Annotated in this window: 408 protein-coding genes, 2 tRNA genes, 1 other RNA gene and 2 riboswitches (1 of these 413 only partly in view); of the genes, 164 read left to right on the forward strand and 247 right to left on the reverse strand. The window is 32.3% G+C overall.

The features are described 5' to 3' along the window. Nucleotides 1–865, forward strand: partial view of an APC family permease gene (locus tag ACT53I_RS03755; protein ID WP_476078488.1) — the 3' portion only. It extends 548 nt beyond the left edge of the window; only the last 865 of its 1,413 coding nucleotides appear in the window; the start codon falls outside the window, past its left edge; the stop codon is at nt 863–865. 61 nt (nt 866–926) lie between these two features. On the opposite strand, the gene ACT53I_RS03760 is transcribed toward ACT53I_RS03755, so the two are convergent. From ACT53I_RS03760 to ACT53I_RS03775, 4 genes are all read right to left on the reverse strand, one after another. After that, the gene (locus tag ACT53I_RS03760; protein WP_476078489.1) at nt 927–1,466 is read right to left on the reverse strand and encodes a hypothetical protein; all 540 of its coding nucleotides are present in this window, start codon (nt 1,464–1,466) and stop codon (nt 927–929) included. Between the two features lie 7 nt (nt 1,467–1,473). Continuing rightward, a complete protein-coding gene (locus ACT53I_RS03765; RefSeq protein ID WP_476078490.1) occupies nt 1,474–1,869 on the reverse strand; it encodes a hypothetical protein in 396 nt (131 codons plus the stop codon). An 88-nt stretch (nt 1,870–1,957) separates the two neighbouring features. Further along, a complete protein-coding gene (locus tag ACT53I_RS03770; RefSeq protein ID WP_476078491.1) occupies nt 1,958–2,314 on the reverse strand; it encodes a helix-turn-helix domain-containing protein in 357 nt (118 codons plus the stop codon). A gap of 6 nt (nt 2,315–2,320) precedes the next feature. Then, nucleotides 2,321–2,614: a type II toxin-antitoxin system HigB family toxin gene (locus tag ACT53I_RS03775; RefSeq protein ID WP_476078492.1), complete on the reverse strand. Its 294-nt coding sequence runs from the start codon at nt 2,612–2,614 to the stop codon at nt 2,321–2,323. 155 nt (nt 2,615–2,769) lie between these two features. Here ACT53I_RS03775 and ACT53I_RS03780 point away from each other — a divergent pair, with 155 nt between their 5' ends. Next, entirely contained in the window at nt 2,770–3,696 is a 927-nt protein-coding gene (locus ACT53I_RS03780) for a cation diffusion facilitator family transporter (protein ID WP_476078493.1), read from the forward strand. A gap of 157 nt (nt 3,697–3,853) precedes the next feature. Here the strand turns inward: ACT53I_RS03780 and ACT53I_RS03785 are convergent, their stop codons facing one another. The 3 genes from ACT53I_RS03785 to ACT53I_RS03795 are packed head-to-tail and all read right to left on the reverse strand — an operon-like array spanning nt 3,854 to nt 6,724. Beyond that, nucleotides 3,854–5,260: an NAD(P)(+) transhydrogenase (Re/Si-specific) subunit beta gene (locus ACT53I_RS03785; RefSeq protein WP_476078494.1), complete on the reverse strand. Its 1,407-nt coding sequence runs from the start codon at nt 5,258–5,260 to the stop codon at nt 3,854–3,856. Nucleotides 5,261–5,266: 6 nt separating this feature from the next. Then, complete coding sequence (locus tag ACT53I_RS03790; protein WP_213189056.1) at nt 5,267–5,575, reverse strand: NAD(P) transhydrogenase subunit alpha part 2; 309 nt, start codon at nt 5,573–5,575, stop codon at nt 5,267–5,269. Between the two features lie 12 nt (nt 5,576–5,587). Next, the gene (locus ACT53I_RS03795) at nt 5,588–6,724 is read right to left on the reverse strand and encodes a Re/Si-specific NAD(P)(+) transhydrogenase subunit alpha (RefSeq protein WP_476078495.1); all 1,137 of its coding nucleotides are present in this window, start codon (nt 6,722–6,724) and stop codon (nt 5,588–5,590) included. A gap of 211 nt (nt 6,725–6,935) precedes the next feature. On the opposite strand from ACT53I_RS03795, the gene ACT53I_RS03800 reads away from it, so the two are divergent. From ACT53I_RS03800 to ACT53I_RS03815, 4 genes are all read left to right on the forward strand, one after another. Continuing rightward, nucleotides 6,936–7,775, forward strand: a complete 840-nt coding sequence (locus ACT53I_RS03800; RefSeq protein ID WP_476078496.1) for a 1,4-dihydroxy-2-naphthoyl-CoA synthase — start codon at nt 6,936–6,938, stop codon at nt 7,773–7,775. Nucleotides 7,776–7,858: 83 nt separating this feature from the next. Then, entirely contained in the window at nt 7,859–8,788 is a 930-nt protein-coding gene (menA, locus tag ACT53I_RS03805; protein WP_476078497.1) for a 1,4-dihydroxy-2-naphthoate octaprenyltransferase, read from the forward strand. Nucleotides 8,789–8,808: 20 nt separating this feature from the next. Continuing rightward, a complete protein-coding gene (locus ACT53I_RS03810) occupies nt 8,809–9,702 on the forward strand; it encodes a hypothetical protein (protein ID WP_476078498.1) in 894 nt (297 codons plus the stop codon). A 7-nt stretch (nt 9,703–9,709) separates the two neighbouring features. Next, the gene (locus ACT53I_RS03815; protein ID WP_476078499.1) at nt 9,710–10,390 is read left to right on the forward strand and encodes a metal-dependent hydrolase; all 681 of its coding nucleotides are present in this window, start codon (nt 9,710–9,712) and stop codon (nt 10,388–10,390) included. A gap of 32 nt (nt 10,391–10,422) precedes the next feature. On the opposite strand, the gene ffs is transcribed toward ACT53I_RS03815, so the two are convergent. After that, an RNA gene (gene ffs, locus ACT53I_RS03820) (signal recognition particle sRNA small type) lies at nt 10,423–10,520 on the reverse strand. Nucleotides 10,521–10,593: 73 nt separating this feature from the next. On the opposite strand from ffs, the gene ACT53I_RS03825 reads away from it, so the two are divergent. The 10 genes from ACT53I_RS03825 (at nt 10,594) to ACT53I_RS03870 (ending at nt 19,343) form a co-directional block, all read left to right on the forward strand. After that, nucleotides 10,594–11,172: a DUF4199 domain-containing protein gene (locus tag ACT53I_RS03825; protein ID WP_476078501.1), complete on the forward strand. Its 579-nt coding sequence runs from the start codon at nt 10,594–10,596 to the stop codon at nt 11,170–11,172. Further along, on the forward strand, nt 11,172–11,717 hold the full coding sequence (locus ACT53I_RS03830; protein WP_476078502.1) for a hypothetical protein: 546 nt from the start codon (nt 11,172–11,174) through the stop codon (nt 11,715–11,717). Before ACT53I_RS03825 ends, ACT53I_RS03830 begins: the two co-directional genes overlap by 1 nt. Before the next feature lie 6 nt (nt 11,718–11,723). Continuing rightward, nucleotides 11,724–12,677, forward strand: a complete 954-nt coding sequence (locus ACT53I_RS03835) for a glycosyltransferase family 2 protein (protein WP_476078503.1) — start codon at nt 11,724–11,726, stop codon at nt 12,675–12,677. A gap of 178 nt (nt 12,678–12,855) precedes the next feature. After that, nucleotides 12,856–13,569, forward strand: coding sequence for a GIN domain-containing protein (locus ACT53I_RS03840; RefSeq protein WP_476078504.1), 714 nt, complete (start codon nt 12,856–12,858; stop codon nt 13,567–13,569). Nucleotides 13,570–13,576: 7 nt separating this feature from the next. Then, a complete protein-coding gene (locus tag ACT53I_RS03845; RefSeq protein ID WP_476078505.1) occupies nt 13,577–13,969 on the forward strand; it encodes a hypothetical protein in 393 nt (130 codons plus the stop codon). A 12-nt stretch (nt 13,970–13,981) separates the two neighbouring features. Continuing rightward, on the forward strand, nt 13,982–15,694 hold the full coding sequence (locus tag ACT53I_RS03850) for a phospho-sugar mutase (RefSeq protein ID WP_476078506.1): 1,713 nt from the start codon (nt 13,982–13,984) through the stop codon (nt 15,692–15,694). Nucleotides 15,695–15,818: 124 nt separating this feature from the next. After that, nucleotides 15,819–17,072: a pyridoxal phosphate-dependent aminotransferase gene (locus ACT53I_RS03855; protein WP_476078508.1), complete on the forward strand. Its 1,254-nt coding sequence runs from the start codon at nt 15,819–15,821 to the stop codon at nt 17,070–17,072. A gap of 97 nt (nt 17,073–17,169) precedes the next feature. Continuing rightward, nucleotides 17,170–17,952 (forward strand): 3-deoxy-manno-octulosonate cytidylyltransferase, encoded by a 783-nt coding sequence (gene kdsB / locus ACT53I_RS03860; protein WP_476078509.1) that lies wholly within the window; start codon nt 17,170–17,172, stop codon nt 17,950–17,952. 100 nt (nt 17,953–18,052) lie between these two features. Continuing rightward, a complete protein-coding gene (locus ACT53I_RS03865) occupies nt 18,053–18,715 on the forward strand; it encodes an outer membrane lipoprotein-sorting protein (RefSeq protein ID WP_476078510.1) in 663 nt (220 codons plus the stop codon). A gap of 91 nt (nt 18,716–18,806) precedes the next feature. Beyond that, nucleotides 18,807–19,343 (forward strand): glutathione peroxidase, encoded by a 537-nt coding sequence (locus ACT53I_RS03870; RefSeq protein ID WP_476078511.1) that lies wholly within the window; start codon nt 18,807–18,809, stop codon nt 19,341–19,343. Nucleotides 19,344–19,473: 130 nt separating this feature from the next. On the opposite strand, the gene ACT53I_RS03875 is transcribed toward ACT53I_RS03870, so the two are convergent. Next, nucleotides 19,474–20,130: an NAD(P)H-binding protein gene (locus ACT53I_RS03875; RefSeq protein ID WP_476078512.1), complete on the reverse strand. Its 657-nt coding sequence runs from the start codon at nt 20,128–20,130 to the stop codon at nt 19,474–19,476. A gap of 135 nt (nt 20,131–20,265) precedes the next feature. Here ACT53I_RS03875 and ACT53I_RS03880 point away from each other — a divergent pair, with 135 nt between their 5' ends. Both ACT53I_RS03880 and ACT53I_RS03885 read left to right on the forward strand, forming a co-directional pair. Then, a complete protein-coding gene (locus ACT53I_RS03880; protein WP_374450570.1) occupies nt 20,266–20,616 on the forward strand; it encodes an MmcQ/YjbR family DNA-binding protein in 351 nt (116 codons plus the stop codon). A 1-nt stretch (nt 20,617) separates the two neighbouring features. After that, on the forward strand, nt 20,618–24,358 hold the full coding sequence (locus ACT53I_RS03885; protein WP_476078513.1) for a tetratricopeptide repeat protein: 3,741 nt from the start codon (nt 20,618–20,620) through the stop codon (nt 24,356–24,358). Between the two features lie 33 nt (nt 24,359–24,391). Here the strand turns inward: ACT53I_RS03885 and ACT53I_RS03890 are convergent, their stop codons facing one another. Then, the gene (locus ACT53I_RS03890; RefSeq protein ID WP_424306754.1) at nt 24,392–25,150 is read right to left on the reverse strand and encodes a TerC family protein; all 759 of its coding nucleotides are present in this window, start codon (nt 25,148–25,150) and stop codon (nt 24,392–24,394) included. Nucleotides 25,151–25,238: 88 nt separating this feature from the next. Beyond that, complete coding sequence (locus ACT53I_RS03895) at nt 25,239–26,165, reverse strand: bifunctional riboflavin kinase/FAD synthetase (RefSeq protein WP_476078514.1); 927 nt, start codon at nt 26,163–26,165, stop codon at nt 25,239–25,241. Nucleotides 26,166–26,269: 104 nt separating this feature from the next. Here ACT53I_RS03895 and atpD point away from each other — a divergent pair, with 104 nt between their 5' ends. Then, on the forward strand, nt 26,270–27,778 hold the full coding sequence (atpD, locus tag ACT53I_RS03900) for a F0F1 ATP synthase subunit beta (protein WP_104792801.1): 1,509 nt from the start codon (nt 26,270–26,272) through the stop codon (nt 27,776–27,778). An 85-nt stretch (nt 27,779–27,863) separates the two neighbouring features. Beyond that, on the forward strand, nt 27,864–28,148 hold the full coding sequence (locus ACT53I_RS03905; RefSeq protein WP_104792726.1) for a FoF1 ATP synthase subunit delta/epsilon: 285 nt from the start codon (nt 27,864–27,866) through the stop codon (nt 28,146–28,148). A gap of 52 nt (nt 28,149–28,200) precedes the next feature. On the opposite strand, the gene ACT53I_RS03910 is transcribed toward ACT53I_RS03905, so the two are convergent. From ACT53I_RS03910 to ACT53I_RS03925, 4 genes are all read right to left on the reverse strand, one after another. Beyond that, nucleotides 28,201–30,390 carry a B12-binding domain-containing radical SAM protein gene (locus tag ACT53I_RS03910; protein ID WP_476078515.1) on the reverse strand — a complete coding sequence of 730 codons (2,190 nt, stop codon included), beginning with the start codon at nt 30,388–30,390 and terminating at the stop codon, nt 28,201–28,203. Nucleotides 30,391–30,485: 95 nt separating this feature from the next. After that, nucleotides 30,486–30,896 (reverse strand): nucleoside diphosphate kinase regulator, encoded by a 411-nt coding sequence (gene rnk / locus ACT53I_RS03915; protein ID WP_213195889.1) that lies wholly within the window; start codon nt 30,894–30,896, stop codon nt 30,486–30,488. A gap of 66 nt (nt 30,897–30,962) precedes the next feature. Continuing rightward, on the reverse strand, nt 30,963–32,237 hold the full coding sequence (locus tag ACT53I_RS03920) for an aminotransferase class I/II-fold pyridoxal phosphate-dependent enzyme (protein WP_461376125.1): 1,275 nt from the start codon (nt 32,235–32,237) through the stop codon (nt 30,963–30,965). 74 nt (nt 32,238–32,311) lie between these two features. Beyond that, complete coding sequence (locus tag ACT53I_RS03925; RefSeq protein WP_476079374.1) at nt 32,312–33,349, reverse strand: PLP-dependent cysteine synthase family protein; 1,038 nt, start codon at nt 33,347–33,349, stop codon at nt 32,312–32,314. A gap of 271 nt (nt 33,350–33,620) precedes the next feature. Here ACT53I_RS03925 and ACT53I_RS03930 point away from each other — a divergent pair, with 271 nt between their 5' ends. From ACT53I_RS03930 to ACT53I_RS03975, 10 genes are all read left to right on the forward strand, one after another. Further along, complete coding sequence (locus tag ACT53I_RS03930) at nt 33,621–37,106, forward strand: glycosyltransferase family 117 protein (RefSeq protein ID WP_476078516.1); 3,486 nt, start codon at nt 33,621–33,623, stop codon at nt 37,104–37,106. Nucleotides 37,107–37,232: 126 nt separating this feature from the next. Then, nucleotides 37,233–38,723, forward strand: a complete 1,491-nt coding sequence (locus ACT53I_RS03935) for a hypothetical protein (RefSeq protein WP_476078517.1) — start codon at nt 37,233–37,235, stop codon at nt 38,721–38,723. Nucleotides 38,724–38,754: 31 nt separating this feature from the next. Beyond that, complete coding sequence (locus ACT53I_RS03940) at nt 38,755–39,288, forward strand: DUF1697 domain-containing protein (RefSeq protein WP_476078518.1); 534 nt, start codon at nt 38,755–38,757, stop codon at nt 39,286–39,288. A 64-nt stretch (nt 39,289–39,352) separates the two neighbouring features. Next, nucleotides 39,353–41,344, forward strand: a complete 1,992-nt coding sequence (locus ACT53I_RS03945; RefSeq protein WP_476078519.1) for a S9 family peptidase — start codon at nt 39,353–39,355, stop codon at nt 41,342–41,344. Between the two features lie 65 nt (nt 41,345–41,409). Continuing rightward, nucleotides 41,410–41,901 (forward strand): DNA-deoxyinosine glycosylase, encoded by a 492-nt coding sequence (locus tag ACT53I_RS03950; protein WP_476078520.1) that lies wholly within the window; start codon nt 41,410–41,412, stop codon nt 41,899–41,901. Beyond that, nucleotides 41,898–42,530, forward strand: coding sequence for a hypothetical protein (locus tag ACT53I_RS03955; RefSeq protein WP_476078521.1), 633 nt, complete (start codon nt 41,898–41,900; stop codon nt 42,528–42,530). Before ACT53I_RS03950 ends, ACT53I_RS03955 begins: the two co-directional genes overlap by 4 nt. A gap of 96 nt (nt 42,531–42,626) precedes the next feature. Next, the gene (gene queA, locus ACT53I_RS03960) at nt 42,627–43,676 is read left to right on the forward strand and encodes a tRNA preQ1(34) S-adenosylmethionine ribosyltransferase-isomerase QueA (protein ID WP_069799285.1); all 1,050 of its coding nucleotides are present in this window, start codon (nt 42,627–42,629) and stop codon (nt 43,674–43,676) included. Nucleotides 43,677–43,768: 92 nt separating this feature from the next. Further along, complete coding sequence (gene rlmN / locus ACT53I_RS03965; protein WP_476078522.1) at nt 43,769–44,803, forward strand: dual-specificity RNA methyltransferase RlmN; 1,035 nt, start codon at nt 43,769–43,771, stop codon at nt 44,801–44,803. A 178-nt stretch (nt 44,804–44,981) separates the two neighbouring features. Further along, on the forward strand, nt 44,982–45,839 hold the full coding sequence (locus ACT53I_RS03970; protein ID WP_476078523.1) for a hypothetical protein: 858 nt from the start codon (nt 44,982–44,984) through the stop codon (nt 45,837–45,839). A gap of 97 nt (nt 45,840–45,936) precedes the next feature. Beyond that, nucleotides 45,937–46,914 (forward strand): polyprenyl synthetase family protein, encoded by a 978-nt coding sequence (locus tag ACT53I_RS03975; RefSeq protein WP_476078524.1) that lies wholly within the window; start codon nt 45,937–45,939, stop codon nt 46,912–46,914. On the opposite strand, the gene ACT53I_RS03980 is transcribed toward ACT53I_RS03975, so the two are convergent. The 4 genes from ACT53I_RS03980 to ACT53I_RS03995 all read right to left on the reverse strand — a co-directional run bounded on the left by ACT53I_RS03980 (nt 46,895) and on the right by ACT53I_RS03995 (nt 54,656). After that, on the reverse strand, nt 46,895–48,589 hold the full coding sequence (locus ACT53I_RS03980) for a helix-turn-helix domain-containing protein (protein ID WP_476078525.1): 1,695 nt from the start codon (nt 48,587–48,589) through the stop codon (nt 46,895–46,897). The genes ACT53I_RS03975 and ACT53I_RS03980 overlap by 20 nt on opposite strands. Before the next feature lie 346 nt (nt 48,590–48,935). Then, entirely contained in the window at nt 48,936–50,288 is a 1,353-nt protein-coding gene (locus ACT53I_RS03985; protein WP_476078526.1) for a helix-turn-helix domain-containing protein, read from the reverse strand. A gap of 637 nt (nt 50,289–50,925) precedes the next feature. Then, nucleotides 50,926–52,533, reverse strand: a complete 1,608-nt coding sequence (locus ACT53I_RS03990; RefSeq protein WP_476078528.1) for a helix-turn-helix domain-containing protein — start codon at nt 52,531–52,533, stop codon at nt 50,926–50,928. Nucleotides 52,534–52,907: 374 nt separating this feature from the next. Beyond that, nucleotides 52,908–54,656, reverse strand: a complete 1,749-nt coding sequence (locus tag ACT53I_RS03995) for a hypothetical protein (protein WP_476078529.1) — start codon at nt 54,654–54,656, stop codon at nt 52,908–52,910. Between the two features lie 220 nt (nt 54,657–54,876). Between ACT53I_RS03995 and ACT53I_RS04000 the strand changes: the two genes are divergently transcribed. The 8 genes from ACT53I_RS04000 (at nt 54,877) to ACT53I_RS04035 (ending at nt 64,125) form a co-directional block, all read left to right on the forward strand. Continuing rightward, a complete protein-coding gene (locus ACT53I_RS04000; protein ID WP_104792739.1) occupies nt 54,877–55,122 on the forward strand; it encodes a hypothetical protein in 246 nt (81 codons plus the stop codon). A gap of 340 nt (nt 55,123–55,462) precedes the next feature. After that, nucleotides 55,463–55,684 carry a hypothetical protein gene (locus ACT53I_RS04005; RefSeq protein ID WP_104792740.1) on the forward strand — a complete coding sequence of 74 codons (222 nt, stop codon included), beginning with the start codon at nt 55,463–55,465 and terminating at the stop codon, nt 55,682–55,684. Nucleotides 55,685–55,958: 274 nt separating this feature from the next. Then, complete coding sequence (locus tag ACT53I_RS04010; RefSeq protein WP_476078530.1) at nt 55,959–58,388, forward strand: alpha-ketoacid dehydrogenase subunit alpha/beta; 2,430 nt, start codon at nt 55,959–55,961, stop codon at nt 58,386–58,388. A gap of 3 nt (nt 58,389–58,391) precedes the next feature. Then, entirely contained in the window at nt 58,392–58,628 is a 237-nt protein-coding gene (locus ACT53I_RS04015) for a hypothetical protein (RefSeq protein WP_476078531.1), read from the forward strand. A 114-nt stretch (nt 58,629–58,742) separates the two neighbouring features. Further along, complete coding sequence (locus ACT53I_RS04020) at nt 58,743–59,264, forward strand: RNA polymerase sigma factor (RefSeq protein WP_371486642.1); 522 nt, start codon at nt 58,743–58,745, stop codon at nt 59,262–59,264. 20 nt (nt 59,265–59,284) lie between these two features. After that, nucleotides 59,285–61,687, forward strand: coding sequence for a vWA domain-containing protein (locus ACT53I_RS04025; RefSeq protein WP_476078532.1), 2,403 nt, complete (start codon nt 59,285–59,287; stop codon nt 61,685–61,687). A 203-nt stretch (nt 61,688–61,890) separates the two neighbouring features. Next, entirely contained in the window at nt 61,891–63,279 is a 1,389-nt protein-coding gene (gene lpdA / locus ACT53I_RS04030; protein ID WP_274779298.1) for a dihydrolipoyl dehydrogenase, read from the forward strand. A gap of 78 nt (nt 63,280–63,357) precedes the next feature. Next, nucleotides 63,358–64,125, forward strand: coding sequence for a patatin-like phospholipase family protein (locus ACT53I_RS04035; RefSeq protein WP_476078533.1), 768 nt, complete (start codon nt 63,358–63,360; stop codon nt 64,123–64,125). 6 nt (nt 64,126–64,131) lie between these two features. Here ACT53I_RS04035 and ACT53I_RS04040 read toward each other — a convergent pair whose 3' ends face one another. From ACT53I_RS04040 to ACT53I_RS04065, 6 genes are all read right to left on the reverse strand, one after another. Further along, a complete protein-coding gene (locus ACT53I_RS04040) occupies nt 64,132–64,485 on the reverse strand; it encodes a diacylglycerol kinase (RefSeq protein ID WP_476078534.1) in 354 nt (117 codons plus the stop codon). Continuing rightward, a complete protein-coding gene (locus ACT53I_RS04045; protein WP_476078535.1) occupies nt 64,485–65,849 on the reverse strand; it encodes a M20/M25/M40 family metallo-hydrolase in 1,365 nt (454 codons plus the stop codon). The genes ACT53I_RS04040 and ACT53I_RS04045 overlap by 1 nt, the downstream gene beginning before the upstream one ends. 59 nt (nt 65,850–65,908) lie before the next feature. Then, nucleotides 65,909–67,159 (reverse strand): DUF1015 domain-containing protein, encoded by a 1,251-nt coding sequence (locus ACT53I_RS04050; protein WP_213189096.1) that lies wholly within the window; start codon nt 67,157–67,159, stop codon nt 65,909–65,911. A gap of 74 nt (nt 67,160–67,233) precedes the next feature. Further along, nucleotides 67,234–68,193 carry a D-2-hydroxyacid dehydrogenase gene (locus ACT53I_RS04055; RefSeq protein ID WP_476078536.1) on the reverse strand — a complete coding sequence of 320 codons (960 nt, stop codon included), beginning with the start codon at nt 68,191–68,193 and terminating at the stop codon, nt 67,234–67,236. A 15-nt stretch (nt 68,194–68,208) separates the two neighbouring features. After that, a complete protein-coding gene (gene serC, locus ACT53I_RS04060; RefSeq protein ID WP_476078537.1) occupies nt 68,209–69,264 on the reverse strand; it encodes a 3-phosphoserine/phosphohydroxythreonine transaminase in 1,056 nt (351 codons plus the stop codon). A gap of 79 nt (nt 69,265–69,343) precedes the next feature. Continuing rightward, nucleotides 69,344–69,694, reverse strand: a complete 351-nt coding sequence (locus ACT53I_RS04065; RefSeq protein WP_069799317.1) for a 4Fe-4S dicluster domain-containing protein — start codon at nt 69,692–69,694, stop codon at nt 69,344–69,346. Nucleotides 69,695–69,830: 136 nt separating this feature from the next. Here ACT53I_RS04065 and ACT53I_RS04070 point away from each other — a divergent pair, with 136 nt between their 5' ends. Together ACT53I_RS04070 and ACT53I_RS04075 are read left to right on the forward strand one after the other, a co-directional pair. Continuing rightward, nucleotides 69,831–70,868, forward strand: a complete 1,038-nt coding sequence (locus ACT53I_RS04070; RefSeq protein WP_476078538.1) for an acyl-CoA reductase — start codon at nt 69,831–69,833, stop codon at nt 70,866–70,868. A gap of 47 nt (nt 70,869–70,915) precedes the next feature. After that, nucleotides 70,916–71,605, forward strand: a complete 690-nt coding sequence (locus ACT53I_RS04075; protein WP_476078539.1) for a Bax inhibitor-1/YccA family protein — start codon at nt 70,916–70,918, stop codon at nt 71,603–71,605. A gap of 37 nt (nt 71,606–71,642) precedes the next feature. Here ACT53I_RS04075 and ACT53I_RS04080 read toward each other — a convergent pair whose 3' ends face one another. Then, entirely contained in the window at nt 71,643–71,957 is a 315-nt protein-coding gene (locus ACT53I_RS04080) for a DUF4286 family protein (protein WP_424306728.1), read from the reverse strand. A gap of 41 nt (nt 71,958–71,998) precedes the next feature. Between ACT53I_RS04080 and ACT53I_RS04085 the strand changes: the two genes are divergently transcribed. From ACT53I_RS04085 to ACT53I_RS04095, 3 genes are all read left to right on the forward strand, one after another. After that, entirely contained in the window at nt 71,999–72,370 is a 372-nt protein-coding gene (locus ACT53I_RS04085) for a DMT family protein (RefSeq protein WP_476078540.1), read from the forward strand. A gap of 153 nt (nt 72,371–72,523) precedes the next feature. Further along, on the forward strand, nt 72,524–75,085 hold the full coding sequence (gene gyrA, locus ACT53I_RS04090; RefSeq protein ID WP_476078541.1) for a DNA gyrase subunit A: 2,562 nt from the start codon (nt 72,524–72,526) through the stop codon (nt 75,083–75,085). A gap of 58 nt (nt 75,086–75,143) precedes the next feature. After that, nucleotides 75,144–76,532: a hypothetical protein gene (locus tag ACT53I_RS04095; RefSeq protein WP_476078542.1), complete on the forward strand. Its 1,389-nt coding sequence runs from the start codon at nt 75,144–75,146 to the stop codon at nt 76,530–76,532. Between the two features lie 46 nt (nt 76,533–76,578). Here the strand turns inward: ACT53I_RS04095 and ACT53I_RS04100 are convergent, their stop codons facing one another. Further along, complete coding sequence (locus ACT53I_RS04100; RefSeq protein ID WP_476079375.1) at nt 76,579–77,229, reverse strand: metal-dependent transcriptional regulator; 651 nt, start codon at nt 77,227–77,229, stop codon at nt 76,579–76,581. A 226-nt stretch (nt 77,230–77,455) separates the two neighbouring features. Between ACT53I_RS04100 and ACT53I_RS04105 the strand changes: the two genes are divergently transcribed. Beyond that, nucleotides 77,456–77,875, forward strand: a complete 420-nt coding sequence (locus ACT53I_RS04105; protein ID WP_069797495.1) for a nucleoside-diphosphate kinase — start codon at nt 77,456–77,458, stop codon at nt 77,873–77,875. An 81-nt stretch (nt 77,876–77,956) separates the two neighbouring features. On the opposite strand, the gene rpe is transcribed toward ACT53I_RS04105, so the two are convergent. Together rpe and ACT53I_RS04115 are read right to left on the reverse strand one after the other, a co-directional pair. After that, nucleotides 77,957–78,607 (reverse strand): ribulose-phosphate 3-epimerase, encoded by a 651-nt coding sequence (rpe, locus tag ACT53I_RS04110; RefSeq protein WP_476078543.1) that lies wholly within the window; start codon nt 78,605–78,607, stop codon nt 77,957–77,959. A gap of 108 nt (nt 78,608–78,715) precedes the next feature. Next, nucleotides 78,716–79,582, reverse strand: a complete 867-nt coding sequence (locus ACT53I_RS04115) for a sigma-70 family RNA polymerase sigma factor (RefSeq protein ID WP_069797503.1) — start codon at nt 79,580–79,582, stop codon at nt 78,716–78,718. Nucleotides 79,583–79,873: 291 nt separating this feature from the next. Between ACT53I_RS04115 and ACT53I_RS04120 the strand changes: the two genes are divergently transcribed. From ACT53I_RS04120 to ACT53I_RS04130, 3 genes are read left to right on the forward strand one after another with little or no spacing between them, the layout of a single operon-like run. Then, nucleotides 79,874–80,911, forward strand: a complete 1,038-nt coding sequence (locus ACT53I_RS04120; protein ID WP_476078544.1) for a threonine aldolase family protein — start codon at nt 79,874–79,876, stop codon at nt 80,909–80,911. After that, nucleotides 80,908–81,576, forward strand: a complete 669-nt coding sequence (locus ACT53I_RS04125) for a hypothetical protein (protein ID WP_476078545.1) — start codon at nt 80,908–80,910, stop codon at nt 81,574–81,576. Before ACT53I_RS04120 ends, ACT53I_RS04125 begins: the two co-directional genes overlap by 4 nt. Before the next feature lie 3 nt (nt 81,577–81,579). Next, nucleotides 81,580–82,920, forward strand: coding sequence for a M28 family metallopeptidase (locus tag ACT53I_RS04130; protein ID WP_476078546.1), 1,341 nt, complete (start codon nt 81,580–81,582; stop codon nt 82,918–82,920). Between the two features lie 42 nt (nt 82,921–82,962). Here ACT53I_RS04130 and ACT53I_RS04135 read toward each other — a convergent pair whose 3' ends face one another. From ACT53I_RS04135 to ACT53I_RS04145, 3 genes are all read right to left on the reverse strand, one after another. Then, a complete protein-coding gene (locus ACT53I_RS04135) occupies nt 82,963–85,914 on the reverse strand; it encodes a VPS10 domain-containing protein (protein ID WP_476078547.1) in 2,952 nt (983 codons plus the stop codon). 212 nt (nt 85,915–86,126) lie between these two features. Continuing rightward, nucleotides 86,127–86,936 carry an enoyl-ACP reductase FabI gene (locus ACT53I_RS04140; protein WP_104792764.1) on the reverse strand — a complete coding sequence of 270 codons (810 nt, stop codon included), beginning with the start codon at nt 86,934–86,936 and terminating at the stop codon, nt 86,127–86,129. 92 nt (nt 86,937–87,028) lie between these two features. After that, nucleotides 87,029–87,307, reverse strand: coding sequence for a hypothetical protein (locus ACT53I_RS04145; protein WP_476078548.1), 279 nt, complete (start codon nt 87,305–87,307; stop codon nt 87,029–87,031). A 306-nt stretch (nt 87,308–87,613) separates the two neighbouring features. On the opposite strand from ACT53I_RS04145, the gene ACT53I_RS04150 reads away from it, so the two are divergent. Next, nucleotides 87,614–88,168 carry a DNA-3-methyladenine glycosylase I gene (locus tag ACT53I_RS04150; protein WP_476078549.1) on the forward strand — a complete coding sequence of 185 codons (555 nt, stop codon included), beginning with the start codon at nt 87,614–87,616 and terminating at the stop codon, nt 88,166–88,168. Between the two features lie 117 nt (nt 88,169–88,285). Further along, nucleotides 88,286–89,629, forward strand: coding sequence for a tetratricopeptide repeat protein (locus ACT53I_RS04155; protein ID WP_476078550.1), 1,344 nt, complete (start codon nt 88,286–88,288; stop codon nt 89,627–89,629). A gap of 180 nt (nt 89,630–89,809) precedes the next feature. On the opposite strand, the gene ACT53I_RS04160 is transcribed toward ACT53I_RS04155, so the two are convergent. Further along, the gene (locus ACT53I_RS04160) at nt 89,810–90,664 is read right to left on the reverse strand and encodes a nucleoside phosphorylase (RefSeq protein ID WP_476078551.1); all 855 of its coding nucleotides are present in this window, start codon (nt 90,662–90,664) and stop codon (nt 89,810–89,812) included. A 20-nt stretch (nt 90,665–90,684) separates the two neighbouring features. After that, on the reverse strand, nt 90,685–91,008 hold the full coding sequence (locus tag ACT53I_RS04165) for a translation initiation factor (protein WP_069797522.1): 324 nt from the start codon (nt 91,006–91,008) through the stop codon (nt 90,685–90,687). 160 nt (nt 91,009–91,168) lie between these two features. On the opposite strand from ACT53I_RS04165, the gene gpmI reads away from it, so the two are divergent. The 13 genes from gpmI (at nt 91,169) to ACT53I_RS04230 (ending at nt 106,872) form a co-directional block, all read left to right on the forward strand. Then, nucleotides 91,169–92,698 (forward strand): 2,3-bisphosphoglycerate-independent phosphoglycerate mutase, encoded by a 1,530-nt coding sequence (gene gpmI / locus ACT53I_RS04170; RefSeq protein ID WP_374449870.1) that lies wholly within the window; start codon nt 91,169–91,171, stop codon nt 92,696–92,698. Nucleotides 92,699–92,750: 52 nt separating this feature from the next. Then, nucleotides 92,751–95,450, forward strand: coding sequence for a sensor histidine kinase (locus ACT53I_RS04175; protein WP_476078552.1), 2,700 nt, complete (start codon nt 92,751–92,753; stop codon nt 95,448–95,450). A gap of 66 nt (nt 95,451–95,516) precedes the next feature. Continuing rightward, the gene (locus ACT53I_RS04180; protein WP_476078553.1) at nt 95,517–96,182 is read left to right on the forward strand and encodes a response regulator transcription factor; all 666 of its coding nucleotides are present in this window, start codon (nt 95,517–95,519) and stop codon (nt 96,180–96,182) included. A 68-nt stretch (nt 96,183–96,250) separates the two neighbouring features. After that, nucleotides 96,251–96,682 carry a BT0820 family HAD-type phosphatase gene (locus ACT53I_RS04185; RefSeq protein ID WP_069799079.1) on the forward strand — a complete coding sequence of 144 codons (432 nt, stop codon included), beginning with the start codon at nt 96,251–96,253 and terminating at the stop codon, nt 96,680–96,682. Nucleotides 96,683–96,717: 35 nt separating this feature from the next. Beyond that, complete coding sequence (map, locus tag ACT53I_RS04190; RefSeq protein ID WP_069799075.1) at nt 96,718–97,527, forward strand: type I methionyl aminopeptidase; 810 nt, start codon at nt 96,718–96,720, stop codon at nt 97,525–97,527. Between the two features lie 113 nt (nt 97,528–97,640). Then, nucleotides 97,641–98,405: a class I SAM-dependent methyltransferase gene (locus ACT53I_RS04195; RefSeq protein ID WP_476078554.1), complete on the forward strand. Its 765-nt coding sequence runs from the start codon at nt 97,641–97,643 to the stop codon at nt 98,403–98,405. A gap of 190 nt (nt 98,406–98,595) precedes the next feature. After that, nucleotides 98,596–99,471, forward strand: coding sequence for a GTPase Era (gene era, locus ACT53I_RS04200; RefSeq protein ID WP_476078555.1), 876 nt, complete (start codon nt 98,596–98,598; stop codon nt 99,469–99,471). 99 nt (nt 99,472–99,570) lie between these two features. After that, a complete protein-coding gene (locus tag ACT53I_RS04205; protein ID WP_476078556.1) occupies nt 99,571–99,981 on the forward strand; it encodes a DoxX family protein in 411 nt (136 codons plus the stop codon). A 266-nt stretch (nt 99,982–100,247) separates the two neighbouring features. After that, on the forward strand, nt 100,248–102,650 hold the full coding sequence (locus ACT53I_RS04210; RefSeq protein ID WP_476078557.1) for an alpha/beta hydrolase family protein: 2,403 nt from the start codon (nt 100,248–100,250) through the stop codon (nt 102,648–102,650). Nucleotides 102,651–102,764: 114 nt separating this feature from the next. Next, a complete protein-coding gene (locus tag ACT53I_RS04215) occupies nt 102,765–103,352 on the forward strand; it encodes an alpha-ketoglutarate-dependent dioxygenase AlkB family protein (protein WP_476078558.1) in 588 nt (195 codons plus the stop codon). 175 nt (nt 103,353–103,527) lie between these two features. Next, entirely contained in the window at nt 103,528–104,019 is a 492-nt protein-coding gene (locus tag ACT53I_RS04220) for a hypothetical protein (RefSeq protein WP_476078559.1), read from the forward strand. Nucleotides 104,020–104,161: 142 nt separating this feature from the next. Next, entirely contained in the window at nt 104,162–105,343 is a 1,182-nt protein-coding gene (locus tag ACT53I_RS04225; RefSeq protein WP_476078560.1) for an acyl-CoA dehydrogenase family protein, read from the forward strand. Nucleotides 105,344–105,612: 269 nt separating this feature from the next. Continuing rightward, nucleotides 105,613–106,872, forward strand: a complete 1,260-nt coding sequence (locus ACT53I_RS04230) for a dihydrolipoamide acetyltransferase family protein (RefSeq protein WP_476078561.1) — start codon at nt 105,613–105,615, stop codon at nt 106,870–106,872. Between the two features lie 33 nt (nt 106,873–106,905). Here the strand turns inward: ACT53I_RS04230 and ACT53I_RS04235 are convergent, their stop codons facing one another. The 4 genes from ACT53I_RS04235 to rsmG form a co-directional block, all read right to left on the reverse strand. Continuing rightward, on the reverse strand, nt 106,906–109,602 hold the full coding sequence (locus ACT53I_RS04235; protein WP_476078562.1) for a PD-(D/E)XK nuclease family protein: 2,697 nt from the start codon (nt 109,600–109,602) through the stop codon (nt 106,906–106,908). Then, entirely contained in the window at nt 109,602–110,018 is a 417-nt protein-coding gene (locus ACT53I_RS04240; RefSeq protein ID WP_476078563.1) for a DUF922 domain-containing protein, read from the reverse strand. Before ACT53I_RS04240 ends, ACT53I_RS04235 begins: the two co-directional genes overlap by 1 nt. 121 nt (nt 110,019–110,139) lie before the next feature. Further along, nucleotides 110,140–110,556 (reverse strand): hypothetical protein, encoded by a 417-nt coding sequence (locus ACT53I_RS04245; RefSeq protein ID WP_476078564.1) that lies wholly within the window; start codon nt 110,554–110,556, stop codon nt 110,140–110,142. 12 nt (nt 110,557–110,568) lie between these two features. Continuing rightward, nucleotides 110,569–111,204, reverse strand: coding sequence for a 16S rRNA (guanine(527)-N(7))-methyltransferase RsmG (gene rsmG, locus ACT53I_RS04250; protein WP_104794067.1), 636 nt, complete (start codon nt 111,202–111,204; stop codon nt 110,569–110,571). 94 nt (nt 111,205–111,298) lie between these two features. Between rsmG and ACT53I_RS04255 the strand changes: the two genes are divergently transcribed. The 3 genes from ACT53I_RS04255 to ACT53I_RS04265 all read left to right on the forward strand — a co-directional run bounded on the left by ACT53I_RS04255 (nt 111,299) and on the right by ACT53I_RS04265 (nt 113,840). Continuing rightward, entirely contained in the window at nt 111,299–112,498 is a 1,200-nt protein-coding gene (locus ACT53I_RS04255; protein ID WP_476078565.1) for a pyridoxal phosphate-dependent aminotransferase, read from the forward strand. Between the two features lie 157 nt (nt 112,499–112,655). Further along, the gene (locus ACT53I_RS04260; protein WP_213195948.1) at nt 112,656–113,288 is read left to right on the forward strand and encodes a peroxiredoxin; all 633 of its coding nucleotides are present in this window, start codon (nt 112,656–112,658) and stop codon (nt 113,286–113,288) included. An 81-nt stretch (nt 113,289–113,369) separates the two neighbouring features. Continuing rightward, nucleotides 113,370–113,840 carry a methylglyoxal synthase gene (locus ACT53I_RS04265; RefSeq protein ID WP_104794106.1) on the forward strand — a complete coding sequence of 157 codons (471 nt, stop codon included), beginning with the start codon at nt 113,370–113,372 and terminating at the stop codon, nt 113,838–113,840. 49 nt (nt 113,841–113,889) lie between these two features. On the opposite strand, the gene ACT53I_RS04270 is transcribed toward ACT53I_RS04265, so the two are convergent. The 18 genes from ACT53I_RS04270 to ACT53I_RS04355 all read right to left on the reverse strand — a co-directional run bounded on the left by ACT53I_RS04270 (nt 113,890) and on the right by ACT53I_RS04355 (nt 132,504). Next, nucleotides 113,890–114,261, reverse strand: coding sequence for a hypothetical protein (locus ACT53I_RS04270; protein WP_371461098.1), 372 nt, complete (start codon nt 114,259–114,261; stop codon nt 113,890–113,892). An 82-nt stretch (nt 114,262–114,343) separates the two neighbouring features. Next, nucleotides 114,344–114,835, reverse strand: coding sequence for an N-acetyltransferase family protein (locus tag ACT53I_RS04275; protein ID WP_476078566.1), 492 nt, complete (start codon nt 114,833–114,835; stop codon nt 114,344–114,346). An 18-nt stretch (nt 114,836–114,853) separates the two neighbouring features. Continuing rightward, nucleotides 114,854–115,930 carry a rhomboid family intramembrane serine protease gene (locus tag ACT53I_RS04280; RefSeq protein ID WP_476078567.1) on the reverse strand — a complete coding sequence of 359 codons (1,077 nt, stop codon included), beginning with the start codon at nt 115,928–115,930 and terminating at the stop codon, nt 114,854–114,856. Between the two features lie 22 nt (nt 115,931–115,952). Next, the gene (gene uvrA / locus ACT53I_RS04285) at nt 115,953–118,784 is read right to left on the reverse strand and encodes an excinuclease ABC subunit UvrA (protein ID WP_476078568.1); all 2,832 of its coding nucleotides are present in this window, start codon (nt 118,782–118,784) and stop codon (nt 115,953–115,955) included. A gap of 136 nt (nt 118,785–118,920) precedes the next feature. Next, nucleotides 118,921–120,444: an MFS transporter gene (locus ACT53I_RS04290; protein ID WP_476078569.1), complete on the reverse strand. Its 1,524-nt coding sequence runs from the start codon at nt 120,442–120,444 to the stop codon at nt 118,921–118,923. 108 nt (nt 120,445–120,552) lie between these two features. Beyond that, nucleotides 120,553–121,731, reverse strand: coding sequence for an acetyl-CoA C-acyltransferase (locus ACT53I_RS04295; protein ID WP_476078570.1), 1,179 nt, complete (start codon nt 121,729–121,731; stop codon nt 120,553–120,555). Nucleotides 121,732–121,834: 103 nt separating this feature from the next. Further along, nucleotides 121,835–123,208 (reverse strand): nucleoside permease, encoded by a 1,374-nt coding sequence (locus ACT53I_RS04300; protein ID WP_476078571.1) that lies wholly within the window; start codon nt 123,206–123,208, stop codon nt 121,835–121,837. 79 nt (nt 123,209–123,287) lie between these two features. Next, nucleotides 123,288–123,887: a bifunctional nuclease family protein gene (locus tag ACT53I_RS04305; protein ID WP_476078572.1), complete on the reverse strand. Its 600-nt coding sequence runs from the start codon at nt 123,885–123,887 to the stop codon at nt 123,288–123,290. 227 nt (nt 123,888–124,114) lie between these two features. Then, nucleotides 124,115–125,062, reverse strand: coding sequence for an electron transfer flavoprotein subunit alpha/FixB family protein (locus ACT53I_RS04310; RefSeq protein WP_476078573.1), 948 nt, complete (start codon nt 125,060–125,062; stop codon nt 124,115–124,117). Between the two features lie 85 nt (nt 125,063–125,147). Continuing rightward, nucleotides 125,148–125,894, reverse strand: a complete 747-nt coding sequence (locus ACT53I_RS04315; RefSeq protein ID WP_476078574.1) for an electron transfer flavoprotein subunit beta/FixA family protein — start codon at nt 125,892–125,894, stop codon at nt 125,148–125,150. Between the two features lie 365 nt (nt 125,895–126,259). Continuing rightward, nucleotides 126,260–127,642, reverse strand: a complete 1,383-nt coding sequence (locus ACT53I_RS04320) for a dipeptidase (protein ID WP_476078575.1) — start codon at nt 127,640–127,642, stop codon at nt 126,260–126,262. A gap of 72 nt (nt 127,643–127,714) precedes the next feature. Further along, complete coding sequence (locus tag ACT53I_RS04325; protein ID WP_424305512.1) at nt 127,715–127,933, reverse strand: hypothetical protein; 219 nt, start codon at nt 127,931–127,933, stop codon at nt 127,715–127,717. Nucleotides 127,934–128,010: 77 nt separating this feature from the next. Beyond that, entirely contained in the window at nt 128,011–129,159 is a 1,149-nt protein-coding gene (locus tag ACT53I_RS04330) for a THUMP-like domain-containing protein (RefSeq protein WP_476078576.1), read from the reverse strand. Nucleotides 129,160–129,162: 3 nt separating this feature from the next. Further along, the gene (locus ACT53I_RS04335; protein ID WP_476078577.1) at nt 129,163–129,591 is read right to left on the reverse strand and encodes a hypothetical protein; all 429 of its coding nucleotides are present in this window, start codon (nt 129,589–129,591) and stop codon (nt 129,163–129,165) included. Between the two features lies 1 nt (nt 129,592). Beyond that, entirely contained in the window at nt 129,593–130,750 is a 1,158-nt protein-coding gene (locus tag ACT53I_RS04340) for a methylmalonyl-CoA mutase family protein (protein WP_476078578.1), read from the reverse strand. A 63-nt stretch (nt 130,751–130,813) separates the two neighbouring features. Then, nucleotides 130,814–131,173 carry an FtsB family cell division protein gene (locus ACT53I_RS04345; protein ID WP_069798999.1) on the reverse strand — a complete coding sequence of 120 codons (360 nt, stop codon included), beginning with the start codon at nt 131,171–131,173 and terminating at the stop codon, nt 130,814–130,816. Beyond that, a complete protein-coding gene (gene udk, locus ACT53I_RS04350; protein WP_213189146.1) occupies nt 131,173–131,790 on the reverse strand; it encodes a uridine kinase in 618 nt (205 codons plus the stop codon). Before udk ends, ACT53I_RS04345 begins: the two co-directional genes overlap by 1 nt. A 78-nt stretch (nt 131,791–131,868) precedes the next feature. Next, nucleotides 131,869–132,504, reverse strand: a complete 636-nt coding sequence (locus tag ACT53I_RS04355; RefSeq protein WP_165785761.1) for a SanA/YdcF family protein — start codon at nt 132,502–132,504, stop codon at nt 131,869–131,871. 117 nt (nt 132,505–132,621) lie between these two features. Here ACT53I_RS04355 and ACT53I_RS04360 point away from each other — a divergent pair, with 117 nt between their 5' ends. The 11 genes from ACT53I_RS04360 (at nt 132,622) to ACT53I_RS04410 (ending at nt 144,920) form a co-directional block, all read left to right on the forward strand. Then, nucleotides 132,622–133,176 (forward strand): TlpA family protein disulfide reductase, encoded by a 555-nt coding sequence (locus ACT53I_RS04360; protein ID WP_476078579.1) that lies wholly within the window; start codon nt 132,622–132,624, stop codon nt 133,174–133,176. Between the two features lie 137 nt (nt 133,177–133,313). After that, nucleotides 133,314–134,285 (forward strand): iron chelate uptake ABC transporter family permease subunit, encoded by a 972-nt coding sequence (locus ACT53I_RS04365; RefSeq protein ID WP_476078580.1) that lies wholly within the window; start codon nt 133,314–133,316, stop codon nt 134,283–134,285. A 35-nt stretch (nt 134,286–134,320) separates the two neighbouring features. Continuing rightward, nucleotides 134,321–134,653, forward strand: a complete 333-nt coding sequence (locus ACT53I_RS04370; protein ID WP_213189149.1) for a hypothetical protein — start codon at nt 134,321–134,323, stop codon at nt 134,651–134,653. Between the two features lie 31 nt (nt 134,654–134,684). Continuing rightward, nucleotides 134,685–135,608, forward strand: a complete 924-nt coding sequence (locus tag ACT53I_RS04375; RefSeq protein WP_476078581.1) for an ABC transporter ATP-binding protein — start codon at nt 134,685–134,687, stop codon at nt 135,606–135,608. Between the two features lie 165 nt (nt 135,609–135,773). After that, nucleotides 135,774–136,226, forward strand: a complete 453-nt coding sequence (locus ACT53I_RS04380; protein WP_069798987.1) for a MarR family winged helix-turn-helix transcriptional regulator — start codon at nt 135,774–135,776, stop codon at nt 136,224–136,226. 13 nt (nt 136,227–136,239) lie between these two features. Next, nucleotides 136,240–138,633 (forward strand): 3-hydroxyacyl-CoA dehydrogenase/enoyl-CoA hydratase family protein, encoded by a 2,394-nt coding sequence (locus tag ACT53I_RS04385; RefSeq protein ID WP_476078582.1) that lies wholly within the window; start codon nt 136,240–136,242, stop codon nt 138,631–138,633. Between the two features lie 28 nt (nt 138,634–138,661). Further along, nucleotides 138,662–139,024 carry a four helix bundle protein gene (locus ACT53I_RS04390; protein ID WP_213195970.1) on the forward strand — a complete coding sequence of 121 codons (363 nt, stop codon included), beginning with the start codon at nt 138,662–138,664 and terminating at the stop codon, nt 139,022–139,024. 43 nt (nt 139,025–139,067) lie between these two features. Then, a complete protein-coding gene (locus ACT53I_RS04395; RefSeq protein WP_476078583.1) occupies nt 139,068–140,246 on the forward strand; it encodes a thiolase family protein in 1,179 nt (392 codons plus the stop codon). A 120-nt stretch (nt 140,247–140,366) separates the two neighbouring features. After that, nucleotides 140,367–142,142: an acyl-CoA dehydrogenase family protein gene (locus ACT53I_RS04400; RefSeq protein WP_476078584.1), complete on the forward strand. Its 1,776-nt coding sequence runs from the start codon at nt 140,367–140,369 to the stop codon at nt 142,140–142,142. Between the two features lie 88 nt (nt 142,143–142,230). Beyond that, complete coding sequence (locus ACT53I_RS04405; protein ID WP_476078585.1) at nt 142,231–143,007, forward strand: hypothetical protein; 777 nt, start codon at nt 142,231–142,233, stop codon at nt 143,005–143,007. 50 nt (nt 143,008–143,057) lie between these two features. After that, nucleotides 143,058–144,920, forward strand: coding sequence for a prolipoprotein diacylglyceryl transferase family protein (locus tag ACT53I_RS04410; RefSeq protein WP_476078586.1), 1,863 nt, complete (start codon nt 143,058–143,060; stop codon nt 144,918–144,920). A 39-nt stretch (nt 144,921–144,959) separates the two neighbouring features. Here the strand turns inward: ACT53I_RS04410 and ACT53I_RS04415 are convergent, their stop codons facing one another. Then, nucleotides 144,960–145,904, reverse strand: coding sequence for an AraC family transcriptional regulator (locus ACT53I_RS04415; RefSeq protein ID WP_104794048.1), 945 nt, complete (start codon nt 145,902–145,904; stop codon nt 144,960–144,962). Between the two features lie 195 nt (nt 145,905–146,099). Between ACT53I_RS04415 and ACT53I_RS04420 the strand changes: the two genes are divergently transcribed. The 3 genes from ACT53I_RS04420 (at nt 146,100) to ACT53I_RS04430 (ending at nt 150,995) form a co-directional block, all read left to right on the forward strand. Beyond that, a complete protein-coding gene (locus ACT53I_RS04420; RefSeq protein WP_371486750.1) occupies nt 146,100–147,605 on the forward strand; it encodes an aldehyde dehydrogenase family protein in 1,506 nt (501 codons plus the stop codon). A gap of 76 nt (nt 147,606–147,681) precedes the next feature. Further along, on the forward strand, nt 147,682–148,056 hold the full coding sequence (locus tag ACT53I_RS04425; RefSeq protein WP_476078587.1) for a DUF779 domain-containing protein: 375 nt from the start codon (nt 147,682–147,684) through the stop codon (nt 148,054–148,056). An 890-nt stretch (nt 148,057–148,946) separates the two neighbouring features. Beyond that, entirely contained in the window at nt 148,947–150,995 is a 2,049-nt protein-coding gene (locus tag ACT53I_RS04430) for a M48 family metallopeptidase (protein ID WP_476078588.1), read from the forward strand. 2 nt (nt 150,996–150,997) lie between these two features. On the opposite strand, the gene rluF is transcribed toward ACT53I_RS04430, so the two are convergent. The 6 genes from rluF to ACT53I_RS04460 form a co-directional block, all read right to left on the reverse strand. After that, nucleotides 150,998–151,717: a 23S rRNA pseudouridine(2604) synthase RluF gene (rluF, locus tag ACT53I_RS04435; RefSeq protein ID WP_476078589.1), complete on the reverse strand. Its 720-nt coding sequence runs from the start codon at nt 151,715–151,717 to the stop codon at nt 150,998–151,000. Nucleotides 151,718–151,730: 13 nt separating this feature from the next. Continuing rightward, nucleotides 151,731–152,285 carry a hypothetical protein gene (locus ACT53I_RS04440; RefSeq protein ID WP_476078590.1) on the reverse strand — a complete coding sequence of 185 codons (555 nt, stop codon included), beginning with the start codon at nt 152,283–152,285 and terminating at the stop codon, nt 151,731–151,733. 2 nt (nt 152,286–152,287) lie between these two features. Further along, nucleotides 152,288–152,986 carry a tRNA pseudouridine(55) synthase TruB gene (gene truB / locus ACT53I_RS04445; RefSeq protein WP_461376756.1) on the reverse strand — a complete coding sequence of 233 codons (699 nt, stop codon included), beginning with the start codon at nt 152,984–152,986 and terminating at the stop codon, nt 152,288–152,290. A 21-nt stretch (nt 152,987–153,007) separates the two neighbouring features. Continuing rightward, nucleotides 153,008–153,823, reverse strand: coding sequence for an undecaprenyl-diphosphate phosphatase (locus tag ACT53I_RS04450; protein ID WP_476078591.1), 816 nt, complete (start codon nt 153,821–153,823; stop codon nt 153,008–153,010). 78 nt (nt 153,824–153,901) lie between these two features. After that, complete coding sequence (locus tag ACT53I_RS04455; RefSeq protein ID WP_104794040.1) at nt 153,902–154,177, reverse strand: DUF3098 domain-containing protein; 276 nt, start codon at nt 154,175–154,177, stop codon at nt 153,902–153,904. A gap of 12 nt (nt 154,178–154,189) precedes the next feature. After that, entirely contained in the window at nt 154,190–155,089 is a 900-nt protein-coding gene (locus ACT53I_RS04460) for a cell division protein FtsX (RefSeq protein WP_476078592.1), read from the reverse strand. An 89-nt stretch (nt 155,090–155,178) separates the two neighbouring features. On the opposite strand from ACT53I_RS04460, the gene rsmA reads away from it, so the two are divergent. Next, on the forward strand, nt 155,179–155,952 hold the full coding sequence (gene rsmA / locus ACT53I_RS04465; RefSeq protein ID WP_476078593.1) for a 16S rRNA (adenine(1518)-N(6)/adenine(1519)-N(6))-dimethyltransferase RsmA: 774 nt from the start codon (nt 155,179–155,181) through the stop codon (nt 155,950–155,952). Here the strand turns inward: rsmA and ACT53I_RS04470 are convergent. After that, nucleotides 155,949–156,476 (reverse strand): coiled-coil domain-containing protein, encoded by a 528-nt coding sequence (locus ACT53I_RS04470; RefSeq protein WP_476078594.1) that lies wholly within the window; start codon nt 156,474–156,476, stop codon nt 155,949–155,951. The genes rsmA and ACT53I_RS04470 overlap by 4 nt on opposite strands. A 133-nt stretch (nt 156,477–156,609) precedes the next feature. Between ACT53I_RS04470 and mgtE the strand changes: the two genes are divergently transcribed. Next, complete coding sequence (gene mgtE / locus ACT53I_RS04475; protein WP_371461142.1) at nt 156,610–157,959, forward strand: magnesium transporter; 1,350 nt, start codon at nt 156,610–156,612, stop codon at nt 157,957–157,959. Between the two features lie 9 nt (nt 157,960–157,968). Here mgtE and ACT53I_RS04480 read toward each other — a convergent pair whose 3' ends face one another. The 4 genes from ACT53I_RS04480 to ACT53I_RS04495 form a co-directional block, all read right to left on the reverse strand. Then, the gene (locus ACT53I_RS04480) at nt 157,969–158,736 is read right to left on the reverse strand and encodes a TIGR02757 family protein (protein ID WP_476078595.1); all 768 of its coding nucleotides are present in this window, start codon (nt 158,734–158,736) and stop codon (nt 157,969–157,971) included. A 334-nt stretch (nt 158,737–159,070) separates the two neighbouring features. Beyond that, entirely contained in the window at nt 159,071–159,985 is a 915-nt protein-coding gene (locus ACT53I_RS04485; RefSeq protein ID WP_476078597.1) for a ribonuclease Z, read from the reverse strand. 132 nt (nt 159,986–160,117) lie between these two features. Next, nucleotides 160,118–160,687, reverse strand: a complete 570-nt coding sequence (rdgB, locus tag ACT53I_RS04490; protein WP_476078599.1) for an RdgB/HAM1 family non-canonical purine NTP pyrophosphatase — start codon at nt 160,685–160,687, stop codon at nt 160,118–160,120. A 46-nt stretch (nt 160,688–160,733) separates the two neighbouring features. After that, the gene (locus ACT53I_RS04495) at nt 160,734–161,564 is read right to left on the reverse strand and encodes a lysostaphin resistance A-like protein (protein ID WP_476078601.1); all 831 of its coding nucleotides are present in this window, start codon (nt 161,562–161,564) and stop codon (nt 160,734–160,736) included. A 377-nt stretch (nt 161,565–161,941) separates the two neighbouring features. Between ACT53I_RS04495 and ACT53I_RS04500 the strand changes: the two genes are divergently transcribed. The 3 genes from ACT53I_RS04500 to ACT53I_RS04510 all read left to right on the forward strand — a co-directional run bounded on the left by ACT53I_RS04500 (nt 161,942) and on the right by ACT53I_RS04510 (nt 165,507). Continuing rightward, nucleotides 161,942–163,537, forward strand: a complete 1,596-nt coding sequence (locus ACT53I_RS04500) for a peptide chain release factor 3 (protein ID WP_213195988.1) — start codon at nt 161,942–161,944, stop codon at nt 163,535–163,537. 120 nt (nt 163,538–163,657) lie between these two features. Continuing rightward, nucleotides 163,658–164,164 carry a hypothetical protein gene (locus tag ACT53I_RS04505; protein ID WP_476078605.1) on the forward strand — a complete coding sequence of 169 codons (507 nt, stop codon included), beginning with the start codon at nt 163,658–163,660 and terminating at the stop codon, nt 164,162–164,164. Between the two features lie 173 nt (nt 164,165–164,337). Beyond that, nucleotides 164,338–165,507, forward strand: a complete 1,170-nt coding sequence (locus tag ACT53I_RS04510) for a DUF4349 domain-containing protein (protein WP_476078608.1) — start codon at nt 164,338–164,340, stop codon at nt 165,505–165,507. Between the two features lie 51 nt (nt 165,508–165,558). Here ACT53I_RS04510 and ACT53I_RS04515 read toward each other — a convergent pair whose 3' ends face one another. From ACT53I_RS04515 to ACT53I_RS04525, 3 genes are all read right to left on the reverse strand, one after another. Next, nucleotides 165,559–166,296, reverse strand: coding sequence for an energy transducer TonB (locus ACT53I_RS04515; RefSeq protein WP_476078612.1), 738 nt, complete (start codon nt 166,294–166,296; stop codon nt 165,559–165,561). Between the two features lie 19 nt (nt 166,297–166,315). Next, on the reverse strand, nt 166,316–167,383 hold the full coding sequence (locus ACT53I_RS04520) for a DUF2891 domain-containing protein (RefSeq protein WP_476078615.1): 1,068 nt from the start codon (nt 167,381–167,383) through the stop codon (nt 166,316–166,318). 90 nt (nt 167,384–167,473) lie between these two features. Then, the gene (locus ACT53I_RS04525; protein WP_476078617.1) at nt 167,474–168,616 is read right to left on the reverse strand and encodes an acyl-CoA dehydrogenase; all 1,143 of its coding nucleotides are present in this window, start codon (nt 168,614–168,616) and stop codon (nt 167,474–167,476) included. A 122-nt stretch (nt 168,617–168,738) separates the two neighbouring features. On the opposite strand from ACT53I_RS04525, the gene ACT53I_RS04530 reads away from it, so the two are divergent. Next, entirely contained in the window at nt 168,739–170,511 is a 1,773-nt protein-coding gene (locus ACT53I_RS04530) for an AMP-dependent synthetase/ligase (RefSeq protein ID WP_476078620.1), read from the forward strand. 35 nt (nt 170,512–170,546) lie between these two features. Here ACT53I_RS04530 and ACT53I_RS04535 read toward each other — a convergent pair whose 3' ends face one another. From ACT53I_RS04535 to ACT53I_RS04655, 25 genes are all read right to left on the reverse strand, one after another. Further along, complete coding sequence (locus tag ACT53I_RS04535) at nt 170,547–170,990, reverse strand: DUF2147 domain-containing protein (protein ID WP_371461155.1); 444 nt, start codon at nt 170,988–170,990, stop codon at nt 170,547–170,549. Nucleotides 170,991–171,154: 164 nt separating this feature from the next. Then, nucleotides 171,155–171,499, reverse strand: a complete 345-nt coding sequence (locus ACT53I_RS04540; RefSeq protein WP_104794027.1) for a phage holin family protein — start codon at nt 171,497–171,499, stop codon at nt 171,155–171,157. Nucleotides 171,500–171,527: 28 nt separating this feature from the next. Beyond that, nucleotides 171,528–171,920: a hypothetical protein gene (locus ACT53I_RS04545; RefSeq protein WP_476078624.1), complete on the reverse strand. Its 393-nt coding sequence runs from the start codon at nt 171,918–171,920 to the stop codon at nt 171,528–171,530. A 12-nt stretch (nt 171,921–171,932) separates the two neighbouring features. Then, nucleotides 171,933–172,397 carry a hypothetical protein gene (locus tag ACT53I_RS04550; protein WP_476078627.1) on the reverse strand — a complete coding sequence of 155 codons (465 nt, stop codon included), beginning with the start codon at nt 172,395–172,397 and terminating at the stop codon, nt 171,933–171,935. Between the two features lie 190 nt (nt 172,398–172,587). Next, on the reverse strand, nt 172,588–173,730 hold the full coding sequence (locus ACT53I_RS04555) for a T9SS type A sorting domain-containing protein (protein ID WP_476078629.1): 1,143 nt from the start codon (nt 173,728–173,730) through the stop codon (nt 172,588–172,590). A 502-nt stretch (nt 173,731–174,232) separates the two neighbouring features. Continuing rightward, a complete protein-coding gene (locus tag ACT53I_RS04560) occupies nt 174,233–176,935 on the reverse strand; it encodes a helix-turn-helix and ligand-binding sensor domain-containing protein (protein WP_476078632.1) in 2,703 nt (900 codons plus the stop codon). Nucleotides 176,936–177,020: 85 nt separating this feature from the next. Continuing rightward, entirely contained in the window at nt 177,021–177,857 is an 837-nt protein-coding gene (locus ACT53I_RS04565; RefSeq protein ID WP_476078635.1) for a T9SS type A sorting domain-containing protein, read from the reverse strand. 30 nt (nt 177,858–177,887) lie between these two features. After that, nucleotides 177,888–178,733, reverse strand: coding sequence for a glycoside hydrolase family 16 protein (locus ACT53I_RS04570; RefSeq protein WP_476078638.1), 846 nt, complete (start codon nt 178,731–178,733; stop codon nt 177,888–177,890). 29 nt (nt 178,734–178,762) lie between these two features. Then, nucleotides 178,763–180,646 carry an Ig-like domain-containing protein gene (locus ACT53I_RS04575; protein ID WP_476078641.1) on the reverse strand — a complete coding sequence of 628 codons (1,884 nt, stop codon included), beginning with the start codon at nt 180,644–180,646 and terminating at the stop codon, nt 178,763–178,765. Between the two features lie 10 nt (nt 180,647–180,656). After that, the gene (locus tag ACT53I_RS04580) at nt 180,657–183,785 is read right to left on the reverse strand and encodes a glycoside hydrolase family 2 TIM barrel-domain containing protein (protein ID WP_476078644.1); all 3,129 of its coding nucleotides are present in this window, start codon (nt 183,783–183,785) and stop codon (nt 180,657–180,659) included. A gap of 850 nt (nt 183,786–184,635) precedes the next feature. Continuing rightward, nucleotides 184,636–185,436 (reverse strand): helix-turn-helix domain-containing protein, encoded by an 801-nt coding sequence (locus ACT53I_RS04585; protein ID WP_476078646.1) that lies wholly within the window; start codon nt 185,434–185,436, stop codon nt 184,636–184,638. A 141-nt stretch (nt 185,437–185,577) separates the two neighbouring features. Further along, nucleotides 185,578–186,306 carry a helix-turn-helix domain-containing protein gene (locus tag ACT53I_RS04590; protein WP_476078648.1) on the reverse strand — a complete coding sequence of 243 codons (729 nt, stop codon included), beginning with the start codon at nt 186,304–186,306 and terminating at the stop codon, nt 185,578–185,580. A gap of 1,225 nt (nt 186,307–187,531) precedes the next feature. Further along, nucleotides 187,532–188,329 (reverse strand): helix-turn-helix domain-containing protein, encoded by a 798-nt coding sequence (locus ACT53I_RS04595; protein WP_476078650.1) that lies wholly within the window; start codon nt 188,327–188,329, stop codon nt 187,532–187,534. 434 nt (nt 188,330–188,763) lie between these two features. Further along, nucleotides 188,764–190,149, reverse strand: coding sequence for a tRNA uridine-5-carboxymethylaminomethyl(34) synthesis GTPase MnmE (mnmE, locus tag ACT53I_RS04600; RefSeq protein WP_476078652.1), 1,386 nt, complete (start codon nt 190,147–190,149; stop codon nt 188,764–188,766). 76 nt (nt 190,150–190,225) lie between these two features. After that, the gene (locus tag ACT53I_RS04605) at nt 190,226–191,335 is read right to left on the reverse strand and encodes an acyltransferase family protein (protein ID WP_476078655.1); all 1,110 of its coding nucleotides are present in this window, start codon (nt 191,333–191,335) and stop codon (nt 190,226–190,228) included. 375 nt (nt 191,336–191,710) lie between these two features. Next, nucleotides 191,711–193,894: an alpha-N-acetylglucosaminidase gene (locus ACT53I_RS04610; RefSeq protein WP_476078657.1), complete on the reverse strand. Its 2,184-nt coding sequence runs from the start codon at nt 193,892–193,894 to the stop codon at nt 191,711–191,713. 153 nt (nt 193,895–194,047) lie between these two features. After that, complete coding sequence (locus ACT53I_RS04615) at nt 194,048–194,956, reverse strand: L,D-transpeptidase (RefSeq protein WP_476078658.1); 909 nt, start codon at nt 194,954–194,956, stop codon at nt 194,048–194,050. 253 nt (nt 194,957–195,209) lie between these two features. Continuing rightward, nucleotides 195,210–195,500 carry a GIY-YIG nuclease family protein gene (locus tag ACT53I_RS04620; protein WP_476078659.1) on the reverse strand — a complete coding sequence of 97 codons (291 nt, stop codon included), beginning with the start codon at nt 195,498–195,500 and terminating at the stop codon, nt 195,210–195,212. 701 nt (nt 195,501–196,201) lie between these two features. After that, nucleotides 196,202–197,947: a GmrSD restriction endonuclease domain-containing protein gene (locus tag ACT53I_RS04625; protein ID WP_476078660.1), complete on the reverse strand. Its 1,746-nt coding sequence runs from the start codon at nt 197,945–197,947 to the stop codon at nt 196,202–196,204. 5 nt (nt 197,948–197,952) lie between these two features. After that, complete coding sequence (locus ACT53I_RS04630; RefSeq protein ID WP_476078661.1) at nt 197,953–198,885, reverse strand: GIY-YIG nuclease family protein; 933 nt, start codon at nt 198,883–198,885, stop codon at nt 197,953–197,955. 5 nt (nt 198,886–198,890) lie between these two features. Continuing rightward, nucleotides 198,891–199,535: a hypothetical protein gene (locus ACT53I_RS04635; RefSeq protein WP_476078662.1), complete on the reverse strand. Its 645-nt coding sequence runs from the start codon at nt 199,533–199,535 to the stop codon at nt 198,891–198,893. A gap of 1 nt (nt 199,536) precedes the next feature. Further along, the gene (locus ACT53I_RS04640; RefSeq protein ID WP_476078663.1) at nt 199,537–201,480 is read right to left on the reverse strand and encodes an AAA family ATPase; all 1,944 of its coding nucleotides are present in this window, start codon (nt 201,478–201,480) and stop codon (nt 199,537–199,539) included. Next, nucleotides 201,477–204,890 carry an Eco57I restriction-modification methylase domain-containing protein gene (locus ACT53I_RS04645; RefSeq protein ID WP_476078664.1) on the reverse strand — a complete coding sequence of 1,138 codons (3,414 nt, stop codon included), beginning with the start codon at nt 204,888–204,890 and terminating at the stop codon, nt 201,477–201,479. Before ACT53I_RS04645 ends, ACT53I_RS04640 begins: the two co-directional genes overlap by 4 nt. After that, nucleotides 204,890–205,948, reverse strand: a complete 1,059-nt coding sequence (locus ACT53I_RS04650) for a PDDEXK nuclease domain-containing protein (protein ID WP_476078665.1) — start codon at nt 205,946–205,948, stop codon at nt 204,890–204,892. Before ACT53I_RS04650 ends, ACT53I_RS04645 begins: the two co-directional genes overlap by 1 nt. Continuing rightward, the gene (locus ACT53I_RS04655) at nt 205,941–209,135 is read right to left on the reverse strand and encodes a helicase-related protein (protein ID WP_476078666.1); all 3,195 of its coding nucleotides are present in this window, start codon (nt 209,133–209,135) and stop codon (nt 205,941–205,943) included. The genes ACT53I_RS04650 and ACT53I_RS04655 overlap by 8 nt, the downstream gene beginning before the upstream one ends. Before the next feature lie 539 nt (nt 209,136–209,674). On the opposite strand from ACT53I_RS04655, the gene uraH reads away from it, so the two are divergent. After that, complete coding sequence (gene uraH / locus ACT53I_RS04660; protein WP_476078667.1) at nt 209,675–210,085, forward strand: hydroxyisourate hydrolase; 411 nt, start codon at nt 209,675–209,677, stop codon at nt 210,083–210,085. 666 nt (nt 210,086–210,751) lie between these two features. On the opposite strand, the gene ACT53I_RS04665 is transcribed toward uraH, so the two are convergent. Then, on the reverse strand, nt 210,752–212,071 hold the full coding sequence (locus ACT53I_RS04665; protein ID WP_476078668.1) for a Na+/H+ antiporter NhaC family protein: 1,320 nt from the start codon (nt 212,069–212,071) through the stop codon (nt 210,752–210,754). 36 nt (nt 212,072–212,107) lie between these two features. After that, a riboswitch (SAM-I-IV-variant riboswitch) is annotated at nt 212,108–212,205 on the reverse strand. Nucleotides 212,206–213,809: 1,604 nt separating this feature from the next. Between ACT53I_RS04665 and ACT53I_RS04670 the strand changes: the two genes are divergently transcribed. The 3 genes from ACT53I_RS04670 to ACT53I_RS04680 are packed head-to-tail and all read left to right on the forward strand — an operon-like array spanning nt 213,810 to nt 215,699. Beyond that, nucleotides 213,810–214,283 (forward strand): Dps family protein, encoded by a 474-nt coding sequence (locus tag ACT53I_RS04670; protein ID WP_476078669.1) that lies wholly within the window; start codon nt 213,810–213,812, stop codon nt 214,281–214,283. A 16-nt stretch (nt 214,284–214,299) separates the two neighbouring features. Further along, entirely contained in the window at nt 214,300–214,464 is a 165-nt protein-coding gene (locus tag ACT53I_RS04675) for a phosphatidate cytidylyltransferase (RefSeq protein ID WP_476078670.1), read from the forward strand. Between the two features lie 32 nt (nt 214,465–214,496). Continuing rightward, nucleotides 214,497–215,699: an NAD(P)/FAD-dependent oxidoreductase gene (locus tag ACT53I_RS04680; protein ID WP_476078671.1), complete on the forward strand. Its 1,203-nt coding sequence runs from the start codon at nt 214,497–214,499 to the stop codon at nt 215,697–215,699. Between the two features lie 115 nt (nt 215,700–215,814). On the opposite strand, the gene ACT53I_RS04685 is transcribed toward ACT53I_RS04680, so the two are convergent. Then, nucleotides 215,815–216,345 carry a lipocalin family protein gene (locus ACT53I_RS04685; RefSeq protein ID WP_476078672.1) on the reverse strand — a complete coding sequence of 177 codons (531 nt, stop codon included), beginning with the start codon at nt 216,343–216,345 and terminating at the stop codon, nt 215,815–215,817. Nucleotides 216,346–216,560: 215 nt separating this feature from the next. Here ACT53I_RS04685 and pruA point away from each other — a divergent pair, with 215 nt between their 5' ends. After that, a complete protein-coding gene (gene pruA, locus ACT53I_RS04690) occupies nt 216,561–218,186 on the forward strand; it encodes an L-glutamate gamma-semialdehyde dehydrogenase (RefSeq protein ID WP_476078673.1) in 1,626 nt (541 codons plus the stop codon). A 246-nt stretch (nt 218,187–218,432) separates the two neighbouring features. On the opposite strand, the gene ACT53I_RS04695 is transcribed toward pruA, so the two are convergent. After that, on the reverse strand, nt 218,433–219,701 hold the full coding sequence (locus tag ACT53I_RS04695) for an OmpP1/FadL family transporter (RefSeq protein WP_476078674.1): 1,269 nt from the start codon (nt 219,699–219,701) through the stop codon (nt 218,433–218,435). A gap of 249 nt (nt 219,702–219,950) precedes the next feature. Beyond that, nucleotides 219,951–220,751: a class I SAM-dependent methyltransferase gene (locus tag ACT53I_RS04700; RefSeq protein WP_476078675.1), complete on the reverse strand. Its 801-nt coding sequence runs from the start codon at nt 220,749–220,751 to the stop codon at nt 219,951–219,953. A gap of 144 nt (nt 220,752–220,895) precedes the next feature. On the opposite strand from ACT53I_RS04700, the gene ACT53I_RS04705 reads away from it, so the two are divergent. After that, nucleotides 220,896–221,177, forward strand: a complete 282-nt coding sequence (locus tag ACT53I_RS04705) for a YtxH domain-containing protein (protein WP_476078676.1) — start codon at nt 220,896–220,898, stop codon at nt 221,175–221,177. Nucleotides 221,178–221,207: 30 nt separating this feature from the next. On the opposite strand, the gene hisS is transcribed toward ACT53I_RS04705, so the two are convergent. The 3 genes from hisS to ACT53I_RS04720 all read right to left on the reverse strand — a co-directional run bounded on the left by hisS (nt 221,208) and on the right by ACT53I_RS04720 (nt 223,793). Next, complete coding sequence (gene hisS / locus ACT53I_RS04710; protein WP_476078677.1) at nt 221,208–222,551, reverse strand: histidine--tRNA ligase; 1,344 nt, start codon at nt 222,549–222,551, stop codon at nt 221,208–221,210. Between the two features lie 109 nt (nt 222,552–222,660). After that, nucleotides 222,661–223,146 (reverse strand): GNAT family N-acetyltransferase, encoded by a 486-nt coding sequence (locus ACT53I_RS04715; protein ID WP_476078678.1) that lies wholly within the window; start codon nt 223,144–223,146, stop codon nt 222,661–222,663. A gap of 317 nt (nt 223,147–223,463) precedes the next feature. After that, nucleotides 223,464–223,793 carry a single-stranded DNA-binding protein gene (locus ACT53I_RS04720; RefSeq protein WP_104793665.1) on the reverse strand — a complete coding sequence of 110 codons (330 nt, stop codon included), beginning with the start codon at nt 223,791–223,793 and terminating at the stop codon, nt 223,464–223,466. Between the two features lie 240 nt (nt 223,794–224,033). Here ACT53I_RS04720 and ACT53I_RS04725 point away from each other — a divergent pair, with 240 nt between their 5' ends. The 6 genes from ACT53I_RS04725 to ACT53I_RS04750 all read left to right on the forward strand — a co-directional run bounded on the left by ACT53I_RS04725 (nt 224,034) and on the right by ACT53I_RS04750 (nt 231,375). Continuing rightward, nucleotides 224,034–224,831, forward strand: coding sequence for a hypothetical protein (locus tag ACT53I_RS04725; RefSeq protein WP_371461229.1), 798 nt, complete (start codon nt 224,034–224,036; stop codon nt 224,829–224,831). Nucleotides 224,832–224,970: 139 nt separating this feature from the next. Continuing rightward, nucleotides 224,971–225,468 carry a hypothetical protein gene (locus tag ACT53I_RS04730; protein ID WP_476078679.1) on the forward strand — a complete coding sequence of 166 codons (498 nt, stop codon included), beginning with the start codon at nt 224,971–224,973 and terminating at the stop codon, nt 225,466–225,468. Between the two features lie 27 nt (nt 225,469–225,495). After that, nucleotides 225,496–225,846, forward strand: a complete 351-nt coding sequence (locus ACT53I_RS04735) for a hypothetical protein (protein ID WP_476078680.1) — start codon at nt 225,496–225,498, stop codon at nt 225,844–225,846. Nucleotides 225,847–225,911: 65 nt separating this feature from the next. Then, nucleotides 225,912–226,472: an NfeD family protein gene (locus ACT53I_RS04740; protein ID WP_476078681.1), complete on the forward strand. Its 561-nt coding sequence runs from the start codon at nt 225,912–225,914 to the stop codon at nt 226,470–226,472. 24 nt (nt 226,473–226,496) lie between these two features. Continuing rightward, nucleotides 226,497–228,032 (forward strand): flotillin family protein, encoded by a 1,536-nt coding sequence (locus ACT53I_RS04745; RefSeq protein WP_371461232.1) that lies wholly within the window; start codon nt 226,497–226,499, stop codon nt 228,030–228,032. A 136-nt stretch (nt 228,033–228,168) separates the two neighbouring features. After that, nucleotides 228,169–231,375 carry a T9SS type B sorting domain-containing protein gene (locus ACT53I_RS04750; RefSeq protein WP_476078682.1) on the forward strand — a complete coding sequence of 1,069 codons (3,207 nt, stop codon included), beginning with the start codon at nt 228,169–228,171 and terminating at the stop codon, nt 231,373–231,375. 30 nt (nt 231,376–231,405) lie between these two features. On the opposite strand, the gene ACT53I_RS04755 is transcribed toward ACT53I_RS04750, so the two are convergent. The 8 genes from ACT53I_RS04755 to recQ all read right to left on the reverse strand — a co-directional run bounded on the left by ACT53I_RS04755 (nt 231,406) and on the right by recQ (nt 239,573). Next, complete coding sequence (locus ACT53I_RS04755) at nt 231,406–232,242, reverse strand: CvfB family protein (RefSeq protein ID WP_476078683.1); 837 nt, start codon at nt 232,240–232,242, stop codon at nt 231,406–231,408. Nucleotides 232,243–232,283: 41 nt separating this feature from the next. Then, entirely contained in the window at nt 232,284–232,718 is a 435-nt protein-coding gene (locus tag ACT53I_RS04760) for a VOC family protein (RefSeq protein ID WP_476078684.1), read from the reverse strand. 3 nt (nt 232,719–232,721) lie between these two features. Continuing rightward, nucleotides 232,722–233,270, reverse strand: coding sequence for a hypothetical protein (locus ACT53I_RS04765; RefSeq protein WP_476078685.1), 549 nt, complete (start codon nt 233,268–233,270; stop codon nt 232,722–232,724). Between the two features lie 66 nt (nt 233,271–233,336). Then, complete coding sequence (locus tag ACT53I_RS04770) at nt 233,337–233,816, reverse strand: hypothetical protein (RefSeq protein WP_476078686.1); 480 nt, start codon at nt 233,814–233,816, stop codon at nt 233,337–233,339. A 302-nt stretch (nt 233,817–234,118) separates the two neighbouring features. Next, a complete protein-coding gene (lpdA, locus tag ACT53I_RS04775) occupies nt 234,119–235,522 on the reverse strand; it encodes a dihydrolipoyl dehydrogenase (protein WP_476078687.1) in 1,404 nt (467 codons plus the stop codon). 214 nt (nt 235,523–235,736) lie between these two features. Then, nucleotides 235,737–236,822, reverse strand: coding sequence for a glycosyltransferase (locus tag ACT53I_RS04780; protein ID WP_476078688.1), 1,086 nt, complete (start codon nt 236,820–236,822; stop codon nt 235,737–235,739). Then, a complete protein-coding gene (locus ACT53I_RS04785) occupies nt 236,822–237,364 on the reverse strand; it encodes a hypothetical protein (protein WP_476078689.1) in 543 nt (180 codons plus the stop codon). The genes ACT53I_RS04780 and ACT53I_RS04785 overlap by 1 nt, the downstream gene beginning before the upstream one ends. A 7-nt stretch (nt 237,365–237,371) precedes the next feature. After that, nucleotides 237,372–239,573 (reverse strand): DNA helicase RecQ, encoded by a 2,202-nt coding sequence (recQ, locus tag ACT53I_RS04790; RefSeq protein WP_476078690.1) that lies wholly within the window; start codon nt 239,571–239,573, stop codon nt 237,372–237,374. A gap of 134 nt (nt 239,574–239,707) precedes the next feature. On the opposite strand from recQ, the gene ACT53I_RS04795 reads away from it, so the two are divergent. The 4 genes from ACT53I_RS04795 to ACT53I_RS04810 all read left to right on the forward strand — a co-directional run bounded on the left by ACT53I_RS04795 (nt 239,708) and on the right by ACT53I_RS04810 (nt 243,461). Then, nucleotides 239,708–240,667, forward strand: coding sequence for a KpsF/GutQ family sugar-phosphate isomerase (locus tag ACT53I_RS04795; protein WP_476078691.1), 960 nt, complete (start codon nt 239,708–239,710; stop codon nt 240,665–240,667). Nucleotides 240,668–240,970: 303 nt separating this feature from the next. Further along, nucleotides 240,971–241,243 (forward strand): YcxB family protein, encoded by a 273-nt coding sequence (locus ACT53I_RS04800; protein ID WP_476078692.1) that lies wholly within the window; start codon nt 240,971–240,973, stop codon nt 241,241–241,243. Nucleotides 241,244–241,261: 18 nt separating this feature from the next. Further along, nucleotides 241,262–242,092 (forward strand): twin-arginine translocase subunit TatC, encoded by an 831-nt coding sequence (tatC, locus tag ACT53I_RS04805; RefSeq protein ID WP_476078693.1) that lies wholly within the window; start codon nt 241,262–241,264, stop codon nt 242,090–242,092. A 16-nt stretch (nt 242,093–242,108) separates the two neighbouring features. Beyond that, a complete protein-coding gene (locus tag ACT53I_RS04810) occupies nt 242,109–243,461 on the forward strand; it encodes an MATE family efflux transporter (protein ID WP_476078694.1) in 1,353 nt (450 codons plus the stop codon). 49 nt (nt 243,462–243,510) lie between these two features. Here the strand turns inward: ACT53I_RS04810 and ACT53I_RS04815 are convergent, their stop codons facing one another. From ACT53I_RS04815 to ACT53I_RS04840, 6 genes are all read right to left on the reverse strand, one after another. Further along, nucleotides 243,511–244,011, reverse strand: coding sequence for a hypothetical protein (locus tag ACT53I_RS04815; RefSeq protein ID WP_476078695.1), 501 nt, complete (start codon nt 244,009–244,011; stop codon nt 243,511–243,513). A 100-nt stretch (nt 244,012–244,111) separates the two neighbouring features. After that, complete coding sequence (locus ACT53I_RS04820; RefSeq protein WP_476079376.1) at nt 244,112–246,250, reverse strand: TonB-dependent receptor plug domain-containing protein; 2,139 nt, start codon at nt 246,248–246,250, stop codon at nt 244,112–244,114. A 396-nt stretch (nt 246,251–246,646) separates the two neighbouring features. Then, on the reverse strand, nt 246,647–247,459 hold the full coding sequence (kdsA, locus tag ACT53I_RS04825) for a 3-deoxy-8-phosphooctulonate synthase (RefSeq protein ID WP_104793681.1): 813 nt from the start codon (nt 247,457–247,459) through the stop codon (nt 246,647–246,649). 14 nt (nt 247,460–247,473) lie between these two features. Next, nucleotides 247,474–247,953, reverse strand: a complete 480-nt coding sequence (locus ACT53I_RS04830; RefSeq protein ID WP_476078696.1) for a PH domain-containing protein — start codon at nt 247,951–247,953, stop codon at nt 247,474–247,476. Between the two features lie 69 nt (nt 247,954–248,022). After that, complete coding sequence (locus tag ACT53I_RS04835; RefSeq protein WP_476078697.1) at nt 248,023–248,802, reverse strand: zinc ribbon domain-containing protein; 780 nt, start codon at nt 248,800–248,802, stop codon at nt 248,023–248,025. 3 nt (nt 248,803–248,805) lie between these two features. Then, the gene (locus ACT53I_RS04840; RefSeq protein WP_476078698.1) at nt 248,806–249,903 is read right to left on the reverse strand and encodes a Nif3-like dinuclear metal center hexameric protein; all 1,098 of its coding nucleotides are present in this window, start codon (nt 249,901–249,903) and stop codon (nt 248,806–248,808) included. Between the two features lie 150 nt (nt 249,904–250,053). Between ACT53I_RS04840 and ACT53I_RS04845 the strand changes: the two genes are divergently transcribed. Then, nucleotides 250,054–250,890: an ion transporter gene (locus ACT53I_RS04845; RefSeq protein ID WP_476078699.1), complete on the forward strand. Its 837-nt coding sequence runs from the start codon at nt 250,054–250,056 to the stop codon at nt 250,888–250,890. A 5-nt stretch (nt 250,891–250,895) separates the two neighbouring features. On the opposite strand, the gene ACT53I_RS04850 is transcribed toward ACT53I_RS04845, so the two are convergent. The 5 genes from ACT53I_RS04850 to ACT53I_RS04870 form a co-directional block, all read right to left on the reverse strand. After that, nucleotides 250,896–251,348: an RES family NAD+ phosphorylase gene (locus ACT53I_RS04850; RefSeq protein ID WP_424306780.1), complete on the reverse strand. Its 453-nt coding sequence runs from the start codon at nt 251,346–251,348 to the stop codon at nt 250,896–250,898. A gap of 13 nt (nt 251,349–251,361) precedes the next feature. Continuing rightward, nucleotides 251,362–251,841, reverse strand: a complete 480-nt coding sequence (gene parS, locus ACT53I_RS04855) for a type II RES/Xre toxin-antitoxin system antitoxin (RefSeq protein ID WP_213189248.1) — start codon at nt 251,839–251,841, stop codon at nt 251,362–251,364. A 139-nt stretch (nt 251,842–251,980) separates the two neighbouring features. After that, nucleotides 251,981–252,988: a peptidylprolyl isomerase gene (locus tag ACT53I_RS04860; protein ID WP_476079377.1), complete on the reverse strand. Its 1,008-nt coding sequence runs from the start codon at nt 252,986–252,988 to the stop codon at nt 251,981–251,983. A 78-nt stretch (nt 252,989–253,066) separates the two neighbouring features. Continuing rightward, nucleotides 253,067–253,576, reverse strand: coding sequence for an FKBP-type peptidyl-prolyl cis-trans isomerase (locus ACT53I_RS04865; RefSeq protein ID WP_476078700.1), 510 nt, complete (start codon nt 253,574–253,576; stop codon nt 253,067–253,069). Nucleotides 253,577–253,666: 90 nt separating this feature from the next. Further along, nucleotides 253,667–254,740 (reverse strand): branched-chain amino acid aminotransferase, encoded by a 1,074-nt coding sequence (locus ACT53I_RS04870; protein WP_476078701.1) that lies wholly within the window; start codon nt 254,738–254,740, stop codon nt 253,667–253,669. Between the two features lie 84 nt (nt 254,741–254,824). On the opposite strand from ACT53I_RS04870, the gene mnmC2 reads away from it, so the two are divergent. Then, nucleotides 254,825–255,508: a tRNA (5-methylaminomethyl-2-thiouridine)(34)-methyltransferase MnmC2 gene (gene mnmC2, locus ACT53I_RS04875; protein ID WP_476079378.1), complete on the forward strand. Its 684-nt coding sequence runs from the start codon at nt 254,825–254,827 to the stop codon at nt 255,506–255,508. A 35-nt stretch (nt 255,509–255,543) separates the two neighbouring features. Then, nucleotides 255,544–255,960 carry an NUDIX hydrolase gene (locus tag ACT53I_RS04880; protein WP_476078702.1) on the forward strand — a complete coding sequence of 139 codons (417 nt, stop codon included), beginning with the start codon at nt 255,544–255,546 and terminating at the stop codon, nt 255,958–255,960. On the opposite strand, the gene ACT53I_RS04885 is transcribed toward ACT53I_RS04880, so the two are convergent. Both ACT53I_RS04885 and ACT53I_RS04890 read right to left on the reverse strand, forming a co-directional pair. Next, nucleotides 255,952–256,743: a S1/P1 nuclease gene (locus ACT53I_RS04885; protein ID WP_476078703.1), complete on the reverse strand. Its 792-nt coding sequence runs from the start codon at nt 256,741–256,743 to the stop codon at nt 255,952–255,954. The two genes, ACT53I_RS04880 and ACT53I_RS04885, sit on opposite strands and share 9 nt — an antisense overlap. A gap of 1 nt (nt 256,744) precedes the next feature. Further along, nucleotides 256,745–257,455 (reverse strand): DUF4294 domain-containing protein, encoded by a 711-nt coding sequence (locus ACT53I_RS04890; protein ID WP_476078704.1) that lies wholly within the window; start codon nt 257,453–257,455, stop codon nt 256,745–256,747. Nucleotides 257,456–257,510: 55 nt separating this feature from the next. Between ACT53I_RS04890 and ACT53I_RS04895 the strand changes: the two genes are divergently transcribed. From ACT53I_RS04895 to ACT53I_RS04910, 4 genes are all read left to right on the forward strand, one after another. Beyond that, nucleotides 257,511–258,587, forward strand: coding sequence for a M28 family peptidase (locus ACT53I_RS04895; protein WP_476078705.1), 1,077 nt, complete (start codon nt 257,511–257,513; stop codon nt 258,585–258,587). A gap of 103 nt (nt 258,588–258,690) precedes the next feature. Further along, nucleotides 258,691–259,392: a CoA transferase subunit A gene (locus tag ACT53I_RS04900; protein WP_213189257.1), complete on the forward strand. Its 702-nt coding sequence runs from the start codon at nt 258,691–258,693 to the stop codon at nt 259,390–259,392. A 35-nt stretch (nt 259,393–259,427) separates the two neighbouring features. Further along, nucleotides 259,428–259,781, forward strand: a complete 354-nt coding sequence (locus tag ACT53I_RS04905; protein WP_476079379.1) for a four helix bundle protein — start codon at nt 259,428–259,430, stop codon at nt 259,779–259,781. 48 nt (nt 259,782–259,829) lie between these two features. After that, a complete protein-coding gene (locus ACT53I_RS04910; RefSeq protein ID WP_476078706.1) occupies nt 259,830–260,486 on the forward strand; it encodes a 3-oxoacid CoA-transferase subunit B in 657 nt (218 codons plus the stop codon). Nucleotides 260,487–260,529: 43 nt separating this feature from the next. On the opposite strand, the gene ACT53I_RS04915 is transcribed toward ACT53I_RS04910, so the two are convergent. The 5 genes from ACT53I_RS04915 to ACT53I_RS04935 form a co-directional block, all read right to left on the reverse strand. Further along, nucleotides 260,530–260,793, reverse strand: coding sequence for a GNAT family N-acetyltransferase (locus tag ACT53I_RS04915; protein WP_476078707.1), 264 nt, complete (start codon nt 260,791–260,793; stop codon nt 260,530–260,532). A 27-nt stretch (nt 260,794–260,820) separates the two neighbouring features. Then, nucleotides 260,821–261,399 carry a Crp/Fnr family transcriptional regulator gene (locus ACT53I_RS04920; RefSeq protein WP_104793699.1) on the reverse strand — a complete coding sequence of 193 codons (579 nt, stop codon included), beginning with the start codon at nt 261,397–261,399 and terminating at the stop codon, nt 260,821–260,823. A gap of 11 nt (nt 261,400–261,410) precedes the next feature. Then, entirely contained in the window at nt 261,411–261,797 is a 387-nt protein-coding gene (ytxJ, locus tag ACT53I_RS04925) for a bacillithiol system redox-active protein YtxJ (RefSeq protein ID WP_374450583.1), read from the reverse strand. After that, nucleotides 261,794–262,252, reverse strand: a complete 459-nt coding sequence (locus tag ACT53I_RS04930; protein WP_476078708.1) for a DUF1569 domain-containing protein — start codon at nt 262,250–262,252, stop codon at nt 261,794–261,796. Before ACT53I_RS04930 ends, ytxJ begins: the two co-directional genes overlap by 4 nt. A 63-nt stretch (nt 262,253–262,315) precedes the next feature. Continuing rightward, nucleotides 262,316–263,308, reverse strand: a complete 993-nt coding sequence (locus ACT53I_RS04935; protein WP_213189263.1) for a pseudouridine synthase — start codon at nt 263,306–263,308, stop codon at nt 262,316–262,318. Between the two features lie 127 nt (nt 263,309–263,435). Between ACT53I_RS04935 and ACT53I_RS04940 the strand changes: the two genes are divergently transcribed. Continuing rightward, nucleotides 263,436–264,446, forward strand: a complete 1,011-nt coding sequence (locus ACT53I_RS04940) for an aldose epimerase family protein (RefSeq protein WP_476078709.1) — start codon at nt 263,436–263,438, stop codon at nt 264,444–264,446. 33 nt (nt 264,447–264,479) lie between these two features. Here ACT53I_RS04940 and ACT53I_RS04945 read toward each other — a convergent pair whose 3' ends face one another. From ACT53I_RS04945 to pdhA, 16 genes are all read right to left on the reverse strand, one after another. Then, nucleotides 264,480–265,373 (reverse strand): UbiA family prenyltransferase, encoded by an 894-nt coding sequence (locus ACT53I_RS04945; protein WP_476078710.1) that lies wholly within the window; start codon nt 265,371–265,373, stop codon nt 264,480–264,482. A 70-nt stretch (nt 265,374–265,443) separates the two neighbouring features. After that, a complete protein-coding gene (locus tag ACT53I_RS04950; RefSeq protein ID WP_476078711.1) occupies nt 265,444–266,370 on the reverse strand; it encodes a mevalonate kinase family protein in 927 nt (308 codons plus the stop codon). Between the two features lie 435 nt (nt 266,371–266,805). Beyond that, nucleotides 266,806–267,732, reverse strand: a complete 927-nt coding sequence (gene rsgA, locus ACT53I_RS04955; protein WP_476078712.1) for a ribosome small subunit-dependent GTPase A — start codon at nt 267,730–267,732, stop codon at nt 266,806–266,808. 72 nt (nt 267,733–267,804) lie between these two features. Further along, the gene (locus tag ACT53I_RS04960; protein ID WP_476078713.1) at nt 267,805–268,884 is read right to left on the reverse strand and encodes a chorismate mutase; all 1,080 of its coding nucleotides are present in this window, start codon (nt 268,882–268,884) and stop codon (nt 267,805–267,807) included. 110 nt (nt 268,885–268,994) lie between these two features. After that, nucleotides 268,995–270,404, reverse strand: a complete 1,410-nt coding sequence (locus tag ACT53I_RS04965; protein ID WP_476078714.1) for a chloride channel protein — start codon at nt 270,402–270,404, stop codon at nt 268,995–268,997. Nucleotides 270,405–270,439: 35 nt separating this feature from the next. Further along, complete coding sequence (locus ACT53I_RS04970) at nt 270,440–271,714, reverse strand: TIGR00341 family protein (protein ID WP_476078715.1); 1,275 nt, start codon at nt 271,712–271,714, stop codon at nt 270,440–270,442. A gap of 12 nt (nt 271,715–271,726) precedes the next feature. Then, nucleotides 271,727–271,960: a hypothetical protein gene (locus ACT53I_RS04975; protein ID WP_083250160.1), complete on the reverse strand. Its 234-nt coding sequence runs from the start codon at nt 271,958–271,960 to the stop codon at nt 271,727–271,729. A 371-nt stretch (nt 271,961–272,331) separates the two neighbouring features. Next, nucleotides 272,332–273,417: a DNA polymerase III subunit gamma/tau gene (gene dnaX, locus ACT53I_RS04980; protein WP_069798392.1), complete on the reverse strand. Its 1,086-nt coding sequence runs from the start codon at nt 273,415–273,417 to the stop codon at nt 272,332–272,334. 93 nt (nt 273,418–273,510) lie between these two features. Beyond that, nucleotides 273,511–275,784: a sodium-translocating pyrophosphatase gene (locus ACT53I_RS04985; protein ID WP_476078716.1), complete on the reverse strand. Its 2,274-nt coding sequence runs from the start codon at nt 275,782–275,784 to the stop codon at nt 273,511–273,513. A gap of 178 nt (nt 275,785–275,962) precedes the next feature. Beyond that, a complete protein-coding gene (locus tag ACT53I_RS04990; protein ID WP_069798390.1) occupies nt 275,963–276,580 on the reverse strand; it encodes an inorganic pyrophosphatase in 618 nt (205 codons plus the stop codon). 29 nt (nt 276,581–276,609) lie between these two features. Then, nucleotides 276,610–277,119 carry a DUF7935 family protein gene (locus tag ACT53I_RS04995; protein ID WP_371461286.1) on the reverse strand — a complete coding sequence of 170 codons (510 nt, stop codon included), beginning with the start codon at nt 277,117–277,119 and terminating at the stop codon, nt 276,610–276,612. 38 nt (nt 277,120–277,157) lie between these two features. Continuing rightward, nucleotides 277,158–278,051 carry a hypothetical protein gene (locus ACT53I_RS05000; RefSeq protein WP_476078717.1) on the reverse strand — a complete coding sequence of 298 codons (894 nt, stop codon included), beginning with the start codon at nt 278,049–278,051 and terminating at the stop codon, nt 277,158–277,160. Beyond that, nucleotides 278,048–278,725: a RadC family protein gene (gene radC, locus ACT53I_RS05005; protein ID WP_476078718.1), complete on the reverse strand. Its 678-nt coding sequence runs from the start codon at nt 278,723–278,725 to the stop codon at nt 278,048–278,050. The genes ACT53I_RS05000 and radC overlap by 4 nt, the downstream gene beginning before the upstream one ends. 50 nt (nt 278,726–278,775) lie before the next feature. Continuing rightward, complete coding sequence (locus ACT53I_RS05010) at nt 278,776–279,441, reverse strand: ABC transporter ATP-binding protein (protein WP_371486878.1); 666 nt, start codon at nt 279,439–279,441, stop codon at nt 278,776–278,778. Between the two features lie 384 nt (nt 279,442–279,825). After that, the gene (locus tag ACT53I_RS05015; protein ID WP_476078719.1) at nt 279,826–281,439 is read right to left on the reverse strand and encodes a 2-oxo acid dehydrogenase subunit E2; all 1,614 of its coding nucleotides are present in this window, start codon (nt 281,437–281,439) and stop codon (nt 279,826–279,828) included. A gap of 96 nt (nt 281,440–281,535) precedes the next feature. Continuing rightward, nucleotides 281,536–282,537 carry a pyruvate dehydrogenase (acetyl-transferring) E1 component subunit alpha gene (gene pdhA / locus ACT53I_RS05020; RefSeq protein ID WP_104793718.1) on the reverse strand — a complete coding sequence of 334 codons (1,002 nt, stop codon included), beginning with the start codon at nt 282,535–282,537 and terminating at the stop codon, nt 281,536–281,538. A gap of 174 nt (nt 282,538–282,711) precedes the next feature. Here pdhA and ACT53I_RS05025 point away from each other — a divergent pair, with 174 nt between their 5' ends. From ACT53I_RS05025 to ACT53I_RS05035, 3 genes are all read left to right on the forward strand, one after another. Further along, nucleotides 282,712–283,320 (forward strand): phosphatase PAP2 family protein, encoded by a 609-nt coding sequence (locus ACT53I_RS05025; RefSeq protein WP_476078720.1) that lies wholly within the window; start codon nt 282,712–282,714, stop codon nt 283,318–283,320. Between the two features lie 41 nt (nt 283,321–283,361). After that, nucleotides 283,362–283,745, forward strand: coding sequence for a BlaI/MecI/CopY family transcriptional regulator (locus tag ACT53I_RS05030; RefSeq protein ID WP_476078721.1), 384 nt, complete (start codon nt 283,362–283,364; stop codon nt 283,743–283,745). Between the two features lie 77 nt (nt 283,746–283,822). Beyond that, nucleotides 283,823–285,622 carry a DUF4153 domain-containing protein gene (locus ACT53I_RS05035; protein ID WP_476078722.1) on the forward strand — a complete coding sequence of 600 codons (1,800 nt, stop codon included), beginning with the start codon at nt 283,823–283,825 and terminating at the stop codon, nt 285,620–285,622. Nucleotides 285,623–285,693: 71 nt separating this feature from the next. On the opposite strand, the gene ACT53I_RS05040 is transcribed toward ACT53I_RS05035, so the two are convergent. Next, on the reverse strand, nt 285,694–286,041 hold the full coding sequence (locus tag ACT53I_RS05040; protein ID WP_069798372.1) for an RNA recognition motif domain-containing protein: 348 nt from the start codon (nt 286,039–286,041) through the stop codon (nt 285,694–285,696). A 321-nt stretch (nt 286,042–286,362) separates the two neighbouring features. Next, nucleotides 286,363–287,229: an aldo/keto reductase gene (locus ACT53I_RS05045; RefSeq protein WP_476078723.1), complete on the reverse strand. Its 867-nt coding sequence runs from the start codon at nt 287,227–287,229 to the stop codon at nt 286,363–286,365. A 63-nt stretch (nt 287,230–287,292) separates the two neighbouring features. On the opposite strand from ACT53I_RS05045, the gene ACT53I_RS05050 reads away from it, so the two are divergent. The 5 genes from ACT53I_RS05050 (at nt 287,293) to ACT53I_RS05070 (ending at nt 293,156) form a co-directional block, all read left to right on the forward strand. Beyond that, complete coding sequence (locus ACT53I_RS05050) at nt 287,293–287,856, forward strand: AraC family transcriptional regulator (RefSeq protein ID WP_476078724.1); 564 nt, start codon at nt 287,293–287,295, stop codon at nt 287,854–287,856. 109 nt (nt 287,857–287,965) lie between these two features. Further along, the gene (locus tag ACT53I_RS05055; protein WP_476078725.1) at nt 287,966–290,539 is read left to right on the forward strand and encodes a heavy metal translocating P-type ATPase; all 2,574 of its coding nucleotides are present in this window, start codon (nt 287,966–287,968) and stop codon (nt 290,537–290,539) included. A gap of 49 nt (nt 290,540–290,588) precedes the next feature. Then, entirely contained in the window at nt 290,589–292,148 is a 1,560-nt protein-coding gene (locus ACT53I_RS05060; protein ID WP_476078726.1) for an amidase, read from the forward strand. Between the two features lie 4 nt (nt 292,149–292,152). Further along, entirely contained in the window at nt 292,153–292,476 is a 324-nt protein-coding gene (locus ACT53I_RS05065) for a hypothetical protein (RefSeq protein ID WP_476078727.1), read from the forward strand. Further along, entirely contained in the window at nt 292,476–293,156 is a 681-nt protein-coding gene (locus ACT53I_RS05070) for an SIR2 family NAD-dependent protein deacylase (RefSeq protein WP_476078728.1), read from the forward strand. Before ACT53I_RS05065 ends, ACT53I_RS05070 begins: the two co-directional genes overlap by 1 nt. Here the strand turns inward: ACT53I_RS05070 and ACT53I_RS05075 are convergent. The 6 genes from ACT53I_RS05075 to ACT53I_RS05100 form a co-directional block, all read right to left on the reverse strand. Next, nucleotides 293,148–293,375, reverse strand: coding sequence for a hypothetical protein (locus ACT53I_RS05075; protein WP_476078729.1), 228 nt, complete (start codon nt 293,373–293,375; stop codon nt 293,148–293,150). The two genes, ACT53I_RS05070 and ACT53I_RS05075, sit on opposite strands and share 9 nt — an antisense overlap. Nucleotides 293,376–293,667: 292 nt before the next feature. Next, nucleotides 293,668–294,699, reverse strand: a complete 1,032-nt coding sequence (arsB, locus tag ACT53I_RS05080) for an ACR3 family arsenite efflux transporter (protein WP_476078730.1) — start codon at nt 294,697–294,699, stop codon at nt 293,668–293,670. Between the two features lie 20 nt (nt 294,700–294,719). Beyond that, complete coding sequence (locus ACT53I_RS05085; RefSeq protein ID WP_476078731.1) at nt 294,720–295,334, reverse strand: arsenate-mycothiol transferase ArsC; 615 nt, start codon at nt 295,332–295,334, stop codon at nt 294,720–294,722. Between the two features lie 25 nt (nt 295,335–295,359). Continuing rightward, nucleotides 295,360–295,977 carry a class I SAM-dependent methyltransferase gene (locus ACT53I_RS05090; protein WP_476078732.1) on the reverse strand — a complete coding sequence of 206 codons (618 nt, stop codon included), beginning with the start codon at nt 295,975–295,977 and terminating at the stop codon, nt 295,360–295,362. Between the two features lie 12 nt (nt 295,978–295,989). Then, nucleotides 295,990–296,829 (reverse strand): arsenite methyltransferase, encoded by an 840-nt coding sequence (locus tag ACT53I_RS05095; RefSeq protein ID WP_476078733.1) that lies wholly within the window; start codon nt 296,827–296,829, stop codon nt 295,990–295,992. Between the two features lie 187 nt (nt 296,830–297,016). Further along, nucleotides 297,017–297,346, reverse strand: a complete 330-nt coding sequence (locus ACT53I_RS05100; protein ID WP_409622223.1) for an ArsR/SmtB family transcription factor — start codon at nt 297,344–297,346, stop codon at nt 297,017–297,019. A gap of 88 nt (nt 297,347–297,434) precedes the next feature. On the opposite strand from ACT53I_RS05100, the gene ACT53I_RS05105 reads away from it, so the two are divergent. The 4 genes from ACT53I_RS05105 (at nt 297,435) to ACT53I_RS05120 (ending at nt 301,607) form a co-directional block, all read left to right on the forward strand. Next, nucleotides 297,435–298,088 (forward strand): YggS family pyridoxal phosphate-dependent enzyme, encoded by a 654-nt coding sequence (locus ACT53I_RS05105; protein WP_476078734.1) that lies wholly within the window; start codon nt 297,435–297,437, stop codon nt 298,086–298,088. A gap of 77 nt (nt 298,089–298,165) precedes the next feature. Then, nucleotides 298,166–299,350, forward strand: coding sequence for a sigma-54-dependent transcriptional regulator (locus tag ACT53I_RS05110; RefSeq protein WP_069798348.1), 1,185 nt, complete (start codon nt 298,166–298,168; stop codon nt 299,348–299,350). Nucleotides 299,351–299,474: 124 nt separating this feature from the next. Continuing rightward, nucleotides 299,475–301,085 (forward strand): M1 family metallopeptidase, encoded by a 1,611-nt coding sequence (locus ACT53I_RS05115; protein WP_476078735.1) that lies wholly within the window; start codon nt 299,475–299,477, stop codon nt 301,083–301,085. A gap of 21 nt (nt 301,086–301,106) precedes the next feature. Further along, on the forward strand, nt 301,107–301,607 hold the full coding sequence (locus ACT53I_RS05120; protein WP_476078736.1) for a hypothetical protein: 501 nt from the start codon (nt 301,107–301,109) through the stop codon (nt 301,605–301,607). Between the two features lie 127 nt (nt 301,608–301,734). Here the strand turns inward: ACT53I_RS05120 and ACT53I_RS05125 are convergent, their stop codons facing one another. Next, a complete protein-coding gene (locus tag ACT53I_RS05125; protein ID WP_476078737.1) occupies nt 301,735–302,886 on the reverse strand; it encodes a sensor histidine kinase in 1,152 nt (383 codons plus the stop codon). A 31-nt stretch (nt 302,887–302,917) separates the two neighbouring features. Continuing rightward, the gene (dacB, locus tag ACT53I_RS05130) at nt 302,918–304,267 is read right to left on the reverse strand and encodes a D-alanyl-D-alanine carboxypeptidase/D-alanyl-D-alanine endopeptidase (RefSeq protein ID WP_476078738.1); all 1,350 of its coding nucleotides are present in this window, start codon (nt 304,265–304,267) and stop codon (nt 302,918–302,920) included. A gap of 241 nt (nt 304,268–304,508) precedes the next feature. On the opposite strand from dacB, the gene ACT53I_RS05135 reads away from it, so the two are divergent. The 3 genes from ACT53I_RS05135 to nhaA all read left to right on the forward strand — a co-directional run bounded on the left by ACT53I_RS05135 (nt 304,509) and on the right by nhaA (nt 308,459). Next, nucleotides 304,509–304,949 (forward strand): hypothetical protein, encoded by a 441-nt coding sequence (locus ACT53I_RS05135; protein WP_476078739.1) that lies wholly within the window; start codon nt 304,509–304,511, stop codon nt 304,947–304,949. Between the two features lie 130 nt (nt 304,950–305,079). Then, nucleotides 305,080–307,284: a RelA/SpoT family protein gene (locus ACT53I_RS05140; RefSeq protein ID WP_104793742.1), complete on the forward strand. Its 2,205-nt coding sequence runs from the start codon at nt 305,080–305,082 to the stop codon at nt 307,282–307,284. 2 nt (nt 307,285–307,286) lie between these two features. Next, nucleotides 307,287–308,459, forward strand: a complete 1,173-nt coding sequence (gene nhaA, locus ACT53I_RS05145; RefSeq protein WP_476078740.1) for a Na+/H+ antiporter NhaA — start codon at nt 307,287–307,289, stop codon at nt 308,457–308,459. A 42-nt stretch (nt 308,460–308,501) separates the two neighbouring features. On the opposite strand, the gene namA is transcribed toward nhaA, so the two are convergent. Then, nucleotides 308,502–309,554: an NADPH dehydrogenase NamA gene (namA, locus tag ACT53I_RS05150; protein WP_476078741.1), complete on the reverse strand. Its 1,053-nt coding sequence runs from the start codon at nt 309,552–309,554 to the stop codon at nt 308,502–308,504. A 108-nt stretch (nt 309,555–309,662) separates the two neighbouring features. Here namA and cdd point away from each other — a divergent pair, with 108 nt between their 5' ends. Both cdd and ACT53I_RS05160 read left to right on the forward strand, forming a co-directional pair. Continuing rightward, the gene (gene cdd / locus ACT53I_RS05155; protein ID WP_069798332.1) at nt 309,663–310,142 is read left to right on the forward strand and encodes a cytidine deaminase; all 480 of its coding nucleotides are present in this window, start codon (nt 309,663–309,665) and stop codon (nt 310,140–310,142) included. A gap of 82 nt (nt 310,143–310,224) precedes the next feature. Continuing rightward, nucleotides 310,225–310,431: riboswitch (cobalamin riboswitch) on the forward strand. 115 nt (nt 310,432–310,546) lie between these two features. Beyond that, the gene (locus ACT53I_RS05160; RefSeq protein ID WP_476078742.1) at nt 310,547–312,463 is read left to right on the forward strand and encodes a TonB-dependent receptor; all 1,917 of its coding nucleotides are present in this window, start codon (nt 310,547–310,549) and stop codon (nt 312,461–312,463) included. A gap of 61 nt (nt 312,464–312,524) precedes the next feature. Here ACT53I_RS05160 and ACT53I_RS05165 read toward each other — a convergent pair whose 3' ends face one another. After that, nucleotides 312,525–313,469, reverse strand: coding sequence for a YihY/virulence factor BrkB family protein (locus ACT53I_RS05165; RefSeq protein ID WP_476079380.1), 945 nt, complete (start codon nt 313,467–313,469; stop codon nt 312,525–312,527). A gap of 93 nt (nt 313,470–313,562) precedes the next feature. Here ACT53I_RS05165 and rlmH point away from each other — a divergent pair, with 93 nt between their 5' ends. After that, nucleotides 313,563–314,036, forward strand: a complete 474-nt coding sequence (gene rlmH, locus ACT53I_RS05170; protein ID WP_476078743.1) for a 23S rRNA (pseudouridine(1915)-N(3))-methyltransferase RlmH — start codon at nt 313,563–313,565, stop codon at nt 314,034–314,036. A 9-nt stretch (nt 314,037–314,045) separates the two neighbouring features. On the opposite strand, the gene ACT53I_RS05175 is transcribed toward rlmH, so the two are convergent. From ACT53I_RS05175 to ACT53I_RS05210, 8 genes are all read right to left on the reverse strand, one after another. After that, nucleotides 314,046–314,621 (reverse strand): phosphatase PAP2 family protein, encoded by a 576-nt coding sequence (locus tag ACT53I_RS05175; protein ID WP_476078744.1) that lies wholly within the window; start codon nt 314,619–314,621, stop codon nt 314,046–314,048. Then, nucleotides 314,621–314,980, reverse strand: a complete 360-nt coding sequence (locus ACT53I_RS05180) for a Sec-independent protein translocase subunit TatA/TatB (protein ID WP_069798325.1) — start codon at nt 314,978–314,980, stop codon at nt 314,621–314,623. The genes ACT53I_RS05175 and ACT53I_RS05180 overlap by 1 nt, the downstream gene beginning before the upstream one ends. 32 nt (nt 314,981–315,012) lie before the next feature. Further along, on the reverse strand, nt 315,013–316,260 hold the full coding sequence (locus tag ACT53I_RS05185) for a TCR/Tet family MFS transporter (RefSeq protein WP_476078745.1): 1,248 nt from the start codon (nt 316,258–316,260) through the stop codon (nt 315,013–315,015). A 100-nt stretch (nt 316,261–316,360) separates the two neighbouring features. Continuing rightward, nucleotides 316,361–319,252, reverse strand: a complete 2,892-nt coding sequence (secD, locus tag ACT53I_RS05190) for a protein translocase subunit SecD (RefSeq protein WP_476078746.1) — start codon at nt 319,250–319,252, stop codon at nt 316,361–316,363. A 163-nt stretch (nt 319,253–319,415) separates the two neighbouring features. Then, on the reverse strand, nt 319,416–319,850 hold the full coding sequence (locus ACT53I_RS05195; RefSeq protein WP_476078747.1) for a hypothetical protein: 435 nt from the start codon (nt 319,848–319,850) through the stop codon (nt 319,416–319,418). A gap of 51 nt (nt 319,851–319,901) precedes the next feature. Next, nucleotides 319,902–321,260, reverse strand: a complete 1,359-nt coding sequence (hemN, locus tag ACT53I_RS05200; protein WP_476078748.1) for an oxygen-independent coproporphyrinogen III oxidase — start codon at nt 321,258–321,260, stop codon at nt 319,902–319,904. 142 nt (nt 321,261–321,402) lie between these two features. After that, nucleotides 321,403–322,419, reverse strand: a complete 1,017-nt coding sequence (locus ACT53I_RS05205) for a WD40/YVTN/BNR-like repeat-containing protein (protein ID WP_476078749.1) — start codon at nt 322,417–322,419, stop codon at nt 321,403–321,405. Between the two features lie 54 nt (nt 322,420–322,473). Beyond that, the gene (locus ACT53I_RS05210) at nt 322,474–324,015 is read right to left on the reverse strand and encodes an APC family permease (RefSeq protein ID WP_476078750.1); all 1,542 of its coding nucleotides are present in this window, start codon (nt 324,013–324,015) and stop codon (nt 322,474–322,476) included. A gap of 208 nt (nt 324,016–324,223) precedes the next feature. On the opposite strand from ACT53I_RS05210, the gene pnuC reads away from it, so the two are divergent. From pnuC to ACT53I_RS05230, 4 genes are all read left to right on the forward strand, one after another. Then, nucleotides 324,224–324,886 (forward strand): nicotinamide riboside transporter PnuC, encoded by a 663-nt coding sequence (gene pnuC, locus ACT53I_RS05215; protein WP_476078751.1) that lies wholly within the window; start codon nt 324,224–324,226, stop codon nt 324,884–324,886. A 60-nt stretch (nt 324,887–324,946) separates the two neighbouring features. Continuing rightward, nucleotides 324,947–325,732, forward strand: coding sequence for a diaminopimelate epimerase (gene dapF / locus ACT53I_RS05220; RefSeq protein WP_476078752.1), 786 nt, complete (start codon nt 324,947–324,949; stop codon nt 325,730–325,732). Nucleotides 325,733–325,771: 39 nt separating this feature from the next. Further along, nucleotides 325,772–326,809: an endolytic transglycosylase MltG gene (gene mltG, locus ACT53I_RS05225; RefSeq protein WP_476078753.1), complete on the forward strand. Its 1,038-nt coding sequence runs from the start codon at nt 325,772–325,774 to the stop codon at nt 326,807–326,809. Between the two features lie 139 nt (nt 326,810–326,948). After that, nucleotides 326,949–329,474, forward strand: a complete 2,526-nt coding sequence (locus ACT53I_RS05230; protein ID WP_476078754.1) for a TonB-dependent receptor domain-containing protein — start codon at nt 326,949–326,951, stop codon at nt 329,472–329,474. Between the two features lie 36 nt (nt 329,475–329,510). Here the strand turns inward: ACT53I_RS05230 and ACT53I_RS05235 are convergent, their stop codons facing one another. The 5 genes from ACT53I_RS05235 to ACT53I_RS05255 are packed head-to-tail and all read right to left on the reverse strand — an operon-like array spanning nt 329,511 to nt 333,893. After that, the gene (locus ACT53I_RS05235; protein WP_069798309.1) at nt 329,511–329,948 is read right to left on the reverse strand and encodes an adenylyltransferase/cytidyltransferase family protein; all 438 of its coding nucleotides are present in this window, start codon (nt 329,946–329,948) and stop codon (nt 329,511–329,513) included. Nucleotides 329,949–329,980: 32 nt separating this feature from the next. Then, a complete protein-coding gene (locus ACT53I_RS05240) occupies nt 329,981–331,129 on the reverse strand; it encodes a hypothetical protein (RefSeq protein ID WP_476078755.1) in 1,149 nt (382 codons plus the stop codon). A gap of 6 nt (nt 331,130–331,135) precedes the next feature. Continuing rightward, a complete protein-coding gene (gene galE, locus ACT53I_RS05245; protein ID WP_476078756.1) occupies nt 331,136–332,155 on the reverse strand; it encodes a UDP-glucose 4-epimerase GalE in 1,020 nt (339 codons plus the stop codon). A gap of 9 nt (nt 332,156–332,164) precedes the next feature. Further along, nucleotides 332,165–332,767: a hypothetical protein gene (locus tag ACT53I_RS05250; protein WP_476078757.1), complete on the reverse strand. Its 603-nt coding sequence runs from the start codon at nt 332,765–332,767 to the stop codon at nt 332,165–332,167. Nucleotide 332,768: 1 nt separating this feature from the next. Then, nucleotides 332,769–333,893, reverse strand: a complete 1,125-nt coding sequence (locus tag ACT53I_RS05255) for a DegT/DnrJ/EryC1/StrS family aminotransferase (RefSeq protein WP_476078758.1) — start codon at nt 333,891–333,893, stop codon at nt 332,769–332,771. A 122-nt stretch (nt 333,894–334,015) separates the two neighbouring features. Between ACT53I_RS05255 and ACT53I_RS05260 the strand changes: the two genes are divergently transcribed. Together ACT53I_RS05260 and ACT53I_RS05265 are read left to right on the forward strand one after the other, a co-directional pair. Further along, on the forward strand, nt 334,016–335,824 hold the full coding sequence (locus ACT53I_RS05260; protein ID WP_476078759.1) for a S8 family peptidase: 1,809 nt from the start codon (nt 334,016–334,018) through the stop codon (nt 335,822–335,824). 216 nt (nt 335,825–336,040) lie between these two features. Then, entirely contained in the window at nt 336,041–337,741 is a 1,701-nt protein-coding gene (locus ACT53I_RS05265) for a S8 family serine peptidase (protein WP_476078760.1), read from the forward strand. Between the two features lie 76 nt (nt 337,742–337,817). Here ACT53I_RS05265 and ACT53I_RS05270 read toward each other — a convergent pair whose 3' ends face one another. Next, complete coding sequence (locus ACT53I_RS05270; RefSeq protein ID WP_476078761.1) at nt 337,818–340,364, reverse strand: phosphoenolpyruvate carboxylase; 2,547 nt, start codon at nt 340,362–340,364, stop codon at nt 337,818–337,820. Between the two features lie 124 nt (nt 340,365–340,488). Between ACT53I_RS05270 and ACT53I_RS05275 the strand changes: the two genes are divergently transcribed. From ACT53I_RS05275 to ACT53I_RS05295, 5 genes are all read left to right on the forward strand, one after another. After that, nucleotides 340,489–341,652 (forward strand): iron-containing alcohol dehydrogenase, encoded by a 1,164-nt coding sequence (locus ACT53I_RS05275; RefSeq protein ID WP_476078762.1) that lies wholly within the window; start codon nt 340,489–340,491, stop codon nt 341,650–341,652. A gap of 129 nt (nt 341,653–341,781) precedes the next feature. Then, entirely contained in the window at nt 341,782–342,471 is a 690-nt protein-coding gene (locus ACT53I_RS05280) for a T9SS type A sorting domain-containing protein (protein WP_476078763.1), read from the forward strand. 73 nt (nt 342,472–342,544) lie between these two features. Further along, nucleotides 342,545–343,915 carry an aminotransferase class V-fold PLP-dependent enzyme gene (locus tag ACT53I_RS05285; protein ID WP_476078764.1) on the forward strand — a complete coding sequence of 457 codons (1,371 nt, stop codon included), beginning with the start codon at nt 342,545–342,547 and terminating at the stop codon, nt 343,913–343,915. Between the two features lie 45 nt (nt 343,916–343,960). Next, a complete protein-coding gene (locus ACT53I_RS05290) occupies nt 343,961–344,620 on the forward strand; it encodes a GDSL-type esterase/lipase family protein (protein ID WP_476078765.1) in 660 nt (219 codons plus the stop codon). A gap of 21 nt (nt 344,621–344,641) precedes the next feature. After that, nucleotides 344,642–345,601, forward strand: coding sequence for a tetratricopeptide repeat protein (locus tag ACT53I_RS05295; RefSeq protein ID WP_476078766.1), 960 nt, complete (start codon nt 344,642–344,644; stop codon nt 345,599–345,601). 33 nt (nt 345,602–345,634) lie between these two features. Here the strand turns inward: ACT53I_RS05295 and ACT53I_RS05300 are convergent, their stop codons facing one another. The 16 genes from ACT53I_RS05300 to ACT53I_RS05375 all read right to left on the reverse strand — a co-directional run bounded on the left by ACT53I_RS05300 (nt 345,635) and on the right by ACT53I_RS05375 (nt 368,847). After that, nucleotides 345,635–346,987, reverse strand: a complete 1,353-nt coding sequence (locus tag ACT53I_RS05300; protein ID WP_476078767.1) for a DEAD/DEAH box helicase — start codon at nt 346,985–346,987, stop codon at nt 345,635–345,637. A gap of 30 nt (nt 346,988–347,017) precedes the next feature. Then, on the reverse strand, nt 347,018–348,151 hold the full coding sequence (locus ACT53I_RS05305; RefSeq protein WP_476078768.1) for a porin: 1,134 nt from the start codon (nt 348,149–348,151) through the stop codon (nt 347,018–347,020). Nucleotides 348,152–348,260: 109 nt separating this feature from the next. Further along, entirely contained in the window at nt 348,261–348,767 is a 507-nt protein-coding gene (locus ACT53I_RS05310; RefSeq protein WP_476078769.1) for a hypothetical protein, read from the reverse strand. A gap of 67 nt (nt 348,768–348,834) precedes the next feature. Continuing rightward, entirely contained in the window at nt 348,835–350,364 is a 1,530-nt protein-coding gene (gene guaA, locus ACT53I_RS05315) for a glutamine-hydrolyzing GMP synthase (protein ID WP_476078770.1), read from the reverse strand. 218 nt (nt 350,365–350,582) lie between these two features. Continuing rightward, nucleotides 350,583–351,821 carry a phosphoribosylamine--glycine ligase gene (gene purD / locus ACT53I_RS05320; RefSeq protein ID WP_374451102.1) on the reverse strand — a complete coding sequence of 413 codons (1,239 nt, stop codon included), beginning with the start codon at nt 351,819–351,821 and terminating at the stop codon, nt 350,583–350,585. A gap of 195 nt (nt 351,822–352,016) precedes the next feature. Beyond that, a complete protein-coding gene (purH, locus tag ACT53I_RS05325) occupies nt 352,017–353,531 on the reverse strand; it encodes a bifunctional phosphoribosylaminoimidazolecarboxamide formyltransferase/IMP cyclohydrolase (protein ID WP_476078771.1) in 1,515 nt (504 codons plus the stop codon). A 64-nt stretch (nt 353,532–353,595) separates the two neighbouring features. After that, nucleotides 353,596–354,168, reverse strand: a complete 573-nt coding sequence (gene purN, locus ACT53I_RS05330; RefSeq protein WP_476078772.1) for a phosphoribosylglycinamide formyltransferase — start codon at nt 354,166–354,168, stop codon at nt 353,596–353,598. Between the two features lie 69 nt (nt 354,169–354,237). Then, nucleotides 354,238–355,227 (reverse strand): phosphoribosylformylglycinamidine cyclo-ligase, encoded by a 990-nt coding sequence (gene purM / locus ACT53I_RS05335; RefSeq protein ID WP_476078773.1) that lies wholly within the window; start codon nt 355,225–355,227, stop codon nt 354,238–354,240. Nucleotides 355,228–355,552: 325 nt separating this feature from the next. Next, nucleotides 355,553–356,275, reverse strand: coding sequence for a pirin family protein (locus tag ACT53I_RS05340; RefSeq protein ID WP_476078774.1), 723 nt, complete (start codon nt 356,273–356,275; stop codon nt 355,553–355,555). A gap of 123 nt (nt 356,276–356,398) precedes the next feature. Continuing rightward, nucleotides 356,399–357,721 (reverse strand): MFS transporter, encoded by a 1,323-nt coding sequence (locus ACT53I_RS05345; protein WP_104793774.1) that lies wholly within the window; start codon nt 357,719–357,721, stop codon nt 356,399–356,401. A 31-nt stretch (nt 357,722–357,752) separates the two neighbouring features. Continuing rightward, a complete protein-coding gene (locus ACT53I_RS05350) occupies nt 357,753–359,597 on the reverse strand; it encodes a glycoside hydrolase family 13 protein (RefSeq protein ID WP_476078775.1) in 1,845 nt (614 codons plus the stop codon). 6 nt (nt 359,598–359,603) lie between these two features. Next, nucleotides 359,604–361,766: a glycoside hydrolase family 97 protein gene (locus ACT53I_RS05355; RefSeq protein WP_476078776.1), complete on the reverse strand. Its 2,163-nt coding sequence runs from the start codon at nt 361,764–361,766 to the stop codon at nt 359,604–359,606. Nucleotides 361,767–361,943: 177 nt separating this feature from the next. Continuing rightward, nucleotides 361,944–363,335: a SusE domain-containing protein gene (locus ACT53I_RS05360; protein ID WP_476078777.1), complete on the reverse strand. Its 1,392-nt coding sequence runs from the start codon at nt 363,333–363,335 to the stop codon at nt 361,944–361,946. A gap of 32 nt (nt 363,336–363,367) precedes the next feature. Continuing rightward, nucleotides 363,368–364,492, reverse strand: a complete 1,125-nt coding sequence (locus tag ACT53I_RS05365; protein WP_476078778.1) for a SusE domain-containing protein — start codon at nt 364,490–364,492, stop codon at nt 363,368–363,370. Nucleotides 364,493–364,512: 20 nt separating this feature from the next. Beyond that, nucleotides 364,513–366,114: a RagB/SusD family nutrient uptake outer membrane protein gene (locus tag ACT53I_RS05370; protein ID WP_476078779.1), complete on the reverse strand. Its 1,602-nt coding sequence runs from the start codon at nt 366,112–366,114 to the stop codon at nt 364,513–364,515. A 12-nt stretch (nt 366,115–366,126) separates the two neighbouring features. Beyond that, nucleotides 366,127–368,847 carry a SusC/RagA family TonB-linked outer membrane protein gene (locus ACT53I_RS05375; protein WP_476078780.1) on the reverse strand — a complete coding sequence of 907 codons (2,721 nt, stop codon included), beginning with the start codon at nt 368,845–368,847 and terminating at the stop codon, nt 366,127–366,129. 362 nt (nt 368,848–369,209) lie between these two features. Between ACT53I_RS05375 and metG the strand changes: the two genes are divergently transcribed. Then, nucleotides 369,210–371,243, forward strand: coding sequence for a methionine--tRNA ligase (metG, locus tag ACT53I_RS05380; protein WP_476078781.1), 2,034 nt, complete (start codon nt 369,210–369,212; stop codon nt 371,241–371,243). Nucleotides 371,244–371,292: 49 nt separating this feature from the next. Here the strand turns inward: metG and ACT53I_RS05385 are convergent, their stop codons facing one another. Then, nucleotides 371,293–371,667: a hypothetical protein gene (locus tag ACT53I_RS05385; protein WP_374449760.1), complete on the reverse strand. Its 375-nt coding sequence runs from the start codon at nt 371,665–371,667 to the stop codon at nt 371,293–371,295. Between the two features lie 101 nt (nt 371,668–371,768). Between ACT53I_RS05385 and ACT53I_RS05390 the strand changes: the two genes are divergently transcribed. Beyond that, complete coding sequence (locus ACT53I_RS05390) at nt 371,769–372,359, forward strand: hypothetical protein (RefSeq protein WP_476078782.1); 591 nt, start codon at nt 371,769–371,771, stop codon at nt 372,357–372,359. Between the two features lie 3 nt (nt 372,360–372,362). Here the strand turns inward: ACT53I_RS05390 and ACT53I_RS05395 are convergent, their stop codons facing one another. Beyond that, entirely contained in the window at nt 372,363–373,067 is a 705-nt protein-coding gene (locus ACT53I_RS05395) for a class I SAM-dependent methyltransferase (protein WP_476078783.1), read from the reverse strand. A 97-nt stretch (nt 373,068–373,164) separates the two neighbouring features. Here ACT53I_RS05395 and ACT53I_RS05400 point away from each other — a divergent pair, with 97 nt between their 5' ends. The 4 genes from ACT53I_RS05400 (at nt 373,165) to ACT53I_RS05415 (ending at nt 375,824) form a co-directional block, all read left to right on the forward strand. Further along, nucleotides 373,165–373,638 (forward strand): Mpo1 family 2-hydroxy fatty acid dioxygenase, encoded by a 474-nt coding sequence (locus ACT53I_RS05400; protein WP_476078784.1) that lies wholly within the window; start codon nt 373,165–373,167, stop codon nt 373,636–373,638. A 107-nt stretch (nt 373,639–373,745) separates the two neighbouring features. Next, nucleotides 373,746–374,636, forward strand: coding sequence for a DUF4349 domain-containing protein (locus tag ACT53I_RS05405; RefSeq protein WP_476078785.1), 891 nt, complete (start codon nt 373,746–373,748; stop codon nt 374,634–374,636). Between the two features lie 87 nt (nt 374,637–374,723). Further along, complete coding sequence (locus ACT53I_RS05410) at nt 374,724–375,119, forward strand: hypothetical protein (protein ID WP_476078786.1); 396 nt, start codon at nt 374,724–374,726, stop codon at nt 375,117–375,119. 123 nt (nt 375,120–375,242) lie between these two features. Beyond that, a complete protein-coding gene (locus ACT53I_RS05415) occupies nt 375,243–375,824 on the forward strand; it encodes a hypothetical protein (protein WP_476078787.1) in 582 nt (193 codons plus the stop codon). A gap of 3 nt (nt 375,825–375,827) precedes the next feature. On the opposite strand, the gene ACT53I_RS05420 is transcribed toward ACT53I_RS05415, so the two are convergent. The 3 genes from ACT53I_RS05420 to dnaA form a co-directional block, all read right to left on the reverse strand. Further along, nucleotides 375,828–376,526, reverse strand: coding sequence for an SAM-dependent methyltransferase (locus ACT53I_RS05420; RefSeq protein WP_476078788.1), 699 nt, complete (start codon nt 376,524–376,526; stop codon nt 375,828–375,830). A gap of 49 nt (nt 376,527–376,575) precedes the next feature. After that, nucleotides 376,576–377,034 carry a low molecular weight protein-tyrosine-phosphatase gene (locus ACT53I_RS05425; protein WP_476078789.1) on the reverse strand — a complete coding sequence of 153 codons (459 nt, stop codon included), beginning with the start codon at nt 377,032–377,034 and terminating at the stop codon, nt 376,576–376,578. A 97-nt stretch (nt 377,035–377,131) separates the two neighbouring features. Continuing rightward, a complete protein-coding gene (gene dnaA / locus ACT53I_RS05430; RefSeq protein WP_476078790.1) occupies nt 377,132–378,583 on the reverse strand; it encodes a chromosomal replication initiator protein DnaA in 1,452 nt (483 codons plus the stop codon). Between the two features lie 137 nt (nt 378,584–378,720). Between dnaA and ACT53I_RS05435 the strand changes: the two genes are divergently transcribed. Continuing rightward, nucleotides 378,721–379,131 (forward strand): acyl-CoA thioesterase, encoded by a 411-nt coding sequence (locus ACT53I_RS05435; RefSeq protein WP_476078791.1) that lies wholly within the window; start codon nt 378,721–378,723, stop codon nt 379,129–379,131. 78 nt (nt 379,132–379,209) lie between these two features. Here ACT53I_RS05435 and pepE read toward each other — a convergent pair whose 3' ends face one another. Further along, a complete protein-coding gene (pepE, locus tag ACT53I_RS05440) occupies nt 379,210–379,902 on the reverse strand; it encodes a dipeptidase PepE (RefSeq protein ID WP_476078792.1) in 693 nt (230 codons plus the stop codon). A 257-nt stretch (nt 379,903–380,159) separates the two neighbouring features. On the opposite strand from pepE, the gene fsa reads away from it, so the two are divergent. After that, nucleotides 380,160–380,813 carry a fructose-6-phosphate aldolase gene (fsa, locus tag ACT53I_RS05445; protein WP_069798232.1) on the forward strand — a complete coding sequence of 218 codons (654 nt, stop codon included), beginning with the start codon at nt 380,160–380,162 and terminating at the stop codon, nt 380,811–380,813. A gap of 63 nt (nt 380,814–380,876) precedes the next feature. Here fsa and ACT53I_RS05450 read toward each other — a convergent pair whose 3' ends face one another. From ACT53I_RS05450 to ACT53I_RS05465, 4 genes are all read right to left on the reverse strand, one after another. Beyond that, nucleotides 380,877–381,737 (reverse strand): GLPGLI family protein, encoded by an 861-nt coding sequence (locus ACT53I_RS05450; RefSeq protein WP_476078793.1) that lies wholly within the window; start codon nt 381,735–381,737, stop codon nt 380,877–380,879. 59 nt (nt 381,738–381,796) lie between these two features. Beyond that, nucleotides 381,797–383,644, reverse strand: coding sequence for a M56 family metallopeptidase (locus ACT53I_RS05455; protein ID WP_476078794.1), 1,848 nt, complete (start codon nt 383,642–383,644; stop codon nt 381,797–381,799). A gap of 66 nt (nt 383,645–383,710) precedes the next feature. After that, the gene (locus ACT53I_RS05460; RefSeq protein WP_069798227.1) at nt 383,711–384,070 is read right to left on the reverse strand and encodes a BlaI/MecI/CopY family transcriptional regulator; all 360 of its coding nucleotides are present in this window, start codon (nt 384,068–384,070) and stop codon (nt 383,711–383,713) included. Nucleotides 384,071–384,249: 179 nt separating this feature from the next. Beyond that, nucleotides 384,250–385,662, reverse strand: a complete 1,413-nt coding sequence (locus ACT53I_RS05465; RefSeq protein ID WP_476078795.1) for a CotH kinase family protein — start codon at nt 385,660–385,662, stop codon at nt 384,250–384,252. A 222-nt stretch (nt 385,663–385,884) separates the two neighbouring features. Between ACT53I_RS05465 and ACT53I_RS05470 the strand changes: the two genes are divergently transcribed. The 8 genes from ACT53I_RS05470 (at nt 385,885) to pdeM (ending at nt 394,212) form a co-directional block, all read left to right on the forward strand. Further along, nucleotides 385,885–385,957 (forward strand) — tRNA-Met (locus ACT53I_RS05470). Between the two features lie 60 nt (nt 385,958–386,017). After that, nucleotides 386,018–386,629 carry an L-threonylcarbamoyladenylate synthase gene (locus ACT53I_RS05475; protein ID WP_069798222.1) on the forward strand — a complete coding sequence of 204 codons (612 nt, stop codon included), beginning with the start codon at nt 386,018–386,020 and terminating at the stop codon, nt 386,627–386,629. 244 nt (nt 386,630–386,873) lie between these two features. Continuing rightward, nucleotides 386,874–387,635, forward strand: a complete 762-nt coding sequence (gene yaaA / locus ACT53I_RS05480; protein WP_476078796.1) for a peroxide stress protein YaaA — start codon at nt 386,874–386,876, stop codon at nt 387,633–387,635. Nucleotides 387,636–387,736: 101 nt separating this feature from the next. After that, nucleotides 387,737–388,327 carry a YciE/YciF ferroxidase family protein gene (locus ACT53I_RS05485; protein WP_476078797.1) on the forward strand — a complete coding sequence of 197 codons (591 nt, stop codon included), beginning with the start codon at nt 387,737–387,739 and terminating at the stop codon, nt 388,325–388,327. 63 nt (nt 388,328–388,390) lie between these two features. Beyond that, a complete protein-coding gene (locus tag ACT53I_RS05490; protein ID WP_476078798.1) occupies nt 388,391–389,428 on the forward strand; it encodes a ligase-associated DNA damage response exonuclease in 1,038 nt (345 codons plus the stop codon). Between the two features lie 3 nt (nt 389,429–389,431). Continuing rightward, nucleotides 389,432–391,027, forward strand: coding sequence for an ATP-dependent DNA ligase (locus ACT53I_RS05495; RefSeq protein ID WP_476078799.1), 1,596 nt, complete (start codon nt 389,432–389,434; stop codon nt 391,025–391,027). 47 nt (nt 391,028–391,074) lie between these two features. Beyond that, on the forward strand, nt 391,075–393,552 hold the full coding sequence (locus ACT53I_RS05500) for a ligase-associated DNA damage response DEXH box helicase (RefSeq protein WP_476078800.1): 2,478 nt from the start codon (nt 391,075–391,077) through the stop codon (nt 393,550–393,552). A 21-nt stretch (nt 393,553–393,573) separates the two neighbouring features. Beyond that, nucleotides 393,574–394,212 (forward strand): ligase-associated DNA damage response endonuclease PdeM, encoded by a 639-nt coding sequence (pdeM, locus tag ACT53I_RS05505; protein ID WP_476078801.1) that lies wholly within the window; start codon nt 393,574–393,576, stop codon nt 394,210–394,212. Between the two features lie 47 nt (nt 394,213–394,259). Here pdeM and ACT53I_RS05510 read toward each other — a convergent pair whose 3' ends face one another. The 3 genes from ACT53I_RS05510 to ACT53I_RS05520 are packed head-to-tail and all read right to left on the reverse strand — an operon-like array spanning nt 394,260 to nt 395,764. Continuing rightward, entirely contained in the window at nt 394,260–394,766 is a 507-nt protein-coding gene (locus ACT53I_RS05510; protein WP_476078802.1) for a pyridoxamine 5'-phosphate oxidase family protein, read from the reverse strand. A 42-nt stretch (nt 394,767–394,808) separates the two neighbouring features. After that, nucleotides 394,809–395,366, reverse strand: a complete 558-nt coding sequence (locus ACT53I_RS05515) for a hypothetical protein (protein ID WP_476078803.1) — start codon at nt 395,364–395,366, stop codon at nt 394,809–394,811. A 23-nt stretch (nt 395,367–395,389) separates the two neighbouring features. After that, the gene (locus ACT53I_RS05520) at nt 395,390–395,764 is read right to left on the reverse strand and encodes a SpoIIAA family protein (protein ID WP_476078804.1); all 375 of its coding nucleotides are present in this window, start codon (nt 395,762–395,764) and stop codon (nt 395,390–395,392) included. Between the two features lie 84 nt (nt 395,765–395,848). Here ACT53I_RS05520 and prmC point away from each other — a divergent pair, with 84 nt between their 5' ends. Then, nucleotides 395,849–396,661, forward strand: coding sequence for a peptide chain release factor N(5)-glutamine methyltransferase (gene prmC / locus ACT53I_RS05525; protein WP_476078805.1), 813 nt, complete (start codon nt 395,849–395,851; stop codon nt 396,659–396,661). 100 nt (nt 396,662–396,761) lie between these two features. Here prmC and ACT53I_RS05530 read toward each other — a convergent pair whose 3' ends face one another. From ACT53I_RS05530 to ACT53I_RS05545, 4 genes are read right to left on the reverse strand one after another with little or no spacing between them, the layout of a single operon-like run. Beyond that, on the reverse strand, nt 396,762–397,403 hold the full coding sequence (locus tag ACT53I_RS05530; protein WP_476078806.1) for a rhomboid family intramembrane serine protease: 642 nt from the start codon (nt 397,401–397,403) through the stop codon (nt 396,762–396,764). A gap of 10 nt (nt 397,404–397,413) precedes the next feature. Next, nucleotides 397,414–400,017 (reverse strand): DNA gyrase/topoisomerase IV subunit A, encoded by a 2,604-nt coding sequence (locus tag ACT53I_RS05535; RefSeq protein ID WP_476078807.1) that lies wholly within the window; start codon nt 400,015–400,017, stop codon nt 397,414–397,416. Between the two features lie 2 nt (nt 400,018–400,019). Next, nucleotides 400,020–400,520, reverse strand: a complete 501-nt coding sequence (locus tag ACT53I_RS05540) for a hypothetical protein (protein WP_476078808.1) — start codon at nt 400,518–400,520, stop codon at nt 400,020–400,022. 24 nt (nt 400,521–400,544) lie between these two features. Beyond that, entirely contained in the window at nt 400,545–402,425 is a 1,881-nt protein-coding gene (locus ACT53I_RS05545; protein WP_069798198.1) for a DNA topoisomerase IV subunit B, read from the reverse strand. A 172-nt stretch (nt 402,426–402,597) separates the two neighbouring features. Between ACT53I_RS05545 and ACT53I_RS05550 the strand changes: the two genes are divergently transcribed. Continuing rightward, a complete protein-coding gene (locus tag ACT53I_RS05550) occupies nt 402,598–403,302 on the forward strand; it encodes a DsbA family oxidoreductase (RefSeq protein WP_476078809.1) in 705 nt (234 codons plus the stop codon). A gap of 53 nt (nt 403,303–403,355) precedes the next feature. Here ACT53I_RS05550 and ACT53I_RS05555 read toward each other — a convergent pair whose 3' ends face one another. The 15 genes from ACT53I_RS05555 to ACT53I_RS05625 form a co-directional block, all read right to left on the reverse strand. Continuing rightward, complete coding sequence (locus ACT53I_RS05555) at nt 403,356–404,144, reverse strand: TIGR00266 family protein (protein WP_476078810.1); 789 nt, start codon at nt 404,142–404,144, stop codon at nt 403,356–403,358. 110 nt (nt 404,145–404,254) lie between these two features. Then, nucleotides 404,255–405,010, reverse strand: coding sequence for an SDR family NAD(P)-dependent oxidoreductase (locus ACT53I_RS05560; protein WP_476078811.1), 756 nt, complete (start codon nt 405,008–405,010; stop codon nt 404,255–404,257). Nucleotides 405,011–405,184: 174 nt separating this feature from the next. Continuing rightward, entirely contained in the window at nt 405,185–406,276 is a 1,092-nt protein-coding gene (gene ychF / locus ACT53I_RS05565; protein WP_476078812.1) for a redox-regulated ATPase YchF, read from the reverse strand. Between the two features lie 34 nt (nt 406,277–406,310). Next, a complete protein-coding gene (gene typA / locus ACT53I_RS05570; protein WP_104793812.1) occupies nt 406,311–408,113 on the reverse strand; it encodes a translational GTPase TypA in 1,803 nt (600 codons plus the stop codon). An 860-nt stretch (nt 408,114–408,973) separates the two neighbouring features. Continuing rightward, a complete protein-coding gene (locus ACT53I_RS05575; protein ID WP_476078813.1) occupies nt 408,974–410,761 on the reverse strand; it encodes an endonuclease in 1,788 nt (595 codons plus the stop codon). Between the two features lie 5 nt (nt 410,762–410,766). Continuing rightward, the gene (locus ACT53I_RS05580; RefSeq protein WP_476078814.1) at nt 410,767–411,297 is read right to left on the reverse strand and encodes a tRNA methyl transferase PRC-barrel domain-containing protein; all 531 of its coding nucleotides are present in this window, start codon (nt 411,295–411,297) and stop codon (nt 410,767–410,769) included. A gap of 264 nt (nt 411,298–411,561) precedes the next feature. Then, entirely contained in the window at nt 411,562–412,242 is a 681-nt protein-coding gene (locus tag ACT53I_RS05585) for a type 1 glutamine amidotransferase domain-containing protein (RefSeq protein ID WP_476078815.1), read from the reverse strand. A 203-nt stretch (nt 412,243–412,445) separates the two neighbouring features. Further along, nucleotides 412,446–413,009, reverse strand: coding sequence for a Crp/Fnr family transcriptional regulator (locus ACT53I_RS05590; protein WP_476078816.1), 564 nt, complete (start codon nt 413,007–413,009; stop codon nt 412,446–412,448). A gap of 113 nt (nt 413,010–413,122) precedes the next feature. Further along, nucleotides 413,123–413,836, reverse strand: a complete 714-nt coding sequence (locus tag ACT53I_RS05595) for a 3-ketoacyl-ACP reductase (RefSeq protein ID WP_476078817.1) — start codon at nt 413,834–413,836, stop codon at nt 413,123–413,125. 181 nt (nt 413,837–414,017) lie between these two features. Continuing rightward, nucleotides 414,018–414,482 carry a hypothetical protein gene (locus ACT53I_RS05600; protein ID WP_476078818.1) on the reverse strand — a complete coding sequence of 155 codons (465 nt, stop codon included), beginning with the start codon at nt 414,480–414,482 and terminating at the stop codon, nt 414,018–414,020. A 242-nt stretch (nt 414,483–414,724) separates the two neighbouring features. Continuing rightward, the gene (locus tag ACT53I_RS05605; RefSeq protein WP_104792636.1) at nt 414,725–415,819 is read right to left on the reverse strand and encodes a 6-phosphofructokinase; all 1,095 of its coding nucleotides are present in this window, start codon (nt 415,817–415,819) and stop codon (nt 414,725–414,727) included. Nucleotides 415,820–416,156: 337 nt separating this feature from the next. Further along, the gene (locus ACT53I_RS05610) at nt 416,157–416,774 is read right to left on the reverse strand and encodes a hypothetical protein (RefSeq protein ID WP_476078819.1); all 618 of its coding nucleotides are present in this window, start codon (nt 416,772–416,774) and stop codon (nt 416,157–416,159) included. Nucleotides 416,775–417,260: 486 nt separating this feature from the next. Next, entirely contained in the window at nt 417,261–417,893 is a 633-nt protein-coding gene (locus ACT53I_RS05615) for a hypothetical protein (protein ID WP_476078820.1), read from the reverse strand. A gap of 2 nt (nt 417,894–417,895) precedes the next feature. Next, entirely contained in the window at nt 417,896–418,156 is a 261-nt protein-coding gene (locus ACT53I_RS05620; protein WP_476078821.1) for a hypothetical protein, read from the reverse strand. Between the two features lie 13 nt (nt 418,157–418,169). Then, nucleotides 418,170–418,526: a hypothetical protein gene (locus ACT53I_RS05625; protein ID WP_476078822.1), complete on the reverse strand. Its 357-nt coding sequence runs from the start codon at nt 418,524–418,526 to the stop codon at nt 418,170–418,172. Between the two features lie 524 nt (nt 418,527–419,050). On the opposite strand from ACT53I_RS05625, the gene ACT53I_RS05630 reads away from it, so the two are divergent. Continuing rightward, nucleotides 419,051–421,174, forward strand: a complete 2,124-nt coding sequence (locus tag ACT53I_RS05630) for a Tex family protein (protein WP_476078823.1) — start codon at nt 419,051–419,053, stop codon at nt 421,172–421,174. 212 nt (nt 421,175–421,386) lie between these two features. On the opposite strand, the gene ACT53I_RS05635 is transcribed toward ACT53I_RS05630, so the two are convergent. The 5 genes from ACT53I_RS05635 to ACT53I_RS05655 form a co-directional block, all read right to left on the reverse strand. Continuing rightward, nucleotides 421,387–421,623 carry an HP1242/YdcH family protein gene (locus ACT53I_RS05635; protein WP_069798662.1) on the reverse strand — a complete coding sequence of 79 codons (237 nt, stop codon included), beginning with the start codon at nt 421,621–421,623 and terminating at the stop codon, nt 421,387–421,389. 157 nt (nt 421,624–421,780) lie between these two features. Beyond that, on the reverse strand, nt 421,781–421,942 hold the full coding sequence (locus ACT53I_RS05640; RefSeq protein ID WP_476078824.1) for a hypothetical protein: 162 nt from the start codon (nt 421,940–421,942) through the stop codon (nt 421,781–421,783). A gap of 112 nt (nt 421,943–422,054) precedes the next feature. Further along, nucleotides 422,055–422,126, reverse strand: a tRNA-Arg gene (locus tag ACT53I_RS05645). Between the two features lie 50 nt (nt 422,127–422,176). Continuing rightward, a complete protein-coding gene (locus tag ACT53I_RS05650; RefSeq protein WP_476078825.1) occupies nt 422,177–423,937 on the reverse strand; it encodes a TonB-dependent receptor in 1,761 nt (586 codons plus the stop codon). A 236-nt stretch (nt 423,938–424,173) separates the two neighbouring features. Then, on the reverse strand, nt 424,174–427,128 hold the full coding sequence (locus ACT53I_RS05655) for a tetratricopeptide repeat protein (RefSeq protein WP_476078826.1): 2,955 nt from the start codon (nt 427,126–427,128) through the stop codon (nt 424,174–424,176). A 184-nt stretch (nt 427,129–427,312) separates the two neighbouring features. Here ACT53I_RS05655 and ACT53I_RS05660 point away from each other — a divergent pair, with 184 nt between their 5' ends. Then, nucleotides 427,313–428,989 (forward strand): APC family permease, encoded by a 1,677-nt coding sequence (locus tag ACT53I_RS05660; RefSeq protein WP_476078827.1) that lies wholly within the window; start codon nt 427,313–427,315, stop codon nt 428,987–428,989. Between the two features lie 45 nt (nt 428,990–429,034). Here the strand turns inward: ACT53I_RS05660 and ACT53I_RS05665 are convergent, their stop codons facing one another. The 4 genes from ACT53I_RS05665 to dgt all read right to left on the reverse strand — a co-directional run bounded on the left by ACT53I_RS05665 (nt 429,035) and on the right by dgt (nt 432,499). Beyond that, nucleotides 429,035–429,502, reverse strand: coding sequence for a PEGA domain-containing protein (locus ACT53I_RS05665; protein ID WP_476078828.1), 468 nt, complete (start codon nt 429,500–429,502; stop codon nt 429,035–429,037). Between the two features lie 25 nt (nt 429,503–429,527). Continuing rightward, nucleotides 429,528–429,917, reverse strand: a complete 390-nt coding sequence (locus ACT53I_RS05670) for a hypothetical protein (RefSeq protein ID WP_476078829.1) — start codon at nt 429,915–429,917, stop codon at nt 429,528–429,530. 105 nt (nt 429,918–430,022) lie between these two features. Beyond that, the gene (locus ACT53I_RS05675) at nt 430,023–430,955 is read right to left on the reverse strand and encodes an SPFH domain-containing protein (protein ID WP_104792629.1); all 933 of its coding nucleotides are present in this window, start codon (nt 430,953–430,955) and stop codon (nt 430,023–430,025) included. A gap of 185 nt (nt 430,956–431,140) precedes the next feature. Beyond that, complete coding sequence (gene dgt, locus ACT53I_RS05680; RefSeq protein ID WP_409619380.1) at nt 431,141–432,499, reverse strand: dGTP triphosphohydrolase; 1,359 nt, start codon at nt 432,497–432,499, stop codon at nt 431,141–431,143. Between the two features lie 48 nt (nt 432,500–432,547). Here dgt and ACT53I_RS05685 point away from each other — a divergent pair, with 48 nt between their 5' ends. The 3 genes from ACT53I_RS05685 to ACT53I_RS05695 all read left to right on the forward strand — a co-directional run bounded on the left by ACT53I_RS05685 (nt 432,548) and on the right by ACT53I_RS05695 (nt 435,015). Then, entirely contained in the window at nt 432,548–433,642 is a 1,095-nt protein-coding gene (locus tag ACT53I_RS05685) for a hypothetical protein (RefSeq protein WP_476078830.1), read from the forward strand. A gap of 32 nt (nt 433,643–433,674) precedes the next feature. Continuing rightward, nucleotides 433,675–434,370 carry a DUF1003 domain-containing protein gene (locus ACT53I_RS05690; protein ID WP_476078831.1) on the forward strand — a complete coding sequence of 232 codons (696 nt, stop codon included), beginning with the start codon at nt 433,675–433,677 and terminating at the stop codon, nt 434,368–434,370. Between the two features lie 117 nt (nt 434,371–434,487). After that, complete coding sequence (locus ACT53I_RS05695) at nt 434,488–435,015, forward strand: Lrp/AsnC family transcriptional regulator (protein WP_069796819.1); 528 nt, start codon at nt 434,488–434,490, stop codon at nt 435,013–435,015. A gap of 45 nt (nt 435,016–435,060) precedes the next feature. On the opposite strand, the gene argH is transcribed toward ACT53I_RS05695, so the two are convergent. The 10 genes from argH to ACT53I_RS05745 all read right to left on the reverse strand — a co-directional run bounded on the left by argH (nt 435,061) and on the right by ACT53I_RS05745 (nt 447,143). Beyond that, nucleotides 435,061–436,371, reverse strand: a complete 1,311-nt coding sequence (gene argH, locus ACT53I_RS05700; protein WP_476078832.1) for an argininosuccinate lyase — start codon at nt 436,369–436,371, stop codon at nt 435,061–435,063. A 1-nt stretch (nt 436,372) separates the two neighbouring features. Further along, nucleotides 436,373–437,455, reverse strand: coding sequence for a M20 family metallo-hydrolase (locus ACT53I_RS05705; protein WP_476078833.1), 1,083 nt, complete (start codon nt 437,453–437,455; stop codon nt 436,373–436,375). Continuing rightward, complete coding sequence (gene argB, locus ACT53I_RS05710; RefSeq protein WP_476078834.1) at nt 437,433–438,233, reverse strand: acetylglutamate kinase; 801 nt, start codon at nt 438,231–438,233, stop codon at nt 437,433–437,435. Before argB ends, ACT53I_RS05705 begins: the two co-directional genes overlap by 23 nt. Nucleotides 438,234–438,266: 33 nt before the next feature. Further along, nucleotides 438,267–439,208 carry a Rossmann-fold NAD(P)-binding domain-containing protein gene (locus tag ACT53I_RS05715; RefSeq protein ID WP_476078835.1) on the reverse strand — a complete coding sequence of 314 codons (942 nt, stop codon included), beginning with the start codon at nt 439,206–439,208 and terminating at the stop codon, nt 438,267–438,269. A gap of 112 nt (nt 439,209–439,320) precedes the next feature. Continuing rightward, a complete protein-coding gene (locus ACT53I_RS05720) occupies nt 439,321–440,457 on the reverse strand; it encodes an aspartate aminotransferase family protein (RefSeq protein WP_476078836.1) in 1,137 nt (378 codons plus the stop codon). A gap of 111 nt (nt 440,458–440,568) precedes the next feature. Continuing rightward, the gene (gene argC, locus ACT53I_RS05725) at nt 440,569–441,528 is read right to left on the reverse strand and encodes an N-acetyl-gamma-glutamyl-phosphate reductase (RefSeq protein ID WP_476078837.1); all 960 of its coding nucleotides are present in this window, start codon (nt 441,526–441,528) and stop codon (nt 440,569–440,571) included. Next, a complete protein-coding gene (gene argG / locus ACT53I_RS05730) occupies nt 441,521–442,717 on the reverse strand; it encodes an argininosuccinate synthase (protein ID WP_476078838.1) in 1,197 nt (398 codons plus the stop codon). The genes argC and argG overlap by 8 nt, the downstream gene beginning before the upstream one ends. Before the next feature lie 5 nt (nt 442,718–442,722). After that, nucleotides 442,723–443,298 carry a GNAT family N-acetyltransferase gene (locus tag ACT53I_RS05735; protein WP_274779031.1) on the reverse strand — a complete coding sequence of 192 codons (576 nt, stop codon included), beginning with the start codon at nt 443,296–443,298 and terminating at the stop codon, nt 442,723–442,725. A 254-nt stretch (nt 443,299–443,552) separates the two neighbouring features. After that, nucleotides 443,553–446,411: an aminomethyl-transferring glycine dehydrogenase gene (gcvP, locus tag ACT53I_RS05740; RefSeq protein WP_476078839.1), complete on the reverse strand. Its 2,859-nt coding sequence runs from the start codon at nt 446,409–446,411 to the stop codon at nt 443,553–443,555. A gap of 90 nt (nt 446,412–446,501) precedes the next feature. Further along, nucleotides 446,502–447,143, reverse strand: coding sequence for a J domain-containing protein (locus ACT53I_RS05745; RefSeq protein ID WP_476078840.1), 642 nt, complete (start codon nt 447,141–447,143; stop codon nt 446,502–446,504). A gap of 73 nt (nt 447,144–447,216) precedes the next feature. Here ACT53I_RS05745 and ACT53I_RS05750 point away from each other — a divergent pair, with 73 nt between their 5' ends. After that, nucleotides 447,217–447,921: a hypothetical protein gene (locus tag ACT53I_RS05750; RefSeq protein WP_476078841.1), complete on the forward strand. Its 705-nt coding sequence runs from the start codon at nt 447,217–447,219 to the stop codon at nt 447,919–447,921. Nucleotides 447,922–447,936: 15 nt separating this feature from the next. On the opposite strand, the gene ACT53I_RS05755 is transcribed toward ACT53I_RS05750, so the two are convergent. The 3 genes from ACT53I_RS05755 to tpx all read right to left on the reverse strand — a co-directional run bounded on the left by ACT53I_RS05755 (nt 447,937) and on the right by tpx (nt 449,453). Continuing rightward, a complete protein-coding gene (locus tag ACT53I_RS05755; RefSeq protein WP_476078842.1) occupies nt 447,937–448,353 on the reverse strand; it encodes an SRPBCC domain-containing protein in 417 nt (138 codons plus the stop codon). A gap of 75 nt (nt 448,354–448,428) precedes the next feature. Beyond that, on the reverse strand, nt 448,429–448,881 hold the full coding sequence (locus ACT53I_RS05760; RefSeq protein WP_476078843.1) for a nuclear transport factor 2 family protein: 453 nt from the start codon (nt 448,879–448,881) through the stop codon (nt 448,429–448,431). Nucleotides 448,882–448,955: 74 nt separating this feature from the next. Then, nucleotides 448,956–449,453: a thiol peroxidase gene (gene tpx, locus ACT53I_RS05765; RefSeq protein WP_371486998.1), complete on the reverse strand. Its 498-nt coding sequence runs from the start codon at nt 449,451–449,453 to the stop codon at nt 448,956–448,958. A gap of 147 nt (nt 449,454–449,600) precedes the next feature. Between tpx and ACT53I_RS05770 the strand changes: the two genes are divergently transcribed. Further along, complete coding sequence (locus tag ACT53I_RS05770; RefSeq protein WP_476078844.1) at nt 449,601–451,820, forward strand: NADP-dependent isocitrate dehydrogenase; 2,220 nt, start codon at nt 449,601–449,603, stop codon at nt 451,818–451,820. A 62-nt stretch (nt 451,821–451,882) separates the two neighbouring features. Here the strand turns inward: ACT53I_RS05770 and ACT53I_RS05775 are convergent, their stop codons facing one another. The 4 genes from ACT53I_RS05775 to katG form a co-directional block, all read right to left on the reverse strand. Beyond that, nucleotides 451,883–452,383, reverse strand: coding sequence for a hypothetical protein (locus ACT53I_RS05775; protein WP_476078845.1), 501 nt, complete (start codon nt 452,381–452,383; stop codon nt 451,883–451,885). A gap of 1 nt (nt 452,384) precedes the next feature. Further along, a complete protein-coding gene (locus tag ACT53I_RS05780; protein WP_476078846.1) occupies nt 452,385–453,008 on the reverse strand; it encodes a hypothetical protein in 624 nt (207 codons plus the stop codon). Next, on the reverse strand, nt 452,998–453,498 hold the full coding sequence (locus ACT53I_RS05785) for an RNA polymerase sigma factor (protein ID WP_069796848.1): 501 nt from the start codon (nt 453,496–453,498) through the stop codon (nt 452,998–453,000). Before ACT53I_RS05785 ends, ACT53I_RS05780 begins: the two co-directional genes overlap by 11 nt. Before the next feature lie 129 nt (nt 453,499–453,627). Continuing rightward, nucleotides 453,628–455,802: a catalase/peroxidase HPI gene (katG, locus tag ACT53I_RS05790; protein ID WP_476079381.1), complete on the reverse strand. Its 2,175-nt coding sequence runs from the start codon at nt 455,800–455,802 to the stop codon at nt 453,628–453,630. A 290-nt stretch (nt 455,803–456,092) separates the two neighbouring features. Between katG and ACT53I_RS05795 the strand changes: the two genes are divergently transcribed. Continuing rightward, complete coding sequence (locus tag ACT53I_RS05795; RefSeq protein ID WP_476078847.1) at nt 456,093–457,631, forward strand: S41 family peptidase; 1,539 nt, start codon at nt 456,093–456,095, stop codon at nt 457,629–457,631. Between the two features lie 20 nt (nt 457,632–457,651). Here the strand turns inward: ACT53I_RS05795 and ACT53I_RS05800 are convergent, their stop codons facing one another. Together ACT53I_RS05800 and ACT53I_RS05805 are read right to left on the reverse strand one after the other, a co-directional pair. After that, complete coding sequence (locus tag ACT53I_RS05800) at nt 457,652–460,042, reverse strand: TonB-dependent receptor (RefSeq protein WP_476078848.1); 2,391 nt, start codon at nt 460,040–460,042, stop codon at nt 457,652–457,654. Between the two features lie 120 nt (nt 460,043–460,162). Then, complete coding sequence (locus ACT53I_RS05805) at nt 460,163–461,056, reverse strand: fasciclin domain-containing protein (protein ID WP_476078849.1); 894 nt, start codon at nt 461,054–461,056, stop codon at nt 460,163–460,165. Between the last annotated feature and the right edge of the window lie 317 nt (nt 461,057–461,373).

The raw sequence follows: 461,373 nt of genomic DNA on the forward strand, positions 1-461,373 counted from the left end.
AAAAGAATCTTTTTGGAACGGAAATATGAATTTTGGTTGGGATTCTTTTAATAATTTGGTCAAAGATGACAAAGGAAATTACTTGAAACTCGGTTGGGAATCTATTTCTGGAGCTACGCTTTTCGGAGGAATTGCTGCAGCAATGGTTGGTTCGGTTTTTAGTTCTGTAGCTTGGGAAAACGTGACTTTCGTTTCTGGTGAAATCGAAAATCCGCAAAAAAATGTAGTAAAAGCGATGGTTTTAGGTACGATTTCTGTGATGGTTTTGTATTTGTTGGTGAATTTCGTTTATCTGAATGCTTTAGACAGAGATTCCATCGCATTTGCAGCGAATGATAGAGTAGCAGTTGCCGCTTCGGAAAAGATGTTCGGAAGTGTAGGAACGATTATTATGGCGGTTCTCGTGATGATTTCGACTTTTGGTTGTGTGAACGGAATTGTTTTGGCGGGAGCTAGAGTTTTTCAAACGATGGCAAAAGACGGACTTTTCTTAAAATCTGCTATCGAAAATAATAAAAATGGTGTTCCCGAAAAATCTCTTTGGATGCAGGGAATTTGGGCTTCACTTCTCGCTTTGAGCGGACAATACGGCGATTTATTAGATATGATTTCTTTTGTGATTGTGTTGTTTTACATGATTACCGTTTTTGGCGTGATTTATATGAGAATTAAACAACCGAATGCGGAAAGAAGCTACAAAACGTGGTTATATCCAGTTACTCCAATCATTTATTTGCTAATTGGAGCAGCATTTTGTGTACTTTTATTCATTTACAAACCGAATTACACTTGGCCAGGATTATTGCTTATTTTAATTGGTTTACCAGTGTATTACGTGATTAATAAAAGGAATTCTGAGAAGTAAATAAGAAATTAATTTTTAAAAATAAAACCCTCTTTAGAAATAATTCTGAAGAGGGTTTTATTTATTTACAAGTATAATTTTTTTCGGTTTGTTTTTTTACTTGATAAATATATTGGGTATTTTCATCAATGTCTTTCATTGGCAATGATTTAAGAAGAGTTTTATTCTTATAAATTTCTTTTTTATTGGTTTTGTAATCTAAAACAAAAACAGAATCACTTTCTATATTTTCCCAATTTCTACCTGCTTTGTTTCCGTTTTGTTCAAAAATCGTTTTACGGACAATTATTTTAGAAATTGAATCATTTTCAAATTCTACAAGATTTTCAGTATCTGAAAGTTCACCATTACTTCTTAAAATCAAATGTTTAAGTTTGCAATTAACAAAATATGATTCTTGTGGACTTAAACCATCATATTGATAATCAAATTTATCTGACTTTGATTTTAGAATTGAAGTGAGGAACTTAAATTTTAATTCTTTAAAGGTTTCTTCTTGATTTATATTTTCACTGATGCATTTTATTAGTAGATAACAAGTACATACTGCAATAATTAAAATAGGAACAAAGGTTTTTAGTTTATGGATAATTGTTTGCATTATTAAATTATTTCAAAATTTTAGAACACTCACAAGGAAATGGGGAACCCTCAAAATTTATAGTATCTAATTTAATAATAGTAGTTTTATTATTTCTTAATAAAATTAAATCTGTAGATTTTTTAGACTTTGAAACAATATCTCCCTTTTCAAATGTATTTTCCCATGAATTAAGTAATGGAAGGCAAGTCTTTGAAAATCTTAAGTAAGGATTCATATGATTAGATGAATCACTAATTATTCCTAAATATTTTTCATTATTCATTTCTAGTGGCAAATAATGCTCAAGGAATAATTCTTTGTAAGTTTTAAAGAAGTCAGACCATTTAGAATTATGATTGTAAATGAAAAATAACACTAAAAATATTATTAAAGAAAAAATAAGTTTAAATTTTGAGTTCATTTAAAGAATAATTTTCTCAAATATCATATATAAATTCCAATAAAACAAATGTTAATTACTCAAAAAAATTCCCGAAATTTGACAAAAATCAATACGCTTGTATCAAAACTTCAGTAGGAATATTAAGTCTATCATGCAAGTTTCTTATCATTTCTAAAGAAAGTTTTCTTTTTTTATTTAGAATTTCACTTGCTCTGCTTTTAAGACCTATTACTTTCGCTAAATCATTTTGAGAATAATCTAATTGTTCCATTCTAAATTTTATGGCTTCAATTGGGTCTGGTAAATCAATAGGGAAGTATTCATTTTCATAAGTTTCTATTAAAATTCCTAGAATTTCAAGTTCATCACCTTCTTTAGTTCCTTTTTTGGCATCAAAAATTTCCTCAAGTCTTTCTAATGCTTGTTGATAATCTTGTTCTGTTTTTATAGGTTTAATTTTCATTTTTTCTTAAATTTTGTTAGCATCAATTTCGTCATAATCACTGTGAGTTCCAATAAATCTTATCCAAACCATTTGATAATCATAATTTATTCTCACAATTAATCTATAATTATTTCCCTTAATGTTAAAGCAAATCCTATTATCATTAAGAATACTTGCGCTAGGATATTCTAGTTTTATTTCATTTGGGATTTTCCATTCTGCTTTACTTGTTTCTTTGTACCAAGCTTTCAATTGTTGCTCACAATCAGAATGTTTTTCCCAAAATTCTCGTAATATTTTTTTTGCTATGATTCTCACTCAATTAACTTTAAGCAAAAATAATACAAATTTCCCAAATTGGGAATTTTTTTTCCAATTAATTTAGTATTGAACAATACCTTTGTTATCAAATATAAACAACCAATACCAAATTTTCTCAAAAAAATTCCCGAAATTTGACTAAAATATCTTTCATGTCGCATTCTCACGATCACGGTCATAGTCACGTTCCAGCGCTAGATTTAAACTCTAAAAAACTAAGAAACGCTTTTTACATTGGGATTTTCCTTAATTCAGCTTTTGTGATTATAGAAGCGGGAGTTGGTTGGTCTCAGAATTCATTGGCTTTGCTTTCAGATGCAGGACATAATCTCAGTGATGTGGTGAGCTTGATTTTGGCACTCATTGCCTTTAAATTAATGTATTCAAAGGCTACACAATCTTATACTTACGGTTACAAAAAAGTGACTGTTTTGGTGGCTTTACTCAATGCTTTAATCCTTTTTGCAGCAGTTGGCGGAATTATTTTCGAAGCGGTTTTTAGATTTTACAATCCTCAACCTTTGCAAGGAAAAGTAATGGCAATTGTGGCTTTTATTGGGATTATCATCAATGCGTTGACTGCTTATTTTTTCATGAAAGATAAAGACAAAGACCTCAATATTAAAGGCGCTTATTTACACATGGCTGCAGATGCTTTGGTGAGTTTGGGTGTGGTAATTGCAGGAGTGGTGATTATTTATACAGACTGGTTTTGGCTGGATGCGGTGATGAGTATTATTATTGCTTTGGTGATTCTCTACGGAACGTGGAGTTTGTTTACCCAAAGTCTTAAATTGGCTCTAGATGGAGTTCCAGAAGGCGTAGATTTCAATAAATTAAAAGAAGAAATTCTAGCAATTGACGGAGTGAAAGATTTTAAACATCTTCATATTTGGGCATTGAGTACGACTGAAAATGCATTAACTGCTCATCTTCAGGTTGAAAAATCACTTTCTCACAATGAAATTGAAAAGTTGAAAGATAAAGTGAAGCATGAATTAGAGCATTACAATGTACATCATACAACACTTGAAATTTACTTTAATGATAGGGAATTTAAGGAAGAAGAAATGCTTTAAAAGTTATCAATTATGTGTTTTGAGTTATGAGTTGAAGTTTTGATTTTAATCATAAAAAAATCCTGTTCAGATTCTGAACAGGATTTTTGTTTTTATAGTTTATAAAAATTGAAGATTTTCCTTCCTTTAGGATTTGAGGAAAAGAAAATCTAAAATTTTACAGATTTTTAATCTCAGAGATTAAATCTTGCAAAACTTTTTTCGCATCTCCGAAAAGCATTGAAGTTTTTGGTCTGTAGAACAATTCGTTTTCAATTCCTGCGTAACCAGGTTTCATACTACGTTTGTTTACGATAACGTTTTTAGCCAATTCAACTTCTAAAATAGGCATTCCGTAAATAGGAGAGGAAGTGTCTTCTTTAGCAGCAGGGTTTACTACGTCATTTGCTCCTAGAATTAACACTACATCTGCAGTTGAAAATTCTTCATTCGCTTGTTCCATTTCCATTAATTTTTCATACGGAACATCGGTTTCTGCCAAAAGTACGTTCATGTGTCCCGGCATCCTACCAGCAACTGGGTGTATCGCGTAGAAAACATCTACACCTTTGCTTTCTAATAATTTTTCTAATTCATGACAAGCATGTTGAGCTTGAGCTACTGCTAAACCATAACCAGGAACAATCATTACTTTGCTAGCGTATGTCATTAAAACTGCTGTATCGCTTAACGTGATTTCTTTAACAGTTCCACCAGAAGGAGAAGTTCCGCCAGAAGATTTTGCGCCACCTCCAAATGAACCAATCAATACGTTTAATAAAGAACGATTCATGGCGTTACACATTAAGATGGTTAATAAAGTTCCTGCTGCTCCTACAAGGATACCACCAGTTAACATTACTTTGTTGTCGTATAAAAATCCTCCACAAGCTGCAGCAACCCCTGTAAATGAGTTCAATAGTGAAATAACTACAGGCATATCTGCGCCACCAATTGGGAATACAAAAAGTAATCCGTAAAGCGTAGATAATCCAAAAATGACATAGAATAAATAAGCATTTTCTGGACTGAAAGTCATTACCAAATATACTGATAATCCTAAAATAGCCAATAAAATAGCGATATTCACGAATTGTTGACCAGGAAAAGCAAAATCTTTTTTAATGTTTCCATTCAGTTTTCCCCAAGCAATCATACTTCCTGCAAATGATACAGAACCGATAATTAATCCTAGAAGAATTATGGAAAGTATTCCTAAGTTTACTTCTCCACTAGTATTGTGTGCTAAGTGATTGAATTCAACCAAAGAAATTAAAGCTGCACAAGCGCCTCCCATTCCGTTGAAAAGGCTCACCATTTGTGGCATTGCCGTCATTTTTACTTTTTTGGCAGCTAGCGCTCCCACGATTGTTCCGATAAGGATTCCGCCAAAAATCCAACCGTAATTTCCTAATTTTTGACCTTCTTCATCTTGATAAAGAAAAATAGTTCCTAAAATGGCTACTACCATTCCTGCTGCTGCTAATAAATTTCCTTTTCTAGCAGTAGCTGGATTCGAGAGCATTTTTAACCCTAAAATAAAGGTCACTGAACCGATGAGGTATAATATTGTAAGTAGTCCCATGATTTTCTATTTTTTCTTTTTACTAAACATTTCCAGCATTCGGTCTGTTACTACAAAACCTCCTACCACATTAAGCGTTCCTAAAATCACTCCTAGAAAACCTAAAATTAATGCCAAATAATTGTCTGGTTCTGCTTTTCCCATAACAATAATAGCCCCAATAATCACTACTCCGTGAATTGCATTTGCGCCACTCATTAGAGGAGTGTGTAGTACACTAGGTACATGACCTATCACTTCAATTCCTACAAAAATCATCAGAATTACAATGTAGATGATTTGTTGGTATTGAGAAATCCACTCTATAATATTCATAAAAATTTTGTTTTAGTTATTCATTGAAGGAGAGAGGATAGATTTTACTCTATCGTTAATAATTTCGCCATTGTGTGTGATACAAGCACCTTTTACCAAATCGTCTTCCCAATTGAGGTTAAGGTTTGCTTCTTTGTCAATGATGAGTTGTAAGAAATTCACAATATTTTTTCCGTACAATTTGCTTGCATCTGAAGGCATGGTAGATTGTAGAGAAGAATTTCCTATAATAGAAACACCGTTATAATTTACCGTTTCGTTATTTTTAGTAAATGGAGTATTACCACCAGTAGAAGAAGCTAAATCTATAATTACAGAGCCATTTCTCATAGAATTGAGCATTTCTTCGGTAATTAAAATCGGAGCTTTTTTACCAGGGATTTGTGCTGTAGTGATAATGATATCAGATTTTGCAACACTTTCAGCGATGCGTTGTTGTTGCTTTTGTTTGTATTCTTCGGTTTGTTCTACTGCATAACCACCAGCTGTACTGGCATCTGCAGCGCCTTCCACTTCTACAAATTTAGCACCAAGACTCATTACTTCTTCTTTTACCGCAGGTCTAGTATCGAAAACTTCTACTACAGCACCTAATCTTTTTGCGGTAGCAATGGCTTGTAACCCAGCAACTCCAGCTCCTAAAATAAGCATTTTAGCGGGAGCAATGCTTCCTGCAGCGGTCATAAACATTGGGAAATATCTTCCGTAAGAATTAGCAGCGAGTAAAACTGCTTTGTAACCTGCAATATTGGCTTGAGAACTTAATACGTCCATTGCTTGTGCTCTAGTTGTTCTAGGAAGCATATCCAAAGAAAAAGTAGTGATTTTTCTTTCAATCGATTTAATAACGTTTTCTCCGTTAGCAAGGGGTTGATAAACTCCCAAAAGAATTTTAGAATGAACTTTGGCAAAATCCTCATTTTCAATAGGATGAATAGACAATAAAATGTCTGCTTGTTCTAATACTTCGGCTCTAGATTTAATTTCTGCGCCTACTTTTTCATATTCTTGGTTATTATTAAAGGATTTATCACCTGCACCAGATTCTACAACTATTTTATTTCCTTTTTTAATGAGTGCTGCTACAGATTCTGCAAGTAAAGAAACTCTTGTTTCGAAAGAAGGTTCTTTTAATACACCTATAATCATTTTATTAATTTTAAATATTTTCAAATATAAACCAATTTTTTGACAGTTGAAAATGATTTATTTCATGTATAAGTTATTATTGTGAATGAATAGTATTAAAAATTATTAAATTCATAATCATTATGTAACATATATCACATTAATATTTCTAAATTTTTATTCTGCACCTTTTTTTCAAAAATAGTATCTTTACCAGCAAATTTTTTGAAATATGAATATAGATTGGAAAACGGCTAAAGAATACGAAGATATCACGTACAAAAAGTGCAATGGAGTAGCGAGAATCGCTATCAACAGACCGGAAGTTAGAAATGCTTTTCGTCCTAAAACCACTTCAGAATTGTATGATGCTTTTTATGATGCTTATGAAGATTCTAGCATTGGAGTAGTTTTATTAACAGGAGAAGGTCCAAGTCCTAAAGATGGCGGTCATGCTTTCTGTAGTGGTGGCGACCAAAAAGCTCGTGGTCATCAAGGTTATGTAGGTGATGATGGAAGACATCGTCTTAATATTTTAGAAGTTCAAAGATTAATTCGTTTTATGCCAAAAGTAGTGATTGCTGTGGTAAACGGTTGGGCAGTTGGCGGTGGCCATTCTCTTCATGTGGTTTGTGATTTGACTTTGGCAAGTGAAGAACATGCAATTTTCAAACAAACCGATGCAGATGTTACTAGTTTTGATGGTGGTTACGGTTCGGCATATTTAGCAAAAATGGTAGGTCAGAAAAAAGCCAGAGAAATTTTCTTTTTAGGAAGAAATTATTCTGCGAAAGAAGCCGAAGATATGGGAATGGTAAATGCGGTAATTCCTCACGCTGAGTTAGATGAAACTTCTTATCAATGGGCTCAAGAAATCTTAGCAAAATCGCCAACATCTATCAGAATGCTGAAATTTGCGATGAATTTAACGGATGACGGAATGGTTGGCCAACAAGTTTTCGCGGGTGAAGCAACTAGATTAGCATACATGACTGAAGAAGCTAAGGAAGGCAGAAACGCATTTTTAGAAAAACGTAAACCAGATTTCGGAGATAATCAGTGGATTTCATAATTTGGTTGACGGTTGTTAGTTGATAGTTGTCAGTTTTCTGAAATTATTTGCTAACAACCAACAACCAACAACTAACAACTAAAATGATTGATTGGATAAAAGCAGCTCGTCTGCGTACTTTACCGCTTTCTATGAGCGGAATTATTATGGGTTCTTTCATTGCAAGATGGAAACTCCTAGAACAAGGAAAAACTTGGGATTGGCAAATTTTTGCTTTGGCACTTTTGGTGACTTTGCTCTATCAAGTTTTGTCAAATTTTGCCAATGATTATGGTGATGGCGTAAAAGGAACCGACCAAAATAGAATAGGAGAGGCAGAACAACGTGCGGTAGCTTCTGGTAAAATTTCTGCAAAACAAATGAGAAACGCTATGTTTTTGTTTGCTTTTTTATCATTGGTGGCGACTTTAGTTTTGTTGTACAAAGCATTTTTCCCTGATTTTATTAATGAATTTTACACTTTTATAGGACTAGGAGTTGCGTGTATTTTGGCGGCAATTGGTTACACTGTAGGTAAAAAACCTTATGGATACCTTGGTTTAGGAGATATCATGGTTTTTATCTTTTTCGGGTTGGTTTCTGTGTGCGGAAGCTATTTTCTGTTTACTAAAACTTTTGATTGGGATATGCTTTTGCCTGCTTCTGCAATAGGTTTGTTGAGTGCAGCTGTTCTTAATCTCAATAATATGAGAGACATTGAAAACGATGAAAAATCTGGCAAAAAAACGCTTGCATTAAGATTAGGTTTTAAAAATGCAATGATTTATGAAATGGTTATTTTGATGCTTCCACCGATTTTGGTTTTGATTTACATGATGATAAATGGTTTACAAGAACAAGGAAAATATTACGCTTTTATTTTCTTCATTACCGTATTTCCTTTAACTGCTTTGCGTAGAAAAATGATGGAAGTAAAAGAACCAAAAGAATTAGACCCATTCTTAAAACAAGTGGGAATCATTACCTTATTAATGAGCGTTTTAGTGGCTTTTGGATTGAATTATTTTAGATAAAAAATCATGAAAATAAAATTATGTCAAAATTACTTTGCCCAAATTGTAAATCTGAAAACTTATCAGCTAATAAAAAAGGATTTAGTGGAAAAAAGGCATTTGCTGGTGCTTTATTATTTGGAGGAATAGGAATTCTCGCTGGTACTATTGGTAGTAATAAAATTATAATTACTTGTTTAAATTGTGGTAATGAATTTGGAATTGGAGAAGGATATGAAGATATTAAAGTTAAAAATGATTTTTCTAATAATAATGAATCTCTACAAGTTACTTTAAATAATAAGCTTCATAATATAAATGATTTAATTGATGAAATTATTTTAATGTCAAATACATCCTTATCTTATGGATTGCTTGAAAATAATAAAATAAAAATTTATAATAAAATCGAAGATATTCAGTATTATTTAAAAAGTATTGAGGATAAAAATTTTGCAAATAGTATAAAGCAAAAAGTTAATGATTTTTTAAATGAAAATTCTTTAGTTGAAAATTCTTTAGTTGAATTATATTCTGAATCTGAAAATTTAAGGAATGAACATAAGGAAAAGAGCAAAATTTTTGTACCTAAAATACCTGATTATTCAGCTGAAAATATAGTTTTGCCTATAATTCCAATATTTATAGGCTTTATAATATTGTTTATTTCAGTATCAAAATTTAATATTTTGTTTACAGTTATTTCAATTCTATTATTAGCATTAGGTGTTTTTTTATTTATAGGTTACAATGAAAATAGGAAAACAAATTTAGAATTAAAAAATAAATATAATGTTGAATTATCTGAATATAATAAAAAAAAGGAAGATTTAGACAAATTCGAAAATGATATTTTAATTCCAAAAATTGAATATCTTTTAGTTCAAAATCCAGAATTTTTCAAATATAAATTTGAACTAGACAAATATCTATAACTGTAAAATGAAAATAAAATTCCTCGGACAAAACTGTTTTTTGTTCACTTATAATGGTAAAAACATCCTTTCTGACCCTTTTTATAATTTTCAGAAAGAGCAAACAGGATTTGATATTTCTGCACAAAAAATTGATTATGTGCTCATTACTCACGCTCATGGCGATCATGTTGCAGATGTAAGAGAAGTATTGCAACATCATCCAGATGCTACGGTAATTGGCCAACCAGAAATTTGTGGTTATTTCAATCATCCTAATTCTATTGACATTAACTACGGAGGTTCTGCTAAGTTGGATGACCTGAAGATTTCTATGGTTCCTGCGCATCATACTTCTAGTTTTCCAGATGGAACTTATGGCGGTCAACCTTGCGGTTATATGTTCAGATTTCAGGGTAAAAACTTGTATTTTGCAGGAGATACAGGTGTAATGGCAGATATGGAGTTGTTTCCAAGACTTTTCGGGGAAATTACAGCAGCTATTCTTCCAATTGGTTCACATTATACCATGTGTGCAAGAAAAGCGAGTTTTGCAGCAGCAGAATTATTGAAAACCAAAAGAGTGATTGGTTGTCATTTTGATACTTTCGAGCCGATAAAAATTAATCACGATTCAGCAAAACAATTGTTTGCAGAGAGAAATATTGAGTTTTCGATTCCAGAATTGGGAGAAGAATTTGAAGTATAATTTTCTGAAAAATTTCAAAAAAAGACATAAAAAAATGGCAAGCTACCTAAATCACACCGCTACGACCGATTACCTTTGCTGCGTTCCCACCCTGGAGGATTCTCAGGAGCTGGTTGTTTAGGACTTGCCGGTGCAAAAATACTGAATTAATTTAAAATTCAAAATCTAATCTCGTATTTTCGAGAAAAAATTTTAAAAATAAAATGAGTAAAAACGTTTATACATTTGGTTTTCTGATATTTATCGCGACCATGTTAGTGTTCTTTGGAGTGTATTTTTTTGGTTATAATACCAATTATTTTAACACAAGTATGCTTCTTAATGCATTTTTAATGCCTGCGCTTTATACTTTAGGTGCTTATTTTTCGGTGACAACTTACAAAAAAGAAGTAAAAGAAATAGGTTTTAGAGATGCTTTTGGTAGAGCTTTTAAGCCCATGTTTATTGGTGGTTTTCTTTCCATGTTCAGCATTTTTGCCTTTCTGAATTATGTAGATACAGATGCTAAAGATTTACTGAATCACCAATATGTAGAGCGTCAAAAAACAGAGCTTGACAATGAATATAACAAGGCAAAGCAAATTTTAGCTAAAAAAGAAGACAAAGAAGAACTGGACAAAAAATATCAAGAAAGATTGCAAAGTTTTGCACCAGAATTGGTAAAAGATAAAGATATGTTTACCTTCAGAAACTTCACGTATTTTTTTGCTGCAGTTTTGGTATTTTATACCATTCTTTCTACATTCTTCGGAACTTTCTTTAGAAATAAAACATTCGAATAATGAGCTTAAAAACTACTGTTTCCAGAAATTTGACGGGGAAAAAAGTTCTTACTTTTTTCGTGTTGTCAAGTGTGGTTTATTTTGCCATGATTTTTTTTACGATTCCAAAATTGACTGATTTTGCGAATGGTTTACAGATTTTTGACATGAAACCAAATGGTTACAGTTTTACTTATGCCAAAGAACTTTTAGGAAATCTAGGGAAGAGTGGCAGAAATTTTTATCTGTTTCGTCAGTTGCCATTAGATTTAGTATATCCTCTCTTGTTTATGATCAGTAATATTCTGATTTTGAGTTTCTTTCTTAAGAAAATTGGCAAATTAGAATCTTGGTTTCTTTTGGTTTTATTCCCTGTAATTGCTGGAGTTTTCGATTATTTAGAAAATTTCGGTCTTATTTATTTACTCACTTCTTATCCTAAAATCTCTGAAATAGGCGTGAGAATAATCAGCACATTTACTGTAATAAAAAGTCTATTTACAAGCTTATATTTTGTAATTTTGCTGTTCGTTTTAGCGATATTAATTTTCAAAAAAATAAAATAATTTTTAATGAATCTATCCGTTGTAGTTCCTTTATTAAACGAAGAAGAATCTTTGCACGAGCTTTATGCAAGAATAAATAAAGTGTGCCAAGAAAACCAATTGTCTTACGAAATTTGGTTCGTAGATGATGGAAGTACAGATTCTTCGTGGCAAATTATAGAAAATTTATCCAAAGAAAATCATCATGTTCACGGCATTAAATTTTCTAGAAACTATGGGAAATCTCAAGCATTACATGCCGCTTTTGAGAAAGTTCAAGGCGATGTAGTGATTACAATGGATGCAGATTTACAAGATTTTCCAGAAGAAATTCCAGAATTATACAGTAAAATTGTAGACGAAAAATACGACTTGGTTTCTGGTTGGAAGAAAAAACGTTTTGACAATGTGATGACTAAAAATCTTCCGTCAAAATTGTTCAATTCTGCGGCAAGAAATCTCTCTGGAGTTGAATTACACGATTTTAACTGTGGTTTGAAAGCATACAGAAAACAAGTGGTAAAATCGGTAGATGTTTACGGAGATTTACACCGATGGATTCCTGTTTTGGCTGCAAATGCGGGTTTCAAAAAAATTACCGAAAAACCAGTTCAACATCAAGCAAGACCTTACGGAACTTCTAAATTCGGGACAGAAAGATTTATTCGTGGATTTTTAGATTTAATTACGCTTTGGTTCGTAAGCAAATTCGGAGGAAGACCAATGCACTTCTTCGGAGCGGTAGGAACTTTAATGTTTATTTTCGGGTTTTTATCTGCATTTTGGTTGGGTGCAACAAAATTAATTGATGTATATTACTTCCACGTTTATGGAAATCTCATCGCCGAAAATCCTTGGTTTTACATCGCTTTAACCATGATGATTATGGGAACATTGCTTTTTGTAGCTGGATTTTTAGGAGAACTCATTATCAGACAAAGTAGAGGTCATAAGAATTACCATATTGAAGAGGTAATTTAATTTGAAAGTGTGCTAATTTGAAAATTTGAAAATGAAAAGTTCCGTAGGAATGAAACGTTTGTAGAAATAATAAAATAAATAGCAGAGTTCCGTAGGAACGATAGATATTATAACGTTGGAATTTATTCCAACGAAAAAATGAAAAATAGAATCATTCCGTAGAAACGCAATGTAAAAAATGAAAAATATAACAAAACTTTTCCTTTACCTAAACCTTTGCCTTACTCTTTTGGCTTGCTCTAAAATTTCTCCAAAAGGGGAAATAGAAGTGAAAGATGTAACCGTAGAAAATTTCACTAAATTGAATCTTAAAGGAGATTTCAAAGTGTTTTTTGCGAAAGGAAATCAGAATTTGGTAAGTGTAGAAACGTATCCTAATGTTTACAAAAATCTAGATATAGAAGTAGAAAACGGAATTTTAACCATCGAAGAAAATCGAAAAACAGACCAAGTAGATTTTTACAATATCACTATTTTCGGTAAAAACGATTTAAATGAGGTTTCACTTTCTGATAAAGTAGAAATGAATGTTTCTGGACAAGTAAAAACACCAGAATTTTCACTTCATTTAAAAGGAAATTCTAAATTTATGGGAGCGGTAATTGCTCCGAAAAGCAAAATAGAAATGGCAGAGAAATCTAATGCCAATATTCTAGGAGAAACTAAAAACTTGAATTTAAAATTAGCAGATTCTGCAAGTATAATGGCGCCGTATTTTTATGTAGAAAATTTAGAAATTCTTAGTAAAAATGGAGCTTCTGCAGGATTAAACATAGACCAAGAAATGATAGGAACTCTAGAAAATACCTCAAAACTCATTTTCTACGGAGAACCGCTTAATAAATTAACAAAAAAAGACAAAGCAGTCATTGAAAATAGGAAATTGAAGTAAATTATTGATGAAACCTAAATTTAGAAGTGGTACAACAAAAGCAATTAAAGAATTAGCAGAAGAATTAAATCTGCCTTTTGATGAATGGATGCAAGATTGGCCATTTGAAGTAGTTAATCCTTCTGATATTGATAAATATATCAATCACTATAAATTATTGAATGATGATGATAAAAAATTTGTCTTGTTAGATGGAATAATTCAATCTGTTGAAGAGCAATCAAATGAAGAATTATTTCAAAAATATTTAAAAATTGTAAGACAAATCCTTGAAAAAGACTATGATATATATGAATATCAAATCTATTATTGGGCTTGTTTGGAAAACGATAAAAATGAAATTGACGATTGTTGGAAAGTTACACCAATGATGAGAGATTTAATTAATGCAAAAAAATAAAAATAAAAATATATGACAACTTTGGAAAAAGCAAAACTTTGGTTATCAGATACTTTTGATGCAGAAACCAGAGCAACAGTTCAGAATTGGATTGATACCAATTCTCCAGAATTAGAAGACAGTTTTTACAGAGAATTAGAATTCGGGACTGGCGGAATGAGAGGAATTATGGGAGTAGGAACCAATCGTCTCAATAAATATACATTGGGTCAAGCTACACAAGGTTTGGCAAATTATCTTCATCAGCAATTTCCGGGCGAAGAAATAAAAGTAGCGATTGCTTATGACGTAAGAAATAATTCTAAAGAGTTCGGAAAAATGTGTGCAGATGTTCTTACTGCAAACGGAATTAAAGTGTTGCTTTTCAAAGAACACAGACCAACTCCAGAACTTTCTTTCACGGTTCGTGATAAAAAATGTAATGCGGGAATCGTTTTGACGGCTTCTCACAATCCACCAGAATACAACGGTTACAAAGTATATTGGAATGATGGAGCACAAGTAGTTCCACCAAATGATGAAAATATCATCAAAGAAGTTTACGCTACAAAATTCGACGAAATTAAATTCAACGGAAGTGATGATTTAATCGAATGGATTGGCGAAGAACAAGATGATGTGTACATCGATACTTGTATGGAAAATTCATTGTACCAAAATATTGGAAGAGATAATGTAAACATCGTTTTCACTTCTATTCACGGTACTACTTATACTACGATTCCTAAAGCTTTAGCAAAAGCAGGTTTCACCAAAGTAGATTTGGTAAAAGAACAAATGATTCCTTCTGGAAATTTTCCAACGGTAGAATCTCCGAATCCTGAAGAACCTGCAGCATTAACAATGGCAGTAGATTTAGCAAATATTACCAATGGCGATATCGTTATCGGTTGTGATCCAGATGGTGACAGATTAGGAATTGCGGTTAGAAATCTAGATGGCGAAATTCAGTTATTGAATGGTAACCAAACCAATATGATTTTGACCTATTACATTCTTGACCAATGGAAAAAAGCAGGTAAAATTACAGGAAAAGAGTTCATCGGTTCTACGATTGTAACTTCTGACTGTTTCTTTGATGTAGCTGAAAAATTCGGAGTAGATTGCAAAGTAGGATTGACTGGTTTCAAATGGATTGGTAAAATGATTCGTGATGTAGAAGGACAAGAAAAATTCATTTGCGGTGGCGAAGAATCTTTCGGATTTATGACAGGAGATTTCGTAAGAGATAAAGACAGTTGTGGCTCTATTTTATTGGCTTGTGAAATTGCAGCTGTTTGCAAAGCACAAGGAAAAACCATGTATCAGTACATGATTGATATCTACAAAGAAATTGGTATGTATCAAGAAGGTTTGGTAAACGTGGTAAGAAAAGGAAGAACTGGTGCCGAAGAAATTGCTCAAATGATGGTAGATTTCAGAGAAAATCCTGTAAAAGAATTGGCAGGTTCTAAAGTTTTGGAAGTAAAAGATTTCCAAGAACAAACCAGCTTAAATGTGATTACTGGTGAGAAAAAAGTAATGAACGAAATCCCGAAATCTAATGTGTTAATCTATTACACAGAAGACGGAACTAAAGTTTGCATTCGTCCTTCTGGAACAGAGCCGAAAATTAAATTCTATTTTTCTGTGAAAGATAAAATTGAAAACGAAGCAGATTTCAAAGCTAAACAAGCTTCTCTGGAACAAAAAATCAATGAAGTAAAAAAAGATTTAAAACTATAAATATTTTAATCTAATGTTTTTAAGTTCACAGAAGTTTAACAAATCTTTAGGTTTTTAATCTTTTGTGAACTTTTTTATTTTATTTAAATTTGAAAAATCATTAACAACAAAATCTTAATAAAAAGTGGTTTCAAAACTCGCTCAAAACCTTATCGGTTCAGAAATTATTAAAATCGGTAATCAAGTAAACGAACTCAAAGCTCAAGGAGCTGAAATTGCCAACCTCACCATCGGTGATTTAGATTCTAACATTTATCCTATTCCTGCAGAATTAAAACAAAATATTCAGAAAGCTTACGCAGATAATTTAACCAATTATCCTCCTGCAAATGGTTTGCTTTCATTAAGAAAAGCAGTAGCAAAAGACATTAAATCTCGTTGGGATTTAGATTATTCTCCAGAAGATATTTTGGTTTCTGGTGGTTCTCGTCCTTTGATTTACGCTACTTTTAAAACTATTGTAGACGAAGGCGACAAAGTAGTTTATGCCGTTCCTTCTTGGAATAATAACCACTACGCTTACTTAACTTCAGCCAATGCAGTAGAACTAGAAGTTACTCCAGAAGATAATTTTTTGCCGACAGCAGATGTAATTACCCCACATTTAGAAGGTGCAGTTTTATTGGCGCTTTGTTCTCCGCTTAACCCAACAGGAACCATGTTTACCAAAGAACAACTTTCAGAAATTTGTGAAGCGGTAATTGCAGAAAATAAAAAAAGAGGAGAAGGCGAAAAGCCACTTTACTTAATGTACGACCAAATTTATGCAATGCTTACGTTTGGTGATTCAGAACATTTTAATCCAGTTTCTCTCTATCCAGAACTTAGAGATTACACTATTTATATCGATGGAACTTCTAAATGTTTTGCAGCAACTGGAGTTAGAGTAGGATGGAGTTTCGGACCAACTAAAGTGATTGATAGAATGAAAGCGCTATTAACACATGTTGGAGCTTGGGCGCCGAAACCAGAACAACAAGCAGTAGCTGAGTTTTTAGATAATACACCAGCTGTAAACGAATTTGTGAATGATTTCAAAGGTAAAATTGCACACAGTTTAGAAGTTTTACATGCTGGAATTCAAGAAATGAAATCTAAAAATTTCGCGGTAGATAGCATTAAACCAATGGGTGCTTTGTATTTGACCATTAAATTGGATTATGTAGGAAAAACCACTGAAGACGGAAAGGTTTTGAAAGATTCTACCGATTTAGTTTTCTATTTAATCGAAAATGCAGGAGTAGCATTAGTGCCATTTTCAGCATTTGGAAATTCTAGAGAAATGCCTTGGTTTAGAGCATCAGTTGGCGCTTGTTCAGTAGAAGATTTACAAAAAATGTTCCCGAAACTTGAAAATGCTTTAGCTAAATTAAAATAAATTTATCTCTCGCAGATTGAGCAAATTTAGAGGATTTTGATCTGCTAAATCAGCTCAATCAGCGAGATTTTTTTAAATAAAATTATCAAAGTCAATAATGAATAATCTCGGAACCAGAAACTCGAAATTCGAAACGCTTAAAATTATCGCTGTCATACCAGCTCGTTATGCTGCAAGTAGATTTCCCGGGAAATTAATGCAGATTTTAGGCAACAAAACCGTAATTGCTACCACTTATCAAAATGTGGTGGAAACTCAGCTATTTGATGAGGTTTTCGTGGCGACTGATTCAGAAATTATCTTTGAAGAAATCACCAAAATCGGTGGAAAAGCAGTAATGACAGGTGAACACGAAACAGGAAGCGACAGAATAGCAGAAGCGGTTCAAAATATTGATTGCGATATTGTGATTAATGTTCAAGGAGATGAACCTTTCCTGAAAACAGAGCCTTTGAAACAACTGATTCAAGTTTTTAAAAATGATGTTGACAAAGAAATTTCATTGGCTTCGCTTAAAATCAGGTTAAAGGAAAAGGAAGAAATCGAAAATCCGAATAATGTAAAAGTTATTACAAATTTACAGAATTTTGCGATGTATTTCAGTCGTTCTGTAATTCCTTATCCTAGAGAAACCTCTGTAGAACACTTGTATTACAAGCATATTGGTGTTTATGCATTCAGGAAAGAAGCATTGTTGAAATTTGCTGATTTGGCGATGACTCCACTTGAAATTTCAGAAAAAATAGAAGCGATTCGTTATCTGGAAAACGGAATGAAAATCAAAATGATAGAAACAGATTTCATTGGGGTAGGAATAGATGTTCCCGAAGATTTAGAAAAAGCGAAAGCTATTCTGAATAATGAAACGAAAGCGTCATAAAAAAGTTATGCTGTTGATATAAATATTTCAAAAAAAAGGGTGTTGAAAATTGGAACTTAACACAAAAACTTTATATTTGAAACTTCGTAAAAAAGATTGAATGAAAAAGATACTATTAGTCGCAACAATTCTAGTAACCACCATATTTTCGGCGCAAACTGCTAAACAAATTATTGATAAAAATATTGAGTTAACAGGAGGCTTAACCAACTGGAAACTGCTGAATTCTATTATTCTACAAGGAAAAGTAATTCTAGGCGTAAATGATGAATATCCTATGAGAATTTATCAACAAAGACCTAATCTTACCAAAACCGTAGTATTCATAGGGAATAAAGAAAATGTAATCGAAGGTTATGATGGTAAAAATGGTTACGCTATGAATTACGTGGTGAATAAACTTCAGGTTCAAAAAAATTACGTTCCAGAAAGCTTTGACACAGATTTCATCGATTACGAAAACAAAGGTTTTACCGCTCAAGTTCTAGGGAAAGAAAAAGTGGGAGAAAGAGATTGTTATAAGGTAGAACTCACCAAAAATGTGAATAAAACTGTTTATTATTTTGATGTTCAGAACTATTTATTGCTGAAAGAAGAAAAGAAAGACGAAACGTTGGTGTATTCTGATTTCAAAAAAGTGAATAATTTGGTAATGCCTTTTAGAATAGAAGCAACTACGCCTAAAAAAGAAGGAGATTACGTGATGATTCTCTATAAAATTGAAGTCAACAAAGCATTTCCAGCCAATACTTTTAAGTTCTAATAAAACTTTACGATAAAAAATTTCTATGACTGCAATTTCTATGGATTTTGCAGTTTTTTTATCCCTAAATTTGAAATCAAATAAAATCAAAATGAAAAAAATATTATTTATTCTTATGGCATTTTTTGGACTTTTTTCTTCGCAGGCGCAACAAGCAAAATCCATTCATTCTTTTAAAGTGAAAGCTTTAGACGGTAAAACCATTGATTTTTCTAAGTTTAAAGGCAAGAAGATTCTAATTGTAAATACAGCGTCAGAATGTGGTTTTACGCCACAATATGAAGGTTTACAGAAGTTATACGAAACGTACAAAGACCAATTGGTGATTGTAGGTTTTCCTGCAAACAATTTTGGTGGACAAGAACCTGGAAGCAATGAAGCAATTGGTGCTTTTTGCAAAAAAAATTACGGAGTTACTTTTCCGATGGCGGCTAAAGTTTCTGTGAAAGGAAAAGATATTGCTCCCATTTTTAAATTTTTAACAGACAAAAAACTAAACGGAGTAAAAAGTACTACCATTCTTTGGAACTTCGAGAAATTTTTGCTTAACGAAAAAGGCGAGTTAATCGATACTTTTGTAAGTACTACGAAACCTACTTCTGAATCTATTACGAAATATTTTAAATAAAGAATCAAGAATAAAGGCAAAAGATAAAAGTTAACCGCAAAGTAATTTTTGCGGTTTTTTATTTTAAATCTGCATAATCAGCGAAATCTGTGGGAAATAGATAATAAAATTTGTGTATTCGCGGCAATTATTATTCTTTTCCTTTCTCTGCAAAACTGAAAATACTGCCTAATTTTATTTTAGAATATCCGTAAGATTTTATTTTAGATGAATTCACCAAAGCTTGTGCTAAAATGTCTGTTGGCAATGGTTTTTGAGATTCTAAAACGCCAAATTTATTGGCAAATTTTATAATTCTAGCGCCTAAAACTTCACCAGTTCTGTCGGTGTTTTTTCGATCGAGCATTCCGGGTTGGAAAATGGTAATTTTATTAAAATGAAGTTTTTTTACTTCTTCTTCTAATTCGCCCTTCATTCTAGAGTAGAAAATTTTAGAATTAGGATTGGCTCCATAAGCAGAAACCAAAACGAAATCTTCCACGCCATTTTCTTTGGCAGTTTTGGCAAATTGCAATTGATAATCAAAATCTACTTTTCTCTGTGCTTCCTTGCTTCCTGCATCTTTCAAGGTAGTTCCGAGGCAAGAAAAAGCGACATCACCTTTTACCAAATCTTTCCATTCTTCTGGCTTTTCGAAATTTACTACATGAAATTTCACTTTCTCAGAGTTAGATTCTACAGGTTTTCTTACAAAAGCATGAATTTCTTCGAAATCTTTGTCTTGACTTAGTTTTTGAACCAAATCTTTTCCTGTAGCGCCAGTTGCTCCTATAATTAAAGCCTTCATAACAAAATTTTTAAAGGGATTGATAAAGTGATAAATATTACTTTAAAATTAAGAAAAAATTGAATATGATTTAGTATTTTTGTTAAAACTAATAACAACATTGTCACTTATTATTCCCAATCATGATTTACGCTAATGGAAGCTGAAGAAATCCGTAATTATTGTCTCAACAAAAAAGGAGTTACGGAAGGTTTTCCGTTTGATGAAACTACTTTAGTCTTTAAAGTAGGTGGTAAAATGTTTCTATTAATGGCTTTAGAAAAGCAACCATTGGTCTTTTCGGCAAAAAACACTGCAGATTATAACGAAGAACTCCGAGAGCAATATTACCAAATTTCTGGAGCTTATCACATGAATAAAACACATTGGAATTCTATAATTTGTGAAGGATTGAAGCCGGAATTCATTAAAAAACTCATTGATGATTCTTATCAATTGGTGTATGAAAGTTTAACGAAGAAAATAAAATTAGAAATTAATAAATAACATGAGAAAACTATTACTAACCATTTTTACATTCTCCTTTATTTTATTGTACTCTCAGAATGAGAATTATAATAAAGTTTGGGATTTATTACTCAAAAACAAAAGAACTGAAGCTAGAAATCTTTATGAAAAATCTTTAGCTCACTTAAAAACCAAAGAATTAGATGCTTTATACTTAGATGCCATTATTAATTTAGAAGAAGGAAAACTTAATTATGATGATGAGTTTGTGAAAAATTTCATCGCTATTTCTCCCAATGAAAACTATTTTAGAGCTTTGTTTTATATGCCTTTTATGATGAATAGAATTGCTCAGAATGGTATAGATGATAATTTTTATAAGAAGATAGATTTATTAAGCAAGAGCAAATTTGGGAATGATTTCAGTGTTATTTATTATAAATATTATGCTGATAAATTAAGAAGAGAGAATGTTTCTGCAAAAGATAACTTGCAGAAAATAGGTGCTGTGAATAAATGGCAATTCTGCGGAGTTTTTGAAAATCTTAATGGGAGTGGTCTAGATATAGAATATGAACCAGAAACCTATGCTAAAAATGATAAAAAATTCAATGCCAATAGTAATGGAATGGTTCATTGGTATAATGCAAAAGACGAAGATGAAGATATTATTCATTTCTATGCAAATGAAAATGAATATGGAGAAGGAATAATGTATGCACAAACTTTTATAGAATCTCCAGAAGATAGAACAGTCTTGCTAGAACTGGGTTCTTCTTCAGAATTTAAAGCATTTTTAAATGATGTAGAAATTGTAAGAAGTTCTGATGAATATATTAATGAAATAGGAAACTACCTTGTAAAAGTGAAGCTTTCTAAAGGGATGAATAGGCTTTTACTGAAGTCTGAACTTAATAATTCTACGGCTATTTTTGCTTTGTTTTCAGATGAACAGAAGAATAGATTTACAGATTTAAAATATTATAACACTTACCAAAATTATCAACCAAAAACGCTTCAAGAAGTAAATCCAGAAGCGAAAAACTTTCCTTATCAAGATTTTCTAGCTCAAAAAATAAAGGAAAATCCTTCTCTTATTTCGCATCAGATTATGTTGGCTTATGCCGATATTATGTTTAATAAAAATGAAAAGAGCAGAATTTTATTAGAAGAATTATCTAAAAAATATCCTAATTCATCTTTACTTGGATTTATATGGATTGGTTATTATAACAATATTGCAGATAATCAAAAAGCATTAGAAATTATAAAAAATATAGAAATTAATGATCCTGATTATTACTACAACGTAATTTCTAAAGCTTCTGATAAAGATTTTTTACAGACTGGTAGTATGGATGAACTTCAAAAACTGGTTGAAAAATCTAAAAAGACAAAGGCTACAGCATTTACAGATTTACTAGAAATGATGATAGAAGTAAGAAAATCTAATATTTCTGAAATCATCACTATTTTAGATAAACTCATTGCAGATTCGTATAACAACGAGAAGTATTTAAAAGGATTTGCTCAGATTTATGATGTTCAAAAATCGAATGGTAACGGAGCAATTCAAAGATTGGAAAAAGCATTGGAAAAAAGAGATAATTATGAGTTGTTGCTTACATTGGTAGATTATTATATAGATGCAAAACGCGATGAAGATGCTAAAAAAATCCTTAAAAAATTGTCTGAAGCTTATCCGTTCATTAACCTCTATCGAGAAAAATATGCAGAAATTCTCATCAAAGAGAAAAAGTATGAAGAAGCAATGGTTGAAATCAATCGTAACTTAGATAATTTCCCATTTTCTTACAACAATCTTTCTACGAAAGGAGTTTTGTTTGGTAATTTAAATAACAAAGAAGAAGCGGCTAATTATTATAAAAAATCGCTTTCATATAACTCTGGAAATGATAAAGTAAATCAATATTTAGAAGACTTAACCAAGAAAATAAATGATATTGATAGAGTTGCCGTAAAAGATTTATATGCATTAGCAAAACAGAGAAGAAATACTACACACAAAGGAGATTTAGGCGTAACTACGTTATTAGATGAATATATTGTAAATGTATTAGAAGAAGGGGGACTCAAAAAAAGAAGCTCTTACATCTACGAAATTACTTCTGAAGCGGGAATAGAAGAATTAAAAGAATATTCTGTAAATGGAGTAGTGAAAAAAGCAGAAATTGTAAAACCTAATGGTTCTATAGTTCCAGCAGAAGAAAATTACGGAAATATAGTCTTTACAAATTTAGCGGTAGGAGATGTTATTATCTTACAATATGATGTAACCGAAAGAGAAACAGGTAGATTTTATAAAGATTTTAATGAAGCTTCTTATTTTAATGGATATTATCCTGTAGTAGAATCTACTTTTACGGTAATTTCTCCAGAGAATTTAAAATACAATATAGTCTATAATAATGGTAACGTACCATTTACAAGTAAGAAAATTGAGAAAAAAACTTATACAACTTGGACCTTAAAAAATCTTCCTCAATTGTCTAAAGAAGAAAGTTTTTCAAAACAATATGCAGATATTGCGACTTCTGTAAATGTAGGAACTCTTAATTCTTGGAAAGAAATTGCCAATTGGTACTCAGATTTAGTGAAGAAAGTAACTAATCCAGATAAAATTACGATTGATACCTTTAATAAAATATTTCCAAAAGGAACCAGCGGTTTCACGCAATATGAAATTGCTCAACAAATCTATGACTACATAGAAAAAAATGTAAATTACAGTTCAGTAAACTTTAGACAAAGTGGTTATATTCCACAGAGACCATCTAAAACATTGGTAACTAAACTAGGTGATTGCAAAGATCTTTCTACTTTATTTATGGTTTTGGCTCAACAAGCGAAAATTTCTGCAAATCTCGTTTTAGTCTCTACGAATGATAATGCTAAAAACTATTTAACAATTCCTAATATTGGCTTTAACCACTGTATTGTAAAAGCTAATTTAGACGGAAAAGAGTATTTTCTGGAAATGACAGATAAATTTTTGCCATTCAATTCTATTTCAAATACCAATATCAGAGCAAAAGCTTTAGTTATCGGGAAAGATAAATCAGAAAATGAAAACTCAGTAATTATAGATTTACCTTACCAAAATAACTTAGAGAACAAAATAGCCATCAAAACTGAGGTAAATATCACTGAAGATAAGAAAATAATTACCGCAGAATATCAGAATTTTGGTGGGCAAAAAGCATATTACAACGATTTGTTTTCTGAGAGTTATTCAGATGATGATAGAAAAAGTAGAGTAGAAGAAGATTTAGGTAGCGTTTTAGACAAAGTGATTTCTGCACAATCTATAAAACTTGTGAGTGGAAAAGATTTGTCTTCTAATCCTTTAGTCTACGAAGTTAAATTTAACATAAACGAAAAACCACAAACGGTAGGAAGTCTTAAGCTTACTCAAATTCCTATTCTGATAAAGCCTTACACTAAAAATCTTATCGCTTTAGAAAATAGAAAGTCTGAGATTGATTATGTTCAATATGAAAATATCAACCAATATGCTGAAGAAATTATAATTAATATTCCAGCTAATTCTAAGTTTACAGAAATACCAGAAAACAAAGAATTAACCTACAAAAAACATAAATATTCTATTAAATATGAATTAATAAGTCCTAATAAACTGAAAATTACAAAATTGGCAAATCCTTCTTGGGAGAATGTGAGTGTTTCAGAATATCCAGAATTTAAAAAATTCGCAAGCGAAGTTATTCAAGCAGAAGAACAAATCATTGCTTACAAATAATAGAAAAGGCTGTCAAATTTTGACAGCCTTTTTTTATAAAACATCTTTATCAAGATGCTGTTCTTCTTCTTTGTAATGTTCGTGAAGATGTACAGGTTCAGATTTTTTGGTCGTTTTCATTTGAATAATATCTACCAAAAGCGAAAATGCCATCGCGAAATAAATATAACCTTTCGGAATTTCTTTGCCAAAACCTTCCACGATTAGTGAGAAACCAATCAAAAGCAAGAATGAAAGTGCTAAAATTTTAAAAGCAGGGTGTTTATTTACAAAATTGCTGATAGGTTCTGCTGCAAATAGCATGATAATCACTGTAACAATTACCGCTACATACATTACCCAAACTTCTTTTACCATTCCTACTGCGGTAATAATGGAATCAATAGAGAACACCAAATCCATTAGTAAAATTTGGAATATCACTTGTCCGAAACTCGTTACAATCATGGTTTTAGTTACATCCCCATCTTCGCCTTCCATTTTATGATAAATTTCGGCGGTACTTTTGTAAAGTAGGAATAAACCTCCGAGAATTAAAATCAAATCTTTACCTGAGATTCCCGTTTCGAAAACGGTAAATAAATCTTGGTCTAGTTTCATAATTTGACTAATCAAAAGTAATAAACCAAGTCTCATCACTCCGGCAAGAATAAGCCCGATTCTTCTGGCTTTTTTCTGTTGGTTTACAGGTAATTTATTCGCCAAAATAGAAATGAAAATAACATTGTCTATTCCTAGAACGGTTTCTAGTGCGATTAGAGTAAGTAAAGAAATAATAATTTCTGCTTCCATAGTTTTATTTTATGATTTTCACAAAACTATAGAAACTTATGAATCTAATTTTATAAAATCTGATTGAAAATTTATATGATTCTAACTCTTAACTAAAGTTAAAATTTTCGGTCAAAACCTTGTCTTCATCTAATCTTTCGATGAGTTTTTCTAGCGATTCGAATTTAATTTCTTCGTGTAGAAAATCTCTGAATTTTACAGTGATAACTTCGCCATAAATATCTTGATTGAAGTCTAAAATGTACACTTCTGCAGTCAATTTATCACCATTTACAGTAGGATTAGTACCAATGCTCATCATGCCTTTGTAAAATTGGTCTTTCACAAAAACTTCTACAATGTAAGCCCCTTTTTTAGGCAAGAGTTTCAGTTCGTCTATTTCTAGATTTGCAGTAGGGTAACCAATTGTTCTTCCCAATTTTTTCCCATCAATTACTTTTCCAGAAAGAGAGTAGGAATAACCCAGCATTTTATTGGCGCCCACGATGTTTCCGTTTCCTAAGCAATTTCTGATTTTAGTAGAACTGATATTGAAATCATCTTCATTTTTGATGGCTTGTAATTGCTCTACAGTAAAATCTAATTCGGAAGAAAGCTTTTTAAGCAGTTCGAAATTTCCAGATTTATTTTTCCCGAAAACGTGGTCGTGACCTATGATAATGTGTTTTACATTCAGTTTTTTGATGAGAATTTCACGGATAAATTCTTCGCCAGTTAAGTTTCTGAAATGTTCATCAAATTTTTGTAAAAATAAAATGTCAATTCCAGCCTTTTCTAGTAAAAAAAGTTTCTCTTCTAAAGTGTTGAGCAGTTTAAGGTCATCATTTGGGTTGAAAATTTTCCTAGGATGAGGCCAAAAGGTGAGCAAAGAAGTCTCTAAATTATTTTTTTTTGCCTTGTCTTTCAATTGATTGATGATGGAAATATGACCGAGATGAACTCCGTCAAACATTCCTAAAGAAAGAACTTTAGGAGATTTTTCGTGATAAAAATTTAAATCTTCAATGAGTTTCAAAACCGCTTACATTTTCTGTGTGCAAAGATGAAAAAAAATATTGATTTTTGATTATGTATTTTGAAGAGAATCACTATATTTGCACCACAAGAAAAAATAAAGCAATGGCAAACCAAATTAAAGGGAAAATTTCACAAATTATCGGTCCAGTTATAGACGTTCTTTTTCAAGAAGTAGAAGAATTACCAAAAATTTATGATGCTCTTGAAATTAAAAAATCAAACGGAGAAACTGTTGTATTAGAAGTAGAACAACACATTGGTGAAGATATGGTAAGATGTATCTCAATGGACGCTACTGACGGTTTACAAAGAGGGCAAGAAGTTGTAGGAACAGGAAACCAAATTACCATGCCTACAGGTGATGGTGTAAACGGAAGACTTTTTAACGTAGTAGGTAATGCAATTGACGGACTTCCTAATTTATCTAAAGATGGCGGTTTGCCAATCCACAGAGAAGCTCCTCATTTCGATCAGCTTTCTACTTCGGCTGAAGTTTTATTTACTGGTATCAAAGTAATCGACCTTATCGAACCTTATGCAAAAGGTGGTAAGATTGGTTTATTCGGTGGTGCTGGTGTAGGAAAAACAGTATTAATTCAAGAATTAATCAACAATATTGCTAAAGGACACGGTGGTTTATCTGTGTTCGCTGGTGTAGGTGAAAGAACAAGAGAAGGAAACGACCTTCTTAGAGAGATGTTAGAATCTGGTATCATCAAATATGGTGAAGGTTTCATGCACTCTATGGAAGAAGGTGGATGGGATTTATCTAAAGTAGATTTAGAAGAAATGAAAGATTCTAAATGTACCTTCGTTTTCGGACAAATGAACGAACCTCCTGGTGCAAGAGCTAGAGTAGCACTTTCTGGTCTTACTGTTGCTGAATATTTCAGAGATGGTGGTGAATCTGGTCAAGGTAGAGACGTATTATTCTTCGTAGATAATATCTTTAGATTTACTCAAGCGGGTTCTGAGGTATCTGCACTTTTAGGACGTATGCCTTCTGCAGTAGGTTACCAGCCAACTCTTGCTTCTGAAATGGGAGCAATGCAAGAAAGAATTACTTCTACTAAAAACGGTTCTATTACTTCTGTACAAGCAATCTACGTTCCTGCGGATGACTTAACTGACCCGGCTCCAGCAACTACTTTTGCTCACTTAGATGCAACTACCGTATTAGATAGAAAAATTGCTTCATTAGGTATTTATCCAGCAGTAGATCCACTAGCTTCTACTTCTAGAATCTTAACTCCAGAAATTTTAGGAGCAGATCATTATAATACAGCTCAGAGAGTAAAAGAAATTCTTCAAAGATATAAAGCGCTTCAAGATATCATCGCAATCCTTGGTATGGAAGAACTTTCAGAAGAAGATAAATTAGTAGTATATAGAGCTAGAAAAGTACAGAGATTCTTATCTCAACCTTTCCACGTTGCAGAGCAATTTACAGGTCTTAAAGGAGCTTTAGTAGATATCAAAGATACTATCAAAGGTTTCAACATGATCATCGATGGTGAGTTGGATCACTTACCAGAAGCAGCTTTCAACTTGAAAGGAACTATCGAAGAAGCTATCGAAGCAGGTCAAAAAATGCTTGCTGAAAACGCTTAATAAATTTTAAATGTTAAATTTTAGATTTTAGATTTGATTTCAATAATTTAAAATTTAAAATCTATAATCTATAATTTGAAAAGAAATGAATATTAAAATATTAACTCCGGAATTTGTAGTTTTTGATGGCGAAGTAGATTCAGTTCTTCTTCCTGGAAAAAATGGTGATTTCCATATCATGAAAAACCACGCCGCTATTGTTTCTTCTTTAGTGAATGGTAAAGTAAGAGTTTTCACGAATGAAATTCAGAATGAAAATTTTGCAAAATTCTTTACCAAAGAAAACGAAAAGAACAGTGTTTTTTCTTATTCCATCAACAGTGGTGTAGTAGAATTTAGTAATGATAAAGGAATAATCCTTTGTGATTAAAATTCTTCACAATAAATTAAAAACTCGAGCAATTTTGCTCGAGTTTTTTGTTTTATAAGGCTAAGATGACTCCGTTTTCTTTTAAAATTTGCATCGGTTTAGAATACCAAAACAATTCGAAATCATCAAAATCTAATTCATATTTGGCTTTTAACTGATTGAATGTTATGTTTTTATGAGCATGAATAGAAATTTCATCAATGATTTCAAGAAGCCAAACTGCTTTTTCTTTTTCTAAATTGATACTAAAAACATTGGTCTTTTCATGGAAGGTAAGTGTTGCCATTTCCCAAGAATTTCCTTTCTTTGATTTCGTGAAAAACTCTACCAAAGGTTTCGCTCCTGACCAAACAATTTTAGCATTTGGTTTGGTGTTAAAGTGATGTTCTTCTAAAAGACAATCGTGAATATAATTAGGATGAATAGTGGTTTTTGGAATTTTAAATTCAAACCATTCTTGCAGCGGATTTTCAAAACAAATTCCGTGCATATAATTGAACAGCGATTTTTTGAGTCCGAAACTGAATTTACTGTGGTCAATTCCGGTTTTATCTTGAAATTCTACATCGTTATTGGCAAAAGTAATCTCTTTCAAATGAGGAACTACCCCAAATTCTTCAGGGTTTTTCCCAACAGGAGAATGTGCGGTCATGGCAAATTGATGCCAAAATCCACTTTGTAAAATCCCCATTTCAAACATTTGACGAACCATTTCCAAAGAATCGATGGTTTCTTGTTCGGTTTGAGTAGGATAGCCGTACATTAAATAGGAGTGAACCATAATTCCTGCTTCGGTAAAATTTCTGGTGACTTTGGCAACTTGAGAAACCGAAACTCCTTTGTTGATGAGTTTCAATAATCTGTCAGATGCTACTTCTAAACCGCCAGAAACCGCTACACAACCCGAAAGTTTCAATAAAAAGCATAAATCTCTGGTAAAGTTCTTTTCAAATCGAATATTTGTCCACCAAGTTACCACGAGTTTTCTTCTCAAAATTTCAAGAGCCACTTCTCGCATTAAAGCTGGTGGTGCTGCTTCATCTACAAAGTGGAAACCGTTTTCTCCTGTTTTTTCAATGAGTTCTTCAATTCTGTCTACCAAAATTTTAGCAGCAATAGGCTCATAAATTTTGATATAATCTAGTGATATGTCGCAAAAAGTACATTTTCCCCAATAGCAACCATGAGCCATTGTGAGTTTATTCCATCTTCCATCGCTCCACAAACTATGCATAGGATTCGCGATTTCTATTACAGAAATGTATTGGTCTAAAGGTAAATCTGTGTAATCTGGAGTTCCGATTTCGACTTGCTTATAATCGTGTCTTTCTGAATTGTTTTTATAAACAACTTCTCCATTTTCTAAGAGGAAGGTTCGCTTGAATAAAGATTCTTCACTCTGCTCAGAATGACAGACATTTTCAAAAAGTAATTCTATCGGAAGTTCACCATCGTCTAATGTGATGAAATCAAAAAATTCAAAAACTCTTTTGTCTTTTAAATCTCGGAGTTCTGTATTGGCAAAACCTCCACCAAAAGCCGTTTTAATATTTGGATAATGATTTTTAATGTATTGAGCGCATCTAAATGCTGAATACAAATTACCAGGAAACGGAACGGAAAAACAAACCAGTTTCGGCTGAGTTTCGAGAAGTTTTTTATTTAAAATTTCAAGTGTAAAGTTATCTACGAAAGTTTTGTCTGATTGGAGTTTTTGATATAACTCGTCAAATGAATTAGCGCTTCTTCCTAGTCGTTCTGCGTATCTGCTAAATCCAAAATTTTCATCAATATTTTCTATGATGTAATCTGATAAATCTTCTAAGTAAAGGGTAGTGAGGTGCTTTGCTTTGTCTTGTAATCCCATGTTTCCAAAAGCGTATTCCATATCATCTAACTGATAAAATCTGGAAGCTTCTGGCAAGAAATTCATACTGCAAATTTGTCTTGCAAGTGTTGGTTTTTTGTTTTGAAGAAAAGCAATAACTTCATCTATGGTTTTGATATATTCTTCTCTTAAGGCATAAATTCTTTGAGTATTTTCAGATAAATTTTCAGGCTTTACGTTAAAAATTTGGGTTACTCCTTTTTTGGAAAAAATTTCTAAGATGACTTCAATTCCCAAATCGATTTGATAGCTAGAAATATTTTTGGTATTGAGAAATCCTTTCAAGTACGCAGTTGCAGGATACGGCGTATTGAGTTGGGTAAATGGAGGAGTGATGAGCAGTAAATCTTTCAAAAAATGAATTTTTGCAAAGGTATGATTTTCCTATAGATTTTTGGAATAAAAAAATCCGTCAGAAGAGTTTCTCACGGATTATAATTCATTGAATTTTATAAATCAAAATCTCCAGCTGCTTCTGGCTGATAAATAAGATCTACAATTTTTATTTTGGTCATTCCGCCAGGAACAATCCATTCTATTTCGTCACCGATTTTGTAACCGATTAATGCTGTAGCAATAGGTGAAAAAATGGAGATTTTATTTTCTTTTAGATTGGCATCTTGTGGATATACAATTTTAAAGGATTGCTCTTTTTGAGTGTTTTCAAAAAAAAGTTTTACTTCAGAATTCATAGTGACTACATCCTTATCAATCTTTTCTGAAGGTACAATTTCTGCTTTACTTAGCTCAGACAAAAGCTTTTCGGCCTCATTGCTGTTAATGGTTTTAGAATTTTTAGCATCAGTGATGGCTTTGTAAATTCTAGTGTAATCATTCTTAGTTAAAGTTACTTTTTTCATAATATTTATGCATTAAAAAAACCGTTTGGAGTTCCAAACGGTTTCAATTTTTTATTTTAATAAAAATTAAAGCGGTTTAAAACTCAAATTTTGTTCTTCTAATAATTTTTCAGCTTGTTGCTTGTAAACACCATTCACTAATTTATCGTGAATAGCTTCAAAAGCAGCAAGAGTTTCATTGATTTCAGCATCTGTGTGAGAAGCTGTAGGAATTAATCTTAGAAGAATGCTTCCTTTTGGAATTACTGGATATACTACTACAGAAGTGAATATTCCAAAATTTTCTCTTAAATCTTTAACTAGAAGAGTAGCTTCTACTGGTGTTCCTTGCATGAAAACAGGAGTAACACAAGTGTTAGAATTTCCAAGGTTGAAACCTCTGTCTAATAATCCTTTTTGGAGTTTTTCTACATTTTCCCAAAGTTTAGCTTTGATTTCTGGTCTGGTTCTTAAAAGTTCTAATCTTTTTAAACCTCCAATTACCATTGGCATCGTCAATGATTTTGCGAAAATTTGTGAACGAAGATTGAATTTTAAGTATCTGATGATTTCTTTGTTTCCAGCGATAAATGCACCGAAACCAGCCATAGATTTAGCAAAAGTAGAGAAGTACACATCAATTTGGTCTTGACAACCTTGCTCTTCTCCAGCTCCAGCTCCAGTTTTCCCTAAAGTACCGAAACCATGAGCATCATCTACTAATAAACGGAAACTGTATTGTTTTTTGAACTCAGCAATTTCTTTAAGCTTTCCTTGTTGACCAGTCATCCCGAAAACTCCTTCAGTGATTACTAAAATACCTCCGCCGTTTTCTTCTGCAACTTTAGTCGCTCTTTTGATATTTTTCTCGAAGCTATCCATGTCGTTATGACGGAACATGAAGCTTTTTCCCATGTGAAGACGAACTCCATCTACAATACAAGCGTGAGAATTAGAATCATAAACAATTACATCATGTCTAGAAACCAATGCATCAATCGTAGATAGCATTCCTTGGTAACCGAAATTCAATAAATAAGCAGATTCTTTGCCTACGAAATCAGCTAATTCTCTTTCTAATTGTAAGTGTTGTTCTGTTTCACCAGACATTGCTCTAGCTCCCATAGGATAGAACATACCATATTCAGCAGCTGCTTTAGCATCAGCTTCTAGAACTTCTGGGTGATTACAGAGTCCTAAATAATCATTTGCACTCCAAAAAATTACTTCTTTTCCTTGGAACTTCATTCTAGGGCCAATTGGACCTTCTAATCTTGGGAAAATGAAATAACCTTCACCATAATCTGCAAATTGACCTAGAGGACCAGGATTTTCTTTAATTCTTTCAAAAATATCTTTCATTTCGATGATATTGTAGATTTGTATTTTAAATTTTAAAAAAATCAGATGCCAAGAAGGACATCTGAATTCTATTTTTATTTAATGTATTCTGTTTTAAAAACTTCTTCGTAATTATGGACACAATTATTGATGAATCCTTGTTCTTCCATCCATTTATCACTGTATACTTTGGTAATGTATCTAGAACCGTGGTCAGGGAAAATAAGGACTACTAAATCGTTTTCTGAGAAAGGATTTGCATTTGCATATTGTCTAAGTGCTTGTAAAACAGCTCCAGTAGTATAACCGCCCATAATCGCTTCTTTAAGAGCAATTTCTCTAGTACAATAAGCACTCATTTCATCATTTACTCTCACAAAATGATCTATTCTATCAAAAAGTAAAGCGGATGGAATAAGGTTTTTTCCTAAACCTTCAATTTGGTATGAATGAATTTCAGAAGGGTCTATTTCACCTGTTTCGTGATAGGTTTTTAGGATAGAACCATCTGCATCTACACCAATAACTTTAATATAAGGATTTTTTTCTTTTAAAAATTTAGCAGAACCAGAAAGTGTTCCACCAGTTCCTGTACAAGCAAAAAGATGAGTGATTTTTCCTTCTGTCTGTTCCCAAATTTCTGGACCAGTAGAAGAATAATGTGCGTCTATATTCAGCTCGTTAAAATATTGATTGATGTAAATAGAATTAGGTGTTTCTGCTGCAATTCTTTTCGCTACTTCATAATAAGAACGAGGATCGTCTGCAGGAACAGAAGCAGGACAAACGTATACAGTAGCACCCAAAGCTTTAAGATAAGCAATTTTTTCTGGCTTGGTTTTATCACTTACAGAAAGAATACATTTATATCCTTTTATAATACTTACCATAGCGATAGAAAAGCCCGTATTTCCAGAAGTGGTTTCTACGATAGTAGCACCAGGAGTTAAAAGACCTTTTCTTTCGGCAGCTTCTATAATATGAAGCGCGATTCTATCTTTAGTAGAATGCCCCGGATTAAAAGATTCTATTTTAGCATAAACTTTTGCTGGAATATCCTTAGTTACTTCATTAAGTTTCACCATTGGAGTATTACCAATTAACCCGAGAATATTATCAAAAACGTTCGTCATTTTCTTCATTTTTCTCTAAAAAACCGATTGCAAAAATAAGAAAAAAATCAAATAAATTTATCATTTTGTCCTAACATTTTGAACGGAAAGCAAATAGAAATGATTTTTTTCATGTTTTTTGTTCAATTCTTTACCAAATTTTAAGCCAAACAAATGTTTAAATTTATTTTTTCATTTTTTTTCTTAAAATATTCTTAATAAATCTATGTTTTAGAAAATATCAGAATAAAAAAACTTAATTTCGCAACATTGTAAATTTTTAAAAATTTCTATGAAGAATTGGACTTTCAAAAAATGGAACACCATTTTAGGTTGGGTGGTTTTTGCAATCGCATTTTTCACCTATTTATCTACTATTGAACCTAATTTTAGTTTTTGGGATTGTGGAGAATACATTTCATCTGCTGTAAAATTAGAAGTTACGCACGCTCCTGGTGCTGCTCTATTCCAGTTAATGGGTGCTGTTGCAGCTATTTTTGGCTTCGGAGATGGTTCTAAATATTCTGTAATTATTAATGCTATGTCTGCACTATTCAGTGCATTCACCATACTGTTTTTATTTTGGACGATTACTCATTTTGTAAGAAGGCTTTTGAATAAAGACTTCGAAGACGTAACTGTTTCAGACGAGATTGCAATTCTTTTTGCTGGTGTCATAGGTGCTTTAGCTTTTACTTTTTCAGATACCTTTTGGTTTTCTGCGGTAGAAGGAGAGGTTTATTCTATGTCATCTATGTTTATTGCACTTTTGGTTTGGCTCATTACCAAATGGGAAAACGAGTATCATGACAGTGATAATGAACGTTGGCTCATTCTAATTTTCTTCATTACAGGTCTTTCTGTGGGAGTTCACATGATGGTGATGTTAGCCGTTCCAGCCGTTTGTTTGGTTTATTACGCTAGAAATTATGAATTTACTTGGAAGAGTTTTATCATCGCTAATTTGGTTACACTTTTCATTTTAGCAGTAGTTTTCAAAGGAATTTTCCCAATTATCATGAGTCTTTTCGGTAAATCAGAAATTTTCTTTGTTAATGGGTTAGGTTTACCTTTCCATTCAGGAACGATTGCAGCATTTATCATTTTGTTTGCTTTAATGTATTTAGGAATTTCTTATGCTAGAAAATCTAAAAGCAAATTATATCAAACTATTGCACTGTCAGTAATCTACATGATTATTGGTTTTTCTTGTTGGTTAGTCATTCCGATTAGAGCGAATGCAAATCCGCCGATGAACCTTAATGATCCAAATAACGCCATCGGAATGCTAGATTATTACAATCGTGAGCAATACGGAGATTGGCCAACTTCTTATGGACAAAACTATACCGCATATTTAGATAATTATGGAATTGAAAAAAATGATGATGGTAGTTATAAAACGCAAAAAACAGGTGATGTATACGAAAAAAATGAAAAAACCGGTCGTTATGATATTGTAGGAGAGCGTTTCAATTACGTTTATTCTAAAGAACATGTAAGCATTATGCCGAGAATGTTCAATGAAGATGAAACCGTGATGAGCAATTACATTTCTATGTATGGAGCGCCAGATTTTGAATTCAATTATGACAATCAAGATATTGCAGATAATCCTCAAGCTAAAGAAGTTTTTGACCAATTAAGACAAAAATTTGAAGACGGAAACATCACGCTTGATGATTACAAACAAGCCAGAGAATATGATTTAATCAAGGTTCATAGACCTACATTAGCACAAAATCTCACGTATTTTGTAGAATTTCAAATAGGATATTATTTTGTAAGGTATCTCATGTGGAATTTTGTAGGAAGACAGAACGATTTAGAAGGTCACATGGAAAATACCAATGGAAACTGGGTTTCTGGTATTCCTGCAATTGATGAAATGCAATGGGGAAGTCAAAAAGATATGCCTGCAAAATTCAAAAATGAAAGTACAGTTTATTTCTTCTTTTTACCACTGATTTTAGGACTTTTGGGAGCGTTTTTCCAGTTCAATAAAGATTTTGGAAGATTTTGGGCAATTCTTTCTTTATTTGTGTTAACCAGTTTTGGAATTATTTTCTACACTGGTGTAAAACCTTTTGAACCAAGAGAAAGAGATTACGCAATGGTAGGAAGTTTCTACGCCTTTGCAATTTGGATTGGTTTCGGAGCTGCAGCTATTCTTTGGTATTTACAAGAAAAAATTAAATCAAATGCAGCTACTTGGATTACTGGTGTCGTTCTTTTAGGAGTTCCATTGATGATGGGCTTCCAGAATTATAATTCTCACGATAGAAGTGAGCGTTATGCGGCTTATGATTTTGCTTATTCTTCATTAAAATCCCTTCCAAAAGATGATATTTTCTTCGTTTATGGTGATAATGATACGTATCCAATTTGGGGATTACAAGAAACGGAGCAATTCAGAGATGATGTAAAAGTGGTGAATTTCACGCTTCTAGGAACACCTTGGAATATAGACCAAGTAAAACGCAGAACATACAATTCAATGCCAGTTCCGTCAGTTCTTACGCACGAAGAATACAGAGATGGAACCAATGATCAAGTAGTTTTACTTTCTGCAGAAGATTGGAAAAATTTTATTCAGAATAATGTAGATGCAGGAGTTCCAGAGAGTTTATTTGAGCCTTACAAAAAATATATGGTTCAAGATTCTATGAACATCAAAGACGCCGTAAATTTCTTAAGAAAAAGAAGTTCAGAAAAAGATGAAATTTTAAAATTACTTTTTGGAGAAGATAAATATGAGCGTTTTAATTTCTTGCCTGTTTCTAGATTTGTTTTGCCTGTAAATAAAGCAAATGCCGTGAAATCTGGAATCATTTCTGCTAAAGATTTACCAAATACAGTAGACCAAATTACCATAGATTACAGAAGAGGAAATATGTTCAAATCCAATTATATTTTAATGGATATTTTGGCGAATTTCGATTGGAAACGTCCTATCAATTTCTCAGTGGGTGGAATTTATGATGACGAAAACATTTTCTATCTGAAAGATTATCTTCAATTTGATGGATTCACTTACAGATTGGTTCCTATTAAAACAGAAGAAAGAGAAGATGGCGAAATGGGAAGAGTAGATGCTGAAGATTTATATAAAATTGTCAAAAATTACAAATGGGGCAATTTCAAAAATCTAAATGTTCACATGGACGAAACGTGTACACAGAACATCGTAAGTTACAGAAGTTCTGCAAGTAGAGCCGCAGAAGCATTGACTTTAGAAGGTAAAAAAGCAAAAGCTATCGAAGTTTTAGATTTAGCGAGCAGAGAAATTCCTTCTACCAAATATAATGACCCTCGTTCTTTAAGCGCAATGGTTTATGGATATATTGTTGCAGGTCAAGAACAAAAAGGATTACAATTGGCAGAGCAATTAAAAAGAGATATTTTCGAAGAATATGACTATTATTTGTCGCTTTCTAAATATGAACAGAAATATGTGAAAAAACAGATGAATGCTCAACCTATCTTGTATTCATTGGTAACAGGAGCAGTTTCTGATGCGTATAAGAAAATCGGTCAAAAAGATAATGGTTACAATTACTTGTTAAAATCCATCGAACCGATTGATAAGAGATTTAAAAATTTCATCAGTGATTTACAGATGGCAGGAAAAGAAAAAGCCTTCAACGAAGCTGAGAAAGTACAAAAAATCACACCGTTTTATTCTTATTTGTTCGAAGTGATGAAACCTTATGATTCTACTTATCCAAAAGAAAAAGAAGCAGAAATCACCAGACAAATGATGAAAGCTACGAACTAGTTTTTCAATTAAAATTCAATATAAAATCCGTTAGAAATTTTCTGACGGATTTTTTTATGACTGAAAGTCTAAAATCTTTGACAGCGAATTTTTTAAAACTATATTTGTAAAAATTTACACGAAAAAATGTCTGAAACTTTACAGAAGTACGCAAAATTTCCTCTTTTGGCAGTAGTTTTTACCGTTTTGGTAAAACTTCTTTTTTTGCTCACGCATCATATTCAGGAAGATGCTTTTATCACTTGGAGAGTAGCGCAAAACTTATTGGATTACGGTGTTATTGGTTTCAATGGAGAAACTAAAATTTCTGCTTCTACTACGCATTTGTATGTGTTTGTTTCTTATGTTTTTAACTTGGTTTTTGGCAAAGAAAACTTCATTTATCCATTATTGATTTTCAATTCATTATTGTTTACGATTGGGAGCTACTTTCTTTCAAAATTAATCCTCGAAAATCCTGTACATCAAGCAATTTTTATTTTTTTATTTGGCATTTTGCCACCATCTATTAAAATTTCAATTCTAGGTATGGAATATGGACTTTTATTCTTTCTAGAAATGGCTTTGTTGTATTTCGGTTTCAAACAGAATAAAATCTGGGCGCAAATTCTTTTCCCCATTCTCATTCTTTTCACCAGAATAGATACGGTGATTTTCTTAGGTGTCGTCTTTTTGGTCGATATTATTTGGAATAAAAAAAATCGTTGGTTCTACATTTTAGGTGGAATGTTAGGAGTTGCCGTTTTGATGAGTTTTAACTGGTTTTACTTCGGTGAATTGGTAAATAATACCATTGTTGCCAAAAGTGTGACGTACGCTAAAAACATGAGTTTAGGTCTTCAGTGGAAATATTTCCTAATGAATTATGGTAATTTCTGGGGAATGCTGAAACTTCCTGGAGATTTTAATCCTTTCACGATTTTAGTTTTATTTTTCGAGCTTTTAGCGTTTTTATACATCATTTCGAAGAGAGAAAGCAAAAACCTTTTCATCTGGATTATTTTCCTTTTTAGCTGGACAAAACAATTGATTTTTATTTCTCAAAGAAGTTATTTTGATTGGTATTATTGGGTTCCACAGATTTTGCTTTTTGCAGTGATTTTGGTATTTGTTTTAGAACAAAAAACATATAAATTTTGGTGGATTTTTCTGCTTTTTATTTTTTATATTTTACCGATGGCAGCTTTTCAAACGGTTCATTCTATCGCCACAGGAAACGGAGAATGGAATTACAGAAGAAGCATTGGTATGTTTCTAAAAGATTATGAGAAGGATAAAAATCAATACATTTTGTTGGAACCAGCAGGTTATATTCCATATTTTTCAGGTTTAAAAGCAATAGACGAAGTAGGTTTGGTGGATAAAGAAATTCAAACCGAAATCAAAAAAGACAAAGCCAATTATTGGAAAAACACCGTCGAAAAAAGGAAACCAAAGTATTTATTGGCTCCGAAAAATTTATTTGAAGGAAAAGATGGTGGTTTTTATCAAGAAAATTATCGATTGTTGAAGGAATTTAGAATTAAAAATCACTTAAATTCTGACAATAAAATTTTGGAAAAAATATACAGATTAAAACCTTCTGGAACGGATTATAATCTCTACAAAAGAAAATAATTAACCTTAAACTTTGTCTTTGCCTTAACCTATGAAATACTGTGCTTTTTTACGCGGCGTAAACGTAAACGGAACTGCAATGAAAATGGCAGAAGTCTGTGATGTTTTCAAAAAAGCAGGAATGAAAGACGTTTCTAGCGTTTTGGCAACAGGAAATATTTTATTTGAATCTGATGAAGCTCCAGAAAATTTAAAACAGAAATTAGAAAAAGCACTTTCCGAGCATTTTCATTACGAAGCATTTTTGTTTTTAAAAACTGATGAAGAAGTAAAGCGAATTTTAGAAAATTCTCCTTTTGAGAAAAATGAAAATCTTCATATTTACAGTTTTATTTGTAATTCGGGAGACGAAAATCTTTTGATGCAAGAATTTCTAAAAACCAATCATCAAGAGCATGAAGAAGCCAAATTAATCAACGGTAATTTTTATTGGAAAATTCCTAAAGGAAATACGCTTGACTGTGAGTTTGGTAAGATTTTGGGAAAGAAATCTTTTAAAAACATTCTAACCAGCCGAAATATCAACACCATCGAAAAAATTGTCAATAAATTTTTCATCCTTTAAGAATGAGGCAAAGAAAATTTATCCATAAATTTAAGTAATTTTAGACCGCTAAAATCATTATAAAATGAAACTAAAACATACAATTATCGCTCTAGCAGCACCTTTCCTTATGAAAGCACAACAGGTGATGACGCCAGAAATTCTCTGGACGCTTAATAAATTCTCGGTTACTGCAGTAGAACCGTCTCAATCTGGGCTATTTTACAGCGTAGGAAAAGTAGATTTGAAAACCGAAAAGACCAACAAAGAACACTTTTACTACGATTTGTCAAAAAATCAAACTTCTAAAGTTGATTTTGGTAAAAAATCTTTAATTCAATGGGACAAAAACGGAATTTACGCTTCAGAAGGCGATAAAATCTATATTTCTAAAGACAGAGGATTAACTTGGACTGAATTTTATACCATTGGTGATGCAGACAATATTATCATTTCTCCAGATGGTAAAAAAATCGCTTTTAGTAAGTCGGTTCACGTAGAAAATTTGTTGGGAAAAGACAAATATTCTGACCTTCCTAAAACGACAGCTCAAATTTATACAGACCTTAATCACAGGCATTGGGATGCTTGGAACGAAGGAAAATACAACCACGTTTTCGTTGCCAATGTAGGTGAAGATGTTGCGAAAGCTAAAGATTTATTAGAAAATTTACCTTTTGATTCTCCTCAAAAACCTCATGGTGGAAGCGAAGATTTCGTTTGGAGTTCAGATTCTTCTAAAGTTTTATACGTTTGCAAGAAAAAGTCGGGCAAAGATTATGCAACCAGCACTAATACAGATATTTACGCCTATGATTTAGCTTCTGGTAAAACAGAAAATTGGACAGAAGGAATGATGGGTTATGATGTAAATCCTAAGTTTTCTCCAGATGGAAAGTCTTTGCTTTGGCAATCTATGGCGAGAGATGGTTATGAAGCAGATAAAAATGACATTGTAGTGATGGATTTGGCTTCTAAAAAAATCACAAATCTTACTAAATCTTGGGACGAAAGTGTAGTGGGAGATATAGCATGGAGTCCAGATTCTAAAAATATTTATTTTTCTACTGCTTACAGAGGTGTAAAACAGCTTTTCCACATCGGTTTAGATGGGAAAGTGAAGCAAATTTCTGGGGGTAATTTTGATGTGAATGAAATCATTGCCTTCCAAAGCGGAAACGTTTTGGTAACCAGAACAGATATTAACCATAATGCAGATTTATTTAAAGTTAATGTTAAAGACGGAAGTATGATACAGCTAACTTCTGTAAATGAAAATACTTACGCTAAATTATCTCAAGGAAAATCTGAACTGAAAATGGTAAAAACTTCTGATGGAAAAGAAATGGGTGTTTGGTTCCATTATCCACCGAATTTTGATCCAAATAAGAAATATCCTACACTTTTATATTGTCAAGGAGGTCCACAATCTGCTTTAACTCAGTTTTTCTCTACTCGTTGGAATTTCGCTTTGATGGCTGCAAATGATTACATCGTAGTTGCACCAAACAGAAGAGGAATGCCAGGTTGGGGAACCAAATGGAACGAAGATATTTCTAAAGATTGGGGAGGACAACCAATTAGAGATTATTTAGCAGCGGCAGATTTTGCAAAAACTTTACCTTATGTAGATGGTGATAGAATGGCTGCAGTAGGAGCTAGTTACGGCGGTTACAGCGTTTTCATGTTGGCTGGAGTTCACGAAAATAGATTCAAAACGTTCATTGCTCATGACGGATTGTTTGATATGAAATCTTGGTACGGAACGACCGAAGAATTATGGTTTGCGAATTGGGATTTAGGTTCACCTTGGGAAAAACCTTTACCAAAAGCGTATACCGATTTTAACCCAATCAATTTTGTAGACCAATGGAATAAACCAATTATGGTGATTCAAGGAGGACTGGATTTCCGAGTAGGTTATGAACAAGGTCAGGAAGCTTTTCAAGCAGCAAAAATGAAAGGTCTGAAAACCAAATTCCTTTATTTCCCTAATGAAAACCACTGGGTTTTACATCCTCAAAACGGTCTAGTTTGGCAAAGAGAATTTTTCGATTGGTTGAAAGAAACTTTGTAGAAATTTTAAATTAAAAAATTAAGAATTAATATTAAATTGCGGTAGATTTCTATCGCAATTTTTTTATGCAAAAAATATCTTCATTTCCTCCAATCATCAATAATGAATCAAAAATTCTGATTTTAGGCTCTATTCCGGGAGTTAAATCTTTGGAAATGCAACAATATTACGCACATCCTCAAAACAAATTCTGGAAAATTATCTTTGAACTATTCAATGAAAAATTTACCACAGATTATGACGAAAGAATTAAAATTTTAGAAAAATACCATGTCGCACTTTGGGATGTAATAGACACTTGCGAAAGAAAAGGAAGTTTAGATTCTGAAATCCGAAATGAAGAAGCCAATAAAATAGGAGAGTTGCTACACAATTATCTAAACATAAAAGCTATTTTCTGTAACGGACAAAAATCCTATAAAAATTTAATGAAAATTTTACCGAAAGATTTTCATCTGCCAATTATTGTTTTACCTTCTACAAGTCCTGCTCATGCAAGTTTGAGGTATGAAGAAAAATTATTATCTTGGCAGAAAATTAAAAACTATTTACCATGAAAAAACTATTAACCTCTCTCGTTTTACTATTTTCTTTATTTGTTTTTTCTCAAGAGTATCAATTTGATAAAAAATGTGTTAGTAATTCCATTAGAATTAGTCCAAAAATTGGAAATAAAAATTCATGGAAAAGTTACATTTATTTTAATTCTAGCAACAATAATTATTATATGACTCAAAGAAATGATGATTCTTATTACTATATAACGGATAATTCTTTAAAAGAGGTTATTGCTTTACAATGTATAAACAGTGAAAAACCATATTATTCTTATTTAGATAAGAAAACTTTTGATTACACTTATAGTGAAAAAGAAATTGGAAAAATAATAATCAAAGAATTAGCAGAAGATGAGTTCCTAGTTCAATGTTTTGTAAATGATGATTCTAAAAAAACAAATTTAGAAGTGAAATTTAAATTATATAAATCAAAAACTCCAATGATTGAAATTAGGTTTATGGATTTAGGTCAAATTATTCATAAAAAAATATACGATTCTTTAAAGGAAAGATTAAATGGAAATAATTTTTGGATTTTATATGCTGAAGTAGATTACAGAAATGGATATAAATTTCTATATGAATTTGATAACTGTGAAGAAAAAGCGCTTAATCTGAAATTTAACTAGTATTTTTTCAAAATACTTCCCAAAACACTTGACAACCCCTGTTTTCATATCGTATATTTGCAGGCTTAAAAAATTTAAATAAAATCCGTAAATTTTATGAAAACATCTGATTTCAATTTTCACTTGCCAGAACATTTGTTGGCAGAACACCCTTCAGAACACAGAGACGAAGCAAGATTAATGGTTCTTGACAGAAAGACACAAACCATTGAACATAAACTATTTAAAGACGTAATCGATTATTTTAACGAAGACGATTTATTTATCTTTAACAATACCAAAGTTTTCCCAGCTAGACTATACGGAAATAAAGAAAAAACTGGTGCTAAAATCGAAGTTTTCTTATTAAGAGAACTTGATAAAGAAACCAGAGTTTGGGACGTATTAGTAGATCCAGCTCGTAAAATTAGAATTGGAAACAAACTTTTCTTTACAGAAGATGAATCTTTGGTTGCAGAAGTAATAGACAATACTACTTCTAGAGGTAGAACTTTAAGATTTTTATTTGATGGTTCTTATGAAGAATTCCGTGCTAAATTAAAAGAATTGGGAGAAACTCCACTTCCTAAATACATCAAAAGAGAAGTAGAACCAGAAGATGCAGAACGTTACCAAACTATTTATGCTAAAATAGAAGGTGCAGTAGCTGCTCCAACTGCAGGTTTACACTTTTCTAAGCACTTAATGAAGCGTTTAGAAATCAAAGGAATTAACTTTGCAGAAGTTACACTTCACGTAGGTTTAGGAACATTTAACCCAATTGAAGTAGAGGATCTTTCTAAGCACAAAATGGAGTGTGAAGAAGCAATTATCGACGAAAAAACTGCTGATATTATCAACAAGGCAGCTGATGAAAATAGAAGAATTTGTGCTGTAGGAACTACTACAATGAGAGCATTAGAAACTTCTGTTTCTTCTAACAAAAAGATTTCTGCTTACCAAGGTTGGACCAATAAATTCATTTATCCACCTTATGATTTTGGGGTAGCAAACGCTATGATTACCAATTTCCACACGCCGAAATCTACATTAATTATGATGATTGCAGCTTTTGCAGGAACAGATTTTATCATGCACGCTTATGAAGAAGCCGTGAAAAATGAATATAAATTCTATTCTTACGGAGACGCAATGTTGATTCTGTAGAAATTATAAATTATAGATTTTAAATTTTAGATTAATTATGTAGTCCGCTATATTTTTAATCTAAAATTTATCATTTAAAATCTAAAATTATTTTGAAAGACATCAGAACATTAAGTTTAGAACAACTCAAAGAATATTTTGTCACTCTTGGCGAAAAACCTTTTCGTGCGAAACAGGTTTATGATTGGTTATGGTCTAAAAATCTACATTCCATAGATGAAATGACCAACCTTTCTAAAGAGTTGAGAGAAAAAATTTCTCAAGAATTCACCATTAATCCTATTTCTGTAGATTTATTGCAAAAATCTAAAGACGGAACCATCAAAAATGGAGTAAAACTTCATGATGGACTTTTGGTAGAATCTGTTCTCATTCCTACAGAATCTAGAACTACTGCTTGTGTTTCTTCGCAGGTAGGTTGTAGTCTGAACTGTGAATTTTGTGCAACAGCAAAACTCAAAAGAATGAGAAACCTAGAAGTTGCTGAAATTGTAGACCAAGTTGCTTTGATTGATAAGCAGAGCAAACTATATTTTGACAGACCTTTGTCAAATATCGTTTTTATGGGAATGGGAGAGCCTATGATGAACTATAAAAACGTAGTAGATGCTATCAGAAAAATCACTCAAGAAGACGGTTTGGGAATGTCTGCACGAAGAATTACCGTTTCTACATCTGGAATTCCAAAAATGATAAAAATGCTTGCTGATGAAAATTTGAAAGTCAAATTAGCGCTTTCATTACACTCTGCAATTGAACACAAAAGAAACGAAATAATGCCCTTTTCCACAAAATTTCCGTTAACAGAAATTATGGAAGCGATGCAATATTGGTATGATAAAACTGGAAGCAGAATCACCTTTGAATATTGTGTTTGGAAAGGAATTAATGATGGTGACGAAGATATAAAAGCCTTGATTAAATATTGTAAACAAGTTCCTTGTAAAGTGAATTTGATTCAATATAACCCAATTGGCGAAGGGAAATTTGACCATAGAAGTGTAGAAGCCGAAGAAAAATATGTTCGTGAATTAGAAAAAGCGGGAATTACAGCTTTGGTGAGAAGAAGTAGAGGTGGAGACATCGATGCAGCTTGTGGACAATTGGCCAACAAAAATTCTGGATAATAATTTGATGTTTTAATTAAATTTCAAGTCTAGTATCTCGCAGATTAAGCAAATTTTGCTGATTTTCTATTGTTTTAATCTGCCAAATCAGCGAGAATAATTATAAAAAATCTTTTAAAATAAAAATAATAAAGTTTTAAGATTTTATTTTTTAAGCGGTAGCAATTTAATTTATTTTATGAAAAAGTTGTTGTTTTTTCTTTCTTTTCTAATTTCACTTCATTCTTTTTCTCAAAAAACAGAAAAGTTAGCTCTTAGGAAATACAAAATTGCCACTTTATCAGATTCTTTGAAAGAAACATCTGGTCTTACTTTTCTTAAAGATAAACTCTACACCTTAAATGATGGCGGCAATACCAATGAGATTTTTGAAATTGATAAAAATTCGGGTAAAATTTTATCAAAACTGAAAATCAATTTTCCGAATAAAGATTGGGAAGCGATGACCAGTGATGGTGAAAATTTTTATATAGGAGATTTTGGCAATAATGCAGGAAATCGAAGAGATTTAGCCATTTATAAAGTTGATTTTCAAGGAAGTTATTCTAAAAATTCTTTTAATTATTCTGCACAAGACGATTTTTCTACGCGATATCTTTCTCATAATTATGATGCAGAAGCCATGATTTTTCGCAATGAAAAAATTAATGTTTTTTCTAAAGAATGGAGTTCTAAAAATATTTCTCATTATATTGTTGATGTACAAAATTCAGAAAATCAATCACTTGTAAGTTTGGAGTCTTTTCATGCAGGATTTGTCATTACAGATGCTGCTTATTTTGAAGGAAAACTTTATGTGGTAGGTTATACTAGAAAAGCGAAAGTGTATATGATGATTTTTCAGGAGAATTCTGAAGGATTATTTTTATCTAAACCATTGAAAAAGTATAAGTTAGGTTCTTTTCTTTCGGTAGGTCAAGTAGAAGGAATTACAGTGAACCAAGATGGAATTTACATTTCTAATGAAGATTTCTCTAAGTTTATTTTCAGTGTAAAACAGCGTTTGTATTTTATTCCTTTTGAAAAATTAAAATAATTTTTTTATTGCATTCAACGGATTATGTAAGTATAGTTTTAATTAATTATATTTGTATGATTTTATAATTATTGTCAATAATCATTCCATTTATAGCGTGTCAAACATCGTAGAAGAAATCAAGAAGCCGATTAACGAAGAAATGAAACTTTTTGAACAAAAGTTTTATGAATCTATGCAAAGCAGAGTTCCTTTGCTTGATAAAGTTACTCGTTTTATTGTAACCACCAAAGGAAAGCAAATGCGACCTATGTTTGTATTTCTTACCGCTCAATTGGTAGGAAATGTAAATGAAAAAACATTTCGCGGCGCTTCTATGATTGAATTGATTCACACTGCTACTTTGGTTCATGATGACGTAGTAGACGAAAGTTTTAAACGTCGTAATTTCTTTTCTATCAATGCTTTATGGAAAAATAAAATCGCAGTTTTAGTAGGTGATTATTTGCTTTCTAAATCGGTTTTACTTTCTACTGATAATAAAGATTTTGATTTATTGGCTGTTATTTCAAGAACCATCAGAGAAATGTCTGAAGGTGAGTTGCTTCAATTAGAAAAAGCTAGAAAATTAGATATTACTGAAGACGTTTATTATGAAATTATTCGTCAAAAAACGGCTACACTTATTGCAGCTTGTTGCGAAGTAGGTGTTTTGTCTAATGGAGCTGATGAGGTTTTAGCCAAAAAAATGCAAGATTTCGGTACTTATACAGGAATGGCGTTCCAAATCAAAGATGATTTGTTTGATTATCTTTCTAAAAATATTATTGGAAAACCAGTTGGAATTGACATTAAAGAACAAAAGATGACTTTGCCGCTTATTCATACTCTGAAAACGGCGAATGAAGCGGATAGAAAGTACTATTTCAATACTATTAAAAGGTATAATAACGATCAAAAACGCGTAAAAGAGCTGATAGAATTTGTGAAAAAATCTGGAGGACTGGATTACGCATTTGGTGTGATGAAAGATTTTCAGCAAAAAGCAAAAAATATTCTTTCAGAATTCCCTGATTCTGACGCGAAACATTCTCTTAATTTGATGCTTGATTACGTTATAGAGAGGAAGTTTTAATATTTTCCTTCATCATTTTAATGAAGTATGAAGGTTTAATCTCAAATTTTCTCTGGAAATTATCAGAAAATGCTTCTGCATTCGTAAATCCTGCAATATTTGCCAATTCTTTGATGTCTTTATTCAAGTATTTATGTTCTGTTTTGAGCAAATCTACAATATATTCTAACCTTAAGTCATTGAGATAATTGCTGAAATTTTTCTCTTTATAAACATTAATGATTTTGGAAAGATAAGTTGGATTGGTTCCCAATTTTTCACTGATTAATTTTTGAGTGATTTTATAATCCAGAAATTGTTGTTCCTTTTCGAAAATTTCTAGCTGTTCTAGTATGTATGTAATGGTTGATTCACTAAGTCCCGTGATTTTTGGAATTACAGTTTTATTCTCTTCAACAATTGTAACTGGGATTTTCTCTATTTCTGTATTTTGTGAAAGAATCTGTTTAAACCTTTCTTTATATCTCCTTTGAATCTGAAAATATTTATAAGTAGAAAAAGAAATAATCAGTATACTTAATATAATAATGAAAAGCGTGAGGTATTGATGAACTTTTAAGTTGGTTTCAATACTGTTTTTCTCGTCAATCAATTTTTTTGTATCATATTCTTTATGAATTTTTGCAAAAAGATATTTGTAGTTCTTTTCGTAAGATTTATCCAAAGACATTAATTTGTTAATGTATTCGAGTTGCTTATCTGTGTTATTTTTAGAAGCGTAGTATTCTATAAGTAATTCGTAAGCAGGTCTATATTGAGGATCTTGATTTTTATCTTTGTAATATTCTTTATCAAGTTTTTTAAAATATTTTACAGCTTCTTTTTTATTTCCTAATTTCCAATAAGACATTCCTATGTAAAAAATTTCAGTGTAGTGAGACCAATTGTCTTGGTATAAATGCTGTGCTTTTTTAAGTTTATTAATTGCTAATGAATAATTTTTAAGATAATAAGCATCAGTTCCTTCGGAAGATAGAAAATAAGGGATGTAATGTTCTAATTTATTTTTATCGCAAAAGTTTATCGCTTCTTTTATTAGAGATAGATTTTCTTTTTGTTTGTTTAGTTTAGAATTAGTATCAATGTAATTCATCATTGAAAAAATATACATTTGAATATAATCTTTTCCATACTCCTTAATTTTTGTATTTTTTTTGAAAAATGAAACACATTCTTTTAAAATATTGTTAGCATCTTTTATCTGACCAAGATAGATTTTGTTTTGTGCGATATAATATTTAGACTTAAAAATATAATAATGATCGTTAGAACTCAAAGCGTATTTATGAGCAGTTAAAACATCATCTAGTGATTTTATATATTCAGAATTATCCATAGAAATAATTCCTCTATTCAGATAACTAATCGCCAGAAATTTTGGAGCATTTAATTTTTTACTAATAATTAATGCACTATCAGCATATTTTAAATTTTCAGGAAAAATAGAGTAAACACTTGCAATTTTATATGAATTAATAATAGCTTCATCATTTTGACCTTTTTTTGCGATGTTAATATAATTGTAAATTAATTTCCATCTCTCTACTTTAGAGATTTTATGATTAATTATAGTTTCCTCTAACTTATTATAATCAACTGAAGTCTGTGAAAATATATATAATGGTATAAAAAGAAGTGTAACGATGATTAAAATTCTTTTTTTTAAAAAAATCATTTTTTGTTGTTTGATATTTGGCGTTAATTTTATAATTAATTGATTATTAATTATTTATATATTGTTATTAGTTTGAATTGGGTTAATACAATGATAAAACAAAAAATTGGAATAAGAAATATGATATTTTTTCAAAAAATCCCGGTTGATTTTTATGAATTCCGAGTTCACTTTTTAGTAAGGGAATAATGGAAAGTGTAGTTTTGCTTCATCTTATAAAACACAATAAAAAAGGGGTAAGATTTAATAACCAAACAAAAAAAACAATACTATTTAGAATAGTAAAGTTCTTCTTCAAAGGGAGCTTCAACATGAAAATGTTGAAGTTTTTTTATTTAGATGTTTTTTAAGAATGAGTTTTAATATTTTCCTTCATCATTTTAATGAAGTACGAAGGTTTAATCTCAAATTTTCTCTGGAAATTATCAGAAAATGCTTCTGCATTCGTAAATCCTGCAATATTTGCCAGTTCTTTGATTTCTCTATTCAAGTATTTATGTTCTGTTTTGAGCAATTCTACAATATATTCTAGCCTTAAGTCATTGAGATAATTACTAAAATTTTTCTCTTTATAAACATTTATGATTTTCGAAAGATAAGTAGGATTGGTTCCCAGTTTTTCACTGAGAAGCTTTTGAGTGATTTTAGAATCTAGAAATTGTTGTTCTTTTTCGAAAATATCTAGCTGTTCTAGAATATATGAAACAGTGGATTCACTAAGCCCCTGAGTTTTTGGAGTTATTGTTTTATCCTCTTCAATAAATTTAACTGGTATTTTCTCGATTTCTGTATTTTTTGAGATGATTTGTTCAAAACGTTCTTTATATCTCCTTTGCATTTGGAAATATTTATAAGTAAAAAACGAAATAAAAACAATGCTGATAATGATTACAAAAAGCGTGAGGTATTGATGAACTTTTAAGCTATTTTCAATACTATTTTTCTCGTCAATCAATTTTTGAGAATCATATTCTTTATGAATTTTGGCAAAAAGATACTTATAGTTCTTTTCGTAAGATTTATCCAAAGACATTAATTTATTAATGTATTCGAGTTGTTTATCTGTGTTATTTTTAGAAGCGTAGTATTCTATAAGTAATTCATAGGCAGGTCTATATTGAGGATTTCTATTTACTCCTATATAATATTCTTTGTCTAATTTCTCGAAATATTTTACAGCTTCATTTTTGTTTCCTAATTTCCAATAAGACAAGCCTATGTAGAAAATTTCTGTGTAGTGAGGCCATTGGTCATTATAAGAATCTAAAGATTTTTGTAAATATTTAATCGCTGAATTAAAGTTATTATGGTAATATGCTTCTGTTCCCAAAGATGAAACAAAATAAGGATAATATTCTTTTAAATTATTCTTTTTAATATAATAGAAAGCTTCATTTAATAGAGAAACGTTTTCTTTGTGATTTTTAATTTTACTGTTAGAGTCAATTAATGACAAAATAGAATACATGTAGAATAATTCATTATCAACCCCCAATTTATTTTCTTTTAGATTTGATCTAAAGTATTTTACACAAGATTTTAATTCTTTATTAGCTTCTGAATTTAAGCCTAAATAAATTTTATTTTGAGCGATAAAATATTTTGATTTATTTATTAAGTATTGATCTCCAATTTTAGATGCTACCGTATTTGCTTTAATGATATATTTTAAAGCTTCCTTATGCATAAAATTATCCATAAGTGTGTAGGATCTATTTATTAACGATTCTGTAATTAGTTTGTGATCTTTGTTTTTTTGAGCTATAAATAAAATACTATCTGAATATTTTAAATTTTCAGGATAAAATGAGTAACCAGATGCATATCTATATGCGTAGATTAACGCTTCAGAATTCTTTTCATCTTTTGATTTTTTTATGTATTGATTTATATATACCCACAGTTCTTCCTTTTTGTTATAAGAACTATCAATTTTTTTTTCTAATTCTAAAAAAGATAAATCTTCTAATTTTTTTTCTTGAGCATTTATTGAGATTTGGGAAAAAAACAGAACTGCAAAAAATAAGTTTTTGATTATTAGATAGTTATTGATTTTTGTTTTCACTTTTCACTTTTCTACAATGATAAAACAAAAAATTGGAATAAGAAATATGATATTTTTTCAAAAAATCCCGGTTGATTTTTATGAATTCCGAGTTCACTTTTTAGTAAGGGAATAATGGAAAGTGTAGTTTTGCTTCATCTTATAAAACACAATAAAAAAGGGGTAAGATTTAATAACCAAACAAAAAAACAATACTATTTAGAATAGTAAAGTTCTTCTTCAAAGGGAGCTTCAACATGAAAATGTTGAAGTTTTTTTATTTAGATGTTTTTTAAGAATGAGTTTTAATATTTTCCTTCATCATTTTAATGAAGTACGAAGGTTTAATCTCAAATTTTCTCTGGAAATTATCAGAAAATGCTTCTGCATTCGTAAATCCTGCAATATTTGCCAGTTCTTTGATTTCTCTATTCAAGTATTTATGTTCTGTTTTGAGCAATTCTACAATATATTCTAGCCTTAAGTCATTGAGATAATTACTAAAATTTTTCTCTTTATAAACATTAATAATTTTCGAAAGGTAAGTTGGATTGGTTCCCAGTTTTTCACTGAGCAGTTTTTGAGTGATTTTAGAATCTAGAAATTGTTGTTCTTTTTCGAAAATATCTAACTGTTTTAGAATATATGTGACTGTGGATTCACTAAGTCCAGCGATTTTAGGAGTTACAGTTTTATACTCATCAACAATTGTAACTGGGATTTTCTCGATTTCTTTATTTTTTGATATGATTTGTTCAAAACGTTCTTTATATCTCCTTTGCATTTGGAAATATTTATAAGTAGAAAACGAAATAAAAACAATGCTGATAATGATTACCAAAAGCGTGAGGTATTGATGAACTTTTAAGCTGTTTTCAATACTATTTTTCTCGTCAATCAATTTTTGAGAATCATATTCTTTATGAATTTTGGCAAAAAGATATTTGTAGTTCTTTTCGTAAGATTTATCCAAAGACATTAATTTATTAATGTATTCGAGTTGTTTGTTGGTATTGTTTTTAGAAGCGTAGTATTCTATAAGTAATTCATAGGCAGGTCTGAACTGAGGATCTTGATTTTTGTCTTTGTAATATTCTTTGTCTAATTTTTCGAAATATTTTACAGCCTCTTTTTTATTTCCAAGTTTCCAATAAGACATTCCTAAGTAGAAAATATCTGTATAATGAGGCCAACTATCTTGGTATAAAGTTTGAGCCTTCTTCAATTTTTCTATAGCCAAAAAATAATTTTTAAGAAAATAAGCATTGGTTCCTTCGCAAGAAATAAAATATGCATAATAAAAATTAGAATTGTTTTCTTTAATATATTGAAAAGCTTTTTTTAATAATATTTTATTATCAGAAAATTGATTTAATTTTGAGTTTATGTCAATCAAACTGATTAAAGAGTACATAAACATCATTTCATAATTTTTTCCGTATGTCTGCGATTTATCAAGATTTACAGAAAAGAAATTTACACATTTTTCATATTCCTTTTTGGCATCAAATAATCGACCTAAATACAAATAATTTTGAGCAATAGAATAAATTGTTTGATATTTTAAATAATTATCATTTGTTTTTTCTGCAATTCTGTTAGCAAGCATTAGATAATTAGAAGCTTTATCGTGTTCATTTTTTGCAATAAGTAGACTAGATTTATTGATGTAAGCTTCAGTTAATATAGAATTGTCATTTTTTTTTTTAGCAACTAATATGGCACTATCGGAATATTTGATTTTATATTTTTCAGAAGGATTTTGGCTTGCATATCTATAGGCATAGACTAATGCTTTTAAATTATTTTCTTTCTTGGATTTTTTGATATAAAATTGAATTAATGGCGATGCATTAGCATTGTTATAAACTAAACTATCAATTTTATGTTCTAATTGCAAAAAAGATAAATTTTCTATTTTTTTTTCTTGAGCGTTTGTTAGCATTTGAAGAAATAATAGAACTATAAAAGCTAAGTTTTTGATTATTAGGTGGTTATTGGTTTTTGCTTTCAATTTTTGCTTTTATACAATTATAAAACAAAAAACTGAAATAAGAAATATGATATTTTTTCAAAAAATCCCGGTTGATTTTTATGAATTCCGAGTTCACTTTTTAGTAAGAAATTAATGAAAAGAGTAGTTTTGCTTCATCTTATAGAAACACAATAAAAAGGGGTAAGATTTAATAACCAAACAAAAAAAACAATACTATTTAGAATAGTAAAGTTCTTCTTCAAAAAACTTCAACATGTAAATGTTGAAGTTTTTGTTTTTTAAGCGTTATCTTTAATATTTTCTTTCATCATCTTAATAAAGTAAGAAGGTTTAATCTCAAATTTTCTTTGGAAATTATCAGAAAAGTTTACCGCATTCGTGAAACCAGCCAGAGATGCTAAATTTTTGATATCATAGTTTAAATAGGTAGCATCGTTTTTCAGTAGTTCTATAATGTAGTCGATTCTTAGATCATTAATATAATAGTTAAAATTCTTTCCTTTGTACACATTAATGATTTTAGAAAGATAAGGAATATTGGTGTTAAATTCTTCACTTAAAAGTCTCAATGACATCTGATTATCAGTAAACTTAAGTTCTTCTTCGAATTTTTCTAGTTGTTGCAAAATATTTTGAACTAAAATAGGATTAAGTCCAGGTATTTTGTTGTAAAACTCCAGTTCAGAAGAATTTTTCGGAGCAGTAATTTTTATTTTGTCGGTTATACTAAGCGTTTTTAAGTCTAGTTTTTCTTCTTTTAATTCTACTTCTGCAAGTATTTCTTTTTTCTCTAAGATAGGTTTCTGCGAGATGATTTCTTCAAATTTTTCTTTATATTTTTTTTGTAAAGAATTATAGCGATTCCAATAAAATAATGATGCAAGAATGGTTATTAATAATATTAAACTAATTATAGTTCTTTGATTTTTTAGAGAACTTTCAATTTTGTTCTTTTCATTTATGAGTTTATGAGTATCATATTCTTTGTTAATTTTAGAGAATAAGTACTTATAATTTTTCTCATAATTTTTATCAAGAGACATTAAAGTATTAATATATTTTAATTGCTTATCTCTATTACCAATAGAGTCATTATACTTTATTAATAGTTCATATGCTGGTCTAAATTCAGGATTTAATTTTTTTGATTTGTCATATTCTTTATCTATTTCCTCAAAATATTTAACTGCTACATCTCTTTTCCCAAGTTTCCAATTGGAAAGGCCAATGTAAAAAATATCAGTAATGTGCGGCCATTGATCATTATATAATCTAATAGCATCAGAAAGTTTTTTTATAGCTGACTTATAATTTTTTAAAAAATAATCATCTACGCCATCACAAGAAATAAAATATGGTTTATATATATTTAAGTCATTATTATCAATGTAGCTGTAAGCTTCATTTAGAAATGGTTTATTTTGAGAGTGTTTTCCTATTTTAGTATTAGTATCTAAAATGCTCATAAGGCTATAAAGATAATATTTTTCATTATCCTCACCTAAAGATGATTTATTTACATTTTCTCTGAAATATGAGATACATTGTAATAATTCTTCATTTGCATCTTCATATAATCCAAGATAAATTTTGTTTTGAGCAATAAAATATTTTGTCTTATTAGTGATATATGGATTTTTTAAATCTAATGAATATTTATTAGCTGTAAGTATATTATCTAATGCGAGCTTATACAAAGAAGCATCCATTAAAACAACTCCTTTATTCAAATAAGCATCTGTTATTAGATTTTTATTATTAGAAATTTTACTGGTAATTAAAGCACTATCTGTGTATTGAAAATTCTGAGGACTGCTAAAAATTTTACTGGCATAACGATATGCATAAAATAATGCTTCATTATTTTTATCTTTTTTTGATTTTTTTATGTAAAATTTGACAAGCTTAATCCCTTCATTATGGTTTATATCATATAAACTATCAATTTTTTTCTCAATTTTTACATAATTTAAATACTCAATATTATTATTTTGAGAGAAAAAAATATTTGAAATAAGTAGAATCAAAAAAAACAATATTTTTATGCTAAAGTGCTGATTCATTTTGATTAATAACAGAATTCTTTATTTATTTTAATTTAATAATAAATTATTTTTACAATAATACTGTTATTTTTTCTAAAACAAAACAGTTTTTTTATAAAACAACACTTATATTTTATGAAATGACAGTTGAAAAATTTGTTTGTAGCTGTTGTTTCATGATACATTTGTAAAAAAATTAGTTATGAAAAAAATTATTCTTTTATCCGTTAGTGCGTTAAGTGTTTTATTTGTATCATGTAGACAAAATGAAGATATTCTAAGTAATGAAGATATTCAAACTCTTAATATAATACAAAAGAATAGAGATTTAAGAGAATTAAATAATAAAAATAAAAAAGATACTATTTCAATAAAAACTCAAGTTTTAAGAACTGATTCTCTTTCAACTGTTTTATCATTTGATGAAATTGTAAAGCCACCAAGATAATTTATATAAATCTAATAAAAAAGTAAAATAAAATTTTTTTTCATCGTTTGTGTTTTCTCTTTTCGCTGTTTGTTCTCAGAACAGCGAAAGAGATTTTTGAAGAATTTTTTATTTAAATTTTTTGAAAGATTTAAAAATAATATTAATAAAAAGTAAAATAAAATTTTTTTTCATCGTTTGTGTTTTCTCCTTTCGCTATTTGTTCTCAGAATAGCGAAGGAGATTTTTAAAAGAAAATTTTAAAATACAAATTAAAGAAATATCTAAGATGTACTTTGTTATATTCATAACCATATTTTAATCTTAGAAATTTAAAATATTAATTTAAAAATTTACTGTTATGAAAAAATTTACACCAATATTGTTAGCATTGGCTTCAATCGCAGTATTATCATTTAAACAATCAAATAGTTCAGGGAAATCTGATGATGTTTTGAGTAAAAATGACATTGAGATTTTAGAAATTATACAAAATAAAAGAAAATTAAGAAATAGTAACGAAAATAAGACTACAGTAGTTTTACATAATGAAGAAGAAGCATTAAGATTTCTTAATAAGTAATATTCAGTTAAAATAAATCTAATAAAAGTAAAATAAAATTTTTTTTCATCGTTTGTGTTTTCTCCTTTCGCTGCTTGTTCTCAGAGCAGCGAAGGAGATTTTTTAAAGACATCATCACAATTATTCATACATTCATATTAATTAAGTTGAGCTTAACACAGTATTTCACTTGAAATATTGTGTTTTGTTTTGTAATTGAAAAATAATCAAAAAAATCAATTTATTTTATCAATTCCATAATTTTATTATCTTTGTAAAAATCCTTATCCAAGATATGCAAACTACTTACATTGAAACACAAACAGTTTCTTTTCAAGATTTTAAAAATCAAATATTAGCAGACTATAAACTAGGTAGAATTTCTCGTGAAATGTCTTACATGGCAAGGAGAGAAGTTTTAACAGGTAAAGCTAAGTTCGGGATTGTAGGTGATGGTAAAGAACTACCACAATTAGCCATGGCAAAAGTTTTTAGAAATGGAGATTTTAGAAGTGGTTATTATAGAGACCAAACTTTCGCTTTAGCAGTTGGTGCTTTGTCTGTAGAGAGTTTCTTTGCGCAGTTGTATGCAGATACTTCTGTAGAAAGAGAACCTGCTTCTGCTGGTAGACAAATGAATGGTCACTTTGCAACACGCAGTTTAAATGAAGATGGAACTTGGAAAGATTTAACTCAAATTAAAAATATATCATCAGATATTTCGCCAACTGCAGGACAAATGCCTAGACTTCTAGGTTTGGCTCAAGCTTCTAAGGTTTACAAATCAGTTAAGTTTCACGGTTCAGAGAAATTCAGCAATAATGGAAACGAGGTTGCTTTCGGAACCATCGGTGATGCGTCTTCTGCAGAAGGCCATTTCTGGGAAACTTTGAACGCTGCTTGTGCTTTACAAGTTCCTATGATTTTATCAATTTGGGATGATGGTTACGGAATTTCTGTTCCTACTCATGACCAAAGAGCAAAAGAAGACATGGCAGAAATGCTTTCTGGTTTTCAAAGAAAAGAAGGAAAAACAGAAGGTTGCGAAATTATTCAAGTAAAAGCTTGGGATTATCCTGCACTTCTAGACGCTTATGCTAGAGCCGAACATTTTGCAAGAACAGAATCTGTTCCTGTGGTAATTCACGTGACAGAAGTAACTCAACCACAAGGTCACTCTACATCTGGTTCTCACGAAAGATATAAATCTGAAGATAGATTGAGATGGGAAGCAGATTTCGACGGCTTAGAAAAATTTAAAGAATGGATTCTTAATTATTCTATTGAATTAGAAGGAAAAGAAGAAATTTTAGCTACAGTAGAAGAACTTGAAAATATAGAAAAAGAAGCGAAAAAGATAGCAAAAGACGGTCAGAAAAAAGCTTGGGAAAATTATAGAAATTCTATAGAAATTCTTAAAAATGAAGTACTTCCATTAGTAGAGAATCTAAAATCTCAGAATAGCGAAGTAGAAGTAGAAATGCAAAAATTCGGGGCATTGATTTCTTATGCTAAAAAGGATGTATTCAGTTTGATGAGAAAAGTTTTGCTTTTGACTAGAACTCATCAATCTACTGAAAGACAATGGCTTGCTTCTAAATTTGAACAACTTTTAGCGCAAGAAAAAGATAATTATTCTTCACACCTGTATTCAGAATCTGAATGGAAATCAACCAATGTAAAAGAAGTAAAACCAATTTACTCAGAAAATTCTGAAATGGTAGATGGAAGAGTAGTGGTAAGAAATAATTTTGATAAAATCTTTGAAAAATATCCTGAAACGTTGGTTTTCGGAGAAGATGCAGGGAATATTGGTGATGTAAACCAAGGTTTAGAGGGACTTCAAGAAAAATATGGCAAAGTAAGAGTAGCAGATACTGGTATTAGAGAAGCTACAATTTTGGGACAAGGAATTGGTATGGCGATGCGTGGACTTCGTCCGATTGCAGAAATTCAGTATTTAGACTATATTTTATATTGTTTACAAGGAATTAGTGATGATTTGGCAACACTTCATTACAGAACAAAAGGTGGACAAAAAGCACCAGTTATCATCAGAACTCGTGGTCATAGATTAGAAGGAATTTGGCATTCTGGTTCACCAATGGCTGGGATTATTAACCTAGTAAAAGGTGTTAATGTTTTGGTTCCTAGAAATTTGACTAAAGCAGCAGGTTTTTATAACACGTTGCTTCAGAGTGATGAACCAGCAATTATTGTAGAAACGCTCAATGGTTATAGATTAAAAGAAAAACAACCAGATAATTTAGGTGAGTTCACTGTTCCAGTTGGTAAAATAGAAGTAACTAAAGAAGGAAAAGATGTTACTTTAGTAACTTACGGTTCTACTTGGAGATTGGTAATGGAAGCTGCCGAAGAATTAGAAAAATTAGGAATTTCTGCGGAAGTAATTGATATTCAGTCTCTAATTCCATTTGATATTTCACATGAAATTGCAGAAAGCGTAAAGAAAACCAATCGTTTAGTAATTATAGACGAAGACGTAGAAGGCGGAACTTCTGCATTTATTCTTCAGCAAATTGTAGAAAAACAAAAAGCATTCAGATATTTGGATTCGGCTCCGTTAACGATTGCAGCAAATGATCATAGACCAGCTTATGCAAGTGATGGAGATTATTTCTCAAAACCTTCTGTAGATGATATGGTAGAGAAAATATATGCAGTTTTTCATGAAGCGAACCCTTCTCAATTTCCAAAAATTTAAAAAATGAAAATTTTATTTTTTATTATAACAGCTTTTACTCTTTCGAGTTGTGCTGTGGCAAAAATCCAAGATTGCCCAGAAGAAAAATTCATCAATAAAATGCCCAAAGTGATTGATGGAAACTCACAAACGCATAATGAATATTATATTTACAAAGGAGAAAGAAGAGAAATCAAGGAATTTGATGCCACCTGGATAGAGAAAAACTGCCCGAATATAAAAGTACAAGAAGTTTATTAAAAAACTAAAAATACTATGCCTTGCTAAAAATTAGCAAGGTTTTTTTTATAAATTTATTCTGATTTTCCAACCTATTTCTTAAAAGTTTCATCTATACTTTTAAATATCATTATTATGAACCAGGAATTACTCATTAAGTGCAAAAACAAAGACAGAAATGCTCAAAGGCAAGTTTATGCACAAAATGCAGGAAAATTATTTACCTTATGCAAAAGATATTTAAAAAATGATGAAGATGCTGAAGAAATTTTGGCAGATACCTTTTTTATTATTTTTACCAAGATTGATCAATTAAAAGATTCTGATTTTTTTGAAGCTTGGGCAAGAAAGATTGCGGTAAATAATTGTTTGCAATTGTTAAGAAAGAAAGACAAGTTAAAAATTTCTATAGAAGAAACTTTTATAGAGAAAACATTATCAACAGAAGCGAATAATTTTTCCTTTGAAAAAGATTTACTGTCTTTACTGCATTATTTGCCAGAAGGCTGTAGAACGATTTTTAATTTGTTTGTGATAGAGGGTTACCCTCATAAAGAAATTGCAGAAATGCTTTCTATTTCTGAAGGAACTTCTAAATCACAAGTGAATTTTGCAAGAAAAAAATTGCAAGAAATGTTACAATTTCAAAACATTTAATTTCAAAAAAATCTTAAAAAATGGAAAATTTTAATAAAAATATAGACGATTTATTCAATAGCGAAAGCAAAAAAGCTGAAGAGAATACTAATTTCCCCGGATTTGAAAAAGTTTGGGACAAAGTAGAACAAAAACTAGAAAAAAAAGAAAAGAAAAGAATCCTTCCGATTTGGTTTCCTTCCGGAATTGCGGCTACTTTAGTAATAGGATTGGGTGTTTTGTATTTGTACAATCAAAAAGAAGATTTGCCAGTAAAACCAGTTATTGCGCAACAAGAAACTTCACCTGAAAGTTCTGCGAAATCCAATATTATTAATAAACCACAGTCAGATGTACATAAGTTAGATGAAGAAATTCAAGAGCGAATTAAGAAAAATCCTATAGTTACTAAAGAAATTTTAGCTTATCAAAATACTTCAAATTCAGATAATACTGTAGAAATTATTCAGAATATTGTTCCAGAGAAGATGAAAACGGTTGATTTAGAATATATGAAAAATAGCAAGTATACAACTGATGAATACTATTTAAAAAAAATAGAAACTCCCGCAGTTTCTGCTATACCATTTCAAAATCAAGAAAATAGTTTGTCAAGAGCTAAAACTAAAAATATAAATGAATTGGTTGTTACAGCAATGGGAATTAAAAGAAAAGAACAATCTTTGGGATATGCTTCTGAAATAAATGTCGCTTCTCAACTTCAAGGCAAAGTTGCTGGGTTACAAATTTCTATTAACGCACCTAATATTCCAAATAAAAGTATTGTAATTAGAGGAGTACGTTCTATAGAATCATCATCTAAACCACTTTATGTAATAGATGGAACACCTTATGAAAATGTAGATTTACAAAAAATTTCATCAGACAAAATCAAATCCGTTAATATTCTGAAAGACAATGCTGCAACTTCTCTTTACGGAAGTAGAGGTTTAAATGGGGTCGTTGTAATAGATACTAAAGGTTTGTCGGATAAGGATATTAAAACGATTACAAGTTTTAGTCCTCAAAATAATAATGAGTCTTATGATTCTTGGGAAGAAAATCCATTTGAATTATCTACAAGTCAACCGCTGTCTACTTTTTCTATTGATGTAGATAATGCAGCATATTCTAATATTAGAAGAATGATAAACAATGGACAGATAGTAGATAAAAATGCAGTGAGAATTGAAGAAATGATTAATTATTTCAAATATAATTATCCGCAACCTTCAGTAAATGAGCCATTTTCTATTCATTCTGAATACAATGATTGCGCTTGGAATCCTCAACATAAAATTCTAAAAATTGGTTTACAAGGGAAAACTTTGGTAGAAAAAAACTTACCAAGTTCTAATTTGGTTTTTTTGATAGATATTTCTGGTTCTATGAATGCCGCCAATAAATTACCATTATTAAAGTCATCTTTTAAAGTTTTATTAGAAAGACTTCGTCCTCAAGATAAAGTAGCCATTGTTACTTATGCAGGAAACGCAGGAATTGCCCTGGAACCAACATCGGCTTCACAAAAAGAAAAAATTATGACCGCCCTAGAAAATCTACAATCTGGTGGAAGTACAGCTGGTGCAGAAGGTATAATTACAGCCTATAAATTAGCAGAAGAAAATTTTGTGAAAAATGGAAACAATCGAGTAATTCTCGCAACTGATGGCGATTTTAATGTAGGCGTTTCTAATAATGAAGATTTGAAAGCAATGATTGAAAATAAAAGAAAATCTGGTGTTTTCTTGACTTGTCTTGGTTTTGGAATGGGAAATTACAAAGACAATCGCTTAGAAATGTTGGCAGATAAAGGAAACGGAAATTATGCATATATTGATAATATTCAAGAGGCAAATAAATTTTTAGGAAAAGAATTTGCGGGGAGTATGTATGCAATTGCAAAAGATGTTAAAATTCAAATTGAATTTAATCCGAAATTAGTAAAAGCTTATAGATTAATTGGTTATGAAAGTAGAAAACTGAAAACAGAAGACTTCATAAATGATAAAATAGATGCCGGAGAATTAGGAATCGGGCATACGGTAACCGCTTTGTACGAAATTATTCCTGCAAATTCAACCTCTGAATTTTTACCAAAAGGAAGCGATTTAAAATATACTGAAGTAAAAACAAAAGACAATCTAGGAAGTGAATTGGCAACTATAAAATTCAGATATAAAAAGCCAAATGAAGAAGAGAGTAAAGAATTAATTCAAACAGTTTCTAATTCTCAAAAAGAGATTAATTCTGCTTCTTTAGATTTTAGATTTGCTAATGCAGTAGCTTGGTTTGGTTTGGTTCTGAGAGATTCTCAATACATTTCTAATAAAAATTTAGAGGATATTATCAACTTGGCAAAACAAGGGAAATCTAGTGATGAAGATGGTTACAGAGCAGAATTTATAAGATTGATGGAGAGTTACAAATCCATAAAAAATTAATATTACAAACTGGAGTAGAAATACTTCAGTTTTTTTTGGAATTATGATGTTGCTAAATCTATTGCTTTTTATGAAAGGTAGATTTCAGAATAGATTTTTTATAAAAAAGAGCTAAACTTTTGTTTTAAAAAATCATATTTATATCATAGTAAAACCCGAATTTTCTGAAAAATTCCGTAAATTCGCAAAAATTTAATCTCGAAATGAATTACGATATTATTGTTATAGGTTCTGGACCTGGTGGTTACGTAACCGCAATTAGAGCATCACAATTAGGTTTTAAAACTGCTATCATAGAAAAAGAAAATCTAGGTGGTATTTGTTTAAACTGGGGGTGTATTCCTACCAAAGCATTACTTAAATCTGCTCAAGTTTTTAACTATATAAAACACGCCGAAGATTACGGTCTTAATAAAGTAGAGGGAAGTTTTGATTTTCCTAATGTAATTGCTAGAAGTAGAGGAGTTGCTACTAAAATGAGTGGCGGAATTTCTTTCTTGATGAAGAAGAATAAAATTGACGTTATCATGGGAACTGCCAAAGTACAAAAAGGCAAAAAAGTTTCGGTAACAGACAAAGAAGGAAAAGTTACAGAATACGCTGCTAATCATATTATCATAGCTACTGGAGCTCGTTCTAGAGAATTACCAAATCTTCCACAAGATGGAGTAAAAGTAATTGGTTACAGACAAGCTTTGTCATTGCCTACTCAACCTAAATCTATGATTGTAGTAGGTTCTGGAGCAATCGGAGTAGAGTTCGCAGATTTTTATAATACAATGGGAACTAAAGTGACAATTGTAGAATTCATGCCAAATATCGTTCCTGTAGAAGATGAAGAAATTTCTAAACACTTAGAAAAATCTCTTAAAAAATCTGGAATTGATATCATGACCAATGCATCTGTAGAATCTGTAGATACTTCTGGAAACGGTGTTAAAGCCAATGTGAAAACCAAAGATGGAAACATTACATTAGAAGCAGATATTCTACTTTCAGCGGTGGGTATTGCTGCAAATATTGAAAATATTGGTTTAGAAGAAGTAGGAATTGCTACAGACAAGGGTAGAGTTTTGGTAAATGAATGGTACCAAACTTCTGTTCCTGGTTATTATGCAATTGGTGACATTATTCCTACTCAAGCTTTGGCTCACGTAGCTTCAGCAGAAGGAATTACTTGTGTAGAGAAAATCAAAGGAATGCACGTAGAAACAATTGACTACGGAAACATTCCAGGTTGTACTTACTGTCATCCAGAAATTGCATCTGTTGGTTTAACTGAAAAACAAGCTAAAGAAAAAGGATACGAAATTAAAGTTGGTAAATTCCCGCTTTCAGCATCTGGTAAAGCTACCGCAAATGGTAATACAGATGGTTTCATCAAAGTAATTTTTGATGCAAAATACGGAGAATGGTTAGGTTGCCACATGATTGGAGACGGTGTTACAGATATGGTAGCAGAAGCGGTGGTTGCTAGAAAATTAGAAACTACTGGTCACGAAATCATCAAATCTATTCACCCACATCCAACTGTTTCTGAGGCAATTATGGAAGCTGTAGCTGCTGCTTACGGAGAAGTGATTCACATTTAATATTTATGTAATAAATACAAAAAAACCACAGTTTTTGCTGTGGTTTTTTTAATTTTAACAAATGAAACTAATAATAATATGAAGAAAGAAATCGGGTTAGTACTTTCAGGTGGTGGAACTAAAGGAATTGCCGAAGCTGGTGCATTGAAATTTTTAGAAGAAAAAAATATTTTTCCAGAAGTCATTGCAGGAACGAGTGCTGGTGCAATTGTAGGAGGATTATATACTTTCGGGAAGTCTCCTGATGAGATTTTAGATTTTTTTAAATCGGTTTATTTTTTCAATTGGAAACATTTTACGCTTACTAAACCAGGATTTATCAATTCTGAAGTTTTTAGATTGTACTTGAAACCCATTATTGGAGAAATTAAAATTAAAGATTTAAAATTAGAATTGCTTATTACAGCGACTGATTTGGTTCAAGGCGTTACGCACGTTTTTGATGGAGACACTTATTTGCTTGATGCGATTATAGCTTCATGTTCGGTTCCTGGTTTGACCAGTCCGTTCCAAAAAGATGAAATGTTGTTGAGTGATGGCGGAATTTTGAATAATTTTCCTTCAAATCTCATCAGAGAGAAATGTGAAAAACTAATTGGAGTATATGTTTCGCCACTACAAGATATTGAAGGCAAACAGCTAAACAGCATCAAAGCTGTTTCTACCAGAGCTTATGAATTGCTGAGCCATAGTGTAGAAAATTATAAATTCAAAGATTGTGATTGGTTTATCTCTCCCAAAGAATTATCCAATTATGGAATGTTCGAGAGCAATAAAGCCCGAATGGACGAAATCTATAAGCTAGGTTATGACGAAGCCGTAAAAACTTTCCCCGAAAATTTTTAAAATTTTCTAAAAAACATATTTCGAATAGACTAAAACTCCTGTAATTAAGGAAAGTAGAGTAGCTGTTACTACACTTGCTGCTGCTAAATCTTTGATTAAGCCTATTTTTTCATTGAAATGTGGTTCTATGAAATCACAAATTTTTTCAATAGCTGTATTGATGATTTCCGCAATGAGGACTAAAAAACAAACGATAAAAATTAAAACAGTATCTGTAGAATTTAATTGAAAATAAACAATTAAAAATAAATTAATAACAAGTGCTAAAACTTCTAACTGAAAATTTCTTTCGGTTTTTAGCATCCAAAAAAGTCCTTTGAAAGCATAATAAACACTTTTGTAAAACGGAGGTCTTTTCATTACCAATTTTTATCAACCATGTAAATAAGTTGTGTCATAACCACAGTTCCCAATAATAATTCTCTGCGATTTACTTTTTCGAAAGTGTCTTCTGGAGTATGATGAATGTTAAAATATCTTTGTGAATCTGTTACCAATCCAGATGCAGGAATTTTAAGTTCTCTCAATGGCTCTATGTCTACGCCAGAATGGTCTCCTGCAAATTCATAAATTCCGTATGGGTTAAAAAGTTTTTCCCAAGATTTCATAGATTTGGCTTTGTCAGGATGCATTCCTAAGCTAAAACTTCTCGGTGTAAAACCTCCACTGTCACTTTCTAGAGCAAAAACGTGCGGTTCTTCAGATTTTTTTACCGTTTCCATATAAGTTCTTCCACCTCTTACGCCATTTTCTTCATTGGCAAAACAAACAACTCTTATGGTATGATTATTTTTGAGTTTTAAATTTTTGAAAGTTCTTAGAACTTCTATACTTTGTACAATTCCAGCACCATCATCATGAGCGCCTTCACCTACATCCCAAGAATCAAGATGTGCGCCAACTACAATTACTTTTTCGTCTGATTTTCCTTTGATTTCGCCAATGACAGATTTGGTCATCATTTGACCATTCATTCCACAATTAGAATTGAGAACGGCTTGAACTTTTTGTTTTTTGAGTAAAATTTCTTCTAAATAATCCGCAGATTCTGCACCGATAGCTACAGCAGGAATTTTAGGAATTCCGTCTTCGTAACGAGTAGAACCAGTATGAGGAACATCGTCAAAAGAAGAAGTAAGTGAACGAATAATTACCGCTTTTCCGCCTTTTTTTGCTACTTCAGATGGAGTAACTCTTCTGTATTTTCCAGCGTCTCCATAAGCTTGTCCAGTTACCACAAACTCTTGTTTAAAGGCATAGTTGAAAAACACAATTTTATCTTTTACAGCATAATCTGGTAATTTTTCGAAATCTTCTAAAGTTTTTACTAAAATTACTTCTCCTTCTAAATCTTTACCTTTGGTTCCTTCAGAATTGCCTAAGGAAAGCATCTTTACTTCTTTCCATTTTCCGTGATTCACTTTTAATTTTAAAGATTCATCACCGCGAGTCCATACGTTTACCATTACAGGTTGAAACCAAACTTGGTCTGCACCAGCTTCTAGCAGTTTTTTCATCGCCCAGTCTGCAGATTTTTCGTAATTACTGCTTCCGGATAATCTGCTGCCAATGTCTTTGGTCAATTCTCTAAGGTCTTCATAAGATTTACCATTGACCAAAATTTCGTCTGAAATTTTCTTGAATTGAAGAGAATCTTGCTTGAAATTTTGAGACCAAAAAAATCCGCCCAAAAAGAGCGGAAGTATATAAAGTAGTTTCTTCATGTTGTGATTTCTTTTTGGAAATCTAAAAGTACTATTTTTTTGTAATAAATCAAGAAAAATTACCAATCCATGTCGTACATTAACAGTGCAGTAACCAATTTTGGCTCTATGTAAGTACATTTTGGAGGCATTTGTAAATTCTGATTTGCTAGTTTGGTAATATCATTAAAACTTACTGGGAACAATCCAAAGCCAACGGAATAATCGCCAGAATCTACTTGTTCTTTAAGCTTGATGATGCCTTCAATATTAGAATTTCCTTTTACAAAATTCATTTTGCTGTTTTCTTCTTCCTCATAATCATTAATTCCGAGAATAGGTTTAAAAATGTATTTGTCTAATAAATGATGGTCTACATTGTCTAATCCTTGGTCTAAATCTCTGAGATTATGTTTTACGTGCAGTGAATAAAATTTACCGCCTAAATACATAGAAATGTGGAATTTCTGTGAAGGATAGTAAGCGTTTTCACCTTTTTCGTGGATTAGGAAGTTCTCTGATACTTTTTGTAAAAATTCTTCTTCAGAATTTCCGTTTAAATCTTTTACAACTCTGTTATAGTCATTAATTTTAATCGATTGACTAGAAACAATAAAACTGAAAACAAAATTATAAGGTTCATTGCCATTATGTCTTTTGTTTTTTTCTTTGTGTTTTTGAGCGTATAATGCTGCAGACGCAATTCTGTGGTGACCATCTGCTACATAAAAAGAATCAATTTGGTCTATTACTTCTTTAAATTGCTGAAGTTTTAGACGATTGTCTATTCTCCATACTTTATGTCTTACTCCAGTTTCGTCTGTATGATTAATGATGGGAACGTTTTTTTCTTCGTGATTCATCAGTAATTCTATTTTAGAATTAGCTTGATAGGTAAGAAGAACTGGTTCTGCTTGAAGTGAAACTTTCTCTAAGAAATGAGCTAGTTTTTCTTTTTTATAAGTAAGGGTAGATTCATGTTTTTTAATTTTTCCGTTCCAGAAATCTTCCACACTTGTCAATCCTAATAATCCTCTGAAAACAGATTTATTGGGTAAAATTTGTTCATACAAATAATAAGAAGAGCTGTCTTGAAGAAGTTTATTGTCGCCCAACATTTCTTCGTAATTGCTTCTTACTTTTCGTAGATTTCTATCAACATCTTTCGATTTGCTGCATACATATGGTTTAATCATCTGTATGTAAGAAGAGTCTTCCGTCGCTTTTTTATTGATTTCTTCCTGCGTAAAATTATCCAAAGGATGAGTTGGGAATTTATCAATATAATCAGGGTGCGGTCTAACTCCTCTAAATGGTTTAAAAACTGGCATGTTCTACGTTTAATTAATTTGAGGTTTTATATAGTTTAATTTTTTAAATTTTGCGAATATAATAAATTTTTAAATTATATAAGTTTTTGTAAGTCAATAATTTGTTGTGCTAATTCTGTTCCTATTCTTTCTTGGGCTTCTAAAGTGCTTCCACCAACATGCGGAGAAAGCGAAAGCGAAGGATTCATCAGAATCTGAATTTCCGGTTTTGGTTCGGTTTCGAAAACATCTAGAGCAGCTCCCGCTACTTTTTTATTTTCTATATAATCAATGAGTGTTACTTCATTGATTACACCACCTTTTGCAGTATTTACAATGAAAACGCCATCTTTCATCATTTCAAATTCTGGCGTATCTATTATATATTCATTAGTTTCTGAAGTATTAATGCTGATGAAATCTAGCTCTCTTAGAAACGCTTCCATATCATTGGTAGAAGTGAATTCAAAATCAATAGTTCTTCCGTCAAAAAATTCTAAAGAAATGGTATCTGTTTTAGGTTTTCTGGTGTAGAAAATAATTTTCATTCCAAGACCTATTCCTATTTTGGCAACTTCTTTTCCGATGTTACCAAAACCAATAATTCCTAGCGTTTTGCCTGAAAGTTCTGTTGCTTTTTCGTAAGATTTTTTGAGAAACGCAAATTTAGAATCACCTTCTAAAGGCATATTTCTATTAGAATCGTGCAAAAATCTAATCAAAGTCAGAAAATGTGCAAAAACTAATTCGGCTACAGATTTAGCAAAAGCGTTTGGAGTATTAATGACATGAATTCCTTTAGATTTGGCGTATTCTACATCTATATTATCCATTGATTCGCCACCTTTTCCTACAATTTTCAAACTCGGACAAGCATCTATAAGTTCTTTAGTTACTTGTGTAGCGTTTTTAACCAATAAAACTTCAACTTGATTTTCATTGATAAAAGGAATGAGGTGTTCCTGAGAAACTCTGTTGTCAAGAAGATTTAATCCAGCTTCTTTTAAAACTTCTTCTCCAGAATTTGAAATACCGTCGTTTGCTAAAATTTTCATATTTTTCTTTAGATTTTAAATAGATTTCATAACATCTACCAAAACCTGTACGCTTTCTATTGGTAATGCATTGTAAAGACTTGCTCTGTAACCACCTAAACTTCTGTGTCCGTTTAATCCATTGATTCCAGCAGCTTTCCAAGCGTTGTCAAAAGCTTCTTTTTTAGATTCGTCTGTAATTTTGAATGAAACATTCATTAAACTTCTATCTTCTGGAACGCAGAAACATTCAAATAATTGATTTCTGTCTATTTCATCATAAAGAAGTTTCGCTTTAGCAATATTTCTTTCTTCTGCAGCAGCTATTCCGCCATTGTTTTCTAACCATTGTAGGGTAATTAGTGAAGCATATACTGCAAAAACTGGTGGCGTATTAAACATAGATTCTTTCGCTACATGTTGAGCGTAATCTAAGTATGAAGGAATAACTCTGCCTGATTTTCCTAGAATTTCTTTTTTTACCACCACTAGAGTAGTTCCAGCTGGTCCCATATTTTTTTGAGCACCTGCATAGATTAGGTCAAATTTAGAATAATCAATCACTCTAGAGAAAATATCCGAACTCATGTCAGAAACCATTAACGTATTGGCTTTTGGAAAATCTTTGATTTGAGTTCCATAGATGGTATTGTTAGAAGTGCAGTGGAAATAATCATATTCTGCACCTACTTCTTCAATTTTTGGAATGTAAGAATAATTTTCTTCCTTAGAAGAACCGATTATATCTACTGTTCCTAATTTTTTGGCTTCTTTAATTGCATTGGCAGCCCAGTTCCCAGAATCTAAATAAGCAGCTTTTCCGTTTTCTTTCATCAAGTTAAATGGAACCATCGCAAATTGTAAACTTGCGCCTCCACCTAAAAATAATACTTCGTAGTCATCATTAAGATTCATTAATCTTTTTACGATGGCTCTGGCTTCATCCATTACTGCGATAAAGTCTTTGCTACGGTGAGATATTTCTAAAATTGAAAGTCCCATTCCGTTAAAGTCTAAAATAGCTTCTGCTGATTTTTGGAAAACTTCTTGAGGGAGAATGCAGGGGCCTGCACTGAAATTATGTTTTTTCATATTTTTATTGAGAATGATAGTAATTTTATTGAAACAAAAAATCCCGCTCATGCAGAATGAAGCGGGATTTTTTTAATTTTTATTCGCCGTGTAAAAATGCTTTTTTACCTAAAAGTTCTGCGTCCGTTTCTACATGGTTGTCATCTGGAACACAACAGTCTACCGGACAAACCGCTGCGCATTGTGGTTCTTCGTGGAAACCTTTACATTCGGTGCACTTATCTGGAACAATGTAGTAAACATCATCACTTACAGGTCTTTGAGGCGCATTAGCATCCATTGTTAAACCTGATTTCAAAGTTACGGTTCCTTTTAAACTGGTTCCGTCTGAAGCTTTCCAGTCTACAGCTCCTTCATAAATCGCGTTATTAGGGCATTCTGGTTCGCAAGCTCCACAATTAATACATTCGTCTGTTATTATAATAGCCATTGCTAGGTATTTTTTTTAAATTTGCACAAAATTAGTAAATTTCAGTTGATTTGGAAAAGTTTTGCATGGTAAAACTTATCTTTTTTGAGGTAATTTTTAATAATAAGTGCAAAAATAATAGGATTAAATAAATAAAATGAAACAAGATCTCAAAATACAGGGTTTAAGTAAATTAGGACATTATCTTCAACAGTTTTTACAAAAATCAGAAATTGATTATACTCATGATGAGCAAGAACTAGCCGCATTAATGAGACGAAGCGAGGTAGAAAACCCTTGGTTTACTCAAGAAAACATAAGGTTTTGTTTTAAAAATTGGGCAGATATTTTAACCGAAGAAAATATAAAAAATTGGCTTGCAGAATATCAGGTTTCTCAAATATCTAAAAAAGTAGGATTGATTTTGGCGGGAAATATTCCTTTGGTAGGCTTTCATGACGTGATGTGTGTGATTCTAAGTAATCATATTCCGTTGATTAAACTTTCTTCTAAAGATAGGCTTCTTTTGCCTTTCTTTTTGAAAAAATGGGGTGAATTTTCTGAGTGGAATTTAGAATTTCAAATCGTAGAAAGATTGACGGAATATGATGCGGTAATTGCTACAGGAAGTAATAATACGGCGAGATATTTAGAATATTATTTTAAAGATGCTTTGTCTATTATTAGAAAAAACAGAACTTCCGTAGCGGTAATTAAAGGAGATGAAACTGATGAAGAATTGCAATTATTGGCAGAAGATATTTTCAGATATTTTGGTTTAGGTTGTAGAAATGTAACGAGACTTCTTATCCCGAAAGATTATGAATTAAGCAGACTTTTTGAAAACTTTTTAGGTTTCAAAGACGTAATTAATCATCATAAATATGCCAATAACTATGATTATAACAAAGCAATTTATCTCTTGAATCTAGAAAATTTTTGGGATAATAATTTTGTGATGCTCAAAGAAGATAATGCGCTATTTTCGCCGCTTTCTGTGCTTAATTTCAGCAGATACGAAAGTGTAGAAGAAGTTCACGCTTTTCTCGTGGAAAATGAATCAAATATTCAGTGTGTGGTAGCAAAACCAGAATTGGGGATAGAAAATTCTGTAAACTTTGGAGATGCTCAAAATCCTAGTCTCAATACTTATGCAGATAATATTGATACGATGGCTTTTTTAAGTGTGGTATAAATATTTTTTCTATTTTTAACAATTAAAATTTTTAAAAACAAATATCTATGGAAATTCAAACTACATTAGTTTCTCAAGCTACTGATATTGAGAAAGGAGAATTCTACAAAAAAACGTATTTACATGTTGCTTTTGCACTTTTAGCATTTGCGTTGGTAGAATACATTTTATTATTCAACATTCCAGAAGAGTATATCATTGCGATGGTTTCTCAAAAATTTGCTTGGTTATTCATTTTGGGGTTATTTTGGTTAGGTTCTACATTAGCGAATAAATGGACGCTTTCTCAAAGTAAAAATGTTCAGTATTTAGGCTTAGCTTTTTATGTTTTACTAGAAGCGATTATCTTTTTGCCTATGATTTATTTGGCTGTAGTGTACACAGAAAGTATAGAGGTTTTAAAACAAGCTGCGCTCCTTACTTTAGCTTTATTTGGAGGCTTAACAGCTGTTGCTTTTTTAAGCAATAAGGATTTTTCTTTCCTGAAAAATGTTATTGTAATAGGAGGTTTTGTTTCTCTAGGATTAATCGTAATTGCAATCCTTTTTGGATTTAATTTAGGATTATGGTTTTCACTAGGAATGGTTTTATTGGCTTCGGCAAGTATTTTATACGAAACACAGAAATTAAAAGATGTTTATTCTCCTAATCAATATGTAGGAGCGTCACTACAATTATTTGCTTCAATCATGCTTCTTTTCTGGTATATTTTAAGAATTCTATCAAGTAGAAAATAAACCAATTTAAAATAAAATTAAAAAAAATCCAGATTATTTAAAATCTGGATTTTTTTTCGTTTAATTCTGTTTTGAAAATCATCACGCTTTCCCCGAATTTTCGAGCGATTATTTCAGAAAGATTGTAGAGTTCAGTTTCTGTGAATTCTTGTCTTTTTTCATCACTTTCGAAGATGAGAAGGAGGTTAGTGTTCTTGCCTTCGGTAAGCATTTCGGTATTTACTTCAGAAAGAATGTATTTTTCTACGTCTATAAAGTTTTCAACTAAAGTCATCAATTCATTCTCTAAATACTGTTCCCAAGTCTGCAATTGGCTTTCTACAGTATGGAATGTTATGCTTAAAATGCTCATTTTTCTTATTTTTGGAAATTATTTTGCAAAAATACTCAAAAATGACAAAAGGAATTCTCACCGTTCTACTTTTATTGATTTCTAATATTTTCATGACGTTTGCGTGGTATGGTCATCTCAAATTTCAAGAATGGGGTTGGATGAAAAAATCTGTACTTTGGTCAGTTATTTTGATTAGTTGGGGTTTTGCCTTGTTTGAGTACATCTTTCAAGTCCCAGCTAATAGATTGGGTTTTAGAGAAAATGGTGGTCCTTTTACCTTGTTTCAGTTGAAAATTATACAAGAAGTAGTTACGCTGGTTGTTTTTACCGTATTTGCAGTGTTTTTCTTTAAAAATGAATCGTTTAAATGGAATCATTTAGCGGCTTTTATCTGTTTGGTTTTGGCGGTTTATTTTGTTTTCAAAAAATGATAAATATTAGCTTATTTGTGGATAACAAATTGTGAATTTCCGTCAATTTTTTCGGCATTTTTTCGTATATTCGTGCGTTATTTAAAATTGAAAAATTTAGAAATCAGTTTATTTTGTTATAAGCTTGATTTTCAAATAATTAAAAAATAAAGTATGCATAAAGAAGGAGAAAGACTAATTCCTATCAACATCGTTGATGAAATGAAATCCTCTTACATTGATTACTCAATGTCGGTAATTGTTTCCAGAGCGTTACCAGATGTAAGAGACGGCTTAAAACCTGTTCACAGAAGAGTTTTATACGGGATGTATGGTTTGGGCGTTTTTTCGAACAGAAAATATTTAAAATCTGCAAGAATTGTAGGGGATGTTTTAGGTAAATATCACCCTCATGGAGATTCTTCAGTTTATGATGCGATGGTGAGAATGGCGCAACCATGGAGTTTGCGTTATCCGCAAGTAGATGGTCAAGGTAACTTCGGTTCTATGGACGGAGATCCACCAGCTGCAATGCGTTACACCGAAGCGAGATTAAAGAAAATTTCAGACGAAATTCTTTCTGATTTAGATAAAGAAACGGTAGATTTTCAGAATAACTTTGATGATTCATTAACTGAGCCAAAAGTTCTTCCTACCAAAATTCCTAATCTTTTAGTAAACGGAACTTCGGGGATTGCTGTAGGTATGGCTACCAATATGGCGCCACACAATTTATCTGAAGCTGTAGATGCAATTTGCGCTTACATTGATAATAAAGAAATCACTATTGATGAATTGATGAAGCATATTATTGCTCCAGATTTTCCAACAGGTGGTATTATTTATGGCTATGAAGGAGTAAGAGATGCTTTCCATACAGGAAGAGGAAGAATTGTGCTTCGAGCTAAAGTAAGTTTTGAGGAAATAGGCAATAGAAATGCCATCATCGTTACCGAAATCCCTTACCAAGTGAATAAAGCAGAGATGATTGCCAGAACTGCAGAATTGGTAAAAGATGAAAAAATTCCTGGAATTTATGAAATCAGAGATGAGTCTGACAGAAATGGTCTTAGAGTAGTTTATGAATTGAAGAACGATGCGATTCCAAATGTTGTTCTTAACTTATTGTATAAATACACTTCGCTTCAGACTTCTTTCTCTGTTAATAATATCGCTTTAGTTCATGGTAGACCAGAACAATTAAATCTAAAAGATATTATTCATCATTTTGTAGACCACCGTCACGAAGTGATTGTGAGAAGAACGGAATATGAACTTAGAAAAGCAAAAGAAAGAGCGCATATTTTAGAAGGTTTTATGAAGGTAATTGGTTCGCAAGAATCTCTTGATAAAGCCATCGCGATTATTCGTCATTCTGCAAATCCACAAGAAGCGAAAGAAGGATTAATTGCAGAATTTGAACTTTCAGAAATTCAAGCTCAAGCGATTCTAGATTTACGTCTAGCTCGTTTAACAGGAATGGAGCTTGATAAAATTAGAGCTGAATATGAAGAAATTATGGCTTTAATAAAAGATTTGGAAGATATCTTGACTAATGAACCAAGAAGATACCAAATCATCAAAGATGAATTGCTGGAAATTAAAGAAAAATACGGTGACGAAAGACGTTCAGAAATAGATTATTCAGGTGGAGAAATGTCTATCGAAGACTTAATTCCAGACGAAAAAGTAGTTCTTACAATTTCTCACGCTGGTTATATTAAGAGAACACCACTTTCTGAATATAAAGTTCAAAGTAGAGGTGGAGTTGGTAACAAAGCTGCTACCACTAGAGATGCAGATTTCTTAGAATACATTGTTTCGGCGACGAATCACCAATACATGATGTTCTTCACCGAAAAAGGAAAATGTTTCTGGTTAAGAGTTTTCGAAATTCCTGAAGGTTCTAAAACAGCGAAAGGAAGAGCAGTTCAGAACTTAATTAACATAGAACCAGATGATAAAATCAGAGCATACATCAGAACCAATGATCTAAAAGATGTAGATTATGTAAATTCTATGTATGTAGTAATGGTGACTAAAAATGGTATCATCAAGAAAACTTCTCTTGAGCAATATTCTAGACCTAGAGTAAATGGTATTAACGCTATTGAAATTAGAGAAGATGACCAATTATTAGAAGCTAAATTAACTACAGGAACTTCTGAAATCATGATTGCGACTAAAGATGGTAAATGTATCAGATTCCCAGAAGAGAAAGTAAGAGCAGTTGGTAGAAGTTCTATTGGAGTGCGTGGTGTAGATTTATCTGATGGAGATGAAGTAATTGGCATGATTGTGGTAAATGATATCGAGAATGAAACGGTATTGGTCGTTTCGGAGAAAGGATATGGTAAACGTACCGCAGTAGAAGATTATAGAATTACCAATAGAGGTGGAAAAGGAGTAATCACGCTTAATATTACTGAAAAAACAGGAAATCTTATTGCGATTCAGTCGGTTACAGATGAAGATGGTTTGATGATTATCAATAAATCTGGAGTTGCCATCAGAATGGGAATGGACGACCTAAGAGTAATGGGTAGAAATACTCAAGGAGTAAGAATGATTAATTTGAAAAATAATGACGAGATTGCTGCTGTAGCAAAAGTAATGATGGACAAAGAAGTAGAAGAAGAAACTGAAGAGACAGTAGAGAATAACGACGAAGAAACTCAGAATCAAGCTCCTCTAGAATCTCAAGAAGATACATTAAATAAGAACGAAGAAGAATAGTATTATATTGAGGACAAGCCATAAACTTGTCCTTTTTTAAAAATTTAATTTTTACATTATGAAAAAAATAATTTTAAGTGCAGCAGTTATTGCCTTTGGTTTTTCATTTGGACAAAAAAAAGAAATTTCAGCTGCTTTCAAAGCAATCGAAGCAAATGATACTGCTACAGCAAATACACAGATTGGTGCTGCAGATGCAATTTTAGGTGGTAAAACTTACCTTTTAGAGCCTACCATTTTAGAACAATATTATTATGCTAAAGGTCTTGGACTTTTAAATACAGGTAAAGTTTCTGAAGGTGCAGAAGTATTAGCGAATATCACTGCACTTGGAAAATCTAAAATTTATGTAGGTAAGAACGCAGAGAAACAAAAAGTGTATTACGTAGGTAAGCAAGCTGCGGATGCATCTGGAGTGGCTAATCTTAAAGAAGAAACTTACGCACCTACACTAGTAGGAAATCTTGGAGCAAAGATTAATCCGCTTTTGACTAAAGCTAATGAAGAAGCTATGGCTGCTTATAATGCGAAAAACCATGAAGTAGCAGGAAAAAAATTCTTAGAAGTAAATAATTTATTAGCTGCAGCAGGTAGTGAAGATAAACTATATAAATATTATGCAGGTGTATCTTATGCTCAAGGTCAAAAAAATGTAGAAGCTGCTAAGGTTTATAATGAGTTAATTAATGAAGGTTATACTGGTGTAAAAACTGAATATAAAGCAAAAAATAAGAAAACAGGAGCAGTAGAAAATCTTGATAAAAACTCTTTTGAGCTTTATAAAAAAATGGGTGCTACTGGCGATTATACTGATTTCAAAACAGAAAACACTCCAAGTGTTGAACAAGAATTATATGAAACAGCGGTTGCTTTAGAAATTGAAAATCAAAATTATGATTCTGCTTTAGCATTAATTGATAAAGGATTAGCCAAATTTCCAAAAAGTAGTAAATTAACAGAACAACAAGGTACGGTTTACTACAAATCAGGGAAAATGGATCAGTTCATGGCTAATCTAAAAGATCAAGTTACTAAAAATCCTAACGATAAAGTTTCTTGGTATAATTTAGGAGTTTTAGCAAGTAAAGATCCAAGCAAATTAGCTGAAGCCGAAGGTTATTTCAAAAAATCTTTAGAAATTGACCCTAACTATGTAGAAGCTCTACAAGGTATGGTATTCAATATCTATGTAAATGGAGATGATAAAGCAATAGAAGCAATTGATGCAGCTAGAAAAGCAAAAAAAATGGATGTATTCAATAAATTATTAGGTGAAAGAAGAGCTAAATTAAGCAAGGCTATTCCTTATGCAGAGAAAATTTATTCTCTTAACCCTAAAGATGTAGAAATTGTATCTTTATTAAAAGGTTTATATCAAACTTCACATAATGATGCTAAATTCCAAGAAATGAAAGCAGTAGAAGCTGCTCTAAAAGCTGGAAAATAATTGATATTTCAATACATAAAAATAAAATCCCGAAGAAATTCGGGATTTATTTTTTTACCAATAGTTTCTCACAAACCATTTTGCTGAGAACTTCTGTTCTATCTGAAAAATCTATCTGCATAGAACCATCAAATTTCTCTATATTTTTAATTAAAATTTCTGCACCTAAAGCTAAATTTCTCTGGTTGAGGTAATTCAGAAAATCATCTGTAGAAATAGTCACAGAAGTAAGAATTACTGTTTCATTTATTTTACACTCACTTAGTTTTTTAAGATTTTGAGTGATAATGATACCGTCTTTGTCTGGAATAGGTTCACCATGAGGATCTACTTTTGGAAAATTGAGGATTTCATCCATCTTGTCAAAAAAATCTTCAGAGTGTACATGTTCTAATTGTTCTGCAATTTCGTGCACATTTTCCCAACCGAATCCCATTTTTTCAACCAAAAACATTTCTGTTAATCGATGTTTTCTTACCACTATAGCCGCTTCTTTTCTTCCCAATTCTGTTACTCTTATTGGTTTATAGGTCTCGTAGATTACCCAATTTTTGTCTGCAAACTTTTTCATCATGCTGTTTACAGAAGGCATTTTGATTTGTAAAAATTTGCTTAATTCATTTACAGTAACCTGATTTTCAGAATCTAATAGATGGAAAATGGCTTTTAAATAGTTTTCTTCGGTAAGGGAATTCATGTTGTTAGATGTAATATTTTTCAAATCTAACATTTTATTTTTACATAAAAAAACCTCCAATTGCTTGGAGGTAAAAACTAATAACCATGAAAACTCAAATTAAACATGAGAATCGTTATTAATATTGCAAATAACGTGCCAAAAGAAAATGGCTCTCTTTGAAATAAGTTTCCTTTGCAAAAGTACAAAAAAATCTTACATTTGCAAAAAATATTTTAAAAAAATTATGTCAGGTAACATTACATTTACAATGATTAAGCCAGATGCGGTTGCAGATGGGCACATTGGAGCAATTTTAGGGAAAATTGCAGAAGCTGGATTTACATTCAAAGCATTAAAATTAACTCAATTAACAGTTGCAGATGCTAAAAAATTCTATGAAGTACATGCAGAAAGACCTTTCTACGGAGAATTAGTAGAATTTATGTCTTCTGGACCAATCGTAGCTGCGGTTTTAGAAAAAGAAAATGCAGTAGAAGATTTCAGAAAACTAATCGGTGCTACCAATCCTGCAGACGCGGCAGAAGGAACCATTAGAAAGATGTTTGCAAGAAGCGTAGGCGAAAATGCAGTTCATGGTTCAGATTCTGATGAAAATGCTCTAATTGAAGCGCAATTCCATTTTTCTGGAAGAGAAATTTTCTAATCAAATATTTTTACCCAAAATTTATAAAAAAAGTTCGAGAATTTTCTCGAACTTTTTATTTTTATATCTCTTTAAGTAATTTTAAACTTTTAACAGTTCAATTGTTCTTTCTGGATTTTCACTGGCGAAAATAGCATTTCCCGCTACCAGAACATCTGCGCCAGCTTCGAAGAGTTTTGGAGCGTTTTCGGTATTTACACCGCCGTCTATTTCGATGAGCGCTGTAGAATTATTCTCCAGAATCAATTCTTTGGTTTCTCTGATTTTTTTGTAGGTGTTTTCTATAAATTTTTGTCCACCAAAACCAGGATTTACGCTCATCAATAAAACCAAATCTACTTCGGTAATAATATCTTCTAATACCCAAACTGGAGTAGAAGGATTAAGTACTACACCAGCTTTTGCACCTTTGTCTTGAATGAAATTAATGGTTCTGTGAAGATGTGTACACGCTTCATAATGTACAGAAACTAAGTCTGCGCCGTAATTGATAAATTCTTCTACATATTTTTCAGGCTCTACAATCATAAGATGCACATCAACAAATTTTTTGGCGTGTTCTTGAATCGCTTTCATCACTGGGAAGCCAAAAGAAATATTAGGGACGAATCTTCCATCCATTACATCTACGTGAAACCAATCTGCTTGACTGTGGTTGATCATTTCTATATCACGCTGTAAATTCCCAAAATCTGCAGATAAAACTGAAGGTGCAATAAGTTTTGTTTTCATTTTATTTTTTACTTCTTTCGTTTAGATTTTTAAAGTATTGATATAAAAAAAGATAGCGAATTGCTATCTTTTTTGCGTTTTGCTGATAGCTGAATGCTTACAGCTTTATTATTTTCCTAAATAAGACTTCAAGATTTTGCTTCTAGAGTTGTGTTTCAATCTCTTAATTGCTTTTTCTTTAATCTGTCTTACTCTTTCTCTCGTTAAGTCGAAAGTTTCACCTATTTCTTCTAGAGTCATTGGATGTTTTCCGTTGAGGCCGAAATATAATCTTACCAAATCTGCTTCTCTTGGAGTAAGCGTTTGTAAAGCTCTTTCAATCTCTATTTGTAGAGATTCTAGCATTAAGTCTTTATCAGGACTTGGAGATTCACCAGAACGTAAAACGTCATATAAGTTAGAATCTTCTCCTTCTACTAATGGTGCGTCCATAGAAAGGTGACGACCAGAGTTTTTCATAGATTCTTTAATATCTTCTTCGCTCATGTCTAGAACTTCTGCCAATTCTTCTGGTGAAGGTGGTCTTTCGTTTTCTTGTTCTAAGTGTGCGTAAGCTTTGTTGATTTTATTGATTGAACCAATTTTGTTCAAAGGTAATCTTACAATTCTAGATTGCTCTGCAAGAGCTTGTAAGATAGATTGTCTAATCCACCAAACTGCATAAGAAATAAATTTGAAACCTCTGGTTTCGTCATATCTTTTAGCAGCTTTCATTAGGCCAAGGTTTCCTTCGTTAATAAGGTCAGGAAGAGATAATCCTTGGTTTTGATATTGTTTTGATACAGACACCACGAAACGCAAGTTGGCTTTAATCAACTTTTCTAGAGCAGCTCTGTCTCCGTTACGGATTCTTTGAGCGAGTTCTACTTCTTCGTCTGCTGTGATGAGTTCTACTTTACCAATTTCTTGCAAATATTTGTCAAGGGAAGCGGTTTCTCTATTGGTAACCTGTTTTGTAATTTTTAACTGTCTCATATCTTATTATACGTTCATTATAACGAAAAGGTTACACACTTTATTGAAAATAATGAAAAAACAGCTAAATTTTATAGAAAAAGCCAATAATTCGGGCGCCATTTCCAGCTTTCGCCAGTCGCTATCTCAAAAGCCAATCCTAATTCCCATATTTTTTGAGATGAGCTCCAACAATGGCTCAATCTGGGGCGCAGTTTCCGTATTTTAACACATTCTGAAATAAATATAATTTTTCTTATATTTTTATGTGATATTTCATATTTTTTCCTTAATAATATTTAATTTAGTCCTATGAAATATTCTTTTAAAAACGACTATTCAGAAGGTTGTCATCCCAGCATTTTAGAAGCGTTACTGCGTACCAATTCCTCTCAACAAAATGGTTATGGTTTAGATGATTATTGCGCAGAAGCAGAAAAACTCATTCTTCAAAAAGCAAATGCTCCTCATTCCAAAGTTCATTTTGTAAGTGGAGGAACTCAAGCCAATTTATTGGTGATTTCAGCAATTCTAAGACCTCACGAAAGTGTGGTTTCTGCAACTACTGGTCATATTTTTACCAATGAAGCAGGTGCGATAGAAGCAACTGGTCACAAAGTTCATGGGGTAGAAACTCCCGATGGAAAACTGAAACCAGAAGATATTCAGAAAGTGTTAGATGTTCATACCAATGTTCCTCATCAATTAAAACAAAAGTTGGTTTATATTTCTAATTCTACCGAAATTGGAACGATTTATACCAAAAAAGAACTGGAAGATTTATCAAATTTTTGCAAAGAAAAAAATCTATATTTATTTATGGATGGTGCCAGATTAGGACACGCTTTAACGGCAGTAAGCAATGATGTAACGTTAGAAGATGTAGCGAAGTTTACAGATGTTTTTTATCTTGGCGGAACCAAAAACGGAGCTTTATTAGGTGAAGCAATCATTATAAACAGACAAAGTCTGCAAGAAGAATTCGGGTTTCATATCAAGCAAAAAGGTGCAATGCTCGCGAAAGGAAGATTACTCGGAATTCAGTTTCAAGAGTTGATGAAAGACGATTTATATTGGGATTTAGCGAAACATGCCAATCAACAAGCCATGAAAATCAAGCAAACTTTCAAAGAAATAGGTTGTGAATTTTTAGCGGAAACAGATACCAATCAGATTTTCCCAATTTTAGAAAATTCTCAAATTGAAAAACTTTCAGAGCAGTTTGATTTTTATGTTTGGAAGAGAATAGATGCACAAAAATCAGCCATTAGAATAATTACTTCTTGGGCTACAGAAACCGAAGTGGTAGAACGTTTTTGTCAAGAAATAATTAAATTGAAATCAATATGAAAAAAATATATTATTTGTTTATCCTTTACTGTAATTTGGGTCTTGCTCAAGAAATGAAAGATGTAGACAAACTTACAAAAGATGTTTGTAATTCTATTATCAATAGTAGAGAGAAAGACGATTCTATCAAGTTTCAATATGCTTTTTATGAAAATTTTATCCTTTTTAAAGAAAAATTCAAATTATCAGAGTTAAATGATGATTTAGCTCAAAAAATTGATATTAGACTTCAAAAAAATTGTGATTGGTATCAAAAATATTTATCCAAATTATCGGGGTATTATGATAAGAGTGATTGGAAAATATTAGACCAAAAACCCGAAATTAAAGCAACAGCTAATGAATGTAAAGATTTTTTCAAAAAACATTCAAAGTTTTATTATTTTGAATCTGAAGGAGATAAAACTTTAGTGGATGTTTCAAATAACTTTTGGACTGATAAATTTACAGATGGCACCTACTCAAAACTAAGCTTTAAATTAAAAGATTGTCATTTTGAATTGCAATTTTTAGAAAGTAATAATGAGGCTCGAAGTGTATTTAGTTCAAAAGGTGATATTTATTATTATGACATTATAAATATTGAAAATCAAGTATTAACAGTGATTGGATATCAAAAAAATTCTTCAAAATATTATCAATTTAAATTGTACTCAATAGATTAACAAATGAAAAAACTTATACTTTCAATTTTTTTAATTCCTGCTGTATTTTCTGCGCAACAAACTGTTTCCAGAGATGCAGAAATTGCGAATTATGTGTCTCAAGTAAGCGCAGATTCTTTAAAATCTCATATCAATAAATTGGTGAGTTTTGGTACTCGTCATACGATGAGTTCTACGACTGATGCCAAAAAAGGAATCGGTGCTGCTAGAAATTGGGTGCTTTCTAAATTTAAAAATTATGCTGAAAACTCTGATGGAAGAATGGAAGTTTTTCTACAAAATCAAACCATTCAACCTGATGGAAAACGAATCAATCAGCCAACAGATTTAGGAAACGCTATTGCTATTTTGCGTGGAACTGATCCTAATGATAAAAGAATTTTTATGATTGGCGGACATCTTGATTCCAGAGTTTCTGATGTGATGAATAACAAAGATTTCGCACCTGGAGCAAATGACGACGGAAGCGGAGTAGGTGCTGTAATAGAATCTGCCAGAATTTTGAGCCAATCAAAATTTCCTGCAACTATAGTTTTTGTGGCGTTTTCTGGCGAAGAACAAGGTTTGTTAGGTGCTAAAATGCTTGCAGAAAAGGCAAAAAATGAAAATTGGCAATTAGAAGCTTTGCTTAATAATGATATGGTAGGTAATAATCTTTCCAGTGAAACCAATTTAATTAATGCCAACCAGTTAAGAGTTTTTTCTGAAGGTTTACCACAATTTGATTTGGATAAAAAAGCGCAAAATATTAGAAATTTAGGCTTAGAAAATGATGGAGAAGCAAGACAATTGGCAAGATACATCAAAGAAATTGGAGAGCGTTATGTGGACAATTTAGAAGTTAAATTAATCTATAGAAACGACAGATTTCTTCGTGGCGGCGATCATACTTCATTTGTGAATCAAGGTTTTTCAGCGGTAAGATTGACTGAATTCAATGAAAATTACGACCATCAACATCAAGATATTAGAAAAGAAAATGGTAAGCAATTTGGAGATTTACCAGAATTTATGGATTTTGAATACTTCAAGAAAAATGTTGGGGTAAATGTTGCTGTTTTGGCAAATTTGGCAAAATCTCCTTCAAAACCAGAAAATGTGAAGATGGATGTAAAAGAATTGACCAATTTCACGACCATTCATTGGGAAAAACCAAAAAATGGAGAAGTTGCAGGTTACTATGTTCTCATGCGTGAAACCGATTCTTCTACTTGGCAAAAGAAATTTTTCACCAAAGAAAATTCTATAAAACTGCCTTATTCTAAAGATAATTATTTCTTTGCAGTACAAGCGGTAAACAGTTCAGGAAACGAAAGTCTCATCGTAATTCCAAGTGTAAAATAATAGAAAAGTCCCGAAATTTTCGGGACTTTTTTGTTTTTAAAATCATAATTGTTTTTTGAAGCCCACTTCTTTTCTCCATTTTTTAAATTCTCCCGGAGACATTGTTCCTTGCGGAACTTCGGTTACTCTTTTGCTTTTAGATTTAGGTCTTTCTTTCACTTCCAGCGTTTTCTTTTCGGTAACTCCATTAATGGAAATTTCTACCATATATTTCCCTGGAGTAATATAAACATGGCCATCATCTGCTTTTTTAGACTTCTCTGCAGCATTGATCGTTAAATCATAATCAACAATGTTAAAGCCTTTATCAGCGGTTTGATGAATGGTTTTTACCGTTTCATTTTGTGCATTAATAATTCTAATGACAGCGTTTCCAGGATTTTTAGTGTAAAATTCTATAGGGAAATTTTGTTTGTCAATTTCTGTGAAATTATTGTAAGATTTGCCCCAATTTTCTTTGAAATTAATGCTTTCTACATCATAAACGATTAATTCTTTAGCTAAATTTTCAGCCGTCATTTTTTGTAATTTCTTCACATCGGCAATATAAATTGAACGACCATGAGTTGCTACAATCAATTCATTATCTCTGTGATGAACTTTCAAATCGTGAATAGCTACATTCGGAAGTGTAGCATTATTGGCAGACATAAACGTTTTTCCTCGGTCAAGTGAAATGTACAATCCATTGTCCGTTCCTACATACAAAAGATTTTCGTTGTTATGGTCTTCTCTTATAACGTTGATGGGTTCTAAAGGTAAATCTTCGCCAATTTTTATCCAAGTTTTCCCGAAATCATCAGAACTGTAAAGCAGAGCACGGAAATCATCTTCTCGGTAGGCATTTAAGCTTAAATAAACTCTAGATTCCGAGAAAGAAGAAGGTTGCACCATAGAAACCCAAAATCCAGAAAAATCGCCTATTTTTTGCCAAGAATTTCCACCGTCTTTGCTTACATTCACCAATCCATCATCACTTCCTGTGTAAATTAAACCAAATTTTTTCGGACTTTCTTCTATTGTTGAAAGGGTAGAATATGGCACGTTCTCTTGTTTGGTATTTCTGGTTAAATCTCCAGAGATTTTTTGCCAAGTTTCGCCTTTGTCCATACTTCTGTAAACGCTTTGTGCACCAAAATAAACAATATCTTGATTATGACGAGAAATCTGGAAAGGTGCTTCCCAATTAAAACGAAGTGGGTTTTCACCAATTTCTCTTGGAACTTCTAGATATTTTCTTTCATTGGTTTTTCTGTTAATTCTAAAATAATTCCCAAACTGAAAACCAGTGTATAAAGTTGCATTATCTCTGAAATCTACACGAACTTGCATTCCGTCTCCTCCTAGAAGAAATTTGAAATTATCGCCGTTATCAAATTTTCCTTTTTTATAATCAAATTTGTTGTTTGAAGGTCCAAACCAAACGCCGTTATCTTGCATTCCTCCATAAACATTGTAAGGTTTTTCTAAATCATAATCCACCGAATAAAACTGTGAAACTGGCAATGAATTGCAATGAATGTAAGAATTTCCATTGTCGTAAGAAATATTGATTCCGCCATCATTTCCATTGATGAAATGATTGTCATTTTTTGGGTTAAACCAAATAGAATGGTGGTCTGCGTGAACATTTGGAGAATCTATCGATTTGAAAGATTTTCCACCATTTTCTGAAACCAAAATCGGAACTCCAGCAATAATTACTTTATTTGGATTGGTAGGCGAAACCCAAATTTGCCCAAAATAATAACCGTAAGTGTAATATAAACCGTCTAGATTTTTTTCGTTGGTTTTTTTCCAAGATTTTCCGGCATCATCAGAACGATAAACTTCTGCACCTTCAATTTCTATGTTGAATAAATCATCATTTCCATTGTGTGTATAGTTGAAAATATCTTTTACCGTGATTTTATTTTCTCTGAGCGATTTTTTAAGGTTTTCTGAAGTGTATCTTTCAGGGAAACGTTCTCCATCAAGGTATTCATTAACCGTTTTATCATCTAAAGCCAAGAATTCTTCTTTGGTGATTTTTTGCATTTTGGCTTTGTCCAAAGATTTTTCTGTTTTTTCTTCTTTTGTAGTTGAAGCAGGTCTTGTTTTTTGATTATCAACAATTGCGTAAATAATATTTGGATTTTTTGGGAAAATCGAAAGTCCTATTCTGCCTACGTTTTCGTCTGCTGGAAATCCAGAATCTTTGGTTGAAATTTTTTGCCAAGATTCACCACCATCATTGGATTTGAAAATTCCAGATGAAGCGCCACTTTCTACAAATTTCCACGCTTTACGTTCTTTATACCAAAGTGTTGCATAAACTTCTTTTGGATTTTGAGGATTTATGGCTAAATCAATTGCTCCAGAATTTTGGTCAGCCGAAAGCGTTTTTTTCCAAGTTTTACCACCATCATTAGTTTTGAAAACGCCTCTTTCTGCATTTGGTGAATATAAATGACCAACTGCTGCAACCCAAATTTCATTATTGTTTTCTGGATTTACTACAATTCTTCCAATGTGATGCGTATCTTTTAAGCCTAAGTTTTGCCAAGTTTTTCCTTGGTTTGTACTTTTATAAATTCCCATTCCTGCATAAGAAGAACGAGAAGAATTGCTTTCGCCAGTTCCTATGAATATGGTTTTGGTTTTCCAATCTACATAAATGTCACCTATTGTCATTACGGCTTCTTTGTCGAAAATAGGAGTGAAAGTGGTTCCGTTGTTATTGGTGTACCACAATCCACCAGAAGCATAAGCCACATAAAATTCTGCAGGATTTTCTGGATTCGCATCTATATCTGTAACTCTACCACTCATGGTAGTAGGACCTACATTTCTGAATTCTAAATTTTTGAGAATAGAATTTTCTTCTAATTTTTTTCTTTGTTCGTAACCTTTCCAGCGTTCTTCTGCCGAAGTAGGATTGAGCTTAAGGTTTTGCGCATGATGAAAAGAAAATGCTAAAATAGCGGTAGAAAGTAGAATTTTGCGGTAATTCATTGTAGAGAAGTTTTTTCCAAATATAACTAATTTTTCTTATCTGCGTTCACCGCGCTAACGATGGAAGCGGCATCCTTTTTTAAATTTTAGCTTCGGAAAATAAGTTTGGAGAAAATTTAAAAAAGATATAGCGGACAGCGTGTTAAAGCGCCATAAAAAAATCCATTCAACAAAGCGCTGAATGGATTTTGTATTTTGAAATGTTAGAGATCTTACTCTCCGTTGTATTTATCTACTACTTTTTGAGAAACTCCAGTGTTGCTGAAACCACCATCATTAAATAGATTTTGCATGGTTACCTTTCTGGTAAGATCTGAGAACATGGCTACACAATAATTAGCACAATCTAGTGCTGTAGCGTTTCCTAGAGGAGACATATCTTCTGCAAATCCCATAAATCCGCCAAAACCTTTTACACCAGAACCTGCTGTAGTTACGGTAGGAGATTGAGAAATGGTATTCACTCTTACTTTTTTCTCTCCCCAATAATAACCGAAAGATCTTGCGATAGATTCTAGGTAAGATTTGTTATCTCCCATATCGTTGTAATCTGGGAAAGTTCTTTGAGCAGCGATATAAGTTAGCGCAAGGATAGAACCCCATTCATTCATACAATCTTTTTCCCAAGCGGTTTTCATTACTTTGTGGAAAGAAACTGCAGAAACATCCCAACCTTTTTCTAACCAATCATAGTTGATATCTGTATAATGCTTGCCTTTTCTTACGTTTACAGACATTCCGATAGAGTGAAGGATGAAATCTATTTTACCAAATTTAGCGATAGCTGCATCAAAAAGTTTTCCTAAATCTTCCATAGAAGTAGCATCTGCGCCAATTACTTCTGAATTAGTTTTTTGTGCTAAAGCATCTATTTCGCCCATTCTCATTGCTATAGGAGCGTTTGAAAGGATAAATTCTGCACCTTCTTCATGACAACGTTCTGCTACTTTCCAAGCGATAGATTGATCATTAAGCGCACCGAAAATAATTCCTTTTTTACCTTTAAGTAATCCGTACATAATAATTTATTTTAGGCAAATTTATAAAAATATTACTTATAGCATAAAAGAATCCCGAAAAATTCGGGATTCTAAATCAAAATGATGAATAAAAATTAATGGGTTCTGTCTCTGTATTCGTCTTTTACATCGTCTATCATGTCTTCGGTTTTATCCTTAACGTTTTCAGCGACATCTTTGGTTTTCTCCCAAATGTCATTGGCAACATCTTTGGTTTTTTCCCAAGCATTTTCTGCAGTATCTTTTACATCATCTGCAAAATTTTCTGCTCTTTCTGACATGTTTTCTGCTGTATTTTCTACAGAGTTTACTGTTTTGTCTCTAGCTTCGTCTAATCTATCAGAAGCATTGTCTAATGGTTTGTTCGTGTCCATAATAATATATTTTGATTGGTTAGTAAAGCAAATGTAGAATTATTAAACACGGCAGTTCTTACAGAATTATGAAGAATTGTTACATCGTTAAAAATAAAGAACCTCTGAATTTCTTCGAGGTTCTTTGCAACAAAAATTTGATTTTTTATGAATAACTATTATTAGGAAGGTTGTATCTTTACCTAGATTTTGTGAATTTTCACATAACAAATTTACTCACTAATTTCACAAGATTTTGTTAATCAATTGATAAAATTTTATTAAATTTTTTAACGTAAAATATTAATTATCAATACTATCTATAATATGGAAGTAGTAAGATGCGCATGGTGCGAAAAAGACGATTTATACCGAAATTACCATGATCAAGAATGGGGAAAACCTATTTATGATGATGAAACAATTTTTGAATTTCTGATTTTAGAAAGTTTTCAGGCTGGCTTAAGTTGGTACACCATTTTATCTAAAAGAGAAAACTTCAGAGCAGCTTTTGATGATTTTGATTATCAAAAAATTGCTCAATATTCTGAGGAGAAAGTAGAAGAACTCATCCGAAATGCTGGAATTATAAGAAATAGACTGAAAATTCTCGCCACGATTAATAATGCTCAAAAATTTATGGAAGTTCAAAAGGAATTTGGTTCTTTCAGTAAATATATTTGGGGTTTTGTGAATCATGAACCGATTATCAATCGTCCTAAAACCTTGAAAGAAGTACCCGCAACTACCGAAATTTCTGATGCTCTTGCCAAAGACTTAAAGAGACGGGGTTTTAAATTTATGGGTTCTACCGTAGTTTATGCACACATGCAAGCCACAGGAATGGTAAATGATCACGTAGAAGACTGTTTTGTAAAGTAAAAAATCTAAATAAATCTAATGAAAGGCTATTTTTTAATTTTTTTATTCTTTTTTTCATTTTCTTTTGGGCAAAATTCTAACGATTTGGTATTGAAAATCAAAGAGAACCAAAAGTTGATGAAAAGCGAAATGGAACGAGGTTTCCAAGAACTGAAGACGCTGGAAAAAACTGCGATTTTACAGCAAAATGCTGATGCACAATTAGAAGTTCTAAACAATAAAGCATTTTATTATTTTACAAAAGCTGAGTACAACAAAGCTTATAAAATTGCTAAAGAACTAGAAGAAAAAGCTACTGCTGCTAAAAATATAAGACTGATTGCTATTGCTAAAAATAGATTAGGAGTTACCCTAAATTTTTTACAAGTACATGATGAATCGGAAAAGAAACTGAAAGAAGCAGAACAATTTATTGATGATAATGAGTTTCCAGATAAGAATTTGATTAGAGCCAATAATTATCAGTTTCAATCTGATTTATATACCCATATTTCAAAGCATGATAAAGCTGTAGCTTATATTAAAAAAACAATTCCCGAGTATGAAAAAATTAAAAATCCTGAAGAAAGAAAAAATCAACTTGCGAAAGGTAACGGAAACATTGGCTTGAAATTCCTTTCTGTAGATTTAGATTCTGCTGCTCATTATTTCAAGAAATCATTAGAAATTCAAGATAAAATAGAGGCTAAAAATTTCAATGTGGCTAATTATACAGGTTTAGGAGAAGTCTATAACCGAAAAAAAGAGCACGAAAAAGCGGTGGTGTATCTTAAAAAAGCAGAAGAGCTTAATGAAAAAGTACAAGATGGTTTTTACATGACTTCTATCTATGAACTTTTACAAGATTCTTATAAAAATCTAGGCAATGAGAAGGAATATGAGAAATATAAACTTCGCTATCTAGAAAATTTAAAGATAGAAAATGAAGAAAAATTAAGTGGCGTAAAAACTTTTGTAAACGAAGTAAAAGCACAATCTGAAGAAGCCATAAAAGAAAACAGAAATAAAACCTTTTTAATCATCGTCATAGGAATGGTGGCTTTATCTTTTTTGATTTTCATTTTTTACTCCTTGAAAAAAATGAATAGAAAGAAAAGAGAGAAAAGAATTATAGAACTAAAATTAGAAGAAAAGAAAAAAAAGATAGAAAATTTAGAAAATAAAATAAGTGATTTGCACTCAGAAGTAATAGAATTGGCTCAACAAAACAGTCCTAATTTTTACTCCAGATTTTTGGATTTATATCCAGAATTTGAAAAAAATATTTTAGAGCTTAATCCTAAAATTTCTATCTCTGAAATTCAATTTTGTGCATTATTAAAACTCAATTTTTCTTCTAAAGACATAGCGAATTACACCTTTACATCAATTCGAACAGTACAAAATAAGAAGTATAGAATTAGAAATAAGTTTAATATTCCTAAGGAAGTAGATACTTATGTGTTTTTTAATAACCTGTAAATCAGTGTATTATAAAGTAGAGTAGGTGATGAGTATCTTAAATTTTGTATGAGAGGATTAAAAAAACAATCTTTGCAGATATATTTAAGGGCTATATTTTACTAAATACTAAAAACACAAATGAAAAAAAACCAGCTAATTTTTAGCTGGTTTTTTATTTATAAAGTAAGAGATTCTTAATTATTTGATAACTCTTTCTAATACCCATTCAATCATATTTTTTTCTGATTGATGATGATCAGCAGAAAACTCTCCACGTCTTCTATTCGCAATAACGTTATTAATGGTAACTGCTTTGTGTCCTAAAAGTTTAGACAAACCATAAATCGCAGAAGTTTCCATTTCGAAATTGGTAACGCCTAATTCATTAAGTGTTTCTAAAAATTGATCATCCACAGCTTTTAGACGCAATTGTCTTCCTTGTGGCGCATAGAAACCAGGGAAAGTAGCAGTATTTCCTACGTATTTAGCATCTTTGAAATAATCATATTGAGATTCTGTCCATTCAGAAAAATAAAGCATTGGTTTAATTCTTTCGTATGGGAATTTTTCCATGAAATTTCTAGAAAATTCATTTTCGAACTCATAATCTTGGTAAAAATGCATTAAACCATCTAAACCAACTACGTTTTGAGAAACCAACATGTTATCTACTTCCACATCAGGATTTACAGAACCACAAGTTCCGAGTCTGAATAATTGAAGCGCAGTATGTTCTGATTTGAATTCTTTTTCTTTTAAATCAATATTCACCAAAGCATCTAGTTCGTTCATCACGATATCGATGTTTTCTGTACCGATTCCGGTAGACATTACCGTAATTCTTTCTCCTCTTAAAGTTCCAGTATGCGTGTAGAATTCTCTTTTATTTTTTTGAATTTCAATGGTATCAAAATATTGAGAAACTTTTGGCACTCTGTCTGGATCGCCTACTAATAGAATTTTCTCTGCAATATCTTCTGGTTGAAGATTAAGGTGATAAACGCTTCCGTCTGGATTTAAAACCAATTCTGAAGCAGCTAATTTATTCAACATAATTTTTAATTTTTTAATTATTATCCTCCAACTCTTTTGGTTTTATAGCCCATATCTTGAAGAATTTTCATGATTTTATCACGATTATCTCCTTGAATCACGATGATTCCGTCTTTCTCTGAGCCACCAATTCCTAGAGTGGTTTTTATTTTTTTAGAAATTTGTTTCAGTTCTTCTTCTGTTCCTTCGAAACCTTCTATTAAAGTAACAGGTTTACCATTTCTTCCTTTTTTTTCGAATTTACAGATAAGAGGATTCTTCTGCTCAAATTTTTCTTCTGGCATTTCAAAATCTTGTTCCTCGTGTTCAGGGAAAAGGTTTTTTAATTGGTCTCTTAAATCCATATTACTGTTTTCAAAAAAAGGAGTGTAAAGTTACAAATTAACTGATAACAGAAAAATTAATCTTTAAAAATATTTTAATTACTGATAAATATCGCCTTTAAAAAGAATTATTCTATGCCTAGAAATTTCGTAAATTTGCATCATTAAAAAAAATACTAAAATGGCTAAAAAAGCAATACTTGCCATTCTTGATGGATGGGGTTTAGGAACGGATAATAAAGTGTCTGCAATTTACCAAGCAAACACACCTTTTATAGATTCTTGTTATACAAAATTTCCACATACCACGCTAGAAGCTTCTGGACTTGCAGTAGGTTTACCAGCAGGACAAATGGGAAATTCTGAAGTAGGACACATGAATTTAGGAGCAGGAAGAGTAGTTTACCAAAATTTGGTAAAACTGAATATGGCGGTAGAAAAAAATACTCTAGGATTAGAGCCAGGAATTCAAATGGCTTTCGAATATGCTAAATTAAATCATAAAAAAGTACATTTTATCGGTTTAGTTTCAGATGGTGGAGTTCACTCTCATATCAATCACTTGAAAGGTTTATTAACTGCTGCTCAAGAATTTGGATTGACAGAAAATGTTTACGTACACGCATTTACAGACGGTAGAGACTGTGATCCTATGTCTGGAAAAGGTTTCATAGAAGATTTACAAAATCACATGAAAATCTCTACAGGGAAATTAGCAACCGTAGTAGGAAGATATTTCGCAATGGATAGAGATAAGAGATGGGAGCGTGTGAAATTAGCTTATGATGCAATGGTAAATGGAGTAGGAGAAATCACCAAAAATCCTGTAGAAGCGATTGAAAAATCTTATGCAGAAGGTGTTACTGATGAGTTTTTAAAACCAATTATCGTTTCAGAAAATAATAATCTTCCTACTGCTAAAATTGAGGAAAATGATGTAGTTTTCTGCTTCAATTTCAGAACAGACAGAGGTAGAGAAATTACAGAAGTGCTTTCTCAACAAGACTTCCCTGATTTTGGAATGAAAAAATTGAATCTTTACTATGTGACTTTAACCAATTATGACGAAAGTTTCCAAAATGTAAAAGTTATCTTTGATGAAGAAGTTTTACAGGAAACAATGGGCGAAGTTCTAGAAAGAGCAGGTAGAACTCAAATCAGAATTGCTGAAACAGAAAAATATCCTCACGTTACTTTCTTCTTTTCTGGAGGTAGAGAAAAAGAATATGTAGGAGAGAGAAGATTGCTTTGTCCGAGTCCAAAAGATGTTGCAACCTATGATTTAAAACCAGAAATGTCTGCTTTTGATATCAGAGATGCTATTTTACCAGAATTAGAAAAAGAATCTGCAGATTTCATTTGTTTAAATTTTGCTAATGCAGATATGGTAGGTCATACTGGAGTTTTCGAAGCGGCAGTAAAAGCTTGTGAAGCGGTAGACAAATGTATAGAAGCAGTAGCGACTACAGCTTATGAACATGGTTATGCTGTTTTCATTTTGGCAGACCACGGAAATTCTGATTACATGATTAATCCTGATGGAAGTCCTAACACGCAACACTCTACTAATCTAGTTCCACTAATTGTAATGGATAAAGACCAAACATGGAATTTAAAACCAGGAAAATTAGGAGATGTAGCGCCATCTATTTTAAAAGTAATGGGCGTAGAAATTCCAGAAATTATGACAGGAGAAGTTTTAGTCTCTTAAAAATTTCAAATTTTTAAAATAATTTATTAACTTTAGCCAACTAATAATCATTATGTTGGCTAATTTTTTTTATAAGTACTTATATTCCAAAAACAAAAAAGTAGTTGGCCTATTTTTTATTGTTCTCTCTTCTTTTCTTTTTTCTCAAGAGGCTTCTATTATAGAAAATATTACCGAGACAGAAGGTCTGCCTAGCAATTATGTTTTTAATGCCAATGAAGACCAAAATGGAGTGATTTGGTTAGGAACAGATAAAGGTCTTGCTACTTATCAAGATGGAGAATGGATTACGCTAGATGTAGATAATGGAATGCCTGGAAACTATATTAATAAAGCGATTTCAGATAAAAAAAATGGATTGTTGATTTATCTTTCAGAAAGAGGATTATATTATTTTGACACCAATAAAAGAAGGATTACAGTAAAATATCCAAGTTTAGGTAATTTGATATTGAGGGATTTCAAAATTTCTAATTATAACAGCAATTATATCTTAATTAATGGAGTTAATCCTAAAACAAATCAGGAGAAGTTTTATGCTATTGATATCAGTAATGTTAAGACATTAATTCCTTTGTACATTGAACAAAATAGTATTTTTCTTCGAGGAAAGAATTCAAAAATCAAACTGGCTGACCGAGATTTTTTATTACAAAATGATAAAATAGTCCTCAATCGTTTTATTTTAGAAAAAATAGAAAATACCATTTTTATAAAGCAAAATGGTAAAATCATAGATACGCTTTCCGAAAAAAATGGACTGGGAAATAACAGTATTAATCATATCTTAAAAACTTCTAAGAATGATGTGATTATTTCTACACTGGGAGGTGGTATTTCTATCATTCGTAATAACAACCCGAAAATAACTTTCAATCATAAGAGTATAAATGCGAGACAGATTTTGACTTTTGATAATAAACAATATATTCTCGCAGATGGTTTTTTATACATTATTCAAGGTGACAAGATACTGTCAAAAATTTTTCTTAGAAAAGATGCGCTTACTTTCCATTTAGATGGTGATTTTCTTTATTTAGGTTCGTTTGCTGGATTAGAAACCTATAAAATGAATGGAAATCAATTGCAATTCATAAATTTATTTCCTTTTACTGCTGGCGTTTCTAAGATTTTAAAATTCAACAGTCAGATTATTTTCACCACTTATGGAGGCGGTTTTTTTGTAAAGAATGGAAATTCCGTGACTAAATATCAAAATAAACCTTTTAATAATATTGAGAATCTTTTTAAAATTAAACAAGGTTATGGCATGGTTTCTTATGAATCTGGTCTTTCTATCCTCGATGAAAAGCTTAATTTTATAAGTCATATCAATAAAAAAAATGGGTTACACAGTAATTTTGTAACTACCGTTTTTGCAGATACAGATACTGTCTATATTGGTGCTAGAAAAGGAATTGCACAATGGTATAACAATAAAATAATCAAAACTTTTAAAGCAGAAGAAGGATTTAGTGGGAATCTTACACGATTGATTTTTAGAGATGTTAAAAATAGAATTTGGGTGTTGACTGATAAAGATTTATTGTTGAAAACCAAAAATATTTTAAAACCTATAGGTTCTATTAGAATTTTAGATAATAATGAAGATTTGATTTTAAAAGGAGATTATTCAGCTTCTAATCATAAACTTACGGTAGTTTCTAAAAATAAAATTACAGTCATTGATTTAGATAAAATTGTAACGAATACCATGGTGAAATCCACCGAAATTTCAAAAATTCTTCATGATGGCGAAGAAATAAATGTTAAAGACAATATCTATTTTGAAGACCATAACCGTGATATACAATTTGTATTTTCCTCAGTTGATAAAAATTTATTGGGAAAAACTACTTTATTCTACAAAATTAATGATGATGCTTGGAAACCCTTTAAAGAACCAAGAACACTTAAGTTCTCTCACATCGATCAAGGAAAATATTCCTTACAAATAAAATCTGTAAATGAAGATGGCTATGAAAAAGTGATGCCAAATAAAATAGAATTTACCGTTTTAGGACCTTTCTACATAAGATGGTGGTTTGTAGTAATTTCTCTTCTAGTTTTCGGGTTATTTCTTTATAATTATATAAATGAAATTAATAAGAAAAAGTACATCAAGAGATTAAATCAACTCAGAGTTAAACATCAATTAGAAAACGAAAGAAAAAGAATCAGCAGAGATTTACATGATAATATAGGTGCGTATGTAACCAGTTTAATTTCTAAAATTGATAAACTGAAAACTTCTATAAACGAAAATTCATATAACAATAAAGAAATTAGTTGTGAAGATGTAAGACTAGATGCAGAACATATTTTAGCACTTCTTAGACAAACCATTTGGATTTTAGGAAATAAAGACACCAATATTATTGCATTATATGATAATTTTAAAAGTTATGCGCGTAAATTTTTACAAACAAATGAAATCAAAATAATTTTCGAAGAAGAAATAGAAAATAATAGAAAATTTGATGCAACTACAGGAAGCGGAATTTTTAGAATTATGCAAGAAGCACTACAAAATATTTATAAACATTCAAATGCTGCGAAAGTAGAAGTAAATGTAATCTCTAAAAATAAAATTATCATTTATATCAAAGATAACGGTCGTGGATTTAATCCTGATAATCTTAGAGAAGGTAATGGGTTAATTAATATGAAAGAAAGAGCAAGAGAACTAGGATTCAAGCTCAATATTTATTCAGATTCATCTGGTACTACCATAGAACTTTACGAGATGTAAAATACGTAATTTGTAGTATTGATTTTAAAACACAAAAAAAATATATTGTAAAACCATTAAAAAGCCATGATAAAAGTAGCAATAGTAGATGATAATCAGATTAATAGAATTACGATTAAAGAAAAGTTAGCGCCCTATCAAGACGTGCTTTTAGTATTCGAAGCCACAAATGGTGAAGATTTTTTTGATAAATTAGAAAGTCTTCCCAAAGAAGAGCATCCTCAAGTGGTATTGATGGATTTAGAAATGCCTATTCTCGATGGAATTGTCACCATTGCTTCTGCGTCTATTAAATTTCCAGAAATTAAATACATTGTGTTAACGATTTATGAAGATGATGATAAAATTTTCGAAGCCATTAAAGCTGGAGCAAGTGGTTATTTGCTTAAGGAAGATAAAGCTATAAACATAGTAGAAGCCATGAAAAATGTGGTTCAGTTTGATGGTATTCCTATGAGTCCTGCCATTGCAAGAAGAGCAATGGATTTGTTAAGAGATACGCCAAAACCTACTGCAAGTATGCAGAATGCAATTATAGACCATCAATTAAGCGACCGAGAAATGGAAATTCTAAGAGAAGTGGTAAAAGGGTATAATCATCACGAAATTGCAGATAAATTATTCATAAGTCCTAATACCGTGAGAACTCATGTGAATAATATCTACAAAAAACTCCATCTCAACTCCCGAAGTCAAGTCATGAATCTGGCTTATAAAAATAAATGGATTTAATATTTCTAAAAGGCTTATTTTATTAGCCTTTTTTTATTTCTTATATTTGCAAAAACTAAATCAGTACAATGTTAAGTAATAAAAAACTCGCTATAGATTTTGATGGAACCATTGTAGAAGATGCTTATCCATCCATTGGAAAACCAAAAATTTTCGCTTTTGAAACCCTAAAAAAATTACAATCTGAAGGATATCGATTAATTCTTTGGACTTATAGACACGGGAAATCTCTAGAAGAAGCGGTAGAATTTTGTAGAAAAAATGGAGTAGAATTCTACGCCGTAAACTCTAGTTTCGAAGGTGAAATCTTTGATGATGAAACTCAATCCAGAAAAATAGACGCAGATTTATTTATAGATGATAGAAATTTAGGCGGTTTTCCTGGTTGGGGAGAAATCTATAACATCATCACCGAAAGAATAGAATTCAGAGTAGAAGGAGGCGAAGTTTTAGCTTATTCTAAAATGAAAAAAGAAAAGAAAAGAGGTTTATTTTGGTAAAAAAAGCTAAAATCTCTAATTTCAAATTTTAAAAAATGATTATACTTAAAACAATAGAAGAACTCCGTTTAATGCGCGAAAGTGCTCAACTCGTTTCTAAAACTTTAGGAATGATTGCAGCAGAAATTAAACCAGGAGTTACCACATTACATTTGGATAAATTAGCTCATGATTTTATCAAAGATCATGGTGGCGAACCTGCATTTTTAGGAATGTATGGTTTCCCCAATTCCTTATGTATCTCTCCCAATGAAGAGGTAGTTCATGGGATACCAAAAGATATTCCACTAGAAGAAGGAGACATTCTTTCTGTAGATTGTGGTGTTTATATGAATGGTTTTTATGGAGACCACGCTTATTCGTTCGAAGTGGGAGAAGTAGCACCAGAAACCAAAAAATTACTTCAAGTAACCAAAGAATCCCTTTATAAAGGAATAGAACAATGCGTTCGCGGAAAAAGAATAGGAGATATTTCAAACGCTATTCAAACGCACTGCGAAAAACATGGTTACGGAGTGGTAAGAGAATTGGTAGGTCACGGTTTGGGAAGAACCATGCACGAAGATCCTCAAGTTCCTAATTACGGAAGAAAAGGCAGCGGAAAAGTCATCAAAGATGGTCTAGTTGTCGCTATAGAACCTATGGTTAATCTGGGAACACATCAGGTAAAATTCCACAAAGATGGATGGACGGTGACTTCATTAGACAAAACACCTTCTGCACATTTTGAACATGATGTTGCAGTGATTAATGGAAAGCCAGTTTTACTTTCTACCTTCAAATATATTTACGAAGCATTAGGAATTACCAGTAATGAAGAAGAACCATTTACTATGGATTTTTAGAAAATATGAATATCAATTAAAACGGGCTTTTGTCCGTTTTTTTTATGAATAGATACTCCAAAATTTATTTTAAAAAATGAAAAATATTTTTTTAAATTTGAATTAGAAATTATATGAAGAAACTCGCATCATTTTTACTGAATAAAATTCCAAGACCTATGCTTATTAATCTAAGCATTTTTCTTCGCCCTTTAATCTATCTTTTTTTCAAAGGAAATAAATTCACCGATCCGATTGACGGGAAATCCTACCGTAAATTTTTACCTTATGGTTACGGAAAACAACGTGAAAATGCACTTTCTCCCGGAACTTTGAGTTTAGAGCGTCATCGTCAAATGTGGTTGTATCTAAAAAATGAAACCGATTTTTTCACTAAAAATTATAAAGTGCTTCACATTGCTCCAGAGCAAGAATTCTTGAGAAAATTCAAGAAAATGAAGAATTTAGAATACACTTCTGCAGATTTGTTTTCGCCGATTGTAGATGTAAAAGCAGACATTCTAGATTTGCCCTTTGAAGATGAAAGTTTTGATGTCATTTTCTGTAATCACGTCTTAGAACATATTATAGATGACAAAAAAGCGATGAGCGAACTTTATAGGGTGATGAAAAAAGGAGGGTGGGGAATTTTGCAAGTTCCCATGAAAAACTCTCTAGAGAAAACTTACGAAGATTTTACCATTACAGACCCAAAAGAAAGACAAAAACATTTTGGGCAATATGACCATGTTCGTTGGTATGGAATGGATTATTTCGAAAGGTTAAAATTCGTAGGTTTCGAAGTAGAAACTAATTTTTATTCTCAAAAATTTCCTGAACAAGAACAAAAAAAATTCGGACTAAACGTAACCGAAATTTTACCTGTGGTAAGAAAGTAATTTTAAATTCTTATAAATTGTACAACTTTCGAAATTTTTAAAATAATTCTCGTTCCGTAGGAACGCAATGTTTCAAAGATTCTTTCGCAATGACAATTTTTTCGTTTTAATTATTTCCCAATTCTATTTTCCTTACCTTTGCAAAAAAGAAATTTTAAATCTTTTAATCCTTTAATTTTAAGTAAAACAAATGCACAAAGCAGGATTTGTAAACATAGTCGGGAAACCAAACGCAGGAAAATCTACATTGCTCAATCAATTGATGGGCGAAAAATTAGCGATTGTGACCCAAAAAGCACAGACAACAAGACACCGTATTTTCGGAATTTATAATGAAGAAGACCTACAAATCGTATTTTCTGATACTCCAGGAGTTCTAGAACCTAAATACGAATTGCAGGAAAAAATGATGGATTTTGTAAAAGATTCTTTACAAGATGCAGACGTTTTCTTGTTCATCGTAGATGTTAATGATAAAGAAGAACCGAATGAATTTTTGGTAGATAAACTGAACAAAATTCCAGTTCCAGTTCTTATTTTACTCAATAAGATAGATGCGTCTAACCAAGAAGCGATGCTCGAAAAAGTGGAGTACTGGCATAATAAAATTGAAAAAGCAGAAATTTTACCGATTTCAGCGTTAGAAGGTTTTAATACCGATTTAATTTTGCCAAAATTAAAAGCTTTATTGCCCGAAAATCCGCCTTACTACGACAAAGACCAATACACAGATAAATCTGAACGATTCTTCGTAAACGAAAATATCAGAGAGAAAATTTTATTGAATTACGATAAAGAAATTCCATATTCTGTAGAAGTGGTAACAGAAATGTTCAAAGAAAAAGAAGGAATTATCTTTATAGACTCTATTATTTACGTTGAAAGAGACACCCAAAAAGGAATTCTCATCGGTCACAAAGGTGAAGCCATCAAAAAAGTGGGAACCGAAGCCAGAATAGATTTGGAGAAATTCTTTTCTAAGAAAATTCACCTTAATCTTTTTGTAAAAGTCAAAAAAGACTGGCGTAAAAACGAAAGGGACCTTAAGAATTTCGGCTACAGATAAAATAAAAACTCAATCATTTTGGTTGAGTTTTTTTATGATAAAAAGTCATATCATCTCAAATTTATTTTTTATTTTTGGTAGTCTAAAAATAAAGAGAAAATGAAGAATCTGAATACAACGGGTTATAACAAAACCTTGTTAGATTGGGCGTTATTAGCCATTAGAATTTTTGTAGGATTGGGAATGCTTACTCATGGATTTCCGAAGCTCATGCAACTTCTCGGAGGAAGTCATGATTTCATTAATTTCTTCGGAATCGGCAGCAAAACATCCCTCGTTTTAGCAGTTCTTGCAGAAGTTCTTTGTTCACTTTTCTTAATTTTAGGACTTTTCACCAGATTCGTTTCTATTCCTCTCATTATCACGATGTTAGTAGCTATTTTCATCGTTCATGGAAACGATCCTTTTGCCAAACAAGAAATGGCATTGCTCTATTTATTCCACTACATTTTAATATTTGTAGCAGGTCCCGGAAGTATTTCCATCGACAGAATGATCAATCGAAAATAAATTCAAAGGCGCTTCTAGCGTCTTTTTTGTTCCTCTCTTTTAGAGTGTGGAATTCAGATTTTCTGAATGACGGGATGTTTTTTGGCGCTTTAACACGCTGTCCGCTATATCTTTTTCTTTCCAAAGCATTTTCCAAATCTAAAGAAAAAGGATGCCGCTTCCATCGTTAGCGCAAATGCAGAAATCTTCAGAAATTTCAGGAAAAATTGTAACTTTCCCTTCAATAAAACCACTAATCAAAAAATCGTAAATCAAAAATTTAAAATATGAGATCTATCAAAATTTCTGTTTTATTTCTCGCTTTATCCATTTGTGGATTTTCGCAAGAAAATTTAACCTACCAAAAACCTTCTGCTGAAATTCTTCAACTCGCTGATTTCCAAAGAACACCTTCTGTTTCTATGAACAGCAAAAAAGACTGGATGGTTTTTTCTTACAGACCTACTTATAAAACGTTAGACGACCTTAACCAAGAAGAAATGAAATTGGCAGGTTTACGTGTAAATCCTGTAACCAATATTTCGAGTTCTGTTACGTATATTAGTAATTTAAAAGTTAGAAAATTCAACGAAAAGCAAGAAACACAAGTAATTGGATTGCCTCAAAATCCTAAAATTACCAATCTTTCTTGGTCTCCAGACGAAAAGAAACTAGCATTTACCAATACTACAGAAAAAGGAGTAGAACTTTGGATTTTAGATTTAGAAACCAGAACAGCTAAGAAAATTTCAAGTGATAATCTTAATGCCAATTTAGGTTCTCCGTTTGTTTGGCTGAAAAATTCTCAGGAATTAATCGTAAGAAAACTTCCTGCAAACAGGCCAGCTCTTTTAAATGAAAAGAAAAATCTTCCAACTGGACCAATTGTTTCTAATGCAGATGGAAAAGTTTCACAAAACAGAACATATCAAGATTTATTAAAAAATCCTATGGATGAAGCCAATTTTGAGACTTTAACCAGAGCAGAATTGGTAAAAATGAATCTTGATGGAGCAGAAACTCCTTATAAATCTGCTGATATTTATGCAGGAATCCAACTTTCGCCAGACGGAAATTATGTAATGATTTCTACCATTAAAAAACCATTTTCTTACATCGTTCCGCTTTCTAGATTCCCGATGACTGCTCAAGTTTTTGATTTACAAGGGAATTTAGTGAAAACAGTAAATGACGTTCCATTGAATGAAATTATGCCAAAAGGATTTTCATCAGTTAGAACAGGAAAAAGAAATATGTCTTGGAGAGCAGACAAACCTGCAAGTTTATATTTTGTAGAAGCTCTAGATGGTGGAGACCAAAGCAAAAAAGCAGAATTCAGAGATGAAATTTTTACTTGGGATGCACCTTTTTCTGCAGAACCAAAATCTTTGATGAAAACCAAACAAAGATTTGCAGGAATTCAATTCGGGAATGAAGAAAACGCTGTAGTAATGGATTCTTGGTATGACACGCGTTCACAAAAAACGTATTTCCTAAATCCAAAAACAGGAGAAAATAAAGAAATTGCCGAAAGAAATTATCAAGATGTTTATGCAGATCCAGGAAATTTCCAAACCGATAAAAATGAATTCGGACAATATGTAATTTCAATCAAAAACGGAAAAGCACATTTAATTGGTGATGGTTTTACCAAGGAAGGTCAGTTTCCTTTCATTGATGAATTTGATTTTAAAAACTTCCAAACCAAAAGATTATACACTTCTAAAACACCCAATGTAAAAGAAGATATTATTGACATTATTGATGCGAATAAAGGAACGGTTTTAGTAACACAACAGTCTAAAAATCAGTACCCTAATTATTTTGTGAGAAATATTAAAAACAACAAAGCAGAAGCTGTAACTCAGTTTGCAAATCCTTTTGCTAGCATTTCTAATATTCATAAAGAAGTCATCAAATACAAAAGAAACGATGGAGTAGAACTGAAAGGAACGCTTTATTTACCAGCAAATTATGATTTCAAAAAGAAACCAAAATTACCACTTTTAGTTTGGGCTTATCCAGAAGAATTTAAAGATAAAGCAACTGCTGGACAAAACACTGCTAATCCAAATGAATTTACCTTCCCAAGTTATGGTTCGTTTATTTATTGGGTAACCAAAGGTTATGCGGTTTTAGATGATGCGAGTTTTCCAATTATTGGTGAAGGAACCACAGAACCGAATGATACCTTTATTCCGCAATTGGTTGCCAATGGAAAAGCAGCGATTGATGCAGTGGATCAGTTAGGTTATATCGACAGAAATAGAGTAGCAGTGGGTGGACATTCTTATGGAGCGTTTATGACGGCTAATTTATTGACGCACTCTAATGATTTTGCATGCGGAATTGCTAGAAGTGGCGCTTATAACAGAACTTTAACGCCATTTGGTTTCCAAAGTGAACAGCGTAATTATTGGGATGTTCCTGAAATATACAACGGAATGTCGCCATTTATGAACGCTAATAAAATGAAAAAACCAATGCTTTTAGTTCATGGTGAAGCAGATAACAATCCGGGTACATTTACATTGCAAACAGAGCGTTATTTCCAAGCATTGAAAAACTTGGGAGCACCTGTAAGAATGGTGATTTTACCAAAAGAAGCTCACGGTTATGTTGCTAAGGAAAACATTTTACATTTGCTTTGGGAACAAGACCAATTCTTGGAAAAATGTTTAAAAAAATAAATTTTAAAAGACGCTGAAAAGCGTCTTTTTTATTTTTAAATAATTCTGAATGGGATAAAATTTGTAATTTTAAAAAAGTCTAGAATCTCACTTCTGCAATCTAATATCTAAGAAATGAATAATCTTTTACCAAAAGACGGCACTTTACATTATTATGGAAAAATTTTCACGGAAGAACAAAGTGAAATATATTATGTTAAATTGCTCAATGAAATAAATTGGCAACATGATGTAGTCAAAATTTTTGGAAAAGAGATTATCACCAAAAGAAAAGTTGCTTTTTTAGGAGATGAAGGAATTTCTTATAAATATTCGGGTAAAAATAAAATCGCTGAGAATTGGCTAAAATTTATTTTAGAAATAAAATCTACGGTGGAACAAATCTCAGGCGAAAAATTTAATGCGTGTTTATTGAACTATTATCACAATGGCTCAGAAGCGATGAGTTGGCATTCTGATAATGAAAAAGAAATTTTGAAACATTCTGCAATTGCGTCTGTAAGTTTCGGAGCGGAAAGAAAATTTGGTTTCAAACATAATTTTAGCAAAGAAGAAATTTTTCTAATGCTTGAGAATGGTTCATTACTCATCATGAAAGATGAAACTCAAATCTATTGGAAACATAAGCTTTATACGAATGCTAAAATCACCGAGCCAAGAATTAATTTGACATTCAGAACAATTGTAAACAACAAAACATAATATTTTAATTAATTCCTATAATTTATATTATGTTAAATTGTATTTTTTACGACTTAAATTAATTTATAGTTTCCTAACCTTATCATTTCTTTCACTCCGTTGAAAGTTTATAATCTTTGATGAGAATTCTATAAAGTTGTAAATCGTTTATCGCCATAATTTTACAAGAAAAATTATGAAAAATTTTGTAATTATTCTTTTGATAAGCATTTCTTTTGTCTCTTGTAACAAAAAAGAAACATCTTCATATACCATAATTCCTGAAGATACCATTCACCAGAATTATCCAGATACTTTTGAGCCGAAAAAAGATACTTTGCAATTTTGTTATCTTTCTGTGGTAGGCAAAGATTCTTTGCACCTTTCTTACACTCTTTATCCTACAGATTCTGTAAAAGGAAAAATGAGTTACGATAATTTTGAAAAAGATGGTTCTACTGGAAAAGTGTATGGTATAAAATCTGGTGATACCTTAAAATTAACTTACGACATGTTTTCTGAAGGAATGCATTCGTTAATAGATGTTCGCTTTTTGACCAAAGACAATAAACTTTACGAAGGAATTACTGCTTTGAAACAAAAGAACGATTCTACCATGATTATTGTGAATGATAAAAGTGTAGATTTTAAATCTGGAAGAGTTTTATCGCCTGTTAAATGTAAATAATGTTAGTAATTTTTCATGCTATTCTACTCTATTTTAGATTAAATTTTTAATTTTTTCTCTACAAATAGTTGCAGTTTACTTTTTCTATTGGGTATTTTGATACTATGCGAAATCCTCGTATTTTTAGCAAAATTTAAACGCAATGTCATACTATCCTTTAAATAGCATTCCAGATTATTATGGAATTGATGATTTACTTACAGAAGAACATATATTAATCAGAAACTCTGTAAGAGATTGGGTTCAGTCATTTATTATGCCTCAAATTGATGATGCAGCGCAACATCATAAAGACATTCCTAATTTGATGAAAGAATTAGGAGCAATTGGTGCTCTTGGTCCTTATATTCCAGAAGAATATGGAGGGGCAGGTTTAGACCAAATTTCTTACGGATTAATTATGCAAGAGTTAGAACGTGGAGATTCTGCAGTTCGTTCTGCTGCTTCTGTACAGAGTTCTTTGGTAATGTTTCCTATTTTTGAGTTTGGTTCAGAGGAACAAAAACGTAAATATCTTCCAAAATTAGCTTCTGGTGAATTTATCGGTGCATTTGGTTTAACAGAGCCTAATCACGGTTCTAATCCAGGAGGAATGGAAACGCATTACAAAGATATGGGCGATCATTATTTGTTAAATGGTGCTAAAATGTGGATTACCAATGCTCCACTTTGTGATATTGCTGTAGTTTGGGCAAAAGGTGAAGACGGAAAAGTTCGCGGAATGATTGTAGAACGTGGTTACGAAGGTTTTACCACTCCAGAAACTACCAATAAATGGAGTTTGAGAGCTTCTAAAACGGGTGAATTGGTTTTTAATAACGTAAAAGTTCCTAAAGAAAATCTTTTACCAAATGTAGAAGGTTTAAAAGGTCCTCTTTCTTGTTTAAATTCAGCACGTTACGGAATTTCTTGGGGTGTAATTGGTGCTGCAATAGATTGCTATTGTACTGCTGTTCAGTATTCTAAAGAAAGAACACAGTTCGGAAAACCGATCGCAAGTTTCCAACTTCAACAGAAAAAATTAGCCGAATTTTTAACTGAAATTACAAAAGCGCAATTGCTTTGCTGGAGATTAGGAATCTTAAAAAATGACCACAAAGCTACTCCTGCTCAAATTTCTATGGCTAAGAGAAACAACGTGAGAATGGCTATTAACATAGCAAGAGAATCTCGTCAAATTCTTGGAGGAATGGGAATTATGGGAGAATTCCCAATGATGCGTCACGCTGCCAACTTAGAATCTGTAATCACATACGAAGGAACTGAAGACGTTCACTTGCTCATCACAGGTCTTGATATTACAGGAATTAACGCATTTTCATAAAAATTATACTTTGTCAAAGTTTTTAAATCTTTGACAAAGTTTTTTTTTGATTTTGGCGTGCCTTTTTTCCACCGCTATTGCCATGCAAAAAAGTCGCGCTTTCCGTTCCAATCTTTTATTTTTCCAGTCTTCGACTCCGCTCAGACTGACAAAATAAAAGGATTTCCACTGCAATCGCTCACGCGAAAACTTTTGATAAGTTTACGCCTTTGCGGACTTAAAAACATAAAGAATTTTAAAAATTTCTTTGCGCTCTTTGCGTGTAAATTATGAAAACCATCAACATACCATTACCTAAAATAGGAGAATCTACTACCGAAGCCAAAATCGTAGAATGGCTCAAAAAACCTGGAGATTTCATCAAACGAGATGAACTTTTTGCAGTGATAGGAACAGATAAAGTAGATTCTGAAATCTTCTCAGAATACGAAGGAACGCTCAAAGAAATTCTTGTAAAAGAAGGCGAAGAAGTTTCTGTAGGAACTCCTATTTGCACCATGGAAGTGGATGATGCTGTTTCTGAAACCGTCACACTGAGCGCGAAACATAGTGAAGCAGTCGAAGTGTCTAATAAAGATTTTTCGACTCCATTACATTCCGCTCAAAATGACAAAACTCAACTCACAGCTCGAAACTCGGAGCTCGTATCTTTTCTTTCACCTGTTGTAAGAAAAATGGCTGCAGAAAACGGATTGAGTTTAGAAGATTTGCAGAAAATCAATGGAACTGGAGAAAACGGAAGAATCAGAAAACAAGATGTTGAAAATTTCTTAAAACCAAGAAAACAAAGCTCTTCTACTCCATTTGTTGAAGAAAAACTTCAACTCAAAGTAGAACTCGGCGAAACTTTAGAGCCACTTTCTAAAATGCGTAAACTCATCGCCGAAAATATGGAAAAATCTTGGCGAAGCATTCCTCATGTTACTACTTTTATGGATGCAAATGTGACGAAATTAGTCGCTTATCGTGAAGAAAATAAAGAGAAATTTCTACAAGAAAATGCGGTAAAACTCACTTATACACATTTGATAATGAAAGCAGTGATAGATGCAATTAAGGTCTATCCTACTCTAAATTCTTGGTTTAATAATGAAGAATTGTTAGAAAAGAAAACCATCAATTTAGGTTTTGCAGCAGCACTTCCAGATGGTAATCTCATCGTTCCGAATATAAAAAATGCACAGAATTTATCGGTTGTAGAAATTGCTCAACAAGTTTCTGAAATCGGAACAAGAGCTAAAAATGGAAAACTGAAACCAGACGATATTCAAGATACTACTTTCACAGTTTCTAATACGGGAATGTTCGGTTCAGAAAGTGGAACGCCTATTATTTCCAGACCGCAAGTTGCAGTTCTGGCTTTAGGAAATATTTTGAGAAAATCTTGGATTGTTGATGAAAACGGCGAAGAAAAAATATTGCCTCAATCGGTGATGACGCTGTCTTTAAGTTATGACCACAGAATTGTAGATGGCGCTCTTGCCTCGAAATTCTTGACGGAGATTAAAAAAAATATGGAGCGTTATTAAACGCTCCTTTTTATTCGTTGATTATATTTTTTATCAATTCCAACTTTCGTGAACTTTTTCTGTAAATGGAATTTCTGGATTCAGGATTTCTAGAATTAAATTTTTCACAGAAACTAAAGAATCTTCAAAATTACCTTCGGTAAATTCTACTTTTTGTACGCCGTTATTCACCTCTGCAAAACTCCAAATTCCTGTTTCTATTTCACGATTTTTAAACTCATCTATTTGAGAAATACAATATTGATACATGCACAATTGCATCGCTTGTTTGTATTTGTCATCAAAGAAAAGATTTTCAATTTTGTCTTCTTTTGCTTTGATTTTCAGGTTCTTAGGCTTTGCAGTTTTATAATCTATAATTCTTAAAGTTCCATTCAGAATATCAATTCTATCAATAAATCCGTAGAAAATCACCTCATTATTTTCATCAATTTTAAAAGGAATATTTTCGATTTTTCTTTCTAAAGCTACAATTTCCAAAGAATTTCCGTTTTTTACCAACTCTAAATCATAATTCAAAACAGATTCTACTACTCTTTTGGCAATTTGTTTGTGAACGAAGTTCATTCCTTTTTCGTAGAATTCTGTTTGATGTTTGAGTCTTTCAATGGCTTTTTCAATTGATTCATCTACTTGTTGAAGTAAATTTTCTAAATCATTAACTTTTAATATTTTACCGATTATTTTTTCGTATAAATATTCTAAAGCATTATGAACTAAAGTCCCATAATTACGTTGAGAAAGTTCTTCTTCAATTTCTGTTGTTTCTCTGGTATTGAGAATTTTATCCAAATAAAAATCAATAGGATTATAAAGATAGGTTACCAAATGTGATGGTGAAACTTTTTGCTTCCATTCTTCTAATTTTTCAAGAACTGAAGGCGTTTTTTCAATCGTAATGGGTTCTTGATTAATCGGTTCAGATGTGTTTTCGATGATGATATGCTCTATTTTATGCTGAGATTCCATTTCAATTTGGGTAATGAATCTCGTTTTTTCGCCTGTATTTACGCCAGAACCGAGAGCATTGTAAAGCAAATATATATTCTTGGCATTCTGTAAAAATCGGTAAAAGTGATAGGCATAAATTCCATCATTTTCTAAGAAAGTATGCAAATTAAACTGCTTTCTTACATCAAACGGAAGATAGGTGTTTTGAGAATTTCCAAGAGGTAATTTTCCTTCATTGGCAGAAAGAAGAATGATATTTTCAAAATTCAACAATCGTGTTTCCAAAAGTCCCATCAATTGTAAACCTTCTAAAGGTTCTCCCACAAAATCTATTGATTCAGAGTTAATGAGTTGATTAATCAACACTTCCAATGTTTCGATTTTTACTTGATATTGATATGGAGAAAGTTGATTCTTGATGATGATGAAACTCTTCTCAAAATGAGAAATGTTTTCATATTGCACATTGTCTATTTCATTGTATTTTAAATCTTTACAAAATTGAATTAAAGTATTAAGTAAAGTTTCAGCGTCTTGTTTTTCAAACAAATTATAGAAAGAAAGTCCGTTCAATAATTCACTTAATTGCTTTTTAGAAATATAAACAATGTTTCTTTCTTCTAAGGTTGCAACGAAGTTTTTGATGATATTTTCGTCTTTAAAATTCTTTGGAAGTTCATCTAAAATCGGTAAAATATCATTGTAATAATATGAAGAAGCGTTTTTTTCTAATTGTTTATGAAGATGAAACAGTTTTTTCATCGCATTTGAAAATGCCAAATTTTTCAACGGAAAGCCCATTGTAATGTTCAGTTTTTCAACAGATGCGAGAGAATCTAACGTTGCAGGAAGCAAATTTTCATCCAATAAAACTACCGCAGTATTTTGATAATCAGAATTTTCTGTGCGTATTTCTGAAAGAATTTCTGGCAAAACTTTGGTTTGAGCAATATTTCCTGAAACTTCGTAAACTTTTATATTTTTTGGTTCAATGAATTCATTTTCAATCCAGTTGAAATCTCTAGAATCATTGAATTCTTTCCAAGTTTTGTATTCGCGGAGAAATTTCCCTGCTTCTTGTCTTTCGTCATGGAAATAGTATTCATCTGCATGAAAGAAAATATCTGCTTTGTCCCATTGTAAAAGCGTTCTGACTAATTTTTCTTCAACGGGAGTAAAAGCGTTAAACCCAATAAAAATGGCTCTAAGATTGAAAATTTTACAATAATTTTCTAAATTTTCTTTGGTGTAAAGATGAATCATTCCCGAAGTAGCCAATTGCTGTTCCTCTAATTTTTCTTGTAAAAAAGGAAGAAAAGCATTCATTTTTCTCCAAAAATTGAGATTTCTCTTTTTAGCACCTTCTTCATCACCCAGATTTTCGCCCCAGTTTTTGATGCGTTCTTCAGCGAGCATCCATTCCAGAATTTCTTTATCATTTCCATGGAATTTCAGCATATCATCCCAATCTTTTTGCAGTGTTGGGAACCATTTTAAAAATGTGGCAAGATCTTCATCTTGATAAAGTTGAGTATAGGTTTGATAAGCAAAAAGCCAAAGTGCAATGCCTTTGATCTCTTGTTTTTGACTGATGGAATGTACCAATTCATCAATCGTAAAAAACTCTGGAAGAATCCCATTATAGTTTTTTTCTTTTAAAATTTCTTTAATAAAAACTACGGGTCTTTTTCCTGGAATTATAAATGAAAAACCCGATAAATCCGAAGATTTTTCGAGTATTTCTGATATGACTTTTTGTAAAAATTTTTGGTTTAGCATTAGTTTTTATAGCGTTCTAGTTTTTTGAGTTGAGCTTTAATTTCTGCTTCCAGCTCATTTTGTTTTTCTGCATTGGTTCCTCGTTTGGTAATATTATCATAATAGTTTTGATAATCGAGAAATTCACCATACATCACTTGATAAATCAACTTAAATTTCAATTGGTAATCTTTCTCCGTTTTTACATTTTCTAGAAATTCTTTTCTCAGTTTTCTAGCGTAAATTTCGGCTATATCAAAATGACCTTGTTCATGATTAATATTGAGATTTTTGGTCTTAATAGGATGCTTCCAAGATTTGCTAGGGTCAAAAGTAGCATCTATTCTCACCTTCATTTTATTATTGGCTTTGTCTTTAAAAGCGGTGTAACTTAGTCCACAAGAAGAATAACTGACAATGGTGCTGTCACTTTTCATTTTGTTTTCTGGTGATTTAAAAAGGCTCCAATTAAGTTTTGTTCCTTCTTTCCAGACTAATTTTTGAGAAAAAACAGTTAAAAAACAAAACAATAAAATAAGGCTAAAAATCTTCTTCATACTACTCTACTACAATTGTTTTCTCAATCCAAATGTTTTGATTGCTGCTGTCTTTTCCGTTCCAAAATTTGAAAGTGTAAATACCTTTTTCTTCTGGTCTAAAGTTGAAACCATTTACTCCAACTCTTGTTGCTTGAGTACAAGTTCCGTTAATCGTGTAAGAATAAGCCACCACATTTCTTTCTAAACCGTTTCTGATATAATCATATCCAAAAAAATCATCACAAGCACTTGGATAAGTAGAATACGTTTTGATTGTTTGAATGGTGAAAACATCCATCGTGTCTTGGGCAATTTTCACGCTGTCTATTTTGATGGCTTCAACATTTTGAATTTCATCTTCGTCATTTCTATCACAAGAAACAGCGAAAAATCCAGCTAATAAAGTGATTACACTGAGGTTAAAAATTTTCTTCATTGATTTTAGTTTTTATGAATTAAAATTTCCTTTGGATAAATATACTACTTTTTTAGTGTCAAAAAACTCTTCTTCGAATTGGTCTTTCAGATGGTAAATTTCACATTTTATTCCAGCGAGTTCTTCTCCTAAATCACCACCTTTTAGGTATAAAACGCCATTGTGTTTTGGGTTAAATTGTTCTTTTTCGAATTTTCCTTTTAACCAACGCAAGAAAACAGGCATTTGTGTAACTGCTCTGCTCACTACAAAATGGAATTTGTCTTTTATTTTTTCGGCTCTTTCGTGATAGGCTTTTACATTTTTTAAACCAAGACTTTCTGCTACTGCATTCACTACCGTAATTTTTTTGCCAATGGAATCTACCAAAGTAAATTCTACATTTGGAAACAAAATCGCCAAAGGAATTCCCGGGAAACCACCACCAGTTCCTATGTCTAGAACTTTGGTTCCATCTGCAAATTCCATGATTTTTGCAATTCCCAATGAATGGAGAACATGTCTTTCGTAGAATTCATCAATATCTTTTCTCGAAATCACGTTAATTTTTTCGTTCCAGTCTTTATAAAGTGTTTCAAGTTGTTGGAACTGAGATTTTTGTTGGTCTGTTAAATTTGGGAAATATTTTAAAATAATTTCTGAAGACATATGCGTTCTAATATTTCAACAAAAATAAAGAATTTATCGCGGAAATCTTTCGGAATTTATACTTTAAAATTTATCTTTGCTAAAAATCGTAAAAATGAATAAACTGTCAGATAGATTAAACAGATTAAGTTATTCTCAAACTTTCGTAATGAGCAATAAAGCCCGTGAAATGAAAGCTGCGGGAATAGATGTGATTTCGTTAACTCTTGGTGAGCCAGATTTTGATGTTCCTGCGAATATCAAACAAGCTGCTTTTGATGCTATTAATCAAAATTTCTCTCATTATTCGCCTGTTCCAGGATTTTTAGAGTTGAGACAAGCGATTGCTAAAAAGCTGAAAAGAGATAATCATCTGGATTATAAACCGACTCAAATATGTGTTTCAAACGGTGCAAAACAGTCTATTCTTAATGTTTTAGCAGCAGTAGTAAATGATGGTGACGAGGTGATTTTACCAGCTCCTTATTGGGTTTCTTACGACGAAATGGTGAAAATGATGGGCGGAACTTCTGTTTTTATAGAAACGAATATTGACACAGAGTTTAAAATGACGGCTGAACAACTAGAAGCTGCGATTACTCCAAAAACGAAAGTAATTCTTTACAGTTCGCCTTGTAATCCTTCTGGTAGTTATTATACGAAAGACGAATTAGAAAAAATAGCTAATGTAGTGGCGAAATATCCTTATGTAACGATTATTTCTGATGAAATCTACGAATACATCAATTACGATGGAAAACACACTTCTATTGCAGAATTTCCACAAGTTTATGAACAAACTGCAGTAATCAACGGTATGTCTAAAGCTTTTGCAATGACCGGTTGGAGAATTGGTTATAGCGCTTGTCCAGAATGGTTAGCCAAAGCTTGTGATAAAGTTCAAGGACAAATGACTTCTGGCGCGAATACAGTTGCGCAAAGAGCTTCGATTATAGGTTTAGAAACAGATCCGAGTGAATATTATTTTATGGTAGAAAGTTTTGAAAAACGAAGAAATTTGGTTTTTGAATTGATAAAAGATATTCCAGGATTTAAAGTTAATTTGCCAAAAGCAGCATTCTACTTCTTCCCAGATATTTCTTATTACATCGGTAAAACAATTGACGGTGTTCTCATCAATAATTCTGATGATTTTGCGATGTTTTTATTAGAAAAATCGCATGTAGCTTGTGTAGGAGGCGTAAGTTTTGGTGATGCTAATTGTATTAGATTCTCTTATGCGGCTTCTGAAGAAGAATTAAAAGAAGCGATGAGTAGAATTAAAAATGTTTTAACAGAAGCAGAAATTCATTAACAAATTTTTAAAAATATCTTTAAAATCTTCAGTCAAAAGCTGAAGATTTTTTGCTTTTTAAGAGTCATAGAAAAAAATTATCGGTTTCTCATTTTAAAAATTTTAAAATTGATTAATTTTGCAGTCTGAAAATATAATAGTAAAAAACAACAAAAAAATGGCATTAGTAGGAAGAAAATTTCCAAATGTAACGGTAGACGCAATCTCTAAATCAGGAGAAAATTTAAGAATTAACGTTTTAGAAGAAGCAGTAAAAAATCAATCAAAAGTTCTATTATTTTGGTATCCAAAAGACTTTACTTTTGTTTGTCCAACAGAATTACATGCTTTTCAAGCTGCTTTAGAAGAATTTAAAAACAGAAACACCATGGTTATTGGTGCTTCTTGTGACACAAACGAGGTACACTTCGCATGGTTATCTACTCCAAAAAATATGGGAGGAATCGAAGGAGTGACTTATCCACTTTTAGCTGATACGCACAGACAATTGGCTAATATTTTAGGAATTGTAGACCAAGATTTCGAATATGATGAAGAAGGAAACGAAACTTTTTCTGGGTCTAACGTAACGTACAGAGCAACTTATTTAATTGATGAAGAAGGAAAAGTTTTCCACGAAAGCGTAAATGATATGCCTCTTGGAAGAAACGTAGCTGAATATTTAAGATTAATTGATGCTTACACTCACGTTCAAAAATACGGAGAAGTTTGTCCAGCAAACTGGCAAGAAGGTAAAGCAGCAATGAATGCTACTAGAACTGCAACTGCAGAATATCTTAGCCAAAACTAAAATATTAAAATACAATTAATACCAAAGCAGAACATTTTGTTCTGCTTTTTTTGTAAATTTACTTGTTCAAAAATGAATGAAATGACTAAAAATGTAAGGTTGCTTTCTCCTCAAAAAACAATAGCGCTTATTGCTCACGACCATAAAAAAGATGAATTACTTGAATGGGTAAAAAAACATAGTGAAGTGATTCAACAACATCAATTAATTGCTACAGGAACCACGGGAAAATTGATAGAAAATGAATTGGGCGTTCCTGTTCACAGAGTAATGAGTGGCCCACTTGGTGGAGATCAACAACTCGGTGCAATGATTGCCGAAGGAAAAATAGATATCGTTATTTTCTTTTGGGATCCTATGGAAGCGCAGCCTCATGATCCAGATGTGAAGGCATTTTTAAGAATTTGTGCCGTTTGGAATATTATCGTAGCATGTGATGCCTCTACCGCAGATTTTATTCTAACTTCGCCTTTCATGCATACAGAATATGCTGTGGAAACTCCTGATTATAAAGTATATTTAAATAGAAATATAGAAAAAGGAATTTCATAAAAAAAGCCCGAAAATTCGGGCTCTCATTATCAATATTTAATCTCTGTTTTTATCGGTGATTCTTTTTGTGCTTCATTTTTCTTTTTTTCCCGTGTTCATCATAGTAATAACGATCATTTTTTTGTTGACCAGGCGCGAAAACTTTAGCAGATTTGGTTCCATAGACTTTCTTCATTTGACCAGGAGGTAAATTTTGCGGTCTGTCATCTACGATGATTACCGTAGAAGAACCGCTTCTAATTAAAACACCATTTCGGTAAACATCACCATTAGGTGCTCTATAAATTTCGCCTTGTCTGTAAATTCTACCATCTGGAGCTCTATAAACTCTTCCATTATCTCCGTAAACATTACTAGAACCACAAGAAACTACAGTTATCGTGAGTGCTAAAGCACCGAATATTTTAAATATATTTTTCATTTTTTTAAGATTTTGGGGTTGATACTTTCTATAAAACAAAAGCTTTGCCAAAATCTTATTTCTTAAGAAAACTTTAACGTTTTTAGAATTTATGAGTTCTTCTTTCTAAAAGAATTACATCTCTCCAAACACCGTTCATTTCAGCGATTTTTTCTCTTCTTCCAATGATTCTGAAGCCTAATTTTTCGTGAATTTTAATGCTCGCTACATTTTCTGGAAAAATCCCAGATTGTAAAGTCCAAAAATGATGTTCCTCAGTTTCTTCTATTAATTTATGGAGTAACATTTCGCCGAAACCTTTTCCATGAACTGAATTATCGAGATAAATACTTACTTCGGCAACACCTTTGAAGCATGCTCTTGCAGAAACCGGTTGAATGGCAGCCCAACCTTGTACTACTCCATTTTCGTCTTCTAGAATCAATCTACAAACTTTGAAATATTTATTGTCCCAAGTTTCCCAACTTGGAACTTCTTTGTCAAAAGTAGCATTGCCGCCATCAATTCCCTGTTTGAAAATTTCTAAAACTCTCGTTCCATCATCTGGAAGCATTTCACGGATTTGGTAGTTCATATTCTTTTGAGTATTGTTTTAAAATTTAATTTTTGAAAGAGATTTTTTAATTTTATGTTCTATTTCGTCTTTATTATCAATGGTTGTGGCAATAAGCGCTCCAGCTATAAAACCTCCAAAATTAGCGGCATTATTTATAAATTCATAACCCGCAATTCCCAAAACAGCTACATATAAACTTCCATTAACTAAGTCTTTAATGATATTGGTAGGAATCACTTCTTTATGTTTGAAAACAATAACGATTAAAAATCCCAAAATCCCTAAAACAGAACTAGAAGCACCATAGGAAATCTCTTTCGGAAGGATAATAACACTTGATAAACCTCCTACAATTCCTGTAATTGCGAAGATGAGAATAAATAATGATAGGTTATAAAACTGAAGAAATATTCTAGATAAAAAATACAATGCGCCAAATATTACACTGATATGCAGTATGTTATAATGTACAAAAAGGTAAGTTAGCAACCTTTCATATTCTCCCAAATCTAATCTGCTTTTTATGAGTGCAAATTCATTCACAAAATTAAATTGAGTGGATTTACCCAATGTTAGAATTTCTTGGAAGCCAAAACTCAATGCTAGAATGGTTGGAATTAAATATGCAAAGAATTTTGTATTAGATTTTTGTAACCAAAAGCTAAAAATAGAATTTTCAATAAATTTTTGATGTTTTTGGGAACTGACATCAGTAAGATTTTTATATTCAAAAAACATTTCGGTAATTGGGAAAACTCCTCCAATAATGATGAATAATTTTAGCTCTTTAAAATCAATTTCTTTAACAAAATAATGATAAACCAAAGAGCCTATTAAAATAACAATAAACCATAAAAATGAATTCTTAAATTTTTTCTTTTCGGTACTGTTAATAATCTCGTGATGCTTTTTTTCGGAGCCAAAAAGCTTGAAATTTTCGTCTTCTTTGAACTTGATGTATAAAATTTCTTTTAAATCGGTATCACTAATGTAGGTCATTAAATCATCTTCAGTAGAAAAGAACATTGGCGTTCTGAATTCATGTAAAAAGATGCCGTAATCATCTTTAATTTCAAATTTTTTGTTTTGTAAAAATTCTGTCCAAACGCTCATTATGGTTATTAGTTTTTAGTTATTATTCCATTTCCTTTTTTAAAAATTTAGCAGTCAAAGATTTTTTTGATTTTATCAATTCTTCAGGAGTTCCCGTTGCGATGATTTCGCCACCGTGTTTTCCACCTTCTGGACCGATGTCTATAATGTGGTCTGCTAATTTTATTACGTCTAAATTATGTTCAATAATAATAAAAGAATTGCCTAATTCTACCAACTGATTGATGGCTTCCATCAAGATTTTTACATCTTCAAAGTGCAAACCTGTTGTAGGTTCATCCAGAATATAAAGCGTGTTTCCTGTTTGTTTTTTGGCAAGTTCTGTTGCTAGTTTTATACGTTGAGCTTCTCCTCCACTTAATGTGGTAGATTGTTGCCCAAGTGTTATATATCCCAAACCAACGTCTTGGAGAGTTTTCACTTTTGCATAAATTTTAGGAATCGGTTGGAAGAAATCTACCGCTTCATCTATCGTCATTTCCAACACATCAGAAATCGATTTTCCTTTGTAGCGAACTTCCAAAGTTTCTCTGTTGAAGCGTTTTCCGTTGCAGGTTTCGCAATGCACGTAAACATCTGGTAAAAAGTTCATTTCAATCACTTTTAAACCACCACCTTGACACGTTTCGCATCTTCCACCTTTTACATTGAAAGAGAATCTTCCCGCCTTGTAACCACGGATTTTAGATTCTGGCAATTCTGCAAAAAGATTTCTAATATCGGTGAACATTCCAGTGTAAGTTGCAGGATTAGAACGTGGTGTTCTTCCAATAGGAGTTTGGTCTACATCTACAATTTTGTCGATATTTTCGATGCCTTCGAATTTTTTATAAGGCAAAGGCTCTTGAACCGCTCTGTAAAAATGTTTGTTGAGAATTGGATAAAGCGTTCCATTAATCAAAGAAGATTTTCCACTTCCTGAAATTCCTGTTACCACCACTAATTTTCCTAAAGGAACTTCTAGGTTTACGTTTTTCAGGTTATTTCCTGTTGCGCCTTTTAGTTTTAGAAATTTTCCGTTTCCTTTTCTTCTTTCTTTAGGGATTTCTATGCTTCTTTTGCCCGTGAGATAATCTGCGGTGATTGTATTGGCTTTGATTAAATCTTTAGGTTTTCCTTGCCAAAGAATTTCGCCACCGTGTTTTCCAGCTCTAGGACCGATATCGAGAACGTAATCGGCTTCTAGAATCATGTCTTTATCATGTTCTACCACGAGAACAGAATTCCCAATATCACGAAGATTTTTCAATGAATTGATGAGTCTTTCGTTGTCTCTTTGGTGTAAACCAATGCTCGGTTCATCTAAAATATACAATACATTTACGAGTTGAGAACCAATTTGTGTAGCCAATCTAATTCTCTGAGATTCGCCACCAGAAAGCGTTCTAGAACTTCTACTCAAGCTTAAATAATCTAAACCAACGTCTAATAAAAACTGCAATCTGGTTTCTATTTCTTTTAGAATTTCGTTTGCAATAATTTTATTTTTTTCGCTGAATTTTTCTTCAACTTCTTGAATCCAATCTTTTAAATCCAATAAACTCAAAGCATTGATTTCCGCAATGTTTTTTCCATCAATTTTAAAAGCCAAACTGCTTTTTTGAAGTCTTGCTCCGTTGCATTCTGGACAAGTTTCCTCGGTGGTAAATTGTCTTTCAAGCACTACTGCATCGTAGTTTTCTTTATCTTCAATCACTTGACTCAGGTAAGGAACCAACCCTTCAAAATTGATTTTTATTTTCTTAGAAATTCCAGCGTATTTTAAATCTGCAGTGAATTCTTTTTGGCAACCGTAGTAAATATAATCTACCGCTTCGCGAGGAATTTCATTGAAAGAAGTATTTAGACCTAGCCCGAAAATTTCTAAAATATTTTTAATTTGAGTGAGAAGCCATTTGTTTCCTTTCAAAACTTCTAGAGGTAATAAAGCGCCTTGATTGATAGAAAAATTAGGATTTTCTACCAAAAATTCTTCATTGATTTTTTTGATGGTTCCGAGACCTTTACAAGTTGGGCAACTTCCCTTTGGTGAGTTGAAAGAAAACGTGTTTGGCTCTGGAATAGGCAAAGCATTTCCGCTGTGTGCATCCATCAAATTTTTAGAAAAATATTGATAATCTGCAGCGCCTAACTTCTGAACCATAACTACTCCTTCTCCCATTTGCAAAGCGGTTTTCAGAGATTTTGCCATTCTGCTTTCCGTGGCATTTTCGCCGATAATCCATCGGTCTATTACCACTTCTATATCGTGAGTTTTGTAACGGTCAAGCTTTAAATCATATTCTATATCTTGTAATTCTCCATCAATTCTTGCTTGAGAATATCCTTTTTTCGCCAATTGGACAAAAAGTTCGTGATAATGCCCTTTTCTAGAACGAATAACGGGTGCTAAAAGCAAAACTTTTTCGCCTTTATAATTTTCTTTGATGGTTTCTAGAATTTGTTCTTCTGTGTAGCTTACCATTTTTTGACCAGTTTCCAAAGAATATGCATCTGAAACTCTAGCGAAAAGCAAACGCAGAAAGTCATACAATTCTGTAACGGTTCCTACCGTAGAACGTGGATTTTTATTGGTAGTCTTTTGTTCGATGGCAATTACAGGAGAAAGTCCTTCGATTTTATCCACATCTGGACGCTCTAAACCGCCCAAAAACTGACGAGCATATGCAGAGAAAGTTTCGATATAACGTCTTTGTCCTTCTGCAAAAATGGTATCAAATGCCAAAGAAGATTTCCCAGAACCAGAAAGTCCCGTAATGGTAACCAGTTCATTTCTAGGGATTTTAACATTGATGTTTTTTAGATTGTGTTCTCTAGCTCCGTATATTTCGATGTATTCTTTTTCTGTACTCATAATGTCAATCTCGTCAAAAAAATCAAGACTTACAAAAATACGGAATTATTCTCTGAAAAAGTTTATCAATTGTAAGATTTACTTACAAAAAAAGAACCTCAAATTTGAGGTTCTTGTGAATATATTATCTAAAGATTTACAAAGTTTCTTTTTCTGATATTTTGTTGAATTTCAAAAATCTAATGAAGAACAATCCTAATGCAAAGAAAACCGACATAGAAAGTGCAGCAAATCTCATTCCTGAAGTAGTAGGCAATTGGAATGAAGTTTCTTGTAAGAAGAACAATCTAATTGCATCATAATTGTCAATTAATAGTGCAAAAATGAAGGTTCCTAAGATAATCGCAATTTTTTCTAGCACATCATAAAAGCTGAAATATGTAGTGTTATCCATAGAATCTTTTGGTAAAAGTCTACTGTAGGTAGAACGAGACATCGACTGAATTCCGCCCATTACCAAACCGATGATGGCTGCAATTCCGTAAAATTGATATTCTACATTTGGATTTTCTTTTTTGAGGAAATAAGCAGAAAGACAAGCAAAAATCCATAAAATAATAGTAATGCTAATCACATTTTTATTGCCTATTCTTTTGGATAATCTTGAGAAGAAAATTGCACCAATAATCGCTTCAATTTGAATCAATAATAAGGTCATAATCAGTTTTCCTTGGTCAAGGTTGATTTCGCTCTTTCCGAATAATGTAGCCATTAAGAAAATGGTCTGCATTCCAACACTATAAAAGAAGAAACTTGCTAAAAAATACTTAAGATTAGCGGTTCTAAATAATTGTGAACCAACTTTATATAATTCTCTAAAACTTTCTTTTACGATTTCAATGTAGAAGATAATGTTGTCTTTTAAAACTTCTACAAAGCCACCATTTGATTTATGACTTTTGAAAATATTTTTTAAATTTAGCAATACTAAATCTTTTGGTAATTGGTCTTTAACTTCACCAAATTGAGGTAAATGTTTGAAGGTGTATTGAGAGAATCCAAACCACCAAGCTCCCGTGAATAAGAATGAAATTCTAGTGTATAAAAGTGCTTCTTTTGGAGTGTCTGCAAAAAACATAATCAATGCCAAACAAATCACCACTAAAATTACGGAGCCAATGTAACCATAAACGTAACCTTTTGCAGAAAGTGCATCTTGCTTATCTGGCGTAGCGATATCTGGCAAAAAGGAATTGTAGAAAACCAAACTTCCCCAGAAACCTACACTCGCAGTAATACTGAATAGCAATCCTAAGAAAACGTTATTCATATTGGTAAACATCGCCAATCCCATACAAGAAGTTGCTCCTAAATAAGCGAAAAATTGCAAGAAAGACTTTTTATTTCCAATGGTGTCTGCTAAAGAGGATAAAATAGGCGAAAGAATTACTACAATCAAAAACGAAATCGTTAGAGAATAGCCATAAACTGCATCTGGTTGATAATCTTTTCCGAAAATATTAATCATATTTCTCACTGGAATTTTTATCCATTTTCCTGTTTCGGTTACGTACTCGCTTTTTTCGTAAGCAGTAGTAATAATAGAATAGTAAATAGGAAAAATGGTAGAGGTAATTACCAGTGAATAAACAGAATTCGCCCAATCGTAGAAAGCCCAAGCTTTCATAATTTTAGGGTTGTTTTTGATATTTTGTTTCATAGTTTTTTTCCGTAAAAGGGAATTATTACACAAAAATAAAAAAACCATTAAGAAATTGACTAAAAAATCAATAAATCTTAATGGTTAATCATTTGTAAAATAAGAAAATTATAAATTCTCAATCACAATTGCAGAAGCACCACCACCTCCATTACAGATTGCAGCAGCACCATATTTACCATTGTTTTGTTTTAAAACATTAATAAGTGTAACGATAATTCTAGCGCCAGAACTACCTAGTGGATGTCCTAATGAAACAGCTCCACCATTAACATTTACCTTAGATTCGTCTAAACCTAAAATTTTATTGTTAGCTAAACCAACTACAGAGAAAGCTTCATTAAACTCAAAGAAATCAATGTCAGAAACTTCTAAACCAGCTTTTTTAAGAGCAATTGGCAATGCTTTTGAAGGTGCAGTAGTAAACCATTCTGGTTCGTGTGCAGCATCTGCATAAGACACAATTTTTGCCAAAGGTTTTAAGCCCAATTCTTCCATTTTTTCTTTTGACATTAAAACCAATGCAGAAGCACCGTCATTTAGTGTAGAAGCATTAGCAGCAGTTACTGTTCCATTTTCTTTCTGGAAAACAGTAGGTAAAGTTCCAATTCTATCAAAATTTACATTTTTATATTCTTCGTCTTCTGCAAACATAATCGGTTCTCCTTTTCTCTGCGGAATTTCTACAGGTACGATTTCTTCTTTAAATTTACCAGAAGCCCAAGCTTCTGCACTTCTTTTATACGATTGAATCGCGAAGTTGTCTTGGTCTTCTCTTGAGAATTCATATTTTGCAGCACATTTTTCTGCACAAACTCCCATGTGAACCTTGTTGTAAACATCTGTTAAGCCATCAACTAACATTCCGTCTTGCATTTTTACATCTCCTAATTTTACAGCATTTCTTGCGCTGTAATAATGCGGAACTTGGCTCATGTTTTCCATTCCGCCAGCTACGATTACGTCTTGGTCACCAGATTTAATAGATTGTGAAGCCATCATTACGGCTTTCATCCCAGAAGCACATACTTTATTGATTGTAGTAGAAGGCGTTTCGTTTGATAAACCAGCGCCTAATGCAGCTTGACGAGCAGGAGCTTGTCCTTCTCCAGCTTGTAAAACATTACCCATATAAACTTCTTGAACGTGTTTTGCGTCAAGATTAATTTTGTCTAACGCTCCTTTGATAGCAATTGAACCTAATTTAGGAGCAGGAATGCTAGATAAACTTCCTAGAAAACTTCCCATAGGTGTTCTTGCTGCTGAAACGATAAATACTTCTTTCATGATATTTAATAGAGATTTAAATTTTAAAATTCTTTTCGCCAAAGTACAAAAAAAAACACACTTTTTAAAAAGTGTGTTTTACGTTTATAATCAATGATTTAGATTAATGAGATACGTTTCCTATTGCTTCTGGATTGTGCTTGTGTTTAAACATCAAAGCGAAAAGTACAGCAATCACTAAAGCATAAGCAGCAAAAGCTAACCAAATATGTGGCCAATCTTTCATAGCAATTTCTTTAGTTAAAGTACCGTTTACAATAGAAGAACCTTGTTTCCCTATGAATTCTACAAATTTAGAATTATCTACTGTAGTATCTAAAAATCCAGCTAAAGAATCTGCAGTAGAGAATTTATGAGTAAAGAATTTATCAATCGCCCAACCTGCAGAAACGCTTCCGATAATCGCTCCGAAACCATTGGTCATCATCATAAATAAACCTTGAGCTGAAGAACGAATTTTAGAGTTGGTATTGGTTTCTACGAAAAGTGAGCCAGAAATATTGAAGAAATCAAACGCCATTCCGTAGATAATACATGATAAAATAATCATCCAAAGTCCTGAAGTAGGATTACCAAAACTGAATAAACCAAATCTTAATACCCAGGCAAACATACTCATTAACATTACGTTTTTAATTCCGTATTTTCTTAAAAAGAAAGGAATAGCAAGGATGAATAAAGTTTCAGAAACTTGAGAAATAGACATGATAATGGTAGAATATTTCACTACGAATGAATCAGCATATTTTGGAAAATTCTCGAATTCACTTAAAAATACATCTCCATAAGCATTGGTTAACTGTAAAGCGCCTCCTAAAAACATTGAGAAAATGAAGAAAAGAGCCATTTTATAGTTTCCAAAAAGTTTGAATGCATTTAGACCTAAAACTTCTACTAATGAAGAGTCTTTAGAAATTAATTTTTGAGGTTTACAAGCAGGTAATGCAAATGAATATAAGCCAAGTAAAACTGCTACTGCACCTGCAATGTAAAATTGAAATTCTGAAGCTTTATTTCCAGATAAATTAGTAATCCACATCGCTACGATGAAGCCAATTGTTCCCCAAACTCTAATCGGTGGAAAATCTTTTACCACGTCATAATTATTGCTTTTAAGTAAAGTATAAGAAATAGAGTTGGCTAGTGCAATTGTAGGCATGTAAAATACCATCGCAAGAAGCATCACTGCAAAAAATGTATCTGGTGTAGTTACTTGAGGTAAATAAAATAGAACCACAGCGTATAAAATGTGCAGAATTCCATAAATTCTCTCAGCATTAATCCATCTATCTGCGATAATTCCTACTAAAGTAGGCATGAATACAGAAGCAATTCCCATAGTGCTAAAAACAGCGCCAAACTTTGTTCCATCCCATTGTTTGGTTCCAAACCAATAATTAGCGATGGTGATTAGCCAAGCTCCCCAAACAAAAAATTGTAGAAAACTGAGCAGTGTCAATCTAAATTTAATATTCATAAGTAGTAATTTTTTCTTTTACGGTATTTTAGACCGTTGAGTGTTTTCAGAGTTTATTATTTAATTTTAATTTTTAGCGCTAGTCAATTTTTTTATTTCGTCTTTTGAGTTCTTCTTGGATTTCCATAGCGGTATCGTAATCTTCTTCTTTCACTGCATCTTCTAATAAAATTTGTAATTCTTCTGTGCTGAGTTTTCTGAGGTCAGAAGTTTCACTTTCTGAAGCAGTTTCAGGTTCGGGCAATTCATTGTTATTGTCAATTTCTAGAAGAATTCCAGCTTCGTTCAATACTTGTTCTGTAGTATAGATTGGAGCATCAAAACGTACTGCCATTGCTACAGCATCAGAAGTTCTGGCATCTAAAATAAGTTCTTCTCCGTTTTCTGTATTTTTAAAATTGATATTAGAGAAGAAAACACCGTCAATAATTTGATAAATAATTACCGATTCTAGCGTGTAATGAGTAGAATTTACAAATTTGGTAAATAAATCATGCGTGAGTGGACGAGGTGGTCTCAAGTCTTTTTCTAAACCTAAAGAAATAGATTGAGCCTCAAAATTACCAATTACTACAGGTAGTTTTACGCCAGTTTCTTCATGTTCCAGAAGCAATGCATAAGCTCCAGATTGAGTTTGGCTATAAGATATTCCGCGTATGATTAGTTGTTTATAATCCATGAATACAAATATACTTTAATTTTTAAAATTTAACATTTGATATTTAAAATTTTATCACTGCCTTCAGATGATTTATTTCACAAGTTTTGATGATAAAATTGATTTTGCTTTTTATATAATGAGAAATTCAATTATTCTTCAAAAGAAATAAAAAATTTTGGCTTCTGCAACGACAAAAAAATCCGAGATAAAAATCTCGGATTGATATTTTTAAAAAGGATGATATTTTAGTGTCCTTTTAATGCTTTAATTTTTTCTGTAAGCGCAGGAATAATTTGGAAAGCATCTCCTACTACTCCATAATCAGCAGATTTAAAGAATGGTGCTTCTGCATCATTATTAATCACTACGATGGTTTTAGAAGAGTTTACACCAGCCAAATGCTGAATAGCGCCAGAAATTCCTACCGCTACATATAAATTAGGAGCGATGGCTTTACCTGTTTGTCCTACGTGTTCTGAGTGAGATCTCCAACCGATATCAGAAACTGGTTTAGAACAAGCAGTAGCTGCACCTAAAACATTAGCTAAATCTTCGATCATTCCCCAGTTTTCAGGACCTTTCATCCCTCTACCTGCAGAAACTACTACTTCAGCTTCTTTAAGATCTAATTTTCCTGAAGATTTTTCTTGGTTCACTACTGTAAGACCTTCTGCAGAAACAGAAACTTCTTTTACTTCTTCAGAACCTGCAACTGGATTTTCTTTTACTCCAAAAGAGTTTTGAGAAACAGTAACCACTACATTTTCGCCATGAGCTTTAGCATCCATAAAAGCTTTACCAGAGAAAGACTTTCTCTTCGCTTCGAATGGAGAAACGGCAACTGGAGCAGAAACTACATTGGTTAATAATGAAGCGTTTTTAATCACAGCAAGCATAGGAGCTACAGAACTAGCATCTGTAGAATGCGGGAAAACTACCACTCCATCTACTACAGTAGCAAGAGCTTCTGCATAAGCTTTTGGGTTGAAACTTTTAAGTGCGTCACTTTTTAGAGTAACCACTTTAGAAGCTCCGTATTTGTAAAGAACATCTGCAGCATCTGTAGGATTAATGCTTACCGCTACTACATCAGTTCCAGACATATCTGCAACTGTTTTTGCGTAAGAAACAGCTTCTAGAGCCGCTTTTTTATATGCTCCTGAAATATTTTCGGTATATACAAAAATTGACATAATTTAAAAAGATTTGAGATTTGAGATTTAAGATTTGAGATTTTTTGAATTTCAAATTTCAAATTTCAAATGGATTAATAATTTGTTAAATAACTTTTGCTTCTTCGTGAAGTAATCTTACCAATTCATCTAGATTATCCGCAGAAACTAGTTTTACTTGAGCTCTTGCCGGAACAGCATCAAAAGATACTGCACTTACTTTAACATCTGTTTCAGTTGGTTCTTTTACTGTTAAAGGTTTAGTTCTTGCAGACATAATTCCTCTCATGTTAGGAATGATAAGGTCTTTTTCTTCTACCATACCTTTTTGACCAGCGATTACAGCAGGAAGTTTAACAGATAAAGTTTCTTTTCCTCCTTCAATTTCTCTTACTGCAGTAGCTTCTGCACCGTTTACTTCTAAACCTACGCAAGCGTTTACGAAAGGTCTATTAAGTAATTGAGCTATCATTGCTGGAACTGCAGCACCATTATAATCAATAGATTCTTTACCGCAAAGTACCAAGTCATAACCACCTTCTTCTACAATTTTTGCCAATTCTTTAGCTACGGTAATGCTGTCTTGTGGTTCAGCGTTTACTCTTATTGCGTCATTTGCACCAATAGCAAGAGCTTTTCTCATTACAGCTTCAGTAGCAACGTCACCTACAGTAGCGATGGTCACTGTAGCGCCTTGAGATTCTTGTAATTTTACAGCTTTTGTAAGAGCAAATTCGTCGTAAGGATTAATTACCCACTGAATTCCGTTTTTGTCAAAAGCAGATTTATCTGCAGTAAAGTTAATTTTAGAAGTAGTATCTGGAACACTACTAATACAAACTAATATTTTCATATGTAGATTTTTATTGTTTTTTTAAAGGTCATATGCAATCGCTCATTTATCATTAGTATTGTTGTTTGCTAATCACGGCGATTTCATAAGGCTCAATTTTTCTTATTTGAATGTTTGCTAATTTAAATAAAAAAATATTATGCATGCATAATACTCTAAAATTATTTATATTCATTGCATAAATATACGATAATTGCCTGAAACAAAGGAAATTTTGAGATTTTATTTCGGAAATAATTTTTGAAATCATTAAAAATTACCACAAATTAATGTTTTTTTCTTTCCCAAAAATGTGGAGTTAATTCTCAATTTTTAACCAGAAATAAAAAATCCTCAATCTTTTCGACTGAGGATTAACTTAAAATTTATTGTTGAGTATAAAATTCAAAGAAATATGGAATACTTTCTATTCCTTTGTAGAAATTATACAATCCGTAGTGCTCATTTGGCGAGTGAATCGCATCAGAATCTAAACCGAAGCCCATTAAAACTGATTTAGCTCCCAAAATTTTCTCAAAAAGAGAAGTAATAGGAATACTTCCGCCACTTCTATATGGCAAAACTTCTTTACCAAAGGCTTTTTCCATAGCTTTTTTAGCCGCTTGGAATTCTTTGGTATTGCTTTGTAAAACATAAGGCATTCCACCGTGATGTGGCGTAACTTTTACCTTAACAGAAGCTGGAGCTATTTTTTCAAAATATTTGGTGAACTTTTCAGTAATTTCTTCGTCTGTTTGATAAGGAACCAATCTCATAGAAATTTTAGCAAATGCTTTACTAGGAATCACGGTTTTAGCACCTTCACCTGTATATCCTCCCCAAATTCCGTTTACATCAAGAGTTGGTCTGATAGAAGTTCTTTCTAAGGTAGTATAACCAGTTTCTCCTTCTACTCCGCTTAAACCAATTGATTTTTTGAATTCTTCTGGGTTGTCTTTTAATTTATTCATTTCTGCTCTGTCTTCCGCAGAAACGATTTCTACATTATCATAAAAACCATCAATGGTAATTCTTCCTTCTTCATCATGAAGTTTAGCAATCATTTCTGCTAAAACATTAATTGGATTAGGAACAGCGCCACCATATAATCCTGAGTGTAAATCTCTGTTCGGACCTTCTAATTCTACTTCCATATAACTTAAACCTCTAAGACCAGTAGTCACCGTTGGTTGTTCGTTAGAATAAATATGCGTGTCTGAGATTAAGATAACATCACAAGAAAGTTTTTCTTTATTTTCTTCTAAAAATCCAGCTAAACTTACAGAACCTACTTCTTCTTCTCCTTCAATAATGAACTTAATATTACAAGGTAGAGAATTGGTTTTCATCATGGCTTCAAAAGCTTTTACGTGCATGAAGAATTGGCCTTTATCATCCGCACTTCCTCTTGCAAAAATCGCACCTTCTGGATGAAGTTCTGTCTTTTTAACCACAGGTTCAAATGGTCCGCTTTCCCACAATTCTAATGGATCTGCAGGTTGAACATCATAGTGACCATAAACTAAAACGGTTGGTAATTCTGGATTGATGATTTTTTCACCATAAACCACAGGATAACCTTTGGTTTCGCAGATTTCTACTTGATCTGCTCCTGCATTGGCAAGGTGTTTTGCCACAGCATCAGCACAATTGAGCACATCTTGATTGTAAGCTGGGTCTGCAGAAATAGAAGCAATCTTCAATAATTCTATCAATTCGTCTAGAAAACGTTGCTTGTTTTGTTGGATATAACTTTGTGTGTCCGACATTGTTTTAAAATTTTAGTAAATATAAAAAATGTCTCGCAATCGCAAGACATGTATTTTGTATGAGAAAATATCTTATTTTTTTGCAGTGCTATCTACTTTAACTTCTGCAGCAGCTGGTTGTTCTACAGTAGCAGAGTCTGTTTTTTCTTTATAAGTAGGCGCTTCAGCATTTTCATCGTCATATCTTACTACATCTTCAGTTTTTTTCAAAACTCCCTTGTTTCCTCCTTCAGGTAAACCACAAGAAACTAAAAAAGACGCTGCAGCTACAGCAAATACTAATTTTTTCATATCTAAATTATTACGTTTATAAATTTTTCCAAAAGTAAGAAATATTGAGTTTACCACAAAAAAAACTTAAAATTTTCTTAATCAAGAAGTTTTCCTACCAAGAAATGATTTCCAGAAAGAGATTTTACCGCGATAAGATATTGGTTTCCGCCGTCTTTTATTTTGTATTTTTTCTTGATTTCTTCAGGTTTTAAAGGAAAATTTTTGGTGATGATATTAAATTGTTCACCTTTTTTAATTGCTTTTGAATTGATTTCTTCTGTCTCAAAAATTCTTCCTGGGAAATGTTCTATTTTTTCTTCTGAAGTATAAATGTGTGTGTTTTGATTTAATTTTTTCAAACCAAATTTCTCTGAGACTAAATTAAAAGCTCCAGATTTTAATACAGAATTATTTGGAATGTAAATGTATTTTTTAGGAATTGAAAATTCTGATTGACAGTATTTTTCATCATCTAAATTAAAGTGAAATTCAGGTTCTGTAGATTGTAAATTTATGCAATAAATTTCTGGTCTATTTTCTGTTTTCTTGAGATAAACCAAAACTTCTTTTACTTCATTTTTAACTGCAATAATCCAGATTTTATGAATATTTTTGAGCGAAGAAACCAAATGCTGAATATCAATCAGTGGAGAAAGTTTTATTAAAATTTCAGTTGAAATGTCACTTAATTGCTCTTGAATTTCAATAATATTAGGCGACAAATCCTCCAAAAGAAATACTTTTCTGTTATGGTTATCTCTTCTTGCAGGATCTAGATAAATTAAATCGAATTTTTCTTTATTGTTTGTGAGAAAATCTTCTAATTTTTGGTTGATGAAATTCGCTTTTCTTCCGAGAACTTCCCAATTGTGTTTTACAATGTCCAAAAGCTCTGTATTCTGCTCTATCAAAGTAATTTCTTCAAAATTTTGAGAAAGAAAATAAGCGTCAATTCCAAAGCCACAAGTTAAATCAATGAATTTTTTTCCTTTAAAAAACTGTTTTTTAAAGTCTGCGGTGTCTTGTGATGAAGCCTGTTCTAGATTAAGATTTGGCGGAAAAATAATGTTTTCTTGATTCAAAAAAGGAAACTTTTTCTCTGCTACTTTTCTGCCTTTAATCTGCTGAACCAATTCTTGTATAGAAACCTCCGGAAATGGAGATTTTTTCAATAACAAAGAATGCAAATCCGAATTTAGATTTGCATTGATATATTTTTGTATTTCTTTTGTTAATAGTTTCACAGATTAAATATTTTCTGCAATCCATATAAACTCTTTATTATTATAAGGATTCCATTCATTTAGAGATTTTCCTAACTTATTTAATGAAGCAGGCTTTGTTTTAATTACAAATTCTGAATTTTCAACATCTGCAAACTCTTTATTATTTGAAATTTTAATATGAATTGCGGAATTACCGTTTGCTTCATAACACAAAACTTTAAATAAAAAATGATAAGCCCAAGTTTTTGAATCCTCTCCAATTTCAAAAATTATTTCATCAGAAATTGATTTTGGAAAATCAATCAATTTATTACTGAAGTCATTAAAAACATCAGAATAACCATAAAATTCAGAAATTATAGAACAATTATGATTAGATATTTCTATTTTAAATTTATAGAAATCATCTTCATCGTCATGAAGAGGAAATATTCTTATTTTCTGTTCCATTTTACTCAAACATTTCAGCCCATCTTACTGGTTTTATTTCCTGAGCGTTATAAAGTTGTTCTACAGATTTAGTTTTTTCTAGTTTTGGATAAAGATTTACACCAATGAGTTTTATTTTACCTTCTTCTACCCAATTTTGTTCTGCAATTGCCTGTTGATAGATCATTTCAGCAATTTTTCCAGATTTTAGATTTTCTACAAAACCACCAGAATTTTCGATTTCTAAGAATAATTTCCAAGCGTTTTCTGCGAATTGATGGGTAATTTCTTCAATATAATAACTTCCGTTGGCAGCATCGTCAAATACATTAATAATGCTTTCGTATGCCAAAACAATTTGTTGTTTAAATGAAATTTCCTCTGAAAGTGAATTAGAATTTTGCACTTTAAAATCATTGCTATAAACCGCATCAGAACCAGCAATCATGGCTGCAGATAGTTCTAATGTAGAACGAATAAGGTTATTTTCTTCGTCGTTTTTAGCTTTATTTCTTAGAGAAGTTTCTGTGAAAATATAAGGAATGCTGTCTAGTCCGAATTCTTTAGAAAGTTGATTGAAAAGGATTTTAAATGCTCTGATTTTTGCAATTTCAAAGAAATAATTCCCGCCTACTGCAAATTTGAAAACTAATTTTTCTAAAATTTCACCCCCGAAAACTTCTGCCAAGTCTTTTGCTTTTGCAAGTGCTAAAGCCAATTGTTGTGTAATAGAAGCTCCAGCATTTTGGTATAAAGTAGTATCTACGGCAATATTTCTTTTGAAATTTTTAGACAATAATTCTTCCGCTAATTGCGTGTTAATTTCTTGATTTTCAAAAACATTTATCAAAGAAATATATTGATTATCATCTGCAAGAGAAATGTGTCCTGCCAAATCTTTATTGGCCACGAAAAGCGTTTTTTCGGTCAAATGTTCTACATTATGCTCAAGTAAAAACGCATAAGCATGTTCTTCTAAATTATCTTGATATTTAGCAACCAAATGCGTAGATTCTTCTACTTTTGGCAGGTTTTTTAAGACAAAATCAGTGTCGGCATAATAAGGTTTTACAGAAATGCCTTCCAAGTTTTCTTTGGTAAGAACAGCATAAATATCTTCTGTTTTCAATTGTTTTTTGACCAGATTTTCCCAATCCTGAAGTGTAACTTGAGCAAACATAATGTATGGTTTTTTGTTTTATGTTCAAATGTTTTTCGACATTCGAAATTCAAGATAATTTATTTATTCTTCTTCTTTTTGCTTAATGGCAGAACTGTCTACCACGAGAATGAAAATTTCTTCATTTTTCTTTTTCATAAAATAATTTTCTCGCGCAAACTTTTCTTTTTCTGCTTTGTTATTCATGAGCTTTTTGTAGAAAGCATCATTTTTATGATATTCTGACTTGTAATACGAGAGTTGTTCTTCGTATTTGTCTATTTCTTTGTTTAAATCTTTGATGACTAACCAAGATGTGGAATCAAAAAAAATCATCCATACCAAAAAAAGAAAAATGGTAATAAAATATTTATTGAGAAGGTATTTCTGCACGAAACGCCAACTCGGAGATTTTTTCTGAATATCTTTAATTAGTTCCTTCATTAATAGGCTTTTTTAAGAGAATTGTTAATGACTGTAGAAAGAAAATCAATAGCTACAGAATTTTTTCTCATGTTAGGAACAATAAGGTCTGCTTCGTTTTTAGAAGGTTCTATAAACTCTTGGTGCATTGGTTTTAGCGTAGTTTGATAACGGTGAAGAACTTCGTGTAAATCTCTGCCGCGTTCTTGTGTATCACGTTTGATTCTTCTGATTAATCTTTCGTCTGAATCTGCATGTACGAATACTTTAAGGTCAAATTCCTTTAAAAGTTCCTGATTGGTCAAAACCAGAATTCCTTCTACAATTAAAACGTTTTTAGGCTCTACAGTTACGTGATCTCCAGTTCTAGAATGCGTAACGAAAGAATACAAAGGCTGTTCTATGTTTTCTCCTCTTTTAAGTGCTTTTACATGTTTTACCAATAATTCAAAATCTATTGATTTTGGGTGGTCATAATTTAGCGCTTCTCTTTCTGAGAGCGATAATTGGTGATTATCATGGTAATAATTGTCTTGAGAAAGTACATTTACACCTTCTGCATTCAATTGTTGCAAAATATTATTCACTACGGTGGTTTTACCAGAACCAGTTCCACCTGCAATACCTATTACTAACATTAAAAATATATTTTTTACAAATTTAGCTAAATTCCTAAATAATTGGTTGATTGATGCGTTCTTTTTTGGTCTGAAACCCTATTTTTTCAGATGTTCTTCTTCATTTGAAATTCCAAAAATATAATATACTACAGCTTGTACTCTTGCGAGAAATTCTCTAAAGTGATTTCTGTAATAACTCTGATATTTAGTAACGTCTTGGGCATCAAATCCTAATGCGTTCATACCAATGTTTCTTGCAAAAAATAAAGCTCTAAGGTTATGAAATCCTTGTGAAACAATGATTACGTTTTTTTGTTGGTATTCATTTTTGCATCTGAGAATGCTTTCGCGGGTATTAAAACCTTTTGGGTCTTCTAGAATAATGTTTTCGGGAACTCCACCTTGATAAATCAAGAAATTTTTCATGGCTTTTGGTTCGTTATAGCCTTTACTTTTTTCGCCACTTACAATGATTTTTTTGATTTTTCCATGATGATAAAGTAGCGCAGTAGCATCCATTCTAGAAATAAAATAAGGATTGGCATTTCCTGCCATCGTTTTGGGAGAAGTTCCTAAAACCAAAGCTACTTCTCTTGGCGGAATTTTAGAAATTTTAGTATACGTTCTTCCTTCGGTGAGAGAAAATACCCAGAAGTTTGCCAATATCATCAGCAAAAATCCTATTTCTATCAACAAGAAAAATTTTTTAAATATGTCTAAAAGGATTCTCAATAAAATAATTCTAAATTCGTTGGTAACAAATATATCAAAAGAAGCATTTTGATTTTATTATATTTGTAAAATCGACTCAATAATCAATTCCATAACAAAAATAAACAATTAATATTTATGAAAAAATTAATCTTTTCCACACTTATATTAACCGCACTATTTTCTTGTAAAAAGAACGAAGCTCCAGATCAATTAACAGAAGAAACAACCACTGAAACAGTAGATAGCTCAGCTGTAACTCCTGCTAATGCTTTGCCTGAAGTAAATCAAGAGCAATTAAAAGCAATGGTTGCCCCACAAAAAAATGACACCATTTATGTAACCAATTTCTTTGCAACTTGGTGTGGACCTTGTATGAAAGAGATTCCGCATTTCAAAGAAAAAATGGAAGAACTAAAAGGAAAACCAGTGAAATTTACTTTTGTAAGTGTAGATGCTAAAGAAGATTGGAACACCGCTGTAAGTGATTTTGCAGATGAATATGATATCAGAAAAAATGTAGTTCTTTTTGATGCCTCTATGATTGCACCAGATTATTTCACGACTATTACCAAGACTTGGGACGGTGGTTCTATTCCTTTTACCGTGATTAAAAAAGGGGATAAAGAAATAGAAACAGTAGGAATGATGAGCAAAGAAGATTTAGATGCAAAACTAAATTCTTTTAAATAAAATATTTCTCTCGCAGATGGGGCTGATTAAGCAGATGAATAGACTCAAAAAAATCTGCAAAATTTGCAAAATCAGCGAGAGTTTTCTTTTTCATAGATTTTTTTAAATTAAATTTGTGAAGTTTTTAAATAAAATCTGTGAACAATAAAACCTTCCAAACCATTCTTATTTTCCTATTTTCATTGGTGGTGATTACGATTCTCATCAATTTAAATATAGGCTTTATAAAACTAGGTTTCGTAGATTTTATTGACGCTAATGCTCAGAACTCACAAATTGCAGAACTCAGAATGAATCGTGTTTTAGCAATGTTTCTAGCGGGCGTTTCTATTCCTACTTCTGGTTTTCTTTTGCAAGAATATTTTCAAAATCCTTTAGCTGGACCTTCCGTATTAGGAATTACTTCAGTGGCGAGTTTAAGCGTAGCTTTTTATATCTTCTTTTCTCAAGATTTTACTTTACCAGAATTTTTGCAAAATGGTTTCATCAGTATTTCCGCCATTCTTGGAAGTCTTTTGTTAATGACCATTTTACTCGTTTTTTCTAGAAAATTTCAAGATAAATCATATTTGATTATTTTTGGCTTCTTGGTTTCTGCTTTAGCAGGAGCAGTAGTTTCTATTCTACAGTTATATGCAGAAAATCAAAGTCTGAAAAACTATATTTTATGGAGTTTTGGTGCGAATAATCAAGTGACCAGAAATCAACTTTGGGTGCTATTCATTGTTGTATTAATTGGATTGTTTTTAAGTTTCAAAAGCATAAAACCGCTCATCGGGAATAGTTTAGGAAATCAATATGCTAAAAGTTTGGGTGTAAATTTAGAGCAACTGAAATATTTTGTCATCATTGCTTCTTCCCTACTTTCTGCATCTGTTACGGCGTTTTTAGGGCCAATTTTGTTTATAGGAATCGTAGTTCCTCATTTTAGCAGAATGATTTATTCGCCAGCGAAATTGTGGCAACAGTGGATTTTGAACATGATTCTGGGAGTTTTTATTATGGAGTTTTTCTCTATTATTTCAGAGATTTCTCAATTCCCAATTAATGTTATTACGAGTTTATTTGGAGTTCCAGTTATTCTGATGATGATTTTGAAGAAAAAATAAATGAATAATTTTCCCGCAGATTTCGCAGATTTTATATGAATAAAAATATATCTTTAAAAAAAATAATTATTGCAAATATCTCATTATTTATAATAAGTTTTTTGTTGATGAAATTTTCAGATTTTTATAGGTTAAATAAAGAATGTCATTGGATTTATCAATATGCTCATATTTGGTGGATGTTTTTTGCCCTTCCTATTTCTATGATTTCATCATTAATTTTACCTATTTTATATTTTAAAAAATTTGGTTTAAATGTTTTATGGATTTTATTGGGTATAACACCTATTATATTATTTATCACTATACCTTATCAAATTGAAAGAATACATTCTGTTCTTAAAAATATTTGGACAGTAATCAACTAATAATTTGCGAAATCTGAGGGAAACAAAAATTATGTTTTTACAAATAAAAAATACAACAATTGGTTACCAAAAACCTCTTATTTCAGAGGTTAATGCGTCATTGGATTACGGTGATGTTTGTTTGCTGATTGGTAATAACGGCGTTGGTAAAACCACACTGATTAAAAGTATTCTTCATCAAATTTCCACATTAAATGGTGAGATTTTGATACATCAAAAAAATATAGAAAAACTTACAGATAAAGAAATTGCAGAACAAATAGCAGTGGTTTTTGCGAAGTCTCAAATTCCCACAAATTACACCACAGAAGATTTAATTTCACTTGGAAAATTCATTCATTTGCCTTTTTATTATCAGTTAGAAAATGAAGATGTAGAACATGTTAACAGCATTATTTCTCAGTTAAAGCTAGAAGAATATAGAAATATTCAGTTGCAGAAATTGTCAGACGGCAATCTTCAAAAAGCCTTTATTGGAAGAGCTTTAGCACAGAATTCTCCTATGATTATTTTAGATGAACCTACAACTCATTTAGACGAAGAAAATAAAATCATCATCTTAAAATTGTTGAGAGATTTGGCTAAAAACCACAATAAAATCATTCTTTTTTCTTCTCACGATTGGCGATTGGCTAAAGAATTTGCTGATAAAATTTGGTTTATTAATGACCAAAATCTCCAAGAAGGTTTGGCGGAAGACATTCTCTTGAAGAATGATTTATTGACCAATCCTCGACTTTTTACCATCAATCAAGACTTTGTTTCACCTGAAATTATAGCTCCATTTTTAGAAAAAGAAATGTTGTACTCTGCTTTGCAAAAAAACTTTAAAAGAGACCTTTCTGGTTTTAAAATAGAATTTCAGGGTGCATTTTGGGAGATTTTTTACCAAAATAATAGGTTTTCTTGTCAATCTATTGACGAAATACTGTTATCAATTAGAAATTGCTTATAATCAGCGTTTTTCGTTTGAAATTTCTCATTTTCTATTTAGCTCTATTATTCTTTACATAATAAATAATTGTCACATAATCAATAAGTTATCCGTTTGTAATAAAAAATACTATGCACGCATAGTATTTTTTTTATATTTGCTATGCACGCATAACATTTTTTAAAAATGGAAACTAAGACTAAAGAGAAAGTAGAAAATGTAGACTTAATGCTTAAATCAGTTTGGTTGGCAGTGAGTAAAATGTACTCCGAACAAGCTTCTATGCATAATTCTACGGCTGTACAAGCTTTAACGCTACTTAAAATCGATCCTAAAGAAGGAACAAGAAGTACCAATCTTGGTCCTAAAATGGCTATTGAACCCACTTCTTTGACGAGAATAATTAAGCTTTTAGAAGATAATGGTTATATCTACAAAGAAAAAACAACTTCTGATAAAAGAGAAGTAATTATTAAACTTACAGACAAAGGACTTAAATCTAGAAACCTTTCAAAAGAGGTAGTAGTAGGATTTAATAAAAAAGTGGTAGAAAAAATAGACCCAGAGAAATTCGCTGTTTTCAAAGAAGTCATGGGAGACATTTTGAAAATTGCTAATGATATGAACAATAAAAAATAAACCTATATTTATAATGAAAAGACGAATTAAACACGTTACAGTTCTTGGTTCAGGAATTATGGGAAGCGGAATTGCTGCGCACTTTGCAAACATTGGCGTAGAAGTTCTCCTTCTTGATATTGTTCCGTTTGAATTAACAGAAGCTGAACAGAAAAAAGGTCTTACCAAAGAAGACAAAGCAGTACGAAACAGAATTGCTACAGAAAGTTTGGCAAAATTAGTAAAAGCCAGTCCTGCTCTACTTTATAAAAAGGAGTTTGCAGAAAGAATCTCTGTAGGAAATTTTGATGACGATTTGCAGAAAATCAAAAATACAGATTGGATTATCGAGGTGGTAGTAGAAAGATTAGACATTAAAAAGTCTGTTTACGAAAAAATCGAACAATTCCGTAAACCTGGAACTTTGGTGTCTTCTAATACTTCTGGTATTCCAATTAATATGTTGGTAGAAGGAAGAAGTGATGATTTCAAAAAATATTTTGCAGGAACGCACTTCTTTAACCCGGTAAGATATTTACCGCTTTTAGAAATTATTCCTACCAATGACACCGATGCTGAAATCGTGAAATTCTACATGGAATATGGCGCTAAATTCTTAGGAAAAACTACTGTTTTAGCAAAAGATACTCCTGCCTTCATCGCGAACAGAATTGGAGTTTTCTCGATGATGAATTTACTTCACAATGTAAAATCTATTGGTCTTAATGTAACTGAAGTTGATAAATTAACAGGTCCAGTAATTGGTCGTCCAAAATCTGCAACTTTCAGAACTGCAGACGTTGTAGGTTTAGATACTTTGGTTCACGTGGCAAACGGAGTTCACGCTTCTGGTGTAGAAGATGAACAGTTCAAAGGAACTTTTGTTCTTCCAGATTACATCAATATGATGATGGAAAACAAATGGTTAGGTTCTAAAGCAGAACAGGGTTTCTATAAAAAAGTGAAAAATGCTGATGGAAAATCAGAAATTCACGGTCTTAATTTAGATTCTTATCAATACGAAAATCAAGGAAAAGCAAATTTTGCAACGCTTGAACTCACTAAAAATATTGATAAGCCAATTGATAGATTCAAAGTTTTAATTGGTGGAAAAGATAAAGCAGGAGAATTATACAGAAAATCTTTAGGAGCACTTTTCGCTTATGTTTCTCACAAAATTCCTGAAATTTCAGACGAGCTTTATAAAGTAGACGATGCTATGAAAGCTGGTTTCGGTTGGGAAAATGGTCCTTTCGAAATTTGGGATGCTGTAGGTGTTCAAAAAGGTATTGAATTGGCTACAGAAGCAGGTTTCACAGTTTCAGAATGGGTAAAATCAGTAGAATCTTTCTACAAAGTAAATGAAGAAGGTCAAAGCATATTCTTCGACAAAAATTCTGGAAATTACAATAATATTCCTGGTCAAGAAGCTTTCATTATTCTTGATAATATCAGAAAAAATAAAACATTGTGGAGCAATTCTGGTTCTGCAATCCAAGATTTAGGAGACGGAATCATCAACTTCGAGATTCGTTCAAAAATGAATTCTCTAGGTGGTGAAGTTCTAGATGGTTTAAACAGAGCTATTGATTTAGCAGAAAAAGAATACGATGGTTTAGTAATCGGAAATCAAGGTGCTAATTTCTCTGTGGGAGCTAATTTAGCGATGATTCTAATGATGGCAATCGAACAAGATTGGGATGATCTGAACATGGCAATTGCTTACTTCCAAAAATCGATGATGAGAGTTCGCTACTCTTCTGTTCCTGTTGTGGTTGCTCCTCATGGATTAACTTTGGGTGGTGGTTGCGAAATGACCATGCATGCTGATAAAGTAGTTGCTGCTGCAGAAACTTACATCGGTTTAGTAGAAACTGGAGTTGGTGTAATTCCTGGAGGTGGTGGTACTAAAGAATTTGCTTTGAGAACTTCTAAAGAATTCGCGGCTGATGACGTGAAAAACAACAGAATGCGTGAAGCTTTCATGAATATCGCAATGGGTAAAGTAGCAACATCTGCTCACGAAGCTTATGATATGGGTATTCTACAGAATCACAAAGATATTGTTGTAGTAAACAAAAACCGTCAAATTGCTGAAGCGAAGAAAGTAGCTAAACTAATGGCAGAACAAGGTTATACTCAACCAATTCAGCAAAAAGTAAAAGTTCTTGGTCAAGGCGCATTAGGTATGTTCTATGTAGGAACTGACCAAATGGTAACTGGAAATTTCATTTCTGAACACGATAAAAAAATTGCAGATAAATTGGCTTATGTAATGGTAGGAGGTAATCTTTCTGAGCCAACTGTAGTTACAGAACAATATTTATTGAATCTTGAAAGAGAAGCTTTCTTACAATTATGTGGTGAAAGAAAAACACTAGAGAGAATTCAGTATATGTTACAAAAAGGTAAACCGCTTCGTAACTAGAGGTTAGAATTTAGATATTAGAATTTAGATGAAAGCACATCGTTTACAAGATTTACAAATTTGGAAAAGATCTATGAGTCTAGTTAAAGAAATTTATCTCATTACTCAAGATTTACCTTCTGAAGAAAAATTTGGTTTGATAAGTCAAATCAGAAGATGTGCAGTATCTATTCCTTCTAATATCGCTGAAGGAGCTGGCAGAAATAATGTTAATGAATTTATTCAATTTTTAGGAATTGCTTCAGGTTCTGCATATGAATTAGAGACTCAATTAATTCTATTGTTTGAATTAAATTTTAAAACAGAAAAAGAAATTTCTGCCCTATTAAACGAACTTTCTGAAATACAGAAGATGATTTATTCTTTTAAAACAAAATTAAAAAACGGTTAGTTGTTTTTCTAACTTCTAACCTCTAATTTCTAAAATCTAAATTATGAAACAAGCATATATAGTAGCAGGTTACAGAACAGCAGTGGGTAAAGCTCCGAAAGGAAGTTTAAGATTTACCAGACCAGATGTAATGGCTGCAAAAGTGATAGAGAAATTGATGGCAGATTTGCCACAATTAGATAAAGATAGAATCGACGATTTAATCGTTGGTAATGCAATGCCAGAAGCAGAACAAGGCTTAAACGTTGCTCGTTTAATTTCTTTAATGGGGTTAAATACCGATAAAGTTCCAGGAGTTACCGTAAACAGATATTGTGCATCTGGTTCTGAAGCGATTGCGATTGCTTCTGCTAAAATTCAAGCAGGAATGGCTGATTGTATTATTGCAGGAGGTGCAGAAAGTATGTCTTTCATTCCAATGGGCGGTTATAAACCAGTTCCAGAAAGTCATTACGCAAAATCTAACCCAGATTATTATTGGGGAATGGGTTATACTGCAGAAGAAGTAGCTAAGCAATATAAAATTACAAGAGAAGAACAAGACCAATTTGCTTTTGAATCTCATCAAAAAGCTTTGAAAGCTATTGCTGAAGGAAAATTTGCAAAACAAATCGTTCCAATTCCTGTAGAATATAATTTCTTAGATGAAAACCAAAAAGTTCAAACCAAAAAATTTGATTTCTCAGTAGACGAAGGTCCTAGAGCAGACACTTCTGTTGAAGGTTTGGCAAAATTAAGACCAGTTTTTGCAGCTGGAGGTTCAGTTACCGCAGGAAACTCTTCTCAAATGTCTGATGGTGCTGCTTTCGTAGTAGTAATGTCTGAAGAAATGGTAAAAGAATTAAACCTTGAGCCAATTGCAAGATTAGTTTCTTATGCAGCTGTTGGTTTAGAGCCAAGAATTATGGGAGTTGGCCCAATCTACGCCATTCCAAAAGCGTTAAAACAAGCAGGGCTTTCTCTTCAAGATATTGGTTTAATTGAATTGAACGAAGCCTTTGCTTCTCAGTCAGTTGCGATTAAAAAAGAATTGGATTTAAACCCAGAAATTTTAAATGTAAATGGTGGAGCTATCGCTCTTGGTCACCCTCTAGGTTGTACAGGAACTAAATTGACGGTTCAACTTCTTGACGAAATGAAATTAAGAGGCGTGAAATACGGAATGGTTTCTATGTGTGTAGGAACAGGACAAGGCGCAGCTTCTGTAATCGAACTTCTTTAAATCGTAGAAAGTACAATGTACGATGTACAATGTATCTTTTAAAATTTCAAAAAAATAAATTAACCAAATGTACTTTGTACTTTATACATTTTACATTATACAGAATAAAAAAATAATAATATGAGCACATTAAAAGGAGGAGAATTCCTAATAAAAGAAATAGAAGCTAAGAATATCTTCACGATGGAAGATTTTTCTGAGGAACAAAAAATGCTTCGCGACTCTGCAAGAGAATTTATTGACAAAGTTGTAGTTCCTAACAAAGAGCGTTTCGAGAAAAAAGACTACGCATTTACTGAAGAGTGTATGAAACAAATCGGTGAAATGGGATTCTTAGGAATCGCAGTTCCTGAAAATTACGGAGGTCTTGGTCTTGGTTTTGTATCTACTATGATTTCTTGTGATTACCTATCTGGTGCAACTGGTTCATTGGCAACTGCTTATGGAGCACACACTGGTATCGGTACCCTTCCTATTCTATTATACGGAACTGAAGAACAAAAACAAAAATATTTACCAGATTTAGCAGCTGGAACTAAATTCGGAGCATATTGTTTAACTGAGCCTGATGCTGGTTCTGATGCAAACTCTGGAAAAACAAGAGCTAAATTGTCTGAAGATGGTAAACATTACATCATCAACGGACAAAAAATGTGGATTTCTAACGCAGGTTTCGCAGATACATTCACATTCTTTGCTAAAATAGATGATGACAAGAATATCACTGGTTTCGTAGTAAACAGAAGTGAACTAGAAAATCCTGAAAGCCTTACTTTCGGCGAAGAAGAGCATAAACTAGGAATTAGAGCTTCTTCTACTCGTCAGGTTTTCTTCAATGATATGAAAGTTCCTGTAGAATGTCTTCTTGGTGAAAGAAACAATGGTTTCAAAATCGCTTTAAATGCATTAAACGTAGGTAGAATTAAATTGGCTGCTGCTTGTTTAGATGCACAGAGAAGAATTTTCAACCTTTCTGTAAACTATGCAAACGAAAGAAAACAGTTCAATACTCCAATTTCTACTTTTGGAGCAATTAGAAAAAAATTAGCGGAAATGGCTACTGCTACTTTCGTTTCAGAAGCTGGTTCTTATAGAGCGGCTCAAGATATTCAAGATAAAATTGATGCTTTAGTTGCAGGTGGAATGTCTCACCAAGAAGCAGAATTAAAAGGTGTGGAAGAATTCGCGGTAGAATGTTCTATCCTAAAAGTTTATGTTTCAGACATCGCTCAAAAAGCAGCAGATGAAGGAATTCAGATTTTTGGAGGTATGGGATTCTCTGAAGATACACCAATGGAAGCAGCTTGGAGAGATGCTAGAATTTCTAGAATTTATGAAGGAACAAACGAAATCAACAGACTTCTTTCTGTAGGAATGTTGGTGAAGAGAGCTTTCAAAGGCGAAATTGATTTAATGTCTCCTGCAATGGCAGTTGGTAAAGAATTAATGGGAATTCCTTCTTTCGAAACGCCTGATTATTCAGAATTTATGTCAGAAGAAAAAGCAATCATCGCTAACCTTAAGAAAGTTTTCTTAATGGTTTCTGGTGCTGCACTTCAGAAATACATGATGGAGATTGAAAAACAACAACACTTGTTAATCAATGCTTCAGAAATTTTAAACCAAATTTACATGGCAGAATCTGCAATTCTAAGAGTGGAGAAAAACTTCGGTCCAGATTCTATAGAAGCAGCAATGGCTCAATTGAACCTTTACAAAGCGGTAGAAGCTGTAATTGCAGCTGCTAAAGAAGGAATTGTTTCTTTCGCTGATGGAGATGAGCAAAGAATGATGCTTTCTGGTTTAAGAAGATTTACAAAATACACCAATCAGCCAAACGTAATCGCGTTAACTGAGAAAATTGCTAAGCATTTTGTAGAGAAAAATTCTTACTAAAATTTGTTAATTCAACTATACTTAAAAACCGCTTCAAATTTTTGAGGCGGTTTTTTGTTTAACCAGAAGAAATTAAATAAATTTGATAATGTTTAAAATCAAAAAACATTATTTTGACGGAATAGATAAAAACGGAAATGCTATTATTATTTATGCCGCCGAAATGTCTTTTTTAGGATTAAAAATTCCTTATTCTTCTTATATTACATCTAATTCAAAAGGTATTTTTGAAAAAGCGTTTCTTAAGAAAGGTCAATTAATTAATCAGTCCAAATTAACTTTTCTCTTGAATGATAGTTCTCAAATTTTTGGAAATTGGGAGAAAATAGATGAAGGATTTTCTGAAAATTTACATGAAATAAACGGTAAAATGCTTATTTGGAATTGCCATCATCCAAAAGCTAATTTTGAGGTAAGGTGTGAAGAATTTTTCTTTTCTGGATTAGGATATGCAGAAACTTTAGACCTAAATTTCGCTCCTTGGAAATTGCCTATTTCAGAATTAAAATGGGGTAGATTTTTATCTGAAAACAATACTATTGTTTGGATAGAATGGCTAGGAAAGAAACCATTGAAAAAAGTATATTGGAACGGTAAACTACAAGAAAATGCAGAAATTACAGAGTTGGGAATTACATTTGAGAACCAAGAAACTAAGCTCATATTTGAAAATCCACAAATTATAAAAGATGAACCATTGCTGAAAATTGCCAATCGTTTTCCTTTTTTAAAAATATTTTTCAGTAAACAATTTTTACAAACACAAGAGACCAAATATAAATCAAAATCAATTTTTCTTCACCATAATGAAAAAGAATTGGGCTGGTCTCTATACGAAACAGTACTATGGAAAAGTTCAAATTAATTATTTCAAAAATTATTTATGGAAGTGTGTTTTGCTTACTACTTCCCTATTTGTTAATTTTTTGGGCCAAATCTACTTCAAAATTCATTACCCTTCCCACTCCAGATTTAGGTAGTTTTAGTCTAATTATTATTGCTTTAGGTTTTATTATGATTGTTATGGCAATGTACAATCTTTGGAAAAAAGGCAAAGGTTTACCTATGAATGCTTATCCTCCAGAAAACTACGTAAAAAGTGGACTGTATTATTTTTTTCATCATCCTATTTATGTAGGTGCAGTAATTTTTTCAATAGGAATTTCTCTGTTTTTTAAATCTTCATCAGGTTTATGGTTAATCTCTCCTATTTTTATCTTACTGATATTGGCTTATGTTATAGGATTTGAAAATGAAATTATTTCCAAAGCTTTTAACCATCAAACCCATCATACATTTTTTGATTTTCCACAAAATAATGTTGAAAGATTATCCATTAAAAATAAATTACTCATTTATGTTTGGGTGTATTTTCCTTGGTTTTTGATCTATGAGATTTTTATTTTTTTAGGAGTTCCTAAAGATGCTGTTTCTACAGAAATTATTTTAGATAAATACATTTCATTAGTAGATTTTACAGTTATTTTTTATGTATTGGTTTATCCTCTTTCTCTTTTAATTCCTTTTATTCTGAAAACTAATAAAGAGGCAAGAGAATTTATTTTTGACATTATTGGAGGAATGATTTTAATATTTTTCTGCTATTTGGTTTTTCCATTTATAGTGAATTATGAAACAATCAGTCAAGATAATTTATTTTTAAAAGCAATTGCTTTAGGAAGAGAAACAGATGGACAAACGGCGGCATTACCTTCATTTCATGTGTTTTGGGCTTTGATAATTTATAAATATTTTAGTAAAATTTTTCCGAAAAGTAAAATTTTATTCTTCCTAATTTCAATTTTAATTATCATCAGTTGTCTCACCACAAAAAACCACACCATTTTAGATGTTTTATTCGGAATCATAGCTTATTTTGTCGTAATTAATCGCGAATTAATCTATTTAAAATCAATTCAATTTTGTGAAAAAATATCAAACAGTTGGCAAGAATGGCGTTTCGGAAAAATAAGAATCATCAACCATGGTTTTTATGCAGCAATTGGTGGTTTTTTTGGCTTTGTAATTATGGGTTATTTTTTGCCTAATCAGCTTTATATTATCTATATCATTGGCATTGCTGGTTTTGTAGGAGCTGGACTTTGGGCACAGTTTGTAGAAGGCTCTCCCATGTTATTGAGACCTTTTGGCTATTATGGAAGTGTTTTAGGAATTGCATTGACTTTATTGTCAATCATTATTTTTACAGATTTAAATTTCTGGTTTCTTTTAGGAATTTCATGTTTAGCAGCATGTATCATTCAGTTTTTTGGTAGATTTAGATGTTTGGTACAAGGATGTTGTCATGGTAAACCTACAGATAAAGTTTTGGGAATTAAATTTTGCCATCCTAAATCCAGAGTAAATAAAATAGCGCATTGGAAAGGAAAAAATCTTTATCCTACTCAATTTTACTCTATTGTTTCGAATTTTCTTACATTTTTAATACTCTTAAGATTTTATCATTTAGAAATGCCAGCTTCTTTTATTGGTGGGATGTATTTTATTTTAAATGGTATTTTCAGATTTGTTGAAGAATCTCTTAGAGGTGAGCCACAAACTCCTTATTTTATGGGAATGAGAGTATATCAGTGGTTAGCAATTTTGTCTATTCTTATGGGAATTGCTTTCACTTGTGTAAATGCAGGTAAACTACCAACTGGAACTCTCGATTTTCATTTATTTTTCAATGCATTTTTATACAGTTTGTTGGTGCTTTTTGCTTATGGAATTGATTTTCCAGAAAGTAATGTAAGATTTTCAAGACTTACTCAATAATAAAACCGCTTCAAAATTCTGAAGCGGTTTTTTGTTTATTTAAGAAACGATTTTATATTCTGAAAATAAATTTCGTTGATAATTTTTCGGAGTAATACCTTCAAAAGTTTTAAAGGTTTTGATGAGATGATTGGTATCAGAAAAACCAGTCGCAAAAGCTACTTCTTTAATGCTTTGGTTTTCTTTGAGCAATTCTTTAGCACGTTTTATTCTTTGCTGAAGAATATATTCATTGGGTGATGTTCCGAGCTCGTATTTAAAAAGTTTAAAGAAATTAGATTTACTTACGAAAGCCAATTTTGCCAAATGTTCAATACTTAATTTTTGATGCAGATTGTTTTTAATATAATCTATGATAAAAGCCAGTCTGTTTGAAGTTTTCAGTGTTTTGTAATCGTTTTCAATGAGTTTTCCTGCTTGAGTTTGCATGAGTCTTACCAATAATTCTTTCAACGCCAAATCTGCCATAATATCCTTATTCATGTTATCTTCCATGGCAATTCTCATGAGATTATTAGTTGCAGAAGCCAGCGGTAAACTGTTAAACAGATAAAATTCTTCGCTAGAAATTCTCCAGCAAGTGCTTTCATCTACTTTCATTAATTTGGTATTGAGATAATGCAAAGATTCTTCTACAAAATCTGGACTGAAACTTAATGCAATACATTGCGAAGGAGTTTCGTCTGCCTCTGGAAAATCGATGACCATTGTTTCACCGGGAGAAACTAAAACCGTTTCACCAGGAAAATAATCAAAATACTCAGATTTATTTTCCAATTTCATGTGCTTTTTTCCTCGTAACATCGCTGTAAAAGTCAAATCATTAAACTTTAGTTTAACATCTTCTGTCTTCTTGTGTGTTTCGTATAAAGAAAATTCACAATTATTTAAAGTAAATGTTGTCTTGTTTTCTATTATATTTTGTAATTGCTCATGTCCCGTTAATTCAGGCGTATAGAGCAAATGTTTGTCTTCTCGTATCATAAACTATGAATGATATTTTTGATAAAATAATCAATTTGCCTAAATATATAATAATTTTTCAATCAAACAAGATTTATATTAAAGTATTATAATCAATATTTTCAAAACACTATTATACTATTATTTGAGACGATTTTACCATGACATTTGTCATGTTTAAGATAATTTGGCTGAAAATTAAAAATTTAACAAATTATGTCAACACACATCAATCGTCCGGTTTTAAAAGAAAAATACGACAATTACATTAATGGTAAATGGACTGCTCCTTCTACAGGACAGTATTTCGAAGTGCTTTCTCCACTTGATGGAAAAGTTATGGCAAAAGCTGCACATTCTGCAAAACAAGACATAGAAATGGCTGTAGATGCTGCATCTGAAGCTTTCAAAACATGGAGCGAAACTTCTGCTACAGAACGCAGCATTATTTTGAATAAAATTGCTGATAGAATTGAGGAAAATCTACCCTATATCGCTGCAGTAGAAACTGTAGATAATGGTAAAGCCATTAGAGAAACGATGGCTGCAGATTTACCTTTGGCTGTGGACCATTTCAGATATTTTGCTAGTGTAATAAGAGCTGAAGAAGGTTCTATTTCTGAATTAGACAAAGACACCGTTTCTATTATCGTACACGAACCTATCGGTGTAATTGCACAAATTATTCCTTGGAACTTCCCTATTCTAATGGCAGTTTGGAAACTGGCTCCTGCTCTAGCTGCAGGAAACTGTGTAGTTCTGAAACCAGCAGAAAGTACGCCTGTTTCTATAATGGTTTTAATGGAGCTAATTGAAGATTTACTTCCTGCAGGTGTTGTGAATATTGTCAATGGTTTCGGCGCAGAGTTAGGAAGAACTTTAGTGACCAATCCAAAAGTGGCAAAAGCAGCGTTTACAGGTTCTACAGCTACAGGTAGAATGGTAATGCAATATGCTACAGAAAATATTATTCCTGTGACTTTAGAATTGGGAGGTAAGTCTCCAAACATCTTCTTCCCTTCTGTGATGGATGCAGATGACGAATTTTTTGACAAAGCCATTGAAGGAGCGGTATTATTTGCTCTAAATCAAGGGGAAATCTGTACTTGTCCTTCTAGATTATTGGTTCATGAATCAATTGCAGACAAATTCTTAGAAAGAGTGGTAGAAAGAACAAAAGCCATCAAAACAGGAAATCCACTTGACCCAACAGTAATGATGGGAGCTCAAGCTTCACAAATTCAGAAAGATAAAATCCTTTCTTACATAAAATTAGGCAAAGAAGAAGGTGCAGAATTGCTTTGCGGTGGAGAAGTAAATCATTTGGGTGGAGATTTAGAAGGTGGATATTACATTCAGCCAACGATTTTCAAAGGGCATAACAAGATGAGAATCTTCCAAGAAGAGATTTTCGGGCCAGTTTTAGCGGTAACTACTTTTAAATCTACAGAAGAAGCGATAGAAATTGCAAACGATACCATGTATGGTTTAGGAGCGGGAGTTTGGACCAGAGATGCACATGAATTATACAGAGTTCCTAGAGCGATAAAAGCTGGTAGAGTTTGGGTGAACCAATATCACGCATATCCAGCTGGTGCACCTTTTGGTGGTTACAAACAATCTGGTATTGGTAGAGAAAACCACAAAATGATGCTTGACCATTACAGACAATCAAAAAACATGTTGATTTCTTATAACAAAAATAAACTAGGATTTTTCTAGTTCACTTGTGTTTTAAATTAAAAGGAATGTTGTTCATCAGCATTCCTTTTTTTAATTTTATTAAAAATTTTTAGAAATGGTAAAAAGATTAGACGTAACAGAAAAAGCGTTGGAAGTCATTAAAACGCTAAAAGAAAAACACGGTGATTTAATGTTTTACCAAGCTGGGGGTTGCTGCGAAGGAACCCAACCTCAATGTTTTGAAAAAGGAGGTTTCTACGTAAGAACCAATGATGCTATGATTGGTTTGGTAGATGGTTATGAATTTTGGATTGATAGAGATTTATTTGAATACTGGAAATTTTCGCATTTCACACTAGATGTTACAGACGGTTTCGGACCAGGCGGTTTTTCTCTGGAAACACCATTAGGAAAGACTTTTGAAATTATTTACAGACTTTTTACTGATGAAGAATTAAAAGATTTAGAGCCTGTAAAAAGAATGGAATAATCAGGTAATTGATAACTTTTCAACCTATTGAAAATCAAAAACTAATACATTTTTATGAGGCTTCCTAAATGCTCATTCTGTGAATAAAATTATAAAGCCTCATCAATAAAGACTTTTAGAGAAAAATGATTGTGCATAAATTATATCTAAAAGTGAATAAAGAGAAAGCAAAATAGTCTATAAAAAGTAAATTTCTGTACTACCTTTACATCAACAAACAAGTCAAACTTTTAGGTAGAAAAATGAGAGTTGTGGAGTTTCTTCATACTCGATTTAGAAACCGAAAAAAGAAACAGGGTTTAATTTATTTGAGTAACTTTCAAGATGGTCTCACAACGATTTTGAAGTGAAAAGGTAAAAAAGATTTTGAATCTTCAAAGCAAGACTTAAACAGTCAACTTAGACTATGGTGTTTTCCAGAAGAATACGAAAGTGTTTGATAAGAAAATAATTTAATCCAAATTCAAGTTGATAAAATTGCCCGAGCAATGGAATATGTTTTAATGAAAAATGGCAAAATTTTTAGAAATATCTGCGGATAGAATTTAAAAAGATGCAATTAAACATTTTTCGGGAGTTGAAGCAATAAAGATTGCAGAGGCAATGTTTCCAGACTGATGACAGAAACGACAATGCTTTGAGAAAAGCAAAGAAGTTTTGCCATCAGTCTTTTTTATTTTCCACTTTTTTATTATTTTTACTCTGTAAAACAATAACCATGAGATCTTAGAAATTCTCCTTTCTTATTTTTAAGATTTCTTAAAAATTTTTAAAAATGGGAAATACCACATAATTCCTCAGAGTACTCTACTCTTTTTTCAAAAAAATCTTTTCTAGAATTTGATTTTATGTTCCTTTAGTAAAAAAACAAAAAAATAATCATTAAACCAATGTCTAAAAAAACATTACCTCCTATCTCTTCGGAGTATAAAAAACAAGTAGCCAAGGCTATTCTCTACATCATTTTATTCTTTTTAGTTTATTTAGTATTAATCACTTTGGCACTAATATTAGTCGCTGCTATTGGCTATTTAGTATTTGAAATCATTGCAAATTTTAGATTCAATTATTTGGTTATTTTGCTTTCTGGTGGTCTAATAGGAATGGCGGTTTTTATATTGATTTTCTTGGTTAAATTTATTTTTAATTTTCAGAAAAATGATACCAGCGCATTTATCGAAATCAAGAGAAATCAAGAACCTGAACTTTTCAAATTAATAGATGAAGTGGTACAAGAAGTAGGAACAGATCAACCTAAAAAGCTGTTTTTATCTAATGATGTGAATGCTTTTGTAAACTACAACTCTCCTTTTTGGAGCATGTTTTTCCCAGTAAGAAAAAATCTTACTATAGGAATGGGTTTAATCAATACCACAACAGTAAGTGAATTAAAAGCGATTCTTGCACACGAATTTGGACATTTTTCTCAAAAAAGCATGAAGGTGGGAAGTTATGTAAATCAAGCCAATAAAATGATTTATGACATGCTGTACAATAACAAAGGCTTTGCCGATTCTATGGAAAGTTTTGCGAGTACTCATGCTATAATTGCACTTTTTACAAGATTGGCAGCTTGGATTATTGAAGGAATACAATGGGTTCTTACTAAGTTTTATGATTTTTTATATCTGAAACACATGTCGCTAAGCAGACAGATGGAATTTAATGCAGATGCAATCGCTACGTATGTGGTAGGTGCCGATGTTAAAACTTCTGCTCTTCTAAGATTAGACCTTTCAGAATCGGCGCTTTCTAATGCGATGAATTTTTACCTTGACAAAAATGTAAAAGCCGACACCAAAAATATCTATCAAAATCAGACTACCTTGTTGCATTATTTTGCTCAAGAAAATAACCATGAAATTAAAAATGATTTGCCGTATATCAATATAAATGAAATAGAAAGGTATAATAAATCTAAGCTTCAAATTGAAGATCAATGGGCTTCTCACCCAACCATAAAACAAAGAATTGAAGCCATCAAAAAACTCAATATTCCTTCTGAAAAGGTAGACAATAGGATTTCTAAAAACATTTTGAAGCATTTTGATAAATACGCAGAAAAATTTACCAATAAACTCTTCGAGTATAATATGCTTACGCATACAGAAGAATTTCTTTCCGAGGAAGAATTCAGAGAGCAATATAAAAACATCGTGAATGAAAAGTCCTTCCATAAGATTTTTAATTCTTATTATGATTTTAAAAATCCAATTTTCGAAAATATTGAAAATGAAACTTCTACTGTAGATGAGGTCATAGCTCAAGATTTTTTCTCAGACGAAAAAGTAAGCCTTGTCTTTGAAAAAAATGCATTAGAAAACGATGCTAAAGTCTTAGAAATGATTCAAAATGGAACGTATAAATTGAAAACCTTTGATTATGACGGTGCAAAATTCACCACAAGTCAAACACCAAAAGTCCTGAAAATTCTAAAACAAAGAGAAGAACAAGTTGACCAAAAAATCAAAGAAAATGATGATGCTATTTTAAAGTATCTTTTGTATAAAGCTTCGCTTGAACAAAAAGAAAAGTTTTCTGAATTGGCAAGCCGTTTTACACAAACAGATAAAGATTTTGATGAGTATTACAATGCGTTTCAAGAGTTTGTTCCATATATCAATTTCATGTCTCAAAGGCTTGATTTCGAAACGATTATGAGAAACAGAAACATTATGGTTTCTAAAGAAAAGATTTTCAAAAAGAAAGTTACAGAGCTTTTATCTTCTACTTTTGCCATGTATATGGAAGAAGAAGACCAAGAATTACTAAGAGAATATGTGGATGCAGATTTTATCTACTTCGAACACAATAAGTATAACGATTCAGAAATACAAATTTTAGATAAAGCTCTAGGAAAATACCAAGAAACGATGAGCAAATCTTATTTTAAATTGAAAAAAGAATTATTAGAACTTATGGTAGAAATTTTGGAATAATTTTAATCAAAAGTCTTACTTGAATCTTGGAGAAGTTGAGCCAGTTCTTTCATTTCAGCATCGGTTAAATCTCTCCATTTTCCTATGGGCAAATCCAGTTTGATGTTCATGATTCTAATGCGCTTCAGTTTTTTTACTTCGTAACCTAGATATTCGCACATTCTACGAATTTGGCGGTTTAAACCTTGTGTAAGTACAATTCTAAATTGCAAAGTATCGATTTGTTCTACTTCACATTTTTTGGTTACGGTATCTAAAATCGGAACACCATTGCGCATTTTTTCTAGAAATTTGGGTGTAATGGGTTTGTCTACACGTACAATGTATTCTTTTTCGTGGTTGTTTCTGGCGCGTAAAATTTTATTCACAATATCACCGTCAGAAGTCAATAAAATAAGACCTTCACTAGGTTTATCAAGTCTACCGATGGGGAAAATTCTTTTCGGGTGATTGATGTAATCTACGATGTTATTTTTCTCACGTTTGGTATCTGTGGTGCAAACAATTCCGATGGGTTTATTAAATGCGATATAAACGTGTTTTTCTTCTGTTTTTTTGATGTTTTTGCCATCTACGCAAATTTCATCAGCATCAGAAACTTTAGTTCCTAATTCTGGCTTTTTGCCATTGATGGTAATTCTTCCTTGTTCCAAAAGTTTATCGGCTTCTCTTCTCGAACAAAAACCTACTTCTGATAAATATTTATTGATGCGCGTTTCCACAAATTTTAATTTTTTATTCTTCTCTCACTTTACTGGAGTGAAAAGTAATTCCAAGATTTAACCCAATATAAAAGTTACTCTTTAGTCCATCTCCGAAATTCATGCTGTGATTTTCCAGAAAAAAGGAGTAATAATAATTCATTCTCACATTAATTGGATTTTGGTCACCAATCCCTAAAGTATATACTCTGGCTTTTCTCACATCACTTTTAGTAAGCGCAAATCCAGCATTGAGATAAATATATCCAGAATCTGCGGCATTGTCTAAATAAATTTTTGGCTGAACCAAAAAATACAAATTATGGATATTATCATAAATGTAATTGTATCGAAAACCAGCGCCTAAACCTATTTTATGAATCGGTTGAAAACCAATAACAGAAGTGATTCCAGCATTGGCATTAAAATCTACATTGTTATCTTCATTCACGATATCTGCAACTGCTTTTGCTAATCCATAGGCAACTTGCGCATCTGTACTCCAATAAATTCCTTGATTAAGATTTCCTTTTTGCTGTGAATATCCTAAAAAACTAATAAAAATGAATAAAAAGTAATAGTTTTTCATGGTTAGAAATTTTCAAATCTAAACTCATTTTCCAAAATTTCTGCATGTGCATTTTCTACATGGTACTCTCCTATTTTGGTTCTTCTGAGTTGAGTAAGATAAGCACCAACTCCTAAACTTTGACCAATATCGTGAGCCAAACTTCTGATGTACGTTCCTTTGCTGCAACCTACGGTAAAAGTAACAAAAGGAAGATGAATTTCGATGTTATTGAGATAATGAATGGTCGTTTTTCTAGATTTCATTTCTACTTCTTGACCAGCTCTTGCTAAATCATAAGCGCGGTTTCCATCTATTTTTATCGCTGAAAAAACAGGCGGTTTTTGCTCAATTTCTCCTACAAATTTTGCCAAAGTTTCTTGGATGAAATCTTCTGTAATGTGTGAATAATCAGTGTGAAGGATTTCTGGTTTTTCGGTATCATAAGATTCGGTTTGTACGCCAATTTTTATTTCGGCGATGTATTCTTTTGGCGCATCTTGAATTTCTGGAATTTTCTTGGTGAATTTTCCGGTGCAGACAATCAATAAGCCAGTTGCTCTAGGATCAAGCGTTCCAGCATGACCAATTTTAAATTTTTTAGGAAGATGGAACTCTCTTTTGAGTTTGTACTTCAATTTATTAACAGCCTGAAAACTGGTCCAATCCAAAGGCTTGTCCACCAAAAGTACTTGTCCGTTTAAAAAATCTTCTGCGTTCAATGTAAAAAGTATAAAATGAAATTATTTCACCCAACCAAAATAAATCAACAATAAAATCCCTGCAATAATTCTATACCAACCCCAAGGTTTGAAGCCGTATTTGGTCAAAACACCAATGAAAAACTTAATCGCAATAACTGCTACTACAAATGCTACCAAATTCCCCACGAAAAAACTCATCGTGTTTTCTGGAGTCGCAAAAATCATTTCGTAACCTTTTTGTTCAACTCCATTGTGATTCCAATCTTTTACAAAAATTGAATAAAAAGTAACCGCTAACATAGTAGGAACTGCCAAAAAGAATGAAAACTCTGCAGCTGCTTTTCTGGTAAGGTTTTGTTGCATTCCACCAATAATAGAAGCCGCACTTCTACTCGTTCCTGGCATCATCGCAAGACATTGCCAAAAACCAATCGTTAATGCTTTTTTGAAAGTAATATCTTTTTCATCATCTATCGTATGTTTGGTGAAAATTTGGTCGATAAAAAGTAAAATGACACCACCTACAATCAAAACAACTGCGATAGGAATTGGTTTTTCTAATATCGTTTCTATTTTATCATCAAATAATTTTCCTAGAACCAAAGCTGGTAAAACGGCAACTGCCAATTTTAAATAGAATTTAATGTTTTTAAAATCAAAAAATTTCTTCCAATACAAAAAGACTACCGCCAAAATAGCTCCAAACTGAATAGAAACTTGAAACATTTTAACAAATTCATCTTCTTGAATTCCAAAAAATGAACTCGTGAAAATCATGTGTGCCGTAGAAGAAACGGGTAAATATTCGGTAAGTCCTTCTATGATTGCAATAATAATTGCTCTGATTAAATCCATAAACTGTATTGTGATAAAAAAATTAAAAGATTCAAATACCAATTCAAATCTTTTAATTCTTTAGTTTTTAAAATGTTTTTATTTGTTTCTTTTAAGAATCGCGAAAACCTGAACTACAAATCCGGCAATCACCAATAACGGCGCTATTCTGATTCTTCTGATGGAAAAAATGTCTTCATTCCAAGCATTAGGATCTAGTTTTCCGTCGACTGTATTAGCATCTGGACCGAGCATTAAAAGAAATCCTGCTAAAATTAAAGCCAATCCCACCAACATGAGTTGGTAGTTTTTTTTGCCAAAATAAAAAGGATTGTGCTGGGATTCAGACTTTTCTATAGTTTGTTTTTTAGACATTTTTAAAATTTTCTATGAGTAATATAAATCATCTACGCTAGATGCTAAGAATCTCCAAGTTGCAAAAACTGTACTGATGACGGTAATAAGAATTCCCACTCCAAATACGATTGCAACTAACCAAATGTATTGGTTAGTGTCTTGTACAAATGGAGTCCCTATTTCGCTGGTAAAGAAATACCAACCTGTAAATAAAGCTGTTAAGCCAATAATAGCACCGATAATTCCTAAAATCACCGCTTCTTTTACAAATGGTTTTAAAATGAATCTGCGTTTTGCACCTACCAATTGCATAGTCTTGATAATGAAACGTTTAGAGAATATTTTTAAACGGATAGAGTTGTTAATCAACACCATTGCTACGATTAAGAATAAGATAGAAAATGCTAAAATCCAAGTCAAAATTCTATTGAGGTTATTGTAAACTTCAATCGTTAATTTACTATCGTTTTTCACTTCTTTCACGCCTTCTACTTCATTCAGTTTTTTTACAACTTCATTTATTTTTGCAGGATCTACGTATTCTGGTTTTAAAGTAACTTCTACAGATGGAGGGAAAATATCTCCTTCAAAAAGAGCATCTGTTTCTATACCCAATTGTTTTTTGGCAAGTTCAGTGGCTTCTTGCTTAGAAATAAATTTAGCTTTTTTCACAAAAGGCTGCAATTTTATTCTTTCGTAAGTTAATTTTTGCAACTGCTCTGCTTTCGCAGAATCTCTAGGGTCTATATAATCATCAAAATAAGCTTCTACCACCAATTGCTCTTTGATATAATCCGAATATTTTTGAGCATTTATCAATATCAACCCAAAAAGTCCTACTAAAAATAATACCAATGCAATACTAATGGATACGGTAATGTTGCTAGAACGGAGCCTTTTCTTGTTTAAATCTTCTGCTAATTTTGCCATCAATAAAAAATTTTCTGCTAAAATAGAAAAAAAACTCCGAAATTTGCCCCTGAACAAACACAAAACTGTGTTAAAAAATCTTAAAAATTTTGAACGTAAAAGCAAAAAAACATCTTGGTCAGCATTTTTTAACTGATGAAAATATTGCCAAAAAAATTGTAGAAGGTCTTGACTTTCAACCATATCAATATGTATTAGAAGTAGGTCCGGGAACTGGTGTTTTAACCAAATATCTCCTCGAAAAACCTACGGAAACTTACGTTGCAGAAATAGACACAGAATCCATAGAATACCTAAAATTACATTATCAAAAACTTGAAAATAAACATTTTACAGGTGATTTTCTCAAAATTAATTTAAGTGATATTTTCTCTGGAGAAGTAGCGGTAATTGGCAATTTTCCTTACAATATTTCTTCTCAGATTCTTTTTAAGATTATAGAAAATTATCAACAGATTCCAGAAATGGTAGGAATGTTCCAAAAAGAAGTGGCAGAACGTACAGCTTCAGTTCCCAGAACCAAAGATTATGGCATTTTGTCGGTATTGGTTCAAGCGTATTATGATGTAAAATATCTCTTTACCGTTCACGAAAATGTTTTTAATCCACCTCCAAAAGTAAAATCTGGAGTCATCAAACTCACCAGAAACAGAAAAGAAGGTTTAGAAGGCAATGAAATTCTTTTCAAACAAATTGTAAAAACGGGTTTTGGCCAAAGAAGAAAAAAACTGAGCAATGCACTGAAATCTCTAGATATTCCAGAAGTGTTAAAATCTCATGCTTTCATGGATAAACGTGCTGAAGAACTGAGTGTAGAAGATTTTATCAACTTTACTCAAGAATGGAAAGCTGCAAAAAATTAATTAAAATCTTTCTGTATCAAATCTTCTAATTTCGCTTGTAAATCGTGAATTTTCGCTTTTAATTCCTTGATTTCTTGCTTGTTATTAGAAACATTGCTCTTGAGAATTACTTTTTGAGCTTTTTCTTTGTGTTCATCTTCGTCTTCATCATCAGCAATTTCGTCTATGTCTTCTTGAATTTCGTCAATATCTTCCTGAATTTCATCGATGTCTTCTTGGATTTCATCAATGTCTTCCTGAATTTCGTTTACATCTTCCTTAATCACTTCTATGTGTTTATTACTTTTGTTGACAGACATTTGAATGAAAATCGACAAGTAAATCGCTTCCAAAGAAACAATGGTTGTGAGAACCAAAAGCATTTCTTCGAATTCTACTACTTTAAATAGTGGAAGTAAAAAACTGGTGATAAATAGCAAAGTGTGAAAGACCAATGAAGCGGTAGAACCAATCCAACTGATAACGCGGTCTGCCATTTTATCGAGTAACGTATTATTTTCTGTTTTAAGTTCTCTAAACTTCATTTTGCTTAATTTTTTGACAAAATTACGATTAAAAATCGACTAAAATTTGACTTTAATGATTATTAATGCGAATTTTTGAACTCTTATTTTGTATTTTTGCAAAAATTCTAACTTTTTATCCCAATTAATTTCTGTGATTGAAGAGCAAAAAATATCTCACACCTTACAGTTTCTCATCGAGGAAAGAAATGTAAAAGCTGTTTCTGAAGCCATTTCGGAAGTGGAAGCGGTAGATATTGCCAATATTTTTGAAATTCTAGAAGAAGAAGATCAAAAATTTCTTTACGAAATTATGGATAATGAGCGCTCTGCAGAAGTACTACTCTACATAGACGAAGACGAGCGTAAAAAATTCCTAAAAAACTTCTCTACCAAAGAAATTGCAGATAATATCATCAACGAAATTGATTCCGATGACGCGGCAGATATTATCGCGGAATTACCTGAATATCAACAAGATGAAATTATTCAGCACTTAAATGACGAGGAGCACGCACAGAATATTGTAGAACTTTTGCGTTATGATGAAGATGTTGCAGGTGGTTTAATGGCAACCGAATTGGTAAAAGTTAATCAAAATCTTTCTATCATTTCTGCGGTCAAAGAGATGCGTAAACAAGCCGAAGAAATGGAAGAAGTCTACTCTATTTATGTAGTAGATGATTCCGAAAAGTTACTCGGTTTGTTAAGTCTCAAAAAATTATTAACTACTTCATCTTCTACTCGAGTTTCAGATGTTTATAACTCTAAAATTCAATATGTTAAAGATACAGAATCTGCTGAAGAAGTAGCGCGTTTCATGCAAAAATATGACTTGTTCGAAGTTCCTGTTGTAGATAAATTAGGAAAATTAGTCGGAAGAATTACCGTGGATGATGTTATCGACTTTATTACCGAAGAAGCAGAAAAAGATTACCAGTTAGCATCGGGGATATCTCAAGATGTTGACTCTAGTGATACCATTTTTCATTTAACCAAAGCGAGATTACCTTGGCTATTCATTGGAATGGTAGGTGGTTTAATTGGTTCTAGAGTGTTGCAAAGCAATCAAAATGCGATGCATGACATTCCTGCATTGATGTTTTTCGTTCCGCTGATTGCGGCAACAGCTGGAAATATTGGAGTACAAGCTTCGGCGATTATCGTGCAAGGTTTAGCGAATAACACTTTAGGGAAAGATACTTTTAAAACTTTATTCAAAGAAGTAAGCGTTTCTGCAGCTTCAGGAATGATACTTTCTTTAATTATTTTTGGATTCAATTTATTGATTAACCATAATGATTTGATGGTTTCTGTGACCATTTCTATTTCTCTTTTAGCAGTAATTATGGTAGCGGCGATTATTGGAACCATTGTTCCTATTGTTCTGGAGAAAAATAAAATAGACCCCGCAATTGCTACAGGTCCGTTTATCACCACTTCTAATGATATTTTAGGAGTTTTAATCTACTTTGCCATCGCAAAAGCACTCCTCCACATTTAGGAATATTTTCTATAATAATTCTTTAGAAACACCAATCCCAAAAAGCGCATAATCGTATACAGCAGGATCTTCTGGATTGTATTTTCTGATGATTTGGTCGAGTTCTTCTACGGCTTTCCAATCGTTTTGAGTTCTGGTGAGAATTCCTAATTTTCTGGAAATATTCGCAGTGTGAACATCTAATGGAATAGACAAATATTGCGGAGAAAGGTTTTTCCAAATGCCAAAATCTACCCCTTTTTTATCTTGACGAACCATCCATCGCAGAAACATGACCAATCTTTTTGAAGCAGAATTTTTATAAGGCGAACTCACATGTTTATGGCTTCTATGCGGAATTTCTCCTAAAAAACGAGTTCTAAATCTTTCGATAGCGTGATAATAATTTTCTTCGTGTTCTTTTAAAAGAAATAAGTTTTCTAAACTTTCAAATTCAGTGTAAACACTTTTTAAATTCAATGTAAACTGCTCGAAATCTTCTGCTGAGAAAGTTCTGTGAACGGCTTTATTTTCTAGTTTTTTGAAATCTTTTTGGGAAGCATTCATCACAAAATCATAAGGAGAATTCCCCATATATTTGATGATTTTTTGAGCCGAAGTAATGATAGATTTTCTATTTCCCCAAGCTATAGTCGCTGCAAAAAACGCCGAAATTTCTATGTCTTGCTTCAAAGAAAACAGATGTGGAATTGAAATAGGATCTAATTCAATAAAATCTGTATGATTGTACTGTTCGGCTTTTTGGTTCAAAAAATCGAAGATTTCTTGTTCGTTCATTGATGACGATTATATAAACTAAATTTAAAATTATATTTCAGTAACAATATCAAAAATTATAAACACTAATTGTGTGAAAATCCAAAAAACTCCCACATAAAAAGCAGATTTAGGAGAAAAATTCATTTTCTTAAATTCATTGTTATGATTTATATAAACTAATGTTAAAAATAGAACTAAAACATTATAAAGAATATGTAAAAAATTTACAATCAAATGATTTTTTAAGATATTATAAAAAAATGAATCAAAATAATAAGTAAATAATAATAAAACAATTACTAAAATATCAATTCTTTTATATCTGTTAATTAAATCTTTCATTTGAAAAATCTTAAATTTTCACAGGTTCTAACTGTTGCGGAAGATGAGTTTCAGGGAAAATTTCACAGGCTTCATTGAGAAAAACCGACAAATCATGGTAGCGATTAGAAAAATGACCTAAAATTAATTTTTTAACATTGGCTTTTCTGGCAATTTTTGCAGCTTCTAGAGCAGTAGTATGACCTGTGTAATCTGCCATTTTCTTTAAATCATGTAAAAAAGTAGCTTCGTGATACAAGACGTCTACATTTTTAATAATCGGGATAATGCTTTCTAAATATCGAGTATCACTGCAAAAAGCATAAGAAACAGAAGGTTCTGCAGGTTTCGTTAAATTTTCATTTTTGAGAATATAACCATCGCTCAACTGAATATCTTTGCCACGTTTTAAATTGTGATAATCACAGATTTCAATTTCAGGATATTTAGAAACTTCCTGCATGTTTAGGTGTCTTTCTTTTGGTTTTTCCTTAAAAAGATATCCGTTACAGTAAATTCTATGGTCTAATGGAATCGTGAAAACCTCTACTCGATTGTCCTCGAAAACTTTTTCTGATTTTTTAGAAGAAAGTTCATGGAAAACCACCTCAAAACCTTGGTGCGTTTCGGTAATTCTAAAAATGGTTTCCATCATTTCTTTGATTCCTTTTGGACCGTACACATAAAGTGGAGTTTCTCTACCCAAAAGTCTAAAACTAGAAATCAATCCTGGTAAACCAAAAACATGGTCGCCATGAAGATGCGAGATAAAAATGTGATTAATTTTAGAAAATTTGGCTTTAGCTTTTCTCAATTGAACTTGTGTTCCTTCACCACAATCGATGAGGAAACAACGCTCTTCCATTTCTAGAAATTGCGCAGTAGGTGCAGATTTCACAGTAGGAATTGCTGAGTTATAGCCGAGAATTGTTAAATAGGTGCTCAAAATGCTTAAATGATGATTTTTAGAGGTTTAAAGTCTGCAAATTTCGTGAAAATTATTCTAATATCAAAAGTAGAAAACTATTTATTAATCTCTGAAATCTCTGGAATGCGTGGGATATTTTTTATAAAAAAATTATTTTTCTAAAAATGCAAGAAATTTATCTAAAGCATTTTTGCGGTGACTCATCGCATTTTTTTGTTCCGCAGGCATATCTGCAAAAGAAATTTCATGATTTTTGGGAATGAAAATCGGGTCATAACCGAAACCTTTGTTTCCACTTCTTTCGGTGCTTAAATCACCATAAACTCTACCTTCAAAGTATTCTGCTCCATGTTCATTGTACAAGCATAAAACGGTGATGAAATAAGCTTCTCTATCATTTTTGTCTATCATTTCTTCTAAAACTTTGGCTATATTTTTATCAAAATCATGATTCCCGGCGTAACGAGCAGAATAAATTCCAGGTCTTCCATCAAGTGCAGGAACCACTAATCCAGAATCGTCTCCTAAACTGGGTTTTCCAGTTTTTTCGAAGCAGAATTTGGCTTTAATCAAAGCGTTTTCGTGGAAAGAATTTCCGTCTTCTATTATTTCGTCATGAATATGATAATCAGTAAGTGAAGTAATGTGGTATTTTTCGCCTAAAATCTGTTGAATTTCTTCTTTCTTGTGTAAGTTGTGCGTGGCAACGAGGATTTCCATTATGTAATATTAAATATAAGATTTATAATTTTTAAATTTTTAGCGCTTATTCTCTGTAATAAATTCTATTTCGGTACATGAATAAATAGTAAAAAATTGCAAAAATGATGATTCCAGCCAACAAAACTACATACTCTGGGATGTTTAAAAGTTCTGAAAAGCTTTCTGTGTAGAAAAATTTCATCATCACTACTACAATAGTATTATTGAAAAAATGCAAGAAAATAGACATGAGAAGTGATTTGGTTTTAAAATAAACCACTCCTAAAACAATGCCTAAAAGAAAAGCACCCATAAATTGCCAAGGATTGAAATGTACAATTCCAAAAACCAATGCCGAAATAATAATCGCATTTCTAGGTTTTACACCCTTATTAATCAATCCTTTTTGAATAATTCCTCTAAATAAAATTTCTTCAATAATGGGAGCAAAAAAACTAACTAATAGAAATAAAGTGAAGGTGTCATCTGAAATAGAATTCATCTGTTCAGAATAAATCTGATATAAATCTCCAAAAATAGGTCCAGCAGTGGGAATTAATGAAGTACTATATTCTCCAATCAAAATCATTCCAAACATCATAGGAAAAATCAATAGGTAAACATGAAAAGGTCTAGTTTGCATATTGAAGTTAAGCACTTTTTTTTCTTTTTTCATGACAAAAAAATCAAAAGCCCAAATAACAGGTAAAAAAGTAGAGAGATAACTCAAAATATTAAATCCATCAGTATATCTGAGGTCTGTATGAAAATATTTAAACGAAATATAAACAGCTAAACCAACCATTGATGAAGAGAAAATAAGAGCTATAATCATCACTATTGCTCCGTAACCGTCTAAAATATAATTTCTGTATTTTGTATTGTCTATACTCATAAATGATGATAAGTTGATGGGGGTTCAAAAAAAAATCTAAAGAAAAATTTCTAAAAACTTATTTTGTTCAAAGATAGAAAAATGAGGGAAGCTACAAGTAGGAAGCTGAATGTTTTTTGAGCCTTTGCTTGGAAATACATCTATCATTTGTTTTACAAAAGAATTTTTAACGCAAAGACGCAATATTTATATTAAAAAATAGAAAGAAAATAAGACGCAAGAAAATCAAAGATTTTCAAAACAAATAAAGACGAAGTCTTTTCGCGTCTTAAAAACATAATCAATTCATAAATATATTTTGCGCCTTTGCGTGGAAATAAACCAATATTTTCAAATCTCAATAAAAATCACGATTTTTGCAACTTCAAAATTTAGAAATGAGTTTATTACAAGAAATATCAAAACGTAAAACTTTCGGGATTATCTCTCACCCAGATGCTGGAAAAACTACTTTGACGGAGAAATTACTTCTTTTCGGGGGAGCAATTCAGGAAGCAGGTGCTGTAAAATCGAATAAAATTAAAAAAGGAGCAACTTCCGACTTTATGGAAATCGAAAGACAAAGAGGGATTTCTGTGGCGACTTCGGTTTTAGCATTTGAATACAAAGGAAAGAAAATCAACATTCTCGATACGCCTGGTCACAAAGATTTTGCGGAAGATACGTATAGAACACTTACTGCGGTAGATTCTGTAATTGTAGTAATAGACGTTGCAAAAGGTGTGGAAGAGCAAACTGAAAAATTGGTAGAAGTTTGTAGAATGCGTAAAATCCCAATGTTGGTCTTCATCAATAAATTAGACCGTGAAGGAAAAGATGCATTTGATTTGCTGGATGAAGTAGAGCAAAAATTAGGTTTAAAAGTAGTTCCACTTTCGCTTCCTATTGGCATGGGAAGTGATTTCCAAGGAATTTATAATATTTGGGAGAAAAACATTCAGTTATTTTTAGAAGAAAAGAAACAGAAAGTTGGCGAAACCATCGTTATCAATGATATCAATGACAGTTCGGTAGATGAAATCATCGGTGAAAAAGCTGCTGCTACTTTAAGAGATGAACTAGAACTTATAGAATCAGTTTATCCAGAATTCGATAGAGAACAATATCTTACTGGTGAACAACAACCCGTGTTTTTTGGTTCTGCGTTGAATAATTTTGGGGTAAGAGAATTGTTGGATGCTTTTGTAGAAATTGCACCAATGCCTCAACCCAAAGAATCTGACCTTAGATTGGTAAAACCAGAAGAGAAAAATTTTACAGGATTTGTCTTTAAAATTCACGCCAATATGGATCCAAAACACCGTGATAGATTGGCTTTCGTGAAAATTGTTTCGGGAACTTTTAAGAGAAATGAAAACTATCTTCTAGTAAGAGAAGGTAAAAAAATGAAGTTTTCTTCGCCGAATGCTTTCTTTGCAGACAAAAAAGAAGTGGTAGACGAAAGTTTCCCTGGAGATATTGTAGGTTTACACGATACTGGAAGTTTCAGAATTGGAGATACTTTAACTGCTGGAGAAAAATTACAGTTCAAAGGCATTCCGAGTTTCTCACCAGAACATTTCCGTTATATCAATAATGATGATCCATTAAAAGCAAAACAATTGGCGAAAGGTATTGACCAATTAATGGATGAAGGTGTGGCGCAATTATTTACGCTAGAAATGAACGGCAGAAAAATTATTGGAACTGTTGGTGCGCTTCAGTACGAAGTTATTCAATACAGGTTGGAGCATGAATATGGCGCAAAATGTACGTATGAACCGATTGGAATTCATAAAGCGTGTTGGATAGAAGCCGACGAAAAATCAGAAGAATTCAAAGAATTTGCAAGATTAAAACAGCGTTTTATGGCAAGAGATAATCATGGTCAGTTGGTATTTTTAGCAGATTCTGCTTTCACGATTCACATGACTCAAGAAAAATTCCCGAATGTGAAATTACACTTCATCAGTGAATGGAATCACGCAAAATAATTATTCTCTTTAGAATGATAAGAAATAATACATGATAAAAATCTTCAAGGAAACTTGGAGATTTTTTTTGTAAAATCCCAATTTATATTATCTTTACGGCCGTAATTAAAATCAATAATCATGAAAAAACTAATTTCCCTTTCAGTGCTATTATTAGCATTTTCTTTTGTGTTCATTTCTTGTAGTAGAGACGATGATGAAGGATCTTCTTCTTCCAATTACATTCAGGTAGATAATGGTAGTAAACTTGCTGTTTCTAGTGCTGCTGTAATGGGTTTCAAAGCAACTGATGCTTCAGAAGAGAATTTTTACACCATTACGCTCATTAACACTGCGGGAACTTCAACGAAAATGGCATCTTTAGCCATTTATTTCCCTTACAATCAGTCTATGGATGGTACTTATACCTTAACAAGTACTTCTAGAAAATTAGATGATTGGTTAAGCAGTTATGCTGAAACTACAGGTTCTGCTATGCAAAGTTATAACGACTTAACACAAGGAACATGTACTGTGAAAAGAAATTCTACAGATAATTTTACTGTAAGTTTTTCTTTTAAAACAGCTTCTGGCAAAACCGTAAATGGTGAATTCAGTGGTAAAGCTTCTGTTCAAGAAAGTAACTAAAAGTACACTTCTCAATACAAGTCCTCAGAATTTTTCTGAGGATTTTTTTTGTAAAAATTTTGCAAATTATTTTACAATTCATTGATTTTCAAAATTTTAATACAAATACGATTTTTTACCTATTTTTAGGGAACATTTTTTGTATTAAGTTTGGCATCAACAAAACTATTAAAATGAAGAAAACAATTTTTAGTCTTTTTACCGCTACTCTATTATTGGTGGCTTGTAATAAAACCGATATTCAACAAACAGCTGATTCCTTTAAAACAGCAGATAGCCTTTTTAACCAAGCAAAAGAAAGCTACCAAACCATCGATTCTATTTCTAAAATTGTAAATGATTCTAACAGTACGGTAGGAAAAGTTATCCTTCCAGAAATCAATAAGCATAAAGAAATTATAGAAGACGCGATTAAAAAGGGAAACGTAAACATTGATTCCCTCAACAGGGAATTTAAAAAATTAGATAACAAAAGCCAACAAGCACAAGACATTAGAAAAGCGATTGATTCGGCTAATAATGCCATAAAAAGCGGTGACAATGCTGCTGTAGTCATTGCTGAAACTGCCAATAAAATTTTGAAGCAAACTTCTAAAAATAATTCGCAAACCCAACCAGAACAAGAGGTTCAAAATCAAAATCAAGTTCAGAATCAACCTATTCCTCAGCGTGAACTCTACCCTATTGCGAAAACTACGAGATTGCAAGTTTCGGTAGAAGATTTGGCTGCCGCAAAAGCACTGTTAAATCAAGAACTAAGCACTTATAATGCAGATATTATCACAGAAAATTATACCGAAAACGAAGGAATTGCCAAACAATATTTGACCGTAAAAGTACCATTGAGTAATTTTAATGAATTGGTGAATAAAATGAGCAGTCTGGGAAATGTAGAATCTAAAAATACAGAAGTTCAAGGCAATGATTATGTAGGAAGCCAAATGTGCGATGTGGAACTCACTTTGGTAGACAATACTCCAGAAACCAATAATGCAGAGGATTTAAACATTCTGAATGATGAACAAAAAGATGAAACTTTCGGAGATAAATCTTCTAATGCATTTATGAAAGGATTTGCAGTTTTGGGTGGATTATTTTTAGCGCTAATTCCGTTTTGGCCAATATTTTTAATCGGCGGAATTGTTTGGTATTTCGTGGCAAAAAGAAATAAGAAAAAACGCGAAGAAGAATTCCAAAGACAATTGGCATTAGAAAGAGAAAAAATAAAAGCGACGGAAGGATTAAAACCATCAGCAGAAGAAACTCCTCACAATGCAGAACCAACCAATACTGAGGAAAATAAAAACGATGACGATATTTCTAAATACATGCCGAAAGAGTAATGAGATTAAGATATAGAAAAAAGGCTGTTCATTTTTTGAACAGCCTTTTTATTATTTTTCATAGAAAGATGTTGAAAAATTTAGAGGTATAGTAATTCTAGATTTTACAGGAACGCCATCTAATATAGCTGGATTCCAATTTCCTTTTGTTCTATTGATGGAGCGAACAATATCTTTGTTAAATGATTCATTATCTATTTTGGGTGAAACAATAGGATTAATAATTTCACCATTTTCATCAACGACAAATTCTAAAAAAAGGTTTCCATTAACATGATAATCGTTAAAAATAGACATGAAATTATCATGAATATCCTTGTCCATCACTTTTTTTCCACCTTTATAAGTAATAGGAATATAAAGTTTTTCAGGAATGTAATTTTCTGTGTATTTATCTAGCAAATGATTGGGAACAAAAAATAATCTAACAATTGAATCAAAATTTTGATCTTTTATTTTTGCAGGAATCCATTTGTTACTAAGTTTCAGTTCTCTCAAAACATCTAAAGTAAAATCGTACGCACATTTATTTTTATTGATGTTGACAGAGTCAAAATCGGTGATAAATTTTATTTTGGCTTCCTTGGTCAATAATAATTTCGCTTGATAAATTTCTTTTTTACCACAAGAAGAAAGTTTTTTCTCAGAAGCAATGGTGTTGATATCCTTGTATAATTCTTGTAATCCACCTTTGTAAAATTCTTGATTTTTTGGAAACTCATCTAGAATTTGAGCATTTAAAAAGGCTGTAAAAAATAAAAAAAGAGAGAATAGTTTTTTTGTTTTCATAGTTATCATATAGTTTTTATTATTTATTACTCAAAGCATACACCGCAAAACTTGCTAACCAATGGTCGCCGCCATAATTTCCTTTAAAAACCAAAGGTAAAGCATTTTCTAAAAATTTAGAAGAAGTTTCCTCGAAATGTTTTTTGTGTCGGTGATTTTTTGGTAAAACTTGAGCAATATTTTTCATACACCAACTTCTAGTAAAACTTAAACCAACCAAGTGAACTGTTTGGTAATCATTAATATCCGAAATTACAGGAATCTGTGAAATATTCTCAATACTTCTCTTTTCGTAGAATTTATTAAACCATTTTACATATTCATCTTGCGGAAGAATTCTGGTCATCAAATCAGCAATTTCTAAACTTGGCGAGAAGAAATCACTTCCGTCTGGTTCTAAATAAGCAGGCGTTTTTTCGTCTTTTAGATAGAAATATTTTGCTTTTTCGATGAGTTGGTTTTCAAAATCTTTTTCGCCAACCGTTCTAGCCCAATCTATGGCAAAACTTAGTGCAAATGCAGTGTTGGGATGAACTCCTGTTCTATTGGGATACGTTTGTTTGGGTAAATATTCTTTCCACAATTTTACGATTTCATCGGTGAGCGGTTTTAAATTTTGATGCCAAATTTTCGCTTGTGGATTTTCCCAACTCGCCAATTCTGCATCTAATTGAAGCAACCAAGCCCAACCGTAAGTTCTCTCAAAACCTTTTGCCACTTGATATTTATTGAAATATTCTGCTTCGGTTTTTATTTTTTCGGCTTGAAAAGAACCATCCAAAATTTTAATAATCTCTTCTTTATTTTTGATAAAAGGTTTGTCTTTAAGCAATTTTACAAGCATCCAATGTCCATGAACCGAAGAATGCCAGTCAAAACAGCCATAAAAGCTAGGATGCAATTCTTTGGGAGTCAGTTTTACATCCATTTCATTATTGATGACATGTGCGGTTTTATTGGGGTATTCTTGATTGATGCAATGTACTGGTTTTTCAGATAATTGAAATGCGATTTCATCAGTAAGCGTAGGAACTTGCGCTGAAAAATTCAAGGAAAACAAAACGACTAAAAGACTTAATTTTTTCATTGAATAAATGTATAAAAATTTGATAAATAGGAAAACAAAAAGTCGAACAATTCCTTGTCCGACTTTCATATTTTAAAAAGAATTTGCCAATTATTTCTTAGCAATACTTCTAGAAATTACAATTTTCTGAATTTCTGAAGTTCCTTCGTAAATCTGAGTGATTTTAGCATCACGCATCATTCTTTCTACGTGATATTCTTTTACATAACCGTAACCACCGTGAATTTGAACGGCTTCAACAGTAGTATCCATCGCTACTTGAGAAGCGTATAGTTTTGCCATTGCTCCAGATTCTGAAATATCTAGACCTGCATCTTTTTCAGCAGCAGCTTTGTAGCAAAGCATTCTTGCCGCCATAATATTTACATGCATATCTGCTAATTTGAAAGCAATTGCTTGGTGATTGATGATTTCTGTACCGAAAGCTTTTCTTTCTTTAGCGTATTTAAGTGCCAATTCATAAGCTCCAGAAGCAATACCTAAAGCTTGAGAAGCGATACCAATTCTACCACCATTTAGAACTGCCATTGCGAAATTGAAACCAAATCCATCTTCACCAATTCTATTTTCCTTAGGAACTTTTACGTCGGTAAACATTAATGAATGCGTATCAGAACCTCTGATTCCTAATTTTTCTTCTTTTTTACCAATTGCGAAACCTTCCCATCCTTTTTCTACGATGAAAGCATTGATTCCTTTGTGTTTTTTCTCTACATCCGTTTGTGCAATCACAATGTAATATTGAGCATTTCCACCATTGGTAATCCAGTTTTTAGTACCGTTTAATAGATAGTGGTCTCCCATATCAATCGCAGTCGTTTTTTGAGAAGTAGCATCAGAACCTGCTTCTGGCTCAGAAAGTGCAAATGCACCGATTACTTCACCTTTTGCTAAAGGAACTAAATACTTTTGTTTTTGTTCTTCAGAAGCGAATTTTTCTAGACCAGCACAAACCAAAGAATTGTTTACTGACATTACTACAGCTGCAGAAGCGTCTACTTTTGCAATTTCTTCCATTGCCAAAACATAAGAAACGCTATCCATTCCTGCTCCACCGTATTTTGGGTCTACCATCATTCCTAGAAATCCTAGTTCTCCCATTTTCTTTACTTGTTCATAAGGAAACTTCTGGTGTTCGTCTCTTTCTATTACGCCAGGCAAAAGTTCAGTCTGCGCGAAATCTCTCGCTGCTTGCTGAATCATCAGTTGTTCTTCTGTTAAATTAAAATCCATTTTTTGTATTAAAATTAATTGCCGTAAATATACATTTTTTAGGTATTTCAACGAAAATTGATATTAACTATTTGTTAATTAAGAAAAAGTATTATTTTTACAAAAATCAAAAACCGTAAAGTATGTCAGTTACAAGATTGTTTGACTTTGCTCATCATGCGCTATACAAATTCCCGAAAGAGGATGCTTTGGTGACCAAATATAATGGAGTTTGGACAAAAACTTCTACAAAAGAATATGTGAATCAAGGAAATAAAATTTCCAGAGGACTGTTAAAATTAGGGATTAAACCGGGAGATAAAATCGGGCTAATTTCTACGAATAACCGCACAGAATGGCACATTATGGATTTGGGAATTTTGCAAATTGGTGCAATAGACGTTCCGGTATATCCTACTATTTCTATTGAAGATTATATTTACATCTTTAATAATGCGGAAATAAAATACGTTTTTGTTTCAGATAAAGATTTGTACGAAAAATTACTTCAAGTAAAACCTCAAGTAGAAAGTTTGAAAGGAATTTTTACTTTTGATGACATTCCTGGAGCTGCAAACTGGAAGGAAGTACTCGATTTGGGAGAAAATGATGACAATCAACAAGAAGTAGAAGACATTGCTAAAACCATTCAACCAGATGATTTAGCAACTTTAATTTACACTTCTGGAACTACAGGTAGACCAAAAGGTGTAATGCTTACACACAGAAACATTGTAGCAAATGTGTTGGCTTCTGATCACAGAATTCCTAGAAATTGGAAATTAGAATACACAGAAACTAAAGTATTAAGCTTTTTACCTATCTGTCATATTTTTGAGAGAATGATTTCTTATCTATTTATGTACAACGGTTTTTCGATTCACTTTGCAGAAAGTATTGATAAAATTGGGGATAACGTAAAAGAAGTGAAACCTCATTACATGACGGTAGTACCAAGATTGGTAGAAAAAGTATATGATAAAATTGTAGACAAAGGAGCTGCAGCTGGTGGTTTAAAAACCAAAATTTTCTATTGGGCATTGTCATTGCTTGAAAATTATGACATGAAGAAGCCTAAATCTCTAAAACACAGAATTGCAGATAAATTGGTATTCTCTAAATGGAGAGAAGGTTTAGGTGGCAATATGATTACTTTAGTAAGTGGTTCTGCTGCCCTATCTACCAAACTGAACAGAAGTTTCCACGGTGCTGGAATTCCTATTTTAGAAGGATATGGGCTTACAGAAACTTCACCAGTAATTGCGGTAAACTCTTTCGAAAGAGTGAAAATAGGAACTGTAGGTCATGTTTTAGATAATTTAGATGTAAAAATCCAAGCAGATGGAGAAATCACCGTAAAAGGACCTTCTGTTTTCCAAGGATATTATAAAGACGAAGAAAAAACCAAAGAAGCATTTACAGAAGATGGTTACTTCATGACGGGAGACATCGGTCATATAGACGAAGAAGGTTTCTTACACATTACAGACCGTAAAAAAGAAATGTTCAAAACTTCTGGTGGTAAATATGTTGCGCCTCAGGTTTTAGAAAATTTAGCGAAAGGTTCTAAATTTATCGAACAAATTATGGTAGTAGGTGACGGCGAAAAAATGCCGTGTGCTTTAGTACAACCAGACTATGCATTTGCAAAACTTTGGGCAGAGAGAAAACATCTTAAAATAGGCAAAAATCCAGAAGAAATGGCGAATTCTCCTGAGCTAAAAGCAAGAATTATGAAAGATATTAATTTGTTGAATGCTACTTTAGGAAAATGGGAGCAAATTAAGAAAATAGAGCTTACTCCTACGCTTTGGACGATTGAAGATGGTTTACTTACTCCAACGATGAAATTAAAACGTAAAGCAGTAAAAGAAAAATTCTTTAATCTTTACGAAAAATTATACGACAGAGCATAAATCAAAAAAGACCTCCCATTTTAGGAGGTCTTTTTTTAGGCTACTTTTTTAAAAGATATAGATTTTCCTATCCATTCTACCTTCCAGAAACCGCGAACTTTTAAGATTCCATTTTGAAGCAACTTGGCACAAGAACTCCAATATCTTCCACTAGAAGCGTCATAAATTTTCCCATTAACCCATTCTTTTTTCTGAGCATCATAGCGCAATCCATCTAAAATTTCCATGCCTAGAATTTTTCTATTTCTCAATGCAGGATTGGGATTATTCGTGTCCAAAGATAAATGCATGGGCGTTTTGCTTTCGCTTAAAAGATGATTAAACCAAAGAACTTTGGCTTTAAATTGATTATTGACTTTATATACTTCTACTTTTACACTATTATCTGTGCTCATCCAAGTTCCCAAAAGATCATCAGGATTGGTAGCACTTAATTTTCCGAAAATAAGAAATAATAAAATAAAAAATATTCTGTTCATGGCTTTACATTTTAAAAGGGTTAATAGATTGTTTTTAATTTTTTGTAAAGATGTAAAAGCCAGAGATAAAATGTTTTACAGAATTATGAAGAGGATTTTCAAAATTTTTAGACAAAAAAAACCTCAATTTCTTGAGGCTTGGATGATATCTAAGTGAAATAAATTTATTCTTTGCTGATGAAAATGCTTTCTAAAACAGAAGTGATAATGGATAAAGCCACACTGAAAATAAGTGCCCACCAGAATCCATCTATCTGAATGCCGTCTGTAAAACGGTCTGCCAATAATATTATAATCGCATTGATAACCAAAGCAAATAATCCTAAAGTTAAAAGCGTAATCGGAAAAGAAAATAAATGCAAAATAGGTTTTACAAATAAATTCAAAAGTCCTAATACAATAGCAAAAATAATCGCTGCAGAGAAAGTAGTAACGTGTACTCCACTGAGAACATTGGGCAATAAATAAGCCACAACAGCGGTAATGATAAGTTTAATAATAGTGTTCATAATTTGGTATTTATAAGAGTAAATTTAGTTATTTTTTTGAAATTTTGCGATTTATTTTTACTTCTTTTATTTCAGAAATAAGCCATTCTTCTAATAAAATAATGAAGTGATTTCTCACCAAAACCATTTTGCAGATATAAATCATCGCTCCGAAAACCAACGCGAGAATAAGTGATAGCCATCCCAAACTCGTAGAAATATTCCAGCGCTGTTCATCAGTAAGCACAAGATGTAATTTTTGGGCTACTGTATCTAAAAATATTTTATAATGAAGCAAACTTTCGAGCAAAAGTCCAATTCCCAAGAGTAAAAAGACCAGTGCAAACAGCCAAGATATTCCCCAAACAATGAAGATAAAATAAGTGTTTCCAGAAACAGAAGGTTGCTGGTCTAAAATGCTTTGTAGTTGTTTGATTTTCATATATTTTGAAAATTAACGGTATTTAAATAAGATAGGCGTGTTTTTTGGAACGTCAAACTCATAGAGTTCTTGGGTTTTTGCATTGTAAAATAACCATTGAAAAGTTTTCATATTGGTTTTTCCCATCGTAAAAAGGCCAATTTGGGTATAAAGTACGCCTTCCCAATCGGTTTCTTCTACAGAATAGCCCAGCTTCGCTTCAGGATTTTTAAGTTGAAATTGTACACCAGTTTGGTTATTTTTATCCAGATAATATTCTACCAATTTAGCAATTCTTTTTTGGTAAGCATCACTATATACAGCGCGGTCTCGCTTCATTTTAAAGAGTTGTTTATCAAAAACGGTATAACTCAAAACCTGACCATTTTTTTGGAGAATAGTATCTGTTTTAATGCTTTCTGATGCTTTTTCAGAGGATTTATTTTGGCAAGAAACCAAAAATGAAATGAGGATTAAAAAAGATAAAAAGGCTTTCATTTTTTCTTTTAAAGGTAAGGAATTTTTTGAAGTATAAAATTAAATTTCTTCTATTCAATTTTAATTTATCATTAAAGCAAATATTAATATTAAATACATAAAATGTTTATTTCTCATCAATTAGCTTAGAGAAACAAATAATTTATGACATAAAAAAGTCTCTCATCATGATGAAAGACTTTTTTGTGATTTACTTTTTAATGAATTTCGTAACCTTATCTTTTACTTTTATAAAATAAATTCCCGGCGGTAAAAATTCTACGTTGAGATTCTCATTATTATCTATTTTTCTTTGTAAAATGAGTTTGCCGTTGGTATCCAGAATTTGAACATTTGACTTTTGTTGAAGTCCAGAAATTTTTACAAAAGAATGAACAGGATTTGGATAAACGATAAAATCGTTAGTTTTATTTACATCTATAGATTTTAAAGATCCGGTAAGAACAAAAGACTTTACATCTCCATATTCTACCATGCCACAATCCCAATTATCGGCATATGCTCTATAATAAATAGTACTTCCTACAGGAATTCCATCAAAATTTACAGTACTACTAAAATTTCCAGTTGTTGTTGAACTAACTGAATAGTTATCTGGAGTTGTACCATAATCAAATATAGGGGTGCTATTCACATTAGACCATACAATACCCCATTCTCCATAATAAGTATCACTTTCAGTGAGATTTCCTCCCAATACTGCACTATTAGATGTTATAACAGTGGGATTAGCAGTAGAGATATTCGTAGGACTATTATTGAGAGCAGTTCCTACTATAATATTATCAATCCACCATTCTAATGTAGCTTTATAACTTATTTGCACGCTTGTTACAGTAAACCCATCATTAGGAATGCTCCATGTATAAGATGATGTAGTATAAGAACCTCCTTGTATAGCAGTAGCATCTGTGTAACTAGCTACAGAAGTACAACCGTTAGAAGCATTCATGGTAAAGAAGGGTGGCAAAGAGTAAAATGCAGCATAAGAATTCATACTATTATGTTTAACCCATAATCCATAAAATTGAAAAGGTTGACCATCTGTTCTTGTTAAAGTAAAGGTGTCACCACCAGCCGTATCTTTTTTTAAGCATTTGGTATTGGATACTCCACCTGTGCTAGGATTGGTGAGATTACCATTAATCCCTCCTTGAATTTTATATTCTACACCGCCTACTGTAAATTTTGCTTCATCAAAATTACTACTTCCAGAGGATTTATAAATCGTTAATCCCGAAGAAAAGTCATAGGTACTTTGTGAGTAAGCATTTAATGTGAAAGCGAATAAGAAAAAAAATGTTGTTTTGAATAAAAAGGTAAATTTTTGCATGTATAATTGTTTTTATAGTTTAATATTACTTGAATAAAAGCAAGTCATTTCTATCAATTACTTTCTGCTAAAAAATATTAAGAAAATAACTTTTTCAAATGTTTTTTATACAAACTTAAAAAGCTTTTTTCTCTATTAAAAAAATTACAAAATCATAATTCCGAAAAAGAAAGGATTTTTTCTGAAAATGAGTAGTAGATTTTAAAGATACATCATCATTTATCACTATGAATTTATGCATTCAAAGTGATTTTCTAGTTTTGAGAGAACTCAATAAATAAATGATTAGTACAGTATGATGAGAGTTTGAAAAATATTTTTAACTCTCATAATCAGATTGTTACGGTAATTAAGTATGCCAGAAATATTTTATAAATACTTATAAATGAAATGATATGAGAATATACATGTTTTCCTAAAATGGTTGTAATTCGGAATTTTACAATTGAATATTCCTCATATAAAAATTATGTAGCAAGTTGGAGTTTTTAATGGATAAGAATTATTCAACCGAATTCAAAAATTCATACAAATCTTCGTCTGGTGATAAGTTCAATTTTTTTCTTAATCTAGAGCGACTCACATTAATACTCGATGGAAGAACCTGAAAAATATCTGCCATTTCCTTAGAATTAAGGCCTATTTTAAGATATGCACACAATCTCAGGTCATAGATAGAAAGATTGGGAAATCTTTTCTTCATGGCTTTGAAAAACTCTTGATGCAATTCATCCATCTGAATTTCAAAGGTATGATCTTCGGTTTCTAGATAACTTTGAACCATTCTTCGGATTTCACCTAATTTTAATTTAAGAATATTAGGATTACTTTCTGCTTCACTTATTTTTTCATTAATGGTTTGCAGAATTCTATTTTTGTCATCGTCATCTTTTGCTTTGGTAGCGAGTTCTATGGTCTTATTTTTAATTTCTTCCTTGAGTTTATTTTGCTCTAATTCCAGTTGCTTTTGTTTTTCTAAAAGCATTTCTTGACGGTGTTTTTCTGCTTGTTCTTCTAATGCTTTTTTCTCTTTTTCTAAAAATATTTTTTTCTGTTTTGACAATCTTTTGTAGTGAATTTTCTTTAGAATAACATAAATGGAATAGAATAAAAGAAAATAGAAAAGGTAACTCCAGTAAGTTCTGTACCAAGGTGCATTGATGGTAAACGAAAAACTTTTTACAGAAGAAATTTGCTCACCTTTTTTAGCTTTTACAAATAAAATATAACTTCCTTCTCTCAATCCTAAAAATTCGATTTCGTTTTGTTCGCTAAAATTGCTCCAATCGTCAGAAAACCCCTTTAAATAATACTGATATTGCACTGCCGCTTCGTGAGGATGTACAAAAGAAAATTTCACATTGTTAAAACGAAATGGCATCTCAGAACCATTGAATAAATCTCTAGTTTCTTGGTTGTTAAAAGCTTGACTTTTTCTGAAAAGCAACTCTGAATAAAAAGGATAATTTTGTTTTTGTTTTATGGTCTTTTCAAGGGCAAAACCATTATGGATAGAGTAAAAACCGTATTCTGAATTAAGTGCAATAGGAAGATAAAATCCCGTAAATCTATTGTTAATATTTTTCAGAAAAACTTGTTTTTTGATCAAGTCAAACTCATGAGTGGTATTGTTATATAAATATTCTGATTTATTGGTGAGAATGTGAATTCCCAAATAATCTTTAAAAAGATAAGGAAAATATCCTTTAAATATTTTAGGATTAATAATGGTTTTGCTGATAGGATTAAATTGGGCATCCATCACAAATCGTATAAAACCATAATTAGGAATATTCACCCAAAGTGTACGATTGTTTTCCTTCACAATTTGATTAATGGCGCCAAGAATTACCTTCATTTTTTTGACGAATTTCCAAGAGTTGCCTTCTTTTTTGAAAATAGAAATTCCGTTGTAATTTCCAGTAAGTAAAATATCATCACTATAAGACAAAATGCTCATAACGCCTGGCTCATTGTAGATATTTCTCAGTTGACCATTTTCTATTTCAAATAAACCGCTATCGTGTCCGCAGAGAATGGTATTGCCTACTTTTTGCAAAGTCCAAACTTGTCCTTCTGCTCCATTGATAATGTGGAAAGGATTGGCGTCTTTGCTATTATCCATTGCGTTCCAAGAAGCACTATAAAGTCCTTGATTTGTGCCTAAATAAAAAGAATCCCCTTCTAAAGCAGCGGTGTAACCTGTTCCGAAATTGGTATTAGTGTTATAAAAGTAGGTTACATTGTTTTTAATATCAGAATAAGACAAACCATAATCTAATCCCATCCATATTTTTCCATTTTTTTGATAATGCAAACTGAGAATGGTATTATTGGGCATTCCTTTATTTTTATTGAGATGCTGAATGATTTTTCCTTGATGGTCAGTAATATATAAACCATTGAGAATCGTACCAAAAGCCCAATATTTTTCGTCAAAATAGGTAAAACTAAAAACCTTATTTTTGATAATTTCTGAACTGATTTCTAGAGTAACGGTTTGTAATTTTCCGTTTTGGAAGGTGTAAATTCCAGAACTTCTCGTCACGATAATAATGGTACCGTTTTGCTCAATATAAATCCCTGAAATTTCTAAATTTTTATCATTTGGATAAGAAAACAAGAGCTCCAATTGGTTATTCACATATTCATAAAGACCTTTTTTCTCATCGGCTAAAAATATTCTGCCTTTTACTTGAAAACTGTCAAAAAAACGGACAGGAGCAGGAATTTTAGTAATTTTCTTGTTAGAATATTGATATAAATTCTGGTGAGAAACAAAAATAATTTGATTCTGATAAGCATAGGTTCCCCAGAACTCTTCATTTACGCCACCGATTTTTCTGTTATAAGGATAAAGCGACTCATAATCAAATTTTTGGAATTTATTTTTTCTCCAAATCCCAAAATCCATATCTGCACCGGTATAAATAGTAGAATCATTGGCTAAAAAAAGCGAACGAGTGTATCCTTTGTAATCCCGGAAACGGTTCCATTTTTTACCGTCAAATTCTAATAATCCGTTTTCAGAAGCCATGTAAACGAGACCATTCTGCGCGGACTTTATTTCCCAGATTTTACCGTGATTTCCATAGTCTTCGGGAAGGTAATTTTTAATAAAAGGAATCCCTTTTTCTGCAATGACTTGTGCCTCAGAAAAAATAGAAATAAGAAATAAAAAATATGTGAAGTATCTTGTAAACATGTAATATTCCAAAGTTACAATTTTAAATAAAAAAAAACGCTCGTTTTTACAAACGAGCGAAAAAAAATATATTTGAAAATGAAACTTACTTTACAATAAGTTTGCGAGTAAGTGTTTCTCCGTTTTCTGTAGTTAATTTGATAATGTAAATTCCTTTAGACAAGCCTGAAGTATTAATACTTGAAGCTTTAGAAGAAGTCATAATTTGTCCATTCATGTTATAAATGGCTAGATTTTTAACTTTTGCATTTACAGTTACCTCTTGTCCTGCTGTTACTAAATTAGGATAAATTTCTATAGATTTTTTACTAGCAGATGTTGTAGAAAGATTTGCAGGTGAAATAACGATGCTTCCGTTTGTAGTTTCATTGGCAGGATTAGCATTAAGTCCTCTTACTGTAAAACCTACCTGAATAAGCAATCCTGTAGCTAAACTTGTACTAGGTGCATTGATAGAGAATACGCCACTGCTTGGTATAGTCACAAAATTATTATATACTGTAGCATATCCATTGTTAGGATCTAGAGCTTTAATAAAAGCAACTGCGGTGTATTGGCTACTAAGATTATTAGAAGTCACGTTTCCGGTAAAAGTTAGATTTTGACCATTATAGGTACTTCCTGGTTCATAATAAGTAGTGGCTTCTAAAATTTTATTGCCATTACCTGAACCATCAGACCAATAAGGATCTGCAGCATTATAGGTGTTGTAATTTGGTTTTAAGGTAATGGAATTATTAACCGTATTGATTTCGGTTTTTAAATCTGAAACTGCCCAAGAAGAGCCCCACTGATAATTGTTAGAGGTGTCAAAAACATTCACATAGCCTATCCAGCCAAATGAAGTATTAGCGTTAATCGTATTTTGTGAATAAAACAAAATACTTACTAAAACTGCGATTAAAGAATAGAATTTTTTCATAACTGAAAATTTTGGTTATTATTAATAAATTTATTTAGCCTTGTATACGCGTATATAATCGATGTACATATTCTGTGGAAAAGAAGTTCCATCGGTTGGAAAACCTACGAAATTTCCTCCTACTGCTACATTAAGGATTAAGAAAAAAGGATGATTATAGACCCATTCTCCTGTAACATCTTTTGGAGTAACTCTCTGGTAAAGAAATCCATCTACAAAAAAGTCGATTTGGTTTTCTTTCCATTCTATACCAAATACATGAAAATCTTGGTCAAATCTAGAATTTTGCAAACCATAAGATTTGGTTTTGGCAGCTCCACCAGAATAGCCAGGTCCATGTAATGTTCCATAAACCACATTCGGAATATGACCTTTGAGTTCCATAATGTCTATTTCTCCAGATTGAGGCCAACCAACGGTGCCAATATCATCTCCGAGCATCCAAAATGCTGGCCAAATTCCAGGTCCATAAGGTGTTTTAATTCTGGCTTCTATTTTACCATAGGTCTGAGAAAATAAACCTTGAGTTTTAATTCTTGCAGAAGTAAAAGCAGAACCAGAATAATTTTCTTTTTTTGCGGTAATGACTAGGTTTCCTGTTCCATCAAGTTTTACATTATCAGTTCTTTTGGTATAATATTCTAATTCTTGATTTCCCCAGCCATTGGCTCCTGTCCCGATGTCATAAGTCCATTTAGCAGCGTCTGGTAAAGTCCCTGCACTACCTTCGAATTCGTCGCTCCATACAAGTTCCCAATTTCGGGTAGGTAAAGTTTGTACAGCTTCTTCTTCACAACTCATCAGTGGCAGTAAAAAAAGTCCCAAACTACTGGTAAGAATTACTTTTTGAATATTTTTGGTTTCGAAAAATTTCATAAACTTTAATTTAAAAATTAGGAATCATTTTAATTGTGGAAATAAATATTGTCAAAGAAAATATCTCCGTTTCCATCTACTTTAAACTGAATAAGATTATTAAGCGCTACAGGTGAAAAGGCTGACAATGGAATATCAATGCTTTTCCAACCATTATTGTTAGTTCCCATTCCTGTTGGAACTGACAGAAAATACGCTTTTTCTACAGGTCCTGGACTGATTAAATAAAAATTAAGGGCAGTAGAATTTGATGAGTAATAATCAATGTGTAAATATCCATAAGTAGAGACATTCAGATTACTACCAAACTGCGTTCCTTGATAGTTGAGTCCTGCATATTTTAGAGTATTATTGCTAGATATAGATACTTGGGAAACTTGGGTAGCTTGTCCCCAATTCGGATTAAAATTAGTGCCTGCTACATTGGTATAAGCATCACTAAAGATAGACAATACACCAGAAGCGGCATGAGTAGGTGTTGGAGCAGCTACAGTAGGCGTTGCAGGAATAATGCTTCCGTCATTGTAAAAATAAATATTATCTGCATAGAATCCAGAAATATTCGTTCCTACAAAAATTACTTGACCAATATGCGCTTTAGAAGTAAGTCCAGCAAAAGCAGTTAGTGGAATATTAAGACTCACCCATTTTTGTCCTTGTAAAGTAGGAGCTGTAATAGTTGTTTCGCCGGTTTTGTCATCGTTTCCTCCATAAATTCCATTGGCACCGAAATCTAAAACTTGTATTTTAAAATTAGCTCCAGCTGGCATTGCATTGGGCAAATAAATATCTAAATGAAGATGAGACATAGAGGTTGCATTCACCGGTGGTGAACTCATTTGAATGCCTACAAAGTTGAAATTAGTATAATTTAATACATGGTCACCTTCTACTTCAAAATCTGAAGAGAGAGTTGTTTGATATGGTGCCCAATAACCATTATAATAATCTACAGGAACATTAGAATATTTGTCACTAAACAAAGAAATAACTTTAGAAGCATCTTGGGTTGGAGTTGGAGCATGAGTATAGGCACCACTAGAATTGATGATAAGACTTCCTTTGGCAACATTATTTCCCAAAGAAGCGGTAATAGTAGAACTTCCTGCTGCTATGGTATTCACATTACCTACTCCATCTACAGTGGCTACACTAGGATTAGAGCTAGTAAAATTGAAATAATAAGGCGTAAGGTTAACTGCTTGTGTAGTTCCATTAGGCATACTAAACTGAGCAGTTAAACCATCTAATACATTTTTTACGCCTACAAATGAAGTCACCGTTTTGTTTTCTCCATTTAAAACTGCTGCAGATTGATAAGAAATAGTTCCTATTTTTTCAAACTTTACTTCGTCAATCCAAAAAGTGTAACCTTTATTGTTTTCTGGTCCTTCGGAATAGAAGAACATTCCTCTTTCCATTTTTAGTTTCGCAGCATCTGGAATAGGAATAATAACTTTCTTCCAATTCGTGTTCACGGCAACTCCAGAAAGCGAAACTTGATATTTATTTTCGCCTAAATCATTACCAAAACCTAAAACGTCTATATTAGCAGATTGAGTGGCTTTAACCCAAAATGTTAAGGCATTGTAATCGGATAAATCTCTTCCTACAGAAGTGAAAAAAGTTCCACCAGCATAAGCTCCTTCTGGACTTCCATAATCAGGAACAGCAATTTTCATAGAGGTAGTCCCAGAATATTTTACTTGAGTATCTACATCAAAAGCTTTTACATCTGAACCACCAAATGCGGCATAGTTAAGTCCTGCACTAAAAGTGTCTAAGAAAACATCTGGATTTTTAGAATAACTAGCAGGTTCTAGGTCATTGAGATCTCTTTGACAGCCCAATGTAAGGAGCAAAGAAATTCCTAAAAATGGTTTAATGAATGTATGTGTAAATATATTTTTCATTTTGATAAAATTATTTGCCTATGTTGATTTGAATATACGTTCTGATTTCCCACTCGTTTCCATTCGGGAAGCCTATTGCAGTAGGATCTGCTACCCAATTTCCAGCGGCATCTATGGTATAAGTAGGTGCATATCTAGGAGAATATTGGTCTAAAGTTCTATAAGTTCCACGAACCCCAATTCTAGTTCCCGGCAAAATCCACCATTCTGGTTTTCCGATTTCAAAAGATAAATCACCGATTAATTGCATTGGGAAAGTTAAGTTGTAATCTCTATGATAATCGTAAGGTCCCCAATCATTGAATTTAATAGCAGAAATAAATTTCACTTTTTTGTAAATCGTTCTTAGGTCTAGTCCTACTCTTTCTACAGTTCTAGTATCACTACCATTGGCTTGAGCAGTTCCTCCATAAATATTGGCAATAATTCCAAAATCATTATTTAGTTTAGAAACGATTCTCGTGTTTACTTCCCAAAGGTCTTTTGCTGGAGCAGCACCAGGGAAAGCAAAAGTGGTTCTGCCGTCTGGTAAAATTCCGATAGCAGCGTCTTGTGTAGTTGGTAAATGTCTGTAAACAAATCCTGCACTGATGGCAAATTTGGCATCTTCGGTTTTATCACTGTCCCAACTGTACATCCAAGTGGCTGGTGTAGGATCATACGTGAATAAAATTTCTCCTGCAGTTTGTTCTCTGTTGGCTCTTACTACAAATGGATCTTCTAAAATATTTCTAGGTCTTCCTGGAGCTGGAGCGCCAAAAGGAACGGGTCCTTCGATAGGTTTTTGCCATAAGAAATTAGGCGCAATCTGTAAATTTCCTATATTGAAAGTAAAACCAGTCAAGAAATTATATTGGTTACCACTTCCACTGTCTTTTAATCTCCAACCGGTGAACGTTTGAGTATTATCTGCTCCACCATTAGCAACCAATCCCATTGCTGCACCTTGTGCATACCAATTAAATCTTCCGCCTGCATAAGTAAATTTTACTTTTCCTCCCCAATTGTCTTGGCCGTTAATTTGGTCTTGATAAACGTTTCCATCTCTGTAAATTTGGAAGGTTCTACCGTTTAAAGGTTGACCAGCCCAAATTCCACCTAAATCAATGCCCAATTTTCCAAATTTTCTTTGAACGGCAAGCGTTGCTCTTCTCGTTTGTGGTTGTGGAATGGCAAATGAACTCTGTGTAGTTCCTCTTTGGTCCAAATCTTCATGGAAAACTCCCGTTAAATCAAATTTTCCTACTTTTCTGGAATATTTAACCAAAACGGCTGGGTTTGCGCCCCACCATAATTCTGGACCGAAAGCGATTTTTAATCCATTGATGGCTTTTTTACCTGCAAATTCAAATCCGAAAGGTGCTTCACCGTTATAAATATCAATATTAGGTCCGTAATTGGCTTCTGGATACAATCCAAAAATATCACCTTCATAACCCCAATGATAATGTCCTGTTCTGTAGAATCCGTCTAAGTCAAACCATTTATGATTCCAATGATAACTCGCACTGTAAATTTGTACGCGGTTCAGATCTTTCATTTGAGTAGTTGTACCATCTGCATTTAGAACTTCTACGCTTCTACCTCTGTTTTCATAAAAGATTTGGTCAATAGGATTTTCGGCTACATTTCCTAAAATATTTACATTCACATTGGTTCTCATATTAGAAGTAGGATTCGCTTCTACACCAATGTAATACGATTGAGTATGGTCAAATCCTTGTTGAGTTGGGTAAGAATTATACCCATCTGTTTTATCTTTTGGAGTGGTGATAAGACTACCACCTGTATTATACGTGTTAAAATCTGCTCTTAAATTGCTTATTTTCAGCTTATCACTGCTTTCTGCTTTTAAGGCTGCTTGGTCACCTCTAGCTCTAAGTTGCGCATCTGCAATATTAATTTGGTTAAAATGGTTTTTAACGGTGTTAGAATTCACCAATGATGAGCTGTCATAAGGATTAAATTGATGAGCTTGTTTCAAAGCGTAATATGCAGAACGTGGAAATTCTTGATACAATCCATTAGCATCTGGAGTTCCTTTTGCACTGATACCAAACCATTCTTCGTTCATATTATTCTCGCCTTTTGCATAATCTTTTATGTAACCACCGTTACTCCAAGAAGCATTAGCATCATGAACTTCTAAATTTTCATTTTGTTTGTATTTCCACCATCCATCACTGAACTGAAAAGTAAAACCGCCAATACTGTTACCAGCTTTTCCCATTCCTGCTGCATTTTCATAAATTTCTTGCCAGTTTCCTAGTAAATAATAAGTTTGGGCATCTTGATCTTCTTTACCCGTAAGTTCATTGAAAGCATCGGCTCCAAATTCTGTAAATAGTAATGGTTTTCCGAATTCATTTTTAACACGTAAAAACGCATCTCCGAAAGAAACGCCTCTGTACATATTGGTTCCATAGATGTCTATATCTTTACATTCTTTAGCAATAATGTCTAGAAATAATAAATCACCATTACACATGGCTATAGGATGGTTTTGGTCTACTGATTTCATTTCTAGAGCAGCTTCGTTAAAGAGTTTATACATGGCTTCTGCTCTATGCGTAGATTTTCTTTCGGCTACAGGAATATTTTCTGTTTCTGCACCGTCCCAAAACAAACCATAATTATTCTCATTTCCTAAAAGATAAAGAAGCAATCCTGGTGTGTTTTTGTATTGTTGAGTAAGTTGTTTTACTTCTTTGAGGAGTAACGCTCTGGTAGCGGGATTGGCGTAATCTGTATTCGGAATCCAAGTTCCATTTACGGTAAGTCCATATCTGCCAAAAGAATGATTAAGCATCGTATAGATTCCGTAATTTTCATAAATGTAGGTAATCCATTTGGCTGGAATGCCAGTGTAAACTCTGATGGCATTTACACCCATGTTTTTGAGAAGTGACATTTGACTGTCGAGAGCTGTTTTAATGAAATCATCTTTTTGATTCCACAGTAAATAGTTATAGTTGGTTCCTATAGGATAATAATCCCAATTCATACCATTAATCATCAATGGTTTTCCGTCAACTAAAAGTTTTTGACCATCTGCTTGATTCTCAATTTTTACATTCGCACTTTGGGAATACAACAATTGAATCATCAAACAAATAAAAACTAATGCAATTTTTTTCATAGTAAATAGCTTATTTTACCTATAATCTGAATTGAAAATATTCTTCAATTTTTCTTCAGATAAAATTAAACTTTAAGTAAGATATAGTTAAAGTTTAGCTATATATACATTTGCTATACAAAACAAAAAATTCCATCAACTCTTTGATTATCAGTTAATAAAAATAAATAAGGTTGATATTTGTGCTTTGTTGAGATAAAGTTTCAGCCCATAAAAATATGGCTTCTGTTTGATGCATGAGTGATTTTTATAATCGTGAAAGACCGAAAAATCGTGTTAATGGATATAAAAATACAAATGGAACTTTAGAAGTTGAGTAAAAAAGGATGATAAAAAGAATATAGAGAATGAAAAAATACAATTTGATTTTTTCTTAGAATAAAAAAAAGCCCTGCCTCTAAGGCTAAAAACACAAATGAAAATAATTTAACAATGAGAGGCTGTAGAATAAGACTGGGTCCGTTTTATTAAAAATCGCTCTATACAAATGAAGGTATATTACTCTAATTATTAATGCTTACTCTACTGGGCTATTTGGTTGGTCTCCCTAAATTAAACAAACACAAACGATGAAAAAAAATTAATGTTGGGAGTATAGGTAAAAAATGAATTATTACTAAATTCTTTTTAAAGAACATCTGCTCTAAATAATTATTCTTACCTAATATTTTTAAAAAATTATTTTATTTTTTCTAAAAATGTTTTCTGATAGTTTTACAGTTGATGACCTTCGAACTATCTGAGAACAAATTTAGGACAAGAAAGTACGATGTAAAAGTAAAGGGTTAGTAGAATTCTGAAATCGGCATTTGTTTTTCGGAATTGTAGTGAAAAATTTTAGTAATTTTCCTTATTTATTGAGACTTTTGATATAATCTGAAGGCGTTTGCTTCATAATTTCAAAAAATGATTTGGTAAATGAAGCGGGAGAAGAATAGCCACATAAGTCAGAAAGATGACTGATTTTGTATTTAGAAAATTCATCTTGAGTTGACAATTTTTCTACAATATAATTAATCCTTAACTGATTGATATAATTGCTGAAATTTTCGGCTTTATTTTTTTTGATAACAATAGAAAGATACTTCACATTTGTATTGAGTTCAGTGGCTATTTTGCCAAGAGTAATATTCTTTTGTAGAAAAATAAGGTTACTTTCTAAATTTTCTAAACCATCTAAAATATATTTTTCTGTAGTATCATTAATGGTATCATTAGCCAAAGTCTTAGAGATAGCTTGTTCTTTTTTTTCTACAATAATCTGGTTGTATTCTGATAATAAACGAGGATTTCTATTTCTCTTTAAATTTTTAAATATACCCCAATATAAATAATAAACGAAAACGTAGATAATAATATTTAAATAAATACTATTCCTTTTGATATTGGTTTCTATTCTTTTAAAGTCCCTTTCATAATCATATTCCTCAGATATACTGACTTTTTGAGCGGTTTTTGTAAAGGTTTTAGGAGAACGTAATAATGATATTTTTCTTCCTACTATCCTAACTGGAAGAACAAGTAAGTACTGAGATTTTGTATAAAGGTTGTTTTCTGAATCAAACGAAAAATGATGACGAACTTCTTTACTGAAATGATGAAAGTTATTATTATGAAAGTAAGTATTCCAAGAACTATAATTTTCACTCATAAAAAAAGGGAAGATTAGAAAAATAATCTTTTTTAAAATAGAATGATATAGATAATTATTTAACATAATCTATTATTATGTGGCAAATATAATTTTTTAGAACTAAACTCACGTTATAACATTTTAACTTTTTTTTACATTCTAATCATGTGAAATATCTTTAATATATTCTGATGGCGTTTGTCTCATGATTTCAAAAAAATACCGGGTAAAAGCTGCAGGAGAAGAATACCCACATAAATCAGAGAGATAACTGATTTTGTATTTAGAGAATTCCTCATCATATTTGAGCTTATCTACAATATATTGAATTCTCAAGCCATTAAGGTATTGATTAAAGTTTTCTGCCTTATGTTTTTTGATGACAATAGATAAATACCTCACATTGGTATTGAGTTCTGTAGCCAATTTTCCTAGGGTGATGCTTTTTTGGAGAAAAGAATACTTGTTTTCAAATTTCTTTAAACCTTCTAAGATAAATTTCTCTGTAAACTCATTGATGGTTTCTGCATTTACATTTTGGTGAGTTGAAGCCTCTTTTTTATCTAAAATAGATTCATCTAAACTGCTTCTTGGTCTGTCTTTTTGAGACCTTCTGTTCTTTGCTAGAAAATCGAAATAGAGATAATATACAATCAAATAAATAAATACACTCAGAAATACATTATTTTTTCTAGAGTAAAACTCTATCTTTCTAATATGACTTTTTAAATCTTCTGCATCAATTTGATAATCTTTGTTTACAGCAGTAGAATCTTGTGAAGTTTGGAAGGAAATAAAATTTACGTAAGAATTTTGATGGATTTTTGAATCAATAAATGGGTGGTCAATATTACTATGATGGAGAGGTAAAATGAATAAAATAATCATTTTTTTTAATACCTCTAAAAAATAATAGCTTACCATAATATTTTGAAATTCTCTATCAAATTTAACTTTTAAATGTGTAAAAAAATCTATTTTTTACATTTATTTTTTAAATAATGATAAATATTATGTTGTTTTACAAAGACTTTGATAGAGATAACGGTTATTGTTTTAATTTATGTAAATTTTCAGACCAATATTTTTATAGGGTAACATGATCTATTTTGATGTACTCCTATTACTCTCCAGCCTTAAAAATAAGAACTGGAGAAGTAATTGTTATTTACGATTGTGAATTAAAAAAGTCCAAAGTCAAATATGAAGTTTAAAAGTTCGTAAATAACAGTAGGATATTATATAAAAAAACCTTAATCTAAAAATGTCCTCCCCCTAAAAACACAAACACAAATGATGAAAAATTATAATTTCTTTCATAGGGAGAGAGACTAAAGAGTTTAATAAAAAATAAAAAATAGTCTAATATTGAACTTCTACTCTATTTTATTAAACATTTATTTTATTAAATTTTAATAATTATCTGTTTCTTTCTCTCTTTAAGAAAATGATCATAATGATTAAAAATATGATAGAAATAATAAGAAAATATAAAGCAACATAAAAATCTTCCGATGCATTGTAGATTATAGAATTACTTGAATCTATATTGTCATTCATGAAAGGATCTGAAAAAATTTTACCAGAAAACATTATAAGAAATTATTAGTCTAAATTTAAATATCCATTTATTAAAAAAATTAAAAAGCCCACCTCTAAGCTATCATTATAAATAATAAACGAAGAGGTTTTTAGAGTAAGATTTAGTTTTAATTAAAGTTGTTTTCTCAATTATAAATTTTACTATTCTTGTTGTTATGACTTACTCCTATTGGGCTGTAGATAATACTCCCCATTGCATCCTAAAAACACAAATGATAAAAAAAAACAGAATTTGATGGTAGGGAGCTTGGGTAAAAAAAAATTATAAAATAAATCTAAAATTAAAGAACGTCTATTCTCTATAACCATAATTTTTACCCATCATTTTTACTTAATAGATTAGATTCAAGATTAAATTTCAAATCAATAGAATTAACTCTACTTTATCAATGTATTTAATCTTATTATTACTATAAATTTAGTGAATAAAAAAAACACAATCCAACGGAAGTAAAAGTAAAATTCTGAATAAGAATGTAATTTTTCAGAATTATAATAAATTTTAAGTGATTTATTTATTAAGCGATTTTATGAATTCAGAAGGAGTCTGTCCTGTAATCTCAATAAAAGACTTAGTAAATGCAGCTGGTGAAGAATAGCCACACAAATCTGAGAGGTAACTTATTTTATATTTTAAAAAATCTTCATTATGAGTTAATTTTTCTACGATATACTTAATTCTTAATTTATTAATGTATTGATTAAAATTTTCTGCTTTATGTTTTTTAATAACTATTGATAAATATTTTACGTTGGTATTTAATTCTGTTGCCAACTTACCCAATGTAATACTTTTCTGAAGATAGGCGTACTGGTCTTCAAACTTGGATAATCCGCTCAATATTATTTTTTCTGTACTTTCATTAATATATTCAATAGGAGTATTATTCTTGAAAGCTAATTTTTCTTTTTTCTTGATAATATATTGGGTTATAGGAATTAAAGATCTTCTGGTATATGACCTTTTAATTTTTTGGATGAAATTCCAATAAAAATAATAGATAAAAAAGTATAAGAGAATGTTTAAGTAAATGTTATTTCTTCTTGAGCTATTTTCTATGCTATTAAATTTATGACTCAATCTTTGCTCTAGACTACTTATCGTTCTCTCGTAAACATAATATTGTTCTTGTACTGATTTAAATAATAAAGGAGAATTTGTGATGAGGTTAAATTGATGCGGAATTAAAATATTTAATTTTTCTGGGGAAATATAGCTGTTTCCTATAGATTGTAAACTAATAAAATTAATAAAATCGTTTCTATCGATGCTCCAACTAGTTAAGATGTTTGATTCTCTAAAATTCATAAAATGTATTTCTAAAGAAAGCGTTGAAAAGGTCAGGAAAACGAAAACAAGTATTTTTTTCAGTAAACAAATTACACAGCAATTTAACATAATAATCCAAAATTATGCGGCAAATATAATTTTTTAGAGTTTTTTTTTATTTATACTTTGTTAATAGAAGCAGGATTTATGCTTATTTTTCTAATTTCCAGATATTTATAGATTTGTTAAATTCGGAATTTTACAATAATTTTAGTTTTTCTATACTGATAAAAAGGACAAATAACCTTCTTTTTCAAGAAAAAAAATTTGCAAAAAGAGATAAAAAGAGTCTTTCAATCTTTCAGTTGCAGATTTTGCAGATTTAAAATCCATAGTGATTAATTCTACTAAATCAAAACAAGTAAATTTTCACTCCATCACTTCATAACCTCGTCACCTCATAACTATATAACCTACTTCCCGATACAAAACTTACTGAAGATATTCCCCAATACTTCGTCATTGGTAAATTCTCCAGAGATTTCACCCAGATGTTCCAGAGCATTTCTGAGTTCATAGGCTAATAATTCAGTAGAAATTTGATGGGTAATGGCTTCTTTTACTTTATAAACCGCGTCAATAGATTTTTGAAGAGATTCGTAGTGTCTTTGGTTGGTAATCACCACGTTGCTTTCAGATTTTAGGTGTTCTACATAGGTAGAAAGTTCATCTTTTAAATCCTGAAGATGAATATTTTCCTTTGCCGAAATTTTCAACAACTCATGCGCAGGAATTTCAGATTGAAGGGTTTTGGCAATAGCTTCTGCTTTTTGCTCGGCCTGTTCTACTTCATCAATTTTGGTAAGACAAATAATGATTTTCAAATCTTCTCTTGCCAATTCTTGAAGCATGGCAAGGTCGTCTTTTAAATCGGTAGTCGCAACATCAATCAGATATACTAAAACATCAGCTTGAGCCACTTTTTCTTTGGCTTTTACGACGCCTATCGCTTCTATAGCATCTTCTGTTTCACGCAAACCTGCGGTATCAATGAGTCTAAAGGCATTTCCTTTGATGTGCAACACTTCTTCTATCGTATCACGCGTAGTTCCAGCAATATCAGAAACGATGGCTCTTTCTTCTTTTAAAAGGGCATTCAGTAAAGTAGATTTTCCAGCATTTGGTTTTCCGATGATGGCTACTGCAACTCCACTTTTAATGGCATTTCCGTATTGGAAACTGTCAATCAAAGATTTCAGTTTGGTTTCTATTTTTTGAAGCAGTTGTACCAAAGCAGTTCTATCTGCAAATTCCACATCTTCCTCAGCAAAATCCAATTCTAATTCAATGAGTGAAACAAAATTGAGCAAATCATTTCTCAAAACAGAAATCTCCTGAGAAATGCCACCTTTCAACTGTTGAAGAGCTACTTTTCTGGAAGCTTCATTCTCCGAAGCAATAAGGTCGGCAATAGATTCGGCTTGACTGAGGTCTATTCTACCGTTCATAAATGCACGCATGGTAAACTCCCCTGCTTTTGCCATTCTAGCTCCATTTTTAATCAAGACTTCTAAAATTCTTTTGCCAATATGTGGAGAACCATGGAAAGAAATTTCCACAGAATTTTCGGTGGTGAAAGATTTGGGAGCCAGAAAGATAGAAACCATTACTTCATCGATGACTTCATCTCCATCTTTAATGAAACCATAATGTACAGTATGAGATTTCTGTTGGGTAAGTGCTTTTCCGTCAAAGCATTTTTCACAGATTTCTATGGCTTGTTCTCCAGAAACTCTAATAATTCCTATCGCTCCAATTCCATTGGCAGTGGCGAGTGCACAAATAGTGTCTTGATTCATGCCACAAAGGTAGTAAAACTTAAAATGCTTTCAAAAAAAGCCTAAAAAGCTTCTTTCTATCTATTAAAAAGACATTTTAAATCTTAATATAAATTTTCTTTCGGTCTAGAATATAACCTACACTCCAACACAAAAGCATGTACACAAAAGAGAATAAAAACGCCCCAAAATAAGCTCCAAAAGGGGTAAATAAGTTCTCATAAATCCAAGTATAAGAAACTTGTCCTGCTATAGGAATTCTCCACATGAGCGGAACGATGAGCTCGGAAAGCAAATAAATCGCCAAGGTATTTTTGCCAAAGACTTCAAAGAAATAAACGCCTTTTTTCTGTTGAAGAAAATCAGTGTAATAAATAATCAAAGGCAAAATAGAAATCGACAAACCGATGGTGAGCAATACGTAAGAACTCGTCCATAGTTTTTTGTTTATAGCGAAGCCATAATTCCAAAGAAAACCACCTGCAATCAATATAAACCCAACCAAAAGCAATTGGGCAATACCTTCATAACTTCTGCCTTTTTCTTGAATAAATTTACCCGCGAAATAACCTGCAAATACATTTACCAAACCTGGGAAAGTGCTCAAAAATCCTTCTGGGTCAAAGGCAAAACCTTCGCCATGATAGAGATGACTTTCGCCAAACAATTGTAAATCCAAGTCCAGAACAGGATTGTGTTGCATATCATAAGGTCCATATCCTATAAAAATAAACCAATACGCCAACAAAATAAAGGCACTGAGATACAAAGAAAACTTTGGTTTGAAATAATACAAGACCAAAGAAGCCATACCATAGCATAGTGCAATTCTCTGCAATACCCCTAGAAATCGAGTCTCTACAAAAGGAAAACTTTTGAGATTAAAATCTGCATCTACATTGTAAAACGGAAACCAATACATGAGATACCCTAATAAAAAGATAATAAATGTTCTTTTGAAAATCTTCGTCAAGACTTGTTGTTGAGCCATTTTTTTCCACTTATCCATTACAAAACTCATAGAGTTTCCTACGGCAAAAAGAAAGGCCGGGAAAACCAAATCTGTAGGCGTAAAACCATTCCACTGCGCATGAAGCAATGGCGCAAAAGTAGTTCCCCAGTTCCCTGAAGTATTCACGATAATCATAAAACACACCGTCATCCCACGGAAGACATCTAAGGCTAAAGAACGATTACTCAACTGCATAATTTTATTTTTTTATATAGGTTTTAGGTATTTTTGGTGATTAGTAATTTGTAATTGGTATTTAGTATTTCATATCTCATACTTCATACTTCATACTTCATATTTCATATTTAGTTTGAGGTAATTGGTATTTAGTATTTAGTATTTAGTATTTAGTAATTGGTATTAGGTAAGAATGATTAGTTTTTTACAATTTCACAACTTTACAACTTTACGTTTTTACAACTCTCCAACATTAACTTATCTTCAAATTTTCAAACTCTCCCATTCTCCCACTCTCCAACTCTACAACTCTACAACTCTACAATTTCACAACTTCACAACTCTACGACTTAACAACTTTACAACCTCACCATTATCTCATTATCAAATTACCTAATTATCTAATTCTAAACGATACTTCCCCCACAATCTCTTAGAAATTTCCAGCGTATTTCCCTTTGGTGTTGATGGATAAGGATTTTGTGCTTCTGACCAATCCCATGAAAATTGATTCACTCTTTCTAAAATCAATTTTTCATCTGCATTTCTGCCCTGTTCTACAGCAAGAATCGCCTCGTCTATAAAGATTTTCCAGCGACCGCCATAATAATCTTTCATCAAACCAGCAATGGAACGATTGGCGTAATCATTAAGATCTCTACCTTTTTCTCCCCAAACGCTGATGATTTTACGGGCATCTCTTTCATAGTAGGCTTTTTCTTGTTCTATATCGGTCATGGCTCTAGCATCGGCAATCCATTTTCCTACTAAATAATTAGGATTTGAAGCGAGAAGTTCATCAATGTCATCAATAATTTGAAGCATTTCGGCTCCTGTTTTTTTCATTTTAGCGACGTCTTGTTGGCGATATGCTTGCGTAAATTGGTCTCTGACTTGATAAAAGTAATTGCCCAAAACTTGTTTGCCAACTGCAGTCAAATCGTCTCTGTATTCATAAGTATTGGCTTCTGCGGCAATCAAATGCTTCCAAGCGGCAGCAAGGTCGCGGTTATCATAAGCAATCTCTGGATTTACCGTCCAATTATAAGCTTTTTCAAAGACAGGTTTTGAATGCGTTAAATCGCCTTTTCCTACATCAGAATTTTGGACATATATTTTCTCCGAAAGGATTTCCCAAGCTTTTTCAGCATCTGCATTTTCTTTTCCTACTCTGCTTTTGGCATAGGTTTTTACAAAATCTTTCATGCGATGACCTTTTTTCCAAACTTTATCCAAGATAAATTCATACATCACCGGATTATCTCCAAAGCCTTCCAATGTTGCACCAATTCCCCAAAGATTTTTGCCTCCATTCTGCAATACATGTTCTATTTTTTCATCGGCATCTTTTAGATTTCCATGCAGGGTGGTATTTCCCCCGAAATTTCCTAGGTAAGACCAAATGTAAGGCTGACCGAAAAAAGAATCGGTGCGTTTCCAAACTTCGGTATGGTCACAGAAATAATCCAGCATCATCAATTGATCTTGTGGAACGGCTTGCAAATAAGCTTTAATGCGTTCATTCGTCCATTTATTTTGCATGTAATAGAAAATCCAACCCATCTGCAACCATTTCGCTTTCGGGTCTACATGAGTGAGAGATTCATAAATATGTTGAGAAACTTTCGCCAAATATTCAGGTTCCCAACTCGGTGGCGTAACTTCATTAAAGGGGTCTATGCCGTAAATATGGTCGGTACCAAATTCCTTGGTTTGCTCTTTCAAAAAGGCTTCTTGAATTTGTAGAAATAAAGGGTCAAAAGAATCTAAAAAGTAACTTTGATATTCTTCACTGAAGTTTCCCCATTCTCCAAGGGAAGTGATTTTGGCATGAGGATATTTTTTTAACAATGCTTTAGGAACATGTCCCGCAAAAGCAGGCAATACAGGTTTCATGTTGAAAGTTCTCGCTCTTGCTAAAATTTTCTTTTGTAATTCGGCTTGACCATCAATCCAAGACATCGGAAGAGGACCTTCCCAATGATCGATATTCGCCATTCTGTGCCAAGGCAAATAAGCAGGGCCGGTAAAGAAACTTCTGATTTCTTCATCGCTTAAACCAAACTGTTTCCACACTTGGAGCCAAATTTTTTCTTGCCCCGTAATCGCCAAAGGAAGATTCACGCCATTCAGCGCCATCCAATCGATAAAACGCTCCCAATCATGCCATTTCCACCAAGGCATGGTATACCCGAAAGTACAGTAATTCAAGAAAAAACGATGTGGAACTCTTGCCTCATTGCGTATTTTTCCTTTAAAAACAGGCATTTTTGCTGGAACTTTCACCACATTATCTGCATACCAAGACACCGAAACATGACCATACGTTTTGAGGTATTCATTAAAACCTACCGCCATTGCATTGGCATTATTGGCAGAAATATGCAGTTTCCCTTTCTTGAATTCCAGCTCGTAATAATCTGGGGAAGTCTTACTTTTTTCTTGATGAAAGACTATTTTTTCGGCATAAGCAGGAGCAATTCTCTGCACCAAACCTTTAGCCGCAGCAACATCAGAAGATTGAGCCAGTACAAACAGAGAGAAAAACGTAAAGAATAGTGCGTTCAGTTTTGCCATAGTCTACAATTAGGAGGATAAAGATAAAAAATTATTGTCTCAAAAAGATAATTTGTAAAAGAAGATTTTTATCATCCCGATTTCAACCACTTACTGCACTTTTCTGATGCTGCATGAAATGCTTTTAATGCTTAACATTGATAATGCAAATGACTATGGAACGTGTTCTAGATATTGCCTTTTAATGTTTTGTTGTTTCAATATTTCAGAGATAAACGGTTGTATTTCATGGTTGATTTGATCCTCTGTATAATCATTGGCATGAGGAGATTTGATGAGCTGTAACCAAGGTTTTTTATTGAATACCGGCGGTCCAAAAATAATCACAGGTGTACCTTTAGCCAAGGCTATAGTCCCTTTTTTGTTCAGAATCCATTGTTCTGCCCAAGTGTACATAAAGTAGGCATCTTCCTCCAACAAACGAACACAAGAGTGTGAAGCATGATGCCCCGGCAAATCATACTGATGCCAACCAATGCCCAAATAATTATACAAATTAAAGTTCCATCTCAATTTCCAATCAGAATTCACGGTACTGATGGCGATTTCCTTCTTCCAATTGGTAAAGGTGAGCCCCATTTTGGTAGGTGTTGCTTGTTTGCCCATACTGGTAGGTCCCCATTTGATGAGATTCCCGTTTTCATACAAGGCATAGGCATGAATGGCATAACTGAACATCGCCAACTTCTGAATGTTTCTAGCCGCAGAAATATTTTTAGGAAACGGACTGTACACCTTAAAATCTTTTTCCATAATGTCTGGAACCACTAAGGTATCAGCTCTCCATTTGTTTTTATAGTCTAGTCGATTGATGGCTAAAATAGCATGCAACTCTTCTTGAGAATACTTTTTCTCTAAAGCGTTAAAGTCTTTATTTTTATTTTTAACCACAAAAGCATGATACTTTATTTCTTTTTTCACCACCGTATCTTTTTGGACGGTATCTGCTTTCTGTTGCTGCTGAGTGGTATTATAATGCACCTCCTCTGCTCCAGCACTTTTATTGCACTGAACCAACAAGAACACACCGATAAGATAGATAAAGCTTCTAAAACAATTCATGCCATTAAGATTAAAGACCAATATAGTTTTTATTTTACTGAACACCTAAATTTACGAAAGAAATAGCAGATTTCAAGTATTTGTAGGAAAGATTTTTCATTGTGGTTGCTTCGACTCCGCTCAGCCACACTGTTATTTATTACGCTGGTGATTTCGACAAGCTCAATCACCGTGTTACTTTCGGTGCCTGAGCTTGTCGAAGGCACGTTCTCAATCATACTCCCGGTGCCTGAGCTTGTCGAAGGCACATTTTTCAATCCTTATCTTTATAATTTTTTGATAATAAAGGCAAATCGTTTGCTCTGTTCTCCATCAAAGCCTCTTTCTTTCTCCTGCTCCAACCCTGAACCTGCTTTTCTCGATAAAAAGCATCATCTATTCTGTCAAATTCTTCGTAATACGCCAATCGTACAGGCAACCTTTTTCGGGTGTGGTTAGCTCCTTCACCCGACTGATGTTGTTGCAGTCTTAGCTCTAAATCTGTAGTACTCCCAGTATAATAAGAACCATCTGCACATTCTAAAATATACATATATCCTTTCATGGTTTTTAGTTTTTTTTATTGCGTGGCTTCGACAGGCTCAGCCACCGTGTTATATTATTACGCTTGTGTTTTCGACTCCGCTCAATCACCGGTGTTATATTTATTGCTACTCTCGGTGCCTGAGCCTGTCGAAGGCACATTCTTATTCCTTATCCCTGTGATTTCGGCTCCGCTCAATCACCGTATTATATTTACTACTAATCCCGGTGCCTGAGCCTGTCGAAGGCACATTCTCACTCATCATCTCTGTGATTTCTACTCCGCTCAATCACCGTTTTATTTATTACTACTCTCGGTGCCTGAGCCTGTCGAAGGCACATTCTCACTCATACTCCCGGTGATTTCGGCTCCGCTCAATAACCGTGTTATATTTACTACTACTTCCGGTGCCTGAGCCTGTCGAAGGCACATTCTTATTCTCATCCCTGTGATTTCGGATCCGCTCAATCACCGCGTTATATTTACTACTACTTCCGGTGCCTGAGCCTGTCGAAGGCACATTCTTATTCTCATCCCTGTGATTTCGGCTCCGCTCAATCACCGTGTTATATTTACTACTACTCCCGGTGCCTGAGCCTGTCGAAGGCACATTCTTATTCTCATCCCTGTGATTTCGGATCCGCTCAATCACCGTGTTATATTTACTACTACTCCCGGTGCCTGAGCCTGTCGAAGGCACTTTGTTTTAGAGTTATTCAAAATCATAATTTCTCAAAAGCTTTCTGAACTACTTTTGCAATTCTTTTTCTTCTTTCCATAAGAAAATCTTGGTAATTCATTTCCTCCCAATTTTCTGGTAAGGCATGCCAATAATACATTTTTTGCCAGACATCATCATCAAATCTAATTTTGTAATAAGGAAGATATACTTTTGGCTCTTTATCACTGATTGCAATATTATCACTCCATTCTACTAAGGCAAAGTTTGCAATTTGATTAACATCTCTTTGCTCAGTAATTCCGTTTCTCATGAGCCAAGCTTTTGGAAAAAGATGATGTCTTTCTAAAGCAGATTTATTAGCTCTAAGACCAGACTCTAAGAGTTCTTTTACTTGCAGCTTAGAAAAAAGGCCAAGAGCATGATGAATATTTAAAGATGCATAATAAGCAAATAATGAAGGTGAACGGAAAGAAGATGTAGACAAATCCATCGGAAGGGTAACCTCCCAAAAATCTGTGGTCAGTTGAGATTCTATAATTGAATTCAATTGATTTACAAAATCTTCTGCTGTTTCTACAGAACGAAATCTTGCCAAATCCATTTCCATAGCAGTTTCAGGAGAACCTGTATAGCGACCAGTAATTGAACACATAAAAAACCACTTGGAAATCAGTTTTTTCAGTTCATATAAATCTACTTTATAATCTATTCTGCCGATTAAAAAGAAAACATAAGAATAGAGAATGTTATTATTAGAAGAAATAAAACTTTCATTGCTATAACCTGCTTGCTTTAAGGCTTTAATGAATTCATGCCAGTTTTGAATATCCAAAGAATGAGCCTGTGCTATCTTTAGTCTTTCAAATTGTAGTTCTCTGCGTTCTTCACTAAAAAGACCAGTATCTAAATCTTTACCTCTTAGAATACTGTAAATATATTGTAATCTAGCTCTTCTAAAAGCTAAACCAACACTTACCCTAAGCATTTGTTCTGGTTTTGGAACAATAAGATAATTAAATGGTGTAGCATTTGTTTTAGAAGGCAGTCTGGCATCGCGGCAAAAGTTTTCTAAATTGGTTCTTCCTTCGTCCCAAAATACACTCATTAAGGTTAAAATGAAATCTGCTTGATTGAGGGTTTTTCCTTCGGAATTGATTCTTACAAACACATCTGCAACTTGTTCTTCGTCTATTTCTTGTGAAAGTTCTAAAACAGAAAATGGATAATTTTCTAAATTTTTTAGTCGCATAAATGCTTCTTGAATTTTCATCTCTAATTCATCTGAAACCACAATATGATTTTTCAAGTTAGCCACAAAATCCATGATGACTTTAAAAATATTGATGTTGGGTTGCCATAAATCTGAAATGTTTTGATAATATCTAGGATTCCTTTTTATGGCGGCATCTGGAACTTCAAATTTATTTTCTAAAGGATTGAAAGCAATTATAATTTTTGTCTTTTCGTAGTTTTCTCGAATGACTTCTTGTCCTTTTAACACAGCATACAATGATGTTAATCTTTGCTGACCATCTACAATTAATAAATTAGCAAACTTTTGTTTTACATCAGTACCAATTCCTTTTACCCCATCAATATTGGCATTTTCCCAAAAAAGAAAATAACCAACAGGATAACCTTTGTATAAACTATCAAAAAGGTCTCGCACTTTAGTATCTTTCCATACAAAAGGTCTCTGAATATCAGGAAGACCAATGGTTCCTAAATCTATGTTTTGAATGAGTGAATTGAGATTGTATTTTACATCTTTAAAAAGTGTTGCCATGGTTATTATTCAATAGTTAATTCAAATTCTTTATTTAATCTAAAAATTTTGTGTGTTGCAATTTTGTTATCTAACAATATTTTATATAAATCACGAGCAACAGCACTTCCTTCAATATTATTAATAATTTTTCCCTGATTGTATTCTAATTTAAAGGCAAATGATTTTCTGTTTCCTGCTGTAAAAAATAAATTTTTATTTAATAAGATTATATTTTTTCCATTTCCATTAGATAAAGCATTTTTTATTTCTTTTAGATAGGAATTCCAAATAGAAATATATTTCCCTGATTTAAGATTGGCATCAAGTGTATAAAATGTCTTTTCCCTTTTCGGTTCAATAATATTTTTTGTTTTAGGTGATTGTGTTACAACTGTTGTATGTGCTTGTAATCCCAATTCTTTTCTTAAAGATTGGATATATTTTTTATGTAGATTATTAGGATTTTTATTGTCTATATTTAAAACTGGTTCAATTGCTTTGATTAATAGCGTTTCTAAAGTGTCTATTTTTTCTTTGCTTTCAGGATATTCAAAAAAGGCAACGGCAAGGTTTTCTTCCATCCAATTTGTTACTTTAATTTCAGAACGATTATCAAATCTAAAATGAGAGGTTCTGCCTTTTTCCACATCAGATGTACTTCTGATAATCGGTGTAATTTTCTCTGTTTGAGAAAGCAATGCACCCAAACTTTTTCTCACGGTTGAACTTCCCGTTTTTCCAGTTTTGAAATGAGTATTGGCATCTCTTGATTTCTGACTGCTTTCAGTTTTACCAATGTAAATAATCTTATGTTCTGGAAGTATAAAGTTATCCAAAGGGAATTTTTTACCTATAAAAAAGAAAGCATAAATCCCTGGTAAATCTGAATAGGATTTTACTTTAGTAATGGCTGTTTGGGTTTCTACAAAATGGGATATTATTTCTTTTATTGTCATGGTATTTACACTTTTTCATATCCCAATTGCCAAAAATACATATCTATGATTTTCATAGTTGGGTAATACATTTTTCTACTTTCTAATATTTCTTGTTGAAGGGATTCTATTTCTGTTTTTACTTGCTTTTGATTGATGTGTAAAAATAACTTGGAAAGACTGGTTTTAGATAGAGTAAAAAATGTCTCATCCTTATCTTTTACACCATTTATAAAATATCTATCCATTGCAGGTAAACAACCTAAACTACCTAAAATAACTTTAGAAATTAGAGTATCTGTTGGATTAATATTTTTTTCTTGATTATCTTTTATATAAGTGATTGACAGATAATGTTCTTTTAGTTCTTTAATTAGGTTAATAATATCCTCTAAATAATTTAACCCAATTTCTTTATTTTGTGAACACTGTAAATGCTTGTATTTTAAAATAATATTTACCGTTTCTCTATGAATGGTATGGTTTTTTTGCAATAAACCACTTGAACCTCTATACATACCCCAACTTGCTAAGTACAAAGCCAAATGTAAAGTTAGTAATTCCCTATCTGTTTCTTTTTGAAAAGCCTGATAACAATGCTCCCACGAAGTATATCTGTGGCTTTTGTCTTTTTCAAATTGTGAAAGGAAGGAAGATAGTGTTTGTTTCATTTTAAATTAATCTTTCACTTACTTTTTTACCATCATTAAAAAAGAATTGCTCATTAACATTAACTCCATTTGAAGCATCAACCATCTGAAAAACATTATGGTGAATCATATCATATGCTTTTGAGATTTTACAAACAGCCAGTTTTTTTAAATCTGAAATATTACCATTTTCAATATACTGTATTGGTTTTAAATATATTGGTGTATTTTTTTTAACACCATCATATTCATAACTCAATATACTAGTATCAAATTTCAAGGTTGTAGTTCTAATTACACCAGCATTATTTGTTTCATGAGTTACTTTTTCATCTATATTTATCACATTTCTTTTTTCAATATTTCTAAGTTTATCAACTAATTCAAAAGCTTCTTTTAATTCTCTCTTGAAAATAGGTTTACTTACGTTATCATGAGAAAAAGGGTTTAAAGTTGTTTTAGAATATAATTCCAAATCTTCAAATGGAATGTAGTTAAACTCTAAATCTGACCACATTTGTTTGAAACTAGATATTAAATCGCCTAATTCTTCTCTTAAAACGGTTGTTCCTTTGTCTCCTTTTTTTAACAGATAATTGCCATATAAAAGTCTTTTTAATTGACTCTCAAACTCTTTTCGTAAATAGTTCGCTGCTGCTGGATAATCTTTATATTCTTTTCTCTTCTTAAAATATATTTCAGCTTTTTCGTAATAACCAATACTTGGTGTAAAAATTAATGGTTTTTCAAAGGCAAAACCTTCTTCTAAATGAGAGTACATTTCAATTGATAACCATTTTCTATTATCTAAATAAAACTTTGCTGTTTCAAACCAACTAAAATCATAAGTCGTTACAAAAATCTGAAAATCTTTAAAGAAAGGTTCTGCTTTATAAATAACATCTCCATTAACATCCTTTCTTATAACGTTTTCAAGTAAACTGGTCTCAGGGTTTGTTCTTTCTTCCCATTCTGGTTCTTTATATACATTTAAGATTTTTAAAAGTGGAATCCGGTTAGATGTATCAAGACCTATAAAAATATCATCTAAAAACAAAAGTTTAATTTTATTACTGCTTTTATTTTTAATAATTACTCCTGCTAAAAATATACATAAAGCTAACGCTGATAATCTTGCTTCATTCAAAATTGTAAGGTGGTTTTCATCATTATCTGATGTATCCATTCCGAAAAGTGAATTTTTAATTGACACCTGAAAAACCGGATAGTTTTGAGTTTCATAATCTATATAAGAATTTTCAACTTTTAATTCAAAGTTCAATTCGGGGAAAAAGTAATTAAGTAATTCTTTTAAAATCACATTTATATCCTCAATATCTTTTCTAAACCCTATATCAAACTTACTTATAATTTCTTCTTTTTCGGCTCTATTTGGTCTCGTACCTCTTCCGGCTACCCATAAATCATTATAGTTTTGAATGTAGGTTCTGTTATTACCAACATTTATGGTTTGAGCCAAAATATCCTTAATAATTAGTTCTGCAAAACTTGTTTGAAACTTGTATGTATCTAAAACATCATCACTAATTAAATATGTTTTTAATAATTCTCTATACGATAAAAAAGTATTGGTTTTATTGGCGTTAAATATATCAATATCACCTGTTACATTTTCATTAGGAAACCCAAAAATTATTTCTTTTTCGTTTCCTGCAAAGTCATCTAACTTAATTTTGATATTTGCTGGTTGTTGTATTTGTGTACCAGGATTATCAGGGTCATCTAAAAATTCACTTACCGCTAAATGTCTTGAAAATCGAGCATTACCAGAAGTGGAATCTGATGCTAAAAATAGATTTCTTAATCCTTCATAAATACTTGACTTACCACTTCCATTTTCTCCATAAATAAGCAAATTCTCTCCGTTTGGAATATCTATAAAGTTAATAGTTCCAGCTCCATAAAAGGCTTTATAATTTGTAAATTCAATTCTTGTAATTTTCATATCGTTACACTTGAATTGATAAGATTAATTTGTGGTATGGTGATAACAGATTCTATCGCATTGCGCAATTCACTATCTTTTTTGTGTGCTTCTATATATATTTCTCTCAATTGTAGAATGGTAGGTTTAGAAGATTTTTCTTCTAAATCAGGTAATTGAGCAACATATTTAGCTACTTCAAAACCAGCTTTTTTAAATTCTTCTTCAAAATAAAACTCAAAGACCAAAGCATTGGCTATTTGCTCAAAGTATGCTAACATAAACTGGTCTGTAGCTTCTTGACTGTTTTCTCTTTTAAGTGCTACCAAATAATCTACTATTTTAGCAAAAGGTATTTCTTGTTGATCTGAAACTCTTTTTACAGGAATTTTATCAAAAAATACTTTATGAAGTTCTCTAGTTCCCCCTTGTAATTCTGGAAAATTATCAGAAAAACAATATTTAAAGAGTTTTGAATTAAAAAAACAAGTCAAATATTTTAAATTTTCACCAGTTAAAATATAACATTTAGGGTTTATGAATATTCCACTTTCATCATATACAAATGGTAGGAACTTAGTCATATTAGGATAAATTATTTTTGGTTTGTCAAATTCATCCAAAAAAGCACAATTTCTAAGATTTGTCCAATCATCTCCCTTGTCGTATCTGTTTATTAATTTTTTTTCATATTGTTTTAACCATTTATAAATAGCAGGATAATCCTCTTTTACATCTATTCGTTTAATATCTTTTGATTTTAATCCATTATGAGAGTTTATTAACCAGTACCCTTTGTATTCTGGATACCAAGCAGAGATATCTTTTCCTCTTAAAATTGGTTTTAATATTTCAATGGATCTTTTATCTTCTTTTACAATTATTTCTTTAACTGAATTGGATATAATAAATGCTTTATCAAATCCAGTTAGAATACCTCTATTAATATTTAGTCTCCAATCATTTAATTTAATACCTTGCTTTTCTACAAAATCTTTAATATTATAAATATCCTTTTTACCTACCACCCAAGCATTATGGTTTAGGTTAGATAGGTAATAACCGTTCTCTACAATATAATCGTCAACACTACTTTCATTTAGTTTAAAATCTCCATCAAATCTAACCGCAAATACTTCTTTATTTTCATACACCTTTGCTTTGGGTTTATTTTGCAATAAAATAATATTGGTATCTACAGTTGCAGTATCAAATACTTGTACATTTCCAAAGTCTATTAATAGTAATGGATACGTTTTTTCAGCAAAAAATAGTCTGGTACTTTTCCCATAATTAGCTCGCATCCATTTATTTGAAGTGATATAACATAAAATACCTTTAGGGGTTAATAATTGAACACCTTTTTCGTAAAATAAGGAATATATATCACCTGTTCTTTCAAATGTATTGTAATTATAAAGCTGGTACATCTTTGCTAATTTTCCTCCATCTTTTTGCAATTGTACATACGGTGGATTTCCAATCACAATATCAAAGCCGTCTTTTACACCAAACATCCACCAAGGATCAAACCAAGAGCAGCTTTTGTCTGCAAAGGGATTAAACTCACTTATTTTTTTATAAATTTCTACATCTGCTGCTGTTGCCCATTCTTTTGCAGTAGTCCACAGTTTATTTTGCAGATTTCTAAACTGCATTTCCAGATGTTTTTTGGCATCTTTGTTGGCGGTAAAATATTCTTCTCTTATGGCTTCTATTTGGTCTGCAATTTCGTTGGTTAATCCTAAATCGCCTTTTGGTTTTCCTAATGGGATTAAAGTATTGGCACACACAATTTTAAAAGATAGGTTGGGTAATGGCTGTGGTTTTGGTTCGTCTACCACCAAACTCAACCAAAAACGCAAACGTGCAATATCTACTGCACCTTCGTCTATATCTACACCATAGATGCTTTCTTCTATAATGTGTTTTTTAATTTCGGCATCGCTTTTGGCTTTGGTAAAACCTTTGAGTTCTTGCAGATAGACTTGTGCATTAAAAATCTCTTGCAACAATCCCATAGGAAATGCACCAGAACCAATGGCAGGGTCACAAATCTTAACGTGGTCTAAAGCATCTATAATTTTGTAGGCATATTTGTCGGCATATTTTAGTTCGTCTTTGCTTAATTCTTGTTGCAGAATAATATTTTCTAGTGCAGATTGTGCAATGCTATTTTCTGTGGCATCTAAATCTTCTTTTGCCAAAAGATACGCTTTCAAACTTTCTTTGCACATATAGTGCACAATTTCTTTTGGGGTATAGAAAGCGCCTTTGTCTTTGTTATCTTCTAGTAAATTTTCAAAAATATGTCCCAACATTTCTGGGTCTACAGCTACTGTATGTTCATCTGGTGAATCTTCGTAAATGGTAAAGTTGTACCGATTAAAAGTATCAAATAATTTATCAAAAATTTTAGAAGGTAAAGCTAATTTGTCGTAAAGAAAATCTTGTGATTTATCAAACAATCCCCCATTAAGATAAGGAAAGCGAAGGTCGTTTTTCTCATTTTCAGAATCTGGATTATTAAGGGTGTCAAAAAATAAGGGTACTAGATAATCACTATAAAAAAGTTCTTTGTATTGGGCATTTTTAAAAAGGTGGTATAGATAATCTGGATTTCCTTTGTCCCAATTTTCATTTTTAGGAACAGCAAGCCAACCTTTTTTCTGTATAAAATAAAGGAATATAATTCGCCCCATCATTCTTTTAAAGAAATCTCTTACGGCTTTAGAATCTCCTCTAAAGATGTCTTGATAATCAAAATGCGGTTCGTGAACTTGGGTTTTAGTCCACTTGCTGCCTTTCTTTACATAGCGGTAACCTGTAATATATTCTACAAAATCTTCATAAATTTCTTTGTAGTTTTTGAAAAATTCTTTTCCTAATTTTTCTACAGAGAAAGCATCTTCAAAATCGTCTAAAGAAAGTAAATCATAGAGGTTTCCTTTTTGCTTTTGGATGAGATTATAAAAATTTTGGGCGGCGGTTAAAGCTTTTTCGCCTTTACCAAAAAGATAGGTATAACGTTTCGGTGCTGTTTCTTTATCTTCTATAGTATTGGTATCTTTGTTATGAAATTTTCTTTTGCTGATGTAACTGAAACGCCATTGTTCACCTTGTACAAAAACCACCATTGCACCAGCCATTTGTTTGGTGATGTCTTTTAGTAGATTTCTTAATTGTACTCTATTTCTGGCAAGGTTTACTTTTGGGGAAAGTTCTATTTCAAAAATTCCAATTTTGGTATAATCGTCAATTTCGTAAAATCCTAAACTAATACATTCTTTGCTAATGGTGTTATCTGACAAAGAAATTTTACGGTCTTCTGCATTGAGTTTATTATTGGTAAACTGTGTTTGTAGAAAGTTTTTCCAGATACTTCTATCATAAGGACTTTCTAAAATTTGTCTAATTTCTGTAACAGTCATTATTCTTCTTCTTTATTTAAAATGGTAACTAGTTGATTGAGTTTGTGAGATAATATCTTTTTATCAATGAGTTTGGTTTCATATTCTGCTATTAATGCAGGACTTGTATTGCGTGCCAATGCATATTCTACCACTTCTGTATCTTTTCCTTTGCAAAGCAAAATACCAATGCTTTGTTTTTCGTGTGGGCGTTTCACATCTCTATCCAAAGCTTCTAAATAGAAATTTAATTTGCCTAGAAATTCGGGTTCAAAGTCTTGTATCTTTAATTCAAATAAAACCAAACATTGTAAGTCTCTATGGTAAAACAACAAATCTGTATAAAAATCTCTATTGCCCACTTGCAATTTATATTGATTTCCCATGTAGGTAAAACCTTTACCAATTTCGAGAATAAAATTTTTGAAATTAAGTATGATAGCTTTTTCAAAATCCTTTTCGGAGTGTCCGTCTGGTAAATCCAAAAACTCAAAAATATAGGGATCCTTCAAGAAATTTTGAGGTATATTTATAGGAGCAGTTAGTTTAGATATCATTTCGTTACCCAACATGGTTCTTTCAAAACTACTGCTATTAATTTCTCGCTCTAACTGTTTTACGGTGAGTTTTTCTGTTATTGTTTTTTGTAAATAAAAGAGCGTTTCCTCTGCTCTTTTTGTTTTAGAAATTAACATAAGGTGATGTGTCCAACTAATTTGTGTCATCAGTAATGACACAAATTTAACCGCTTCATTTTCTGATTTTTGTAATAGTGTCATTAATGATGACACGATTTCTTCTCCAGAATAAACTTCGTAAAATTGCTTCATTCTGTACAATCCTCTACGACTAAAACCTGTAAGATGAGGCTCTTCTAATTGAATGAAATTGGCTAATTCTTGTACGGTTTTATCCCCCCAAAATCCTAGTTTTACTTTCTCCGAAACAATTTTACCCACATTGTAATACAACAAAACCAATTCTGTATTTGCTTTTACAAATACACGGTTTTTAGCATCTTGAATTAAATGTAAGATGTTCTGAAAATCAAGTGTGTTATTATTGGTGAGATTATTCATTAATAAATGTTTCTGAAATAATTATTTTAGGTTCTATAGGTTCTACTTCTTTTTTTGTTGGTCTTTGAATTTTAGAAGTATATTTATTTGCCAATCTTACAATTTCGTTTTCAATTTTTATAGGGTCTGTTTCGTTTCTTAATTTATAAACTTCATTAGTAAGATTAGAGTAAGTACCATTTTTAATTAATGGTAATAAATTTTCTCCTGCTTTTACAGCTTCTGTAGTTTTGATAAAACCAAGAGAAAGCCAATTTATTAAGTCATTTAAAGCTTTATTGGTTCTTACATCTTTTTTATCTTCTGCACCTCCTATCATTTCTGGAGTGGTAATATCGCTCTCAAATTGATTCAGAATTTTATTAATTTGCTCGTAATGAAATTCTGGGATTTCTTTAATTCCTACTTCATTTTTTTCAGCTTCAAAAATCTTTACTGCTTGTTCAAATGGAAGTGAGTAAGATTTATTTTCTTTATTCAAATAAATATTTTTATGTTCTCCATTTTTCACAAAAGCAATACTGTAAGAATTATTTTCTTTGGAATTTCTGATGCATCTTACTTTTAAAGGCATTCTTCTGATTCTACTAAAATCATCAGGATGTTTTTCTCTAAAATTTCTAATCCATTCCAGATATTGAGTTCTTAAATCTTTTTCCTCGTCTTTTTCTTCAAACATTTTAAACTGCTCAATGATTTCCTCTAAAGTATAAATTTTATTATCTTCACCAAATGTACTGTGGCTACTTTGTAGTTTAGCTAAAGACTTTTGACGTAGATTAATTCTCTTATCCCCATGTTCTGAAGGATAAAAATTATAGTTATAAATAAAACGTGCTTTGGTTCCGATACGATTAATACGCCCAAGTCTTTGAATAAGTTTTGTAGGATTCCAAGGCGTGTCATAATTCACAATAACATTGGCTCTATGCAAATTTATACCTTCTGCTAAAACATCAGTGGTTAAAATAATATCATAATCATTTCTGAAAGTACCTTCAAAATTGGCATCAAAATTTTCTCGTATCGCTTCAAACATTTTATTTCGGTTGGTAGAAGTGATGCTTAAAACTCTATGCAGTGTTTCATTATTCAATCTTTCAGTCAAATAATCAAGAGTGTCGGCAGATTCAGTAAAAATAACGAGTTTGCCCAATTCATTTTTTTCTTTATTAAAATATTCAGAATTTAACATTTCAAAGAAAACATTCCACTTTGGATCATTTTGATCATCAATATTTTTCCAACGCTCATTTAAAGCCGATAGGTTTTCATAATCTTTTCTTAATCCTTCAATAAAGCCTGGCTTAAAATCAGATTGTTTAAATTTTTTATTCTTAGGTTTTTCATCATCAATTTTTAGAATCTCCAATTCTATTTCTTCATCGGTATAACCTTTATTTAATAAGTCTGTAATGTCTAAATCTGGTGCAATAAAAATACTATCTCTTTCATACATTTCTATCATATGCAAAGTAGAAGTAGTAATTTTATTTAATGATTTTTTAAAAGCATAAAAACTACTTTCCAATCGTTTTATTAATTGTGTTTGCATTATATATGCTAACGACCGAGAAATAGTTAATGCACTTTGATATAAACCATCATTGGCTTCATCTGTTAAATAGGCAATAGCTTGATATCTGTAAAAATCTATTTTATCTTTATCAATAATGCTGTTTGCTGTATCTAAAAAAAGTTCTGCTAATTCTGGACTTAATTCATATTCATTAGCAAATGGATCTACTACATTTGGAAATATAACTCCTTGAGAAACTAAATCCTTTGCATAACGTTCATTTTTTAATAAATCTGTACGAGTTCTTCTAATGGTGATATCTTTTACTACTTTATCTCTTATATCGTTAAATATTTCCTGTATTCCTTCTAAATCTAATGGTGTTTGTCCTATAAGTTGTTTGTACTTTATTATGTGAGGATAAAAGAATTTTTGAAGATTAGGTTCATTCAGATTGCTGTTTCTTACATCTTGGAATGTTTGCAATAAATTGTAAATATCTTCTGGTCTATTATTTAAAGGAGTCGCAGATATTAAAACCACTTTTTTTTCAAAACCTTCTATATTACCAATATTTTCTCTCCCTGATTTACAAATAATCTGCAGATTTTGAAACTGACGGCTTGCATTATTTCTAAATTTATGAGCTTCATCTACCAAAACCAAATCATATTTTTCTTTGTATATTAATGGATCATCTTCATTAATAATTTTATCTAAACTACCATTGGTAATAAAATCACATTTCTCATCAATTCTAAATTCTTTAAAAGTACTCTTCCAGTTTTTTTCTAATGTAGGAGGATATACAATTAAAATTTTAGTCTTTGCTCCATTATTGATGATAAACTTTTTGGCTAATAGAGCAGCCATTACTGTTTTACCCGTTCCTACCACGTCTGCTAAAAAGAAACCATTATGTTTCAACAATAATTCATACCCCTGATTTACAGCATCAATTTGATAACTTAATTTCTTAAATTTCTTTAGTGGAATATCACTAATACTATCAGGATCGTACTCTATATTTTTTCCAAAAAATTCTATTAAGAACTTTACATACAATTCAAATGGTGTAGGATTTATTTCTAAATAAGTTTTTTTAATGAGTTCGGGTGCATCAACTGGCAGAATAGGCGAACTCTCGTTCCATAATTTTTCAAATTCCCTATCTGCAAAATTGACATTGTCAAAATCACGTAATTCTACATTCATTTCATAATTATATTCTACCGCTTCTAATCCTAAACCTTGGGCTGTAAGATTAGAAGAGCCCATTATAACTAACCCATTAGGATTATGTTCATTAAAGTTGGGAGAAAGAAAAATATAAAATTTAGAATGAAGTTTTTTAGAATTATGCGCTCTTATTTCAATTTTCTTGCTAGAAATATCTTTAATTAATTGAATAATTCCTTCCTCAATTTCTTTACCATATTTTGAATTGGCAATGTCTTCTTGAATAGATTCTATAAAAGTATCTCTTGCATGTTTAGCATTTATATTTAAAAGTAAACCTTGTTTCTGAGCTAATGCAATAAAGGGGTCTACATTTATACCAGCGATAATTTTTATTTTTATATCTTCAGGAAAATGTTTTCGAATGGCAAAATAACCTGATGCCCTAAAATATCCAATTACAGATTTAAAGTATTCGATATTTTGCATGTGATTAAATACACCAACAAACTTATTGTACAATGTATTTGTATCTTGATTTGTAAAAAAATTAGTACTCATTTATTTACTTGGATTCTCAAATTTTTTAAAGTCAAAAACAATAAAATTTACAACAGTTATTAAGTATGTCATAATCTAAATTTCATCTAATAAAACAATAAACTAAGTCATAAAATAAAAGTTCAATTAATGAATTTATTTAATTTGCTAGAAGTAAAATTTTAATTTATTCTATAAATATAATGTTGCTAGGTTTAATTATTAGCTTTTTTAAACATATAAAAAGTTTAAGTTCCAAATATAACAAAAACCTCTCTTTATACCAATAAGGAAAACGTAATTCTCAACTTAAATCCAATGAAAAATTTAGAAATAAAACCACATCACAAAACCTACAAATTTTCCCATTAGAATAATACAATAAATTCCTTGGCAGCATTAATCAAAATGAAGTCAATTCGGCATAAATAGGCATCATCTTTGTAAGCATAAGACAAAAAATATTCAACAATAAAAATTTAAAAAAAATGAAAAAGAACGGGTTAGTTTTCCTCATGATGTTTTTAATGGTCCCTATGATGTATGCTCAAGAAAGCAGCTATCAACTCTCAAGTCACATTTTAGACATCTCCACGGGTAAACCTGCACCGAATGTAAAAATTGCTTTGCAAAAAAGAGATGCACAAAACAATTGGGTATTGGTAGAAGAAAAAATCACCGACCAAAACGGCAGGGTAAAAGATTTCTTAAAACAAGAGGGCAAAAACAATACGGGTATTTACAAGCTCACGTTTTACACCGCTCCGTATTTTAAAAGCCTAGGTCAAAAATCCTTTTATCCCTTTTTAGAAGTGGTTTTTGAGTTGGCAGACCAAGAACATTACCACGTTCCCATCACCCTATCGCCTTACGGCTACTCCACGTACAGAGGAAATTAAAAATAAAAAAGAATTTTCTAAAATGGTGGCTTCGACAAGCTCAGCCACCAATTATTCCATTACACGATGCCTGAGCCTGTTGAAGGCACGTTCTTATTCCTCCCTGTGATTTCGACTCCGCTCAATCACCGTATTATTTATTACTACACTCGGTGCCTGAGCCTGTCGAAGGCACATTATTTCTATTGCATTAAAATCCGTGCACTCTATAGAACATCTACGATGTTCCTTTGAGAACTCAAAAACACCATCATTTCAACAAATCTTCGTGAACCTTGTGATATTAAAACAAACATAAAATCCACACACAGTGGCTTCGACAAGCTCAGCCACCAATTATTCTATTACACGGTGCCTGAGCCTATCGAAGGCAGCATCAAAAAAAACCTCATAACTTCATCACCTCATCACCAAGAAAAATTATACCCACAGTGGCTTCGACAAGCTCAGCCACCAATTCTTTTATTACACGGTGCCTGAGCCTGTAGAAGGCACATTATTTCTATTGAATTAAAATCCGTGTACTTAATGAATATCTACGATGTTCCTTTGAGAACTCAAAAACGCCATCATTTCAACTAAATCTCCGTGGACTTTGTGTTATTAAAGCAAACACAAATATTCCACACACAGTGGCTTCGACAAGCTCAGCCACCAATTCTTTTATTACACGGTGCCTGAGCCTGTCGAAGGCAACACATTCCTAGACCTTCCCCAAAACATAGAACCCACCACCATTAAGAACAGAAGTCCTAAATAATAAGAATGCGAGAGCATATCCACATAATTGATTTTATTTTTACTGTATCCAATAATCAATAACACTTGAGCGCCATAAGGAAGCAACCCTTGAACGATACACGCAAAAATATCAATGACAGAAGCCATTTTTCGGGCAGGGACTTCAAAACGCTCAGAAATAGGTTTCAACACTTTCCCAGAGATTAAAATCGATACAGTATTATTGGCAATACAGAGATTTACCAAACCTGTAATCAATCCTGCTCCCAATTGTGCAGATTTGGCTGAGCTAATCTTAGCTTCTATTTTGTTCAATAAATATTGAATTCCCCCTGCTTTTTCTACTAAGGCAGCTAAACCTCCTGTAAGCAAAGACAATAGGAAAATTTCGTTCATAGACGTGAAGCCTTCATAACTGGCTTTGGCAAAACTCAACCACGTAAGGTTTCCTTGCCATAAACCTATGGCTCCCGCTAGAAATATCCCAATAACCAACACCAGAAATACATCTAACCCTAAAAATGCCAATACCAAAACCACCAAATAGGGAAAAATAAGTTCCCAAGAAATGGGAGTTGGCGTATACGCAATGGGCGCGACAGGATTGCTAAATCCTATAATCAATAAGATCACCACCGTTAATACTACAGCAGGGGCAGCCAAATAAAAATTGGTTCTGAACTTATCTTTCATGCTGCTGCCCAACGTTTGAGCTGCTGCAATGGTAGTATCAGAAATCACCGAAAGATTGTCGCCGAACATGGCACCCCCCAAAAGACTTGCTCCAATCAGGTTAAGGTCTGCTCCACTTTTTTGAGCCAACTGTATCGCGATAGGCCCTAATGCGACAATTGCACCAACCGAGGTTCCAGAAGACAGAGAAAGAAATGATGCCAATAGGAAAATCCCTAAAGCATAATAATCAGCAGAAATATAAGTTAAACCGATATTCACCACCGCATCTACACTGCCTGAAACTTGTGCTACGGTAGAAAAAGCGCCTGCCAATAGATAAATAATACACATGGTGAGTACACTGGATTCCCCACAACCGTGTAAGAAAGTTTTGATTTTTTCTTGATGAGGCAACCTCGACATGGCAAAGGCGGCAATAATACCGATACTCACGGCAATAGGCGATGGCAAGGCATAAAAGTCTTGCAAAACAATTCCGGCACCTAAAAATGTACCTACGAAAATTAAAAAAGGAAGTAAACTAAGAAAATTTGCTTTTGTATGGTTCATAAAATTTAAAAATTTAACACAGGAACTTTACAAAAGATAGACAACATTTTTTCCAAAAAAGTTTGGCTTATCGCTTTAGCACCTTGCTTGTTGTTGCAGGTTGCTACCTCCCGTAGAGGTTCCTGATAATAGGCGGCAAAAGTAATCATTATCGCCCAACGAACCAAATACAATCTATCAATCGCCTTCATAGACCATCAATACAGCCTTTTAACTCCCTGATTTCTAAAAATTAAAGAATAAAAATTTCCTTTCCAATTCCTTTTTCAATACCCCAACATTTACTTTTCCTCTCCTCTTTCTCTAAAAATATCTCAAAAATTAGGAAATAGAATTCATCTACTTTCTGCCATCGACTATATTTAGGCACAACATTTTTTATTGCTCGTTGCCTGAGGCACATTATTTCTATTGCATTAAAATCCGTGCACTCTATAGAACATCTCTGATGTTCCTTTGGGAACTCAAAAACACCATCATTTAACAAAATCTCCCTGGACTTTGTGTTATTAAAGCAAACACAAATATTCCACACATAGTGGCTTCGACAAGCTCATCCACCGTGTTATTTATTACTACTCACGCTGCCTGAGCGTCGTCGAGGCACATTCTCACTTCTAATCTCGGTGCCTGAGCCTGTCGAAGGCACATTATTTCTATTGCATTAAAATCCGTGTGCTTTCTAAAACATCTCCGATGTTCCTTTGAGAACTCAAAAACACCATCATTTAACAAAATCTCCGTGGACTTTGTGTTATTAATGCAAACACAAATATTCCACACATAGTGGCTTCGACAAGCTCAGCTACCAAATCTTTTATTACACGCTGCCTGAGCGTCGTCGAGGCACATTCTCACTTCTAATCTCGGTGTCTGAGCCTGTCGAAGGCACATTATTTCTATTGCATTAAAATACGTGTAATCTATAGAACATCTACGATGTTCCTTTGAGAACTCAAAAACGCAATCATTTCAACAAATCTCCGTGAACTTTGTGATATTAAAATAAACACAAAAATTATACCCAAAGTGGCTTTGACAAGTTCAGCCACCAATTCTTTTATTACACGCTGCCTGAGCGTCGTCGAGGCACATTCTCAATTCTCATCTCGGTGCCTGAGCCTGTCGAAGGCACATTATTTCTATTGCATTAAAATCCGTGTGCTTTCTATAACATCTATGCTGTTCCTTTGGGAACTCAAAAACGGTATCATTTCACAAAATCTCCGTAAACTTTGTGATATTAAAATAAACACAAAAATTATACCCAAAGTGGCTTTGACAAGTTCAGCCACCAATTCTTTTATTACACGCTGCCTGAGCGTCGTCGAGGCACATTCTCAATTCTCATCTCGGTGCCTGAGCCTGTCGAAGGCACATTATTTCTATTGCATTAAAATCCGTGTGCTTTCTATAACATCTATGCTGTTCCTTTGGGAACTCAAAAACGGTATCATTTCACAAAATCTCCGTAAACTTTGTGATATAAAAGACAATCACTTTACTTCGTAACCTCATCACTTCATCACTACATCACCTATTCCCCGCTTCCCCCAAGATAAAGCATAGATGAAGCATAGATAGTGTATGAAATATGTCGTTGAGAGATATTTGATGTCGGGGAACAATAAGCTACAGTTGACCTCTAAATCTTATAACAAATGGTCATGATATTATAACTCTTTCAACTTCATCGTATTCTACTTTTGTATCAACATCAATACAAAATTTAATCATTATGAAAGTAGACATTGGCATCAGTGCCGCAAACCTCAAGAAAGTATGTGATAACCTTAACGCTGTCTTAGCAGATGGCAATGTGTTATACCTCAAATTAAGAAAGTTTCATTGGAATCTGAAAGGACCAGACTTCATGCAATTTCACCACCTCTTCGAAGAACAATATGAGGCATTAGAAAAAGCCATCGATGAAATAGCCGAACGAATCTCTACACTTGGAGGAATCGCAGTAGGTACTACCATAGAGTTTGGGAAACTTTCTCAGCTAAAAGAAGCACCCGGAAAATGCCCATCTCCTCTGGAAATGGCAAAAGAACTTTTGCAAGACCATGAGAGTGTTGTAAAATCTCTCAGAACTTCCATAGATGACTGTGAAGAAAAATATGAAGACAAAGGAACTGCAGATTTTTTAACCGGGTTGATGCAAGACCATGAAAAAATGGCTTGGCAACTCAGACAATATTTCGTTTAATTTAAAATTTGACCCTATGAAAAAGTATACCTTATCCATCGTAACTTTATTTTTATTGACCTTATTGACGAGTTGTGAAGCGGTAGAAACCGTTTTCAAAGCAGGAATGTATTGGGGATTTTTCTTAATTGCCTTAGTATTAGTCGTGATATTTTGGCTATTCTCACGAGGAAAGAAATAAACTCATTGCAAACACTTTAAAACACAAATGATATGAGACTAAGAACCTTTGAATCTTTTTGGTTGCTCAAAAACGGCTTACTCTACACCTATCCCAGTTTACAAAAAAACATCAAAACTGAGATTTTGGTGATTGGAGGTGGCATTACTGGAGCTCTGATTTCTGATGCGTTAATGGATGCGGGGTTTGAAGTAACTCTCATCGACAGGCGAGATATTGGGCAAGGAAGCACAAGTGCTACTACCAGCATGTTACAGTATGAAATAGATGAACCATTAAAAGACTTGGCAAAGAAAATTGGCGAAGAAGCTGCTGCACTTTGTTACCAAGAAGGAATTATCGCTATTCAAGATTTAAAAAAATTGGTGAAAACCAAAAAGTTAAATTGTGGCTTCCAAATGATGAAGTCACTCTACATTGCACATAACAAAACCGCTGCAAAAGAACTTTACCAAGAATTTGAAATTAGAAAAAAATATCAATTGGGTGTAAAATGGTTAGAGCCAGAAACAATCCAAAAAACTTATGGTATTGTTTCTCAGGGTGGTATTCTAAGTGATACTGCCGCTAGTGTAGATGCGTATCAAATGGCGCATGAACTTATCGCTTTTAACGTAAAAAGAGGTATGAAAGTATTTGACCAGACCGAAATTAAAAGCATTCAAGATCAAGGCACAACTCCGAAAGTTATTACGCAAGAAAATCATACCATTCGTGCTCAAAAAATAGTGTTCTGCACAGGTTTTGAATCTTTAAATTTACTCAAAGAAAAAGTTGCCGATTTAATTTATACTTACGCAACCGTGAGTGAACCGACACAAACCTATAATAAAAATCTAGAAAAGATTTTGATTTGGGACACACAAGATCCTTATCTCTATATGAGAACTACGGATGATGGTAGATTTTTAGTTGGCGGCGAAGATTCTGTGTATAAAGATACCATACTTCAACAAAACATTAAAGAAGAAAAAAGCAAAACGCTTATTAAAAAACTAAAGAAAACCCTACCAGATTTACACTTCATCGAAGATATTTCTTGGGGTGGAATTTTCGGAACCACCAAAGATGGATTGCCTTATATTGGGGAATCTCCAGAATACAAAAACTGTTTGTTTTGCTTAGGTTTTGGTGGAAATGGTATTACTTTTTCTACACAAGGAAGAAAAATTATTGTAGACCTTTTACAGAAAAAAGAAAATGCTTTAGTCCCATATTATCGATTTGGGAGATAGGTAAAGGTAAGTATGAAGGATGAAGGATGAAGGATGAAGGTAAAGGTTGAGGTAAAGGTAAAAGTCAAAAAAAACTCGAGTGATATACTCGAGTTTTTTGTTATTGAAATGAATTTTAATCTTTGTTGTGATTTACCCAGATGAGTTTTGAAACATCAAAACCATCTTTTTTTGCTTTTTCAATGAATCTCTTTTTGGTGGCTTCGTCTATGGTTTTATTTCTAGAAAGAATCCACATATATTTTTTAGAATTCCCATAGATAAGTGCATTCTGATAATTTTCGTCAATAGCTACCACATTATACCCAGCATAAAATGGCCCAAAGAAAGAAACTTTGAGTCTCGCTTCAGATTCAGAGCCTATGAATTTGGCTTTTCCTTCTGCAGAATCCCATTCTTTTTTTACATAGTTGTAGCCTTGGTTCAGTACTTTGATGCTTCCATCTGGATTGATGGAATATTGCGCTGTGGTATTGTCTAAGTTTCTTTCAAAACGGAAATCAAACCTTGCGATTTCATACCATTTGCCTAGATATTTGTCTTTGTTAAAGTTTTGTACCGCCGTTACTCCATCTGGAATTCCTACACATGAAGTAAAAATGGTGGCTACTACTGCCATGATGGCAAATCCTTTTATTATTTTCATTGTCTTTATTTTTCTACAAATTTCGGTAAAATCAGACAAGCAAAATTATAGAATTGCAAGAAATGTTTTTATTTTTTTTGTCTATCAAACGTATTTTCTATAGTTCCGTGAAATGTAACAGAAGTGTTTTGGTTGGAGAGGGTTTATATTGTATTTTTGTAAAAAAGTGAAATCTTTTCATTTTTATAAATTGTTAAATATTTAAATCTAATTATATGTCATTCGCAATTTCGCAAGTTCCTACTCCTAAAAACGAACCTGTAAGAAGCTATGCTCCGGGTTCTGCAGAGATTAAATCACTGATTGCTACTTACCAAAAAATGTGGTCAGAAGAAGTAGAAATCCCTATGGTTATTGACGGAAAAGAAGTGAAAACTGGTGAAAAAGTATCACTACACTCTCCTCAAGATCATCAACACACTTTAGGATATTACCACAAAGGAAATAAACAACATGTAGATGATGCCATCAATTCTTGTCTGAAGGCAAGAGCAGAATGGGCCAATTTACCTTGGGAGCAAAGAGCTTCTATTTTCTTAAAAGCGGCTGATTTATTGGCTGGTCCTTATAGAGACAAAATCAACGCTGCGACGATGATTGGTCAAAGTAAAAATGCAATGCAGGCAGAAATAGATTCAGCTTGTGAAGCGATAGATTTCTTACGTTTTAACGTACAATTCATGACGGAATTGTATTCTGAACAACCGGTTTCTGATGCAGGAATCTGGAATAGAGCAGAATACAGACCATTAGAAGGTTTTACTTATGCGATTACGCCGTTTAACTTTACCGCAATTTCTCTTAACTTGCCAACTTCTATGGCTATGATGGGAAATGTAGTGGTTTGGAAACCATCTGCTACACAGATTTATTCTGCTAAAGTCATTATGGATGTATTGATAGAAGCAGGTTTACCAGCAGGTGTTATCAATATGGTTTTCTCTGGTGGTGCAGAAACTTCTAAGCAAATTCTAGAACACCCAGATTTCTCTGGAATCCATTTTACAGGATCTACAGAAGTTTTCCAATCATTATGGAGACAAATTGGCGAAAATATTCATAAATATAAAACTTATCCTAGAATCGTAGGAGAAACTGGTGGTAAAGACTTTGTAGTAGCCCATCCTTCTGCTGTACCAAGTCAAGTTGCTACAGCTTTGGTAAGAGGTGCTTTCGAATATCAAGGTCAAAAATGTTCTGCTGCTTCTAGAGCTTACGTTCCGCAATCACTTTGGGGAGAAGTAAAAAGAATTATGGGAGATCAATTGGCTGAAATTAAAATGGGAAGTCCAGAAGATCCTTCTAATTTCGTAAATGCGGTAATTGATAAGGCTTCATTTGAAAAATGCAAAGGCTACATCGAAAGAGCTCAAAATGCTAATGATGCAGAAGTAATCTTCGGTGGTACTTGTGATGACAGCAAAGGTTGGTTTGTACAGCCTACGGTTATTCAAGCTAAAAATCCTCACTACGAAAGTATGGAAGAAGAAATCTTTGGCCCAATTCTTACGATTTATGTATATGAAGACCAAGATTGGAAAGCTACGCTACAATTAGTAGATGAAACTTCTCCTTATGCATTAACAGGCGCTGTATTTGCACAAGACAGATATGCGATTAACGAGGCAACTAAAGCCTTAGAAAATGCAGCAGGAAATTTCTATATTAATGATAAACCGACAGGTGCTGTAGTTGGTCAACAACCTTTTGGTGGAGCGAGAGCTTCTGGAACCAATGACAAAGCAGGTTCTAAAATGAATCTTCTTCGTTGGGTTTCTGCAAGAAGTATTAAAGAAAACTTCTTATCTCCTACCGATTATAAATATCCGTTCTTAGGTTAAGAATTATTTCAATATCATAAAAAACGCCTCTCAAAGTATTTTGAGAGGCGTTTCCTTTTCATCATTTGTGTTTTCTCCTTTCGAAGAGAAAATAAGTTCATTTTCTGAGGACAAAATTATCATTAGTTAATTAGATTTCAAAATGAAATACATGTACATCTCTAAATATTACCACTAATTGAATAAAAAGTACAAAAAACTCCCCACCGTTTATAGTGAAGAGTTCAAGTCAAATTAATATATTTTTTAGAATTTGAAATCTACTCCTATTTGAGCCATAGAAGTGGTCATTTCATACGCTACAGTGCTTCCAGGAATTGCTCCATAAGGATTAGATGGTGATGCCATCATCGGGTTTAATAATGCTCCAGAAGTTTTGCCATCACTTGCTCCATAATGGTAATTTGCATTGATGGTGAATTTGTCGTTTAATTTATATCCTACTCCTATTTCGTATGCATCTCGAATGATAGCAGAAGCTGGAACAGAGAACATTGTTAATTCTGGATTAATAGGATTAGAACTGTAAGTATATCCTAATCTAATTGGCAATTTTTCAATAGCTTTGATTTGAATCCCTGCAGAAATTACATCGATGCTTTCCCAACCAAAACCTTTTACAGCGCCATAATTGCTCCATCCGTTTGCCAAGAAACCTTCAGTATTTTCATAATCTACATATCTGTAATCTAAAGCTAAATCAAATAAAGGATGAGAATAACCACCACCTACTGAATAAATCGCAGGGAAATTCATCGTAAATTTGTTTTCTCCTTTAGTATTGTCTAGATAAGTGTTTTCAAATTTAAATTCATTAAAGTATACCGGTGATTTATAAGATAAACCAAGTTTAAAACCATTGTTGGTTTTAAAATACATTCCCACTTGTGCTCCAAAACCAATTGCAGAAGCATTATCAGAATTAGGATAACCTGCAGTCATGCTTGGATTAGCCAATGGATTAGGATGAATTTTTAGAGCTGAATAATTTACATTAGGCTGAATGGCCATAGAGAAATTTTCATTGAATTTATAAGCGTAAGCAAAACCCACTTGCATCAACATATAATTAGATTCTACTTTACCAAAACCACCATATTGTTGAGACATGAGAATAGGATTGGTAGTGCTTTCTGGATATTCTACTCCAAAACCACTCACTCCGAAAACAGAAATACCAAATTTATGATTAGGATTTTTACCAAAAGTTACTGCAACAGCAGGCATGATAGAGTTGGCTTTTTCGTCTTTAGTCACTCCAGACATTGGTCCGTAAGAAGAAGATAATTCTGGGTTCGACATAAATAAACCAGCATTTACAGAAACGGTATTTCCATTAAAATCTGTAATTCCCGCAGGATTCCACTGTAACGCACCACTAATGTCAATAGGTTGACCCGTTGCTGCACCACCCATACTCATATTTACTGAACCTATACCTTGCATGAGATGACCTACTTGAGCCATCATAACTCCTGAACATAATACACCAAGAGTAATAATAATTCTTTTCATAAAGTTATTTTTTGTTTCATAAAGTTACGACGGGCTATTTTACTGATTTTAAATTACTTACTGTCATTTGTCATGTTCAGTAAAAACTGCCACTTGCTGAATAATTATTACCATTTATAAGAATGCATAAAAACACAAAAAAACCTCTCGCTTTCACGAGAGGCACATTTTTTCATAGGTTTTTCATTAATCATATCGATTATGAAACAAATATAGAAAATATTTGTAAAAATCAAAACAAAATAATCATTAATTTGAAAATTCTTTATTCATCGCCTTTATAGAGAAGACTAAAGGCACTTTTTTATCAAATTTACTGATTCTATACTTCCCTTTTTCTACTTCTACGGTGTGTTTAAAACATGCATACGGTGACCAATCGTATTCTAGAAAGTGTTTAATCTCTAAATTTTGGTTGATTAAACTTTGAAATACTTCAGAAAGTGCATGATTCCACATGACGTATTCTTGAGTAATCGCCGCATCTTTATCAGCATAAGTTCCTTCGTAGGTTTCTACAATAGGTTCTGTAGATTGGTAATCATAAGCAACTTTAGTAAAATCATCATCAAAAATCCAAATGACAGGATGAAACTCTACCATGATGAATTCGCCATTGGGTTTAAGAAAACGCTGAATCATTTTTGCCCATTTGTCTAAATCTGGAAGCCAACCAATCACGCCATAACTGGTGAAAACAATGTCAAATTTCTCCTCTAAAACATTTGGTAAATCATACACATTAGATTCTATAAAGTTGACATCTACTCCACACTTTTCGGCTAATATTCTGGCTTCAGAGATGGCTTTGTCTGATAAATCTACCGCGGTGACTTCAGCTCCCATTCTTGCTAAAGAAATAGAATCTTGACCAAAATGACATTGCAAATGCAGAATTTTCTTTCCTTGAACATCTCCCAAAAGTTCTAATTCTGGCTCATTAAGAGAGGTTCTTCCTGCAATAAATTCTTCTACAAAATAGAAATCAGATTTTAGGTGATAATCTACTTTGGCATTCCAAGAATTTTTATTGATATTGATATAATCCATTGTTTTGTAATTTATTCAAAGATAAATTAAATGCTTTAATACTATAATGTTTTAATTAAATTTTGTAACTTTAATGGGTGATAATGCTATAATTTTGTCATCACAAGAACAACCAAACAATTTTAATCACTAAATACAAAAATTATGAAAAACAGTTCTAAATTATTAGCACTTTTAGGTCTTGGAGCACTAGCTTTTTGGAGATATAAAAAAGCAACTCCTGAAGAAAAACAAAAAGTTAACGACCTTTTGAATAACGCAAAAGACAACCTTAACAAATACGGTAATGATTTAAAATCTAAAGCCGAAGAATTAAAAGGAAAAGCGGAAGAAAAATTCAATGATTTGAAATCTCAAGCGGAAACCAAAATGGAAGAAGCAAAAGAAGTAGTTGAAGAAAAAGTAGAAAACGCTCAACAAGCATAAATAAAAAAGCCATCTTTACGATGGCTTTTTTTATGATAAGAACTCTTCAATTTTCATAGTTTTCTGTTCACCTGAAGTTAGATTTTTAATGGTGATATTTCCATCTGCAATTTCTTGTTCACCCAAGAAAATAAGGTTTTCTATGCCTTTCTTTTCGGCGTAGGTAAATTGTTTTTTCAGTTTGGCACTTTCAGGGTAAATTTCTGCAGCGATTCCTTTCTCACGAAGTTTGGCTAAAATCTTCATGGCTTCTGCAGCTTCTTTTTCACCATAATTGGCAAAAAGATATTCTATTTTTCTTTCAGAATTTTGAGGGAAAAGATTCAGTTCTTCTATCACGAGATAAATTCTATCCAAGCCGAAAGAAATTCCAATTCCTGGAACGTTTTTCACCCCGAAAACTTCAGTAAGGTTGTTGTATCTACCACCGCCACCAATGGAACCTATTTCTACACCTTGCGCTTTCACTTCGAAAATAGCACCTGTATAATAGTCTAAACCACGAGCTAAAGTGATGTTGAATACCAACTCATCTTCAATGCCTAGATTTTTACAATTTTCTAAAACAAATTCTAGTTCTTCTACTCCATTTTTCCCGATTTCTACATTGGCAAAATTGGTTTTAAGGATTTCTAAAACTTCGGTTTGAGGTTTATTATCAAAAAGGAAAGATAATTTTTCGATGGCTTCATCAGAAATGTTTTTCTCTTGAAGTTCTTTCACTACACCATCTTTTCCGATTTTGTCTAATTTATCCAAAGCCACTGTAAAATCAATCAATTGCTCAGAAATGTTGGCAAATTCAGCCAATCCAGAAAGGATTTTACGGTTGTTGATATGGATTTTTACAGGAATTTGTAATTCTTTGAAAGACTTTAAATACAACTGAACCAATTCTACTTCTTGCCAAAGACTTTCTGAACCAACTACATCTGCATCGCACTGATAAAACTCTCTGAAACGTCCTTTTTGCGGTCTGTCTGCTCTCCAAACTGGTTGAATTTGGTAACGTTTAAAAGGAAAAGTAAGCGTTCCCTGATTCATGGCTACAAAACGTGCAAAAGGAACGGTTAAATCATATCTTAAAGCTTTCTCTGAAATCTGAGCGATGAGTTTTTGAGAATTTTTAGCATTCCAATCTTCCTGTTTTGTTTTGGCAGCGTAATCTCCAGAATTGAGGATTTTAAAAATCAATCGGTCTCCTTCTTCTCCATATTTACCCGTCAAAGTTGATAAATTTTCAAAACTTGGTGTTTCCAAAGGTTGGAATCCGAACAATTCAAAATTCTTCTGTAAAGTATTGATAATGTATTTTCTACGGTAAACTTCCTGCGCTGTAAAATCTCTGGTTCCTTTCGCTAAACTTGGCTTCATTCCTTGATGTGTTAATTAGTCGATTTGCTAATTGGTTAATAAATTCTGTGCAAAAATACGGAAATTATCAATAATCATCGCATCAACGCTTCGTCACATCAGCAAATCATCACATTTCTTTCAGCATCCAAAGATTACAACCATCATGACCAGTATTTCCCAGTGGTTGATTTAGGTATTGGAAACCTTGTTTTTCGTAAATAGAAACAGCGGTAGAAAACTCTGGAATGCTTTCTAAATATATCTGAGAATATCCCAATTCCTGAGCGGTTTCTATGGTTTTTTCTAACAGTAATCTGCCAATTCCTTTTCCTCTTCCCTCATTAGAAATATAGAATTTTACGAGTTCTGTACAACCTTCTGGTAGATTTTCGGTGGGGAAAATTCCGCAACAACCTACGATTTTATCCTCTGCTTCTGCTACCCAAAGTTGAGATTTAGGCGTTTGAAAAAGCGAATACAAATCATCTGTTGTAGGGTCTGTATAAACGGTTCCTGCAGTACATTTTACTTCGAAATCATGGAAACAACTTCTGATGATTTTGGCTAAAATAGCGTTGTCTGATGGTTGAATAGGTCTGATATTGATTTTCATATTTCAAAAATAGTGAAAATTATTTCTAAACATTCTGATTTCAAAAAAACGCAAAGATTTTATAATTTTATGACTATTGAAAGTAAGCAAATATTTATTTGCTTTGACAAATTTATCAAGCTGATATTTACATTTTTTCTAATTTTTTTGTCATTCTGAATGAATTTTTTCGAAGCATTATGTAATGAAGAATCTAATTAAAATCAATTAAGATTTTTCGACTCCACTTCGTTGCGCTCAAAATGACAAAAATTTTACAAATAAAAAAAAGCCTTGCCAAAAATGACAAGGCTGTAATTTCATATGTGTGTTCTCCTTTATTTAGTTCCTAGAAGCAAGAGTTCTTCTACTCTAATTTCGGTGATGTAGCGTTTTTGTCCGTCTTTATCATCATACGTTCTGTAGGTAAGTTTTCCTTCGATGGCAATTTCTTTTCCTTTTTGCACGTATTTTTGAAAAATCTCTGCAGTTTTACCAAAAGCAACCAAATTGTGCCATTGAGTTTCTTCTACTTTTTCACCAAGAGAATTGGTGTAATAATCGTTGGTTGCTAATGAAACTGTAGCTTTCATTCCTTTTTCGAAATTTACGATTTCTACTTCTTTTCCGGTGTGACCGATAAGCGTCACTTTGTTTCTTAAAGACATAATAATAAATTTTAAATTAAACGTTAGAAACGAGTCGTTCTGTGTTTCCCTCGAATCTCTGTGACAAAGTTGTGACGAAAGCGAAATATTAGTCGGTATTTAGTCATTTATATCCGTTTGTAGTCGTTTGTACGAGTTTTTATAATTTAAAATCAAACACTTATAAGTATTTTAAATTTTTGTGATTATTGTGTATATTTGGGTTAGTTTCAAATTATCCACACATCACGCATAATTAAGATGGAAAAAACAATTTCATTTGATTCATTTAATCCTTATTCATGGAAATTTCCCGAAAAAAAATTGGTAACAAAAGGAACTTTAGAATTAATTAAAGAATTGAGGAATAATGGTTATGAAGTAATTGTAAGACCCGAAAACAATCAACCAGTTCAATATTTATTTAAAAAAGGAATACACGAATTTTTCAGTGATCCTCTTTATGCGTATTTAGCTGGAATCCCAACAAGTGTGATACTTAATATTGCTAGTAACTATATTCAAAAAAGTATTGATAAATGGAATCAAACAGATAAAAACAGAAAAAATATAATTATCATAAACCAAACCTTTAATGAAATTATAGATTTAAATAAAAAAACAGTCACAAGAAGTGAAATTTTTGATAAAAAAAATAAATCAAAGAAAAAAAAAGATGCATTCAAACGTTGTTTTTCGAGATTAAGTCCTTATTCCCATTTACCTACTCCAATTTTTATAGAGCATAAACCACAAATTATTGGCTGGGGAAGATTAAAAGTTTCTGATGAAGCTTTAGAAATTGAAGAATGTAAAATTTTAGATAAAACAATTAAAAGAAAAATCAAAAATGGCAAAATCAAAGGAGCAAGTGTAACAGGAATCGCAGAAAAGTCAATTTGCAATATTTGTCAACAAAATTACGTTGATTGTAATCATATAACTGGTGAAATATACAATGGTAAAAGATGTGCTAATGAAATTCACGAAGCAACATTTGTAGAAGTAAGTTTAGTTAGCGTACCAATTAACAGTCATTGTATTCTTAAAATGATTTAAGTGGCAGATTGCAATTTATTAGCTAAAAAACGAGTTAAAAAAACTAAATGTCTCTTAAATCAAAAAATTAATAATTCTATCTCAAAAATATTATCCGTTTACAAACGGATTTTTTTATCTTTACATAAAACTAATTGCTATGAAAAAGCTAAATTTTCTATTCTTTTTATTACTACTACTTCCGCAAGTAATTTTCAGTCAAGAATCTTATACTTCATTACAAACCAATTCTGGAGAAGTAAAAATTCCTGGAGAATGGCAACAACTGAATACAGCAGAAGATTCTGGGCAGACATATCTTAAAAACAGTGATAACGTAATTATTGCTATTGCAAAAAATCCTAAAAGAGCTTATCCTTTTTATGCAAAAGAAAAATCTGATTTTGAAAACGTAATCGCATTTTATAAATGGGATGCTGATTATAGAGAATCTTTAAATTCTAAAACTCAAAAATTAAAAGAAAATCCTAAAGCAGAATATATTATTTGGAAATACAATGACGGCAAATCAGATAATGTATTTTTATTTGGCTCTAGTCAAAAATACTTTCTCAATCTTTTGGTTTATACCAATAACTGGACTGAAGAACAAAAAATAAAATTCCTTGAAAATTTATTCGAAGTGAATAAAAAGTGATTTTTATCTTTACATAAAACTAAATCCATGCAAAACTGTCTAGAATGTGGCGAAAAAATCATGGGCAGAATAGATAAGAAATTCTGCAGTGATGCTTGTAGAAACGCCTATAACAATAAACAGAACAAAGACCAAACCAACCTTATGCGCAATATTAATAATAAACTGCGCAAAAATTTCAAAATTCTCTCTGAACAAAATTTTGTAGAAAACAAAGCCAAAACTACTAGAAATAAACTTTCGGTTGCAGGTTTTGATTTTGAATATTTCACCAATATTAAAACCTATAAAAACGGAGCTCAATATTTTTTTGTGTATGATTTTGGGTATAAATTTTTAGAAGAAGATTTTATTCTGGTGGTAAAAAAAGAAGCTTAAAAGTCTACTTTTTCTTGAAAAAGAACCAGATTTTCGCTATATTTGAAAAACTATTTTATTAAACTATGACCGATTTCTTTACTGGGATGAGCGTGCTTCAACAAGCATTTTGGTATTCTGCTCTCCTATCTAGCATTATTTTTTTATTGCAAACCATCCTCACTTTTGTAGGAGTAGAATCTTCTGATTTAGATGCAGATTTTGATGGAGATTTTCATCATGTAGATGCACCTTTTGAATGGTTTACCTTCCGAAATCTTATTAATTTTCTTCTTGGTTTTGGGTGGACTGGAGTGGCTTTTTTTGGCGAAATGAATGATTATTTTCTGGTAGCTTTAGCAACTTTAGTAGGATTAATTTTTGTGGCGATATTCTTCATCATCATCAAGCAATTTCTAAAATTACAAGAAGACAACACCTTTCAAATGGAAAAAACCATCGGAAAAACCGCTGAAGTTTATCTTAAAATTCCCGCTCATAAATCTGGAACTGGAAAAATTCAGGTTAGCATTAATGGTAGTTTTCATGAACTCAATGCAGTAACAGAAGGAGAAGAAATTCTTTCTGGCGAAAGCGTGAAAATCATCAATACAGAAAACAAAATTTTAGTAGTAGAAAAAATTTAAATTAATATAAACTGATTAAAACCAATGGAACCTTTTATTATTATCGTTATTGTTGCATTTGTAATATTTGTAACTATTCTAGCCCTTATTTCTAGATACAAAAGATGTCCTTCTGACAAAATCTTAGTCATCTACGGAAGAACTGGCGGTCAATCTGCTAAATGTATTCACGGAGGTGGTGCTTTTATTTGGCCTGTTATTCAAGATTTTGCTTACCTAGACCTTAAACCTATTTCTATTGAAGCCAATCTTACCAATGCGCTTTCTAGACAAAACATCAGAGTAGACGTGCCTTGTAGATTTACCATCGCTATTTCTACCGAGCCAGATTCTATGGGAAATGCTGCAGAAAGATTATTAGGACTTGCTCCAGAACAAATTCAAGAACTTTCTAAAGATATTCTTTTTGGGCAATTGCGTTTGGTGATTGCTACCATGACAATTGAAGAAATTAACTCAGATAGAGATAAATTCCTTGATAATATTTCTAAAAACGTAGATACAGAACTTAAAAAAATTGGTTTAAAACTTATTAACGTAAACGTAACCGATATTAAAGATGAATCTGGCTACATAGAAGCTCTTGGTAAAGAAGCTGCTGCAAAAGCGATTAACGAAGCTAAAATTTCTGTAGCGGAGCAAGAAAAAATCGGGGAAACAGGTAAAGCAAGTGCAGACCGAGAAAAAGATGTAGTCATTGCGGAAACACAAAGAGACAGAGATGTAAAAATAGCCGTGACTCAAAAAGATAGAGAAGTAAGCATTGCCTCAGCTAAAAAAGATGAAAGCATTGGTAAAGCTGAAGCAGAAAAAGAAGCGAGAATCGCAACTTCTCTTGCCAACTCTATCGCCGTAAAAGGAGAAAACGAAGCAAAAATTACGATTGCCAATTCTGATGCACAAAGACGTGAAAAAGAAGCGGAAGCGCTGAAAATAGCAATGGCTGCTGAAAAAGTACAATCGGCAAAAGCTTTAGAGGAATCTTACTTAGCCGAACAAAAAGCTGAAACAGCAAGAGCTGAAAGAGAACGTTCTACACAGAATGCCAATATTGTAGTTCCAGCTGAAATTGCAAGACAAAAAGCCATTATTGATGCAGAAGCAGAAGCAGAAAAAATAAGACTTCAAGCAAAAGGTGAAGCAGATGCTATTTTTGCCAAAATGGAAGCAGAAGCAAAAGGTCTTTATGAAATCTTAACCAAACAAGCAGAAGGTTATGACCAAATTGTAAAAGCTGCAGGTGGCGATACCAATAGTGCATTCCAATTATTATTGATTGAAAAATTACCAGAATTGGTAAAAACTCAAGTGGAAGCAGTTAAAAATATTAAAATTGATAAAATTACTGTTTGGGATGGCGGAAACAATCCTGAAGGAAACACTTCAACTGCTAATTTTGTTTCAGGAATGATGAAAACCGTTCCTCCATTGAATGATTTATTCAATATGGCAGGCCTTAATCTTCCGTCTTACTTAAAAGGCGAAAATCCTAAAGAAGAGGATGCTAAAATAATAGAAGAAAAACCTACAAAACCAGAAGGTGAATCTCCAAAAGCATAACCCTAAAAAAGAGCAGAAATTTCTGCTCTTTTTGTTTATCTAAACCCTAGTCTTTCTGGAAATTTCATCTATTTTTTGAGTTAAAATTTTTGTCATCATTAATGGAATTAGTAGATTTGAAGGTCTAAAAATAACCATGAAAAAACTCTATCTATTCTTATTTTTATTAATAAATATTTTTATTTTTTCTCAATGTAATTGTGCGAAAAATTTTGGCGGTTGGGTTGATGACAGCGTTATCAATATAAAAGACTCCAAGGACGGATTTCTATTCTCTTATTATGACCAATTAGGGGACTGGCCCAATTTTCCTGCTGGTGAAAGAATGATAAAGTTTGATTATAACTGTAATCTAATATGGGAAAAATATCTGCCTAATGATACTTTTAATGTTGACAATGATGGAAATATTTATATTATAAAGCAATACGGATATTACCAAAATTATTATGTCCTATTTAGAAAATATGATTCTAATGCAAATTTAGTTTGGGAAAAAAAATTCATAGGAAATATACAAGGAGGAAATATTTTAAAATACATTTTTATTCATAATCAAAACATCTATATAGTGGCAAATTTTTGGTATGATCTAAATTTTGAAAATAAAATCATTTTTCACTACCCTTATCAGCATTTTGGAGGAAACAAAACTAAAGCATTTGTTGCAAAATATGACAACAATGGAAATTTTATAGACGCAAAGGAATTCGGAAATGGTACAACAGAAATTTTCAATGATTATGAAACAGACCCTGATGAAAATATTTACTTATCTATGTATGATAGTAATTTAGATTTTTCTAAAATTTATAAAATTGACTCTAATCTAAATCTCCTCATCTCAAAACAAATTGCGACAGAAGGCACTAATTCTTGGGGCTATGTACCTACTAAATTACACTACCATAAAAAAACAAATAGACTTTTTGCATACGGAACATATTATAATACAACCAATGTAGACGGAACTGTTATTACCGACAATAGCAATTCTACACAGGGTTTGATAACCGAATTTGACCCAGTAAAACTTTCGTTAAATAGATATTTAAAAGTAAACAACAACTGCCGATTAGATATTCCAAATGATGAAGGAAATAACAATCCTTTAACTCTAAACCGCTACCATTTTGCCGATGAAGATACAGATGAACTCTTTGTATTTGGAAGTTTTAATGGCAAAATGAGCATTGATAACAAAATAATTGAAAGCACAAAAAGCATTTATGGACAATATAATGATGATTTAATTTTATTTAAAATCAATCTTAATACTTTTTTACCTGTATATCTTACAAACTCAAAAACATTATCCCAATATGGAAGTCTTAATAGCGCAAAGCAAATGTTTTTAAAAAAAGGAAACCTTTACTTAACTGCCAATTTCACAAGTAATCCAATAGAAATAAATAATACCATTATAACAAATAATAGTGGAAACGGAGATGTAGATGCAATGCTTTATAAATTCAGCACCAATAAATCAGGTAGTTTATCCTCCAACTCCCCAGTTTGCCCAAACACAGCTATAAAACTTGAAGCTTCTGGCGGAACTTCTTATTCTTGGACTGGACCAAATGGTTTCACTTCTACAGACCAAAATCCAATTATACCGAATGCTACTTCTGCAAATTCTGGAACATATTCTTGTACCATTTCTGGAACTGGCGATTGTGACGGAACTTATACCGTAGAAGTTAAAGTAGAAGACAAAACACCTCCAAATCCAGATATTATAAATTTACCAGATATTACAGGAGATTGTCATACTGTAATTTCTACGACTCCTACTGCAACAGATAATTGTTCTGGTAAAATTACAGCAACTACAACAGATCCATTACAATATTCTATTCCCGGAACTTACACCATCACTTGGAAATACGATGATGGAAACGGAAATACTTTCTCGCAAACTCAAAAAGTTATTATTACATCAACAGCATTACCAATAGCTACCTCTCCTCAAACCTTTTGTGCGATTGATGTTCCAGAAATTTCAAACATCAGCATTACTGGTCAAAATATTATTTGGTATGACGATTCTGGAAATGTTTTAAATACTACAACTCCATTGATTGATGGAACTACTTATTACGCTTCTCAAACCATTAATGGCTGCGAAAGTGATAAGATTTCTATTCAAGTAAAGGTAAATGCTACTCCACTTCCTACAGGAAATGTAAATCAAGATTTTTGTACTTCCAGAAATGCTCAAATTAAAGATTTGGCTGTAACAGGAACTTCTTTGAAATTTTATGATAGTGTAGGAAATCTATTACCTAATACAACTGTTCTTCAAAACAATACTTCGTATTTTGTTACACAAACTTTAAATAATTGCGAAAGTCCAAAACTAGAAATTAAAGTTACTTTAACTGCTAATTCACTTCCTGCAAATGATTATCAACTCACCTTTTGCAATATTACTACCGCCAATTCTAAAACCGAAGATTTAAGAAAATATCAAGAAAATATTATCATAGGTTCTACCGGTTACAGTTTTGAATATTTTGACCAGAACAACAATCCAATTGCTGATTTTGCCAATAGAAATCTTATCATTGGTTTTAATATTTTTAATGTAAAAGTAAAAAGCGCAGATGGTTGTTGGAAAATGGTACAGTTAAAGCTTCAACTCAATCCAAAACCTGTGGTAAATCTTCCTGCAAATGCAGAATTTTGTAAAGGTTTATCCGTAGATATAGATGCAGGTGCAGGTTTCAAAAAATATGAATGGACAAAAGATTCTTCGCCTACTGTTATTTGGGATAAGAGAATAATTACCATTTCAGAAGCAGGAAAATATACTGTAGAAGTTACCAACAGCTCTGATTGTAAAAATACGAGTTCTACTCTAGTCAATCAATCTATTCTAGCCAATATTTTAAAAGTGGAAATCACGAATAATGATGCGAAAGTTTTACTTTCGGCAAATGGTGATTTCGTTTATTCTTTAGATAATTCAAATTGGCAAAACAATCCAGAGTTTCCGAATTTAAACAATGGAAGTTATACCGTTTATGTAAAAACAAAATTGGGCTGTATTATTGGCGAAATGAACTTTACCATTTTTGATATTCCGAATACTTTCACTCCTAATTCTGATGGTATAAATGACACATGGAAAATCACAGGAATGGAAAATTACCCTAACTCAGAAATCACCATTTTAGACAGATTTGGCACTGCTGTTTTGAAAAGAATCATCAATGGAACATTTGAATGGAACGGACAGTTTAATGGCAGAATTTTACCAACTGGAACGTATTGGTATGTTCTGAAAGTTTCAGACGGACGAATTTTACAAGGTTATGTTTTAATTAAAAATAGAAACTAAAAAAGAGCAGAAAATTCTGCTCTTTTTGTTTTATTCTTCGTTGATGAGTCTGATTTTGTCTTCCAGAATTTCTATGACTTGGTCTTTGTATAAACCGCCAATTGCTTTTTTGAAATTCTTTTTGCTCATTTGGAGTTCTTGTTTTATTTCTTCGGGTTCTGATTTGTCTGAGAGATAAAGAATTCCGTAATTTTCTTCTAATTTCTGAAGAATTTTTTGTTGAAATTCATCATGATTGTTTTCATAACCTTGTTTCTGAAGCGTAACATCTATTTTACCGTCTTCTCTGATGGTTTTGATATAGCCTGTTTCTTCAGACAGTGGATATAATTTTTTGAAAACATCCGAAGTGTAAATTAAGCCTAAATATTTTTTATTCACCACTACATTGAAACCAATTTCTGATTCTCCTGCAATGATAAGATTTACTTCTTCTCCTTTTTTGAAAGGAACATTTTCGTAAGATTGATTTCTCTTAAACTTAGTCGTTCCAGTAATTCTGTCAGAAACATCATCTACATAAACGTACACCAAATAACGTTTTCCTTCTAGAATTTTACCTTTTTGTTGCTTGTAAGGAATAAATAAATCTTTGATAATTCCCCAATCCATAAAAGCGCCACTTGGCAAAGATTGCACACAAGTCATCACTGCAAACTCTCCTACTTCGCAATGCGGAATTTCTGTAGTAGCTTTCAAAGCAGAATCATCTTGATACACGAAAACTGATATTTCATCGCCTATTTCTGCATTTTCGTCTGCAAAAATTTTAGGCAAAAAAGCTCTTTCACCCGTTTGAGATTCTAAGAAAAGTCCAGAGGTATTTTTTTCTGCGATTTTTAAAGTTTGAGTTTTTCCTAACTGCATTTTTATAATTGATAATTGGTAAGTTTTGCAAAGGTAAGGTTTTATTTCACAGCATCAAGTAAAGCTTGTATATCAAATTTTATCATTTTCTGAAATGCTTCTACTGCTTTTGGTGCTTTTTCGGCGTCATTCATCATATCAACTAAAATCTTTGGATAGACTTGCCAACACATTCCGAACTGGTCTGTAAGCCAACCGCAAACTTTTTCCTGTCCTCCATTATTCAGTAAATTTCCCCAATAGTAATCTATTTCTTCTTGTGTTTCGCATTCTATACAAAAAGAAACCGCTTCATCAAATTTGAAATTCGGGCCGCCATTTAATCCCATGAATTCTCTTCCGTTCAGTTCAAATTTTACGACCATTCCATTATCCGAAAGGATTTTAGAATTAGGAAAAATTTGGCAATAAAAATCTGCAGCTTCTCTGGCTTTTCCATCGTACCAAAGACATGGAAATATAGGTTTAGTAATCATATTTTAATTTTTTTGAAATGGTGATATTTTAGAATTTTCATTTTGTGGAATCAATAGACTTTTATCTTTATTGAAAAAATAAATGCTGTCTAATTTTATGTCATAATTTCTAACTAAATCTTTTCTTTTAAGATAAATGTAATTTCCTTTTTGTTCAAATTTCCCTTTTTTAATGCAAGTATAATGATTAGAACGTTTCTTCAATTCAAAATGATTATCATCAAATAAAATAAGGTTTATAAAATCATTTTCTTGACTTGTTCCAGTCCAAATTGATTTGTATGATTGTTGATAAAGATTTTGACCGAAAAAACACAAAGCCATTATTAATAATGTTCCTAAAACGTAAAAAGTAGAAATTTTATTTCTATTGGTTTTGTTTCTTTTATTTCGAAAATAGTTAAAAATAAATAGGGTAAGAATATTTAAAATCAAAATAATCAATAAAAATGGAACAATAAACAATGTTTCTATTCCACTACAATAATCATCAAAATCAAGAAATATATAACAGATTAATCCTGCAATAAATATCAGTGAAAAATGTTTCAAAAAATTTAACATATTAGCTATTCGTTTCATTCAAATGTACAAAAAAAGAGAGGCTGAAACATTTGATTATTTGTAGTTTTTTAAATCTTTTTTGAGTTCATTAGCTTCTTTAACAAAATCAATTGAATCAGAAGTTTCCTTTACTATTTTCTTGATCAATTTATTGCTATTGAAATAGTAACTATTTTTATAGATAAGCTTTGGATTATTTATAAATCCATTTTCATCATTGGTTTGAAATTTAGTTTCTAAAACGAAAATTAATTGGTTGTCTTTATAATAATATTCAGTTACAATATTCCAAAGTGAAAGTCCTAAAGAATGTGTTATTTTCTTCAATTGATTATTCTGATAATAGCCTTTTAATTCTTGTCCATTATCTGTAACTTCATTTTTCAAATCAACAAAATAATCATTTGGAACGGTCTTAATTTTAAAATTTTTGGTATTGTTAATTTTTTCAACTTCTTTTTTTATCAAATCTAAGTTTTGAGAAAAACCGTAAATGAAGCTTAAGAAAAGTAAAAATAGAATTAGTTTTTTCATGATTATTAATAGTTTAATTTCTCTCGCTGATTTGGCTGATTAAGCAGATTTTAATTTCAATCATCGGCAAAATCTTCTTAATCTGCGAGAAACATATAAAATCAAATGTACAAAAAAAAGTTGCAGAAATTATCTCAATGATAACCGAATTGCAGCCCGAGTTGAGCGGAGCTCTTTTTGTGTAGCGAAGCGAAACAAAAAAGCGGGAGCGGAACGAGGAAATTGCTGCCCAAATAAAAAAGAGAAGCCGAAACTTCTCTTTTATTTTTAAATATTTAATTTTTAAATTTTTCAATCAAAAATTACATGTGAAGCGCACGTTTTCCGGTAGCGTCTAATGCAGCTTCTTTAATCGCTTCTGCATAAGTAGGATGTGCATGAGACATTCTAGAAATATCTTCTGCACTTGCACGGAATTCCATAGCAGTTACAGCTTCTGCAATTAAGTCTGCAGCTCTTGCACCAATCATGTGAACGCCTAAAACTTCGTCTGTTTTTTCATCAGCCAAAATTTTAATTAATCCGTCAATATCTCCAGAAGCACGGCTTCTTCCTAAAGCTCTCATTGGGAAAGAACCCACTTTATAAGCCGCTCCTTCTTCTTTTAATTGCTCTTCGGTTTTACCCACTCCTGCAACTTCTGGCCAAGTATAAACAACTCCTGGAATTAAGTTATAATTGATGTGAGGTTTTTGACCTGCTAAAGTTTCAGCTACGAAAACGCCTTCTTCTTCAGCTTTGTGAGCCAACATAGCTCCTTTTACTACGTCACCAATTGCATAAATATTGGCAACATTGGTCTGTAAATGGTCGTTTACTTTTACTCTTCCTCTTTCGTCTACTTCTACTCCTGCTTTTTCTAAGCCAAGACCTTCTGTGAATGGTTTTCTACCTACAGAAACTAAAACATAATCTCCTTCTACACTTACTTCTTCTCCTTTTTTGTCTTTCGCTGTAATTTTTACAGAATCTCCGTTTCTTTCTACCGATTGAACTCCTGTTGAAAGCATGAATTTCATACCTTGTTTTTTAAGAACTTTAGTCAATTCTTTAGACAAAGCACCATCCATTGTTGGAATAATTTTATCCATGTATTCTACAACGGTTACCTGAGAACCTAATCTCAAATAAACAGAGCCTAATTCTAAACCAATTACACCACCCCCTATTACTACTAAGTGTTTTGGAATTTCTTTTAAATTCAACGCTTCCGTAGAAGTGATAATTCTTTCTTTATCTATAGTGATGAAAGGCAAAGTAGATGGTTTAGAACCTGTAGCAACAATTGCATATTTGGTTTCTAAAATTTCAGAAGAACCATCATTTTTCGTTACTTTTACTTGAGTAGCAGATTCGAAACTACCCAAACCTTCAAAAACAGTTACTTTATTCTTTTCCATCAAGAAATTAATTCCTTTGGTAGTTTGGTCTACTACTTCGTTTTTACGAGCCACCATTCTTGCCAAATCAGCTTGAGGTTCGTTAATAATAATTCCGTGATTTGCAAAATTGTGCTTTGCATTTTCGAAATGTTCTGAGCTATCTAAAAGCGCTTTTGACGGAATACAACCTACATTTAAGCAAGTTCCTCCCAAAGTAGAATATTTCTCGATAAGAGCAGTTTTGAAACCTAATTGTGCGCATCTTAATGCAGCTACGTAACCACCAGGTCCAGAACCAATTACAGTAACATCAAATTGTGACATTTTATATTATTTTTTATTAAAACTTAATTTTTGCTAAAATACGGAATTTCTATCATACAGATTGCACAGATTTTACAAATTTGAATTGATAAAAAAAAAATGATATGATTTTTAAATTAATACTTCATTTTTTTTCAAATTGATTTTATTTCTATTAGATTCACAGATTTATAAGATTTTAAACATTCGTTAAATTTTTCTGTGAAAATCTGTGTTATCTGTGAGAAACAATACTTTCAAAAACCTCAAAATATTTCTCTAAAATAATCTCTTTTGAAAATCTAAATTCTATTGAATTTTTAATCGCTTCCGAATCGTGATTTTGTTTTAAGATTTCTACAATTTTAGCTGCAAATACTTCGTGATTTTTTATATCTGAAATTTCTCCATTGATTTTCGGTTGAATAATTTCATGAATTCCACCTTTGCAATTGTTGGCTAAAGCATACGTTCCACAAGCTCCAGCTTCTAACAAAACATTCGGGAAGCCTTCGTATCTGGAACTCAACACAAATAAATCTGCAAACTTCAAAAACGGATAAGGATTTTTTTGAACTCCATGAAAAATCACGTTTTCTAATCCTAAATTTAGCTTCATTTGATTAAGCATTTCTCTGTCTTTTCCGTCTCCTAAAATATGCAACAACACTTTGTGTTGTTTTAATTTCACAAAAACCTTCAAGAGATTATCGAAACCTTTTCTTGAAGATAAATTTCCAATGGCGACAACGTTTTTATAACCTTCTCGATAGCTTTCAGGTTTTGTAGCATTTTCTAATTTTTCTTCTATGAAACTAAAATCTACTGGATTGTTGATTTTGATGAGTTTGTCTTTTTTAATTTTTAGTTTCTCCACCAAATCATTTATCATGTCATCACTTTGGCAAATGATTTTATCGTAATTATTGTAAAATTTATAGAAAAAACGGATTTCCTTTCTCGTAACATGTTGAGAAACAACATTGGTTTCTCTGGCAATAAATTTTGTTTTTGGGAAGAGTTTGATGAAGAGTGATAAATATGCATTTACTTCTCCAAAACCACTGAAAACGATATCTGGTTTTCTTTTTCTGATTTGCTGTAAAATCGGTTTTAGAGCATGACGAATTCTTGGCGTTTTAATGTCAATTATTTCTACATCATTTTGTAAAAAATCTAAATACAAACCTTCCTTTCTCAACAATAAAATGCTTGGAGAGAATTTTTCTCTTGGCAAATGATTGGCAATGGTAGTCACAATGCGTTCTGCACCACCTGCATTAAGATCTGGAAGGATGAAAAGGATAGATTTTTTTTCCACTAATAAAAAGTTTTAGAAATTTTTAAATTTAATTTCTCAAAAATTGGTATAATTTCATTAATATTTTCAACACTCTGAAATGAGTATTCGTCTTCTTTAAAATTCATTCCTCCTCTTCTTCCCCAAAAAAAAGATTCCTTATCATTTCCAAAAATTGTTTCGGGCTCTCCAAAAATAATATTTCCAAAAAATTTATTATTCATTTCAATATTTACAATTTCTATCTCCTCTAATTTCAAAGATTTAAAAATATAACCAGTTGATTTTTTAGCAATTATAATTCTTTGATTTGTAATAATGTATTTATTGTTTTTTAATTCATAATACTTAAATATCCATCTCCCAAAAGAATAATAAATTCCTGCTCCAATAAACACAATACCAAAAATTAAAAAAAAACCAGAGGTATTAAATATAATTAAAGCTATAATAATTAGATAAATCATAGAAAAAGGAATCCTTAACATTTCTGTAGAATTAAAAAAGAAACTCTTTTTTGGAAGAATTTCTTTAATTATTATTTCATCTAAATTTAAATCCATTTATCAATTAATTCGCTACATCAGAAATAAACTTAATTCTGAGCATTCTTACTTCTTCATCCGTTAAATCATCACCAAATTCTGCCAAAAGAACTTTCATAGAATCACTTTCGGATTCTTTCATAAAATCCATAAAATCATCTACAATATCTTCGTCAAAATTTTCTTCTATGTAATAATCTATATTGAGTTTAGTTCCTTGATAAACAATAGATTCCATTTCAGAAAGCAAATCATCCATACTGAGATGCTTCGCTTTGGCAATGTCTTCTAAATCTATTTTTTTGTCGGTATTTTGAATGATAAAAACTTTGTGCGAAGACTTATTGGCAACTGTTTTTAGTACCATGTCTTGAGTTCTCTCAATATTGTTATCTTCTACATATTTCGCGATGAATTCTGCGAATTCTTTTCCGTATTTTTTAGCTTTTCCTTCACCAACTCCATAGACTTTTGCAATTTCGTCTACCGAAATTGGATATTGTACCGTCATATCTTCCAAACTTGGATCCATGAAAACCGTGTAAGGTGGAATGCCATGTTTTTTGGCTACTTTTTTTCTCAATTCTTTTAACTGAGCGAAAAGATTTTGGTCTAGACCACCTCCAGCTTGTACCTGAACTTGTTCTGCGTCTGCAATCGCTGCCAAATCATATTCTCTATCTTCGGCAATCATAAATTCTGGAGTTTCTTTTCCAGAAAGGAAATTTTTAGCTTTCTCAGAAAGTTTTAGAACGCCGTAAGTTTCTATATCTTTAGTCAAATAACCTTGTACAGTAGCTTGTCTGATAATAGATTTCCAATAATTGTCATTTTCTGCTTTACCAATTCCGAAATGTTTAGAATTCTCTAATTTGTAAGCTTTGGTAGTGGCAGATTCTTTACCCGAAATAATAGAAATTAAATCTTTGGTTCTGAATTTTTCTTCCAAATCTTTTACGATTTCTAAGACTTTTTTCAAATCTTTAGAAGCGTCTTTCAGTTTTGGTGGGTTTACAGAATTATCATCCATTTTAGCACCATCACCATTGATTGGGTCAAATTCTTCCCCGAAATAATATAATAAATATTGTCTTCTGCTCATAGAAGTTTCGGCGTAACCTACTACTTCATTCAAAAGTTGAAGTCCGATTTCACGTTCAGAAACTGGTTTTTGAGCTAAGAATTTTTCTAATTTTTCAATATCTTTTGGATCATAAAAAGCAAGACAATGACCTTCTCCTCCATCTCTACCAGCTCTACCTGTTTCTTGGTAATAACTTTCTAGTGATTTTGGAATATCATAATGAATGACGAATCTTACATCTGGCTTGTCAATTCCCATTCCGAAAGCAATAGTAGCCACAATTACATCTGCTTCTTCCATCAAGAATTTATCTTGATTCGCTACTCTGGTTTTTTGGTCAAGACCAGCGTGATATGGCAATGCATTAATACCATTTACCTGCAATAACTGAGAGAATTCCTCTACTTTTCTTCGGCTGAGACAATAAACAATTCCTGATTTGCCTTTATGTTGATTGATAAATTTTACGATTTCTCTGTCTACATTTACTTTAGGACGAATTTCGTAGTAAAGATTAGGTCTATTAAAACTATCTTTAAAAACCAATGCATTGTTCATTCCTAGAGTTTTCTGAATATCATCCTGAACTTTTGGTGTAGCAGTTGCAGTCAATGCAATTACAGGAACTTTTGCAATTTTATCAATAATTAATTTGAGATTTCTGTATTCTGGACGGAAATCATGTCCCCATTCCGAAATACAGTGCGCTTCGTCTATCGCTACGAAAGAAATTTTTATTTCTTTTAAAAAATTAAGGTATTCTTCTTTTACTAAACTTTCTGGAGCTACGTAGAGCAACTTGGTTTTGCCACTTTTGATGTCATCAAAAACTTGTTTTGTTTGGGTTTTATTGAGAGAAGAATTCAGGACATGACCTACTCCTTCCTCGGCAGAAATACCATTAATGGCATCTACTTGGTTTTTCATTAAAGCAATCAGCGGAGAAACTACAATAGCAGTTCCTTCTGAAAGAAGTGCAGGAAGTTGATAACACAACGATTTACCACCGCCAGTTGGCATTAATACGAAAACATCATTACCACTCAATAAGGTGGAAATAATTTCTTCTTGTCTTCCTTTAAAAGTAGAAAATCCGAAATATTTTTTTAGTGCACTTGTTAAATCTTCATGTTTAGTCTTCATCTGTTCAAGTAAGTTTTACTAAATTTGCATCTTACCAAAGATAAAACTTTTTAATGAGATTTGAAAATTTTTAAAAATTTAAAAAATCTTAATTTTTGTCTTTTGAAAAATAAATAAATCTAAGAAATTGCATTTTGGAAAAAATAGACATTGTTAGCCTCGCCAAAAACGCTATTGCAGTAGAAGTTACTGAGCTAGAATCGCTTAAAAACAGAATTGATGAACAGTTCGAAAAAGCGGTAAACATCATCAATAATTCTACAGGAAAACTGATTGTAGTAGGCATCGGTAAATCTGCACACGTAGGAAATAAAATTGTAGCAACTTTAAATTCTACAGGAACTCCTTCTCAGTTTTTACACGCTGCGGAAGCGATTCACGGAGATTTAGGCGTGATACAAAAAAATGACGTGGTGCTTTGCATCTCTAACTCTGGAAATTCGCCAGAAGTAGTGTATTTATTGCCATTTTTGAAAGATTATTCTTCGGCATTCATCGGGATGACAGGAAATTTAAAATCTAAATTGGCAGAAGCTTCTGATGTGGTTCTAGATTCTTCGGTAAAAGTGGAAGCTTGCCCTAATAAATTAGCGCCAACAAGTTCTACTACGGTTCAAATGGCAATTGGTGATGCTTTAGCAGTTTGTTTAATGGAACTCAATAATTTTAAAGACCAAGATTTTGCCAAGTTTCACCCAGGTGGAAGTTTAGGAAAAAACTTAACGGCAAGAGTAGAACAATTCGTTTCTGAGCAGAGACCTTTAGTTGAAGTAAATTCTAGCATAAAAGATGTAATTTTTTCAATTTCAAGCTCTAAGCATGGAATAACGGTGGTAACAGACGAAGAAAAAATAGTAGGCGTAATTACCGATGGAGATTTAAGAAGAATGCTTCTAAAAACTGAAAATCTTACCGGAATTTTAGCAAAAGATTTAATGTCTGCAAACCCAAAAACGGTTGACAAAAATGCACTTGCAAAAGAAGCGATGACCATTTTAAAACAAAATAATATCGGACAACTCATCGTTACAAAAAACGGTAATTATTTCGGAATTATAGATTTGCACAGATTGTTAGACGAAGGGATTAATTAAGAAGAAAATTTGATGGAGAAAATAGAATATTTCAGTTTTGAAAATCGCCTTAGCAAAGAAGATTACCTAAATTGGTTTCTCTTCAGCGCTAACCATAGCAAAACTACTATTAATGCAAGGAGAAAAAATAAAATAATCGTTTCTGTTATCTATTTTTCTTTATTGATTTTTTTATTCATCAATTACAAAGATCCTTATCTGTTTTTTTTGAATTTATTCATTTTTCTAGTTTTATTAGTCATCTATTTTTCTCTTGAAAAAAGAAAATATATAAAACATTATAAAAATTTTGTTGATGAAAAGTTGACTTCAAGAATAGGAATCCCTTTTTGGGCTGAATTTAAGGATGATAAATTGTTCGGAAAAGAAGGAAATAGCGAAAGTTCTATCGCTTTCAAAGATTTTTCTGAGATTAATGAGACAGAAAACTATATTTTTGTAAAAATTTTTGAAACCAACTGTATTATTTTACCCAAAAATATTGCAGAAATACAAAAAATTAAATCCAACTTAAAGTTCATTTCAAAAGAATACAACATCCCTTATCAGGAAGAACTCAATTGGAAGTTTAAATAACTCTGAACTAGAAAATTTATGGCAGAAGAGAAAGAAATGTCCTTTTTAGGACACATAGGTGAACTAAGATCGCATCTTATTCGTTGTATTATCGCAATTATTATTGGAGCTTTAATTGTAGGTTTCAATATTAACTGGATAATGGATCATGTGTTTTTTGCACCTACCAAAAATGATTTTATCACTTTTAGAGTGATCAATCATTATTCTCAGGAATTTTTTGGTCACGAGAGTTTCGTTTTGCCAGATACGTTTCAAGTTCAACAGAAAAAATTATTGCAACAGTTTGATGTAATGATGTCTGTTTCTATTTTCGGAGGAATGGTTTTGGCACTTCCTTATATTATTTGGGAATTGTGGAGATTCATCAGTCCAGCACTTCATCCTAAAGAAAGAAAAAATTCTTCTTTTGTGATTAATTTTGTGTGGATTCTTTTTATTATTGGTGCATTAGTAGGATATTTTCTTATTCTTCCATTGGCAATAAATTTCGGATTATTATTTACCATTTCAGATTCTATTACACAATTATTTGACTTGTCAGATTACACTACTCTATTTTTGCAAGTGGTTTTAGGAATGGGATTGGTTTTCTTATTTCCAGTAGTCGTTTATTTTTTGACAACGATAGGAATTTTGACACCTGTGTTTTTAAAAACGTACAGAAGACACGCGATTGTAGTTATTATGGTAGTTGCCGCAATTGTAACTCCGGCAGATGTTTTCAGTATGTTGGCTGCAGCATTTCCGCTTTTGGTTTTGTATGAATTCAGTGTTTTGATGAGCATTTATGTTTACAAAAAAATTCAAAAAGCAGAACAAAAAGAATTGGCCAAAAGAAACACTTAACTTTTAAACTTAAAAAATGAAATTTCTCAATAAACAGTTTACGCAAGAAACCTTAAAACTTGCGCTCCCAGTAATGCTTACACAAGTAGGGCAAGTTTCTGTAAACTTGTTTGATAACATTATTGTAGGGAAACTTCTTGGCGCAAAAGCATTGGCAGCAGTTTCTCTTGGAAACGCAATGTTTTTCTCAATTTTCATCTTCGGTTTGGGATTTTCACTGGCGATTCCGCCATTGGTTTCCGAAGCGCACTCGCAACATAATCACAACAGAATTAACAGCATTTTCCGACACGGATTTGTGGTGAATATAATTTTAGCTTTTGTTTTAATGCTTTTGATATTTGGAATCATTCCACTTATGCCTTATTTGAATCAGCCAAAAGAAATTTTACCCGATACCATTACTTTTCTTTCCATCGTAACCTTGAGTATCATTCCATTTATGATTTTTCAAACGATGAGAGAAGTTTCAGAAGGACTTTCTTTTACGATTGGGGTTACTAAAGCCACGATTTTCGCGAATGTTATTAATGTTATTCTCAATTATGTTTTTATAGAACACTTTAAAATGGGAGTTGCAGGTTCAGCTTGGGCTACTTTTATTGCAAGAGTTGCCATGATGGTTTTCTTATATTATGTGTTGATTAAAGAAGAAAAAACGAGAAGATATATCAAAGATTTTTCATTAAAAATAAAGGATTTCACCAAAGAAATGTTTGAAAAACTAATCAGATTGGGCTTTCCTACAGCATTACAATTGTTTTTTGAAGTAACGGCTTTTGCAGGAGCAGCTTTTATCTGCGGATTAATTTCTGCCAAAGACATTGCAGCACATCAAATTGCACTTTCTATGGCAAGTTTCACTTTTAATCTTTGTGTAGGATTCAGTGTAGCTTCTACGGTAATGATTGGAAGAAAACTAGGCGAAAAAGACTTTGTAAATCTAGAAAAAGTTGGTTTTAACAACCTGAAAATCGCTTTTATCTTTATGTTAATGTGCGGATTGATTTTTATTCTTGGAAAAGATGTTTTACCAACATTTTTCACCAAAAAAGAAGACATTGCTGTAGTAGAATTGGCATCTCAATTGATGATTATTGCGGCATTATTTCAATTATCAGACGGAATTCAAGTGACTGCGCTTGGTTGTCTCAGAGGAATACAAGATGTGAAAATTCCTTCAATTCTTACCTTTATCGCTTATTGGGTGATTACCATTCCATTAGGTTATTATCTTACGGTTCCTATGAAGATGGGCGCTTTCGGAATGTGGATAGCTCTGGGAATTGGACTTACCATTTCGGCGGTGCTTTTGGTGATAAGATTTAGAAATCTTTCTGAGAAAAGAATTAAAGCTCAATCCAACTAAAAATAAAAAAGTCTTGAAATTTTCAAGACTTTTATTTTTTATATAATTTTTAGAAAGTATATCTTAAACCGAAACTAAATCTTCCTGGCTCGAATCCTTTTTCTATTTGCATGGTATTATAAAAACCAGGGTCTTCTTGGTATAATCTTGGTCTCCAATCTGCAAAGAAACTAATAGGATAATCTACCAATTCAAATTCAGCTCCTGCAACACCTACAATATTAAATGCTTTAACTTTGTTAGGATGACCTCCTGTAATATAAGAGGGACCAGCTCCTACATAAATTGCAAGTCCGTCTGTCTGTTCGCTTACCGTATAAACAAACTGAGGAATAACTTGTAAAGCTGTAAATCCACCCCCATAATTTCCAGAAAATTCTATTCCCACAAACTGAAAAGGTTGATATTTTATAGAAACTCCAACCAAAGATTCACCAACACCTGTATCTACTTGTCCGCCAACTGCTATATCATACAATTGTGCTTTGGCAACTTGAGTTCCCAAGAAAATAAAAGACAAAAGACTTAAAACTTTAACTATTCTTCTCATTTATTAATTTTTACAGTTTCAAAAGTAATAATATTTTTAAAAAATTCTACAGTTTTTTTGATTTTCTTCTTTAAATAAAGTTCATTTTGAAGAAAAAGAATTAAAATTTGAAATTTAATTTCACATTAAAAAATCTACCCGTTAATCTTACCGGAACTGGATAAATATAACTTGAATTAACATCAGTAATCCATTGATTTGCAATTGTGTTATTGATATTGAATGCATTGAAAATCTGAACACCTAAAGATAATTCTTTGCATTTTCTCCAGAAATCACTTGTTGCTTTGTTGTCTTTTTGGTCAATGAAAACTTTCTCTAAACCAATGTCTACTCTTTTATACGAAGGTAAAGTTTTGGTGTATTCATAAGGGTCTGCAAATAATGAAGCACCATTTGGTAAACCGCTTGCAAATAATAACGTAAGATTAACTTTCATACTTGGGAATTTCGGCATGTAATCCTGATAAAACATGGAAAATCTAAATCTTTGGTCAGTTGGTCTTGCAATATAGCCTCTTCCATCAATGTTTTCTTTTGCTCTGGCATAACTTACAGAAATCCAAGAATCTACACCGGGAACAAATTCACCAAATAACCTGGTATCAACTCCATAAGCATAACCTTCGGAATTATTTTTTCCTGAATATCTAATTCTTACATTATCAATATAATACGGAATTAAATCATTCATTTTTTTATAATACAATTCTGTGGTCAATTTAAATGGTCTGTCAACCATTTTGAACTCATAATCATTTGCTAAAATAAGTTGAACGGATTTTTGAGCTTTAATATTTTCATTAAATGTTCCGTCTAAATCTTTGATTTCTTTGTAATAAGGCGCTTGATAATAAATTCCTCCCGAAATTCTGAAAAGCATATCTGCATCCCAATCTGGTTTTATCGCGAATTGTGCTCTTGGCGAAATTAAAGTCTCTTTGTTAAAACTCCATTGTTGCGCTCTTGCTCCACCGTTGATAAACACTCTGTTTTCTCCCCAATATAATTTTTTAGAAAACTGAGCGTAACCAGAAATTCTCGTAGGATTGATTTCGTTATTTCCAGAAATATTGTATTTCAATTTTAAATCAGAAGCATCTAAAACTCCAGGATTCAAATAAGTTCTCGGTGTGCTGTAACCCAAAGAATCTACCAATTGCCATTCATTCGTAAGATCTTTAAGCATTTCTTTCTCGAATTTTGCACCTACTTCTATATCAGTATTGGCATTTGGAGAAAATTTAAGTCTTAATTGACTTCCATACGTTCTTGCTAATAAATCATTTCTTGCATGATCTATTTGTCCGCCTGCATCATAACTAGAATTCGGGTCTCCTGTCACAGGATCAAAGGTTTGCAATAAATAACCTGAAGCAATGGTATAATATTCTCTTTCTCTGTTTTGGTAAGCAAAATTATCTAGCGTTACACTTAATTTTTTGCTTGGTTTATAAGTGATAGAAGCAGTTCCCATCATGTTTTTATAAGAATCATCTTCTTTTCCTTCATAACCTACCAATAATTTTATCGGTTGTTGCACGGTTCCAAAATCTACCTCTTTGTAATTTGGAATCATTTCATAGTCATTTTTCGACCAATATCCTAAAAATGAAACCGACCATTTATCATTGATGGAATAATTGATATACGATTGAAAATCAAAATATTGAGGATTAAAATCTGTATCTTCATTTAAGGTATTCAGAACCAAATTGGTATTTCTGTATCTTCCTGAGAATAAAGCAGATAATTTTTTATTCTTAGAAGCTAAACCTAAAGACAGTCTTCCGCCAATAAGACTTGCTTCGCCAGAGATTTCAGTTTTTGAAGGTTGTCTGTAATAAATATTAAGCGCAGAACTCATTTTATCACCATATTTCGCTTCGAAACCACCTGCAGAAAAGTTAATCATAGAAACCATATCTGGATTAATGATGCTCATTCCTTCTTGCAAAGAATTTCTCACTAAAAATGGTCTGTAAATCTCAATATCATTGATGTAAATTAAATTTTCATCATAATTACCACCTCTCACCATGTATTGCGATGACAATTCTGCATTAGAATTTACCGAAGGTAAAGACTTAATCAAACCTTCTACACCCCCAGAAAGCGAAGCTACAATCTGAGCTTGTTTTGCAGAAATTTCAAGAGAAGTAAGATCGGTATTCTTTGGTTTTCCTTTTCCACGGAAGGTAATTTCTTTAATTTCTTTGGTTTTAATGGAAAGCACCATCAAAACATTTAAGTTTTGGTATCTTAATTTAGGATTGATTTTCTTGGTAAAAGAAACATAAGATTCCTTTTCTGCCGTCAATACTTGTTCTGTTTCAGCTACAGGAATTTTAGCAAAACCTTGCGCATTTGTGGTAAAGTTTTGATTGTTATAAGTGACTTTTACATCAGAAACTGGACTTCCGTTATCGTCTAAAATTTTCAAATTAATTTGTGAAAAAATAAAGACTGGAAATGTAAGAACTAAGAATAATATGAGCTTTTTCAAAAGGTTATATTTTAAAGGATAAATTTATAAAATTTAATCAAATTGATAAAGAATTATTTCAATGGTAAATTTTAGTAATTTTTTGTGTTTTTCAAAAGAAAAAACCAAGCAAAAATGCTTGGTTCAATATTATAAAATCGCTTCTCTTACTCGAGTTAGTTTTCCTAATAAATCATCGAGCAGATCAAGTTTTAGCATATTCGCTCCGTCTGATTTTGCACAAGAAGGATCTGGATGTGTTTCGATGAAAATTCCGTCTGTTCCTACTGCAATTCCAGCTTTGGCAATGGTTTCTATCAATTCTGGTCTTCCTCCTGTTACTCCTGAATTTTGATTAGGCTGTTGAAGAGAGTGCGTAACGTCTAAAATGACTGGCGCATAATGTTGCATGGTAGGAATTCCTCTGAAATCTACCACCAAATCTGTATATCCGAAAGAATTTCCTCTCTCAATAATCGCTACTTTATCATTTCCTGAATCTAATACTTTTTGTACCGCAAATTTCATAGATTCTGGTGAAAGAAATTGTCCTTTTTTCAAAGTTACGGCTTTCCCAGTTTTTGCTGCAGCTACTACCAAGTCTGTCTGACGAACCAAAAACGCGGGAATTTGCAAAACATCTACTCCATAAGAAGCCGCGAGTTCTGCATGAGCGTTTTCGTGAATATCTGTAGTGGTAGGAATATTAAAATGTTCTCCTACTTTTTTGATGATTTCTAAAGCTTTTTCGTCGCCAATTCCTGTGAAACTGTCTACTCTACTTCTATTTGCTTTTTTAAAACTTCCTTTGAAAATGTAAGGAATCTTATATTTATCTGAAAGTTTTACAATTTTTTCGGCAATTTCAAATGCCATTTCTTCGCCTTCAATAGCGCAAGGACCAGCAATTAAGAAGAAATTTTTAGAATCTTTGTGATGAATTTTATCAAGTAATTGTATCATTATAACTTTAAATTTTAGATTTTAGATTTTAGGTTTGTGATTTGTTGAATAAAATCTTCTGTATTTTCTGGTGAAAACATATAGATTTTCCCGGATTTCATGGTAATTTTTACTTTTTTATAAATATTGGTTACGTACCAAACATCATTTCCATTAAAATAGCCAAAATAACCAAAAACGCCTCCTGCTCCAAATGTTCTGATGTTTAATCCCAACTTTTCTACTTTTTCAATTTGACCAATATCTTGAATAGAAATTTTAAAGTTAACAAAAGAATTTTTTACATGGATTGAATTTTCACTCAAACTGATTTTGGGAATCATAAAATAAGTAAAAATAAAAGCTCCTGAAAGAATGCTGCCCACTAAAATTAATGGGAATTTAGACTCTTCTGTTTCGAACATGAAAATCACCATTCCAATAGAGAAGAAAATGTATAAAATGGTGTAAAATAACGTCCATTTATCCATTTTGGCATTCGCAAATTCTTTCATATCATTAGCTTTAGACAAAAATAAAAAATTCCGCTCAAAAAGAACGGAATTTATATTGATTTAACATTTTTAGAATTTAATGATAGAAGCCATTTTTTCGTTCTCTTCCATTACCAACTCATCGTCTACCAAGATTTTACCAGAATGCTCATCGATGATAATTTTCTTACGTTGAGCGATTTCCATTTGTTTCTGTGGCGGAATGGTAAAGAATGAACCTTTTGGCGCACCTCTTTCTAGACCTACTACTGCTAATCCGTTTCCAGAATTATTTCTGATTCTTTTGTAAGAAGCTAATAATCTTTCGTCTATTTTTTCTGCAAATTCTTTAGATTTTTCTAATAGATAATCTTCTTCTTTTTGCGTTTCAGCAATTAAAGTATCTAATTCGTTTTTCTTAAAACCTAGATGGTTTTCTAGTTCTGTAATCTTAGCTTTCAACTCATCTAAAAGTTCATTTTTGTGAGCGATTTTTGCAGTAAATTCTTTGATTTTCTTTTCAGCCAACTGAACTTCTAAATCCTGAAATTCTATTTCTTTAGCAAGCGCTTCGAATTCTTTATTATTTCTTACGTTGTCTTGTTGAGATTTATATTTCTCCATCAAAGATTTAGAATGATTAATAACTTCTTTTTTGTTATTAATGTCATCATTTAAGTCTTTAATTTCGTTTTCGAATTTTTGTGCTCTCTTGTTAAGACCTTCGATTTCGATTTCTAAATCTTCTACCTCAATTGGTAATTCACCTCTTGTATTGCGGATTTCGTCTAATCTAGAGTCTATGATTTGTAAATCATAAAGAGCTCTTAATTTTTCTTCTACTGAAATTTCTACAGTTTTTTTTGCCATATCTTAAAAGAAATAATTTACAGGGTTGGTTTTTTCTGTGGATTTTGAGAATGCAAATGTAGGAAATTTTTCCGACAAAATCTCAACTAATTGCTCAGTAACAAATTGTTCTGACTCGAAATGTCCTATATCACAGATTAACATTTGGTTTTCACTTTGGAAAAAATCGTGGTATTTTACATCTCCCGTTAAGTAAGCATCACATCCAGAAGCTTTTGCTGCCGAAATTCCACTGGCTCCACTTCCACCTAAAACGCCTACTTTTTTGATTTTTTTATTCAAAAACTCAGAATGACGAATCACTTCTAAATTGAATTTATCTTTCACGAATTTTAAGAAATCTTTTTCTTCCATTTCTTGTTCTAATTCGCCGTATCGTCCTAATCCAACATATTGATTATCATTCTCTAAAGCGTAAAGTTGATACGCCACTTCTTCATAAGGATGTGCAGATTTCATAGCTGATAAAATCTGATTCTTTTTGAAACCTTCAAAAATCACAGAAATCATTTCTTCATCAGCATTTTCTCTCACATTATAAGTTCCCAAAAATGGATTAGAACCTTCAATCGGTCTGAACGTTCCATTTCCTTTCACCGAAAAACTGCATTCATCATAGAAACCAATATTTCCTGCACCAGCTTCAAATAAAGCATTTTTCACCTTCTCTGAATAATCAGACGGAACATAAACTACCAATTGCAGAAGATTTTCTGACTTTGGCATCAGAATTTTTTGATTTTTCAAGCCTAATTCATTGCAGATTCTATAATTCACGCCGAAATAATCATTATCAAACGCTGTGTGAATCGCATAAATCGCAATTTTATTTTCGATGGCTTTTAGAACTGCGCGTTCTACATAATTTTTTCCTGTAATTGATTTTAGCCCAGAAAAGATAATTGGGTGAAACGTTACAATCACGTTACAATTCTTCGCAATAGCTTCATCTACAACGTTTTCTAGCGCATCATGACAAACCAAAACTCCCGAAACTTCACGAGTTGGTTTACCACAAAGCAAACCTACATTATCAAAATCCTCAGCTTGTTTCAGCGAAAATAGTTTATCTAATTCTGAAGTAAATTCTTTTAAAATCATTTTCAAATAATATTTCTGAAAAATTAAGTCATACAAAAATACAATTTCATTCTTAGTTTTATCTTCTTGAAATCTAAATATTTCTCTTATTTTTGACAATAGGAAGCTGTCACTTGATTAAACGTCACAAAAACACTTAATTTTCTAAAAATGCAAAAAAGAGAACATAATTTAATTGCTGAAGATACTCCTTGGAAAAAGAAAATTTTCAGGATTATCTATTTTTCTGATACTCCATCAGGAAAAATTTTTGACTTATTGCTTCTTTTGATGATTATCTTGAGTACTTTCATTGTGATGATGGAAAGTGTTCAAAAAGTAGATGAACATTATCATTCTCTTTTGGTAAGCTTAGAATGGCTCATTACCATTGCATTTACGATAGAATATATTCTGAGAATTTCTGTGGTTAAAAACAAGAAAGATTATATTTTCAGTTTTTTAGGCATTATAGATTTTTTATCACTTCTTCCGTTTTTCTTGAGCTTATTTTTCCCATTTACCAAGTTTCTTTCTATCATTAGACTCTTGAGAATGTTAAGGATTTTTAGAGTGCTCAATTTATTAGATTACATGAATGACGGCCAATACATTGTTCAAGCACTAAAAAACAGCTCTAGAAAAATTTATATTTTCCTTCTTTTCATAATGATTTTAGTAACCATTATTGGTTCACTGATGTTTGTTATAGAAAACGGAAATAACGGATTTGTAGATATTCCTACGTCTATTTATTGGGCAGTTGTAACCATTACTACAGTGGGTTATGGTGACATTTCTCCAGTTACTCCTTTAGGAAAATTTTTATCCGTCATTTTAATGTTATGCGGTTATAGCATCATTGCGGTTCCTACAGGAATTGTAACCTCTGAAATGAGAAAAAAAATGGCCAAAACTAGACTTTGCGACAGATGTGGAAATAGTGAAAATGATGAAGATGCAAGATATTGCAAGACTTGTGGCGAAAAACTTATGGAATTAAAATAAACTTATCATCTTCTAAATAGCCTTTCATCAAAACTAAAACTTTCTATTTTCAAAATTTTAATTTGATTAAAATTTTTATGTCTCGGATTCACCAAATAATTAAATTCACCTTGAACTGTCGCAGAAGGAACTTTCAGTACCAAAAATTTCTGCTCTTTCAGAAATTTATCTCCTAACATTTGAGTAGAATTAGAGTGCGGAAATGTTTGCCAATCTTTTGGTAATCTTTTCAATTCTAAAAAATCTTCATCAGGAATTTCAATATGTACCAATTGATAATCTTTTGGTAAAATTCCAAGCGGAACGTGAACTGCAATTTCTGTAACACAAAGCGCAATGCTTTGTGAGGTATAAAGCATAGCATTTCCTCTACTATTCCATCTTCCACCAACCAATTCAGCTCCTTTTCCAGATAAATCATTGGCAAATTGTGCTTTTGAAAGTCTAAAAACAATCATTTCTGTATCTATCTTATGCTAAAACACCATGCTCAATTCTAACTAATTCATCCATTAATAAATTTATGCCAAAAGAATTTTTAAGTAAATCCCTTGGTATAATGTTTCCTAGAGCAAGGTTTTCTGTTTCTAGCCAAGTAGAAAAATTCTCTCTACTGCCAAAAACTTCTTCTCCTTTACTGTGTAAAATTTCAATTTGCATAATACGCTCTGATTGCAAAGCATCAAACGTTTTTGATTCTTTTTGGTAGCGAGATAAGGTTTTATTAGAAATATGTAAAAACTCCGCCCAATTTTGGAGTGTAAAACTGTATTTTTTTATAATATTTTCAAAAGCAGTAAAAGAAATACCTTTATTAATAGAATCTATAATAGCAAAGACGCTTCTATCATCAATAGAAGTAAAACCTACTGAAGTACCATAAAAAGCGGTGGTTTCTTGCACAAGTTGCACTTCTTTTTCTTCTTGTGTATAAAGTTTATTCTTTTTCATCTCATAAATATTTACACAAATATAAGACTTTTGTCTAAAATAAAAAGACTTTTGTCTATTTTTTTTCAATAATAGTTAAAAAAGAAAATAAAAAAACGCGCTATTTAGCGCGTTTTTCTTAAATATATTGGAAGTAATATTATTTTACTTTCACCAATTCTACATCGAAGATTAACCAAGCATTTGGTGGAATTACACCTCCTGCTCCTCTTGTTCCGTAACCTAATTCAGATGGAATCAATAAAGTAGCCGCTTCTCCTTCTTTTAGAAGTTGGATTCCTTCATCCCAACCTTTGATTACTTGACCAACTCCGATTGGAATCTCAATTGGTTCACCTCTTTTGAAAGAATTATCAAATTCTTGTCCGTTTGTTAATTTACCAGCGTAGTGTACAGAAACCATGTCTCCAGCTTTTGGAGCTTTACCTTCTGGATTAGATTTTGTGATTTTATACATTAAACCAGAAGCTGTGGTAGTCATTCCAGCTTTTAAATCTTCTAATTTTTTAGCAGCTTCTGCTTCTTGTTTAGCGATGTAAGCTTTGTTGTTTTCTTGAATTTTTGCTTTCCCTTCGTTGAAGATTTTAGCAGCATCGTATTTTTCGTAAGCATCACCTTTAGTGAAAACAGTCACTTTTACAATTTTAATTTCTTCTTTTGGTCTATCTTGAGCACCAGTTTCAGAATTAGCAATCGCATCAATTACATCTTCTCCTTTAATTACTTTACCAAAAATAGTATGTCTTCCGTCTAACCAAGGCGTAGGAACTTCTGTGATAAAAAACTGAGAACCATTTGTGTTAGGTCCAGAATTTGCCATAGAAAGATAACCTTTTCCTTCGTGTTTTAGGTTGTTTTTCTCATCATCAAACTTATAACCAGGATCTCCCATTCCTGTTCCTTGAGGATCACCTCCTTGAATCATAAAATTTTTAATCACTCTGTGGAAAACAATTCCATCATAATAAGGAACTCCTTTTGCTTTCGCTTTATTTTCAATAGTTCCTTGTGCAAGACCTACAAAATTAGCTACTGTAACAGGCGCATCTTGATCAAAAAATTGGATAATCAATTCACCTTTAGAAGTTTCCATTTTAGCGTAAACACCGTCTTGAAGACCGTTGTAAAAATCTTTGTCTATATTCATTTTTTTATAAATTGGAGTACAATTAATTAAAGTAATAATTGCAATAGTTAATAAAAGTATTTTTTTCATTTTATGGATTTACAAAATTTTAATTTTAATGATTAAAGGCATGTCATTTGGAATTTTTTCATCATCGCCATAAGTTCCAAAAGCCAGAACGGAAGGTACTAAAAGTGTAGCTTGTTCCCCTTTTTTCATATAACGTACCGCATCTTCTACTGCTTTTAGCTCTTCAAATTTCCCTAATGGAGCATCTATGTTTTGATTAGGCTTTTCATATAATTTTTCTTGGTTAAAATCATATAAATCATATTCATACGAAACCAATTCACCATCTTTTTTCTTAATTCTAGATTCAGAATCACTAATGTCCGTCCAATAATTCAGTCCTGTAGAATAGAATTTTTTGTCTTGCTGGTTTATCCAATCTTGAATTTGTTTTCTTTCTAATAAATTGAGATTTTTCGCTCTATTTTTAGACACATTTAAGTCTTCTTGAGATAAAACGCCGCCAACTGGAGGATGAGCTGGTGAATTTTTAACACAAGACAAAAGTGATAATATTGAAACGAAAACTACCTTTTTCATATAGACTGCGAAAATACTAATTACTCAATAAATAACAACGAAAAAACCGAGAAAAGATTTCCTCGGTTTAAAATATTTAAAGTCTTATTTCTAAGCAGTTTCTAAAATATGCTTTTCTACTTTTACCCTCCATCCAAAAGGATCTTCAGCTTTATTGGTTTGAATATCTACCAATGCTTTTTTAAGAGTTAAAGCAAAACTTTCTTCTTCTGAAAGTTCTGGTAAAATTAATTTTTGGTCTTTGTAACCAATCGCTTTGAAAACGCTAGTTACTACAGCAGTTCCTACTCCCCAAACTTCAATTAACTCACCTTTTGAATGTGCTTCTAGAACTTTAGCAACTTCTACTGGCTCTACTTTTACGTCAATGCCTTTGTGTTTTGCTAATTGAAGGAAACTATCTCTAGTAACTCCATCTAGAATTTTTTCAGAAGTTGGCGGTGTATAAATTGTATCGTTTATTCTTACAAAAACGTTCATTGTACCACTTTCTTCAAAATATTTGTGAGTAGCATCATCTGTCCAGATGATTTGCTCATAACCTTCTTCTGCAGCTAATTTTGTTGGATAAAATGAAGCAGCGTAATTTCCTGCAGCTTTAGCAGAACCTACACCACCACTTGCAGCTCTAGAATAAAAATCAGAAATCTTAACAGAAACTGGCTCTGTGTAATAACTTTGAACTGGAGTTGCAACTATCGCAAACATATATTTATTAGCAATTCTTGCTTTTAGAGCTTCTTCCGTTGCAAAAATTAAAGGTCTAATATAAAGAGCCTTACCTTCTCCATAAGGAATCCAATTTCTATCCATATCTACTAATGCTTTAAGACCACCGATAAACATTTCTTCAGTGATTTCTGGCATTGCAAGACGCTTTGCTGACTTATTAATTCTTTCGAAATTTTTCTCAGGACGAAAAAGATACACTTCACCATCTTTATCTTTATAAGCCTTCATTCCTTCAAAACAAGCTTGCCCATAATTTACACCCATCATTGCTGGTGTAAAAGGTAGCGGACCATATGGCATAAGCCTGACTTCACCCCATTTTCCATTTTCGTACTCACATACAATCATATGATCAATAAATGCTGTACCAAATCCAATATTTTCTGGGTCAAATTCCCCAATTCTTGAGTTTGAAGTTTTTTGAATTATCATTTTAAAAATTTTAATTGAGTTTCTACAAATTTAATATAATTTTTTAAATATCAAAATTTTAATTTATTTTTGACAAAAAATACTTTGAAAAGAGAAATAAAAACCACATTAGACGGAAGCAAAACATTGTATATCAATGATTTAAACGAACACTACCATTCTCATAACGGAGCCATCCAAGAAGCAGAACATGTATTTATAAAAAATGGATTAAAAAATGTTTATGATTACGAAATCAACATTTTAGAGATGGGATTTGGCACAGGTCTTAATGCTTTAGTCACAATTAATGAATATTTGAAAAATGATAAAAATCATGTTTTTCACTATTTCACATTCGAAAAATATCCCGTAAATAATGAAGAAATCGTAGAATTGAACTATGCAAAGCATTTTACATTCGAAAATGCGGAAGAAATTTATCAAAAAATCCATGAATTAGAATGGAATAAAACACATGAAATTTTGCCAAACTTCTTCTTTATTAAATACAATTTGGACTTTTTCAAGATAAAAGAGATAAATTTACCTGCAATTAATTTAGTGTATTATGATTGTTTTGGTGCAAAAGTTCAACCAGATTTATGGGAAAAACCGCTATTTGAAATCGTAAAAAGCAAAATGAAAGAAGGTGGACTACTCACTACTTATTCTTCAAAAGGAAGCGTAAGAAGAATTCTGAAGGAACTTAATTTCGAAGTTACTAAATTAGAAGGCCCAAAAGGAAAACGCGAAATGATTAATGCGGTTTTAAAAGAACCAAGTTAAAAGTAAAAAAGAGCCAATCAAATAAAAAACAAAACATGATAGATAAAATTAACATAAGAGTTTACGCCATTTACATTAATGAAAATCAAGAAATAATGGCTCTAGATGAAGGTTATGCCGGACAAAAACTAATCAAATTACCTGGTGGCGGTTTAGAATTTGGCGAAGGAACCTTAGAATGCCTTCACAGAGAATTTGCAGAAGAACTTAACTTGAAAATAAATATTGTAGAACATTTTTATACGCAAGAAGATTTTTTGGTTTCTAGATTTAGAGAAAACGAGCAATTGCTTACTATATATTACAAGGTAGATATTTTAAACTTAGATGAATTGCAAATTTTAGATGAAAGCATAGAAAAAATAAAATGGATTTCCTTACATGAAGAAAACCCATTAGAATTGCCTATTGATCAAATCGTATTTCAGAAACTGAAGGAAAAATTATTGTAAGATTTCGTCTAAAACTTTAGCCAATCTCAATCCACCTGCTAATAATTGCTCTTCTAACAATCCTGAAAATTTATAATTATAATCATAACTGTAAACGCCATTTGGTTTAGTCTGCGTATAGATTCTATTGGCTTTCGTGTAACTTTCATATAACCAATTTTCAAGAGTTCCACTTTGTATTTGTTGGATTTCCTCTTTAGATTTATAATCTAGCACTTTAGCAAACTCTTTATATGAATATCTTTGATAATCTACCAATTTAGTATCCCATAAACTGTGTAAATTCGTTTGGTCTCTATTGAAAGTTAATTGGATTAAATTCCCTCCTAAATCTTCCGCTCTTCCCACGTGCATTGGTTGATGTAAATCTCCCATTAAATGAACCAAAAACTTAAGCGCTACAACTTTTTCGTCTTTTGATGAATTTTTGTTAGCGATAATTTCTTTTTGCTTAATAATTTGATTGTAAAGGTTAGGAGTATTAATTTCTTTTAGAGATTTCTCAAATTCTATAAAATTCTGGTTGGGTTTCACATTCACATAATGCCAAACTTCTGTTTCTTTATAGGTATTCAGCGTATCAGATTTCACGAAATCTGGCCAGTTGGCAATATACGCTAGATTTTGTTTTCCAATAATCTTTTTAAGCTTACGCTTAGATTTATTTGAAATGTGATTTTCTGCAATTTCTGCAATGGTTCTATGCCCAATAATTCCCCATGAGTAAGCTTCTGCTGAATATAAAATGCTTACCGTAAATAATAGTTTGAATAAAAATTTCATGTTATTTTTTTGTTTTAAAATCTCTGTATCCTTCATAAGGCTGCAAATATCCTAAATTCCAATTAGAATACAAAAGAGATTCTACAAAAGCATCTTGTCTATTAGCATGCGGATCATAAGGTTCTTTAATGTCTACATCTGCAATATTTCCTTTTACATTCCACCAAAAAGCACTCCAGTTTCCACGTAATTCTTTTATGATTTCGTACACAGTTTTTCCTGTAGCTCGGTGCATTAATTTGGCAAAAATCCTACCTTCTGTAGTCGTCAAATCCCTTAATTGGGTTTCATATTGATTCGCGAGCCCTTCTTGTCTTTTTCTGATGTAAGCTCTTTTTCTATCATCATCTATTTTAGAAAGTTCATCTTGAATATCTCTATATTGCTCTAGAGCGGTAATGAAATAGGGATAAACTCTATTCAATTTTTTATTGAGAAAATAATAGAAATTACGGTCAAGTTGATTATTAAAATGCGGTCTCTGCATGAGAAGCAACTCATCCATCACCACTACTTTTTCTCCGTTAATTTCGTAAATTCTAGCTTTTTGCTTTTCGTCGTAATAAAAAATATTCCCAAAATCATCTTTTTGAAGTTTTTCTTTTGGAACATCTTTTAGTGCCTTCAATTCTATTTTTATAGTATCTTGTTGAGCCTGAAATGATAAGCTAAACAACAAAAGAAATATGATGAAAATGTTCTGAAATTTCATTATTTTTACCTGAGTTAAAATTTAATTTTAAGTATCACAAAAATCGTTCCTTTATATGAAATTTGAAAATAAATCTTTAAAATTTTTAGAAAAATATTTGAACACTGCTTCACCAACTGGTTTTGAACAGAACGGACAGAAAATTTGGGCAGATTATATCAAGCCTTATGTAGACGAAATAAGAGTAGACCACTATGGAACTTGTTACGGAATCATCAATCCAGAAGCGGAATTCAAAGTAGTGATAGAAGCTCATGCCGACGAAATTTCTTGGTACGTAAATTACATTTCTGATGATGGAATGATTTACGTAATTAGAAACGGAGGTTCAGACCAAATGATTGCTCCTTCTAAAACGGTACATATTCACGGAGAAAAAGGCATTATAAAAGGTGTTTTCGGTTGGCCTGCTATTCATACCAGAAGCGCAAATCCTCATGAACCAATTCCGAAAATTGAAAATATTTTCATCGATTGCGGTTGTACATCTAAAGAAGAAGTAGAAAATTTAGGAATTTATGTAGGTTGCATGATTACTTATCCAGATGAATTTTTTGAACTCAACGACCGTTATTTCGTTTGTAGAGCGCTAGACAACAGAATGGGCGGATTTATGATTGCCGAAGTAGCTAGACTTTTAAAAGAAAACAAAAAGAAATTACCTTTCGGTTTATATATTACCAATTCGGTACAAGAAGAAGTTGGTTTATATGGAGCAACGATGATTGCACAGACTATAAAACCAAATATCGCTATCGTCACAGACGTTACTCATGATACCACTACTCCACATATCGAGAAGAAAAAAGAAGGTCACATGAAATGTGGAGACGGACCTGTAATTGCGTATGCTCCTTCTGTTCATCACATCATCAGAGATTTAATAACAGATACCGCTAAGAAAAAGAAAATTACTTTCCAGAGAAACGCTTTGAGCAGAGCAACAGGAACTGATACAGATTCTTTTGCATTTTCTAACGGAGGTGTTCCTTCTGCACTGATTTCTTTACCATTAAGATACATGCACACTACCGTAGAAATGGTAGCCAAAGAAGATGTTGCCAATGTTATTAAACTCATTTATGAGACTTTGCTTCAAATAAAACCAAACATGAGTTTAAAATATTTTTAACCAAAATTTATGATAACATCACGCTTTCAAGGGATTAGAACTTGGAAGCGTTTTTTATTTTAGATTTCAAAAAATTTGTATTTTAGAGCAAACGAAAAATCTAATGATTAATAAAACAGTAAAAAACGTAACAGAAGCTTGTGCTGATATTCAAGACGGCGCTACCATTATGCTCGGTGGTTTCGGTTTATGCGGAATTCCTGAAAATTCTATCGCCGAACTCGTAAAAAAAGGAGTAAAAAACCTTACTTGTATTTCTAACAATGCTGGTGTAGATGATTTCGGGTTGGGTTTACTTTTACAAAAAAAACAAATCAAAAAAATGATTTCTTCTTATGTAGGCGAAAACGCTGAATTTGAGCGTCAATTACTTTCTGGAGAATTAGAAGTTGAGTTGATTCCTCAAGGAACTTTGGCAACTCGCTGTATGGCTGCAGGTTACGGAATGCCCGCAATTTTCACTCCAGCTGGTGTAGGAACCGAAGTTGCCGAAGGAAAAGAAGTGAGAAATTTTAATGGAAAAGATTATTTGTTAGAATATGCTTTTGACGCAGATTTCGCGATTGTAAAAGCTTGGAAAGGTGATACTGCAGGAAATCTCATTTATCGTTCTACCGCTAGAAATTTTAATCCAATGATGGCTATGGCTGGAAAAATTACCATAGCAGAAGTGGAAGAATTGGTAGAAGCTGGAGAACTAGATCCAGACCAAATTCACACTCCAGGAATTTATGTTCATAGAATTTTCCAAGGTGAAAATTATGAAAAGCGCATTGAACAGAGAACTGTTCGTTCTAAAATTTGAAAATTTGAAAATGAGTTAATTTGAAAATTTTAATTATGAGAAACGATAAACAAAATATAATTGTTGAAAAATCTTTTGATTTTGCATTAGATATTATTGAGTTTTCTGAAATGATAACAGAAAAGAAAAAATTTTCATTAGCTGACCAAATTTTCAGAGCTGGGACTTCTATTGGTGCAAATATAAGAGAAGTGCAAAACGCAGAGAGCAAAAATGATTTTATCCACAAAATGAAAATTGCAGCAAAAGAAGCAGATGAAACTGAATATTGGCTTCAATTGTGTGAAAAATCAATTTATTTACCAACCCCAAATGAAAAACTTTATCAAGATTTAAAATCATTAATTTATATTTTGTCAAAAATAATTTCCACAAGTAAAGGAGCGTAATTAATCATTTTCAAATTTTAAAATGTTCAAATTTTCAAATTATTTATCATGGCTTTAACAAAAGAACAAATTGCAATGAGAATTGCAAGAGAAATAAAAAACAACACGTATGTAAATTTAGGAATTGGTATTCCTACATTGGTAGCGAATTACATTCCAGAAGGTTTTAATGTAGTGCTACAATCTGAAAACGGAATTCTGGGAATGGGACCATTTCCTTTCGAAGGCGATGAAGATGCAGATCTAATTAATGCAGGAAAACAAACCGTTACCTTATTAAAAGGTGCATCTATTTTTGATGGCGCAACAAGTTTTGGAATGATTAGAGCTCAAAAAGTAGACTTAACGATTCTTGGCGCAATGGAAGTTTCTGAAAATGGAGACATTGCCAATTGGAAAATTCCTGGAAAAATGGTAAAAGGAATGGGCGGCGCAATGGATTTAGTTGCTTCGGCGAAAAATATCATCGTAGCCATGCAACAAGTCAATAAACATGGCGAAAGCAAACTTTTACCAGAATGTACTTTGCCTTTAACTGGAGTGAAATGTATTAAAAAAATTGTTACAGAATTAGGCGTTTACGAAGTAAAAGATGGCGCATTTCATTGCTTAGAAAGAGCTCCTGGAGTTTCTGTAGACGATATTAAAAAAGCAACTGCTGGAAAATTAATTATAGACGAAAATGTTCTTGAAATGGTTTTCTAAAAATAACCAAAAATTAAAGGAACTTCAGTTGAAGTTCCTTTTTTTATTCTAAAATATCTGAGTAATTATCCTTTTTCAATACATGCGAAGCAAGGGAACAAAGTGGTTTCACTTTTAGGTTTTTATGCTTTGCATATTCTACAGCAGTTTTCACTAATTCTGTGGCAATTCCCTTACCAGAATGTTTTTTATCTACTTCAGTATGAGTAATTTTCATCACTCCATTTACAATATTAAAATCGATATGCCCGATTTTATGCCCTTCTTCAGAGACTTCGAATCCTTTGACCAATTTACTAAATTCCATTTGTGTTTTTTTGATAAATATAGAAAATTATTTTTTCCGTACCAATTCTTTTCTCACACGGCTCAAACTTTCTGGGGTAATTCCTAAATAAGACGCCACCATCCATTGTGGAACTCTTTCAAAAATATTAGGATAAGTTTTCAAAAAATCTACATATCTTTCTTCTGCAGTGGCTCCCAATAATTGGGTAATCCTTCTCTGCAGACTGCTTACATGTTTGTGCAAAAGAACATTCTGTTTCGCAATAACTGATGGTTGATTTTCAGCTAAAAAATCAAAATATTCTGGCGAAAGCACCAAAACTTCTGAAGGTTCTACCGCATCTATGTAATAATCTGAAGGTTGATTAAGATAAAGACTACTTCGGTCTACTAAAATCCAGTTTTCTGGAGCAAAATGCAAGATATGTTCTTTACCATTTTTATCAATACTGTACATTCTTAGTAAACCTTTATTCACAAAAAATGTATCATTACATACTTCGCCGGGTTGTAAGAAAAACTCGCCTTTTTGCACATTTTTAACTTTGATTTTCTCACTACAAAACTGTACGATTTCTATAGGAGCATCAAGTAATCTAGAAATTTGAAATTGAAAATTTTCCAATTGTTTTGTTTTTATAATGCTAAGATAAGACTTAAATCAATATTATCATGTGAAGCATGATGAATAACTTGACCGTTTTCTATGACTACAATTTGTGGACTCTGATGAACCACCGAAAATATTTGGGCAATTTGATTAGAAATATCTCTATGATTTAATAAATCTAAATAATAAAATTTTGGCAAGTCAACAGATTCTGACTCTATTTGTCTTTCAAAATTTCTAAGAACCGTTTTGCTAATCATGCATCTGGTAGAATGTTTGAAAATCACTACTTTTCCTAGTTCTGAGGCTTGTATTGCAACTTCCAAATCTTCTGAAGACTCTATTTCGTTCCAAAACTCTTTCAGAGAAGAACCATTAGAATTTCCGCCAAATATATTGTTAAAAATACTCATACATTAAATTGTTTTAAATGATGATGAAGATGTTTATACTCTAAAAATCCCCAGTCAAATTTCGTCATTTTCCCGAATAATTGGTGAGTTTTGGGCAAATTATTTTGTGATGCATTCCAAACATATTCATCTAAAGTTGTTAATAAATATTTTTTACTTTCTAGAAAATCACAGGTTTCATTTACTATCACTTCTTGGAAGGTAGGCATATTATGCGGAATTCCGTTATTGAAAATTTTGAGTTCGTACTTGGTTGTTACTCCAATAAGCCGAATTAGAAAATGAGGATGTCTTAGTTGTAAATTTTTATTGGGAACTTCTAGAATTTTAGCACAATGCACCATCATTTGTGAGACATTCATACTTCCCCATTTTCTAGGAGAATTCTCATGTAGAAGATGTATTCTATTGATGATTTCGTTTACGTGTGAAAGATTGTGTAAAGATTTTCTCATTTTTTTTTAACGCAAAACAATAAAAAAGAGCGTTATAAAACGCTCTATAATTTCTTTATTTTCTTACAACATTTTTAGGTTGTTGACTTCTAAATCTGTAAGAATTCGCCAGTAGCCTCTTTTTACATTTTTCTTAGTAAGTCCTGCAAACATTACCCTGTCTAGCGCTTCTACTTCGTAGCCCATTTTCTGGAAAATTCTACGAACTACTCTATTCCATCCGATGTGGATTTCTATTCCCACCTCATTTTTAGGTTTTCCATCGATGTAAGAAATCGCATCTACTTCTGCTACACCTTCTTCTAATCTAATTCCGTCTGCAATAGCTTGCATATCCTCTTTAGAGATTTTTCTATCAAGCGTTACGTGATAGATTTTTTTCATGTTAAATGATGGATGTGTCAATTTTTTAGTCATGTGTCCATCATTCGTCAATAGAATAACTCCAGTAGTACTTCTGTCTAATCTTCCAACAGGAAATAAACGATATGGCGAAGCATTTGCTACTAAATCCATTACGGTTTTGCGCATTTTTTCGTCCTTAGTTGTAGAAATATAACCTTTTGGTTTATTTAGCAAAACATACACTGGTTTTTCTGGTGTAATTCCTTGTCCATCAAAAACTACTCTATCTGTTTTCTGTACTTGGTAACCTAATTCTGAAATTACTTTACCATTAACTTCTACCAAACCTTGAGTAATTAATTCATCTGCTTCTCTTCTGCTACAAATTCCAGAATTCGCAATGTATTTATTTAAACGAATGGTTTCTTTGTTCTCAGACTTTGCTAATTTTTCTAAACGTCTTTTTTGAACGAAAGATTTTGCTTTGTCTTCGTCTTTTTCGAATTTTTTGAAAGGCTTTTTGCTTAACTTCAGATCACCTTTTACATATTTCTCTCTAGAATCAAAAGTTTTCTCGCCACCTCTTTTCGGGGTGTCAGTTCCTCTGGTTCTCTTTGGTTTATCAAATGAAGGTTTTGAGCTTTTAGGTGAGGAAGGTCTCCTCTCAGAATTTCTATTGTTACTTTTCCCTGAATTTCTTTCTCTGCTCATAAATAATAAATTTTTGCAAAGGTACAAAAATAAGTTTTAACATTTTTGCCTTAAATCAATATGATTTTTCACCAAAAAAAAGAATTTAATCAAACTAATACTTAATTTTGAAATCTTAAAAATATCTATGCATTCTAAAAATAATGTAATTATTACACCAGTCAAAAATAATATATCACTATACAAAATTACCAATAAAAATGGTATAGAAATAAATCTCACTAATTATGGTGCAACACTACTTTCGCTCTATGTTCCTACCAAAAATGGTAAAATAGACGTCGTTTTAGGGTTTCATTCGGTTGATGAATATATTAAAGCTTTCGAAATAGGTGCTTCTCCATATTTTAATTCAGTGGTCGGAAGATTTGCAGGAAGAATTAAAAACGCTCAATTTCAACTGAACGGAAAAACAATTCAATTAGACCAAAATCATGGGAAACACCATTTACACGGTGGAAAACACCAATTAAGTAACGTCGCTTGGAATTTTGAAAACTACAACGAAGAAACCAATACACTTACTTTTTCTTATTTCAGTAAAGCCAACGAATTTTACCCTGGAGATGTTACCATAGAAGTAGCTTATACTTTAACTGATGAAAACGAATTAAATATAAAATATAAAGCAACTACTACAGAAGATACTCTTCTAAACCTTACCAATCACGCTTATTTTAACCTTGATGGAATTTCTGGAAATACTCTTGACCAAAAATTACAAATCAATGCTGAAAAATTCTTAGAATTAGACGCAGAAAACATTCCTACAGGAAATTTTATTCCTATGGAAAACCACGCTTTTGATTTCAGAAGTTCTAAAAATGTAGTGGCTGGAATAGACCATTGTTTTGTTTTAAAGAACAATACAGAACCTGCAGCTATTTTAGAAAGTGTGAAAAATGGTTTAACCATGAAGGTTTACACAGACCAACCTGCGGTACAGATTTATGTAGGCGGAAAAACTTCTGATGAACTTCAAAATAAAGAATCGGTAAAATATCACACAGAAAGCGGAATTTGTTTTGAAACTCAAGTCTTTCCAGATGCTCCTAATCACGAAGATTTCCCGAATGCTATTTTAAGAAAAGGCGAAACATATCATCAGAACACTACTTTCCAATTTATAATTTCATAAATCTATTTGGGAAATTCAGACATTTAATAAAGATTAAAATCTCTCAAAAATCCCGTTGATCAACATAAAAATTACGCCAATAAAAACCCAAATTCTAAAGAAATTGATTACCCAAAATAATTTAGATTTTTGATACGTTAGAATAGGAAAACTCATTATAACAAAGAAAATGATGCTTAATGAGAAATAGCCCAACATATAATTGGTTTTTGGAATTAAGAAAAGCAACAAAATAGACACCAAAATATTTGCAAAAATCACAAACCCGATGACAATATAACTCACTTTTTTTCCGAAAACGTTGGCAATTGTATTATAGCCAAAAACTCTATCTACATTTCTGGTCAATACATCTTTAATCAAGTCAATGGTCAACATAATTAAAAATAAAAACGCTGCCATTAAAAATAATTTGTACGAGAAATGCTTGTAATACACCAATAATCCAAAAAATGGATATAATGTTAAACTCACAAAAGTAAGATTATTAATAATAAGCATTTTGCTCAATTTATGACTGTAAAACCAAATGATAAATTGATAAATCAAGAAAAAAATAAAAATCCTCCAAGAAAGAACCGCAGAAATACCTAATGAAAAAATATTGAGAATAACATAACTGTACAGAAAATATTTTTCCTTTAAGAAGCTTTGCAATTTGCTTCTAAATGGCTTTTCTACTTCGTCTTTTTCTTTGTCATAAAAACGATTGATTATTCCGCCAGCTGCAATACTCAGCATTGCGCAGAGAATAATTCCGTGAACTTTATAATCGAAAACAAATTTTCTGAGACTTTCTTCTTGGTTAAAAAGAAAAAAGGTAGAAACGTACAACGTAAATGTAAACAATGCCAATACGAAAATCCTTGCTCCTAAAAGCAAACTCACCAATTGAGATAAACGATGAAGAATGGGATTGTTACTCATTAGATTTGAGATTTTAGATGTCAGATTTCAGAGAAAAAATTTGAAAATTTCAGACTTCTTTATAAAAATCTTAAAATCTATAAATCACTTCTTTGTTGAAGCCTTCTAGCATTTTATCCGCTTTTTCGTAATCTTTAGCGAAACCAAGAATATAACCGCCGCCTCCACTTCCGCAGAGTTTCAAGTAATAAGCATTGGTATCAAGACCTTTTTTCCAAGCGTTATAAATATTTTTAGGAATCATCGGTTTAAAATGTACATAAGCCCATTTAGAAAGGTCTTTCAAGTGTTTGAAAAACGGCGTCATTTCTTTGTTCAAGAAAGTATCAATACAAGCATTATTGTACTTAATGAATTCTTCTTTCAAAGTTTTTCTGAAACCTTCATTTTTCAATTTTTCGAAGAAAATTTGAACCATCGGTCCAGTTTCTCCTACAGAACCAGAATCTATTAAGAAAATTGCACCTTTTCCAGCTTCTTCTTTTGGAATAGAAACTTTGTCTACACTTTCTTTGTTTTCAATGAGAATCGGAAGGTTCATGTAACAAATCAATGGGTCAATTCCCGAAGATTTACCATGAAAATAAGACTCTAATTCTCCGAAAACTTTTTTCAAATCTTTTAATTGATTTTTAGAAATTTCTTCCGGATTGTATTTAATGAAAGAATATTTTTCGAAAATAGCTGCTACTAAAGCTCCAGAACTTCCTACTCCATAACCTTGCGGAATATTAGAATCAAAAAATAATCCTTTTTTGATATCTTTTTTGAAGGCTTCTACATTAATTTTAAAAGCTTCAGGAAGACTTAATTCAGATAAATATTGAGCGTATTTAGATAGAGATTCATTTGATTTTTTCTCGAAATCAGATTGATTTTCAGAGAATTTAAGCGTGCCTTTGTAGAAACTGTACGGTAAGGTTAATCCTTGAGAATCTTCTATGATTCCGTACTCTCCGAAAAGCAATATTTTAGCGTAAAATAACGGGTTCGTCATTAATCTATTCTATGTTTGGTAATGCAAAGATATAAAAAAGTTTTAAATGCTTGATTTATATAATTTTATTTCTGTTTTATAGAATTTTGTGACAAATTTTAAGCCAAATTAACTTGTAAATCCTAAAAAAGAAAAAGTGAAAACAAAAAGATAAAAAATATAAATGGAAATCAAAACAATTATTATTAATAAGAATAATAAAAAAACCTTCTGAAAATTTTTAATTTTTAAATTTACAAATAGTAAGACTGATAAAAATACTAACTCTATAAAAAGTGATATATAAAATACTATAGATACAATATCAAAAAAAGAATTTTTATGGAATAAACTAAAGAAAGTCGCTAAAGAATACAGTGAAAGATATAAATCAACGCATAAAATAAGAAAAAAATGAAACCACAAGTTTTTTAAAAATTTCATATATCTACTAATTTACATTTGATTTTGCTCATCTGCCTCTTCCATCAATTTAAGATAAGTGATATATCTGCTTTCTAGAATTTCACCAGTTTCTAAAGCCTCTAAAACAGCACATTTTGGTTCATTGATATGTTTACAATTATGAAATTTACACTCTCTTCCTTTCTCAAAAATTTCTGGGAAATAATGTTGAATTTCTTCTTTTTCTACGTCTATCATTGCAAATTCTCGAACTCCAGGTGTGTCTATTACAGCACCTCCAAAATGCCAAAAATGCATTTGAGCAAAAGTAGTGGTGTGCTTTCCTTTATTATGCGTTTCAGAAATTTCGTTGGTTTTCAAATTCAAATCAGGTTGAAGTGCATTTGCCAAGGTAGATTTTCCAGCTCCAGAATGACCAAAGAAAACGCAAGTTTTATCTTTTAAAATTTCTTGAAGTTTATCTAAATTCAGTTTTTCAGCAGAAGAAACTTGCAACGTTTGATAACCTAAATTTTCGTACATGGCTTGCAATTCTTCAACCAATTCTACTTCTTCGAAATTCAATAAATCTATTTTGTTAAAAAGAATGAGAACGGGAATATTATACGCTTCACAACACGCTAAAAATCGGTCTAAAAATCCTAAAGATGTTTCTGGAGATTGCAAGGTAAAAATAATACACGCCAAATCTAAATTACTAGCAATAATGTGAGCCTCTTTAGATAAATTCACAGATTTTCTGATGAGATAATTTTTGCGAGGTTCTATTTTGGTAATCCATGCAATATCATCTTGCTCCAATTGAAATTCTACAAAATCACCCACAGCCAAAGGATTGGTGAGTCTGGTTTTTATGAGTTTAAATTTCCCACGAATTCTCGCTTCGAAAACTTGCCTAGTTTCCAAATCTAAAACTTGATACCAACTTCCTGTAGATTTTGTGATGAGTCCTTTCAAAACGAATTTCTTTTGTGCAATTTACGAAATCTTCTCACAATAAAAAAACACGCTTTTCGGCGTGTTTTCTTGTTATTTATCAATCATGATATTGTTTTGAACTTCAATGGATTCTTCGTGAATGGCTTTGAAAACTTTTTCTATAAAATCTTTGCCCATTCCAGATTCTTCGGCTCTTGCAGAGGCATATTCTGCAATTACTTTCCAACGGTCTGGCTGAAAAATAGCGATATTATTCTCTTTCTTCAATGCTCCAATTTTTTCAGAAATTTTCATTCTGTTTGATAATAATTCTATTAATTGGAAGTCAATATCAGAAATTAAAGCTCTGTGTTTGCCCACTTCTTCATCAAATCCAGAAATATCTGAGTTTCTGATTTGTAGATTTCCTAACATTTCTGCCAAAACTTCTGGCGTAATTTGTTGAGCTGCATCACTCCAAGCTGCATCTGGATTGCAGTGAGATTCTATCATCGCTCCTTCGTAACCTACGTTAAATGCTTCCTGAGTAACATCTGAAAGCAAATCTCTTCTACCACAAATGTGAGAAGGGTCTACAAACATAGGAATATTCGGATATTGGTGTTTAAAATCTAATGCGATTTGCCAATTGGGTAAATTTCTATATTTTGTTTTTTGATAAGATGAAAATCCTCTGTGAATAACGCCTAAGTTTTTCACATCTTGACCTAAAAGTCTTTCTAAAGCACCAATCCAAAGTGCTAAATCTGGATTTACCGGATTTTTCACCAAAACAGGTTTATTGGTTCCTTTTAATGCCACAGCAATTTCTTGAACGGTAAAAGGATTTACCGTAGAACGCGCTCCAATCCAAAGAATATCTACATCTGCTTCTAGAGCTGCATAAACGTGATGTGCATTGGCAACTTCGGTTGCTGTTTTAAAACCAAACTCGTCTTTTACTTTTTTAAGCCAATTAAGACCTATAACTCCTACTCCTTCGAAACCATTTGGTTTGGTTCTTGGTTTCCAAATTCCTGCTCTAAAAACGGGAACTTCTGCGCCACTTTCTTTCAATCTTTGTGCAGTTTCCATCATTTGTGCTTCTGATTCTGCACTACAAGGTCCTGCTATAATTAATGGTTTCGAGAACTCATTAATCCAATCGTTTTGTAAATCTTTTAAATTCATACTTCGTGATTCTTACAACTTTTATAAAATACAGAACACGCAAAAAGCGTGTTCAATTATGTTCTTTTTTGAAATATTTTTCAAATATAGAAAATTACGACTATTTGTTTTTATTTTTTTTCAATATTTTCTTGATTCAGAGCCTTTTCGATGTATTTTTCTTTCAGAACATCATAAAAAGCTCTCTTGGTTACAAAATTACAAACCAAAGAAGCGAGAACTGCTCCCAATAATAGAAAAAAGATGATGCTATGTCTGTCTGTCATTTCAAATATAATAATTGCAGAGGTAAATGGCGCTCTTGTTACTCCTGTAAGAAAAGCAGTCATCCCAATTAAAATCAATAAATTAGCATTATCTCCTGTTAATTGTAGCAATTGAGCTATTAACGCTCCAAAGCTTGCTCCAGAACTTAATGAAGGGGCAAAAACGCCTCCTGCACCACCAAAACTGAAAGTAGCAATTAAACCATTCATTCTCAAAAAAAGCAAATACCATTCTACCGTTTTATCTGAGGTGAAAAGTAATCTTTCCATTAATTCTTTACCAGAACCCATAACTTCGGTTCCGAAAAAATAGATGAAAGTTGCTACAAAAAATCCACAGAAAAAAACGATAAAAACTTGTTGATAATTTTTCTTAAATCTCTCAAAAAAATTCATCACTGCAATGATAATGCTACACATTTTACTTCCAAAATATCCAGCAACAATAGCCGTAATAAAAATTCCAACAAAAACCAGCCAACCAGAGTAATTGGTTTTAGGATAACCTAGATACAAGTAACTACCACCAAAACCTTGCGCAGTAAGACCAGCGATGATAACCGCTACAAAAAGTGGAGACTTAATATACTTAATATGAGTTTTGGCTAATTCTTCAATCGCAAAAATAATTCCGCCAAGTGGTGTGTTAAAAGCTGCAGCTAAACCAGAAGCAGCTCCCGCAATCATTACATTTTTTTCAGAAATCGGAACCCACCATTTTGGCAATCTTTTATGAATTTCCACAAAAATAGAACCCGCAATTTGTATGGTTGGCCCTTCTCTTCCTGCAATTCCTCCACCAAAAACTTTTACGGCACTTGCTAAAATTTTGATGATGATTATTCTTAAACTCAAAAATCTTTTAACAAGATGATGTGTATTTGGTTTTGACAATTCTACTGAAGCCATGACTTGCGGAATTCCGCTTCCTGCTGAATATTTAGCAAAAGTTCTGACTAAAAACCAAGAAATGAAAAAACTCAAAGGCGTGATGATGAAAATATATAATTTATTCTGATGAAAAATTTCGTGAGACCATTTTTCTGAAAAAGTGAATATTTTACTGTACAAAAATGCTACAAAACCAGTAATAAAAGAAGCCAATAAAAAGGGTAAAAACTGTAAAAATTGCTTTTTGAGAGTAGAATTGGCATAAGTGGTTCTTTGGTATACGTTTTTAAAATAAGAAAGTAGATTTCTTACAATAAAATTTTTCCGAATGGGAACCAGCAATCTTTTGTAATGAAAATTCATTGAATATTTTTTTACATGATTTGAAGCTTTAAAATTTATTTATAAACTTCTACATTTGATTTATTGAGTCTTTTCTCAATCCAGTTTTTCAGTTTTATTTGGTCTTCATCTGTAAGATTTTCTGATGCTTTATAAATAAGTACAGGTTTTTCAACCAATGAATCACCTTGTGCAAAACTGAGTTCAGAAACATTTATCGCATTAATATTTGGAAACAAAACTTGAGCTTCTTTAAGCAACTGCCTATTATCTTCTAAAGATGAAGTCTGACTTTTTAAAGCCAATAATTCTTTATCTCTTTCAGAATTTTTATTGATTTCATTAAGAATATCGTCTTTTAAAACTTCTAAATTTTGATAATTATTCGCTTTAATAATAAGTTCGGTATTATTTAGACCAATTTCTGAAAGACTTTGGTTCATTTTTTTTATTTCATCTTGAGTAAAATTTCTCTTTAAGAAAGCCAATTCTATTTTTCGAGGATTGCTTAGAAAATTTATTTTTTTGTAAACCAAAGTATTTCCTTTTTCTATAAATTCTTTTTCAATAAACTGGTCTGCTTTAATCCTAAATTCCTGTTCTTTATATAATGAATAGGCAAAATAAATACTTGGCAAAAGAACAAGTAAAGAAAGTAGAGTTATCAAATTTTGCACTCTTTTTCTCTCCTTTAAATCTACAAATTTAACCGATGGATATTTAAGAAATTTTACAATCAAAAATGTAGAAATCCCTATAAAAACACAATTAATAGTATAAAGAAATAATGCTCCAAAAAAGAACTTAAAATTACCTGTTGCCAAACCAAAACCTGCTGTACATAATGGTGGCATAAGAGCTGTAGCAATGGCAACTCCAGGAATAGGATTTCCTTTTTCCACTCTAGTTATTGCAATAACACCAGCTAAACCGCCAAAAAATGCAATAAGTACGTCATAAATATTAGGAGATGTTCTGGCTAATAATTCTGATTGAGCTTCTTTGAAAGGACTAATATAAAAATAGATGGTAGAAACTAATAAACTCGCAATGGTAGCAATAAGCAAGTTTTTCAATGATTTTTTTAGTAATTCAAAATCAAAAACACCAAGTGCAAAACCAGCGCCTACAATAGGCCCCATCAAAGGAGAAATAAGCATGGCTCCAATCACTACTGCTGTAGAATTTACATTAAGACCTACAGATGCTACAAGAATAGCAGCCATTAGAATCCATAAATTAGAACCAGAAAAAGAAATATTATCTTTTACGTTTTCTAAAACTTTTTGTTTGTTTTCTTCTCCTTTATGTAAATCTAATAATCTAAACATGAAATGGAATTTTTAACTTAAATCTAGCTTCATCAATTCATCTAAATCTTTTAAAACAGGATTAATTTCTACATATTTTTGGAAAATATCTCTTTTCGTTTCTTGTTTTTTGATGAGTTTTTTGTCTTCTCGGTAAGAAACTTCTATTTTGTAGTTATTGACTTTTCTCTTGAAATGATTAAAAAATTGTGCTTGAATTTTCTCAAACTCAGTTTTTACCAAATCTGAAGGATATAAAATCTCCACAACATTTTCTTCCTTTTTATGAAGTTTTGCAGTATTTACAGCAAAATAAGTGACTTGGTCTTTTATAAATAAATCATTTAGAAAAATTTGCCATTCTGTTTGTAAATCTTTTTCGGTGAAATGATGATCTGGTAAATCTTCTTCTTTTTTCTGAGGAGTGACAACTACTTCTTCTTCCTCTTTTTTATTGAGCGTAGCAAGAATACTAAATTCTGAAACAATGGTTTTCTTAACAATGGGTTCAGTAATTTTTTGAACAGTTTTTGGAACAGATTCTTCTGTTTTTTGTATTGACGGTAAAGTTTCTTGTGGCTTTTCTGAAGCTACCTTTGGCTTTTCGCTTTCCTTTTTACGAAATAGTGGTGCTAGAATTAAGAACTTTTTTTTTTATCATCACTTTTTGCAGCAGTAAGACTGGCCAACTGCATTAAAGCGATTTCTACCGTTAATCTAGGATTTTTAGAATTTTTGTAATTAATATCTGCGTGATTACAGATTTCTATAGCATCTATGAGTTGCTGTGCACTCCAGTTTTTGCTCTGTTCAGAAAACTTCTGTTTCGTGTTCTCACCTACTTCTATTAGAGCAAGTGTAGAAGCATTCTGTGCCATCATTAAATCACGGAAATGACTTCCTAATCCGCCAATGAATAAATGTGGGTCAAAACCTTTTTTAACAATATCATTAAAAGCAGTAAGGATTCCCGGAATGTTATTTTCTTTTGCTAAATCTACAATTTTCAAATATTGATCGTAATCTAGAATATTGAGAACTTCTGCAGCTTTAGCAAGCGTAATATTTTTTTGAGTAAAAGTAGTAAGTCTATCAAAGATAGAAAGTGCATCTCTCAATGCTCCATCTGCTTTTTGAGCAATTAAGAACAATGCGTCGTCTTCGTAATTTACGCCTTCTTTTTCTGCAATTTTTCTAAGATGTTCCTGTATATCTTCGATGGTGATTCTTTTGAAATCATAAATCTGACATCTTGATAAAATGGTAGGAATAATCTTATGTTTTTCGGTAGTTGCTAAAATAAAAATAGCGTGAGCTGGTGGTTCTTCTAATGTTTTAAGAAAAGCATTAAATGCCGCTGTAGAAAGCATATGAACCTCGTCTATAATATAAATTTTATATTTCCCAACTTGTGGAGCAAAACGAACTTGGTCTGTTAAGTCTCTGATATCATCTACTGAGTTATTAGAAGCAGCATCTAATTCAAAGATATTATATGCAAATCCGTCTTCTGAGGTAGAACCATCTTTTTCGTTAATTTTTCTAGCCAAAATTCTAGCACAAGTAGTCTTCCCTACGCCTCTTGGTCCGCAGAAAAGCAATGCTTGAGCTAACTGACTGTTTTCTATGGCATGTTCTAAGGTATCTGTAACGTGAGATTGCCCTACAACAGTGTCAAACTCTTGCGGACGATATTTTCTTGCGGATACGATAAAATTTTCCATTGGTCAAAAATAGGGAAATAAATGAAATTTTAAAAATTAAAATGACAAAGTTTTTCAAAAAAAACCGCCGTAAAAAATACGACGGTTAGATTTTTATTTACAACATTGGAAATGTTCGGTTTCACAATTTTTTCCTTGAGTGGAACATTCTTTCATACATTCTGTATTACAATTAATCATAGAAACGGATTTCTTTTGAGAGGCAGAAATCATGGTTTCTATCTTATGTTGTCTGTCTTTTTCAATTTTTTCAGCAAACATAGAAGCTAGTGTAGGAGCAATAACCAATGAAACAATTGACATTAACTTAATTAAAATATTCATTGAAGGTCCAGAAGTATCTTTAAATGGATCTCCTACTGTATCTCCAGTTACTGAAGCTTTGTGCATTTCAGAACCTTTGTAATATGTTTCACCATTTACATCAACTCCTTTTTCAAAAGATTTTTTCGCATTATCCCAAGCTCCACCAGCGTTATTTTGGAACATTCCTAATAAAACTCCACTTGCAGTAGCTCCTGCTAAAAAGCCTCCTAAAACTTCAGGTCCCCAAATAAAACCAACTAATAATGGCGTAACAATAGCAATAGAACCTGGTAATAACATTTTTTTGATAGAAGCATCCGTAGAAATAGCAACGCATTTATCATATTCTGGTTGCCCAGTTCCTTCTAAAATTCCTGGAATTTCTCTGAACTGTCTTCTTACTTCTTCTACCATTGCCATAGCCGCTTTTCCTACTGCATTAATAGCTAATGATGAGAAAATAAACGGAATCATTGCCCCAATAAAAAGCCCCGATAAAACATCTGCTTTATAAATATCAATACCATCAATTCCTGCAATTCCAACAAATGCTGCAAATAGTGCTAAAGCTGTAAGTGCCGCTGAAGCAATTGCAAATCCTTTTCCAGTAGCTGCAGTAGTATTTCCTACAGCATCTAAAATATCTGTTTTTTCTCTAACACTTTTTGGCAATTCACTCATTTCTGCAATTCCACCTGCATTGTCTGCAATTGGTCCGAAAGCATCAATCGCTAATTGCATAGCAGTAGTTGCCATCATTCCAGCAGCAGCAATAGCTACTCCATATAAACCTGCACAAAGATAAGAACCCCAAATTCCCGCAGAAAGTACAATCATTGGCAATAATGTAGATTCCATTCCTACAGAAAGTCCGCCAATAATATTAGTAGCGTGACCAGTAGAAGATTGTTTCACAATACTTGTTACAGGTCTTTTTCCCATAGCGGTGTAATATTCAGTAATGATAGACATCAATGTTCCTACTACTAAACCTACCATAATCGCTCCAAAAACACCCATTCTGGTAAACTCAAAACCTCTTAATGTCATATTCTCAGGAAGAATGAAATTCACTAAAAAATAAGAAGCAACTGCAGTAAGAATAATACTTCCCCAGTTCCCCATGTTTAATGCTTTTTGAACTTTAGCAGTGGTATCTTCTGTTTTATCTGAAATTTTAACAAAGAAAGTTCCTATAATTGAAAATACAATTCCAGTTCCTGCAATAAGCATTGGTAAAAGAATTGGCGCAAAACCTCCATAATTATCTACCGATAAAGTTTCTCTACCCAAAACCATCGTTGCTAAAACAGTAGCCACATAAGAGCCAAATAAATCTGCTCCCATTCCTGCAACATCTCCCACATTATCTCCTACATTATCCGCAATCGTAGCTGGATTTCTAGGATCATCTTCAGGAATACCGGCTTCTACTTTTCCTACTAAATCTGCTCCTACATCTGCTGCTTTGGTATAAATACCACCACCAACTCTTGCAAACAAAGCAATAGATTCTGCTCCCAAAGAAAAACCAGTCAATATTTCGATGGCTCTTTCCATTTCGTGGGAATCTACGTTGGCTTCTGGCGCGAAAATTTGTTTAATAATTAAGAATAAAGAACCTAAGCCTAAAACAGCAAGACCTGCAACTCCCATTCCCATTACAGAACCTCCAGTAAAAGAAACTTTAAGCGCTTGAGCTAATGAAGTTTTAGCTGCTTCTGCAGTTCTTACATTTGATTTAGTTGCGATTTTCATTCCTATATAACCTGCTGTTGCCGAAAAAACAGCTCCTACAGCAAATGCTATTCCTATACTCCAATGAGAATTAGCATTGCTAAATCCCATAATTCCCAATAATATACCTACCACAATTACAAAATAAGTAAGGATACGATATTCAGCTTTTAGAAAAGCCATCGCTCCATCTGCAATATGACCACTAATGGTTTTCATTCTGTCATTACCTGCTGGTTGCTTACTTACCCAAGAACTTTGAACGAAGGTGTAAAGTAAGGCTATGACACCAAAAAGAGGTACTAAATAAAATAGTAAATTCATAGAATATTAATTTTTGTTAACAATTGATGGGACTAATATAGTAAAAACAATAACACAAAAAACAAATTTAGATTTAAGATTTTTTAAGTTATGATTTATATCGTAAAGTACTGAAAATAAAACAAAAAAATCTAGCGAATATTCGCTAGATTTTGTAAATTTACTCAAATTTCGGCTTTTACATAATTCCCCCGAATTTGTCAGAATAATCTTTTTGTGAAGCTACAATTACTTCTTTAGCATGTTCAGCTCCGTATATTTCTTCAATTCTACAAGTTGCTTCTTCGTAAGGAAGATTTTTGTAAGTTAAGAAGTAATGTTTTAGTCTGAAAACTTCAGCTTGTGGCAATTCAGAAATATCTCTGATATGACCATATACTTGATCTCCTACCATTACCGCTACGATTTTATCATCTGCTTCACCTTTGTCAATCATTTTAAAACCGCCAACCGGAATCGCATCCATCAATAAACCTCCAGAATGAATATTGTGTGAACTTAACACTAAAATATCCAAAGGATCGTGGTCACCTTCTGAAACATCTACTGCTCCTTCTCTAATCGCTAATTTTTTAACTTCTTCGTGGCAATACGTTCTAGGAATAAAACCGTACAATGCTGGAATAATATTCGAAAATTTCTGTGGTCTGTCTACTTTTAAATATCCACTTTTTTTGTCTACTTCATACTTAATTGTATCTGCTGGAACTATTTCTATGAAAGTAGTTACCACATTTGGAGCATCATCTCCTGCAGAAACTCCATGCCATGGATGTGCTTTAAAATTTGGAATCATAATTATACTTGTTTCTAATTTTTACAAAGTTAAGATAATAAAATGGCATCTTTTCTTAAATCTTCTATAGTGTTTGCTATAAAATCTTCGCCATTTACATAATTCATTAAAAATATGGTTTTGAAATCTTGTAAACTTGCAGTATTACTAAGACTTTCGTAAGTTTTTCTCATCAACTGAATTACATTATTCTTAGATGCTACAACATTCTCCCAAGAATTTCTAGAAATATACAATTGCTGAGAACTGTTATACTCAAATTCTTCTGTAATATTCTTTTCTAAAAGATAAATAAACTCATGAATCGCTAAGTCTTTATCAAACTTATTGACCAAATTCGATGGTTTTATTCTTTCTAAAAAAAGCGTCATTCTTTCGTAGGCTTGCATTTTTAAATCTCCATTTGCTTTTACCGCTAAAAGTTTTAATTCTTTGTTTTTCAGATTAATATAAGTAAAAACAAATTGTCTCAATAAAAAAATTATTGGGAGCGCAATGATTAATGCAAAAGCATAAGGAAGCATGTTTTCAAAATTCATTTTACGAAAAATTGAGGGTGCAAAGATAGGAATAATTATTATCTAATAAAATACGATTTAAGTAACTGAATCTTAGAGTTTTCTACGAAGGCGTAATTTTCTTCTGTCGCGCCAAAACGCCTATAAAATTCTGCAATTTCAGAAATATTACTTCCATGAAAGTTAAAATCCTTTTTTTCGATGTTTTTTCTGAAAATTTGATCAAGAATAATAGACGATAGATTGTACTTAGAAAATTTCTTATCATTAATAAAATTAACCAAAAAATCTTCATTTTCAGATTCTATTAGATACGCTTGTGAAGCCAATTCTCCTTCAAAATACAATTCATATACATTCAAAAGATTTTGGCTCAAAAAGTTTTTCATATTTTCAAAAGCTCGCTTTTTCAAAGAAAAATTTGAGAAACCAATCACATTTTCACTAAAAAATGATTCAGAATGATTCAGATTTTCGGCTTCCGTAAATTTTATTTTATCCTGTAAAGCATCTGTAATTCTTACGTTTCTTCTTCTGTGAATAGAATATTTCTTTTTGATACTTTCGTAATCTTCAGCAAATAATTTATAGTTTTTTCTAGTTTTTAAAAGAGTTGTAAACTCATTTTTGGCATTAAAAGCATAGTAAAACACTTTATAATTTTTCTGAAAAAATTTTAAAAACGATTCATTTAATTCAAGGTTATCTTTTTCTGAAAAAATGCCTAATTGTTGAGTTTGCAAAGGCATTACCACAAAGTTAAACCCCCATTTTTTCGCTAAAGGAATGGGCATTACTGCTTCGTAATCATTATCAACAAGAATTTCCCATTTTCTACCAATTAAAGCATCTAAATATTTTTTATCGGCAAAGAAAATGTGTTGTTCAGACTTCTCTAAACAATTTTGATATTTCTGCCAATCTATTTCTTCATATTTCAGTCGCTTTATCATAATAAACCTGCTTCTGCGAAACTGTAAAATGAATTTTCGCCAATGATAATATGGTCAAGCAATTTAATATCTAAAATTTCGCCAGCGTGTTGAATATTTTTAGTCATTCTAATGTCTGCTTCGCTTGGTTTTAGAACACCTGTTGGATGATTATGCGCCACAATTATATTCGTTGAAAAATTTTCTAAAGCTTCTTTAAAGAGCACTCTCACATCTACATGAGTTACAGAAATTCCGCCTTTTGAAATTTGAGTTTTTTTAATCAGTTGATTTTTCTGGTTCAAGAAAATTACCCAAAACTCTTCTGTCCTGAGGTCGGAAAGATGTGGCAAAAGTATTTTATAAGCTTGTTCCGAACTTTTGATAATCAATTTTTCAGGAATTTCTTGCGATGCTTTTCTTCTGCCAATTTCCAGCGCTGTAGCAATAGAAATGGCTTTTGCTTCGCCAATTCCTTTGAATTTCATCAAATCTTTTATGGAAAGTAAACTGAGATTTTGCCAATTATTATCTACACTTTTCAAAATTTTCTGAGCGAGTTCTACCGCAGATTCTTCTGTATTTCCACTTCCTAAAATAATGGCCAATAATTCTGAATCTGAAAGCGCAGATTTACCCTTCAAAAGAAATTTTTCTCTTGGTCTGTCATCTTCTGAAAGGAATTTTATCGACATTATTTTAGCTTTAGATAAACTTTACTCTTTTTACTTTTTACTTGGCTATTTTATAAAATAAGTCCGTCTTTCATGACTAATTTTCTATCGGTACTTTCTGCCAGTTCTTTATTGTGTGTTACAATCACAAAAGTCTGATTATATCTGTCTCTTAAATCAAAAAAAAGTTGATGCAGCGCATCTGCATTTTTGGAATCTAAATTACCAGTGGGTTCGTCTGCAAAAATAATTTTCGGAGAATTGATTAAAGCTCTGGCTACGGCTACACGCTGCGCTTCACCACCAGAAAGTTCTTTTGGTTTATGTTGAATTCTATGCGCAATGTGTAATTCTTCGAACAAAAGAAATGCTTTGTCCATAGATTCTTTTTCGTTTTTCCCAGAAATTCTCGTTGGCATCAAAACATTTTCTAAAGCTGTAAATTCTGGCAATAACTGATGATGCTGAAATACGAATCCTATGTTTTCATTTCTAAATTTAGAAATTTCTCTGTCGTTCATTTTTAGGAATGATTGCTCACCAATTGTTAATTCAGTTCCGTACTTATCAATATGTGAAGGCAAATCTAAAGTTCCCAGAATGTGTAGCAAAGTAGATTTACCAGCTCCTGATTCTCCAACAATGGAAACAATTTCGCCTGTTTTTATTTCTAAATCTACTCCTTTTAGAACTTCTAAATCACCGTAAGATTTGTGAATGTTTTTCGCTTTAATCATAGTTCAAAAATAGTAAATTGATTTTAGATTTTAGATTTTAGATTTTAGATTTTTTAAAATTTTTAAAATATGGATGCTTTTATAATTTCAAAGAGAAATGAAAATGAAAGATTTAATAAAAAAATACTTTCGCGTAAGTGATTGTAGCGTAAATCCCGCAATGAAATGGCGCGAGCGAAGCGAGCGTAAATGAATGAGGAATTGCCAATAATATTTTTAATATTTTGAAAGGAATTGGCGAATTTCGTTCCTTAATTTGCAGCGAAAAGCACGGTCTTGTTATAAAATAACTTGGGAATTGCAATGGATTTTATAACAAGATACGCCAAAATAAAAATCCTTTCAAAAAATGAAAGGATTTTTAATATATAAAATTGTAAAATTTTACAATAACATAGTCAACGGACTTTCTAAATAAGTTTTAAGAGTCTGTAAGAATTGTGCACCTGTAGCGCCATCTACTACTCTATGGTCACAAGCTAAAGAAAGTTTCATAGTATTTCCTACCACGATTTGACCGCTTTTAACCACTGGTTTTTCAATAATTGCACCTACTGAAAGGATACAAGAATTCGGTTGGTTAATAATCGAAGTAAAGGTTTCGATTCCAAACATACCAAGGTTAGAGATAGAGAAAGTAGAACCTTCCATTTCATTCGCTTTAAGACCTTTTGATTTAGCTCTAGAAGCCATATCTTTTACAGATGCAGAAATTTGATTATAATTCATGTAATCTGCATTTTTAAGAACTGGAACTACTAAACCATCTGGAATTGCAACAGCTACACCTACGTTGATATTTCCGTGGTGAATAATTTTATCACCTGCCCAAGAAGAATTTACTTGTGGGTGCTTTCTCAATGCTAAAGCAGTAGCTTTAATCACCATATCATTGAAAGAAACCTTAGTATCTGGTAAACTATTCAGCTCTTTTCTAGCTTCGATAGCTTTGTCCATATTGATTTCTACCATTAAATAGTAGTGAGGTGCAGTAAATTTACTTTCAGAAAGTCTTTTGGCAATAATATTTCTTACTTGAGAGTTTACTGTTTCTGTAGTTTCTCCAGCAACGAAATTCATAGCCACTTGAGCGGCAGGAGCAGAAGCTACACTTGTAGAAACTGCAGCAGTTTGCTGAACTGGAGCTGCACTTGGTTGATAATTTTCAATATCTTTTTTAACGATTCTTCCGTTGTCTCCACTTCCTTTAACAGTTGAAATATCAATTCCTTTTTCTGAAGCCATTTTTTTAGCTAAAGGAGAGATATTAATTCTTCCGCCCGTAGAAGTTGTAGTAGAAACTGTAGCATTTAGAGCTGGTGCAGATTCTGTTTTTGGAGCTTCTGTAGCAACTGGAGCAGCAACTTTTCCGCCACCTGCAACAATTGCAGATACATCTGTTCCAGCAGGACCAATAATGGCTAAAATTTCATCAACATTCGTTGCATTTCCTTCTGAAACTCCTTGGTAAAGAAGCGTTCCTTTAAATTCTGATTCAAAATCTTGAACCGCTTTATCTGTTTCGATTTCTGCAAGAATATCCCCTTCTTTTACATCATCACCTACATTTTTGTGCCATTTAGCCACTTTTCCTTCAGTCATGGTATCAGAAAGTCTAGGCATAGTAATTACTTCTACACCTGCAGGAATCTCTGCTGAAACAGCCGAAACTTCTGGTGCAGAAACTGCAACTTCTTCTTTCTTTTCTTCTGCTTGAGGAACAGAATTACCTCCTGAAACTAAACCAGAAATATCTTCTCCGGCATTTCCTATAATTGCTAAAACGCTATCTACAGGAGAATTACTTCCTTCTTCTGTACCAATGTATAAAAGAGTACCGTTAAATTCTGATTCAAAATCTTGAACGGCTTTATCTGTTTCGATTTCGGCTAAAACATCGCCTTCTTTTACTGTATCACCTACTTTTTTATGCCATTTTGATACTTTTCCCTCGGTCATTGTATCAGAAAGTCTGGGCATTGTAATTACTTCAGCCATAATTTTTATATTGATTTGAGATTCGAGATTCGAGATTCGAGATTTAAAACTCAAAGAATTTCAAACTCAAATTTCAAATTTCAAATGAATTTAAAATTAATTTTCTAATTTATCTAAGAATGGATAGTTTGGTTCAGAATAAACATATTCATAAACTTTTTCTGCACTTGGATACGGAGACTCTTCTGCAAAAGCTTCGCATTCTTCTACGAACATTTTAGATTTTTCTTCGATAGCTTCTAATTCTTCTTCAGTAGCCCATTTGTTTTCTAAAATTCTGTTTTTAACTAAAACGATAGGGTCTTCTTCTTTTTTAAGAGCTACTTCTTCTTTAGTTCTATACGGTTCAGCATCTGACATAGAGTGACCTCTGAATCTGTAAGTTCTAGCTTCTATGAAAGTAGGTCCGTCTCCTCTTCTTGCTCTTTCTACAGCTTCATAAGCTACTTCTGCTACTTTTTCTGGGTCCATAGCATCTACCGGCATACAAGGCATTTCGTAACCTAAACCTAGTTTATAGATATCTTCATGGTTTGCAGTTCTAGAAACTGATGTTCCCATAGCGTATTGGTTATTTTCTACCACGAAAACTACTGGAAGCTTCCAGTTCATTGCCATGTTAAAGGTTTCGTGTAAAGCACCTTGTCTTACAGCTCCATCACCAAAATAACAAATGGTAACTCCACCTCTTTCAAAATACTTATCTGCAAATGCAATACCTGCTCCTAATGGAATCTGACCACCTACAATTCCGTGACCTCCATAAAATCTATGCTCTTTTGAGAAAATGTGCATAGAACCACCTAATCCGTTAGAAGTTCCCGTAGCTTTACCACATAATTCTGCCATAATTCTCTTAGGGTCTACTCCCATTGCCATAGGATGTACGTGACATCTGTATGCTGTAATCATAGCATCCTTAGTAAGATCCATCGCATGTACAAATCCTGCTGGAATTGCTTCTTGGCCATTGTATAAGTGTAAAAAACCTCTAATTTTTTGTTTTAGATAAAGAGAACGGCACTTGTCTTCAAACCTTCTCCACATTGTCATATCTGCATACCATTGCAAATAAACTTCTTTAGAAAACTCTTTCATTGATAAGTTTTAATTTGTTGATTTTTCAAAATTTAAAATGCCTTTAAAGAGCATTTTTCTGAATAATATGCAAAAATAGTAAAATTCTTTTGTTTATAAGAAAACTTATGTCACAAATAATGATGATATTTGTTTCTTTAAATATTATATTTTTGAAAAAACATTTATAAATCCATGTCTAAGAAAAATTTTTCTGCTGTTGTATTCCTTTCTAAAGTAATTTCTAACCTACTCAATCCACTTTTTTCGCTACTCATCTTCTTTATTTGTTTTGCATACGTAAAAATGACCTGGGAAGAATCTTTAATCAATATTTTATTGATGATTGCGTTAGTGGTTATTCCTATTTTTTCATGGATTGGCTGGAATGTAAAAAAAGGAAACTACACTAACATGGATGTTTCTGATCGAAAACAGAGAAACAGTCTTTATCTCTTTAATTTCATCATCATTGCCATTTATACTGGGGTTTTGTATTTTACAAAGCAAAGAACAGATTTACTTTTTATCATTGTTTTTTTATTCATTCTCATGCTGATTATGCACATCAGTAATTTTTTCATCAAAAGTTCTATGCACACCGCTTTTAATGTTTTTGTAACAGCGCTATTCTTTTCTTTGAATCCTATTTTGGGCATTATTTGGTTGATTTTAACTTCATTTGTTGCCATTTCTAGAATTATTCTGAAAAGACACACGCCAAAAGAAGTCATTATGGGAGCATTTATCGGAACGGTGGTTTCTTTAGCTTACTTATATTTTAATATTCAGACATTTCTATAATCTTAAAATTTTTACTACATTTATAATTCAATTTCAAGAATATGGAAAATCTAAAATCCTTGACTTCTGGCGAAGAACAAGTCATGAAAATCATTTGGAAACTTGGCCCTACTTATCTTAAAGACATCATGCTTGCTTTTCCCGAGCCAAAACCACACCAAAACACCGTTTCTACTTTTTTGAAAAATTTGGTTACCAAAAACTATCTAAAACCTGTTTCGGAAGGAAGAATTCATAAATATGAAATCTCTGTAACTCAGGAAAACTATAAAAAAACACTGTTAAAAAACTTCATTCTTAATTTTTACGATAATAATCCTAATGCTTTATTAGTGGACTTAATGAACGAAGGAATGGTTCAGCTTTCAGTGCCTGAAAAAGAAAAGGAAAAAGACAAAAAGAAGAAAAAGAAAAAGAAAAAATAATTCTGTTGGATAATGGATGTTATAGGTGAGAAGTTTATGAAATAGAGCACCCTTTTTCCAACTTCAAAGCATACATCATGATTACAAAATTTAAAGAAATCTGGGGGAAAACCGATGATATTATTCTAAGATATCCTATGGTTCTTACCGCAGCGCTTATTGCAGCTATTTCTGCGGTTGTTGCAATAGAAATTGACCACCAAGACAATCAGTTTTTGGTAACCAAATTGGCTTTTGCTGGATGTTTGGGAATTTCGCTAATGTTTGGCATCAAAATGCTCTCTCAAAGAATAGGCAAAGGTTTTCTTTTAGAAATTTTGGGAGCTGCATTTCTCTTTTGGTTTTATTTTTATTTGCCAAACTCCGAAAAGCAATTTACAGAAGTGAATGGTTTTGTGATTTTCGCATTGGTTATTTTATCACACTTATTCGTTTCATTTTCAGGATTTTTGAATAAAAAACCAGAACTTAATTTTTGGCAATTCAATAAAAATTTATTCATCAATATTTTCTTGACTGCCGTTTTCACAGGCGTTTTAGTTTTGGGAGTTGTTTTGGCGATTTTGGCGGTTGATAAATTATTTGACTTCAATTTTAATAATAATCTTTATCCTAAAACCATTCTGTTTTTAGCCATTTCAGGAAGCACTTTCATTTTTCTAATTTTTAACGACAAAGGAATTTTCCAACTCGAAAAAGACGGAAGCTACCCTCAAATCCTGAAATTTTTCACACAGTTTGTTCTTATTCCGCTATTATTAATCTATGTAACCATTTTATATTTCTACACAGGAAAAATATTGATTAAATGGGAATTACCACGAGGTTGGGTTTCTTATCTCATCTTAATTTATTCAGTGGTTGGAATTTTAGCCTTGCTTTTGGTTCATCCACTGAAAGAAGAATCTGCAAAATCTTGGGTAAAATTTTTCTCCAAAATTTTCTATTACACGCTTATTCCATTATTGGTATTACTGTTTGTAGCGATTTTTACCAGAATTTTAGAATATGGTTATACAGAACCGAGATATTTCGTTTTGTTATTGGCAATTTGGCTTACCACAGTCGTTTTTTATTTTATTTTTTACAAAAAAGCGACCATTAAATTTGTACCTATTTCACTGTTTATCTTCGGTGTATTTGCATTGATTTTTCCTTATGTTAATGCTTTTTCTACCGCTAAAAGAAGTCAGAAAACAGAATTACAACAAATTCTAACCAAAAACCAACTTTTAGAAAAAGGAAAAATTAATTTTGAAAAAGCGATTCAAGATTCAGTGGCTATTGAAATTGCTAATAAATTTCAATTTCTAAACGAAAGAAAACAACAGGCTTTTCTACTGAATTATATCCCAGAAACTCATTTTTCTAAATTCAAAAAGATATTTGAACAAGAAAGATATTTGGCTAATTCAGAAATAAGAATTTCTTTCAAAAACACCATTAAATCTAAAGAAAAGAATAATTACCAGAACGATTACCAAGTTGTGTTTTCTAACAAAAGAAATTATGACATTCAGAACTACGAAAAACTTATTGTTTTTAGCAATACTTATATTCAAAATGAAGAACATATTGACGATTATATGTTGCAAACTAGACCTGTCAAAGATGGTTATATTTTCTCAGGATATATCATTGATTTAGAATCACCTACCAAAGTTACACAATCTTATGATTTAACTCCATTTCTCAAAAAACAATTAGAAAAAGATAATGCAGACCAGCTCAATACTCCAATAGAAGAAATTTCTACAGAATTTGATTTGCACCAGTATCATTTCAAAGTATATTTTTCAGAAATCATCAATAACAAAGTCAGTAAAAAAGATAATATTTCTTTCAGAGACATGGTTATTTTAGTCAAGAAAAAATAATTCCTACTTACACCAATAAAAAAGCGACTCATTACTGAGTCGCTTCATTTTTTTCTTTGAAAAAAGATTGTTTACCAACGGCTTCCACCTCTATCGTTTCCACCTCTGTTATTTCCGTAACCACCTCTGTTTCCGTAACCACCACCTCTGTTGTTATCGAAACTTCTTCTTGGTTTTTCTTCTCTTGGTTTAGCTTCAGAAACGTTAAGTTCTTTTCCGTTAAATTCTTTACCGTTTAAAGCTTCAACTGCTTGTTGACCTTCTTCATCACTCATTTCTACGAATCCGAATCCTCTACTTCTACCTGTTTCTTTGTCTGTAATAATTTTGCACGAAGTAACTTCGCCAAATTCTGAAAATAAATCTTGTAACTGATAATCTTTAGTTACGTAATTGATGTTTGAAACAAAAATGTTCATTGTTAAAAAAAATTAAATTAAAATTGTCTTAAATGATTGAATTATAAAAGATGACAAAAAACGAATGAACATTATTTTGAAAAACATTTATAAGAAATCTTTCGCAAGATACAACAATAAATGATATAAACAATTTTTATTTTGGCGTGCCCTATTTCCCAAAGCCTAAATCCCTGTAAAATAGGTCGTTCTACGCTCACTCGCTTCCCGAAAATAGATTTTCGGGAGAGCTCAGACAAATCGCTTCGCACTCACGCAAACTCACGTTATAAAACACCACTCAACCTTTACCTTTACCTTTACCTTTACCTTTACCTAACTCTATGGCACTTTATGCCCCAAACTGGCTTCTAAAAGAGTAAACCAATCTTCTACAGTTAAATCTATTTCAAGAGATTTTTTAAGAGATTTTATACTTTCAGTTTTTGAAGTTCCAATAATCGGTAAAATTTTTGCAGGATGTTTTAGAAGAAATGCCACCAATAGTTGTGCTTCGTCTGCATTATACTTTTTTGACAAATCACCCAAAACCGACTTTATTCTCGCTGTTCTTTCAGAATCTTCTGCGAAATAACTTCCCATCACACTCCAAGCCATAGGTTGCAACTTTTTCATCATCATTTGATCAATCGTTCCATCATAAAAAGCTTTGGTTTCCGTCAAAGAAACTTCTACTTGATTAGTCACCAATTGCGGAAAAAATTTAGAAATTAAATCAAACTGAGTCACAGAAAAATTACTCACCCCGAAATCTCTCACTTTTCCAGAACTTCTTAAAATCCCAAATGCAGCGGCTATTTCTTCAGGATTCATGAGTGGGGATGGTCTGTGTAACAATAAGAAATCTATATAATCTGTTTTTAGATTTTTCAAACTCTCATCTACCTGATTTAGAATATATTCCTTAGAATAATTATAGTATTTCAGCGGAAAATTCTTCTTTTCAGAAGGCATACAAATTCCACATTTAGTAATCAACTGAATTTTTTCACGCTCAATTTTCATCTCAGAAAAAGCTTTTCCGAACAACTCTTCTGTAGTATAACCACCATAAATATCTGCGTGATCAAAAGTAGACAAACCTTCTTCCAATGAAGTATCAATTAAATTTTGCACCTCTTTTTCAGAATGATTAGCTCCCCAAATTCCCCATCGCATTACCCCAATGATAATTTTTGAAAAATCCATAATCTTAATTTTTATCAAAGATAAGAAAACTACAAGTTCTAAAAGTTGTATTTTTGTGAATATATGATGACTATTCACATTAAAAATATGGTTTGTAACCGCTGTATCACTGCAGTGGAAGACGTCTTCCGAAATTCTGAAATTAATTTCGTTTCAGTGAATTTGGGTTGGGTGGATGTTTCTACAGAAATTTCAAAAAATCAGCTTGAAAAACTCCACGAAAACCTAAAAAAAATAGGTTTTGAAATTCTAGAAGATGCTTCACAAAAACAAATCGAAAACATCAAAAAACTGATTTTAGAAAAAGTTCAAAATCTGGATATTAATGAAGATTTCTTGCTTTCTAAATACCTTTCCGAGCAACTCCACAAAGAATACAGCAGTATTTCTAAGGTTTTTTCACAAACAGAAAACATTACTTTAGAACAATATTTCATTCTTCAAAAAATTGAAAAAGTAAAGGAGCTTTTGATTTATCGAGAACTCACGCTTTCTCAGATTGCAGACAAACTAGGTTATAAAACAGTTCAACATCTTTCTCAACAGTTCAAAAAAATCACAGGATTTTCGCCATCACAATTTCAGGAACTCAAAGAAAAAAAGAGACGTCCTATTGATTTGATTTAAAATTTTCATTTGCCAAAATCTTAAAAATCTAAATTTCATAACATTCTGCCAAGATTTGATAATGGTTTTTATTTTATTAATTTTGAAATTTGTATCAAAATTAAGAAAGATGAATACTAAAAAATATAACGTTCTGGGAATGTCTTGCGAAGGCTGTCAGAAAAAAATTTCTTCTGCTTTAAATAATATTGAAGGAATAAAAGCCGATGTAAATCTCGCAGGAAATTTCGTTGAAATCACTTCTGAACAAGAAATCGACCTAGAAAAACTTAATTCTGAGCTTAAAAATGCAGGAAACTACGTTTTAGAAGACCCAGAAAAACCAAAATCTACAGAATTTATTCCACCTCAAGACAGAGTTTCTATAAGTTCGGTTTATTATTGCCCGATGGAATGCGAAGGCGACAAAGTCTATTTCGTGCAAGGTAAACGTTGCCCAGTTTGCAATATGTACTGCGTTCCTATTGAAGAAAAAGAAGAAAATCGCAAGAAAGGAATTCATCAACATCACCACGAAACCAAACATGAGCATCATGTAGAAACTTTTTCAGAAAAATTAGGAGAATATTATTGTCCGATGTTTTGTGAAGGAGATAAAACCTATCCCGAAAATGTAGGCTGCCCAGTTTGCGGTATGGATTTGGTGAAAATCACTGGAAATGATGATGAATCTGAAGACGATACCTATAAAAATTTGAAAAAGAAATTCTGGATTTCGGTTGCTTTTACGCTTCCCGTTTTCCTATTATCAATGGGCGGAATGTTTTTTGAATTTCCTTTTAGTTCAAGAGTTTCTGGAATTTTACAATTAATTTTCACCCTTCCAGTCGTGTTTTTCACGGGTTGGTTTTTATTTAAAAGAGCTTGGATTTCTTTTAAATCATGGAATCTCAATATGTTTTCACTGATTGGTTTAGGAGCAAGTGCAGCTTTTGTTTACAGCATTTTTGCACTCACTTTTCCGAGTTTAATTCCGCATGAATTTATGCAAAATCATCACGAAGTTCCGCTGTATTTCGAAGCAGTTGCAGTAATTTTAACTTTGGTGATTTTTGGACAAATGTTGGAAGCAAAAGCCCATCAAAAAACAGGAAATGCGATCAAAGAACTCATGAATTTGTCTCCAAAAGAAGCACATCTCATTCAAAATAATTCAGAAAAAAATATTCCGATTTCTGAAGTAAAAATTGGAGATATTTTAAAAGTAAAACCAGGAGAAAAAATTCCAGTTGACGGAGAAATCATCGAAGGAAATACCACGATAGACGAAAGCATGATTACTGGAGAACCTATTCCTGCTGAGAAAAAATTAGGCGACAAAGTAACTTCTGGAACCATCAACGGAAACCAAGTTTTCCTCATGAAAACTGAGAAAATTGGCAAAGACACCCTACTTTCTCAAATTATAGAAATGGTAAATTCTGCAAGCAGAAGTAAAGCACCAATCCAAAAACTCACAGATAAAGTTTCTAAAATTTTTGTTCCAGTTGTGATTGCTATTTCAGTATTAACTTTCATTTTCTGGTACTTTTTCGGTGGAGAAAATCGTGCGATTTTTGCTTTGGTGAATGCTTTAGCGGTTTTAATTGTAGCTTGTCCTTGCGCTCTTGGCTTGGCAACGCCAATGTCTGTAATGGTGGGAATTGGAAAAGGTGCAAGAAACGGAATTTTGATTAAAAATGCCGAAGCTTTGGAAGAAATGGAGAAAGTAAACGTGATTATTACTGATAAAACAGGAACTTTAACCGAAGGTAAACCGTCTTTAACTCAAATTTTATCAGAAAATATTCCAGAAAATGAAGCATTACAATTGGCTGCTTCTCTCAATAAAAACTCTGAACATCCACTTTCACAAGCAGTTTTAAATAAAGCTAAATTCTTCGACTCCGCTCAGAATGACAATTTAAAAGAGGTTAAAAACTTTGAAAATATTTCAGGTAGAGGAATTTTAGGAGAAATTGATGGCCAAAAATTGTTCCTTGGAAATATTCATTTTCTTAAAGAAAATCACTTTGAAATTTCTGAAAATCTACTTCAAAAAGCACAAATTTTAGAAAACGAAGCCAATACTGTTTCATATTTAACGATTGACGGAAAAGCAGTTGCTGTTTTTGGCTTTAAAGATAAAATCAAAGAAAATGCAAAATCTGCCATCAAATCTTTACAAAATAAAGGCATTGAAGTTATCATGATGACGGGCGATAATGAAGCCACTGCAAAACACGTTGCAGAAAATTTGGGCATCAAAAAATATTTTGCGAATTGTCTTCCTCAAGACAAAATAAACGAGGTTAAAAACCTCCAAACTCAAGGAAAAATTGTAGCCATGACTGGCGATGGAATCAATGACGCTCCTGCTCTTGCACAAGCCAACGTAGGAATTGCAATGGGAACAGGAACCGATATCGCGATGAATTCTGCAGAAATAACTTTATTGAAAGGAGATATTTCTGGCGTAGCAAAATCTAAAATTTTGAGTGAAAAAATGATGAAAAACGTAAAAGAAAACTTGTTTTTTGCTTTTGCCTACAACACACTCGGAATTCCGATTGCTGCAGGTTTACTCTACCCTATTTTTGGCGTTTTATTGTCTCCAATGTTTGCTGCTGCTGCTATGAGTTTTTCTTCCGTTTCCGTGATTGCTAATTCTCTGAGATTGAACAAAGTGAAATTGAAAATTTAAGTTGATTTTTTAGACGAAAAATGTATCTTTGAGATAAATAATATCTCGAATGAAAAGAAAACTTTTATCACTGCTTTCTGTGGCTTCATTATTCTTAATGAAAGCTCAAAATACAGATTACAACAAAGATTTTAAATTCTTAGAATATGATATTGAAAAGCTTCAAAAAGGCTATCAAAACAAAGAATATAAAATTTCAGAAGTTGTAAAATCTTATTTGGAAAGAATAGAAAAAGTGGACAAAAACGGAGCAAAACTCAATGCTGTAATTACGGTAAATCCTGATGCAATGAAGATTGCAGATAGTCTAGACCAAGTTCCTTTGCAATTAAGAAAAGGTGCACTTTTTGGCGTTCCTGTTTTGCTGAAAGATAATATTGATACCAAAGACAAAATGCCTAATACAGCAGGTTCTTTGGCAATGAAAGATTCTTTTCCGCTGCATGATGCATTTTTAGTTGAAAAATTAAGAAAATCAGGTGCCATTATCATCGGGAAAACCAATCTTTCGGAATGGGCGAATTTCCGTGGAATGATGTCTGTTTCTGGTTGGAGTGGAAATGGTGGTTTAACTAAAAATCCGTATGATTTAACGAGAAATACTTGTGGTTCTAGTGCAGGTTCAGGTGCTGCCATTTCTGCAAATTTGGGAATTTTCGCGATTGGAACGGAAACCAACGGTTCTATTATTTGTCCGAGTAGCGTTAACGGAATTGTAGGTTTAAAACCTACGGTTGGATTAGTGAGCAGAAGCGGAATTATCCCGATTTCTGTTTCGCAAGATACAGCAGGACCAATGACGAGAACGGTGAAAGACGCTGCGATTGCTCTTGGCGTTTTGACAGGTGTTGACGAAAAAGATGCGCAAACTTTAGCTTCCAAAAATATCGCAAAAACAGATTATACTTCTTTCTTAAAACTAGACGGTCTAAAAGGAAAACGAATTGGCTATTCTAAAAAATCAAGTGGAAATGTAAAAGTAGATGCTCTATTTCAAGAAAATTTGAAATTTTTGGAGAAAGAAGGCGCTATTTTAGTTGAAATTTCTGAAGAGCCCGTTTCAAATGAAATTCAGGAAAAATCTTTTGATTTGATGATTTTGGAATACAAAGATGGCCTGAATAATTATTTCAAATCTTTAGGACCAAATGCTAAAATAAAATCGGTAGAAGAATTGATTGCATTCAACAAAAACAATCCTGAAGAAATGAAATATTTCAAACAAGAATTTCTTGAAATGACGCAGGCTACCAAAGGAATGCAAGATGAAAATTACACCAAATTATTAAAAGAAATTCAAGAAGGAAGTCGAAAAAATGGAATTGATGCCACATTGAAAAAGTACAAATTAGACGCTCTTATCGCTGCTTCTACCAGTCCAGCTTGGAAAACGGATATGGTAAATGGCGACAATTATATTTTTGAAGGTTCTGGCGCTGCTGCGATTGCTGGTTATCCTAGCATTACCGTTCCTATGGGAAATATTGATGGATTACCGGTTGGAATTTTGTTTTACGCAGAAGCTTGGAGCGAAGGAAAACTCATCAACATGGCGTATACTTTTGAGCAAAAAAATCCACAGAGATTAGTTCCACAGTTTAAAAATTAGAAAAATGTCTGATATTCAAAAATATAATCCTGAGCAATTAATGAACAAACTCATCTCTCATGAGTTTCCTGAAGTTTTGGAAAAATATTCCGAAAATGATTTAGAAAATCATCTCGCCGTTTATATTAATGAATTGATAGACAAAGATTTCAATAAATTAGTCAACTTATTATACCGAATTGACATCAGCGAACAAAAACTGAAAATTGCCCTTCAAAATGAAGACAAAACCATCAGTTCTGGAAAAACCATTGCCAAATTAATTATCGAAAGACAACTTCAAAAACTAGAATTTAGAAAGAAATTCAGTAAGAAAAAAATTGACTAATGAAAAAGAAACTCGTCGTTTTATCTGGTGCAGGAATTTCGGCAGAAAGCGGAATTTCTACTTTTAGAGATTCTAACGGACTTTGGGAAAATCACAGAATAGAAGATGTGGCTTCGCCAGAAGGTTTTGCCAGAAATCCGCAATTGGTTTTAGATTTTTACAATTTGAGACGAAGACAACTGAAAGAAGTAAAACCCAATCTCGCTCACGAAATTCTTGCAGATTTAGAACAACATTTTGACGTACACATCATCACTCAAAATGTAGATGATTTGCACGAAAGAGCGGGTTCTAAAAAAGTCATTCATTTACATGGAGAATTGAAAAAAGTACGTTCGGTAAATGATGAAACCAAAATTTATGATTGGGAAAATGACTGTAATTTAGGTGATTTAGATGAATTGGGAAACCAACTTCGTCCGCATATTGTTTGGTTCGGTGAAATGGTTCCAGAAATGGAAAATGCGGCAGAAATCGCTTCTGAAGCGGATATATTTATCGTGATAGGAACTTCTTTGCAAGTTTATCCAGCTGCTGGATTGATACATTACGTTCCTAAGAATTGTGAAATTTTTGTGATTGATCCACATTTAGAAAACCAGTTCACCAAACATGAAAATTTCTTGAAAACATCTGCAACAGAAGGAATGAAAATTTTGAGAGAGAGACTTTTATATTAATTTTGATTGAAAAAACTCTAAAATCTCCAACGGATTTTCTTTTTTCTGGAAAATTTCAATTTCTACATTTCCTCTTTTAACTGAAACTGAAGCAATGTTTTCCTTTTTCATAAAATTAAAAATTTCTGCAATTTTTTGCTCAGAAAAATTTTGAAATTTCACAAAATATGGAGTATCAAATTGCTTTTTCAAGTCAGAAGACATTAGGAATCTTTTCAATTTTGATTTTTCAATATGAATTTGAATTCTATTATTGATCAAATGAAAGTTAATCGTAATACAATAATTATGATGAGTATTAGTGCCTTTACTTGTGAAATGAGTTTTTATGAATGAAAAATTAGCTTGTGTATAATCATTATTTCTGGCCACTATATTATAACCAAAACTATTACACTCTCCTTCTAATTTAAAATCTTTTAATTGCTCTTTAATTTTTAAAATATAATCTTTATTTCGTTTAAAATAAATAGAAGAATTCTCCTCGAAATGTATCATTTATTAGTTTTTGTTAAAAATACAATTTTTTCTTTAACCAAAGACTTGCTTTCACCAATAAAATAAGCACTGGTACTTCTATGAGTGGACCAATTACTCCTGCAAAAGCTTCTTTGGAATGAATCCCAAAAACGGCAATGGCAACAGCAATCGCGAGTTCAAAATTATTTCCAGTGGCGGTGAAAGAAACCGATGCATTTTTATCATAATCTATTCCTAATTTACGATTGATAAAGAAACTGGTGAAAAACATCAAAACAAAATAAATCACCAATGGAATCGCTATTTTAAGCACATCAAAAGGTAATTCTATAATTTTGTCGCCTTTTAAACTGAACATCACCACAATCGTAAACAGCAATGCATATAACGTAATTGGCGAAATTTTCGGAACGAAAACTCTATTATACCACTCTTTTCCTTTTTGCTGAATCAAGAAATATCTCGTCAAAAATCCTGCAACAAAAGGAATTCCCAAATAAATGGCAACACTTATCGCTACATCTTTCATGGGAACTGAGATTTCAAAATCTCCAAAACCTAAATATTGCGGTAAAAAATTAATAAATAACCAAGCGTAAAAACTGTACGTAAACACTTGAAAAATGCTATTTAACGCCACCAACATTGCAGCATATTCACGATTTCCAGAAGCCAAATCATTCCAAACAATAACCATTGCGATACATCTTGCCAAACCAATTAAAATCAGCCCGACCATATAATTGGGTTCGTCTTTTAGGAAAATAATAGCCAAAACAAACATCAAAATCGGACCAATAATCCAATTAAGAAACAAAGAAACTCCCATCGTTTTACGGTCTTTAAAAGCCATAGGTAAAAGACTATAATCTACTTTAGCTAACGGTGGAAACATCATCAGAATCAAACCAATCGCTAATGGAATATTAGTGGTTCCACTAGAAAATTGATTGATGGTTTCTGGAATTGCTGGAATAAATTTTCCGAGCAAAACTCCAAAAATCATTGCTGAAAAAATCCATAATGTTAAAAATCTGTCGAGAAATTTTAGTTTGGGTTTCATGCTAATTTTATGAGTTTGATTTATGATTTTCTTATATTTTCAAAAATAAATTTCATTTCTGTAGCGATTTCTAAACTTATGTTGAAATATGTTTCGTTCATTTCAGGCGTTCCATCAGATTTTTTAGGATCTTCGTATTTTATTGGAATTCTAGCTTCTGCTCCGTAAACAATTGGACAATTTTCGTCTGCAGAATCACACGTGAGAATGGCGGCAAATGCTGACTTCGGGTTAAAATCATCATCATATTTTTTAGAAAAACAAATCACCGCATGTTCATTTTCGGCAAATTTTACAGCATAAACAGGATTCTCAGTTTCTGATAATTTTAAAATTTCAAAACCTTGATTTGCAAGCGTTTCTACGACTTTCGGAAACATGGCTGTCGCTTCTGTTCCACCAGAATAGCAAAAAACATTTTCAATGTGATAAAAATTCGCCATTGTTTGTGCCCAAATCTGTGAAAGATGACTCCTTCTGGAATTATGAGTACAAATAAAATTTAATCTAACTTCTTCATTTTTAGATATTTTAGAAGAGATAAATTCAATTAAAGGTTGAAGGATTATTTTTCGTTCCTCCGAAATCCTTTCCGTGGAAAGTTGAGCAATTATTTCTCTAATTTTTAAGTTCATAATTTTAATTTGGATAAAAAACTACTTATTTCTTTCGGAATTCACAGAAAATAAAGTTTTGAGTAGTTTCAAAAGGTGTTTTATGTGCTTCTTCAAAACTATTTAAAAGCGAAAAATCATTTCCGAAAATTTTCAAGAATTTCTCTTTGCTGTATTGCGTAATTTCTAAACCACTACATTTTAGAGGTCCTGATTCTGAAAAAGTTCCCACAAAATAGAGTCCGTTTCGTTCTAAAATATCACTCAACAAAGTAGCATATTTTTGAATATCTTCTTCTTTGGTCAAAAAATGAAAACTTGCTCTGTCATGTATCACGTCAAACTTTTCTATTGAAGAAAAATCTAAAATATCAGACACTACAAAACGTACTTTTTCTGCTTTTTCGCCCAATCTTTTCTTGATTCTTTCTATTGCATTTTCTGAAATATCAAGTAAAGTAAGACTTTCATAACCTTGCTCTAAAAGATTGTCAATCAAATAACTATCACCGCCACCAATTTCTAAAATCTTGGCAGTTTTTTGAATGTTATTTCTTTCAAAAAATTGTAGAGAAGTTTCAGGTTTTTCTTGATACCAACTTACTTCTGTTTCGCTTTTGGTGGCGAAAACATTTTCCCAATGTTGCTTTTTATCAAACTCCATGTTTTAAATTTTTTAACAACAACCAGAATTTGGAGTACAACAACCCACTAGTTTTTCTGCGTAAACCGTGATGCTGTAAATTCTGGTGGTAGAATCTTTATATTGTTGAATTTCTTCTTCGTTCAGATAATTTTTCAGAATATCATCTGGAACGATAATCGGTTTTTTCTTCTGTAAAGTAATGTTTTTGAAACCAGAATTTTCGATAATTTTCAAATAATCTTCCATTTGAATTGCCGAAGCAACACAACCAGCATACATTTCTGCAGCATTTTTAATTTTTTCTGGTAAATCTCCCACCAAAACAATATCCGAAATCGAAAAATGACCAGTTGGTTTCAAAATTCTTTGAACTTCTGCAAAAGCTTTCGGTTTGTTAGGAACCAAATTCATTACGCAATTACTCACTACAACATCGGCAACATTGCTCATCAAAGGAATATTTTCGATGTCTCCCAAACGGAATTCTACATTATTGAAACCTAATTTATCTGCATTATTTCTTGCTTTTTCTATCATTTCAGGAGTGAAATCTATTCCCACCACTTTTCCAGATTCGCCAGTTTCTGCACGCGCTACGAAACAATCGTTTCCTGCTCCACTTCCTAAATCTACTACGTAATCGCCTTTTTTAATTTTGGCAAATTCTGTTGGCAAACCACAACCTAATTTAAGGTCTGCATCTGGATTATAACCTTCTAAATGGTCATAATCATCCGTCATAATATTGTACACTTCTGTACTGCAACCACCGCTTCCACAGCAAGATGAAGCGTTAGTATCTTGGTTTTGTAAAGCGATTTCTGCATATTTTTGCTTTACCATTTCTTTAATTTCTTCGTTAGAATTCATTTTTTTAAATTTTAAATTTTAAATGATAAATGATAAATTTTAGATATTTTTTTTGAAGCTATTTCCTGCTTTCGCTACTCGCTTTTTTATTTTTAGATTCTTCGACTCCGCTCAGAATGAAAAAATAAAAAGAGCTCAAACATACCGCTCAATCAGGGCTAGTTCCGTTTTCGTTTTTGAAAGAACTTTAACAGCAAGATTTCTGTTTTTCTATTTTTCTGAAAATTTCAGAAATAAAATGCTCCATTTTCTTCAAAGTTTCAGGATTAATGCAATAGCAAATCGCTTTTCCATCTATTTCCCCCTGTATAATTCCTGCGTTTTTCAGTTCTTTAAGGTGCTGAGAAACAGTTGGTTGCGCTAGTTTCACTTCCTCAACAATATCATTACAAATACAAGTATCCACAGAAAGTAAATATTCTACAATTGCAATTCTTGCAGGATGAGAAAGCGCTTTCATTAATTTTGCCACTTCATTTTGTTCTTCTGTAAAATGTTCAGTTTTAGAAATTCCCATATTTTTATATTTTCATATTGCAATATTACGATATATAATTTTCTAAACCAAAATTTTCTTCATAAATTTGAAAAAGAAATTCAAAATCATGTCTATTCAAGAAAATTACCATAAAATAAAAGCCCAAATTCCAGAAAACGTAGAATTAGTAGCCGTTTCTAAATTTCATCCTATTGAAAAAATTAAAGAAGTTTATGATTGCGGTCAACGTGTTTTTGGAGAAAATAAAGTACAAGAGCTTTTAACCAAAGTAAATGAACTTCCAGCTGATATTCAATGGCATTTAATTGGTCATTTACAAACCAATAAAGTAAAATATATTGCTCCTTTTATTGATACCATACAAAGTGTAGATTCTGAAAAATTATTATTAGAAATCAACAAAGAAGCAACAAAAAACAATAGAATAATAAAAGTTTTACTTCAAGTAAAAATCGCCGAAGAAGAAACCAAATATGGTCTTGAAATCGCTGAAGCCAAAGAAATTTTTAGCAATTATTTAGAACAAAAATACCCAAATATTGAAATTCTTGGTTTGATGGGAATGGCAACATTCACAGATAATAAAAATCAAGTAAAATCTGAGTTTTTAGTTCTAAAATCTTTATTCGATGAACTTTCTACCTTCAAAAAACTCGAAACACTTTCTATGGGAATGAGTGACGATTTTTCACTTGCAATAGAATGTGGTTCTACTTCTGTAAGAATAGGTTCTGCTATTTTTGGAGTGAGAAATTATTAATCTTGGTATAAAATTTGGAAAACTTTATGTAAAATTCTATAAAATTAAATTCCAATATTATTTGTTAAATTTGCCTTATGCAAAAAGTATTAATCGTAGAAGACGAAAAAGCAATTTCTGGTGTACTCCACAGTATTTTATCAGATGAATTAACCAATTACGAAGTTTTGGTTGCAGAAGATGGTTTAGAAGCCTACAAACTCATCGAAAAAGATGATTTTGCATTGGTGATTTCAGATATAAAAATGCCAAAACTTTCTGGTACAGAACTTTTGAAACAAGCACTTCAATTAAAACCAGACACTACTTTTGTCATGATTTCTGGCCATGCTGATATTGATACTGCTGTAAATTCTTTAAGAGATGGCGCTTACGATTTTATTTCAAAACCTATTGATATTAATAGATTGATTACCAGCGTAAGAAATGCTCTTGACCGTAAAAATTTGGTTCAAACTACTAAAGTTCTTCAAAAAGAGAATACTCAACTCAAGAAAAAAGTCAACAAAAAATACCAAATGATTGGTACTTCTGAAGCGCTTTCTAAAATTCAAAATATGATTGAAAAAGTAGCTGCTACAGATGCCAGAGTTTTGATTACAGGTCCAAATGGTGCTGGTAAAGAATTGGTAGCACATTCTATTCATGCACAAAGTGAAAGAAGCAGAGGACCAATGATTGAGGTAAACTGTGCGGCAATTCCATCAGAATTAATAGAATCTGAACTTTTCGGTCACGTAAAAGGTTCATTTACGGGTGCAATAAAAGACAAACAAGGTAAATTTGAATTAGCAAACGGAGGAACAATTTTCTTAGACGAAATTGGCGACATGAGTTTGGTAGCACAAGCTAAAGTTCTTCGTGCGCTTCAGGAAAGCAGAGTTTCACCGGTGGGAAGTGACAAAGAAATAAAAGTAGATGTAAGAGTAGTTGCAGCAACCAATAAAAATCTACAAAAAGAAATAGAAGACGGAAAATTTAGAGAAGATTTATATCACAGACTTTCTGTGATAGAAATTTATGTACCACCATTAGATGCTAGAAAGGAAGATATTCCGCTTTTGGTGGAACATTTTGCTCAAATCATTGCAGATGAACAAGGAAATGCAGTTAGAAAATTTGATGATAAAGCGATAAAAGCACTTCAAAATTTCTCTTGGACAGGAAACATTCGTGAGCTGAGAAACGTAGTAGAGCGTTTAATCATTTTGGGCGGAAATCCTGTAACAGCAGAAGATGTAGCTGCTTTTGTAAGAAAATAGTATGTTAGATGCTAGATTTTAGATCTTAGATCTTAGATACTAGAAAAATTTAATAAATTTATACACTAAACCACGCTTCTTTGCGTGGTTTTTGTTATTTTTAGACACTGAAAATATTTTATTCATGAAAAAAATCGGTTTATTTCTTTTAGTTTTTAGTCAAATCACTTTTGCACAAACATTCACCAAAAAAGATACTTTAAAAGGTTCTGATACGGCGTTTAGAAATTTTTGGGACGTCAAAAAATATGAATTCACTGTAGAACCTAATATTCAGGATCAATCGGTCAGCGGGAAAAACACCATTTTCTTTGAAATTACCAAAGATGTAGAAAACCCTACGTTTCAATTAGACCTTCAAAAGCCTATGAATTCTAAAAATTTCATGGGAAATTTTAACTATACCCAAGTAAAAACTGAAGACGATTTCATTTTTATAGAAACTCAACAAAGTTTTAAAAAAGGAGAACGTTTTTACATGATTTTAGAATATTTCGGGAATCCTAGAATCGCAAAAAAAGCACCTTGGGATGGTGGTTGGGTTTTCACTAAAGATGAACAAGAAAATCCTTGGATTTCTGTAGCGCAAGAAGGAGACGGAACAAGTCTTTGGTTACCCTCAAAAGATATTTGGAATGATGAGCCAGATGAAGGCATAGAAATGAAAATCATTACGCCAAAAGATTTAACAGGAGTTGGAAACGGTAAATTAATCTCTCAAACCGTAGAAAAAGGCAAAAATATTTTCACTTGGGAAGTCAAAAACCCTATCAATCTTTACAGCATTGTTCCTACCATTGGGAAATTTGAACATTTTTCTGAAATTTATGATGGAGAAAAAGGTAAATTAGATTGCGATTATTATGTACTTTCTTACAATCTAGATAAAGCCAAAAAGCAATTTAAGCAAGTAAAACCAATGCTTCAAGCGTTTGAATATTGGTTTGGAGCTTATCCTTTCTACGAAGACGGTTATAAATTGGTAGAAACGCCTTATTTAGGAATGGAACATCAGTCTAATGTAGCTTACGGAAATCATTATTTAAATGGTTATCTTGGTAGAGATTTATCAGGAACTGGTGTTGGTTTAGAATGGGATTTCATCATTATTCATGAATCTGGTCACGAATGGTTTGCGAACAACATCACTGCAAAAGATCAAGCTGACATGTGGATTCATGAAGGTTTTACTTGTTACTCAGAAACGCTTTTTACTCAAAATTATTTGAACAAAGAAAAAGCAGAATTGTACATTAAAGGAATCCGTCAAAATATTGAAAACGACAAACCTATTATCGGAAAATACGGAGTAAGAAACGAAGGAAGCAGCGATATGTATTACAAAGCTGCTAATATGCTTCACACGATTAGAACTGCAATAAATGATGATGAAAAATTCAGACAAATTTTGCGTGGATTAAACAAGGATTTCTACCATCAAACTGTTACCACAAAGCAAGTTGAAGATTATATTTCTTCAAAATCTGGTATTGATTTCTCCACTGTTTTCAATCAATATTTAAGAACTACAAAAATCCCTATTTTAGAATATTCACAAAGTGGAAAAACTTTGAAATTTCATTGGAAAAATGCTGTTGATGGTTTTAATTTACCTATTAGAATTGACGACAAAACCACGATTAAACCAACAAATGATTGGCAAACTATTAAACTGAAAGACAAAAAAGACGTAAAGTTTAATGATAATTACTATGTGAATTTTGTGAAGATATAAGATTCAAAAATAATAATTTTTATGAATAAGCTGTTAATGTTAATATTTGTAGTTGCAATTTTTAGCTGCAATAAAAAAAATGATGAATTTAAGCTTAAAAATAAAATAATTGGGAATTGGATAATAGATGGAATCCCATATTCGAAAACTAATCTTGAAATATTTCCAGATAATACTTTTAGATATTCAGAATCTAATCATTTGACAAATAGTTTTTCGAGAGGAACATGGCAAATTGAAGAAAATCTGTTAATTCTAAATTCTTTTTTATATAACAAAGAATGTATATATGTTACAGAATTCAATCAACCTTGTAAAGAAGAATCTAATATTGACAAAAATATCGTTATAAAACCTGCAATTGAATTACAAACAACAATAAAAAATTGCAAACCAAAAAGCATAACTAAAGTTTACAAAAATTTTAAAAATTCTAAATTTTATATTGATAATAAATCTTTGAAATTTATTCAAAATAATAGTTGTAAAGAATATCATTTTAAATTTTATATTCATAGATAAAAAACCTTCGGCTCCTAACGGAGCCGAACTTATTTTCTTTTTTGCAAATTCTCTACAAACCTTCAATTCCTACGGAATTATAAATTAATACAATAAACTCGGAACGCGAAACTCGAAACAAAAATCCTTATCCTTTCAGCACAATTCTAAACGTTGTTCCCTTTCCTACTTCGGATTCTGCGATTTTGATGTCGCCATTATGATATTCGTTGATGACACGTTTTGCTAAAGACAAACCAAGACCCCAACCTCTTTTTTTGGTAGAATAACCTGGCTTGAAAGCATTTCGCATTTGAGTATTGGTCATTCCAGAGCCAGAATCTTTTACGTCTATTAAAACGTAATTATTTTTTGAATAAAGAGAAATTTCCAGTTTTCCCTCTCCTTTCATAGCATCTACCGCATTTTTCACAAGGTTTTCGATCACCCAACTCATCAAAATTCTATTGTGAGGAATCAAAATTTCTCTTGAAGGAACTTTGAGTTCAAAATTCACTTTTCTGGAAATTCTAGATTTCAAATAATCAAAATTTTGCTGAACCGTTTCCTTTAAATTCAAGTCATTCAGTTCTGGAACCGAACCAATTTTCGAAAAACGCTCAGAAATGGTTTTTAAACGATTGATATCTTTATTAATTTCAAGCAAACCATCATCATTTCTATTGGCATCGAGTTTCATTACTTCTATCCAACCAATCATAGAAGAAAGCGGAGTTCCGATTTGATGTGCAGTTTCTTTAGCCAAACCAGCCCACAACATGGATTCATCTGATTTTTTGATGGTGCGCAAAAACCAAAAAGAAAACAGAAGATACAAACCAATGAACAAACCTAACGCATAAGGATAATAACGCAAATAATTGAGCAAATCTGAGTTATCGTAAAACACAAATTGGTTATTAAAATTAGGCAACTGAATCTCAAACGGAGGATATTTATCATCCATTTCGGCGATTTTTTGTTTCAGTTTTTCGGGATTGTTTAAGATTTCTTCGTCGATGTTTTTACTTTCAATCAGATTCCTGTTTTTATCAGTTATAATAATAGGAATATCCTTATTTTCGTCGATAACATTGAGTGACAAGTCATTCAATCGAGAGTCTACATTATTGTCTTGAAGATATTTTACAGCAGTAGCAAGCGATTTTATTCTGTCGGTTTCTTTTTTTCTAAGATGATTGATTAAGAAATTAGAAGAAACAGCCAATCCTGCAACTATTATCGTTAATAGCACAAACACAAACCAGTTGTTTATCTTAGAAATAAAGTTGTTTCTCAAGAATTTATAATTTAAAATCTATTTTTTTGAATTATTTCAAGTGATTCAAAACTTTATACAGCGCATCACTCAAATCATTGGCCTGATAATTATTCATAATAATTGCAAAAACATATTTTTGACCAGATTTAGAAGTATGATAACCTGCAAAAGCTCTACAATCTTTTATACTGCCACTTTTCATTTTCATGCCATTTCCTTGCACCGGAAATCCTTCAAAATATTCAGCAAACCAAGGTTGTTTTTTAGCCCAAATCAAAGCTAAAACTTCGGCCCTTGTTGAAGCATAATTTTGCGGAGACAATCCACTTCCATCTACAAAATTAATCATTCTCTCATCTATTCCACGCTGTTTCCAGAAATTTTTAAGATATTTCATTCCACTTTCAAAAGAAGAATTTCCTGTTTTTTCTTTAGCCATAGTTTTCACGAAAGTTTCACCGTAGAAATTGATACTTTTTTTCAGAAACCAAAAAACCATTTTATCTAAAGTAGGCGATAAATATTCTAAAATCACTTTATTTTTTGGAAATACTAAAGGATTTTGACCTTCAATCAATCGTTCAGAATTGATGATGATTTTTCCGTTAAAAGCGATATTTTGTTTCTTTAATTCTGCCACAATTTCTAGCGCCAATTGTTTTGGTGGATTAGGTGTCGCTCCAGAAATCGTTATATTTTTTGCAGGAAGCGTTCCCGTTACATGCGCCACATCATTATAAGGAGTCGTAAAAATAATGCTTCTGTCCGAAGTTCCTTCCGTTCTTGCATCATTCACAAAATGTACACCTTCTAAATTGATATTGAAATTTTTAAAATCTTTACCAAAAGTATTGATATCAAATTGGTTTTCTCGCCAATTTACACCCCAAACTCCAGCTCCATAATAATTCCCAATATCATTATAAGGCCATCCACCAGGAATTTTTTGAAAATCAAAGTACGTGTCATCTATCACTAAATCTCCAGGAATTTCTTTGATATTTCTAGACTTGAGCGTTTCTATAATTTTTGAAATAAAATGTTCTGGTTTATAACCATCATAACGCCAACTTCCCAAAGTAGGATCTCCATTAGAAAAAATATACAGATTTTTATCGAAGGCTATTTGAGTTTTGTATTGATAATTCTTTCCTAAAGTTTCCAAAGCCGCTGCAGCTGTAAAGATTTTCATGGTAGAAGCGGTAGACAATCCTTTGTTTCCTTTATATTCATAAACAAAGTTTCCGCTTTCATCTGCTACATAAAAAGAAAGATTCCCAGAATACATAGGAGAAGACGCCAAAAGTGACTGAACTGCTTTATCTAAATTCTGTGTAACCGACTGTGAATAAAATATTTGCAAGCAAAAAACCGTTATAAAAGCAAAAAATTTCTTCATAAAGAATAATTGTTTTTTCAAATATAAAGAAAATAAAATGGATTACTTCTTCCTAAAAAATTAAAAAAACAAATAAATAGATGATTTATTAGCAATGTCAATTTATTAAACAATTATTTAATTAATAAAATATTTGATGATTTTTATCAATTTTATATTAAATTTTTATTTTTTAACATTTTATTATCATTTATTTAATATATATTTGTATCATAATTAACCGACTAAAATTTTTAAAATTATGTCATACACAATTGTAGGGCTCTTCGGAAGCCAAGATCAAGCAAAAGCAGTTTCTGAAAGTTTAGAAAAAAAAGGTTTCAAAGATTCTGATTACATTGTTTACCTTACCCAAAGTAAACCAGTAGAAAAATCTTTTTGGAGCAAACTTTTCACTAATGACATAGACCAAGAAGCTACTGCTGTAGATTCTTTGATTACTAGTGTGGCTATTAATAATGACACTGAATTACAATTGGCAAAAGACGCTTTCAGAGAAAACAAAGTGGTCAATACTTATGAATTACCAGAAGTAGATTTTGCAGAAGCAGTAGATTTAGATTACATTAAAAAAGTAGTTGCCCTAAAAGCAAAAGCGCTTATTTACGCGATGCCAGAAATTAAAACTTCTCATTCTGAAATGAGCACAGGAATAAATTCTGAAGTAAGTTCAAACACATAATTTTTCATATCAAATTAATTTTTCATACGAAGCCCGAAATTTATTTTCGGGTTTTCTTTTTGCGAATTGCGGTAAAGCTTTTATCATAAAGCTTTTTTTTGTATTTTCGTAATATTAAAGAGGCTCAAAGATGGTTTATGATTTAGAAAAAGAAAATAAAGAAATTCAGTATCGCTATAAAGATTTAATCTCTAATACATACAGAACTCTTGATGAAGAACAGAATAAACTCATCAGGAAAGCATTTGATATTGCTTTAGACGCTCACAAAGACCAAAGAAGAAAAACGGGCGAACCTTACATCTATCACCCTATCGAAGTGGCAAAAATTGTTGCCAATGAAATAGGTTTAGGAGCCACTTCTATAGCTTGCGCATTGCTTCATGACGTGATAGAAGATTCTGAATATACTTATGAAGACATCAAGAAAATTTTTGGTCAAAAAATAGCAGATATCGTTAACGGACTGACAAAAATTTCAGTAATGAACCATCAAAACATTTCGGTTCAGTCTGAAAATTATAGAAAATTACTTTTAACGCTTTCTGAAGATTTCCGCGTGATTCTCATCAAAATTGCAGACAGATTGCACAATATGAGAACGCTTGAAAGCATGAGAGATGACAAACAAAAGAAAATTGCCTCAGAAACGGTTTACATTTACGCTCCTCTTGCTCACAGATTAGGACTTTATAACATAAAATCAGAACTTGAAGATTTATCTTTAAAATACAACAATCCAGATGTTTATTACGACATTGCTAATAAATTAGAACTTGCCAAAGATACTCGCGAGAAATATGTAGAAGAGTTCAAAAAAGAAGTTTCGGAGCAACTTAAAGAAGAGCATCTTAATTTTACCATCAAAGGAAGAGCAAAAGCCATCAATTCTATTTATAGAAAAATGCTGAAGCAAAACGTACCTTTTGAAGAGGTTTTTGACAATTACGCGATTAGAATTATTTATAAATCAGACGCTAAAAACGAAAAATTCATCGCTTGGAAAATCTATTCCATCGTTACCGATTTATACCACAGTAACCCACAAAGAATGCGCGACTGGATTACCAATCCTCGTTCCACAGGTTACGAAAGTTTACACTTAACGGTTCTAGGCCCTGACAAAAAATGGATTGAAGTTCAAATTCGTTCTGAAAGAATGGACGAAATCGCCGAAAAGGGTGTTGCAGCGCATTATAAATACAAAGAAGGCTTCAAACAAAGCAGTGACGATAAGAATTTTGAACAATGGGTTTCTCAGATTAGAGAAGTCATCGAACAACAGCAAAACCTTTCTACCACTGAACTTTTGGATAATATCAAACTTAACCTTTATTCCAAAGAAGTTTTTGTTTTCACACCAAAAGGAGAAATTAAAATTTTACCAGTTGGTTCTACTGCTCTGGATTTTGCGTTTTCAGTTCACACCGATTTGGGAATGAAATGTTTAGGCGCAAAAATCAATGGAAAACTGGTTCCTATTTCTTACGTTTTACAAAACGGCGACCAAATAGACATTCTTTCTTCTCAAAATCAAAAACCAAAGCAAGATTGGCTAGATATCGTCATCACTTCAAAAGCAAAATCTAGAATTAAAGCCGCGCTTAACTCCGAAAAAAACGGTCAAGTTGCAGAAGGAAAAGAAATTTTCCAAAGAAAATTAAGACACGCAAAACTTACTTTTTCTGAGGAAGAAGTGAATAATATTCAGAAATTTTTCAATCATAAAACCTCTCAAGATTTATTTCTAAAATTCTACGATGGCACTTATGATACCACAGATTTAAAAAAATATGCCGATTCTAAAAGTGCTCTGAAAAATTTCTTCCAGAGATTTAGAAAATCACCCAACATCAATACTGCTTACGAAGAAAGTCCAACCACAGATTTAGACTTAATCGTTTTCGGTAAAGATGAAGAAAAACTGAATTACAGCTTTGCCAAATGTTGTACCGTAATTCCAGGTGATAAAATTTTTGGATTTATCACGATTTCAGACGGAATTAAAGTTCATAATGACAATTGTCCGAACGCAATTAACCTTAGAGCAAATTACGATTATAGAGTAATGCCTGCAAAATGGGTTAATGAACAACGTTACAGCAGCAGAGTAAGAATAGAAATCGAAGGCATTGACAGAAAAGGATTGGTTAATGACATTACTGAAGTGATAAGTAATGCCATGAATATTGACATGAAAAGTATTTCTATCGAAAGTAATGACGGTATTTTCTTAGGAACCATCACACTAGAAGTTAAAAACAAAAGCCAACTAGAAGAAACACTAAAACAACTCAGAAATGTACTGAGTGTAACCCAAGTAAAAAGACTGTAAATATGCTGATTACCAATTATTTTAGAAAATTTTTCCAAATAGCTCAATCTTCAGGGAATTTATTGATTATCTGTGTCATCGTTTCATTAATGATTGCCAACTCTAGCTTAGGAGATGATTTTCAAAATGTATTAGATTATCCAATTGGACCTTATTCTACAAGTCTTTGGATTAATGATGGTTTAATGGCAATTTTCTTCTTATTGGTGGGTTTAGAAATTAAACGTGAACTCATAGAAGGAGAACTTTCTAGTCTTAAAAACGCTTCTCTTCCTATTTTTGCAGCGATTGGCGGAATGCTGGTTCCTGCATTAATCTTCGTATTTTTTAATTACGGAACAGAATACCAAAATGGATGGGGAATTCCTATGGCAACAGATATTGCGTTTTCTCTCGCCATTATTTCTATGCTGGGGAAAAGAGTTCCAGCTTCTGTTAAAATTTTCCTTACTGCATTAGCTATTGTAGACGATTTAGGAGCAATTGTTGTGATTGCGATTTTTTATACAGAGAAATTAGAATTCACTTATTTAGCTTTGAGTGGTGCCATTTTACTCCTTTTAATTCTTTTAAATTATTTCAAAGTTAAAAAGCATATTTTCTACATCATTCCAGGATTGTTTTTATGGCATTTTATGCATCACAGTGGTATCCATGCTACCATTGCAGGAGTTTTATTGGCATTTACCATTCCTACAAATGAAAGCACTACAGAAATCTCGCCTTTAGAAAAATTAGAAGAAAAATTACACTTACCTGTTAATTATTTCATCATGCCGATTTTTGCATTAGCGAATACTAATATTCAGTTTAAAAGCGGAATGATAGAGGGATTATTTAGCAATTTCGGCTACGGAATTATTCTAGGTTTAGTTCTAGGAAAGGTAGTAGGAATCAATCTTTTTTCCTTCATTGCCATCAAATTAAAGCTAAGTGATTTACCTAAAAAAAGCAATTGGTCTCAAATGATTGGTGCCGGTTTATTGGCAGGAATTGGTTTTACCATGTCTATTTTCATCGCGTTGCTTTCTTACAAAGGACACACCGAAATACAAGACGAAGCCAAATTTGCCATTCTGGTAGCTTCTGCTATTTCTGGATTTTCTGGTTATTTTTTACTGAAACTTTTAGCCAAAAAGAAAATTTCGGTTTCCGATTATAAAGAAAACATTTAAGCATAAAAAAATGGTTCCTAAAATATAGGAACCATTTTTATTTTAAGGTTTACCTCTTTCATATTGTGGAGGGAAGAAACTTAATTCATTATTTTCCCAAGAACTTTTTGCTACAAAATATGGATTTCTCAGAAGTTCTCTTGCTAACAAAATTACATCTGCTTCATCTTTTTGCAAAATTTCTTCGGCTTGAGTTGCATTGGTAATTAAGCCAACTGCACCAGTTTTCACTTCTGCTTCTTGTTTGATTTGATGAGAAAAAGGGACTTGATAACCAGAAAAAACATTGATTTTAGCACCAGAAATATTTCCACCGCTAGAAACATCAATTAAATCTACACCTTTTTCTTTTAAGATTTTAGAAAGCGCTACAGAATCCTCTACATTCCAACCGTTTTCAGCGTATTCTGTTGCAGAAATTCTTACAAACAAAGGAACATTTTCGTTGAGAACTTCATTCACAGCCTCTACAATTTCTAGTAAAATTCTCGCTCGGTTTTCTAAACTTCCACCGTATTCATCTGTTCTCACATTACTTAAAGGAGATAAAAACTGAGAAATAAGATAACCATGTGCAGCATGAATTTCAATCACATCAAAACCTGCTTTCACACTTCTTACTGCAGCTTCTTTGAAAGCGTTTACCAATTCTGAAATTTCAGATTTTGTTAAAGCATGAGGTGTTCTTTCACCTTCTAGATAAGGAATTTCTGAAGGTGCAACCGTAATCCAACCGTTTTCCTCTAAAGAAGTTTGTTTGCCATTCCAAGTAGAAGCTTTTCTACCAGCATGACCTAATTGAATCCCGATTTTGGTTTCTGTATTTTGATGGATGAATTCTACGATTTTTTTCCATGCTTCAGCTTGTTCATCATTCCAAATTCCGGCACATTTATCCGTAATTCTACCTTCTGGAACTACACCAGTAGCTTCTGCAATGATTAATCCTACTCCGCCAAAAGCGCGAGTTGCATAATGTACTAAATGAAAATTATTCACTACGCCATTTTCTGCAGAATACATACACATAGGCGCCATGACTACTCTGTTTTTTATTTCTAAATTTCTAAACTTAATTGGGGTAAAAAGTTTCATATTTATAAAATTAATTTGAGCCCAAATTTATCATTTTTACGCAGAAAATCACGATTAATTCTTTGGTTTCACAAAATTTTTGTAATTTTACTCTCCGATTTTTTTAAAATGGAAAAAGAATTAAGAATTAAATTTTCTCAAATAGAAAGAAACGAACTTTCAGACATAGAGAAAACCCTTCATGAAGCAGCTATCAATGCTAGAAAAAACGCTTATGCTCCCTATTCTCATTTCAATGTAGGTTGCGCAGTTCTTCTGGAAAACGGAGAAATTGTTACAGGTAACAACCAAGAAAACGCAGCTTATCCTTCTGGTTTATGTGCAGAAAGAGTCACAGTTTTTAATATAGGCGCCAATTATCCGAACGTAAAAATTAAAAAATTATACGTTATTGGTGGACCTTCTAGAGAAGAGACTTTTACTACTGCTACTCCACCTTGTGGTGCATGCAGACAGAGTTTACTAGAATATGAGACGAAGCAAAATGAGCCGATAGAAATTTATTTTTCTGGAATTGATGGAGCGGTTTATAAATGTGATTCAATTAAAGATTTACTTCCGTTCTCGTTTGATGCTTCTTTTTTATAAAATCTAAATAGAAAACCTTAGGGTTTTCTATTTTTTTTTGAAATATATAGACCAAAAATTTTCACAATTTCTGGTTTAAATGTACATTTGCATTGCTTTTGGTTTCCGATGTTTGTCGGAATTAAAATGGGAATTCGGTGAAAATCCGAAACTGTCCCCGCAACTGTAAATCGTGCTTCGGTGAAAATCGAAGGAATTTTTTGCAAAAAAAGCCATTATCTTATTTGAAAAGATGAGAAGGTGCAAAAAATGCGAAAGTCAGGAGACCTGCCAAAAACATTCATAATCAATACTTTCGGAGGAAAAGTAGAGAAATCCTGTAAAAAACGCAGTTCTTCTGTGGTTTTTCTTTATTTCTTTTCCAGAAAGTTATTGATAGCAGTCATTAACTTTAAAATTTAACAATGAAGAAAAACTTAATCTTCGCAGGAATGCTCTTTGTGACGGGAATTTCACAATTGTCAGCTCAAGAAAAAGAAGAAAAACTAATTCCAGAAGTTACCATCGCAGCAAAAGCAAAGCAGCAACTTCACAAAACTGGTAAAAATGTTCAACTCCTTACATCTAAAGATTTAGAAAAATTCAAAGGACAAAACGCCGCAGAAATCCTAAACCAAGTCTCTGGTTATCAAATTACTGGAAACTTCAACAATGGTCCAGAACCGAAGTCTCTAAAAATTAGAGGTGGAAAACTAGCCAACGTATTAATTCTAGTAGATGGAATTCCGTTAAAAGACGTTACCGGAAATGATTACAACGCTACAGACCTTAGACTTTTTGCTTCAGAAAATATAGAATCTATAGAAATTCTGAATGGAGCCTCTTCGGTTTTATATGGTTCTAATGCTACCGTTTCTGTGATTAATATTAAAACTAAAAAATCTTCGCAACAAGCTTTAGAAGGAAGAATTGGAGCGAGAATTGGAAGTTTCGGAACTTTCGGGCAAAATTTGAGCGCTCAAGGAAAAATTAATCAATGGAATTATCAATTTTCTGGTTCAAATGAAAAATCAGATGGAATTTCGGCAGCTCTTGGAGAAAATTTCGATAAAGATGGTTTTGAAAAGCAAAATGCAAATGCTACTGTTGGTTACACCACTCAAAATTTCAATGTAAATGTAAACGCTGGTTATCAACATCATTATTATGATTTTGACAATGGCGCTTTTGATGATGGAAAATACAAAGGCAATGACACGCAAAAATTTAGCGGACTCAATGCTCAATATTCATACGACAAAGGAAACATCACTTTTAATTCTAGAATTTCTGCGAATGAAAGAATCGTGAGAAACCTCAATAACAATACCTATCAAGATCAATACAGCTATCAAGGTCAAAATATTTTTGCAGAATTGTACAATCAGACTCAATTTTCAGAAAATATCAATTTAGTAGCGGGAATTCAGTATGAAACTCAGAATTTAGGTTCTAAATCTTTACCTTGGGGCGGAACTTCTATGCAAAATGTATTGACTCTTGGCGAAACCGAAATCAGTAATTTTGATGTTTTTGCCAATGCAAATTTAGCCTATCAAATCTTTCATTTGGATTTAGGAGCTCGATTGAACAATCATTCTAAATATAACAATCACTTTGTTTACAGCGTAAATCCATTTATTTTAACTGATTTAGATGACAAATTCTTAAAAATAGGCTATTCTTATGCTACTGCATTTATCGCACCTACTCTCTATCAATCTTATGGTTCATTGCCTTATGTTTTGCCAAATTTTGATTTAAAACCAGAAACCAATGCTTCGCATGAATTGGATTTCAGTTTTGGAAAGAAAGACAGAACTTTTGTGGTAAATGCAAGTGTTTTCAGCAGAAAAGAAAAAGATGTTTTCGTGTATAACATTGTAGATTTCAACACTTATGCTGGGAAATTTTTAAACGTAGAAAGCAATAAAGTAAAAGGTGTAGAATTAGGAGTTCAATATCATTTTAATGAAAAAGTAAATGTAGGTGGTAATTTCTCTTTCGCTGAAAAAGACAATCCTGCAACAAGATTGCGCTCACCAAAACAAAGAGCAAATGCTTTTTTAGAAATTTTACCGATTAAAAACAACAGAATCAATATTTCTTATCAATATACATCAAAAAGAAATGATGCGTACTTTGATTCAACCGATTACAGTACAAAAAACGTAGAATTAGAAGCGTTTCATTTGTTTAACCTGAATATCAATCAGAAAATCACCAAATCTTTAGATACTTATTTAAATGTAGGAAACGTATTGAATACCAGTTATACAGATGTCATCGGTTTTACCACAAAACCTAGAAATATAACTTTAGGAGTAGAATATAAATTTTAAGGATTAAATTTTTATTCCACTTGTGTTTCGAGCTTCAGCAATTTATTTGCTGAAGTTTTTTTTATGATTTTTTATCAGAATCTAATTTGATAGTATGTTCAGAACTTGCTTCGGGTAAATTTTCGATTTCTTGGTGATATTCTTCTACTTCGTGTTTCATTTCATCTGCCAAAATTTTCTCAATTCTGAGTTTTCTGATAGCAATATTCAATTCATTTCCTAAAAGAAGTAAAATCACATTTAAATTCACCCAAACCATTAATAAAATAATCGAACCAATAGAACCGTACAAAACATTATATCTGGCAAATTTACTTACATAAACCGCAAAGAAATACGTAGTAATCACAAATACTATAGTGGTGAAAAATGCACCAGGAAGCGCTTGTCTAAATCTGGCAATCTTGGCTGTTCCTACCCAATAAAACAAAGCCAACAACAAGAAATAAAACAATGGAAAGGAAACAAAACCAATGATTTTAGATAAATTATCTACAAACCAAGAAATATCATATTGTGGCGTAAAAAGTTTGAGAACGACCTCAGAATAATACACGCCGAAAAGTGCTAAAAAGATTATGGCAATAAAACCAATCGTGATAAAAAAAGACAAAATATATTCGTAAACGTCTGTTCGTTTTTCTTCAGTATGATCATTAAATCCATCAATCAAAGAAAAAGTTCCGTTGGTCGCAAAAATCAAAGCAAAAATAATCGTGAAATTACTGATGCTCTTCATATTCGGAACGATACTTTTGGTAATGTAATTCGTTACATCTGCATGCATGTGCGCAGGAAAAACATTATGCATCAATACTTCGAAAATATAAAACTGAAGCTTATCATAATGCGGTAAATAGGGCAAAATGGAAAGCAAAAACAATAAAAACGGGAATAAACTTAAAAAGAAACTCCACGAAATGGCAGAAGCTTTCGCGATTAAACGGTTTTTAAAAACTCCTCTTACATAGATATTAAACATTTCCCAAAGAGAAATGCCTAACATGGGCAAATGTATGCCATCTAAAAAACGATGAATTTTTCTAAGGAAAGTAGGAAGTTTCAAATTCGTTATTTTATATTTGTACAAAGATAAGGAATGAAAATTAATTTACTCTGCATAGGCAAAACTGACGATAAAGAAATTAAAAATCTCATCAATTACTATCTTACAAGACTTCCTAGACATTGGAATTTCGAAATTACAGAAATTCCTGATGTTAAAAATGCTAGAAATCTCACACCTGATTTACTTAAAAAAGAAGAAGCTAAATTATTCCTCAATATTATAGAAAATACAGACTTGGTAGTACTTTTAGATGAAAAAGGAAAACAATTTACCAGCAGAGAGTTTGCCCAAAAATTAGATTCTTATCAAAACAATTCCATCAAAAAAATCTGTTTTTTAGTGGGTGGAGCTTATGGTTTTTCAGAAGAAATGTATCATAGAGCAAACGAAAAAATTTCTATTTCTAAAATGACTTTTACGCATCAAATGATTCGATTATTTTTTGTAGAACAGATTTACCGAGCAGACCAAATTCTACAAGGAAAACCGTATCATAATGATTAAAGTTATGAGTTATGAGTTATAAGTTGTAACTTCTGATTTTTTGATGACTTTTTTTGCTAAAGTTCCAAAGAATAAAGCCAAAAGAATTCCCATAATTGCGCCTATGATTATGTCTCCAGGAAAATGCATTCCGAGATATACTCTACTGTATGCAACAATAGCTGCCCAAACAAATAGAAAGTAAGGCAATTGCTTTATTTTTTTGCCTAAAAGCATGGTAAGATAAGTCGCTACAAAAAAAGAATTAGATGAGTGCGCAGAATAAAACCCGAATTTCCCACCGCATTTTACTTCTCTCAACAAACCTTCTAATGATGGATCATGACAAGGTCTTAATCGTTCAAAACCAAATTTAAAAATATTGGCGATTTGGTCAGAAGCTGTAATTCCTAATGCAACAAAAAGCAATATGTAGAACAATGATTTTTTATTGAAATTTTTATACAGAAAATATAAAAAAATAACATAAAGCGGAATCCAAAACCATTTTTCTGAAACCAAAATCCAGAACGGATCAAAAGTAGAACTTCCTAGATTGTTTAGGAAAATCATGGCTTGCTTGTCTTCTAAAATAATTTCTTCCATTATCTTGAAACCGGGCCTTGATATTCGTCGCTCAATTTATTGATTTCTTCTTTAGATTCTTGAATTAATTCATCAGAAGATTTCCCTTCGATTTGTTTTCTTAAATCTAATTCTTGTTTTATTTTTTCGGTAGGATCGTATTCTTGAGCCGCTTTTTTTACTTTTTCTATTTCACGCTTTATTTCCGAGACTGGATTATCTGTTTCCTTCATGATTTCCGATTTCACATCTTCCATCGCATCTTTCATTTTACGCACTCCTTGTCCTAATCCTCTTGCAATTTCAGGGATTTTATTAGGTCCAAATAAAACGACGATTACCAAAGCAATCATCAGCATTTCTCCAAAACTTAGTTCCATTCTGCAAATTTAAATTATTAATTAATAATTATTTACTTTTTTCTGTGAAAAACGTAATAAACAAAATAAGCACTCACTGCCATTAACACAAATCCTAGGAAAAATGGCGCTCCAGAAAACTGAAATGGTGGTTTTAATTCTAAGGTTAAAAGATTAATTTTGGCATCTGGATGAGTGAAAAAATAGAAAATCTGAGTCATCAGAAGCGGTCCAATAATAGACGTAATGCTGATGACACTTGTTAAAGCACCTTGCAAATCACCTTGTTCCTTAGGTGAAACTTTAGATGAAATAACGGATTGTAAAGCTGGCCCTGCAATTCCACCTAAACAATAAATGGCTAAAATTGCGTACATCATCCATTCTTTTTGAGCAAATGCAAAAAGCAACATTCCGGTGCAATAAAACATGATACCGTATAAAATACTTCTTTCACTACCCAATTTAGGATGAACCTTTCTAATTAAAAAACCTTGAACAAAAGCGGTAAAAGCTCCCATAACACCGAGAGAAATCCCTACTGTTTTTTCGTCCCAGGCAAATTTGTACATGGTAAAGTATGCCCAATTGGTTTGTACCGCATGACTCGCCAAATACACCAAAAACCAAGCAATGAAAAGTTTTAAAATTTCAGGATGTGTTCTTACTTTTAATAATGAACCCACTGGATTGGCTCTTTTCCATTCAAAAGGTCTTCTGTGCTCTTTCCCTAAACTTTCTGGCAATATAAAATATCCGTAAGCGAAATTCACCAAACATAAAACAGCGGCTGCATAAAATGGAACTCTAGAACCGAATTGTCCTAATAATCCACCAATTACAGGTCCAATGATAAATCCTAAACCAAAAGCGGCACCTATCATTCCAAAATTTTTAGAACGATTGCTGTCATCTGAAATATCTGCAATATACGCTGAAGCGGTAGTGATACTTGCACCCGTAATTCCAGAAAAAATACGACCTACAAATAGCCAAAAAATAGTTGGCGCCCAAGCTTGAATAAAAAAGTTAATAGAAAATCCTAAAAGTGAAAATAAAATAACAGGTCTTCTCCCATATTTGTCACTCAAATTACCCAAAACTGGCGCAAAAAGAAATTGCATGAAAGCATATAAAAAACTAAGCCAACCACCATATTTAGAAGCTTCGCTTACATCTCCATTAATCAATTCTTCTATTAATTTAGGAACTACTGGGATTACAATTCCCCAACCTGTAATATCAATGATTAAGGTGATAAATATAAACCAAATGGCAGCTGTCTTATTCGAATTTTTCATACAGAAAGCGAAGATACATCTTTTTCTATTTTCTATAAATTTTTTAACTTTTATATATCAGTTTATCTCATAAAAAAAGCGCTCTTTCGAGCGCTTCTATTTATTTTTCTGTGGTTGTTCTTTCGTGTGGAGCTTCTTCTTTTCCTGTTTTTAAGAAATCGTATGCAATTGCTGATGCAATGAATACGGAAGAATAAGTTCCGAAGAAAATACCTAAGAATAATGCGAACATAAATCCTTTTAAGTTATCTCCTCCGAAGAAGAATATAGCCATAATTACTAATAATACAGTAATAGAGGTGTTGAAAGTTCTACCTAGTGTACTAGAAATAGAGTCATCAAACAATCCTGCTAGAGTAAGAGATTTTTTCTCTCTTAAATATTCTCTAATTCTATCGAATACAATTACGGTATCATTTATCGAGTAACCGAGTACTGTAAGAATCGCAGCGATAAAGTCTTGGTTAATCTCCATGTTGAATGGCATGATATTTTTAAAGAATGAGAATACCCCAAGAATGATAATTGCATCGTGAGCTAATGCAGCTACCGCACCTAAAGAGAATTGCCACTTGTTAAATCTTAATAAGATATAAATGAAAATTCCTAATAAAGATGCTAATACTGCATAAGTACCACCTGTTTTAATATCATCTGCTACTGTAGGTCCAACTTTAGAAGAAGAAACAATTCCTAATTCTGCACCATGAGCATCTTTGAAATCTGCTAATGTAGTATTTGGAGATAAGAAAGGTTTTAGACCTTCGTATAGTTTTTTCTCGATATCTTGGTCAGCTTCGATTGATTCATCATCAATTTTATAGTCAGTTGTAATTTTCAACTGGTCTGCATTACCAAAAGTTTTAACATCTACCGCTTGAGATTCGCCATTTAAAACAAATACTTTTGCAAGAGATTCATGAGCCTTAGAAGCTTCTACATCTTTATCAAATCTTACTACATAGCTTCTACCACCTTTGAAGTCTACCCCAGTTTTGAAACCATAGTTGAAAATTGAGAATAAACTCGCAACAGTAAGAATTGCAGAAACGATGTAAGAATATTTTCTTTTACCGATAAAATCAATCCAGATATTTCTGAACCAGTTTTTAGTAATCGGAGTCCAAACAGAAAGTCCTTTTCCTTTATTTAATCTATGGAAAATCATTACTCTAGATAACAATACAGAAGTAAAGAAAGTCATGATAAGACCAATACCTGTAGTTACCGCGAAACCTTTAATAGGTCCTGTACCAAAGATAAATAATACCAATGCTGTCAATAACGAAGTAAGGTGACCGTCTACAATTGCATTTAATGCATGTTTGAAACCGTCTGTATATGCTTGTTTAATAGATTTACCAGCAAATAATTCTTCCTTAGTTCTTTCGTAGATGATTACGTTCGTGTCTACCGCAATTGCCATGGTTAATACAATACCTGCAATACCAGGAAGGGTAAGCGTAGCATTGATAGAGTCCATAATTCCGAAAAGGTAGAATAGGTTAAATATCATTGCTATAATTGCATAAACACCAGCACCACCGTAGTAGAAAATGATATATGCTACAATAATTAAGAATGCTATAAAGAATGACCAAAGTCCTGCAGAAATAGATTCTTGACCAAGAGAAGGTCCTACTACATCAGCCTGAACTACTTTAGCAGAAGCTGGTAATTTACCTGCACTTAATACGTCTGTAAGGTCTTTAGCTTCTTCTTGAGTAAAGCTTCCAGAAATCTGAGATCTACCAGAAGGAATTGGCTCATTTACATTTGGAGCAGTGTAAACAATATTATCTAAAGTTACTGCAACTGGTTTTCCTACGTTTTTCTCTGTAAGTGTTTTCCAATCTCTAGTACCTTCAGTATCCATTTGCATGTCTACTACAATTCTACCAAGATTATCATAGTTAATTCTAGCAGTTTCTACAGCACCATCTACTGGAGCTTTTTGATTGATATTACCTCTGATAGCATAAAGAACTAAATTATCTGGATCAGCAGCATCTGGCTTGTATCCCCACATAAATTTAGTAAACTTAAGGTTTGCTGGTCTTAGTTTTATTGCAATTTCGCTATTCAGAATTTTGTTCATTGCTGAAGTATCAGAAAGCTTGATATTACCTACACCAGCTTGTCTTAATGTATTCAGCTGAAGCATGTTGATTAAATTAGTGTTTTTAGCAACACCAAGAGAATCTGCTTTTGCTGGAACAATTTTAGATAGAGTTTCTAGATAAGGAGCAACTTCGTTGATTTGTTGTACTTCCCAGAACTGCAATTTAGCAGAAGTAGAAAGCATTTTTTTCACTTTGTCTTTATCTTTAATACCTGGCATTTCTACCGCAATTCTACCAGTACCTGGAACACGCTGTACATTTGGTTGTACCGCTCCCATTTTATCAATTCTGGTTCTAATTACTTCGAATGCAGTTCCTACAGAAGCATCAATTTTATTTCTAATAATAGATTTTACTTGCTCATCTGTAGTATTGAATTTAATTTGACCACTTAATTTTTGAGTTCCAAAAACTTCTGGGCTAGCCAATTTAAGACCAGCTTTTTTCTCTTGATTAACCAAGTCAAACTGAGTGAAAAAATCTTCAATATAAGGTTTTGTAGACTGTTTCTGAACTTTGTCAGCTCTGTCTAGCGCTTCTATAACGATAGGATTAGTAGAATAATTAGTTAAATCATTTACTAAATCTCTTTGGTTAATTTCTAATAGAACGTTAATACCACCTTTTAAGTCCAAACCAAGCTTCATTTCTTTCTGCTTAGCTTCAGGATAGTTCAGTTGAGTGAATCCTAAATGGATGGTATCTTTAGAAAGACGCGCAATTTCTTTATTATATTTTGCTTCGTCTTCACCAGCAATAGCTTTGGCTTCGTTTTCTATTTTACTTGCATACCAAGTTGGCAACAACTCGTTGATACAAATAAGCCCAAGAACAATCGCTACAATCGTAATAAGTCCTTTTCCTTGCATTGTTTATAGTTTACAACATTTAAAATTATAGTCGGCAAATATAATGATTATCAGTTGAAATAAAAATTTTGTAGGTATGATTTTTTGATAAATAGCAAAATAAAAAAATCTTTGATAAATCAAAGATTTAAATATATGTTAATCAAATAAATTAAATTAAAGTTTACCTCTTGTTTTTATCCCATTCTTTAAGCAAATCTTCAAAAAATGACTTCACTTCAGTTTTATCACCTTCTACACTTATTTTAAAAGAAGTACCATCTATTTTGCTAATCATTAAATATGGGCAATACGTTAATCCAGCGTTGTAAACAGTGTCAATAGACTTTATATCTTTGTAAAATGCAGAATTAATTACATTTTTACTTTCATCTTCTTTATCAATCCAATATTTTGCAACCCTTTTATTCGTAAAAAAATTTCCTGAATTTTCCTTTCTATACTCTGAATAAAACTTAATAATTTTTTCATTTTCATCTATAAGATTTAAATCCTGTATTAAGCTAATATCAGATTTATTCAAAGTATCATTAGTTTCTATTTTATTACAGGAAACTAACAGAACTAGAGAAACAAATTTTATTAAAAATGATTTCATAATATAAAATTTCTCTCCCAATCTAGCACTCTAAAATTCTCCCACTAATAATTAAACCGTCATCGAAAACAATCTGGTTTCTGGCATTTTTCTCATCATTCTTAAGTCAAAAGCCATGGCAACATTTCTAGTGAAAACCCTACCTTTTTCAGTAATTTTTACGGTATTTCTAGAAATTTTCACCAAACCATCTTCTTGCATTTCTTTTAGTTTTTTCAATGCTTCAGGTAATTCTTCAAAAGAATTTTCGGATGTAAAAGTGGTTTCTAACTGGCACATTAAATTGAGAATATGTCTTCTTAACTTTAAATCTTCTTCGTTTAAAATATGACCTTTTACCACAGGAATAATTCCCTCTTCTACTCTTTTTTGATATTCTTCTACCGATTTTTCGTTTTGAGCAAAAGCATACCAAGAATCCGAAATCGCAGACATTCCTAAACCTACCATCAATTGAGTATTACTTGAAGTATACCCCATGAAATTTCGGTGTAATTTTTTATGAATTAAAGATTGGTACAAATCATCTTTTTCGAGTGAAAAATGATCCATTCCTACTTCTATATAACCTAATTCTTCTAACAGTTTTTTGCCATTTTCGTAGAGTTTACGTTTTTCTTCGCCACTTGGCAAATCATTTTCGTCAAAACCACGTTGACCAACTCCTTTTATCCACGGAACATGAGCATAAGAATAAAACGCCAGTCTGTCTGGTTTTAATTCCAAAGTCTTTCTGATGGTAAATTCCATTGCATCCCAAGTTTGGTGCGGTAAGCCAAAAACCAAATCGTGAGAAACACTCTTATAACCAATTTCTCTAGCCCATTCTGTAACGTTTTTCACATTTTCGAAAGGCTGAATTCTATTGATGGCTTTTTGAACTTTTTCATCATAATCTTGCACTCCGAAACTACATCTTCTAAAACCTAAATCAAACAAAGTTTGCAAATGTACTTTTGTAGTATTGTTTGGGTGACCTTCGAAAGAAAATTCAGGATTTTCGGCAATTTCTACGGTGCTAAAAATTCCTTCTAGTAAAATTCTCAAATTTTCTGGTGAGAAAAAGGTAGGAGTTCCACCACCGAGATGTAATTCTTTAAGTTTTGGTTTTTCTTCAAAAAGATTTAGATAGAGATTCCATTCTTTTAAAACACTTTCTAAATAAGGTGTTTCTACAGAATGTTGTTTAGTTATGCGTTTATGACAAGCACAAAAAGTACACAATTGCTCACAAAAAGGAAGGTGAATGTAAATAGAAATTCCTTCTTGAGCATTGCTATCGTTGAAAGACTGAATAACAGTTTTTTGCCATTGCTCAGAAGTAAAACCATCATTATCCCAATAAGGAACGGTAGGATAAGAAGTATATCTAGGTCCCGGAATATTATATTTATCGATTAAAGAATTCATTTTTTGGAAATTTTAAATTCTAAATTTTAGATTTTAGAATTGCAAAAATAAGGTTTATTTAGTCATTTCTAACAGACAACTTAGATAACGTTTATTAATTTTATGAATATCTTCTGTAAAAATCTGTGAAATCTGTGGGAAACTATTTAAAAATTGCCTTCAAAATTCTATTTTTTCCTGCAAAAACGAGGCTGTTTTCATCTAACCATTCGCAAACGTAGAGATTTTTTTCTTGTGAAATTATTTTCCAAGTTTTTCCATAATCGCTAGAAAATTCTATATTTTGGTCTCCCACCGCAATAATGTCTTTACCTTTAGATTTCGGACGAATTTTAACACACGTTTTATATCCTCCATTTTTTCCAGAAGCTTGAATTTGCCAGGTTTCGCCACCGTCTGAAGTTGTAGCGATATTATTTACATTATCTGATTGTTGGGTATAATCACCGCCAACTGCAACCCCGAATTTCTCATCATAGAAATCAATAGAATAAATTCCTGTAGACGATTTCCCGTTGACAAAAGGCGTATCGTAAACATTCCAAAAATAAGGTTTATCCCAATTGAATTTAAAAATTCTAGAAACGGTTCCTCCTGTTGCAATCCAAACGGTATTTCCTTTCATTGCAATATTGGTATTACTCGCTGCAAAATGCGCTTCACCTTCTTGATATTTCGGCATAATTCCGCCTTCGTTTTTATAATTTTTGCTCGAAATAATTCTAAAATGAGGTTTTCCTTCTTTTCTTGGGTCACTTATTGCCAATCCTCTTCCCTTTTCATCAAACATAAAAGCGTCATAAAATGCAGTTTTTATGGTATCGGTAAAAACTTCTTCTGCCGTAAAAGTACTTTTGGTAATTTTATAAAAAGTCGCAGGACTTTCAATGTTTACGGTGTAAAATAAATCGTCTGTTTGTGCCAAAGTTCTGAATTGAAGATTAGCATCTGATAATTTCATTTGCTTTCTAATCGTTGGTTCTTTCAAATGAATGTAGCCAAACTTAGAATCTGTAGCGGCGTAATACACTTTGTTTTGCCAAATCTGAATTGCTCTTACACTCATGTTATAATTATCTGCTAAAGCCGAAAATTCTAAACTTTGAGCCATTATAAAAGCATGAGCCAATAAACAAAAGGTGAATATTAATCTTTTCATTTCTACTTTTTTACAAAAATAAAAAATCCCACCAAACAGTGGGATTTAAATTTGTTAATCTTTATTATCAATATCGATTTCTATTTCTTCTAAAGGCTCTTGTTCCGCTTTGAAAGTTTCACCGAAACCACCATTTTGAAGTTTAGAATTTTTTCTACTGTACAAGAAATAAATCACAAAACCAAACAATAACCAAATAGCTGAGTACGTTTGTGCTTCTATACTTAAATTAATAATCAAATAAATATTAATTAAAATTCCTAAAGTTGCAATTACTGGCAATGCAGGAACTCTAAAATTTCTTTGAAGATTAGGTTGTTTTACTCTCAAAACCCAAACCGCAACACAAACCATCGTAAACGCGAAAAGCGTCCCGAAACTTGTCATGTGTGCTAAATCGTTAATAGGTGTAAAAGCTGCAACTACAGAAATAACTCCACCAAGAATCATTAAATTTTTACTTGGAACACCTGTTTCTGCATTTACTTTAGAGAAAGTCCTAGGAATTAAACCGTCTTTAGACATTCCTAAGAAAATTCTAGATTGTCCCATAATCATTACCATCAATACAGAAATAAGACCTACTGTAGCAGCAATCGTGATGATGTATCCTGCCCAAGCTTGACCAGCAATATCAAACGCATAAGCTACTGGAGCTTTAATTGCATCTGGATATTTCCCTAGTGGATTGAAATCTGAATAATGCATCATCCCTGTTAAAACCAATGAAACTAAAATATACAATAAAGTACAAATTAATAAAGAAGCAATAATAGCAAATGGTACATCTTTTTTAGGATTAATCGCTTCACCAGCTTGTGTAGAAACTGCATCAAAACCTACATAAGCAAAGAAAATTGCAGAAGCTCCCGCTATAATTCCGGCATAACCATAAGCACTGTGCGAAACTCCGTTTTCAGTAATCACCGTTGGTTCTGGAATAAAAGGTGTCCAATTGGCTGGATCAATGAAAAATGCACCTGCTACAATTACGAAAATAATCGCAGCTACTTTTAGCATTACAATAAAATTATTCGCTTTTGCAGCACCTTTAGTTCCTCTCAATAAGATAGAAATTACTATTAAAACGATGAAAAACGCTGGTAAATTCATAGAAAAACCTGAGTTTCCTGCTGCTAAATATGTTTGAGGATCGGTAGTTAACCAAGCTGGAAGATGCAAGCCAAACATTTTGAGCAATTTCCCAAAATATCCTGACCAAGAAACCGCTACCGTCATAGAACCCATTGCGTATTCTAGTATCAATCCCCATCCAATAATCCACGCAAAAATCTCTCCTACTGTTCCATAAGCATAAGCATAAGCAGAACCTTCTACGGGTAGAATTGATGCAAATTCTGCGTAACACAGTGCTGCAAATACACAAGCAATTCCCGCAATTACGAATGAAAGTGCAAGAGCTGGACCTGCATTATAATATGCACCAGTTCCTGTCAATACAAAAATACCACCACCAATAATGGCTCCAATTCCTATGGCTGTTAAACTCCATTTTCCGAGAACTCTCTTCAGCTGACTCTTTTTGATGTCTGCCTCATAAGCTTCCATCGGCTTTTTAATCCAAATATTCGACATATTAAATCAATTTTTTACATTTTAGAATTCACGAAAATATAAATTTTTTAGAAGTATTAAGAACTTTTATTCAATTTTTTAACAGAGATTGTAGATTTCCGCAAATAATAGCTTTGAAAGATTATCATTTTTTTATTTGTTTTTTTGCGAATCTTTAAATTTTTAATTCCGCGCTTATTTTCTAAACGAAATCTTTATCTTTGAAACAATGAATTTGTACGAACTTTTTTTCAAACCTTACGAAACCTACACCAATTTTCAGATTTTTCTGGAAGCAACGGCAGCTATTTTCGGATTGCTGAGTGTTTATTTTTCCATCAAAAAAAATATTTGGGTCTATCCTACAGGTATAATTTCTACGGCTCTTTATGTCTATATACTCTTTAATTTTGGGCTTTTAGGAGATGCAATGATTAATGTGTATTATACGATTATGAGCATTTATGGCTGGATTCTTTGGTCAGCGAGTTCAGAAGATAATATCCACGTAGAAGTTTCGTGGGCAAACTTTAAACAATGGATTTTTGCCACAGTTTTATTTGTCTTCAGTTTAGGATTAGTCACCGTTATTTATTATTACAAACCCGCAATTGACAATCATTTTTCTACCGAAAATGTAAATTTAGGTTTACATCATCTCGATTGGGCAAATTGGTTAGATGTATTCACCACTTCTATATTTTTAGTAGGAATGTGGTTTATGGCAAAGAGAAAAATAGAAAACTGGATTTTTTGGATGATTGGCGATTTTATTTGCATTCCGATGATGCTCTACAAAGGATTAGGAATTACTTCGGTACAATATTTGGTTTTTACAGTAATGGCTTATCTAGGATATTTAGAATGGAAAAAATCAATCAAAAAAATGTAAAAATTCTAATAATCTAAGATATATTTGCAAACTTATTCATTATTTCAATTTTAAAAATTAATGACAACACTAGATTTTTATAAATATCAAGGAACAGGAAACGATTTTGTGATGATAGACAATCGTGACTTGAGTTTCCCAAAAGATACAGAAATCATCAAAAATCTCTGCGACAGACGTTTCGGAATTGGCGGTGATGGACTTATTTTACTAGAAAATACATCAGAAGGAGATTTCAAAACAGATTTCAAAATGGTGTATTACAATTCAGACGGAAATGAATCTACCATGTGTGGAAATGGCGGAAGATGCATTGTGGCATTTGCCCATTTTCTAGACATTTTCGAGGATAAATGTACTTTTATCGCTATAGATGGTTTACATGAAGCCGAAATGAATTTCGGAACGGTTAAACTGAAAATGATAGATGTAGAAAACATTAAAAACATTGATGAAGATTTTGAACTCAATACAGGTTCTCCTCATTTTGTGAAATATGTAGAAAATCTAGAAAATTTTGATGTTTACAACAATGGTTATGCTATCAGAAATTCTGAAAGATACGCTCAAGAAGGCATCAATGTTAATTTTGTAGAAAAAACGGATGAAAATAAAATCTTCGTGAGAACTTATGAACGTGGTGTAGAAGACGAAACCTACAGTTGTGGAACTGGTGTAACTGCTTGTTCATTGGTTTATATGCTTCAAAATCATGTAGATAAAGTAGAGGTGAAAGTTCTGGGTGGCAATCTAAAAGTATACGCAGAAGAAGCAGAAAACGGTTTTAAAAACGTATGGCTAGAAGGTCCTGCAAAACAAGTTTTCAAAGGAAAAATCAATCTGTAATTCTCATCATCTTCAAATCTCAAAATAATTAAAAATTATATGAAAAAAGGATGTTCTATCATCGCTGTTATTGGACTAATCGTTTTTTTGGTTGGCGGATACTTTGCATTTAATTTTTTGAAAAAATATAAACTCGGGAACGTAGCAAAAGAAGGCTATATTCTCGTTCCGACGGGTGCAAATTTCGAACAAGTGCTTGATTCTATTTCTCCCTATCTTAAAAATAAAGAAAGTTTCAAAGAAGTAGCACTCAAGAAAAATCTTGACCAAAAAATTAAGCCTGGTCGTTATAAAATTGAATCAGGAACTGATAACACAGACTTGGTAAACATGATTAAGGCTGGAAACCAAACAGAAAGCAGTTTCAGAATTGGAGATTTCAATGATGTTTATCAAATGATAGGCAGAGTTTCCAGAAAAACGGAAGCAGATTCTTTAACTTTTGTCAAAGAATTCAATAAAATAGCAGTTTCGAAAGGTCTTAACAATGCCGAAGACTTAAAAAAATACTTCTTTGCAGATACTTATCAATTCTTTTGGACCGTAAAACCTGCAGAATTTTTTGAAAAATTCGAAAAACAATATCAAGAATTTTGGAACGAAGAAAGACTTGCCAAAGAGAGAAAACTCAACCTTTCTAGAGAAGAAATTTATGCACTAGCTTCTATCGTTTACAAAGAATCTGGCGGAAAAACAGACGAGCAAAAAACCATTGCAGGATTATACCTTAATCGTGTAAGAAAAGGAATGAAACTACAATCTGATCCGACTGTAATTTACGCTATCAACAAAAAAAACAATTTTACTCAAGATATCAAAAGAGTGCTTTACAAGCATCTTTCCTTCCCTTCTCCTTACAATACTTATGCAGTAAAAGGAATTCCACCAGGACCAATTTGCGTGGTTGACAAAAATTCTGTAGACGCTGTTCTAAACGCAGAAAATAACAATTACATTTTTATGTGTGCAGACCCAAAAAGAATGGGTTATCATAAATTTACAGACAATGATGTAGAACATGCAGCCAATGCAAAAGCTTATCAAGATTGGCTAAATTCTAAGAACATCACTCAATAAATTAACAAAATTTTAACTTTATTTCATTTAACATATTAAAGATTTCTGCGTCTAATTCACAGAAATCTTTTTATTTATTAAAAATTAAAAAAAATAATCTGGAGCGAAAATTAGCTTCACAACACAAAAATTAATGAAGATGATTCAAACAGAAATTCTAAATTTAATTACCAAAAAAACACTAGGGTTAACACTCGTTCTTTCTGCTGCTGCAATTGCTTTTGCACAAGAAAAACAACAAATTTCAGGTAAAATTGTAGATGCACAAAACAATGCCGTTCCTTATGCTTCTATCTCTTTTAGCAATAAAACTGTAAAAGAAAATGCTGCGCTTTTTAGCGATGCTACTTTAACCGATGAGAAAGGAAACTTCACTATTAATCTCATTCCTGGAAACTACGAAATTACCATTGATGCCGTAGATTTCAAAAAATTAGTGGTAACAAAAAGTATTGGACAAAATCCTAATTTAGGAAATATCAAAATAGAATCTGAACAACAAGTTACCAACGCTAAAACCAAAGATATAGAAGGCGTTACTCTTACCTCTACTGCAAAACCATACAAAGTAGAATTAGACAAAAGAACCTATGATGTAAGTGCTGACATTACCACAAAAGGTGGAAATCTTCAAGATGTTTTACAAAACGTACCTTCAGTTTCAGTAGAAACAGACGGAACTGTTTCGATGAGAGGAAACTCTAACGTAAGATTCTTAATTAATGGCAAACCTTCTTCTATGCTAGGAATTGATGATAATGCAAATGCACTTCAATCTATTCCTGCCGACCAAATAGAAAAAATAGAAGTGATTACCAATCCTTCATCTAAATTTGAATCTGCGGGAACTGCCGGAATCTTAAATATTATTCTTAAAAAGACTAAAAAAACTGGTTTTAATGGTAGCGTAGAAGGAACTCTTGGTTATTTACCAACTACTCGATTAAATACTAATTTAAGCTGGAGAAAAGGAAATTTAACATACTATCTAAATGGTGGTGGTAGCTATAATGAAGGAAAATTTACTTCGAGAAATGACTACGCGCTAAATACCAATGTAATATCGCCAATTGCGGGAACCCTTCTTGACTCTCACCAAGAAAGTGAAACCAATAATTACAACAAATCTTACAACGTAAATACTGGTTTATCTTACGACATCACTCCTAAAACTACAATTAGTTCATCAATCATGTTGAGAGGTTCTAACAGTAATAATGAATCTGATACTGATTATGATGAGAATATCTATGACGGAAACACAAGTGTTTTACAAAAAACCAATCGTAATAGTGATGGAAAAGGTGAAAACTTGTCATTTCAAGCAGATGCAGGTCTTGACCATAAAATAGACGACAAAGGTCAATTGATTTCATTTGCTGCTAGTTTCCAGACTTCCAATAATGATAGTAGCTCTGATATTAAAGAAACTACTTCTAACAATGCTAAGAGCAATGATGTAAGTGTTCAGAATTCTAAAAACAGAACCATTCTCCTAAAAGCAGATTACGAATTGCCTATTGGTGAAAAATCTAAGATAGAAGCTGGAGCAAGATATGACGCCAACAAAAATGATTACGACTACGAAGTGACAAGAAGCATTAATGGAGGCACAGCAGCTATTTTACCTTTATATACAAGTTTAACTACTTATGATGAGAAAATTTCTGCAGCTTATACTCAATTTAAGAGTAAAATCAGTGATAAAATTTCTTATCAATTAGGTTTAAGAGTAGAAAATACGAATATTGATTTAAGTTTTGACAGAGCAGATGGATTGAATAAGCAAGTACCAAAAGATTACACCAATGTATTTCCTACAGTTTTCTTAAGTTATGATATTTCTAAAAATAATCAATTCTTATTAAATTATACCGAGAGAATAAGAAGACCAAGATCTTTCTTCCTTATTCCGTTTATGTCTTTGAACAATAACAGAAACTTATTTGAAGGAAATCCTGATTTGAACCCATCTATAGTACATTCATATGAATTCGGGTATAGTTTACAAAAAAATAAATTCAGCATTACTCCTACTTTATACTATAGAAATACAGTAGATGATATTAAAATGTATCAAGAAAGAACACTTGACGCAAACAATAACACCGTTATTACCACAAAACCTATAAACTTAGGAACAGAACAAACCTATGGTTTAGACCTTAATGCAAGTGTAGACATTACCAAATGGTGGAAAGTAATGGGTAATTTAGATTTATTCGGTTATAAAACTGAAGGTAAATTTCAAGGAATAGATTATTCAGGTGATGGCTTCTCTTCTAGAGTAAGACTTACCAATACTTTCAGACCTGATAAAAATACAAGTTTCCAAATTCAATCTTTCTTTAGAGGAGGACAAAAAACTGCAAGCAACGAACAGAAAGCAATGTATGCTGTAAGTTTAGGCGCCAATAGAACCATTTGGAAAGGAAACGGTACACTAAGTTTCAATGTACAGGATATTTTCAATACCAGAGCAAGAGAAACTGCATTTACCACAGAGACGTATACCAACTCTTCTTATATGCAAATGATGCCAAGAACATTTACCGTATCATTAAGCTACAGATTTAAACAAGGAGAAAAAGTAGAAAGTCAAAAACGTAAAAAAGACATTAACAATAATGACAACGGCGGCGATGATCAAATGCCACCAATGTAATAAAAACAAAATCCGAGAAAAATTTCTCGGATTTTTTTATTTATCTAACTTCGCTTTTTCGGCTTCGTAGATTCTTTTTCTTAAATCTGTGGAAGAAAATCGGTGGTCTCTTTTATTGTAATAAATTTCAATTCCTTTTTCTTCGCAATATTGTCTTCCTGTGAAATCTTTGTCTTTATATTCATCTCCAATAATTCTCACATCAATAACAAAAGACCTCAAAATATCTTCTAAATCCTGCTCTGTGTAATATGGAACGATTTCGTCAACTGCATTCACAGCTTTTAGCTGAATATAGCGTTCTACAACCGTTTGAGTAGGTTTATTTTTAGTAGGTCTGTCATAAGCTGGGTCTAATTGTAGCCCAACAATCAAATAATCGCAAACCGTTTTTGCTTCTTCTAACATCTTGATATGACCTGCATGAAGCAAATCAAATGATGAAAAAGTGATTCCTATTTTTTGAGTTTTCATAGTCAAATTAAATTTAAAAAAATTAGAAAATTTTATTTTTTAGTGCAGTATTTATCTAAAGCATCAAAATTCATGGCATTTCTATCTCCAAGAAAAACTGCTAATTTTAAATCTGAACAGATTTTATCTTTTTCAATTTCTGGGATGATAACTTCTTTTTTAGAAGCAATAATAGTAACCTCAGAGTTTTTCAATAATTCTCTTCCTCCTAATTCATATTTTCTAATTCTTGCAAAAGCTCTATTAGTAATCGCAAAAGTGTAATAAGGTTCTATTTCAATAGCTTTATCAAAATCCTTTATAGCCTCATCAAACTTCATTTGATTGAGCAACATGGTACCTCTAGAAAAATAAGCATCTTTAAAATTAGGACTTGCATCAATTAATTTAGAAAGAATTTTAATTGCAGATTTTTCATTTTCATTTCTATATTCTTCATTAGATTTTTTCATTTGAGAATCTAATTCCGCAAATTTAGAATCTGGTAAAATCTTTCCATCTATTATTAATTCATTTCTGTCTTCATTTCCATTAGACATAAAAGTAATAGATTTATCTACCATTTTTCCATTCTTAAAAATATTACGTTGCTTCACCTTACCGTTAGGATAATACATTTCCCAAACTCCTTCTTCTTTTCCGTTAATAAACTCACCTTTTTGTTTTAAAGAGCCATCTTCATAAAACTCTTGTTCAAGACCATTAGGAATAGAATTTTTATAATATCTTTCTAAAGAAACATTTCCATTCTGAAAATACATTTTTCTTAAACCATCAAGTCTTCCATTCAATAAATTTCCTTCTCCTTGAATTCTTCCACTGTAATAGTAATCTATAAATTTTCCACTATAAATTTTATTATTATAATGCCAAATATTTCCATTTAACATTTCCATATTTCTTGTAGTCGGAATTTTTTTCAATTCATCGGAACGTTTTTTAAATTCTTTTGTAAAAATATAAATAACTCCATCGAATTTTTCTAAACCATTTTTCTTAAGAGAATCCTTATTTTTAACAATATTTACCTCTTCTATATCATTAGAATTTATATCATTTCCTCTTTCCGGATCATTAATAACTTTAACATTATCAATTACATAAAGAACATTTTCATTTTGTTCTTGAGCAAATGATTTAAAGAAAAAAAATAATAGTAATAAGAAGATTCTCGGTTTCATAGTTTTTTAAATTTCTCTGGTTTCTAAATATTTTTGCCATTGCCAAACGGTTCTGAGTGCTTCTTCTAATGAAGTTTCAGATTTCCAACCGAGTTCTTTTTCAGCTTTATCAGCATTAGCATAAGCGATGGTAATGTCTCCTGCTCTTCTTTCACAAATTTGGTAAGGAACAGCTACATCATTGGCTTTTTCAAAAGCATGAACCACTTCTAAAACTGAACTTCCTTTTCCTGTTCCCAAATTATAAATATCTACCAGCGTGTCGCTGGACTCATTTATTAACTTTTGCAAAGCTTTTACATGTGCTTTTGCCAAATCTACTACATAAATATAGTCTCTGATTGCAGTTCCATCTTCAGTTTCATAATCATTTCCCCAAACCGAAAGTTTCTCACGAACTCCAGCTGCAGTTTGCATTACATAAGGAACTAAATTATTCGGAATTCCGATAGGCAATTCTCCTAATTTTGCTGATGGATGCGCTCCAATTGGATTGAAATACCTCAACAAAGTCACTTTTTTCTGATGAGCGGTTGCAAAATCTTTCAGAATTTCTTCGCCCATTTGTTTCGTTTTCCCGTATGAAGATTCTGGCAATTTCAGAGGTGTATTTTCATCGATTGGCATTTTATCGGCTTGTCCGTAAACCGTACAACTAGAACTGAAAATAAAATTAGAAATATTTCTTTCTTTCATTTCTTGCAAAAGATTTAGGAGCGAAAACAGATTATTTTCGTAATAATCAATTGGCTTTACCTGAGATTCACCCACCGCTTTATACGCTGCAAAATGAATACAACCTTCAATTTTGTGAGCATCAAAAACTTGTTTCAGTAATTCCTTTCTTTTTAAATCAAAAGGATAGAAAATAGGTTTTTTGCCAGTGATTTCTTCTATATTTTTAAGAATAAATCTTTCGGTATTGGATAAATCATCAATGATGACTACTTCAAAATTATTGTTGAGAAGTTCCACCACAGTATGAGAACCTATATATCCTAATCCGCCTGTTACGAGTATTGTCATTTTTTCAAATTAAAATTTGTCATTAAAATATCCAACATTATTCTTTTGAGCATTTTCAATGTCTCTTATTGGTATTTTAGAATTATTTTGAGTATTAAAAGTTGAAATATAAAAAATTAAAATTTTAGAGTAATTCGTTAATAAATCATTAAATACATAATACTTACCTACTTTTTGGACAGAAGAATGTTCTGGTTTTTCTTTCCATTTAAAATCAGCTGTAAAACCATTGAGAGAAACATGAGTATCATAAATTTGCAAAACTTTATTTTCATCAAAATATAACTCTCTCTTAATTAATAAACTGTGAAAAATTGAAACTTTTTTACTTTCAATGAATATAAAAGTCTTAGGATGATTTTCTTTATTTGCTTTAAAATAATTGTCAATCTTATCATCAATCTTTGAATCTAAAGTATAATCATCTAAAGAATTACCTCCTATAGAGCCATACATAATTAAGAATAGTAAAACAAATATTATTGCAATATAAAACCCTTGACTCTGTTTAATTTTTTTGAAAATATAAATAGAAATAAGAATAGAAGCTGCAAATGATAAAATTGCAATAATTAAATTTGATAAAATTATTAAATCTATTCTATTCATCATCCTATTTCATGAATTCCAATACAGAATCAGTAATAAACTTCAATTGCTCCTCTTCTAATTCTGTGTGCATTGGCAAAGAAATCACTTGGTCTAATAATTTATCTGTGTTAACAAAATCCGCATCATTAGACTCTTGGTAATAGGCTTTTTGCTTTCTCAAAGCCACTGGGTAATAAATCATCGCTGGAATTTCTTTTTCGGCTAAAAACGCTTGTAATTCGTTTCTTTTTCCGTTCAAAATTCTGAGTGTATATTGATGGAAAACGTGAGTAGAGTTTTCTGATCTTTTCGGGGTTAAAATATTTGGATGATTCGCAAAAGCTTTGTCATAATAATCTGCCGCACTTCTTCTTGCAGCATTATAAGAATCCAAAAGCGGAAGTTTCACTCTTAGAACCGCAGCTTGAACACTGTCTAATCTAGAATTTACACCTACTTCGTCGTGATAATAACGTTTGTACATTCCGTGGTTTACAATTCCACGCATTTTGTACGCTAATTCGTCATCATTGGTAAAAATAGCACCACCATCTCCGTAACAACCTAAATTTTTAGATGGGAAGAAACTTGTGGTACCAATAGTTCCCATAGTTCCAGATTTTTTTACTGTACCATCAGAAAAAGTATAATCTGCACCAATTCCTTGACAATTGTCTTCTACTACGAATAAATTATGCTCTTTTGCTACTTCTAAAACGGCTTCCATATTAGCACATTGTCCGAACAAATGCACAGGAATAATCGCTTTCGTTTTTGGAGTAATCGCAGCTTTTAATTTTTCAATATCAATATTGAAAGTATCATAATCTACATCTACTAAAACTGATTTTAATTTTAAAAGATGAACCACTTCTACCGTTGCCGCAAAAGTGAAATCCGCAGTAATAACCTCATCACCAGGTTGCAAATCTAGCGCCATCAAAGCGATTTGTAACGCATCTGTACCATTAGCACAAGGAATCACATGTTTTACACCAAGATATTGCTCTAATTCTTTTTGAAAATTCTGAACTTCTGGACCATTAATGAATTGTGCACTTTGCATCACATTGAGCACTTTTTCGTCTACTTCATTTTTTATTTTTTGATACTGACTTTGTAAGTCAACCATTTGGATTTTTTTCATTTCTAAAAATTTTAGCAAAAATACGGAATAAAAGCGATTTCCGGTTTATTGAACACATAAAAAAATTAAACACCAAATGAATTATTAATCAAAACGTTATTATTAAAAATGATTTAAAACACATGAAAAATCCTTTATTTGTGGCTTTTTTTAAGAAAAACTTTAATATCTTCGCTGAAAATAAGTCTAATAATATGAAGAAATTACTACTCCCCGTTTTATTATTTCTAAGTTCGTTAGGTTTTGCTCAAACTACTGAGTATGCCTTTGTTTTTTTCAAAGACAAGCCTAATAAAGCTAGCTTCTACGCTAATCCACTCTCTGAATTAACTCAGAAATCATTGGATAGAAGAAACAACTTAGGAATCGCCTTAAATGACACTGATGCTCCTCTAGAAAACACGTACGTAGAAGATGTAAGAACTACTTTAGGATTAACCAAAGTGAAAAGTAAATCTAAATGGTTAAATGGTGTAGCTGTAGAAATTACACCGGCTCAGAAAACTACTCTACTCGCAAAACCATATGTCCTAAAAATTGAAAGTTTTGCAAAAAATACTACAATACTAAAACAAAACAAACCGCTTGAAACTAAGAAAAAATTCGATGACGAATTTATTTTTGATGACAAAAACTTTAGTTCTGATGTTTCAGCAAAAATCAATGCGTTACAAACCACTTACAATTATGGTAATGCAGACGCTCAAATCACACAAGTAAATATTAAACCGCTCCATATTAACAACTACACCGGAACAGGAGTAGCAATTGCAATATTAGATAGTGGATTTCCTTATGTGAATACTGGTAAAGCTTACCAATCTTTATTTACAGGAAGTAGAGTGAAAGATGTTTACAATTTCATCAGTGATAATACAGATGTTTATAACACTTCACTTCATCCACATGGAGCAAACGTTCTAGGAATTATTGGTGGATATCTTTATGCACCTACTGCTTCACCATCTACAAATAGATATTATGTAGGAGCTGCACCTACTGCTGATTTCTACCTTTATGCCACAGAAGACGCTTACGGAAATAGTGGAAATGACTATCCAGAAGAAGAAATGAATTTTGTGATGGGATTAGAAAGAGCAGATAAAATGGGTGTAGATATCGCAACTGCTTCATTAGGTTATCAAGATTTTGGTGATGATAGATATGATTATGCATATACGGATATGAATGGTGTAAAAGCATTTACATCTAGAGCTTGTAATTTTGCAGTAGATAAAGGTATCATTGTGATGATTGCTCAGGGAAACAATGGAGCTTCAACTACTTATAAATATTTAAATACTCCTGCAGACAGTCCAAAAGTATTTTCTATTGGCGCAGTAGATTCTACGGGTGCATCCTCTACATTTACTTCTTATGGACCTAATGCAAATAATGTAGTAAAACCGGATGCTTCAGCTAGAGGAACATCAACATATTACCCTGTTAGTTCATATACATCAGGAACATCTGCCGCAGTATCATTCGGAAATGGAACTTCATATGCTACTCCTATTGCTACTGGTGGTTTAGCTTGCATTTTACAAGCTTTACCAAAAACAACAAACAGAACGCATATTAAAAATAAAATGAGAGAAACCGCCTCTACTTATCCTACTTATGATTATTTAAAAGGCTATGGAATCTTAAACTTTAATAATGCATTAACAGCAATTAGTACTTCTACACTCTCTACGGAAGAAATTAAAAAAATAGAAATTAAAATCTATCCTAATCCTACAAAAAACAGTTTCAATATTTCCACACAAGATAATATCCAAAATTTAGAATTGTATGATGAGTCTGGAAGAAAAATTAAAGATTTACCTATTTCTAAAACACAAAATATAGATAATTTGAATAGTGGAATTTATTACATTAAAATTAAAACCAATAACACAACTCAAGTAGAAAAAATTATTAAAGAATAATAAAAATACCTTTTACAATAAAAAAGCTCTCAGAATTCTGAGGGCTTTTTTTTGTAAATAATTATGAATGTGACAATTAAGATTTTATTTAATGAAAAATAAATATTAAATACATCTTATTTTTAAATTATATTCGTAGAATAACAATTATCAGTATAATATTCATTTTTTATAGCATTTATTTTTATTATATTTATAATATCAAAACCTATATAAATGAAAAGAATCTTAACTACTTGTCTTATTGCGACTTGCTTATTTTCAAATGCGCAAACTACCACTACAAACACTACAGAATACGTCTTTGTTTACTTCAAAGACAAGCCTAACAAGACAAGTTTCTACAGTAATCCTTTATCTGAACTTACCCAAAAGGCTTTAGATAGAAGAGCAAATTTAGGAATCGCTTTAGATGATAGAGACGCTCCGCTAGAAACTACCTATTTAGACGATGTAAAAACTACTTTAGGATTAACCAAAATTAAGGACAAATCTAAATGGTTAAATGGTGTAGCTGTCACCATTAATACCACACAAAAAGATCTACTTCTTGCTAAACCTTATGTACTAAAAATTGAAAGTTTTGCTAAAAACAATGCTATCATAGCTAAAGTAAAACAAGAAAAAAACAATAAATTCCCGGAAGAATTTTTAGTCGATGAAGCCGAATCAAAAAATCAAAAAGTCACTGTAACTTACAATTATGGAAGTTCTTCTACTCAATCTGATATTTCTAATATTAAACCGCTTCACGTAGCCAATTACACTGGGAAAGGTATTGCGATTGCAATCTTAGATAGCGGATTCCCAAAAGCAAATACTCTTAATGCATTTGCTACCATTAGAAACTCTGGAAGAATAAAAGACATTTACAATTTCATTAGCGATAACACAGATGTTTATAATACAGCACTCAATAGCCATGGAACAAACGTATTTGGAATCATTGGCGCATATATTAACACCAGTTCATATAAATATGTAGGCGCAGCTCCAGATGCAGATTTTTATCTTTATGCCACAGAAGATGCTTATGGAAATAATGGAAACGACTATCCTGCTGAAGAAATGAACTTTATTCAAGGATTAGAAAGAGCAGATAAAATGGGGGTAGACATTGCCACCGCTTCATTAGGTTATCAAGCTTTCGGAGATACTAGATACAACTACACTTATGCAGATATGAACGGTACCAAAAGTTTTGTAGCGAGAGGTGCAAACATTGCTGTAGAAAAAGGTATTATGGTACTAAATGCTTCTGGAAACAATGGGGCGAGTACTACCTACAAATATATCAATACACCTTCAGACAGTGATAAAGTAATTTCTATTGGCGCAGTAGATAAAAACAAAGTAGTTTCTACTTTCACTTCTTATGGACCAAACGCTCTTGGTCAAATTAGACCAGATGGTGCTGCACAAGGAACCGCAGTATATTATCCTAACCAATCTGGAACGATTTCTTATGGAAACGGAACTTCTTATGCCACTCCTATTGCAGCTGGTGGCTTAGCTTGTATTTTACAAGGAATTTCTAAAAAAACACCTCGTTCTGTAATAAAAAATGCCCTTATTCAAAAAGCTTCTCTTTATCCTTCATACGATAAGAACAACAGAATTGGTTACGGTATTATTAACTTCAATAACGCTTTTACTTTACTTAAAACAAATTATGCAGCAAAAGCAACTCCTAAAAATGAGATTTCTGACATTATTATTTCTTCGAATATCGTTAAAGACCAACTTACCATTTCTACCAACAGTAAAAATGTAACCACGGAGGTTTTTGACATGAACGGAAGAAAGGTTATTTCTGGAAATAAAGTGATTAATACTGCCAATTTACCTAAAGGAATTTACATTCTAAATGTAACTACAGAAACTGGCACTAAAACTGAAAAAATTATCAAAGAATAATTAAAACAAACCCTTAAAAAAGCCTTCAGAAAATCTGAAGGCTTACTTTTTACTTGACTCTTTTTACTTGGCTCTTCTATGCCGAATTCCTACTCGCATTTATATTTCCAAAAAGAGAACGAGTAACCAATTTTTCGAGCACATCTCTATCACCTTCGTTTTTCTGTAATTTCATGAGTGCATACTGCTGAATACTCAACAACGGAAGCACTATTTTTTCTCTAATTTTCACCGATTTTCTTCCTACAGGCTCTTCTTCCATCAAACTATGGAAACCTGTAATTTCGAACATCATTTCTTTAGACAATTCATACTCACTGAACAAAACTTGCCAAAACGCCCCGAATTTAGGATGATTTTTCATGTAATACGTAAGCGGAAAATAAGATTTATTCATCGCCATCATAGAATTAAGCACCAACGTTTTGAAGAAATCAGAATTTCTGAATAAATCTTTTACTTCTTCTATTCTGCCTTCGTCTTTTAATTTTTTAATTGCTGTTCCAAATCCAAAAAATCCTGGTACATTTTGCTTCAGTTGACTCCAACTTCCCACAAAAGGAATCGCTCTTAAATCCTCGAATTTCAATTCATTTCCTGCACCACGTTTACTCGGTCTACTTCCTATATTGGTTTTTCCGTAATATTGAAGCGTACTTATTTCTTGCAAATATGCTACAAACAGTGGATTTTCCTTTAAATCAACATATTTTACATAACTCAATTCTGCTAATTCTTCGATTAAAGTTCTTTCTTTTTCGGTTAAATCTTTTTTGTGATTTTTAAAAACTTCATTCTCGATTCCAGCAGTCAAAAGTTGCTCAAAATTATATTTTGCTTGATCTTTATTTCCAAAAACCGAAGTAATGGTTTGACCTTGAATCGTTAATTCTATTTTGTTATTGGCAATTGTTTTGCCTTGACTTGCGTAGAACTGGTGCGTTTTACCACCACCACGAGCTGGAGGTCCACCTCTACCGTCAAAGAAAATCACTTTTACATCATTCTCTTCAGAAACTTTAGAAAGTCTTTCTTTAGTAGCATAAATTTCCCAATTGGCTTTTAAATAACCACCATCTTTGGTTCCATCAGAAAATCCGAGCATTATCGTTTGTACTTTTTTTCTCTTTGCCAAATGTTTTTGATAAACTTCATCTTTGTATAAATCCTGCATCACTTTTTCTGCATTGGCAAGTCCTTCCATGGTTTCAAAAAGCGGAACAATATCTATGTTGATGTCTTTATCTTCATAACCGCACACTTTAAATAGAGCAAAAACATTCATCACATCTTCTACCGTATCAGAATTAGAAATAATGTAACGGTGAATTCCTCTTTCACCATTTTTCACCTGAATTTCTTTAACATTGATGACACTTTTCAGCGTTTCTCGGATGATTTCATCTTCGAAATCATCAGGATGAGCCAGAATATGTTCAGAAATCAAGATATTTACTTTTTCAGAATTGGTAAGCTTTGCAATATTTTGTTTAGAATATTTCGTTACCAACTCATCTATCACTTTTTGGTGAATTCTGCTGTCTTGACGAATATCCAAAGTTGCAAAGTGAGTTCCAAAAATCTTAACTCGGTCTCTGTAATCTACCAAAATATTGGTAAAAAGTCCATTATGTTGAGTTTTCAGAATATGTTCCGCTTCTGATAAATATTTTAAAATCGTTTCGCTAGAAATAGAATTTTCATTTTTGAAAATATTATTGTACAATTCATTGCTTAGTTTTTCTAAAACTTCTGAAACCCCTCTGAAACTTAATCTTCTCCTTAAATCTTTTAAATGATTGTAATAATTTTTGAGAATAGAATTTCTGAGTTCATTGGCAACTTTTAGCGTAACATCTGCCGTCACAAAAGGATTCCCATCTCTGTCTCCTCCAGGCCAAAAACCTAATTGAAAAACGTCTTGATGTATATCAAAATGTTCACTTCCGAAAGATTGTTTCAGTTTTTTATACAATTCCCCAATTGTGTCATAATACACATATCTCAAGTAAAAAATAATGCTTAATGCTTCATCTAGAGGTGTTGGTCTCTCTTTATTTACAAATGGAGTTTTCCCTAACTGCTGAAGCAAAAGGTCTATTTCATTGATGTCATCTTTTAAAATAGCAGAACGCAAATCATGCAAAATTCTTTGTACAGCATTCGGATAAAATTGTGTAGGATGCGCTGTAAAAACCACTTTTATGGCAAAATCTTCTAACTTTTCGCGAACTTTTCCTAATTTATGTTCTTGCAAAGCTCTTTCATGCAATTGCATTACCGTTCCCGCATCACTTTCTGAATGCAACTGTTGAAAAGCTGCATCTTCTATACTGTCAAAAAGCACCACTTGCCTTTCAATGTATTGAATAATCTTAAAAAGCAGTTCCTGCTTCTGTTCTTCTGTAGTAAGTTCTGTATGTTTTTTGAAGAATTCTTCTACAATTTCTTCTGGAGATTTTCCTTCTTCATAACCATCTCTACTTTCTTCATAAAGAAACGGCAAAAGCATTCCGATGTTGGTCATTTTATCATACGGAAGGCTCATAAACAAGCTGTTATAAATCTGAAATTTATTTTCTACAACCTGACGAAATTTTTCTAAGCGGGCTTCATTAATCATATAACAAAGGTATTAAAAACTCTTTATTTATAGCATATTATTGAAATTTTCAATCTTAAATTTTTATTAATTTTCATCACTTTCGGAATCTTATTTCGTAATTTTGGAAAAAAAATTTATTGATATGTTAAATTTTGAATTTAAAAATCCTACAAAAATTATTTTCGGTAAAGGCGAAATCGCTAAAATTTCTAGAGAAATCCCGAAAACAGAAAAAATATTAGTGCTTTATGGAGGCGGAAGCATTAAAACCAATGGCGTTTACGACCAAGTAAAAACAGCATTAGAAGGTTACAACTGGGAAGAATTCGGAGGAATTCCTGCAAATCCAGAATACGAAGTTTTATTAGAAGCTCTAAAAATCATCAAAGAAAAAAATATCACTTACATGTTAGCAGTAGGTGGTGGCTCTGTAATTGATGGAGTGAAATTCCTTTCTGCTGCAGCTAATTACGAAGGAGAGCCTTGGGATATTTTAAAAAATGGAATCAGAACAGAAGAAGGAAAAGGTTTACCATTTGCTTCTGTACTTACGCTTCCTGCAACAGGTTCTGAAATGAATTCAGGCGCAGTAGTTTCTAGAAGAGAAATCGGTCAAAAATTAGGAATGGGAGGTCCTGGTTTATTCCCACAGTTTTCTATTTTAGATCCGGAAGTAATTCGTTCGATTCCTAAAAAACAAATTGCAAACGGAATTACAGATGCTTACACCCACGTTTTAGAGCAATACATGACCGTAAAAACTTCTGCTACACTTCAAGACCGTTTTGCCGAAAGCATTTTACAAACTTTACAAGAAATTGCTCCAAAAATGATGGATGAAGAATTCCATTATGATTCAGCTGCTAATTTTATGTGGAGTTGTACCATGGCTTTAAACGGATTGATTCAAAAAGGAGTCGTTTCTGACTGGGCAATTCACGGAATTGGTCACGAATTAACTGCTCAATTTGGTATAGACCATGCTAGAACTTTAGCCATTATTGCACCTTCTCATTACCGTTATAATTTTGATGCTAAAAAAGAAAAATTAGCACAATATGCAGAAAGAGTTTGGAATGTAACAGAGGGCACTACTGAAGAAAAGGCGCTGAAAGGAATAGAAAAAATGGAAGCTTTCTTCCAAAGTTTAGGCATAAAAACCAAATTATCTGAGTATACCGAAAACTACCAAGGAACAGCAGAAAAAATTCAAGAAGCTTTTATTGCGAGAAATTGGTTAGCGATTGGCGAAAAAGGTATTGTAAAACCAGAAGATGCTAAAAAAATTGTAGAAATGGCTTATTAATGAACGATAAATCATCTTCTTAAAAAGAATTTAATTATGTTAAAAATCACAGAGAATTCTGTGATTTTTTTTATAACAACCATAAAAATTTGCTAACTTTAATCTTTAAAATTCTTAAAAACGAATACCATGAAAAAACTTCTACTTTTAATAGGAATACTATTCTCCATCAGCTTTTTTGCCCAAAATCCAATGTTATATAGTTATACGTGGCAGATTTCCAAAATATTTTATGCTGGAACAGAATATCCTATTCCAAATCCTACAATTATTCCAGAAGTTCATAAAAACACCACCACGATTTCTTCTTCTGAAATAAAAACTCAGCTGTTTAATACTTCTACTGCTGCCATAAGTTTTACCAGCAATTCTCAAATCACAATTTCTGAAATGGGCGGAACTTTATCTCAAAGTCCAAATCCAGATTTTGACACTTTTGAAAGCAATTATAGAAATATTTTTTCATTAGCTCCCACTCCTAAAGTTTTTGATTATACGATTACTAATATTGGAAATGGAACTTATCAACTATTGCTTACAGATACCAATACAGGAAATAAAGTTTACTATACAGCTACAAATTTATCCGCTAAAACACCAGAAAATAAGAAATTAAACATCTATCCAAATCCTGCAACGGATTTCATTTTTTTGAAAAATATAAAACCCAATTCTTCAGTTAAAATAATAGATACTTTAGGGAAAGTGGTGATGAGTAAAAAGATTACAGAAGATTTCATAGAAATAAAATCTCTACCGAAAGGAACTTACTTTTTAGAAATAGAAGGACTCAAAACTTTAAAATTTATTAAGAATTAATATGCTCAAAATAACTTTCACAAAATCACAGAGAATTCTGTGATTTTTTTTTTATTTTTGAAAAAAAGTAAAAATGAATGCATTAGCAGAGAATAAGACCGTTTTAGCACACAATGATTTCTTCGAAATTCTGAGAAATGTAGAATACAAACGTTTAGATACACACAAGCAAGTTTATCTAGATTTTACCGGAGGAAATCTCTATGCTAAATCACAGATTTTGGAACATCAAGATTTGTTGATCAATAATATTCTCGGCAATCCGCATTCTACCAATCCTACATCTCAATTGTCTACAAAATTGGTAGAAGAAGCGAGACAAAAGGTAATTGACTACTTCAATGCGGAAGATTACTACTGCATTTTTACTCAAAACGCTTCTAATGCATTGAAAATTGTAGGAGAATCCTATCCATTCAACGAAAAATCACATTTTTTACTTCTTGCAGATAACCATAATTCAGTAAATGGAATTCGTCAATTTTGCCTATCAAAAGGCGGAAAAGTTACTTACGCTCCTATCTATTATCAGGATTTAAGAATGGACGAAAATTTCGTGATGGAAAAACTTCAAGAATCTGAAAATTTTGAAAATAAACTCTTCGCTTATCCTGCTCAGTCAAACGTTTCGGGCGTGAAACACGATTTAGGTTGGATTAAAAAAGCACAGGATTTAGGTTGGGATGTTTTACTAGATGCTGCTGCATTTGTTCCAACGAATCAATTGGATTTAAAAGAAGTAAAACCAGATTTTGTATGTGTTTCTTTTTATAAAATTTTTGGTTATCCTACAGGAATTGGTTGCCTTTTGGTAAATAAAGAAAAGTTTAAAAAACTACAAAAACCATGGTTTGCAGGTGGAACCGTAAGTTTGGTTTCGGTGAATGCTATTCATCATTTCTTGATTAATAACCACGAAAGATTCGAAGATGGAACGCTCAATTATTTAGACATTCCTGCGGTAAAAATTGGTTTAGATTATATCGAAAATATCGGAATACAACGCATTAATGAAAGAGTTGCTTCACTTAGAAAATATCTATTCGAAAATTTAGAAAGTTTACAACACGATAATGGTAGAAATTTGATTCAGATTTTCGGTCCAAAAGACCATCAGAATCTTGGAGGAACCATTATTTTAGGTTTTTATAACGAAGAAGGCGTTCGTTATGAATTCGAGCAAATAGAAGAAATGGCAAATCAACATAACATTTCACTTCGTTCAGGTTGTTTCTGCAATCCCGGCATTGACGAGGTTAATAATTGCTTGACAGACAATGAATTAGCAACCTACTACTCTTCTCACGAACAAGGTGATTACAAAGACATGATTAAATTTTTAGGAAAAATGCGTGGCGCAACTAGAATTTCTGTAGGAATTGCCACTACTAAAAATGATATTGATAAACTGATGAATTTCATGAGAGAATTGCTCAATAAATAATTTGGGTTTCCCTAACTTTGAAAAGTTTATCCTAATATTTTTATCATGAAGAATTTTATTAAAATTTCATTCCTCTTTTTTGTATTTATTTTCGGTTCTCTTACTGCTCAAAAAGCAGATTTTTATGATGATATTCAACATTTTAAAAAATTAGATGCAGAAAAAACACCACCAAAAGATGCTATCCTTTTCTTGGGAAGTTCATCTTTTACCATGTGGAAAGACGTAGCAGATTATTTCCCTGATAAAACCATTATCAATAGAGCTTTTGGAGGTTCTAGATTGCTTAATCTAAATTACTATGCCGAAGATTTACTCAATCCTTATCAACCGAAGCAAGTGGTGATTTATTGCGGCGAAAATGACATTGCACATGCCGAAAAACCTTCTGCAAATGAAGTTTTCAAAAGATTTAAACAATTTTATAAAACGGTAAGAGCTCATTATCCAAATGCCAACATCGCTTACCTTTCCATCAAATATTCGCCAAGTAGAGAACAATACTGGCCGACCATGAAGCAAGTGAATAAAAAAATTAAAAACTTCATGAATACTAAGAAAAATGCAGAATTTATAGACATTACAGAAAGTATGAATGATGAAAATGGCAACGTAAGAAAAGACATTTACTTAGAAGACATGCTACACATGAAACCTGAAGGCTATAAAATCTGGACCAAAGTGATGTATCCTTATTTAAAATAAAAACTTTAAAAACCAATAACCATGAAAAAACTAATGATTTTCCTTTTTTCAGTGATTTCCATTTCTATTTTTTCTCAAGAGAAAGTGACTAAAGAAGATGTTAATAAAATCATTGAAAGCATTAAAAAAGAAATTGCCGACAAAACTTGTAAATGCATTGATTCTGTAAAAGATGAAGTCATTAACCGTAAAAGAAAAGAAAATATTGAAGGAATCAACGGCTGCGTAAAAGAATATACTGGAGCGTATATGCTAGGTAAAAAATTAGCAGCAGTAGATAAAACCAAAGACAGCAATATCAACATTAACTTTGACGAAAAATCCCAGGATTACCTAGATTCAAAAAGAGAATTAGAAGATTATTTGATGGCAAATTGCGAATCTCTGAAATTCGTCTTAGCGACTAATGATAGAGAAAATGAAAATTCGCTTTCTCAAAATCCAAAAGCTAGAGATTATTATACAAAAGGTGTAAATCAATCTAACAATAAAAACTATGCAAAAGCATTAGAATATTTTCTTTTAGCAGTAAAAGAAGACAGCAATTTTCCTTTTGCATGGGATAATTTAGGATATTGCTACAGACAATTAGGAGAATATGACAAAGCGATAGAAGCTTATAAAAAATCTATCGAATTAGACCCAAATCATTCATTTCCTATTCAAAATTTGGCTGTTGCATACACCTACAAAAAAGAATATCAAAAAGCTATTGACACCTTTGAACTTCTCAAAAAATTAGACTCCGAAAATCCTGAAATCTATTATGGAATTGGTCAAATTTACTTTCAGTATTTAAAAGAATATGAAAAAAGTCTAGATTATATGTGTAAAGCTTTTAATCTTTATATCAAAAATAACTCTCCTTATCGTGCAGATGCAGAAAACATCATCAGATACAATTTTACAGAGATGAAAAAACTTGGCAAGGAAGACAAATTTTATGAAATTTTAAAAGCCAATAACATTAATACAAAATAAAAAACCGCTCCGAAATTCGGAGCGGTATTTGTTTTATTTCTTTTTTCTCTTCGCAATAGATTTTGCCTTTGCTTGAGCTCTGTTCCCTGGTTTGGTTTTGGGTGGTTTTCTTTTGCTTGGTCCGCCAAGATTAACTTTTTTATTTTTATCTTTTTTCTCGTGGAAAGCAGAACCTGGTTCAATTTTTTTATACTGAACAGGATTTTTCATCACTACAACTTCTTTTTCTGACGCGATTTTCACCTCAGAAACCTTCACTTCTTCTGGAAACTCTACTCTTTTCACTTCCTTGTTCATAAACATTTCTAGTTCTATGAAACGTTCTTCTTCTTTTGGTGTGTAAAAAGAAATCGCAATTCCGTCTTTATCTGCTCTACCTGTTCTACCAATTCTGTGAATATATTGCTCCTGAATTTCTGGAATTTCAAAGTTAAAAACGTGAGAAACATCCGGAATATCAAGACCTCTCGCCATAACATCAGTGGTAATAATTCCTCTCAATTCATTGTCTGAGAAAGATTTCATGGTTCTCAATCTGAAATTCTGAGATTTATTCGAGTGAATCACCCCAAATTCTCCCGGAAATTCTTCGTCTATTTTATTAAAAATTAAATCGGCGTGTCTCTTATTATTGGCAAAAATTAAAATTTTTTCAAATTCATCTTGCGTTCTTAATAAGTGAACCAATAGATTTAATTTGGTATTAAAATTCTTTACCGGAATAGCAGATTGAGCTATTTTTTCGAGTGGAGTTCCGCTTCTTGCTAAAGAAATTTCCTGTGGATTTTTGAAATATTCGTCTAGCATGGCATCTACATCATCCGTCATCGTTGCAGAGAAAAGAATGTTCTGTCTGCGCTCACTCATCATCGTGAAAATATCTTCTAACTGTCTTCTGAAACCCAATGAAAGCATCTCATCAAACTCATCGATAATCAGTTTTTTTAGATCTTTCAAGTTCAAAACTGCATCTTTCATCAAATCCATTACTCTTCCCGGAGTTCCCACCAAAATATCTACACCTTCGTAAACCAAAAGTTTCTGAGTATTGATATTTACCCCTCCATAAACGCCTAAAACTCTTGTTGACATATCTTCTGTCAGTTTTTCTAAAACTTCGGCAACTTGCACCACCAATTCACGTGTAGGAACAAGGATAAGTACAGTTGGACTTCCGTTTTTATTGTATTTCCAAGTTTTAAGAACTGGAAGAAGATAAGCTAATGTTTTACCGGTTCCGGTTTGTGCAATTCCCATTACATCTTTTCCAGACATAATTGGCGAAAAAGATTTCAGCTGAATAGGTGTTGGCTCAGAAATTCCTAATTTTTCTAAAGCGCTGTTGAGTTGTTTTGGCAAATCAAAATCTGCAAATGATACTTTCATTTGGCAAAAATACGATTTTTAAATTTGAGGTTAAAATCTTGCCTGAACTTGTACGAACATTGTAGTATGATCATACTCTGAAGTCAGCGGAACATTTTTTTTGTAATCATCTATCATGGCTCCAATTTGCAAACAAGCAAAATATTGGTCGGCGAATTCTAATGTAAGCATCGGCGTAAAAGTAGTTCTTACATTGCCTTCTAATTGATAGTTAGGATTTAGATATTCATATCGGTTAGAGAATTCTATGCTTCTTAGTCTTGGTGAATTTAGATTATATCGAATAATAGGATTGATATAAAAACTTCTGAATCTAAAATCTTTCAGCTCTGGTTTTGGCGAAAGCTTAGAAACTCCAAATTCTGAAAAATTGTTTCCTTCTTTGTATTCAGAGATGATTTCTAGATTCCATTTTGGATTGATAGTAAAGGTTTTTTCTACATCTGCCCCGATTACATTTCCTGATTGATTGATGTAACTGCCAATTCCTCCATTCACTCCAATTTTTAAATTATCTTTAAAATCCTTTTCTAATCTGGCATAAACGTGTTTGCTTTGGTCATTATCGATTTCAGAACCACGAGAATTTCCATTAGTAGCTCCAATGTAATATTTCAAAGGATTTTTAGCATTATTGACATCACCATAAACAGCAATTCCGGTTTGGAAACTTTGCCAACCGTTTTTTCCCAATAAATAATAACCATTTGAAAAATCTACAGATTTGATAAACTCACTCGGAATTTCGTCTTCTATCCCAAAATACGGACGGAACTGCCCTAATTGAATTTTGAGATGCTTATTATGAGAATATCTTACAAAAGCTTGTTCTAGTACTTTTCCGGTAAGGTTACTGCTGTTAAACTCCGCAAAATTAAGCATCATTCCCAAGTCAAAACGGTCATTAATTTTAGATTTTAATAAAAATCTTGCTCTTCTTACGTTAAAACTATTGGATACTAATTTCTGTTGGTCTGCTATATTTACACCGTTCACATCTACATTTTCTGTGAGAGAAACCAAATATCTGGTCTGCAACAAACCGCTAAAACTGGTGTTTCTTAAGATTTTAGAATAGTTAGAAATGGTGTCTTTTTTAGAATCATTTTGCGCAAAAACCACCAAACTGAACAATACAAAACTGAATAAAAGAATTTTCTTCATCTTCATTAATTTTAAACAATCATTTAAATTTGAAGTTGCAAAATTATCATTCAGAAAGGACTAAATTATGCTAAGCAGAGAATAATTTAAGAAAATAAGACAAATATCATTATTTGAGTTTCACAGATTTGGTTTCTACTTTGATTTCATCATTTTTCCAAACACTTGAAGTAATTCTTACGAATCCTTTTTTCAGAGGATCTTTTTCAATCGGAAATTTATTTTCTTCCCACTGCGAACAATGCGTAGGAATTGGTTTTACCAAGGATTTCGATTCATTATTTTTAAAAGTGTAGACATAAAAAGAATGCCAACAACTGGTACACCAATTCGGATAAAATCCTATTTCATCTGCGCCATCATTGTTTAAATCTTTCAGGTTATATAAATCACCGTTTTTAGCATTTTTGATGGTAATCGGTTTAATTTTTTCATCGGAAAAATGAATGGTAGTAATACAATTTCCTTCGCATTCATCACTACAATCTGAAACCGTAGCGTATGCAAATTCTTTTTTGCCATCTCCGTTAAAATCTCCTTCTATCTTCACTTCAGAAGTTTGTGAAAACAAGAAATTAACCATCAGAAAAAACGAAATAGAAGCTGTTTTTTTCATAATCATTTGTGTTTTGTGTATTTCAAAAATAAAAAAAATCTTTCATTAATATGAAAGATTTTAAAATTTATTCCCACTCAATCGTTGCTGGTGGTTTACTCGAAATATCATAAACCACTCTATTGATTCCTTTCACTTCATTGATAATTCTGTTCGATACATTTTCTAAAAATTCCCAAGGAAAATGGCTGAAAGTTGCCGTCATGAAATCTGTAGTATTCGCAGAGCGAACTACAGCGGTGTATTCATACGTTCTTTCGTCTCCCATTACTCCAACAGATTTTACGGGAAGTAACACCACAAAAGCCTGAGAAACCTTTTCATACAAATTATTTTTATACAATTCTTCTATGAAAATATCATCTGCTTCTTGTAAAATCTTCACTTTTTCGGCATCTACTTCTCCTAAAACTCTGATTCCTAAACCTGGTCCTGGAAATGGATGTCTGTACACCAAATGATGCGGAATTCCTAATTCTTCGCCTACTTTTCTTACTTCGTCTTTAAATAATTCACGAAGCGGTTCTAGAAGTTGAAGTTTCATTTCTTCTGGTAATCCTCCCACATTGTGGTGAGATTTTATCACTGCAGAAGGTCCTTTTACCGATTGAGATTCGATAACATCTGGATAAATGGTTCCTTGAGCTAAAAATTTAGCGCCTTCAAATTTGTGAGATTCTTCATCGAAAACGGCCACAAATTCTCTACCGATGATTTTTCGTTTTTCTTCTGGGTCTGAAACTCCAGCTAATTTTGACAAAAATCTTTCTGAAGCATCTACCATATCAATATTCATATTGAAATGTTCTCCGTAATTTTCCATTACTTTTTTGCCTTCATCTTTACGCAAAAGCCCAGTATCTACGAAAATACATTGCAACTGATCACCAATAGCTTTATGAATGAGAACCGCAGCTACCGATGAATCTACACCACCAGAAAGCCCAAGAATGACCTTGTCATTTCCTACTTTTTCACGGATTTCTGCAACGGTTTTTTCGATATAATTGGTGAGTTTCCAATTTTTTTCGGCTTTACAAATATGGAAAACGAAGTTTTCGAGCATTTTAGCTCCAAATTCACTGTGCGAAACTTCTGGATGGAACTGAACGCAATAAATATTTTTCTTTTCGTTAAAAATCCCTGAAATTACTCCAGACTTCGCTGAAATTTCAAAATTATCTGGCAAAGTTTCTACTTCATCAAAATGGCTCATCCAAACGGTAGAAAATCTACTTACTCCTGTAAAAAGCGGATTAGATTTCGTGATTTCTAGAGTTGCTTTTCCGTATTCTCCTTTTTCACCTTTTTTTACGTTTCCGCCCAAAAGATGTGCTGTGAGTTGCATTCCGTAGCAAATTCCCAAAACTGGAATTCCCAATTCGAATAATTCTTTTTCTACCAAATGTGCATCTGGAGAATTTACAGAACTCGGACCTCCAGAAAGGATAATTCCCGCAGGATTTTTGGATTTTATTTCTTCTAAAGAGGTATTAAAAGGTAGAATTTCCGAATACACTTCCATTTCGCGTATTCTCCTACCAATCAATTGGTTATATTGTGAACCGAAGTCCAAAATGATGATTCCTTTATTCATTTTATTTAATTGAAAGTTAAAAATTGAGTCAAAACTCAATCTTAAATTTTACAAAATTTACTTTTTATTTCTAAGCGTAACTAGCCCTGATTGAAGCATTTGTCTGAGCTCTTTTTAGAAATTTCTAGATGAATTTATAAGGCAAAAATTTCTAAAAAAGCGAGTGCGGAAAGCAGGATTAGCTCCTAAAAAAATTGAGGGAAAATTCCCTCATTTTATTAAAATTTTCCGATATCTTCTCTGTAAAATGCGTAGTCGAAATGAAGCGTTTTAGCATCTTCATAGACTTTTTCGCGTGCTTCTTCGTAAGTATCGCCAGTTGCAACCACATTAAGTACTCTACCTGAATTGGTGACTACTTTTCCTGCAATTTGCTCTGCTCCAGCAAAGAGAACATTGCTGTGTTTTACCTTATCTAAACCTTGGATTTCGTAACCGATTTCAAAATTCCCAGGATAACCGCCAGAGCACATCACGAGACAAATCGCCTTCTTGTCTGAAAACTGTAAATCTAAATCTTTTCCTTCGATACAGTCATGGATAACATCTAACAAATTATTCTCTAAAAGTGCCATGATTACTTGCGTTTCTGGATCGCCAAATCTCATGTTATATTCTAACAAATAACATTGATTATCTTGTACCAAAACGCCAAAAAATATAATCCCTACAAAATCAAGTGCTTTGTCTTTAATTCCTTTAACGGTAGGTTCTAAAATATTTTTATTAAAATCTGCTAAATGCTCTGCCGTAAATTCTGGACTTGGAGCTACAGTTCCCATTCCACCAGTATTTGCGCCAGTATTTCCGTTTCCTACTTTTTTATAATCTTTGGCAGAAACACATGGAAAAGCTTTTTCGCCATTCCAAAAAGCAATAATGGACGCTTCGAAACCTTGCAAAAACTCTTCAATGACAACTTTTATTCCAGCATCTCCATAAATTCTTTCTATCATGAATTGGTGCAAAGTGTGATGCGCAGTTTCTTTGTCTTCACAAATCACTACTCCTTTTCCGCTTGCTAAACCACTTGCTTTAATCACCAAAGGATAAGAATGATTTTGGATATATTGGTCTGCTTCTACATAAGAATCAAAAATAGCAGCTTTGGCTGTTCTGATGCCATAATCTTGCATAAATTTTTTAGAAAAAGCCTTGCTTCCTTCTAAATCTGCGGCACGTTTTGTTGGTCCAAAAATTTTGAGATTATGTTTCTGAAATTCGTCTACAATACCATTAACTAAAGGTAATTCTGGACCTACGAATGTGAAATCTATTTTTTCTCTAAGAGCAAAATCTCTTAACTCTGCTACACTCTCATAAGGCAAGTTTTTACCTAAATTTTCTGTTGTAGCATTGCCTTTTGCAAAAAACATTTGACTGATTCTTTTGTCTTCTGATAATTTTTTTGCAATAGCAGATTCTCTACCTCCGTTTCCTATTATTAATACTTTCATATGTAGCTATTTATTGTTTTTCAAAGGTCATATGCAATCGCTGAATAATTATTAAGGTCTGTTATTGCTAATCATAGCGATTTCATATGATACTTGGTTTCTTACAAATTTACGAAATCCTATGAACGATTTGTTATAAAATTTCTATAAAATTTGCGATATACATATTTTTTAGTTGCTAAAAAATTGATTTGATTAATGCAGGAAATGTCTCATTCCTGTGAACATCATTGGAATTTTATGTTCATTTGCAGCTGCAATAGAATCTTCATCTTTTACAGAACCTCCTGGTTGAACAATCGCTGTAATTCCTTCTTTAGCACAGAAATCTACCACATCTCTGAAAGGGAAAAATGCATCTGAAGCGAGAACTAAATCGCCACTAAATTTTTCCTTAGCTCTAGAAATCGCTTGTTCTGTAGCCCAAATTCTATTGACTTGTCCACCTCCGATTCCGAAAGCTTGAATTCCGTTTGAAACTACTATAGCGTTAGATTTCACATATTTTACCACTCTTTGAGCAAATAAAAGTGCTTTTTCTTGCTGTTCTGTTGGTTGGATTTCTGTAACTACTTTAAAATCTGTAGAAAATTGGTCATCTACATCTTGAACCAAAATTCCACCATCTATTTTCACCCAAGTTTTTTTGTCTGAAACTGGATTTTTGATTTTTATAATTCTAAGATTTTTCTTTTTTCTCAAAATTTCTAGCGCCTCTTCATCAAAATCAGTTGCCATTACAATTTCAAGGAAAGTTTTGTTGAGTTCTTCCGCAGTTGCAGCATCTACTTTATAATTCATTCCGATGATTCCCCCGAAAATAGAAATCGGGTCGCATTCGAAAGTTTTGGTATACGTTTCTAAAGCAGAATTTCCGATGGCAACTCCACAAGGTGTAGAATGTTTTACGGCACAACAAGCCATTTCATCTTTAAATTCATTCACCACTTTCCAGCATAAATCCATATCCCTCAAATTATTGAAAGACAGCTCTTTACCTCCTAAAATTTCGAAATCTTTCATCGCACCGTTTTCAGTAGTAGAAACGTAATACGCTGCCGATTGATGAGGATTTTCGCCGTATCTTAAATCAGAAACTTTTTGGTAAGAAGCCTGTAAATATTCAGGATATTCTTCATTCAACAACATTTGAGAAATTGCAGCATCATAAGCAGAAGTTAAGTTGAAAACTTTACCTGCCAATTTTTTACGGGTTTCTAAAGTAGTATCGCCATATTCTGAAATCTCTTGTTGAACTTTTGCGTAATCTTCCACATCGGTAACTACAGTCACAGAAGCGAAATTTTTAGCTGCAGAACGAAGCATTGATGGTCCACCAATATCGATAAATTCTACTTTTTCTTCTAAAGAAATTTCTTTATTTACATTCTCGAAAAACGGATAAAGGTTTACAATCACCATATCAATCAGCTCTATTCCGTGTTCCTGAACGGTTTTCATGTGTTCTTCGTTATCACGAACCGCAAGAAGTCCACCATGAACTTTTGGATGAAGGGTTTTTACTCTTCCGTCTAACATTTCAGGAAAATTGGTCACTTCATCAATCTGAATTGGGTTAAGTCCCGCTTCTTTAAGATGTTTGAAGGTTCCACCCGTAGAAATGAGTTCGTAATTTTTAGATTCTAAAAATTTGGCAAAATCAATAAGATTGCTTTTGTTGGAGACACTGATTAATGCTCGTTTTTTCATTTTTATTTATACTTTTTTTATTAAATCCTTGGAATGAATTCCAATTCTGCAAAATCGGTCGTTCCTATGGAACTCTTTTATTTAAAACCAAATCAATCGCTTTCGGAAAAATCTCGTACTCGATTTGATGAACTTTCTGTGCTAAAGTTTCTGGAGTTTCATTTTCTGCAATTTCAAATTTCCCTTGAAGAATAATTTCGCCTTCATCAATTCCAGAAGTCACAAAATGAACGGTTGCACCACTTTCTTTTTCTTGGGCTGCAATTACCGCTTCGTGAACGTGATGTCCCCACATTCCTTTTCCACCGAATTTTGGCAATAAGGCAGGATGAATATTGATGATTTTTCCGTTGTATTTTTCACAAAATTCTTTGCTCAGAATCGATAGAAAACCAGCTAATACAATCAAATCTGTATTTTCGGGCAAAAGTTTTTCTAAATTTTCAGAGAAATCTTTTCCTCTTTTGATAAGTTGATTCGGAATGTGATGATTTTCGGCTCTTTCTAAAGCATAACAATCTCTGTCCGCTACCACTAAACTGACTTTAGCATTTGGAATTTCTCCATTATCAATACAATCAATGATTCGCTGTAAATTGCTACCAGAACCCGAAACTAAAACTGTAATATTTTTCATGTTAGATTTCAGATTTCAGATTTCAGATTTCAGATTTTTGTCTGATATCTCTTATCTAAAATCTCGTTTCTATATTAATTGAATTTTCTCTTCGTTTTCTACTATTTCGCCTACTAAATAAGCGTCTTCGATTAAAGAAAGTGCTTTTTCGGCAAGGCTTTCATCTACTACTATAACCATTCCTACTCCCATGTTAAAAGTACCAAACATCTCCATTCTTTCGATGTTTCCACGTTTTTCTAATTCTAACATTACGTTTGGAATTTGGATTTTAGAAGTGTCAATTTTCGCACATAATCCATTCGGAATAATTCTTGGAACGTTTTCGATTAAACCGCCACCTGTAATATGAGCAATTCCTGAAATTTCTACATTTTCTTTCAGTTTAAAAACGTCTTTGTAATAGAGTTTGGTAGGAACTAAAAGTGTTTCATATAAAGGTTTCCCTTCGAATTCTTCTTCAAAATTCGGGAAAATTTTTCTTACCAATGAAAAACCATTGCTGTGAAAACCAGAACTTGGTAAAGCGATGATTTTATCACCCGTTTTTATTTTAGAACCATCAATAATTTGGTCTTTTTCTACAATTCCTACGCAGAAACCAGCCACATCATAATCTCCTGGTTGATACATTCCTGGCATTTCTGCAGTTTCTCCACCAATTAATGCGCACTCATTGTCTTTGCAAGCATTTACCATTCCTAGAACAATTTCTGCTGCTACATCTGCATCTAGTTTTCCACAAGCTAAATAATCTAAGAAAAATAGAGGTTTTGCACCATGACACAGAATATCATTGGCACACATCGCGAAACAATCTACACCAATAGAATCATATTTTTTGGTATCTAATGCAATTTTTAATTTGGTTCCTACTCCATCAGTTCCAGAAACCAAAACAGGATTTTTATAGCCACCAATTTCATAGAAAGCTCCAAAACTTCCTAGATTGTTCAGTACATTTTTATTGTGCGTTTCGGCAACAGCAGATTTTATTTTGTCTACGGTTTTATAGCCTTCTTCTTTGTCTACGCCAGCTGATTTATACGTATTATTCATTTTTCTTTTTGGTTTTTTTCTGAATGACTTGCAGGACTTTCACCTGCAAGATTCAGGTTTTTACTAGATTTATTTCAAACTGCAAACGCATTGAAAATCAAAAATAAACGATATAAAAAAAGCCGACAATCGTTCTGATTATCGGCCTCAATTATTTTGCTGCGTATTTTAGCTTCCCAATTTCTTGGAATGTACAAGAGCTAAAATGTTGCGATTTAATATTCAATTTGTTTGGAATTTGATTTCGCAAAATTATATTTTTTATTGACAAAAAGCAACAGAAAAAATATTTTTTCTTCATTGCTCTTCAATTTTAACTTAATTTTTAGATTTTAGGCAATTCCATTGGAACTTCAATCAATAAAATTTCAGAATCCTTATCTATTTCTAAATCAAAATGTTCCGTTTCTGTAATTCCTAAAGCATCTCTTTGTCCAAGAATAGTTTCGCCTATTTTTACACTTCCTGAAATAACGAAAACGTAAACTCCATTTCCTTCTTTTTTGACTTGATAAGTTCTAGAAGATTTTTCGGTGAAATTTCCTAAGTGAAACCAAGCGTCTTGGTGAATCCAACTTCCTTCATCATTAGGATTAGGAGAAACAATCTGTTGAAATTCATTATCAATGGCATTGTCAGAAATTTTCAATTGGTCATATCTTGGTTCTACTCCCATTTTATTAGGAATGACCCAAATTTGCAATAAAGTTACGGGTTGTTCTTTACTTCCGTTAAATTCACTGTGTTGAATTCCTGTTCCTGCACTCATTACCTGAATTTCGCCTTTTTTAATTGCTCCAAAATTCCCCATAGAATCGCGGTGATGCAACTCTCCACTTAATGGAATAGTCACAATTTCCATATTTGCATGTGGATGCATCCCAAAACCCATTCCTTTTTCTACAAAATCGTCATTTAGAACTCTTAAATTCCCGAAATGCACTTTGTCTGGATTGTAATAATTTGCAAAAGAAAAACTGTGATTGGCAACTAACCAACCATGATTTTGAAATCCTCTTTCGCTTGCTTTATGTAATATTGTTTTCATACTTAAATATTTATCAATTTTATACTGCAAAGTTAGCCTAATCAAAAGCAGAAGTCATTGATGTAAGATAATAAAAAAATCCACCAAAATTTGGTGGATTTTGAAGTGAATATTCTGAGAAGATTATTCTTTAATGACTAAAAGTGCTGCAATCCCTGCAACTGCCATAGAAACACCTGCTAAAGCAACCATGTTAATAGCTGTTCCACCTAAAGCAGAAAGTAAAACTCCACCTAATAAACCAGCAGCAATTTGTGGAATAGTAATGGTAGCATTAAAAATTCCCATGTAAACTCCTGTTTGTTTTGCTGGAAGTTTAGAAGATAAAATGGCATAAGGCAATGCTAAAATAGCTGCCCAAGCTATACCTACTCCAATCATTGGTAAGAATAATAGGTTTTTGTCTTTGATAAACAAAATAGATAACAAACCAAGACCACCTAAAATTAAAGAAACAACATAAACATTTCTTCTTCCGTATTTATTTGCTAATGGAGTAATCACTAAAGAGAATAAAGCGGCAAAAACACTATAAGCAGCAAAGATTACACCTGTCCAGTTTCCTGCTTCGTTGAAAGCATTAGAGGTAGCATCTGTAGTTCCCCAAATATTTTGAGCAATTCCTTGTGTAGTGTAAACCCACATTAAAAATAATGCAAACCATGAAAAAAACTGTGTAACAGCCAATTGTTTCATGGCGTTTGGTACATTTTTAATCAAAGTAAAGAAACTTACTTTTTCTGGATTTTCGTTTTCTTTTTCTTCTAAATTATTATATTTCGCATATTCTTCTGGTGGATATTCTTTCGTTCTAAAAGAAGTCCATAAAACAGAAGCCAATAAAACCGCTCCACCAATATAGAAAGACCAAATTACCGTAGGTGCTACTTTTTGACCAGCTTCTGGTTCGTTTGCAATTCCCCACCATGTTAATAAAAATGGTAAAAGTGAACCGAAAACTGCTCCTACATTAATTAAAAAACTTTGGATAGAATATCCTTTATTTCTTTGAGATTCGTCTACCATATCACTTACCAAAGCACGGAATGGTTGCATGGTAACGTTAAAAGAAACGTCCATGAAAAGCAACATCATAGCACCAAAGAAAACGGCAGGAAATAATTGTGCAAAATGCTCTGAGTTCGGCATAAAAAACATAGCCAATGCAGAAACAATTGCTCCACCTAAAATAAATGGAATTCTACGACCTAATCTCGTCCAAGTTTTATCACTAGAAAGACCTACAATGGGTTGTACAAAAAGTCCTGCAAGAGGAGCTGCTAGCCAAAAATAACTTAAATGATGTACATCTGCACCGATTGCCGAAAGAATTCTACTGGTATTCGCGTTCTGAAGAGAATAGCCAATTTGCACTCCCAAAAAACCAAAACTTATGTTCCAGATTTGCCAGAAAGACAAGAGTGGTTTTTTCTGTGTATTACTCATATACTATAGTTTTTATTTGTTTTTAACGAATTTACTTATTTATTTCTAAAATCAATGAAGATTTTGCAGGAATAGTTAACAAATCTTTAATTTGAACCGTAGCATCTTTCATTACATCTTTTGCTGTAAAACTAGAAGGAACTATTTCTTGGAATCTATTCATTTCGATGGTTTGCTCTTTATCACTACTGTTGATGACTACCATTACTTTTTCCTCATCATTATAACGGAAATAAACGTAAACATTTCTCTCTGGCGAAAAGTTTTTGGTTTTCCCATTGTGGATTACGTCTTTAGACTTTCTCCAGTTTAATATTTTTTTGGTATAATCAAAAAACTCATTTTGCTCTGGTGTTCTGGAAACAAAAGCATTTTGAGCATCACCTTTCCATCCTCCTGGGAAATCTCTTCTGATGTCTGCGTCTCCTTTGTTTTTATCACCACGCATTCCTATTTCTGAACCATAATACAATTGAGGAATTCCTCTAATGGTAGAAACAATCGTTAATGCCAATTTATAATAAGCAGGATTTCCGTTGAACATTTCATTGATTCTAGGAGTATCATGATTTTCGAAGAAAACCATCATGTTTTTAGGATTTGGGAATAAGAAATCACTGGCAAAAGAATTGTAAAGTCTAATCATTCCTTTGTCCCAATTTTCTTCTTCTTGTAAAGCTTTTGGAAGGTTTTCATACAACATAAAATCCATTACCGAAGGTAAATTAGAATTGTAATTTTCTATTTCGCCTACTTTAGAATCTTTTTGCCAGAAAGCAATCTGAGCTGGGTCATACATCCAAGTTTCACCTACAATATTGAAGTTTGGATATTCGTCTGTAATGGCTTTACACCATTTTGCCATTCCATCTTTATCATTATACGGATAAGTATCTACTCTATAACCGTCCAATTGCGCATATTCAATCCACCAAATTGCATTTTGAATTAAATATTTTAAAACCAATGGATTGCTTTGGTTAAGATCAGGCATTGTGGTATCAAACCAACCATCTAAAGCTACTTTTTTATCAACATCAGCAGCATAAGGATTCATTTGAGAATTGGTTCTGTAGTTAGAACGCTTGAAACCATTCTTCCCATCTTCAAACCAGTGAATCCAATCTTTAGTTGGTAAATCCTGAATCAACCAATGCGAAACTCCCCAGTGATTGGTTACATAATCTTTCACCAATTTCATGTCTCTTTTTTTGAGCTCAGTAGAAAGTTCGCGGTAATCTTCATTGCTTCCGTATCGCGCATCTATTTTATATAAATCAGTCTGTGCATAACCATGATAGGTATACGCTTTTTCATTGTCTTCGCAAACTGGAGTAAGCCAAAGTGTAGTCACTCCAAGATTTTTAAGATAATCTAAATTATTGATAATTCCTCTTAAATCACCACCATGTCTTCTACCTTCACTTTTTCTGTTTGCTTTTTCGATGAGAGATTTATTAGAATCATTTTTTTCATCGCCATTGGCAAAACGATCTGGCATAATTAGGTAGAAAACATCTTTAGAAGTATAAGATTCACGCGCAGATGAATTAGGAGTTCTTTCCTTCAATTCATACTGATATGTACCAATGGTTTTTTTGCCATTTTTAAGGAAGATTTTAAATTGAGGTGTGTTAATTTCATTAGTATTAATGGTGATAAACACATAATTAGGATTTTCTACCTTCGTTAAATCCTTAATCTGAATTCCATCTGAAAGTTCTATGTTTTGTTGGGCAATATTTTTGCCATACAACAAAATCTGAAGCTCAGGATTTTTCATTCCTTTCCACCAAAAAGCAGGTTCTACTCTTTGGAATTGTGCCATAGAAAAACTGAATAATGCAATGGCAAAAATTGAAAATAGCTTTTTCATATCATTCTATTTAATTGGCTTTAAAGAAATAGCATAACCACCGCTTCTTGCAAGGTGAATCTTGATTTTAGAACCATTGGTTACTACTTTTTTGTAAATATGATAAGCCTGCGGATTTTTTTCGTAATCTGCATTTTTACCATCTTCGTAAATAGTAGCTTCGTATTTTTTCCCTTTTTCTAAGAAAGAAAAATCTACAGTGAAATCTCTAGCATTTTCGTCTGTAACACCTCCTACAAACCAATTTTCTGAACCTTTCGCTTTTCTCGCAGTGTGAATGTAATCACCTGGTTCTGCTGATAAAATTTTGGTATCATCCCAATCTACCGCTACATCTTTGATGAACTGGAAAGCATCTAAATGTCTCTCGTAGTTTTCTGGTAAATCACAAGCCATCTGAAGTGGAGAATACATCACTACATATAATCCTAACTGCTTAGCTAAAGTAGTATTGGCAAAGCTTTTATTGTTAGCATCATAATAATTGTACTGAGTTTGGAAAATTCCTGGAGTGTAATCCATTGGTCCACCCATAAATCTGGTAAATGGCAAAATGGTAGTATGGTCTGGATTGTTACCACCCATCGCTTCGAATTCTGTTCCACGAGCAGCTTCTGCAGCAATCCAGTTCGGATAAGTCCTGCTTAAACCACTAGGACGAACACTTTCGTGAGAATTAACCATGATTTTATATTCTGCAGCTTTGTCTACTACTCTTTGATAATGATTAATCATCCACTGAGAATAATGATGTTCGCCTCTAGGAATAATATTTCCTACGTAACCGGTTTTCACCGCATCATAACCATGTTCTTTCATCAATTTAAAAGCTGGGTCAAGCCATCTTTCGTAATTGGTTGCTGAAGCAGATGTTTCATGGTGCATAATGAGTTTCACATTTTTAGAATGCGCGTACTCATTCAGCATTTTAATATCAAAATCTGGATAAGGTGTAATAAAATCAAAAACAAATTCTTTCGATTTTCCGAACCAATCTTCCCAACCTTCATTCCAACCTTCTACCAAAACAGCATCAAAGCCATGTTTAGAAGCAAAATCAATATATTTTTTAACATTGTCATTATTCGCAGCGTGTGTTCCGTTTGGCTTCGCTTTAGAATAATCTGTAACGCCAAGATGTACATTATCGATATTGGTATAATTCCAAGTTCCACGATTTGGAACGAACATTTGCCACCAAACTCCAATATATTTCACAGGATGAATCCAAGAAGTATCCGTGTATTTAGTTGGTTCATTTAAGTTAAAAATCATTTTAGAATCTAGCACTTCTTCTGCTCTTTCTGAAACGATTACGGTTCTCCAAGGTGTAACTGCAGGTGTTTGCATATAACCTTTTGCACCTTGCGCATCTGGAGTAAGATGGGTTTTGAAGTCAAAATTTTCTGAATCTACTTCAAGATGAGAAGCGGGATAATTGATTACAGCAGCTTCTGCAAGGTTTATATACAGTGGTTTTTCTTTACCAGAAACCTCTTTTTTCAACATAAGAGGCGATTGAACTGCATTTTTAACCAAAGTTTGAGAAGCGTTACTATCAAAACTGCTTTCCCATTTTGTAGAAATTTGAGAAACCAAACTGGTTGTAGGTCTATATTCCTGAGTGTCATAATCTGCAGGAACCCACCAGGATTTTAAATCATAAGGGAAGTTAAATTCGGTATCTTCTTCTTTTACAACGAAATAATTAAGATTTTTCTGTTGAGGAAACTCATATCTGAAACCTAAACCATCATTAAAAAGTCTAAACTTAACGATGATTTTTCGGTCTTCATTGGGTTGATTCAATGTAACCGAAAGTTCGTTGTAATGATTGGTGTAATATTTTTTTTCTCCAAGAACAGGAGCCCAATTTTCGTTTTTAGAATCTCTGCTTTCTGCAATTTTTTCGAAGTCAGAATTGAGATTTTTACCATCTGGAAGCTTATTGACATTGTCAAAAGCGATGGTATTATCTTTAAGCAATCTAAGACCTAGTTTAGAATCTTCTATGACTGTTTTTCCTTTGTAATTCAGATGATAATAAGGAACTCCATTTTTCAATTGAAAATTCATTTCGAAGTTTCCGTCTGGAGATTTTAGAGACTGTGCCAAAAATAACGCAGGGGAAAGCATTAGGAAAAGCACGCTGTTTTTCACAATTTTCATAAAGCAAGTTGTTTGATTTACAGTAATTTAAGTATTTCTTATTCTAATTAAATAGAAAGACTAAAGTAAACAAAGTATTGAACTATTCCAATAAAATTAATACAAAAAAATATGTTTTATTTCATAAAAAAGCCGCAAAAAATGCGGCTTTAATATGGTTTAGTTGTTTATAATCAATTATTTTTTAACGAAAACATATCTTCCATCGATGTCATTGAAATAAACATCATAAGTACCTGCGTTTAAAGGAATATTTGCACCTCCTTGAGTACCTTGACCAGAGAATTCTGAACCAGCTCCCCAGTTAACATCCCAAGTACCATTAGCTCTAAATTTAGCACCACCATTTGTAGAAACTACTACATTTTTTACGTACCATTGGTGAGGATCAAAACTAGATTGAGTAAGTACAGTGCTTCCACTCCATCCATTTAGGTCTCCTGCAAGATCTATAGAAGTGTAAGTAGTCATTGCTCCTGTATATGGAGTGATTGAGTAAGTTTTAGCAAGAATATCTACTTCAAATGAATAATATCCTCCAGAAGAAACTGTAAATGGATCTGGATCACCACCATCACTATTTGCAACTGCACCACCTTTTATTCCCCATTGAGGTTGCCAATTACCTAAAACTTCTAGCAATTTAAACATACTTGTTCCAAATTTACCAGTAAAATAAAATTTATTAGTATTAGATGGATCTCTAAATAACGCTTGGTTATTATTATCAGGATTCCAACCAGCAGCAGTAGCATCACCTACCAAGAATAGATTTTTGAAAGCAACAAATGGCGTAACGTCTACTTTAACCACTTGAGAAACTTTATTGATAGTTCCACCTACAGATTTTGTAGTAGCAGTAACTCTCATATCTACTGAAGCAGAAACATTAGCTGTTAAACCTAATTTAAGAACAGCATCATTAAATGTTTTGTTTGTAATTTCTAGAACTCTTAGATTTTGTACTGTTCCTAGTGTTGCAAATTCTGTAGAACCAGTTTTAGCAACTTCTACCGTATAAGTAACATTTACTCCATAAGTGTTGTAATCTGACCAAAGCATCGTAAGTGCAGCATCATCTGGATAATCTTTATCTAAAACAAAAGACATACCTGCAGTAGGATTGGTAATAACTGGTACTGTAACAGGATATGGAGTTACATCAAATGAAACAGGATTTGAAACATTAGTTCCGGCTTCTACTCTAAAGTATACTTTTTTAAGTCCATAAGGTGAATAACCCGCTTGTAATAATGCAGTATTAAGAGCACCAATAGTAGTACTGTAAGAATTGGTATTAGATGTTCCAAAAGCAATTTTGGTAGCAAAATCACTTGTGGTAGAAAATACTACATTGTAAGTAGTTCCTCCTAATGAATTATCCCAAGTTAATCTAAATGGATTATTTTCCATAGTAGGATATAATACGTTACTTGTAAGAGTAGTATTATACAATGTGAATGATGGATCTGCTGATGTCCAGTTATCATCATATTGCTCATCTCTACAAGAGCTGAAAACTAAAGGGATTAATAATAATATTGAAATTATTTTAAATATATTTTTCATAGTAAAATTTATTAAAAATTATAAATTACTGCTTATTTAGCAATTGTATAAGTTCCTGCTTTTAAATTAACAGTAATCTTATAATTACTACCATCACCTGCGAATTTAATATTACCATTATCACCTTTAGGTCCTAAGAAACCAGAATTTCCGGTGTTATCTTTCATAATATTACCCCATTCTATATCTCCCCAAGCATTTTGCCCTAAGAATTTAAATTCAGAAGCGCTTTCTAATTTCACAGTATATTCATACACTCCTGGAGAAACTTTAGTCATAGCTGGAGCTGTAGCAGCATCCCATCCATTAATAGAACCTACAATATAAATTTGAGGGAAATCAAATGTAGGAATTGGTGATGCTGAAACATCTAGAGATTGAACACCTGTAGCAGCATTAATCGTAATTTTATAAATACCTGTAGTCCCTGTAAATTTCATATTTTCATCTCCATCTTGGATAAGATTAGAAGAAACTTGTTTGAAGTATCTATAATTTTCTCTAGTTCCAGATAAGTCAATACTATAATTGGTAGGATCCCAATTTTTTTGACCTAAAAATCTAAAAGGCTGACCTCCTTCAAGATATGTATAAATAATAGACTTGCTAGAAGATTTATATAAAACCTGAGCATCTACAGCAGTCCAACCTACATAAGAAGCAGCTCCTACCAAATAAAAAGTTGGATATTCTAATTCATACGGTGTTATTTTAATCATAGAAACATTAGAAGTAGAGGTTAAACTCTCTCCGTTTCCTAGATATGAAGAAACTCTCATATACATAGTTCCAGCTACGTCTTTTACTAAACCAATGGTTTGCGCAGCTGTATTCATTTGAGCATTTGTAAAAGTAGCTGTTCTCGCAGAATTACCTACAGTTCCTAATACAAAAGGTTTTGTAAATTTATTATCCGCAGAAACCTCTATTCTATATGTAATTTGTACTGGTACAGTATATTTTGCAACATCCCAAGTTACATTAAATGCTGGATTATCTGGGAAGTTTTTATCTAAGAAAACTGATTCTTTAGATACATCCATTAAAATTGGAGCAGACTGATTGTCAATCGTTACAATCTCTCTATCACTACACGAAATAATTCCCAAAAGTGATATTAATAAGAGAAAAACTCCTTTAAATATGTTATTTTTCATTTTAATTACAATTTTGAATTTTAATATCCAGGGTTTTGAACCAAATTAGGGTTAGCAACAATATCTTTTGCAGGAATTGGGTAAAGGTTTCTGTAATCGCCTACAGCTTGACCATCTTTTACACCACCTTTCCAAGGCCATAAATAAGCTGCAGTAGTGAATTTACCATATCTAATTAAGTCAGTTCTTCTAGTCATTTCCCAACCTAATTCTCTAGCTCTTTCGTCTAAGATAAAATCTCTATTAATTGAAGTAACAGGTGTTGCTCCAGCTCTAACTCTTAAGTCATTAACATAAGCTAGCGCAGTTGTTGCACTACCACCACCGCCTCTTAAAACAGCTTCTGCATACATAAGATATACATCTGCTAATCTATATAAAGGAATATCTGCATCTACAAAGTTTCCAGAACCTTTTGCTGGTCCATCTGAACCTTCAGCACCTGTACTTGTAACATTTTTAAATTTAACAAATGCATAACCATCTGCGAAATTACTTAGGTCATTAATTTCTAAAGTTTGTCCATTAGTGTAGAAGTTACCTCTCTTATCATTAGTGCCTGCTCCACCGAAAAGGTTAACATAAGCTTTAGTAGTTCTAAGACCACCCCAACCTCCGTTGATTCCAAATTCGCTTGCTGGCATTTTTCCACCTACTGCTGCGTGAACTAAATAAGTAGTTCCTCCATAGGTTTTGATGTGAACGCCATCAAATGCTACTGGCATAATAACTTCTGGGTTATTTAAATGGTTGTCTGCTAAGAATAAATCTCCATACTTAGATTTTAATCCATAACCTGCATTAATAACTTTTTGAGTATAAGTGATTACATCTGCATATTTAGGAGTTCCTGCATATACTTCAGCATTAAGATATAATCTTGCTAATAATGCCCAAGCAGCAGCTTTATCTGCTCTACCATATTCATTAGTTTTTGGATCTTTTAATTCATTAGCAACAGCTAATAATTCAGATTCTACAAATTTGTATAATTCTGCTCTTACGATTCTTTTTGGAGGTGTAGGTGAACCTGGTAAATAAGTTTCATCTACGAACGGAACATTTCCAAATAAATCTAAAGCATGATAATAAGACTGAGCTCTCAAGAATCTAGCTTCAGCTCTCATGTATTTAGCTTCAGTTAAATTTGTTCCTGTAATATTATTGGCTGTTAATCTAGCATCTGTAGTATTTCTAAGAAATTCATTACAAAAAGCGATTTCTGTATAAATTCTATAATACATTGCTGCCACAAACTCGTTAGAAGAGTCCCAAGTCATTTTATGAATAGTCTGTAATGTACCATCATTCCATGCAATTACAGCTTCATCTGTAGGAAGAACTTGTAGGGTAAAAAGCTGTCTGGTGTATTGAGAGAAGTTCCCGTCAATTCCACTGATATCAGCACCGCCTCCTCCAGCTTCTTGACCACCGTGAGCTAAACCTCCATATAATTTAGCGAGTGCGTTTGGATAATTATTAAAATCCGAAAAAATAGCATCTCCAGTAGTTTCAATTATCGGTGTTCTTTCTAAATCTTTAGTACAAGATGATAAAGAAAAGAATAAGGCAAGAGATAACGTCCCTACGATTGCTTTTATATTAATTTTATTTGTTTTCATTTAAATTACCTTTTAAAATTGAAAATTAAATCCTAATGAATATACTCTTGGCATTTGATAATATCCATTATCAATTCCACCAAATACCTCTGGATCTATGCCTGAATAATCAGAAATTACAAATACATTCTGTACCATTCCGTATACTTTTAGACTGTTTCCACTAGAGATAAAATCTTTAAATACATATCCTAGGTTTACATTATCTAATCTAAAGAAAGAAGCGTCTTCTACGAAAATATCTGAGAACAACTCATTTCCTTTGAATGCATAAGTTTTAGCAGTAGAATATACGTTTTGTAAATATTCGTTTGTTAATGCAGAGTTAATTGAGCTATTAGAAGCAGCGTTATTATAAACATAGTTTCCTAAAACTGCTCTTCCACTCATACTGAAATCCCAATTTTTGTGAGTTAATTTAGTAGAGAATCCTAAGATAGCATCTGGTGTAGTAGATTTGTAGTAATACTTATCTTGTGCACTGATTGATCCATCTCCGTTTCTATCTACATATACTCCATCTAGTGGTTTTCCATTAACATCATAAACTTGTTGATATACTAAAAATGAATTAGGGTTATAACCTACAGCATGAGCTTGAATAGTATTACCTACCCCACCAGAAATACCACCTGTTGCAATGAAATAATCATTAGTAGCGTTTTCAATCAATTTAGTAACAATTGGTTTATAGTGAGTTGCATTAAATCCTAATTCCCAAGTTGTATTTTCATTCTTAACAGGCACTAAATTAATAACTCCTTCTATACCTTCGTTTTTAATATTCCCTACGTTTAACCAGTTGAAGTTACTTAAATCTCCTGCTGCAATTGGACTGTATACTAATAGGTCTTCAGTATCTTTTCTAAATACATCTACTGAACCAGAAATTCTATTATTAGCAAAGCCAAAATCTAAACCTAAGTTTTTAGTAGTTGTTGTTTCCCAAGTTAAATATGGGTTATAAACATCTGGTCTGAACATGGTAAAGTAATTACCTCCAAATTGATATTCTGCACCAATCTGGCTCTCACTATACTTAGCGAATGCACCATAAGTTATTGGTAATTCTTGTTGACCTGTTTTACCCCAACCTCCTCTTAATTTTAAAGTATTAACACCTGTTCCTTTTAAAAAAGATTCTTGGTCTAATCTCCAAGCAAGAGAAACTCCTGGGAAATTACCCCAAACATAATCTGTAGTTCCATTAAAGAATCTAGAAGAACCATCTCTTCTCACAGAAGCATTAATAATATATTTATTTGCTATAGTAAAAATTGCTCTTCCATAGAATGAAAGTAAGGTATTTTGATTTGCTCTAGGAATAGAAGCTGTAGGGGCAATAGTTGTTTTTCCGTAATAAGTTATGCTTGAAGGCTCATCATTATAAAAATCTTGGTAAGAATAACCCGCAGTTAAATCCATATTTACTACAGAAACTTTTTTCGCATAATTGAAATATGCTTCTAGTAGTTTGTTTTTCTTCTCTTGTGAGTATTCATTATATTGACCACCATTAGCAAAACCTCCTTTATATTGAGCATATGAAGTGTTTATTCCCTCACCTTTTGCATAATCATAACCAGCATTCACATTAAAATGTAAATCTGGCAAGAAATGGAATTTATAATCTAATTGAATATTACCTAAAGCTCTATATACTGATGAAAGGTTTCTATTACCAGCTAACATTGCTAATGGGTTAGCATTAGCATTTACGTTTAGACCATTATTCAATAACCACTCATAATAACCTCCATAATTAGAGTTACCAGAATAAACTGGTTGAGTAGGGTCAAAATAAGTTGCACTAGAAATTACACCTCCTGGTAAAAATCTATTGTCTGTATAAGTACCTTTTAAATTAACATTCACGGTTAAGTGATTGTCAAAAAATTTAGGGTTTAAATTAAGTCCTAATGAAGTTCTTTTAAATTCATTGGTTTTAACAATACCATTCTGATGATTGTAGCCTAATGATAATCTATAAGGTAAACCTTTTACACCTCCAGAAAAAACTAAGTTATTATCTGTACCCCAAGCTACTTGATAAATTAGATTTTGCCAATTAGTATTTGCATTTCCTAATTTAGATTTGTAGTTATCGTTAGCATAAGCATTTACAAATTCTCTATATTCGTTTGCATCTAAAACGTCTACATTTCCCATTTTAGTTGAAACAGAAGTCATAGTAGAGAAGTTCACTTTGAATTTACCTGCGCTTCCTTTTTTAGTAGTAATTAAAATTACACCATTCGTTGCACGGTTACCATAAATTGCAGTAGAAGCAGCATCTTTTAAAATATCAAATGATTCAATATCATTTGGGTTAATTAAAGATAATGGGTCTGCAGCACCACTAATTCCAGAAAAATCTTGAGGCACTCCATCAATTACAATCAAAGGAGCGTTATTCCCATTTAATGATGCAGTACCACGAACTCTAATTGAAGCTCCTGCTCCTGGAGCACCACTATTAGTAGTAACTTGCACCCCTGGAGTTTTCCCTTGAATTAATTGAGCTGGCGAAGTAGCACCACCATTAAAGTCTTTGGCTGTAACGGAAGCAATAGAACCGGTTAAGTCTGTTTTCTTTTGTTTACCGTAACCAATAAGCACAACTTGTTCAATGTCTTTTTGTTTGATTGAATCTCTTTGTTGAGCTTCTAGCATAATTGTTCCTGCCAATAAAAAAGCTGGAGCAATTTTTAAAACTTTACTATAGTTTCTCACAAAAATAAAATTTAAGGATTAATATTCATTTTTCACATCGCATAATTGCTATCACAATTAGGCACTGCCAATTTATGAAATTTTTAAATATTTATTAAATTTATATAAAAATTGTTAATTATTCATGATAAGAATCAGTCACTTTTGTATTAATTAAAACTTAAAATATTGATTAACAATAGTATAAAATCTATTATCTCACCGGTGAGACAATAAAGAATTTCGCAATATTTCAAACGAATGTTTAGCAATTTGATATGTTAAGCAAATGTTAAGAAAGAAAATTTTTACCAAAATCATAACCTACAAGTCAAAATTTTCCAAAAAGGCAAACAAAACCTTATCTTTGCAAAAAATTTTCCATGCAGAAGAGAAAAATGATTACCGCTGCATTACCCTATGCAAACGGTCCCGTTCATATCGGTCATTTAGCAGGAGTATATATTCCTGCTGATGTTTACGCACGTTTCCAAAGAAGATTAGGAAGCGATGTTGCTTTTATCTGTGGTTCAGATGAACACGGAATTCCTATTACTATTAGAGCAAAAAAAGAAGGCGTAACTCCTCAAGATATTGTAGATAAATATCACGCAATCATAAAAAAATCTTTTGAAGACTTAGGCATTTCATTTGATGAATATTCTAGAACTTCATCAGAAAATCACAAAAAAACTTCTCAAGATTTCTTCCTAAAAATGTACGAAAACGGAAAATTCACCGAAGAAATCTCAGAACAATATTATGATGAACAAGCTGGCGAATTTTTGGCAGACAGATACATTGTAGGAACTTGCCCAAAATGTGGAAATGATGGAGCTTATGGTGACCAATGCGAAAAATGCGGTTCTACCCTTTCTCCTTCAGAATTAATTAATCCAAAATCTGCATTGAGTGGAAACGTTCCTGTACTTAAAGAGACCAAAAACTGGTATTTACCTTTAAATGAATATGAAGATTTCTTAAACGAGTGGATTTTAGAAGGCCATAAAGACGACTGGAAACCTAATGTTTACGGACAAGTAAAATCTTGGTTGAATGATGGTTTGAAACCTAGAGCCATGACCAGAGATTTAAATTGGGGTGTACAAGTTCCGCTACCAGATGCAGAAGGAAAAGTGCTTTATGTTTGGTTTGATGCACCAATTGGATATATTTCTTTTACCAAAGAATGGGCTGCAAAAACCGGGAAAAACTGGGAAGATTATTGGCAATCTGAAGATTCAGACTTAATTCACTTTATTGGTAAAGACAATATTGTATTCCACTGTATTATTTTCCCTGCAATGATGAAGGCTCATGGAAAATACATTATGCCAAGTAATGTTCCTGCTTTTGAATTTTTAAATCTTGAAAATGATAAAATTTCTACCTCTAGAAACTGGGCAGTTTGGGCGCATGAATACGTAGAAGAATTCCCAGGTCAACAAGATGTTTTGCGTTACGCATTGCTTTCTTCAGCACCAGAAACTAAGGATAATAACTTTACATGGAAGGATTTCCAAACCAAAAACAATTCTGAACTAGTAGGAATTTTCGGAAATTTCATCAATAGAGTTGCTGTGCTCATTCACAAATATTATGATGGAGTGATTCCTGCAGGAAATGAAAACGCAGAAGAACTTTCTGAAATTTCTAAAGCTTCAAAAGAAATTAATGAATATCTAAGCAAATATGAATTCAGAAATGCTCTTTCAGCTTTAATGAATTTAGCACGTTTTGGAAATCAATATTTACAAACCGAAGAACCTTGGAAAACCATTAAAGACAATCCAGAAAAAGCAGCAAACTCATTGTTTGTAGGAGCACAAATTGCCGTTGGTTTAGCACAATTATGTGAACCATTTATGCCTTTTTCTTCGGAAAAATTGTTAAAAATGTTCAATACCGAGAAAATTTCTTGGCAAGAAGTGGAAAAAGCTAAAGTTCTCGTAAAAACAGGACACACAATCAATGAAAGTTCTCTTCTTTTCTCAAAAATTGAAGACGAAACCATTGATTTCCAAATTCAAAAATTAGAAAACACCAAAATATCAAATGCAAAAACCAATCCTAAAGCAAATCCTATGAAAGAAGAAATCACTTTTGACGATTTTACCAAAGTAGATTTAAGAACTGCCACTATTTTAGAAGCTGAAAAAGTAGAAAAAGCAGACAAATTATTAAAACTAAAAGTAGATACTGGTGTAGATGTAAGAACCGTAGTTTCTGGGATTGCAGAGAGTTTTACGCCAGAAGAAGTGGTAGGAAAACAAGTGATGATTTTGTTGAACTTGGCTCCAAGAAAAATCCGTGGAATTGAATCTCAAGGAATGTTGCTTTTAACAACCAAACCTGATGGAAAATTGAGTTTTGTAACGCCTGATGAAACCGTAGAAAACGGAATTGAAATAGGTTAAAATCTAACTATAAATAAAAAATAGCTTGTTTTTCAACAAGCTATTTTTTTTATGAATAATGATGAATAACTTCTTTTAGAACATTATTTTCATCCATTTTTTGAGCAACACCCAACTCTATTTTTAAATTTTTAAATTGTGGTGTCTCTAATAAATAATTTTTCAGTTCTTCCTGTGAAATACCCGGTCCGGTAATAAATAACTCTTCGCTATTGGTAATCAACTGACCTACTTCTTTAAAAAATTGTACTCTAAGCTTATTCTCTGCACTATGTGCCGCCTGTTCGTAAAATTTAGGATCTTTAACTTCTGTTTCAATAGTTCCTGCGATTTTAAACTCTGAAACATCTTGGCTATCATGATTGGTCACCACAATCGCTTTTTGGCGGTCAATCCATAAGCCTGCTAATTTTTTTTCAGACATGGATTTAAATTTCTTATAAAGTTAAAAATAAAATATAGAAATTATAGGTTAATAAAAGTTAAATTTCCAAAATCTTTATTACTTTTAATAAAACTATTTTTATGAAAATTCTAAAACCGCTACTGCTATTATTTTTATTTTTTGGATTGGGGAATTTTAAAGCTCAAAATTTATTGTTAAATGATTTTGATAGAAGAATTAATTTTTATCAGCAACAAAAATATAAGTTAAAAGAAAATTATCTTAACAAAAGAAAAAGTCTAAATTTATCATATGAATTGAAACAAAACTTAAAAAAATTAAGTATAAATTATTTTGCTAAAATTAATAATGAGTTAAAAATAATTAATAAAATTTCTAATGACGATGAACTTTACAAAGCCATTACTCTGCAGTCTTTAGGTGAATCTTATCCAGATATCAACGCAGTTTTCTTTAACAGAGGAAATCTTTTATCTGATGAGAAAATCTCAGACGAAGAAAGACAAAAATACAACGAACTTTTTCTAGAAATTTCTAAACAAATCCCTAATGAAATCTATATAGAACTTTCTAAAATCACAGATGAAATCAATCGTGATAAGTTTACATTAACGATTCCTTATCGTTTTGAAATTTTTCAAGATTTATTTGATGAAAACCAAAGAAAAAGAATAGACATCATCAATTTTCTACTTTGGAATGCAGAATAAACCTTACTTTAACGTAAGTTGAGCCAAATAAGAATCTTCTAGTTGTTCAATTTTTTGAATTTTAAAACCATTAGCAATCGCAGCATTTTCTAAGGTATCAAAATCTAAATACAACCATTTCATTGGCAGTTCAGATTCTCCTTTGTAATACAAATAATAATCTAATTCTCCGTAATAACCTGTTGCAGGAACCAGAACTCCACCATCTTCATCTTGGTCATACATATACAAAATATCTGTACTATCTAAGAGAATTTGTCCGTTTTCAGCAACTAAACTTTTCAGTTTTTGCAAGTATTGGTCAATGTGTTCTAAACTTTGAAAAATCCCAGTTCCATTCATCAAAAGCAAAACGGTATCAAAATTCTTTTCAGAAAATTGAAGCAAATCTTCACAAATCGCATTTTTCACACCTCTTGCTTTACAAACTTCAATAGATTTTGGGGAAATATCTAGTGCTGTTACTTCTAATTTCCTTTCATTTTGTAGATAAAGGCTATGTGAACCCGCTCCTGAACCTACATCTAGAACCTTACCAAAAGACAAATCCAATGCTTTTTTTTCTAAAGCATTCATTTCTTGATAATCTCTGAAAAGATAAGAAACTGGCAAATCATCCAGTTCTGAGATAGAAGTTTCGGTTTGTAAATCTTCAGGATTTTCTTGGTAATAATAATCCCAAATTGCGCGTCCCATTAAGTCTTTCATTTTGCAAAAATATTAATTAGGAATCACATAATTTAAAATTTCAAAAAATATTCTGACTTTAGAAAGGATTTATTACTTTTAATAAAATTTAAAAAATATGAGAAAAATAGACCAACTTTTCGCAGAATACGCAGAAAGTCACCAAAACCAAACCAATAAATTCATTCACTGGATTTGCGTTCCTTTAATTTTCTTTACCATAGTAGGATTTATCAGCCTTATTCCTGCGCCTCATTTTTGCGCATCTTATTTTGGTTGCATCAGCGTTGCGAGTATTGTTGCGCTTTTTTTGGTAACTATTTTTTACTTTACTCTTTCATGGAGAATTTCTTTAATCATGCTTTTAATAATGCTTTTAATGGAACATTTTGCCTATGCTATCAATGTACATATTAAAGAAAATTCTTGGATTATTTATCTCTCAATTTTCATTATCACATGGATTTTTCAGTTCATCGGTCATAAAATTGAAGGTAAAAAACCGAGTTTCTTAAAGGATTTACAGTTTTTATTGGTTGGACCAATTTGGCTTTTGCCTTTTATATTAAAGAAAATCGGAATTCCATATTAATTTAATGAAATTTATCATAAATCCTTGAAATAAATTCAAGGATTTTTATTTTTTGAAAAATTTAGCACAATAGTTGCAATAGGAAAATTAACTTAAATTTCTTTCCTATGAAAACAATCTTATATTTTTTTACAATTCTTTCTTTTTTGAATTGTAGTAAAGACAAATCAGTTAGTGCAGATTTGGCAATGATTTCTGAACCTATGATTGCCGCAAAAACTGAAAATTATAACGCTCCTCCATCTCTCGCAGAAATTAAATTAGTGGATTCTGCAGCGGTAAGCGTAAATGAAAGTTCTCCGAACTCATCAAAACCAACAAATCAAAATGCTATTTCCAAAAAAATCATTAAAAATGGAAATATGATGATTGACGTAGGTGATATAAAATCTGCACAAGAAAAAGTACAAAACGTTGTTAAAAATTTCAAAGGCTATATTCAGAATGAAAACTATTCTAATGACGAAACAGAAACGACCATTTCTATGGAAATTAGAGTGCCTAATCAGAATTTTGATGGTTTAATTAATTCTTTTTTAGAAGGAATAGGCTCTGTAACACAGAAAAACATTCGAGCAGAAGACGTAACCGAAGAATATACAGATGTAGCCATAAGATTAGAAAATAAACTCACTTATCTAGAAAAATACAGAGAGTTATTAAAACGAAGCGCTTCTACCAAAGATTTACTAGAAATTCAAGAAAAAATTCGTGGTTTAGAAGAAGAAATAGAATCTTCTAAAGGCAGACTTCGCTACATAGATGACCAAGTGAATTACAGCACATTAGATTTAACTTTAACCAAAGAAAAGCCCAGAAATACCATAACATCTAAAATTGGTTTCGGAAGCAGATTAGTAGATTCATTAGCTAATGGTTGGAATCTTTTCATCAATTTTTTATTAGAAATTGTCGCACTTTGGCCATTTTTATTGACGCTTCCAATAATCATTTATTCAATAAAAAAATGGAGAAAAAGAAAATCAAAAAAAGAATAGATTTATTATAACAAAAATCAGTAATGATAAATTTCATTGAATAATTTATAAAAAATAAACGTAAATTTGTTTCATAAAATAAAAAATATGAAAAATTTAATCTTTGCAATATTCGCATTTTTGACTGTTTTTTCTTGTAGAAGTGAAGACGATACAGATGTGAGTCCAGTAGTTGGAGAATGGGAATGGGTTTCTTCTACAGGTGGAGTTGGAAACACCACAGAAACTCCTGCTTCAAGTGGAAAAACCATTATCATGAAATTAGATTCTGATAAAATATACACCATTACTACTAATGGCACAGTAACCAATGAAGGTACATTTTCTCTTTATAAAAATATCTCTAACTTAGAACATTACGAAAGAGTTTATATAGATTTTTCTAATGCTCCAGACAAAATGATTGTAAACAATGAAGAAAAAACATTGATTCTAAGTGATGACGTAAATGACGGATATACTTATACTTATAAGAAAAAATAAGTTTATCTCCCCAAAACAAATACTGCCGGAATTTTATGAAGTTCCGGTTTTTTTTGACATTAAACATAAATTAAATCAAAAAATTTCGTTTCAAATTAAATAACCATTTTACTTTTTATTAAAATGCAAAAAAAAATAATTTTTATATTTTTAATGATTTTTCTAGGATTCAATTTAGAAAATGCACAAACCAAAAATAGAATGAGAGAAGAAATTGTAAGAGATACTATAATTATTAATTCGAATAAATGGCTTTCTGATGCTAGAATTTTTTACTCTCATATTAAATATGCTCCTGCTTATTTATTAGATTATAAAGATGAAAAAGTATTTTATATAACCTCAAAAAAAGATTCTATAGTTTCTACTCCTTTTGAAATGAAAGTTTTAGGACTTTCTGACACTCTCGAAATGAAATTTATTATTCTATTTGATGAAAAGAATTCTGTTAGTTACACTTTCTACATAATTAATAAGTACGATAGTGATTTTAGCCAACTCAATTTTTCTAACTTTAAAGTTGGTGAAATCGCAAAAGAAGGCACTAATATTGGCATTCTTAAAAATATAAGTAAAAAAAGTGGAGAACTTTTATATAAATACCATCCTTTAATGAGTTATTATGATAAAGTTACAAATAAAAAAATTGATTTGTATTTTTATAGTCATTCTGAAAATTTAATAAAGCAGATTTTAGACTGGTAAAATCTACTTTCCCAAAACAAATACTGCCGGAATTTTATGAAGTTCCGGTTTTTTATTTTTCAAATCAGAGATTTTTAAGGTTTTGATAAATTCTTCAGTTGGATGATTGATATTTGCAGCGATGCAAAGTTTCGTATTAGGATTGAGAAATTTAATTAAATCTTCTAAAAGCTGATTATTTCTGTACGGTGTTTCCATAAAAATCTGAGAATATCCTGACTTTTGAACTTGATTTTCTAGAAACAAAATCTGCTTTTTCTTTTGCTCCTTATCAATTGGCAAATATCCGTGAAAGGTAAATTCCTGTCCATTAAAACCACTCGAAATTAAAGCTAAAATGATAGAACTCGGCCCATTAATTGGGATTACTTTTATATTATTCTCATGACACCATTTTACCATAAGATTTCCAGGATCTGCAATACAAGGCAATCCTGCTTCAGAAAGCAATCCGAAATCCTGACCAGATTTCATGATTTTTTGCGCTTCTTTTAAATCATTAGATTCAGAATATTTATCCAAAAGAAAAAGCTTTAAATCACTTTGTTTTTTCTCTGGTGCAAAAAATTTAATGACTTTTCTGGCCGTTTTTTCGTTTTCCACGAAAAAATAATCGGTTTTAAGAATATATTCTTTAATCGATGGTGCAAAATAGTCTATTGGAGATTCTTTGGATAAATAAGCTGGGATTAGAAACAACATGTTTTAAAAAAATTTAATTAGAGATAAAAGTAATCAATTTTTAGAAAATTTACTTCAAGTTGTACTTTTCAGCAATCGCTTCACAAGCTTGATCTAACATTTGATACACATTTTCGAAATCACTCATATCGCCATAATACGGATCTGGAACTTCTATTTTTTCATCAGATAAAACGCCAGCTTCTTCCATAATCAAAGAAACTTTAATTCTCTGTTCCTCAGAATTGGCTTTTGACAATACATCTTCTAAATTTTTTAAATCCATGCAAAAAATCTTATCAAAGTCTTCTAAATGCTTTTCGGTGAAGTAATTAGCTCTTTGATGAGAAATATCTACGCCATATTCTTTGGCAATTTTGGTTGAACGTTTATCAGGATGTTCTCCTTCATGAAAAGAAATCGTTCCTGCACTTGCAACCGTATATTTTTCTGAAATTTTAGAACGCAAAATTCCTTCTGCTAATGGACTTCTGCATATATTTCCGAGGCAAACCATTAAAATTTTCATAAGTAAGTCTTCATTTAATTAAAAAAGGAATTTTTCAAATCTAACATTTAAAAAATTCCTCAATATTTTTATTATCAATAGGTCAAAGACCTAAATTTTATTCAAAGATTTTATCTTTAATTTCTTTAAGATATTTCTTCAGTTCTTTGTCAATTTTAGAAACATCTCTGATGGTTTCACAAGCATACATTACTGTAGAATGGTCTTTTCCACCCATTTCTTCGCCAATTTTAGTAAAAGTGGCATTGGTATATTCTTTCGCGAAATACATCGCTAATTGTCTAGGCAATGCAATTTCTCTTTTTCTGGTTTTAGAAAGCAATTGCTCTCTTTGAATACCGAAATATTCGCAAACCACTTCTTGAATGTATGGAATATTGATGGTTTTCTTTTGATTTGCTGCAATCTTGTTAATGGTTTCTTTTAATAAATCTAGACTTAAATCTGATTTAGAAATCATGGAATGTGCAATTACAGAATTAATTACACCAATGAGTTCTCTCACGTTAGATTTTACTTCTCCAGCTAAGAAATCTACCATATCATCTTTTAAAACAATACCGTCTCTGTGAAGTTTATCTACAATAATTTTCTTTCTCGTATCAAAATCTGGAGATTTTACTTCTGCACTCAATCCCCACTTAAAACGAGAAACAATTCTTTCTTGAATATCCTGAATATCTGCAGGAGCTTTATCAGAAGTTAAGATAATTTGTTTTCCGTTTTGATGTAAATGATCAAAAATGTGGAAGAACATATCCTGAGTTGCAGCTTTCCCAGAAAGGAACTGAATATCATCGATAATCAAAACATCCACCATTTGGTAAAAATTACCAAAATCTGTTTTATTCTGAGCTTTCGCCGCAGAAACAAACTGCTGGATAAATTTTTCTGATGATAAATATAAAACAACTTTATCTGGAAGATTCTGTTTAATATCTAAACCAATTGCATGAGCTAAGTGCGTTTTTCCTACACCTACTCCACCATGAATAAATAATGGGTTAAAAGAAGTTGCACCTGGTCTTTTAGCAATGGTTTTAGCTACGGTACATGCAAATTTATTGCTCTCGCCTTCTACAAAATTATCAAATGATAAATTTGGGTTAAGGTTAGCATCTATGTTTACCTTTTTAATTCCTGGAACTACAAAAGGATTCACTAAACTTTTAGAAACTGTGGTAGGAAGCACCTCTTGAACTTTCGGAGCTTGTACAGAAATCCCTTTATAATTTTGAGTAGTGGGTTTTTCTAATCCTTGTGGTTTATTTTCCATTACAGAATACCACAATTTAACTCCTTTTCCGATATTTTTTTTGAGAGCTGCAGAGAGTAGAGAAAGGTAATTTTCTTCTATATATTCTTTATAGAAGTCAGAAGGAACCAACAATGTAAGATTGTGGTTTATCAATGACATAGGTTGTACTCTGTCAAACAATAAGTCGAATGAGTGTTCTAGTTTTTTTACATCTTCATGTTCGGAAGCGCTCAAATTGTCTCGCATAAATTTAAGACAACGTTCCCAAATCAAGCCTAAGTTTTGATCCATTTTTTTCTCTGCTAAATAGTTTTCTCTGATTATTTTTTTATCGGGAAGACAAATATGAAAAATAATTTTTTCTTAAAAAAATTTTTGGGGTATTGCTTTTTTAAAAATATATTTGTATGTATTAAAGAAAAGTTAAAATGATATACACAACTCACACATTACGAGTACGTTACGGAGAAACAGACCCTATGAAATATGTCTACTATGGCAACTATGCAGAATACCTAGAAGTTGCTAGAGTTGAGCTGTTTAGAACCCTTGGAATTTCATACGATGAAATCGAAAAACGTGGGATTTGGCTGCCTGTTTCTGAGTATAAAATCAAGTATTTAAAACCTGCTTTTTATGACGAAATTTTAGAAATTCATACCTATGTAAAAAAAGTTCCGGGAGTGAAAATAGAATTCGAATATGAAATTTATAATGATTCTAAACAAAAAATCACAGAAGCATCTACTACTCTATTTTTCTTAGACGCTACAACCAACAAAGTGTCTAGATGTCCTGATTTCCTAATGGAGCTTATCCAAAAAAATTGGAAGGAATAAGCAAAAAAAACAAAAATAAAAAAGTGAGATGACAAAAATCATTTCACTTTTTATTTTACCAAATTCTTTATCAAGATTTTACAAGAATTTTCCAAATTCTAATTCATAAGGTTCTTTTCCTTTTTCAAAAATTCTAGTCAACTGCGTTCCTTCTGTTGTAATTTTATCACCAAGAACTCTAATCCAGTTTCCTTCTCTTAAACCTACTACTTTTACCTCATTTTGAGTAAGAAATTCCTTAATTCGGGTTTCTCTAGTTTCTCCATTATGCTTCAAATTTGGATTTGGGTCTAAATAATGTGGATTGATATTAAAAGGAACCAATCCCATACAATCAAAACTTGACGGATATACAATTGGCATATCGTTCGTAGTTTTCATATTTATTCCTGCAATATTGCTTCCTGCAGAAGTTCCTAAATACGGTTTACCAGATTTTACATTTTCTGCTAAAACAGACATTAGATTTTCTTCGTGTAAGGTTTTCACGAGGAGAAAAGTATTTCCGCCGCCTGTAAAAAAGCCTTTTGCTTCGTTTACCGTTGCAATTTTATCCTCGAATTCATGCAATCCTTTTACTTTGATATTGATTTGTTCAAAAAAATCTCTTGCAATTTGCGTGTATTCTTCATGTGAAATTCCGCTTGGTCTTGCAAAAGGAATAAAGATGATTTCGTCTATTCCGCTGAATAATTCAGCAATTTCTTCTTTGATATATTCTAAATATTTCCCACCAAAAAGTGAAGAGGTAGAAGCTAATAAAACGTTCATGGAGTTATAAATGATGAGTGATAAGTTATAAATGATAAATATTAGTCGGCAAATTTATGTGAAAAATATGAAAATTGAACCAAAATTGCGCCCCAGATTGAGCGGTATGTTTGAGCTCTCCCAAAAAAAAGCGAAGGTTTTGGTTTGGATTTTTTGGGAAGCGAGTAGCGAAAGCTGGAAATGTGCGCCAAAAAAACTATAAACTAATTCCTTATAACTAATCCCTAATCCTTATCTTTGCAAAAAATAATTTTAACATGAAATTTTTTATTGATACAGCTAATCTAGACCAAATTAGAGAGGCACAAGATTTAGGAATTCTAGACGGTGTTACGACCAATCCAAGTTTAATGGCGAAAGAAGGCATTTCTGGAGCTGAAGCGATTAAAAATCACTACAAAACGATTTGCGAAATCGTAGATGGTGATATTTCTGCGGAAGTTCTAAGTACTACTTACGAAGAAATGATTAAAGAAGGAGAAGAATTGGCAGCAATTCACCCAAATATCGTGGTAAAAATTCCTATGATTAAAGACGGAATTAAAGCATTAAAATATTTTACAGATAAAGGAATTAAAACCAACTGTACTTTAATTTTCTCTGCTGGACAAGCGCTTCTTGCTGCAAAAGCTGGTGCTACTTACGTTTCTCCTTTCTTAGGAAGATTAGATGATGTTTCTACAGACGGATTAGCATTAATCGAAGAAATTAGAATTATTTTTGATAACTACGATTACAAAACTGAAATTTTAGCAGCTTCTATTCGTCATTCTATGCACATTATCAACTGTGCTAAGATTGGTGCAGATGTAGTAACTACACCTCTTGCTCCGATTTTATCTTTACTAAAACACCCTTTAACTGACAATGGTTTAGCTCAATTTATTGCAGATTCTAAAAAGATGATGTAATTTTTGCTAAAAATTAAACATAAAAAAATCCTGAAAATTTAGATTTTCAGGATTTTTTATTTGTTATTGAAGCAAGTCTAACTCTAAAAGATTGTTGTCTCGCTTGTTATTTTCTTTTACTTGTTGTTCTCTTCTTTTGATCATTTCTGATGCAGAAATTTCGTTTCCGCTTTGGTCTCTGAACTGAAGCACTGCTCCATTTGCCATTGCCATTTTCATAGATTTTGCAGGATCATTTCGATCTTCTAGAAATATCTTTTTGAATTGCTCTTGATTCACTTCTATATATTTATCATTACCTACAAATTCAGAAACTTTTTGAATTTCCTCTTTGTATTTTCCTACAGCTTTTAGTTCAAAAATGTGAGACTGAGTAGCATCTTCAAGCTTCACAATTAATCCGGGTAATCCTCTAAATTTATATGGACCATCTTGAAAAGGCAATTCCTCGGTAAACCAAGCCGTCCATTTTCTTCCTGCAAATTCTGTAACCGCTTTTTGTGCCTCGAATTCTCCTATTTTTTGTTTTTCTGGAAGAATTTTCCATTGAATTTTTCTTTTGTCCCAAACTTTATAAGCATCCATTCCGCTTCTGGTTAATGAATACGTTTCGAAAGAAGGGTAATTTTTATGAATTTTATAGCGTACACTGCCTTTTCTCATAGACATGGCTTTCATGTCTACATTCATGCTTCCAGTCGCTTTAATTTGCTTCTCAAAAGCAGCCGTCATTATAGAATCAGAAACGTACACTTCTCTACTGTAAAACTTAGAGCCTTTCTCAGAAATATCCAGATACATAAGTTCTGATTTCACGTCCACTTTGTTGGTAGAATCCGTCACAAATTTATAATCATAGATAAATCTATTCTGCGCCGAAAAGAATGCTGAAATCAATAAAAAAGTAAAAAGTAATTTTTTCATATGTGTATTAATTTGAAAAATCCTTCAAGATTTTTAAACTTGAAGGATTTTAAGTTTTTTTATTTGGTTTGAATTCTTATTTCACCTTCTTCTTTGCCATTATTCACGTTTTTATTTACGTTTACAGTAGCAATATCATTAGGGTTTAATTTATCCATTTCTTCTTTGGTAGAAAGCTTACCATTGATATAATATTTAATCGATTTATCCGAGATAACTTTCATTGATTTTAATCCTTCAACTTCACTATTTCTAGTGGCTAAATTATACTTTATTTTATCTGCGGAAACACTCACTCCTCCATCTTTTGGGACATTAGCATCTACAGTAATTATCCAAGGATTATTTTGAGCATATTTTCTAGAAATTTCTGCCTGTTGTTTGGCAATTTCGGCTTGTTTCTTGGCGAGTTCTGCTTGTTTTTTTGAAAGTTCGGCTCTTTCTTTTGAAAGTTTATCTAATTTTTTGATTTCTTCTTTCGTAAGATTAGAATTTGGGCTGTTTTTTAACTTTTCTATACTTATAGGTGGGGTTATCGGAGCTAGAACTTCTACATCCATCATTTGAGGAACTCTCATTTTCTCAACTCTAATCATTTTATCTTTAAATTCTTTAGAATTAAATTTCTTTTCGAGCTCCTTCATTTTTTCCTCATTCATTTTGAACTGATTTTTAAATTCATCTGAATTAAAAACTTTATCCATTTCAGTAAAATTTATCTCAAATTCTTTCCAATTATTTTGATATGCTTCAGAATTAGCAATTCTATCAATCTCGTTTCCTAGATTTTCTAATTCTTTGGCTTTCAATTCATAATCATAACTATCTGCACCTTTTTCCTTGGCAATTTTCTGTAACTCTTCAGATTTTTTACGAGTTTGTTCGCTAAGTGTAGCTATTTTTTCGTTCTCTTTTTTAATTTTTTCAGAAGCTTTATTAATTTTCGCCTGTTGAGCTTCTAACAGTTTTTGCACATCTTTTTCTTTAACGGTATCTTTTTTAAGTTCCTGAACTGCAATTTCTATGGCTTTATTTTGCTTTTTGATTTCAATATTTTTAGCATTAACCAATAGCGCAAAGGAAACCCCGAAAAGAATTGGCAAAGCCAAAATTCTACGCGCATAACTGTATTTTGTATTTTTCTGTGTAAGCATTTTTAGTCGTTTTTTAAGGTTTGATGATAAAAACGGACTGGTTGCAGGCAATACATTTCCGGAGAAATTACTTGCCAAAAGCATCTGCGCAAATGCTCTAGTGTCCGCGTTTTTCACAGCTTTTTTGTCTGCCAAATATTCATGAATAAGGGTGATTTCTTTTTTGATGAAGTAAAAAATTGGATTAAACCAAAACAGCGATTGAATAATTTGGACAAACAGTTTATCAAAACTGTGTTTTTGTTCTATGTGTACCATTTCGTGTTTCAGGATTTGTTTTCCTAAATCTGAGTTGATCAGAATCGATTTTTTCCAAAACAAATTTCTAAAAAACGAAAACGGAGCATCATGCAAGTTGGTGTTATAAAAGGTAATTCCTTCTATGCTTTCCTTTGGGAACTCTTTTTTGAGTTGATGAATTTTCACCAATCCTAAAGTTAATTTGGCCAAAAGAAAAAAGGAAACTATTCCCAAAATCAAAGCTCCAAAATTCCAAAAATTGAAAAAATTTCCAACTTCTTGAGCAGAACTTTGGTTGAATTGATTCAGCAATAATAAAATTCTACTATCGGTTTCTATAGTGAAATATTCTACTTTTAAAAGCGGTAACAAAAGGCTTAAAACCATCGTTCCCAGAAGGTAAAATCTGTTATAATGGTGAAAAGTTTTGTCGCGAAGAAACAAAAGATAATATGCCGACATCACTGCCGAAACTAAAATCATCTTTCCGAAATACAGGAATATTGTTTCCATAGTTTTTGTTTTAAGTGTTGATTAATAAGTAATTGCGAATGACGAAGCTGTTACACTTCTTACTCATTATTTTTTAAGTTCTTTTAGAAGCATCTCTAAATCTTCTACACTCATCTCATTTTTTTCTACCAAAAATGAAACAGCGTTTCTGTAAGAACCTTCAAAATAGTTCTTCACTAAACTTTTTATGGATTTTCCGCTGTAGGTTTCTTTAGAAATAAGCGGGAAATATTCGTGCTGTCTTCCGTGAACGTTATGCCCCACAAACTCTTTTTCCATCAAAATTTTTAAAATGGTAGAAACGGTGTTGGTATGAGGTTTCGGTTCTGGAAAAAGTTCTAGTATATCTTTTAAGAAACCTTTTTCTAGCTCCCAAAGATATTGCATTACTTGTTCTTCTGCTTTTGTAAGTGTTTTTGCTGTCATAATCATTACATCATTATTGATAAGAAGAAATTAACTATTTCTAAAATCAAGTTTAACAAAAAAGAAATCATAACTAATAATTTAGTGATACAAATTTAGAAAAGATTTTCTTTTATCACTAAAAAATTAGTTAAAATATTGTTAAATTTTTATAACATAATGAAATTCAATAGAATAAATTAATTTCTAGGTATACTTGCTGCCTTTCTCACAAAATAATTATCGGTAGAACTGTTGCCTCTTAATCTGTAGAAACCACAATTTCCCCAAGAAGCAGGAACATCTGTAATGGTCATATCTTCGCCTGTATCATTAGAAACGTGCGCTGCAATCATATTTTGCCACTTCTGAATTCTTTGTTGACTGTAATCCAAATAAAACAAATCGTATTTCTTATCAATCAAATCATTTAAATATTTGATATATAGAGTTTTATATTCAGGAATAGATAAAACTTTTGAAACCAAAGGATTTTGGTCGCTTTTTCCCCAAGTTAAAGGATTCTGAATACCAGAATCTGTCATCAGAAGAGACGTTCCCAAAGTATTGTCATAATCATAAGGAATGAAATAAAATTTTCCGGCCGCATCAAAATAGAAATAAAAATTATTAGAATTATTCCAATAATCGTCCCACATTCCTACCATTACATTTACGGCGTAAGTTTTCAAAAACAGATTGACATCCATTTTTTGTGAAATATAAGTTTTAAAATCATCACCATTTTTGGAATTAACATTCGTGATGAAATCTGCTAATTGTGTTTTGGCTGTTTCCAAATTAGATTTACTGCCTTTGTAATCGTAAGTCGGCGTATTGGTATAAGTTAAAGTCACATCTTCAATTCCCATATTCGAAGTGGAAGCATCTTTAAAACTCGCTCCCCAATTTGCTTTCCATAAATTTCCAGTCGTAGAAAAAAACGTACTTCTATTGGCTAAATAAACATCGTCAACAGGTTCTTGCAACTGATAAACTCCAAAATAAGCGGCTTTGTTATCTCCAGTCACTTTAATGGTAAGTTTACAATAACTGGATTGTGGTGCAGTCCAAACTCCAAATTTCTCAAATAAATCATAAGAATAGACTTCTCTGGCATACATTGCATCGTCTTTAAACCATTTGAGAACCACTTTTTCTGAATTATGAAAGAGTTGGGATTTATTATATTTCTTGAAACTCACGGTAAAACTTGCATGATGCCAATCTGGATTGGTCACATTATGTGTTTCTCCGGGATTTCCTTCCGGTCTTCTTCTGCTGGTATTTCCTTTCAATCTTAATCCTATATTATCTAAAATTTCTGTAGTTCCGTTTTTAAGCCAAGTGAATTTCCCGGCTACATATTCTTCATTATTGGGATTTTGGTCGTAAAAACTCAAAAATTTATTCCATTCTGCAAGAGAAACTTCTACCGTAATTTCGGGCAATGCATTAATATCATAAATGAATTTTTGAGAATCTGTTTGAAAATAAGGCGGTTGATAAGCCTGTTGAAATAACGGAGGATCTGGAGTTATAGGATTGTTCTCTTCTTGATTTCTACAAGTTACTAAAAGTAAAAGAATACTGAACAGAAAAAACTTTTTCATTGTAAAATTTTCAGCTAAATTAAGACAAAGAAAATGATTGAAATAATAATATTGAATGATTTTTAATGGTTTCATGTGTTTTTCACTACTCTATTAGCCTACTTTTTCTTATTTTAAAAAACTTGAAATAAAATTTTTCTAGCTCATTTTCAATTCCTTAAATTCAATTTTCAATTAAGATTTGCAATTTTAAAATTTATTCGTATCTTTGCACCACAATAACGCGAGATGGAGCAGTAGGTAGCTCGTCGGGCTCATAACCCGAAGGTCACAGGTTCGAGTCCTGTTCTCGCTACTAAGCTTAAGAAGAGAATCAAAAATTTTTGATTCTCTTTTTTATTTCTTACCTTTGAGTATGGCAAAAATCCTGAAAATATATCCAGATAATCCTCAAGAAAATTACATGAATGAGGTGATTAAAACACTGCAAGATGGTGGATTGATTATTTATCCATCAGACACAGTTTATGCGTTGGGTTGCGATATTTACAATGTAAAAGCCATGGAAAAACTCGCTCGTCTTAAAAATACTACACTAGACAAAGCGCAATTTTCTATTATTTGTAACAATCTCAGCCATCTTTCAGAATTTACCCGTCCTATCGAAACGTCTACTTTCAGACTTTTAAAATCTAAAATTCCAGGACCTTTTACCTTTATTTTAGAGGCCAATAAAAATTTACCACTGGCTTACAAAGGCAAAAAAACCGTAGGAATTAGAGTTCCAGACCATCCTATTCCGCAGTTAATTGTGGAGAAATTAGGTCATCCCATTGCTTCTACTTCCATAAAAGATGATGACGAAGTCATAGAATATTCTACCGACCCAGAACTCATTGCAGAGAAATATGATCATTTGGTAGATATCGTTATCGATTCTGGTTACGGAGATAACGTAGCTTCTACCATTGTAGATTTAACTAGCGGTGAACCAGAAATTTTACGTGAAGGAAAAGGAATTCTGTAAAAGTGTCAGTCTGAGCGAAGTCGAAGACTTTGGGCGCCAATTTGACTCCTAAAGTCGTCGAACCACTTCGTCAGGTTTCCGCCTTCCGCTCCCATTTTTTTGCTACATTACATTTCGCAAAAAGAGTTCCGCTTCAGTCGGGGCGCAGTTTTCGTCTATGATAGTAATAGTCGGCAAAAATCAAAATTTGTCTTATTTTTGAACATTCAAAATCTAAAATTTAAAATTTTAATTTAAAATTTTCATGAAAATCATTACTTCTCCAGCAAAACTGATGAATGTAGAAAATTCTACAGAATTTTTAAAATCTACAACTCCAAAATTCATAGAAGAAGCGACTTTAATACATTCTTATCTCAAAGAAAAAAGTCCACAATATTTATCAGAACTAATGGAAATTTCAGCAAAATTAGCAGATGAAAACTGGCACAGAAACCAAGTTTGGAAACCCAAACCAACTGCCAAAGAATCCGCTCCTGCCCTTTTTGCTTTTACAGGAGAAGTTTACAGAGGTCTTGATGCAAAAACACTAAGCAAAGATGCTGTGGATTATCTTCAAAAAAATCATAGAATACTTTCTGGTTTGTATGGTCTTCTGAAACCTTCAGATAAAGTAATGCTTTACCGTTTAGAAATGGGTAGAAATTTCGAATTTGAGCATTATAAAAATCTGTACGAATTTTGGAGTGACAAAATCACAGAACAAATCAATTCAGAACTTAAAAAAAATGAATTATTGCTTAATCTAGCAAGTAATGAATACGGGAAAGTTATCAACAGAAAAAAACTCAACAATCCTGTTGTAGATTTTGAATTTTACCAAACTCAACCGAACGGAAAACTGAAAACCATCGTAGTTTACACCAAACATTCGAGAGGTTTAGTTGCTAGATTTTGCGCCGAAACCAATGCCAAAACATTGAATGATGTAAAAGCGTTTAACTATGAAAATTATTTGATTAACGAAGAATTATCAACAGACCAAAAATTGGTTTTTGTAAGGTAATTTTATAATGATTTTCAAATAAAATATAAGAAAAAGTCCTCTGGAAAGATAGAAATTTGCCATATCACAATCACAAATTATTAATTAAAAAAAAGATAAGTATGGCAACTCTTACAAAAACAAAAAAGACGACAACTAAAACTTCAACTCCTAAAATTACTGCAGTAAAAACTGTAAAAGCAGAAAAAGTTCCTGCTAAAAAAGACGCTGCAAAAGATTTAGCAGATTTATTTGAAGATGGACTAAAAGACTTGTATTGGGCAGAGAAAAATCTCCTAAAAAACATGCCGAAAATGCATAAAAATGCAAGTTCTGCAGAACTCAAAAAGTCTTTAGAAGACCACATGAAAGAAACAGAAAATCAAATTAAAAGAATTGAAGACTGTTTCAAAGAATTAGGAAAAAAACCACAAGCTGTTGTTTGTGATGCCATGAAAGGCTTATTAGAAGAAGGAAAAGGCATTATGGAAGAAACAGAAATGGGTGCAGTACGTGATGCAGGAATCATTGCAGCTGCTCAAAAAATGGAACATTACGAAATTGCTTCTTATGGTACACTCGCAGCTTTTGCAAAAGTTTTAGGATACAAACAAAGTTTAAAATTATTATTAGCCACTTTAGAAGAAGAAAAAAAATGTGACGAACATTTAACTCAAATTGCAGACACCAATCTGAATACTAAAGCAAAATAATTTATACTTTTACTTCACATAAAAAACCGATTTCAACATCGGTTTTTTTTAACTTTAAAAATCGTGAAACTGATAGAATTTCGCAAAGAAGGCATTTATTGTACGAAAGGAGATTTCTACATAGACCCTTGGTTTCCTGTAAAGAAAGCCGTGATAACGCATGCTCACGCAGATCATGCAAGATGGGGAATGCAAGAATATCTTTGTACTCACGAGACAAAACCCATCCTAAAATCTAGAATTTCAGAAGATATTTCGGTTCAAAGTTTAGCTTACGGTGAAACACTAGAAGTCAACGGTGTCAAATTAAGCTTTCATCCTGCTGGTCATATTGTTGGTTCTGCACAAGTCCGTTTAGAATATAAAGGTTTTGTGACGGTAATTTCTGGAGATTATAAAATTCAAGATGATGGAATTTCTACACCTTTTGAAGTTTTAAAATGCAATGAATTCGTTACTGAATCTACTTTTGGTTTGCCAATCTATCAGTGGAAATCGGTAGAAAAAATCAACCAAGAAATTCAAAATTGGGTGATAGAAAACCAAAAAATGAACAAAACATCTGTATTTTTTGGATATTCTCTAGGCAAAGCACAACGTTTAATGAAAGCTTTAGAAGGAATCGCAAACATTCATGTACATTCCTCGATTCATCGATTGAATGAGGCTATTACTTCGACAGGATTGATTTTACCAGAAACTCAACTTTTAGAAATTGATGATAAAAAAACACTAGAAAATCAAATCGTCATCGTTCCGCCAGCTTTATTGGGAACGAATATGATTAAAAAAATTCCAAATGCTGCTACCGCAATTTGTTCTGGTTGGATGCAAGTGAGAGGAAGAAGACGCTGGAAATCTGCAGATGCAGGTTTTGCCATTTCGGACCACGCCGATTGGAACGGATTATTACAAACGGTAAAATCTACAGAAGCCGAAAAAGTATATGTAACCCATGGCTCTACCGAAATCTTCTCAAAATATTTAAATGAAATCGGAATTTCTGCCGAAGTGGTGAAAACCAAATTTGGCGAAGAAGAACAAGGAGACGATAATATAGAACCTGGAAGTCAAGAAGAAAATTCTAATTCAGAATTGTAAACCATGAAGCAATTTTCACAATTATTTTCTACGTTAGAAACGTCTAATAAGACCAACGACAAAATTTCGGCGTTGGTACATTACTTTTCTACCGCAACAGAAGAAGACAAATTGTGGCTGATTGCACTTTTTACAGGAAAACGACCAAAAAGACCTGTAAAAACCAATTTTCTAAAACTTTGGGCAATGGAAATTTCTGGAATTCCAGAATGGCTTTTTTTAGAAAGTTATGCTTCTGTAGGCGATTTAGGCGAAACCATTGCACTTTTATTGCCACCTTCTGAAAATTCTATTGATCAATCACTTTCCGTTTGGATGAAAGAAATCATCGCGTTACATGATAAAACCGATGAAGAAAAAAAAGAATTCGTTACAAATGCCTGGAAAAACCTTGACACGCAAGAACGATTGATTTTCAATAAATTAATTGGCGGAAGTTTCAGAATTGGCGTTTCTCATAAATTGTTGGTGAACGCACTTTCAAAATATTCAGGAATTGATGAAAACGCTTTAATGCATGCCATTATCGGAAAATGGAAAGTAGAAGAAACTCAATTTTCCGAATTGATTAATGGTGAAAACATCAATACAGACGCATCAAAACTCTACCCTTTTTGCTTGGCATATCCATTAGAAAACGAACTAGAAAAGTTAGGAGAAGCAAAAGATTGGCAAATAGAATATAAATGGGATGGAATTCGTGGACAAATCATCAAAAGAAATGAGGAAATTTTCATCTGGAGTCGTGGTGAAGAATTGGTAACAGAACAATTTCCTGAACTCGTAGAAAACATCAAAAATATCTCTGGAAACTTCGTTTTAGATGGAGAAATTTTAGCCATTAAAGAAGGGCAAGTTCTCAATTTTAATGACTTGCAAAAACGTCTGAATCGAAAAAATGTTTCTAAAAAAATGATGGAAGAAATTCCAGTAGGCATGTACGTTTATGATTTATTAGAACTTGATTTTGAAGATTTACGGAATGAAAAGTTAGAATTTAGAAGACAAAAATTAGAAAATCTCATTCAAAATGCTAAAAATTTCAAATCTCAAATTTCAAATCTCAGATTGTCAGAAATTATCGATTTTAATAATTGGGAAGAACTTCATGAAATTCGTGAAAAATCTAGAGATATCAATTCAGAAGGATTAATGCTGAAAAGTAAAAATTCTATTTATCATGAGGGAAGAAAAAAAGGCGATTGGTGGAAATGGAAAGTTGCTCCACTCACGATTGATGCGGTACTCATTTATGCACAAAAAGGCTCTGGAAGAAGGAGCGCTTATTATACAGATTACACTTTTGCGATAAAAGACGGCGAAAAACTCGTCACCATTGCCAAAGCATATTCTGGTTTAACGGATAAAGAAATTATGGAAATCAATAAATTTATCCGCAATAATTCTTTAGAAAAATTCGGACCAGTGAGAACAGTGAAACCCGAATTGGTTTTCGAAATTGCCTTTGAAGGAATTGGCTACAGCAGTAGACATAAATCTGGTGTTGCAGTGCGTTTTCCAAGAATTTTAAGATGGCGAAAAGACAAAACTGTGGAAGAAATAGACACCATAGAAACCGTGAAAAGTTTAATTAATTGAAATTTGAGAATTGAAAATTGAAAATTCTTAAAAACTGCGAGCATTTTATGAAAATTAATAAAACCCAAGGTTACCAAATCATCCAAAATTGGATGAACGAAAAAGGTCAAAAACCGTTTTCTTTTCAAGAGGAAACTTGGAGTTTGTATGCTCAAAATTTTTCAGGATTGGTAGTGGCTCCCACTGGTTTTGGAAAAACATTTTCGGTATTTTTAGCTGTTATCCATAGTTTCCTCAATCATCCAGAAAAAGTAAGGACAAGTCGAGACTTTTCCAAATTACAATTGCTTTGGGTTACTCCACTTCGTTCGCTTTCTAAAGACATTGCGAAAGCCATGCAATCGGCTATAAATGAAATCGGATTGGATTTGACAGTTGGAGTAAGAAACGGCGACATTTCTGCATCAGAAAAGCAAAAACAAACGAGAAATATGCCCGAAATTTTGGTGGTAACTCCAGAAAGTTTGCATTTGCTTCTCGCTCAAAAATCTAAAACCAAATTTTTTGAAAATCTACAATGTGTCGCTGTAGATGAATGGCACGAATTGCTCTCGTCAAAACGAGGCGTGATGGTAGAATTAGCACTTTCGCATTTACGAAGTATTTCTAAAAATTTGAAAATTTGGGGATTAACCGCCACCATCGGAAATTTAGAAGAAGCGTTAGACGTTTTAGTTCCTTATGAAACTCCAAAAAAAATAGTTCTCGCAAAAGAAAAAAAGAAAATAGAAATCCTATCTGTTTTGCCAGATGAATTAGAACTTTTGCCTTGGGTTGGACACATGGGAAGCAAAATGACAGAAAAAATTCTTCCGATTATCGACCAAAGCAAGACCACTCTCATTTTTACCAACACCAGAAATCAAGCGGAAAACTGGTATCAAAATTTATTAGCAGCCAATCCAGATTTGGCAGGTCAAATCGCGATTCATCACAGTTCGATAGATTTTGAACTCAGAAATTGGATTGAAGATAATTTAGCTTCGGGTTATTTAAAAGCGGTAGTTTCTACTTCTTCTTTGGATTTAGGCGTAGATTTCAAACCTGTGGATACCGTGATTCAAATCGGTTCCAGTAAAGGTATTGCAAGATTTTTACAAAGAGCTGGAAGAAGCGGACATTCTCCTTTTGAAACTTCTAAAATTTATTTCGTTCCTACTCATTCTTTGGAATTGATAGAAGTGGCAGCGTTGAAAGAAGCGCATAAGCAGAATCAAATCGAGAAAAGAGAGCCAGTTGTTTTAGCATTTGATGTTTTGGTGCAATTTCTCGTGACTTTGGCAGTTGGCGAAGGTTTCAGAGAAGAAGAAATCAAAAAACAAGTCCAAGAAACCTTTTGTTTTCGAGAAATGACAGACGAAGAATGGAAATGGATTTTGCAGTTCATCACTGTTGGTGGAAAATCCTTAAAAAGTTATGAAGAATTCCAAAAAGTAATCATAGAAGACGATATTTACAAAGTCAAAAGCAGAAGAATTGCGATGCTTCATCGTATGAATTTGGGCGCAATTGTAAGCGATGTGATGATGAAAGTGAAATTTTTCGGAGGTGGTTACATTGGCATGATTGAAGAGTTTTTTATTTCCCGTTTGAACAAAGGAGATGCTTTTATTTTAGCAGGAAGAGTTTTAGAAATTGTGAATATCAAAGAACAGGAAGTTCAGGTAAAATTAAGCTCAAAAAAACGCGGAATTGCGGCAAGTTACGCAGGTGGAAGATTGCCAATGACTTCCTATTTGTCTCATTTTTTACGAGAAAAATTGGATGATTCTCTTTCACCAAATCCTAAAGAAAAAGAACTAAAATTTCTACAACCGTTGCTTCTAGACCAAGAAGGCGTTTCTCACATTCCAAAATCTGATGAATTTTTGGTAGAACTCATCGAAAACAAATACGGAAATCACCTTTTCATGTATCCATTTGAAGGAAGATTGGTTCACGAAGTGATGTCTGCTTTGGTAGCGTACAGAATTTCTAAAATTTTCCCGATTTCATTTACCATGGCGATGAATGATTATGGTTTTGAACTGAGTAGCGACCAACCGATTCTTTTAGAAGAAAAGCATTTGCAACAAATTTTGAGCAAAGAAAATCTCATTCAAGATGTGATGGCAAGTATCAATGCTGCGGAAATGGCCAAAAGAAAATTTCGAGATATTGCGGTGATTTCCGGCTTGGTTTTACAAAATTATTACGGCAATAAAAAGAAATTTAAAAGCATTCAATCTTCGTCAAATCTTATTTTTAAAGTGTTAGAAGATTACGAACCCGATCATTTACTTTTAAGACAAGCATACACCGAAGTATTTAACAATCAGTTAGAAGAAGTACGACTAAGAGAAGCTTTTGAGAGAATTTCGGCTTCTAAAATTGTATTCGAAAAAACCACCAAATTTACACCACTGAGCTTCCCTATAAAAGTAGACAGCCTTCGACAATCGCTTTCTAGTGAAGATTTATTGACCAGAATCGAAAGAATGAAAACCGCTGGAATCCCTAAAAAAAGAAATCGCTTTTCTCGATAATTTTTCTCGTATTTTTGCAACATGATTTCTGAAATTTCTATCAATTTTGCTGGAGAACAATTGAAGCTCAACCAATACCGAAGTGTTTTTTGGGACAAAGAAAAATCTTTGATTTTGTCTGATTTACATTTAGGAAAAACAGCTCATTTCAGAAAAAACGGCATTGCTTTACCGAATGGTGTGATTGAAAAAGATTTAGAAAATCTCCAAAAATTAATCGAACTTTATGACCCTGAAAAGATAATCATTGTAGGCGATTTATTCCACGCAGAACTGAATTCTGAAATAGAAATTTTCAGAAAATGGTTTGAAAATTTTAACACGATAAAATGGTTGCTTGTGAAAGGAAATCATGATAGATTTTCTAAAAAATTCGGAATGGAAGAAACTGAAATCTATGAAACCGAAACTCTAATTTTCTCTCACGAATCTTTAGATTCCCTTCAAAAACCACAAATAGGTGGTCACATTCATCCTGGAGTTTCACTGATGGCTCAAAACCGACAGAAATTGAAATTTCCTTGCTTTTTAGTATCAGAAAATCAAATTATTTTACCCGCATTTTCTCAATTTACGGGACTTGACACCAATTTTGAGAAAAAGCAAAATTCTACTTTTAAAAAATACATTGTTACCAAGGAAAAGTTAATTGAATGGTAAAAAAAAGTCCGCAATAAATTGCGGACTTCAATATATATAGAGTGCTTCTAGATTGAAATTTGTCCTTCTACTCCATCACTGTTATCGGTTTTATTACCAGTAACAATAGCAATAGCAAATGACAATAAAGAAACGAGTTTACCAGCTTTAGTATCCCAATAATAGACATCTTCTGGAGCAATTCTCAGAATAGAAACATTCGGGTCATCTTTGCCATCAAACCAAGCGTTGGCAAAAACACTCCACTTTTCTTCTATTGTAGATTTATCATCATAGATAAATGCTTTTCCATATACAGAAAGATATTCACTGTCGCTATTATTCATAAAATAAAGTTGCACTCTAAAATCTCTTTCGATTTCCATATTTTTATTGCTTTCTTTGCTCGAAATAAACCAAAGATTTCCTTCATCATCACATTCTTGCAAACTCATAGGTCTAGAATTGGATGGCAATTGGTCTAATTCGGTCACAAACATACACGTTCTTGCTTTTTCTGAAAGCTCTTTAAGCTTTTCTATGGCTTCTTTTTGAAATAAATTTTGGGTTGACATAAATTTTGTGATTTGGTGATTGATATAATGTATTTGTGTTGTTTAATACGTTTTAATATTTAGAATTCCATTAAATCCTAAGAAAAGATTTCTGATTTTGTGATAAAAATTCACCGTTTCTAGATTAATCATTTCGTTGGTTTCTTCTATTTCTGTAATAATTTTATTTCTCAATCTTCTAATTGAAAAAGAATTAATTGCCAATCTTTTTTTGCTTTTATTCTTTTTTTCAATGACCAATTGAGAACTCATCATCGGATTGAGATGAAAACTAATGATTTGTTCGTCTGGAAAATTGGTTTCTTCTAAATCTCTTATTTGAAACCAATCATAGCAAGTCGTTTTCTGATTTTCATCGGTAACGCAGATTCTAATCAGGTCGCCATTTTCTATTTTTCCCGTTTTTTCTTCTCCATGCTTGTTGCAAAGTTGAAAATGACAATGTTCCTTGTCTTTAACCAAGTTCCAATGCTCTACGTTGTAGAGATTTTGTTTTAAATTTTTAAAAATTTCTTTAGCATTGTTGTCGTTTTCAAGTAGAATTTCCGAAACAGAACTGCTTTTGGTTACGGTAATTTGAGGATTTTTATTTTCGTTCATAGCAAGAGTTTTTGATAGGGTGATTAAAGGTCAATTTGTTCCGAAGTCCACTTTACGGCTGTATCGTAATCTTTTTTATCAAATCCTTTAAACTCACCAATCATAATTTTGCTAAAAATCTCTGTAAAATCTTGTACCGTTTCAGAATCATAAACGATGGCTGCTCTATTCCATTTGGTTAATGTCTTTACACCCAACATTGCATCTTGGAACCACGCTCCTGCTGTAAATTTGGCTAAATCCGTTTCGATGACCAACATGTAATTCAATTTATCTTTTTCCTCGATAAATTTTTCTACTTCTGGCATTACTACGTCTATAAAATCTTTTGCTGAAACCTCGTCTGTGGCTAAAAATCCCACCATGTTATCTGGTAATTCTTTGATTCTAGTAATCATTATTTTTATTTTTTGACAAATTTCAGAGTTTAAGCTCTGAAACATATTACAAAATATTTAGGATAATTTATATAATTTTGTAAAATGCAATTTCAAGATTATTTCCACTCGTTTTCTGAAGCTTTAGCGACTATTTATTCCAAAGAGGAAAGCAGAATTCTTTACCGATATTTCTTAGAAGATTTTCAAGAAAGAAAAGTAGAAAATCAAGCTGCGGAATTCAAAAAAGTAACTGAAGAACTCAAAAAAGGAAAACCATATCAACAAATTTTGGGATATACAGAATTTTATGGAAATAGATTTTTTGTAGACGAAAACGTTTTAATTCCTCGTCCAGAAACAGAAGAATTGCTAGAATTGGCCATTAATAAGATTCGAGATTCGAGATTCGAGATTCGAGATTTTAAAATTCTTGACATCGGAACAGGAAGCGGAATTATTCCGATTACTTTAAAAAAACATTTCCCAGATGCGGAAGTTTTCGCAATAGACATTTCTGAAAAAGCACTTGAAATTGCTCAAAAAAACTCAACATTCCATAAAACAAGAATTAACTTTATTCAATCAGATTACCTGAATACAGATTTGACCGAAAATTATGATGTAATCATCTCAAATCCTCCCTACATATGCATAGATGAAAATACGGAAATCGAAGATTCGGTAAAAGGTTTTGAGCCCAATATCGCTTTATTTTCACCAACTTCTGATGCACTTATTTTCTACCGAAAAATTGCAAAAGACTGTGAAAATCATCTCAATGAAAACGGTTTATTTTTCCTTGAAATCAATCAAAAATTAGGAAAAGAAACACTAGAATTATTCAGAAATTTCTCAGAAAGCGAATTAGTAAAAGATTTATCTGGCAATGATAGATTTGTGATGGGAAGAAAGTAATTTCTCTCGCTGATTAAGCAAATTTTGCAGATTATTTATAATGAAAAAGTCGGACAAAATCCGACTTACTATTTTTAATTTTTGAATTCTTTATTATAAACTACCCAATTTTCTTCTTCACAAAAACTTGGTAACTCATGTAAATCAAAGGAAGTGACATCACAAGCAAATAAACTGCATTATTCATCGCAATTTCTGGTTCTAGTGCAACTGCATAAACCAATCCAAAAGCAGCGCCACCTAAATGCGCAGCGTGACCAATATTATCATGCGGTCTTGGATTAAGCATCATGTAAACGGAATATCCAAAATACAAAGCTCCAAAAATATAACCAGGTAAGAAATTTACTTCAATTTCGTTAGGCGCATAAGCTACTGCTGCAAATAAAATCCCTGAAACGCCACCACTTGCTCCAATTGCCGAATACCAACTTTGTTTTTTATACAAATACAAGGAAAATAAATTCCCAATAACAATTGAGCCTAAATAAACCAACAAAAATCCTGAAACACCATATACATATAAAACGATTGGCGCAAAGAAATACAGCGTCAACATATTGAAAAACAAATGTCCCCAATCTGCATGAAGAAATCCTGCAGAAAGCAGTCTGATGTATTCTTTTCGATTTTGTATCGCAGAAACATTGAACTTATACTTTTCAAAAAGTTGAATGTTTTGGAATCCCATAATACTGATGATTACAGTAATGGCAATGATTATTAATAATATTGGATGCATGCTTTTTTAATTATTCATTATTTTCATCAATGGAGAATAAATCTCCGATTTGACCTTCTTCTGGAATTTCGTTAATGTCAGAATCTGCATTCGCTTCTTCACTTTCAGATTCCTCTGCTTCAATAATTTCTTCTTCCAAAGGTTCTGGAATAGTGATGTTAATTGATTTTACTTTTTCTTTGATAAACTGATTTCCGATAGCTTTAATACCTTTCACGGCGATAAATTCATCAATATTGATGATTTCTGGCTCTTTTTCTTTGCCTGATTTATCTTTCGGGAAGATAATTTCTGCAGTACAACCATCAGAAGTTCCCACAAATTCTACGAAAGATTTCGGATGTTCGCTTGGCATAAAATGCTGAACATTCGTGGTATTTTCGAGTAAGAAACGTTTGATGAAATAGATTCCTTTTTCGCCATCAAAATAGATACACGTAATCGGCTGTTCTGGCTTCCATTTTTCTAAGATTAAATATTCATCATCAAAACGATTAAGCAAGTCAAAAGTCACCAATTTGGCTTCACCATTTTGATTTATGGTTAAGATTTTGTCATTACCTTTGAAACTGCCTAATAATGTACCTCTTCCGTCTGCATTCAGTCTGCGAACCGTATCATCAAACCAAATTTTTCTTGGAGCCAAAGTAGAAACGCCTTCTTCTTTTAAATCAACTTTCTTCACGGCGTATTTGGTTACGAGATTTCCTCTGGAATCTCTTCCTTTAATCGCTAATTCTGAGAAATCAATCTCAATTTTATTTTTTCTAACTCTAGAATTTGGTTTCAGTAAAACGGTTACCGTTTCTGCTTCACCATTTGGATTGGCAGAAAAATACAACATTTCTGAACCTTTTTTATCAGAAGCCAATTTATAGTCTGTATTTCTGGTAACACCCGTTACAGAAAAACGTTTCATGTAGTAAGGACCTTCTTTACCTTCTCGATAAATCATGTTGTAAACGGTACGTTTATCGCCTTTTTTGAAAACGCCAACGTGTACAATATTTTTTCCGATGAACGTTTTGGCTTCTACTTTTACCACTTTCATGGTTCCATCTTTTTGGAAGGTGATGATGTCATCAATATCAGAACAATCGAAAACGTATTCGTCTTTTTTAAGCGAAGTTCCTATGAAACCTTCTTCTCTATTGACGTAGAATTTTTCGTTAGCTAAAACTACTTTGGTCGCATCGATGTTATCAAAAACTCTAAGTTCTGTTTTACGCTCTTTGTCTTTTCCGTATTTTTTCTGAATATTGGTAAAATAATCGATAGCATAAGCAATGAGATTCGCCAAGTGATGTTTCACCTGTTCCATTTTACCTTCTAGCGCGAGGATGTTTTCTTCGGCTTTATCTCTGTCATAACGAGAAATTCTCATGAAAGGAAGTTCCGTCAACTTGATGATATCTTCCACCGTAATAGCTCTCATTAGTTTTTTAATGAAAGGTTTCAGCGCTTTATCAATCGCTTCATAAACTTCTTCTTTTGAGTTTTTACCTTTAATTTCTTGGTAAATTTCATTCTCAATGAAGATTCTCTCTAAACTCGCAAAATGCCACTTTTCTTCGAGTTCATGGAGTTCTATTTCCAACTCTTTTTTGAGCAAAGAAACGGTGTGGTCTGTATTTCTTCTTAGAATTTCAGAAACGGAAAGAAACTCTGGTTTGTCGCCAACAATTACACACGCATTCGGCGAAATAGAAACTTCGCAATCCGTAAAAGCATATAACGCATCTATGGTTTTGTCTGGAGAAACGTCATTGGCTAAATGAATATTAATTTCTACCTTATCAGAAGTATTGTCTTCAATTTTTTTGATTTTGATTTTCCCTTTTTCGTTGGCTTTGATCACAGAATCTATTAAATCGCCTGTATTTTTAGAAAAAGGAAGCTCGGTAATGCAAAGGGTGTTTTTATCTTTTTGAATAATTCTAGCTCTAGTACGGAGTTTTCCGCCACGTTGACCATCATTATAATTGCTTACATCTAGTAAACCTCCCGTTTGAAAATCTGGATAAAGTTCAAATTTTTTGCCTTTCAAATAAGCTACAGATGCACTCAATAATTCATTAAAATTATGAGGCATAATTTTGGTAGAAAGTCCTACCCCAATTCCTTCTACACCTTGAGCCAAAAGCAAAGGAAATTTTACAGGTAAATCAATCGGTTCATTATTTCTACCATCATAAGATTTGCTCCATTCTGTAGTTTTCGGGTTGAAAACCACTTCCAAAGCAAAAGGAGTTAATCTTGCTTCAATATATCTGGCTGCCGCTGCAGAATCTCCTGTATAGACATTTCCCCAGTTTCCTTGGGTATCAATGAGCAATTCTTTTTGGCCAATTTGAACCATTGCATCCGTAATAGAAGCATCACCATGAGGATGGTATTTCATGGTATTTCCTACAATATTGGCAACTTTATTATATCTACCGTCTTCTAATTCGCGCATAGAATGCATAATTCTACGCTGTACTGGCTTAAAACCATCAAAAATAGACGGAATGGCTCTGTCTAGAATTACGTATGACGCGTAATCTAGAAACCAATCTTTATATAAACCTGATACTTTTTTTAAGGATTCTTCCTTGTGCTCGTGTCCTTCCATTATTAACCTTGCGTTTTACCTTCTCTGTTTGCTTCTATATTGGCCTTTATAATTTTTTTCAAAGAAAATTTTAAATCTTTGATTTCTTTGTCCGTGAGATATGAAATATCATACTTCAAAATCACTGCTTGATGATGCTCTTTTCTGCTTTTTATTTTAACATATAATTTTTTAAATAAAAAAGCATTAACTACTTCATAAGAGAGAATTTTATACTTGGGAAACTCATCTCTAATCTCTTTGCTGAGGAAAGGAATGATATTTCGATTTTTAAAATTTACCGCTTCTCCATCACTATCATACTCGAAAATCTGTCGGCCTCTCACCAAAAAAAGAATGAGCAATACAACAGGAAGCAGGACAAATAAAATGCTTTCGTTACCGAACATTGCCAATCTGGTTTTTTCTAAAATAAAACCAGCTAAACCTATCACAATCAATACATTAATTAATGTAAGGACAAAATTATAAATAGGTATTCTACTTCTATTGCTTAATCTCATTGGTTGGTTTTTAGTTTATTGTTTTTATGATGCGTCGTTCAGAACCTCTTTTTTATCAATATCTGGGTCTTCCACCACTAAGTTTTCCAAAATGAAAGTTTGTCTGTCTGGAGTGTTTTTACCCATGTAAAACTCTAATAAATCATTAATGGTACTGTCTTTACCAATGACTACTGGTTCTAGACGAATATCTTTCCCTATGAAATGTTTAAATTCATCAGGTGAAATTTCTCCCAAACCTTTGAATCGGGTAATTTCTGGATTTTTGCCTAATTCATTCAGTGCTTTCAAACGTTCTTCCTCAGAGTAGCAATATCTAGTTTCTTTCTTATTTCTCACCCTGAAAAGTGGCGTTTGCAAAATATATAAATGTCCATTTTTAATTAAATCAGGGAAAAATTGTAAGAAAAACGTAATCATCAACAATCGAATGTGCATTCCGTCTACATCGGCATCGGTAGCTATGATAACATGATTGTATCGCAAATCCTCTAAACTATTTTCAATATTCAGTGCAGCTTGAAGAAGGTTAAATTCTTCGTTTTCATAAACAATTTTCTTGGTCAAACCATAGCAGTTGAGAGGTTTTCCTTTCAATGAAAACACCGCCTGAGTTTCTACATCTCTTGATTTGGTAATAGAACCAGAAGCAGAATCTCCCTCAGTAATGAAAATCATGGTTTCTGATTTTCTAGACGCTTTTTGGTCATTGTAGTGTTGTCTACAATCTCTCAGTTTTTTATTGTGAAGCGAAACTTTTTTCGCTCTTTCTCTCGCTAACTTCTGAATTCCCGAAAGTTCTTTTCTTTCTCTTTCAGAAATGATGATTTTTCTTAAAATTGCTTCGGCAACTTCTGGATTTTTGTGTAAAAAATTATCAAGTTTATTTTTTAAGAAATCAATGATAAAAGTCCTTACAGAAGGCCCATTTGGACCAATATCGTTTGAACCCAATTTGGTTTTGGTTTGAGATTCAAAAACGGGTTCTTCTACATTAATCGAAATAGCGGCAATAATAGATTTTCTAATATCTGCTGCTTCAAAGTTTTTATTAAAAAATTCTCTTATCGTTTTTACATACGCTTCACGGAAAGCATTAAGGTGTGTTCCACCTTGTGTAGTATTTTGTCCGTTTACGAAAGAGAAATAGGTTTCGGTTTGTGACTTATCAGAATGGGTAATCGCGAGTTCGATGTCTTCATCATTCAAGTGAACAATTGGATACAGAATTTCGCCTTCTAACTCTTCTTCCAACAAGTCTTTTAATCCGTTTTCAGAGTAATAGGTTTCTCCGTTAAAGATAATTTTAAGCCCAGGATTCAGATAAGCGTAATTGCGAAGCATTCTTTCGATATACTCTTTTCTGAATTTGAAATGCGTGAAAATACTGTAATCAGGAATGAAAGAAATCTCTGTTCCGTTTCTGTCTGAAGTATCGGTTTCAGGATGGTTTTCGGTGATGTTTCCTTTCGAAAACTCTGCCACTTTCATTTTTCCATCACGGAATGAGCGCACTCTAAAATAATCAGAAAGTGCATTTACCGCTTTAGTACCTACACCATTAAGACCTACAGATTTTTTGAAAGCTTTAGAATCATATTTACCACCCGTATTCATTTTAGAAACCGCATCTACTACTTTTCCTAAAGGAATACCACGACCAAAGTCTCTGATGGTTACTTTGCCTTCATCTAATTTAATTTCGATTCTTTTTCCAGATTTCATACGGAATTCATCGATAGAGTTATCAATGATTTCCTTTAACAAAATATAAATCCCATCATCTGCAGAAGAACCGTCTCCTAGTTTCCCAATGTACATACCAGGACGAAGACGAATGTGTTCTTGCCAATCGAGCGTTCGTATGTTTTCTTCTGAATAATTTACCTGTAGATTCTCACTCATATATTTCCTGCTTTACCGCGTGAAAGTTAATTAAAACCAATAACTCACAAATTTAACGAAACTAAATTTATGGAAGAAATTTTGTGGAAAAGTTTTTTTAGCGAGAATTTATCATACATCAATGCAATAGTGTCTAAACTAAACTATATTTGTAGCACAAAATTGGAAAATTATGAAAATAAATATTTGGAGTGACGTTCGTTGTCCGTTTTGTTTTGTTGGTAAAAAGAAATTTGAAAAAGCATTAGAAAAATTTCCTCACGCCGAAAAATTAGAAATCACTTGGCACAGTTTTCAATTAGACCCACAATTGATAACTCAGCCAGATGTAAATCCTTATGAATATTTTGCGAAAGCGAAAGGAATTACCCTAGAAAGAGCAAAAGCCATGCATGAAGGTGCAGCAATGGCTGGAAAAGAAGCGGGAATCGACTTTAATTTTGATGACTCTAAAGTGGCTAATTCTAACAAAGCACATTTGCTGATTCAGTTGTCAAAAACTAAAAATTTAGCCAATGAAATGGAAGAAGCGCTTTTTGAAGCACAGTTTTTAGACGGAAAAAACATTGATGACGATGAAACATTGATCCAATTGGCAAAATCTATTGGAATCACCGAAGATGAGGCTAAAAACGCCTTACAATCTGATGAATTAGGCTATCTCGTGAAACAAGATATGCAATTGGCTTCACAATTAGGAATTAATGCAGTTCCTTTCTTTGTGATTAATGACAAATACGGAATTTCTGGAGCGCAACAACCTGAATTGTTTTTAGAAGCATTAGAAAAAACTTGGAAAGAATTTTCGAATGGTGACAAAGGTTTACAACTCATCAATTCTGGAGAATCTTGTGACATTGATGGAAATTGCGATTAAAAAAAGCGAACCTTAAAAAGTTCGCTTTTATTTTTGAAATCAATAGTTAAATATTAAAATCCGTCTCCATCGAGCATATTTCCTAATTTTCCTAAAACACTTCCTTCTTCTCTTCTTCCAGAAGGACCTGCATATTGTAAAATTCTGCTTGCCAATCTGCTGATAGGAAGCGTCTGAATCCAAACTTTCCCTGGACCTTGTAATTGTGCAAAGAATAAACCTTCTCCACCGAAAATGGTATTTTTAATTCCGCCAACAAACTGAATATCGTAAGAAACAGTTTGAGTGAACGCTACAATACAACCTGTATCTATTTTTAAAATTTCGCCAGGTTGCAATACTTTTTCTACCACATAACCACCACTGTGCACGAAAGCCATTCCGTCTCCTTCTAGTTTTTGCATAATGAAACCTTCTCCTCCAAAAAGTCCAGTTCCTAATTTTCTTTGAAATTCTATCCCTACAGAAACGCCTTTTGCAGCACAAAGAAAACTATCTTTCTGACAAATCACTTTTCCACCTAAATCAGACAAATCTAGAGGAATAATTTTTCCAGAATAAGGCGCAGCAAAGGTCACTTGTCTTTTTTGATAAGAAGTATTGGTATAAACTGTCATGAAAAGATTTTCTCCTGTCAACAATCTTTTCCCTGCAGAGAATAATTTTCCTAATAATCCGCCAGTTTCTGTTCCGTCGCCAAAAAGAGTTTCCATTTGGATACCATCTGTCATCATCATAAAACTTCCGGGTTCAGAAATCACTGCTTCGTGTGGATCTAATTCTATTTCAACACATTGCAATTCTTCACCGTGAATTTTGTAGTCTATTTCGTGATTGTTCATTTTTTTATTTTTTTACAATTAGTTTTGAAACCATTGAAATCGTTACAAAAAAGCGAACAATAGCGTTCGCTTTCTTTCAAATATTATAAATTTTTATCTTTATTTATGAACTAAACTGCTAAATATCCGCCATCTACAGGATAGTAAGAACCCGTGATGAAAGAAGCATCATCTGAAGCCAAAAAGAGAATTAAATTGGCAACTTCTTCTGATTCTCCTAATCTTCCGAAAGCATGTTTGGTTTCTAAATATTGAAGCGCTTCTTTTCCCATAGATTCTTCATTCACCAAACCGGTATAAATGAAACCTGGACCTACTGCATTCACACGAACTTTTTCTTTAGCATATTCCCAAGCGGTAGTTTTGGTAAGTCCTACAACTCCATGTTTTGCTGCAACATAAGCTGCTGATTTTTCAAAACCAACTTGACCTAAAATAGAAGCGATGTTCACAATACTTCCACTTCCATTTTTCACCATTTCTGGAGCTTGATATTTCATACCATAGAAAACACCTGTCAAGTTAATATCAATTACTTTTTGCCAACCTTCCAGAGACATATCACCTGCTTTATTAATTTCTCCTCCAATTCCTGCATTATTTACCGCAATATCTAATTTTCCAAAAGCTTTGATGGTTTCTTCTACCAATTTTTGATGATCTTCCGCTTTAGAAGTATCTGCTTTTACAAAAATAGCAGTGCCCCCACTATTTAAAATTTCGTCAGTCACTTGTTTTCCGTGTTCTTCGTTAATATCACTTACCACAACTTTTGCGCCTTCTTTTGAAAACAAAAGAGCAGTAGCTTTGCCAATACCGGAACCAGCTCCAGTAACAATTGCTACTTTATTTTCTAATTTTTTCATAATGTTTACTTTTTGGATTTTTATAAATTTACAACTATATATCTAAAACTTGCGTTAAGACTTTGTTATAATTTTTAAATAGAAAGTTAAAATATACAATAGCTAAAAGACATATAAAAACAAAAAAGCGAACTTTTAAGTTCGCTTATATTTATTATTTGTCAAGAATGAAGTTTACACGTTAAAACGGAAATGCATTACATCACCATCTTTTACGATGTATTCTTTTCCTTCTACTCTCATTTTTCCAGCTTCTTTTACTTTCGCTTCAGAACCATAGCTCACGAAATCATCATAACCGATAACTTCTGCTCTAATGAAACCTTTTTCAAAATCAGTGTGAATTACACCAGCAGCTTGTGGAGCAGTCCAACCTTTACCAATCGTCCAAGCTCTTACTTCTTTAACACCCGCTGTAAAATATGTTTGAAGGTGCAATAAATCGTATGCTTTCCTGATGAGTCTATTAACTCCTGGTTCTTCAAGACCTAATTCTTCTAAGAACATTTGTCTTTCTTCGAAAGTTTCTAGTTCATTGATATCAGCTTCAATTTGTGCTGCTAAAACTACTACTTCAGCATTTTCTTTAGTTGCCATTTCTTCGATTTTCGCAATCCATTCGTTACCGTTTTTAATTGCATTTTCATCTACATTACAAACGTAAAGCACAGGCTTTTTGGTTAACAAGTGAACCTCATCAATAATAGATTGAGTAAAATCGTCTGTAGGAAATTCTCTTACATTTTTACCATCTTCAACAAATTTCTGAAGATTTTGAAGCGTTTCGTAAGTTAAAATATCTTCTTTTTTACCAGACTTAATGAACTTTTTAGCTTTTTCAACTGCTTTACCAAGCGTTTCAAGGTCTTTTAACTGAAGTTCTATATCGATAATTTCTTTATCTCTCATTGGATCTACAGAACCTTCTACGTGAACGATATTTCCATTATCAAAACATCTTAAAACGTGAATAATCGCTTCACATTCTCTGATATTTGCCAAAAACTGGTTTCCTAAACCTTCCCCTTTAGAAGCACCTTTTACCAAACCTGCAATATCTACAATTTCTACCACTGCTGGTAAAACACGCTCTGGATTTACCAATTTTTCTAACTCAAAAAGACGAGGGTCTGGTACAGAAACTGTTCCTAAGTTAGGTTCGATTGTACAAAACGGATAGTTCGCAGATTGTGCTTTGGCGTTGCTAAGACAGTTAAATAAGGTTGATTTACCTACGTTTGGTAAACCTACAATTCCACATTTCATTGTAATTTATTATTTGAAATTTGAAGTTCTAATTTTATTTCGCGTTTCTTTCCGCACGTTTTCTATCTTCTTCAGAAAGAATTTTCTTACGCATTCTGATAAAGTTTGGAGTAACTTCTATACATTCATCTGCTTGAATATATTCCATACACTCTTCTAGTGAGAATAAGATTTTTGGAGCAATGTTTCCGTCTTTATCTTTACCAGCAGCACGCATGTTATTCAATTGTTTTGCTTCTACAATATTTACGACTAAGTCTCCAGGTTTGTTTTGTTCACCAATAATCATTCCTGCATAAATTTCTTCGCCCGGATCTACAAAAAACTTACCTCTATCTTGAAGTTTTGCGATAGAATATTCTGTACAAGGACCTTGTGTTTTAGAAACTAAAACCCCGTTATTTCTACCAGGAATCGCCCCTTTGAAAGGTTTATAATCTGTAAAACGGTGCGCCATAATTGCTTCACCTGCAGTTGCAGTCAACATCTGAGAACGTAATCCGATTAAACCTCTTGAAGGAATCTCGAATTCCATGTGTTGCATTTCTCCTTTGGTTTCCATGATGTGAAGGTCACCTTTTCTTTGCGTAGCTAAATCGATTACTCTAGAAGCATACTCTTCTGGAACATCTACTACTAAACTTTCGTATGGTTCGTGGCTTTCTCCATCTACATCGTGAAGAATTACTTGTGGCTGACCAATTGTCATCTCGTAGCCTTCTCTTCTCATGGTTTCAATTAAAACAGATAAGTGAAGAATACCTCTACCAAAAACTAGGAATGTATTTGCATCTTCGGTTTGTTCTACTCTTAATGCTAAGTTTTTCTCTAATTCTTTTTCTAATCTTTCTTTCAAGTGATTAGAGGTTACATATTTACCATCTTTTCCGAAGAAAGGAGAATTGTTAATAGAGAATGTCATGTTCAACGTAGGCTCGTCAATAGACAATCTAGTCAATGGTTCTGGATTTTCTAAATCTACGAAAGTATCTCCAATTTGGAACGCATCAAAACCTACTACTGCACAAATATCACCTGCTTGAACTTCTGTAACTTTTTTCTTGCCTAAACCTTCAAAAATATATAATTCTTTAACTTTACCTTTAAGGATATTGCCATTTTCTTGTGCAAGACCAATCCACTGAGATTCTTTGATAGAACCTCTGGTTACTTTACCTACTGCAATTCTTCCTAAAAATGAAGAATAATCTAGAGAAGTTACTTGCATTTGTAAGTTCCCTTCTTCTACTTTTGGAGCAGGAACATATTGTAAAATACCATCTAAAATTGGTAAAATATTATCTGTAGGTTCTAAAGAAGTATTGAACCAACCTTGCTTAGAAGAACCATAGAAAGTAGGGAAATCTAACTGTTCTTCTGTAGCATCTAGGTTAAAGAATAAATCAAAAACTTTATCATGAACTTCGTCTGGTCGACAGTTTTCTTTATCTACTTTATTAATGACTACAATAGGTTTAAGCCCTAATTCTAAAGCTTTATGCAAAACGAAACGAGTTTGTGGCATAGGTCCTTCGAAAGCATCTACCAATAACAATACACCATCAGCCATTTTAAGAACACGTTCTACTTCACCACCAAAATCGGCGTGACCAGGAGTGTCGATTACATTAATTTTAGTATCTTTATACGTAACCGAAATATTTTTAGAAAGAATAGTAATTCCTCTTTCTCTTTCTAAATCGTTATTATCCATAATTAAATCTCCAGATTCTTGATTATCTCTGAAAACATTAGTAGCATGGATAATTTTGTCTACCAATGTGGTTTTCCCGTGGTCTACGTGGGCAATAATTGCGATGTTTCTGATATTTTGCATATATATTTTTTGAAGGTGCAAAAGTAGTGAAAAAAATTGGAAGATGGAAGTATGAAGACACAAGATTAACAATTCGTTAAAACATTGATAATGAAATCATTTTGAGACTTTAGATTTTAGAAAATCAATAGCAAGAAAACTTTTGTATATTTGGTTTGGTAACTTTGCAAGTCTGCAAGTTTGTTGTAATTTTTAACTTTACGAAATGACTAACCTACGTTTTTTTGGAATAATAGTTTTACAAATTCTATTTGTTTGCTGCTCAAGCAGCAAAACACTTGTTGACAAAATCGATACACATTATGGGAAAGTGAAATTTTACAACGAAAGTAAAAAAACAACATTCAACATATTTATGCTTCAATTGACAGTTCAGGATTTCGAAGTTATTACGAATTCTATCCTAATAAAATTACAAAAACTAGTGAAGTTTCAAAACAAATGATTTACACTGTTTTTGATGGAGATTTACCCAAAGATTATAATAAAAATATCTATTTAAAGTTTTCACCATTAGACAAATTGATATTAAATCATGGAAATCGCATTTTGGATTCTCTTGGACTAAAAAATTTTAAAAGAACAAACAATGAAAATGCGTTCATTATAGAAGTTAAATATTATCATGGTTATCCAAAAAATAAATCCTTTAAAAGATAAAACCTCAGTAACTGCTAAAAAAAACAAAAAAAAGAGACTGAATAAGTCTCTTTTCTATTATCAATTATTGAAGTTTTTTAAGTTCTTCTAAAACAGTTTCACCTACTGTAATGTGAGGTTGCCATAAACCTAATTTTTCATCATAAAAAAGCCGAAAGAAAAAATTCTTTCGACTTTTTTACTCTATTATAATTTTATGATTATTCTACAATAATTTTGGTAGACTTGCTTTCGGTTTTTAAAATGTAAGCTCCTTTTGGTAAATTCGTAAGTTTTAGTTTTTCTTTGTTACTCACATTATTAATGGTTTGCACCAATTTCCCATTCAAGTCATAGATTTGCACCTTTTCTTTCTTAGTGATTCCATTGATGTAAAACTCGTTATTTTTTACTGGATTAGGATAAACAGATAATTTGGTATTGTTTAAATCTACATCATCTGTTGCCATTGCAGCATAACAAGTCCAAGTTAAATTATCAAAAGAAACTCTATTGGTTGTAGTGTCAATTAACTCTATAATCACATTTCCAGAAACATTAATATCATTAATAACTTGAGTAGTTGCGGTTTTAGAATAAGGAATTTGACCTTTTACCACGCCATTTACTTTAAGAGTATAGCTTCCTGAGGTATCAGAAAAAGGTAAATATGTTTTTACCGTCAATGAACCAATTCCTCCAGATATAGTAGATGATTTTAAACTACCATTTTTGATACAGATAGCTTTGTTATTGCTTCCATCAATGTAAATTTGAGTGTCTACTCTAGCATTGATTGCCGTCCAAACAATATTTTTATTGGTCCATGTTCTACCTGCATAAGAAGAGTCTGGAGAAGAACCACCTGTAGGAATGGTTTCAAAATCTTCAGTTCCACAACTTGTTCCTGAGCCTGTTCCACCTGTATCTCCTGTTCCGCCAGTTGCTTCTGTAGTCCCTGCTACAGCATTACTATTTGTAGATTTATTCCCAGCATAGTCTTTTGCTACGATATAAAAATTATAAGTTGTAGATGGTGATAAACCAGAAATTGTAGTTCCTGGTGTATAAACCGTAGAATGATAAACTTGATCTACATACACATCATAACTGCTAACTCCTACATTATCCGTAGAAGCAGACCAAGCCAAAACAATGCTGGTAGAAGTTTTACCTGTAACTGCTAGATTGGCAGGAGCTGTAGGCGCTTCTGTATCATTATTAGAACCAGAACCTCCTGTAAAAGTATCTGGCCAAGTATTTTGAGCATTCGGACCGCCCCAAATTACCGTTGCCAAATAAGGATTATCAATAAAAGGATTTCTATTGTGTTGAATATTGTAAACCACATTATTTCTATTTCTTTCAAAATTAGAAACAGGATCTTCTACATTCCATTTCAAAAGAATATCTGGGAAATCAGAAGAATAGGTTGCTGGATTCATTGTGATATTCAGTGGCAAACATTGGTTTTTGTATCTTACATACATATACATGATTATTCTAGCAACATCACCTTTCCATTCGTCTCCAGGATACCAACCACCACGACTGGTAGTATAAGCCATCGCTCCAGAACCGTCATCAAATAATAAACTTCCTCTGGTACTGTTTAGTGTATTATCTGCAGGACGAAGATGATGACCATCAGCTCCTGGTCCAGAAGTCCCCAAATTAGGCGTTCCTTTTGACTTAGCATAAACATGCTCTCTGTTCCATGTTCCAGTATAAGCACGGCTTCTCTGATGAGTTCCAGATGCTTGCGAACCATAAATTAATAACAAATTAGAAGGATTATCAGGATCTGCATCACTGGTTTTAAAAAGGTCTGCTAATCCTGCAGAATAAGAAATGGTCTGCGTATGTGTGTCTGTAATAAGAGTAGCAAGCTCATTTTTCAACTCGTTTTTAGTCTTCGTAAAATTAATACCAGAGTAATACGAAGGCGCAGATTGCGCAAACGAAAAGACTGCTAAAATGATTGCTAAAAAGGAAAGTTTTAATTTCATTATGTTTATTTTATGTTGAATATCATTGTATTTTTATAAAAAACAGAAATATTATGGTTCATTATGTCAATTCTTATAGGGCGTTCCAACTTCAAGAACAGATAATCCTCTAAAAGCAATAATTGAGCAGGAATAGTCTTTTCTTCAAACTCTGGTTTTACTTCTACCGAATCATTTTGAACCATTGTTGAAAAATACTCTTCGCTTTCTAATTCTTTCTTATCAATTGCCAATATCTTTACAAAAAGTCCAGGATGATCTGCTCCTTCTCCTACAAAAAGTATATTTTCTTGAGCATCTATCCCAATCACATACATTGGTTTTTTTTTGCCTCCAAGGTTAATTCCTTTTCTCTGCCCCAACTTAAAATCCCCTAAACCTTGATGTTCCCCTACCAAAACCCCATCAAAAAGAGAATACGTTCTTTTTTGAGATTCAGATAATAAATCTGCTTCATTAGGCAAACTCAGAATTTTATCCTTCCTGTACACAGATGAACTTGATAAAATCTCTACAATTTGTCCTTTTTGCTTCATTTATTTATAACCTATTTATAGCAAATCCTTTAGCTAAAAGAGGGCCGCTAATCTAGGGTTTTTATTTTAATATAAATTCACTTTTCATGATTATTTACAAATTCTTAACAAATATCATTTTTCAACACAATTAATGTAATTTCTAATCATAAATCTTCAAGCTAAAAAATAAGATAATCAAGAAGGCCATTACAAAAAAATCCATCTCAAAAGATGGATTAAAAAACAAAAAAGAGACTGAATCAGTCTCTTTTCTATTATCAATTATTGAAGTTTTTTAAGTTCTTCTAGTACTGCTTCGCCAACTGCATGAGCAGATTGAGGGTTTTGACCTGTTACTACTCTTTCGTCAACTGCAACGTGTGTCTGCCATAAACCTGATTTTTCGAACTTGGCTCCACGTTCTATTAATTTAGATTCTAAGCTAAAAGGAACTACATTTTCTAATTTCACAGCAGCTTCTTCTTCGTTGGTAAAAGCATTGATTTTTTTGCCATCTACCAAATATTTCCCATTGCTCAGTTTAATGTTCACCAATCCAGCGGGACCGTGACAAACCGCACTTACTACTCCATTTTTTTCGTAGATTTTTTGTGCAATTATTACCAGCTCTTCATTATCTGCAAAATCCCACATTGTACCGTGACCTCCTGCATAGAGAATCGCCACATATTCATCAGGATTTACTTCTGAAGGTTTCATGGTGTTCTGAATTTTATTTTGGTAATATTTATCTGCCAAAAATCTTTCATTTATCTTATCATCTGGAGTATTTCCATAATACGGCGGGTTTCCTCCTTTTGGACTCACGAAATCTATCTCGTAACCAGCATCTACTAGTACAGACCAAGGATGCGTAACTTCACCTAAATAATAACCGGTAGCTTGACCAGTGTTTCCTAATTCGCCGTGGCTCGTTACCACGAATAATACTTTTTTGCTCATTTTGTTAGATTTAATTGTTTGTGCATTTACCATGTTGATTCCTAAAAAAAGAATACAACTCGTTAAGAAAATTATCTTTGATAAAAACTTGTTCTGACTCATTTTTATATTCATTTTTTTAATGATTTAACACTGCAAAGGTAAATCCAACTTCCCACAAACAACAGGACATACATCACAACTTTTAAGTGACCTACATCACACTACAGTGAAAGCCGACTCAGCGTTTCTCTGGAAACTCCTAAATACGAAGCGATTAACGTTTTGGGCAATCGTTGTAAAAGTGTGGGATATTGAGAAATAAATTGTTCGTAGCGTTCTTTGGCATTGCTATTCAGCAAAGACAAAATTCTTCGTTGGAGCGCTACATAGCCATTATTCGACTTTTTTCTGAAAAAATGCTCCATTTTATGCATATCTGCACAGAGTTTCTCTCGGTTATAGAGAGACAAAGTAAGCACTTCTGTAGGCTCTAAAGCATCAATGCTAAAAGTAGCTTCCGTTTGATTAAAATACGCTTGATAATCGGTAATCCACCAATCTTCCATTGCAAATTGCATAATATGTTCTTTGCCTTCTTGATTCAGGTAAGAAGCTTTTAACAAACCATTCATCACAAAACAATCATTTTGTACCGCATCTCCTTCTTGAATTAAAATCTGATGCTTTTTTAATTTTTTCAAGGTAAAATGAGACAAAATATATTCAAACTCTTGGTCTGTTAATGGCGTAATATTCTCAATTTGACGTCTTAAAATCTCACTCATATTTTTATCATTCTTAATTGCAAACAAAAGAATTGTTCACTCCAAATGTAGAATATTGAAACCAAAAAATCCATCAAAAACGATGGATTTTTTAAATATTATAGATGGAATTCTTATGGATTGGTAGAGAAAATAGAAGCATTGGCAATCATCGCTCTTCTGTTCATTTTCAAAATATCTCTCACCCATTCTGCGAAATCTTCTGGTTGAAGCACTTTTTCTGGATTTCCATCGGTCAATCCGCCTTCTATACTCATATCTGTAGCAATGGTACTCGGTGTTAAGGTAATCACACGAATATTGAATTTTCTAAGTTCTGCCATCAATGATTGAGAAAGAGAAATTACCGCAGCTTTAGAAGCACAGTACGCTGACATATTCGGACCGCCTTTTAATCCAGCAGTTGACGCTACATTTACGATGTCTCCTTCTTTATTTTGTTTCAAATAAGGCAAAGTTGCTTTTGCTACGTAATACACTCCAAAAAGATTTACCTTCATTACTTTTTCCCAAGTTTCTACCGGCATATCTTCGAAGCTGCCAAAATCACCTACTCCAGCGTTATTGATTAAAATGTCTATTCCACCCAATTGAGAGGCGATAGAAGATACTCCTTGCTCTACTTGAGCCATTTCCTCTACATTAAAAACAGAATACACTGCTTTTACACCCAATTTCTCCAATTCTGCAACGGTAGACTTTAGATGTTCTTCATTTCTACCTGTAATTCCTACATTTACGCCTTCATTTGCCAAAGCGATAGCAACCGCTTTCCCAAGACCTCTTCCACCACCTGTGATGAGTGCATTTTTACCTTTTAAATTCATAACTTTTTATATTTATACTGTTTGCAAAATTAAGAAAATAAAACCTCCTAAATGATTTCTGATGATGAATAAAATCTAAAGAAAAAGGTGAATAAATCGATGGTAGAAAAATGGAATATTGAATTTATAGGCTAAGGATTAGAAATCCACGTCATCGGGAAACCGATATTATCTGTACTTTTTATTTTTGAATTAATTTGTAACTGGTAAATTTATCTTTAATATCTATTATTCTTAGTTTATATCTATACCAGCATTCACATTTACAAATTCCTCCAACATTTTTGTACTCAAAAATTAAAGTGTCATTTTTAATTTTATAATCACCACTAAAAGTTTGACAACAAGCTTGTAAAAATTTGAAATCTACATTTAATGTTGATTTTGTTATACTTTGTTTTGTAATTATTAAATCAGTTGTATTTTTTTCAGAAATGGAATTATCACAATCACCTAAACTTTCAAAAACAATTCCTCTCTCATCCATCTTTTTCTTAGATTTAAGAATGTCTTCCTCAATTTTTTTATTTAATGAATCAATATCTATTGTAGTTAATGTTAAATCTTGTGATTTCGATTTTTCATCACTTTTACAAGATAAAAATGTAAATGTTAGTAGGAAAAATAAATATTTATAAATTTTCATCAGCGTTTTTTTAGAAAAATTACAGCTAAACCTAAAATATACGAAGTATAATTATAATAATTTGTTTAGTTCGTTATCTGAGTTTCTGCTTATTAGTTTCTAACAAATTTAATTAAAATAAATGGAATGATAGAAAGCCACGGATTAGAATTTCGACTTTACTTGGTAGTCTCTAAAAAAACTAAAGCCAACTTCAAGAAAATGAAGTTGGCTTTTATTTCAGTTAATAAATAAAATCTTAATTAATCCCCAAAGCTAATTCCTACGCCTTTTGCGGTTTTTACCATATCGCAATTAGGGTCTACAAAATTTGGACGGTCTATTGCTTCTTTAAATGGTACCGCAATAATATTTGGATGGCGATAAGCTACCATTTTTCCGTATTCTTCGTTGAGCACCATTTCGAATGCTTTTACGCCAAATTGCGTTGCCAAAATTCTATCATAAGCAGTTGGCGTACCTCCTCTTTGTAAGTGTCCTAAAACCGTTTCGCGCATATCTGCCTCAAAACCAATAGATTTCAAATCGTGAACCAATTTATGAGCCACCCCTCCTAATCTTACATTTTCGTATCCTACCTCATCACTTACTTCAGAAAGCAGACTTCCACCTTTCGGAATTGCCCCTTCTGCTATTACTACAATGGCATTTCCTTTTCCTTTATTGAATCTGCTGTTGAGTTTTTTTACTACTTTTTCGATGTCATAAGGAATTTCTGGAATCAGACAAACTTCTGCACCACCAGCAATGGCAGCGTGAAGAGCAATCCAACCTGCATATCTTCCCATCACTTCCAGCACCAAAACTCTGTTGTGACTTGCAGCTGTAGTGACCAATCTGTCTACCGCTTCTGTTGCAATTTGTACGGCAGTTTGGAAACCAAAAGTAAAATCTGTAGCAGACAAATCGTTATCAATGGTTTTTGGAACACCAATAATGTTGAGTCCTTTTTCGTATAATTGTTGAGAGATTCTTTGCGAGCCATCACCACCAATACTGATTACGGCATCTACGCCTAAATATTGCAGTTTGCGAATCATTTCATCTGATCTGTCTACCGCTTCCCAAACTCCATCTTTATTTTTGTAAGGCCAAGCAAAAGGCCCACCTTTATTGGTAGTTCCTATAATTGTTCCACCATCTTTATGAATTCCTGCTACGGTTTTATCATCTAAAACCATAATTTCTGTGGGCTCTTTTAAAATTCCGTCATACGCATTGATGCTACCTACCACTTCCCAATCTTTTTCTTGGGATGCTCTTTTTACCACCCCTCTCATTACCGCATTTAATCCTGGGCAATCTCCACCTCCTGTTGCTACTAATACTCTTTTCATTTTAATATAATTTCTTATCTATTTCATCAACACTTCTGTTGAAATCATTGTTTTTAAATATTTTTCAAATTTACCATTATATTTTTGTTTATAATTTGTTTTTATGAAGATATTCTAATGATTTTTGACAGTATTATTTTAAAATTAAAGGGTATAATGTATTTGATTTATTGTACTTTTTACAAAAATTCATTTGTTGCTTTTTATCATTGCCCCCCGCTGCGCAAAGTCTCCTGACTTTGTGCCAAACTTACTCATCATCATTTCTCTATTTCTAAAATTCATTTGTTACTTTTTATCATTGCTCAAAGTTGCAAACTTTGCGCAGCGGGGGAAGCTATAAAATAATATCTTCTTCTCCAATTTTAAAGGGAATCCTATCACCTGTATACATAACCCAATCATCTCCATTTTTCTTAAAAAAAATAATTCCACGATAAAACCCATCAATTATAATTACTACAGCAGCTGTATTTATATCATAAATTATTCTGGACAACTTTGCTTCACCTAAATATCTCTCAGACTTTCTTAATGGCGAATTTTTATCGATTCTAATTAAATGTTTTTTTGTTTTTATTTTGGAGAAATCAATTTTAAGAGGAGTAATGTTTTTTGTATTACCATCAAAATCATTTTCTTTAAATAATTTTTCTAAATAAAAATTATTTTTAAAGACAAAAAGAGAATCTTCTAAAGAATAATAATAATCGCTCTCATAGTTTTGGTTTTCATATAGTTCATTCAATTTTTCTCTATATTGAGGTGTGTTGGGGTTTAAGTTCCTCATTGCCAAGTCATTTTCTAACAAAGAAAAATTATCAACTAACACTGTTTTTTGGATAACTATTTCCATTATTTTATAATCATCTTCATTTAAAATATTTTTCTTTGATTGACAACCAAATAAAGATAATACAGCTAAATAAATTATAAATAGATTTGAATTTTTCATAATATATTATTTTTTTTATGCTATTTAATTGTTTTTGAAGATACCCCGTTGCGAAAAGTCTCCTTATATTGAGCCAAACTTACTCATCATCATTTCTCTATTTCTAAAATTCATTTGTTACTTTTTATCATTGCTCAAAGTTGCAAACTTTGCGCAGCGGGACTCTTTGGCTACCCACATTTAATTGATCTGCCTGCGTCTGAGGCAGTAATTCTAATACGTTATTCACGAATTGTAAGAAATCTCCGTTTCTGTATTTTCTATATTAGCAGTGGTTATCATTTTTTTTAATGTTATTATGTTTTTTTTATTGTTGTTCGAAGTCTGGGACTTTGTGTAGCGGGGTCTTATTTTTACTTAAGTTTTCTTGGTTATTAGTTTTTATATTTTAGCATTGCTCAAAGTTGCAAACTTTGCGCAACGGGGTTGTTTTGTTTTATAAATGATTTAGTTTATTGTAAAATTCTTCTTTTGTTGGTCTCATTTTTATTTATTTAAAATTTGAAACTCTTCCCAGAGTTCATTTACTCTTTCTTGATTAGGGATTCCATCACTACCTACAAGTTTGCATTTAGAATCTATATAGTCTAGAAAATTATCGTTTAATGAGGGTAATCTAAATGGTTTGCTAAAACTTCTCATCGTAATGTTACTCACATTAACTCCTTCTCTTTTATATACCATATTTTTACGGGCTACTATTTTAACAATAGATTCATACGGATGCTCTAGATAACTGTATTTTTTTATTTCTTCTGAATCTTTATATAGTTCCCAATAAATAAATAAATAAATAAATAAATAATTTTTATTTAGTAAACTATTTAAATTATAATTTTGTCTTAAAAAAGTAATATATTCATTATAAAATATAGTTTCTTCTATATCTGAGTCTTCTCCAATATTGATATGTAAATCGTTAAAAAGATTAAGATTAATAGCATCAAAATTAATAAACTCTGTGTGTAACTCATTTTTCCAAATATGCAATCTTGTCATAAAATCTTTAAATAAGAGAATACTAGAAACTTTATCTTCTCCATCAAATGACAGCGTTGGGTTGGTTTCATTTATAAATTTATTTAATTGATTGTAAAATTGTTCTCTTGTTGGTTTCATTATTATTTATTTAAACTTTGAAACTCATGCCAAAGCTCATCAACTCTTTCTTGATTAGGGATTCCATCACTTCCCATTAGTTTGCATTTTGAGTCTATATAATCTAGAAAATTATCGTTTAATGAGGGTAATTTCAGATTCATACTACTATTTCTCATAGTAACTCCCGAAACATTTATTCCTTCTCTTATATAAATATTATCATTTTTAAAAAGTTTAATTAACCCTTCATATGGATTATCATAAATTTTATATTCTATCATTTCATCCCTCTGTTTAAAAACTTCCCAATAAATAAATAAATAAATAAATGAAAAAATAATTAATAATTCTGCCTCCTACCAAATCTTCTCTCACTTGAAAAGTGTTTTTAAGTTCACTATAAAATTTATCAAATGAAACCATTTCTTTCAAAAAATCTAAGTTAACATCTTTAATAATATTATTTTCTTCAATATTAATAGATGTTCCAAAGGGTTTATATTCTTTATTTAATAAATCTTTCCAAAATTTTAATTTTGAAATATAATCTTTAAATAATAAAATACTTGAAACTTTATTCTTATTATTTAATTCAAATATATTAGGATCTCTTTTATATAATTCTTCAAAAATTAATTCTATATTTTTCATTTTTTAATTATTTAAGTTCATAAAATTTTGCATACCATTCTACAATTTCATCTAAATTAGTCAAATTTTCATTTGGTTTTGGAGGCATATCGAGTCTTCCTAGAGATAAATAACCATCTTTACCCGCTACGCAAAGTCTCCTGACTTTGAGACAGCTTACTCAGATTTACAATCCACAGCAAAAATTGTACTATTCGTTAAAAATCAGTTGGTATTTCTTAGACCTTATTAGTTTTGAGTAAAATTAATAAAAAAACAGCCACCAAAAGTTAAGTGCTCAATGATTTTTATGGCAAAAGGTTAATTCTCCCAAAAAATTCTCTTACTCTTCTTCGAGTCTTGTTCGGGTCATCTTCGGAAAACTACCCCCTTTTTCCGAAGAAAACCAACACCTCTATCGAAGAAGTCTCGAAGAAAACCAAAAACAGCACAGACAAAACTGGTCAAAAGTGGACAAAACAGGACAAACAAAAATTGATTATTCCATAAATCCCTCGTATTTTAGCACACTGAAAATTGAGATAATGACCGTAGAGAAATATATTCAGGAACGTTTATCCATTGCTAGCAAAAGCATAGAAAACACGCTTCAGTTGCTTGCTGAAGACTGCACTATTCCTTTTATCGCCCGTTACCGAAAAGACAAAACGGGCAATCTGGATGAAGTAGCCATCGAACAAATTTCAAAACTCAATAAAAATTTTGATGAAATTGTAAAACGCAAAGAAAGCATTTTAAAATCGATAGAAGAACAAAATGCGCTCACGCCTGAACTTCAACAGAAAATTACTCAAAGTTTTGATTTACAGGAACTGGAAGACCTTTATCTTCCGTACAAAAAACGCAAGAAAACCAAAGCTGATTCGGCTCGTGAAAAAGGTTTAGAACCTTTGGCAAAAATGATTATGTCTCAAAAATCGGATGATGTAGCATATCTCGCTTCCAAATATTTGAACAAAGATGTTGCCGATAAAGACGAAGCGTTGCAAGGTGCAAGAGATATTATTGCAGAATGGCTCAATGAAAATCTCTACATCCGTAAAAATCTGAGAAGACTCTTCCAAAGAAAAGCGGTGATTGCAACCAAAGTCGTAAAAACCAAAAAAGATGAAGAAAACGCACAGAAATTCTCTCAATATTTTGATTGGCAAGAACCCTTGAACAGAACACCTTCTCACCGACTTCTCGCCATGTTAAGAGCCGAAAACGAAGGGTTTGTAAAGGTTTCGGTTTCAGTAGAAAAGGAAGAAGCCCTAGAAATCATGGAAAATGCCGTGATAAAAAGCCAAAACGAATGCGCCAAACAAATAGCATTAGCCATTGCAGATTCCTACAAAAGATTGTTGGAACCTGCCATTTCCAACGAAACGTTGCAGGAAGCCAAAGAAAAAGCCGACCAAAAAGCGATTGACGTTTTTGCAGAAAATCTTCAACAATTATTATTGGCTGCTCCGCTTGGTGAAAAGCGAATTTTGGCGATTGACCCAGGTTACAGAACAGGCTGTAAAGTGGTTTGTTTGGATGAAAAAGGCGATATTTTACACAACGAAACCATTTTTCCTCATGCTCCACAAAACGAAACGGGAATGGCGATGAAAAAGATAAAATCTCTCGTAAATTCTTGCAACATAGAAGCCATTTCTATAGGAAACGGAACAGCAAGCAGAGAAACGGAACAGTTTATCAAGAAAATTGGTTTTGACAGAGATTTGCAGGTTTTTGTAGTTTCTGAAGCGGGTGCTTCTGTCTATTCTGCGAGTAAAATTGCAAGAGAAGAATTCCCGAATTATGATGTTACGGTTCGTGGTGCGGTTTCTATTGGTCGCCGACTTTCTGATCCTCTTGCTGAACTCGTAAAAATAGACCCAAAATCCATTGGAGTTGGGCAATATCAGCACGATGTAGACCAAACTAAACTCAAGGAAAAACTAGATAACACGGTGATTTCTTGTGTAAATTCTGTAGGAATTAACCTGAATACCGCAAGTAAATCTCTCCTCTCCTATGTTTCAGGAATTGGCGAGAAAATGGCAGAAAACATCGTGAATTACAGAGCAGAAAATGGTGCTTTCACGTCCAGAAAAGATTTGAAAAAAGTACCAAGATTAGGCGAAAAAGCTTATCAACAAGCAGCGGCTTTCGTAAGAATTAAAAATGCTAAAAATCCGTTGGATAATTCTGCGGTACATCCTGAAGCTTATAAAATTGTAGAACAAATGGCAAAAGATTTGGGTTTAAAAACCGAGGAACTCATAGCCAATAAAGAGAAAATTGACCAAATTAATCCAGAAAAATACATTACCGAAGATATTGGAATTTTAGGAATTAAAGATATTCTGAAAGAACTCTTAAAACCTGGATTAGACCCTAGAAAATCTGCCAAAGTCTTCGAATTTGACCGAAATGTAAAAACCATCAAAGATTTACACATCGGCATGATTTTACCCGGAATTGTCAATAATATTACCGCTTTTGGCTGTTTTGTAGATGTAGGGATTAAAGAAAGTGGATTGGTGCATATTTCTCAACTTAAAGATGGTTTTGTGTCTGATGTAAATGAAGTGGTGAAATTGCATCAGCATGTTCAGGTAAAAGTGCTGGAAATAGATGAAGCGAGAAAGAGGATACAGTTGACGATGATTTTGTAAAGAGCCAAGTAAAAAAGTAAAAAGAGCCAAGTAGAAATGCACTTTTAGTGTTCTTTTATTTTAAAAAAAATATAAAAACACCCCGTCATTCCGATATTCGGAATGCCACCCCTCTTAAAGAGGGGAACTTTTTCTTTTAAATATTTAAGTAAAAATAAAAAAGCGACCGTTTGAGTCGCTTTACTTGTATTTTTCGGTAAAAGTTTCAGAAATTAATTCTGATGTAAATAATTATAAATATCGTCTTTCAGATGAACTCTTTTCTTTCTTAAATCTGTAAGATGTTCATCGGTGGTGTGATTTTGTTCGCCTTCTTCGTAGTGAGAAATCAGCGCATTCACTTCTTCGTAGTTCACATACATTTTTAAGAATTTTTCATCTGAAGCTTTCAGCTCTGCGATTTTTTGAACATATTCTGGGAATTCGTGAGTTAATGTATGATTTTCCATATTGTTAAGATTAAATGGTTGAACATTTTTTTAATACATTAAAGTTACACAAAAAAAAGACAACTCTCCATATGAAAATTGTCAGTTTAAATTACTAAAAAGTTTATTTTCAGGTTTTGGCTAAAGCCAACTATCTTACCAAAAATAAAAAAACGGACTAAAGTCCGTTTCTATTGATTAAATAAATATCAAAAATCAGTTCTCTATTAGAAATATTTCTAAAACGCAAAGTACAGTAATTCTGCATGTTAAGTATTAAGAAAGCAAAGTAAGTGAATCTATTCACTTTTGAAGTGTTCGCTTCATCATCCCAATTCATTGGGAAATCTTTGCTCACTAAAAAAAAAATTAAAATAAATCTTTGCGTTTTAAAATATAGATGACTGATTTTCTTTATTTTAAAAATTCAATGCACAAAAAGCATAAAAAAGTGACCACAGAAGGATTCGAACCCTCACTGACGGAGCCGAAATCCGTAGTTCTATCCATTAAACTATGCGGCCTGTTTTATTTATAATTTTAGATTTTAGATTGCAAAAATAATGGTTTCCCTTTAAAAAGCAATTCTCAAACCGCCCAAAACTTGTGCTCCAAGAACTTTGTAACCTAAATAATGCTCGTATTTTTTGTTCAATAAGTTATTCCCCATTACAAAAACGGTGAAATTTTTATTGATTTTATAATCAGCATTGAGGTTTACATCTAAGTAAGAAGGTAAAGATTCTTTGGTTTTTTCTTGAATTGAAAACTCAGGAAATGTAGTCACTACACTGAAAGAATTAGTAGACCTTTCTGACACAAAAATCCCTTTGAAACCGAGATTTAACTTTCTGTCCAATAATGAATATTTCGCGCCAATTGTGGTTTGAACCACTGGTTTATAATACACCTCATTGAGATGGTCTAATTTAAAGTTCATGAAGTGAAGTTCTGCATCTAAAACCAAATTCTGCAACGGGAAATATTGTACACTTCCTTTCACTTCGCTCAATGTTCCGTCATCATAAATCGCCGAGAAAGTATTCGCAAAATTATAAGCAGAACGATTAAGCGTGTAATTAAAATCAAACAAATTATTGGCTTTGAAAAACTGTGCATTTCTAAGTTCGCTAAAACCTGCATTTACATCATATTTAAAGGTTTGGTCTACATCTCCTTTTAAACCAAGATAGAAGTGATATTTGGTCTCTGTAGGTTTCAGCACAACATCTGATACCAAAAACGGATTTTCTTGCAATAAACTCGAATAGGAATTCATTTTTACACCACCATCTATTCCTGCATAGAATTTATACTGTTCTGTAGCTTCATACAACACTTCTGCAAAAGGAAACCATCTGAAATTGTTGGTTTTCGCTTCTGGTGTGTTTTTATCAGCATTTTTTCCATTAATGAAAGAAAAATCTGAACCAATTGCTAAATAAGAATTTCCTTTGTAGAAAGAAACTTTCGGAGTCAAGGCAAAAAGCAAATATTGTGATTCGTTTTGGTTCAGCAATTCAAAAGTTGATGTTTGAGTGGATAATTTCACGCCCAAATCTGCATTAATTTTCATGTCTTGCGCCGAAAAAAGTGGCAAATCGTACTTCGAAAAGTTGATTTGAGCTTCTCCAGAATTTTCTTTCGCATCGAAATGGTCTGCTAAAATGTACGACTTAAATCTGATGTCATTAATCCAATTGTTTTTGAAAAAATCATAATATCCATTGATTTCCAGCTCATTGTAACTTTGCTTCAAATCTATATCAGCAGCTGGTTTCAAGGTGTAAATACCATAATAATTGTAGTTATGATTCCCAAAATCTGCGGTGATATTGGCTTTTCCCTTTTCTGTATTCGAGGTAATGAACGCCGCCACATTAAAATCACTTTGCTTAGAACTCCAGTCGTATTCTTTTTCTAAACCATTCGTAGTGATTCCATGAACGTCTATTCCCACTTCTGTATTTTTGTCTAACTGATGAGAAATATTTCCGTCTGCCAGAAATTTAGAATAATTGCCATAACCTACCTGAAAATAATTTCTCTGGCTGTCTGTATTGAATTTCGGTGAAATATCTTCTCCTTCAATCGTAGACGTTTTAAAATCTGAAATCATCGGAACATTGGTAATTTTGTATTCCACAGGTTCCTGCTCTTTTTCTTTTGGAGGATAATTTTTCTCTGTTTCTACTGAAGTTTTTTTCTTCTCAATTTTCTTCACTTCAGGTTCACGTTTTCTATCGAGAATCAATCTTTCTTCTTTGATTTGAGCCAAAGAAAACTGAGAAATTCCTACTAAAACAAGAGATAATATTTTTATGTTTTTGTTCATTTTCTTCGAGTTACGTGTTACGAGATTCGAGTTGTTTTTTAGGTTTTGGCTAAAGCCAATGGTTTTTATTCTTTACAAGACGGGCTAAAGCCCGCCTCTATTGATTTTTTTGTTTCGCTCCTACAGAGCTTTTTTTAATATTACAAAATTATTTCTACAAACCTTTTACTCCTACGGAGCAAATTTTTACAAATTTCCTTTCAACATCCATCATCCATCATCCAACAATTACCAAATTATCTAATTTGACTTTTCACTTCCCTTGCTTCTGAAACAATTTCTGGGAAATCCTGATAGTTTTCTATGATTTGATCACAAGTATAACTTGCTTGATAATTGTCTTTTAGTGCCAAATAATTTCTCGCCATCAACACTAAAGCTTTTGCGCCCCAAAATTCTTCTGAAGCGTAATTATTAGCGAGTTTAAAAATGGTTTCGTTGGAAGATTTGAAGGCTTTTCCTTTATTTTGATAAAACGCTTTTGCGTAAAGTGCTTCTGCAGCTACTTCTGTATTTGCAGATTTTTCTAACGCAGCATAAGCGGTTTGCGCATCTTTATCTTTGCCTTGATTCATCAAACTTCTCGCTTTAATTACCTTCGCCTGTTCTAAAACTGCTGCTGAGTTTTTAGAATATTTCAAGACTTCATTCGCAAATTTTTCTGCTTGTGAAAAATTCTTTTCTTCTGCATAAATCTTCATCAATTCTATACTCGCGAAATTTTTAATCGTCACATTCGATGAGTTGGCGAGATTTTCCAAATAAATTTTCGCTTCAGAACTATTGTTTTCACTCAATAAAATCTGAGCAATTCTTACTTGAGCATCTTCCTGATAATCATTTTGGGCATTCGCAATTTCCCCTAAAACCAATTTGGCTTTCGTAAAATTCTTGGTTTGATAATAACTTTCGCCCAATTCATATTGTGCTTGATAGAACTTTTCGCCAGTTGGATTTTGGGTTAAAAACTTCTCATAATTAGGAATGGCTTTTGCGTATTCTTTCTTCGCAAACTGCGATTGCGCAAGAGAAAGATTAATTTCGTCTAAATCTGTTTGAGCAATATTTACGTCCAAGTTCTTAGCAAAATATTCGTAACCAGAGGCGTCTCCATTTTTCAGATATATCGGTTTGGCTGCGGCTACAATTTTTTCTGCATACGCCGTATTTTTATATTTATTTCCGAGAGCTTTCAGCTCTGCTAAAGCTTTTTCTGGTTGGTTTAAGTCTTCGTAATTCTGTGCTCTGTAGATTTCTGCATTGGCAACCAAGTCTTTATCAGCGCTTAATTTTATCACTTGCGAAAACGCATCACTTGAATTTTGATATTGGTCAATCGAAGCATAAGAAGTTCCCAATTCATAATATGCATCGTCTTGATATTCAGAATTTTTATAATTGGAGATTAATTTCTTCAATTCAACAATTTTAGCTTCTGTATCGCCTTTAAAACCGATTGCCATTGCTTTTTGGAACTGGGTGTAATCATTGGTACCTTCTGTTTGATTGTAGATTGCAATCGCTTCATTCAATTCATTACCTGCGTAATAAGTATCTGCTAAACGCAATTCTGCATCAGATTTAAACTCTGGTTTGGGATTTTTAAGATATTCTTTGAAATATTCTTTAGCCTTTGTGAAATTTTTAGATTTGAAATAAGCATAACCCAAATCATAGCTCAATTGTTGCTTTTCTGGAAACTCTTCTACATTTCTGTAGAGTTTTTCAAAACCATAAATTGCAGTGGCATAATCTCCTTTTTGGTAATAGGTTTGCGCTAACCAATATTGCGCTCTTAAATTGAAAGTTTTATTGAGGTTATATTTTAAACTTTTCTTGAAATTCTGTTCTGCAGCATCCAGTTCGCCTTTATTGAAGAGTTCAGTTCCATACAAAAACAAAACTTCTTGATAGATTTTTTCGGTTTGAGCATCTATCCCAGAGAGCTCTTCGATGGCTTTTATCGTGCCTTTATAATCGCCAGAATACAAGTAAGATTTCACCAAAAGTTGTTCTAATTCTTTAGAATAACCATATTTTTCTAGGTAAGATTTGATGGCAATTTGTGGACTTTCAAACGGATTTCCAATATCGTAACTCAGTTTTGCGTATTGTTCGTGTGCTAATTTTGAGACATTTTTATCATAAGTCATGTCTTTCGCAGAACGAAACGCCGACAAAGCTTCTTGCTTCTTCCCTACTTCTAAATATGCATTTCCTAGCTGATAATAAGCATTTTGGGAAAACGCAGAATTAGAATTCACCAACTGATTGTAATATGAAATTGCCTCGTCAAATTTTTGAAGATTTGCTGCTACAAATCCCATTTCATACAAATCACTTTCCGAAGGGTTTTGTTGGGTTTGCAAATACTCTTTTAAATGAGGATAAGCTTCTGCATATTGTTTTTGCATGAAATAACTTTCGCCAATAATTTTGTGAACTTCTGCTTTATAAGCCGAGGAAATGTCTTCTTGGAGCAAATCATTTCCTTCTACAATGGCTTTTTCATAGTCCTTTTCATTAAAATACAATTGTACATAATACGGTTTTACCAACTTGGCGTACTTTTCATTATTTTTAATTTCATCGAAAAACTGAAAAGCCTTATCGTTTTGTTGGTTGGCGTAATATAAATGTCCGAGCATATACGCAATATCACCTTTTTCTTCGGCATTTTTATACGCTTCTTCCAATGCATCAATCGCACCATTAGAATCGCCCGTCATGAATTTGGCATAACCCAATTTCAAAATATACTGTGTATTTTCTTGCTTGTCTAATTGATATTGATTGACTTTTTGAAGCGTTTCCAAAGCCTTAGGAAAATCCTTTTTAGCCAAATAATAATCCGCTAAAGGCAAATTCGCCTGAGCAAAAAGTGCAGATTTAGGATAATCTTTGATAAATGCATCAAGACCGTCTTCTGCATGATTCTGAGCCAGAATTACTCCGATAACATTGCTAAAAAAACGAGCAGTTTCTTTCTTAGAATTTTCTAAATTTTGGTTAAAAAAATACTGTCTAGAAAATTCGTATTGTGAAGCAGCGTAGATTTTATTTTGGTAAAGATTTTCGGCAAGGTTAAAACGATATTGTTCTTTGTCTGCGAAAAATTGTGATTGTTGAGCCATCGAAAGACCAGATAATGAAATGGCCGATAGCAATAAAATTTTATTTCTTTGATTCATTATTTTTGATGAATTAGAATTGTAATAATTAGAACGAAAATACAGAAAACTTATTGTAGAAGCAAGTTTTTTAAGGATGAAGATTCAAATTTTTTATCTAAAAAGAGAGATAAAAAAGACAAATAAATCTACATTTTTCAGATTTTTAATTACATTTGTTACTTTGTAATTTTAAAAATCAAGAATGAATCAACTTTTCAGAAGAAAACATTACACTGGAAAAGAGCATAAATCTGAATTGATTAGAGCTCTCGGTACTTGGGACATTGTATTTTTTGGTTTAGCTGCCATTATTGGAGCTGGGAGTTTCAGTAGTTTAGGCGAGGCTATTTTCCGAGGCGGACCAGGTGTAATTTCCCTCTATATTATTTGTGCTATTGCATGTGCTTTTACGGCTATGTCTTATGCGGAATTTGCGAGTAGAATTCCTACTGCAGGAAGTGCATATACTTATGCTTATGCCAGTTTCGGCGAGTTAATCGCTTGGATTATTGGTTGGGCGCTGATTATGGAATATTCCTTTGGAAATATTTATGTCGCTTTTTCTTGGAGTGATTATTTTACGTCTTTTGTAGAAAGATTAGGCTTTGGAATTCCAGATTATTTGACGACCAGTTATACAGAAGCCAAAAAAGCATTTATGGCAGGTTCACAAAATATAGAACTCGTAAACGCATGGAAATATGCTCCAATTATTGCTGGAATTAAATTTATCGTAGATATTCCTGCTCTGATTATCAATGCTTTAATCACTTGGTTGGTTTATATCGGGATTAAAGAAAGTAGAAATTTCAATAACTTATTGGTTATCTTAAAGTTAGCGGTGATATTTTTAATTATTGCTGTAGGTGTTTTTTATCTCAATGCAGAAAACTGGGTTCCTACGAACAATGAAGGTGTAAAATCTTTTATGCCTAATGGTTTTACAGGAGTCATGAGTGCTGTAGCTGGTGTTTTCTTTGCTTACATTGGTTTTGATGCATTGAGCGTACTTTCTGAAGAAACCAAAAATCCTGAAAAAACTTTACCAAAAGGAATGATTATTTCTTTGGTTTTGAGTACAGCAATTTATATTGTTTTGACATTAGTATTAACAGGAATTGTAGATTACAGAAAATTTGAAGGAATCGGCGATCCATTATCTTTTATTTTCGCTCCTCAAAACGCCAACATTCCTTGGATGGAATTTGTGGTTTCTGTTACTGCTATTGTAGCGATTACTACGGTTTTGTTGGTTTTCCAAATGGGACAACCAAGAATTTGGATGAGCATGAGTAGAGATGGATTAATGCCGAAAAAATTTGCAGAAATTCACCCAAAATATAAAACACCAAGTTTCGCTACTATTATTACAGGAGTTGCTGTTGGTTTACCAATTTTATTTACGGATAAAACCTTTATTTTAGATTTTACCAGCATCGGGACTATTTTCGCATTTGTATTGGTGAATGGAGGAATTTTATTGATGCCACAAAAAGAAAAAATAAAAGGCAGATTTCATTTGCCATATATCAATTCCAAATACATTTTCCCTATATTATTTATTGGTGGATTAGTTGGTTTCTATTTTTGGCAGCCAGAGTTTTTTCAAAATTTATGGAACATTACAGATGAGCATGAAGGTGAATTTAGGCTTTCTATAATCATTTTCTTGATTATTAATTTAGTGTTAGTGGTGTTGTCTTATCTCAAAAACCTTTCTCTAATACCATTATTAGGTTTAACTTCTTGTCTGTATTTATTAACAGGAATGACGCACAATAACTGGTTTTGGTTCGGATTATGGTTTATCATAGGATTAGGAATCTATTTCTTCTACGGAAAGAAAAATAGTAATTTAAATCCTGAGAATATAGAATAAAAAAAGCGGCTCAAAAATTTGAGCCGCTTTTTTTCGAATAAGATTTTATAGTTTTTCTAATTGGCCAACTTTTTTCCAATTAGCATCTTTTTCTAATGATACAGCGATGTATACTTCACCACCTTTGCTTTTATTAAAAGCTGTTCCTTGCTCTAATTGTGCATTAACTTCACTTGGTGATAATTGATAGATTGCTCCAGTAATTGGGTCAATAATAACTCCGATTATTCCACCGAAAATAATATTTCCAAGATACCAAGCATTAAATTTTCTTGTTAATTTGGTTTCGTAAGGTTTAAAACCTTCTAATTTAATTACAACATTGTGATCTTTATTTCTTTCTAATTTAGTTTGGAAAGGTGTTTTTCCTACTTCTACTTCATTAATAAAAATAGATGCATTAGCAGGAGTAGAATTAAAGCTCACTTTTTGAGTAGTTCCTGATACAATTGTTGCACAGCTTGTCATCATCAAAGCAGAAGCCATTGATAAAGCAAGAATCGTTTTTTTCATAGATTTTGATTTAAAAATTTATTATTTAGTTTTGTTGAAGACTGATTTGTGGAAGTTGAGAAGTATCTCCATCATATTTATAAAAAGAAATATTCATTCTATAGCATGATGAAACAATAGAAGGTTCAGTTACCTGATTTATTTTTACAATATTGGCTCCTATTTCTCTTGCTCTTTTTCTCGCTTTGGAAAGATTAGAATAGTAATCACAGTCGGTAGAAAAACCACTATCTCCAAAGGAAATAAATCCTAATTTCTCTGCATTTCCAGGAACATTATGCTTAACATCTAAAATAGCGATTTTAGCATCTATTGGTAAGTAAGAATAAGTTTTTGAGATGCTTTCATTGATAACTGCACCACAAGAACTAAGAAATAATAAAAATAAAAAAGATAGAAAATAGAGTTTCCTCATGAATATTAGTTTTTTCAAAGATAAAAATATCTCTTTATTATGCAAAAAACCTTCAAATGATTTTTGAAGGTTTTTATATAATTAACTGAATTTCAGTAAATAAAATTAATGATTATGTTGTTTTGGTGGAGGTGGCATTTTACCTTGATCTGCTTGTTCTAATTTATTAGCCGCAGTCATGGCTACCATCATATCGTTAAGCATATTACTTGCAGCAGTAGGAGAATTAGGCAATAGAACCAAGTTACTTCTATTGTTTGCACCTACAGAATGTAGCGTATCATAATGCTGTGTCACTACGATTAACGCAGATGCTTCTTGAGAACCGATATTCACGTTATTCAGCATTCTTACTGATTCTTCTAAACCTTTTGCAATTTCTCTTCGTTGGTCTGCAATACCTTGACCTTGTAATTTTTTAGATTCAGCTTCTGCTTTCGCTACAGCTACAATTCTAATTCTTTGCGCTTCAGATTCATATTCTGCAGCTGTTTTTTCACGTTCAGCAGCATTAATTCTGTTCATGGCGTGTTTCACCTGTTCATCTGGGTCAATATCTGTCACCAATGCTTTAATAATGTCATAACCATAAGATTGCATCGCTTCTTGCAACTCACCTTTCACTGCAATTGCGATATCATCTTTTTTCACGAAAACATCGTCTAATTTCAGTTTAGGAACTTCGGCTCTTACTACGTCAAAAACATAAGATGTAATTTGATCTTGAGGATTTTCTAAACGATAATAAGCATCACCAACTTGATTTCTAATCACTTGATACTGCACAGAAACTTTCATTTTAAGAAAAACATTATCCAAAGTTTTGGTGTCAATCATTACGTCTAACTGCTGAATTCTAAGATTCATTCTTTTTGCAATTTGGTCTACAAAAGGAATTTTAAGATGAAGACCAGATTGTCTTACCGATTGAAATTTACCAAAACGCTCTACAATTGCCGCTGTTTCTTGTTTTACAGTGAAAAAAGAAGCGAATAAAATAACGAGTCCCAAAAAGACTAAAACGCCTAATACTTCCATAGTTTATTGTTTTTAAAAATTTTCTAATAAGTCTTGAAATGTTCTTTAAAGTTACGAAATATTTCTAAACACGTGAAATTGTAAAGTCGTGAAGTCGTGAAATCGTGAAGTTGCTGATTTGTAAAACTTGGAGAATTCATTATTAACAATTCTTTCCTGGCTCTTTTTAATTGGCTCTTGAAAAATTACATCGTCATTCCTATATCAATTCCTTTGATTTTTCTATACAAATCTGTAGCGAAATTATCTGTCATGCCAGAAACGAAATCCAGGACTCCGAGAACTTTCTCATAAACCGTTCCATCTTCATAGATAAATTGTGAAGGGATTAATTGTAATGCTTTTTTCTCAAAACCTTTACGCTCTGATTTTTCTTTAATAATTGGCGGAATAAAATGATTCAAAAGCTCATACATTACGTTGTAACCAGCATTTTCTATTTCTACCACACTTCTGTGACCATATATTTTTTCGATAGAAAAACGTTCCACTTCTTGAAAAGATTCACTCTCAGATTTAAAAATATCTAGCAAAGCTTTATTTAAAGTTCCGTCTATAATTTCAGAGAAATGTTGTTGATATAATTCTGTAGATTTATTGATGAGTGCATTAATCACTTTGGCTCTCAAATAAGAAATTCTCTCGTTTTTATTCGAAAATAAAAGCAATTTCTCTGCACTTCTTTTGGCGTCTTTTTCATTGACAGACTGTATCAAATCCATGAAAAGATTTTCGCAGTCAGCAGTAGAAATAATTCCCAATCGGTGCGCATCTTCCATGTCGATAATGTTATAACAAATATCGTCTGCTGCTTCTACCAGCCAAACAAAAGGATGACGTTTAAAAATCGCAGGTTCTTCACTTTCCACCATCATTTTGGTAGCATTCGCAATATTCAGAAAAGTCTGTTTTTCACTTTGGAAAAACCCAAATTTCTTACGATTAACGTGACCTTTTTTCTTAGCAATCGCTTCGCAAGGATATTTGGCAATACTTGCCAAAGTAGTATAGGTAAGTTGAGTTCCGCCTTCGTCTTTACCTGTTTGTTTGTGCGTAAGAATTCTGATAGCATTAGCATTTCCTTCGAAATTTACCAAATCTGCCCATTCTTTTTCTGTGAATTTTGGCTTTAATTCTGATTCATTCTTTTCAAAAAAACTAGCAATTGCATCTTCACCAGAATGTCCGAATGCAGGATTCCCAATGTCATGACAAAGACAAGCCGCTGCAATCACATTATTGAGATTATAGAGATAGAAATTTTTAGAATCTTCGGTGAGTTCGTTTTCAAAATTTTGAACGATAAATTCGCCAGCAAGACTCCCCAAACTTCTTCCCACAGAAGAAACTTCTAGCGAATGCGTGAGACGATTGTGCACGAAAACACTTCCTGGAAGCGGGAAAACCTGAGTTTTATTTTGTAATCTTCTGAATGCCGAAGAAAAGATAATTCGGTCAAAATCTCTCTGGAAATCTGTACGTGAAACAATGTTCTGAACGTGGTTTCCGGTTCTCTGATTGGTAAAAATTGTGTTTAGAATCATAATCTAATTCAAAAATAAGTCTTAAATTTAATATCTAAAAATTTAGCTATGAAATTTTTAAATTTTTTATTCTTGGTAGCGATTATTTCTTGCGACAAAAAACCAGAAACTTTCAATCAGAAATCTATTGAAGAGAATTGTTTCCAAATTTTAAAAGTGGGTAAAGAAACTCCCAAAAAGCAATATGTAGAACCATCAAAAGAAGATATTTTACAGAATTTCCCAAAACATATTCATTTTGTAACCAATGAACACAAAAACAGCTTTGAAAATGTTCTAAAACACAATGAAATTGAAATAAAAAAACAACAAGAGTATTTAAAAACCAATGAATATAAAATCTATTTCAAAAAGTTTTATGAAGAACTTCCTGAATTTGAATATTTAGCAAGAAATAGAGAATTTGCACTCGCCAAAAACAAATACGGACTTTGGCTCATCGAAAAATCTGGAAATCAAAAAGCGAAACCTTATTTTCTCGGACTTACCCAAAATGCTTTTGTGAATTATGATTTTAATGCACCCAATTTCACATTTTTAACTGAGAATGCAATTCATTTAAGCGGAAGCATCGTGAAAGTTACTCGACTTTCGTCTTTTCCTATTTTGCCAAAATATGAAGTGATAAAAGATGATGTAGAATTTTCTATTCCACTTGCTGAAATTAAAAAAGATAGTGACCAAGATGGTTACAATGACTTGTTTGAACAATTTATTGGTTTAAATCCAACCCAAAAAGATAGTGATGATGATGGACTCAATGATTTCGAAGATGCTAATCCTCGATACGCATCTGTTTCTTCTAAATTCTCTGCAATGTACGAAGCCATCGTAGATGAAAGTTCGCCAAAAACGCATTACAGTTTCACAGAAGTCTTGACCGACTGTGATTATTTCAATCAAATCAACCCCAAAAACAGAAAATTTCTTTTTTATAACACCGAAGAACAAATTCCTATTAAAGAAGATGTTTTAGACCATTTTTTCAGTGTAAAATACAGCAAAATTTCTGAAAATAAATTCTATCCTAATACTTATGATATAGATTATGCTGATCAAAAAGGTTCAGGAAACATTAGCGCAGAATTTATCAATGGAAAATGGAAAATTTCTAAAAAAACGAATCTCTATTTTGGCGTTTAATCAAATTTAAAACTTCATAAAATTTAATCAATATGAGTACTTTCAGAAGTGATTTATCTGGGAAAGAATTTCCCGAAAACGAAAAGGTTTCCGCTAAAAATCTCAGACAATCTCTGCTTCATTTCATCAATAAAACGCATCCTAATTTTTCTAAAAATTGTTTTTTGAGCATTGAAGAAATGAACGAATACCGAGAAAAATATATTTCTGAATTTCTCAATAAAAAATTAGGAAACCTAACAGAAGTAGAGAAACAAGTCATTCAATCTGTTTCTAAAAACACCATGATTTCTACAGAAGTGGAAGAAGATGAGCAAGAAATTACTTTCGGTCAAAAATTGGCAGATAAAGTAGCAGAATTCGGGGGAAGTTGGGGTTTTATTATCTTTTTCATGAGCTTTTTAGTCGTTTGGATTTTGCTGAATGTTTTTTGGCTTTCTAATCATGGTTTTGATCCTTATCCTTTTATTTTATTAAACTTAATACTTTCTTGTATTGCGGCAATTCAAGCTCCTGTGATTATGATGAGCCAAAACCGACAAGAAGAAAAAGATAGAGAACGCGCAAAAAAAGATTACAAAATCAATCTAAAAAGTGAACTAGAAATCAGAGAATTACACGAAAAAATAGACCATTTAATTATTCATTATCAACAAGATTTACTCGAAATTCAGAAAACCCAAATTGACTTATTAGAAAATATTTTACATAATGTGAAGAAAGAGTAAAATAAAATTTCTGAAAATGTTTTCAAGCTAAAGTTTTACTTCAATGAGGAAGAATTCTGTTAAAAAAATTAAAAAATTTAGTGTATATTTGTTTCTGAACCACTATAAATAAAGCTAATGAGTCAAAATTTAGATCAAAAAGATTTACAAATATTAGATTTACTTCAAAGAAATTCTAACTATTCGGTAAAAGAAATCGGAGAGAAAATTGGCTTATCTTTTACCCCAACTTACGACAGAATTAAGTATTTAGAAAAAAATGGTTTTATAGAAAAATATGCAGCCATTCTCAATCGTAAGAAAATAGGCATCGATTTAGTGGCTTATTGTAACGTGACGATTAGAAATCAATCGAAGCAATCGCTAGATGAATTTGAGCAAGAAATTAGACAGTATGATGAAGTTCAAGAAGTGCTTAGTTTGTCTGGAACTTATGATTATATGCTGAAAATCGCCACCAATAACATTGACACCTATAACAATTTCATTACCAACGTATTAGCTAATACTCCAAATATTTACCAATATCACAGCAGTATTGTTCTGAACGAAATCAAAAGAGAAAACACTTATAAACTCTTAGAAAAAGAACATCAACTGGATATGGAAAATGAGAAAAATTCGTCTAAAAAAAATAAGCTTTAAACCATTCAGTTTAAAGCTTTTTTAATTCAATTATTCCACTCCATCCTATTTAAATTTCTCAAAAACTTTTGAGAATTCTTCTTTAATTTCTTCGTTGCAAAGATTTCCGATGCTTCCTTCGTGCGTATGTTTTAAGTTTTTATTCGGTTCAAAATTTTGATTTTCAATACTTTGACCAACTTGCACATAAGCATCTCGGAACGAAACTCCATTCAAAACCAAATCATTTACATTCTCCACACTGAAAAGGTATTGATACTTTTCATCTTTCAAAATATTATCTTTTATTTGAATGTGATTCAAAGTATATTCTGTGATGTAAAGACAATCTTTGATGGTATTAATTGCAGGGAAAAGCACTTCTTTGGTCAATTGCATTTCTCGGTGATAACCAGAAGGTAAATTATTGGTCAACAATGTTAATTCTGTAGGAACACCTTGCAAAATATTACATTTCCCACGAATTAATTCAAAAATATCTGGATTTTTTTTGTGTGGCATAATACTGCTTCCCGTAGTGAAAGTATCTGGAAATGTGATAAATCCGAAATTCTGATTCATATACAAACACACATCATACGCTAATTTGCTCAAAGTATGCGCAATAGCAGCAATAGCTGTTGCCAAAGTTTTTTCAGATTTTCCGCGTGTCATCTGTGCGTAAACCACGTTGTAATTCAGCGTTTCAAATTCCAGTAATTCTGTAGTTAAAGTACGATTAATCGGGAACGAAGAACCATAACCAGCGCCAGAACCTAAAGGATTTTTATTGGTGATTTTATATGCCGCCAAAAGCATTTCTAAATCATCAATCAATGCTTCCGCATAAGCTCCAAACCACAGTCCAAAAGAGGAAGGCATCGCAATTTGAAAATGTGTATAACCGGGAATGAGTTTATCTTGATGTTCGTTACTCAATTTTTGCAAAGTCTGGAAAAGATTTTTCACCAAATCTTTAATTTCTAGAATTTCGTTTTTGAGGAAGAGTTTAATATCCACCAAAACTTGATCATTTCTAGAACGCGCAGAGTGAATTTTCTTGCCAATATCACCCAATTTCTTTGTCAATTGAAATTCTATCTGAGAATGCACATCTTCTATTCCTTCTTCGATGATGAAATTTCCTTCTTCTATCTGAGCAGCAATTTGATCTAATTCTTCTAAGATTTTTGGCAATTCAGATTCTTCAATCAAACCGATGGTTGCAAGCATTTTCACGTGTGCTTTGTTTCCCAAAACATCGTATTTTGCGAGTTGCAAATCAAATTCAGCATCTCTACCAATGGTAAATTTTTCTACCAAAGCAGCATGCTGATTTTCAGATAAATTATTTTTTTGCCAAAGTTTTTTGCTCATTTTAAAATACAATTTTTGATAATAATTGAATGTAAATTTTTATGCCTTCATAAATTTCATCTACATAAATAAACTCGTCACTGCTGTGCGAACGCGCCGACAAACCCGGCCCCATTTTAAGTGATGGATAAGGAATTACCGCTTGATCTGAAGTAGTAGGCGAACCATAAGTAGTCCTGCCCAATTCTAAACCTGCTTTCACAATAGGATGCTCCACAGAAATAGAAGAGGAATTCAATCTAAATCCTCTTGCTACTGCCTTACTTTTTATATTTTGTTGAATAATTTCTAAAACTTCATGATTGGTATATTGGTCTGTAGTTCTTACATCTATAGTAAAACTGCAAGTATTAGGTACCATGTTGTGTAATCTCCCTGCATTGATAACGCTAACCGTCATTTTCACGTCACCTAAAGCATCAGATTTTTTGGGAAACTGATAATTTTTAATCCATTCTATATCCTTAATTGCGTTGTAAATGGCGTTATCATCATTAGGATGCGCTGCGTGAGAAGAAGTTCCCGAAGCCTCGCAATCTACCACCATTAAGCCTTTTTCAGCAATCGCCATCTGCATTTCTGTTGGTTCACCCACAATCGCAAATTCTAAATTTCCAAAATGTGGAAGTACAGATTCTACTCCATCTAAACCAGAATTTTCTTCTTCTGCAGTTGCTGCGTAAATGATATTGTATTTTAAATCATCTGCATTATAAAAATAAAGAAAAGTTGCCATTAAAGAAACCAAGGCTCCACCAGCATCATTACTACCCAAACCGTAAAGTTTACCATCTTTTACAATCGGTGTAAATGGATCTAAAGTGTAACCAGAATTGGGTCTTACCGTATCGTGATGAGAATTGAGTAAAATCGCTGGTTTTTCGGGAGAAAAATTTTGGTTGAAAGCCCAGACATTGTTTTGTTGACGATTCGTTTTTACCCCTTTTTCTTGAAGATATTTCTCGATTAAATCAGCCGTTTTATCTTCTTCTTTGCTGAAAGAAGGAATTGAGATTAGCTGTTTGAGCAATTCTACTGCATTATCGCCAAGTTCTAAAAAATTATTGGGTGATTTCTGTTCCACTCGTTCTATCGTTTTCGTTAATGAGTTTTTTTAAAAAAGTTTCTTTTACAATGAATACAGATTTTACTCCTTTTTCTATTGCTGCAAAAGCATTATCTATTTTAGGAATCATTCCGTCATTCACAATATTTTTTTCTTTGAGTTGAATGTAAGTTTCTGGCGTTATTTTAGCAATGACTGAATTTTCATCTTCTACATGCTCTAAAACTCCATTTTTTTCAAAACAATACGCCAAATTTACTTCAAAATGTGTGGATAAAGCCACTGCTAAACTCGATGCAATGGTATCTGCATTGGTATTGAGTAAATTACCGTTTCCATCGTGTGTAATGGCACAAAAAACCGGACAAATATTTTCAGAAATTACTTTTTCTAAAAATGAAGCATTGATTTTTTCTGTTTCTATATCTCCTACCCATCCAAAATCTACCTTTTTCACGGGTCTTTTGTGCGCTTGAATAAGATTGGCATCAGCTCCAGAAAAACCAATAGAGTTCAGTCCGTTTTTTTGCAAAGTAGCCACAATATTTTTATTGATTAAACCTGCATAAACCATCACTGCAACATCTCTGGTCTCCTGATTAGTAATTCTTCTTCCTTCAAAAAACTCCTGTTGAATTTCTAATTTTTCGGCTAGTTTGGTGGCTAATTTTCCACCACCGTGAACTAGAATTTTCGGTTTTTGAATTGCAGAAAAATCCTTCAAGAAAGCTTCTAATTTTTCTGGATGATCTATTACGTTTCCACCAATTTTGATGATGTATAGTTCTTGTTTCATCAATAACTTTTTTGTGGTTGAGTGCTTATTTGTTTAAAGTATATTTTTCAAAACTGCTTGTGCAGCAAATAATCTATTGTATGATTGCTCAAAAATCAATGATTGTTTAGAATCCAAAACTTCATCACTTACTTCTACATTTCTACGAACTGGCAAACAATGCATTGGTCTTCCGTTATTGGTGATTTTCATTTTTTCTTCCGTAAGCATCCAATCATCATAACCTTCTGCTACTTTTCCGTAATCATTAAATGAACTCCAGTTTTTAATATAAACAAAATCAGCATCTTTTAATGCTTCTTCTTGATTATTAGTCACTTGAGCATCGCCAACAAAAGCTGGGTCTAAATCTAAACCTTCAGGATGCGTAATCACAAACTCTACATCTTGTGCATTCATCCATTCTGCAAAAGAATTGGCAACAGCGTGTGGAATTGGCTTAATGTGAGGTCCCCAAGTTAAAACCACTTTCGGTTTTCTGGCTTCTTTCCATTGTTCTTTTATGGTAATGGTATCTGCCAAACTCTGCAAAGGATGTCTGGTAGCAGCTTCCATAGAAATCAATGATTTATTGAGATACTTTTGGAAAAGCGTTAAAATCTTTTCTTCGGTGTCTGATTTTTTATTTTTTAAATCCGCAAAACATCTGATTGCCACAACATCACAATATTGTCCGATAACTGTAGCCGCATCTTTTATGTGTTCAACTGTAGTACCATTCATCACAGCTCCATCTTCAGTTTCCCAAGCCCAAAAATCGTGTCCAGCATTGAAAGTCATCACTTTAAAACCTAAATTTTCAGCCGCTTTTTGAGTACTCATCCTTGTTCTGAGACTAGAATTCATAAAGATTAAGCCTAAGGTTTTTCCTTTAGCCAAATGTTCGTCCTTCAAAGGATTTTTTTTGTATTCTAGAGCGTCTTGAATTAGGTTTTCAAGATTTTCTACGTCGTTTATAGATAGAAACTGTTTCATTTTATTATTTGTATTTCCCACAGATTACACAGATTTTCACAGATTTAATGAAATTTAATATCCAAAAATTGTAAATCGTAAATCCTAAATCCTAAATCGTCAATCTTAAATTTTAATATTCGTTTAAAATTTGAATTAAAGCATCTGCGAATTTTTTCACATCTTCTTTTTTCACATTTAAAGCAGGTAAAACTCTCAAAGTATTTGGTGTAGAAGCATTACCTGTCAACATTTTATATTCTTTAACCAATCTATTTCTTACTTCGTTGCAAGGAAAAGCCAAATCAATCCCAATCATTAAACCTTGATAACGAATTTCTTTGATATTTTTTTGATTTTGAAGCAAAGAAACCAAGTAATCTCCAACTTCTTGAGCATTTTGCAATAGATTTTCTTTTTCAATAACATCTAAAACCGCTTTGGTAGCAGCACAAGCTAAGAAATTACCTCCAAAAGTAGTTCCGAGTAAACCGTAGGAAGCTTTAAATTTCGGAGAAATTAAAATCCCCGCAACAGGAAAACCATTTCCCATTCCTTTTGCCATCGAAATAATATCAGGAGTTACACCATAGTGTTGATGAGCGAAAAATTTACCGCTTCTTCCGAAACCAGATTGAATTTCGTCTGCAATGAAAACTGCATCATTTTCATTACACAATTGTTGAATTTTCTGTAAAAATGCTGTGGTAGGAATCTGAACACCACCAACCCCTTGAATTCCTTCTATAATTACTCCAGCAATATCTGAATTGATTTTGAATTCATTTTCTAAAGCTTCCAAATCATTGAATGGAAGTTTTACGAAATTCTCAGATTGATTGACTGGTGCTACAATTTTCGGATTGTCTGTACAAGCAACTGCAGCCGCAGTTCTTCCATGAAAAGCTCCTGAAAAATAAATAATTTTCTTTTTTCCGGTGTGAAAAGAAGCCAATTTTATGGCATTTTCATTGGCTTCAGCACCAGAATTGCAAAGGAAAAGGGTATAATCGTCATAACCAGACAACTTGGTCAATTGTTCAGCTACTTGATTTTGAATCGGAATTTTCACATAATTGGAATAAAAACCGATATTATTGAGTTGTTCTGTAATGTATTTTACATAAGTTGGATGAGAATGACCGATGGAAATCACAGCGTGACCGCCATATAAATCTAGATATTCCGTTCCGTTTTCGTCCCAAAAATAGCTTCCTTCTGCTTTTGCAGGAGTAACGTCTATTAAAGGATATACATCAAAAAGTTTCATTTTTATTTATGATTTACGATGTTTGATTTACAATTTTTAAAAACTTTGTCAAAGATTAATTTTAAATTATAAGAGCTTTGACAAAGTACCTTTCATTTTTACTTTTTATTGCTAAAAAGCGATAGATTTGAGTTTCAAACCTGCATTTTCGGGAAACCCGAAAGATATATTCATATTGTGAATAGCTTGTCCTGAAGCGCCTTTCAAGAGATTATCTATGGCAGAATGAACCACTGCAAAATCTCCATTTTTTTCAATATTAATTAGGCACTTATTGGTATTGACTACTTGTTTTAGATTAATTTCTTTTCTGGAAACCGTAGTGAACATTTGTCCTTCGTAGAAATTTTCATAGAGTTCAAATAATTCTTCTAAAGAAAATGAAGTTTTAAATGTAGAACTCACAAAAATTCCTCTTGCAAAATCTCCTCTCCATGGAACAAATTGTACAGAAAATGGCACTTTACTCAAGTCTTTTAATTGAAAATTTATCTCGCCTAAATGTTGATGCGTTAAAGTCTTATACGCCGAAATATTATTTTGTCTCCAACTGAAATGCGTGGTTTCAGAAAGTGATTTTCCCGCACCAGTTGCACCAGTAATTCCTGTGGTATAAATTTCTGAAACTTCTTCATTCTGAAGAATCGGGATAATTCCCAACTGAATTGCAGTGGCAAAACAACCAGGATTGGCAATGAGTTTTGCACCTTTCAATTGAGCCGAATTCAGTTCTGGAAGTCCATAAACGAAAGAATTTCCTTGATAGGTTTCTCCAATTCTGAAATCGTTTCCTAAATCTATGACAACGGCGTTTCCAACGTTATTATTTTCGAACCAAATTTTACTTTCTTTATGAGGTAAAGCCAGAAAAAGAACATCTGCATCGGTAGAATTATCAATAAATTCTAAATCGATTTCTCCGATTAAATCTTGGTGCAAATCGGTTACTTTTTTGCCCACGTTAGAATAGCTCGTTACAAACGAAAGTTCTGCATTCGGATGATTGAGCAACAAACGAATCAGTTCGCCACCTGTGTAACCAGTACCACCAATAATTCCTGCTTTAATCATTGTTTTCCGCGTTTACTTGATGATAAATCGACAAATAATTGGTGTAAATTTTTGAAAAACCTTTCACGTCTTCACCGCTCCAAGATTTATTCATTTCTCCATAACTTCCGAATTTAGAAGTCATTAAATCATATTTAGATTCAATTCCGTTCAATTCAAAACGATAAGGAAGAAGCGTAATAAATACTTTACCTGTAACTTTTTGCTGAGAATTTTCCATTAATTTTTCAATATCTCTCATCACAGGATCTAAGAAAAGTGCTTCGTGAAGCCAAGTTCCGTACCAATCTGCCATTTGAGATTTAATCATCAATTGATATTTAGAAAGTACATGTTTTTCAAGCAAATGATGCGCCTTTAACGTTAAAATAGCACCCGCTGCTTCGAAACCTACTCTGCCTTTAATCCCAATAATCGTATCACCAACGTGAGTATCTCTACCAATGGCAAATTCTGAAGCAATTTCATTCAATTTAACAATCGCTTCGGAAGGATGAGAAAATTTTTGGTCATTAATTTTAATTAAATGTCCTTTTTCGAATTCTAAAGTCAATTTTTCAGGATTTTGCTTCTTTAATTGAGAAGGATAGGCTTCTTCTGGCAAATTGCTATGAGAAGTGAGCGTTTCTTTTCCGCCAACCGAAGTTCCCCAAAGTCCTTGATTGATAGAATACACCGACTTGGTATAATCTCCTGAAAATCCTTTGTTCGTTAAATATTCTATTTCCGCCTCACGAGAAAGTTTCAAATCACGAATCGGTGTGATGATTTCCATCTGCGGACAAACTATATTAAAAATTCCATCAAAACGAACTTGGTCGTTTCCAGCGCCTGTACTTCCGTGAGCGATGGCTGTTGCACCGATTTTAAGTGCATATTCTGCCAATGATTTTGCCTGAATGGTACGTTCTGCACTTACAGAAAGCGGATAGGTATTATTTTTTAAAACATTTCCGAAGACCAGATACTGAATGCAAAAATCATAATATTCTTTCACAACATCTAGACATGTAAAAGTTTTAGCACCTAGCAAAATTGCTTTCTGCTCTAATTTTTTGACTTCCTCTTCATTAAAACCACCTGTATTTACCGTAACTGCATGAACTTCGTAGCCTAAATCTTGCTGCAAATAAACTGCGCAAAAAGATGTATCTAAACCTCCGCTAAATGCTAAAACAACTTTTTTCATCTCTATTAATAATTTTGCATATAGTAACTTAAATCTCTTTTATTTTTTTCTTTGGGTGGAACGAATAACATTCCTGTGCAGAGACAATTTTTTCTGCCTTTGCTTTGTAAAATAGAATAATTGACACAACTTTGGCAACCATCCCAAAACTGATCATCTTGAGTAAGTTCCGAAAAAGGAACTGGATGATAACCCAATCTTGAATTAATTTTCATTACCGCTAAACCTGTCGTAATCCCAAATAATTTAGCGTTTGGATATTTTTCTCTAGTCACATTAAACACAGATTCTTTTATTCTACTTGCTAAACCGATATTTCTATACCTTGGCGAAACAATCAATCCCGAATTAGAAGCATAGTCACCATTGGTCCATGTTTCGATATAGCAGAATCCTGCCCAAATTCCATTGTGCGTGATTGCGATAACCGCATCGCCTTTTTCCATCTTCTCTTTAATGTATTCTGGAGATCTTTTGGCAATACCTGTTCCTCTAATTTTGGCAGACTCTTCCATTTCTTTTACAATCTCGTCTGCAAAACAAAAATCATCAGCGGTTGTTTTTCTAATGATAAATTCCATTTAAATAAATAGTTTAAGAGTGCAAATATACAAATAAAGTTCAAATAAAAGATTTTTTATCTTTATTTTTAAATAATTAAAAGATAATTTATTGTTAAAATAATCTTATTTGACAGTTTTTATTTGTTTTGCCATTAACACTTTAACATAAAACCATTGATTATGAACATTTTACAAAACAAGACATCTAGAAACAAAAAAATCGCTAAAAATGAATTTAGCGATTTAAAATATCTGTAAAATTTACGTTTATCTTACATGTAGCTTTCTATTGGCTCACAAGTACAAACCAAATTTCTATCTCCGAAAGCTTCATCTACTCTAGACACAGAAGCGAAGAACTTATGTTCTCTCACCCATTCTAGCGGATAAGCTGCTTTTTCACGAGAATATGGTTTATCCCAAGCATCTGAAATCACCACTTGTTCTGTATGCGGAGCATTTTTTAATACATTATTATGAGCATCTGCTTTTCCTTCTGCAATTTCTTCAATTTCTGCTTTGATAGCAATTAAAGCTTCAGCGAATCTGTCTAATTCTGCTTTAGATTCTGATTCTGTAGGCTCAATCATCAATGTTCCTGCAACCGGGAAAGAAACCGTAGGAGCATGGAAACCATAATCCATCAAACGTTTTGCAACATCTGCTACCTCAATTCCTAGTGGTTTAAACTGACGGAAATCTACGATACATTCGTGAGCTACTCTGCCTTTTTTATTCGCATATAAAATTGGGAAATGCTCTGCTAAAACTTCTTTTAAATAATTTGCGTTGATGATTGCAAATTCTGTAGAATTTCTCAAACCAACCGCTCCAAGCATTTTAATATAAGCATAAGAAATATTAAGAACCAATGCAGAACCATAAGGTGCAGAAGAAATAGCATCTATTCCTTGACTTCCACCTGTTGGAATATTAGGATTTTGAGGCAAGAAAGGCACTAAATGTTTAGCTACACAAATTGGTCCAACTCCTGGTCCACCTCCACCATGAGGAATTGCAAAAGTTTTGTGAAGATTCAAGTGACAAACATCTGCACCGATATTTCCTGGTGAAGTGAAGCCAACTTGAGCATTCATATTTGCACCATCCATATAAACTTGACCACCATTTTCATGGATTAAATCTGTAATTTCTTTTACGTTATCATCAAAGAAACCATAAGTAGATGGATACGTAATCATGAAAGCAGATAAATTATCTTTATGCTCTTCAACTTTAGCTTTTAAATCTTCGAAATCTATTTGTCCATCTTCTAGATTTTTTACAACAACTACTTTAAGACCAGCAATCACCGCAGAAGCAGGATTAGTTCCGTGAGCAGATTGAGGAATTAAACAAATATTTCTATGACCTTGACCGATAGATTTTTGATACGCTCTAATCACCATCAAACCAGAATATTCACCTTGAGCTCCAGAATTTGGCTGAAGTGAAGTTGCAGCAAAACCAGTAATCGTAGCCAAATCTTTTTCTAAAGTTTTGATTAATTTCTGATAACCATCAGCTTGATTAACTGGCACAAAAGGATGAATAGCACCCCAATGTTCCCAAGAAAGCGGAATCATTTCTGTAGCTGCATTCAGTTTCATGGTACAAGAACCTAGAGAAATCATAGAATGCGTGAGTGATAAATCTTTTCTTTCGAGACGCTTAATGTAACGCATCAATTCTGTCTCTGTATGATATTTATTAAAAACTTCTTCTTTTAAAATTTCGTCTTTTCTCAATAAATTTTCTGGAAGTGTAGAAACGGCTTTTGGTTCTAATTTGAAACCTTGTTTTTGCTTGAATTGTGCAAAAGCAGCCACTACTTTATCAATTTTTTCAGTAGTTGTAGTTTCATTGATAGAAATACTTACAAAACCTTCAGTAAAATAATTTAAATTGATTTTATGATCAAGCATTAATCTCTTTAACTTATCTTTTTCTTCTTCAGACATACTGATTTTAACCGTATCAAAAACTGGCTCTTTCACCGTATCATATCCTAAAACAGATAGCGCATCTCTTAGAGCATTGGTTTTATAATGAATTTGGTCTGCAATATATTCTAAACCAGCTTTACCGTGATAAACAGCATACATAGAAGCCATTACCGCCAATAAAACTTGAGCTGTACAAATATTAGAAGTCGCTTTTTCACGTTTAATGTGTTGTTCTCTGGTTTGCAAAGCCATTCTCAAAGCGCGTTTTCCGTATGCATCTTGAGTTACCCCAATAATTCTTCCCGGAATATCACGTTTATATTCTCCTTTACAAGCAAAAAATGCAGCGTGAGGACCACCATAACCTAATGGAATACCAAATCTCTGCGTAGTTCCCACTGCACAATCAGCTCCCATTTCTGCAGGTGATTTTAATTTCACTAAAGCAAGCGGATCACAAGCCACTACTACTTGAAGATTTAATGCTTTATAATTTGAAATTAATTGAGTATAATCAATCACAACACCATTTTTACCCGGATATTGTAAAATAGCTCCGAAAAATTCTGCATTAAGCTCAAAATTTTCATGATTACCAACAACTATATCTATTCCTAAACCATCAGCTTTGGTTTTAAGAACCGCAATAGTTTGAGGTAAAACCAAATCAGAAACAAAAAACTTATTTGCTTCTGCTTTTTTCTGGTCTTTCGTTCTGTTTGAAAAGAACATACTCATGGCTTCAGAAGCTGCAGTTCCCTCATCTAATAGAGAAGCATTCGCTAAATGAAAACCAGTAAGATTGGTAATTAATGTTTGGTAATTCAATAACGCTTCTAATCTACCTTGTGCAATTTCTGCTTGATAAGGTGTATAAGCGGTGTACCAACTAGGATTTTCTAAAATATTTCTCTGGATAACACTTGGCAAAATACTGTTATGATAACCAAAACCAATGTAAGTATCATAATCTAGATTTTTAGCAGCCAACTCTTTAGAATGCTGAAGCATTTCGTACTCAGATAAAGGAGCAGAAATATCTAATTCATTTTCTAATCGGATTGCATCTGGAATAGTTTGAGAAATTAATTCTTCTACAGAAGAAACGCCAATTTTTTGTAACATAGCGTTCTTATCAGCTTCATTGAAGTTGATGTGACGGTTCACAAATTGCTGTGTGTTCATAAAAATTTTAGGTATTATTTTTACTTTTTGTAAGTTTCGTAAAAATAAGGATTTTTTTATGAATAGTAAAATTCTATTTTTCTATAAAAACTATTGACGAAAAACCAAGTACAGAGCTATTGCTAAAAGAATAATAGCCAATAACTTATAATAAAAACGAGCATTAACCTCTTCCTTTTTTTGCGGTGCAGTGGTAGAATTTTGAGCAGGAACATCCTCTTTTATAGAAGTTTTCAATTCCCCAGAAACTTCGGTGATGGTAATTCCTTGAACTACTGTTTTGTGTAATAAAGTATTGGTAGCATGAAGAATAATCTGAAACTTACCTTCTTTATCAAACTCCTTGATTCTAAATTTTCTATCGCCTTGAGACTTTTCTAAACCAAATGGTGTGATTTTCACCAAATCTGCATCATAGGTTTGCCAATGAATGGTAATTTCGTCGCCTTTTTGTGCTCGGATTTTATCGGCGTGAAAGTTTTTAATTTTTGGAGGAAGCATTGATTTTTGACTTCTTTGGAAACTCCCGAATCGCTGGTCGTAAACTTTTCTAGATTCTTCATCAATCAAAGTTTCATACGCTTCTTTTATTTCTCTGAAACGCTCTGTAAAAAACTCATCATTTTCGTTTTTATCAGGGTGATATTTCAGCGAAAGTTTACGATACACTTTTTTAATGTCTTCGGAAGAAGCATTCGGTTTTATTCCTAGAAAATAGTAGTAGTCTTTCAATGGATTGATGATTGAGGAGCAAAAATAGAAAAATTTATCTCTATTTTCATATCTTTACTTTATAAAAAAACTAATGAAAAAATTAATACTCTTTTTACTTTTAACTTCTTGTAATCCTTTTGAAATAACAGAAAAAGACATAACCGATTTACAAGTACAAATAAGTCCCAATGGAGAATATAAAATTTACAAATATACTATTGGAATGGGAGCAATGGGTGATGATATTCAGCTTACTAAAATATTTGAAAAAGATGAAGAATTTGACATAAATGAAGGATTTAATATAAATGGTGACATTGAAAAATGGACTTCAAATGACACATTAACAATAAACAGATTTAAAAATGAAGCAAGTCAACCAAAAGATACTTTGACAAAAATTTCATTTGAAAAATTTGAAAATCTAGTTTTAAAAATTCAAAATCATAGTAGCATCAATTCTGGTATAATTAATGAATATAAATTTGAAAACTTCAAAATTGATAATAACAAAATTACTTTTTATGGAATTCAAAAAATTTTAGGTGAGGACATTGGATCAATAAAATCAATTAACCTTGGAAATATTAACTATTTCCACAACAAAGATTCTTTAGTATCAATCAACACCTCTGTAATTTATAAGACTATGAATTTTAAATATTATAATGGTGATGGTTCTTTTTCAGAAAATTTACCAGAGATAGGAATAAAAGAACGTAGATTTATTCCTAAAAAGAAAATATCTATTTTAAAACTAAAAGAAGTAAAAGGAATTTTTCATCCATTAAAATAAAAAAAGAGAAACTTTTTACAAGTTTCCTTCTGTATAATTTTTAAATTGGTTGAGAATGCTTTGCCATCCTTGCTCTTGCATTTCCAAAGCATTAATCATTTCCGGCTCGAAACGCTCGAAAATTTCGGTAGTATTTTCATCTATTTTATGAAAAAACACTTCTACTTTTCTACCATCTTCTATATGATATTCAATTTTTTGAAGCGGAATGATTTCTGTATACGTTCCATGAAAAACAAAACTTGCCGATTTATCTTTAGCAGCCATGGTATAGAAAAATTCTCCCCCAATTTCTAAGTTGTTTTCGGCTTTCGGACAGTGCCAACTTTCGTGTGCAAAATTCCAATTCACAATATGTTCTGCTTCGGTAAAAAACGCCCAAACCTTTTCTATTGGCGCATTGATATTGACATTTACTATAAGTGGTTCCATTTTTTTTAATGTTGAATTTTGGAAGAAAGAAATCTGAATTTTTATCTCAAATCTCGTGTCTTGAATCTCGTATCTTTAATTAGAATTATCAAAATAAGTATAATCCTTTGTAATTTTTCCGTTTTCTATGGTGAAAACAGTACAAATTGGAAGTTCAAACTTCGTTTTATCAGGATTGGTACCTTTTGAAACAAATTCTACAATCACTTTATTTTTTCCCGAAGGATAAACTGCCACTACAGAATCATGCACATCAGGAAACATGCTTTGCAATTCACTGTACTCTTTTACAATCTGTGCTCTAGATTTAAGTTGAGGCTTCATCTCAGAAGTTGGTTCCTTAAATTCAGGATTTTCTGTGTACAAATTTGCCATTTTTTGCCAATCATGATTATTAAAATGCACAAAAAGCTCTTTTGCTATTTTTTCGTTTTCAGATGAAGTTTCTTTTGTAGAAATCATTTTTTCTTCACTTTGTTTGCACGAAAAAAGCGAAGCCATGGCTAAAAATAAAACGATTTTTTTCATATTCTTTGGGTTTAGTGTCAACCAAAGATAAAAAAAAGCGCACTAAAAAGTGCGCTTACACAAAAAATTTAAATTTATTTTACAGCTTCTAAAGCTGCTGCATAATTAGGCTCTTGAGCTATTTCTGGAACTTGCTCTGTATATTTTACAGTTCCATTTTCGTCTAAAACTACTACTGCTCTACTTAACAAACCTTTAAGCGGAGAGTCAGCAATCGTTAAACCATAAGTCTCGCCAAAGTTTCCTCTGTAATCAGAAAGATTCATTACATTTTGAAGTCCTTCTGAAGCACAGAATCTTCCTAAAGCGAATGGTAAATCTTTAGAAACATTTACCACAACTGTATTATCTAAAGCAGATGCTTCTTCGTTAAATTTTCTAGCAGAAGCTGCGCAAACTCCTGTATCGATACTCGGGAAAATATTAAGTACTACTTTTTTACCAGCAAAATCAGACAATGTTTTTTCTGATAAATCTTCTGCAACTAATGTAAAATCTTGTGCTACAGTTCCTAGTTCTGGTAAATTTCCTGAAGTGTGAATTTCGTTTCCTTGTAATGTAATATTTGCCATTTTTTTATTTTTTATACTTTGTCAAAGATATAGTTTTTACCCATAATAAATAAAAGGAATTATAAATACATGTATTTCATATTTTCTATAAAAATCACTAAATTTGCTAACTTCTTAATTTTAAACAATTAAAAACTCAGAAATATAATGTCTAACAATTCAACAATCATCTATACGTATACAGATGAAGCGCCAATGTTGGCAACTCACTCATTATTACCAATCATTCAAAAATATGCTTCTACTGCTGGAATTAATGTAGAATCTAGAGACATTTCTTTGGCTGGAAGAATTTTGGCAAATTTCCCAGAATATTTAATCGAAGAACAAAAAACTGCAGACGCACTTGCAGAATTAGGAGAATTAGCGACTAAACCAGAAGCTAACATCATTAAATTACCCAATATTTCTGCTTCTGTTCCGCAATTAGAAGAAGCGATTGCAGAATTACAAAAACACGGTTATGCAGTGCCTAACTATCCTGCAGAACCAAAAACAGAAGAAGAAACCGCTATCAATAAAAAATATGCTAAAGTTTTAGGAAGTGCTGTAAATCCTGTTTTAAGAGAAGGAAACTCAGACAGAAGAGCGCCTAAAGCAGTTAAAAATTACGCAAAAGCAAATCCTCACAGAATGGGAGCTTGGAATTCAGATTCTAAAACTTCTGTTGCTCACATGAATAATGGAGATTTCTACGGTACTGAAAACTCTACCACTGTAGAAAACGAATGCAAATACAGAATTGTATTCTACGGAAATGATGGTTCATCTAAAGTTTTAAAAGATTTTGCTCCTTTAAAAGCTGGTGAAGTAATCGATTCTTCTGTGATGAATATTGCTGCATTAAAATCTTTTGTAAAAGAAGCCATCAACGAAGCTAAAGAAAAAAATGTATTGCTTTCTGCCCACCTAAAAGCTACGATGATGAAGGTTTCTGACCCAATTATCTTCGGAGCGGTTGTTGAAACTTATTTTGCTGATGTTTTTGAAAAATATGCTACAACTTTCAATGAATTAGACATTAATCCTAACTTTGGTTTAGCTACCCTTTTCGAAAAAATTGCTGGTCATGCTCAAGAAGCTGAAATTAAAGCGGACATCGAAAAAACGATTGAAAACGGACCAAGAATTGCGATGGTAAATTCTGATAAAGGCATTACCAATTTCCATGTTTCTTCAGACGTTATTGTAGATGCTTCTATGGCAGCTCTAGTAAGAGGTGGCGGTAAAATGTGGAACAAAGAAGGAAAAGAAGAAGATACCGTTTGTATTATCCCAGACAGAACTTACGCTGGTTTCTACGATGCAATAGTAGAAGAAATGAAACAAAACGGAGCAATAGACCCAACTACTTTCGGAACAGTTCCAAACGTAGGTTTAATGGCTCAAAAAGCTGAAGAATACGGTTCTCATGATAAAACTTTCCAGATTTCTGGAGAAGGAACGGTAAAAATTGAAGACGAAAACGGAACTACACTTTTAGAACAAAACGTTCAAAATGGTGATATTTTCAGAATGTGTCAAACGAAAGATGCTCCTATCCAAGACTGGGTAAAACTAGCGGTAAACAGAGCGAGACTTTCTAACACTCCAGCTATTTTCTGGTTAGACAAAGGAAGAGCTCACGATGCACAAATCATCAAAAAAGTAGAAAAATATCTTCAAAATTACGATTTAACGGGTCTTGACATCAGAATTATGGATGTAAAAGATGCCATGCTTGAAACTTTAAAAAGAGGTAGAGAAGGTAAAGACACGATTTCTGTTTCTGGAAACGTTTTAAGAGATTATTTAACCGACATGTTCCCAATTTTAGAGCTTGGAACTTCTGCTAAAATGCTTTCTATCGTTCCATTGATGAACGGTGGTGGTTTATTCGAAACTGGAGCTGGTGGTTCTGCACCAAAACACATTCAACAATTCTTAGAAGAAGGTTATTTAAGATGGGATTCTTTAGGCGAATTCTTAGCTTTACAAGCAAGTTTAGAGCACCTTTCTCAGACTCAAAACAATCCTAAAGCTCAAGTTCTAGCGGATGCTCTTGATGAAGCGAATGCTAAATTCTTAGCAACAGATAAATCTCCTGCAAGAAAAGTGGGTGGAATTGACAACAGAGGTTCTCACTTCTACTTGGCAATGTATTGGGCTGAAGCTTTGGCAAGCCAAACTGCAGATGCTGAATTAGCTGCTACTTTTGCTCCAATTGCTAAATCAATGCAAGAAAACGAAGCAAAAATCAATGAAGAATTGATTGGAGCGCAAGGAAAATCGCAAGACATTGGTGGTTATTATCAACCAGATTCTACGAAAACTTACGCAGCTATGAGAGCTTCTGCTACATTAAATGCAATTGTAGATTCTTTATAAAATTCTAAAATTTAGATTTTAAATTATAAAACAACCTCCCGAAAATTTCGGGAGGTTTTATTTTAAGTAGTTGCGGCTGTAGTTGCTGCGCTTCCATCATCATCTGAACTAAAATAATTGACTACATGAATAATACTAAGCAAAGTAATGGCATCTAAGTCTTCTTCTAAAGCAATTTCATAGTGGAATTTAAAATCTTTCCATTTAAAATTTCTTTTCAGATGAAAGTACACTTTTTCGTTTTCATCTTTCATTACCAAAATATTGCTGTACCATTTTTCTTTTTTGATGATGAAATGTTTTTCGTCATCTTGTAAACTGGTCATGATAATATTTCCTTTCCAATCCATTTTAAATTTCAGCAAAACCCTTTCATATTCGGTAACTTCTACGGAAGTTGTCCAAAAACCTTTGGTATCAGTTTTAAAAATTTTTGAACCTACGTGAATTTCCGCTTTGGTAGAATACCATTTTGGATAGATTAATTCACCTAAAATTTCTTGATTTTCGTTTTCTAGAATAAAGTTTCTAGAATTTTGTGATGTTGCGGTGTAGGTTTTCATGTTATTCTTCGTCTAATTGGTTAAGAATATTTTTAATTTTTTTGTAATATTTCCCGTAATAATGATTGATGACAAATTCCATAAAAAGAACCACCAATGTAAGTAAGAAAGCTACCATGAAGAATAAAACTCCGAATAATTTCAAAAAATCTGCATCTTTCAAATGGAAAATATCTTGACCAGTAGTGTTGAAATGCATCCCAAAATACAAACCTAAAGCCATTCCTAGAAACATCATGATAAAAGTAAGTGCTCTGTAGAGTTCTATGAAAAGTCTTAATTCATAAGCAAACCACATCAGATTTTTTCTGCTGTCATAAGACAAATTGTAGCTTTGCTTGTAAAATCTGTAAAATTTCAAGGTGTAATAAAGCATGAAACCTACCATCAATACGTAAAACAAAGCAAAAATAGAAATACTCTGAAAATCCCATTCGTTTCTTTTAATATATGGCACAAAACCAATTAATACCGTTAAAACCGCCTGAGAAATAAGATCGAATTTCATATTTCTTCGCACTTTATCAATAGGATTATGTGCTTCTTTTATTTTATCTAGATTTTGGGGTAACGAAACTTCGTTGTTTTCTTGGTTCCATTGTTCTTGTAATTTATCAAAATTCATAGCCGTAATTTTTAATAATTTGTTGTAATTTTTCTTTGGTTCGGTTGAGTTTTACACGTGCGTTAACTTCTGTAATCCCAAGATTGGTGGCAATTTCTTTATGACTTTGGCCTTCGAGAAATAAAAAAATCAGCGCTTTTTCTACAGGATTGAGTTCATGAACTGCTTTATAAAAAAATTCTAATTGTGTTTCTTTTTCGTCAGAATTTTCGTCTTGTACATCTATATTTTCGGTTAAAGAAGCATTATCTGTTTTCTTTTTTTCTTTGTTAAGAAAAGTAAGTGCTGTATTGATACTTACTCTGTATAACCATGTAGAAAACTGACTTTTGCCTTCAAAGTTTTGGTAAGATTTCCAGAGTTGATAGATGATTTCTTGAAACAAATCTTCTCTATCTTCCTTTCCATCTACGTACATTTTAGAAATTTTGAAAATCATTCCTTTATGACTTTCTATTTTTTCTAAAAATTCTGATTCTAAAGTTTTCATTAATTAGCGTTTCTATGGAGTTAGTAAAGAAGTTGTAAAAATGTTACAAAAAAAAAATTACTACCAATGTACTAAAATAAAAAAACGGGCAATATTGCCCGTTTAAATAGTAATAAAAAACAAAAAAATTTATTTCAAATCAAATCTATCTGCATTCATGACCTTCGTCCAAACTTTGATGAAATCATTTACAAATTTCTCTTTGTTGTCATCTTGCGCATATACTTCTGCATAAGATCTTAAGATAGAATTAGAGCCAAACACTAAATCTACTCTTGTTGCAGTGAATTTAGTAGCGCCAGATTTTCTATCTACAATATTGTATAGATTTTCTGCAACTGGCTCCCATTTGAAGTTCATGTCTGTAAGATTTACAAAGAAATCATTAGTCAAAACTCCTACTTTATCGGTAAATACACCATGCTGAGTTCCTCCATAATTGGCTCCTAAAACTCTCATACCGCCAATTAACACCGTCATTTCTGGAGCTGTAAGACCTAGTAATTGAGTTTTATCTAGCATCAATTCTTCTGGAGTTACCACATAATCTTTTTTCAACCAGTTTCTGTATGCGTCGTGTAATGGTTCTAGCTCTTCAAAAGATCCTACATCTGTTTGTTCTTGTGTAGCATCTCCTCTTCCTGCTGCAAATGGAACTTTTACATCAAAACCTGCATCTTTAGCTGCTTGTTCTACTGCTGCACTTCCTCCAAGAACGATTAAATCTGCGATGCTTACTTTTTTATCTAAAGTTGACTGAATTTCTGTAAGTTTATTTAAAACTTTTTCTAATCTTGCCGGTTCGTTTCCTTCCCAGTTTTTCATAGGCTCTAGTCTAATTCTAGCACCATTTGCTCCACCTCTGAAATCAGAACCACGGAAAGTTCTCGCAGAATCCCAAGCTGTATTGATGAGTTCTGTTCTGGTTAATCCAGAATTAAGAAGTTTGGTTTTTAATTCTTCAATTTCAGCATCAGAAAGCGTATAGTCTACTGTAGGAATTGGGTCTTGCCAAATTAAATCTTCTGCAGGAACATCTGCTCCTAAGTATCTAGATTTTGGACCTAAATCTCTGTGGGTTAATTTAAACCAAGCTCTTGCAAATACTTCTTGGAAATATGCTGGATCTTGGTGGAATTTCTCAGAAATTTTTCTGTATTCTGGGTCTACTTTTAGCGCCATATCTGCATCTGTCATCATAGGATTTCTACGAACATTAGGATTATGCGCATCTAGTGGTTTATCTTCTTCAGCAATGTTTACTGGTTCATATTGCCAAGCTCCAGCTGGACTCTTGGTTAATTGCCAATCATACTTTAACAATAATTCAAAATATTCATTGTCAAATCTTGTAGGATGCGTAGTCCAAGCTCCTTCAATACCAGAAGTTACCGTATTACCAGCTGCACCTTTAGGATTAATCCATCCAAAACCTTGATTTTCTACTCCTCCTTCTTCTGGATCTGGTCCTAATGTAGAAGCATCACCGTTTCCGTGAGCTTTTCCTACAGTATGACCACCTGCTGTAAGTGCTACCGTTTCCTCGTCATTCATTGCCATTCTCTTGAAGGTAATACGCATATCTCTAGCAGTTTTCAATGGATCTGGATTACCATCTACTCCTTCTGGATTTACATAAATTAATCCCATCATTACTGCAGCTAAAGGATTTTCTAAATCTCTTTCTCCAGAATAACGGCTACCTTCGCTACCAGTTGGCGCTAACCATTCTTTTTCGCTTCCCCAATAAATATCTTTTTCTGGATGCCAAATATCTTCTCTGCCACCTGCAAACCCGAAAGTTTTAAGTCCCATAGATTCATAAGCCATGTTTCCTGCTAGAATCATAAGATCTGCCCAAGAAAGTTTGTTTCCGTATTTTCTTTTGATAGGCCAAAGCAATCTTCTCGCTTTATCTAAATTAGCATTATCAGGCCAAGAATTAAGTGGTGCAAAACGTTGGTTTCCTGTATTCGCCCCACCTCTTCCGTCTGCAACTCTATACGTTCCAGCAGAATGCCAAGCCATTCTAATCATTAAACCGCCATAGTGTCCCCAATCTGCAGGCCACCAATCTTGGCTTTCGGTCATTAATTTTTTTAAATCTGTTTTTACGGCTTCTAAATCTAATTTCTTAAATTCTTCTGCATAGTTGAATTCTTCTCCTAGAGGATTGGTTTTCTTGTCATGCTGATGAAGAATATCAAGATTTAAAGCTTTAGGCCACCAACTCATTACTGATTGGTCACTGCCTGTATTTGCGCCATGCATTACAGGGCATTTCCCTGAATTTCCTAATGACATACCTGCCACTGGAATTGGGTTTTCTTCATTTTTACTGTGAATAGTTTCTCCTTGATGAGGGTTGTTTTCTTTTGGTAATTCATGATGTGGAAATGGACATTTCCCTTGCTCTGATGTACTCATATTGATTATTTTTTGTCAAAATTAAAAGTTTAATGGTCTTGTAAAGTATAATTTCAATTCATTAAAAAAATTCGAGTTATAGATTTTGACAATCAAAAATAAAATTTCAATAAATTATAACTATTGATAATTTTTTTAAAAAATCTTATTTTTGAACAAATAAATTTATGAAAAAAATTGCATTCCTCCTCTTAATTTTAACTCTAAATTCTTGTATTTCAGTAAAAAAGTACAATGAACGCCTTGAAAAGCCCATCCCCAGCGAAAAGCTAAAACAAGATATAGACTACGCCTATCTAAAGCTTCAGAAACTTCATCCTACTCTATATACTTATATATCCAAAGAGAAATTAGATTATAAATTTGACAGTCTTAAAAACACGATTCAACAACCGTTAAAGCCTTTAGAATTTTATTTTAAACTTGCGCCTGTTGTTGCTGAAGTGAGACAAGGTCATTTAAGATTGGTCCCATCAGAGAAAAAACTCACCAAGAAGGAAATTAAAAAACTCAAAGAACAAAAAGGACTTCTGGGAAGGTTATCTTATTATGTAGAAAACGACAAACTCTATGTAAAAGACAATCCAGAAAAAGTTGCCAATATTAAAAACGGGGCAGAAATTATTGCTATTAACAATTTAGAAATCGAAAAACTGCTAAAAAAATACGAACCACTTATCACCAGTGATGGTTATAACACCACCTATCAAAAATATTCGATGGCGAGAAGATTTCCTACTTTTTTCACGGTAGAATATGGAATTATGGATAGTGTGAAAATAGATTTAAAATCCGAAAATACTCTTGACCAAAAACTCGTTACCCGAGAAAAAAAATCAAAAGAAGATAAAAAGAAGGAAAAAACCGATAAAAAACCAACAGAAGAAAAGAAAACCAAAGACTACAATCCTGTGACCAAAAGTTTCAATAGAAATTTGAAATTTTTAGAAAAAGACAGCAGTGTAGCGTACATCAAAATCAAAACATTCTCAGGAACTTATTCTCAAAAATTTTACAGAGAAACTTTTCGAGAAATAAAAAAAGCGAAATCTAAATACCTCATCTTAGACATCAGAGATAATTTGGGTGGTTCTCTTGCCGAAATCACCAATTTATACAGCTATTTGGCAAAAGAGAAGTTCAGATTTATCAATGATTTAGAAGTAGCCAATAGAACATCAATTACTCATGCTGATTATTTCTCGCACTTTCCAAATTATCTGAAACCGATTGCTGCAATAGGATATTTGCCATCTAAATTAACCAGTTTATTGATGGTTCGTCATAAAAATGACAAATATTATTTAAAATCTCAGAACATTTTCACCCCGAAAAAGCCTAAAAAAGATGCTTTCGAAGGGGAAATTTATGTTCTCATCAACGGAAGCAGTTTTTCTGCATCTTCTGTAATTTCTGCAAAATTAAAAAACGACAAGCGCGCCATTATTATAGGAGAAGAAACGGGTGGCTCTAATGATGGAACAGTTGCTGGAATTTATAGCACTCAAAAACTGCCAAATTCTAAACTAAAATTGCCTATTGGTTTGTTTTTGGTTCAGCCCAATATAGAATTCACTCATACCATGGAAGGTGTAACTCCAGATGTAGAAATAAAAACTACTTTTCAACAAATTCTGGAACGAAAAGATGTAGAGTTAGAATGGATTCTGAAAGATATTCAAAACAAAAAAACTTCTCTGCGATAGAGAAGTTTTTCGTTTTATGATTAGAATTCAAATATAAATCCGAAATAAGGAAGTGGCATATTTCGATCTGACTCTCCTACATCTAACAAATAATACTGTTGATCTTGTGGAGCATTAGGATTGGCTATAATTCCGTTATCCGAAGCATCTCTTTGCAGATTTACCACTGGCAAATTGCTGGCGTTTTTAGAACCATAAACATTTACCACATCTACATAAAATGTAAACTGCCATTTGCTGAAAATCCATTTTTTCTCTGCTCTGATATCTAATTGATGCGCTACATTTCCTTTCAAAGTATTCAATTGTGCAAAATTAGAAACTGGACCATTGGCAATGTTCCAAATATTAACCAAAGCACTTCTGCTTAAATCATAAGGCGTTTCTGGCAAACCAGATTGCAATCTAAATCTTGCACCTACATTCCAATTTCTATTGAAATATTTTCCTGTAGTTAAAGAAAGAATGTGTCTAGAATCCCAACTAGAAGGCAATAAATCACCAGCAGCATTAGAAAATTTAGAATTCCCAAAAGTATAGGCTACAATTCCGTAGAAATTGTTCAAAGTTCTTTTTTGAGCTAAAATTTCAAAACCGTAGGTTTCTCCAAAACCTCTAGAATCTACAGGTTCGTTTCCTACCACACCAAAACCTCCTCCTAAATTCGCTAGAGAAATCTGATTTCTGAGTGAGAAAGGATAGTTTTTATATTTTTTATAGTAACCTTCTACGGTAATTCTTAAATTGTCTTTTCCATTAAATTCTAAACCACCAACTAAATGTGCATTTCTGATGTATTTTAAAGTATTTTCATTCACCAAAGCATCATTCAGTTTTAGTCCTAAACTCGTGTAAGCTGGAAGTTGATAGAAAATTCCTGTATTGAAATTAAACGCCCAGTTTTCTGCAAATTTATAATTCAATGAAAATCTTGGAGAAAATTGTTCTAAAGGATTATTGGTTAAATCTGAGTAGTTGCTTGCATCTAATCTCGCACCTAGTGAAATTTGAACTTTATTTTCTAGAAATTTCTTCGCCGTTTGTAGATACAATCCGTACTGAATAAGATTTAATTCCGAGTTAATTACATCATAATCTACCGAATTTTGATTGACTTGTTTCACGGTAGAATCATTGGTATACTTTGCGAAATTAATATTAGTTCCCACGCTGAACTGGTAATCATTCCAACTGAAATTTCTGTCAATTCTCAATTTGTTTTCGGCTTCTCTAGACTGATAATTGTACAATAAATTATCTGGAGTTTCTATATTTCTGTAATATTTAATTGCTTGATTATCGAGCATATTTCGGCTCAAAGTAAATAACCAGTTTCCGTTTTCCACCAAATGTCTGTAACCAGCTCCAACCGTATAATTCCACTGTGGCGAATTTGGCAATCTGTCTATCAAAGTTAGATTATTAAGTGTTTTTTTAGCATCAAAATTATATTCAAATTGGTCTTTTGCTCCTAAACCTATAAAATACAATTCGTCACCAGATTTATATTTTTTAGACACTTTGAAAGTTGCATCATAATAACTTGGTAAAAAAGGCAACCCAATTTCTTTGAAAAGTAACTGAAGATTAGATTTTCTCACAGAAAATAATCCGCTCCATGACTGGTCTTTGCTCAGCGGTCCATCCATCATCAATTGTAAATCATCAAGACCAACAATCGCTTTGTAACCTAGTTTATCTTTTCTGGCTTGTTTTAAATTAAATTCAAAAAGAGAAGACAAAACTCCATTTCTCTTGGCTGGAAAAGCACCGCTGTAAAAATCTACATCTTTAATGAAATCTACGGTGATAATTCCTCTTGGTCCGCCACTTGCGCCTTGAGTTTGGAAGTGATTAATCACGGGAACTTCTATTCCATCAATGTAGAATTTATTTTCTGCAGAACTTCCTCCACGAATAAAAAGGTCATTTCTGAAAGTTGCTGTACTTCCCACTCCTGGGAAACTTAGAATTGCTTTAGAAACATCACGGTTAGAGCCTGCATTTTTCTGTACCTCTTCGCTGGTAATATTTCTGAGTGAAACTGGAGATTCTACGGTAGTTTTGTAAACTTTTTTGGTAATGGTTACCTCTTTAATCTGAGTAGCCACTTTATTCAACCCGATAGAAAAAGTAAGATTCTGATTAGGAACTACGTTGATATCATTCAGAAAGCCATCATCATAACCTTCTGCTGAAATTCTAAAATTATAGTTTCCTGTAGGAATTTCTGGAATTAAAACACTTCCATTCCCAATGAAAATTTCATCTTTACCTCCTTGAATAGAAACGGTAGCCGACAGTGGCTTTTTAGAAAATTCATCAAAAACCGAGATGGTAACACTTCCTACTTGTGCCAACACTACGGTGGTCACTAATAAAAGTAAACTGGTAATTAATTTTTTATACATCAAAATATATTTTTTAGCAAAAATAAAACATTTGTATAGAAAATACGACAAGAAATAGAAATGACGCTTTCTATAAGCGTCATTTCCCCTTAAAAAACAACCATTATAAAAACTATGAAATTATGGAAGAATGACCTTGTCAATCACATGAATAATTCCATTAGAGCATTGTACATCCGTAGCCACAATATTAGAAACTCTATTTTTGGCATCGGTAATTTTTGCACCACCAGTTGTGGTTATGTTAAATTTTCCACCTTGGAAGGTAGTAACGTTCATATTATTGGTTAAATCTGTAGAAGCTACATTCGCACCTGCAACTACGTGATATTTCAAAGTATTTTCTAAAGTAGCTTGCGGAATAGCACTCAATCCAGAAAGATTAAGTTCTGTCAACAATCCAGAAAAAGCAGTATTAGTAGGAGCAAAAACGGTGAATGGTGAATTAGCAGTTCCGCTTAGAATGCTTACAAAATTCGGCATATCATTTCTGGTTAAAGCGGCAACTAAAGTGGTGAAATTAGGATTTGCAGTAGCGTGAGTTACGATAGTTGGCAAACCAATTACTGCATCTACTTTGTGAATAACACCATTGGTTGCGTCAATATCTGTTTTGGTAACGTTTGAAACGCCATTGATTTTAACACCATTAGAAGTGTTGATGTACATACTTAAATTTCTAGAACTAGAAGCAGTACCTTTTGCTAAAGTAGAAACATAACCAGTGGTAACCTGCGCAGCTTTAACTTCAGTAGAAAGAACGTGGTTTAATAAAATTTCTTTTAATGTAGCAGTTGGAACTTGTTCTAAAGAAGCAAAACCATTTGCTTGAAGAAAAGCCGTAAAAGCAGCATTAGAAGGTGCAAAAACAGTAAAAGTTCCGCTAGATTGTAAAGTAGTTGCTAAACCAGCTTTGTCTATTGCCGCTTTTAGATTAGAGAAATCTGCATCTTTTGCTACAATATTGTATACATTTTTGTCATAATTATCATCGTCATCAGAACAAGAAGTCAAAACAAATGTTCCTAAAAGAACAAGACCAATTTTTTAATTAGATTTTTCATAATAATTACTTTTTGATTACTCTGCTAAATTAGTATGTTATTTTTCTAATTAAATATTTTTAGTATAGAATTTTACTATAATAATTATTTATAAAAAAACTCCCTTATAAAAAAGGAAGGTTAATATATTAATTTTCTGACAGTTAAGTACTCTACATTGAGAAATTTTTAATTTTCATCCACAAAATAATGAATGAAATCAAAAAATGATTAAATGTAAATTATGTATGAATATTCATTTTTCACATTGCGTTCCTACGGAACGCC

The sequence above is a fragment of the Cloacibacterium sp. DMC96 genome (genome assembly GCF_056313765.1).

Excerpts from the sequence above, each read along its gene's own strand:
- ACT53I_RS03760 (WP_476078489.1), bottom strand. The coding sequence starts at position 1,466 with ATGCAAACAATTATCCATAAACTAAAAACCTTTGTTCCTATTTTAATT.
- ACT53I_RS03765 (WP_476078490.1), bottom strand. The coding sequence starts at position 1,869 with ATGAACTCAAAATTTAAACTTATTTTTTCTTTAATAATATTTTTAGTG.
- ACT53I_RS03770 (WP_476078491.1), bottom strand. The coding sequence starts at position 2,314 with ATGAAAATTAAACCTATAAAAACAGAACAAGATTATCAACAAGCATTA.
- ACT53I_RS03780 (WP_476078493.1), top strand. The coding sequence starts at position 2,770 with ATGTCGCATTCTCACGATCACGGTCATAGTCACGTTCCAGCGCTAGAT.
- ACT53I_RS03785 (WP_476078494.1), bottom strand. The coding sequence starts at position 5,260 with ATGGGACTACTTACAATATTATACCTCATCGGTTCAGTGACCTTTATT.
- ACT53I_RS03790 (WP_213189056.1), bottom strand. The coding sequence starts at position 5,575 with ATGAATATTATAGAGTGGATTTCTCAATACCAACAAATCATCTACATT.
- ACT53I_RS03795 (WP_476078495.1), bottom strand. The coding sequence starts at position 6,724 with ATGATTATAGGTGTATTAAAAGAACCTTCTTTCGAAACAAGAGTTTCT.
- ACT53I_RS03800 (WP_476078496.1), top strand. The coding sequence starts at position 6,936 with ATGAATATAGATTGGAAAACGGCTAAAGAATACGAAGATATCACGTAC.
- menA (WP_476078497.1), top strand. The coding sequence starts at position 7,859 with ATGATTGATTGGATAAAAGCAGCTCGTCTGCGTACTTTACCGCTTTCT.
- ACT53I_RS03810 (WP_476078498.1), top strand. The coding sequence starts at position 8,809 with ATGTCAAAATTACTTTGCCCAAATTGTAAATCTGAAAACTTATCAGCT.
- ACT53I_RS03815 (WP_476078499.1), top strand. The coding sequence starts at position 9,710 with ATGAAAATAAAATTCCTCGGACAAAACTGTTTTTTGTTCACTTATAAT.
- ACT53I_RS03825 (WP_476078501.1), top strand. The coding sequence starts at position 10,594 with ATGAGTAAAAACGTTTATACATTTGGTTTTCTGATATTTATCGCGACC.
- ACT53I_RS03830 (WP_476078502.1), top strand. The coding sequence starts at position 11,172 with ATGAGCTTAAAAACTACTGTTTCCAGAAATTTGACGGGGAAAAAAGTT.
- ACT53I_RS03835 (WP_476078503.1), top strand. The coding sequence starts at position 11,724 with ATGAATCTATCCGTTGTAGTTCCTTTATTAAACGAAGAAGAATCTTTG.
- ACT53I_RS03840 (WP_476078504.1), top strand. The coding sequence starts at position 12,856 with ATGAAAAATATAACAAAACTTTTCCTTTACCTAAACCTTTGCCTTACT.
- ACT53I_RS03845 (WP_476078505.1), top strand. The coding sequence starts at position 13,577 with ATGAAACCTAAATTTAGAAGTGGTACAACAAAAGCAATTAAAGAATTA.
- ACT53I_RS03850 (WP_476078506.1), top strand. The coding sequence starts at position 13,982 with ATGACAACTTTGGAAAAAGCAAAACTTTGGTTATCAGATACTTTTGAT.
- kdsB (WP_476078509.1), top strand. The coding sequence starts at position 17,170 with ATGAATAATCTCGGAACCAGAAACTCGAAATTCGAAACGCTTAAAATT.
- ACT53I_RS03865 (WP_476078510.1), top strand. The coding sequence starts at position 18,053 with ATGAAAAAGATACTATTAGTCGCAACAATTCTAGTAACCACCATATTT.
- ACT53I_RS03870 (WP_476078511.1), top strand. The coding sequence starts at position 18,807 with ATGAAAAAAATATTATTTATTCTTATGGCATTTTTTGGACTTTTTTCT.
- ACT53I_RS03875 (WP_476078512.1), bottom strand. The coding sequence starts at position 20,130 with ATGAAGGCTTTAATTATAGGAGCAACTGGCGCTACAGGAAAAGATTTG.
- ACT53I_RS03880 (WP_374450570.1), top strand. The coding sequence starts at position 20,266 with ATGGAAGCTGAAGAAATCCGTAATTATTGTCTCAACAAAAAAGGAGTT.
- ACT53I_RS03885 (WP_476078513.1), top strand. The coding sequence starts at position 20,618 with ATGAGAAAACTATTACTAACCATTTTTACATTCTCCTTTATTTTATTG.
- ACT53I_RS03890 (WP_424306754.1), bottom strand. The coding sequence starts at position 25,150 with ATGGAAGCAGAAATTATTATTTCTTTACTTACTCTAATCGCACTAGAA.
- atpD (WP_104792801.1), top strand. The coding sequence starts at position 26,270 with ATGGCAAACCAAATTAAAGGGAAAATTTCACAAATTATCGGTCCAGTT.
- ACT53I_RS03905 (WP_104792726.1), top strand. The coding sequence starts at position 27,864 with ATGAATATTAAAATATTAACTCCGGAATTTGTAGTTTTTGATGGCGAA.
- rnk (WP_213195889.1), bottom strand. The coding sequence starts at position 30,896 with ATGAAAAAAGTAACTTTAACTAAGAATGATTACACTAGAATTTACAAA.
- ACT53I_RS03920 (WP_461376125.1), bottom strand. The coding sequence starts at position 32,237 with ATGAAAGATATTTTTGAAAGAATTAAAGAAAATCCTGGTCCTCTAGGT.
- ACT53I_RS03925 (WP_476079374.1), bottom strand. The coding sequence starts at position 33,349 with ATGACGAACGTTTTTGATAATATTCTCGGGTTAATTGGTAATACTCCA.
- ACT53I_RS03930 (WP_476078516.1), top strand. The coding sequence starts at position 33,621 with ATGAAGAATTGGACTTTCAAAAAATGGAACACCATTTTAGGTTGGGTG.
- ACT53I_RS03935 (WP_476078517.1), top strand. The coding sequence starts at position 37,233 with ATGTCTGAAACTTTACAGAAGTACGCAAAATTTCCTCTTTTGGCAGTA.
- ACT53I_RS03940 (WP_476078518.1), top strand. The coding sequence starts at position 38,755 with ATGAAATACTGTGCTTTTTTACGCGGCGTAAACGTAAACGGAACTGCA.
- ACT53I_RS03945 (WP_476078519.1), top strand. The coding sequence starts at position 39,353 with ATGAAACTAAAACATACAATTATCGCTCTAGCAGCACCTTTCCTTATG.
- ACT53I_RS03950 (WP_476078520.1), top strand. The coding sequence starts at position 41,410 with ATGCAAAAAATATCTTCATTTCCTCCAATCATCAATAATGAATCAAAA.
- ACT53I_RS03955 (WP_476078521.1), top strand. The coding sequence starts at position 41,898 with ATGAAAAAACTATTAACCTCTCTCGTTTTACTATTTTCTTTATTTGTT.
- queA (WP_069799285.1), top strand. The coding sequence starts at position 42,627 with ATGAAAACATCTGATTTCAATTTTCACTTGCCAGAACATTTGTTGGCA.
- ACT53I_RS03970 (WP_476078523.1), top strand. The coding sequence starts at position 44,982 with ATGAAAAAGTTGTTGTTTTTTCTTTCTTTTCTAATTTCACTTCATTCT.
- ACT53I_RS03980 (WP_476078525.1), bottom strand. The coding sequence starts at position 48,589 with ATGATTTTTTTAAAAAAAAGAATTTTAATCATCGTTACACTTCTTTTT.
- ACT53I_RS03985 (WP_476078526.1), bottom strand. The coding sequence starts at position 50,288 with ATGGATAATTTTATGCATAAGGAAGCTTTAAAATATATCATTAAAGCA.
- ACT53I_RS04000 (WP_104792739.1), top strand. The coding sequence starts at position 54,877 with ATGAAAAAAATTATTCTTTTATCCGTTAGTGCGTTAAGTGTTTTATTT.
- ACT53I_RS04005 (WP_104792740.1), top strand. The coding sequence starts at position 55,463 with ATGAAAAAATTTACACCAATATTGTTAGCATTGGCTTCAATCGCAGTA.
- ACT53I_RS04010 (WP_476078530.1), top strand. The coding sequence starts at position 55,959 with ATGCAAACTACTTACATTGAAACACAAACAGTTTCTTTTCAAGATTTT.
- ACT53I_RS04015 (WP_476078531.1), top strand. The coding sequence starts at position 58,392 with ATGAAAATTTTATTTTTTATTATAACAGCTTTTACTCTTTCGAGTTGT.
- ACT53I_RS04020 (WP_371486642.1), top strand. The coding sequence starts at position 58,743 with ATGAACCAGGAATTACTCATTAAGTGCAAAAACAAAGACAGAAATGCT.
- ACT53I_RS04025 (WP_476078532.1), top strand. The coding sequence starts at position 59,285 with ATGGAAAATTTTAATAAAAATATAGACGATTTATTCAATAGCGAAAGC.
- lpdA (WP_274779298.1), top strand. The coding sequence starts at position 61,891 with ATGAATTACGATATTATTGTTATAGGTTCTGGACCTGGTGGTTACGTA.
- ACT53I_RS04035 (WP_476078533.1), top strand. The coding sequence starts at position 63,358 with ATGAAGAAAGAAATCGGGTTAGTACTTTCAGGTGGTGGAACTAAAGGA.
- ACT53I_RS04040 (WP_476078534.1), bottom strand. The coding sequence starts at position 64,485 with ATGAAAAGACCTCCGTTTTACAAAAGTGTTTATTATGCTTTCAAAGGA.
- ACT53I_RS04045 (WP_476078535.1), bottom strand. The coding sequence starts at position 65,849 with ATGAAGAAACTACTTTATATACTTCCGCTCTTTTTGGGCGGATTTTTT.
- ACT53I_RS04050 (WP_213189096.1), bottom strand. The coding sequence starts at position 67,159 with ATGCCAGTTTTTAAACCATTTAGAGGAGTTAGACCGCACCCTGATTAT.
- ACT53I_RS04055 (WP_476078536.1), bottom strand. The coding sequence starts at position 68,193 with ATGAAAATTTTAGCAAACGACGGTATTTCAAATTCTGGAGAAGAAGTT.
- serC (WP_476078537.1), bottom strand. The coding sequence starts at position 69,264 with ATGAAAAAACATAATTTCAGTGCAGGCCCCTGCATTCTCCCTCAAGAA.
- ACT53I_RS04065 (WP_069799317.1), bottom strand. The coding sequence starts at position 69,694 with ATGGCTATTATAATAACAGACGAATGTATTAATTGTGGAGCTTGCGAA.
- ACT53I_RS04070 (WP_476078538.1), top strand. The coding sequence starts at position 69,831 with ATGAAACAAGATCTCAAAATACAGGGTTTAAGTAAATTAGGACATTAT.
- ACT53I_RS04075 (WP_476078539.1), top strand. The coding sequence starts at position 70,916 with ATGGAAATTCAAACTACATTAGTTTCTCAAGCTACTGATATTGAGAAA.
- ACT53I_RS04080 (WP_424306728.1), bottom strand. The coding sequence starts at position 71,957 with ATGAGCATTTTAAGCATAACATTCCATACTGTAGAAAGCCAATTGCAG.
- ACT53I_RS04085 (WP_476078540.1), top strand. The coding sequence starts at position 71,999 with ATGACAAAAGGAATTCTCACCGTTCTACTTTTATTGATTTCTAATATT.
- gyrA (WP_476078541.1), top strand. The coding sequence starts at position 72,524 with ATGCATAAAGAAGGAGAAAGACTAATTCCTATCAACATCGTTGATGAA.
- ACT53I_RS04095 (WP_476078542.1), top strand. The coding sequence starts at position 75,144 with ATGAAAAAAATAATTTTAAGTGCAGCAGTTATTGCCTTTGGTTTTTCA.
- ACT53I_RS04100 (WP_476079375.1), bottom strand. The coding sequence starts at position 77,229 with ATGAATTCCCTTACCGAAGAAAACTATTTAAAAGCCATTTTCCATCTA.
- ACT53I_RS04105 (WP_069797495.1), top strand. The coding sequence starts at position 77,456 with ATGTCAGGTAACATTACATTTACAATGATTAAGCCAGATGCGGTTGCA.
- rpe (WP_476078543.1), bottom strand. The coding sequence starts at position 78,607 with ATGAAAACAAAACTTATTGCACCTTCAGTTTTATCTGCAGATTTTGGG.
- ACT53I_RS04115 (WP_069797503.1), bottom strand. The coding sequence starts at position 79,582 with ATGAGACAGTTAAAAATTACAAAACAGGTTACCAATAGAGAAACCGCT.
- ACT53I_RS04120 (WP_476078544.1), top strand. The coding sequence starts at position 79,874 with ATGAAATATTCTTTTAAAAACGACTATTCAGAAGGTTGTCATCCCAGC.
- ACT53I_RS04125 (WP_476078545.1), top strand. The coding sequence starts at position 80,908 with ATGAAAAAAATATATTATTTGTTTATCCTTTACTGTAATTTGGGTCTT.
- ACT53I_RS04130 (WP_476078546.1), top strand. The coding sequence starts at position 81,580 with ATGAAAAAACTTATACTTTCAATTTTTTTAATTCCTGCTGTATTTTCT.
- ACT53I_RS04135 (WP_476078547.1), bottom strand. The coding sequence starts at position 85,914 with ATGAATTACCGCAAAATTCTACTTTCTACCGCTATTTTAGCATTTTCT.
- ACT53I_RS04145 (WP_476078548.1), bottom strand. The coding sequence starts at position 87,307 with ATGGACACGAACAAACCATTAGACAATGCTTCTGATAGATTAGACGAA.
- ACT53I_RS04150 (WP_476078549.1), top strand. The coding sequence starts at position 87,614 with ATGGAAGTAGTAAGATGCGCATGGTGCGAAAAAGACGATTTATACCGA.
- ACT53I_RS04155 (WP_476078550.1), top strand. The coding sequence starts at position 88,286 with ATGAAAAGCGAAATGGAACGAGGTTTCCAAGAACTGAAGACGCTGGAA.
- ACT53I_RS04160 (WP_476078551.1), bottom strand. The coding sequence starts at position 90,664 with ATGTTGAATAAATTAGCTGCTTCAGAATTGGTTTTAAATCCAGACGGA.
- ACT53I_RS04165 (WP_069797522.1), bottom strand. The coding sequence starts at position 91,008 with ATGGATTTAAGAGACCAATTAAAAAACCTTTTCCCTGAACACGAGGAA.
- gpmI (WP_374449870.1), top strand. The coding sequence starts at position 91,169 with ATGGCTAAAAAAGCAATACTTGCCATTCTTGATGGATGGGGTTTAGGA.
- ACT53I_RS04175 (WP_476078552.1), top strand. The coding sequence starts at position 92,751 with ATGTTGGCTAATTTTTTTTATAAGTACTTATATTCCAAAAACAAAAAA.
- ACT53I_RS04180 (WP_476078553.1), top strand. The coding sequence starts at position 95,517 with ATGATAAAAGTAGCAATAGTAGATGATAATCAGATTAATAGAATTACG.
- ACT53I_RS04185 (WP_069799079.1), top strand. The coding sequence starts at position 96,251 with ATGTTAAGTAATAAAAAACTCGCTATAGATTTTGATGGAACCATTGTA.
- map (WP_069799075.1), top strand. The coding sequence starts at position 96,718 with ATGATTATACTTAAAACAATAGAAGAACTCCGTTTAATGCGCGAAAGT.
- ACT53I_RS04195 (WP_476078554.1), top strand. The coding sequence starts at position 97,641 with ATGAAGAAACTCGCATCATTTTTACTGAATAAAATTCCAAGACCTATG.
- era (WP_476078555.1), top strand. The coding sequence starts at position 98,596 with ATGCACAAAGCAGGATTTGTAAACATAGTCGGGAAACCAAACGCAGGA.
- ACT53I_RS04205 (WP_476078556.1), top strand. The coding sequence starts at position 99,571 with ATGAAGAATCTGAATACAACGGGTTATAACAAAACCTTGTTAGATTGG.
- ACT53I_RS04210 (WP_476078557.1), top strand. The coding sequence starts at position 100,248 with ATGAGATCTATCAAAATTTCTGTTTTATTTCTCGCTTTATCCATTTGT.
- ACT53I_RS04215 (WP_476078558.1), top strand. The coding sequence starts at position 102,765 with ATGAATAATCTTTTACCAAAAGACGGCACTTTACATTATTATGGAAAA.
- ACT53I_RS04220 (WP_476078559.1), top strand. The coding sequence starts at position 103,528 with ATGAAAAATTTTGTAATTATTCTTTTGATAAGCATTTCTTTTGTCTCT.
- ACT53I_RS04225 (WP_476078560.1), top strand. The coding sequence starts at position 104,162 with ATGTCATACTATCCTTTAAATAGCATTCCAGATTATTATGGAATTGAT.
- ACT53I_RS04230 (WP_476078561.1), top strand. The coding sequence starts at position 105,613 with ATGAAAACCATCAACATACCATTACCTAAAATAGGAGAATCTACTACC.
- ACT53I_RS04235 (WP_476078562.1), bottom strand. The coding sequence starts at position 109,602 with ATGCTAAACCAAAAATTTTTACAAAAAGTCATATCAGAAATACTCGAA.
- ACT53I_RS04240 (WP_476078563.1), bottom strand. The coding sequence starts at position 110,018 with ATGAAAAGTGACAGCACCATTGTCAGTTATTCTTCTTGTGGACTAAGT.
- ACT53I_RS04245 (WP_476078564.1), bottom strand. The coding sequence starts at position 110,556 with ATGAAGAAAATTTTTAACCTCAGTGTAATCACTTTATTAGCTGGATTT.
- rsmG (WP_104794067.1), bottom strand. The coding sequence starts at position 111,204 with ATGTCTTCAGAAATTATTTTAAAATATTTCCCAAATTTAACAGACCAA.
- ACT53I_RS04255 (WP_476078565.1), top strand. The coding sequence starts at position 111,299 with ATGAATAAACTGTCAGATAGATTAAACAGATTAAGTTATTCTCAAACT.
- ACT53I_RS04260 (WP_213195948.1), top strand. The coding sequence starts at position 112,656 with ATGGCATTAGTAGGAAGAAAATTTCCAAATGTAACGGTAGACGCAATC.
- ACT53I_RS04265 (WP_104794106.1), top strand. The coding sequence starts at position 113,370 with ATGACTAAAAATGTAAGGTTGCTTTCTCCTCAAAAAACAATAGCGCTT.
- ACT53I_RS04270 (WP_371461098.1), bottom strand. The coding sequence starts at position 114,261 with ATGAAAAATATATTTAAAATATTCGGTGCTTTAGCACTCACGATAACT.
- ACT53I_RS04275 (WP_476078566.1), bottom strand. The coding sequence starts at position 114,835 with ATGAACTACCAAATCCGTGAAATGCTTCCAGATGATGGAACGAGAGTT.
- ACT53I_RS04280 (WP_476078567.1), bottom strand. The coding sequence starts at position 115,930 with ATGAGCGTTTGGACAGAATTTTTACAAAACAAAAAATTTGAAATTAAA.
- uvrA (WP_476078568.1), bottom strand. The coding sequence starts at position 118,784 with ATGAGTACAGAAAAAGAATACATCGAAATATACGGAGCTAGAGAACAC.
- ACT53I_RS04290 (WP_476078569.1), bottom strand. The coding sequence starts at position 120,444 with ATGAAACAAAATATCAAAAACAACCCTAAAATTATGAAAGCTTGGGCT.
- ACT53I_RS04295 (WP_476078570.1), bottom strand. The coding sequence starts at position 121,731 with ATGAAAGAAGTATTTATCGTTTCAGCAGCAAGAACACCTATGGGAAGT.
- ACT53I_RS04300 (WP_476078571.1), bottom strand. The coding sequence starts at position 123,208 with ATGAATATTAAATTTAGATTGACACTGCTCAGTTTTCTACAATTTTTT.
- ACT53I_RS04305 (WP_476078572.1), bottom strand. The coding sequence starts at position 123,887 with ATGGATTATAAACAACTAATCATACGCGGAATATCTTATAGCCAAACT.
- ACT53I_RS04310 (WP_476078573.1), bottom strand. The coding sequence starts at position 125,062 with ATGTCAATTTTTGTATATACCGAAAATATTTCAGGAGCATATAAAAAA.
- ACT53I_RS04315 (WP_476078574.1), bottom strand. The coding sequence starts at position 125,894 with ATGAAAATATTAGTTTGTATTAGTAGTGTTCCAGATACTACTTCTAAA.
- ACT53I_RS04320 (WP_476078575.1), bottom strand. The coding sequence starts at position 127,642 with ATGTCGGACACACAAAGTTATATCCAACAAAACAAGCAACGTTTTCTA.
- ACT53I_RS04325 (WP_424305512.1), bottom strand. The coding sequence starts at position 127,933 with ATGAAAAAATTAGTATTTGCTGTAGCTGCAGCGTCTTTTTTAGTTTCT.
- ACT53I_RS04335 (WP_476078577.1), bottom strand. The coding sequence starts at position 129,591 with ATGGAACAGAAAATAAGAATATTTCCTCTTCATGACGATGAAGATGAT.
- ACT53I_RS04340 (WP_476078578.1), bottom strand. The coding sequence starts at position 130,750 with ATGTTTGCTCAAGTTACACTTCAGGATTGGGAAAATCTGGTCAAAAAA.
- ACT53I_RS04345 (WP_069798999.1), bottom strand. The coding sequence starts at position 131,173 with ATGAAGGAACTAATTAAAGATATTCAGAAAAAATCTCCGAGTTGGCGT.
- udk (WP_213189146.1), bottom strand. The coding sequence starts at position 131,790 with ATGTTAGTAATAGGTATTGCAGGTGGAACTGGTTCTGGTAAAACCACC.
- ACT53I_RS04360 (WP_476078579.1), top strand. The coding sequence starts at position 132,622 with ATGAAAAAATTAATCTTTTCCACACTTATATTAACCGCACTATTTTCT.
- ACT53I_RS04370 (WP_213189149.1), top strand. The coding sequence starts at position 134,321 with ATGAATAAAAATATATCTTTAAAAAAAATAATTATTGCAAATATCTCA.
- ACT53I_RS04375 (WP_476078581.1), top strand. The coding sequence starts at position 134,685 with ATGTTTTTACAAATAAAAAATACAACAATTGGTTACCAAAAACCTCTT.
- ACT53I_RS04380 (WP_069798987.1), top strand. The coding sequence starts at position 135,774 with ATGGAAACTAAGACTAAAGAGAAAGTAGAAAATGTAGACTTAATGCTT.
- ACT53I_RS04385 (WP_476078582.1), top strand. The coding sequence starts at position 136,240 with ATGAAAAGACGAATTAAACACGTTACAGTTCTTGGTTCAGGAATTATG.
- ACT53I_RS04390 (WP_213195970.1), top strand. The coding sequence starts at position 138,662 with ATGAAAGCACATCGTTTACAAGATTTACAAATTTGGAAAAGATCTATG.
- ACT53I_RS04395 (WP_476078583.1), top strand. The coding sequence starts at position 139,068 with ATGAAACAAGCATATATAGTAGCAGGTTACAGAACAGCAGTGGGTAAA.
- ACT53I_RS04400 (WP_476078584.1), top strand. The coding sequence starts at position 140,367 with ATGAGCACATTAAAAGGAGGAGAATTCCTAATAAAAGAAATAGAAGCT.
- ACT53I_RS04405 (WP_476078585.1), top strand. The coding sequence starts at position 142,231 with ATGTTTAAAATCAAAAAACATTATTTTGACGGAATAGATAAAAACGGA.
- ACT53I_RS04415 (WP_104794048.1), bottom strand. The coding sequence starts at position 145,904 with ATGATACGAGAAGACAAACATTTGCTCTATACGCCTGAATTAACGGGA.
- ACT53I_RS04420 (WP_371486750.1), top strand. The coding sequence starts at position 146,100 with ATGTCAACACACATCAATCGTCCGGTTTTAAAAGAAAAATACGACAAT.
- ACT53I_RS04425 (WP_476078587.1), top strand. The coding sequence starts at position 147,682 with ATGGTAAAAAGATTAGACGTAACAGAAAAAGCGTTGGAAGTCATTAAA.
- ACT53I_RS04430 (WP_476078588.1), top strand. The coding sequence starts at position 148,947 with ATGTCTAAAAAAACATTACCTCCTATCTCTTCGGAGTATAAAAAACAA.
- ACT53I_RS04440 (WP_476078590.1), bottom strand. The coding sequence starts at position 152,285 with ATGAAAAACTATTACTTTTTATTCATTTTTATTAGTTTTTTAGGATAT.
- ACT53I_RS04450 (WP_476078591.1), bottom strand. The coding sequence starts at position 153,823 with ATGGATTTAATCAGAGCAATTATTATTGCAATCATAGAAGGACTTACC.
- ACT53I_RS04455 (WP_104794040.1), bottom strand. The coding sequence starts at position 154,177 with ATGTCTAAAAAACAAACTATAGAAAAGTCTGAATCCCAGCACAATCCT.
- ACT53I_RS04460 (WP_476078592.1), bottom strand. The coding sequence starts at position 155,089 with ATGGCAAAATTAGCAGAAGATTTAAACAAGAAAAGGCTCCGTTCTAGC.
- ACT53I_RS04470 (WP_476078594.1), bottom strand. The coding sequence starts at position 156,476 with ATGAAGTTTAGAGAACTTAAAACAGAAAATAATACGTTACTCGATAAA.
- ACT53I_RS04480 (WP_476078595.1), bottom strand. The coding sequence starts at position 158,736 with ATGAACGAACAAGAAATCTTCGATTTTTTGAACCAAAAAGCCGAACAG.
- rdgB (WP_476078599.1), bottom strand. The coding sequence starts at position 160,687 with ATGGAAATCCTCGTTGCCACGCACAACTTACACAAGAAAGAAGAAATT.
- ACT53I_RS04495 (WP_476078601.1), bottom strand. The coding sequence starts at position 161,564 with ATGAGTATAGACAATACAAAATACAGAAATTATATTTTAGACGGTTAC.
- ACT53I_RS04500 (WP_213195988.1), top strand. The coding sequence starts at position 161,942 with ATGAGTTTATTACAAGAAATATCAAAACGTAAAACTTTCGGGATTATC.
- ACT53I_RS04505 (WP_476078605.1), top strand. The coding sequence starts at position 163,658 with ATGAAAAAACTAATTTCCCTTTCAGTGCTATTATTAGCATTTTCTTTT.
- ACT53I_RS04510 (WP_476078608.1), top strand. The coding sequence starts at position 164,338 with ATGAAGAAAACAATTTTTAGTCTTTTTACCGCTACTCTATTATTGGTG.
- ACT53I_RS04515 (WP_476078612.1), bottom strand. The coding sequence starts at position 166,296 with ATGAAAACAAAAAAACTATTCTCTCTTTTTTTATTTTTTACAGCCTTT.
- ACT53I_RS04520 (WP_476078615.1), bottom strand. The coding sequence starts at position 167,383 with ATGAAAAAATTAAGTCTTTTAGTCGTTTTGTTTTCCTTGAATTTTTCA.
- ACT53I_RS04525 (WP_476078617.1), bottom strand. The coding sequence starts at position 168,616 with ATGGATTTTAATTTAACAGAAGAACAACTGATGATTCAGCAAGCAGCG.
- ACT53I_RS04530 (WP_476078620.1), top strand. The coding sequence starts at position 168,739 with ATGTCAGTTACAAGATTGTTTGACTTTGCTCATCATGCGCTATACAAA.
- ACT53I_RS04535 (WP_371461155.1), bottom strand. The coding sequence starts at position 170,990 with ATGAACAGAATATTTTTTATTTTATTATTTCTTATTTTCGGAAAATTA.
- ACT53I_RS04540 (WP_104794027.1), bottom strand. The coding sequence starts at position 171,499 with ATGAACACTATTATTAAACTTATCATTACCGCTGTTGTGGCTTATTTA.
- ACT53I_RS04545 (WP_476078624.1), bottom strand. The coding sequence starts at position 171,920 with ATGAAAATCAAACAACTACAAAGCATTTTAGACCAGCAACCTTCTGTT.
- ACT53I_RS04550 (WP_476078627.1), bottom strand. The coding sequence starts at position 172,397 with ATGAAAGCCTTTTTATCTTTTTTAATCCTCATTTCATTTTTGGTTTCT.
- ACT53I_RS04555 (WP_476078629.1), bottom strand. The coding sequence starts at position 173,730 with ATGCAAAAATTTACCTTTTTATTCAAAACAACATTTTTTTTCTTATTC.
- ACT53I_RS04560 (WP_476078632.1), bottom strand. The coding sequence starts at position 176,935 with ATGTTTACAAGATACTTCACATATTTTTTATTTCTTATTTCTATTTTT.
- ACT53I_RS04565 (WP_476078635.1), bottom strand. The coding sequence starts at position 177,857 with ATGAAAAAATTCTATTCTTTAATCGCAGTTTTAGTAAGTATTTTGTTT.
- ACT53I_RS04570 (WP_476078638.1), bottom strand. The coding sequence starts at position 178,733 with ATGAAATTTTTCGAAACCAAAAATATTCAAAAAGTAATTCTTACCAGT.
- ACT53I_RS04575 (WP_476078641.1), bottom strand. The coding sequence starts at position 180,646 with ATGAAAAATATATTTACACATACATTCATTAAACCATTTTTAGGAATT.
- ACT53I_RS04580 (WP_476078644.1), bottom strand. The coding sequence starts at position 183,785 with ATGAAAAAAATTGCATTAGTTTTTATTTGTTTGATGATTCAATTGTTG.
- ACT53I_RS04585 (WP_476078646.1), bottom strand. The coding sequence starts at position 185,436 with ATGAGTGAAAATTATAGTTCTTGGAATACTTACTTTCATAATAATAAC.
- ACT53I_RS04590 (WP_476078648.1), bottom strand. The coding sequence starts at position 186,306 with ATGATTATTTTATTCATTTTACCTCTCCATCATAGTAATATTGACCAC.
- ACT53I_RS04595 (WP_476078650.1), bottom strand. The coding sequence starts at position 188,329 with ATGAATTTTAGAGAATCAAACATCTTAACTAGTTGGAGCATCGATAGA.
- mnmE (WP_476078652.1), bottom strand. The coding sequence starts at position 190,149 with ATGAATCAAGACACTATTTGTGCACTCGCCACTGCCAATGGAATTGGA.
- ACT53I_RS04605 (WP_476078655.1), bottom strand. The coding sequence starts at position 191,335 with ATGCAGTTGAGTAATCGTTCTTTAGCCTTAGATGTCTTCCGTGGGATG.
- ACT53I_RS04610 (WP_476078657.1), bottom strand. The coding sequence starts at position 193,894 with ATGGCAAAACTGAACGCACTATTCTTTACGTTTTTCTCTCTGTTTGTA.
- ACT53I_RS04615 (WP_476078658.1), bottom strand. The coding sequence starts at position 194,956 with ATGAATTGTTTTAGAAGCTTTATCTATCTTATCGGTGTGTTCTTGTTG.
- ACT53I_RS04620 (WP_476078659.1), bottom strand. The coding sequence starts at position 195,500 with ATGAAAGGATATATGTATATTTTAGAATGTGCAGATGGTTCTTATTAT.
- ACT53I_RS04625 (WP_476078660.1), bottom strand. The coding sequence starts at position 197,947 with ATGGCAACACTTTTTAAAGATGTAAAATACAATCTCAATTCACTCATT.
- ACT53I_RS04630 (WP_476078661.1), bottom strand. The coding sequence starts at position 198,885 with ATGACAATAAAAGAAATAATATCCCATTTTGTAGAAACCCAAACAGCC.
- ACT53I_RS04635 (WP_476078662.1), bottom strand. The coding sequence starts at position 199,535 with ATGAAACAAACACTATCTTCCTTCCTTTCACAATTTGAAAAAGACAAA.
- ACT53I_RS04640 (WP_476078663.1), bottom strand. The coding sequence starts at position 201,480 with ATGAAAATTACAAGAATTGAATTTACAAATTATAAAGCCTTTTATGGA.
- ACT53I_RS04645 (WP_476078664.1), bottom strand. The coding sequence starts at position 204,890 with ATGACTGTTACAGAAATTAGACAAATTTTAGAAAGTCCTTATGATAGA.
- ACT53I_RS04650 (WP_476078665.1), bottom strand. The coding sequence starts at position 205,948 with ATGAATAATCTCACCAATAATAACACACTTGATTTTCAGAACATCTTA.
- ACT53I_RS04655 (WP_476078666.1), bottom strand. The coding sequence starts at position 209,135 with ATGCAAAATATCGAATACTTTAAATCTGTAATTGGATATTTTAGGGCA.
- uraH (WP_476078667.1), top strand. The coding sequence starts at position 209,675 with ATGAAAAAGAACGGGTTAGTTTTCCTCATGATGTTTTTAATGGTCCCT.
- ACT53I_RS04665 (WP_476078668.1), bottom strand. The coding sequence starts at position 212,071 with ATGAACCATACAAAAGCAAATTTTCTTAGTTTACTTCCTTTTTTAATT.
- ACT53I_RS04670 (WP_476078669.1), top strand. The coding sequence starts at position 213,810 with ATGAAAGTAGACATTGGCATCAGTGCCGCAAACCTCAAGAAAGTATGT.
- ACT53I_RS04675 (WP_476078670.1), top strand. The coding sequence starts at position 214,300 with ATGAAAAAGTATACCTTATCCATCGTAACTTTATTTTTATTGACCTTA.
- ACT53I_RS04680 (WP_476078671.1), top strand. The coding sequence starts at position 214,497 with ATGAGACTAAGAACCTTTGAATCTTTTTGGTTGCTCAAAAACGGCTTA.
- ACT53I_RS04685 (WP_476078672.1), bottom strand. The coding sequence starts at position 216,345 with ATGAAAATAATAAAAGGATTTGCCATCATGGCAGTAGTAGCCACCATT.
- pruA (WP_476078673.1), top strand. The coding sequence starts at position 216,561 with ATGTCATTCGCAATTTCGCAAGTTCCTACTCCTAAAAACGAACCTGTA.
- ACT53I_RS04695 (WP_476078674.1), bottom strand. The coding sequence starts at position 219,701 with ATGAAAAGAATTATTATTACTCTTGGTGTATTATGTTCAGGAGTTATG.
- ACT53I_RS04700 (WP_476078675.1), bottom strand. The coding sequence starts at position 220,751 with ATGGATTATATCAATATCAATAAAAATTCTTGGAATGCCAAAGTAGAT.
- ACT53I_RS04705 (WP_476078676.1), top strand. The coding sequence starts at position 220,896 with ATGAAAAACAGTTCTAAATTATTAGCACTTTTAGGTCTTGGAGCACTA.
- hisS (WP_476078677.1), bottom strand. The coding sequence starts at position 222,551 with ATGAAGCCAAGTTTAGCGAAAGGAACCAGAGATTTTACAGCGCAGGAA.
- ACT53I_RS04715 (WP_476078678.1), bottom strand. The coding sequence starts at position 223,146 with ATGAAAATCAATATCAGACCTATTCAACCATCAGACAACGCTATTTTA.
- ACT53I_RS04720 (WP_104793665.1), bottom strand. The coding sequence starts at position 223,793 with ATGTCTTTAAGAAACAAAGTGACGCTTATCGGTCACACCGGAAAAGAA.
- ACT53I_RS04725 (WP_371461229.1), top strand. The coding sequence starts at position 224,034 with ATGGAAAAAACAATTTCATTTGATTCATTTAATCCTTATTCATGGAAA.
- ACT53I_RS04730 (WP_476078679.1), top strand. The coding sequence starts at position 224,971 with ATGAAAAAGCTAAATTTTCTATTCTTTTTATTACTACTACTTCCGCAA.
- ACT53I_RS04735 (WP_476078680.1), top strand. The coding sequence starts at position 225,496 with ATGCAAAACTGTCTAGAATGTGGCGAAAAAATCATGGGCAGAATAGAT.
- ACT53I_RS04740 (WP_476078681.1), top strand. The coding sequence starts at position 225,912 with ATGACCGATTTCTTTACTGGGATGAGCGTGCTTCAACAAGCATTTTGG.
- ACT53I_RS04745 (WP_371461232.1), top strand. The coding sequence starts at position 226,497 with ATGGAACCTTTTATTATTATCGTTATTGTTGCATTTGTAATATTTGTA.
- ACT53I_RS04750 (WP_476078682.1), top strand. The coding sequence starts at position 228,169 with ATGAAAAAACTCTATCTATTCTTATTTTTATTAATAAATATTTTTATT.
- ACT53I_RS04755 (WP_476078683.1), bottom strand. The coding sequence starts at position 232,242 with ATGCAGTTAGGAAAAACTCAAACTTTAAAAATCGCAGAAAAAAATACC.
- ACT53I_RS04760 (WP_476078684.1), bottom strand. The coding sequence starts at position 232,718 with ATGATTACTAAACCTATATTTCCATGTCTTTGGTACGATGGAAAAGCC.
- ACT53I_RS04770 (WP_476078686.1), bottom strand. The coding sequence starts at position 233,816 with ATGAAAAAACTAATTCTATTTTTACTTTTCTTAAGCTTCATTTACGGT.
- lpdA (WP_476078687.1), bottom strand. The coding sequence starts at position 235,522 with ATGTCACAATTTGATGTTACTGTAATTGGTTCTGGACCTGGTGGTTAC.
- ACT53I_RS04785 (WP_476078689.1), bottom strand. The coding sequence starts at position 237,364 with ATGGATTTAAATTTAGATGAAATAATAATTAAAGAAATTCTTCCAAAA.
- recQ (WP_476078690.1), bottom strand. The coding sequence starts at position 239,573 with ATGAAGACTAAACATGAAGATTTAACAAGTGCACTAAAAAAATATTTC.
- tatC (WP_476078693.1), top strand. The coding sequence starts at position 241,262 with ATGGCAGAAGAGAAAGAAATGTCCTTTTTAGGACACATAGGTGAACTA.
- ACT53I_RS04810 (WP_476078694.1), top strand. The coding sequence starts at position 242,109 with ATGAAATTTCTCAATAAACAGTTTACGCAAGAAACCTTAAAACTTGCG.
- ACT53I_RS04815 (WP_476078695.1), bottom strand. The coding sequence starts at position 244,011 with ATGAGAAGAATAGTTAAAGTTTTAAGTCTTTTGTCTTTTATTTTCTTG.
- ACT53I_RS04820 (WP_476079376.1), bottom strand. The coding sequence starts at position 246,250 with ATGGTGCTTTCCATTAAAACCAAAGAAATTAAAGAAATTACCTTCCGT.
- kdsA (WP_104793681.1), bottom strand. The coding sequence starts at position 247,459 with ATGATACAATTACTTGATAAAATTCATCACAAAGATTCTAAAAATTTC.
- ACT53I_RS04830 (WP_476078696.1), bottom strand. The coding sequence starts at position 247,953 with ATGAAAGAATTTGCGAATGCCAAAATGGATAAATGGACGTTATTTTAC.
- ACT53I_RS04835 (WP_476078697.1), bottom strand. The coding sequence starts at position 248,802 with ATGGCAAAAAAAACTGTAGAAATTTCAGTAGAAGAAAAATTAAGAGCT.
- ACT53I_RS04840 (WP_476078698.1), bottom strand. The coding sequence starts at position 249,903 with ATGATTTTAAAAGAATTTACTTCAGAATTAGATAAACTATTTTCGCTG.
- ACT53I_RS04845 (WP_476078699.1), top strand. The coding sequence starts at position 250,054 with ATGCAAAAAAGAGAACATAATTTAATTGCTGAAGATACTCCTTGGAAA.
- ACT53I_RS04850 (WP_424306780.1), bottom strand. The coding sequence starts at position 251,348 with ATGATTGTTTTTAGACTTTCAAAAGCACAATTTGCCAATGATTTATCT.
- parS (WP_213189248.1), bottom strand. The coding sequence starts at position 251,841 with ATGAAAAAGAATAAACTTTATACACAAGAAGAAAAAGAAGTGCAACTT.
- ACT53I_RS04860 (WP_476079377.1), bottom strand. The coding sequence starts at position 252,988 with ATGAATATAGACAAAGATTTTTACAACGGTCTTCAAGACGGTGTTTAC.
- ACT53I_RS04865 (WP_476078700.1), bottom strand. The coding sequence starts at position 253,576 with ATGAAAAAGGTAGTTTTCGTTTCAATATTATCACTTTTGTCTTGTGTT.
- ACT53I_RS04870 (WP_476078701.1), bottom strand. The coding sequence starts at position 254,740 with ATGATAATTCAAAAAACTTCAAACTCAAGAATTGGGGAATTTGACCCA.
- ACT53I_RS04880 (WP_476078702.1), top strand. The coding sequence starts at position 255,544 with ATGATAGATAAAATTAACATAAGAGTTTACGCCATTTACATTAATGAA.
- ACT53I_RS04885 (WP_476078703.1), bottom strand. The coding sequence starts at position 256,743 with ATGAAATTTTTATTCAAACTATTATTTACGGTAAGCATTTTATATTCA.
- ACT53I_RS04890 (WP_476078704.1), bottom strand. The coding sequence starts at position 257,455 with ATGAAATTTCAGAACATTTTCATCATATTTCTTTTGTTGTTTAGCTTA.
- ACT53I_RS04895 (WP_476078705.1), top strand. The coding sequence starts at position 257,511 with ATGAAATTTGAAAATAAATCTTTAAAATTTTTAGAAAAATATTTGAAC.
- ACT53I_RS04900 (WP_213189257.1), top strand. The coding sequence starts at position 258,691 with ATGATTAATAAAACAGTAAAAAACGTAACAGAAGCTTGTGCTGATATT.
- ACT53I_RS04905 (WP_476079379.1), top strand. The coding sequence starts at position 259,428 with ATGAGAAACGATAAACAAAATATAATTGTTGAAAAATCTTTTGATTTT.
- ACT53I_RS04910 (WP_476078706.1), top strand. The coding sequence starts at position 259,830 with ATGGCTTTAACAAAAGAACAAATTGCAATGAGAATTGCAAGAGAAATA.
- ACT53I_RS04915 (WP_476078707.1), bottom strand. The coding sequence starts at position 260,793 with ATGGAATTTAGTAAATTGGTCAAAGGATTCGAAGTCTCTGAAGAAGGG.
- ytxJ (WP_374450583.1), bottom strand. The coding sequence starts at position 261,797 with ATGAGTATTTTTAACAATATATTTGGCGGAAATTCTAATGGTTCTTCT.
- ACT53I_RS04930 (WP_476078708.1), bottom strand. The coding sequence starts at position 262,252 with ATGAGAAAATCTTTACACAATCTTTCACACGTAAACGAAATCATCAAT.
- ACT53I_RS04935 (WP_213189263.1), bottom strand. The coding sequence starts at position 263,308 with ATGAGCAGAGAAAGAAATTCAGGGAAAAGTAACAATAGAAATTCTGAG.
- ACT53I_RS04940 (WP_476078709.1), top strand. The coding sequence starts at position 263,436 with ATGCATTCTAAAAATAATGTAATTATTACACCAGTCAAAAATAATATA.
- ACT53I_RS04945 (WP_476078710.1), bottom strand. The coding sequence starts at position 265,373 with ATGAGTAACAATCCCATTCTTCATCGTTTATCTCAATTGGTGAGTTTG.
- ACT53I_RS04950 (WP_476078711.1), bottom strand. The coding sequence starts at position 266,370 with ATGACGAACCCGTTATTTTACGCTAAAATATTGCTTTTCGGAGAGTAC.
- ACT53I_RS04960 (WP_476078713.1), bottom strand. The coding sequence starts at position 268,884 with ATGAATTTAAAAGATTTACAAAACGATTGGATTAATGAGTTCTCGAAA.
- ACT53I_RS04965 (WP_476078714.1), bottom strand. The coding sequence starts at position 270,404 with ATGAATTTTCATTACAAAAGATTGCTGGTTCCCATTCGGAAAAATTTT.
- ACT53I_RS04970 (WP_476078715.1), bottom strand. The coding sequence starts at position 271,714 with ATGTTTAGATTATTAGATTTACATAAAGGAGAAGAAAACAAACAAAAA.
- dnaX (WP_069798392.1), bottom strand. The coding sequence starts at position 273,417 with ATGGAAAATTTTATCGTATCCGCAAGAAAATATCGTCCGCAAGAGTTT.
- ACT53I_RS04985 (WP_476078716.1), bottom strand. The coding sequence starts at position 275,784 with ATGAATTTACTATTTTATTTAGTACCTCTTTTTGGTGTCATAGCCTTA.
- ACT53I_RS04990 (WP_069798390.1), bottom strand. The coding sequence starts at position 276,580 with ATGATTCCAAATTTTAAAGCACATCCATGGCATGGAGTTTCTGCAGGA.
- ACT53I_RS04995 (WP_371461286.1), bottom strand. The coding sequence starts at position 277,119 with ATGAATTTTGAAAACATGCTTCCTTATGCTTTTGCATTAATCATTGCG.
- ACT53I_RS05000 (WP_476078717.1), bottom strand. The coding sequence starts at position 278,051 with ATGATAAAGCGACTGAAATATGAAGAAATAGATTGGCAGAAATATCAA.
- radC (WP_476078718.1), bottom strand. The coding sequence starts at position 278,725 with ATGTCGATAAAATTCCTTTCAGAAGATGACAGACCAAGAGAAAAATTT.
- ACT53I_RS05010 (WP_371486878.1), bottom strand. The coding sequence starts at position 279,441 with ATGATTAAAGCGAAAAACATTCACAAATCTTACGGTGATTTAGAAGTT.
- ACT53I_RS05015 (WP_476078719.1), bottom strand. The coding sequence starts at position 281,439 with ATGGCTGAAGTAATTACAATGCCCAGACTTTCTGATACAATGACCGAG.
- pdhA (WP_104793718.1), bottom strand. The coding sequence starts at position 282,537 with ATGAAAGAGTTTTCTAAAGAAGTTTATTTGCAATGGTATGCAGATATG.
- ACT53I_RS05025 (WP_476078720.1), top strand. The coding sequence starts at position 282,712 with ATGTCTAAGAAAAATTTTTCTGCTGTTGTATTCCTTTCTAAAGTAATT.
- ACT53I_RS05030 (WP_476078721.1), top strand. The coding sequence starts at position 283,362 with ATGGAAAATCTAAAATCCTTGACTTCTGGCGAAGAACAAGTCATGAAA.
- ACT53I_RS05035 (WP_476078722.1), top strand. The coding sequence starts at position 283,823 with ATGATTACAAAATTTAAAGAAATCTGGGGGAAAACCGATGATATTATT.
- ACT53I_RS05040 (WP_069798372.1), bottom strand. The coding sequence starts at position 286,041 with ATGAACATTTTTGTTTCAAACATCAATTACGTAACTAAAGATTATCAG.
- ACT53I_RS05045 (WP_476078723.1), bottom strand. The coding sequence starts at position 287,229 with ATGGATTTTTCAAAAATTATCATTGGGGTAATGCGATGGGGAATTTGG.
- ACT53I_RS05050 (WP_476078724.1), top strand. The coding sequence starts at position 287,293 with ATGATGACTATTCACATTAAAAATATGGTTTGTAACCGCTGTATCACT.
- ACT53I_RS05055 (WP_476078725.1), top strand. The coding sequence starts at position 287,966 with ATGAATACTAAAAAATATAACGTTCTGGGAATGTCTTGCGAAGGCTGT.
- ACT53I_RS05060 (WP_476078726.1), top strand. The coding sequence starts at position 290,589 with ATGAAAAGAAAACTTTTATCACTGCTTTCTGTGGCTTCATTATTCTTA.
- ACT53I_RS05065 (WP_476078727.1), top strand. The coding sequence starts at position 292,153 with ATGTCTGATATTCAAAAATATAATCCTGAGCAATTAATGAACAAACTC.
- ACT53I_RS05070 (WP_476078728.1), top strand. The coding sequence starts at position 292,476 with ATGAAAAAGAAACTCGTCGTTTTATCTGGTGCAGGAATTTCGGCAGAA.
- arsB (WP_476078730.1), bottom strand. The coding sequence starts at position 294,699 with ATGAAACCCAAACTAAAATTTCTCGACAGATTTTTAACATTATGGATT.
- ACT53I_RS05085 (WP_476078731.1), bottom strand. The coding sequence starts at position 295,334 with ATGAACTTAAAAATTAGAGAAATAATTGCTCAACTTTCCACGGAAAGG.
- ACT53I_RS05090 (WP_476078732.1), bottom strand. The coding sequence starts at position 295,977 with ATGGAGTTTGATAAAAAGCAACATTGGGAAAATGTTTTCGCCACCAAA.
- ACT53I_RS05095 (WP_476078733.1), bottom strand. The coding sequence starts at position 296,829 with ATGAATTCTAACGAAGAAATTAAAGAAATGGTAAAGCAAAAATATGCA.
- ACT53I_RS05100 (WP_409622223.1), bottom strand. The coding sequence starts at position 297,346 with ATGGGAATTTCTAAAACTGAACATTTTACAGAAGAACAAAATGAAGTG.
- ACT53I_RS05105 (WP_476078734.1), top strand. The coding sequence starts at position 297,435 with ATGTCTATTCAAGAAAATTACCATAAAATAAAAGCCCAAATTCCAGAA.
- ACT53I_RS05110 (WP_069798348.1), top strand. The coding sequence starts at position 298,166 with ATGCAAAAAGTATTAATCGTAGAAGACGAAAAAGCAATTTCTGGTGTA.
- ACT53I_RS05115 (WP_476078735.1), top strand. The coding sequence starts at position 299,475 with ATGAAAAAAATCGGTTTATTTCTTTTAGTTTTTAGTCAAATCACTTTT.
- ACT53I_RS05120 (WP_476078736.1), top strand. The coding sequence starts at position 301,107 with ATGAATAAGCTGTTAATGTTAATATTTGTAGTTGCAATTTTTAGCTGC.
- dacB (WP_476078738.1), bottom strand. The coding sequence starts at position 304,267 with ATGAAGAAATTTTTTGCTTTTATAACGGTTTTTTGCTTGCAAATATTT.
- ACT53I_RS05135 (WP_476078739.1), top strand. The coding sequence starts at position 304,509 with ATGTCATACACAATTGTAGGGCTCTTCGGAAGCCAAGATCAAGCAAAA.
- ACT53I_RS05140 (WP_104793742.1), top strand. The coding sequence starts at position 305,080 with ATGGTTTATGATTTAGAAAAAGAAAATAAAGAAATTCAGTATCGCTAT.
- nhaA (WP_476078740.1), top strand. The coding sequence starts at position 307,287 with ATGCTGATTACCAATTATTTTAGAAAATTTTTCCAAATAGCTCAATCT.
- namA (WP_476078741.1), bottom strand. The coding sequence starts at position 309,554 with ATGAAACTTTTTACCCCAATTAAGTTTAGAAATTTAGAAATAAAAAAC.
- cdd (WP_069798332.1), top strand. The coding sequence starts at position 309,663 with ATGGAAAAAGAATTAAGAATTAAATTTTCTCAAATAGAAAGAAACGAA.
- ACT53I_RS05160 (WP_476078742.1), top strand. The coding sequence starts at position 310,547 with ATGAAGAAAAACTTAATCTTCGCAGGAATGCTCTTTGTGACGGGAATT.
- ACT53I_RS05165 (WP_476079380.1), bottom strand. The coding sequence starts at position 313,469 with ATGTTAGGCATTTCTCTTTGGGAAATGTTTAATATCTATGTAAGAGGA.
- rlmH (WP_476078743.1), top strand. The coding sequence starts at position 313,563 with ATGAAAATTAATTTACTCTGCATAGGCAAAACTGACGATAAAGAAATT.
- ACT53I_RS05175 (WP_476078744.1), bottom strand. The coding sequence starts at position 314,621 with ATGGAAGAAATTATTTTAGAAGACAAGCAAGCCATGATTTTCCTAAAC.
- ACT53I_RS05180 (WP_069798325.1), bottom strand. The coding sequence starts at position 314,980 with ATGGAACTAAGTTTTGGAGAAATGCTGATGATTGCTTTGGTAATCGTC.
- ACT53I_RS05185 (WP_476078745.1), bottom strand. The coding sequence starts at position 316,260 with ATGAAAAATTCGAATAAGACAGCTGCCATTTGGTTTATATTTATCACC.
- secD (WP_476078746.1), bottom strand. The coding sequence starts at position 319,252 with ATGCAAGGAAAAGGACTTATTACGATTGTAGCGATTGTTCTTGGGCTT.
- ACT53I_RS05195 (WP_476078747.1), bottom strand. The coding sequence starts at position 319,850 with ATGAAATCATTTTTAATAAAATTTGTTTCTCTAGTTCTGTTAGTTTCC.
- hemN (WP_476078748.1), bottom strand. The coding sequence starts at position 321,260 with ATGAATTCTTTAATCGATAAATATAATATTCCGGGACCTAGATATACT.
- ACT53I_RS05205 (WP_476078749.1), bottom strand. The coding sequence starts at position 322,419 with ATGAAAAGATTAATATTCACCTTTTGTTTATTGGCTCATGCTTTTATA.
- ACT53I_RS05210 (WP_476078750.1), bottom strand. The coding sequence starts at position 324,015 with ATGTCGAATATTTGGATTAAAAAGCCGATGGAAGCTTATGAGGCAGAC.
- pnuC (WP_476078751.1), top strand. The coding sequence starts at position 324,224 with ATGAATTTGTACGAACTTTTTTTCAAACCTTACGAAACCTACACCAAT.
- dapF (WP_476078752.1), top strand. The coding sequence starts at position 324,947 with ATGACAACACTAGATTTTTATAAATATCAAGGAACAGGAAACGATTTT.
- mltG (WP_476078753.1), top strand. The coding sequence starts at position 325,772 with ATGAAAAAAGGATGTTCTATCATCGCTGTTATTGGACTAATCGTTTTT.
- ACT53I_RS05230 (WP_476078754.1), top strand. The coding sequence starts at position 326,949 with ATGATTCAAACAGAAATTCTAAATTTAATTACCAAAAAAACACTAGGG.
- ACT53I_RS05235 (WP_069798309.1), bottom strand. The coding sequence starts at position 329,948 with ATGAAAACTCAAAAAATAGGAATCACTTTTTCATCATTTGATTTGCTT.
- ACT53I_RS05240 (WP_476078755.1), bottom strand. The coding sequence starts at position 331,129 with ATGAAACCGAGAATCTTCTTATTACTATTATTTTTTTTCTTTAAATCA.
- galE (WP_476078756.1), bottom strand. The coding sequence starts at position 332,155 with ATGACAATACTCGTAACAGGCGGATTAGGATATATAGGTTCTCATACT.
- ACT53I_RS05250 (WP_476078757.1), bottom strand. The coding sequence starts at position 332,767 with ATGATGAATAGAATAGATTTAATAATTTTATCAAATTTAATTATTGCA.
- ACT53I_RS05255 (WP_476078758.1), bottom strand. The coding sequence starts at position 333,893 with ATGAAAAAAATCCAAATGGTTGACTTACAAAGTCAGTATCAAAAAATA.
- ACT53I_RS05260 (WP_476078759.1), top strand. The coding sequence starts at position 334,016 with ATGAAAAATCCTTTATTTGTGGCTTTTTTTAAGAAAAACTTTAATATC.
- ACT53I_RS05265 (WP_476078760.1), top strand. The coding sequence starts at position 336,041 with ATGAAAAGAATCTTAACTACTTGTCTTATTGCGACTTGCTTATTTTCA.
- ACT53I_RS05270 (WP_476078761.1), bottom strand. The coding sequence starts at position 340,364 with ATGATTAATGAAGCCCGCTTAGAAAAATTTCGTCAGGTTGTAGAAAAT.
- ACT53I_RS05275 (WP_476078762.1), top strand. The coding sequence starts at position 340,489 with ATGTTAAATTTTGAATTTAAAAATCCTACAAAAATTATTTTCGGTAAA.
- ACT53I_RS05280 (WP_476078763.1), top strand. The coding sequence starts at position 341,782 with ATGAAAAAACTTCTACTTTTAATAGGAATACTATTCTCCATCAGCTTT.
- ACT53I_RS05285 (WP_476078764.1), top strand. The coding sequence starts at position 342,545 with ATGAATGCATTAGCAGAGAATAAGACCGTTTTAGCACACAATGATTTC.
- ACT53I_RS05290 (WP_476078765.1), top strand. The coding sequence starts at position 343,961 with ATGAAGAATTTTATTAAAATTTCATTCCTCTTTTTTGTATTTATTTTC.
- ACT53I_RS05295 (WP_476078766.1), top strand. The coding sequence starts at position 344,642 with ATGAAAAAACTAATGATTTTCCTTTTTTCAGTGATTTCCATTTCTATT.
- ACT53I_RS05300 (WP_476078767.1), bottom strand. The coding sequence starts at position 346,987 with ATGAAAGTATCATTTGCAGATTTTGATTTGCCAAAACAACTCAACAGC.
- ACT53I_RS05305 (WP_476078768.1), bottom strand. The coding sequence starts at position 348,151 with ATGAAGAAAATTCTTTTATTCAGTTTTGTATTGTTCAGTTTGGTGGTT.
- ACT53I_RS05310 (WP_476078769.1), bottom strand. The coding sequence starts at position 348,767 with ATGAAAAAAACAGCTTCTATTTCGTTTTTTCTGATGGTTAATTTCTTG.
- guaA (WP_476078770.1), bottom strand. The coding sequence starts at position 350,364 with ATGAATAAAGGAATCATCATTTTGGACTTCGGTTCACAATATAACCAA.
- purD (WP_374451102.1), bottom strand. The coding sequence starts at position 351,821 with ATGAAAGTATTAATAATAGGAAACGGAGGTAGAGAATCTGCTATTGCA.
- purH (WP_476078771.1), bottom strand. The coding sequence starts at position 353,531 with ATGAAAAAACGAGCATTAATCAGTGTCTCCAACAAAAGCAATCTTATT.
- purN (WP_476078772.1), bottom strand. The coding sequence starts at position 354,168 with ATGAAAAATATTACAGTTTTAGTTTCGGGTTCTGGTAGCAATTTACAG.
- purM (WP_476078773.1), bottom strand. The coding sequence starts at position 355,227 with ATGAATAATACGTATAAATCAGCTGGCGTAGACAAAGAAGAAGGCTAT.
- ACT53I_RS05340 (WP_476078774.1), bottom strand. The coding sequence starts at position 356,275 with ATGAAAACAATATTACATAAAGCAAGCGAAAGAGGATTTCAAAATCAT.
- ACT53I_RS05345 (WP_104793774.1), bottom strand. The coding sequence starts at position 357,721 with ATGAGTAATACACAGAAAAAACCACTCTTGTCTTTCTGGCAAATCTGG.
- ACT53I_RS05350 (WP_476078775.1), bottom strand. The coding sequence starts at position 359,597 with ATGAAAAAGCTATTTTCAATTTTTGCCATTGCATTATTCAGTTTTTCT.
- ACT53I_RS05355 (WP_476078776.1), bottom strand. The coding sequence starts at position 361,766 with ATGAAAATTGTGAAAAACAGCGTGCTTTTCCTAATGCTTTCCCCTGCG.
- ACT53I_RS05360 (WP_476078777.1), bottom strand. The coding sequence starts at position 363,335 with ATGAAAAATATATTTAAAATAATTTCAATATTATTATTAATCCCTTTA.
- ACT53I_RS05365 (WP_476078778.1), bottom strand. The coding sequence starts at position 364,492 with ATGAAAAATAACATATTTAAAGGAGTTTTTCTCTTATTAATATCACTT.
- ACT53I_RS05370 (WP_476078779.1), bottom strand. The coding sequence starts at position 366,114 with ATGAAAACAAATAAAATTAATATAAAAGCAATCGTAGGGACGTTATCT.
- metG (WP_476078781.1), top strand. The coding sequence starts at position 369,210 with ATGCAGAAGAGAAAAATGATTACCGCTGCATTACCCTATGCAAACGGT.
- ACT53I_RS05385 (WP_374449760.1), bottom strand. The coding sequence starts at position 371,667 with ATGTCTGAAAAAAAATTAGCAGGCTTATGGATTGACCGCCAAAAAGCG.
- ACT53I_RS05390 (WP_476078782.1), top strand. The coding sequence starts at position 371,769 with ATGAAAATTCTAAAACCGCTACTGCTATTATTTTTATTTTTTGGATTG.
- ACT53I_RS05395 (WP_476078783.1), bottom strand. The coding sequence starts at position 373,067 with ATGAAAGACTTAATGGGACGCGCAATTTGGGATTATTATTACCAAGAA.
- ACT53I_RS05400 (WP_476078784.1), top strand. The coding sequence starts at position 373,165 with ATGAGAAAAATAGACCAACTTTTCGCAGAATACGCAGAAAGTCACCAA.
- ACT53I_RS05405 (WP_476078785.1), top strand. The coding sequence starts at position 373,746 with ATGAAAACAATCTTATATTTTTTTACAATTCTTTCTTTTTTGAATTGT.
- ACT53I_RS05410 (WP_476078786.1), top strand. The coding sequence starts at position 374,724 with ATGAAAAATTTAATCTTTGCAATATTCGCATTTTTGACTGTTTTTTCT.
- ACT53I_RS05415 (WP_476078787.1), top strand. The coding sequence starts at position 375,243 with ATGCAAAAAAAAATAATTTTTATATTTTTAATGATTTTTCTAGGATTC.
- ACT53I_RS05420 (WP_476078788.1), bottom strand. The coding sequence starts at position 376,526 with ATGTTGTTTCTAATCCCAGCTTATTTATCCAAAGAATCTCCAATAGAC.
- ACT53I_RS05425 (WP_476078789.1), bottom strand. The coding sequence starts at position 377,034 with ATGAAAATTTTAATGGTTTGCCTCGGAAATATATGCAGAAGTCCATTA.
- dnaA (WP_476078790.1), bottom strand. The coding sequence starts at position 378,583 with ATGGATCAAAACTTAGGCTTGATTTGGGAACGTTGTCTTAAATTTATG.
- ACT53I_RS05435 (WP_476078791.1), top strand. The coding sequence starts at position 378,721 with ATGATATACACAACTCACACATTACGAGTACGTTACGGAGAAACAGAC.
- pepE (WP_476078792.1), bottom strand. The coding sequence starts at position 379,902 with ATGAACGTTTTATTAGCTTCTACCTCTTCACTTTTTGGTGGGAAATAT.
- fsa (WP_069798232.1), top strand. The coding sequence starts at position 380,160 with ATGAAATTTTTTATTGATACAGCTAATCTAGACCAAATTAGAGAGGCA.
- ACT53I_RS05450 (WP_476078793.1), bottom strand. The coding sequence starts at position 381,737 with ATGAAAAAATTACTTTTTACTTTTTTATTGATTTCAGCATTCTTTTCG.
- ACT53I_RS05455 (WP_476078794.1), bottom strand. The coding sequence starts at position 383,644 with ATGGAAACAATATTCCTGTATTTCGGAAAGATGATTTTAGTTTCGGCA.
- ACT53I_RS05460 (WP_069798227.1), bottom strand. The coding sequence starts at position 384,070 with ATGACAGCAAAAACACTTACAAAAGCAGAAGAACAAGTAATGCAATAT.
- ACT53I_RS05465 (WP_476078795.1), bottom strand. The coding sequence starts at position 385,662 with ATGAAAAAGTTTTTTCTGTTCAGTATTCTTTTACTTTTAGTAACTTGT.
- ACT53I_RS05475 (WP_069798222.1), top strand. The coding sequence starts at position 386,018 with ATGGCAAAAATCCTGAAAATATATCCAGATAATCCTCAAGAAAATTAC.
- yaaA (WP_476078796.1), top strand. The coding sequence starts at position 386,874 with ATGAAAATCATTACTTCTCCAGCAAAACTGATGAATGTAGAAAATTCT.
- ACT53I_RS05485 (WP_476078797.1), top strand. The coding sequence starts at position 387,737 with ATGGCAACTCTTACAAAAACAAAAAAGACGACAACTAAAACTTCAACT.
- ACT53I_RS05495 (WP_476078799.1), top strand. The coding sequence starts at position 389,432 with ATGAAGCAATTTTCACAATTATTTTCTACGTTAGAAACGTCTAATAAG.
- ACT53I_RS05500 (WP_476078800.1), top strand. The coding sequence starts at position 391,075 with ATGAAAATTAATAAAACCCAAGGTTACCAAATCATCCAAAATTGGATG.
- pdeM (WP_476078801.1), top strand. The coding sequence starts at position 393,574 with ATGATTTCTGAAATTTCTATCAATTTTGCTGGAGAACAATTGAAGCTC.
- ACT53I_RS05510 (WP_476078802.1), bottom strand. The coding sequence starts at position 394,766 with ATGTCAACCCAAAATTTATTTCAAAAAGAAGCCATAGAAAAGCTTAAA.
- ACT53I_RS05515 (WP_476078803.1), bottom strand. The coding sequence starts at position 395,366 with ATGAACGAAAATAAAAATCCTCAAATTACCGTAACCAAAAGCAGTTCT.
- ACT53I_RS05520 (WP_476078804.1), bottom strand. The coding sequence starts at position 395,764 with ATGATTACTAGAATCAAAGAATTACCAGATAACATGGTGGGATTTTTA.
- prmC (WP_476078805.1), top strand. The coding sequence starts at position 395,849 with ATGCAATTTCAAGATTATTTCCACTCGTTTTCTGAAGCTTTAGCGACT.
- ACT53I_RS05530 (WP_476078806.1), bottom strand. The coding sequence starts at position 397,403 with ATGCATCCAATATTATTAATAATCATTGCCATTACTGTAATCATCAGT.
- ACT53I_RS05535 (WP_476078807.1), bottom strand. The coding sequence starts at position 400,017 with ATGGAAGGACACGAGCACAAGGAAGAATCCTTAAAAAAAGTATCAGGT.
- ACT53I_RS05540 (WP_476078808.1), bottom strand. The coding sequence starts at position 400,520 with ATGAGATTAAGCAATAGAAGTAGAATACCTATTTATAATTTTGTCCTT.
- ACT53I_RS05545 (WP_069798198.1), bottom strand. The coding sequence starts at position 402,425 with ATGAGTGAGAATCTACAGGTAAATTATTCAGAAGAAAACATACGAACG.
- ACT53I_RS05550 (WP_476078809.1), top strand. The coding sequence starts at position 402,598 with ATGAAAATAAATATTTGGAGTGACGTTCGTTGTCCGTTTTGTTTTGTT.
- ACT53I_RS05555 (WP_476078810.1), bottom strand. The coding sequence starts at position 404,144 with ATGAACAATCACGAAATAGACTACAAAATTCACGGTGAAGAATTGCAA.
- ACT53I_RS05560 (WP_476078811.1), bottom strand. The coding sequence starts at position 405,010 with ATGAAAAAATTAGAAAATAAAGTAGCAATTGTTACTGGAGCTGGTTCC.
- ychF (WP_476078812.1), bottom strand. The coding sequence starts at position 406,276 with ATGAAATGTGGAATTGTAGGTTTACCAAACGTAGGTAAATCAACCTTA.
- typA (WP_104793812.1), bottom strand. The coding sequence starts at position 408,113 with ATGCAAAATATCAGAAACATCGCAATTATTGCCCACGTAGACCACGGG.
- ACT53I_RS05575 (WP_476078813.1), bottom strand. The coding sequence starts at position 410,761 with ATGAAATTAAAACTTTCCTTTTTAGCAATCATTTTAGCAGTCTTTTCG.
- ACT53I_RS05580 (WP_476078814.1), bottom strand. The coding sequence starts at position 411,297 with ATGAAGCAAAAAGGACAAATTGTAGAGATTTTATCAAGTTCATCTGTG.
- ACT53I_RS05585 (WP_476078815.1), bottom strand. The coding sequence starts at position 412,242 with ATGAGCAAAAAAGTATTATTCGTGGTAACGAGCCACGGCGAATTAGGA.
- ACT53I_RS05590 (WP_476078816.1), bottom strand. The coding sequence starts at position 413,009 with ATGAGTGAGATTTTAAGACGTCAAATTGAGAATATTACGCCATTAACA.
- ACT53I_RS05595 (WP_476078817.1), bottom strand. The coding sequence starts at position 413,836 with ATGAATTTAAAAGGTAAAAATGCACTCATCACAGGTGGTGGAAGAGGT.
- ACT53I_RS05600 (WP_476078818.1), bottom strand. The coding sequence starts at position 414,482 with ATGAAAATTTATAAATATTTATTTTTCCTACTAACATTTACATTTTTA.
- ACT53I_RS05605 (WP_104792636.1), bottom strand. The coding sequence starts at position 415,819 with ATGAAAAGAGTATTAGTAGCAACAGGAGGTGGAGATTGCCCAGGATTA.
- ACT53I_RS05610 (WP_476078819.1), bottom strand. The coding sequence starts at position 416,774 with ATGAAAAATTCAAATCTATTTATAATTTATTTAGCTGTATTATCTTTA.
- ACT53I_RS05615 (WP_476078820.1), bottom strand. The coding sequence starts at position 417,893 with ATGAAACCAACAAGAGAACAATTTTACAATCAATTAAATAAATTTATA.
- ACT53I_RS05620 (WP_476078821.1), bottom strand. The coding sequence starts at position 418,156 with ATGATAGAATATAAAATTTATGATAATCCATATGAAGGGTTAATTAAA.
- ACT53I_RS05625 (WP_476078822.1), bottom strand. The coding sequence starts at position 418,526 with ATGAAAAATATAGAATTAATTTTTGAAGAATTATATAAAAGAGATCCT.
- ACT53I_RS05630 (WP_476078823.1), top strand. The coding sequence starts at position 419,051 with ATGACCGTAGAGAAATATATTCAGGAACGTTTATCCATTGCTAGCAAA.
- ACT53I_RS05635 (WP_069798662.1), bottom strand. The coding sequence starts at position 421,623 with ATGGAAAATCATACATTAACTCACGAATTCCCAGAATATGTTCAAAAA.
- ACT53I_RS05640 (WP_476078824.1), bottom strand. The coding sequence starts at position 421,942 with ATGAATTGGGATGATGAAGCGAACACTTCAAAAGTGAATAGATTCACT.
- ACT53I_RS05650 (WP_476078825.1), bottom strand. The coding sequence starts at position 423,937 with ATGAACAAAAACATAAAAATATTATCTCTTGTTTTAGTAGGAATTTCT.
- ACT53I_RS05655 (WP_476078826.1), bottom strand. The coding sequence starts at position 427,128 with ATGAATCAAAGAAATAAAATTTTATTGCTATCGGCCATTTCATTATCT.
- ACT53I_RS05660 (WP_476078827.1), top strand. The coding sequence starts at position 427,313 with ATGAATCAACTTTTCAGAAGAAAACATTACACTGGAAAAGAGCATAAA.
- ACT53I_RS05665 (WP_476078828.1), bottom strand. The coding sequence starts at position 429,502 with ATGAAAAAAACGATTCTTGCTTTATCAATGGCTTCTGCTTTGATGATG.
- ACT53I_RS05670 (WP_476078829.1), bottom strand. The coding sequence starts at position 429,917 with ATGAGGAAACTCTATTTTCTATCTTTTTTATTTTTATTATTTCTTAGT.
- ACT53I_RS05675 (WP_104792629.1), bottom strand. The coding sequence starts at position 430,955 with ATGGAAGTATTAGGCGTTTTAGTCTTTTTGGGACTCGTTATTTTATTC.
- dgt (WP_409619380.1), bottom strand. The coding sequence starts at position 432,499 with ATGATTCTAAACACAATTTTTACCAATCAGAGAACCGGAAACCACGTT.
- ACT53I_RS05685 (WP_476078830.1), top strand. The coding sequence starts at position 432,548 with ATGAAATTTTTAAATTTTTTATTCTTGGTAGCGATTATTTCTTGCGAC.
- ACT53I_RS05690 (WP_476078831.1), top strand. The coding sequence starts at position 433,675 with ATGAGTACTTTCAGAAGTGATTTATCTGGGAAAGAATTTCCCGAAAAC.
- ACT53I_RS05695 (WP_069796819.1), top strand. The coding sequence starts at position 434,488 with ATGAGTCAAAATTTAGATCAAAAAGATTTACAAATATTAGATTTACTT.
- argH (WP_476078832.1), bottom strand. The coding sequence starts at position 436,371 with ATGAGCAAAAAACTTTGGCAAAAAAATAATTTATCTGAAAATCAGCAT.
- argB (WP_476078834.1), bottom strand. The coding sequence starts at position 438,233 with ATGAAACAAGAACTATACATCATCAAAATTGGTGGAAACGTAATAGAT.
- ACT53I_RS05715 (WP_476078835.1), bottom strand. The coding sequence starts at position 439,208 with ATGAAACAGTTTCTATCTATAAACGACGTAGAAAATCTTGAAAACCTA.
- ACT53I_RS05720 (WP_476078836.1), bottom strand. The coding sequence starts at position 440,457 with ATGAAACTTTTTGATGTATATCCTTTAATAGACGTTACTCCTGCAAAA.
- argC (WP_476078837.1), bottom strand. The coding sequence starts at position 441,528 with ATGATTAAAGCAGGAATTATTGGTGGTACTGGTTACACAGGTGGCGAA.
- argG (WP_476078838.1), bottom strand. The coding sequence starts at position 442,717 with ATGAAAAAAGTTGTTTTAGCATTTAGCGGAGGTTTAGATACATCTTTT.
- ACT53I_RS05735 (WP_274779031.1), bottom strand. The coding sequence starts at position 443,298 with ATGGAATTTATCATTAGAAAAACAACCGCTGATGATTTTTGTTTTGCA.
- gcvP (WP_476078839.1), bottom strand. The coding sequence starts at position 446,411 with ATGAACACACAGCAATTTGTGAACCGTCACATCAACTTCAATGAAGCT.
- ACT53I_RS05750 (WP_476078841.1), top strand. The coding sequence starts at position 447,217 with ATGAAAAAATTAATACTCTTTTTACTTTTAACTTCTTGTAATCCTTTT.
- ACT53I_RS05755 (WP_476078842.1), bottom strand. The coding sequence starts at position 448,353 with ATGGAACCACTTATAGTAAATGTCAATATCAATGCGCCAATAGAAAAG.
- ACT53I_RS05760 (WP_476078843.1), bottom strand. The coding sequence starts at position 448,881 with ATGAAAAAAATCGTTTTATTTTTAGCCATGGCTTCGCTTTTTTCGTGC.
- tpx (WP_371486998.1), bottom strand. The coding sequence starts at position 449,453 with ATGGCAAATATTACATTACAAGGAAACGAAATTCACACTTCAGGAAAT.
- ACT53I_RS05770 (WP_476078844.1), top strand. The coding sequence starts at position 449,601 with ATGTCTAACAATTCAACAATCATCTATACGTATACAGATGAAGCGCCA.
- ACT53I_RS05775 (WP_476078845.1), bottom strand. The coding sequence starts at position 452,383 with ATGAAAACCTACACCGCAACATCACAAAATTCTAGAAACTTTATTCTA.
- ACT53I_RS05780 (WP_476078846.1), bottom strand. The coding sequence starts at position 453,008 with ATGAATTTTGATAAATTACAAGAACAATGGAACCAAGAAAACAACGAA.
- ACT53I_RS05785 (WP_069796848.1), bottom strand. The coding sequence starts at position 453,498 with ATGAAAACTTTAGAATCAGAATTTTTAGAAAAAATAGAAAGTCATAAA.
- katG (WP_476079381.1), bottom strand. The coding sequence starts at position 455,802 with ATGTCATTAGGAAATTCAGGGAAATGCCCTGTAATGCATGGCGCAAAT.
- ACT53I_RS05795 (WP_476078847.1), top strand. The coding sequence starts at position 456,093 with ATGAAAAAAATTGCATTCCTCCTCTTAATTTTAACTCTAAATTCTTGT.
- ACT53I_RS05800 (WP_476078848.1), bottom strand. The coding sequence starts at position 460,042 with ATGTATAAAAAATTAATTACCAGTTTACTTTTATTAGTGACCACCGTA.